Consider the following 408,899-nt stretch of genomic DNA (forward strand, 5'->3'; position numbering starts at 1 on the left):
CGATGGTAGTGTGGGGTCTCCCCATGTGAGAGTAGGGAACTGCCAGGCATCAAATAAAACGAAAGGCTCAGTCGGAAGACTGGGCCTTTTGTTTTATCTGTTGTTTGTCGGTGAGCGCTCTCCGGAGCAGGACAAATCCGCCGGGAGCGGATTTGAACGTTGCGCAGCAACGGCCCGGAGGGTGGCGGGCAGGACGCCCGCCATAAACTGCCAGGCATCAAATAAGAAGAACCCCGTACCGGAAGGTGCGGGGTTTTTTGCTGTGTGGCGTATAGCTCCCCCGGTGGCGCTGCGCTTACCGGGGCTACGCAACCCGTAGCCCGGAAAAGGTGCGCAGCACCGCCTCCGGGGAAAGCCGCTGCCATAGCAACGTAAAACGAAAGGCTCAGTCGGAAGACCTGGCTTTCTGCTTTTGTCTTTTGCGGCCAGACGCGCCGCTATCTTCCCCGGTGGCGCTGCGCTTACCGGGGCTACAGATCCGCACCTCCTGCGGGGAAGATCGCGCCAAATCCACACGCTCACCTTCATTCAAAGCCATATAAAACCCCGTCGTTGTACCCACTTCGCCATAATTCTCTTTTTCATTGCGCATGTACTGACGTTAATCGCGAAAAGCGGTGTTACGAAAAAAAATGTGAATACAATCACATATAAATAAATAACAATTATATAACATTTGGTTCACTAATTAATTTGTCGAAGTGACGTGTCACGCCCGATGAGACAGATTACGGTCTTTGCTGGAGCAAAATTACAATGACAGAAAGCAGTATTAACGAGCAGGGGACCCTGGAACAGGGAGATACCCGGCGCCGTGTATGGGCAATTGTGGGCGCATCTTCAGGGAACCTGGTGGAATGGTTTGATTTTTATGTCTATTCATTTTGCTCACTCTATTTTGCGCACATCTTTTTCCCTTCAGGAAATACCACTACTCAATTGTTACAAACCGCCGGAGTTTTTGCCGCTGGCTTCCTGATGCGCCCCATCGGCGGCTGGCTGTTTGGCCGCATTGCTGACCGTCGCGGACGTAAAGCCTCAATGCTTATTTCGGTATGCATGATGTGCTTCGGCTCGCTGGTAATTGCTTGTCTACCGGGATACGCCACTATCGGCACCTGGGCACCGGCTTTGCTCCTGCTGGCACGTCTGTTCCAGGGCCTGTCCGTTGGCGGGGAATATGGCACCAGCGCGACCTACATGAGTGAAGTGGCAGTAGAAGGAAAGAAAGGATTCTACGCCTCCTTCCAGTACGTTACGTTAATTGGCGGTCAACTGCTGGCGGTACTGGTCGTTGTCGCGCTACAACAAATCCTCAGTGATGAAGACTTGCATGCCTGGGGATGGCGTATACCTTTTGCTCTGGGCGCCGTACTGGCCATCGTCGCGCTGTGGCTGCGCCGTCAGTTGGATGAAACCTCGAAACATGAAACCCGAGCGCTGAAAGAGGCCGGTTCCTTTAAAGGTTTGTGGCGTAATCGCCGGGCTTTTGTCATGGTGCTGGGCTTTACCGCCGCCGGCTCGCTGACTTTTTACACCTTCACCACCTACATGCAAAAATATCTGGTGAATACCGCCGGCATGTCGGCCAGCACCGCCAGCATGATTATGACGGCGGCGCTTTTCGTGTATATGCTGGTACAGCCGCTGTTTGGCGCATTCTCGGATAAGGTGGGTCGCCGCACTTCAATGCTGTGTTTCGGCGTGCTGGCGACGCTGTTTACCGTGCCTATCCTTAGCGCGCTGCAAAATGTCAGCTCTCCATATGCCGCATTTGCCCTGGTGATTTGTGCGTTGCTGATTGTCAGCTTCTACACTTCCATCAGCGGGATCCTGAAGGCGGAAATGTTTCCGGCACAGGTTCGCGCGCTGGGCGTGGGCTTGTCCTATGCGGTAGCAAACGCGTTGTTCGGTGGTTCAGCGGAATACGTCGCGCTGTCGCTTAAATCTGCGGGAATGGAGAATGCCTTCTATTGGTACGTGACGGCGATGGCGGCGATTGCCTTCCTGGTGTCTCTGATGCTGCACGGTAAAGGGAAGGGTCTGCGTTTGTAACCTTATTGATGCGCCAGTTGCCACACCGCATAGCCGGTAGTGGCGCCGGCGACATCCCAGGCGAAATCTTTCCAGCTCCAGCCGCTCCCTGCCGGGCGGCTGTCCCATAACTCTTTTGATGCCCCCAGACTAACGGAAAACATCAGACCGATGGCGGCGCTGCGATCGCGGCTGTATCCCTGATGCTGCGCATATTCATTGCCGGCCGCGGAGAGCATTGCCGACGCGAGAAAGTGTTGGGCTTTGTCCTGACCACTCCAGGCATCATTGGCCATATGGCTGCAGCCGCCAAGCAGTAAAGGGGCAAAAATAACAAGATGACGCATAGTGCTTCCTGAAAAAAAGCCCCGTAAACGGGGCATTGATTTAAAGAATGCGGCTAATAAGACGGTCGATGCGGATACGTCGCAGACGGCGAATGAGCTTTTTCACCTTCACCGGATAGTCGGCGATGCTTTGCAGATCGCGATAATGCTTCACCACCGTCGTATGCGTACGGATGAGCTGAAGCTCCTTTTCCCGCATTTCGCGCAGTTGATGTTTAGGATCGTGGATAAGCACGGCATTTTCCAAGTCCAGCCGCCAGGCGCGCGGATTGAGGTTATTGCCGGTTAACAGCATCCATTCGTTATCAACCCACATACCCTTTAGATGGTAGCTGTTATCGTCATCTTTCCATAAACGCACGATGAGCTGATCGGTATTCACATAATACTGCAGGCGGCTCAGGAAGCGTCGCAGGTTAATTTCGTACAAATAAGGCAGTGCGCCGATGATTTTAAACGGCTGATCTTCCGGGATATAGAAGTCGTTCGCGGTCTTATCGCCGACGATGATTTCCACTTTTTTGCCGCTGCGTAGCAGAGAAATAATATTTCTGACCAGTACGGCGGGCAGGTTGAAATACGGGGTGCAGATTGTCAGCTTGTGTTCCGCACACGGCATCAGGTGGAAGATAGTCTTGTTGAGCAAGCTCGATTTACCGAGCCCGACCAGCGGTGTGACTGATAATTGTTCTTCATCGGCATTGCCGGTGAAGTGATAGCCGCTTTCGCGCAGATCCTGGCGATACAGGCGAATATCATTTTTGATTTCCGGGCTTTTCGGCCGATCCGGGCGATCGAGACGATTCACGCCGCGACCCTCTACCAGGTTGTGCTCGACCCAGTCGAACATGACATCGGCCATCTTGCCGTTGCGGATGCACTGATAGCGATCGTAGCGATATTTATCATGCTGATGCAGGTACACATCGTTCAGGCTGGCGCCGCTATAGATGACGCTATCGTCGATGATGAAGCCTTTAAAATGGAGCACGCCGAGCGCTTCACGGGTATTGACCGGGACGCCATAGACCGGGATATCAATCCCAGGATTTTCCTGGGCCATACGACAGTACCAGTCGGCATTGGTATTGGAGGCTGCAGCGCCGATGCGGCCGCGCTGGGCGCGATGCCAGTCAACCAGCACGCGCACGTCCAGTTCCGGACGTTGACGTTTGGCGTCGTACAAGGCTTGCAGTATTCCTTTTCCGCCATCATCTTGCTCAAGGTAGAGCGCAATAATGCAAATACGCTGGGTGGCGTGGGCTATCTTTGCCAGTAGCGCCTGGCGGAAATCAGCCGGCGCGTAAAAGAACTCGATATCATCAACTGACTGAGAGAGCTTAGGGAGTTGGGCAAGGTGTTGTTGATGTTTATTACGCTTAAATTTTGACAACATCACAGTGCGTTTCTTCTCTGTTTATTGAAGGGTCTTCTGTACCATGCAGACGACGTAAGCGGGCAATAATAACATCACTACCCGCGAATGTGGTCATTAATTGCTGTCGCTTGTCACCGAATGTAACGTATTCAGCGCAAGAGACAGGCTCACAATTCCGTCTTCTAGCTGTATATCTACGGCAAAGCCAAGTTTTCTGGCAAGGCTTATCATGCCGCGGTTATTTGGCATGGTGATGCCATTTAAGCGCTGTAATCCGTGTCCTTGCGTATAGGCGATAAGCTTTTCAAGGAGCTGTCGCCCCAGACCTAAACCTTTCAGATCCGAGCGTACCAGCACGGCGAACTCGGCATCAATGTTATCAGGATCGGAAATCGCTCTGGTCACGCCAAGGATCTCGCTTCCTTGCTCCGTAGCGCGTACCGCAACAAAGGCCATTTCACGATCGTAGTCGATCTGGGTCATATTGGCTAAGTCGTCATGGGTGAATTCGTTGATCTCGCTGAAGTAGCGGTAATAGAGATCTTCTTTGGTGACCTGTTCGATAAAAGCCAATAGCAGAGGTTCATCCTCAGGCAGGATCGGCCGGAACAGGCAGCGTTCACCGTTTTTCATCACCACCCATTCTTCTAACTGTTGCGGATAGGGTCTGACTGCCAGCCGGCTTTCGCTGTCGCCGCTAAATGGCGCCAGGCTGAGGGTGACGTCGAGGGCGGTAAACTCGTTGCCGGAAGCAAGCAAGGGGTGAATATCCAACCGCTGGATCTCGGGGCAATCGACGATCAGATTAGAGACCTGCACCAGCAACTGGCTAAGACCGGGAATATCTAACGGGCGCAGCGCGCTGCGTCCGCGGATTTTTTTGCTCTTAATGGCCTGGATCACCAGATAACGCGCCAGGTTCATATTCAGCGGCGGCAGGGCGACCGCGGCCTGATTTTCCGCTCGCCACTCGACACCGCCTTCGCCAAGCATGATCAACGGGCCAAAAAGCGGGTCATGCTCGACGACGACCCGAAGTTCCTGCGCCCCGGCGCGGTTGGCCATGCTTTGGACTAGCAGGCCATGAATACGCGCCTGCGGCCAGGCCATTTTTACCCTGTCGATAATCGCGTCCGCCGCCTGCTGGACTTCAGCAGGGGTTCGTAAATAGAGCATTACGCCCTGAACTTCAGATTTATGCGGAATATCCGGCGAACGTAACTTCAACGCCACCGGGTAGCCAATCTGCTCGGCGATATGTACCGCTTCGGCGCTGTCGGCGGCAATCCAGGTGGGCAGAGTATGGATGCCGTAGGCGCGTAGCACCGGGCTGACTTCATGGGTGTCCAGTGAGGTCGCGCCTTCGCTCAGCGCGCGCTGCAATAGCGTGTGGGCCTCGGCGGTATTGGCGGTCAACGTATCGGACAATACCGGCGTTTCCCGTAGCTGTTTCTGGTTGCGACGGTATTCCACCATATGCATAAAGGCGGTAATGGTACCCTCAGGCGTGCGATAGGTTGGAATGCCGGCTTCGCTAAATAGCCGTCGCGCCTCCTGGGAGGAGAACTCTCCGCACCAGTTCGTCAGCACCGTAACGTATTTCCCGCGCGGATGACGCTTAAGGGCATCAATCAACGCCAGCGCGCTTTCGGTACCCGGCGCCGCGGCGCTGGGGGAGTGGATCACCAGCAGCGCATCATAATCCTGGCTATCCAGCAACACATTCAGCGCCTTGAGATAATGCTCGCTGCTGGCGTCATCGCGCAGATCCAGAGGATTAGCAACCTCGACGCCTGTCGGTAACGTCTGTTTGAGCTGGTTGCTGGTTACCTCGCTAAGCGTGGCGAGCTTACCGTTACGCAGCCACAGTTCGTCCAACGCCAGCGCCGCCGGCGCCGCGCCATTACTGATGATCATCAGTTTTTCGCCGCGCAATGGGCGCATATGGCTCAGGGTTTCAACGGCGGAAAAGAGCTCGTGGGTGTCCTGCACGCGCAGTAGCCCCGCCCGCTGAATAGCGGCGTCCCAGGCGGGATCCATTCCTGAGTTTACATGCAGCAATTTCTGCGCCGCCGGGCTGCGGCCGCTTTTGATGACCAGAATGGGTTTATTACGCGAGGCGCTACGGGCGGCGGAGACAAAACGCCGCGCATCGCTGAGATGCTCCAGATAGAGCAGAATGGCGCTGGTCTTGCTATCACGGGCGAGAAAATCGAGCAGGTCGTCGACGTCGATATCAAGACTATCGCCCAGCGCAATAAAGTACGAGAAGCCCATTTCACGCTGCTGCGCCCAGTCCAGAATGGTGTTGGAGACGGCGGCGGATTGCGAGATAAACGCCAGCTTGCCGCGCTGGATAGGCACCGGCGAGAAGCTGGCGTTGAGGCCCTGCCACGGCGCCAGGAGCCCCAGGCTGTTGGGGCCGAGTAGACGCATTTGATAACGGGCGGCGCATTCGAGCAGCGCCGGGTACTGGTCCGGCTGTGAAGAGAGGATAATGCAGGTTTTACACCCTTTCCGCCCTAAGGCCTCGAGCAACTCGAGGTTGCGCCGGGCATTAGTACAGAGCACCGCCAGATCCGGAGTAAAAGGCAGGCTGTCGATAGTCGGCCACGCCAGTACGCCAAGCACCGCTTTCCAGGCGGGCGTCACCGGCAGGACCGGGCCATTAAAACCGCCGGCCAACAGGTTGCGCATCATTAAATAGCCAGCGCGCTGCGGTTTCATCGATGCGCCAATGACGGCGATCGATTTTGGCCGCAGCAGTGCTTCCAGGCCTCGTTGGCTCATTCCGGTCTCCTTTAATCCCCAGTGACCGAATGATTTTAAACGCTTTCAGCCTGTTGTGCTGTGATACTGCCCTTATGCTGCGTTTTTCCCGCCAGATAGCGGCTTCTGAACAGACTAAAGTGATCGCCAAGCGCGGCAGCCGCCTGTGCGTCGCCGGCTAAATCCAGCAGAGCAATGGCGACTTCCGCCGTACAGTACTGACCGTCGGCGTGGGCCTCGCGCAGGTGATAGGCTGAGATGCGCGACAGGTCGACTGAGATTACCGGCAGCGCATCGAGATACGGGCTTTTGCGAAACATTTTCCGTGCTTCCGTCCAGGTGCCGTCGAGCATAATGAACAGCGGCGGCTTACCCTCCGGCGGGGCGCTCAGTACCTGACGATCCGCTCCGGCATAAGAGGCCGGAAAGACGACCATGGGCTGATAATCAGGGTTGGCGACCAGATCGAGCAACGCCTGCGGCGGCTCGGTACGCGACCACTGAAACGCTTCGGTATTGGGCAGAATATCGGCGATAAGACGTCCGGTATTGCTGGGCTTCATCGGCTCGGTGTCGAACATTACCAGGCAAAAGCGGCTGTCGGCGGGCACTGGCGCCAGCGTTGCGCACAGACACTGTTTTAGGGGGAGCAGGCAGCGCTGACAGCGGCGGATGCGGTTGCCGCGAGCAAGAAAAGGCCGGGTTGCGCGCGCGAGGCGTTCGGCGCGCAGGCGAAGGACAGCGTTATCAATCATGGGAGTCGCTAATGAAAAACGCTATTGTCGCAGAGGAGAAAACGGGGCACAAGCGGTGCCCCGGCGGCTTTACTGTTGGTTGGCTTCGTTCAACCAGCTATCGAACGGCGCTTTGGGGACGGCGCCATTCAGCATGTCGACCATTTCACCATTTTTGAACATCATAATGGTTGGAATGCTACGGATGCGGAAGCGAGCGCTCAGTTCGCGTTCGGCTTCGGTGTTCACTTTCACAAAACGCATTTCGCCGCTGCGCTCTTCAGCCACATCTTCAAAGATCGGCGCGAAGCTACGGCATGGACCGCACCACGGGGCCCAGAAATCAATCACGACTGGCAGATCGTCCTTTAATAGTTTATCCAGCGTTGCCCCGGTCGCGTTGATGACATCGCCGTCAAAGAGATCGTGGCCGCAGCGTCCGCACTTGGCGCCATCGGCGCTACGGTCTTCGGGGATGCGGTTAAGAGCCTGACAACTGGCACAAACGGTATTCATAACTAACCTCTGGTTATGGGGTTGCAGCGCGGCACGTGGCCGATTTGTTTCTGTAATGTTACATATTATCGATTAGGCGCGAATAAAGGACAATGTCTTTTGTTCGATGGTTACAATAGACCAAGGCTTTTAAATGAAATAATGGCTAAGTGAAGATACATCGGGTAATCTTCGCGCTTCGCGCAGCGCAGGTGGAGAAAATAGATGAGCGACGAACTGAAAAATAAAAGCGGCAAGGTCAAAGTGATGTATGTCCGCAGTGATGATGATTCTGACAAACGTACCCATAACCCGCGTACCGGGAAAGGGGGAGGGCGTCCAGGAAAATCACGTGTTGACGGCCGCAGCCGCCCTGCGCGCGATGAACGTAACAGCCGCGGCGACGATCGCAAACGCGACGATCGCAAGCGTAATGATTTTAATCGCGATGATGCGTCCCCGTGGCGCACCGTTTCCCGCGCTCCGGGCGATGAGACGCCGGTAAAAGAAGATCACGGCGGCATCAGCGGTAAGAGCTTTATCGATCCGGAAGTGCTGCGTCGTCAGCGCGCGGAAGAGACCCGCGTCTACGGCGAGAACGCCTGTCAGGCGCTGTTCCAGAGCCGTCCGGAAGCCATCGTACGCGCCTGGTTTATCCAGAGCGTTACCCCGCGCTTTAAAGAGGCGCTGCGCTGGATGGCGGCCAATCGTAAGGCCTACCACGTAGTGGACGAAGTCGAGCTGGCGAAAGCGTCTGGTACCGAACACCACGGCGGCGTCTGCTTCCTGATTAAAAAACGTCATGGTACTTCCGTGGCCCAGTGGGTGGCGAAAGCAGAAGCCGAAGATTGCGTACTGGCGCTGGAAGATGTTGGCAACCCGCACAACCTCGGCGCGATTATGCGTAGCTGCGCGCATTTTGGCGTGAAAGGTGTGGTAGTGCAGGATGCCGGCGTGCTGGAGTCTGGCGCGGCGATCCGCACTGCAGAAGGCGGCGCGGAACATGTTGAGCCGATCACCGGCGACAGCTTTATCGATACCCTGACGCAGTTCCGTCAGGCTGGCTACGCTATCGTCTCGACCTCCAGCCATAACGGTACGCCGCTGTTTAAGGCCGAGCTGCCGAAAAAAATGGTGCTGGTATTAGGCCAGGAGCGTGACGGTCTGTCCGATGCGGCGATCTCCAGCTCTGACCTCAACGTCGCCATCGACGGCACCGGCAATGTCGAAAGTCTTAACGTCTCCGTGGCGACCGGCGTGCTGCTGGCGGAATGGTGGCGTCAGAATAAGGCCTGATATCGGTCTCTGAATGCAAAAAGCCAGCTGATGCTGGCTTTTTTATTGTCGTCGCTCACTCGCTTTCAGCGGGCAGCACCGGCATCCAGTCAATGGGCGCCTCGCCGCGTTCGGTCAGCCACTGGTTGGTTTGCACAAAGTGGTTGCAGCCGAAGAAACCGCGGTGCGCCGACAGCGGCGATGGGTGCGGCGCCTTCAGGACGCAATGGCGCTGGCGATCGATAATGGCGCCTTTCTTCTGCGCGTGCGCGCCCCACAGCAGAAATACCACTCCTTCACAATGCTGGTTAATCAACGCTATCACTTTATCGGTAAAGGTTTCCCAGCCGAGACTGGCGTGTGAATGCGCCTGACCGGCGCGCACCGTTAACACGGTATTAAGCAGGAGCACGCCCTGGCGCGCCCAGCTTTCCAGATAACCATGCGCCGGGCGCTGAAAGCCGGGGATGGTGCCTTCCAGCTCTTTATACATGTTCAGCAGCGACGGCGGTATCTGTACTCCCGGTAAAACAGAAAAGGCCAGACCGTGCGCCTGTCCCGGGCCGTGATAGGGATCCTGACCTAAGATGACCACTTTGACCTCGCCCAGTTCGGTATAGCGAAAGGCGTTAAAGACATCTTTCTGCGGCGGATAGATAGTCATGCCGGACTGACGCTCTTCGGCGACGGTCTTGAGGGTGTTGAGAAAATAGGGCTGCTGCTTCTCTTCCGCCAGCACGTCGTGCCAGGTTAATGGGGTGGTCATCTCGCTCTCCTGCAAAGTGTCATGCCCATAGCTTAACTGCTTCTTTCTGCATAACAAAATCGCGACGTCATTCCTGACTGGTTGCGCATAAAAAAAATTGAAAATTTACAAAATTTTTTATGACACCTACTGGCGTAACTTGATGTAAAACAATACTATCCTCATATACCCACTTTGAGTGAGTGGTTTTTGTTGATTTAAATCAATGAATGCCGGGTGTGTGGCTGATATATATACACTCATACAACAATGGTTTTACCAATTGGCCGCAAAGAGGCCAAAATCGAATAAACACTGCCTGGGAGGCATCAAATGATTACTGGTATCCAAATTACTAAAGCGGCAAACGACGACCTGCTGAACTCTTTCTGGCTGCTGGATAGCGAAAAAGGCGAAGCGCGCTGCCTGTGCGCCAAAGGTGGTTTTGCTGAAGATGACGTGGTTGCGGTGAGCAAACTGGGTGAAATCGAATACCGTGAAATCCCGGTAGACGTGAAACCGGAAGTCCGCGTGGAAGGCGGTCAGCACCTGAACGTGAACGTGCTGCGTCGCGAAACCCTGCTGGATGCGGTTGAGCACCCGGAAAAATACCCGCAACTGACCATTCGTGTTTCCGGCTACGCGGTACGTTTTAACTCTCTGACTCCGGAACAGCAGCGCGACGTTATCGCTCGTACCTTTACCGAAAGCCTGTAAGGCTAAAGCCAGATGTGAAAACGCCGGGATATCCCGGCGTTTTTTTACTCTTCGTTGGACGTTGACGGCGTCCCGGCAGCGCTTGGCTTACGACGCTTACCGATGTTTTTGGTATCGCGGTGGCGTTTCTTGACCCGCGGCTTCTCTTTTTCTTTCTCTTTTTTCTCGGCGCGTTTCGCCAGCACTTTCTTCGATGGCTTACCGGTTAACTTCTCGCTCGGCGCGCGGGTTTTCGGTCGCAATTCATCAATCACGCGAGCTTTCAGCGGTTCTTCAACGTAGCGGCCGATTTTGCCCAGCAGCAGATGATCGTGCGCTTCAACCAGCGAAATAGCGGTGCCTTTCTTACCAGCACGGCCGGTACGGCCAATACGGTGCAGATAGATATCGGCGGTACGCGGCATATCGAAGTTAAACACGTGGCTGACATCCGGAATATCAATACCGCGCGCGGCGACGTCGGTGGCAATCAGCACGTTCACGCGACCATCGGTCAGGCGTTTAATCGCTTCGTTACGTTTGATCTGCACCATTTCGCCTTCCAGCCAGCAGGTGGTGATGCCTGCTTCGTGCAGCTTGGCCGCCAGTTCATGAACGCGCTCGCGTTTACGCACGAACACGATAGAGCGGGTTGCTTCCGGCTGCTTCAGCAGATTAACCAGCAGCGCGGTTTTATGCTCGATATCATCGGCGCGATAGTACCACTGGTGGATTTTTTTACGTTCGCGGGTCGACGGATTCGCGGAAACCTCAACCGGCTCTTCCAGCAGGCGTTCGGCAAAGTCTTTAATCGCATCGCCTTCCAGCGTGGCGGAAAACAGCATGGTCTGCTTGCGCCAGCGGGTTTCACCGGCGATGGTTTCGATATCCTGGGCAAAGCCCATGTCCAGCATGCGGTCCGCTTCATCTAGGATCAGCGTTTCTACCGCGCGGCAGTCGAAGTTCTCTTCTTTAATATACTGCAGCAGGCGACCGGTGGTGGCGACCACGATATCCTGGTTTTCGCTGAACACTTCCGCGTGGTTCATGTACGCAACGCCGCCGGTAATGGTGGCAATATCCAGATGGGTATGCTTCGCCAGTTCGCGGGCGTGATCGGCAACCTGCATCGCCAGCTCGCGGGTCGGCGTCAGGATAAGGATCCGCGGCGGCCCCGATTTCTTACGCGGGAAATCAAGCAGATGCTGCAACGCTGGCAGCAAATATGCCGCAGTTTTACCGGTGCCTGTCGGCGCAGAACCGAGAATATCACGGCCATCAAGCGCAGGCGGAATAGCGGCGGCCTGAATGGCTGTCGGGCGTGTGAAACCTTTATCCTGGAGCGCTTCCAGCAGGTTTTCGTCGAGTTCAAGTTCGGAAAAAGTCGTTACAGTCATGTTCTACCTCTGAGTGGGCCGCCGATTATAGACGTTACTGACGTAATGTTCATCTGTTTGTAAGGCTATCTGTTCTCCGGTATTGTGCATAGCCTTAAGCACAGCCGTTTTCGCCAGCAAGGTTTTTGAGGATGTCTCAGTCGAAGTTTGCGCTGCCGCGCAATGGTTTTACCTTTAAACAATTTTTCGTCGCCCACGATCGCTGCGCCATGAAAGTCGGTACCGACGGTATTCTGCTGGGCGCCTGGGCGCCGATTGCTCAGGTGAAGCACGTGCTGGATATCGGCGCCGGTAGCGGTTTACTGGCATTAATGTTAGCCCAGCGTACCGCGGAGTCGGTACGACTGGATGCGGTGGAGTTGGATGAAGAGGCCGCGGCGCAGGCGCGGGATAACGTGGCGGCCAGCAGCTGGTCTGGACGTATCGCGGTATTTCAGGCGCCGATTCAGCAGTGGCAGCCGCAGCCGCCGCGGCGCTATGAGCTCATTGTCAGCAATCCGCCGTTTTTTGCCGAAGGCGTCCCTTGCGCGACGTCGCAGCGCGAACAGGCGCGTTACACCACCTCGCTCGATCATACGACGCTGCTCGCCTGCGCCGCGGATCTGATTACCGAGGAGGGCTTTTTCTGCGTAGTGCTGCCGGTGGATATTGGTAATGCGTTTGTCGAACGGGCAAAAGCGATGGGATGGCATTTGCGCTTACGCACCGACGTGGCGGAAACAGAAATGCGTCCGCCGCATCGCGTCCTGCTGGCATTCTCTCCCAGCTCCGGCGAGTGTTTCAGCGATCGGCTGGTGGTTCGTGGGCCAGAGCAGCAGTACTCTGAAGGCTTTACCGCGCTGACCCGCGACTTCTATCTTTTTATGTGAGTGAGCGGCGAAAGGATTGACGGGCCGCTCTCGGCCAGCGTGTCCGGGTAGTCGAGCGTATAGTGCAGGCCGCGGCTCTCTTTACGTTGCATGGCGCAACGTACGATAAGCTCGGCCACCTGCACCAGATTGCGCAGCTCCAGTAAATTATTGGAGACGCGAAAACGCGCGTAATACTCATCCAGCTCCTGCTGCAGCATAGTAATGCGCCGCAGGGCCCTTTCCAGCCGGCGGGTGGTACGCACGATTCCGACATAATCCCACATCAGCAGGCGCAGTTCGTGCCAGTTATGTTGAATCACCACTAGTTCATCCGGGATCTCAACCTGGCTTTCATCCCACGGCGGCAGCTGTTCCGTCGCTTGCGCCAGCGGCAGGCGTTTCGCAATATCCTCGGCGGCCGACCAGCCGTACACCAGACACTCCAGCAATGAGTTCGAGGCCATGCGGTTGGCGCCGTGCAGCCCGGTGTAGCTCACCTCGCCGATGGCGTACAGGCCGTCAACGTCGGTACGTCCGTTATCATCCACCATCACGCCGCCGCAGGTGTAGTGGGCGGCAGGCACGATCGGTACCGGTTCTTTGGTTAAATCGATGCCAAGGCCGAGTAGCTTTTCATAAATCATCGGGAAATGCTGGCGAATAAACGCTTCGGGCTTATGGCTAATATCCAGATACATGCAGTCGACGCCGAGGCGTTTCATCTCATGGTCGATGGCGCGGGCGACGATATCGCGCGGAGCCAGTTCGCCACGCTCGTCGAAGTCCGGCATAAAGCGGCTACCGTCGGGCCGTTTTAGCAGCGCGCCTTCACCGCGCAGGGCTTCCGTCAGGAGGAAATTTCGCGCCTGCGGATGAAACAGCGCGGTAGGGTGGAACTGGTTAAATTCGAGATTGGCCACACGGCACCCCGCGCGCCAGGCCATGGCGATGCCGTCGCCGGAGGAGACATCAGGGTTGGTGGTGTATTGATAGACTTTCGCGGCGCCGCCGGTCGCCAGCACCACGGCTTTTGCGCTGCAGGTTTCTACCTTTTCCTTATTACGATTCCAGATCCATGCGCCGACGACCCGCCGGGTACCCGGCAGACCAATCTTATCGGAGATAATCAGGTCAACCGCGTTGCTACGCTCCAGAATGGTGATATTCGGATGCGCCAGCGCTTTGCCGACCAGCGTCGTCTCAACCTCTTTACCGGTGGCATCGGCGGCATGCAGGATCCGCCGATGGCTATGGCCGCCTTCACGCGTCAGATGGTAGCTCTCTTCACCGTTTGCCTGAACCTGGGTATCAAACAGTACCCCTTGATCGATAAGCCACTGTACGCAGGGTTTGGCGTTGCTGGCGACAAAGGAGACGGCATGGCGGTCACAAAGACCGGCCCCGGCGATGAGCGTATCTTCGACGTGGGATTCAATGCTATCGGTTTCATCGAAAACGGCGGCAATCCCACCCTGGGCGTAGAACGTCGAGCCTTCGCTAACCGGCCCTTTGCTTAGTACGGTTACCGCGTGGCGTTCCGCCAGGCGCAGCGCCAGAGACAATCCGGCAGCGCCGCTGCCGATAATCAACACATCACAGGAAAAGTCAGGAGTCGTCTTCATAGCTTCTGTTTAATTTACTAAACACAATGGCGTCACCATAGCACCTGATGGGGCCAAATCGTACAATTATTTTCGTGAATAGTTGTGCGGGCTAAACAAAGCTGGCGGAAAAGAAAATATGTAAACGAAAGAAAATATTTGCGAAGCAGGCCGTTACCTTCAGATTTTATAGTGAAAAATAAGTTGGGTTACGTTACCCTTCAGGCGGGCCTTGCGCTTTTTCTTCATTAGCTTACCTGGCGTTGAACAACGGGACTTATAATGAGAGATAACAATCAGTCCACCGTTGTCAGACAAAAATCAAAAGCGTAACGGAACTTTATTGTGTTCAGACACTCCAAACGACTGCTTGCTCATAATGCAGTGCTTGGGTGGTGTTCTGAATACGCATGGGAATTGGGTTTGGGGAGACATTACCTCGGATGAGCGAGCAGTTAACGGATCAGGTCCTTGTTGAACGGGTCCAGAAAGGAGATCAGAAAGCCTTTAACCTACTGGTAGTACGCTATCAGCACAAGGTGGCAAGCCTGGTCTCCCGCTATGTACCGCCGGGCGATATCGCTGACGTTGTTCAGGAATCGTTCGTGAAGGCGTGGCGTGCGCTGGATTCTTTCCGGGGGGATAGCGCTTTTTATACCTGGTTGTATCGTATCGCCGTAAACACGGCAAAGAATTATCTGGTTGCTCAGGGACGCCGTCCGCCATCAAGCGATGTAGACGCCAACGAGGCGGAAAATTTCGAAAGCGGCGGGGCATTGAAAGAAATTTCGAACCCTGAGAACTTAATGTTGTCAGAAGAGCTGAGACAAATAGTTTTTCGTACCATTGAATCGCTCCCGGAAGATTTACGCATGGCAATTACGTTACGGGAGCTGGATGGCCTGAGCTATGAAGAAATAGCCGCCATCATGGATTGTCCGGTTGGCACGGTACGTTCGCGTATCTTCCGGGCACGTGAAGCTATTGATAATAAAGTTCAACCGCTAATCAGGCGTTGACGATAGCGGAATACTGGAAAAGGGTATCAGGCATGCAGAAAGAAAAACTTTCGGCCTTAATGGATGGTGAAACGCTGGATAACGAGCTGCTCAATGAGCTGAGTCGTTCTTCTGAAATGCAAAAAACCTGGGAGAGCTACCATCTCATCCGCGACACGCTGCGAGGCGATACCGCCGAGATGCTCCAATTCGATATCTCAGCTCGCGTAATGGCCGCCATCGAGAACGAACCTGCTCGTCAGGTTGCGCCGCTTATTCCTGAATCTCAACCCGCTCCACACCAGTGGCGTCAGATGCCTTTCTGGCAGAAAGTGCGCCCGTGGGCCAGCTCGCTTACCCAAATGGGCGTGGCAGCGTGCGTGTCTCTGGCGGTGATCGTCGGTGTTCAACAATACAATGGGCACTCCGATGCTTCCCAGCAGCCGGAAGCGCCAGTCTTCAACACCATGCCGATGATGGGCAAAGCCAGCCCGGTTAGCCTGGGCGTTCCGGCCGATGCCTCCGCCGGTAGCGGTCAGCAGGCGCAGGTTCAGGAGCAACGTCGTCGTATTAATGCTATGCTGCAGGACTATGAATTGCAGCGTCGCCTGCACGCTGAGCAGCTTCAGTTTGGCCAGGCCCAGACTCAGCAAGCCGCTGTTCAGGTGCCGGGTTATCAAACTTTAGGAACGCAATCGCAGTAATGAAGCAACTTTGGTGTGCCATGTCGCTCATGGCAGGCAGCCTGTTCTTCTCCACCAACGCCTCGGCTGATACATCGTCCGGGGCGTTGTTGCAGCAGATGAACCTGGCCAGCCAGTCCCTCAATTACGAGCTGTCTTTTGTCAGTATCAACAAACAGGGCGTTGAGTCGCTGCGCTATCGTCACGTGCGGTTGAACAACCAGCCCCTTGCTCAGTTGCTGCAGCTCGACGGTCCGCGTCGGGAAGTGGTGCTGCGCGGTACTGAAATCAGCTATTTTGAACCCGGTCTCGATCCCTTCACCCTGAACGGCGACTATATCGTCGATTCCTTGCCGTCTCTGGTGTACACCGATTTCAAAAAGCTGGCCTCGTATTATGATTTCATCTCCGTTGGCCGGACGCGTATCGCCGATCGCCTGTGCGATGTAGTGCGCGTGGTGGCCCGCGACGGCACGCGCTACAGCTACATTGCGTGGCTGGATGCCGAGACCAAGCTGCCGCTGCGCGTCGACTTGCTCGACCGCGACGGTGAAACCCTGGAGCAGTTCCGGGTGGTCTCATTCAATATCGGTGATAACGTAAGCTCGAGTATGGAAGCGCTGTCGAAAGCCAGCCTGCCGCCGCAGCTGTCGGTTCCGGAAAGCGGCAATAAAGCCAACTTTAACTGGGCGCCAACCTGGCTGCCGCAGGGCGTGACGGAAGTTTCCAGCAGCCAGCGTCGTTTACCGACCTTCGACGGTCCGGTCGAGTCTCGTCTCTATTCCGACGGTCTGTTTAGCTTCTCCGTTAACGTTAATCGCGCGACGGCTAACAGCAGCGATCAGCTGCTGCGCACCGGTCGCCGTACCGTCAGCACTTCGGTACGCGATAACGCCGAAATCTCGGTGGTTGGCGAATTACCGCCGCAAACGGCAAAACGTATCTCAGACAGCATTAAGTTCAGGGCCGCGCAATGATCAAAGAGTGGGCGACTGTCGTCTCCTGGCACAACGGCGTGGCGCAGGTTCACTGCGATGTTAAAGCCTCTTGCAGCAGCTGCGCCTCGCGCGCTGGCTGCGGTAGCCGGGTGCTCAATAAACTGGGGCCGCAAACCAGCCATACCATAAGCGTTCCCTGCGACCAGCCGCTGACGGCCGGGCAAAAAGTGGAACTGGGCATTGCTGAAAGCAGCCTGCTGGGTTCGGCGCTGCTGGTATACATGGCGCCGCTGTTCGGGCTGTTTGTGATGGCGTCGATTTTCCAGGTGCTGTTTGCCAGCGACATTGCTTCGCTGTGCGGCGCGTTACTTGGCGGCGTCGGCGGGTTCCTGGTGGCGCGCGGGCTGTCGCCGAAGCTGGCTGCTCGCCAGTCGTGGCAGCCGGTGATTTTAAGCGTCGGTTTACCGCCGGATCTGCTGCGCGTTGATACGCCTTCCTCTGAAATGGGGCAGTGATTTCACTGTCCCTCATCTTTATTTACGCTTCCTGATACAACGCCACAATTCTGCCGTTATGCTGGATCTAACAGCATTTCCTGGTTTCGCGGATGTAGTGTAGAATGCGGCGTTTTCGGATTAAAAAACGTCAGGCACAGAACAGCGGCCTCATGAGACTCGTAAGGCATAATTAACTCTAAATATGAAGAATATACGTAACTTTTCGATCATCGCTCACATCGACCACGGTAAGTCGACGCTGTCTGACCGTATCATCCAGATTTGCGGTGGCCTTTCTGATCGCGAAATGGCGGCCCAGGTTCTGGACTCCATGGACCTTGAACGTGAGCGTGGCATTACCATCAAGGCGCAGAGCGTCACCCTGGATTACAAAGCCAGCGATGGCGAAACCTATCAGCTCAACTTTATCGACACCCCGGGCCACGTTGACTTCTCCTATGAAGTATCGCGCTCCCTGGCGGCGTGCGAAGGCGCGCTGCTGGTGGTTGACGCCGGGCAGGGCGTAGAAGCCCAGACTCTGGCGAACTGCTATACCGCGATGGAAATGGACCTCGAAGTCGTCCCGGTTCTTAACAAGATCGACCTGCCTGCCGCCGACCCTGAGCGCGTAGCGGACGAGATTGAAGATATCGTCGGTATCGACGCTCACGACGCGGTTTGCTGCTCGGCGAAAACTGGTGTTGGCGTGCCGGATGTGCTGGAACGTCTGGTACGCGATATTCCGCCGCCGGAAGGCGATCCGGACGCGCCGCTGCAGGCGCTGATTATCGACTCCTGGTTCGATAACTATTTAGGCGTCGTGTCGCTGGTGCGTATTAAAAACGGCACCATGCGCAAAGGCGACAAAATTAAGGTGATGAGCACCGGTCAGGTCTATAACGCCGACCGTCTTGGCATCTTCACCCCGAAACAGGTTGACCGTACCGAACTGAAATGCGGCGAGGTGGGTTGGCTGGTTTGCGCCATTAAAGACATCCTCGGCGCGCCGGTGGGCGATACCCTGACCGCGGCGCGTAATCCAGCGGATAAAGCGCTGCCGGGCTTCAAAAAAGTGAAGCCGCAGGTCTACGCCGGTCTGTTCCCGGTGAGCTCTGATGACTATGAGAACTTCCGCGATGCGCTGGGTAAACTGAGTCTGAACGATGCTTCCTTGTTCTACGAGCCGGAAAGCTCAACGGCGCTGGGCTTCGGCTTCCGCTGCGGCTTCCTCGGTCTGCTGCACATGGAAATCATTCAGGAGCGTCTGGAGCGTGAATACGATCTGGATCTGATTACCACCGCGCCGACGGTAGTCTATGAAGTAGAAACCACCTCTAAAGAGGTTATCTACGTCGATAGTCCATCGAAGCTGCCGCCGCTGAATAATATTCAGGAACTGCGTGAGCCGATCGCCGAATGTCACATGCTGCTGCCGCAAGAGTTCCTCGGCAACGTGATTACCTTGTGTATCGAGAAACGCGGCGTGCAAACCAACATGGTTTACCACGGCAAACAGGTTGCGCTGACCTATGAAATCCCGATGGCGGAAGTGGTCCTCGATTTCTTCGACCGTCTAAAGTCGACCTCCCGCGGCTATGCGTCGCTGGATTACAACTTCAAGCGCTTCCAGGCTTCCAACATGGTGCGCGTCGACGTGCTGATCAACGGCGAGCGCGTCGATGCGCTGGCGCTCATCACGCACAACGACAACGCGCCGTATCGTGGCCGCGAGCTGGTCGAGAAGATGAAAGAGCTGATCCCGCGTCAGCAGTTTGATATCGCGATTCAGGCGGCCATCGGTAACCACATCATCGCGCGCTCTACCGTGAAACAGCTGCGTAAAAACGTCCTGGCGAAATGCTACGGCGGCGACGTCAGCCGTAAGAAAAAGCTGCTGCAGAAGCAGAAAGAAGGTAAGAAGCGTATGAAACAGGTTGGTAACGTTGAACTGCCGCAGGAAGCGTTCCTCGCCATTCTGCACGTTGGTAAAGACGGCAAATAATCTAAGGAGTTGGCATGGCGAACATGTTTGCCCTGATTCTGGTCATTGCGACCCTTGTGACAGGGCTGTTGTGGTGTCTGGATAAGTTCATATTCGCACCAAAACGTCGTGAACGTCAGGCCGCTGCTCAGGCAGCGACTGGCGATCAGCTGGACAAGAAAACGCTGAAGAAGGTTGGCCCAAAGCCGGGCTGGCTGGAAACCGGCGCCTCGATCTTCCCGGTGCTGGCGATTGTGCTGATTGTGCGTTCGTTTATCTATGAGCCGTTCCAGATCCCGTCAGGTTCGATGATGCCGACTCTGCTGATTGGCGATTTTATCCTGGTGGAGAAATTCGCCTACGGCATTAAAGATCCGATCTACCAGAAAACGCTGATCGAAACCGGCCATCCGAAGCGTGGCGACATCGTGGTGTTTAAATATCCGGAAGATCCGCGCCTTGACTACATCAAGCGTGCGGTTGGTCTGCCGGGGGATAAAGTCACTTACGATCCGGTGGCTAAGCAGGTGACGATTGAGCCTGGCTGCGCGTCGGGCCAGGCATGCGGGAGCGCCTTGCCGATCACCTACTCAAACGTTGAGCCGAGCGATTTCGTTCAGACCTTCTCCCGTCGCAACGGCGGTGAAGCCACCAGCGGTTTCTGGCAGCTGCCAAAAGGCGAAACCAAAGCCGACGGTATTCGTCTGACCGAGCGCAAAGAGACGCTGGGCGAAGTGACCCACCGTATTCTGACGGTACCTATCGCTCAGGATCAGGTGGGGATGTACTATCGTCAGTCCGGTCAGCCGCTGGCGACATGGGTCGTTCCGCCGGGTGAATACTTCATGATGGGTGACAACCGCGACAACAGCGCCGACAGCCGTTACTGGGGCTTCGTGCCGGAAGCGAACCTGGTGGGTAAAGCCACCGCCATCTGGATGAGCTTCGAAAAACAGGAAGGTGAGTGGCCAACCGGCGTACGTTTATCGCGCATCGGCGGCATCCACTAATTCCTTGTCTTAATTCGCGCTGCCGGTGCAATAATGGCAGCGCGAATTATTTAGTATTTAAATCCATCCAAACTAACGACATCCCTTGTCGTTGCGTATAGAATATCCCCCCGAAGTTTTTGGTTGTCTCTCGAAAGAGTGACACTGCACACGAAACCGCGTTGGTTAGTTTCTGCCCTTATATATCAAGGGTATGTATGCTCAGGTCGGTTTCGTGTGCTGCATCTTTGACGCATTCATTTATTGGTAACGCATGAACCCCATCGTAATTAATCGGCTTCAACGAAAGCTGGGCTACACTTTTGTTCATCAGGAGCTGTTGCAACAGGCATTAACTCACCGCAGTGCCAGCAGCAAACACAACGAGCGTCTCGAGTTTTTAGGCGACTCTATTTTAAGTTTCGTGATCGCCAATGCGCTCTATCATCGTTTCCCGCGGGTAGACGAAGGGGATATGAGCCGTATGCGCGCGACGCTGGTGCGAGGCAATACGCTGGCGGAAATCGCCCGCGAATTTGAACTGGGCGAGTGCCTGCGCCTTGGGCCTGGCGAGCTGAAGAGCGGCGGTTTTCGTCGCGAATCGATTCTGGCTGACACCGTAGAAGCCTTAATCGGCGGGGTTTTCCTCGACAGCGATATTCAAAATGTTGAACGCTTAATCCTCTCCTGGTACCAGACTCGTCTGGATGAAATCAGCCCGGGCGATAAGCAAAAGGATCCGAAGACTCGTCTGCAGGAGTATCTGCAGGGGCGTCATCTGCCGCTGCCGTCCTACCTGGTCGTCCAGGTTCGCGGCGAAGCGCACGATCAGGAATTTACTATCCACTGCCAGGTCAGTGGCCTGAGTGAACCGGTGGTTGGCACAGGTTCCAGCCGTCGCAAGGCGGAGCAGGCTGCCGCCGAACAGGCGCTGAAAAAACTGGAGCTGGAATGAGCGAAGAAAAAAGTTATTGCGGATTTGTCGCCATCGTTGGTCGTCCAAACGTTGGCAAATCCACGCTGTTGAACAAGCTGCTTGGGCAGAAGATTTCGATCACTTCCCGTAAAGCGCAGACTACCCGTCACCGCATCGTCGGTATCCATACCGAAGGGCCGTATCAGGCGATTTATGTTGATACCCCGGGCCTGCATATGGAAGAGAAGCGCGCGATTAACCGCTTAATGAACAAAGCGGCCAGCAGCTCGATTGGCGACGTGGAACTGGTTATCTTTGTCGTTGAAGGTACCCGCTGGACGCAAGATGACGAGATGGTGCTGAACAAGCTGCGCGATGCGCGCGCGCCGGTGATTCTGGCCGTCAACAAAGTTGATAACGTGCAGGAAAAAGCGGATCTGCTGCCGCATCTGCAGTTCCTTGCCAGCCAGATGAACTTCCTCGACATCGTGCCGATTTCTGCGGAAACCGGCACCAACGTTGATACTATCGCGTCGATCGTACGTAAACATCTGCCGGAAGCGATTCATCACTTCCCGGAAGATTACATTACCGACCGTTCCCAGCGTTTCATGGCTTCCGAGATCATCCGCGAAAAGCTGATGCGTTTCCTCGGCGCTGAACTGCCGTACTCCGTGACCGTCGAAATTGAACGTTTCGTGAGCAACGAACGCGGCGGCTACGACATCAACGGCCTGATCCTCGTCGAGCGTGAAGGGCAGAAGAAGATGGTAATTGGCAACAAAGGCGCCAAAATCAAAACCATCGGCATCGAAGCGCGTAAAGACATGCAAGAGATGTTTGAAGCGCCGGTGCACCTCGAACTGTGGGTCAAAGTGAAATCCGGCTGGGCCGATGACGAGCGCGCGCTGCGCAGTCTCGGTTACGTTGACGACCTCTGAGTTAACGCAACGTGGATGGATGGCAGCGCGCCTTTGTCCTGCATAGCCGACCGTGGAGCGAAACCAGTCTGATGCTGGACGTCTTCACGGAAGAGTCCGGTCGCGTGCGCCTGGTTGCCAAAGGCGCACGCTCCAAACGTTCTAATCTCAAGGGCGCTTTACAGCCCTTCACCCCCTTACTGGTTCGCTTCGGCGGCCGCGGCGAAGTCAAAACCCTTCGCAGTGCGGAAGCCGTCTCGCTGGCGCTGCCGCTTAGCGGCATCACGCTCTACAGCGGTCTTTACGTAAACGAGCTCATCTCCCGCGTGCTTGAGCACGAAACGCGCTTCTCCGAACTCTTTTTCGACTACCTGCACTGCATCCAGGCGCTTGCCGGGGCCAGCGGTTCGCCGGAGCCCGCGCTGCGGCGCTTTGAGCTGGCGCTGCTCGGGCACCTGGGCTATGGCGTGGATTTCCTCCACTGTGCCGGCAGCGGCGACCCGGTGGATGACACCATGACCTACCGCTATCGCGAAGAAAAAGGCTTTATCGCCAGCCTGGTGATTGATAACAGCACGTTTACCGGGCACCATTTGAAAGCGTTGGCTAGCCGCGAGTTTCCGGATGTAGATACGCTGCGCGCCGCGAAGCGCTTTACCCGCATCGCCCTGAAGCCGTATCTTGGAGGGAAACCGCTCAAGAGCCGGGAATTGTTTCGCCAGTTTATGCCCGCGCGAAAGGCGCGAGCCGATAATACGAATAATGATTAACGAGGATTGTCATGGCTGAATTACTGTTAGGGGTCAATATTGACCACATTGCGACATTGCGTAACGCGCGCGGTACCGCTTATCCGGATCCGGTGCAGGCGGCTTTTATTGCAGAACAGGCCGGCGCCGATGGTATTACCGTGCACCTGCGCGAAGACCGCCGCCATATCACCGATCGTGACGTGCGCATTCTGCGCCAGACGTTGCACACCCGAATGAATCTCGAAATGGCGGTCACCGAAGAGATGCTGGCGATTGCCTGCGAGACAAAACCGCACTTTTGCTGTCTGGTGCCGGAGAAGCGTCAGGAAGTGACCACCGAGGGTGGACTGGATGTTGCCGGGCAGCGCGATAAGATGCGCGATGCCTGTAAGCGCCTGGCGGATGCCGGTATTCTGGTCTCCCTGTTTATTGACGCCGATGATGAGCAGATCAAAGCGGCTGCCGACGTGGGCGCGCCGTATATTGAAATCCATACCGGCTGCTATGCCGATGCCAAAACCGATGCCGAACAGGCTAAAGAGCTTGAGCGTATCGCCAAAGCGGCGACCTATGCCACCACCCTTGGACTGAAGGTGAACGCCGGTCACGGTCTGACCTATCACAACGTGAAAGCCATTGCCGCCTTGCCGGAAATGCACGAACTGAATATCGGCCATGCCATTATTGGTCGCGCAGTAATGAGCGGTCTGAAAGAGGCTGTCGCGGAAATGAAACGCCTGATGTTGGAAGCGCGCGGCTAATGGCGATTCTCGGGCTGGGTACCGACATCGTCGAAATCGCCCGCATCGAAGCGGTGATCGCCCGTAGCGGCGATCGCCTGGCGCGCCGGGTGCTGAGCGATCACGAATGGAGCATTTGGGAGCAGCATCAGCAGCCGGTGCGTTTTCTGGCAAAACGCTTTGCGGTCAAAGAAGCGGCGGCGAAAGCGCTCGGAACCGGTATTCGCAACGGCCTGGCGTTTAATCAGTTCGAAGTTTTCAACGATGAATTAGGCAAGCCGAAACTGCGGCTATGGGGCGAAGCAAAGCTATTGGCTGAACGGATGGGGGTAAGCGTTATTCACGTCACTCTCGCCGATGAACGCCACTATGCCTGCGCCACGGTGATCGTCGAAAGCTAAACCCGCGGTTAAAGCTTATCCGCGTGATGCATGAGCACGAATTTATCCCACAACTGTTCTTCATTCTCGACGTGCGCCGGATCTTTGAGAATAGTATTCGGGATCGGGCACACTTTCTGGCAGGTTGGCGTGTCGTAGTGACCCACACACTCGGTGCAGCGGTCGCTGTTAATCTCATAAATGCTATCGCCCATCGAAATGGCCTCATTCGGGCACTCCGGCTCGCACATATCGCAATTGATGCATTTTTTGGTGATTAACAGCGCCATCAGGAAAATCTCAGAAACAACACAAACAGGGCGGGCATTATACGCCCATTTTCTACTCAGACCAGCTTTTTCACCAGCGCTTCGCTAGCGTCTATATTTATAACCCCGTTGAGCCTGAATATGTACCTGGTACATTTATTAACTTGCTTGTTGTACCCCATACACTTATGATGATTTTATAATCATGATACGCAGGATGCGGTATGTACACTTTTATTGAGCTGCAGGGTTTCAGTAAACGGCGTCAGGCGCTTCTACCGGATGACGAGTTTCGCGTTTTTCAGGAGGTGTTGATTGAGGATCCTGAGGCTGGCGATACCATCGCAGGGACAGGGGGATTTCGAAAAATTCGCTGGAGCCGACCGGGGATGGGCAAGCGTGGCGGGGTGAGAATTATTTATTACAATGTGACGCGTAAAGGGCGAATTTACCTGGCATTGGTCTATCCCAAAAATGAGCTGGATGATTTAACGGAAGAACAAAAGAAGATGCTGAAACAGTTATCCGCTATGCTGGAATAACGCTGAGTTTCTATCACTCCACGGGACCACGTTGTCAGTGGTGCCCACGAGGGCGATGAGGTACAGATGAAAGACGAATTATTTGCCGATCTGCTGGCCAGTGCAGAAGAAATGGTGAGAATTGAAAAAGGTGAGCAAACCCCTGAGCCGCAGCATGTTCACACTTTTAGCCCGATCGATGTGAAAGCGATTCGCGAAGCGACGGGGTTAAAACAGCAGGATTTTGCTCTCGCCGTAGGCGTTAGCTATGACTTAGTTAAAAGCTGGGAAACTAAACGGCGTCAGCCAACCGGGGCGCCGCGAAAATTGCTGCTTTTATTACAGCTCAATCCTTTTATTATCAATCAGCTCAAAACAATCTAATGTTTGTGGGCATCGCCAGATGCCCATTTTCTACTCAGACCAGCTTTTTCACCAGCGCTTCGCTATGGCGTATCCGTTCCGGCGCGTGTTCGAGATCTTGCTGCACCAGCGCCATAAAGAGGAGATCGGTGAGCATCATTTGCGCGCTGGTGGAGGAGATCGCCGCGCTGCGCGTCGCCTGCTCTTCAGCAATAGTGTAGAGACACTGCGAAGCCTGCTGCTGCAAGGCGTTGGGAGTAAACCCGGTGATCGCGAGGATCTTGCTGCCAACGCGTAGCGCTTCAGCAGCCGCCATATTGATCTCGCGGCGTTCGCCGGAATAGGAGATAGCCAGCAGCAGATCGTCCGCCGACATCGCCTGCACCGTTGCCAGCAGCGCATGCATATCCTGCTCGGCGACGGCGTTGATGCCAATTTTCATTAACTTCCAGCTAAAATTGCGCGCCACCAGCCCGGAGGCGCCGATACCGGTAATGATTACCCGGCGAGCATCGCGCAGCAGAGTCACCGCCTCCAGGAGTTTCTCTTCGCTGTTGACGTCCAGCGAGGCGTGCATCGCCGCGATGTTATCTTTGATCAACTTTTCGCCCACCAGACGCAGCGGATCGTCGCCGCGGATTTGATTGTGTACCGGCACCGAGTGCGGGTCCGGGCTGCTGGCCAGCGCTTCGCTGAGCGCCAGTTTTAATGCCGGAAAGCCTTTGAATCCCATTTTCTGCGCGAACTTCACCACGCTGGACTGGCTGACTCCCGCTTCGCCCGCCAGCTGCTGCGAGCTGAGATGGCGAGTTTGGTCCGGCTGAGCCAGAATAAAGTCGGCGAGTTTTTTGTCGCTCGCCGCCAGCGACGGGTAACGCTGGCGGATGCGGATTAAACAGTTCATGGCTTCTCCGAAGGAGGGCGTTAGCGGCTGAAAGAATTTTGTATTCGATTATAAGTGGAATAATACGAATTAAAAATTCTGCTGTGAAGAATTATGCGAACGGGTCAGATTCTGAATCTTACCTCAACCACGGCAGACAATTTCGCGCTCGTCGCGGCAAGCCTGTTAAGCTATCGACATCGCCAGGAAAATCCGTACCAGAAAGGAGTTCGGTTTGAACAGTAACGCGCGACGAGTCGTGTTTTTCGATCTTGATGGCACCTTGCACCAGCAGGATATGTTCGGCAGCTTTATTCGTTATCTTTTACGTCGTCAGCCGCTCAACGTGCTGGCAGTGGCGGCCTTGTCGCCAGTAGTACTGCTGGGGCTGTTGGTTAACGGTCGCGCGGCGCGCTGGCCGATGAGCCTGCTGCTGTGGGCTGCTACCTGCGGGCGGCGTGAAAGCCATCTTAAGCGTCTGGAGGCGGCGTTCGTTAGCTGGTTTCGCCAGCACGTGACCGCCTTTCCGGTGGTGCAGGGCCGGCTAAACGACTATTTAACCAGTACTGATGCCGACGTCTGGCTGATTACCGGCTCACCGCAGTCGCTGGTGGAACAGGTCTATGCCGATACGCTTTGGCTGCCGCGCGTAAAACTTATCGCCAGCCGTATGAGCCGCCGTCGCGGCGGCTGGGTGCTGACGCTGCGTTGCCTGGGCCATGAGAAAGTAGCGCAGCTGGAACAGCGGATCGGCGCGCCGCTACGTTTATACAGCGGCTATAGCGATAGCGAGCAGGATAACCCGCTACTCTGTTTTTGCCAGCACCGCTGGCGGGTGACGCCGCAGGGCGATCTCCAGCAGCTCGAATAATTCTGCTGCAGGCGAATTATTTGGGCGATATATAGCGCCCATGTATAATGCGCCCCGCTTTTTCTGCAGGAGTGCCGCTGTGTCTGACCACGAATTTAACGATGAATACTGGATGCGCCATGCGCTGACGCTGGCGAAACGCGCCTGGGAAGAGGGCGAGGTGCCGGTGGGCGCCGTGCTGGTACATAACAATCAGGTCATCGGCGAGGGATGGAACCGGCCGATTGGTCGTCACGACCCCACAGCCCATGCCGAAATAATGGCGCTGCGTCAGGGTGGACTGGTTCTGCAGAACTATCGTTTAATTGATGCCACGCTGTACGTCACGCTGGAGCCCTGTGTGATGTGCGCCGGGGCGATGGTGCATAGCCGCATCTCGCGGCTGGTGTTCGGCGCCCGCGATGCTAAAACCGGCGCGGCCGGGTCGTTAATCGATGTGCTGCATCATCCGGGGATGAACCACCGGGTTGAAATTACCGAGGGAATTCTGGCTGAATCTTGCTCTACGATGCTGAGCGATTTCTTCCGCTGGCGGCGGGAAGAGAAAAAAGCGTTGAAAAGAGCGCGGCAGGACGAGGGCTAACGTCCTGCTGTCGGCAACTTTAGTTTAACGTTGTCGACAAGCTTTTCGCCGCGGAATCTAAAGAAGGGCATCGCATACTCTTTATGCTCGCCATCGAGTTCTTCCGGCGTGACGGCTGGATAATCTTCAGCAATCGCCATCTCCTGCGCCGCTTTCCTTTCCTGTTCAGACAAATATCCAACCAGGCTGATATGGTACTTACGAATATTTTCCACGTAGGCGTAGGCCTCATGGCCGCGGGCGTAGCCATATTTTAAGCGGCTGTAGTAGGGCTTCTGGCTCAGCAATGGCAGACGCTGCTTAACGTCGGACCAGCTGTTCGGGTTGCCTTTTTGTTTTTTAGTCAGCGCCATCGCGTCAAGCATATGCGCGTAGCCCATGTTATAAGCCGCCAGCGCAAACCAGATCCGCTCCTCTTTCGGGATCGAGTCCGGCACTTTTGCCATCATATCCTGCAGATAGCGCATACCGCCGTCTAGGCTCTGTTCGGCATCGGTACGGTCGGTCAGACCTAAACTCTGGGCGGTATTGCGGGTTAGCATCATCATGCCGCGCACCCCGGTCGGCGAGGTGGCCTGCGGGTCCCAGTGCGACTCCTGCCAGGCAATCGCCGCCAGCAGTCGCCAGTCGATCTGCCGGGCGTATTTCTCAAACAGCGGCTTCAGATCCGGCAGCGTATTTTGCACCGCGCGCAGGAAGGTGCGGGTATCAACATAGTCGAAGTCGTTGCCGTGGCCGAGATACTTTTCTTCCAGGCGGGCGAGAGTGCCGTCTTCGTTCATACTATTAAAGAAATCGAGCATGGCTGCCGATAGTGAATTGTCTTCGCTTTTTTCGCTAAACCAGGTGACCGGCTGTTCATCGCTGATATCGAGCGCCACAGCCAGCTCCGGATGCACGCGCTGGAACAGGCTGACGGCGACGGAATCGGCGACGGTATATTCCAGCGTGCCGTCGATGACCGCCTGCATCAGGGCGGTGGTGCCGCGTTTTTCATCGACGCGCCAGTTGAGGTCCGGATATTTGCTCTCCTTCAGCGCCTGCAGGTCGTTGAGGGCGACGTGGCCTGGGGCGATGGCGAGCTGTTCGGCGTTAATCCCGGCCAGCGTGCGCGGGCGATTACCGCCAACGCGATAGACCAGCTGCTGCGAAACGGAATAATAGGTAGGGCCTGCCTGATAGTTCTTCACCCGCTCGGTGTTATAGACCAGCCCGGCGGCCAGCATATCGGTTTTACCGGCATCGAGATCGTCGAACAACTGGCTGATATTCTGCCGCACGGTGACTTTCAGCTTCACCCCAAGGTAATCGGCGAAGCGTTTCGCCAGCTCGTAATCGAGACCGTAGTCTTTGTTGTTGATGGCGGCATAGGTCAGCGGCGAGTTAATGGTACTCACGCGCAGTTCGCCGCGGGCAATGATCCCGGCCACGCGGTTCTCCGGTTTTCCCATCCACGGCAAAGACGGCCACAGCGCCGCCGCCAACAAAAGGGTGACGACGCCGATCAGCAGATAATTAATCTTTAATTTTTTCAAATAGTTAATTTTCTGCAGCGTGGAGTTCCTCAGCTGGGTATATCCGGAAAAAGTAAAAGGTTGCCGTAAGTTGAGCGGCATTTTGCTTAAGAATGCGCCAGTTGGCAACTTATTCGCGATTCATGTCACATTTATTGATAAAACTGATGAATCATTTTATTTCTACGCAAACGGTTTCGTCGGGGCTCAGGATTCTCTATAATGGCCGCCGTTTCCCCCTGGCTCACCTTGAAAGCTTCGAAGACGAGAGACTTATGATGGATATTTTGCGTGGTTCACCTGCACTGTCGGCATTCCGTATCAACAAACTGCTGGCACGTTTTCAGGCGGCCAACCTGCCGGTTAGCACCTTATACGCGGAGTATGTTCACTTTGCCGACCTGAGCGCCCCGCTAAGCGATGAGGAGCGCGAAAGACTGGTCAGACTGCTCAAATATGGCCCAAGCCTCAGCAGCCATACGCCAACCGGTAAATTACTGCTCGTCACCCCTCGCCCCGGCACTATCTCTCCCTGGTCCTCCAAAGCTACCGACATCGCCCATAACTGCGGTTTATCGCAGGTCGTGCGTTTGGAACGCGGCGTGGCGTACTACGTTGAAGCACAGGGTCTGAGCGATGCGCAGTGGGACGCCGTTGCGGCGGAACTGCACGATCGCATGATGGAGAGCGTTTTCACTGAGCTGGAAGAGGGAGAGAAGCTGTTTGTTCACCATCAGCCGACGCCAGTGACCAGCGTCGACCTGCTGGGCAAGGGACGTCAGGCGCTGATTGACGCCAACCTCCGTCTGGGGCTGGCGCTGGCCGATGACGAAATCGACTACCTGCAGGACGCATTCGTTAAACTTGGCCGCAATCCGAACGACATCGAGCTGTATATGTTCGCGCAGGCCAACTCGGAACATTGCCGGCACAAAATTTTTAACGCCGACTGGATTATCGACGGCCAAAAACAGCCGAAGTCGCTGTTTAAAATGATCAAAAACACCTTCGAGAAAAACCCGGAATATGTGCTGTCTGCCTATAAAGACAACGCTGCGGTAATGGAAGGTTCCGAAGTCGGCCGCTATTTCGCCGACTATCAGACCGGGCGCTATGACTTCCATCAGGAGCCGGCGCACATTCTGATGAAAGTTGAAACCCACAACCACCCGACGGCAATTTCGCCGTGGCCAGGGGCCGCGACCGGTTCCGGCGGCGAGATCCGCGACGAAGGCGCAACCGGACGCGGCGCGAAGCCGAAAGCGGGTCTGGTCGGCTTCTCGGTGTCTAACCTGCGTATTCCGGGCTTTGAGCAGCCGTGGGAAGAGGATTTCGGTAAACCTGAGCGTATCGTGACCGCGCTGGATATCATGACCGAAGGCCCGCTGGGCGGCGCGGCGTTTAACAACGAATTTGGTCGTCCGGCGCTGAATGGCTACTTCCGTACCTATGAAGAGAAAGTGACCAGCCACAATGGCGAAGAGCTGCGCGGCTATCACAAACCGATCATGCTGGCGGGCGGTATTGGCAACATCCGCGGCGAGCACGTCCAGAAGGGCGAAATCACCGTTGGCGCCAAGCTTATCGTGCTGGGTGGCCCGGCGATGAATATCGGTCTCGGCGGCGGCGCGGCGTCATCCATGGCTTCCGGCCAGTCTGATGCCGATCTGGATTTCGCCTCCGTACAGCGCGATAACCCGGAAATGGAGCGCCGCTGTCAGGAAGTGATCGACCGCTGCTGGCAGTTGGGCGATGCGAACCCGATTCTGTTTATCCACGACGTTGGCGCGGGCGGTCTCTCTAACGCCATGCCGGAGCTGGTGAGCGATGGCGGCCGCGGCGGGAATTTCCAGCTGCGCGATATCCTCAGCGATGAGCCGGGAATGAGTCCGCTGGAGATCTGGTGTAACGAATCCCAGGAACGTTATGTTCTGGCGGTCGCGCCGGAACAGCTGCCGCTATTTGAAGAGCTGTGCCGCCGCGAGCGCGCGCCTTACGCGGTGATCGGCGAAGCTACGGCGGAGCAACACCTTAGCCTGAGCGACAGCCACTTTAACGATCGGCCGATCGACCTGCCGCTGGACGTCCTGCTCGGCAAAACGCCGAAAATGACGCGTGACGTGCAAACGCTGAAAGCACAGGGCAGTGAGCTGGATCGTCAACCAATGACGATTGCCGATGCGGTTAACCGCGTGCTGCATCTGCCGACGGTGGCCGAGAAAACCTTCCTCGTGACCATCGGCGACCGCACCGTGACCGGTATGGTAGCGCGCGATCAGATGGTAGGACCGTGGCAGATCCCGGTCGCTAACTGCGCGGTGACCACTGCCAGCCTCGATAGCTACTACGGCGAAGCGATGGCGATGGGCGAACGCGCGCCGGTTGCGCTGCTCGACTTTGCCGCCTCAGCCCGTCTGGCGGTCGGCGAGGCGTTGACAAATATCGCCGCTACGCAGATTGGCGAACTCAACCGCGTTAAACTGTCGGCAAACTGGATGGCGGCAGCCGGTCACCCGGGTGAAGACGCCGGTCTGTATGAAGCAGTAAAAGCGGTCGGTGAAGAACTCTGTCCGGCGCTGGGCCTGACTATCCCGGTGGGCAAAGACTCAATGTCGATGAAAACCCGCTGGCAGGAAGGCAGCGAGCAGCGCGAAATGACCTCGCCGCTGTCGCTGGTTATCTCCGCGTTTGCCCGCGTTGAAGACGTGCGCGGCACCGTGACCCCGCAGCTCTCTACGGAAGACAACGCCCTGCTGCTGATCGATCTCGGCAAAGGGCGTAACGCGCTGGGCGCCACCGCGCTGGCGCAGGTCTATCGTCAGCTAGGCGACCAGCCGGCCGACGTGCGTGATGTCGCGCAGCTGAAAGGCTTCTGGGACGCGATGCAGGCGCTGGTGGAGCAGCGTAAGCTGCTGGCTTACCATGACCGCTCCGATGGCGGCTTGTTAGTGACGCTGGCGGAAATGGCTTTTGCCGGTCACTGCGGCGTAACTGCCGATATCGCCGCGCTGGGCGACGACCGTCTGGCTGCGTTGTTCAACGAAGAATTGGGCGCGGTGATTCAGGTTCGCGCCGCGGATCGCGAAGCGGTAGAAGCACTGCTGGCGATGAATGGTCTGGCAGATTGCGTGCACTACTTAGGCCAGGCGACGGCGGGGGATCGTTTTGTTATCACCGCCGACGGTCAGCCGCTGTTCAGCGAAAGCCGCACCACGCTGCGTATGTGGTGGGCGGAAACCACCTGGCAGATGCAGCGTCTGCGCGATAATCCGGAGTGCGCCGATCAGGAGCACCAGGCGAAGTCTAACGATAGCGACCCGGGTCTTAACGTTAAGCTGTCGTTTGATATCAATGAAGATGTTGCCGCACCGTTTATTGCGACCGGCGCGCGCCCGAAAGTGGCCGTGCTGCGCGAGCAGGGGGTTAACTCCCATGTTGAAATGGCCGCCGCTTTCCATCGCGCCGGCTTCGACGCCATCGATGTGCATATGAGCGATCTGCTGGCGGGTCGTACCGGTCTTGGCGACTTCCATGCGCTGGTGGCCTGCGGCGGCTTCTCCTACGGTGACGTACTGGGGGCAGGCGAAGGTTGGGCGAAATCGATTCTGTTCAACGAACGCGTACGCGATGAGTTCGCCACTTTCTTCCACCGCCCGCAGACGCTGGCGCTGGGCGTGTGTAACGGTTGTCAGATGATGTCCAATCTGCGTGAACTGATCCCTGGCAGCGACCTGTGGCCGCGCTTCGTACGCAACCACTCTGACCGCTTTGAAGCGCGTTTCAGCCTGGTTGAAGTTACCCAAAGCCCATCGCTGCTGCTGCAGGGGATGGCCGGTTCGATGATGCCGATTGCCGTTTCGCACGGCGAAGGGCAGGTGGAAGTTCGTGATAGCGCGCATCTGGCTCAGCTTGAAAGCAAAGGCCTGGTGGCGCTGCGCTTCGTCGATAACTTCGGCAAAGTGACGCAAACCTATCCGGCGAACCCGAACGGCTCGGTGAACGGCATTACCGCAGTGACCAGCGAAAGCGGTCGCGCGACGATCATGATGCCGCACCCGGAACGCGTCTTCCGTACTGTCAGCAACTCCTGGCACCCGGAAAACTGGGGTGAAGACAGCCCATGGATGCGCATCTTCCGCAACGCGCGTAAGCAACTGGGTTAATACCGTTTACGTAACGCGTTGTTGATCATGAGCCCCCTGGTCATCAGGGGGCTTTTTTATTTGTGATCGGGGCCGCGTGACGGTGTCGGGAATTACCGACAAACGCGGTTTTGGGGTGTCTCCAAAAGGCGACACTTAATGCACTGATTTTAAAAGATTCTATATATATGCTTATTTGGTGTTGCTAATTAGCGACACAAAGGCCGAATGTTGTGCGATAGGCTTTTGAAGCGGAATTACATGTAATTCTTTATATATCATGCTGTTAATAATTTGTTTTGAAAGGTGGCACACTTCATGCATAATAATTGGCAGTGGCTCATTCACCTTCTTATGTCAGCCCCTTCGGGAAGCGCTACATAAACTTCGAATGACGCACAAACAGGTGCCTGCCGTCCAACTCCTGATAACAGCTCTGCTTTATCAGTCATCGGGCGAAACGTCGAGTAAGGCACCGCCTCATTCCTTAATAAAGGCAGGCTTTAGAGCCTGCCTTTATTGTTTCTGCCGTGGATGTTTCCGCCATCCTCAGTTAGCATCTTCAGGAGCTAATGGTTGAGGCTATATCTTTGAAGCGATTCTCTCTTTTCCCCCGTTCCTTGCGCCAACTGGTGACGCTTTCCTTTGTGCTGATCATGTTGCCGCTGCTTGTCCTGGCATGGCAGGCCTGGCAAAGCCTGAACGCGCTCAGCGCCCAGGCCGCGCATATTAACCGCACCACCTTGACGGATGCGCGGCGTAGCGAAGCGATGGTCAACGCCTCGCTGGAAATGGAGCGTAGCTATCTCCAGTATTGCGTGCTGGACGATCCTACCCTTGAGCGGGTCTATCAAAATCAACGTAAGCGTTATAGCGAAATGCTTGAGGCGCTCTCTGACGTGTTGCCGGATGCTGACATCTGGCAGACCCTGCGGCAAAACCTCGCCGATCTGGCCCAACTACGTTGCCATAATAGCGCGCCGGACGCCAAAGCTGCGGCGAGCCTCGAAGCCTTTGCCGATGCTAACAATGAAATGGTACAGGCGACCCGAACGGTAATCTTCTCCCGCGGCCAGCAGCTACAGCAGGAGATTGCCGAGCGCGGGCAGTTTTTCGGATGGCAGGCGCTGGTTCTGTTTCTGCTGAGCCTGACGCTGGTTTTGCTGTTTACCCGCATGATCATCGGCCCGGTGAAGGGCATCGAGAAGATGATTAACCGCCTGGGGGAGGGGAAGTCGCTGGATGATGCGGCGCTGTTCACCGGCCCGCGCGAACTGCGATCGGTCGGTAAACGGATTATCTGGTTGAGCGAACGTCTGGCGTGGCTGGAGTCCCAACGCCACCAGTTTCTTCGTCATCTGTCACATGAACTGAAAACACCGCTCGCCAGCATGCGTGAAGGAACGGAACTGCTGGCGGACCGGGTAGCGGGGCCGCTGACGACGGAGCAGCAAGAAATCGTTGAGATCCTCGATAACAGCAGCCGTAATCTGCAAAAGCTAATCGAACAACTGCTCGACTATAACCGTAAACTGGCCGATGGCCCGGTCGAGCGGCAGAAGGTGGATATTGCCGAACTGGCGCAGACCGTCGTTTCCGCGCATAGTTTACCGGCAAGGGCCAAGATGATGTCTACCGAGCTGGCGCTGGATGAACGCTTCTGCCTGGCGGAGCCGACGTTGCTGACCAGCGTGCTTGATAATCTGTACTCCAATGCGGTGCACTATGGCGCTGAATCCGGTAACATTCGTATTCATAGTTACCGCCACGGCGAGCAGGTTCGTATCGATGTCGCCAATAGCGGCGAGCCGATCCCCGCCGCCGAAAGAAACATGATTTTCGAGCCTTTTTATCAGGGAAGCCACCTGCGTAAAGGGGCAGTAAAAGGCAGCGGTCTGGGGCTGAGTATCGCCCGCGACTGCGTACGGCAAATGCAGGGAGAGCTGAGCCTGGTCGATGACAATCCCGGGTTCATCTGTTTTCGCATCTCGCTCCCCGCCGCTGAGCCGGGAAAAACCAACACATGAATCAACATTGGGTGAATATGTCCCACTTTTTCGCATTGCGCCGTCCTTTACGGGGATGGCTGCTGTCGGGCCTATGCTGCCTGACGCTGGCGGGCTGTTCCGCCGCTATGTCGCCGCGCGCCGCTGACGGCAATGCGCCGCCCGAGCTGCCGGAACATCAGGTGGCGGATTTTCTCTCCGTAGATTGCGCCAATATCTGGTCGCTGGAAAACGATGCCAGTGATAAAAACCCGCTGTACTGGCTGCGCGGCATTGACTGCGCGGATCGCCTGGCGCCGGTACAGGCCCGTGCCGAAGCCAAATTGCATAATGATGATAACTGGCAGGATGCTTTCAAACGCGGCATTCTGCTGGCCGACGCCAAAATCACCCCCGACGAGCGTCGCGAAATGGTTGCCCGCATCGACAGCTTTAGCCCGCAAATCGCCGCGCAGGTTCGCCCGCTATACCGGCTGTGGCGCGACGGTCAAGCCCGGCAGCTGCAGTTATTCGAGGAGCGCTCCCGCTACGGCAAACTCCAGCAATCAAGCGATGCTGAACTGGAAACCTTGCGCCAGCAGGAGCAGCAGCTGCGTAGCCAACTGGAGCTGACCACCCGCAAGCTGGAAAACCTTACCGATATTGAGCGCCAGCTCTCCAGCCGTAAGCCCGGCGGCAATTTTAATAGCGGTAGCGATAAGGTACCGGAGGTGATCCATGACGATCCGTAAACCCGCCCACCTGCTGCTGGTGGACGACGATCCGGGGCTGTTAAAGCTGCTGGGGATGCGTCTGGTCAGCGAAGGGTACAGCGTGGTCACGGCGGAAAGCGGGCCCGAGGCGCTGCGCGTGCTGACGCGCGAACGGGTGGACCTGGTGGTGAGCGATTTACGCATGGATGAAATGGACGGCCTGCAGCTGTTTGCTGAAATCCAGAAGGCGCAGCCCGGCATGCCGGTCATCATCCTGACTGCCCACGGCTCCATTCCAGACGCCGTTGCCGCTACCCAACAAGGGGTCTTTAGTTTTCTGACTAAACCGGTCGATAAAGACGCGCTGTATAAAGCGATTGATGATGCTCTCGAGCAGAGCTCGCCGGCCACCGACGAGCGCTGGCGACAGGCGATCGTCACCCGTAGCCCACAGATGCTGCGGCTGCTGGAGCAGGCCGGTATGGTGGCGCAGTCGGACGTTAGCGTGCTGATTATCGGCCAGAGCGGTACCGGGAAAGAGATTGTCGCCCAGGCGATCCACAACGCCAGTCCGCGCCACGAAAAACCGTTTATTGCGATTAACTGCGGCGCGTTGCCGGAGCAATTGCTGGAGTCCGAACTGTTCGGCCACGCGCGCGGCGCCTTTACCGGCGCGGTCAGCAACCGCGAAGGGCTTTTTCAGGCCGCCGAGGGCGGTACGCTGTTCCTTGATGAAATCGGCGATATGCCCGTCGCGCTGCAGGTAAAGCTACTGCGCGTCTTACAGGAGCGTAAGGTGCGCCCGCTGGGCAGCAACCGCGATATCGACATCGACGTGCGCATTATCTCGGCGACCCACCGCGATCTGCCGAAGGCGATGGCGCGCGGTGAGTTTCGTGAAGATCTGTTCTATCGGCTCAATGTGGTTAACCTGAAGATCCCACCGCTTTCCGAGCGCGCGGAGGATATTCCGCTACTGGCTAATCATCTATTGCGCCAGTCCGCCGACCGTCACAAACCCTTCGTGCGCGCCTTCTCCACCGATGCGATGAAGCGGCTGATGGCCGCCAAATGGCCGGGCAACGTGCGCCAGCTGGTTAACGTGATTGAGCAGTGCGTGGCGCTGACCTCATCGCCAGTGATCAGCGATGCGCTGGTGGAGCAGGCGCTGGAGGGGGAGAATACCGCGTTGCCGACCTTCGTTGAGGCGCGTAATCAGTTTGAGCTCAACTACCTGCGTAAGCTTTTACAGATAACCAAAGGTAACGTGACGCATGCCGCGCGGATGGCCGGGCGCAACCGCACCGAATTTTACAAACTGCTGTCGCGCCACGAGCTCGACGCCAACGACTTTAAAGAGTAGCCCCGCGGCATAGCGCAAGCTATGATACGGTAAGCAACCGGTTACGCGACAAAGACAGGAAAACCATGAAAAAGATTGATGCGATTATTAAACCGTTCAAATTGGATGACGTGCGTGAAGCGCTGGCGGAAGTCGGTATCACCGGCATGACGGTGACGGAAGTCAAAGGGTTTGGTCGTCAGAAAGGGCATACCGAGCTGTACCGCGGCGCGGAATATATGGTGGATTTTCTGCCGAAGGTGAAAATTGAAATCGTGGTGACTGACGATATCGTTGATACCTGCGTCGATACCATCATTCGTACCGCCCAGACCGGTAAAATCGGCGACGGTAAAATCTTTGTCTTCGACGTGGCGCGAGTGATTCGTATCCGTACCGGTGAAGAAGACGACGCGGCGATTTAATCCTCGCCGCTCGCTGCAGTATTGCCGGGTGGCGCTGCGCTTACCCGGCCTACGGTCCCTGCGGCCTGCCGTTAATTTATTCACCACGCTTGCTGAAACTGCCGGTGTTGGTGGCCTTCTACAAATCCTCGCGTCGTTGGGCTTACAGAACCTTATGCGGGCCGAAACATTCGTAATGAATGTTGTCTTTATTGACCCCTAATTCTACCAGCTGCTTCGCTGCAAATTGCATAAACGCTACCGGGCCGCAGAGATAGAATTGCATCTGCGGGTCGCGAATATTTTCCGCCAGCGGCGCTAAATCCATCAAACCTTCGCTATCAAAACGTCCTGCCTGACGGTCGGCTTCGCTCGGGCTGCGGTACCAGACGTGTGAGGTAAATTTCGGTAGCGTCGCGCCAAGCGCCTTCACTTCGTACGCAAAAGCGTGAACGTCACCGTTTTCCGCCGCGTGGAACCAGTTCACCTGGCCCTGATGATGGCTTTTCGCCAGCGTATCCAGCATCGCCAGCATTGGCGTTTGGCCGACGCCGCCGGAGAGCAGGGTCACCGGCGTCTGCGCTTCCACGTTAAGGAAGAAGTCGCCTGCAGGTGCGGCTAAATAGACCACGTCGCCTTCGCTGGCGTGGTTATGCAGCCAGTTAGACACCTGGCCGCCATTCTCGCGTTTCACCGCGATGCGATAGCCCTTACCGTCCGCTTTGCGGGTCAGAGAGTATTGACGAATTTCCTGATATTCGAAGGCTTCCGGCTTCAGCCAGATAGCCAGATATTGTCCCGGCTGGTAATCGGCGACCGGCTGACCGTCGACAGGCTCCAGTTCAAAGCTGGTAATAAGCTGGCTGCGCGGGGTCTTCTTAACAATGCGAAACGCACGGGTACCTTCCCAACCGCCATTTTTACTGGCGTTATCCTGATAGATTTCCGCTTCGCGATTGATGAAGACGTTCGCCAGCACGCCATAGGCTTTGCCCCAGGCGTCGAGTACTTCCTGGCCCGGGCTAAACATTTCGTCGAGGGTCGCCAGCAGATGGCTGCCGACAATATTGTACTGCTCCGGTTTAATCTGGAAGCTGGTATGTTTCTGGGCGATTTTTTCGACCGCCGGCAGCAGGGCCGGCAGGTTGTCGATATTGCTGGCGTAGGCGGCGATAGCGTTGAACAGCGCTTCGCGCTGATCGCCGTTACGCTGGTTACTCATATTGAAGATCTCTTTGAGCTCCGGATTATGAGTAAACATACGATCATAAAAATGCGCGGTTAACTTTGGGCCGGTCTCTACAAGCAGGGGAATGGTGGCTTTGACCGTGGCGATGGTTTGAGCGTCGAGCATAGCAGCTTCCTTAAATATTATCCTATTGATGCATTTCAAATGCATCTTATATAAATAACCCTGCTATGTAAATGGTTCTTTATCACTTTGCCGCAAAGCCGTTACAACATGAAGAATTTGCATCACAAACCTGAAAAGAAATCCGTTGATAATGTTTGATGTGTTATTGCTCAAAGCCTTGTGTGCTGTGGAGCCAATCGTTTGCGTAAAATCCTTTGTCAAGACCTGTTATCACAGAATGATTCGGTTATACTGTGGGCCGTTGTCCATCAGGACCGCCTTTTTAGGCCAAAAATTTTATCGTTAGCTGAGTCAGGAGATGCGGATGTTAAAGCGTGAAATGAACATTGCCGATTATGATGCCGAACTGTGGCAGGCTATGGAGCAGGAAAAAGTACGTCAGGAAGAGCACATCGAACTGATCGCCTCCGAGAACTACACCAGTCCGCGCGTGATGCAGGCTCAGGGTTCCCAGCTGACTAACAAATATGCCGAAGGTTATCCGGGCAAGCGCTACTACGGTGGCTGCGAGTACGTGGATATCGTTGAGCAACTGGCTATCGACCGCGCGAAAGAACTGTTCGGCGCCGACTACGCTAACGTGCAGCCGCACTCCGGCTCGCAGGCTAACTTTGCCGTCTACACCGCGCTGCTGCAGCCAGGCGATACCGTGCTGGGTATGAACCTGGCGCAAGGCGGCCACCTGACCCACGGCTCCCCGGTTAACTTCTCCGGTAAACTGTACAACATCATTCCTTACGGCATCGATGAGTCCGGTAAAATTGACTACGAAGACATGGCGAAGCAGGCCCAGGAGCACAAACCGAAGATGATCATCGGTGGCTTCTCCGCTTACTCCGGTATCGTTGACTGGGCGAAAATGCGTGAAATCGCTGACAGCATCGGCGCATACCTGTTCGTCGATATGGCGCACGTAGCGGGCCTGATTGCCGCCGGCGTTTATCCGAACCCGGTTCCGCACGCCCACGTTGTTACTACTACCACCCACAAAACCCTGGCGGGTCCGCGCGGCGGCCTGATCCTGGCGAAAGGCGGTAGCGAAGAGCTGTACAAGAAACTGAACTCCGCCGTGTTCCCAAGCGCGCAGGGCGGCCCGCTGATGCACGTTATCGCCGCGAAAGCGGTGGCGCTGAAAGAAGCGATGGAGCCAGAGTTCAAAGTTTACCAGCAGCAGGTTGCTAAAAACGCCAAAGCGATGGTGGAAGTGTTCCTGAACCGCGGTTACAAAGTGGTTTCTGGCGGTACTGAAAACCACCTGTTCCTGCTGGATCTGGTTGATAAAAACCTGACCGGTAAAGAAGCTGACGCCGCCCTGGGCCGCGCCAACATCACCGTTAACAAAAACAGCGTGCCGAACGATCCGAAGAGCCCGTTCGTGACTTCCGGTATCCGTATCGGTTCTCCGGCTGTGACTCGCCGCGGCTTTAAAGAAGCGGAAGTGAAGGAGCTGGCTGGCTGGATGTGCGACGTTCTCGACAATATCAACGACGAAGCTGTTATTGAGCGCGTCAAAGGTAAAGTGCTGGATATCTGCGCACGTTTCCCGGTTTACGCATAATCTTGCCGCGTTAAGATAAAAAAGGCCGCGATTGCGGCCTTTTTTGTGTCTGATGATTAGCGGCGGTCCAGCGAAATTGAACCCGGTCCGGTTATTGCCAGCAGCAGGAAGGCCCCGGCGATACTGACGTTCTTATAGAAGTTAATCATATTCGGCAATACCGCATCGCCGGTCATATCCCAGTAATGGTGGCCGATAACCGCGGTACCCAGGGTGTAAAAAATAAAGATCACCGCCAGCGGGCGGGTAAAGAAACCTAAAATAATCAGAATAGCGGCGGGAACCTCCATGATGACCGCGATAATCGCCGCCAGCGTCGGCAGCGGCGCGCCGGAAGAAGCCATATATTGTACCGTTCCGCTAAATCCCATCAGTTTCGGATAGCCAAAAATAATGAACAGCAGCACGATCGCAATACGTGCGATTAACAGCAGAACAGGGCGGGAAGAGCCAAAGTCAAAATAGCGTAGCGTGTTCATAATCAGTCCTTTATCACAGGCGTGTGATCTAAACGTAATACACATTTTTACTCCCCGCCACGCTGGGAAACTAATATTGTTGCGCTTCGTTTAGCGGCGATTGAGTCGATATGCAGAAAGCGCTTTGATGCCCGGTTATCGGATTTTTTTCATACTGCCCGCCATTTCGTAAAACCTTTGCGTGACGATGCTCACGATTTTAAGAGAAATGTAGTTAATGACCATGCAGATAGTGAGACATGGGTTTGCTCAGTATGCGCTTTATCGCCAGACTAGAGCTTCCATTCGGGAGGGAATCATGGTCTTGCACTCCACGCGCTGGCTGGCGCTAAGTTACTTCACCTATTTTTTTAGCTACGGTATTTTTCTACCATTCTGGAGCGTCTGGCTGGCAGGCGTTGGCCTGACGCCGGAAACCATCGGCGTGCTGCTCGGCGCCGGGCTGGTGGCGCGTTTTCTGGGCAGTCTGCTGATTGCGCCGCGGGTTAGCGATCCTTCTCGTTTGATTAGCGCCTTGCGAATCCTCGCGTTGCTGACGCTGCTGTTTGCTCTCGCCTTCTGGGTCGGCGGGCAGGTGGCCTGGCTGATGGTAGTCATCGTCGGATTCAACCTCTTTTTCTCCCCGCTGGTGCCGCTAACCGATGCGCTGGCCAACACCTGGCAAAAGCAGATCATCATGGATTACGGCCGGGTGCGATTGTGGGGATCGATTGCTTTCGTCATCGGTTCTGCGCTGACCGGCAAACTGGTGAGTTTGTATGATTACCGGGCGATCCTGCTGTTGTTAAGCCTGGGCACCGCTTCGATGCTGTTGGGCATGTTACTGAAACCTTCAGTGATGCCGCAGGGGGAGAGCCGACATCAGGAGGCGGCCGGACTATCGGCGTGGCTTAGCCTGGTGCGGCAAAGCTGGCGTTTTCTTGCCTGCGTCTGTCTGTTGCAGGGGGCGCACGCCGCCTACTACGGTTTCAGCGCGCTGTACTGGCAGCAGGCCGGTTATTCAGCTTCCGCCGTCGGCTATTTGTGGTCGCTTGGCGTCGTCGCCGAAGTGGTGATTTTCGCCCTGAGTAAAAAGGTCTTCCGCCGCTTTAGCGCCCGCGACCTGCTGCTGCTTTCGGCGGTGTGCGGCGTGGCGCGCTGGACGATTATGGGCTGGACGACCGCGTTGCCATGGTTACTGGTCGCGCAGATCTTGCATTGTGGAACGTTTACCGTCTGCCATCTGGCGGCCATGCGCTATATCGCCGCGCGGCAGGGAAGTGAGGTCATCCGCCTGCAGGCCGTTTACTCGGCGGTGGCGATGGGCGGCAGCATTGCGGTGATGACGGTATTTGCCGGCTTCCTCTATCAGCACCTGCATCAGGGCGTCTTCTGGGTGATGGCGCTGGTAGCGCTTCCGGCGCTGATCGTGCGGCCGAAGGTGGTAACCGCCTAGCTCTCAAGCATTTTGCAAATCTGCTGCCGCTGGTGATCGCTGAAATTCTCTTCAGCATGAAACAGCGGCGGCGAAAACAGCGGTAGCGCGGTCGTGTAAGGCGTGACTACTAAGGTCACATCTTTCGGCGCGCCTTGTTGCTGAAACTGCGTCACGCTTAAGTATTTAATATTCAGCGGCAGCAGCGTCAATTCCCGCAATTGCATTTCCAGCGCCTGTTCCAGCTCGCTGTTTTCCCGCGTCAGCAACACCACCTGCTTTTCATGCAGGTCGGCTTTTTGCATCAACCATGCGCCGAAAATCACCGCAATTAAACTGACCTCTTCCTGATTAAATTGAATATGATAGGCCGTTTCGAAATCGCGCAATGCGTCCTGAGTAGTACGCATCAGGCGCGGATACAGGCGTCCGATCTCCTCAGGTAAGGCGTTATCGATACCGATAGCGAATACGCTGCGGTTCAACGCCTGCGAAAGATGAATATAGAGCTGGTCGCTTAACCCCTGTTCATCGCTAAACGGCCGTCCCGCCAGATCCTGGAAACGATGGATCAAGCGGGAGATCGCCAGATGCAGGCGTCTGTCCTGTTGATGGCCGTCATGAATCGGATCCGGCGTTTTCAGCAACATAAAAAGCAGGGTCAGGAAATGTTGTTCGCCGGCGTGGGGCGTGGCGCTGACCCGACGCTGCCAGTGGCGAACGATTTCGGCGGCGAGGTCAAATTCCGCCGCCGCCTGGGCCCAGCTGCGCTGCTGGTGGGTGAAATCCGGCGACTGGCCCAGATGATGTTGTAGCAGGCAGTACTGAAGATACAGGCGCAGGAACTGCCCGTCCCGACAGTCAAACTGCCGATTGAGCGCGCGCGCGCAGCGATTCACCAGCGCCTGAAGATTGGTATCATCATATAAGGTTCGCGCGATACCCTGCTGTTTAAGCTGCGTTTTTAACGCCGGGGTAAAATGGTGGTGAACGAAATGCGGGCACAGGCGCAGCCCGCGCCGGAGAGCGTGTAGCAGGCACAGGCGTTGATCGAGCGCGGCGCCTTCAATCCGATAGCTGCCGTCCATCTGCGACGCGAGAGTCAGTCGATGATAACGCTGAATTTCGCGCCCCGTCTCCGCGATATCCTGTTGGGCCGTCGCCTCATCCACCTGGTTGAGCCTGACCAGCTGTTGCGGCGTGACGGATTGTCCCGGAAGATAGAACATCAGGAGCACCTGGCTACGGCGCTGTGGACTGGAAAGCGCAGATGGTGGTTCAATCACTGTCATCATCTGGTAAGTTCCAGTTAGGGTTTCAGCTAAGAATAGCCAAAGGATGCGGGTTGAGCAGGACGGGCCGCGGCCTTTAGATCAGGATTGCTGGCGAGGTTCACAGAATTTTTCACGCGAGGAACAGATGAAGAGAGTGAAACACTGCGTCAGTGCGGCATTTTTCATGGTTTTATCATTGTCAGCCGTTGCGCATCCGCACAGCTTCATTAATTTGCAGAGTGAGGCCGTGGTGAAAGACGGTCAGTTGACCGGTTTCAATATGCGCTGGACGATGGACGAAATAACCTCAGCGGATCTGCTCTATGATGCCGGAAATGCCAAGCCGGGCAGCGAAGTATGGAAAAAACTGGCAGCGGAGGTGATGGCCAATGTGCTCGGCCAGCACTACTTCAGCGAGCTGTGGCATAACGGCCAGCAGGTGAAGTTTGCTAACCGCCCGGATGGTTACGGCCTTGCGCGTAGCGGGATGCAGGCGGTACTAACCTTCACCTTGCCGCTGGCGACGCCGCAGCCCATTGCCGGACAAACCTTCACTTTATCCACCTTCGATCCGACCTACTATGTCGATATGTTTTATGAGCAGGATAGCGATTTTTCACTGCCTGCCGCGCTGCGGGCCTCCTGTAAGACCACGGTAATGACGCCGAAACCCAACGACAAAATGCTGTCTTATGCGCAGTCGCTCGATAAAGAGGACGCGCCGCCGGAAGACATGGAACTGGGTAACTACTTCGCCCAGAAGGTGACCTTGACATGTCAGTAGTCTTTACGCCGCGAGCGCGGGCGCCGCGCTGGAAATCACTCTGGCCGCTGGCGCTGTTTCTGACGCTGACCGTCGTGGGCGGTATCTGGTTGTGGCTCGCCTGGCCGCAGGTACTGTTGCAAAGCGCGGTCTGGCAGCGTTCACTGAATCTTGAGCTCAGCCAACTGCTGCAGGCGGTGGCGGATAACCCTTCAGCGGCGGGGCTATCGCTGCTCGGGTTCAGCTTTGTCTACGGTGTGCTACATGCCTTAGGCCCTGGCCACGGTAAAATCGTGATTACCACCTGGCTTGCCACCCATCCCTCAAAGCTGAAATCGAGTATTACGCTGACGCTGGCGGCATCGCTGTTGCAGGGAATGGTGGCGATAGCGCTGGTGGTGGTGGTATTGACGCTGCTGCAGCTCCCGGCGCGTCAATTGCATCTCAGCAGCTTCTGGCTGGAGAAGGGCAGTTATCTGCTGGTCGGCGCATTGGGGCTTTTACTGTGCTGGCGGGCATTGAAAAAACTGCGAGTCTTGCTACGGCGGCCAACGTTTACCGTTTTTACCCTGCAGCACGTCCATGATGAACATTGCGGCTGCGGCCATCAGCACCTTCCGGCGCCGGATCAACTACAGAGTGGCGACGACTGGCGCGCCAGGCTGGCGATAGTGCTGTCGATGGGCATGCGTCCCTGCTCGGGAGCGATTATGGTGCTGCTGTTCAGTAAGGTGATCGGCGTCTTTGGCTGGGGCATGGCAGCCGCGCTGGTGATGGCGGCGGGAACGTCGCTGACCATAAGCGGGCTGGCGCTGTTGGTGCATGGATTCCGCCAGTTGGCTATCCGCCTGAGTCGCCATCAGGCACCAGCGATGTGGAAACAGGTTGGCTGGGCGACGCTGGCGCTGGCCGGCGGCGTGGCGCTGTTGACGGCGGCCGTCGTGATGTGGAGTAGCGCGATCCCGCCGGGCGGCGGCTTGCGGCCGTTTTAGGGGATAAAAAAAGGAAGCCGCGGCTTCCTTTTTACATTCAGTGAGAAATTAACGCTTCAGCGCTTCGCTCAGCTGCTCGCGCATGTTCGCCAGCATCGCTTTCACGACGCGCGGGTTACCGGCTACGATGTTGCCGGTCAGCATATAGTTATGACCACCGGTGAAGTCGCAAACGATGGCGCCTGCTTCACGAGCGATCAGCTCGCCTGCGGCGAAATCCCACGGTTTGAGGGCGATTTCAAAGTAACCATCAACGCGGCCAGCGGCAACGTAGGCCAGATCCAGTGCGGCGGAACCGGTGCGACGGAAGTCAGCGCACTCGGTGAACATATTGCCGAGGATGTTCATGTAAGCGGTAGCGTGCTGCTTGGCTTTGAACGGGAAACCGGTGGCGATGATGGTGCCGTCGAGATCGCGAGCGTTGCTGCCGCGCAGACGGTAGCCGTTCAGCTGCGCGCCCTGACCGCGGGTGGCGGTGAACAGTTCATTACGCATCGGATCGTAAACCACCGCGACTTCAGTACGGCCTTTAATGCGTACGGCGATGGAAACGGAGAAGTGTGGCAGACGTTTAACGAAGTTGGTGGTGCCATCCAGTGGATCGATAACCCATTGAATATCCTGATCTTCACCAGCGTGCTCGCCGCTTTCTTCGGTGATGATGGTGTGCTGTGGGTAAGACTTGCGAATGGTTTCGATAATAATCGCTTCTGCGGCTTTATCGACGTTAGTCACAAAGTCATTGCTGCCTTTCTGGCTGGTTTCTACGGAATCTGGCGTTTCGTAGTGCTTGGCAATTAAATTACCCGCCTTGCGCGCTGCGCGCACGGCAATGTTCAGCATCGGATGCATCGGTATCTCTCACTGGATGTTAAAGAACGGGAAAAAACGGCGCATATAGTAACAGCGAATTCTGCTTATGTCTCCGTTTTATGTTAGCATGCACGAATAATCTTTAGCCGAAGAACCATAATGCTGCAAAATATTCGAATCGTACTGGTAGAAACCTCACACACCGGCAATATGGGCTCCGTTGCCCGCGCGATGAAAACCATGGGCTTAACTAACCTGTGGCTGGTCAACCCGCTGGTGAAACCTGATTCCCAGGCCATCGCGCTGGCCGCTGGCGCCAGCGATGTGATTGGCAACGCGCAGATCGTCGATACCCTTGATGAAGCGCTGGCGGGCTGTAGCCTGGTGGTTGGCACCAGCGCGCGCTCCCGCACGCTGCCGTGGCCGATGCTGGATCCGCGCGAATGCGGTCTGAAAAGCGTCGCCGAAGGACAGCATGCGCCGGTCGCGCTGGTCTTTGGCCGCGAGCGCGTTGGCCTGACCAACGACGAACTGCAGAAGTGCCACTATCACGTGGCGATCGCCGCCAACCCGGAGTACAGCTCGCTGAACCTGGCAATGGCGGTGCAGGTTATCGCCTATGAAGTGCGAATGGCCTGGCTGGCGACGCAGGAGCAGGCGCAGCCGGCGGTTGAACATGAAGAGACGCCGTATCCGCTGGTCGATGATTTAGAACGTTTTTACGGCCACCTTGAGCAGACGCTGCTGGCGACCGGTTTTATCCGTCCGAATCATCCGGGGCAGGTGATGAACAAGCTGCGTCGTCTGTTCACCCGCGCGCGTCCGGAAAGCCAGGAGCTGAACATTCTGCGCGGGATGCTGGCGTCTATTGAGCAGCAGAATAAAGGTAAGTAACCGCGTTCCCGCCGGATGGCGCTTCGCTTATCCGGCCTACGAAGCTACATCTCTGTTGTAGCCCGGGCGAGGCCTTTGGCCGACCCCGGGAGCGGCTCGAAATCAATAACGGCACGGAAAGCCAAATACCTGACTAAAACAGTCAAGTAAATAGTTGACCAATTTACTCGGGAATGTCAGACTTGGCCCTGCTATGCAATACCCATATTAATAAAAAGCCCGGGCAGGGGCGAGTTTGAGGTTAAGTAAGACATGAGACTGACATCTAAAGGGCGTTATGCCGTGACCGCAATGCTTGACGTTGCGCTCAACTCTGAAACGGGTCCGGTTCCGTTGGCAGATATTTCAGAGCGTCAGGGAATTTCGCTTTCCTATCTGGAACAGCTGTTCTCTCGCCTGCGTAAAAATGGTCTGGTATCCAGCGTTCGTGGACCAGGCGGCGGTTACCTGTTAGGTAAAGAAGCTGGCAGCATCGCCGTAGGCGAAGTGATCAGCGCCGTAGACGAATCCGTTGACGCCACCCGTTGTCAGGGTAAAGGCGGCTGCCAGGGTGGCGATAAGTGTCTGACTCACGCGCTGTGGCGCGATCTGAGCGAACGTTTGACCGGTTTCCTGAACAACATCACCCTGGGCGAACTGGTGAATAACCAGGAAATCCTCGATGTTTCCGGTCGTCAGCACAATCATGAATCTCAGCGTACTACGCGTTCTCAGGACGCCATTGACGTAAAACTGCGCGCCTAGCACGAGGCTTAGTTTCAGCTTGCGGCTTACGGGCTGCAAGGTGAAACGGCAGGGTAGATAGCAATTATAAAGATTTTCAGAATCAGGCCGGGATGTTAAGACATCTCGTGTACTCGGTCGTACATCAAGCCGGTTGCCTGGTTCCTTGCATTGAGTGATGTACGGAGTTTAAGAGCAATGAAATTACCGATTTACCTCGATTACTCCGCAACAACGCCGGTGGACCCGCGTGTTGCCGAGAAAATGATGCAGTTCCTGACCCTGGACGGGACCTTTGGTAACCCGGCCTCACGTTCTCACCGTTTCGGTTGGCAGGCTGAAGAGGCGGTAGATATCGCCCGTAATCAGATTGCCGAACTGGTCGGCGCCGATCCGCGCGAAATCGTCTTTACCTCCGGCGCAACGGAATCCGATAACCTGGCGATTAAAGGTGCAGCCAACTTTTATCAGAAAAAAGGCAAGCACATCATCACCAGCAAAACCGAGCATAAAGCGGTACTGGATACCTGCCGTCAGCTCGAACGCGAAGGTTTTGAAGTGACCTACCTTGCTCCGCAGAGCAACGGTATTATCGATCTGAAAGAACTGGAAGCGGCGATGCGTGACGACACCATCCTGGTTTCCATCATGCACGTAAACAACGAAATCGGCGTGGTGCAGGATATCGCTACCATCGGCGAGATGTGCCGCGCCCGCGGTATCATTTACCACGTTGACGCCACCCAGAGCGTGGGCAAGCTGCCTATCGATCTGAGCCAGCTGAAAGTTGACCTGATGTCCTTCTCCGGTCACAAAATTTACGGCCCGAAAGGTATCGGCGCGCTGTATGTACGCCGTAAGCCGCGTATTCGCATCGAAGCGCAGATGCACGGCGGCGGTCACGAGCGCGGCATGCGTTCTGGTACCCTGCCTGTCCACCAGATCGTCGGTATGGGCGAAGCTTATCGTATCGCGAAAGAAGAGATGGAAAGCGAAATGGCGCGCCTGCGCGGCCTGCGTGACCGTCTGTGGAATGGCGTGAAAGATATGGAAGAAGTCTATCTGAATGGCGACCTCGAGCAGGGCGCGCCGAACATTCTCAACGTCAGCTTCAACTATGTTGAAGGCGAGTCGCTGATTATGGCTCTGAAAGACCTGGCGGTTTCCTCCGGTTCAGCCTGTACTTCCGCGAGCCTTGAGCCATCCTACGTGCTGCGCGCATTAGGCATGACTGATGAACTGGCGCACAGTTCTATTCGTTTCTCTTTAGGTCGTTTCACTACCGAAGAAGAGATTGACTACACCATCAAGCTGGTTCGTAACTCCATCGGCCGTCTGCGCGACCTTTCTCCGCTGTGGGAAATGTTCAAGCAGGGCGTGGATCTGAACAGCATTGAATGGTCACATCACTAATTCGGCACCGATAAGGAGAATTCATCATGGCATACAGCGAAAAAGTCATCGATCATTACGAAAACCCGCGCAACGTCGGCTCTTTCGACAACAGCGACGACAGCGTCGGTAGCGGTATGGTTGGCGCGCCGGCGTGCGGCGACGTCATGAAGTTGCAGATTAAAGTCAACAATGAAGGTATCATTGAAGACGCGCGCTTCAAGACCTATGGCTGCGGTTCCGCTATCGCTTCCAGCTCCCTGGTCACCGAGTGGGTGAAAGGTAAATCGCTGGACGAAGCGCAGGCTATCAAGAACACCGATATCGCCGATGAACTGGAACTGCCGCCGGTGAAAATTCACTGCTCTATCCTGGCGGAAGACGCGATTAAAGCCGCGATTGCGGATTACAAAAGCAAACGTGAAGCAAAATAATTAAGAGTTGAGGTTTGTTATGTCGATTACTTTAAGCGACAGTGCAGCAGCGCGAGTCAATTCCTTCCTGGCGAACCGCGGTAAAGGCTTTGGCCTGCGTCTGGGGGTAAGAACCTCCGGCTGTTCAGGCATGGCTTATGTACTGGAATTTGTTGACGAGCCGGCGGCAGAAGACACCGTGTTTGAAGACAAAGGCGTGAAAGTCGTGATCGACGGCAAGAGCCTGCAATTCCTCGACGGCACTCAACTGGACTTCGTCAAAGAAGGTCTCAACGAAGGGTTCAAATTTACCAACCCGAACGTGAAAGATGAGTGCGGTTGCGGCGAAAGCTTTAACGTATAATCGGTAATCCCCAACCCCACCGCGGTCACGCCGCGCGTGGGGTTTTAGTTTAGATGCATGACCCTGAGGTTACTATGGACTATTTCACCCTCTTCGGGTTACCAGCCAGCTATACCCTCTCGCTCGAACAACTGGCTGTCCGGTATCAGGATCTGCAGCGCCAGTACCATCCGGATAAATTCGCCAGCGCGCCCGCTGCGGAACAGCTGGCTGCGGTTCAGCACTCCGCCACCATTAACCAGGCATGGCAGACTCTGCGCCATCCGCTGACCCGTGCGGAATATCTCCTCTCGCTACACGGCTTTGACCTCGCCAGCGAGCAGCACACCGTACGCGACACCGCGTTCCTGATGGAACAGCTGGAACTGCGCGAAGAGCTCGATGATATCGGCCAGGCGAAAGACGAAGCGCGGCTGGAAACCTTTATCAAACGGGTAAAAGCGCTGTTTGATACCCGCCATCAACTGATGGTTGAACAATTGCAAAACGAGACCTGGGATGCGGCGGCTGATACTGTACGCAAGCTCCGTTTTCTCGATAAACTGCGCAGCAGTGCTGAAGAACTCGAAGAAAAACTGCTCGACTTTTAATTTTCGGAAGCAATTATGGCCCTATTACAAATTAGTGAGCCTGGTCTGAGCGCCGCGCCGCATCAGCGTCGATTGGCGGCAGGTATCGACCTTGGCACCACCAATTCTCTGGTTGCTACCGTGCGTAGCGGCCAGGCCGAAACTCTGCCCGACCATCAAGGGCGCTACCTGCTGCCGTCGGTCGTGAACTATCACGCCTCGGGGCTGAGCGTCGGCTATGAAGCCCGGCTCAATGCCGCTCAGGATCCGGTGAACACCATCAGCTCGGTGAAGCGGATGATGGGGCGTTCCCTCGCCGATATTCAAACCCGCTATCCGCATCTACCGTACCAGCTGCAGGCCAGTGAAAATGGACTGCCGATGATTCAAACCGCCGGCGGCCTGCTGAACCCGGTACGGGTCTCCGCCGATATCCTGAAAGCCCTTGCCGCTCGCGCCACTGAAGCGCTGGCAGGCGATCTCGACGGCGTGGTCATTACCGTTCCGGCCTATTTCGATGACGCTCAGCGTCAGGGAACCAAAGACGCGGCGCGTCTGGCGGGCCTGCACGTGCTGCGTTTGCTCAATGAGCCGACCGCGGCGGCTATCGCCTACGGCCTCGATTCCGGCCAGGAAGGGGTGATTGCGGTCTACGATCTCGGCGGCGGCACCTTTGATATCTCCATTCTGCGCTTAAGCCGCGGGGTGTTTGAAGTGCTGGCGACCGGCGGTGATTCCGCTCTCGGCGGCGATGATTTCGACCATCTGCTGGCCGACTATCTGCGTGAGCAGGCGGGCCTCAGCGACCGTAGCGATAACCGTCTGCAGCGTGAGCTGCTGGATGCCGCCATTGCGGCGAAAATCGCCCTGAGCGATGCCGATGTGGCGCACGTTGCGGTAGGCGGCTGGCAGGGCGATATCAGCCGTAGCCAGTTTAACGATCTGATTGCCCCACTGGTAAAACGTACCCTGATGGCCTGCCGTCGCGCGCTGAAAGACGCCGGCGTTGAAGCGCAAGAGGTGCTGGAAGTGGTGATGGTCGGCGGCTCCACCCGCGTGCCGCTGGTGCGTGAGCGCGTTGGCGAATTTTTTGGCCGTACCCCGCTGACCTCGATCGACCCGGACAAAGTTGTCGCCATCGGCGCGGCGATACAGGCGGATATTCTGGTCGGCAACAAACCGGACAGCGAACTGCTGCTGCTTGATGTTATCCCGCTGTCGCTTGGGCTGGAAACCATGGGCGGCCTGGTAGAGAAAGTGATCCCGCGTAATACCACCATTCCGGTGGCCCGCGCGCAGGAGTTTACCACTTTCAAAGATGGTCAAACGGCGATGTCTATTCACGTGATGCAGGGCGAGCGTGAGCTGGTGCAGGATTGCCGCTCGCTGGCGCGTTTTGCGCTGCGCGGTATCCCGGCGCTGCCGGCGGGCGGGGCGCATATTCGCGTGACCTTCCAGGTTGATGCCGACGGTCTGCTGAGCGTCACGGCGATGGAAAAATCGACCGGCGTGGAAGCCTCAATCCAGGTGAAACCGTCTTATGGCCTGACGGACGGCGAAATCGCCAACATGATTAAAGATTCGATGAGCTACGCCGAACAGGATATCCAGGCGCGTATGCTGGCTGAACAGAAAGTCGAAGCCGCTCGCGTACTGGAGAGCCTGGAAAGCGCGCTGGCCGCCGACGCCGCGCTGTTAAGCGCCGCAGAGCGTCAGGCTATCGATGCCGCCGCGGAGCAAGTTCGCGCCGCCGCGGCAGGCGAAGATGCAGACGCGATTAAAGAAGCCATTAAAAATATCGACACACAAACCCAGGAATTCGCCGCACGCCGCATGGACCAGTCGGTCCGCGCTGCGCTGAAAGGCCAATCCGTGGACGAGGTTTAAAATGCCAAAAATTGTTTTTCTGCCCCACCAGGACCTGTGTCCGGATGGCGTAGTTGTGGAAGCTGAGAGCGGTGAAACCATTCTGGATGCGGCGCTGCGTAGCGGTATCGAGATTGAACACGCCTGTGAAAAATCCTGTGCCTGCACCACCTGCCACTGCATCGTGCGTGAAGGTTTTGACTCGCTGGCGGAAAGTAGCGAAGATGAAGACGACATGCTGGACAAAGCCTGGGGGCTGGAACCTGACAGCCGTCTGAGCTGCCAGGCGCGCGTCACCGACGAAGATCTGGTCGTTGAGATCCCGCGTTATACCATCAACCACGCACGCGAGCACTAATATGGCACTGAAATGGACCGACAGTCGCGAAATCGGCGAAGCCTTGTATGACGCTTACCCGGATCTCGACCCGAAAACCGTTCGCTTTACCGATATGCATCAGTGGATTTGCGATCTGGAAGAGTTCGATGACGACCCAAACGCATCCAATGAAAAAATTCTGGAGGCGATTCTGCTAGTCTGGTTAGACGAAGCAGAATAATTTTCGCCTCAAGCGGAAAAATTTTAACGGGCTGCCATAGGGTGGCCCGTTTGTTAATAAGGATAAAGATAATGACCGAAGCCATGAAGATTACGCTTTCTACTCTGCCTGCCGATGCGCGCTGGGGAGAAAAAGCGACATGGAGTATCAATAACGACGGTATCGCCTTACATCTCAACGGTAAAGACGACCTGGGATTAATCCAGCGCGCGGCGCGCAAAATTGACGGCATGGGTATCAAGCACGTCGCCCTGAGCGGCGAAGGCTGGAATACCGATCGCGCCTGGGCCTTTTGGGCCGGCTATAAAGGGCCGAAAGGTCAGCGCCAGGTCGAATGGCCAACCCTTGACGATGCGCAGCGCAGCGAGCTGGATAACCGCCTGACAATTATCGATTGGGTTCGCGACACCATCAACGCGCCGGCAGAAGAGCTGGGGCCAGAACAGCTGGCCCAGCGCGCCGTCGATCTGCTGTGCGGCGTGGCGGGCGAAAAGGTCAGCTATCGCATCACCAAAGGCGAAGATCTGCGTGAGCAGAACTATCTTGGCCTGCATACCGTTGGCCGCGGCTCCGAGCGCCCGCCGGTCCTGCTGGCGCTGGACTATAACCCGACCGGCGATAAAGACGCGCCGGTATACGCCTGTCTGGTTGGCAAGGGCATCACCTTCGACTCCGGCGGCTACAGCATCAAGCAAAGCGCCTTTATGGACTCGATGAAATCCGACATGGGCGGCGCGGCCACCGTGACCGGCGCGCTGGCTTTCGCTATTACCCGCGGTCTGAACAAACGTGTGAAGCTGTATCTGTGCTGCGCGGATAACCTGATTAGCGGCAACGCCTTCAAGCTTGGCGATATCATTCATTACCGCAACGGTAAAACCGTTGAAATCATGAATACCGACGCCGAAGGCCGCCTGGTGCTGGCAGATGGCCTGATCGATGCCTCGGCGCAAAAGCCGCAGCTGATCATCGATGCCGCCACCCTGACCGGCGCGGCGAAAACCGCGTTGGGTAACGACTACCACGCGCTGTTCAGTTTTGACGACGCGTTGGCGAATCGCCTGCTGGCGAGCGCGCAGGCGGAAAATGAAGCCTTCTGGCGTCTGCCGCTGGCCGAATTTCACCGCAACCAGCTGCCGTCTAACTTCGCGGAACTGAACAACACCGGTAGCGCGGCGTATCCGGCCGGCGCCAGCACTGCGGCGGGCTTCCTGTCCCACTTCGTGGAAAACTACCACCAGGGCTGGCTGCACATCGACTGCTCCGCGACGTACCGCAAAGCCGCGGTAGAGCAGTGGTCGGCGGGCGCGACGGGTCTTGGCGTGCGTACTATCGCTAATTTGCTGACGGCTGAGTGATGGCCTTGCCGGGTAGCGTTACGCTTACCCGGCCTGGAAAACCGTAGGCCCGCGCGGACGTAGCGCCGCCGGGCGATTTTGAAGTAGCGAATCTATGTCTGATACTAAAAATGAATTAGAAACATTGCTGGAGAAGGCGGCGACCGAGCCTGCTCATCGTCCGGCATTTTTCACCGCACTGCTTGAGGCAACCGTGTGGGTGCCGGGTAGCGCGGCGGACGGTGAGCAGGTTGTCGAAGATAGCGCCCTCGATCTCCAGCATTGGGAAAAAGATGACGGCACGTCGGTCATACCGTTCTTCACCTCGCTGGAGGCGCTACAGCAGGCGGTAGAAGAGGAACAGGCCTTCGTGATGATGCCAGCGCGCACGCTGATGGCGATGACGCTGGGCGAATCGCTGTTCCTCAACCCGAAGTTGCCGAGCGGCAAAGAGTTCACCCCGCGAGAAATCAGCCATTTGCTGGGCGAAGAGGGCAGTCCGCTCAGTACCCAGACGGTTCTGGAAGGCGGCGAAGCGCTGCTGCTGTCTGAGGTCGCCGAACCACCGGCGCAGATGGTGGATTCGCTGACCACGCTGTTCAAAACGCTGAAGACCGTCAAGCGGGCGTTTCTGTGCTCGATTAAAGAGAGCGCCGACGCGCCGGCCAACTTGTTGATCGGTATTGAAGCGGAAGGGGATATTGAATCCGTTATCCAGACCACCGGCAGCGTGGCCACCGATACCCTGCCTGGCGATGAACCTATCGATATTTGTCAGGTGGTAGAAGGCGAGAAGGGCATCAGCCACTTTATGATTGCCCATATCACGCCGTTCTATGAAAAGCGCTGGGGCAGCTTCCTGCGCGATTTCAAGCAGAACCGGATAATCTGAAAGCGGGGGCGTTAGCCTCCGCTGTGTTTTTTATGTCTCCAGTGCGAGGCTGAAAATCGGGTTTGCTAAGGGTTAATGCAGCGCGGTAAAGAGCCGCGGATAGGCTGACACCATGTTATAGATAAGGAATCCCGTTACGCACAGCGTAACAATGCCGTTGAAGAGCGCCATATCACCGCGCCAGGCCCGACACCTCTTTTCGCCCAACAGAGAACGTATCGCTGCCACCAGCCCGCCGACCAGTATTAACGCCAGTAACACGCCTGCCATCTGCGCGATAACAATGTACCAGCCTAACGGTGTGTTCACGCCGCGGGCGCTCATTAGCGCGATCTGTGCAGGCAAAATCGTCTGGCACCCCAGCGTGAGTATCATGAGAAGGTGCAGGTCCGCCAGCTGAGCATGAGACGTGTGGGTCAGGCGTCGGGCATCACGCAGCAGCAGTACGCCTGACGCCACCGCAGCGGCAACGCTAACGTGCTGGAGAAAAAAGATATATAACGCCAGAGTTCCGGAGCCGACCCTGGACAAAAAGAAAAGATTGCAAAAGACAATGACCAGCAGGCCAAATTTCATGCTCCAGGCGCGTAATATCTCGCCCGGCCAGCGGCGGTATGGCGATGGGCTATGCAGCATCCATGCGGCAAGGGTCGATTTACCGTATCCGGGAGCAAGCAGCACCATCAGAAAACCCAGCAGCGCCTGATGGAAATAGGTTATCAACGGAACTTGTTCCAGAGTGACTCCGAGAAAGCGGGTATAAACGGAAACCGGCGCAGGAACCAGGCTTAACCATGCCCGGTTCCATTCCGGCCAAAAATAAAGAATGATGCCGCCCGCCAGCAGGCCGGTTATGCCTCCCAGCCAGGGCAGGCGAGATGAATCAGCAGAATGTGGGGTGGAGACTAATGCCATTTTCACTCCTTGTGGTGACATCAGGTTACGGAAAAGGCGCTCTCCTGGAGCAGCCCCGGCGGCGCGCGTTAACCTCGCCATCCGAGGCGAGACCGTGAATTAGTCAGGGCAGCCTTCAAGCCTGGCGTAAAGATCCTCATGAATGTATTCCAGCTCCAGCAAGGTGCCATCGCGTGCCTCGTTGAGGGCTTGCTGGCGCTGCCATTCGTCATGGCTCTCTTCCTCATCGGTAAAGACCCCTTGCAGATATTCAATCAGTGACGATTCCGCCAGCCAGAGGTCATTCTCTTTACCTTCGAAGCGGACGACAGGATATTCACCCTGTTCATCACGCTCGGTGACATAGATAAATACCTGCTGATCGCCGGAATGGCTGATGCGAATCAGGGCAGGAAGACGCGGATCGTCGTTCCAGATTGGCGTCAGCTCTTCAAAGTCCAGCCCGGCCATATCAAGACCATTCATGTAATAAGCATCTTCATCCAGCGAGTCGGAAAGCAGGACGCCATGTTCATCAATTGAGTCCACAACCGATTCCAGCACCAACTGACCGTGGGGGCTTTTCAGTTGACAATCGTAGGCCAACAGCGCTTTCAAACTGTCCGGAAGCGCCACGGTTTCGCTATTTTGCGGATCGCGGTATTTCCTGACCCGCAGGCGCTCCACCTCATCTTCCGGCATCGGTTTAGGAGAGGGATTGCGATTGTGCTTTTTTACGACATCCATGAGGTTCTGTAATGAAAAGGCCATTATTCAATTTCCTTATAAATTGGGTGGCGGTAGAGCAAATTCGGCAGGTACAAATCCTGCGGCAGGGTAGAGTAACCGGTTTATCGAGAAGCAGAAGAAAGGGGCGGGGAAAATCAGAAATTATTTAGGGACTGCGGGAGGGGGGACCCGCAGTCACGACGCGTTTACTCAGCGGCAGGGGTCGGCTCGATCGGCAAATCCGTTCTCGCGCCCCATTCGCTCCATGAACCATCGTACAGGCACACGCCGTTGACGCCGAGGGTGGTCAACGCCAGTACCACCACTGCCGCCGTAACCCCGGAACCGCAGCTGGCGATAATCGGTCGCGCAAAATCAACGCCCTGACGTGCAAAAATATCGTTCATCTCATCGACGGTTTTCAGTTCGCCATTAATCACCAGCTCGGTCCACGGGACGTTAAGCGCGCCGGGGATATGCCCGCGGCGTAAGCCTGGACGCGGTTCATCCGCCAGGCCGTTAAAACGCGCCGCCGGGCGGGCGTCTACGATCTGCGCCGATCCTTCATGGCTGACCAGCAGCACATCGGTTAAGCGTTTGATCACCTCAGGATCGAAGTTCACCTCAAATTCGCCTTCCGGCAGGTCCGGTTCGCCTTTTTCCAGCGGCAATTCGTCGCGACGCCAGCCTTCGAGGCCGCCGGCGACAATCGATACCTTTTCGACGCCGAAGGTGCGTAACATCCACCAGGCGCGCGGCGCTGAGAAGAGATTGCCTTCGTCATACACCACCAGATGCTTATCGCTGCTGACGCCAAGCTCGCGCATTGCTACGGCGAAAGTTTCCGCCCGCGGCATCATATGCGGCAGCGGGCTGGTGTGGTCAGACAGCGCTTCGATATCAAAAAAAACCGCGCCGGGGATATGCCCGTCGCGGTATTCCGCCGCCATATCGCGCAGCGCTTCCTGACCCGCCGGCGCCATCCGCGCATCCAGAATTTGAATCTGCGGGTCATCAATATGTTCCGCCAGCCAGTCGGCGGCGACAAAGAATGAGGTGGACATGAGTGCCTCCGTTTTATTATCGATCAATGAATTGTCGGCGTTTTATAAAGGGCTGACAAGTTAAGGACGCGGGAGTGGGGAGGCGGTCACGGAGTTTCCCGATTCATAGGCGGTTTCTATGCTGGTAGCTGTTGAGAATCGCCGCGATGACGCATAATAGAACGTTATTGATTGCATCAGGCTCTGGGCCTAGGGGTTAGAAGGATGAAACCATTTCGTTTAGCGGCGCTATCGTTGGCGCTCCTTACCGCACTATCATTAAGCGGCTGCGATAACAGCGGTGAACCGCAGGCCGTATCGGCGGCCGACAAAGGCGCTGCCGATAGCGCGAAAAAACCGGATAGCGCCCAGCTGGCGACGTTAAAAGAAAAAAGCCAGGGCAAGGCGCTGACGGTGCTCGACGCTTCTGAAGTGCAGCTCGACGGCGCGGCGACGCTGGTGCTGACTTTCTCCATTCCGCTCAAGCCGGATCAGGATTTCTCCCGCAGCGTCCATCTGGTCGATAAGAAAAGCGGCAAGGTTGACGGCGCATGGGAGCTGGCGCCGAATCTCAAAGAGCTGCGTCTGCGCCATCTCGAGCCAAAGCGTGAATTGATCGTCACCGTTGATCCAACGCTCATTGCCCTCAATGACGCCACCCTCGGCAGCCCTTTTGAAAAAACCATCGCCACCCGCGATATCGCGCCGAGCGTCGGTTTCGCCAGTCGCGGCTCGCTGCTGCCGGGGAAAGTGGTCGCCGGGCTGCCGGTGATGGCGCTGAACGTCGACAATGTCGACGTCAATTTCTTCCGGATTAAGCCGGAATCACTTTCAGCCTTCGTCAGTCAGTGGGAATACCGTAACTCGTTAAGCAATTGGGAATCTGACGAACTGTTGAAGATGGCCGATCTGGTTTATAGCGGACGCTTCGATCTCAACCCGGCGCGGAATACCCGTGAAAAGCTGCTGCTGCCGCTTACCGACATCAAGCCGCTCCAGCAGCCGGGCGTCTATGTGGCGGTGATGAACCCGGCGGGTCATTATAGCTACAGTAACGCGGCAACGCTGTTCACCCTCAGCGATATTGGCGTCTCGGCGCATCGCTATCACAACCGGCTCGATGTCTTCACCCAGAGCCTCGAAAATGGCGCCGCGCAGTCGGGAATTGAAGTGCAACTGCTAAACGCCAAAGGGCAGACGCTGGCGCAGGCGAAAAGCGATAGCCAGGGCCATGTTACTCTGCAAACCGACAAAGAAGCGGCGCTGCTGCTGGCGCGTAAAGACGGGCAGACTACGCTGCTTGACCTTAAACTGCCGGCGCTGGATCTGGCGGAATTCTCCATCGCTGGCGCTCCTGGCTTCAGTAAACAGTTCTTTATGTTTGGCCCGCGCGATCTCTATCGCCCGGGGGAAACGGTTATTCTTAACGCGCTGTTGCGCGACGGCGATGGTAAACCGCTGGCGGAGCAGCCGGTGAAGCTGGAGGTGGTGCAGCCGGATGGCCAGGTGATTCGCTCTGTGATGAGCAAACCGGTCAATGGCCTGTATCAGTTTACTTATCCGCTCGACAGCGGCGCGGCCACCGGTATGTGGCACATTCGCGCCAGCACCGGCGATAATCAACCCCGCGAGTGGGATTTCCACGTCGAAGACTTTATGCCCGAACGCATGGCGCTGAATCTGACACCGCAGTCCGCGCCTATAGCCCCGGATGCCGACGTCGCCTTTAGCGTCAGCGGCGCCTATCTCTACGGCGCGCCGGCCAGCGGCAACCAACTACAGGGCAAACTGTTCCTGCGCCCGCTGCGCGACGCCGTCGCGGCGCTGCCGGGCTTCCAGTTCGGCGATATCGCGGAAGAAAACCTCTCCCGCAGCCTGGACGAAGTTCAGCTGACGCTGGATGAAAAAGGCCATGGAGAAGTGACGACTTCGAGCCAGTGGCAGGATAGCCACTCGCCGCTGCAGGTGGTGTTGCAGGCCAGCCTGCTGGAATCAGGCGGCCGTCCGGTGACCCGCACCGTACAGCAGCCGATCTGGCCTGCCGAGGCGCTGCCGGGGATCCGCCCGCAATTTACGCTGAAGGACGTTTACGACTACCGCACCGATACCACGGTGAAACAGCCGGTGGTGGATGAAAACAGTAACGCCGCTTTTGACATCGTCTATGCCGACGCGAAAGGCGAGAAAAAAGCGGTCTCCGGTCTGCAGGTGCGGCTGATCCGCGAGCGGCGCGACTACTACTGGAACTGGTCCGATAGTGAGGGCTGGCAGTCGCAGTTTGATCAAAAAGATCTGCAGGAGGGCGAAACGTCGCTGGATCTGCAGGCCGGGCAGACCGGCAAAGTGAGTTTCCCGGTGGAGTGGGGCTCGTATCGTCTTGAGGTGAAAGGGCCGGACGACGTCGTCAGCAGCGTGCGCTTCTGGGCAGGCTATAGCTGGCAGGATAACAGCGAAGGCGCCGGCGCGGCGCGTCCTGACCGCGTGACGATGAAGCTCGACAAACCAGGCTACAAACCGGGCGACACCATCAAGCTGCATATTGCCGCTCCGGCGGCGGGTAAAGGCTACGCGATGGTGGAATCCAGCGAAGGGCCGCTGTGGTGGCAGGAGATTGACGTCCCGGCTGAGGGCATGGATCTGTCGATTCCGGTCGATAAAGCCTGGAATCGCCACGACCTCTACCTCAGCACGCTGGTGGTTCGCCCCGGCGATAAATCGCGCTCGGCGACGCCGAAACGCGCGGTCGGCTTGCTGCATCTGCCGCTGGGCGATGAAAACCGCCGTCTGTCTCTGGCGCTGGAGGCGCCGGAGAAAATGCGCCCGAATCAGCCGCTGACGGTGAAAGTGAAGGCCAGCGTCAAGGAGGGCGAGGTGCCGAAACAGGTTAACGTTCTGCTCTCGGCGGTGGATAGCGGGGTGCTGAATATTACCGATTACGCCACGCCGGATCCGTGGAACGCCTTCTTCGGCCAGAAGCGCTACGGCGCGGATATTTATGACATCTATGGTCAGGTAATCGAAGGGCAGGGGCGTTTAGCCAGCCTGCGCTTCGGCGGCGATGGCGACGAGTTGAAACGCGGCGGTAAACCGCCGGTTAATCACGTGACGATCGTCGCCCAGCAGGCGCAGCCGGTGGTGTTGAATGACCAGGGCGAAGGCACGGTGACGTTGCCCATCGGTGATTTTAACGGCGAGCTGCGGGTGATGGCTCAGGCGTGGACGGCAGATGACTTCGGCAGCAGCGAAGATAAAGTGGTGGTTGCCGCCCCGGTTATCGCGGAACTGAATACCTCGCGCTTCCTTGCCAGCGGCGACGCCACGCGTCTGGCGCTGGATCTCAGTAATCTGACCGACAAACCGCAAACCCTGCAGGTGCATCTTACCGCCAGCGGGTTGGTCACGTTGACCGATGGCCAATTGCCGCCAGTACAACTGGCGCCGGGCGCCCGCAGCACGCTGTTTATACCGGTGACCGCGTTAGCGGGATTCGGCGATGGTCAGGTCAATGCCACCATCAGCGGCCTGAATCTGCCGGGCGAAACCTTCGCGCCGCTGCAAAAGCAGTGGAAAATCGGCGTGCGTCCGGCATTCCCGGCCCAGACCGTCAATAGCGGCGCGGTGCTACAACCTGGTGAAAGCTGGCAGGCGCCGGCGGCGCAGAGTCAGGGGTTCGCCCCGCAAACGCTGCAGGGCCAACTGCTGCTCAGCGGTAAACCGCCGTTGAATCTCGCCCGCTATATTCGCGAGCTGAAAGCCTATCCTTACGGCTGCCTTGAGCAGACCGCCAGCGGCCTGTTCCCTTCTCTGTACACCAGCGCGGCGCAGCTAAAAGCGCTGGGGATCAGCGGCGATAGCGATGAGAAACGCCGCGCGGCGGTCGATGTTGGTATCTCGCGCCTGCTGCAGATGCAGCTGGAAAACGGCGGCTTTGCGCTATGGGATAAAGAGGGCCCGGAAGAGTTCTGGTTAACCGCCTACGCCATGGACTTCCTCGTCCGCGCTGGCGAGCAGGGCTATAGCGTGCCGGTCAAAGCCCTTAATAAGGGGAACGAGCGCCTGCTGCGCTATCTGCAGGAACCGGGTTTGATGACCGTGCGCTACAGCGACGATGCGCAGGCCAGCCGCTTTGCCGCTCAGGCCTACGCCGCGCTGGTGCTGGCGCGCCAGCAAAAAGCGCCGCTCGGCGCCTTGCGTGAAATCTGGAGCCGTCACGAACAGGCGCGATCCGGACTACCGCTGCTGCAACTCGGTATTGCGCTGAAAACCATGGGCGATGCGCCGCGCGGCGATGAGGCCATGAAGCTGGCGGTTGCCACGCCGCGCCAGGATGAGAATCGTTGGCTGGGCGATTACGGCAGCCAACTTCGCGATGATGCGCTGAAACTGGCGCTGCTGGAAGAGAACAAGCTGCTGCCGGAGGTACAAAATCAGCTGTTGGGCAGCTTGTCGGAAGAAGCCTTCGGTCAGCGCTGGCTGTCGACCCAGGAAACCAACGCGCTGTTCCTTGCCGGGCGTACCCTCGCCGACCTGCCGGGCAACTGGCAGGCGCAAACCTCGCTGCAGGCGCAGCCGCTTGCCAGCGACAAAGCGCAAACCCGCAATCTCGACGGCGATCGGCTGGCGGCGCTACAGGTGACGAATACCGGCAATCAGCCGCTGTGGCTGCGTCTCGATAGCAGCGGTTATCCGCAAAGCGCGCCGCAGCCGGGCGGCAACGTGTTGGGGATTGAACGCGCCATTTTCGATACTCACGGACAGCAGAAATCGCTGACCTCGCTGCGTAGCGGCGAACTGGTGCTGGTCAAGCTGGAGGTGACCGCCAAACGTAACGTTCCTGACGCGCTGGTGGTCGATCTGCTGCCGGCGGGCCTTGAGCTGGAAAACCAGAACCTGGCCAATAGCAGCGCCAGCCTGCAGGAGAATGGCGAAGCGGTACAAAATCTGCTTAACCAGATGCAGCAGGCGGATATTCAGCATATCGAGTTCCGCGACGACCGCTTTGTCGCCGCAGTCGCCATTAATGAAGGTCAGCCGGTGACGCTGGTCTATCTGGCGCGGGCGGTGACGCCTGGCACCTATCAGGTTCCGCAGCCGCAGGTGGAATCGATGTATGTACCGCAGTGGCGGGCAACAGGGGCGGCCAGCGGCCCGCTTACCGTTACGCCGTAAATGCGTGCATTACCTCGCATAAAACGCCGCTGGCGCTGGCTGGCGGCGTTTATTTTTCTGTCGTGGCTGGCGCTATTGGCGGCCGACCGTCTGTGGCCGCTGCCGCTGCATGAAGTCACTCCTGCCCGCGTGGTGGTGGCGGAAGACGGCACGCCGCTGTGGCGCTTTGCTGACGCGCAGGGCGTCTGGCGTTACCCGGTGGCTATCGCTGACGTTTCGCCGCGCTATCTGCAGGCGCTCATTCAGTATGAAGACCGTTGGTTCTGGAAACATCCGGGGGTCAACCCCTTCGCGGTGCTGCGCGCCGCCTGGCAGGATCTTACTTCCGGGCGGGTGATATCTGGCGGCAGCACCCTCACCATGCAGGTGGCGCGTCTGCTCGACCCTCATCCGCGCACCTTTGGCGGCAAGCTACGCCAGCTATGGCGGGCGCTGCAGCTGGAGTGGCATCTGTCAAAAAGCGAAATTCTTACCCTGTATCTGAACCGCGCGCCGTTTGGCGGCACCCTACAGGGGATCGGCGCGGCCAGCTGGGCTTATCTCGGCAAACCGCCCGCCCAGCTCAGCTACGGCGAGGCGGCGCTACTGGCCGTGCTGCCGCAGGCGCCGAGCCGTTTACGCCCGGACCGCTGGCCGCAGCGGGCCCAGGCCGCTCGCGATAAGGTGCTGGAGCGGATGCTCAGCCAGGGCGTCTGGCCGCAACGGGCGGTACAGGAAGCGATGGAAGAGCCGGTGTGGCTTTTCCCGCGGCAGATGCCGCAGCTGGCGCCGCTGTTTGCGCGCCGGGCGCTGGCGACAAGTCGTGATGAAAAGGTGACGACAACGCTCGATGCCGGGCTCCAGCGGCAGCTTGAAGATCTGGCGATGAACTGGAAATCACGTCTGCCGCCGCGCAGCTCACTGGCGATTGTCGTCGTCGATCACACTGACATGAAAGTCCGCGGCTGGGTGGGTTCGGCGGATATCCGCGACGATAGCCGCTTCGGCCACATTGATATGGTCTCGGCGGTGCGCTCGCCGGGTTCGGTGCTGAAACCCTTTATCTACGCGATGGCGATGGATGACGGGCTGATTCACCCGGCATCGCTATTACAGGATGTGCCGCGGCGCTTTAGCGATTATCGCCCCGGTAATTTCGACAGCGGGTTTCATGGCCCGGTGAGCGCCAGCGAGGCTCTGGTGCGTTCGTTGAATCTGCCGGCGGTGCAGGTGCTCGAGGCCTATGGACCCAAACGCTTTGCGGCTAATTTACGCAATGCCGGCCTTCCCTTGATGTTGCCCGCCGGCGCTGAACCGAATCTGTCGCTGATCCTCGGCGGCGCTGGAGCGAGGCTGGAAGATATTGTCGCGGCGTACGGCGCTTTCGCCCGTCATGGCAAAGCGGCGCGGTTGCGCATGAAACCCGACGACCCGCTGGTGGAAAGGGCGCTAATGTCGCCAGGCGCGGCGTGGATCACCCGGCGGATATTGGCAGGCGAAGCCCAGCCGTTACCCGATGCGTCGCTGCCGCAAGCGGTGCCGCTGGCGTGGAAAACCGGCACCAGCTACGGTTATCGCGATGCGTGGGCGGTAGGCCTCAACGCGCGTTACTTGATTGGCATCTGGACCGGACGGCCAGACGGTACGCCGGTGGTGGGGCAGTTTGGTTTTGCCAGCGCCGTGCCGCTGTTAAACCAGGTCAATAATATGCTGCTGGCGCGTCCGTTAATGAGCCGCGGCGGGCTGCCGGTCGACCCGCGTCCGCCGTCGGTCAGCCGCGGCACTATCTGCTGGCCCGGCGGGCAGGACCTGCCGGTTGGCGATAGCAACTGCCGCCGGCGCTTAGCCAGCTGGCTTCTGGATGCCAGCCAGCCGCCGACGCTGCTGCTGCCGGGTCAGGAGGGCGTGCGCGGTATCCGCTTCCCGGTGTGGCGTAACGCAGCAGGAGAAAGGGTCGCCGCGGATTGTCCGGGCGCGACAGAAACTTCTGTTGATGTCTGGCCGCTACCGTTAGAACCCTGGCTGCCGGTTAGCGAGCGCCGCCGGGCGCGGCTGGGCACGGCATCGAAGGCGTGTCCGCCGCTGCAGACTCAGGATGCCGCGCCGCTGGTGCTTTCCGGCATTCGCGAAGGGGCGGTAATAAAACGGCTCCCGGGCGAGGCGCGGGTGATGTTACCCGTGCAAACGAGCGGTGGAGAAGGGCGGCGCTGGTGGTTTATTAACGGTGAACCGTTAGAGGCAGCGGGCGCAAGAACGATAATTACGCTCGATAAGCCCGGCGAGTGGCAACTGGTGGTAATGGATGAGGCGGGGCAAACGACGGTCGCCAATTTCACCCTACAATAAACAGGGTAAATCTGTTGTTGGCGGTTTGTGTTGCTAATACTCATCTTATTTTAACAAAATGTTACCTTCGTCCGTAGGCATCGCCGACGTTGCTCATTATAATGCGCGCCAGGCCATACGATCGTATGTGCAACAACAGAACATTTAATTAGAGGTAATCATGGCTATTGAACGTACTTTTTCCATCATCAAACCAAACGCGGTGGCAAAAAACGTTATTGGCAGCATCTTTTCTCGCTTTGAAGCTGCAGGGTTCAAAATCGTCGGCACCAAAATGCTGCATCTGACCGTTGAGCAGGCTCGCGGCTTCTATGCTGAGCACGAAGGCCGTCCGTTCTTCGACGGTCTGGTTGAGTTCATGACCTCCGGCCCGATCGTGGTTTCCGTACTGGAAGGCGAAAACGCGGTTCAGCGTCACCGTGACCTGCTGGGCGCGACCAACCCGGACAACGCCCTGGCCGGTACCCTGCGCGCTGACTACGCTGACAGCTTCACCGAGAACGGCACCCACGGTTCCGACTCTGTAGAGTCTGCTGCTCGCGAAATCGCGTTCTTCTTTGCTGAAGGCGAGGTTTGCCCGCGTACTCGCTAATCTCCTGCGTCTTTCACGCCACAGCTTTGTTGGCTTCATTCGCGCACCCCGGTCACATAGTTATCTATGCTCCCGGGGATTTGCGAACTCGCCGCCTCGCTGTGACCTGAAATACTTTGGAGATACGACCCTCGTCTTTTCGACCGTCGCGGCGTGGCCTGACAATCGAAAAGCCTTAGAGGATTGAGCAGTCAGTTACAGATTTTTTTATCATTGCTTTGTGCAAACGTGGCAATGATGCGCCAGAATTTGTAGAATATAGCGCCCCCGGACGAGCAGTCGCTCTCCGGGGCGTTTCTTTTTCAACCCACCTGGGGCCATAACGTGTAATAACGAGGCCGGAAAAATTATGTCTGAACAAATTGTCACACCTGATACCGCCGCTCTGACGGTGCCGAATAAAGATGCCAAAATCAACCTGCTGGATTTAAACCGTCAGCAGATGCGCGAGTTTTTCAAAAACATGGGCGAGAAGCCTTTCCGCGCCGATCAGGTGATGAAATGGATGTATCACTACTGCTGCGATGACTTTGATGAAATGACCGACATCAACAAAGTCCTGCGCGGCAAACTGAAGGAAGTCGCCGAGATCCGCGCGCCGGAAGTCGTTGAAGAGCAGCGCTCCAGCGACGGCACCATTAAGTGGGCGATTGCCGTTGGCGATCAGCGCGTTGAAACGGTCTACATCCCGGAAGAAGACCGCGCCACGCTGTGCGTCTCTTCACAGGTTGGCTGTGCGCTGGAATGTAAATTCTGCTCCACCGCTCAGCAAGGCTTCAACCGTAACCTGCGCGTTTCCGAAATTATCGGCCAGGTCTGGCGCGCGGCGAAAATCGTCGGCGCGGTGAAGACTACCGGCGTACGTCCAATTACCAACGTGGTAATGATGGGAATGGGCGAGCCGCTGCTGAACCTCAACAACGTCGTTCCGGCGATGGAAATCATGCTGGATGATTTCGGTTTTGGTCTCTCCAAACGCCGCGTGACCTTGTCCACTTCCGGCGTGGTGCCGGCGCTGGATAAACTCGGTGATATGATCGACGTTGCGCTGGCGATTTCTCTGCACGCGCCGAACGACACCATCCGCGACGAAATTGTACCGATTAACAAAAAGTACAATATTGAGACCTTCCTGAACTCGGTGCGCGGCTATATTTCGAAGTCCAATGCCAACCAGGGCCGCGTGACTATCGAGTACGTCATGCTGGATCACGTCAACGACGGTACCGAGCACGCCCACGAACTGGCGGCGCTGCTGAAAGATACGCCGTGCAAGATCAACCTGATCCCATGGAACCCGTTCCCGGGCGCGCCGTATGGCCGTAGTTCTAACAGCCGTATCGATCGTTTCTCCAAAGTGCTGATGGAATATGGTTTCACCACCATCGTGCGTAAAACCCGCGGCGACGATATCGATGCTGCCTGTGGCCAGCTGGCGGGCGACGTAATCGACCGTACCAAACGTACGCTGCGTAAGCGTATGCAGGGCGAAGCGATCGACGTGAAAGCCGTCTGATAAGTTATGCAGCGCACAGCTTTCGCTGCGCGCTGCATAAATATGTCGAATTGCCAGGCGAAATACGCTGATTCGGTTAATAATTACGGTGCGTTTTTGTCGACTTTGAGGCAGTATGTAGCGGTACAACAACCGCTTAGCATTCAATATTGATAAGTCTCTGTGATAGTCGCCCGGACAGCCTTATACTGTCGGTTGACGTTGAGCAGTGTCTCGCGGCGCAGGCTCTTTCCCGCGCTGAACTTTAAATTTCACGTACCAGTAGTTGTAGCGAATGAATACTGAAGCCACTCAAGACCATCAAGAAGCAAACTCTACGGGCGCGCGCCTGCGTAATGCCCGCGAACAACTCGGACTCAGCCAGCAAGCGGTGGCTGAACGCTTATGCCTGAAGGTTTCCACGGTTCGTGATATTGAAGAAGATAAGGCGCCAGCCGATCTCGCTTCGACCTTCCTGCGCGGCTATATCCGTTCCTACGCTCGCCTCGTACATATCCCGGAAGAAGAACTGCTGCCGATGATGGCGAAGCAAGCGCCAATTCGCGCCGCCAAAGTGGCGCCGATGCAGAGCTTCTCGCTGGGTAAACGTCGTAAAAAACGCGACGGTTGGCTGATGAGCTTTACCTGGCTGATTTTGTTTGTGGTTATCGGCCTGAGCGGCGCATGGTGGTGGCAAGACCACAAAGCGCAGCAGGAAGAGATCACCAGCATGGCCGATCAATCCTCCAGCGATCTGAACAGTAGCGATAGCGGCAGCCAGTCAATTCCGCTGGACACCGGTTCGGCGAATAACGCGCCGGATACGACGGCAGCCAATACCAATAGCGCGCCGGTCGATAACTCGACTGCGCCAGCCGCGAGCGCGCCAGCGGCTACCTCCGCGCCGGCGGATAACAACGCCGTGGTCGCCCCTTCGCAGGCGAACGTCGATACCGCCGCCACCGCGCCGGCTGCGCCAGCCCCGACCTCCGCATTGCCTACCGATCAGGCCAATGCCGCAGCGGCGGCTTCCGCTCAGGATCTGGTAATGAACTTTAGCGCCGATTGCTGGCTGGAAGTGAGCGATGCGACCGGTAAAAAACTGTTCAGCGGCCTGCAGCGTAAAGGCGGGAACCTGAACCTGAGCGGTCAGGCGCCGTATAAGCTGAAAATCGGCGCCCCGGCTGCGGTACAAATCCAGTATCTGGGCAAACCAGTCGATTTGAGTCGTTTTATCAGAACTAACCAGGTTGCGCGTCTGACCCTTAATGCCGAACAATCACCGGCGCAGTAACAGACGGGTAACGCGGGAGATTTTTCATGCATAACCAGGCTCCGATTCAACGTAGAAAGTCCAAACGCATTTACGTTGGTAATGTGCCGATTGGCGATGGGGCTCCCATCGCCGTACAGTCGATGACCAATACTCGCACCACCGATGTGGCCGCGACGGTAAATCAAATTAAAGCGCTGGAGCGCGTGGGCGCGGACATCGTCCGCGTTTCCGTCCCGACGATGGACGCAGCGGAAGCTTTCAAGCTCATCAAACAGCAGGTCAACGTCCCGCTGGTCGCCGATATCCACTTTGACTACCGTATCGCGCTGAAAGTCGCGGAATATGGCGTTGATTGCCTGCGCATCAACCCAGGCAACATCGGTAACGAAGAGCGTATCCGCATGGTCGTGGACTGCGCGCGCGACAAAAACATTCCTATCCGCATCGGCGTCAACGCCGGTTCGCTGGAAAAAGATCTGCAGGAAAAATACGGCGAGCCGACGCCGCAGGCGCTGTTAGAGTCCGCCATGCGTCACGTCGATCATCTCGATCGTTTGAACTTCGATCAGTTCAAAGTTAGCGTAAAAGCTTCTGATGTCTTCCTCGCCGTTGAATCCTATCGCCTGTTGGCGAAGCAGATCGATCAGCCGCTGCATCTCGGGATCACCGAAGCCGGCGGCGCGCGTAGCGGCGCGGTAAAATCCGCGATCGGTTTAGGTTTGCTGCTGTCTGAAGGGATCGGCGATACCCTGCGCGTGTCGCTGGCAGCCGATCCGGTGGAAGAGATTAAAGTCGGCTTCGATATCCTGAAGTCGCTGCGCATCCGTTCCCGCGGTATTAACTTTATCGCTTGCCCAACCTGCTCGCGTCAGGAGTTTGACGTCATCGGTACGGTGAACGCGCTGGAGCAGCGTCTGGAAGATATCATCACTCCGATGGATGTTTCGATCATCGGCTGTGTGGTTAACGGCCCAGGCGAAGCGCTGGTTTCTACCCTCGGCGTCACCGGCGGCAACAAGAAAAGCGGCCTGTATGAAGACGGCGTGCGCAAAGACCGACTGGACAATAATGACATGATCGACCAGCTGGAAGCGCGTATCCGCGCGAAAGCCACCATGCTGGATGAAGCGCGTCGTATTGAAGTTCAGCAGGTTGAAGCAAAATAACGTGTTGGGAAGCAATACGCTTCCCGTGTATGATTGAACCTGCGGGCGCAAGGCGCCGGGGTTCATTTTTATATATAAAGAGAATAAACGTGGCAAAGAACATTCAAGCCATCCGTGGCATGAACGATTATCTGCCGGGCGAAACCGCTCTCTGGCAGCGCATTGAAGGCTCACTGAAGCAGGTGCTTGGTAGCTACGGTTACAGCGAAATTCGTTTGCCGATTGTAGAGCAGACCCCGTTATTCAAACGCGCGATCGGCGAAGTGACCGACGTGGTTGAAAAAGAGATGTATACCTTCGAAGACCGCAATGGCGATAGCCTGACGCTGCGTCCGGAAGGAACGGCGGGCTGCGTACGTGCCGGCATCGAACATGGTCTGCTGTACAATCAAGAACAGCGTCTGTGGTACGTGGGGCCGATGTTCCGCCACGAACGTCCGCAGAAAGGACGCTACCGTCAGTTCCATCAGATTGGCGCGGAAGTCTTTGGCCTGCAGGGGCCGGACATCGACGCCGAGCTTATCATGTTGACCGCGCGCTGGTGGCGCGAGCTGGGCATTTCCGATCACGTCAGCCTTGAGCTGAACTCCATCGGTTCGCTGGAGGCGCGTGCCGCCTATCGCGACGCGCTGGTTGCCTATCTGGAACAATTTAAAGATAAGCTTGATGAAGACTGCAAACGCCGCATGTATACCAACCCGCTGCGCGTGCTGGACTCTAAAAATCCGGAAGTACAGGCGCTGCTGAACGATGCGCCGGCGCTGGGCGATTATCTGGACGACGAGTCCAAAGAACACTTCGCCGGTCTGTGCGCGCTGCTCGACGCGGCCGGAATTCGCTATACCGTCAACCAGCGTCTGGTGCGCGGGCTTGACTATTACAATCGCACCGTATTTGAGTGGGTCACCACCAGCCTCGGTTCGCAGGGCACCGTCTGCGCCGGCGGCCGTTACGACGGTCTGGTTGAGCAGCTTGGCGGTCGCGCGACGCCGGGCGTTGGCTTTGCGATGGGCCTGGAACGTCTTGTTTTGCTGGTTCAGGCAGTCAATCCGGAATTTAAAGCCGATCCTGTTGTCGATATATACCTGGTAGCCTCCGGTACCGATACTCAGTCCGCAGCAATGCGTCTGGCTGAGCAGGTTCGCGATGCGCTGCCCGGCGTTAAGCTGATGACTAACCACGGCGGCGGTAACTTTAAGAAGCAGTTCGCTCGCGCTGACAAGTGGGGCGCGCGCGTTGCGCTGGTGGTCGGTGAGTCAGAAATTGCTGACGGAAACGTGGTAGTGAAGGATTTACGCTCAGGTGAGCAAACTACCGTAACGCAGGATAGCGTTGCCGCGCATTTGCGCACACTTCTGGGTTAATTTCCCGGAAACCATTAGTCAGGAGAAGGACTGCGTGGAAACTTTCAACAACGAAAACGAGCAGGTCGACGCCCTCAAGCGTTTCTTTGCCGAGAACGGTAAAGCGCTGGCCGTCGGGGTGATTTTAGGGATCGGCGCGCTGGTTGGCTGGCGCTACTGGACTTCCCATCAGCTGGATTCGGCCCGGGATTCCTCTCTGGCCTACGAAAATGCCATTTCCGCGCTGAAATCGGGTACGCCTGAAACGCTGACCGCGGCGGAGAAATTCGCCGCCGACAGTAAAAACACCTATGGCGCGTTCGCATCGCTGGAGCTCGCGCAGCGTCTGGTCGACAAAAACGATCTGCAGGGCGCGGAGAAGCAGCTGCAACAAGGGCTGACTGCCGCCTCCGATGATAACCTGAAATCGGTTATCAATATGCGTCTGGCCCGCGTACAGCTGCAGCTCAAGCAGCCGGATGCGGCGCTGAAAACCCTGGAAGGCATTAAAGGCGAAGGCTGGACCGCTATCGTCGCCGATTTGCGTGGTGAAATTCTGCTGAGCAAAGGCGACAAGCAGGGCGCCCGCGCGGCCTGGGAAGCAGGCGTGAAAAGCGATGCATCGCCAGCGCTCAGCGAAATGATGCGTATGAAAATAAATAATTTGTCCATCTGAGAGGGACTCGATGCAATTGCGTAAATTACTTTTGCCAGGGCTGCTTTCCGTCACCTTACTGAGCGGTTGCTCGCTGTTTAACAGCGAAGAAGACGTGGTGAAAATGTCACCGCTGCCGACGGTGGAAAACCAGTTTACGCCGTCCACGTCCTGGAGCACTTCAGTTGGCGATGGTATCGGTGATTTCTATTCCAACCTGCACCCGGCGTTTGCTGACGGCGTTGTGTATGCGGCTGACCGTAAAGGCACCGTGAAAGCGCTGCACGCTGAAGACGGAAAAGAAGTCTGGTCGGTGAACCTGGCGGAAAAAGACGGCTGGTTCTCGCGCGCCCCGGCGCTGCTCTCCGGCGGGCTGACCGTTTCCGGCGGCCACGTTTATGTTGGTACTGAAAAGGCGCAGCTATTCGCGCTGAATACCAGCGACGGTACCGTTGCGTGGCAGAGCCGTGTTGCGGGTGAAGCGATTTCTCGTCCGGTCGTTAGCGATGGCATGGTACTGGTGCATACCAGTAACGGTCAGCTGCAGGCGCTGAACGAAACCGACGGCGCGGTAAAATGGACCGTGAACCTGGACATGCCGGCGCTCTCCCTGCGCGGTGAATCCGCTCCGGCCACCGCTTATGGCGCGGCAATTGTCGGCGGCGATAACGGCCGCGTCAGCGCCGTGCTGATGCAGCAGGGGCAGATGATTTGGCAGCAGCGTATTTCTACGGCTACCGGCCCGACTGAGATCGACCGTCTGAACGACGTTGACACCACGCCGGTTATCGTTAATGGCGTTGTTTATACGTTGGCTTATAATGGCAACCTGACCGCGCTGGATCTGCGCAGCGGCCAGATTATCTGGAAACGCGAACTGGGTTCAGTGAACGATTTCATCGTAGACGGCAATCGTATCTATCTGGTCGATCAGAATGACCGCCTGCTGGCGCTGACCACCGATGGCGGCGTAACGCTGTGGACCCAGAGCGATCTGCTGCACCGTCTGTTGACCGCTCCGGCGCTGTATAACGGCAGCCTGGTGGTAGGCGACAGCGAAGGCTACATGCACTGGATCAATCCGGAAGACGGCCACTTTGTGGCGCAGCAGAAAGTCGATAGTTCCGGCTTCCTGACCGACCCGGTTATCGCCGACGGTCGCCTGCTTATCCAGGCCAAAGACGGTACGCTGTATTCAATCACGCGTTAACTCGCGCGGTAGTATCGCTTTAATAAACGGCTCCTGACAGACAGGGGCCGTTTTGACTTTTTAAAAAACCTCGTAAAATGAGGTTGTATTGCAATTTGTATGAGGCATTTAACATGATACCTGTGGTCGCGCTTGTCGGGCGCCCTAACGTTGGAAAATCCACGCTCTTCAACCGCTTAACGCGCACTCGTGACGCGTTGGTCGCGGATTTCCCGGGGCTGACTCGCGACCGTAAGTACGGTCGTGCTGAAGTGGAAGGCCGAGAATTCATCTGTATCGATACCGGCGGTATCGACGGTACGGAAGAAGGCGTGGAAACCCGGATGGCGGAACAGTCGCTGCTGGCGATTGAAGAGGCCGACGTGGTGCTGTTTATGGTTGATGCGCGCGCGGGCCTGATGCCGGCGGATTCCGCAATCGCCAAACATCTGCGTTCTCGCGAAAAACCGACCTTCCTGGTGGCGAACAAAACCGACGGCATCGACGTCGATCAGGCGATGGCCGACTTCTGGTCGCTGGGGCTGGGCGATATTTATCCGATCGCCGCTTCGCACGGTCGCGGCGTTACCAGCCTGCTGGAACATGTGCTGCTGCCGTGGGTGGATGAGGTTAATCCGCAGGAAGAAGTGGATGAAGACGCCGCCTACTGGGCGCAGTTTGAAGCCGAGCAAAACGGCGAAGAAGTTGAAGAACCGGAAGACGACTTCAACCCGCAAGATCTCCCGATTAAGCTGGCGATCGTCGGTCGTCCAAATGTCGGTAAGTCAACGCTGACTAACCGTATTCTCGGCGAAGATCGCGTGGTGGTTTACGATATGCCGGGCACAACCCGCGACAGCATCTACATTCCGATGCAGCGCGATGAACGCGAATATGTGCTTATCGATACCGCTGGTGTGCGTAAGCGCGGCAAAATTACCGACGTCGTGGAGAAATTCTCGGTCATCAAGACGCTGCAGGCGATTGAAGACGCCAACGTGGTGATGCTGGTCATTGATGCCCGTGAAGGCATCTCCGATCAGGACCTGTCGCTGCTGGGCTTTATCCTTAACAGCGGTCGTTCCCTGGTTATCGTGGTCAACAAATGGGATGGCCTGAGCCAGGAAGTGAGAGAGCAGGTGAAAGAAACCCTCGACTTCCGTCTGGGCTTCATCGACTTCGCCCGCGTGCACTTTATCTCCGCTCTGCACGGCAGCGGCGTCGGCAACCTGTTCGAATCGGTGCGTGAAGCATACGACAGCGCCACCCGTCGCGTGGGTACCGCCATGCTGACGCGTATTATGACCATGGCGGCAGAAGACCATCAGCCGCCGCTGGTACGCGGTCGCCGCGTGAAGCTGAAGTATGCGCACGCTGGCGGTTATAACCCGCCGATCGTGGTGATTCACGGCAACCAGGTGAAAGACCTGCCGGATTCCTACAAGCGTTACCTGATGAACTACTTCCGTAAATCGCTGGATGTCATGGGTACGCCGATTCGCATTCAGTTCAAGGAAGGGGAAAACCCGTTTGCCAATAAACGCAATACCCTGACGCCGAACCAGATGCGTAAGCGTAAGCGCTTGATTAAACATATCAAGAAAAGCAAATAATGCAGAAACCCGCCGCTGGCGGGTTTTTTTATCTACCCTATTCAACGCTTCGCCGGGTCAGCAACGCTGACGTATGACGTGATAAACTCATGCTATTCATTATGAGAAGGAGACACCATGGAACTCAATTGCCCCATTTGTCATGCCCGGTTGGAAGCACAAGGCAACAGCGCGCATTGCGCGCACTGTGAGAAAGATTTTGCTTTAGAGGCGCGCTGCCCGGACTGCCATCAGCCGCTGGAAGTGTTGAAGGCGTGCGGTGCGGTGGATTATTTCTGCCAGCACGGCCACGGACTGATTTCGAAAAAACGCGTCGAATTTGTGCTCGGTTAATCGCTAACGCAGCCTTCACCATTTCGCCAGAGTTCAACCAGCGCCTCCGGTGCGCGCTCTTCCGGGATGAGAATGATCAGGCTGTGATAGTGCTGGGCGCTGATTATTTGGATACGAAAGAAACGCTGGTCGCCGCTACCCGGGGAATCCGGCTGCCCCGGTGGCTTGCCGAGCGGCAACGACTGCTGCAGTATTGCGGCGATGCGCTGTTTTTGTTGCTCGTTAAGTTGCGCTACGACAATCTTACGCATGCCGCTAAGCGTCGGGAACCAGGCGACACCGCCTTCACGCGCCAGTTCAATAATCGCGTCATCGCTAAGATCGGCCTCGTTCATGATGTGACTCCAACGCCCTCCCAGGCCTGGCGAATCGTATCGGCGACCGCTTTACCAAAACGTTTTTCGCCATGTTGAATCGTCAGTCTGGCAAAGGCTGAAAAATCGGCGTCTTTGGCCAGTGACTTATCACAAACCGCGTCGTACCAGGCGTATCCCGCTTTTTCCCATGCAAAACCACCCAGCGCGCTGGCGGCGAGAAAGAAAGCATGATTAGGAATGCCGGAGTTAATATGCACGCCGCCGTTATCCTGCTGGGTATGCACAAAATCTTTCATATGGGCGGGTTGCGGGTCTTTGCCAAGAATGGGGTCATCATAGGCGGTTCCCGGATGCGACATCGATCGCAGTCCTTGGCCGTGAATCCCTTTCGCGAGGAGCCCCTCGCCAATTATCCAGTCTGCTTTATCTGCCGTTTGCTGGCGTTGATATTGCTTGACCAGCGAGCCAAAAACATCGGAAAGCGATTCATTGAGCGCGCCGGATTGTTCGAAATAGATAAGCCCGGCTTCGCTCTCCGTAACGCCATGGCTTAACTCGTGCGCCACCACATCAATCGCAATTGTAAAACGATTAAAGATCTCGCCATCGCCATCGCCAAACACCATTTGCTGCCCGTTCCAGAAGGCGTTTTGATATTCGTGACCATAGTGGACGCTGCCGGTCAGCTTCAATCCGCGGTTGTCCAGCGAATCGCGATGATAGCTCTTCCAGAAAAACTCATGGGTGATGCCGAGATAGTCGTAGGCTTCATCGACGGCGACATCGCCGTTGGAAGGTTGTCCTTCAAAGCGCACCTGGAATCCTGGAAGTTCCTGAGTCTGCCTGGCATCGTAAATGTCGCGCTCAAGCTGGCCTGGCGTGGCGACATGGGCGGCGGCGGGGCGGCCCGGCACGTGCGCCATCAGGGTTTGTACATGGCTCAGCGTTTGCTGCGCGCAGCGCTGCTGCTGAACGGAACCATGGTCGACAATACGGCGTAAAATGTAGGGTGGAATCACGAAACGAGGACAAGTATCTGGCATATCACGCTCCCTGGCCGGATGAACGGTGTTAAAAGGGCATGACAGCAGTATAGTTATCCCCGCTTGAAACGGGGGATAATCAGACTTTTTTGCGGGCGCGCGTTTTCTTCACCAGGGTAATGGTTGTCACTTCGCTTTCGATCCAACCATCTTCCAGCCGGGTAGTGACAACATCGCCAGCCTGCACCTGTTTGATTTTTTTCAATACCTTGCCGTCACCGGCTGAGGTGACGCTATAGCCACGAGCCAGCGTCGCCAGCGGGCTGACGGCTTCCAGATGCGTCACGGTATTGCCGAAACGCTCGCGCTGCTCGCTCAGTCGGGCGCGAATATTTTCCGCCAGACGATACTCCAGTTGCTGAATACGCGACTGCGCGCGATGGATGCGCGGCTGCGGGTTTTGCTGATTCAACCGCTGCGCGGCGCGCTGCTGGCGCTGGTCGGCACGTTTGAGCTGGCTTTCCAGCGCAAAGCGCATCCGCTGACGCAGGCGTTCCAGTTCGGTCTGCTGACGCGCTAAACGCAGCTGCGGATGCTGCTGCTGTAAGCGGTGAAACAACTGCGTAAAGCGGCGCTGGCGGTTGGCGAGGAAGTAATCCATCGCCATCTCCAGGCGCTGCTGGCCGGACTGTAGCTGACGCAGAAGCTCCTGCTGATTGCGGCTGACGATCTCTGCCGCCGCAGAGGGCGTCGGCGCCCGCAGGTCGGCGACGAAATCGGCGATGGTGACGTCGGTTTCATGGCCGACGGCGCTCACTACCGGAATGCGGCTGGCGAAGATCGCCCGCGCGACCCGTTCGTCGTTAAAGCTCCATAAATCTTCCAGCGAACCGCCGCCGCGCCCGACGATCAGCACGTCGCATTCCTGGCGCTGGTTGGCTACTGCTATCGCGCGCACGATTTGCCCCGGCGCATCATCGCCTTGCACCGCCGTGGGATAGATGATCACCGGCAGCGAGGGATCGCGGCGTTTCAACACATGTAAAATATCATGCAGCGCGGCGCCGGTTTTGGAGGTGATAACGCCGACGCAGTGCGCGGGTGAGGGGAGCGCCTGCTTGTGACTTTGATCGAATAACCCTTCCGCCGTCAGGAGCGCTTTGAGCTGCTCATATTTCTGCTGCAGCAGGCCTTCACCGGCGGGTTGCATGCTTTCGACGATGATCTGGTAGTCGCCGCGCGGCTCGTAAAGCGTAATGTTGGCGCGAACCAGCACCTGCTGGCCATGCTGCGGGCGAAACGTGACGCGGCGGTTGCTGTTGCGAAACATCGCGCAGCGCACCTGGGCGTTATCGTCTTTTAAGGTGAAGTACCAGTGGCCGGAAGAGGGCTGGCTGAAGTTAGAGATCTCGCCGCTTATCCAGACCTGGCCCATTTCGCGTTCCAGCAGTAAGCGAACCGTCTGATTCAGGCGGCTGACCGTAAATATTGCAGGGGATTGAGATGGCAACATGTGAGCAAGATCAAATTCTAAATCAGCAGGTTATTCAGTCGATAGTAACGCGCTGAGAGGGGATCGCAAGTATTATTTGCAAAAAAGGGTGGATGCAATCGGTTACGCTCTGTATAATGCCACGGCAATATTTATCCACCCTGGTCGAGATATTGCCCATGCTACGTATCGCTAAAGAAGCCCTGACGTTTGACGACGTCCTCCTTGTTCCCGCTCATTCTACCGTTCTGCCGAATACCGCCGATCTCAGCACGCAGCTGACGAAAACGATTCGTCTGAATATTCCTATGCTCTCCGCGGCGATGGATACCGTAACTGAAGCGCGCCTGGCAATTGCCCTGGCCCAGGAAGGCGGCATCGGCTTTATTCATAAAAACATGTCAATCGAGCGCCAGGCTGAAGAAGTCCGCCGCGTGAAGAAACATGAATCCGGCGTGGTAAGCGATCCACAGACCGTTCTGCCGACTACCACCCTGCGCGAAGTGAAAGAACTGACCGAACGTAACGGTTTCGCCGGTTATCCGGTAGTGACCGAAGACAACGAACTGGTCGGTATTATCACCGGCCGCGACGTGCGTTTTGTTACCGACCTGAATCAGCCGGTCAGCGTTTATATGACGCCGAAAGAGCGCCTGGTCACCGTGCGTGAAGGCGAAAGCCGTGAAGTAGTCTTCGCGAAAATGCACGAAAAACGCGTAGAAAAAGCGCTGGTAGTGGATGATAGCTTCCATCTGCGCGGCATGATCACCGTAAAAGATTTCCAGAAAGCGGAACGTAAACCGAATGCGTGTAAAGACGAGCACGGTCGTCTGCGCGTTGGCGCCGCCGTTGGTGCTGGCGCCGGTAACGAAGAGCGCGTTGACGCGCTGGTCGCCGCAGGCGTTGACGTTCTGCTGATCGACTCCTCTCACGGTCACTCCGAAGGCGTTCTGCAGCGTATTCGCGAAACGCGCGCTAAATATCCTGACCTGCAAATCATCGGCGGCAACGTGGCGACCGGCGCGGGCGCTCGTGCCCTGGCGGAAGCGGGCGTCAGCGCGGTGAAAGTGGGTATTGGCCCTGGCTCCATCTGTACTACCCGTATCGTTACCGGCGTAGGCGTTCCGCAGATCACCGCTGTTTCTGACGCGGTTGAAGCGCTGGAAGGCACCGGTATTCCGGTTATCGCCGATGGCGGTATCCGCTTCTCCGGCGATATCGCAAAAGCGATTGCCGCAGGCGCCGCCGCGGTGATGGTAGGCTCCATGCTGGCCGGTACCGAAGAATCCCCGGGTGAAATCGAGCTCTATCAGGGCCGTTCTTATAAATCCTACCGCGGTATGGGTTCCCTGGGCGCGATGTCCAAAGGTTCCTCTGACCGTTACTTCCAGAGCGATAACGCCGCTGACAAACTGGTACCGGAAGGTATCGAAGGCCGCGTTGCCTATAAAGGCCGCCTGAAAGAGATCATTCACCAGCAGATGGGCGGCCTGCGCTCCTGTATGGGTCTGACCGGTTGTGGTACTATTGACGCACTGCGTACCAAAGCAGAGTTCGTGCGCATCAGCGGCGCGGGCATCCAGGAGAGCCACGTTCACGACGTGACGATCACCAAGGAATCCCCGAACTACCGCATGGGCTCCTGATTTTCATCGCCCGGCTACGCGCCGGGCGATTTTTATTCAATCATCGCTACTTCTCTGGAATTAACGTCAATGACGGATAACATTCATAAACATCGCATTCTTATCCTGGACTTCGGTTCTCAGTACACCCAGCTGGTTGCGCGTCGCGTACGTGAGTTAGGGGTCTATTGCGAACTCTGGGCTTGGGACGTGACCGAAGCTCAAATCCGTGAGTTCAACCCGAACGGCATCATTCTTTCCGGCGGCCCGGAAAGCACTACCGAAGACAACAGCCCGCGCGCGCCGCAGTACGTCTTCGAGGCCGGCGTACCGGTATTCGGCGTATGCTACGGCATGCAGACCATGGCCATGCAGCTGGGCGGCCACGTTGAAGCTTCCAACGAGCGCGAGTTCGGTTACGCGCAGGTGGAAGTGCAGACCGACAGCGCGCTGATCAAGGGCATCGAAGATGCGCTGAGCGCTGACGGTAAGCCGCTGCTGGACGTGTGGATGAGCCATGGTGATAAAGTCACCGCTATCCCTTCCGACTTTGTGACCGTTGCCAGCACTGAGAGCTGCCCGTTCGCCATCATGGCGAATGAAGAAAAACGCTTCTACGGCGTACAGTTCCACCCGGAAGTCACCCACACCCGTCAGGGGCTGCGTATGCTGGAGCGCTTCGTGCGCGACATCTGCCAGTGCGAAGCGCTGTGGACGCCGGCGAAGATCATCGACGACGCGGTTGAGCGTATTCGTCAGCAGGTGGGTGAAGATAAAGTCATCCTCGGCCTGTCCGGCGGCGTTGACTCTTCCGTTACCGCGATGCTGCTGCACCGCGCCATCGGTAAAAATCTGACCTGCGTATTCGTGGATAACGGCCTGCTGCGCCTGAACGAAGCCGAGCAGGTTATGGATATGTTCGGCGACCGTTTCGGCCTGAACATCGTACACGTTGCGGCGGAAGATCGCTTCCTGACCGCGCTGAAGGGCGAAAACGATCCGGAAGCGAAGCGTAAAATCATTGGCCGCGTCTTCGTTGAAGTGTTTGACGAAGAAGCGCTGAAGCTGGAAGACGTGAAATGGCTGGCGCAGGGCACTATCTACCCTGACGTGATCGAATCCGCTGCTTCCGCGACCGGTAAAGCGCACGTCATCAAGTCTCACCACAACGTTGGCGGCCTGCCGAAAGAAATGAAGATGGGCCTCGTTGAGCCGCTGAAAGAGCTGTTCAAAGACGAAGTGCGTAAGATTGGTCTGGAGCTGGGCCTGCCGTACGACATGCTGTTCCGCCACCCGTTCCCGGGGCCGGGCCTCGGCGTTCGCGTACTTGGCGAAGTGAAGAAAGAGTACTGCGACCTGCTGCGTCGCGCGGACGCTATCTTCATTGAAGAACTGCGCAAAGCCGACCTGTATGACAAAGTAAGCCAGGCATTCACCGTGTTCCTGCCGGTTCGCTCCGTCGGCGTGATGGGCGATGGTCGTAAGTACGACTGGGTCGTCTCCCTGCGTGCGGTAGAAACCATCGACTTTATGACCGCGCACTGGGCGCACCTGCCGTATGATTTCCTCGGCCGCGTCTCCAACCGCATCATCAACGAAGTTAACGGTATTTCCCGTGTGGTGTACGACATCAGTGGCAAGCCGCCAGCGACTATTGAGTGGGAATAATTCCTGCTGATAGTTGAACGAAACCCTCTGTTTACAGAGGGTTTTTTTATGTCCGTAATGATGTTTGATGTCGGTTGGGCATATGGTCTGGATTAAAAACGATGCCTGACGATTAGCGAACACGCCATGAAGTCGAGTCAATCAGCAACGTTAAAAGAACGCCGCGACGGGTGAATGTCAATTTTTGCTGCAGTTGCTTACCCTGTCACAGAAAGATAAAGCGGAAGGGCGCGGGTTCTCGAAAGAGCCGTTACATTGGCCGTAGGCGTTATTCCTGGGCTGGAGTGGTTGGCGTCGCGGGAGCATCAATGGTGATGGTCGATTGCTGCGACTCTTGCTTGCCCTGATGATGGTACCAGGCGCCGATAGAAGAGTAGACAAAGCGTCCAAAGAAGAAGAGAAAACTGATAAGTAGTACGATACGGGTCATGCGACGGTTAAATCGATGTCGTTTACGCATACTGGGTGCCTGACTCACAAAAGGTTCCTTGAAGTATACCCGAAGACGGGCAATGGGGCTATTAAGTCATAGTATAGCGGTGGGGTCAATTGTCGGCGGTGTAAAAATCGTAGAGCTAAAACATTACTTAATGTTATATAAGATGAACATCGTATTTACACGGATTTTGGTTGTTGCACAAGGTCGCAAAAAAATAAGTTTTATTAATATTAGCTAAATAGTTTATTGATTTGCGTCAATTGCTTGATTCTGTTGCTCACTAAAATCGACCATCTGTTCCGCATCGTTATTACTTTCGCGGTTAGCCTGGTCGGGTTGGATGCCTGTCTGAATATACTCCGCAGGAGTTGGGGTAATCTGTCGAGCATCTATGAGTATTATTAAACTATACAAACGATATCAGGATAAATGGTGGGCACTACCGCTCGTCTTACCTACGTTGTTGTTGCCATTAGCGCGCGCTGCAAATACATTCGCGAATCTTAACGGTCATACCGTCTTCCTGTATTACCTTCCGCTGGCGCTAGTATTAAGCCTGATGCTATTTTTTGGCTGGGCGGCATTGCCTGGCATTGTTATCGGCCTGCTGCTGACCATTACGCGCGGCATGACCTTTGAGCAGGCCATCGGCGTGTTATTTCATTTTTTGATCCCCGCGGTGCTGTGCTGGGGCGGATATCGTATTTTCGTTCCGCGCCGCCAGCAGATTTCCCACGGCAATGTTGCCCTGATGCCGCATCGATTGTTCTGGCAAATGCTGCTGCCTTCGGTGATTTTTCTCATTATCTCGCAACTTGCGGAGTATCTGGGTCTGCATCCGCGCGCGGCGGAGCTGGTTGGGACGACGCCATTTAGTTTACGATCGTTAATCACTTTTCAGGCGCTGATGGTCGGTTGTCTGACCGGCGTGCCGCTGTGCTATTTTTTGCTGCGCGTTATTCGTAATCCTTTGCATTTACGCGGCTTTATATCCCAGGTGCGTTTACAAATCGACCAAAAAATAAAACCGCTGGAAATTATTGTCTGGGCAATAGCATTGTTAATAATACTGGCTTTATTATTCATGCCGTTAAATGTCAACAGCACGATATTTAGCACAAATTATACATTGTCATTACTTATGCCGGTCATGTTATGGGGAGCGATGCGCTTTGGTTATCGTTTTATTTCCCTGGTGTGGCCGCCGATATTAATTCTGGTCATCCATTTTCATTACAGCTACTTGCCATTTTCCCCCATCTACAATAACCAGCTGGCGATTACCTCCTCCAGCTACCTGGTTTTCTCTTTTATTATCGCTTATATGGCAATGCTGGCGACGCAGCAGCGGATGATCCACCGTCGGGTTCGAAGAATGGCCTTTCTCGACCCGGTCGTTCATATGCCAAATTTGCGCGCCCTGAGCCGGGCGTTAAACCACTCGACCTGGTCGGTACTGTGCTTTTTACGCATGCCAGAGTTGGAGCTGCTCGGGCGGCACTACGGCGTGATGCTGCGAATTCAGTATAAGCAGCAGCTGTCGGAGTATTTGAGTCACCTACTGCAGCCAAACGAAATGGTCTGTCATCTTTCGGGCCATGACCTTGTGGTACGCCTGAATAGCGACGATCATCAAAAACGCATTGTGATGCTGGATGAGCGGATTAAGCAGTTCCGTTTCATTTGGGATGGTATTCCGCTGCAGCCGCCCGTCGGGATCAGCTATTGCAACGTGCGCTCTCCGGTCAAGCATCTGTATTTACTGCTCGGTGAACTGAATAATATTGCCGACATGTCGTTAACCAGCGGACAGCCGGAAAACGTGCAGCGCCGCGGCGCCGTTCATGTTCAACAGGGGCTAAAAGAACGCGTGTCCATGATGAACCAGATCCTGCAGGCGCTGGAGCAGAATCGCTTTCGGCTGATGGCGCAGCCAATTGTCGGCATGCGCGGCGATAGCTATCATGAAGTCCTGTTACGCATGGTTGGCGAGCAGGGCGAGCTGGTTGCGCCGGATAATTTTTTGTCCGCGGCGCACGAATTTGGCCTGGCTTCGCGCATCGACAGCTGGGTTATCGACAATACGCTGGCTTTTATGAACGATAATCGCCATACGTTGCCAGGCATGCGTCTGGCCATCAATCTGTCGCCAGTCTCGGTCAGTCGCAGCCGTTTCCCGGATGAAGTCGAGGAAATGCTGCATCATTATAATATCGAGCCGTGGCAGCTTATTTTTGAACTGACGGAAAACCACTCGCTCAGTAATCCGGAGCAGGCGCAACAAACGCTCGCGCGGTTGCAGGAATTGGGATGCCGGGTGGCGATTGATGATTTTGGCACCGGCTATGCCAGCTATGCGCGGCTGAAAACGCTTAACGTCGACATGCTGAAAATTGACGGTAGCTTTATCCGTAATCTGGTCACCAGTAGCCTGGATTATCAGGTCGTAGCGTCGATTTGCCGGTTAGCGCAAATCAAAAACATGCAGGTAGTGGCGGAATATGTGGAATCGCCGGAGATCCGCCAGGCGGTGATTTCACTGGGGATTGATTATATGCAGGGCTATGACATTGGTATGCCGGTTCCGATAGAACAGCTGGCCTGCGCGGCTGACGTCGCATAAAAAACGGCCGGGCGTATGACCCGGCCGTTTTAGTGAAAGAATCCAGCTTTACGCTTCTTCTTCAGTAATTTTCAGCAGCCATTCCGGCACGCCTTCCCAGTATTCTTGCTCTTTCTCCAGATCCAGTAGCACTAACGCGTTCTGGCTAAACCAGTCGTGGGGGAAAATTAATGTCCAGTGATTGGCTTCCGTCTTCAATGTCAGTTTTGGCGGCGTAGTCGTCGCCTGACGCTGATTGTTCAGCAATACGCCCAGACGCAGCAGTTGGATCAGCGGCAAGAATTGTTTTTTCTTAAACAAGGTAAAACGCGGCAGATCATCAAGCTTGATAGCTTTGCGGTGATAGCGCACCAGCGTAGCCATCAGCATCTGCTGCTCCTGATTAAAGCCCGGTAGATCGCTATTTTGCAGGATATAGGCGGAGTGGCGATGCATGCCGCTGTGGTTAATGTTCAGCCCCACTTCATGTAGCATTACCGCCCACTTCAGCAGGGCGGACAGATGCGGATTCGCCAGTTTCGGGTTTTGTTCCTGCCACTGCTCGAGCATCTGAGTGGTGGTCTCCAGTACCCGGCGCGCCTGCTCGCGATCGATATTGTACTGGTTTGCGAGGCTCTGGGCCGTACGGCTGCGAATATCCTGATGACGGAAGCGACCTTCCATCTCGTACAGCACGCCTTCGCGCAGCGCGCCGTCGGACAGGCGCAGCTCTTTGATCGCCAGCGCGTCGAATACCCCGCACAAAATGGCCAGACCGGGTGCAAATACCGCTTTACGGTCTTCCGACAATCCCGGCAGGCTTAATGAATCGAAGTTTTTATTCTTCAGCAGTTCACTGACCAGCATTTCAAGGCGTTCTGGGGTAATGAATCCGTCCTTTTCACCCATCGCGACCAGCACTTCGTGCGCTGCTTTGATGGTGCCAGAGGCGCCCAGCGCCACGTTCCACCCCTGAATACGGAATTGCCAGGCCAGGGTTTCCAGTTTCTGCACCGCCGCCAGGCGCGCGCGCTGGAAGTTTTCTTTATTGATAACGCCGCCGGCGAAATAGGCCTGCGAGAAGCTTACGCAGCCCATACGTCGGCTTTCCACCAGGCGGGGCTCGAAATCTTCGCCGATAACGAGCTCAGTCGAACCGCCGCCGATGTCGATAACCAGCTTACGTCCGCGTTCCGGTTGCGTGTGTTCAACGCCCATAAAAATCAGACGCGCTTCTTCGTTACCGGAGATTATCTCGATGGGATAAGGAATGACTTTTTCCGCTCGTTTGAGAAAATCCGCCGCGTTAGCCGCCTGGCGCAGGGTATGCGTCCCGACGATACAAACGCTGGAAGGGGAGAACCCCTGCAGACGTTCAGCAAACAACGACAGGCAGTTCAGTCCGCGAGTAATCGCTTCTTCGCTCAACACCGAGTTTTCATCCAGGCCATCGGCCAGGTGGACGCGCTGCTTCAGGCGACCGATGATCTGCATTGCCCCGTCGACGACACGGGCGATCACCATATGAAAACTGTTCGAACCAAGGTCGACCGCAGCGAACTCCTGCGGCCGAGGTGTTTTTTCGTTTATTGGCATAGGTTAATCGGGTTGTTCGAGTGATTTGAGATAATCGTAAATCGCCATCTGTGCGCGTACTTTGCGACGATTGCCGCGCGGCACGTAGCGATTACTCAGTTCTTTATCAAGATAGCGCGCTTTTACGGTATCGTTGAACAGGATATCGAGAATATCCAGTACGCGTTGCTTCAGACGCGGGTCCAGCAGCGGTACGGCCACTTCGATACGATAGTCGATATTGCGAGTCATCCAGTCGGCGGAGGATAACCACACCTGTTTATCACCGCCGTTTTCAAAACAATAGACCCTGTCGTGCTCAAGGAAACGGTCAACGATACTAATAACGCGAATATTTTCGCTAATCCCCTCAAGACCCGGGATCAGCGAGCACATGCCGCGGATGAGCAGGTTCACCGGTACGCCGGTGCTGGAGGCGGCGTAGAGTCTGTCCACCAGCCCTTTATCGACCAGGTTATTTAATTTAAGCGTAATTCCGGACGGTTGCCCATTCTGCGCATTGGCGATTTCGCGATCGATCATTTCATACAGCAGACGACGCGAGTTCTGCGGCGATACGAGCAGGTAGTCGAAGCTGACGGGTCGGTAAGGGTTTTCGATAAAGTTAAATACGCGACGGACTTCATTGGTGATGCGCGCGTCGGCAGTGAGTAATGAATAGTCGGTGTAGATACGAGCGGTTTTCTCGTTGAAGTTGCCGGTGCCGATATGTGCATAACGTACTACCTCATCGCCTTCTTTACGTGAAATGAGGAATAGTTTGGCGTGGATCTTCAGCCCCGGCGCCGAGAAGATAACGTGTACGCCGGCTTCAGTCAGACGTTTAGCCCAATGAATATTGGCCTCTTCATCGAAGCGCGCCTGCAGTTCAACCACCACGGTCACTTTTTTACCATTGTGGGCGGCGTGGATCATCGAATCGATAATCCGTGAATCCTTAGCGACGCGGTAAATATTGATTTTGATTGCCAACACGCTTGGATCGAACGAGGCCTGACGCAGCAGTTCAAGCACGTGCTCGAAGGTATGATACGGATAGTAGAGCAGTACGTCGCGTTCGCGGATGGCGTCAAAGCCGTTGCGGAATTTATCGAACCACAGGTGGCGCAGGCGCGGCATCGGTTTGTTGACCAGGTTGGCCTTGCCAACATTCGGGAAACCGATAAAGTCTTTAAAGTTGTGATAACGCCCGCCCGGCAGCATTGAATCGTAGTTGGAGATGGAGAGCTTATCGCGCAGCATTTCAACCATCGCGTCCGGCATATCGCGCTGGTAGACAAAACGTACCGGCTCGGCGGTTAAGCGCTGCTTCAGGCTCGAGGACATCAGCTCCATCAGGCTCGATTCCATTTCGTGTACCAGATCGTACTCGGCATCACGGGTCATTTTCATCGAGTATGCATTAAGGGCATCGTAGTCAAAGAAACCCTTGAAGATATCATCCAGGCAGTAACGCAGAATGTTATCCAGCAGAATCATTGGCTTGCGGCGTCGCGGCGTTTCCGGCGGCAGGTTCACAAAGCGCGGCACCTTATCGGATGGAATTTCCAGCAGCGCGTAGTTAATGGTATCGCCGCGGATAATCTCCACCGCCAGATAGGTGTAATCATCTTTCAGGAATTGAACCAGATCCGTTTCGCGATTGATCAGAATCGGCGAAATATGCTGGCGAAGATACTGTTTGAAGTAGTTGCGCAGCCAGGACTGCTGATTAACGGACAGCTGGCGTTCGTTAATCAGGAAGATCTGATTACGCGCCATTTCCAGCAGCAGTTCATTATAAAGACCATCAAATTCCTGATCGGCCTTGAGCACGCGGGCCTGGATTTTACCTAACAGATGACGTGAATGGGCGGTACTACCTTGTTCTTCACTGATAAGAATGCGTCGCTTAAGTTCAGCGAAGCGCACTTTGTAAAACTCATCAAGGTTATTGGAGTAAATTCCTAAGAAGCGCATGCGCTCGATAAGCGGGTTACTCTTGTCCGCCGCTTCCTGAAGTACGCGCTCGTTAAAGGACAACCAGCTGAGTTCTTTTTCGATGTATAGCTTTTCCTGGCCCATTACAACTCACACTCCGGATCATTGACGTCGCTTTTTCATTATGGCGAGCTTTGCCATTGAATGTCCAACTATGTCAAAGCAATATGACAGTTTTCTTTCAATCGGATGTCAGGAAAAAGCGGACGCGTTTGTTTGCTTACGTTATGTTCAGTCAGGGGCGAAATGGAGGGCGAAACGATGTGGGAAACGCGGGCGCTGGAGCTTAACAATCAGGATATCTGGCACTGGCCGTCGGCCTGCCGGTTGATTGAATACGCAATTGAGCATGATTTTAATACCGTGGTGGTGGGGCAGGCTGAGCTATTTGGCAAGCTGGTTTCGCCACAGGGGTATACGCCTTTTGACTATAACGACCGCTTGTCGAGCCAACAACGAGCGCGCTGTATCTATCTCAATCGCCTGGCGTTGCGCTGTCGTGAACAGGGGTTGCGATTTTATCTGCAGGCGAAAGAACTTAGCTTTCCCACCGAACTGTTATTAGCGCATCCGGAACTGCTGGATACCCCGCGCGGGGTGCGTTTTGATGTCGATTTCTGGAGCCGCTGGTTAACTGACAAAGTGCGCGCCGTGTGCCAAAGCGTGCCGGCGCTCACCGGTTTGATTATCGCGCTCTCCAGTACCGACGGTTTACTGCCGATCTCTCGCCCGCAGTGGGTCAGGCAAAGCGACGGTCTTCGCCAGCCGGCGCAAAGCTTGATGCTCTATCGCCGCTGCTTTAATGCCCTGAGCCAGGCGGTAGCCGCGCAAAATAAGCATCTGGTACTGCGTGTCTTCCCTGCCAGCAATGACGATCTCAGCGCCGTGCTGGATGCGATTGAACCGCTGCCGCCTGCGGTTTCGGTATCGATAAAACTCACGCCGGAACGTTTCTGGCCTGCTTTCCCTAACAATCCGGCGCTGTTGGCGGTGCAGACGCGAGATGTATGGATCGATATCGATCTTGCCGGCGAAGAAGTGGGATGGGGCGTCATGCCGTTTTTACGTATTGATGAGCTGCAGGGGCGACTGTTGTGGTGTCAGAGTCGCAACCCGCGCATTACCGGCGCTATCTGTAAAACCAGTTGGGAAAGTATCGATAATCACTGGATCCCTGCGACGCTAAGCGAATGCAACCTCTTCGCCTGTAGTCAGTTGCTGGGCGAAGGGGCGGTAAAAAATCAGCAGCAGTTACTGGTGCAATGGCTGGCGCAACGTTACGGCTGGTGTCCGTCAGCCGATGTCGCGCAGCAGTTCCAGTTGCTGCTTGAACAGGCGACGCAGACGCTCTACCAGTCAATATATGTGCGTGACCATGTTTTCCATCGCCATAGCCAATTGCCTGAAAGCTACGGCCAGGCGGTGTGGAGCCTTTACGGACAACTGGCGCGTAGCCACTGGTTACCCGGTTCGGCGCAGGATATCCACTTCACCCGCGATGACCCGCAGAAGTCGATGGCTAATCTCACGCAAATCGCGCAAGAAAAAGATGAAGTCGCAGCCAGCGCGCAGCAGTTGGGGATAGCGGCGCAAGCGTTCGCTCTCACCGCGGATTTTCCCGCCGCGCTGGCGCTTCGGTGGCGTGAAGAGTGGCAGGGACTGCCGCTCTATTGTCAGTTATTTACCCATGCGCAAAAGGCCTTCTTTACCCTGCACTACGCCCGAGAGGTGGAAAACAGCTGGAGCATGCGGGAAATTTGCCATATCAACGTGCAGGCGTTATATCGCTGCGCATCGGAAATGGAAACGCTTTGTCAGCAGATTGGCGAGGCCTCGCCGGCGTTTTACGTGATGTTCGATCCTGTACGAGCACGTAATCTGGCGGATAGCCTGAGCACCGAACTGGCGGCGCTCAGGTAACTGCATTAAAGGGTGCGACGTAGGGCTTCAACCAGGCACAGTATCGCCATTGCCTGGCCGTAGGGCATGGCGGTCAGGGGGATATTACGATAGTGGTCGAGGTCCTTGCCCATCGCTGTGCCAAACGACACCTGCGTTAACTCTCCTTGCGGCGAGATATGTTCGATTATCCCCCGGCAGGCCCGCTCGGCGACCGGCAGAAACGCGTCGTCGAGGTAGCCGAGGCGCACCGCCTTGAAAATACCCGCGGCAAATCCCGCCGTCGCAGAGGCTTCCAGATAACTATCCGGCTCGTTGAGCAGCGTCGGCCATAGGCCGTTTTCGGCCTGGCAGCGGGCAAGGGCGCTGACCTGAATCTGCAGAGTATTTTGCAACTGGCGGTAAAAGGCGTCGTGCTCGTCGAGATCGAGCATCTCCAGTAGCTCCGGTATCGCCAGCGTTATCCAGCTATTGCCGCGAGCCCACAGCGCGCCGGCGAAATGGTGTCTGCCGTTGAAATGCCAGCCGTGAAACCACAGGCCGCTTTGGCGGTCGCTTAAATAATGCAGGTGCTGCAAAAACTGAAATTTCGCCTCTTCTAGCCAGTGCGATTTACCAAACATTTTGCCGAGCATCGCCAGCGGCAGCACCGCCATCATTAGCGTATCGTCCCAGATTTGTTGATGATGGGGAGCCTCATAGGTGACGTGCTGCAGGCAGCCTTCATCGGTACGCGGCATCTGGCGATATATAGCGTCTCCCCAGCTTTCCAGGTAGGCGCGCCAGTCGCTGCGAGGCGTCTGTTGATAGCGCAGCGCCAGGGTTAAAAACGGGCAAGCGGTATTGATGTTTTTTTCCGGCGTGCCCTCGGCGAAGCGGGCGCTAAACCAGCCGTCAATAAGTTCACGAGCCCGAAGCGATCCTGTCAGTTGCTGGTAGCGAAACAGGCCAAACAGGGCGATGCCATGCGTCCACTCCCAGCCGTCCCAACCTTTGGTGTCAACCACCCGGCCATCCGCCAGCCGTTGCAAATACTGGCCGCTATCGTCGGTAATCGCGGTTAAGTTGCCGATTAGCGCTTCGATGAGTGACTGTAATTCAGGACGGTTGTTTTTCTGCGACATAGTGATTTCCTTGAGAAGAAACGGCGGCGCGTTGCCAGCGATCGTTGCGATGTGGATGGCCGGTCAATAGCTCGATGGTTTCGCGTGCCAGCGGGCTGGCATCCTGTGGATGACCACCGGCGCGCAGACGCTCCAGTTCGCTAATCAGGATTTGATGTCGCGGCTGGCTCAAGCGAAAACGAAACGCGCCATACATCGCCAGTAGGGCCAGCAGGCCGGGGCCAACGAGGAATACCCACCAGATGCCATTCAGCGCGGCGGTATTCTGCGTTTCGGCGCCTTTGGTGAATCCAAAGGCTTCCAGCGCCAGGCCGACGATAAACAGCGCCAGCGCCTGGGAGAATTTGCGCGTCAGCATCATCACCCCTGCGTAGATCCCTTCACGCCGCACGCCGGTGTAGGCTTCATCGATATCGGGCAGGAAATTGTAGACATTCCATGGGATGAGATAGGTGCCGCCGCGGGCGATCCCCATCACGATTGCGCCGCCGAGCAGCAGCCAGGAAAGATGGCTGAAAGAAGCGGTCAATTGGCTGAACCACAGTAGCGCGCAGAGGATCAGCGCGATGGCCACCTTATAGGCGTTGCCGTTGCCGACGCGGATGCAAAGCCAGGTAAATAAAGGGATCGCGAAGAACTGAAACAGCGTCATCAGACTCATGGCCTGCGAAGCCAGCGAGGTGCCGACACGTAGCACGTAGGTCATATAGTGCATAAACAGAGAGCCGAAAATATCCAGCGCCACCGCGCCGCCGACGTACATCATGATATGAATACGGAAAGTCCGCAGACGGAAGGTCGAGGCCATTTCCCGATACAGCGAACGCAGCGTTTTGCCTAAACCTTGCTGCGTCTGCGGCGGCGGGAGGTTGTCGCGCTCCCAGGTACCGCGCCAGACGAAGATCCACGGCAAGGCAAAAAGCAGGGCGAAGATAATGCCGATATAGAGAAACGCCTGCGATTTATCGGCGACGTGGGCCATGATTTGCCCGGGGATCAGCGCCGCGAGAAAGGCTGTCGCCTGAGCGAATAGCATTCGCGCGCCGGACATTTTCGAGCGCAAATCATAGCGGGTGGTCATCTCTGCAGGCAGCGTATCGTAAGGCACCATCAGAAGGGTGAAGACGGTGCTGAATAGTAGATAGGTACCAAGGTACCAGGCGTAGCCAAAACCACTTATCCACATCAGAGCGAAACAGAGCGATAGCGGCGCGCCGAGAATGAAGAAGATCCGTCGCCGTCCCCAACGGGTGCGAATGTTGTCGGTAATGTAGCCCATCACCGGATCCGTGATGCCGTCCCAAATCTTGGCGATGGCGAAAATAGAGGCCGCGGCGGCGGGTGAGAGTCCGGCGACTTCGATATAAAAGTAGAGCAGCCACAGGCCGGTGATGGTCATCGCGCCGCTGCCGAAAATATCGCCCATCCCCCAGCAGAGGATGTTGCGGGTTTTGACTTCTCGTTGCGGGGTCACTGTCCTCGTCATGAGCGTATCTCTTTGGTAAGGAATGCGAGGTTGCACAGTAAAAGAGGGGGAGGGGGGCGAGAATCCCGACAGTCGGTTTTTCGTACCGTTCTGCGAGCAGCATGCCAAATGGCGACAAAATGAAATAAATCCCGTGATGCTGCTCACATATGCTGCGGTTTAAGAGGGCAATAACTGTGATAACGGCCCTGTTTTCATTTTTTTCGCCGGTAAATTATGCGCGTTATCTCACGTTTTTCCCCTGAGCGTGACGGGGAATGTGAAAGGGTACGCAGATATTTCCGCGGTAGTGATTTCGACCCTACGCTGAGGGCGAGAGAGATGGTGAGATAGCTAATACGTTGATTTCCAGGACATGCTATGAACATTTATCTTTCGCAGCGCCATCCCCATGCGGATGGCGTGACGCCGGATACCGAACTTTTTCAACAGGCGCTGGACGAACTGGCGCAGGCAGGCGGCGGCCAGTTGGTAGTTGATTGCGGCAGGTACGCGCTTGGCGGTTTGCGGATAGGGTCGAACACCTGTCTGTGGCTGTCGCCGGGGGCTGAGCTTATCGTTAGCGAAAACTATGATGACTTTGCTCAGGCGACGGCGCTGAGCCGGGCGGAATCTTCAGATCGGGCCTTTCTGTATGCTGTGGATGCACAGAATATTACCATCTGCGGCGGCGGCGAGATTTACGGCAGCGCTGACGGCTGGTTCTCCCGTGGCGTTGATGCCATGGGCTACCGCACGCCAGCCAGGGCGCGCCCGCGGATCATTTTGCTGGAGAATTGCCGTCGCGTCCGGCTGGAAAATATCACCGTACGACATGCCCCGATGTGGACAATCCATCTGGTCTCCTGCACGGGCGTGGTGGTTGACGGCGTTACCGTCGACAATGATTTGACGATGGCTAATACCGATGCGCTGGATATCGACAGCTGCCAGCAGGTCCATATCGCCAATAGCTATTTCAGCGCGGCGGATGATGCCATCTGTTTGAAAACCACCGATAAACCTGAGCGCATCCAGCGACCGTTGCGTCAGGTAACCATCGTTAACTGCACGCTGCGTTCGAAAAGCTGCGCCTTTAAAATTGGTACTGAAACCTGGCGGGATATTGAAGATGTGCTGGTGAGTAACTGCACTATCTTTGACTCCAATCGCGGCATTGGCCTGATATCCCGTGACGGCGGGCGGCTACGGCGGATGATATTTAGCAGCATTGCTTTTGATTGCGTGAGCGCGCCGGCCTGTCATTGGGGCGAGGCGGACCCTGTTTTCCTTTCCGCGCGCCGTCGCGATCCGGCGATTGAACCCGGCGAAATCTCACAGATCCAGTTCCGCGGGCTGGTTGGCGAGTGCGAAGGCGCGATAAACCTGCATAGTGAAACGCCAGGTCAGATCCGGCGCATTCTGTTTGACGGCGTGCAGCTAACCCAGAAGCTGAACCTGGCAGCGGAGCAGGGGCTTTATGATATCCGCCCGCCGTGCAATCCGATGTCGCCGACCGGGATGGGGATTGATAACGCCTGGTGTTTGAATCCGCAAAGCGGCCGCGTTTGGGGTGTCGAGCCTTATCCCGGCGGTTTGCCGGTACTGTATGCTAACGGCGTAGCGGGTCTGACACTGCGCGAATTTGATTATCAGCGCCCGACCCCATTACCTGCAGCCTGGAACCCTAACGCGCTATGTCTGGAAAACGGAGATAATTAGCGAGGAAACAAGAGAGGAAGTTGCCCCGGCGATTGCTCCGGGGCCAGAACAAGTTATTCTTCAGCGGCATAGCCCTGCGGCGGCAGCTTGCGATTATCCAGCCACGCAGAGTTAGCTTCCATACGCAGGCGACCATCAACAAACCAGCTCACCACCAGCGGGTAGATATCGTGCTCCTGCGCCTGAACGCGGGCGGTAACGTCATCTTCGCTGTCTTTCGGAAATACCGGTACCCGAGCCTGTAAGATCACCGGCCCGCCGTCGAGCTCGTCGGTGACGAAATGCACCGAGGTGCCATGTTCCTCATCACCGTTTTCCAGCGCCTGGCGATGAGTATGCAGCCCTGGATATTTCGGCAGCAGAGAAGGATGGATATTCAGCAAGCGCCCCTGATAGTGGTCAACAAACGCTGGGCTAAGGATGCGCATATAGCCTGCCAGCACCACCAAATCCGGTTGAAAGGCGTCGATTTGCTGCATCAGCTCGCGGTCGAAGGCCTCGCGGCTATCAAACGCTTTCGGCGAGAGCGCAAAGGCCGGAATACCGGCCTCGCGGGCGCGCTCAAGGCCGAATGCTTCGGCCTTATTGCTGAATACCGCACGCAGGGTGCCGTTGATTTGCTTCCGGGCGCAGGCATCAATAATCGCCTGTAGATTACTGCCGTTACCGGAAATCAGCACCACAATGTTTTTCATTCAATGACCACACGTTGTTCGGCATCGGATGCCTTGATATAACCGATTTTCCACGCGTTTTCACCCTGCTCGTTCAGCAGGGCGATAGCTTTATCCGCCTCGGCTGCCGGGAGCGCGACCAGCATGCCGACGCCGCAGTTAAAGGTGCGGTACATTTCGTGGCTGCTGACATTACCGGCGGTTTGCAGCCAGTTGAAGACTTCCGGCCACTGCCAGGATGACTCGTCGATCACTGCCTGGGTGTTGTCCGGCAGTACGCGCGGGATATTTTCCCAGAAGCCGCCGCCGGTCAGGTGGGCGATAGCGTGGACGTCGACATTGGCAATCAGATTCAGAATCGATTTGACATAAATACGGGTCGGCGCCAGCAGGTGGTCGGCCAGCGGTTTGCCGTTGAGGTCGGTGGTCTGCGGGTCAACGCCGCTGACTTCGATAATCTTACGTACCAGCGAGTAGCCGTTAGAGTGCGGGCCGCTGGAGGCAAGCGCGACCAGTACGTCGCCGTCAGCCACTTTGCTGCCGTCGATGATTTCTGATTTTTCTACCACGCCGACGCAGAAACCGGCCACGTCATAATCTTCACCATGGTACATACCCGGCATCTCTGCCGTTTCGCCGCCAACCAGCGCGCAGCCGGACTGTAAGCAGCCTTCGGCGATGCCGTTGATGACGCTTGCCGCGGTGTCTACGTCCAGTTTACCGGTCGCGTAGTAGTCAAGGAAAAATAGCGGCTCGGCGCCCTGAACCACCAGGTCATTAACGCACATGGCGACCAGATCGATACCGATTGTGTCGTGACGTTTAAGGTCCATCGCCAGACGCAGCTTGGTGCCGACGCCGTCGGTACCGGAGACCAGTACCGGTTCGCGGTATTTCTGCGGCAGAGCGCACAGCGCGCCGAATCCGCCCAGTCCGCCCATCACTTCCGGGCGACGGGTTTTCTTCACCACGCCCTTAATACGGTCGACGAGAGCGTTGCCTGCATCAATATCCACGCCGGCATCTTTATAGCTGAGAGAGGTTTTATCGGTCACTGCGAAGTCTCCACGCGTTTGCGGTAGCAAGAAAAATCGGCGCAATTCTAACAGGGAAAGCAAACGTTTGCGAGCCTGCTTTACACTCGATTTAAAACGGCTTACAGATGAGCAAATTTGATACTGTTCACGAAAATGAAACCGGGTACAGTCTTCTGCTTGCCTCGCCTTTGTTGAATGATCATTATGCCAATGAAACCGGTTTCTGTTTGGTGAAAAGCGAATAACGATCGTCTAAAGGGAGAGCATATGTCCGGATTCAAAGAAGGTTTTCTGTGGGGCGGCGCGGTAGCGGCGCATCAGCTTGAGGGCGGCTGGCAAGAAGGAGGGAAGGGAATTAGCGTCGCTGACGTGATGACCGCAGGCGCCCACGGGGTGCCGCGTACGATCACCGACGGCGTACTGCCTGGTCATAATTATCCCAACCATGAGGCGATTGATTTTTATCATCGTTACAAAGAAGACGTAGCGCTGTTTGCCGAACTGGGATTTAAGTGTTTCCGTACTTCAATTGCCTGGACGCGCATTTTTCCGCTGGGTGATGAGCTGGAGCCCAATGAAGCGGGCCTGCAATTCTATGACGATCTGTTCGACGAGTGCCTGAAATATGGTATCGAACCGGTGATCACGCTCTCCCATTTTGAGATGCCTTACCACCTGGTGACTGAATACGGCGGCTGGCGCAACCGTAAACTCATTGATTTCTTCGTCCGCTTCGCGAAGGTAGTGTTTACCCGCTATCAGCACAAAGTGAAGTACTGGATGACCTTTAACGAGATCAACAACCAGGCCAACTTCCATGAAGATTTCGCCCCCTTTACCAACTCGGGCCTGAAGTATCAGCCCGGCGAAGACCGTGAACCGGTGATGTTTCAGGCCGCCCATTATGAACTAGTCGCCAGCGCGCTGGCGGTAAAGGCGGCACGCGAGATTAATCCGGGGCTGCAGATTGGCTGTATGATCGCGATGTGTCCTATCTATCCGCTCACCTGCGCGCCGGACGACATGATGATGGCGATGAACGCCATGCATCGTCGTTACTGGTTTACCGATGTGCATGTACGCGGTCGCTATCCGCAACATCTGCTCAACTACTTCGCGCGCCGCGGTTTTACGCTGGATATTACCGACGCCGACCGCCGGGCGTTACAAGAGGGCTGTGTCGACTATATTGGTTTTAGCTACTATATGTCCTTCGCCACCAAAGCGACTGACGATAATCCGCACCTGGATTACGACGAAAGCACCAGCCTGGTCTCCAACCCGTACGTGAAGAAATCGGATTGGGGCTGGCAGATTGACCCGGTTGGCCTGCGCTACTCGCTCAACTGGTTCTGGGATCATTATCAACTGCCGCTGTTTATCGTTGAAAACGGCTTTGGCGCCATTGACGTGCGTGAAGCGGACGGCAGCGTGGACGACCAGTATCGTATCGATTATCTCAGCGCCCATATTGCCGAAATGAAAAAAGCGGTGGTGGAAGATGGCGTCGACCTGATGGGGTATACCCCGTGGGGCTGCATCGACCTGGTCTCCGCCGGTACCGGGGAAATGAAAAAGCGCTATGGATTTATCTTTGTTGATAAAGATAACGAAGGTCGCGGTACGTTGGCCCGCAGCCGGAAAAAATCTTTTGCCTGGTATCAGCAGGTTATTGCCAGTAACGGCGAAAACCTGTAGTTGCCAACAAGCGTAGCGTTGTCAAAGATAAAAGCCGAAGGGGAACCTCCGGCTTTTTTTGTTTGTTTTATAATGTGTAACAATCCATAAATCACTTTGTTTGATATACGTCAAGCAAGATGGGTATGGCGCAATCCGCAAAAAGCGGTATAATCCCGCGATTTTTTTTGTGGCTGCCCCTCAGAGGAGAAAGAGAATGAAGATCGTGGAAGTGAAACATCCACTCGTCAAACACAAGCTGGGCCTGATGCGTGAGCATGACATCAGTACTAAACGCTTCCGTGAACTCGCCTCAGAGGTTGGTAGCTTACTGACCTACGAAGCAACCGCCGATCTCGCTACCGAGCGTGTCACCATCGAAGGCTGGAACGGCCCGGTCGAAGTTGAGCAGATCAAAGGTAAGAAAATTACCGTAGTGCCCATTCTGCGTGCCGGTCTGGGGATGATGGAAGGCGTGCTGGAGCACGTGCCGAGCGCGCGTATCAGCGTCGTGGGTATCTACCGTGATGAAGAAACGCTGGAGCCGGTTCCTTATTTCCAGAAGCTGGTTTCTAACATTGACGAGCGTATGGCGCTGGTGGTTGACCCGATGCTGGCAACCGGCGGTTCGATGATCGCGACTATCGACCTGCTGAAAAAAGCGGGCTGCTCGAGCATTAAGGTGCTGGTGCTGGTGGCGGCGCCGGAAGGCATTGCCGCGCTGGAGAAAGCGCATCCTGACGTCGAGCTGTACACCGCGTCCGTCGACCAGGGCCTCAACGAGCACGGATACATTATTCCGGGCCTCGGCGATGCCGGCGATAAGATTTTCGGTACCAAATAAATGATGAAGTGATAAAAAGCCGACTTTGAGAGTCGGCTTTTTTTTGAATAAATCACGCCCACAACAAATAACAAACGACTCTCAGAGGACAACATTATGACGCGCCGTGCAATCGGGGTGAGTGAAAGACCGCCGCTTTTACAGACAATCCCGCTTAGTTTGCAACATCTGTTCGCCATGTTTGGCGCAACGGTTCTGGTGCCAATCCTGTTCCACATTAACCCGGCTACCGTACTGCTGTTTAACGGCATCGGTACGCTGTTGTACCTCTTTATCTGTAAAGGCAAAATTCCGGCCTATCTGGGGTCGAGCTTCGCCTTTATCTCCCCGGTGTTACTGTTGTTGCCGCTGGGTTATGAAGTGGCGCTCGGCGGCTTCATTATGTGTGGCGTCCTGTTCTGCATCGTCTCCTTTATTGTCAAAAAAGCCGGTACCGGCTGGCTGGATGTGATGTTCCCGCCGGCGGCGATGGGCGCCATCGTGGCGGTTATCGGCCTGGAACTGGCGGGCGTGGCGGCGAATATGGCCGGGCTGCTGCCGGCTGACGGTCAAGCTCCCGACAGCAAAACCATTATTATTTCGATGGTAACGCTGGCGGTGACGGTTTTTGGTTCCGTACTGTTCCGCGGTTTCCTGGCGATTATCCCGATTCTTATCGGCGTGCTGGTGGGCTATGCGCTCTCCTTCGTGATGGGCGTAGTCGATACGACGCCTATCGCCGAAGCGCACTGGTTCGCATTGCCGACCTTCTACACCCCGCGCTTTGAGTGGTTTGCCATTTTCACCATTCTGCCTGCCGCGCTGGTGGTCATTGCCGAGCACGTGGGGCACCTGGTGGTGACCGCCAATATTGTTAAGCGCGACCTGATCCGCGATCCGGGTCTGCACCGCTCGATGTTCGCCAACGGGCTGTCGACGATTGTCTCCGGTTTCTTTGGCTCGACGCCAAACACCACCTACGGTGAAAATATCGGCGTGATGGCGATTACCCGCGTATACAGTACCTGGGTTATTGGCGGCGCGGCGATTATCGCGATTCTGCTCTCCTGCGTCGGCAAGCTGGCGGCGGCGATTCAGATTATCCCGGTACCGGTGATGGGCGGCGTTTCTCTGCTGCTGTACGGGGTGATCGGCGCATCCGGTATCCGCGTGCTGATCGAATCAAAAGTTGACTACAGCAAAGCGCAGAACCTGATTCTGACCTCAGTCATTCTGATCATCGGCGTGAGCGGCGCGAAGGTGCATATTGGCGCGGCGGAGCTGAAAGGCATGGCGCTGGCGACGATCGTCGGTATCTGCCTGAGCCTGATCTTTAAACTGATCAGCGTCCTGCGTCCGGAAGAAGTGGTACTGGACGCCGCGGATAGCGAAGAAGCGAAATAACGATCCTGATACCGGGCAGCGATCCTGCCCGGTTCTCTCCGGACCTAAAACTGTGTTAAACTCTTCGCGTTTTTCTGTAAGCCTATGTTGAGGTCCATCTGAACGCTCCGGCACAGCTCTCTTTGCCACTGTATCTTCCTGACGACGAAACGTTCGCGAGTTTCTGGCCGGGTGATAATCCTTCCCTACTTGCCGCTCTGCAGAACGTACTGCGGCAGGAACACAGCGGATACATCTATATCTGGTCACGCGAAGGCGCGGGGCGTAGCCACCTTTTGCATGCCGCCTGCGCTGAGCTATCCCAGCGTGGCGATGCCGTCGGCTACGTGCCGTTGGATAAGCGCACGTGGTTCGTGCCGGAAGTGCTGGACGGCATGGAGCAACTGGCGCTGGTGTGTATCGATAACATCGAGTGCGTGGCGGGGGATGAGCCCTGGGAGATGGCTATCTTTAATCTCTATAACCGTATTCTCGAATCAGGTAAAACTCGCCTGCTGATCACCGGCGATTGCCCGCCGCGGCAGCTGCATCTCGGCCTGCCGGATCTCGCCTCGCGCCTTGACTGGGGCCAAATCTACAAGCTGCAACCGCTGTCGGATGAAGATAAGCTGCAGGCGCTGCAGCTGCGCGCCAGATTACGCGGTTTCGAGATGCCGGAAGACGTCTGCCGTTTCCTGCTCAAGCGGCTGGATAGAGAAATGCGCTCGCTGTTTATGACGCTCGATCAGCTGGATCACGCGTCGATTACCGCCCAACGAAAACTGACGATCCCATTCGTTAAAGAGATCCTGAAGCTTTAGGCCGAAAGCGACGCCAACTCCTGCTCTGCCAGGCCGGTTAGCTGCGCCACCAGCGCGGGAGCGAGACCGCTACGTAACATCGCGGCGGCGATACGTTTTGCTTCTTCTTGCCGACCTTCTTGCCGGCCCTGAAGCAGACCGCGCTCCAGGCCTTGCTGCTCGAGATATTCTGCAATAGTCATCAGCGTCTCCTTATGTTGCGGCGTCCGGCGTGGCAAATTCATCCAGCCAGCGTATAAGATGAAAAAAATCGCGCCGCGGGCAACACCGGCGGCGCGTAGGGGTTAGCTGACGATTTCCAGCACCTGTTCCGGCGGGCGGCCGATACGCGCCTGGCCGTGGCTGACCACGATGGGCCGTTCGATGAGTTTCGGGTTCTCGACCATGGCCTTAATCAACGCCTCTTCGCTGAGCTGTGGGTCGGCGAGATTGAGCGACTTATACAGATCTTCTTTCTGGCGCATCAGTTCACGGGCGCTGCTCATATTGAGCATTTTCAACAGCTGGCGCAGCGTCGCGGCATCCGGCGGTGTCTCCAGATACAGCACCACTTCAGGGTTGATGCCGTTGGCTTTCAGCAGGCTGAGCGTGTCGCGGCTCTTCGAGCAGCGCGGGTTGTGGTAAATTTTTACCGCGTCAGACATGTGGTCTCCTTACATTTTCTGATAGGGGCGGAATCTTTCCTGCAGCTGGCGCAGCTGGTCGATGCGAGCGTCGTAGCGCGCCTGCTGCAAACTGCCCAATTTCACTTGCGAACTGGCGCTGCTCAGCAGCGAGATGGCCTGGTCAAGCCTGCCGGCCAGCGCCATGCCTTCGGCCCGCGCCGCCAGCTCCTGGTCGCGATGACCCAGGGCGCCTTCCGCCTGCGCCAGCAGGTCCCAACCGTTGCCGTCATCTTTATTATTAAAGGTGTAGCGATTGAGTATGGTAGCGGCTTCCGCCGGCTGCCCGCCCTGAAGATAGGCGTTGGCCAGGTTCAGCTGCAGGACCGGATCGGTGCGGATCTCTTTGGCGTTTTTCAGACGGTTAATCGCGTCAGTGGTCTTTTTCTGTCCAAGATCGATATCGGTGGCAAGGTCAAGATACCAGGGATTTTGCGGATCGGCGCTGAGTAGCGGCTGTAGCGTTTTGCGCGCCTGATCGTAGTTATTGCTCTCCATGGCCAATAGCGCGCGGCCATACAGCGCGGCGTGCTGCTCGCGGATATTGCCTTTCGACCAGGCGTCAAGCAGATCGCTGCCGAGCTTATTTTCCCCGGAATTGTACATCCCGAGCGTACGGGCCTTGGCGAGATAGAAATCCGCCGACGACTGGACCACCACCGGACGCATCTGATTGGCGCGGTTACGGGCGTCGGCCAGACGGCTTTCCGGCAGCGGGTGAGTAAGCAGCATTTCCGGCGGGCGGCTGGAATAACGGGATTCGTCGAGTAATTTACCCATAAACGCCGGCATTGCCTGCGGATCGAAACCGGAACGCTGCAATACCTGAATACCGATGCGGTCAGCTTCTTCTTCATTCTGACGGGTGAAACTAATCATCCCCTGCTGGGTGCCGGCAAGGGTGCCGGTTAATGCCGCCATCCCCGCCTGCGGGCTGGCCATCGCCAGCAGAATTGAGCCCAGCGCGCCCACCCAGGTTAGCGGCGCGCTACGTTTTTGGTCTTCCATCGCGCGCGCCAGATGGCGCTGGGTAACGTGGGAGATTTCGTGCGCCATCACCGAGGCGAGCTCGCTTTCGTTATCGGAATAACGGAACAGCGCCGAGTGCAACACCACGTTGCCGCCGAAGAAGGCGAAGGCGTTAATCTGATCGTTATTAATCAGATAAAAGTGGAACGGCGTACGCACGGAGTTAGCATGGGCGACCAGGCGCATGCCCAGCCCGTTAATGTATTGCACCAGCAGCGGGTCGTTAATCAGCGGCGCGCTGCCGCGCAGCTGGCGCACGTAGTAATCCCCCATCTGCATTTCCTGACCGATGGAAAGCGTGCTTCCTGCCGAGGTGCCCATATCCGGCAGCGTATCCGCCGAGTCAGCGGCGGCAGGTAATATCGTCCCCAGCGTCAGCGACGCGACGGCGGCGGCCACCAGCGTTTTCTTTAACTGCCTGAACATAACCTCTGTCCTGTAATGTGGGTGTGCCAGTTTGACCGGTTGCGCGGCCCAATGTTCCCGTGCCGCAGATTCTGCGAGTTTAGCTGTGGTTGATGGCGTTGAAAATATGATATTCGCACAGTTGTGCAGGTTTGTGTCATAGCCAATAAAAAGCGAAGTCTTTTTTGTGACACTTAGATACAATTCCCCGGATTGTGGCGATTTGCGCTTCAGGGAAGGGTTTATGCTTGAGATGTTAATGCAGTGGTATCGTCGTCGTTTCAGCGACCCGGAAGCGATAGCGCTGCTGGTTATTCTGCTGGCCGGCTTCGGCATTATGTTCTTTTTCAGCGGCCTGCTGGCGCCGCTTCTGGTCGCCATCGTGTTGGCCTATCTGCTGGAGTGGCCGACCGTTCGCCTGGAGCGTATCGGCCTGTCGCGAACCTGGGCTACCTCGCTGGTGCTGGTGCTATTTGTCGGTATCTTGCTGCTGATGGCCTTTGTGGTGATGCCGGTGGCCTGGCAACAGGGCATTTATCTCATCCGCGATATGCCTGGCATGCTTAATAAGCTTTCCGATTTCGCCGCCACGCTGCCGCGTCGCTATCCGGCATTGGTGGATGCCGGCATCATCGATGCGATGGCGGAAAACGTGCGCACTCGCATGTTGACCGTGGGGGATTCGGTGGTGAAGTATTCGCTCGCCTCGCTGGTGGGCCTGCTGACCCTGGCGGTTTATCTGGTCCTGGTTCCGCTGATGGTCTTCTTCCTGCTGAAAGACAAACAGCAGATGCTGAATGCCGTACGCCGGGTATTGCCGCGTAATCGCGGTCTGGCGGGGCAGGTGTGGAAGGAGATGAACCAACAGATTACCAACTATATCCGCGGTAAGGTGCTGGAGATGATTGTCGTCGGCGTCGCTACCTGGATAGGCTTCATTCTCTTCGGTCTTAACTACTCGCTGCTGCTGGCCGTACTGGTGGGATTCTCGGTGTTAATCCCCTATATCGGCGCTTTTGTGGTCACTATTCCGGTGATCGGCGTGGCGTTGTTCCAGTTCGGCGCGGGCACTGAGTTCTGGAGCCTGTTTGCCGTATACCTGATTATTCAGGGGCTGGACGGCAACCTGCTGGTGCCGGTGCTGTTCTCGGAGGCGGTGAATTTACATCCGCTGGTGATCATTCTGTCGGTGGTGATTTTTGGCGGGCTGTGGGGCTTCTGGGGCGTTTTCTTCGCGATTCCGCTGGCGACGCTTATCAAGGCGGTAATGCATGCCTGGCCAGATGGAATGGCTATCGAAGACGAGTGACGCGCTGATTGAGCCAAAAAAAAACGCCGGGCGATTTTTATCCCCCGGCGTTTTTCATTTAGACGTTATGCGTTTTCTTTCAGCCAGTTCAGCACGACATCGTGGTGATTGCTGGTTTTGAAGTTATCAAACACATGTTCAATCTTGCCGTCAGCATCAATGAGGAAGCTAATACGGTGAATGCCGTCGTAGGTTTTCCCCATAAATGATTTTTCGCCCCAGACGCCGAACTGTTCGCAGACCTGATGATCTTCATCAGACAGCAGCGTAAAGTTCAGCAGCTCTTTTTCGGCAAAACGAGACAGCTTTTCTGGTTTATCAGTGCTGATACCCAGTACTTCGACGCCCGCTTTTTTCAGGTCGTCCATATTATCGCGTAAACCGCACGCTTGTACGGTGCAGCCTGGGGTCATGGCTTTCGGGTAAAAATAAACCAGAACACGCTGTCCCTGGAAGTCGGTTAAATTTACTTCCTCGCCGTCCTGGTCCGGTAAGCTAAATTTCGGTGCGATATCACCGGCTTTCAGTGGGGTCATTGGTTAAACTCCATCCTGTTCATCATGCTGTGAATAATTAACGATGTTAATACTGCCTTGTGCGCTCAGTTCTGTACATAGTGCTTTGAACGCTTGCTCGATATTTGTCGTGTTTTGCGAGGCAGGACTGTGCGCGGTGATTTGAATAAATAGCTGAGCGGCGTCTTTATCTTCTCCCGGTTGAGTTCGGGAGACCAGTTCGGCGATATTCATATTCCACGTGTCGCACAGCGCGGTAAAGCGCTCAATAATATGCGGCGAGTCCGGCACCTCTACCTGGATCCAAACCGTATTCGGCATCGCCTGCGGCGGCCGGGCGGAGGTGCGCTTCATTACGATCAGCAAATCCAGCTCGGCTCCTTTTAACGGCAGCGTTGATTCGATCAGGTTAATCGCGTTCCACGAGCCGGAAAGCAGCATTATAAACGTGAACTCGTCGCCGAGCATGGCCAACCGGCTGTCTTCAATGTTGCAGCCGCAGCTGCTGACGTGGCGAGTGATTGTGTTTACGATGCCGGGGCGGTCTGCGCCCAGAGCGGTAATCACCAGATAGTGTTGTAATGAGGCTGTCAAACCTGTTCTTCCTTTAAAAAGGTGAGGTAACATTAGGAAAGCATAAAAAAAACCGGCGTACAACATCCCAGATGGCGTTGGGTCTCTTGCTTTTATTGCGGCACCAAACGTAACATTGAGAATCTTGTCCCACTTCTGCTCTGAGGATGGCCCATGTTCACGGGAAGTATTGTAGCGCTTGTCACGCCGATGGATGATAACGGTAATGTCTGCCGGTCAAGCCTGAAAAAACTGATTGATTACCATGTCGCCAACGGAACCTCGGCGATTGTTTCTGTAGGGACTACCGGCGAATCCGCCACGTTAAGCCATGAAGAGCATGGCGACGTCGTAATGATGACCCTCGAGCTGGCCGATGGCCGCATTCCGGTTATTGCAGGTACCGGTGCAAATGCAACTGCAGAGGCGATTAGCCTGACCAAGCGTTTTAACGATAGCGGCGTTGTCGGCTGCCTGACGGTCACTCCTTATTATAACCGTCCGACCCAGGAAGGCCTGTTCCAACACTTTAAAGCTATCGCTGAACATACTGACCTGCCGCAAATTCTGTATAATGTGCCGTCCCGTACCGGTTGCGATATGCTGCCGGAAACCGTCGGTCGCCTGGCGGAAATTAAAAATATTGTCGGTATTAAGGAAGCAACAGGGAACTTAAGTCGTGTTCACCAGATCAAAGAGCTGGTTTCAGACGACTTTATTCTGCTGAGCGGCGATGACGCGACCGGCATGGACTTTATCCAGCTCGGCGGCGTCGGCGTCATTTCCGTCACGGCGAACGTTGCTGCGCGTGAAATGGCGGACATGTGCCGACTTGCGATGGCGGGGCAATTCGCGGAAGCTCGCGCGATTAACCAGCGTCTGATGCCGCTGCATACAAAATTATTTGTCGAACCCAACCCGATCCCAGTCAAATGGGCTTGTAAGGCGTTGGGACTTGTAGCGACCGACACGCTGCGCCTGCCGATGACGCCGATTACCGAAGCGGGTACGAAAGCGGTTACCGCAGCGCTGAAGCATGCCGGTTTGCTGTAGAGTTTAGGGAGATTTGATGGCTTACTCAGTACAGAAGTCGCGCCTGGCGAAGGTTGCGGGTGTTTCGCTGGTTTTACTCCTCGCGGCCTGTAGTTCTGACTCGCGCTATAAGCGTCAGGTTAGCGGCGACGAGGCTTATTTAGATGCCGCGCCGCTCAGTGAACTTCACGCCCCGGCGGGGATGATCCTGCCGCTGCAGACTGGCGACTACAACATTCCGGTTGCCGCGAGCACCGGCGCGGTAGGTAAGGCGCTGGACATTCGTCCACCGGCTCAGGCGTTAGCCCTGGTCAGCGGCGCGCGTACCCAGTTTAACGGCGACACCTCCACCTTGATGGTTGAAAATAGCCGCAGCGGTTCTTTATGGGCGCAGGTTGTCAGCATCATCCAGGCGAAAAACTACACCATCACCAAGCGTGACGATGCAGGCCAGACGCTGAATACCGATTGGGTAGAGTGGAACCGCCTTGATGAAGACCAGCAGTACCGTGGCCGTTATCAAATCTCCGTTAAGCCGCAGGGCTATCAGCAGGCGGTGGTAGTGAAGTTGGTGAACCTGGAGCAGGCGGGCAAGCCCGTGTCTGACCCGGCTTCTCTTCAGCGCTACAGCACCTCGATGCTGAACGTTATCTCTTCCGGTCTTGATTCTAACGCCACCAATGCGCAGAACGCGGCGCAGAGAAGCGCTGGCGCGACCTTCGACGTGCAGAGCGCGGCGGATGACACCGGCTTGCCGATGCTGGTGGTGCGCGCGCCATTCAACATGGTATGGCAGAAACTGCCGGCCACGCTTGAAAAAGTGGGCATGAAGGTGACCGACAGCACTCGCTCCCAGGGCAGCATGGCGGTAACTTACAAGCCGCTGTCTGACAGCAGCTGGCAGGAACTGGGCGCCAGTGACCCACAGCTGGTCTCTGGCGACTATAAACTGCAGGTCGGCGATCTCGATAACCGCAGTAGTCTGCAGTTCATCGACCCGAAAGGCCATACTCTGACGCAGTCGCAAAATGACGCCCTGGTAGCCGTATTCCAGGCCGCATTTAACAAGTAATAAAAAGGGCTGGAGCAATCCGGCCCTTTTTAATGTATAGTGACGCAAACGTGTGCGTGGCCGCAAAGTCCGGTAAATTGCCTGATTTTGCCTACGGGCGGAAACGTAATTTTTTGGCTTAATATCACTGGAGTGGTGAAAGATGAAAAAGCAAGCTGAGTTGTATCGTGGCAAAGCGAAAACGGTATACAGCACCGAAAACCCGGATCTGCTGGTACTTGAATTCCGTAACGATACGTCAGCAGGGGATGGCGCCCGCATCGAACAGTTCGATCGTAAAGGTATGGTGAATAACAAATTCAACCATTTCATTATGAGCAAGCTGGAACAAGCCGGTATCCCGACCCAAATGGAAGCGCTGCTTTCCGATACTGAATGCCTGGTGAAGAAGCTGGATATGGTGCCGGTTGAATGCGTGATTCGTAACCGCGCGGCGGGCTCGCTGGTGAAACGCCTGGGTATTGAAGAAGGTATCGAACTGACTCCGCCGTTGTTCGATCTGTTCCTGAAAAACGACGCCATGCACGACCCGATGGTCAACGAATCCTACTGCGAGACGTTCGGCTGGGTGAATAAAGAAAACCTGGCGCGCATGAAAGAGCTCAGCTACAAAGCGAATGACGTACTCAGCAAGCTGTTTGATGATGCCGGTCTGATTCTGGTCGACTTCAAGCTGGAGTTCGGCCTGTTCAAAGGCGAAGTGGTGCTTGGCGATGAATTTTCTCCGGACGGTAGCCGTCTGTGGGATAAAAACACCCTCGATAAAATGGACAAAGATCGCTTCCGCCAGAGTCTCGGCGGCCTGATCGAAGCTTACGAAGAAGTGGCCCACCGTCTGGGCGTCAAGCTCGACTAATCTCCTCCGCGCCGGAAGAAATCGTCTCTTCCGGCGCTCTTATTCGTTGTTTCCTGTGGTAATCCTCCGCTGAACCGCCTACGATCTCTCATATTCGTAACATGATGGAATAGAGGTGCTTATGCGCTGGCAAGGGCGTCGTGAAAGCGACAATGTGGAAGACAGACGTAGTGATTCAGGTTCGCCGCTGGGCGGCGGCGGTGGCGGTTTCCGCATTCCAAGCGGTAAAGGCGGCATCGTCCTGCTGATTATCGTTCTGGTGGCGGGTTATTATGGCGTGGATTTAACCGGCATGCTGACCGGCGAACCGATGCCGCAGCAGCAGACTTCTACCCAACGTTCCATCAGCCCGAAGGATGACGAAGCGGCGAAGTTCACCTCCGTTATTCTGGCAACCACCGAAGACACCTGGGGGCCTATTTTCGAAAAGATGGGGCGGCAATACGTTCAGCCGAAGCTGGTGATGTATCGCGGCGCGACCCGTACCGGTTGCGGCACCGGCCAATCGGTGATGGGGCCGTTCTACTGTCCGGCGGACAGCACGGTCTATATCGACCTGTCATTCTATGACGAGATGAAAAACAAACTCGGCGCTGACGGCGACTTTGCGCAGGGCTACGTGATTGCGCACGAAGTCGGCCATCATGTGCAGAAACTGCTCGGCATCGAACCTAAGGTCCGTCAGATGCAGCAGCAGGCTTCGCAGACCGAAGTGAACCGCCTGTCGGTGAAAATGGAGCTGCAGGCAGACTGCTTTGCGGGCGTCTGGGGCAATAACATGCAGAAGCAGGATGTGATGGAAACCGGCGATCTGCAGGAAGCGCTCAATGCCGCTGAGGCCATCGGCGACGATCGTCTGCAGGAACAAAGCCAGGGCCGCGTAGTGCCGGACAGCTTCACCCATGGGACTTCCCAGCAGCGCTATACCTGGTTCAAACGCGGTTTTGATAGCGGCGATCCTGCGCAGTGTAATACCTTTGGCAGTTCACTTCGTTAACGCTTGCTCATGGAACCGCTTGTTCACCTGACCGCGCGGATGGCGCGCGAGGGCATTCGTCGCCTGCTGGTGCTTAGCGGCGACGAAGACTGGTGCCTGACGCAAGCCCTGGATTTGCGAGCGCGGCTGGAGGGCGATGGACTGTGGGTCGGCCCATCGTCACAGCTGGCGCCCTGCGCGGCGCCGGGCGCGCTGAAAACGCTGCTCGGGCGCGAATTTCAGCATGCCTTTTTCGACGCTCGCCACGGTTTTGACGTGGCGGCTTTTGCCGCGCTTGCCGGCACGCTGCGCGCCGGCAGCTGGTTAGTGCTGCTGGCGCCGGATTTTGCCCGCTGGCCTGAGCAGGCGGATGGCGATTCGCTGCGCTGGAGCGATACGTCTGAACCAATCGCCACCCCTAACTTTGTCCACCGTTGTCTCCAGCTCTTCACCGCGGATCCTGAGGTCGCACTGTGGCGACAGGGCTACGGCTTACGGTTGCCGGAGGTCGCTCCGCGCAGAGACTGGCACGCTGCCGATGGCTACCCGCAGGCCGAACAGGCCGCCATTCTTTCGTCACTACTGTCATCGCCCCCGGAAATTGCCGCCATCACCGCCGGGCGCGGGCGCGGTAAATCTGCGCTGGCGGGAATGTTGATTCATCAGCTCACCGGCTCCACCATCGTCACTGCGCCGACGCGCGACGCGACGGAAGTCATCGCCGTTTTTGCGGGACAAAAGATATGCTTTATGGCGCCCGATGCGCTGCTGGCAAGCGATGCGAAAGCCGACTGGCTGGTGGTCGATGAGGCCGCCGCTATCCCGGCACCGACGCTGCGCCAGCTGACGGCGCGTTTTCCCCATACGCTGTTAACGACGACGGTTCAGGGCTATGAGGGAACCGGCCGCGGCTTCTTATTGAAGTTCTGCGCCGGTTTCCCAACGCTACGGCGGTATAACCTGTCGTCGCCGATTCGCTGGGCGCCGGGTTGCCCGCTGGAGTCGGTTATCGACAGGTTATTGTTATTTAACGATGAGGCATTTCTGCTGGCGCCGCATGGGGAACCGCAGCTGGAGACGTTAAGCCAGGATGCCTGGCGCGAACAACCCACGCGCCCATCAGAGGCTTATCAACTGCTTTCCGGCGCGCATTACCGCACTTCGCCGCTGGATTTGCGCAGGATGATGGATGCGCCAGGCCAGCACTTCACCGTGGCTCGCTGCGCGGATGGCGTCGCTGGCGCGGTGTGGCTGGTGGAAGAGGGCGGTCTCGAACCTGAGCTTAGCCGCGCCGTCTGGGCCGGATATCGCCGCCCGCGCGGCAATCTTGTCGCCCAATCATTGGCCGCGCACGGCGGTAGCCCGCTGGCGGCGACGCTGACCGGCAGGCGCGTCAGTCGTATTGCCGTCCATCCAGCGCGCCAGCGCGAAGGGTTGGGGCAGCGTTTAATCGCCCATGCCGTCAAGCAGACGCACGGCTGTGACTATCTCTCCGTCAGCTTTGGTTTTACCCCTGAACTATGGCGCTTCTGGCAGCGCTGCGGGTTTCTGCTGGTGCGCATGGGCACGCATCGCGAGGCGAGCAGCGGCTGCTATACGGCGATGGCGCTCTATCCGCTCAGCGAAGAGGGGCGGCAACTGGCCTGGCGCGAACATCAACGGCTGGCGCGGGATGAACGCTGGCTGAGTCAGTGGCGTGATGAACGTGCTCCGGTGACGATGGATGAAACAGCTATGCTTACTGAGGAGGACTGGCTGGAGGTCGCCGGTTTTGCCTTTGCGCATCGTCCGCTGTTGGCGGCGGTCGGGAGTCTGAACCGGCTTCTGCAGGCGACGCCGCTGCCGTTAGTGGCGCTACGCGCGCGCTTAGCGCAGCAGGATGAAGCAGCGCTATGCGTGGACCTCGGCTTATCCGGTCGCAAGGCGCTGCTGGCGCGACTGCGGGAAGAGGCGGCTTCGGCCATGGCGGGACTCGATCCTGCCCGCGCGCAGCGGCTGGAAGAGTGGGTCAGGAAGCTGCAATTTTTTTAACTAACTCATTCAGTTAAATGGCATGGTCATATTCTCTGCGCGGCGTAAACTGCCTTGCATCAATCAGGAGCCCGATTCCTGTTTATCTGAGACATCAGGAGATAACCATGAAACACGATCACTTTATTGTTCAGAGCCCGGCGACGCCTGCGCAACAGTTGCTGCTGCTGTTTCATGGCGTGGGCGATAATCCGGTTTCGATGGGGCAAATAGGTAGCTGGTTTGCGCCGCTGTTTCCCAACGCGCTCATTGTCAGTATCGGTGGTGCGGAGCCCTGCGGTCCGGCGCCGGCGCGCCAGTGGTTTTCGGTACAAGGCGTGACGGAAGAGAATCGTCAGCAGCGCATTGATGCCATTATGCCGACCTTTATTGAAACGGTACGCTACTGGCAAAAACAGAGCGGTTTGGGCCCGCAGGCGACGGCGCTGATCGGTTTTTCGCAGGGTGCGATTATGTCCCTCGAGAGTATTAAAGCCGAGCCAGGACTGGCGTCGCGGGTAATTGCCTTTAACGGCCGTTACGCGACGCTGCCGCAAACGGCGACCACGCAAACCACCGTGCATCTGATCCACGGCGGCGAGGATCGGGTGATCGATCTGGCGTGGGCGGTCTCCGCGCAGGAGCGGCTGCAGGAGCTGGGTGGAGATGTCACGCTGGATATCGTTGAAGATCTCGGACATGCCATTGATGACCGGAGCATGCAGTTTGCCCTCGACCGTCTGCGTTACACCGTACCGAAGCACTATTTTGATGAAGCGTTGAGCGGCGGTACGCCGAAAGATGACGATATAATCGAAATGCTGTAATGGCCCCGCGGTACAACGTCGGCTGGTATAGGTAGATACTGTTATCGGTTTACAACTTTTTTAAGGGTTTTCCGGACGCGGCGCGTTGCGCCTTCTCCGGGCTACCAAATCGCACAGCGCTGTAGCCCCGGTAAGCGGCAGCGCCACCGGGGAATTTTGAGGCCACCAACACCAGCAGTTTCAGTAGCCACGGGTACAGAGGTAAAATTGAGAACTTCAGCTCGCAATGGTACGGGCCGTAGCCCGGGTAAGGCGTCAGCCGCTACCCGGGAATGCATCCAGCCCGCGTGATGACGGGGAACGCAGGTTTACTTCTTCGGCTGGTCTTTGTTCGGCCAGTCGTCGTCGTCATCCCACTTGCTATTGAAGTCGCGATGCGGCGGCAGATCCGGTTTGTTGTCGAGATATTTTTTCGGGTCGACGCGATTAAGATCTTTAATCACGTTGATCATCACGCCGACTAAAAATACCAACACCAGAATCCACCAGTGGTTGATAAGCCATTCCATGCTGTGTCCTCTTTTTACCCCGCAGCGGCGCTGCAGGGTAATCGTTATTGTCGTCAGGCGACCAGTTGTTCCATGATGCGTTGATACATCCGCGCCAGCAGCTGCAGGTCGGCGGCATTGACGCATTCATTAATTTTGTGAATGGTCGCGTTCACCGGGCCCAGTTCCACCACCTGCGCGCCCATGCGGGCGATAAAGCGTCCGTCAGAGGTACCGCCGGTGGTTAGCAACTGCGGTTTTACTTCATTATAGTGCTCAATGGCGTTCACGACCGCATCGACAAGATTGCCGCGACCGGTCAGGAACGGCTGGCCGGAAAGCCACCATTCGACGGTATAGCGCAGCTGATATTTTTCCAGCAGCGCGATGATGCGTGCTTTGATCATCTCGTCGGTCAGCTCGGTGCTGAAACGGAAGTTGAACTGAACGAACATATCGCCAGGGATGACGTTGTTACTGCCGGTGCCAGCCTGCACGTTGGCGATTTGCATGCTGGTCGGCGGGAAGTATTCGTTGCCTTTATCCCATTCGATAGCCACCAGCTCCGCCAGCATCGGCGCGGCGCGGTGCACCGGGTTATCGGCGAGGTGCGGATAAGCGACGTGGCCCTGGACACCATGAATCGTCAGGTTACAGGTGAGTGAACCGCGGCGGCCGTTTTTCACGACATCGCCGACCACTTCGGTACTTGAAGGTTCGCCGACCAGGCAGTAATCAAGGCGCTCGTTACGCGCCATCAGCGTTTCGACCACTTTTACCGTGCCATGGGTGGCGCTGGCTTCTTCATCAGAGGTGATGAGAAACGCCAGGCGTCCTTTATGATCCGGATACTGCGCGACAAAGCGCTCGGCGGCGACAACCATTGCCGCCAGCGATCCTTTCATATCCGCCGCGCCGCGGCCAAACAGCATGCCATCGCGAATAGTTGGTTCAAACGGCGGGTTGATCCAGCGGTCGGCGTCGCCGGCCGGCACCACATCGGTATGGCCGGCAAAGGCCAGCGTTTCACCCTGTCCGCGCCAGGCCCAGAAATTTTGCGTATCGCCGAAGTCCATCGCTTCAACGGTAAAGCCGATCGCCCGCAGGCGTTCAATCATTAACGCCTGGCATCCCGCATCATTGGGGCTAAGGGAAGGGCGGCGAATAAGCTGCTGAGCCAGCTCAATGACCGGGCAAGACATAGACTACACCTCGTTAATAAATTTTTCGTAGTTTGCTTCGCTAAAGCCCAGCAGCATAGGCTGACCGGGCGCGCAGAGCAATGGGCGTTTGATAATTGCCGGCATTTCCAGCATCAACGCCGCCGCCGCATCGGCATTATCGATCCCAGTGCGGACCGATTCATCGAGTTTGCGCCAGGTGGTGCCGCGGGTGTTAAGCAGCGCTTCCCAGCCTAATTCGGCAATAAAGGTATTCAGCAATTCGCGGTCCAGTCCGTCAACACGATAATCATGGAAGCGATAGTCTATCTGATGGGCTTCCAGCCAGCGGCGGGCCTTTTTAATGGTGTCGCAGTTTTTGATGCCGTACATGGTCAACATAATTAAACCTTCACGTTAAAAGAATATGTTTCTCAGTTTTTTCCGAATATATAAGCTTTGTTAAATAATACGTGAATCGGCTGGATAAATATAACTTTTCAGCCTTGTCTGATTAAAATTTGTTCTTTTTCGCGACAGACTAAGATAATGAATTACAGGAATTCTGATATTAACAAAATGTTGCGTAATGTTGCTCTGTGTCACATTAAATTTACATGAACCGGCTTATGGTAGCCGCAAGCCAGAGTATTCAAGGCTTGCGGTGACAAGAAAAGCGATTAGAGCGATAGATCGGACGAACTTCTCCTGAGCGGGGAATTTATCTAAAATCGCCATAATAATAAGAGAGGCTATTATGATTGAACATGAACTGGGGAACTGGAAAGATTTTATCGAAGATATGCTGCGTAAATAAAATCTGGCTTTGTCGGTACTGAGGACAATGTTTGACCCATGAAAAAGGCGACTGTGACAGTCGCCTTTTCTGTTATTTGACGGTTTATTCCGGCCTCTCTTTCAGCGGGAAGCGGCGGCGTACCAACACGAAGAACAGCGGTACAAAGAAGATGGCTAGCACGGTGGCGGAGATCATTCCGCCCATGACGCCGGTACCAACAGCGTGCTGGCTGCCGGAGCCCGCGCCGGTACTGGTGGCCATTGGCAGCACGCCGAAGATAAACGCCAGTGAGGTCATCAGTATCGGGCGTAGACGCTGGCGACAGGCCGATAGGGTGGCGGTCAGCAGATCTTCGCCTTTCTGGTTCAGCTCGTTGGCGAACTCAACAATCAGGATGGCGTTCTTTGCCGACAGGCCGATGACCGTCAACAGACCTACCTGGAAGTAGACATCGTTTTCCAGGCCGCGCATCCAGGTCGCCAGCAGCGCGCCGATAACCCCCAGCGGCACCACCAGCATCACCGAGAACGGTACCGACCAGCTTTCATATAGCGCCGCCAGACACAGGAACACCACCAGCAGAGAAATGGCGTACAGGGCAGGCGCCTGAGCGCCAGACAAACGCTCCTGATAGGACATCGCCGTCCATTCCAGGCCGAAACCGTTCGGGAGCTGTTTGGCTAACTCTTCCATAATGGTCATGGCGGTACCGGTGCTGACGCCAGGTGCGGCTTCACCGACGATCTCGACCGCTGAGTAGCCATTGTAACGTTCGAGGCGCGGCGAACCCGTTTCCCAACGCGAGGTGGCGAAGGCGGAGAACGGTACCATGGTGCCGCTACTGTTACGCACATACCACAAATTGATATCGTCCGGCAGCATGCGATATTTCGCCGCCGCCTGGACGTAGACCTTCTTCACGCGTCCGCGATCCATAAAGTCGTTCACGTAGCTCGAACCCCAGGCGGTCTGCAGCGTATCGTTAATATCATCAATGGAGACCCCCAGCGCCTGGGCTTTACGCTGGTCGATATCAACCTGCAACTGCGGACTGTCGTCCAGGCCGTTGTGGCGTACGCGGGTGAGCTGGTCGTTGTTCGCCGCCAGCTCCAGCAGTTTGTCGCGCGCCGACATCAGCGCCTCGTGGCCGTTGCCGGCGTGATCTTCCAGCTCCATATCGAAGCCCGCGGAGCTGCCAAGGCCGCTGATGGCCGGCGGGCTGCTGGCAAACACGCGCGCTTCTTTAATTTTATTGAAGGCTTTGGTCGCGCGCTCAATGATAGCGAACGAGGAGCCGGTTTTTGGGTCGCGCTGATCCCAGTCTTTCAGGCGGACAAACATACGTGCGACGTTCTGGCCGTTGCCGCCGGGGCCGGAGCCGACGGTAGCAAACACCGACTCGACGTTACTCTTCTCGTTATTGAGGAAATAATCTTCCGCTTTTTGCACCACTTTCAGCGTCTGCTGTTGGGTGGAGCCGCTCGGGAGCTGTATCGAGGTGGTGAACATACCGCGGTCTTCCAGCGGCAGGAACGAAGTCGGCAGATGCAGGAACAGCAGCACCATGCCGCCGAGCAGCAGGACGTAAATCAAAATCCAGCGCAGCGAGCGATGGAGAATTTTGCCCACGAAAGTTTCATAGCGGCTGGCGCTGCGGTTGAAAGTGCGGTTAAACCAGCCGAAGAACCCTTTTTGACCATGCTCCTCGCCTTTTTGAATCGGTTTTAACAGCGTGGCGCAGAGCGCCGGGGTGAGGATCATCGCCACCAGCACCGACAGCACCATTGCTGAAACGATAGTGATGGAGAACTGGCGGTAAATGGCGCCGGTGGTGCCGCCGAAGAAGGCCATAGGGACGAATACCGCCGAAAGGACCATGGCGATACCGACCAGCGCCCCCTGGATCTGCTTCATCGATTTTCGCGTCGCTTCGCGCGGCGAAAGACCTTCTTCGCTCATAATGCGCTCGACGTTTTCGACGACGACGATGGCGTCATCGACCAGCAGGCCGATAGCCAGCACCGTCGCGAACATCGTCAGGGTGTTAATACTGTAGCCGCAGGCGTAGAGCACGGCGAAGGTGCCCATCAATACCACCGGCACGGCGATGGTCGGGATCAGGGTCGCGCGGAAGTTCTGCAAGAACAAATACATGACCAGGAACACCAGCAGAATCGCCTCCAGCAGCGTTTTCACCACATCGGTAATCGAGGCTTTTACAAAAGAGGTGGTCTCGTAGGCGACTTTATACTGCAGTCCGTGCGGGAAATATTGCGACAGTTCATTAAGACGGGCGATAACGCGCTCGGCGGTGGCCATTTCGTTGGCACCCGAGGCGAGCTTAATCCCCAGCCCCGAAGCGGCCTGACGATTATAGCGGCTCAGATAATCATATTTTTCTGCGCCCATTTCGACGCTGGCGACGTCGCCCAGCGTGACTTCCGAACCATCCTTATTAACGCGCAGGGTAATATCGCGGAACTGCTGCGGCGTTTGTAGCAGCGATTGTGAGTTGATGGTGGCGTTCAGCGCCTGGTTATCAACCGACGGCGTACCGCCCAACTGGCCGACGGCAATCTGCGCGTTCTGCGATTCGATGGCGTCAGTCACATCTTTCGCCGTCATCTGATAGCTGTTGAGTTTCGCCGGATCGAGCCAGATACGCATTGAGTACTGCGAACCGTAGGCGTCGATATCGCCGACGCCGTTGACGCGGCTTAGAGGATCCTGCACGTTACTGGCGACGTAGTCGGCAATATCCTGCTTATCCATGCTGCCGTCGGTAGAGACAAACGCGAGAGTGAGAATGTTGGTGTCGCCGGTTTTGCGCACCGTGACCCCCTGATTCTGTACCGCCTGCGGCAGTTTACGCATCGCCGATTGTAGCTGGTTTTGTACCTGCTGTACGGCTTCATCCGGGTCGGTACCGGCGGTAAAGCTCAGGGTAACCGTTGCCTGACCGGTGGCGCTACTCTGCGATGACATGTACATAAGGTTATCAAGGCCGGTCATATTCTGTTCGATAACCTGGGTGACGGTATTCTCGAGCGTTTGCGCCGAAGCGCCGGGATAATTGGCCGTCACTCGGACGTTAGGCGGCGCCAAATCCGGATATTGTTCTACGGGGAGCGACAAAATTGCCAGCGTGCCGGTCAGGACTAATAAAATAGCCAAAACCCAGGCAAAGATGGGGCGATCGATAAAGAAATTCGCCATCGGAATCAGGACCTCATTGTGTACATTTTTTGTTATTTCGCAGCCTGTGATACTTTATAGATAACCCCGCAGGCAATCGTGGAGAAATTAAGGAGATAGTGTAATTTATCATGTGTCTTTTATGAGAGCGTAAAGAAACGTCTGTCGCTCCTCTCTGAATTTATATGCGCTTATCACGTCTTTTCTGTCATTCCGTCAAAGCCGCTTATTATTGCTCAGCTAAATGAAACAAAATTTCATTCAGGTCAATATTTTTGATCTAAACCGGATTCTGGTGAGAAAAGCCGATTTCTGGGCAAACGACCATTGTCCCACGGTCATGATGTCAGGTAATAAACAGTCATACTAAATGAGGGGTTATTAGCGATAAGCCGGAAGGATGTATGAACCACTTTATTATGAGCGATAGTCGCAAATGCATCGGATGCAGGGGCTGCGAAGTGGCCTGCGTGATGGCGCATAATGGCGAACAACATGTCTTGACCCCACAGCGCTTTTTGCCGCGCATTACCGTGATTAAAAACCAGAAACAGCGTAACGCGGTAACCTGTCGTCACTGTGAAGGCGCGCCCTGCGCGCGTAGCTGTCCTAACGGCGCCATTAGCCGGCAGGAAGACAGCGTATTGGTGCAGGAAGAAAAATGTATCGGCTGTAAATCCTGCGTGGTGGCCTGTCCCTTTGGCGTGATGCAAATCGTCGTCACGCCAAACGGCAGAGCGACGGCGCACAAATGCGACTTATGTCATGGTCGCGAAGCCGGGCCAGCCTGCGTGCAGAATTGTCCGGCGCAGGCGTTACAGTTGGCGACCGATTCCGCGTTAAGCGAGATGGCGAAAGCGCGGCGGCTGCGGGCGGCGCGTGCGGATGCGGCGTCCTGGCAACATCGGACTTTGACCGCTTTAGCGTCAACCGCCGGCGATAAGGCTAGCCAGATGGCGGCCACGCCCACCCGCGGCGAGGCGGATAAACTGGCGGCTGACGCGCGTAAACAGCACTTTGGCGAAATCTATTTGCCGTTCAGCGCGGCGCAGGCGCAGCGGGAAACGCAGCGCTGTCTGAAATGCGGCGATCGCAGCATCTGCGAGTGGACCTGTCCGCTGCATAACCATATTCCGCAGTGGATCGAGCGGGTAAAAGCCGGCGACATCGCCAGCGCCGTTGAGCTTTCCCATCAAACCAACTGCCTGCCGGAAATCACCGGTCGCGTCTGCCCGCAGGATCGTCTGTGCGAGGGGGCCTGCACGCTGCGCGATGAGAGCGGCTCGGTGACGATCGGCAATATCGAACGCTATATCTCCGACCAGGCGCTGGCTGGCGGCTGGCGCCCGGACCTTTCGGCGGTAAAAGCCAGCGGTAAGAGAGTGGCGATTATCGGCGCCGGGCCTGCGGGCCTGGCCTGCGCCGACCTTCTGGCGCGTAGCGGCGTGGCGCCGGTGGTGTTCGATCGCCACCCGGAAATCGGCGGCCTGCTGACGTTCGGCATCCCGCCTTTCAAGCTGGATAAATCATTGCTGGCCCGTCGGCGCGAGATTTTCAGCCAGATGGGCATCCGCTTTGAACTGAACTGCGAGGTGGGTAAAGACATCAAACTCACACAACTGCTTGCAGACTATGACGCGGTTTTCGTTGGCGCCGGTACCTATCGCTCAATGAAAGCCGATCTGCCTAACGAGGAGGCGCCGGGCGTGTATGAGGCGCTGCCGTTCCTTATCGCCAACACCAAACAGGTGATGGGGCTGGAGGCGCTGGCCGATGAACCTTATATCGATACCGCCGGGCTGAAGGTGGTCGTGCTGGGGGGCGGCGATACGGCGATGGACTGCGTGCGTACCGCGCTGCGCCACGGCGCGCAGCAGGTCACCTGCGCCTATCGTCGTGATGAAGCCAATATGCCGGGGTCGAAAAAAGAGGTCAAAAATGCCCGGGAAGAGGGGGCGAGTTTTGAATTCAATGTTCAGCCGATCACCCTTGAGCTCGGTGAGGATGGCCGGGTCAGCGGCGTGCGTTTTCTGCGCACCCAGCTTGGCGAACCGGACGCTCAGGGCCGCCGCAGCCCGTCGCCGATCCCCGGCAGCGAATTTGTGATGCCTGCCGACGCGGTCATTATGGCGTTTGGTTTCCACCCGCATTCAATGCCGTGGCTGGAAGCCGCGGGGGTACAGCTGGATAGCCGCGGGCGGATCAAGGCGAACGTGGAGAGCCGCTATCGATACCAGACCAGTAATCAGAAGATCTTCGCCGGCGGCGACGCGGTGCGCGGCGCGGATTTGGTGGTGACGGCGATGGCGGAAGGGCGGCATGCCGCGCAGGGGATCATGGACTACCTGGGCGTCGCTTCCGCACTGACGCACTAACGACAAAGCAGGCTCCGCGGCGTAGTATGACTGGGTTATTTCACGCTGCGGAGTTTGCATGTCACTTAATATCCACGTCATTAAAGATAAAATCCTCTCCGAAAATTACTTCGTACTGCGCAACATGACCTATGAGTTGACGCGCCGCGACGGCAGCGTCGTGCGTCACAAACGCGAAGTGTACGATCGCGGCAATGGCGCCACGGTTCTGCTCTACAACCCCGGCAAACAGAGTGTGGTTCTGGTGCGCCAGTTCCGCGTCGCCACCTGGGTGAATGGCAACCAGGATGGCATGCTGATTGAAACCTGCGCCGGACTGCTGGATAACGACGCGCCAGAGGTGTGTATCCGCAAGGAGGCGATCGAGGAGACCGGCTATCAGGTCGGCGAGGCGCGCAAGGTCTTCGAACTCTATATGTCGCCCGGCGGCGTGACCGAACTGATTCACTTTTTTATCGCCGAATACAGCGAGGCGCAGCGCGCTAACCGGGGCGGCGGCGTAGATGATGAAGATATTGAGGTGCTGGAACTGCCGTTCGTCCGGGCGCTGGAAATGGTCGCCAGCGGTGAAATCCAGGATGGCAAAGCGGTGATCCTGCTGCAATACCTACAAAATTCCGGCCTCATGTCGCGGGATCTCTGATAAATCTGATTGAGCAAAACCCCGCCAGTGCTGATGATAATGATGAATTAGAAATCACTCTGTCAGTCATACTTCGGGATTGTGCCGCTCATGCTTTATCGGGTTTTAATACTGCTTTTTTTCGGTTTTCTGCCGACGTCGTTGGCGTGGGCGGCGCCAGCCCAGCAGTTGTTTGGAGATTGGCTTGTCACCTGCAACAATCAAAATTATTGCGTCACGCGTAATGTCGGGCTGCATCATGGATTGGTGATGACCCTAAGCCGGAGCGCGGGAGCGGCCACCGATGCCGCTTTGCGCATTGAACTTGGCGGCGTCGGTAATCCGGTTGCCGCGCTGGCGGCCATCGGCCCGCGGCTGCAGCTAGATGGAAAACCGCTGCATTTTGACGGTAAACACTGGCAGATTGCCGATAAGCTGATTAAAACCGGCGATAGCGTCAGTATCGAAGCTTTCCTGCAGCAGGCCCAGGAGGGGAAAGAGATTACCCTGCAAAACGGTCTGCAAAGCATTTCATTGAAGGGCCTGAAGGCCGCGCTGTTATTTATTGATAATCGGCAAAAGCGGGTCGGCAGCGAAACCGCGTGGGTCGGCAAAGGTGAAGAACCGCCGCTCAGCGTACCGCCGGCACCGGCGTTGCGAACCGTGGGTAAAGCGGAAGTAGCGCAGTCGCCGCTCAGCCGCGAAGAACTTAATGAGCTTATCGATTACGGCAATGAGCGGATGAACGCCAGCCCCTGTTCGCTCGATCCTTTCCGTCGGGAAATCCGCGTCACCGCGCTAACCGATGAGAAAGTTCTGTTGATGACCAGTTGCGAAGCGGGCGCGTATAACACCGTCTGGCTGGCGTGGCTGGTGTCGCGCAAAACGCCGCATCTTGCCCGTCAGGTGCGGCTGGCGCTGCCTTTCCAGCCGCCCGGCAATGCGCCGCGCGATATTGAGTTGATTAACGCCAGCTTCGATGAGCAGCGTCATGAACTGGTGACCTTCGATAAAGGCCGCGCGCCGGGCGATTGCGGGATCCAAACCCGCTGGCGCTATGACGGCCAGCGGTTTAATTTGACCCGCTACGCTCAGCAACCGCAGTGCGATAACTGGCAGGGGCCAGACGCCTGGCCCACATTATGGATCACCCGTTAAGCACTTTGCGGCTGACTTCGACAATATGTTCAGCGGTAAAGCCGAAGAACGGGAACAGCTTGTCGGCGGGCGCCGATTCCCCGTAGCGGGTCATACCAACAATTGCGCCTTTCAGGCCGACATATTTATACCAGTAGTCGGCGATACCGGCTTCGATAGCGACGCGGGCGCTAACATCGGAAGGCAGCACCGACTCGCGCCAGGCCTCATCCTGAGCATCGAAAACGTCGGTGGAGGGCAGCGACACCACCCGCACGTTTACGCCGCTGGCCAGCAGCGTCTCCGCCGCCTGAACGGCGATCTCGACTTCCGAACCGGTGGCGATCAGGATGAGATCCGGCTTGCCGCCCGCATCCTTCAGAACGTAACCGCCGCGAGCAATTTCCTGCACCTGTTCCGGCGTACGGGCCATTTGCGCCAGATTCTGTCGCGAAAGGATTAACGCGGTAGGGCCGTCATTGCGCTCGATGGCCGCCTGCCAGGCGACGGCGGTTTCCACCTGATCGCACGGCCGCCAGGTACTAAAATTGGGCGTCAGGCGCAGGCTTGCCAGCTGCTCCACCGCCTGGTGCGTTGGGCCGTCTTCGCCAAGGCCGATTGAATCATGGGTGTAGACCATAATCTGATGCGCCTTCATCAGCGCCGCCATGCGTGCGGCGTTACGCGCGTATTCGACGAACATCAGGAAGGTCGAGGTATAGGGAATAAAACCGCCGTGCAGGGCGATGCCGTTAGCCACCGCGGTCATACCGAATTCGCGTACGCCGTAGTGGATATAATTACCCGCCTGATCCTCTTTGATCGACTTCGAGCCGGACCAGATCGTCAGGTTACTGGGCGCCAGGTCGGCGGAACCGCCGAGCAGCTCAGGCAGATCCGGGCCGTAGGCGTTAAGCGCATTTTGCGAAGCCTTACGGCTGGCTATTTTCGCCGGTTCCGACTGTAGCTTCGCCACATAATCGCGGGCCGTTTTTTGCCAGTCAGCCGGGAGCTCACCTTCCATGCGGCGTTTCAGTTCAGCCGCCAGTTCTGGATACTGCTGCTGGTAAGCGGCGAATTTTTCATTCCACGCATGTTCTGCTTTCTCGCCGCGCGGCCGCGCATCCCAGCCCTGATAAATTTCTTTCGGGATTTCAAACGGCGGATATTTCCAGCCCAGCTGTTCGCGGGCCAGCGCGACCTCCTTTTCCCCCAAGGCCGCGCCGTGCGACTCTTCGGAACCGGCTTTATTTGGTGAACCAAAGCCGATTATGGTGCGGCAAATAATCAGCGAAGGTTTGTCTGTTACCGCCTGCGCTTGCTGGATTGCCTGCTTCACCGCCTGCGGATCGTGACCGTCGATATCGCCAATCACGTGCCAGTGGTAGGCGCGAAAGCGCTCGGCGGTATCGTCGGTGAACCAGCCTTCAACGTGGCCGTCAATAGAGATACCGTTGTGATCGTAGAACCCAATCAGCTTGCCTAATCCCAGGGTGCCCGCCAGCGAACTGGCCTCGTGTGAAATCCCCTCCATCAGACAGCCATCGCCCATAAACACCCAGGTGTAGTGATCGACGATGTCGTGGCCGGGACGGTTAAACTGCGCCGCCAGCGTACGTTCGGCGATAGCCATCCCGACGGCGTTAGCCAGCCCCTGGCCGAGCGGCCCGGTGGTGGTTTCCACGCCGGGGGTATAACCATGTTCCGGGTGACCCGGCGTTTTCGAATGCAGCTGGCGGAAGTTTTTCAGCTCATTCATCGGCAGATCGTAGCCGGTCAAATGCAGCAGGCTATACAGCAGCATCGAAGCATGGCCGTTAGACAAAATGAAACGATCGCGATCGTACCAGTGCGGATTTGTCGGGTTGTGCTTGAGAAAATCGTTCCACAGCACTTCGGCAATATCCGCCATCCCCATCGGAGCGCCGGGGTGGCCGGAGTTGGCTTTCTGGACGGCGTCCATGCTCAGGGCGCGAATGGCGTTAGCAAGCTCTCTTCGGGACATAGTCGTTTACTCCGTGACAAAGGATGACAGTTTGGCTGCTAGCAGATCTTCCAGTTTGCGTTGATCGACGGCGAACTGGCGAATACCTTCCGCCAGCTTTTCTACCGCCATCGGATCCTGGTTATGCTCCCAGCGGAATTCCGCTTCGCTTAGCGGAACCGGGCGCGGAAGTATCTGATGAGCGGGGATGAGTTTACGTATTACCGGCGCGTCGCTGGCCTGCAGCTCTTGTAACAAGGCCGGGGAGATGGTGAGGCGGTCGCAGCCGACCAGCGCGAGGATTTGTTCGGTACGGCGGAAGCTGGCGCCCATCACGATGGTGTTGTACTTATGGAGTTTGAAATAGTCGTAGATATTGCGCACCGATTTCACCCCCGGGTCTTCATCAACCACGTAAGGCTCTAACGGCTGACGCGCCTGATACCAGTCGTAAATACGCCCGACGAAGGGCGAAATCAGAAACACGCCGGCTTCGGCGCAGGCGCGAGCCTGGGCGAATGAGAACAACAGCGTCAGGTTGCAGTGGATCCCTTCTTTTTCCAGCACCTCCGCGGCGCGGATCCCCTCCCATGTGGAGGCCAGTTTGATCAGGATCCGCGACTTATCGATCCCCATTTCCTGATAGAGAGCGACCAGGTGGCGCGCTTTCTCAATACTTTTTTCACGATTGAAGGAGAGACGGGCATCGACTTCGGTAGAGACGCGCCCTGGAATGCTTTTGAGTATTTCCGCGCCGAAATTGACCGCCAGCTTATCGCAGGCATTAGCGACCTGCGCCTCGCGGTTGCCGCCCTGTTTCGCGGCCCAGGCGAGGGCATCATCGATAAGCCCGGCGTAGTTATCCAATCCGGCAGCCTTTAATAGCAGCGAAGGGTTGGTGGTGGCATCTTCCGGCTGATAGTGGCGGATAGATTCAATGTCGCCGCTGTCGGCGACCACGGTGGTGAATTGTTTGATACTGTCTAGCTGATTCATTAAAAAGTACTCCTGGAACAATAAGTTGCATGAGTTCTTGTCGTTATGCGGTAGAGATGGTGATGAGGTACATAACTAAAAAGCATAGCAGACGGGGCTATCATTGACCGTGAAACTAGGTTACATAAATATTATAAATTGATAACAACCAGACCTTTGTGATGGCAAGAGTATGGCGGCCTTCAAAGTTTAAACCGCCGTCAGGCGCGATACTAAGCATCGCCTTAAGGCGGGCCGACGGCTCGCCATCACGCTTCACCCCCTACGATTCGATACGTGAAAGGAACCATAAAATGGATGAGCAGTTGAAACAAAGCGCCCTCGATTTCCACGAGTTCCCGGTGCCCGGGAAAATTCAGGTGTCGCCGACCAAACCCCTGGCGACCCAACGCGATCTAGCGCTGGCATATTCGCCGGGCGTTGCCGCGCCGTGCCTGGAAATTGAGAAGGATCCTTTGGCCGCTTACAAATACACCGCTCGCGGCAACCTTGTCGCGGTGGTCTCCAACGGTACCGCCGTCCTCGGTTTAGGCAATATCGGCGCGCTGGCCGGAAAACCGGTAATGGAAGGAAAGGGCGTTCTGTTTAAGAAATTCGCCGGCATCGATGTGTTTGATATTGAAGTCGATGAGTTGGATCCTGACAAATTCATTAATGTCGTCGCCGCCCTGGAGCCGACGTTTGGCGGCATCAACCTCGAAGATATTAAAGCCCCGGAATGTTTCTATATTGAGCAGAAACTGCGTGAACGCATGAATATTCCGGTGTTCCACGACGATCAGCACGGCACGGCGATTATCAGCACTGCGGCAATTCTCAACGGTCTGCGGGTGGTTGAGAAGAATCTCTCCGATGTGCGGATGGTGGTCTCCGGCGCGGGAGCGGCGGCAATCGCCTGTATGAACCTGCTGGTGGCGCTGGGAATGCAGAAACACAATATCGTGGTCTGCGACTCGAAAGGCGTTATCTATAAAGATCGCGAAGCCAATATGGCGGAAACCAAAGCGGCCTACGCGGTGGAAGACGACGGGAAACGTACCCTCGACGATGTCATCGATGGCGCGGACATTTTCCTCGGCTGCTCCGGGCCGAAAGTTCTGACTCCGGAGATGGTCAAGAAAATGGCGCGCTCGCCGCTGATCCTCGCGCTGGCGAACCCGGAGCCGGAAATCCTGCCGCCGTTGGCGAAGGAAGTGCGCGACGACGTGATTATTTGTACCGGCCGTTCCGACTACCCAAACCAGGTCAACAACGTGCTGTGCTTCCCGTTCATTTTCCGCGGCGCGCTGGATGTTGGCGCGACAGCGATTAACGAAGAGATGAAGCTGGCGGCGGTTCACGCTATCGCCGAGCTGGCGCATGCCGAACAGAGTGAAGTCGTGGCTTCCGCCTATGGCGACCAGGATCTCAGCTTTGGCCCGGAGTACATTATTCCGAAACCGTTCGATCCGCGCCTGATCGTCAAGATCGCGCCAGCGGTTGCCAAAGCGGCGATGGAATCCGGCGTGGCGACGCGGCCGATTGCCGACTTCGATGCCTACATCGAGAAGCTGAGCGAGTTCGTTTATAAAACCAACCTGTTTATGAAGCCGATCTTCTCCCAGGCGCGCAAAGAGCCGAAGCGCGTGGTGCTGGCGGAAGGTGAGGAGACCCGCGTGCTGCACGCCACGCAGGAGCTGGTATCGCTGGGGCTGGCGAAGCCAATCCTCATCGGTCGTCCGAGCGTGATTGAAATGCGCATCCAGAAACTGGGTCTGCAGATCAAACCGGGCGTGGACTTTGAAATCGTCAATAATGAATCCGATCCGCGCTTTAAAGAGTACTGGAGCGAGTACTATCAGCTGATGAAGCGCCGCGGCATTACCCAGGAGCAGGCGCAACGGGCAGTAATTAGCAACACCTCGGTCATTGGCGCGATCATGGTTCATCGCGGTGAGGCGGATGCGATGATCTGCGGAACCATCGGCGATTATCATGAGCACTATCGTGTGGTACAGCCGCTGTTTGGCTTCCGCGACGGCGTCAGCACCGCCGGGGCGATGAACGCGCTGCTGCTGCCAAGCGGTAACACCTTTATCGCCGACACCTACGTCAATCACGATCCATCGCCGGAAGAGCTGGCGGAGATCACCCTGATGGCGGCGGAAAGCGTGCGTCGCTTTGGTATCGAACCGCGCGTGGCGCTGCTGTCGCACTCCAACTTCGGTTCCGCCGATTGCCCGTCGGCCAGCAAAATGCGTAAAACGCTGGAGCTGGTGAAGGCGAGCGCGCCGGATCTGATGATTGACGGTGAAATGCACGGCGATGCCGCGCTGGTCGAAAGCATCCGTAATGACCGTATGCCGGATAGCCCGCTGAAAGGGGCGGCCAATATTCTGGTGATGCCGAATATGGAAGCCGCGCGTATCAGCTACAACCTGCTGCGCGTCTCCAGTTCGGAAGGGGTAACCGTTGGGCCGGTACTAATGGGTATCGCTAAGCCGGTGCATATTCTAACGCCTATCGCCTCCGTGCGCCGTATCGTCAACATGGTGGCGCTGGCGGTCGTGGAAGCGCAGACCCAGCCGCTGTAAACGCAAAAAATTAAGCCCCGGTATTCCGGGGCTTTTTTGTCTCAGGTGGCTAAATTCAGATCCACTCTTTCACTTTGATGAACTCGCTCAGCGCGGCTTCCGGGCTGCCTTCCTGCGGGTGGAAGTTGTATTCCCAGCGCACCAGCGGCGGCATCGACATCAGAATAGACTCCGTACGCCCGCCGGTCTGCAGGCCGAACAGCGTGCCGCGATCCCATACCAGATTAAATTCCACATAGCGCCCGCGGCGATAAAGCTGGAAATCGCGCTCTCGTTCGCCGTAAGGCGTGGTTTTTCGGCGCTCAACGATTGGCAGATAGGCGTCAGTAAAGCCGTTGCCCACCGCCTGCATAAAGGCGAAGCAGTGGTCAAAGTCCGGGGTATTTAAATCATCGAAGAACAGGCCGCCAATGCCGCGCTGTTCGTTACGGTGCTTGAGGTAGAAGTAGTCATCGCACCACTTTTTATAGCGCGGATAGACCTCGTCGCCGAACGGCAGGCACAAATCGCGGGCGGTACGATGCCAGTGGATGGCGTCTTCTTCAAATCCGTAATAAGGCGTTAAATCAAACCCGCCGCCGAACCACCACACCGGGTCGGCGCCGGGCTTCTCGGCAATGAAAAAGCGGACGTTGGCGTGGCTGGTCGGCACATAGGGGTTGCGCGGATGCACCACCAGCGAAACGCCCATCGCTTCAAAGCTGCGCCCGGCGAGCTCCGGGCGGTGGGCGGTTGCCGATGCAGGCATCGCATCGCCGTGGACGTGAGAGAAGTTAACCCCGGCCTGCTCAAAGACGCCGCCGTCGCGTAAAACCCGGCTGCGTCCGCCGCCGCCGCCTTCGCGCTGCCAGCTATCTTCGACAAAATCCTTGCCGTCAACGGCGGAGAGTTTGCCGCAAATGGCATCCTGCAGCTGAAGAAGGAAGGCTTTGACCTGCTGTACATCGGGTTTCATTAACGTCTCTTCGAATGCGCTTTCTGGTTATCGAACCAGTGGAAATAACTAATAATACCGGAAGCAATAGCGTTGGCGATCTTCTGGCGGAAAGCGGTTGTGCCGAGTAGCTTTTCTTCATTTGGGTTGGTAATGAACGATGTCTCGACCAGCACCGAGGGAATGGAAGGTGACTTCAGCACCACAAAGGCCGCCTGTTCTGTATTACGGCTGTGCAGCTTATGCACCGGCTTAATCTTTTTCAGAATATGCGAGCCGAGCGTCAGGCTGTTCTTAATGGTGTCGGTTTGCACCAGATCGAACAATACCTGCTGCAGCAGATGGTCCTTATCCGTCGCTTTTTTACCGGCGACCTCATCGGCGCGGTTTTCGCGCTCGGAGAGATATTTCGCCATGGCGCTACTGGCGCCGCGGTTGGAGAGCGCAAAGACGGAGGCGCCGGCCGCACTCGGGTTGGTAAAGCCGTCGGCGTGAATCGACATAAACAGATCGGCGCCGTGCTGGTGGGCGATTTCAACGCGATCGTATAGCGGAATAAAGGTATCGCCGTTACGCGTCAGGCGGGCATCGATGCCGTTGCTGCGTAAGATACTGCGCACATTTTTGGCAATGGCCAGCACGACGTGTTTTTCTTTCGAACCGTTGTGGCCAATTGCCCCCGTATCGATGCCGCCATGACCGGGGTCAAGCATCACCAGGCGCTTGCTGCCTGCTTTCTTTGCGACGGGTTTGCTGTGTCCATTGGAAGTTTTTAGCGGCTGTTCTTTGGCATTGGCCTGGGAAGCGACGCCGGTTAGCGTCATCGCAGCCAGTCCTGCTTTCAGCACCTGACGGCGCGAAGCAAGTATTTTTAATGGTTTAAAAGTGCTCATTCGGCCTGAATTGTAAACAAGTGATGTCCAATGTTATATCGTATCGCGTTTCCCGTTACGACCACTCAAAATAAGAATTGTTTTACTTTTCATTTCAATACATGACAAAGATATATTATGCCATTTTTTGCCGATGATTTCGCCTGATATTGGCTATCAGTCATATTCGCGCCATAATCACTGTTTTTAACCGTAAATGGTGGGGAATACCATGGAGATTCGCGTTTTTCGCCAGCAGGATTTCGAAGAAGTGATCACCCTTTGGGAGCGCTGCGATCTTCTGCGCCCATGGAACGATCCGGAAATGGATATCGAGCGTAAGCTCAACCACGACGTGAGCTTGTTTCTGGTCGCTGAAGTGAACGGTGAAGTGGTAGGGACGGTAATGGGCGGTTACGACGGTCACCGCGGCTCCGCTTACTATCTTGGCGTACATCCGGAATACCGAGGCCGCGGAATAGCCAATGCGCTGCTCAATCGGCTGGAAAAGAAGCTGATCGCCCGCGGCTGCCCGAAAATTTCAATTATGGTGCGTGACGATAACGAAGTGGTGCAGGGGATGTATGAGCGTCTCGGTTACGAGCACTCGGATGTACTCACCCTGGGTAAACGCCTGATTGAAGATGAAGAATACTGAATTTATTCCTGCCGATTACGATGCCCAGGGCCGTTTGCGGCTGCCGCTGTTGTTTTGGGGCGTGCTGTTGCTGCAGGCGCGCACCTGGGTACTGTTCGTCATGGCCGGCGCCTCCCGCCAGCAGGGCGATGCGCTGCTGAGCCTGTTCTATCCCGATCACGATAACTTCTGGCTGGGGTTACTGCCCGGCGTACCGGCGGTCGCGGCATTTCTGCTTAGCGGTCAGCGTCAGCGTTTCCCGCGTCTCTGGCCGCTGATGCGCTGGCTGCTGATTGCCTCGCAGGCGCTGTTGCTGGCCTGGCAGCCGTGGCTGTGGTTTACCGGCGAGGCGCCTTCCGCGCTGACCATCGCCCTGCTGGCGGCCGATATTTATGCGCTATGGTGGCTGATAACCAGCCGCAGGTTGCACGCCTGTTTTCGCCTCGAAGCGCTTTAATGGCACTTTTTGCCGATCGCGTACTCCAACATGCGTTGAATTAATCAGAAGGATTGAGATATGAAATCGCTACGTCTAATGCTCTGCGCGCTTCCGCTGGCGCTAACCGGCTGCTCAACGATGAGCGCGGTGAACTGGTCGGCTGCCTATCCGTGGAACTGGTTTGGTTCCTCCAACGAGGTCACCGAGCAGGGCGTGGGTAAACTGACAGCATCGACGCCGCTGAATGAGCAGGCGATTAGCGATGCCCTCGGCGGCAGCTACCGTCTGCGCAGCGGAATGAAAACCACGGATGGCAAAATCGTTCACTATTTTGAAGCGCTGAAGGATGACAAGCTGGCGCTGACCATCAACGGCGATGGCGGTACGGTGAGCCGCATTGACGTGCGCGATAGCGCAATTCCTGCCGCCAGCGGCGTGAAAATCGGTACCCCGTTTAGCGAGCTGTACAGCAAAGCGTTCGGCAACTGCGAGAAAGGCGCTCCCGATAACGGCGCGGTGGTGGAATGTAAAGCCGCAGGTAGCCAGCACATCAGCTACGCCTTTACCGGCCACTGGAGCGGCCCGGACGAGCTGATGCCGTCCGACGATACCCTGAAGAACTGGAAAGTCAGCAAAATTATCTGGCGTCGCTAATTTGATCTGAAGAGACACGTGGGCGGATAAAAACGGTTACAATGGCGCGTTAGCAACGTCATAGCGTTGTGGTTGCATCATTTCAGGAGGAGCGATGTCTCAGGTTCAGAGCGGCATTTTGCCGGAACATTGCCGCGCGGCGATTTGGATTGAAGCCAATGTCAAAGGGGATGTTAACGCCCTGCGCGAAGCGAGCAAAATTTTTGTCGATAAAGTGGCCACCTTCCAGGCTAAATTCCCTGACGCCAAACTCGGCGCGGTGGTGGCTTTCGGCAATACCGTCTGGCGTCAGCTGAGCGGCGGTGAAGGCGCGGAAGAGTTAAAAGATTTTCCGGTCTATGGTAAAGGGCTGGCGCCATCCACGCAGTATGACGTGTTGATTCATATTTTATCCGCCCGCCATGAAGTGAACTTTTCCGTCGCCCAGGCGGCGATGGCCGCGTTCGGCGACGCCATTGAAGTGAAAGAAGAAATTCACGGTTTCCGCTGGGTGGAAGAACGCGATCTGAGCGGCTTCGTTGACGGCACCGAAAACCCGGCAGGCGAAGAAACTCGCCGTGAAGTCGCGGTGATTAAAGACGGCGTTGACGCGGGCGGCAGCTACGTATTCGTGCAACGCTGGGAGCACAATCTTAAGCAGCTGAACCGCATGAGCGTGCCGGATCAGGAGATGATGATTGGCCGTACCAAAGAAGCCAATGAAGAGATCGACGGCGACGAGCGCCCGGTCACTTCGCACCTGAGCCGCGTGGACTTAAAAGAAGATGGCAAAGGGCTGAAAATCGTTCGCCAGAGCCTGCCGTACGGTACCGCCAGCGGCACTAACGGCCTGTACTTCTGCGCCTACTGCGCGCGCCTGTACAACATTGAACAGCAGTTGCTGAGCATGTTCGGCGATACCGACGGTAAGCGTGATGCCATGCTGCGCTTCACTAAACCGGTGACCGGCGGTTATTACTTCGCGCCGTCGCTGGAGCGTATTCAGGCGCTGTAATTTTTCCCCTCACCCTAACCCTCTCCCCAAGGGGGAGAGGGGACGGCACGGTGGACTCTCTTTCTCCCTCTCCCTCAGGGAGAGGGGACGTACGGTGCGGTTATGGATTCCGCGTGCGAACTTTCTTTCTTCCTCTCCCTCAGGGAGAGGGGCGGGGTGAGGGCATCGGCGACTCAAGCGCTTCAAGTATTCTCTCCATCACCGCATCTTCATACTCTTCAAACTCATTATTCCAGAAGCGTAAAACCCGCCATCCCTGGCTCTGTAGCCAGCGGGTGCGGCGAACATCGTAGACGCGCCTCTCATCGTGCTGACCGCCGTCCAGTTCAATCGCCAGCCGTGTTGCGCAGCAGGCAAAATCGAGAATGTAGGGACCAACGGGATGTTGGCGGCGAAACTTATAGCAAGCAAAACGGCGGTTGCGCAGTAAGTACCATAGTCGACGTTCTGTTGGCGTTAAGCTACGTCTGAGCTGACGTGCAAATATCTGTGTGTTTTTCATATAAACACAGTGCACCCCTGGCTGCCGTTTGTCACAATGACACGTCGAATCTGCGAGCCGCTTTCAGCAAAGCTTTGCCAGTTGCTTATTCTCTTTTCTACTTCTAAATCGCCAAACGGTATATAAAACCGTTACTCCTTTCGTACTCGTTATAAATATGATGATCATCAGTAAATGATCATTTTTGATAAGGGTGCGCAATGGCCGTTAAATCACTGAAAAAAGGATATCTGGCGCTGGCGGCTTCCATGCTGCTGGTGGCGCAGGCGCAGGCGACTGAACTGCTGAACAGTTCCTATGATGTTTCCCGCGAGCTGTTCGCCGCCCTTAATCCGCCTTTTGAGCAGCAGTGGGCAAAAGAAAACGGCGGCGATAAGCTGACCATCAAGCAGTCCCATGCGGGCTCCTCCAAGCAGGCGTTGGCGATTCTGCAAGGCCTGAAGGCTGACGTCGTGACCTATAACCAGGTGACGGACGTCCAGATTCTGCATGATAAAGGCAACCTGATCCCGGCAGACTGGCAGAGCCGTCTGCCGAATAACAGCTCGCCGTTCTATTCGACCATGGCTTTCCTGGTGCGTAAGGGCAATCCCAAAAATATTCACGACTGGAACGATCTGGTGCGTTCTGACGTGAAGCTGATTTTCCCGAATCCTAAAACTTCAGGCAACGCGCGCTATACCTATCTTGCGGCCTGGGGGGCGGCGGATAAAGCCGATGGCGGCGATAAAGCCAAAACCGAACAGTTTATGACCCAGTTCCTGAAGAACGTCGAGGTCTTCGATACCGGCGGTCGCGGCGCGACCACCACCTTCGTCGAGCGCGGGCTGGGCGATGTGCTGATTACTTTTGAATCGGAAGTTAACAACATCCGTAAACAGTATGAAGCGCAGGGTTTCGAAGTAGTGGTGCCGAAGGTCAATATCCTTGCCGAGTTCCCGGTAGCGTGGGTAGACAAAAACGTTAAGGCCAACGGTACTGAAAAAGCGGCGAAAGCCTACCTGAACTATCTCTATAGTCCGCAGGCGCAGACCATCATCACCGATTACTACTATCGCGTGAATGACCCGAAAGTCATGGCGTCGCTGAAAGATAAATTCCCGCAGACCGAACTGTTCCGCGTGGAAGACCAGTTTGGCAGCTGGCCTGAAGTGATGAAAACCCACTTCGTCAGCGGCGGCGAGCTGGACAAACTGCTGGCAGCGGGGCGTCAGTAATGTTGGCTGTGTCGTCCAAGCGCGTGCTGCCGGGCTTTACCCTGAGCCTTGGCACCAGCCTGCTATTTGTGTGCCTGATTTTACTGTTGCCGCTCAGCGCGCTGGTAATGCAGCTGGCGCAGATGAGCTGGGCGCAGTACTGGGAGGTGATTACCAACCCGCAGGTGGTCGCTGCCTATAAAGTCACGCTGCTGTCTGCTTTTGTGGCGTCAATTTTTAACGGTGTGTTTGGCCTGCTGATGGCGTGGATCCTTACCCGCTATCGTTTCCCGGGCCGTACCCTGCTGGATGCCCTGATGGACCTGCCGTTCGCGCTGCCGACGGCGGTGGCCGGCCTGACGCTGGCCTCGCTGTTCTCGGTTAATGGCTTGTACGGCGAATGGCTGGCGAAGTTTGATATCAAAGTGACTTATACCTGGCTTGGCATCGCGGTGGCGATGGCCTTTACCAGCATCCCGTTTGTGGTGCGTACCGTGCAGCCAGTGCTGGAAGAGTTAGGGCCGGAATATGAAGAGGCGGCGGAAACCCTCGGCGCGACGCGCTTACAGAGTTTCCGCAAAGTGGTGCTGCCGGAGCTGTCGCCGGCTCTGCTGGCGGGGATTGCGCTGTCGTTTACCCGCAGCCTTGGCGAGTTCGGCGCGGTGATTTTTATCGCCGGCAACATCGCGTGGAAAACGGAAGTGACTTCGCTGATGATTTTCATTCGTTTGCAGGAGTTTGATTACCCGGCGGCGAGCGCGATTGCCTCGGTGATCCTCGCGGCGTCGCTGCTGCTGCTGTTCTCCATCAACACTCTGCAGAGTCGCTTTGGTCGACGCGTGGTAGGTCACTAATGGCGGAAGTTACTCAATTGAAGCGCTATGACGCGCCCCGGATCAACTGGGGCAAATGGTTTCTGATCGGCGTCGGGATGCTGGTATCCGCCTTCATCCTCGTGGTGCCGATGATTTATATTTTTGTCCAGGCTTTCAGTAAAGGGTTAATGCCGGTGCTGGAAAATCTGGCCAACCCGGACATGCTGCACGCCATCTGGCTGACGGTGATGATTGCGTTGATTACCGTGCCGGTGAATCTGGTGTTCGGTACGCTGCTGGCCTGGCTGGTGACGCGCTTTACCTTCCCTGGCCGCCAGCTGCTGCTGACGATGCTGGATATCCCGTTCGCCGTCTCGCCGGTGGTGGCAGGTCTGGTTTATTTACTGTTTTACGGCTCCAACGGCCCACTCGGCGGCTGGCTTGATGAGCACAACCTGCAGATCATGTTCGCCTGGCCGGGCATGGTGCTGGCGACTATCTTCGTCACCTGTCCGTTTGTGGTCCGCGAGCTGGTGCCGGTCATGATGAGTCAGGGGAGCAATGAAGATGAAGCGGCGATCCTGCTCGGCGCTTCCGGTTGGCAGATGTTCCGCCGGGTGACGCTACCCAATATTCGCTGGGCGCTGCTGTACGGCGTGGTGTTGACCAACGCCCGCGCGATTGGCGAATTCGGCGCGGTGTCGGTCGTTTCCGGCTCGATCCGCGGCGAAACGCTATCGCTGCCGCTGCAAATTGAATTACTGCAGCAGGACTACAACACCGTCGGTTCGTTTACCGCCGCGGCCCTGCTGACGTTAATGGCTATTTTGACCCTGTTTTTAAAGAGTATGTTGCAATGGCGTCTGGCCAATCAGGAAAAACGCGCGCAACAGGAGGGAAATCATGAGCATTGAGATTGCCAATATTAAGAAATCGTTTGGTCGCACCCAGGTGCTGAATGATATCTCGCTGGATATCCCTTCCGGGCAAATGGTTGCGCTGCTGGGGCCGTCCGGCTCCGGTAAAACCACTTTATTGCGGATTATCGCCGGGCTGGAGCATCAATCCAGCGGCCATATCCGTTTTCACGGCACCGACGTGAGCCGGATGCACGCCCGCGATCGTAAAGTGGGCTTTGTTTTCCAGCACTATGCGCTGTTCCGTCATATGACGGTGTTCGATAACATCGCCTTTGGCCTGACCGTGCTGCCGCGTCGTGAGCGTCCCAATGCGGCGGCGATTAAAGCCAAAGTGACCAAACTGCTGGAGATGGTGCAACTGGCCCATCTTGCCGACCGTTATCCGGCGCAGCTTTCCGGCGGCCAGAAGCAGCGCGTAGCGTTAGCGCGCGCGCTGGCGGTCGAGCCGCAAATTCTGCTGCTGGATGAACCCTTTGGCGCGCTGGATGCGCAGGTGCGTAAAGAACTGCGCCGCTGGCTGCGCCAGCTGCACGAAGAATTAAAATTCACCAGCGTGTTTGTTACCCACGATCAGGAAGAGGCGATGGAAGTCGCCGATCGGGTGGTGGTAATGAGCCAGGGCAATATCGAACAGGCCGATGCGCCTGAACGCGTGTGGCGGGAACCTTCGACCCGTTTTGTGCTCGAGTTTATGGGCGAAGTTAACCGCCTGCAGGGCACCATTCGCGGCGGCCAGTTCCACGTCGGCGCCCACCGCTGGCCTTTAGGCTATACCCCGGCATATCAGGGGCCGGTCGATCTGTTCCTGCGACCGTGGGAAGTAGATATCAGCCGCCGTACCAGCCTGGATTCGCCGTTGCCGGTGCAGGTGCTGGAAGCCAGTCCGAAGGGGCACTACACCCAATTAGTTGTCCAGCCTCTGGGGTGGTATGACGAACCGCTGAGCGTGGTGCTGGCGGGCGATGAGGCCCCGTCCCGCGGCGAACGCCTGTTTGTCGGCTTGCAGAATGCGCGCCTGTATAATGGAACCGAACGCATCGAACCGCGCGGCGAACTTGCTCTGGCAGAGACGGCCTGATAGCTTAAATCCACGTGCTTTTGCCGGGCGGCGCTGCGCTGACCCGGCCGACAGCCCGGAGCGCATGACGCGGCCGGGCTTTTTATTGGACAGCTGAAGTGAACACATTAGAACAAACAATCGGCAACACGCCGCTGGTGAAATTACAACGTCTGGGGCCGGACAACGGCAGCGAAATCTGGCTTAAGCTTGAGGGCAATAACCCGGCGGGCTCGGTAAAAGATCGCGCTGCGCTGTCGATGATTGTCGAAGCGGAAAAGCGCGGCGAAATTAAACCAGGCGACGTGCTTATCGAGGCGACCAGCGGTAATACCGGTATCGCGCTGGCGATGATAGCGGCGTTAAAAGGCTATCAGATGAAACTGCTGATGCCGGACAACATGAGCCAGGAGCGCCGTGCCGCAATGCGCGCCTACGGCGCTGAACTCATCCTGGTCACCAAAGAGCAGGGGATGGAAGGCGCTCGCGATCTGGCCGCCGCGATGGCCGAGCGTGGCGAGGGTAAACTATTGGATCAGTTTAACAATCCGGATAACCCTTACGCCCATTACACCACCACCGGCCCGGAGATCTGGCGCCAGACGGACGGGCGTATCACCCACTTTGTTTCCAGCATGGGCACCACCGGTACCATTACCGGCGTATCGCGTTTTCTGCGCGAACAGGCGAAACCGGTGAGCATCATTGGGTTGCAGCCGGAAGAGGGCAGCAGCATTCCGGGGATCCGCCGCTGGCCGCAGGAATATATGCCGGGCATTTTTAATGCCTCGTTGGTGGATGAGGTGCTGGATATCCACCAGCAGGATGCGGAAAACACGATGCGCCAGTTGGCCGTACAGGAAGGGATCTTCTGTGGCGTCAGTTCCGGCGGCGCGGTTGCCGGGGCGCTGCGTATTGCTCGCGCCAATCCGGGCGCGGTGGTGGTGGCGATCATCTGCGATCGCGGCGATCGCTATCTCTCAACCGGCGTGTTCGGCGAAGAACACTTCAGCCAGGGGGCGGGTATCTAAACGCGCTATCACGGCCTCCCATGCCTGGCATGGGGGGCGGTTAACCTAAAGTGCGTATTTCGCTACCAGCTTATCCAGAAACGCCCATAGCTTTTGATTCATCTCGCGATAATCCCATTGCCTCATTTCATCTTCGCTGCGAATAAAGCGCCTGCCTTTTGCGGCGGTAAGTTCAGGTTGCGAGTGCGTAATTAATAACTCGATGACCTCCGTGTCAAACTCCATATGGCACTGAAAACCGTAGACCCGATCGCTATATTTGACGATTTGCCGCGGGCACCCTTCGCTGGAGGCCAGGACTTCCGCCGCAGGCGTCAGGCCCGGCATATCGTTGTGCCAGTGGCCGACTACCACCGATGGACCGAAATGGGCGATGTTGTCATCCTGCAGTCCGGCGGTGGTCAGGATGATAGGATAGTGGCCAATCTCTTTTTCCGGGCTTTGCATCACCGGCGCCCCCAGCGCTTCGCCGATAAGCTGCGACCCGAGGCAAATCCCGACCACGATACGCCCGGCGGCAATCGCCTGGGCAATCAGGTTTTTCTCGGCATGGGCATCAAACCATGGGCACTCGGCAAGCGTAGTGCGTGGTGATTGCGGGCCGCCAAGTACCACCAACATATCAAAACCTTCGGCATTCGCCGGCAGCGGATCCCCGACATAAACTCGCGACCAGCTGGCCTGATAGCCGCGCGCGTTAACCCAGCGCAGATAGGCGCCAGGCGCTTCAAAAACTTCATGGACGATAAAGTGGATCCGCATAACAACTCCCGTGTTTAACAAGGTAAGACCAGCGATAAATCGTGTGCAAGTTGTTCAATTTGCGCCTCGGTTAAAGCGCCCAGCGACAGGCGCAGGCCATGCGACGGTGTTTTCACGCCAAAGGCTTCACCTTCACGCACCAGCCAACCGGCACGCGCCAGACGCAGCGCCAGCGACTGGCTGACGGTTGATAGCGGCAGCCAGAAATTAAGACCATCGCCAGGCGGAAAATCGCCAACGCCCTGGCGGGCCAACGCGGCGGCGAGCCGCTGATTTTGCTGCTGATAATGGCGCTGGCTCGCAGTCAGAGAAGCGGTAAAAGCGTTATCATTCAGGCAGGAGAACGCCAGCTCTTGTAGTAAATGGCTGACCCACTGGCTACCGGCGTTCAGGCGCAGGCGCAGCGCCGCTGAGGTGGTCGGATCGCTGGCGACTATCGCCAGGCGCAAATCCGGGCCCAGGGTTTTGGACATTGAGCGCACCAGCGCCCAACGCTGAATGCCTTCAGGTAGAGGATTGTGCCAGCGTGTCGCTGAGAGCAGGGCGAAGTGATCGTCAACGATCGCCAGCGTCTGCGGATAGCGGGCGAGCACGGTGCGAATCGCTTGTGCGCGCTCGGGCGTCAAACTGCAGCCGGTCGGGTTGTGGGCGCGTGGAGTCAGTATTACCGCACGGGCGCCGTTGCGCAGCGCTTCTTCAAGCCGCTCTGGGTTCATGCCTTCACCGTCGACGGCGACAGTGCTGGGCTGGAAACCGGCGTAACGCAGCATATTGATGCTGCTCAGAAAGCAGGGGTCTTCTACCGCGACGCTGTCGCCGGGTAGCAGCAGTGCGCAGAGCAGGCGTTCAAGGGCGTCAATTGCGCCGCTGGTCAAGTTGATGTCAAATTCGTGGCCAATATCGCGACTGACCCACTCCCGCGCCCAGTTAGCCAGACGCGGCTCAACGGCGGCATCGCCATATAAGTGCGGGGTCCGCGACAGCTTGGGAAGAAAACGGCCAATATCCGGTAGACGTCGCGGATCCGGATTGCCGCCGGAAATATCAATCAGCGATGTCGTCGGATCGCCGCCCTCGACCGCATTAAGCGTATTAAGCGCCTTAATGGCCGTGCCGTTGCGCCCCTGGCTGACGGCGAGCCCTGAGGTCACCAGCCGCTTGTAGGCCGCCGCCACCGTATTGCGGTTGACTGCCAGTTCGCCTGCCAGCTCGCGCACCGGCGGCAGCGCCTCTCCGGGTTGCAACGCGCCGCTCTGCACCAGATGACGGATGTTATCGAAAATCTCGTTTGCGGTTTTTCCGGTGAACATTATTGACCTATGACAAAATGAATTTTAGCATAGGACGAATGATAATCAGAGTATGACCCGCTGTCCAGCGGGGGGAGAAAGGATGAGTCAGCAAGACGAAATACAGTCCGTGCTCTTTAACGACCACAGCCGGGCGCTGGAGGTTGATATCGTGGCGGTGCAATCGCAGGTGGTCTATGGCAGCGTCGGTAACAGTATCGCGGTACCGGCAATCAAGCAGCATGAATTGCGGGTGATGGCGGTGCCCACGGTGTTATTCAGCAATACCCCACATTACGATACTTTCTACGGTGGGGTGATCCCGGAAGAGTGGTTTAGCGGCTATCTGCGGGCGCTGGAGGAGCGTGATGCGCTTCGCGAGCTGCGGGCGGTAACCACCGGGTATATGGGCAGCGCCGGGCAAATTGCGCTGCTGGCGCAGTGGCTGCAGCGGATCCGTGTGCACCATCCCGACCTCTGTATTCTGGTTGACCCGGTGATTGGCGATGTAGATAGCGGCATCTACGTAAAAGCGGAGATCCCCGAGGCTTATCGCCGCCACCTGTTGCCGCTGGCGCGGGGGATCACGCCAAATCTTTTCGAGCTCGAAACCCTCAGCGGCATGCCGTGCCACAACCAGCAGGAAGCGGTGATCGCCGCGCGTAGTCTGCTTTCCGATACCCTAAAGTGGGTGGTGATTACCAGCGCGCCTGGGCTGGATGCTTCGACTATTAACGTGCTGGTGGTCACCGACGATGCAGTCGAAGTGGTCGTCCATCCTCGCGTCGAAACCGACCTCAAAGGTACCGGCGACCTGTTCTGCGCCGAGCTCATCAGCAACCTGGTGTGCGACATGCCGTTGGGCGACGCTACGCGCGCCGCCGCTCAGCGCGTACTGGCGGTAATGACCTGGACCGAGAGTCAGGGCTGCGATGAACTCATTTTACCGCCGTCGGGAGCGCAATAACGATGCATAGCTATCGGTTAGTGGTACGCAGAGAGGGGAGAACCGTTGGCCATTTTGAGACGATGGGGATGAACGCTCTGGAAGATGCCTGTAGGGCGAGAACGATGTTTGAAAACGAGAGCGGCTGCCAGTGCGAGCTATGGGTCGCGGATAGCGAACGGCGGATTCTGGAAAGTAGCCCGCAGGGGATGAAAATCCTGGCGAGTGAAAAGTGCTACCGGCCGGCATAAAAAAATGGCGCCTGAAGGCGCCATTTTCTCGGCAAGCAAGAATTACTTCTTGATGCGGATAACCGGAGTTTCACCAACGGTGACGCTACCGGACAGTTTGATCAGCTCTTTGATCTCGTCCATGTTGGAGATAACAACCGGAGTCAGGGTAGACTTGGCTTTTTCTTCCAGCAGCGGCAGATCGAATTCGATAACCGGGTCGCCGACTTTCACGCGCTGACCTTCTTCAGCGATGCGCTTGAAGCCTTCGCCTTTCAGTTCAACGGTATCGATACCGAAGTGAACAAACAGCTCAATGCCGCTATCGGATTCAATAGAGAAAGCATGGTTGGTTTCAAAAATTTTACCGATGGTACCCTCTACCGGCGCAACCATTTTGTTGCCAGTAGGTTTGATGGCAATGCCATCACCCACAATTTTCTCCGCAAAAACCACATCCGGCACGTCTTCGATGTTGACGATCTCGCCAGAGAGCGGAGCAACAATCTCAATAGTTCCGGTGTCTTTTTTGTCATCAGAAACCAGAGATTTCAGTTTATCGAACAAACCCATGATCTTCTCCTAAGCAGTAATTTGGGCCGCGCATCTCGTGGATTAGCAGATTGTTTTTTCTTCAATGAACTTGTTAACCAGCGTCATTAACTCGTCCGTCGTCGGTTGAGCAAGAGCCTGCTCTGCTAATACTTTTGCATCTTCGAAGTTCGTGTTACGAATAATCTTCTTGATGCGCGGGATGGAAATGGCGCTCATAGAGAATTCGTCCAGCCCCATACCCAGCAACAGAAGTGTAGCACGTTCATCGCCTGCAAGCTCACCACACATACCCGTCCATTTGCCTTCTGCATGAGAAGCATCAATAACTTGCTTGATCAGAGTCAGCACAGACGGTGACATCGGCTGGTAAAGATGCGAGATCATATCATTACCACGGTCAACTGCCAGAGTATATTGCGTTAAATCATTGGTTCCGATACTAAAGAAATCAACTTCTTTGGCTAAATGACGAGCAATGGTCGCGGCTGCCGGGGTTTCCACCATCACGCCGATCTCAATCGATTCGTCAAAAGCTTTACCTTCGTCACGCAGTTCCTGTTTGTAGATCTCAATCTCTTTCTTCAGTGCGCGCACTTCTTCAACAGAGATGATCATCGGGAACATGATGCGCAGCTTACCGAAAGCGGAGGCACGCAGGATAGCGCGAACCTGGTCGCGGAGGATCTCTTTACGATCCATCGCGATACGCACGGCGCGCCAGCCGAGGAACGGGTTCTCTTCTTTCGGGAAGTTCATGTACGGCAGCTCTTTATCGCCGCCGATGTCCATGGTGCGAACGATAACGGCCTGTGAGCCGCACGCTTCAGCCACCGCTTTATAAGCTGCAAACTGTTCTTCTTCAGTCGGCAGAGAATCGCGGTCCATGAACAGGAATTCAGTACGGTACAGGCCAACGCCTTCCGCGCCGTTGCGCTCAGCGCCATCGACGTCGCGAACGGTACCGATGTTGGCGCAAACTTCAACCTGATGACCGTCGAGAGTGATGGCCGGCAGATCTTTCAGTTTCGCCAGTTCTGCTTTTTCTTCAGCAACCTGCGCCTGCAGCGCACGCAGCTCTTCGATTTTTTCGTTGCTTGGGTTAACCAGAACCTGGTTGTTAACCGCATCGAGAATCAGATAGTCGCCGTTTTTCACCTGGGAGGTGACGCTTCCGGTACCGACGATTGCCGGCAGCTCAAGGGAGCGCGCCATGATAGAGGTGTGGGAAGTACGGCCACCCGCGTCGGTGATGAAACCCAGCACCTTGTTCAGGTTCAGCTGTGCGGTTTCCGACGGGGTGAGATCGGCGGCAACGAGGATAACTTCATCCGCGATAGCGCTCAGATCGATGATTGCCAGGCCCAGAATGTTGCGCAGCAGACGTTTACCGATGTCGCGTACGTCAGCGGCACGCTCTTTCAGGTATTCGTCATCCAGCTCTTCCAGTGCAGTTGCCTGACCTTCGATAACTTCATTGGCTGCCGCATCGGCAGTCATGTGCTTATCTTTAATCAGGGCTATGATTTCCTGCTCAAGCTCCTCATCTTCCAGCAGCATAATATGCCCTTCGAAGATGGCTTCTTTTTCTTCACCGAAAGTTTCACCAGCTTTGGTTTTGATGACCTCCAGCTGGGCGGAGGCCTTGGTGCGGCCGTTCAGGAAACGTTCAACTTCCTGATCAACCTTATCGGCAGAAATTTTCTTCCGGTCGATGACAATTTCGTCTTCTTTCAGCAGGAGAGCCTTGCCGAAAGCGATACCCGGGGATGCTAAAATGCCTGAAATCATAACCCTACCTTACTTGTGACTGATATTAAAAAGAACCCGTGAACTTACTCGAGTTCAGCCATCAGTTTAACCAGATGCTCAACTGCTTTTTGCTCATCTTCGCCTTCAGCGGAGATGGTCACAACGGTACCCTGAGTCAGGCCCAGAGTTTGCAGTTTGAACAGGCTTTTTGCGCTGGCGCTTTTGCCGTTGGAGGTTACAGTGATCTCAGAAGTGAAGCCTTTCGCTTCTTTAACAAACTGAGCAGCAGGGCGGGTGTGCAGACCGTTCGGAGCGGTAATGGTAACTTCTTGCTGGAACATTATATTTCCCCAACTTATAGGTTTAGTGTTGTGGACCTAAAGTCTAGCCTAACGACCAAACTTTAGCCTGTATTGTTAGCGCCGGCGTTACGTGTGTGGCTAAGGCGTCAGCAGCGGAACCGTTGAGAGGACCTTAAGTCCGTTGACGTCTAGCACTTCATTAAACATTATGCCGCGAAAGGAAGACTTGAACCAAATCATAAAATCGATTCAGCCTGCGGAAATCCAAATCTGAATAATTTCGCGCTTCAAAATAAATGTGCTGGTTAAATACCAGACCCTACGAGGTGAATCAATGCCAGGAGGGGTAAAACTTTGACGTATGCCACAAAAAAGCACCCGAAAAGGTGCTTTTTTACACGGTTTTTACAAACTGGCACTACTGTTGCAATTCTTTCTCGGTGAAGAGATCTGCGAACAGCGCCGTGCTTAAATAACGCTCACCGGAAGACGGTAGGATAACCACAATATTCTTATTGGTAAAGGCCTCATCTTCCTGCAGCTTTAACGCCGCGGCGACAGCCGCGCCGGAAGAGATACCGGCCAGAATACCTTCTTCTTCCATCAGGCGACGAGCAGTGGAGATGGCTTCTTCGTTGGTGATGGCGACCACTTTATCGACCAGTTTCAGGTCGAGGTTGCCCGGGATAAAGCCGGCGCCGATGCCCTGAATTTTGTGCGGGCCAGGTTTCAGCTCTTCGCCAGCCAGCGCCTGAGTGATAACCGGCGAGTCGGTTGGCTCAACGGCGACGGTGATCAGATCTTTTTTGCCTTTCGTGCCTTTAATATAACGAGAGACACCGGTCAGGGTACCGCCGGTACCTACGCCGGAGATAAAGACGTCAACCTGGCCGTCGGTGTCTTCCCAGATTTCCGGGCCGGTGGTCTTTTCGTGAATTTCCGGGTTCGCCGGGTTACTGAACTGCTGCAGCAGCAGATATTTTTCCGGGTCGCTGGCGACAATCTCTTCCGCCTTCTGGATGGCGCCTTTCATGCCTTTCGCGCCTTCGGTCAGCACCAGGTTAGCGCCCAGCGCTTTCAGCAGCTTGCGGCGTTCCACGCTCATGGTTTCCGGCATGGTCAGCGTCAGTTTGTAGCCGCGAGCGGCGGCGACGTAGGCGAGGGCGATACCGGTGTTGCCGCTGGTTGGTTCAACCAGTTCCACACCCGGTTTCAGTACGCCGCGCTTTTCAGCATCCCAAATCATATTGGCGCCGATACGGCATTTAACGCTAAAGCTCGGGTTACGAGATTCTACCTTGGCCAGGATTCGGCCATTACCGATGCGGTTCAGTCGTACCAGCGGCGTATGACCGATAGTCAGGGAGTTGTCTTCAAAAATCTTACTCATGGCCCGTCCTTAACTGTATGAAATTTGGGGGTACGGCTTCAGCATACCCGCTTAAACAATATCCGGAAGTAAGGATTTAGCATATCTATATGCTGAAGGGAAATAATGATGAGCAAGAAGGAATAAGACGGAAATAAGGGGCGGCGTGAACCGCCCTGAAAGAGACAGCTCAGCTCGCTATTTCCACATGGCGTGCTTATCGCGGTAGCAATCCACCCACATCGCCGTCGCGCCGCAGATAGCGACTGGCAGAATGACCAGGTTGAGAACCGGGATCATGGTGAACAGGCTGGTCAGCGCGCCAAACTGCATGTTAATGACCTTCCGCGAGCGCAGCGCCTCGCGCATGGTTTTAAACGGCACTTTATGGTTATCGAACGGATAGTCGCAGTACTGAATGGCCAGCATCCAGGCGCTAAACAGGAACCACAGTACCGGCGCGACGGTTTGGCCAATGCCGGGGATAAAGTACAGCAGCAACAGAACGATGGCGCGCGGCAGGTACCAGGCAAACTTTTGCCATTCGCGTTTCATAATGCGCGGGACATCTTTCATGATGCCGAATACGCCAACATCCGGCGGCGTGGCGCCGGTCAGTCGCGCTTCGAGCTGTTCCGCCAGCAGACCGCTAAACGGCGCGGCAATCCAGTTGGCGATGGTCGAAAAGAAGTAACCAAATACCAACAAAATAGAGATAACCGCCATCGGCCATAGCAGGTAGTTTAACCACTGAAGCCATTCAGGCACATGGCTCATTAATGAAGGGATCCAGCTATCGAGGCGGGTAAACAGCCACCAGAACGCGCCGCCCATCAGAATGACGTTAACTAATAAAGGCAGGAACACGAAACGTCGGATCCCTGGCAGCCTGATGAGTTTCCAGCCTTGTGAAAAATAGTAGACGCCGCTACGTGGGGTAGTTGCGGATGATGAAACCATAGTCAGGCGATGCTCCTTTTTTAACATTCAGTGTGAATGCCCGCTTATTTTATCGGGTTGCCAGACAATAACCAGTTAGGAAATGTTCGAAAAAACAGCAAAAAGCACGATTTAGTTCATCTTTATGGGGTGAAAGGGGCAGACGCACTTGCACTTGATGTAATCGGCAAATACTCTTAGTGAGTAAATGTTTGCCGTGGTGGCAAGGTGTTAGAACAACAGAGAATATAATGATGCAGGATTTGCGTCTGATATTAATCATTGTTGGCGCGATCGCCATAATCGCTTTACTGGTACATGGTTTCTGGACCAGCCGTAAAGAGCGTTCCTCGATGTTCCGCGATCGCCCACTGAAACGTATGAAGTCTCGCGACGATGAAACATCGGAAGGCGATGACTTTGATGACGATGTTGAAGGCGTAGGTGAAGTTCGCGTTCACCGGGTTAATCACGCCCCGAACGGCGCATATGGGGAGCAAGAAGCACCTCGTCAGGCGCCGCAACACCAGTATCAGCCTCCGTACGAGCGTCAGGTGCAGCAGCCTGTGCGTCAGGACGAGCCCGTGCATCAGGCGCCGCCGCACGCGCCGCGCCCGCAGCAGCCTGTTGCTCCGCAGCCGCACGTTCAGCCGCCGCAGCACGTTGCCCCTGCGCAGCCGGTCCATCAGCCGCAGCCGACCCAGCCTCAGCCGGTACCGCCGCAATACCAGCAGCCGGTGCAGCCTGCGCCGCAGCAGCCTGTAGCGCAACAGCCGGCGCCAGTCCAACAACCTGTGCCGGTTCAACAGCCAGCCGCGCCGCAGCCGCAACAGGCGCCTGAAGCGCCAGCCGCTGAACCTCAGCAGCCAGCCGCCGCGCCGCAGCCGAAAGAGCGCAAAGAGACGGTCATCGTGATGAACGTCGCCGCGCATCATGGTTCGCAGCTTAACGGTGAACTGCTGATCAACAGCATCCAGCAGGCCGGCTTTAAGTTTGGCGATATGAATATTTTCCACCGTCATTTAAGCCCGGACGGTAGCGGACAGGTATTGTTCAGCCTGGCGAACATGGTTAAACCTGGCACCTTTAATCCGGATGCGATGGTGGATATGACCACGCCGGGCGTGACTATCTTTATGCAGGTGCCGTCGTTTGGCGACGAGCTGCAAAACTTTAAACTGATGCTGCAGTCGGCGCAGTACATCGCCGATGAAGTTGGCGGCGTGGTGCTTGACGATCAGCGCCGGATGATGACGCCGCAGAAACTGCGCGAGTACCAGGATCGTATTCGCGAAGTAAAAGAGGCTAACGCCTGATTTACGCGCTAGCGTGTCGTCTGCTTAATCTGAACCCCCGCCCGTCGGGGGTTTTTTATCATTGATGGTGCGATATGGAACCAATCGAACAAAAACTGACTGAACTGCGAACTACCCTTCGCCATCATGAATATCTGTATCATGTTATGGACACTCCGGAGATTCCCGATGCGGAATATGACCGGCTGATGCGTGAACTGCGCGAACTCGAAGCTCAACATCCTGAACTGATAACCCCCGACTCGCCGACCCAGCGCGTGGGCGCGGCGCCATTGGCCTCTTTCAGCCAGATTCGCCATGAAGTGCCAATGCTGTCGCTGGATAACGTCTTTGATGAAGAGAGTTTCCTCGCCTTTAACAAACGCGTGCAGGACCGTTTAAGCGATACCGCGGACCTGACCTGGTGCTGTGAGCTCAAGCTCGATGGCCTCGCGGTCAGCATCCTGTATGAAAACGGCGTGCTGATGCAGGCGGCGACCCGTGGCGATGGCACCACCGGCGAGGATATCACCTCCAACGTGCGGACCATTCGCGCTATTCCGCTGAAGCTACGCGGCGACAATATTCCGGCGCGTCTGGAAGTACGCGGGGAAGTGTTCCTGCCGCAGGCCGGATTTGAAAAAATTAATGAAGAAGCGCGCCGCACCGGCGGCAAAGTGTTTGCTAACCCGCGCAATGCCGCCGCGGGCTCGTTGCGCCAGTTGGATCCGCGTATTACCGCGAAGCGACCGCTTACTTTCTTCTGCTACGGCGTTGGCGTGCTGGAAGGCGGCGAACTGCCGGCCAGCCACTCTGCGCGTTTGCAGCAGTTTAAGCAGTGGGGATTGCCGGTGAGCGACCGCGTGAAGCTGTGTCATTCTCCAGAGGAAGTGCTTACTTACTATCGCCAGGTTGAGGAAGACCGTCCGCATCTTGGTTTTGATATTGACGGCGTGGTGATAAAAGTTGATTCGCTGGCGTTGCAGGAGCAGCTCGGTTTCGTTGCCCGCGCCCCGCGCTGGGCGGTGGCCTTTAAATTCCCGGCCCAGGAACAGATGACTTTCGTCAACGATGTGGAATTCCAGGTTGGCCGTACCGGAGCGATTACGCCGGTTGCGCGCCTGGAACCGGTGCACGTGGCCGGGGTGCTGGTCAGTAACGCCACGCTGCATAACGCCGACGAAATCGAACGTTTAGGCTTGCGCATTGGCGATAAAGTGGTGATTCGCCGTGCCGGGGACGTGATCCCGCAGGTCGTCAACGTAGTGCTTTCCGAACGCCCGGAACATACGCGTGAAATCATCTTCCCAACCCATTGCCCGGTCTGTCATTCCGATGTTGAACGCGTAGAAGGGGAAGCGGTGGCGCGCTGTACCGGCGGGCTTATCTGCGGCGCGCAGCGTAAAGAAGCGCTGAAGCACTTTGTCTCCCGACGGGCGCTGGATGTCGACGGTATGGGCGATAAAATCATCGATCAGCTGGTTGAGAAAGAGTACGTGCATACGCCAGCCGATCTGTTCCGCCTTAGTGCCGGTAAGCTAACCGGGCTGGATCGCATGGGGCCGAAGTCGGCGCAAAACGTGGTCAACGCGCTGGAAAAAGCAAAAGAGACGACCTTCGCCCGCTTCCTGTATGCGTTAGGTATTCGCGAAGTCGGTGAGGCGACAGCAGCGGGACTGGCAGCGCATTTTGGCACTATTGAAGCGCTGGAACAGGCTTCGATTGAGGAGCTGCAGAAGGTGCCTGACGTCGGGATTGTCGTCGCCACACATACTTTTAACTTCTTCGCCGAAGAGAGCAACCGCGAGGTCATCGCGCAACTGCGCGCTGAAGGCGTTCGCTGGCCGGCGCCGGTGGTGGTGAAGGCGGAAGAAATTGACAGTCCGTTTGCTGGTAAAACCGTGGTATTAACCGGTAGCCTGAGCCAGCTGTCGCGCGATGATGCCAAAGCGCGGCTGGTCGCGCTGGGGGCGAAAGTCGCCGGCAGCGTGTCGAAGAAAACCGATCTGGTGATTGCCGGCGAAGCGGCGGGTTCTAAGCTTGCGAAGGCGCAGGAGTTAGGCATTGAGGTTATCGATGAAGCCGAAATGATGCGCCTGCTGGGAGAATAACGTGGATAAAGCGCAGCTCATCGAGATTGCTAATACCGAGATGCCGTTTGGCAAATATAAGGGGCGCCGCTTGATCGACGTCCCGGAAGAATATTTGCTGTGGTTTGCCCGTAAGGATCAATTCCCTGCCGGGCATCTCGGCGAGCTGATGGCGTTGACCTTATTGATCAAGACCGAGGGGCTGACGCAACTGGTTCAGCCCCTGAAACAACCGCGTTAACCTGCCGTGGCGCGGGATTTCTCCTGCGCCAGTTGGGCGTCTGTCTGCGCTTTATAGCGACGAGCCAGTACGGCGCAGACCATCAGTTGGATCTGATGGAAGATCATTAGCGGCAGCACCATTATTCCCAGAATCGACGCCGGGAACAGGATATTCGCCATCGGTATCCCGTTCGCCAGGCTCTTTTTCGAGCCGCAGAAGACGATGGTAATTTCATCCGGCTTGCTAAAGCCGCAGCGGCGGGCGACAAAGATATTGATCGCGATGACAATAGCCAAGAGTACCAGGCTGACAACGACGATAAACAGCAGCGATCCCACGCCCACTTTATGCCAGATTCCATTGACGACGGCTTCGCTAAAGGCGGAGTAGACCACCAGCAGGATTGAGGTCTGGTCGGTTTTGCCAATCCATTTTTTATGTTTCGCCACCCAACTACCGATCCACGGGCGCGACAGGTGGCCGAGTACAAACGGCAGCAGCAGCTGCAGCATAATCTTACCGACCTGTTCCAGATCGCCGCCAGCGCCATGCAAATGCATCAGCAGTCCTACCAGCAATGGCGAGACAAAAATACCGAGCAGACTTGACGCTGAAGCGGAACAGACCGCCGCGGCGACGTTACCGCCGGCGAGCGAAGTAAAGGCAATTGCTGACTGTACGGTCGCCGGTAAGATACAAAGGTAAATAAAACCGCTATAAAGCATCGGGTCGACCTTAATCGGCGCCCACCACGCAAACAGAACCCCCAGAACCGGAAAAACAATAAAGGTGCTGCACATCACCCACAGGTGTAAACGCCAGTGGCTGCCGCCGGCGATAATTGCTTCACGCGACAGCTTGGCGCCGTGCATAAAGAATAATAGCGCGATGGCGGCGGTGGTGAGGTGCTCGACGAAAGGGACGAATTCGCCGCGCGCCGGAAAGAACGAGGCCAGCAGAACCACGGTAATCAATGTCAGTGTAAATGGATCAAGAATGCGGAAAAGTTTCATAAACGCTCCTGAAATTCGATGCCGCTATTGTGCTTTCTTTGTTTTGAGAAATAAAATTGATTTATTGCATCTATTCATGAATAAAAAAGATGAATTACTCGCTACGTCAGTTAAGGGTCTTTATCACCGTTGCCAGGGCGCGCAGTTTTAGCCGTGCCGGGGAGATTATTGGTCTCAGCCAGTCGGCAGTAAGCCATAGTGTTAAGGAGCTGGAGCACCAGACCGGCGTACGTTTGCTCGACAGAACGACGCGTGAAGTGGTGCTCACCGAGGCAGGCCATCAGCTGGCGGGCAGGCTTGAGCGTTTGCTTGATGAACTCCATGTGACCCTACGTGAAGCGGGGCGGGTAGGGCAGCAGTTGACGGGGACCGTGCGCGTCGCCGCCAGCCAGACCATCTCGGCGCATCTGATCCCGCAATGCATCGCACATAGCAATCGCCGCTATCCGGATATTGATTTCGTACTGCATGACAGGCCGCAGCAGTGGGTGCTGGAAAGTATCCGTCAGGGCGAGGTTGATTTTGGTATCGTTATCGATCCGGGGACGGCGGCAGATCTGCAGTGCGAGTCCGTGTTGGCGGAACCTTTTCTGTTGTTATGCCGTGAGGATCACCGCTTTTCCCGGCAGTCATCGGTCAACTGGCAGGAGCTGCAGGGGGAGAGGCTGGTATTACAGGACTATGCTTCCGGCAGTCGGCCGCTGATTGATGCCGCGCTGGCGCGTTTCGCCATCAAAGCCGATATCGTGCAGGAGATTGGTCATCCGGCGACGCTGTTCCCGATGGTGGAATCGGGGATTGGTATTAGCGTGCTGCCGGCGCTGGCTTTACCCTTGCCGCAGGGCAGCCGTTTGCAGGTAAAAAGATTAACCCCGGTTGTGGAGCGCCAATTGATGCTGGCGCAGCGAAAAAATCGCTCTCTGTCGACCGCGGCGCAGGCGCTATGGGAGATCGTACGCGAAGAGGGCGCAAACCTTACATCAGCCAGGGTCGAGGACCCGCTGTATCAGCGCTAAGCGTCATTCTTAACGCTGGTGGGGAACGCTACTTTTTATACTGCACAATCGTAGATATTTCCTTTTCTCATGCCTGGTGAAAACCCTAATTTAGTCTGTTCAGAAATCAACAGCCCCAATTTGAATCATTGTTTAAATACACTACGTTCGATCAACTTGTTTACACTATACAGAGAATAGAGCGGAGCGTGTCATTGTCGGGCTGCCGAGCTGTTGAATTTTCCAGACGCTATTTGAGAATGGTAAAAATGGAATTATCAGTCCCTTTTATGCTCGTTATTATTTCCATTGCTTCGCTGCTTGCTCAGTGGTTGGCGTGGCGATTACGTATACCTTCTATCCTGCCGCTGCTGCTCATCGGCGTACTACTTGGCCCCGGGGTGCATTTATTGCAACCGGATATATTATTTGGTCCTCTACTTTTCCCACTGGTATCGCTGTCGGTGGCCATCATTCTGTTTGAAGGGGCCCTAACGCTACGCTTTGACGAGATTCGCGGCTTGGGTGGTATTGTGCGCAATTTGGTCACAATTGGAATGTTGATTACCTTCGCCGTTATCTCACTAACCTGCTGGGGGATTTTAGGCCTCACGCCGCAGATTTCAGCGCTGATCGGGGCGGTCACGGTGGTTACAGGGCCGACAGTGATTTCTCCACTCATGCGAGTGGTTCGCCCAACAGCCTCTATTAATCAGGTACTGCGCTGGGAAGGGATCGTCATTGATCCGGTGGGAGCGATTTTTACACTATTAGTATTTGAGTTTATTACTTTGCAGGATCAAACGGGCACATGGCTTCATTTGCTGATCATGCTTACAAAAACGGTCGTTATAGGGCTGGTGAGCGGGGCGGTATTTGGCGTGTTCTTAGGGAATGCGCTCAGGCGTGGTTGGATCCCGGGTTATCTGCAAAACTTCGCTGTTCTATCCTTCGTTCTATTGACGTTTGGCGTGTCCAATACGCTGGCGGATGAATCTGGTCTGCTTGCGGTAACGGTTCTGGGGATCTGGCTGGCTAATATGCGAGAGGTTGAGACCTCGGATATCGTTGAATTTAAAGAAGAGCTATCCGCCATCTTACTTTCAGCGCTATTTATCATCCTGGCGGCCCGTCTGGATATCCATGCACTCTGGGCGATGGGCTGGCCGCTGCTGATATTGATGCTGATCGTCCAGTTTGTGGCCCGTCCACTATGCATTCTTGTCTCGACATGGCGTTCCAGCTTGCATTGGCGTGACAGGCTGATGTTATGTTGGATCGCCCCGCGCGGAATCGTTGCTGCCGCCGTCAGTTCCCTGTTTGCTTTGACGCTGCAAAAAAAAGGCTATGAGAACGCGGATCAGCTGGTAACCGTCGTTTTCGCAATCATTATAGGTACGGTAGTTTTGCAAAGCCTTACCAGCAGTCAATTGGCGCGCTGGCTTGGCGTGCAGCAACGTAGGCCTCGAGGAGTGCTGATTGTCGGGGCGAATACGGTCGCCAGAACCCTGGCCCAGGCGCTCAGAAAACTCGATATTCCGGTTCAGCTGAGCGATAACAGCTGGGAATACTACCGGCTGGCAAGAATGGAAGGGTTACCAACATATTATGGCAATGTCTGGTCTGAACATGCGGAAAACTACCTGAATCTGAGTGAGATTCGTCAGGTGATCGCCTTGTCGCCAAATCGTCACCAGAATGCGCTGACCGCCCTGCATTTTCAGCATATATTTGGTAATAATCGGGTCTTCTCAATCCGTACGGGGCCTGTGACCAAAGGACGTAGTGAGAAAGAAACGCGTCACGAACAGCTTTTCGATACTGAAATGACCTGGGCACGGCTTAGTAGCTTGATAGCGAAAGGCGCAGTCATGAAAGTCACTCGCCTGAATAACAATTTTGGCTGGCCGGAGTATCTCAGCACCAACCCCGGTGCAACACCGCTGTTTGCGCAAAGAGAGGATGGCAATCTGATAGCGATTAATAATGGAATCATGCCGCCGCCACCCTGTACCGTCGTGGCGATTATCGAACCTGGAGTGGAAAGTGAAAAAACTCCGTCAGAAGCGTATTGATAGCCTGTTCTTCATTGTTGGCTGTCGTTGCAGGCCGTTCCGCTATCTGGCGTTCTGCGCATAGCAAAAAGGCGCCTTTAGGGCGCCTTTTTACATTGGTGGGTCGTGCAGGATTCGAACCTGCGACCAATTGATTAAAAGTCAACTGCTCTACCAACTGAGCTAACGACCCGAAGTGGTGGGTGATGACGGGATCGAACCGCCGACCCCCTCCTTGTAAGGGAGGTGCTCTCCCAGCTGAGCTAATCACCCACTTCGGTACTTCACATTTTGACAGAAAATCCAGCTGGCGAGAAAGTGGTGGGTGATGACGGGATCGAACCGCCGACCCCCTCCTTGTAAGGGAGGTGCTCTCCCAGCTGAGCTAATCACCCACTTCTCAATTTTCTGTTCTACACGGCGGAGACTACGTAAAGTAGTTGGTGGGTGATGACGGGATCGAACCGCCGACCCCCTCCTTGTAAGGGAGGTGCTCTCCCAGCTGAGCTAATCACCCCCGCTGTGTGGAGTCGCATTATAGGGAGAGTTGAAATTGAGTCAACGCCTTTTCTAAATAATTTGTTTGTTCGTCGTAAAATTAAACAAAGCGATCGCAAAATCAGCTTCGGCGTATGATTTATAAACAAAAATGGTAAAGCGTGATGTTGAAGCGGGATCTACATTGAGGAATCAGCCTGTGGTGTTAGAATATTCCCCTATCAATTCCAAGAACACTGCCGGCTATCGGCATCTTTATTAAACGTAAGGCCATTTCATGAAAATCAAAACTCGCTTCGCGCCAAGCCCAACAGGCTATCTGCACGTTGGCGGTGCGCGTACTGCTCTCTATTCCTGGCTTTTTGCACGTAACCACGGCGGTGAGTTTGTGCTGCGTATTGAAGACACCGATCTCGAACGCTCCACCCCGGAAGCAATTGAAGCCATCATGGATGGGATGAACTGGCTGAATCTGGAATGGGACGAAGGCCCGTATTTCCAGACTAAACGTTTCGATCGCTATAACGCGGTTATTGATGAAATGCTGGAAGCAGGCACAGCTTATAAATGCTACTGCTCGAAAGAACGTCTGGACGCGCTGCGCGAAGAACAGATGGCGAACGGTGAAAAGCCGCGCTACGACGGTCGCTGCCGCCATGATCATCAGCATCACGCCGCCGATGAGCCTTGCGTCGTGCGTTTTGCTAATCCGCAGGAAGGTTCGGTTATCTTTGACGATCAAATCCGCGGGCCGATCGAATTCAGCAATCAGGAGCTGGACGATCTGATCATTCGCCGTACCGACGGCTCTCCGACCTACAACTTCTGCGTCGTGGTGGATGACTGGGATATGGCGATCACCCACGTGATCCGCGGCGAAGACCACATCAACAATACCCCGCGTCAGATCAACATTCTTAAAGCGCTGAATGCGCCGGTACCGGTGTATGCGCACGTATCGATGATCAACGGCGATGACGGTAAAAAACTCTCCAAGCGCCACGGCGCGGTGAGCGTGATGCAGTACCGCGACGACGGCTACCTGCCGGAAGCGCTGCTGAACTATCTGGTGCGCCTGGGCTGGTCCCATGGCGATCAGGAGATCTTCACTCGCGAAGAGATGATCGAGTTCTTCTCGCTGGGCGCGGTGAGCAAGTCCGCCAGTGCGTTCAACACCGATAAACTGCTGTGGTTAAACCATCACTACATCAACACGCTGCCGGCGGAATATGTGGCGACGCATCTGCAGTGGCACATTGAGCAGGAAAATATCGATACCCGTAACGGCCCTCAGTTGTCCGAGCTGGTTAAGCTGCTGGGCGAGCGTTGCAAAACGCTGAAAGAGATTGCCCAGAGCTGCCGCTACTTCTATGAAGAGTTCGCCGAGTTCGACGCCGATGCGGCGAAGAAACACCTGCGTCCGGTGGCACGTCAGCCGCTGGAAGTGGTTCGCGATAAGCTGGCGGCCATTAGCGACTGGACGGCGGAAAATGTCCACCATGCGATTCAGGCGACCGCCGATGAGCTGGAAGTGGGCATGGGGAAAGTAGGCATGCCGCTGCGCGTGGCCGTGACCGGCGCGGGTCAATCTCCGGCGCTGGACGTCACCGTTCATGCTATCGGTAAATCCCGTAGCGTTGAACGTATCAACAAAGCGCTGGCGTTTATCGCCGAACGCGAAAGCCAGCAGTCCTGAGGCCGAGCGTAAGCTAAAGCAAGCGGCAGGTTAATCCTGCCGTTTTTTTTCGCCGCTATTTTGTCGCAGTGTTGATACCTAACCGCGCCAGGAAGCCACTAATGCCATCGCGGGCAAGAAGATCGCGCAGGTGAGTTTGTTCCGCGGCGGTCATCAGCTGCAGCGTATCGGCGATTTGCCGCCATACCGCATCCGCTTCATTGATAAAGTAGCCGCCGGGCTGTTCGGCGAGCTGGTACTCTTCATTCAGATGGCGAAATGCCGGAATATTGGTCAGAAAATCAATCACTGTCCTATCGATGACAATCAAACGCGCACGCCCGCCTTTGACGCCGGGAATCGCTTCGGTTCGCCACTTTTGTTCTCGCGCCCAACGGTTGACCGTTTGTCTGGCCAGACCCAGAACTTCGGCAAGCTCTGCAGGCGTCATTTTTTCTTTTAGTTTCATCATTCTTATTTTACTGGCCGCGTATTCCAAGACGGTTTAACAACCCGGTAATGCCTTCGCGCAGCAGTAGCGACATTAGCTGCTTCTGTTCGCGATGAGTCATCTCTTTGCAGAGCGTAAGCAATAAGGGTTCGAGATCGGTCTCGGCGACCGAATAGGGAGAGGGCGTTTCCGCTACGCGTTGGGCATTGCGGATAAACTCCCGTACCTGCTCGTTAACGTGTACGAGACGCGCTTTGCCTCCCTGTACGCCAGGCCGCGGAGAAGTTTGCCACCCCTCTTTACGAACCCATTTATTTATCGTCTGTCGGCTGAAGCCAGTTAGATGCGCAATTTCTTCCGGAGTCATTCGTTCCTTGAGCATACTATTTCCTGAGTAAATATGTGGGAATTAGTGCTTCATGTTATAGCATCCTTTTACAGGAAATAGTGACATGTTTAACGCCTGCCTGCGATAAGGCTCGCATTGTCAGCTATTTGCCTGCTTTTTCAGCGATTGAATCAGGAGGGGTAATTTTGCCGTTGACACCTGGCGAAGGAATTCATATTATGCCGCCCGTCAACACGACACGCTTTACGTTACGGGGCTATAGCTCAGCTGGGAGAGCGCTTGCATGGCATGCAAGAGGTCAGCGGTTCGATCCCGCTTAGCTCCACCAAATTCTGCACCCAGCGGATTTGGTTCGTAAAGAGGTCCTGTGGGGCTATAGCTCAGCTGGGAGAGCGCTTGCATGGCATGCAAGAGGTCAGCGGTTCGATCCCGCTTAGCTCCACCAAAATTCGAACCCTCGCTACGGCGGGGGTTTTTGCTTTAGCGTCCTCAATGTAAATGATTTTCAGCTTACGTCAGCGTGTATCGAGCAAATAAAAACCAACGTAATTTAGGAATTTTTCTCGGTTTATTTTCTTGCCTGCCATTATTAACCAACATACTATTTTCTGATTGCCTATAATTTTTAGCCGCAGAGGTGTTGATTAACAATAATGACTGACATATTTAACATCAAAGTTAAAAAAACTCTGCTGGCGTTAATTGTTTGTTTGATTTTTATTCCGCTTTCTCGATTAATTTCTCCGCAAACCCTTATCGACGGAAAACAAATTTATCTGGCATGGCTGCCATTAAGCGTCATGTACGCAACCATTTGTATTTTTGGTCGTTATGCCGTTGCTCCCTTGATTGTTGCGTTTGCAATTACTAATACATTTATAATAGATCTAACCTATGCGCAGGCCGCTATCCTATTATTCTGTCAGTTATTTTCCGTCTTTTTCACCTTCGCAATCATGCGCTCGTTGTCGGGAAAAAAATGGCGTAGCGGAAGGCCAGCGAAGCGCCATATCGGTCGTCGTATCTTCTGGGGCGGCTTCTTTGCCCCCATCCTGCTTAAGCTGACGATGTATCTGGCCGGGCGCTTCTTCGCCTTCCCGCTTGCCGTCTCCAGCTACTTCAGTACTGCGTCAATCATCTATTCCGTTATTGATATCCAGGCGTTGATATGCGCCGCCTTAATCTTTACTACCGCTTTCTATTACCCGATGAGAATGATAGTTAGCCCACGTTATCGGCGGGTGTTTTGGCTGCGTCATTGTCAACCGTGGCTGGTGAAAGAAAAAAGAACCTTTACCTTGTACTGGTTTATGGCATTAATCACAATCATGCTGGTGCTTTGTGCGCCTTTTGATTCCGATTTAATTGCCGGATATCTGGTGCCAATTATTTTTATTCTCTACTTCGTTGGTATTGGGCGTCTGGGGCATGAGTTAATTCGCATTACGTGGGCTATTTCGGCATTCTTTTTAGTCGCCTATAACAAAAATTTTCTGCAGGGTGTTCAGTCGGGGTACTCCTTGTCATTTGTCCTGTCGGTGTTAATTTCATTCACGATTTGTTTGTTTTACATGACAGATATTTATTCGCGTAGTGACAGAATTAAACAACGCTGGCGCGATCGAGCTGAAGAAGATCCGTTAACCGGGTTACCCAATTTGCGGGCGCTGGAAGGACATTTGCGCCAGTCGCCGCGGGTTGTTATTAGCAGTCTGCGCATCGAAAACCTGGACTTCCTTAGCCGCCATTACGGCATGATGATGCGGGTAGAGTGCAAGCGGCAAATAGCCCGCCGTCTGCAGCCGCTACTGGACCACCGCGATAAAATTTATCAGCTCCCGGGTAGCGAGTTGTTGCTGGTGATTGAGGGGCCGGAACCGGCTGCGCGGCTAAATCACATCGTCGCGATGCTTAACCACGCTAAATTTAACTGGCATAACCAGGTTCTGGATTTAGAGTTTGGCGCGGCGTGGGGGAGTTACAGCGGCATTGAGACCGAATTACACCCTATGCTCGGCCAGCTTAGTTGGTTATCGGAGCAGGCTGGCGCCGTGCAGCGGGTGCTGGCGTTAGATACCGCGCAGGAGGAGGTTTCTGACCAAACAACCGAACAGGTGCGGATGCTGACGAAAATAAAACAAGCGCTGAACGAGCGTAATCTCCTGCTGTACGCGCAGCCGATTCAGAATGCGGAGGGGGAGGGCTATTACGAAATCCTCACCCGTATGCGCTGCGGCGAGACGATTATCACGCCTGATCGGTTTATTCCACTTATTGCACAGTTTAACCTCAGCCAGCGCTTCGATATGCTGGTGCTGGAAACGCTGTTCAGCCAGCTTGATCAACATCCCGGCCGACGCTTCTCCGTCAATTTGCTGCCGTATACGCTGATGCAAAAGGATAGCGCCGCGCAGATTATCGCGCTGTTTAAGCGTTATCGCGTTTCGCCTGCTTATATCACGATTGAGATAACTGAAGAGCAGGCGTTCTCGAATGCGGATACCAGCATGCATAATATTCAGCTGCTGAGTGAGTTCGGTTGCGCTATCGCCATTGATGACTTCGGTACCGGTTACGCTAACTATGAGCGTCTGAAAAGCCTGCAGGCGGATATCGTAAAAATTGACGGCTGCTTCGTGCACGAAATCGAGAGCGACCAGCTTGATGCGATTATCGTGAAATCCATTATCGAAATCGCGCGGGCGAAACAGCTTACGGTCGTCGCAGAGTACGTAGAGACTCAGGCGCAAAAGGCGATGCTGTTGGCGCTGGGCGTCGATTATTTACAGGGCTACCTGATTGGCAAACCGCAGCCGTTAAGCGAATTGAAGGCGTAAAAAAGCCGGGCGATACTGCAGCCCGGCTTGTTATTTTATTAACGTCTGTTTGTGATTACAGTACCAGCGCAGCGATAGAGGCTGACAACACGCTGACCAGCGTGGAACCGTAAACCAGTTTCAGACCAAAGCGAGAAACCACGTTACCTTGCTCTTCATTCAGGCCTTTAATCGCCCCGGCGATGATGCCGATAGAAGAGAAGTTGGCGAAGGAGACCAGGAAGATGGAGATGATACCTTCCGCACGCGGGGAGAGCGTCGCTGCCACTTTCTGCAGATCCATCATCGCCACGAATTCGTTAGACACCAGTTTGGTCGCCATGATACTGCCTACCTGCAGCGCTTCGCTCGCCGGCACACCCATCACCCACGCAACCGGGTAGAAGATGTAGCCGAGGATCCCCTGGAAGGAGATGCTGTAGCCAAACCAGCCGGTGACGGTGGCGAACAGGGCGTTGAGCGCGGAAATCAGCGCGATAAAGCCGATCAGCATCGCCGCAACGATAATCGCTACTTTAAAGCCTGCCAGAATGTATTCACCCAGCATTTCGAAGAAGCTCTGACCTTCGTGCAGATTGGACATCTGCAGGTTTTCTTCGCTCTGCTCAACGCGATACGGGTTAATCAGCGACAGAACAATAAAGGTGCTGAACATGTTGAGCACCAGCGCGGCAACCACATACTTCGGCTGCAGCATAGTCATATAGGCGCCGACGATGGACATCGAAACGGTAGACATCGCGGTTGCCGCCATGGTGTACATACGGTTGCGCGACATTTTGCCGAGAATATCTTTATAGGCGATGAAGTTTTCCGACTGGCCGAGGATCAGCGAGCTGACGGCGTTGAAAGATTCCAGTTTACCCATGCCGTTAACTTTCGACAGCACGGTACCGATCGCGCGGATGACAATCGGCAGAATGCGAATATGCTGTAAAATACCTATCAGCGCGGAAATAAAGACGATTGGGCACAAAACCTTCAGGAAGAAGAAGGCCAGACCTTTATCGTTCATGTTACCGAATACGAAGTTGGTGCCTTCGTTGGCGAAACCGAGAAGTTTCTCGAACATCTCAGAAAAGCCTTTCACGAAACCCAGACCGACATCGGAGTTCAGGAAGAACCAGGCCAGCAAAACTTCAATAACAAGTAATTGAATAACATAACGAATGCGGATCTGCTTACGGTTGTGACTGACCAGCAAGGCCAGTATAGCCACCACAACGATCGCGAGGACAAAATGCAAGACGCGGTCCATATTTGCTCCAAATATGAGGCAGGTTAAATTTCCGTGCACATTCTATGCAACAAGCCTAAATAAAACGAGATCGAATCCACACTATTGCAAGGATATGTGACCAATAACAAAAATAGTGATCAATCGTACATTTTTGTTATGTTATGCAAAGGTATTAAAAGTTGCATTAATGTACTAATCTGATGAAAGGCGCGTTGTCGACAGCTTCACGCCCGTTTCGTTATTTGGCCTGCTATCGTTCCCTCCTATCAAAGCAATCATTATCACCTTTCTAAATGAACTTGATAATCATTCGCATTTTGATAGCATTAAACATAGCAAAGGCTATATTTCCAGGGGCAGAAAATGACTAACAGTCGCGTTGAGAATAGCAGCGGTCGCGCAGCGCGCAAGATGAGGCTCGCACTGATGGGGCCCGCATTCATTGCTGCCATCGGCTACATCGATCCGGGTAACTTCGCCACGAATATCCAGGCTGGCGCCAGCTTTGGCTATCAATTGTTATGGGTAGTGGTATGGGCGAACCTGATGGCGATGCTGATTCAGGTGTTATCGGCCAAGCTCGGTATCGCCACCGGTAAAAACCTCGCGGAACAGATCCGCGACCATTACCCGCGCCCGGTGGTGTGGTTTTACTGGATACAGGCGGAAATTATCGCCATGGCGACCGATCTGGCTGAATTCATCGGCGCGGCCATCGGCTTTAAGCTGCTGCTCGGCGTTTCCTTATTACAGGGGGCGGTGCTGACCGGCGTCGCCACCTTCCTGATCCTGATGTTGCAGCGTCGCGGGCAGAAACCGCTGGAAAAAGTCATCGGCGGGCTGCTGCTGTTTGTGGCGGTGGCTTATGTGGTCGAGCTTATCTTCTCGCAGCCGGCGTTAGCGCCGCTGGCCAAAGGCATGATTATTCCGAGCCTGCCGAATGGCGAAGCGGTATTCCTTGCCGCCGGGGTTCTCGGGGCGACGATTATGCCGCACGTTATCTATCTGCACTCATCGCTGACGCAAAACCTGCACGACGGCTCGCGCAAAGAACGCTATAACGCCACGCGTTGGGACGTGGCGATTGCAATGACCATTGCCGGCTTCGTTAACCTGGCGATGATGGCGACCGCCGCCGCTGCGTTTCACTTCAACGGCCACACCGGCGTGGCCGATCTCGACCAGGCTTATTTAACTCTCGAACCGCTGCTTAGCCATGCCGCCGCGACGATTTTTGGTCTCAGTCTGGTTGCCGCCGGTCTCTCGTCGACGGTAGTCGGAACGCTTGCCGGGCAGGTCGTGATGCAGGGGTTTATCCGCTTCCATATTCCGCTGTGGTTTCGCCGGACTATCACCATGCTGCCGTCGTTTATCGTGATTATGATGGGGCTGGATCCAACGCGTATCCTGGTGATGAGCCAGGTATTGCTGAGCTTCGGGATTGCGCTGGCGCTGGTGCCGCTGCTGATTTTTACCAGCGATGCGCGGTTAATGGGCGATCTGGTAAACAGTCGCTGGGTAAAACGCATCGGTTGGCTGATTGTGGCGATTGTGGTGGCGCTGAACGGCTGGCTGATTATTGGTTCCGCATTAGATTAATACGGCAACAAAAAAGGGAGCTTTCGCTCCCTTTATCAATTAGTGGTGCCCGTGACCATGTCCGCGCCCGCCGCCAGGGCCTCGGCCCCAGCCGCCACGGCGATCGTTCCAGCCTTCGCGATAGCCGCGCTCGTAAGCACGACCACGATCCCAGCCGCGTTTATCCCAACCGCGATGCCAGCCGTTATCATGGCGATGCCAGCGATGATCGCGCCATTCATAATGACGACGCCAGTAATCACGGTCGCGCCAGCCGCCACCGTCCCAGTAGTTACCGTAACCGTCACGATCGCCAATTTGTAATTTTACCGATGGCAGCAGGGTGATTTCACCAGCATTGGCGATAACCGGCGCGCACGCCAGCAGTACCGCAGCCAGAATCAGTGACCTGAACATACTCTTCTCCTCACGATCGGGTCTTAATGACCTGTTAACCAGATATTACGAGCCGGTAAAGAGGCGTAGCATCAGGGAACTCTTAAATCGCAAGAAATAGCACTTTTTGCCAAAGTAAAAATGAGTTTACACCGCAAGGATCGCATCAATGGCGGCGCACTCTTCAGCGCTGAACTGACGATTGCTTAGCATACCCACGGCATCGTCCAGTTGCGCCGTTTTACTGGCGCCGATCAGCACTGACGTCACTTTATCTTCACGCAGCACCCAGGCCAGGGCCATCTGTGATAGCTTCTGTCCGCGGCGCCCGGCAATGGCGTCAAGCTGGCGGACTTTTTCCAGCCGCTCGGCGGTGAGCTGTTCCGGCTGTAAAAAACGGCTATTGCTGGCTGCGCGCGAGTCTGGCGGAATACCGTTTAGATAGCGGTTGGTCAACTGCCCGCCAGCCAGCGGTGAAAACGCTATACTTCCCACGCCTTCGGCCTGCAGCATCGCTAATAATCCTTCTTCCACCCAGCGTTCAAACATCGAATATTTGGGTTGGTGAATCAGGCAAGGCGTGCCGAGATCGTTGAGGATAGCGATAGCCTGACGCGCCAGCTCAAGCGGGTAGTTCGATAAACCAACGTAGAGAGCTTTTCCCTGGCGAACCAGATGATCCAACGCGCGCATAGTCTCTTCCAGCGGCGTTTCCGGGTCCGGGCGGTGGTGATAGAAGATATCGACGTACTCAAGACCCATCCGCTTCAGGCTCTGGTCGAGACTGGCGACCAGATACTTGCGCGATCCCCAGTCGCCATAAGGACCGTCCCACATGGTATAGCCGGCTTTACTGGAGATGATGAGTTCGTCGCGGTAGGGCAGAAAATCTTCTTTCAGGAACCGCCCGAAGTTGCTCTCCGCCGATCCCGGCGGTGGGCCGTAATTGTTCGCCAGGTCGAAGTGGGTAATCCCGAGGTCGAAGGCGTGACGCAGCAACTGGCGGCTGACCTCGACCTGTGTCTCATCGCCAAAGTTATGCCACAGACCGAGAGATATCGCCGGTAGCTTCAGGCCGCTGCGCCCGCATCGGCGGTATTCCATGGTCTGATAACGCGTGTCGCTTGCCTGGTAAACCATACTTCCTCCGCATCAAAACAGGGTGTGTATACGTTTACACTAATCAATGTTGCACGCGGAGTATATGGGGATAACGCGTAAATTTTGCTTTCCACCCTCATTATTGCTCACAATCTGGACAGGTAAAACGCATATCTAATACTCAGATTACCTGCACAACAACAAGGATTATGGATATGCAACCGACTTACACCATTGGCGATTATCTGCTGGATCGTCTCGTAGATTGTGGTATCGATCGCCTGTTCGGCGTACCTGGTGATTACAACTTACAGTTTCTCGATCACGTGATAGCCCATCAAAATTTGGGATGGGTCGGCTGTGCTAACGAACTGAACGCGGCCTACGCCGCAGACGGCTATGCGCGTATAAAAGGCGCCGGCGCGCTGCTAACCACCTATGGCGTAGGTGAGTTAAGCGCGTTAAATGGAGTGGCCGGTAGCTATGCGGAACATATCCCGGTGCTGCACATTGTGGGCGCGCCATCTACCGGCGCGCAGCAGCGCGGCGAACTGCTGCACCATACCCTCGGCGATGGCGATTTCACCCATTTCTCGCGGATGAGCGAACATATTACCTGTTCTCAGGCGACGTTAACGGCGGGCAACGCCTGTCACGAAATTGACCGGGTATTAAGCGACATGCTGACCCACCACCGCCCAGGGTATCTGATGCTGCCTGCCGACGTGGCGAAGGCCCGTGCGGTGCCGCCGGCCCGCGCGCTGGTCATTAAGGGCCCCGCGGCCGATGAAAACCAGCTTGCCGGCTTTCGCGAGCACGCGGCCAAACTGTTGCGCAGCAGTCGCCGCGTGTCGCTGCTGGCGGATTTTCTCGCTCAGCGTTACGGTCTGCAAAACACACTACAGCAGTGGGTTAAGTCCGCGCCTATTACCCACGCCACCATGCTGATGGGGAAAGGGCTATTTGACGAACAAGGCTCAGGTTTTGCCGGGACCTATAGCGGGATCGCCAGCGCGCCGCAGACTCGCGAGGCGATGGAAAGCGCCGATGCCATCATCTGCGTGGGTACGCGCTTTACCGATACGATTACCGCCGGCTTTACCCATCATTTGCCAACGGAGAAAACCATCGAAATCCAGCCGTTCGCCGCGCGGGTTGGCGATCACTGGTTCAGCCGGATCCCGATGGATCAGGCGCTGGCGGCACTCATTGACGTTTCTGGCAAGCTGTCCGCCGAATGGAGCGCGCCAGATATCATCGCGCCCGACGCTTCCGGCGCGCCGCAGGGGAATCTGACGCAGAAAAGCTTCTGGAGTACGGTCGAGAAACAGCTGCGGCCGGGCGACATTATTCTTGCCGACCAGGGGACCTCGGCATTCGGCATCGCCTCATTAAAACTTCCCTCCCAGGCGACGCTGCTGGTGCAGCCGCTATGGGGCTCAATCGGCTTTACGCTACCTGCCGCCTACGGCGCACAGACAGCCGCCGCGGACAGAAGGGTGGTATTAATCATTGGCGATGGCGCCGCCCAGCTCACTATCCAGGAGATGAGCTCAATGCTGCGCGATAAGCAAAAGCTGTTAATTTTGCTGTTGAATAATGAGGGCTACACCGTCGAGCGCGCGATTCACGGGCCGGAACAGCGCTACAACGATATCGCATTGTGGGACTGGAGCCGCTTCCCCGATGCTTTTGCGCCGGATACGCCTTCCCGCTGTTGGCGGGTAACGCAAACCGGCGAATTGGCGGAGGCGATGGCCGATAGCGTTAATTCCGATAAGTTAACGATGGTCGAAGTCATGCTGCCGAAAATGGATATTCCTGATTTCTTACGCGCGGTCACCCAGGCGCTGGAAAATCGCAACAACCGCGGCTAATCGCCGCGGCGTTTGGCAATCATCAACGGCTTCCCGGCCAGCAGTAGCCAGGCCGGGAGCATCACGATACAAAGCAGCGGCAACAGGGTGGTGTCAGGCACCACTACTGACGCCATAAACAGACTCAGCCAGCCGTCGCGGGTAACGACCAGCACCAGGCCGAGGATCGCGCAGGAGATGGTAATGGCGGCCGGTACCGCTTCAACGTGAGCATGCAGCATTAGCCCCAACGAGACGCCGACAAACACCGCCGGGAAAATACGCCCGCCGCGGAAACCGCATGCGGACGCCAGCACCAGCGCCGCCAATTTCACCACGGCAATGAGCAGAAAATCGCCGGCGCCAAGCGTCTGGCTGGAGGCCAGTTGCTGCATTTCGTCCAGACCTTTAAATAGCGTAATATGTCCGCCGATAACGCCCAGGATCCCCAGTAAAAAACCACCGATTCCCAGCATTAACACCGGATTTTTCAGCCGGTGGATGAGCGCGTGCAGACGCGGCAGACACCACACGGCGACCATGCCCACGGCGATGGCGATAAGCGTGACAATCGCGCCGCTGATGATATCGACGATGCGCAGGTGCGGATAGTGCGGGATTGGCAGGGTGAAATTGGGATGGAAAAAAATACCGGTCGTCAATGCGCCTGCCGCCGCCGCCAGCAGCGGGGCGAACAGCCGGTCCCATAACGGAACGTCGCTGCTGTTATTGAGCGTTTGCGAAAAAATAAGCGCCGCGGCAACCGGCGTGCCGAACAGCGCGCCGATGGTTCCCGACGCGGCGAGAATTGTCCAGTCCAGCGAACTTACCCGTGGAAACAGACGCGAACCGAGGGCGACGGCAAGCGCTATATTGACGACCATGATCGGATGTTCCGGCCCGAGACTGACACCGCCCGCGAGGCCGAGAATCAATGCCGCCAGTAACCCCGGTAGCGCGTTGGTGGCGATGGGCGCGCCGATCAAGGATTCGGTTGCCGGATCCGGCCCCCCATGACCGGGGCTGAAACGGACTACCAGCCCCACGGCAATCCCGGTGAGAGTGAGGATGGCAATTATCCACAGCGGGCTATCGGCGGCAATGCCGACATGCGCCGGCAGGTCGCTCCACAAGATGCTCTGTAGGACTGCGGCTATCTTCATCGCCACAATCAATACCAGGCTGGATGCGATACCAATAAGAATGGCGGGTATCGATAACAACAGCATCGTTCTGGCGCGCGGGTGCAGCATGAAGGGTTCCTTTTAAATGTCCTGAAGCGCTACTTTGCCTGTCTCTGTAAAGAGCTTCGGCGCAAATGGTGCTGAAACGATAAACTTAAGGCCAAACCTGACGTTGCGTGTATGACATAAACTGGCATGTTACATAGATTACAGTCTAAATGTGACCAATGTCGCTAAACTACCGGCGGCTGTACGTTGGTCGTTGTTGTTATGTCGCCATGAATTTACAGTGTGCGAAAAGAATTATTTTGACTTTAGCGGAGCCGTAACGGAATGACAAAATTTGCTTTAGTAGGAGACGTCGGCGGAACTAACGCCCGTCTGGCGTTATGTGATATCGCAAGCGGGGAGATTTCCCGCGCTAAAACTTATTCCGGGCTCGATTACCCAAGCCTTGAGGCCGTTGTACGCGTCTATCTCGACGAACAAGCCGTGAAGGTCGAGGATGGCTGCATCGCCATTGCTTGCCCCATCACCGGCGACTGGGTGGCGATGACCAACCATACCTGGGCTTTTTCTATTGCCGAGATGAAAAAGAACCTCGGATTTGCGCATCTGGAAATCATTAATGATTTCACCGCGGTGTCGATGGCGATCCCAATGCTCAAAACTGAGCATCTGATCCAGTTCGGCGGCGCGCAACCGGCGGAAGGTAAACCGATCGCCGTCTACGGCGCTGGTACTGGTCTTGGCGTAGCGCACCTGGTACATGTTGATAAACGCTGGGTGAGCCTGCCGGGCGAGGGCGGCCACGTCGATTTCGCGCCGAATAGCGAAGAAGAGGGCATTATTCTTGAGGAGTTACGCAACGAGTTGGGCCACGTGTCCGCCGAACGCGTTTTGTCCGGCCCTGGATTAGTTAATCTGTATCGGGCTATCGTTAAATCCGATGGCCGTTTGCCGGAAAACCTACAGCCGAAGGACGTCACTGAACGTGCGCTGGCGGATACCTGCATTGATTGTCGCCGCGCGCTGTCGCTGTTCTGCGTCATTATGGGGCGCTTTGGCGGTAACCTGGCGCTAACCCTTGGCACATTCGGCGGCGTGTACATCGCGGGCGGCATTGTCCCGCGTTTCCTTGAGTTCTTTAAGGCGTCGGGTTTCCGCGGCGGGTTTGAAGATAAAGGGCGCTTTAAAGCCTACGTGCAGGATATTCCGGTCTATCTCATCGTTCATGATAACCCTGGCCTGCTCGGCTCCGGCGCGCATCTGCGCCAGACGCTTGGGTATATACTCTAAGCCACTCTCAGTCGGGCGGCGTTTGGCGCCGCCCATCTCATTACAGATTCATCAACTGGCGAAACTCTTTTACCTTACTGCGGCTGACCGGCACCTGAAACTCAAGGTCGCGCAATCGTAGGACGTAGGTGTTGTTGAACCATGGTTCAATTTCGCGGATTTTATTCAGATTGACGCAGTACGAGCGGTGACAGCGAAAGAAGTGCGCAGCCGGCAGCTTGCTGCAGAATTCGGTGATGTTCATCGGCATGACGAATGATTCACGGCGCGTATAGACGAAGGTCATTTTCTCATGCGCTTCCGCGTAATAAATATCGTGAATGCTGGTGACGATGATCCGCTCGTCTTTAATCAGATTAATGGTGTCGTTTTCGCGGGTTGGGTTGTGCGCGGGCGTGCCGCTTACCGCCACTTGCTGCTGTTGCTGCCAGGCGCTGGACAGCTTCTGCAACATATTAATAATCCGTGATTCCTGATAAGGCTTGAGGATGTAGTCAAACGCTTCCAGTTCAAAGGCTTCCACCGCATGTTCTTTCCACGCGGTGATAAAGACGATGAACGGCTTATGCGCGAACTGGCTAATATTTTGCGCCAGCAGCACGCCATCCAGCGAGGGGATATTGATGTCGAGAAAGATGGCATCGACTTTATTGTGCTGCAGGAATTTCAGCACGTCGAGACCGTCGTCGAAGGTGCCGACGATCTCCATCTGGCTGTGGGTGTTAATCAACCAGGTGAGTTCCTGCTGCGCCGGGAACTCATCCTCAACAATAATGACTTTCATGTTTTCTCCGCTCATGGCAACAGCGATACCGGTTCAGTCGCCGGGGCGTGCTGGTTGGGGACGTAGAACGCAATCTCCGTCCCCGGCGTCAAGCGGCGGATATGCAGCCCTTCGCCGTAGAGCAGTTTCACCCGATGATGAACATTCAGCAGGCCAATTTTATTACCCGGCATCTCGTCGGCTTCGACGCGGGCCACCACCGCCGGGTCAATACCGTTCCCGGTATCCCGTACGCTGATGCGCACCCGGTTTCCGCATTCGTTGATGGCGATAGTCACCACGCCCTTGCCCCGACAGGGTTGAATACCGTGGACGATGGCATTTTCTACCAGAGGCTGAATGAGCAGGCTGGGGATGACGCAGCTGACGTCCTCATCAATATCATAAATCACCGTCAGCTTGTCGCCGAATCGCGCCTGCTCGATCGCAATATAATCCTTAATTTGGTATAGCTCGCGCTTGATGTCGATCTGCTCGTCATCTTTTAACTCAATGTTATAGCGTAAATAACGCGACAAATTGAAAATCAACTGCCGGGCGGTATCCGGATTCATACGGATGGAAGAGGAGATGGCGTTAAGCGCATTAAACAGAAAATGGGGATTTATTTTACTCTGCAGGGCGCGCAGTTCCGCTTTATTGGCCATTTCACGCAGCTGTTCGGCCCGGGAGACCTCAAGCTGGGTGGAGATTATTTGCGACAGGCCGATCGCCATCTCCTGCAGCGAGGAGGTAATACGATGCGCGTGGCAGTAGTAAATTTTCAGCGTGCCGGTCACCACACCTTTCTCGCGTAGCGGAATCACCAGCATGGAGTGGATCTCCGGCGTTCTGTAGGCTTCATCGTTGTTTTTAATGATGATGGTGTCGCTTTCAATAGCTTTACGAGTCGTTGGGCTGATATCGTTGTTGCGATCGTTATAGTTATTTTCCCCATAGCCAACGTAGGCCAGCACCCGGTCAGTGGTGGTAATCGCGACCGCATCGGCATTGATGTCCCGGCGAATAATATCGCAAACCTGACGCAGCGATTCGCTGTTAACGTGGCGGAACAGCGGCAGCGTTTTGTTGGCGATATCCAACGCCAGTTTTGCCTGGCGCGCCGCGCTGGCCTCTTTCTCGCCTTCCACGCTCTGGACCAGCAGCACAATAAAACCGATGCAGATGCTGCCAAGGATCATCGGAATACCGATTTTGGAGACAATATCGATCCCCAGCGCCAGCGTCGGCGCCCACAGCACCACGAGGATCATGGTTAGCGTTTCGCACAGCATCCCGGCCAGAATCCCCACCTTCCAGCGCTGGGCTTTCGGAATTTTGCGATTAATAAGCCCGGAAAGTAGCCCGGCGACAATGCTGGTGATAAAGCAGGGGATGGCCGTTACACCATCAATATCAATGAGATAGCGGTGTACCCCGGCAATCACGCCGACAATCGCGCCGACCCACGGCCCAAACAGGATCCCGCCGGACATCACCGCGATAATCCGTACGTTGACCAGCGAACCCTCTACCGGAACGCCGGACCAGGTGCTGAACAGCGCAAACATGGAGAAAATGGCGGTGACCGCCAGCAGCTCGCGAGGCGTATGCGCCGATTTATGCAGCAGTTCGCGGAACAGGCGTAAGCGGATAAGAAAAAAGAGGCAAATGAGCATTAATGCCGCGCGGTCAAAAACCGCCAGCAGCATATTAAATATATCGTGCATGGATGCGCCCAGGATTCGCGGGAAAGCAATATGATAGAAAACCTCACGCCAGAAGGCTAGCAGCAGAGATAAATGGGGAACAGGCTTAAAAATTAAAGGGGATAAGTCGCTCACTCCAGCTATCAGGGCATTTATGAGTAACGATGATACATTTGAGTATTATAAATGATATCAATATGTTGATTGTTTATTTACGTTACATTCGTTTTGGGAACACGTTCTGCCGCATACTGAGGCGTGATGACCCGTTTTACGCGTGGGCGATTATTTTTTATCAACCCTCTCGACAGCGTGTTTTTTTTCAGGTTATTTTCTAAACGTGCCACATCGGTGGCCGCGTCGCTCGGACGGTCCGGGCGCTAACGTTAATCTGAGGAATCTATGGCTGAATTCAGTCCTGAACGCCGTTTTACGCGTATCGATCGTCTCCCTCCGTATGTTTTTAACATCACTGCCGAACTGAAAATGGCTGCGCGTCGGCGCGGCGAAGATATTATCGATTTCAGTATGGGCAACCCGGATGGCGCCACGCCGCCGCATATTGTTGAAAAACTGTGTACCGTCGCCCAGCGTCCGGATACCCACGGTTACTCTACTTCCCGCGGTATTCCTCGTCTGCGCCGCGCGATTTCACGTTGGTATCAGGAACGTTATGACGTCGATATCGACCCGGAATCAGAAGCCATCGTGACGATTGGTTCGAAAGAGGGGCTGGCGCATCTGATGCTGGCGACGCTCGATCATGGCGATACGGTGCTGGTGCCAAACCCCAGCTATCCGATTCATATTTACGGCGCGGTTATCGCCGGGGCGCAGGTCCGTTCCGTCCCGCTGGTGGAAGGCGTAGATTTCTTCAATGAACTGGAACGCGCGATCCGCGAGAGTTATCCGAAGCCAAAAATGATGATTCTGGGCTTCCCGTCGAACCCGACCGCGCAGTGCGTCGAGCTCGATTTCTTTGAGAAGGTGGTGGCGCTGGCGAAACGCTATGACGTGCTGGTGGTGCACGATCTGGCCTACGCTGATATCGTCTATGATGGCTGGAAAGCGCCGTCGATTATGCAGGTGCCCGGCGCGCGCGATGTGGCGGTCGAATTCTTCACCCTGTCAAAAAGCTACAACATGGCCGGCTGGCGTATCGGCTTTATGGTGGGGAATAAAACGCTGGTTAACGCGTTGGCCCGCATCAAAAGTTATCATGACTACGGGACCTTTACACCGCTGCAGGTGGCGGCGATTGCCGCGCTGGAAGGCGATCAGCAATGCGTGCGCGATATTGCGGAACAATATAAACGTCGTCGTGATGTGCTGGTGAAAGGGCTGCATGAGGCAGGCTGGATGGTTGAGTGCCCGAAAGCGTCGATGTACGTGTGGGCCAAAATTCCGCAGCCATATGCGGCAATGGGATCGCTGGAATTCGCCAAAAAGCTGCTGCAGGAGGCTAAAGTGTGCGTCTCGCCGGGAATCGGTTTTGGCGACTATGGCGATACTCATGTGCGTTTCGCGTTGATCGAAAACCGCGATCGTATCCGTCAGGCTATCCGTGGCATCAAATCCATGTTCCGCGCCGATGGACTGCTACCGGCGGCCAGTAAAACGGTGACTGAACACCACGAATAAAAAATGGGAGCCGCCTGGCTCCCATTTCTTTGCTGCATAGCAGGTTAAATCATCAGGGCGAAAGTACCGGCCCAAACGATGACCATAAAAGAAATTCCCATCAAAAAGTATTTCACGACATGTCACTCCGCATTTCGGCGAAACGCCTAAATGAATTTAACTTTAACCGTTGTGGGACTGTCGCAGATAAAACCAGACTATTCTGGCGGCTGCGGCAGTCCGAAATTCTGTGCGCTATTTGCTCCAGATGGCGCTAATGTACGCTTAAAAAATGGTGGAAACAAGATCCATTTTTTTATTAATTTTTAGTTACTTACGACTGTCGTGAATAGGCGACACATTAATTTCATTCGGTAATAAATTCAATTACGGCGACGGTGATTTAAAGCAATACCCGGACATTTCGTAGTTATTTGATTTTGGGATTTTTTCTATTGGCGGGGAGGTGCAGAAATCATCTTCTGCACCCTGTAGCGATGAGGTTAGCGGGCGGTTGTCGTCGGCGCGCGCCACTGATGCGGATAACGTGCGGGCACAAAGCGCAAGGTAAGCGCCATTAAGATGAATACGCAGATGGCGTGGAATTCCCAGTCCAGCTGGTAGTTTCCGCTCAGGCTGCGCAGCAGCCCCGAAAGCCATGGCGATAACCCGGCGATAATAAAACCGACGCCCTGCATAAACGCCACCAGCCGAGCGGCGACGGCCGGCTGCGGCGAATGGTCCAGCGCCAGCACCAGACAAAGCGGAAATGCGCCGCCTAGTCCTACGCCGCAACTCACTGCCCACAGCAGAGGCCACTGTTGCGGTAGCCAAATGAAACCGCAGAACCCGAACAACTGCAGCGCCAATGCCAGCATCAGCAGCTTACGACGATCTTCGTGGCGAGCGAGCATCGGCAGCACCAGCGCGCCGGCGGTTTGGCCGACGGTCATCAATGCCAGAAGCGTGCCGCTAAACTGGGCGCTGTGGCCAAGCTGCATATAATAGGGTGGTAACCAGGCAATCAGGCTGGCGTAGCCGCCATTGATCAGACCGAAATAAAGACCAAGCGTCCAGGCGCGGTGGTGGCGAAAGACAGCCGGCGTGACTTGCGCCGATGCGGCAGCCGGCGCGGCGGGCAGCATTTTGCAGAGCGGCAACCAGCCAATGATCGCAGCCAGAGCCGGTAGAGCCCACCACGCCAGCGCGTGATGCCAGAGCGCGCTATGCTGCGCAAGCCAGGGGGTGATCGCAGCGCCAAGGCCGCCCCCGCCCATCAGCGCCGCCGACCATAACCCCATCACCTGCGGCGTGCGGTGATGAAAGAGACGCTTAATGACGCTGGGTATAATCGCCTGAATCACGCCGATGCCAATCCCGCCGAGCAGCGCGCTACTAAGCAGCAGGCCGCTTTGCGGAGCCAGCTCACGCAGGATTGCGCCAATGCCTATCGCCAGCAGACTTAACGCGATACTGCGGTTTTCACTAACGTGGCGGTTAACCCAGCCTCCGGCTAGCGCCAGCACCCCCATCGCGATGACCGGAAGGGCGGTCAGTAGTGAAACCAGGGTAAAGCTCATGCCTGTTGCGTGCTGCAGTTGCGGCAGTAATGGACCTATCGAGGTCAGTAGCGGGCGCATATTAATGCCGATCAGTACCAGCACCAATAGCGTCAGCGTTTTGCGTTGTGTCTGGCTCATTACGCTTTATCCGCCCAGCGCTGATACAAGGCCAGCCCTTCGGGTTGTGGGCAATGGTGAATGGGGAGTGATTGGTTTTCCAATGGCTGCTGCAATTGCTGGTAGATAGCGGCGGTAGAGAGATTGAAGCGCTCGCCATCCTGATTGCTGTTGGCGAAATAGACTTCGCGCACGCCGGTTAAATACATCGCGCTCAGACACATCGGGCAGGGTTGCCCGCTGGCGTAAACCACGCATTCACGCAATACCTGATTGCCCAAATGTAGAGAAACGTCGCGGATGGCGTTGAGTTCAGCGTGTGCGGTAGGATCGCCGCTCTGGTGCAAGGTATTCACCGCTTCGGCAATGACTTCGCCGTGGCGTACTATGACGGCGCCGAACGGGCGGCCGCCGTTTTCAACATTAGCGGCGGCAAGCGTAATGGCGCGCTGAAGATGGTTATCATGAGTAGGCATGAGCGGCTCCTGTAAAAGTCGGGTAGAAGAACTTAATCGGCGGCAGGCTGGAGATTGAATCCTGCAACAGGGTAGCGAGCTTACGCCATAAGCTAAAAGACTTATTTATAATTGAGTTAATCAGATTAACTTATGGATTGAGGAAATGCCCTGATGTTCTACCAGGTATATCCGACGCCGAGGATGCCATACAGTTCACCGCTGTGCTGGACAATGGGACTATTGGCAATATCATCATCATAGCGTTCGTAGTTTGCCGCTATCATTCCGACCCAGTGGGGGCTGAAGCGGTAGCTGGTAATGATGGCGACCATTGGTGATACCGTCGTGCCGGTATCCCATTGGGGACGCTCGGGCGTCGCCTCGCTTGCTGATATGCCGCCAAAATAGTAGTTCGCCATATTATGACTCCGTACCATCAGGCCCATCCCCGGCATCACCAGCAGATTGTCTTTGATGATCGGAAAATCAGCCCATAGCAGCAGCTCCTGGCCGTTGCTGCGGCCGCTGATATCTGAACTGATGCGCGCGCTTATCAGCGCGTATGGTGTGATCCATGTGGCGCCAATACCGCCTTCCAGTTCGCCTTTACGTTCGTTCATCCCCCTAAAAGCCGTATCGTCGTCGGGATCTAAATTACCGAAACGCCAGCGTCCGTAGCCGTATAGCGCGATAGTGTCATCAAGATGAAAATAGTAGCGGGCGCGGTCGCCCAGATACATTAACTGGTCGCCAAAATATAATCCGCCGGGAATAAAGTGGGTTTCGTTGTCCTGCTTTTGGTAGCGCGCGGTACCGCTAATCGCGGCGCCGCCGAGAACCCAACCTTTCGGCACCGGGCTATTCGGGTTATCAGCAGAAAAAATGTCGATCGAGCCGAGGTCGACCTCAGCGCGAGTGGAACCACAATACAAAGCAAGGGTACCGAGAACGACTACAGGGCATCGGGATAGTTTCAGCATGAGCTCATAGTTGGCGTGAAATGATGAAGTGAATGTGAATCGTCTGTGATAAACACCAGAAGATATATAGACGATAGAGCACGTGTTGGGGAATTTTTTTTGTTTTTTATCGTACTTTTTTTGCTTTGCTTTTGATCGAGAAAGTAAAGTGTGGCGGTATCGGTACTATCACTATGGATAATGGCGGATTATTCGTGTGAATAATCCGCACAAAAGTGAGTATTATGAATTGAGGATCAGTTCAGAGAGTGAAGCCATCGAATGATTTTCGTTGGTGACGATGCCTTCTTTTTTTAACTTTTCCATAATGGATTTAAAGGCGAGCTGTTTACTGCTTTCTGTCGCATTCAGTAAATCGCGGTTAAAGGCGGGGTTGGATTGAATAATATAATTAATGAATTCGAGTAATAGCTTATTTTGTGGCGGTGTTGATGGCTCATTAATGGTTTTTTCATTATATGAATTCATCGCGGCCTCAGAATACTCTAGCGGACGACTGCTGATGGTGTGCTCGTAAATTTTCTCAATTTCTTTGCTGGTAATATACAGCTTGTTAAGCTCAATCGTCGGCTTATCATCATTATCAGGAATGAAATTGCAGTAGATGACGTTTTTAGCTGGGGAGATAATGCTCAGCGTATCTTCTTGTTGAATGTTATCTGGATTCTCCAGCACATCCATTAAATTTCTTGAATGAGTGTGCCATAAACCAGAAACAGAAACGTTGAGTTTAATTTTGGCGATGGCGCTGTCGTGATCGGCATCAATGACCGACACATTTTCATTCAGGGTGATGATGTTGTTTATTTTAGAGTGCTGAGACCAGGGCTTGTTGGCTTTGGTAATGTCATCAAAACCGCCGTAGCCGTATGATGAGTCGCCAACCCCCTGATTCCGGGTCAGGGCGCTATTGAGCGTGCCGCGATTCTTTTTCAGTTTCAGGCACAGGCTGATAGCGCCGATATCGTGCCAGTGAAGTAAATCTTCCAGTTCGCACTGCAGGAGTTTTTGCGCACGAGCGATAGAGCAATACTCCAGTGGTGGGAGATTGTTCAACTTCCAAATGTTTCTTTCTATCTTATTCATGGCGATAATTATATGTAAATGTTTTTAATAATCTGCGTTCCTGATGAACAGAGCGCCAGCGTTGTTGTTCGACTACACTATCCTTTCCATAAAAAATTATTCAGCAGTGAAATATAAATCCACAATGAAGAATCTTTATGTGACAGATGGCGGCAGTTAAAACACCTACCATAATCGATTATAATATCTTTTTCTTAATAAGGTATAGAATATTGCTTAATTAACGATAAAAATGGGGTGAGCCGTGGTGCTTTATTCTGGTGATGGATATACTCTATATTAATTATAGATGATATAAATAAAAAAGACGCCGCAGCGCCTTTTTGCAATAATCATCGCAGGCTCAAATTAGCGAGCACTCTTCTGAAGAGTAAAACCGCCATCCCCCACCTGGGCCGTGGCATACCACGCCATTAATTCCTCGGTGCCTGGCGCGCCTTCGGCTGGTGCCCATGGCGCGGAATCCTGTTCGGCTACCGGCTGATAGCCTCCGTGCTTGACTTCAAAAATGATACCGCCGTGATCCAGCGACAGTACCGCATGCCAGGTGCCGGCCGCCATTTCCAGCGCCGTGCATTCTTCTCCTAATACCACGCGGTGGGTCACGGTGCCTTGTTCATCGAAGTTCAGTACTACAAAACGGCCGCTTAACGGCAGCAGCAGCTCAAAAGTATGAGGATGACGGTGAGGGCGAATGTAGGTTCCCGGCTCCATGGCAATGGCCAGACGCTGTACCGGATCGCTGAGTTCCGGATGGAAGTTACGATGCGCCCGTAGGCGGGGAGCGGCCGCCGCGGCTGCGCTCTGTTGCTGCATATCACTGATGGTGAATTGTTTCATCTAAACCGCCTGCTTGAAAAACTGATAAACGAAGGCTTTCGCCGCTATCTACGACTAACGATCGGGCCTTTTACTGGAATACTTACAGATAAAGCTTAGCTAAAGTAGATGGTTTATTGCTGATTATAAAGGGGTTATTGAATTCGGTAGACGCCAGGAGAAGGTGATATGGTGTCCCCTGCAGGAATCGAACCTGCAACTAGCCCTTAGGAGGGGCTCGTTATATCCATTTAACTAAGGGGACAAGGCGGCGGGATTATAGCGTTTTTTCCGCCGCCCGTTAAGCGCATTGCGATTAATTGCTTAATTTGCAGCCGTTTAGCCCTTTTTATCTGCTTCGGCCTTCGCTTTGGCTTTCTGTTCCTGGGTCATGTCGTTGCGAATCTGGGCGTGGCTTAGCAGGGCGAAGATAAAGGTGCCGCCGCAGATGTTGCCGGCGAGCGTCGGCAGCGCGAACGGCCAGAAGAACTCCTGCCAGGGCAGGGCGCCGCTGAAAATCAGATAGAAAATTTCCACACTGCCGACGACGATATGCGTGGTGTCCGCCAGCGCAATCAGCCAGGTCATCAGGATGATGACGATGACTTTCGCCGAGCCGGCGGCCGGGAACATCCAGACCATTGTCGCCACCAGCCAGCCGGAAATAATCGCGTTGGCAAACATTTCGGTCGGCGTGTTTTCCATGACTTTCTGGCTGATGCTTTGAAACGCCTCACGAGTGGCGTCATCGAAAATCGGCATGATATTAAACGCCCAGGCGGCGATAGCCCCACCCAATAAATTACCTAATAACACCACGCCCCACAGGCGCAGCAATAAAGCAATATTACCGGCGCTGGGTTTATGCATAATCGGCAGCACGGCGGTGACGGTATTTTCCGTAAACAGCTGCTGGCGGGCGAGAATGACAATAATAAAGCCGAAGGTGTATCCCAAATTCTCCAGCAGATAACCGCCGGGCAGGGCGCCAAGGTGAACATGAAAAATCCCCTTGGCTACCAGCGAGGCGCTGATCGACAAACCGGCGGCAATTGCTGACCATAGTAGCGCCATGGCGTCGCGCTCGAGCTCCTTTTCACCCTCCTGGCGAATCACCTCATGGGTAGCCATTGCCTGCGAAGGCAGACGCTCTTCATCTACTTCTATTTTCTCGCCATGCTGTTTCTCTTCGCTTTCAACTTCTCGTTCATCGCTATCATGCATACTGGTGGGGGTATTTTGTCGGGTCATGGCTGCTCTCCCTTTGTATTTGTTACTAAGCGTAGAGAGAAATCAGCGCGGCGGCACAGGATATGCTCCTAAATTCAGCGCAATGGCAAGAATAGCAATACGAATATTGCAAAATATGTATAGAATCGGGGAGCAACAATTATGCCAAAGAAGGCTATGCTGAAAGCAGCTACCCAACGATAAAATGCTAATGGGGGCGCCGTCCCGGATGCCTCCAGCGATAGTCAGAATTAACAGGGAGACACCTATGAATTATCGCCTGTCGGCGCTTGCGCTTGGCGCCACATTGCTGGTGGGATGTGCCAGTTCCAGCACTGACGATCGGCCGCAGGGGCGTTCAGATCCGCTTGAAGGGTTTAACCGTACCATGTTCAACTTCAACTTTAATGTGGTTGATCCTTATGTACTGCGTCCCGTCGCCGTCGCCTGGCGTGATTATGTGCCGCAACCGGCGCGTAATGGTTTAAGCAACTTCACCAGCAACCTTGAAGAGCCGGCGGTAATGGTCAACTCCTTCCTGCAGGGCGATCCCTATAAAGGCATGGTGCATTTCACACGCTTCTTCCTTAACACTATTCTCGGGATGGGCGGCTTAATCGACGTCGCAGGTATGGCGAACCCGCAGCTGCAGCGCGTTGAACCGCATCGCTTTGGTAGCACGCTGGGCCACTACGGCGTGGGCTACGGCCCGTACGTACAGCTGCCGTTCTATGGTAGTTTCACCCTGCGTGATGAGGGCGGCGACATGGCCGATGGCCTGTATCCGGTACTCTCCTGGCTGACCTGGCCGATGTCCATCGGTAAATGGGCGGTCGAAGGGATTGAAACGCGCGCTCAGCTGCTGGATTCCGACGGCCTGCTGCGCCAGTCTTCCGATCCATACATCCTGATGCGTGAAGCCTACTTCCAGCGGCACGACTTTATCGCCAACGGCGGTAAGCTGACGCCGGCCGATAATCCGAACGCGCAGGCGATTCAGGATGAGCTGAAAGATATCGATTCGCAGTAATCCATGCGGGGCAGAAAAGAAAAAGGGTGAACATGATGTTCACCCTTTTTTATACCGTTGGCTTATCAGAAGCGGTAGTTGAAATTCGCGCCGTACAGCCAGGCGGTACCTTCAGAACGGAAGGTGTAAGGACCTTCTTTAATTTCCACGTGCTGACCGTGCATGTAAGAGACACCAACATCCACTGAAGCATCTTTATTGAACGCGTAGGTGGTACCGGCGCTCAGCCACAGGCGATCCTGATCCGGGATAGAGATGGAGCGGGTGCCAGCTGGAATCGGGCTATCATCGAAGGCGATACCGGTACGGAAGGTCCAGTTATCGTCATAGTAATAGGTGGTACCCAGCGCGATGCGGTAAGCATCTTTAAAGCCTTCATCTTTATAGAACAGCGTCTGGCCATTGCTGCCAGTGGCCTTCAGCTCCTGGAACTGGCTCCAACTGGTGTAGGTCAGGCTATAGTGAACTGCCCACTGCGGCGCGACGCGGTTATAACCCGACAGTTCCCACATCTCTGGCAAGTTGAGGGTCAGCGAGCCGTTAGTGGTACGGCCATCGGTACCGGCCGGTAAACCGAAGTTGCCGAGGATCTGGTTATACGCGGACGGCAGATCGCTCTTATAGTTGCCATCAAAGTCGATTTTAACTTCAGAGCGGTAGGTGAAACCGTAGCGGTTGTTTTTGTCCAGCTCATACAGGATACCGGCGTTCCAGCCGAAGCCCCATTCGTTGCCGTTCAAATGCGCAATCTGAGTGTCGGCAGGGATCTGGCCGACCCTGCCCGCCAGCGCTGGCGGCAGTTTACCGGAACCGGCAACGATTTGTCCTAAATCACCTGCGTAGCGTTCGATTTTCGCTTTCGCGTACACCGCGTCAAAACCTAAACCAAAGCTCCAGTTGCTGTTCAGGCGATAGGCGCCGCTTAAATTGAAGTTAACGGTGGTGAGATCGGTTGTGCCGCCCATACTGCCGGCAGCATAGTTATCAGCAAATTCAGTCGCGAGACCGTAGTTAGAGGTGATAGATGCGCCCCAACCAAACTGATCATTAATTGGCGAAACAAAGTGGAGGTTTGGTACCCATGCCGTTGGGGCAATATTGTCCGCATTCAGACTTTTACCGGTAGGCGAAGTACCGGAAACATTAACGTCCGGATCGACGAAGACGGCGCCTGCCGACATTGTCGGCCGGTCAAACATCATGATTAACGCGGGGTTACGGCTGGCGTTGCCCGCATCGTCAGCGATTGCCCCTTCACCGGAATAGGCACGACCAAGGCCGGAAGCGGAGAATTCATTTAACTGGAATCCTGCGGACCAGGCTTGGGTTGAAACAAGTGCTACAGCCACTGCAAGGGCAGATTGGGTAAAGCGGGTTTTCTGGCTCATGCCCATAACCTCATTGAGTTATTTTTATTTAAACTATGTTACATGCCGTAACAGAAGCGCGAAGTGTAGGGTCTGCTTTACAACAGAGAAATCAGACCAGTGGCCTGAGTATAGGTCTGACCAGATGAGTTGTTGCAAGTTTGTTTATAAGATTTTTCAAGTGTGATAACAGAAACGCGATCCAGCTGGCAAAATTGCCCTGCTTCGTCATACCCAATTTGGGGCATTTTTGTTTTGGATCATTTTTAAGTGTGATTTCTGTCACTTAAGCGTTTTCCTGCCATTAACAACTGGAGGGGGGACGAGGGCGGACGTAAAATAGGCGCATTATTTGTCTGGCACCGAAGGTGCATATACAGAGGAAATCTACGATGAGTAAATGTAGCGCTGATGAAACCCCGGTTTGCTGCTGTATGGATGTTGGCACCATTGTGGACAACACCGACTGCACCGCCTCCTACAGCCGTGTGTTTGCAAACCGCGCTGAAGCGGAAGCAACCCTCGCCGCGCTGAGCGAAAAAGCCCGCAATGTGGAATCTGAACCGTGCAAAATTAACTCGACGTTCACCGACGTTGATGGCGGCGTGCAGTTGAATATCGATTTTGTTTTTAGCTGTGAAGCGGAATCGCTGATCTTCCAGCTGGGGTTACGTTAATCCTCTCTCTTAACGCCTCTTTCCTGAGGCGTTATCTTTTCTATTCAATGTGTTTTGGCTCCCACTTTTTCTCTTCCCCGATTGGCTTAATGTAAAAAATTAGTTAAGACTAGTTATCAGGTCAGACCACTTGGTTTTATCGGTTAACAGGGGAGAGTTATGAGTCAGGCATTACCGCTTATCACCCGTCAGGGCGATCGCATTGCCATTGTCAGCGGTTTACGTACCCCATTTGCCCGTCAGGCGACGGCGTATCACGGCGTTCCGGCCGTAGATCTGGGTAAAATGGTCGTCGGCGAAATGCTGGCGCGCAGTGAAGTTCCCCCGGAAGTGATTGAACAACTGGTCTTCGGCCAGGTTGTACAGATGCCGGAAGCGCCGAATATTGCTCGTGAAATCGTGCTCGGTACCGGCATGAATGTACATACCGACGCCTATAGCGTCAGCCGCGCCTGCGCCACCAGTTTCCAGGCGGTAGCTAATATTGCCGAAAGCCTGATGGCCGGCACGATCCGCGCGGGCATCGCCGGCGGCGCTGATTCCTCCTCCGTTCTCCCCATCGGCGTGAGTAAAAAACTGGCCCGCACCCTGGTGGATGCCAATAAAGCGCGCACCCTTGGCCAACGGCTAAAACTCTTTTCCCGCCTGCGCCTGCGCGATCTTTTACCGGTGCCGCCTGCTGTCGCGGAATACTCCACCGGCCTGCGGATGGGCGACACCGCCGAGCAGATGGCGAAAACCTGGGGCATTAGCCGTGAAGATCAGGACGCGCTGGCGCTGCGTTCACACCAGCTTGCCGCCCGCGCCTGGGAAGAGGGCAAACTGGCCAGTGAAGTGATGACGGCCTATGTACCGCCTTATCGCGAGCCGCTGGAGCAGGACAACAATATTCGTAAAAATTCAACCCTGGTGGATTACCAAAAGTTACGTCCGGCGTTCGATCGTAAACACGGTAGCGTCACGGCGGCAAACAGTACGCCGCTCACCGACGGCGCCGCCGCGGTGATCATGATGACCGAATCCCGGGCCAAAGAGTTGGGGTTAACGCCGCTGGGCTACCTGCGTAGCTATGCTTTCACCGCTATTGATGTCTGGCAGGATATGTTGCTGGGGCCGGCGTGGGCGACGCCGCTGGCGTTGGATAGGGCGGGAATTACCCTTGCAGACCTCACGTTGATTGATATGCATGAAGCTTTCGCCGCGCAGACGCTGGCGAATCTACAATGTTTAGCCAGTAATCGTTTCGCCCGGGAAGTGCTGGGCCGTTCACAGGCAACCGGGGAAGTCGATGCCAGCAAGTTCAACGTGCTGGGCGGCTCTATCGCCTACGGACACCCCTTTGCGGCGACCGGCGCGCGCATGATTACCCAGACGTTGCATGAACTCCGGCGCCGCGGCGGCGGATTTGGTCTGGTTACCGCCTGCGCGGCGGGGGGTTTAGGTTCCGCTATGGTTCTGGAGGTCGAATAATGGAAGCGGCAACAGCTTTTACGCTTGAAATTCGCCCGGATAACATCGCCGTTATTACCATCGACGCGCCCGGCGAAAAGATGAATACCCTGAAAGCCGAGTTCGGCGGCGAGGTGCGGACGATTATCCGCCAGCTCCGCGAAAATAAGGCGCTGCGCGGCGCCGTATTTATCTCCGCTAAACCCGACAACTTTATCGCCGGCGCGGATATCAACATGATTGCTCGTTGTACCAGCGCCGCAGAAGCCGAAGCGCTGGCGCGCCAGGGCCAGCAGATCATGTCCGAGATCCACGCGCTTTCTATCCCGGTGATTGCCGCCATTCACGGCGCCTGCCTTGGCGGCGGCCTGGAGCTGGCGCTGGCCTGTCATGGGCGTGTCTGTAGCGACGATGATAAAACGCGGTTGGGATTGCCGGAAGTGCAACTGGGGTTGCTACCGGGCTCCGGCGGCACTCAACGTCTGCCGCGGCTGATTGGCGTCAGTACGGCGCTTGAAATGATCCTCACCGGTAAACAATTGCGTCCGCGTCAGGCGTTGAAAGCCGGGCTGGTGGACGATGTTGTCCCGCAATCAATATTGCTGCGGACCGCGGTTGAGCTGGCGTTACAGGGGCGGCCGGCGAGCCGAACTGTACCGGTGCGCGAACGGGTACTTGCCGGGCCTCTGGGGCGTCAACTGCTGTTCCGCATGGTGGCGAAAAAGACCCGGCAAAAAACGCAGGGTAATTACCCGGCGGCAGAACGTATTTTACAGGTGATAGAAAACGGACTGGCGCACGGCTGCAGCAGCGGTTACGCCGAAGAGGCACGAGCGTTTGGCGAACTGGCGATGACGCCGCAATCGCAAGCGTTACGTTCTATTTTCTTTGCCAGCACCGATCTGAAAAAAGATCGTGGCGCCGAAGCTGACCCCGCTCCGCTGAATAGCATTGCTGTACTCGGCGGCGGCTTAATGGGAGGCGGAATTGCTTACGTCACCGCCTGTAAAGGCGGCCTGCCGGTACGCATAAAAGACATTCAGGCGAAAGGCATCAATCATGCGCTCAAGTACAGTTGGGATCTGCTGGATAAGCAAGTGCGTCGCCGCTATCTGCGCGCCAGTGAACGCGATCGTCAGCTGGCGCTGATTTCCGGCGCTACGGATTATCATGGCTTTGCCCACCGCGATGTGGTCATCGAAGCGGTGTTTGAGGATCTGGCGCTGAAACAGCGGATGGTTGGCGAGATCGAACAATGCTGCGGGCCGCAGACGATCTTTGCCTCCAATACCTCATCGCTACCGATCGGCGAGATCGCCGCTCAGGCCGCGCGGCCAGAGAAGGTAATTGGACTGCACTTTTTCAGCCCGGTCGAAAAAATGCCGCTGGTTGAGGTTATCCCGCACGCAACGACCGATGAGCAAACCATCGCCACGGTGGTGAAGCTGGCGAAGCTGCAGGGCAAAACGCCAATCGTGGTCGCGGATCGCGCAGGTTTTTATGTTAACCGTATTCTGGCGCCCTATATCAATGAAGCCATGCGCCTGCTGCTGGAGGGCGAGCCGGTTGAACATATTGATAATGCGTTGGTTAAATTTGGTTTCCCGGTTGGACCTATTCAGTTGCTGGATGAAGTCGGCATTGATACCGGCACTAAGATTATCCCGGTACTGGAGACCGCTTTTGGTGAACGTTTTAGCCCGCCTGCAAACATCATTGACGCGATTTTGAAGGACGATCGCAAAGGCAGAAAAAATAATCGCGGTTTCTATCTTTATGAGACAAAAAGGCGTAAAAGCAAAAAACGGGCTGACCCGGCTATTTACCCATTATTGGCAGTGGCTAGCCCGCAGGCGCGTTTGTCTGCTCAGCAGGTCGCTGAACGCTGCGTGATGATGATGCTCAACGAGGCGGCGCGCTGTTTTGATGAACAGATCGTACGTAGCGCGCGTGATGGCGATATTGGCGCCGTCTTTGGTATAGGTTTTCCGCCGTTTCTCGGCGGCCCGTTCCGCTATATGGATAGCCTCGGCGCGGGTGAAGTCGCCGCAATCTTGCAGCGTCTGGCCGCACAGTACGGCCCTCGTTTTTCTCCGTGCGACACCTTATTGCGCATGGCCGAGCAGGGGGCGACCTTTTGGCCCACTGGTGAACGGACGACCTAAGTTATGGTCAAAAGAAGGTAAATCCAACGTGGACTGGCGCTGTTGATTGGCGGTTTTGTAAACAAATATTGACTATACTTACGCCATTGAGGTAAAAAACAGCGTTTCATTCGTTGGATGGATCAGGCACAATGCCCGGCCACCGGGTCGCCTGCGTATTGTTTACGCAGAGCGAGTTGCGGTGATTCTGGTTAACAAAAGCGGTGCAATATGCAAGTTTTTATCATGCGTCACGGCGACGCTGCCCTCGATGCAGCCAGTGACTCCGTTCGTCCCTTAACCGTTTGCGGTTGTGACGAATCTCGTCAGATGGCAACCTGGCTGAAAGGTCAAAAAGTGGATATTGAGCGGGTGCTTGTCAGCCCTTACCTGCGTGCAGAGCAAACTCTCGACGTGGTAGGGGAGTGCATGAACCTGCCGAAAGATGTCGACGTGATGCCGGAACTCACGCCGTGCGGCGATGTAGGGATGGTTAGCGCTTATCTTCAGGCGCTGGCGAATGAGGGCGTGAAAACGGCGCTGGTCGTTTCACACCTGCCGTTGGTGGGGTACCTCGTCTCAGAGCTGTGCCCGGGGGAAACGCCCCCGATGTTTACTACCTCAGCGATTGCCTGCGTCACCCTCGACGCCGACGGCAAGGGCGAATTCAACTGGCAGATGAGCCCCTGCAATTTGAGAATGGCGAAAGCCATCTAAGGCTTTCCACCCTCGGAGCTTCCGCTTACGGAAGCTCCGGCGGCAACCACTCTTCAACTTCAATCAGTACCAATAGCGCGGCATCGCCGCCGTACTCTTTTGGTGCCTGATGGAACGCCATAATATGCGGATGTTGCGCCAGCCACAGCGGCGTTTGCTGCTTGAGGATATGTTTGCCGTGTCCGTGCATCACGCAGGCGCAGAAGATATGTTCGCGGCGGCAGGCGGCAATCAGCGCGCCCAATTCTTGTTTTGCCTGCATCTGGGTCAGGCCATGCAGATCGAGAAACAGCTCCGGCGAATAGTCGCCGCGGCGCAGTTTTTTCAGCTCAAAATGGCTGACATCCGCGCGCACGTACTTCATCGCGCCTTCCGTATTGAGCAACGGCTGAAATTCGTCGGAAAAATAGTGGCTGTTATCCACCTGTTCCTGCAGCAATCGCTTAGGCGGAACCTCGCCGAGCTTCTTGCGCTGCGGGCGGTGTACGATAGTGTCCTGTTTAATTTGCCGGGTGCCGGTCATTAGCTGGCGGAACAGCGCCTGATCCTCCGCGCTTAGCGGTGTTTTCTTTTTCATTGCCCAATCTCACTATTTCTTTTCGTTAGTTTACCCGACTCGCCCGCGCTTCAGGCAAGGAAAACCTATTTTTCCCCACTCCGGCTGCGCAAGAATGCTGATTTATCGCCGCCGTCGTGGCAAACTAGCCGCCGAATTTATAGCAGAGCGTGCCCTGGAGGATTGCGTGGATAAAATTTTTGTTGATGAAGCGGTCAATGAGCTGCAGACCATTCAGGACATGCTGCGTTGGGCGGTAAGTCGTTTTAGCGCCGCCAACATCTGGTACGGTCATGGCACCGATAACCCGTGGGATGAGGCCGTACAGCTGGTATTACCCTCGCTGTACCTGCCGTTAGATATACCGGAAGATATGCGCACCGCGCGCCTGACCTCCAGCGAAAAACATCGTATCGTCGAGCGCGTGATTCGCCGCGTCAACGAACGCATACCCGTCGCTTACCTGACCAACAAAGCATGGTTCTGCGGCCATGAATTCTATGTCGATGAGCGCGTGCTGGTACCGCGCTCGCCGATTGGCGAACTGATCAATAACCAGTTCTCCGGGCTGATAAATCACAAACCGCAGCATATTCTCGATATGTGTACCGGTAGCGCCTGTATTGCCATCGCCTGCGCCTATGCCTTCCCGGAAGCCGAAGTCGACGCTGTCGATATCTCCCCGGACGCGCTGGCCGTTGCCGAACATAACGTTGAAGAACATGGCCTGATTAACCAGGTTACACCGATCCGTTCCGATCTGTTCCGCGATCTGCCGAAGCTGCAGTACGATCTGATCGTGACCAATCCGCCGTACGTTGATGAAGAAGATATGGCCGATCTGCCCGATGAATATGAGCATGAGCCGGTTCTGGGTCTGGCTTCCGGTAGCGATGGCCTGAAGCTGACGCGCCGCATTCTTGGCTGCGCGCCGGATTACCTCAACGACGACGGTATTCTGATTTGTGAAGTCGGTAACAGCATGGTACATCTGATGGAGCAGTACCCGGACGTGCCGTTCACCTGGCTTGAGTTTGATAACGGCGGTGATGGCGTCTTTATGCTGACTAAACAGCAGCTCATTGACGCGCGTGCGCATTTCGGCATTTATAAAGACTAAAAAAACAACACGCAAACATAACGAAAAGAATGGAGCCGTGATGGCAGGAAATACAATTGGACAACTCTTTCGCGTCACCACCTTCGGCGAATCGCACGGCCTGGCGCTGGGTTGCATCGTCGACGGGGTGCCGCCAGGCATTCCGCTGACCGAAGCTGACCTGCAGCACGATCTGGATCGCCGTCGCCCTGGGACATCGCGTTACACCACCCAGCGCCGCGAACCGGACCAGGTGAAAATCCTTTCCGGCGTCTTCGAAGGCGTGACCACCGGCACCAGTATTGGCCTGTTGATTGAAAACACCGATCAGCGTTCCCAGGACTACGGCGCGATTAAAGATCTGTTCCGCCCGGGTCATGCGGATTACACCTACGAGCAGAAATACGGCCTGCGCGACTATCGCGGCGGCGGCCGTTCGTCTGCGCGTGAAACCGCGATGCGCGTGGCGGCCGGGGCGATTGCCAAAAAATTCCTCGCGGCTAAATTTGGTATTGTGATCCGCGGCTGCCTGACGCAGATGGGCGATATTCCGTTGGCCATCAAAGACTGGGATCAGGTTGAGCAGAACCCGTTCTTCTGCCCGGATCCGGATAAAATCGACGCGCTGGATGAACTGATGCGCGGCCTGAAAAAAGAGGGCGACTCTATTGGCGCGAAAGTGACCGTCGTGGCTGACGGCGTTCCTCCGGGCCTCGGCGAGCCGGTGTTCGACCGCCTGGATGCCGATATCGCCCACGCGCTGATGAGCATCAACGCGGTGAAAGGGGTAGAAATCGGCGATGGTTTTGAGGTGGTCAAACTGCGCGGCAGCGAAAACCGCGACGAAATCACCAAAGCCGGCTTCCAGAGTAACCACGCCGGCGGCATTCTTGGCGGTATCAGCAGCGGCCAGCAAATTGTTGCTAACATCGCGCTGAAGCCAACCTCCAGTATTACCGTTCCCGGTCATACGATTAACCGCTTCGGCGAAGAAGTCGAAATGATCACCAAAGGGCGTCACGATCCGTGCGTCGGCATTCGCGCGGTTCCAATCGCCGAGGCCATGCTGGCTATCGTGTTAATGGATCACTTTATGCGTCAGCGCGCGCAGAATGGCGACGTGACGACATCAATTCCACGCTGGTAACCGATGAAAAATACCGTTATCGCGGTGCTGGCGCTGTTGGCCAGCACCGCCAGCCTGGCGGCGACGCCGTGGCAGAAAATATCCCAGCCGATTAGTGGCAGCGCTCAGTCTATTGGCGCGTTTGCCAATGGCTGCATCGTCGGCGCCCAGCCGCTGCCGCTGAACTCCCCTGATTACCAGGTGATGCGTACCGATCAGCGCCGCTACTTCGGCCACCCGGATCTCGTGCAGTTTATTCAGCGACTGAGCCTGCAGGCGCACAATAAAGGTATGGGGACGGTGCTGATTGGCGATATGGGCATGCCGGCTGGCGGGCGCTTTAACGGCGGCCACGCCAGCCATCAGTCGGGTCTGGATGTTGATATTTTCCTGCAACTGCCGCAGACCCGCTGGACCTCCGCACAGCTGCTGAAACCGCAGGCGCTGGACTTAGTCGCCCGCGATGGTAAGCGGGTGGTGCCGTCGCTGTGGAGCCCGCAAATCAGCAATCTGATTAAAATGGCGGCGGAAGATAACGATGTAACACGTATTTTCGTCAACCCGGCTATCAAACAGCAATTGTGCCTCGATGCCGGTAACGATCGCCAATGGTTACGCAAAGTCCGCCCGTGGTTCCAGCATCGCGCCCATATGCACGTGCGCCTGCGCTGCCCGGCGGGCAGCCTCGAGTGCGAAGATCAAGCGCCGCCACCGGCTGGCGATGGCTGCGGAGCCGAGCTGCAAAGCTGGTTTGAACCGCCTAAACCTGGGTCAACCCCACCTGTGAAGAAGACGCCGCCTCCGCTGCCGCCTTCCTGTCAGGCGCTACTGGATGAGCATCTTCTCTAATGGATAGTTTTGCCGAGCTGTTTATGGTGTCGCCAATGGTTCTGGTGGCACTCTTTTTTGTCGCAATTCTGGCCGGATTTATTGATTCCTTAGCCGGCGGCGGCGGGTTGTTGACCGTCCCGGCGCTGATGGCGGCGGGTATGCCGCCCGCTCAGGCGTTGGCGACCAACAAGCTACAGGCCTGCGGCGGTTCCATTTCCGCGACGCTCTATTTTATCCGTCGCAAGGTAGTGAATCTCGCCGATCAGAAACTCAATATTCTGATGACGTTTATCGGCTCGACGGCGGGCGCGCTGCTGGTGCAGCACGTGCAGTCCGATATTTTAAAGCAAATCCTGCCGCTGCTGGTGATTGGCATCGGGCTGTACTTTTTGCTGATGCCGAAGCTCGGGGAATCCGATCGTCAGCGTCGCCTGTATGGCTTGCCGTTCGCGCTGGTCGCTGGCGGCAGCGTTGGTTTCTACGATGGTTTTTTTGGCCCCGGCGCCGGTTCTTTTTATGCGCTGGCCTTTGTGACGCTCGCCGGGTTTAATCTGGCGAAATCCACCGCTCACGCCAAACTGCTAAACGCCACCTCCAATATTGGCGGACTGCTGCTGTTTATTATTGGCGGCAAAGTGATTTGGGCTACCGGTTTTGTGATGATGGCCGGGCAGTTTATCGGTGCTCGCGCCGGTTCGCGGCTGGTGCTGAGTAAAGGACAGTCGCTGATTCGGCCAATGATCGTCATCGTCTCCGCGGTGATGAGCGCTAAACTTCTTTATGACAGCCACGGGGCTGAGATTTTGCAGTGGTTGGGAATTCACTAATGCAACAGCAACACCATTATCAGCAGTTGGTCGAGATCTTTGACGGCTGCTTTGCCGATGATTTTAATACCCGTCTGATTAAAGGCGACGACGAACCGATCTATCTTCCTGCAGATAGCGAAGTGCCCTATAACCGGATCGTGTTTGCCCACGGCTTTTACGCCAGCGCGCTGCACGAAATTTCCCACTGGTGTATCGCCGGCAAGGCGCGGCGCGAGCTGGTGGATTTTGGTTACTGGTACTGCCCGGACGGCCGCGATGCAATGACGCAAAGCAAGTTCGAAGACGTCGAGGTTAAGCCACAGGCTTTTGACTGGTTGTTCTGTACGGCGGCGGGATTTCCATTTAACGTCAGCTGCGACAACCTCGAAGGCGACTTTGAACCCGACCGTATTGCGTTTCAGCGGCGCGTGCATGCCCAGGTGATGACTTATCTGGAGCAGGGGATCCCTGAGCGCCCGGCGCGCTTTATTCGCGCGCTGCAACAGTATTACCAAACGCCGCCGCTGACGGCAGAACAATTTCCGTGGCCGGAAGACCTGCACTAAAGCCACGAATTACAAATGAAAGAGGAAAGACGATGATCGCGGAGTTTGAATCACGCATTCTGGCGTTAATTGACGATATGGTAGACCACGCCAGTGATGACGAACTGTTTGCTGGCGGTTATCTGCGCGGCCACCTGACGCTGGCGGTGGCCGAGCTGGAAGGGGAAGGGGAGCACTCGGCGCAGGCGATTAATGATAAAGTCGCCAGCAGCCTGGAAAAGGCCATCAGCGCGGGTGAACTGTCGCCGCCGGATCAGATTCTGGTGCAGGGAATGTGGAATAACCTGTACCAGCAGGCGAAAAATCAGGCCTGATAACTGATGTCATCCGGATGAGGCGTTAGCCGACATCCGGAGACTCTCCCCGGTCGCGCTGCGCTTACCGGGGCTACCAGGCTGTAGATACTGTTATCGGTTTGCAATTTTTATCTTGAGAAAGCATTTATCTCGTTTCGCTCCAGAGTATCTTGCGCTCCCGGTTAATTCTTCTGCAATATGTTTTCCGTGGCGCAGAGAGCGCACAGGGCCTTCCGGGCTACCAAATCGCACAGCGCGGTAGCCCCGGTAAGCGGCAGCGCCACCGGGGGTTTTTAGGCCACCAGCGCCGGCAGTTTTAGCCTGCGTAGTGAATAAATTAACGGCAGACCGCACGGACCGTAGGCCGGATAAGGCGCAAGTCGCCGTTATTTTACCGCTTTTCCCTTCAGCAGTTTTCTCACCCACAGCCGATTCGGATTCAGCGCCGCCAGCGTGTCGCTATCCAGCGGCAGCGGTTCTTCACTCATCTGCGCGGCCAGCAGTTCGGCGCTCAATGGCGCGGTGCACAGCCCACGAGATCCCAATGCCGCGAGCATAAACAGATTGTGATAAACCGGCGCGCTGTCGACATTTTCCTGCTGTTCGTGAAGCGTGGCGTACTGCGTCAACGTTTTCTCATAATCCGGAACGTTGCCCACCATCGGCAGGTGGTCGCGGGTGGCGCAGCGTACGCCGCAGCGGGCGTCGTTGCCGCTAACATCCACCTCTTTTGCCCATGCCGCCTGCGGGAAACAATCAATCAGGCGCTGGCGATTTTGCATCTGATCTTCGGCGCTGAAATCGGTATCTGTCTTGCCGCGATGATAGCTGGCGCCGATACAGTGTTGCTGATTCGCGGGATTCTGCGGCGTCAGATAGCCGTCATAGCATAACACCTGGCGCAGGGCGGAAAGCCCCGGCGTGGTGGGGATATGGCTAACCTGGCCGCCGACCGGATAAGCCGGCAACTGCGCGGTCTGGGCAAAATCAGTCAGGCGATGTCCGTTCGCCAGTACCACCGCCTGATGATGATGCTGCTGATTGAGCAACCAGCCGTCGCCCTCCGCGCTGAGCGTTTCAACGGGATAACCGAAGTGGCTGCGTAGTCCCTGCGTTGCCGCCAGCGACAGCAATTCTGCCGTCAACTGCTGCGGGCACAGCCAGCCGCCGGCAGGATAGGTAATGCCGCCACAGCCGGTATCAACGCCGGTAAGTTCAGCGACCCGATCCGCCGTCACCGCGCGGGCGATCTCCGCAGGTATATCTGACGCCAACATTTGGGCGATTTTCTGCGCGCTTTTTTCATCCCAGGCGAGTTGGGTTACGCCGCACCATTGATGATCGAATTCCACTGGCAACGCGTCGTAAACGCGGCGCGCGAAAGTAAACGCCGCCGGGAAGAAGCGCGCCAGCGCTGGATCGTGCTGGCTTAATAGCGGATACAGCGCGCCCTGGCGATTGCCGGATGCGCCGCTGGCGGGCGCATCGTCAGCGCAGTACAACGTCACCTGCCAGTCGCGACGCAGCAGCGCCAGCGAGAGCAGGGCGCTGGCGATACCGCCGCCGATCACCGCCGCTTCGCGCGATTGGCTGCCGCTGCGGGCAAACCATGGCGTCCGCGCCAGCGTCGGAGCGTCGGCGGTCAATTCGCCGATTAGCATTTCGCGCTTGCGGCCAAAGCCTTTGCGTTTTTGCATGCTAAAACCGGCCTCCTGCAGCCCGCGGCGCACGAAACCGGCTGAGGTAAAGGTCGCCAGCGTGCCGCCGGGGCGGGCCAGGCGCGCCATGGCGGAAAACAGCCCCGGCGTCCACATATCCGGATTTTTCGCCGGCGCGAAGCCGTCGAGGAACCAGGCGTCGACCTGGCGGTTAAGGGAATCATCAAGCTGGTCGGTAAGCGCGTTGATATCTCCAAACCATAAATCCAACGTGACGCGGCCATCGTCGAGCAGCAGGCGGTGGCAGCCCGCGATTGGTAGCGGCCACTGCGCCTGTAGCTGTTCAGCCCATGGCGCCAGTTCCGGCCAGTGCTGGTGCGCCAGACGCAGGTCGTCGGCCTTCAGCGGAAATTTTTCAAAACTGATGAAATGTAATCTTTGCAGCGTAGCCTGCGGATTATCGCGACGAAAAACAGCAAACGCCTGCCACAGCGTCAGGAAATTGAGCCCGGTGCCGAAGCCGCTCTCCGCGACGATAAACAGCGAGCGCGGGTGGGTTGGGAAACGGCTATCAAGCCGGTTGCCGTTGAGAAAAACGTAGCGCGTCTCTTCCAGACCGTTGTCATTAGAAAAATAAACGTCGTCAAAATCTCGGGAAACAGGTGTACCCTCAGCGTTGAATTCCAGGTTGGCGGGTTGTATGGCGTTTTGTTTCACGTAAGTTACTCGAATCACAAGGCGTAGCGCGATCTTAACGATGTGTGCCAGAAGGCGCAAATTTATACACAAAATGGCTGATCGGACTTGTTCGGCGTACAAGTGTACGCTATTGTGCGACTCGAAACTTAAAATAGTGCGACTTACAGAGGTATTGAATGAAACGTGCAGTGATTACTGGCTTGGGCATCGTTTCCAGCATCGGTAATAACCAGCAGGAAGTCCTGGCATCTCTGCGTGAAGGACGTTCAGGGATCACTTTCTCTCAGGAGCTGAAGGATTCAGGAATGCGTAGCCACGTATGGGGCAACGTCAAACTGGATACCACGGGCCTCATTGACCGCAAAGTAGTGCGCTTTATGAGCGACGCATCCATTTATGCTTATCTGTCCATGGAGCAGGCGGTAGCCGACGCCGGTCTGGCGCCGGAAGCATACCAGAATAACCCGCGTGTCGGCCTGATTGCAGGTTCCGGCGGCGGCTCCCCGAAATTCCAGGTCTTCGGCGCCGATGCCATGCGTAGCCCGCGTGGTCTGAAAGCCGTGGGCCCATATGTTGTCACCAAAGCGATGGCTTCCGGCGTATCCGCCTGCCTCGCCACGCCGTTTAAAATCCACGGCGTCAACTACTCTATCAGCTCCGCTTGCGCCACTTCCGCACACTGCATCGGTAACGCAGTAGAACAGATTCAGCTGGGCAAACAGGACATCGTCTTTGCCGGCGGCGGCGAAGAGCTGTGCTGGGAAATGGCTTGCGAGTTCGACGCCATGGGCGCGCTGTCCACCAAATACAACGATTCTCCGGACAAAGCGTCCCGTACCTATGATGCGAACCGCGACGGTTTCGTTATCGCGGGCGGCGGCGGCATGGTCGTGGTTGAAGAGCTGGAACACGCGCTGGCGCGCGGCGCGCATATCTATGCGGAAATCGTCGGTTACGGCGCGACTTCCGATGGCGCGGACATGGTTGCGCCATCTGGCGAAGGCGCAGTGCGCTGCATGCAGATGGCGATGCACGGCGTTGATACCCCGATTGACTACCTGAACTCCCACGGCACTTCTACTCCGGTAGGCGACGTGAAAGAGCTGGGCGCTATCCGCGAAGTCTTCGGCGACAATAGCCCGGCTATCTCCGCCACCAAAGCGATGACCGGCCACTCTCTGGGCGCCGCAGGCGTACAGGAAGCCATCTACTCTCTGCTGATGCTGGAGCACGGATTTATCGCGCCAAGCATTAACATCGAAGAGATGGACGAGCAGGCTGCCGGCCTTAACATCGTCACCAAACCGACCGATGCTCAGCTGACCACCGTGATGTCCAACAGCTTCGGCTTCGGCGGCACCAACGCTACTCTGGTTATGCGTAAATACAACGCCTAATTGGTACGAAACAGAACCAGGGGAGCCTCAGGCTCCCCTTTTTTTGACGTCTTGACAGCGCCCGGCGAGAGAAGGCAAATTGCTCGCCATTATTCTCATTCCATCTTCTCGCCTTGCTCTGCAAAACTGGGGTAACGCATGTCCGCAGCGACAAAAACGATAAACAACGCTTCAGAGAATCTCTCGCTATTTCGCATTACCTTTGCGGTTTTTCTGACCTATATGACCGTGGGGTTGCCGCTACCGGTTATCCCACTATTTGTGCATCACGATCTCGGTTTTGGCAACACTCTCGTCGGCGTGGCCGTCGGCATCCAGTTTCTCGCCACGGTCTTAACCCGCGGCTATGCCGGGAGACTGGCCGATCAGTACGGCGCGAAACGCTCGGTGCTGCAAGGAATGTTGGCCTGTGCTCTGGCCGGCGGCGCCTGGCTGGCGGCGGCGCTGCTGCCGGTGCCGGTAATGGCCAAATTTGGCCTGCTGGTGCTGGGCCGTTTGATTCTCGGTTTTGGTGAAAGCCAACTGCTGACCGGCAACTTAAGCTGGGGATTAGGGCTGGTTGGCCCGCGTCGTTCCGGTAAAGTGATGTCGTGGAACGGCATGGCGATGTATGGGGCGCTGGCGGTGGGCGCGCCGCTGGGGCTGCTGATTTACAGCCGTTTCGGCGTGGCGACGCTGGCCTGCGTCACGATGGCGCTGCCGTTGCTGGCGTGGGCGATTAACGGCACGGTCCGTAAAGTTCCCGCTCACGGCGGCGAGCGTCCTTCGCTATGGAGCGTCATCGGCATGATCTGGCGGCCGGGAATTGGTCTCGGCCTGCAGGGCGTCGGCTTTGCGGTAATCGGCACCTTTGTTTCGCTCTATTTCGCCAGCCACGGCTGGGCGATGGCCGGCTTCACGTTGACCGCGTTTGGCGGCGCTTTTGTCCTGATGCGTATTCTGTTCGGCTGGATGCCGGATCGCTTCGGCGGCATTAAGGTGGCGATGGTGTCACTACTGATTGAAGCTATTGGCCTGACGCTGCTGTGGCAAGCGCCGGGCGCCTGGGTCGCGCTGGCGGGCGCCGCTTTGACCGGCTGCGGTTGCTCGCTTATCTTCCCGGCGCTGGGCGTTGAGGTAGTCAAACGGGTTCCGGCTCAGGTTCGCGGCACCGCGCTTGGCGGCTATGCCGCGTTTCAGGATATCTCTTACGGCGTCACCGGCCCGCTGACTGGCCTGCTTGCCACCTCGTTGGGCTATGCATCCGTTTTTCTTGCCGGGGCGATTTGCGCGGTATTAGGGATTGTGGTCACTCTGTTGACGCTACGTAAATAAAGGCATAACGGCGGCTATCAGGCCGCCGTTATTGTTTTAGGCTTACAGCACCAGCCACAGCAGAATAATCACCACCAGCAGCGCAATTGCCACCGTCCACGCTTTTTTACTATACACCGCATGGGGGGCGGGCAGTGGCTCGACCGGGGTAATTGCCATTGTCGCCTGGGCGCGGGCCACGCGTAGCGCAAAGACTTTATTTAATAGCGTTAGCACTTGCGGGCTGGTTAAGGTCGTCGTTGGCGTTACCTGCCAACTGCTTTGCGCGAAATCGGCGATTTTCTGCCACTCCTGCGCCTCCAGCGGTTGCTTAAGCGCTGCCTGCAGCGAATTCATCGTCGGTGCGGTTTGCGCGCTCAGCGTTTGTCGCGCCTGCAGCCAGTATGAGAGCGGGGTGAAGTGGGTGGCGGGGATCAGCTCGCCGGATTTCACGCCGCACAGCTCAAGCATTGATTGCCAGATAAGCTTACTCGATTCGCCGGTTGCGGCGGCCAGTTTGGTCACTAACTGGTTCAGGGTGTTATGTTCCGCCGGCAGCAAAGGACGCAGCGTCGGCGTACGCTGCTGCGGCTGCGGGATCGCCAACTGGCCGTTTTGCAGCAGATGCAGCACGTTCTCCAGCTGCGCCTGGGTCAGCGCATGCAGCACGGTTTGACCATAATTCTGGCGGATATAATCGCTCACCGCCTGACGGTTATTCCCCTGGGTCAGCAGTTCGCTGAGTTGGGCGAGAATTTGCCGGTGGTGATGGTTTTGCTGAGCGATACTTAAGCGCTGATTCAGGTTGCTCTCAGCCGCGCTGAAATGGCTCGCCAGTAGCGGCGTATCGCCTTTCAGACCCAGATCGTGCTTCACGCAGGCCCACACTTCGGCGTTTTGCTGCGATGTCAGCGTCACCAGACGCGTTATCAGCCGCTCCAGAACGGTGCGTTGCTGCATGGTGAGCGCATTTGGACCCACGGCGGATGCGCCGGATGGGCCAGTCCCCGGAGGGCGATCGGACATACCTGAAACGGGTGGTGTCATGATGAATCCTTACCGTAGTGCTGTACTTAAGCCGGGTGATGATGTTCCTGGCGGCCAGATTATGGCACACTTCCCCGGTTTACTCTCGTTCTCAGACAGGTACTGAACCGTGAAAATCCTCGTTGATGAAAATATGCCCTATGCGCGTGAGCTTTTTAGCCGTTTGGGAGACGTGCAGGCCGTTCCCGGTCGTCCCATTCCGCAGGAAGCGTTAACCGACGCCGACGCGCTGATGGTGCGTTCCGTTACTAAGGTGAACGAAGCGCTGCTCTCCGGTAAGACGATTAAGTTTGTCGGCACCGCCACCGCAGGCACCGATCATGTCGATCAAGCGTGGCTGCAGCAGGCGGGGATTGGCTTTTCCGCCGCGCCGGGCTGTAATGCGATCGCGGTGGTGGAGTATGTTTTCTCGGCGCTGCTGATGCTCGCCGAGCGCGATGGATTCGCGCTGGCTGACCGCACCGTCGGTATCGTCGGCGTCGGCAACGTTGGCGGGCGTTTGCAAAAACGTCTGGAAGCGCTGGGAATTAAAACGTTACTCTGCGATCCGCCGCGCGCCAATCGCGGCGATGAAGGCGACTTCCGCAGCCTGGACGAGTTAGTGCAGCAGGCGGATATCCTGACGTTCCACACGCCGTTGTTTAAAGACGGACAGTATAAAACGCTGCATCTTGCCGATGAAGCGCTGATTAGCCGCCTGCAGCCGGGGGCTATTCTGATTAACGCCTGCCGTGGCCCCGTGGTGGATAACGCGGCGCTGCTCAAGCGCTTGCAGGCCGGGCAGCAGCTGAGCGTGGTGCTCGACGTCTGGGAACCCGAACCGGATCTGAATACCGAGTTGCTGGCGCGTGTCGATATCGGTACCTCGCATATCGCCGGTTATACCCTTGAAGGCAAAGCGCGCGGCACCACTCAGGTGTTTGAAGCCTATAGCGCGTTCATTGGCCATCCGCAGCAGGTGGCGCTGGATACGCTACTGCCGGCGCCGGAATTTGGCCGCATTACTCTGCACGGCCCGCTCGATCAGGCGACGCTGAAAAGGCTGGTCCATTTGGTGTATGATGTGCGCCGCGATGATGCGCCGCTGCGTAAAGTGGCAGGCATTGCCGGCGAATTCGACAAGCTGCGTAAAAATTATCAGGAACGCCGCGAATGGTCGTCCCTGTACGTACAGTGCAGCGATGAAAAAGCAGCGACGCTGCTGCGTCAGCTCGGTTTTAATGCCGTACATCATCCTGTTCGTTAATATCTTCTTAATGCCCCTGTCAGATAATCCGGCAGGGTCGCTATTTTCTGGAGTACACCACCATGTCTGAAGGCTGGAATATTGCCGTACTGGGCGCAACCGGCGCCGTAGGCGAAGCCCTGCTTGAAACCCTTGCTGAACGCCAGTTTCCGGTAGGCGAAATTTATGCGCTGGCGCGCAATGAAAGCGCGGGCGAACATCTGCGTTATGGTGGCAAATCGGTCATCGTGCAGGACGCCGCCGAATTTGACTGGACCCAGGCCCAGTTGGCTTTCTTCGCCGCAGGCGTCGAAGCCAGCGCGGCGTATGTCGAAGAAGCCACCAACGCCGGTTGTCTGGTTATCGATCTTAGCGGCCTGTTCGCGCTGGAGCCGGACGTGCCGCTGGTGGTGCCGGACGTTAACCCGTTCGTCCTCGGCGACTACCGCAACCGTAACGTGATTGCGGTACCAAACAGCCTGACCAGCCAGCTGCTGACGGCGCTGAAACCGCTGATCGATGATGGCGGCCTGTCGCGTATTACCGTTACCAATCTGCTGTCTGCCTCGGCGCAGGGGAAAAAAGCGGTCGATGCGCTGGCGGGGCAGAGCGCGAAGCTGCTGAACGGTATTCCGATTGATGAAGACGATTTCTTTGGTCGCCAGCTGGCTTTCAACATGTTGCCGATTCTGCCGGATCGCGAAGGTAGCGTGCGCGAAGAACGACGTATCGTCGATGAAGCGCGCAAAATTCTCCAGGATGACGGCCTGATGATTTCCGCGAGCGTCGTGCAATCGCCGGTCTTCTATGGTCATGCGCAGATGGTGAATTTTGAAGCGCTGCGTCCGCTGGCGGCGGAGGAGGCGCGCGACGCCTTTACCCGCGGCGAGGATATTGAGCTTTCTGAAGAGGGCGAGTTCCCGACGCAGGTCGGCGATGCTTCCGGTAACGCGCGTCTGTCCATCGGTTGCGTGCATAACGATTACGGCATGCCCGAGCAGATTCAGTTCTGGTCGGTTGCCGATAACGTGCGCTTTGGCGGCGCGCTGATGGCGGTGAAAATCGCCGAGAAGCTGGTTCAGGAGTATTTGTACTGATGTCTGAAGCACAGCAGCAGCCGGTGTATAAAATCGCGCTGGGCATCGAGTACGACGGCAGCAAATACTACGGCTGGCAGCGGCAAAACGAAGTGCGCAGCGTGCAGGAAAAGCTGGAAAAGGCGCTGTCGCAGGTGGCGGCCGAACCGGTACACGTATTCTGCGCCGGGCGTACCGACGCCGGCGTTCATGGTACCGGCCAGGTGGTGCACTTTGAAACCCGCGCCCAGCGTAAAGACGCCGCGTGGACGCTGGGCGTAAATGCGAATTTACCTGGTGACATCGCCGTGCGTTGGGTGAAGCATGTAGCAGACGATTTTCACGCCCGCTTCAGCGCGACGGCCCGTCGTTACCGTTACGTCATCTATAATCACCGCCTGCGTCCGGCGGTGTTAAGCCAGGGGGTGACGCATTATTACCACCCTCTGGATGCCGGGCGGATGCATCGCGCCGCGCAGTGTTTAATTGGCGAGAATGACTTCACCTCGTTTCGCGCGGTGCAATGTCAGTCGCGCACGCCGTGGCGTAACGTGATGCATATCAACGTGACCCGTCACGGGGCTTATGTGGTGGTGGATATCAAGGCGAACGCTTTTGTTCATCATATGGTAAGGAACATCGTCGGCAGCCTGATGGAAGTAGGCGCCGGAAACCAGCCAGAGAGCTGGATTGCAGAACTGCTGGCGGCGAAGGACCGGACTCTGGCTGCCGCGACGGCGAAAGCGGAAGGATTGTATCTGGTGTCGGTGGATTATCCGGCCCATTTCGATCTGCCGGTAATGCCGATGGGCCCGCTATTTTTGGCGGACTAATATCAGCGCCCCCGTAACAGGGGGCGGTTGTCACTAAAGGCTAAGACAAATATGGACCTGATTCATTTTTTGATTGATTTCATCCTGCATATTGATGTGCACCTTGCGGAGCTGGTCGCACAGTATGGCGTCTGGGTTTACGCCATCCTGTTTTTGATTCTGTTCTGCGAAACCGGCCTGGTGGTGACGCCGTTCCTGCCCGGAGATTCTCTGCTGTTCGTCGCCGGCGCGCTCTCCGCGCTGCCAACTAACGATCTCAACGTACACCTGATGGTCACGCTGATGGTCATTGCCGCCGTTGTTGGCGATGCCCTGAACTACACCATCGGTAGATTGTTCGGCGAAAAGCTATTCAGCAATCCGAACTCGAAGATTTTCCGTCGCAGCTATCTCGACAAAACCCATACCTTCTATGAACGTCACGGCGGCAAAACCATCATCCTCGCGCGTTTTGTGCCGATCGTCAGAACCTTTGCGCCGTTTGTGGCGGGAATGGGCCACATGTCCTATCGTCATTTTGCGGCGTATAACGTGGTAGGCGCGCTGCTGTGGGTACTGCTGTTCACCTATGCCGGGTACCTGTTTGGTGATTTGCCGATCGTGCAGGAAAATCTGAAGCTGCTGATCGTGGCGATTATCGTCCTGTCGGTACTGCCAGGTGTTATCGAAGTGATTCGCCATCGCCGGGCGGCGGCAAAGCAGGCTAAATAAGCCCTTAGCGGCATTTTCGCCGGGCGTTGCAATGACGTCCGGCGCGCAAAGTGTGAGCGGTTCGACCACTTTTTTATCCCATGTTACGGGATGTTATGATTTAATGTGCAACATTCATGGTCTGTGAGGGGCAAAAGTGGCATTATGCGCCCCTTGCGACAAAACTGGCATCGACCAGGTTCAGGTAGAAAGGTTATCAATGAGCTGGATTGAACGAATTAAAAGCAATATAACCCCCACCCGTAAGGCAAGTATTCCTGAAGGTGTATGGACCAAGTGCGACAGCTGCGGTCAGGTACTGTACCGCGCAGAGCTGGAGCGCAACCTGGAGGTTTGCCCTAAGTGCGATCACCACATGCGTATGTCGGCGCGCAATCGCCTGCATAGCCTGCTGGACGAAGGTTCTCTCGTGGAGCTGGGTAGCGAGCTCGAGCCAAAGGATGTGCTGAAGTTCCGCGATTCGAAAAAGTATAAAGACCGTCTGGCCTCTGCACAGAAAGAGACCGGCGAGAAAGACGCGCTGGTGGTGATGAAAGGCACCCTGCACGGCATGCCTGTCGTGGCGGCGGCATTTGAATTCGCCTTTATGGGCGGTTCGATGGGTTCCGTTGTTGGCGCGCGTTTCGTCCGTGCGGTTGAGCAGGCGCTGGAAGACAACTGCCCGCTAATCTGCTTCTCCGCTTCCGGCGGCGCCCGTATGCAGGAAGCGCTGATGTCGCTGATGCAGATGGCGAAGACCTCCGCGGCGCTGGCGAAAATGCAGGAACGCGGTTTACCGTACATCTCCGTGCTGACCGACCCGACCATGGGCGGCGTCTCCGCGAGCTTCGCGATGCTGGGCGATCTTAATATCGCCGAGCCGAAAGCGCTGATCGGCTTCGCCGGTCCTCGCGTTATCGAGCAGACCGTGCGTGAGAAGCTGCCGCCGGGATTCCAACGCAGTGAGTTCCTGATTGAGAAAGGGGCGATCGACATGATTATTCGTCGTCCTGAAATGCGTCTGAAATTAGCCAGCATCCTGGCGAAACTGATGAATCTTCCTTCGCCGCAGGCCGATGCGCCTCACGAAGGCGAGGTGGTGCCACCGGTACCGGATCAGGAACCAGAGGCCTGATAATGCAGAGGGCAGGGCCGACAGGCGCTGCCCTTTTTTTTACCGTTAACTCTCGCGGACATCATGGAAAAAGATCCTATTCCTCAGGCCACGTCGCCCCTGGCTACGTGGCTTTCTTATCTGGAGCATCTGCACAGTAAAGCCATCGATCTGGGGCTTTCGCGGGTGAGCGAAGTCGCCGGACGGATGGCGATACTAAAACCGGCGCCGTTTGTCTTTACCGTGGCGGGTACCAACGGCAAAGGCACCACCTGCCGGACGCTGGAATCCGTGCTGATGGCGGCGGGTTATAAAGTTGGCGTGTATAGTTCGCCGCATCTGGTGCGCTATACCGAGCGCGTGCGCATTCAGGGCGCTGAGCTGCCGGAAGCGGCGCATACCGCCTCATTTGCCGAAATCGAAGCGGCACGCGGTGATATCTCGCTGAGCTATTTTGAATTTGGCACGCTGTCCGCGCTATGGCTGTTTAAGCAGGCGCAGCTCGATGTGGTTATCCTCGAAGTGGGCCTCGGCGGGCGCCTGGACGCCACGAATATCGTCGATGCCGACGTGGCGGTGGTCACCAGCATCGCGCTGGATCATACCGACTGGCTGGGGCCGGATCGTGAAAGCATTGGCCGTGAAAAAGCCGGTATTTTCCGCGCCGGCAAACCGGCAGTGGTGGGCGAACCCGATATGCCGCACACGATTGCCGACGTGGCGGATGAAAAAGGCGCGACGCTGTTGCGCCGCGACCACGACTGGCGTTATAGCGTGACTGGCCAGTCATGGAACTTTAGCGATGGTCAGGGCGAGTTGGCAGGGCTGCCGCTGCCGCAGGTTCCATTGCCGAACGCCGCGACGGCGCTGGCGGCGCTACGCGCCAGCGGGCTTAACGTCGCTGAACAGGCGCTGCGCGACGGTATTCATCACGCCATGCTGCCGGGGCGTTTTCAGATTATCAGCGAGGCGCCGCGGGTGATCCTCGATGTCGCGCATAACCCGCATGCGGCGGCTTATCTCGCCGGGCGTCTCAAAACCTTAGCGAAAACGGGGCGCGTACTGGCGGTTATTGGTATGCTGCATGATAAAGATATCGCCGGAACCCTGGCGAATCTGGCGCCTGAAGTAGACGCGTGGTACTGCGCGCCGCTGGAAGGGCCGCGCGGCGCCACGGCGGATCAGCTGATTGCGCATCTGCGCGCAGGGCAAAGTTATGACAGCGTAGCCCAGGCGTGGCATGCCGCCATGGCGGATGCCAAAGCCGAAGATACGGTGCTGGTGTGTGGTTCCTTCCACACGGTAGCGCATGTAATGGAAGAGATAGACGCGGGGAGAATCGGTGGCGAGTAAGTTTCAGAACCGTTTAGTCGGGACGATTGTACTGGTAGCGCTGGGGGTAATTATTCTCCCGGGTCTGCTCGACGGTCAGAAAAAACATTATCAGGATGAGTTTGCGGCGATCCCGTTGGTGCCGAAGCCGGGCGATCGCGATGAGCCGGATATGCTGCCGGCGGCTACCCAGGCGCTGCCTTCGCAGCCGCCGGAAGGCGCCGCGGAAGAGGTGAGAGCGGGAGACGCCGCGGCGCCATCGCTGGATCCGTCGCGCATCCCGGTAAACAACAATAGCTTCGATGAAGTTCAGGAGCCGGTGGTGGCCGCCAAGCCGCAGCCGAAACCACAGCCGAAGCCGGTTGAGAAACCGCAGCCGCAGCAGGTCGCGCAGACGCCGCCTCCGGCGAAACCGCAGCCGCAACCACAGCCGCAACAGCAGCAGGCCGCTATTCCGGCGCCGACCGGAAAAGCCTATGTGGTGCAGTTAGGGGCGTTGAAGAATGCCGATAAGGTTAACGAAATCGTGGGTAAGCTGCGTTCCTCGGGCTTTAAAGCCTGGACATCGCCATCCACGCCGGTTCAGGGTAAAATTACCCGTATTCTGGTGGGGCCGGATGCGTCGAAAGACAAGCTGAAGGGGCAACTCGGCGAGCTGCAGCAAATTTCTGGCCTGAGCGGCGTGGTCATGGGATATAGCCCGAATTAAAAAACCATATCCGCTCCGATTGGGTGAGCCAGCAAGCGGGTTAACCTGCTGAAACCCTTGCCGGATACGCCCTGAAGAGGCGTCAGGCAGTATGGCGTTGAATGTTTTTTCAGCGCCATTTTTATTTCTGTAGGGCACGGAAATCCCTACGCAAACGTTTTCTTTTTCTGTTAGAATGCGCCCCGAACTGGACGACAGGGCGTAAAATCGTGGGATGTATATGGTCTGGATTGATTACGCCATTATTGCGGTAATTGGTTTTTCCTGTTTGGTTAGCCTTATCCGCGGCTTTGTTCGTGAAGCGTTATCGCTGGTGACATGGGGATGTGCCTTCTTTGTCGCCAGTCATTACTACACTTACCTGGCTGTCTGGTTCACGGGCTTTGAAGACGAACTGGTCCGAAATGGGATTGCTATCGCGATATTGTTTATCGCAACGCTTATCGTCGGCGCTATCGTTAACTATGTGATAGGCGCTCTGGTAGAGAAAACCGGTCTGTCAGGAACAGACAGGGTGTTGGGGATCTGTTTTGGCGCCCTGCGCGGCGTGCTGATCGTCTCCGCTATTCTGTTCTTTCTCGACAGCTTCACCGGTATGGCAAAAAGTGAAGACTGGCAAAAGTCTGAGCTTATCCCGCAGTTCAGTTTCGTTATCAGATGGTTCTTTGACTATCTGCAGAGCTCGTCAAGTTTCTTGCCCAAAGCATAAGCGTTGGGATGTAGCTTAACGAGGAAAAGACGTATGTGCGGTATTGTCGGTATCGCCGGTGTTATGCCGGTAAACCAGTCGATTTATGACGCGTTAACGGTGCTTCAGCATCGTGGGCAGGATGCCGCGGGCATCATCACCATTGATGCAAATAACTGCTTCCGTTTGCGTAAAGCCAACGGACTGGTGAGCGATGTGTTCGAAGCGCGCCACATGCAGCGTATGCAGGGAAATATGGGGATTGGCCACGTCCGTTACCCAACGGCAGGCAGTTCCAGCGCTTCTGAAGCGCAGCCTTTTTACGTTAACTCGCCGTACGGCATTACGTTGGCCCATAATGGCAACCTGACCAATGCCCACGAGCTGCGTCAAAAGCTGTTTGAAGAAAAACGCCGCCACATCAACACCACCTCCGATTCCGAAATTCTGCTCAATATCTTCGCCAGCGAGCTGGATAATTTCCGTCATTACCCGCTGGAAGCCGATAACATTTTCGCCGCGATTGCCGCGACGAATCGCCAGATCCGCGGCGCGTACGCCTGCGTGGCGATGATTATCGGCCACGGCATGGTCGCTTTCCGCGACCCGAACGGTATTCGTCCGCTGGTGCTCGGCAAGCGCGATATCGGCGATGGCCGCACCGAGTATATGGTCGCCTCCGAAAGCGTGGCGCTGGATACTCTGGGCTTTGAATTCCTGCGCGACGTCGCGCCGGGCGAAGCGGTTTACATCACCGAGAAAGGCCAGCTGTTTACCCGCCAGTGCGCGGAAAACCCGGTCAGCAACCCATGCCTGTTCGAATACGTCTATTTCGCGCGTCCGGACTCCTTTATCGACAAGATTTCCGTCTATAGCGCCCGCGTGAACATGGGCACGAAGCTTGGCGAGAAAATTGCCCGTGAGTGGGAAGATCTGGATATCGATGTCGTTATTCCGATCCCGGAAACCTCCTGCGATATCGCCCTGGAGATTGCCCGTATCCTTGATAAACCGTATCGTCAGGGCTTCGTCAAAAACCGCTATGTTGGTCGTACCTTTATCATGCCGGGCCAGCAGCTGCGCCGTAAATCCGTGCGCCGTAAGCTGAATGCCAACCGCGCCGAATTCCGTGATAAGAACGTGCTGCTGGTGGATGACTCTATCGTTCGCGGCACCACCTCTGAACAGATTATCGAAATGGCGCGCGAAGCGGGGGCGAAAAAGGTGTATCTGGCCTCCGCGGCGCCGGAAATTCGCTTCCCGAACGTCTACGGTATCGATATGCCGACCGCCAACGAGCTTATCGCCCACGGTCGCGAAGTTGACGAGATCCGCCAGATCATCGGCGCCGATGGCCTGATTTTCCAGGATCTGGACGATCTGATCGAAGCGGTACGCGCCGAGAACCCGGACATTCAACAGTTCGAGTGTTCTGTCTTTAACGGCGTGTACGTCACCAAAGACGTTGACCAACAGTATCTCGATTATCTTGATTCTCTGCGTAACGACGATGCGAAAGCGGTGCAACTGCAAACCGAAGTTGAAAACTTAGAGATGCATAACGAAGGCTAATTGGTCCCTTGTTGCTGGCCCGCCGTCTTTCGAAGACCGCGGGCCTTTTTATTTTTACCCGCCAGGTTGCGTCGGGGACTATAATCCGGCAAAGTCTGCGGCACTATGCGCAAGGGGTATAACATCGTGAAACGACTCATTATCGGCATTTCCGGCGCCAGCGGCGCGATTTACGGCGTACGCCTGCTACAGGTGCTGCGTGACGTCGCGGAGGTCGAGACCCATCTGATAATGAGCCAGGCGGCGCGTCAGACGCTGTCGCTGGAAACCGACTACTCGCTGCGCGAAGTGCAGGCGCTGGCCGATGTGGTACACGACGCGCGCGATATCGCCGCCAGCATCTCCTCCGGCTCGTTTAAAACCAGCGGGATGGTTATTCTACCGTGCTCGATGAAAACGCTCTCCGGCATCGTCAATAGCTATACCGACGGTCTGCTGACCCGCGCAGCGGACGTGGTGTTAAAAGAGCGCCGCCCGCTGGTGCTTTGCGTACGCGAGACGCCGTTCCACCTTGGGCATCTGCGTTTAATGGTGCAGGCGGCGGAAATGGGCGCGGTGATCATGCCGCCGGTGCCGGCCTTCTATCATCGTCCCCAGACGCTGGACGATGTGATTAATCAGACGGTTAACCGGGTTATCGATCAGTTTGATATTGACCTGCCGCAGGACCTGTTTACCCGCTGGCAGGGCGGGGCCTGATGCACCCGTTTGGTGCATTTTATTTACCTTTGCCTTCCACTGGTGCATTTTTGTTGTCCTGATCAAATCCTCGACATTTAATTTGTTTTTTTGCGTTTTGCCGCTGCGGTTTATCCGTTAATGCTGGTATCTTCCCTTCTAAGACAATCTTGCAACTTTATATTAACAAATTTAACGCTGTTACCGGCACGCACCGGGAAAATGGCATAAAACCTGCAAGAACCGTCGGCAACACACATAACCAGACAGCGCACAACATAACAACATCACGACACTTAAGGGCTTTCTATGAAGAAGACGATCCTGGCTCTCTCGTTAATCATGGGAATCAGTAGCGCCGCCAGCGTATCTGCGGCGCTGCCGCAAAGTATCCGCATCGGCACCGATACCACCTATGCGCCTTTCTCGTCGAAGGATTCGAAGGGCAACTTTATTGGCTTTGACATCGATCTGGGCAATGAACTGTGCTCGCGTATCAAGGTGAAGTGCACCTGGGTGGGCAGCGATTTTGACGCGCTGATCCCCTCGCTGAAAGCGAAGAAAATCGACGCGATTATCTCGTCGCTGTCGATTACCGAAAAACGCCAGCAGGAGATTGCGTTCTCTGACAAGCTGTACGCGGCAGACTCTCGTCTGATCGCGGCAAAAGGCTCGCCGATTCAGCCGACGCTGGAGTCGCTGAAAGGCAAGCATGTTGGCGTACTGCAGGGCTCTACTCAGGAGGCCTATGCCAACGAACGCTGGCGCAGCCAGGGCGTGGATGTTGTCGCCTATGCCAACCAGGATCTGATCTATTCCGACCTCGCCGCCGGGCGTCTCGATGCGGCGCTGCAGGATGAAGTCGCGGCCAGCGAAGGTTTCCTCAAACAACCTGCCGGTAAAGATTACGCCTTTGCCGGCCCTTCCGTTAAAGACAAAAAATACTTCGGCGATGGTACCGGCATCGGCCTGCGCAAAGAAGATGGCGAGCTGAAAGCCGCTTTCGACAAAGCGCTGGGTGAGATGCGGAAAGACGGCACCTACGACAAAATGGCGAAGAAATACTTCAACTTTAACGTCTACGGCGATTAAGACTGTAGCGGTCTGGTTATGCCAGGCCGCTCCATTGCGACGCGGTTATTGTTGCCCTTGATAGGTGCAAGCGGTTAATGGCTTGCACCAGAATGGGGCGATAGCGGTTTTTCTTTGTTCAGAAAGTGCATAGTTAAGCGTTTCTGATGCAAAAAAATCTGCTTTCATGCGCATTTTGCTTTGCCTTGGCAGGGCGAATAATGGCACGATAACTGGCGTAAGTGCTTCTAATAAACCCGTTAGAATGACAGTCTGTTGAGGATAATTATGAAAAAACTGGCGTTGTCTCTTTCTTTGGCGCTGGCCCTTTCCAGCGTTTCCACGGTATTCGCAGCCATTCCACAGAAAATCCGTATTGGTACCGATCCTACTTATGCGCCGTTCGAATCGAAGAATGCGCAGGGTCAATTGATTGGTTTTGACATCGATCTGGCGAAAGAGCTGTGTAAGCGTATCAATACCCAATGTACCTTCGTTGAAAACCCGCTGGATGCGCTGATCCCCTCGTTAAAAGCGAAGAAAATCGATGCGATTATGTCCTCGTTGTCGATCACCGAAAAGCGCCAGCAGGAAATTGCTTTCACCGACAAACTTTATGCCGCTGATTCCCGTCTGGTGGTGAAAAAGGGCAGCGATATTACCCCGGACCTGAGCAAGTTGAAAGGCAAGCGCATTGGCGTGCTGCAGGGCACCACTCAGGAAACCTACGGCAACGAGCACTGGGCGCCGAAAGGCATTGAAATTGTCTCCTATCAGGGCCAGGACAATATCTATTCCGACCTGACCGCGGGCCGTATTGACGCCGCGTTCCAGGATGAGGTCGCCGCCAGCGAAGGTTTCCTCAAACAACCGATTGGCAAAGATTATCAGTTTGGCGGCCCGTCCATTAAGGATGAGAAGTTGTTTGGCGTCGGTACCGGCATGGGTCTGCGGAAAGACGACACCGAGCTGCGTGAGGCGCTAAATAAAGCTTTCGCCGAGATGCGTAAAGACGGCACTTACGACAAGCTGGCGAAGAAATATTTCGATTTTAACGTGTACGGCGACTAATCATCGTTAGTACCTCGCCGCACGCGTTTTCACGTGCGGCGATCGATGACAGACAGGGCAGACAGCATGCTGTACGGGTTCTCACAGGTTATTTTTCAGGGCGCGCTGGTCACCCTTGAGCTGGCGCTTAGCTCGGTGGTGCTGGCGGTCCTTATCGGGCTGGTGGGCGCGGGGGCGAAACTATCCGCCAACCGGCCTATGGCGCTGGTGTTTGAAGGCTATACCACGCTGATCCGCGGGGTGCCGGATCTGGTGCTGATGCTGCTGATTTTCTATGGGCTACAAATCGCCCTTAACAGCATCACCGATGCATTCGGCATGGCGCAATTTGATATTGATCCGATGATTGCCGGTATTATCACCCTCGGCTTTATCTATGGAGCGTACTTCACTGAAACCTTCCGTGGCGCGTTTCTGGCGGTGCCGAAAGGCCATATTGAAGCGGCGACGGCATTTGGCTTCAGCGGCTGGCAGACGTTCCGCCGCATCCTGTTTCCGGCGATGATGCGCTATGCGCTGCCCGGCATCGGCAACAACTGGCAGGTGATTCTCAAAGCCACCGCGCTGGTGTCGCTGCTCGGTCTGGAAGACGTGGTTAAGGCAACGCAACTGGCGGGCAAAAGTACCTGGCAGCCGTTCTATTTCGCTATCGTCTGTGGGGCTATCTATCTGGTGTTTACCACGATTTCCAATGGTGTGCTGCTGCTGCTTGAACGCCGCTACTCCGTGGGTGTGAAGAGGGCTGACCTGTGATTGAAATTATTCAGGAGTACTGGAAATCCCTGCTGTGGACCGACGGTTACCGTTTTACCGGCGTGGCGATCACCCTGTGGCTGTTGATTGCTTCAGTGGTGATGGGCGGCATCCTCGCGGTGTTTCTCGCCATCGGGCGCGTATCGAGCAATAAATACATCCAGTTTCCGATCTGGCTGTTTACCTATATTTTCCGCGGCACGCCGCTGTACGTGCAGCTGCTGGTGTTTTACTCCGGGATGTATACGCTGGAAATCGTCAAAGGCAGCGATCTGTTGAATGCGTTTTTCCGCAGCGGCCTGAACTGTACGGTTTTGGCATTGACCTTAAATACCTGCGCCTACACCACCGAGATTTTTGCCGGGGCGATTCGTTCGGTGGCGCCGGGCGAGATTGAGGCCGCGCGGGCTTACGGCTTTTCGTCAGTTAAGTTGTACCGCTGCATTATTTTGCCCTCTGCGCTACGTATTGCGCTGCCAGCGTACAGTAACGAAGTCATTCTGATGCTGCACTCGACGGCGCTGGCGTTTACCGCCACGGTGCCGGATTTGCTGAAAATCGCGCGCGATATTAACTCGGCGACCTATCAGCCGTTTACCGCTTTCGGCATCGCCGCGGTACTGTACTTAATTATTTCGTATGTGCTGATTAGCTTGTTCCGCAAGGCGGAAAAGCGCTGGCTGCAGCATATCAAACCTTCTTCGACGCACTGAGAAAGCCATGACCGACAATAAATTAAGCGTTATCGATCTGCATAAACGTTACGGCGAGCACGAGGTGCTGAAAGGCGTCTCGCTGAAAGCGAAGGCCGGAGACGTGATTAGTATTATCGGCTCATCGGGTTCCGGTAAAAGTACCTTCCTGCGCTGCATTAACTTTCTTGAGAAGCCAAGCGAAGGAACGATTATCGTCAACGGGCAGAATATTGGCCTGGTGCGCGATAAAGACGGCCAGTTGAAGGTCGCGGATAAAAACCAGCTGCGTCTGCTGCGCACGCGACTGACGATGGTGTTCCAGCACTTCAACCTGTGGAGCCACATGACGGTACTGGAAAACGTCATGGAGGCGCCGATTCAGGTGCTCGGCCTCAACAAACAGGAAGCGCGCGAGCGGGCGGTGAAGTATCTGGCGAAAGTCGGCATCGATGAACGCCAGCAGATCAAATATCCGGTACATCTTTCCGGCGGTCAGCAGCAGCGCGTGTCCATCGCGCGGGCGCTGGCGATGGAGCCGGACGTACTGTTGTTTGATGAGCCGACCTCGGCACTTGATCCGGAGCTGGTGGGCGAAGTATTGCGTATTATGCAAAAACTGGCGGAAGAGGGGAAAACCATGGTGGTCGTCACCCACGAAATGGGCTTTGCCCGCCACGTCTCTTCACACGTGATTTTCCTCCATCAGGGAAGAATCGAAGAAGAAGGGCATCCCGACGAGCTGTTCGGCAACCCGAAAAGCCAGCGCCTGCAGCAGTTCCTTAAAGGTTCACTGAAGTAATCGCCTCTATCCCGGCGGGTTTGCTCGCCGGGAATGACTTAACGCTCCAGTCGGTAGATCCAATCATCGTAATCCACGCCGTTGAGGTGGTAGGCCTGTTCCAGCACCTGAATGCGTACAAAACCCAGCTTTTCCAGCAGCCGCGACGACCCCAGGTTATCTCCCAGCACCCAGGCATTAATGGCGTGGATGCCAAGGGTGGTAAAACCGTAATCACAAATCGCGCGCAGCGCTTCGCTGGCGTAGCCCTGGCCCTGCGCTTGCGGCAGTAACGCGTAGCCGACGTCGGCCTCGTGCGGATTTTTCGTACTGATGCGCAGACCAATATCTCCCAGCGGCGTGCCGGCCGAATCGCGCAACACAAAGACGCCGGTATCTTCGCAGCGGCATTCAAACACGCTGCGTAGCGCCGTTTCGCTTAACACCTCACCCATGTAACGCATGACGTCAGGATCCTGACGCAGACGCAGAAAAAAGGGCCAATCGGCCGGAGTGAAGCGGGAAAGCAACAGGCGGGGCGTTGTTATCGTAGTCATAAAGCGATTAATCAGCTAAAACGAAAGCCTACTTTACCACTATGCTGCGCCGGGTAACATGCTCGTCCTCGCGAATCAGCCCGTGGGTGACGTGGCGCTCAGACTCTGCAGGTAGCGCTGCACGCGGTGATTTTCAGGTGAACGGCGAAGCTGTAGCGCCAGGTTGAGGCTATCCAGCAGTTGGGCGTTAGCCACCATCGGCGAATCGGCGGCGATGCGCTTTTCCGCGACTAACCATTCAACGACGGATTTCCAGCGCCAGAGAGGGGAATTGCCTTTCACACGCTGTACGGGGCCGGGAAACCGCCCGCTGCCGCGAGCGCCCTCTTTTAATAGCGCGATCGCCTGGCGGGAGACGCCGATAAGTTCGGCGATATCGCTCAGCCCGACCAATGTCGAATCGATGGACTCCACGCGGATATCTGGCAGCGCGGCGGTTTCTACATCGCGGATGGCGGACAGCGCCGCCTGTTCCAGCGATTGGCCCTCGCGATCGAACTCGAGGTAGACCGCGGTACCGTAAAAGCAGACCAGAGCGTCGCTACAGCCTGCGGCAAAGAGCGCATCTTCCAGTCCGGGCGTTTGACTGGTGACGCCGGACAGCGTCAGCGTAAAATTAAATATCGGCATCGTTTAGCGTTCCTTATGCGTGATGCGCGCGGTAGCCGGGATGGGACACCGTTCGACCATTCTGATTATTTGCCGGGCGTGGTTTTCAGGGACGGCGGGCGTCGACCAAATGCTCATCATATGTTCACGGTGTTCAGCCACGCCGTAGACGAGGCGCCCAAAGCAATGAGCGCTTTTACCTGCAGGCAGCAATATCCACCCCCGCGCCAGCGCCGTGGCAATCGCCATCCTGATATGTTTGTCCGGATGTTCCTTCATCGTTAAATCCTGCTCAGAATAAAAAGAGTGTTGACGGGTGTCAACGTGTTTTGAGAGTATATTCCTCGTCAGGACGTTATGGCAGGAGTATATTTTTGCGGTTGGAATGCGCTTCACAAGAAGCGTAGCAAGGAGAACGAGGAATTAACGATTTGCGAGGCGGCTTCCGCCCCAGGGAAGAGAACGGGGAGCCGTTACTCCCCGTTTATCTACCTAGCCCAACACATCCTTCAGCGCCTCTTCCAGATCGTACCAGCGGAAGCTAAAGCCGGCGGCTTCCAGGCGTTTTGGCAGCGCGCGCTGGCCGCCGAGCACCAGTACCGAGGATTCCCCCATCAGCAGGCGAATGGCGGCGGCGGGAACGCGGAAAATCGCCGGGCGATTAAGCGCGTGGCCGAGCGCGTGGGCAAACTGTTCGTTACGCACGGGATAGGGCGAGACCATATTGAACGGGCCGCGCAGATCGTTATCCAGCAGCCACAGAATACCGTTCACCATATCATCGATATGGATCCACGCCAGATACTGGCGACCGTCGCCGATAGGTCCGCCCAGGCCGAGCTTAAACGCGGGCGTCATTTTGGCCAGGATCCCGCCCCGCGGCGCTAAGACGACGCCGGTGCGCAACAGGCACACGCGCGTGCGATCGCTTTGCGCCTCACAGGCGATTTGCTCCCAGCGGGCGCAAAGTTTATGGGTAAATTCATTGTGCGGCGGCTCTTCCTCGGTCACCACGACTTCACCGAGATCGCCGTAATAGCCGGTAGCGGAACCGCTAATCAGCACGGAGGGTGGTGTTTCGCTGGCTTTAAATAACGCGACCAGCTGGCGGGTGATGTCCCAGCGGCTGTGGCACAGGCGCTCTTTTTGCTCTGCCGTCCAGCGCTTATCGGCGATCGGTTCACCGGCAAGGTTAATGACGGCGTCAAAGCCATCGAGGTTGTTTTGCCCCTCGAAACCGCGCCACAGCGTGACGCGGGGATCGAGACGGGCTTTCGCGCGTTCAGGGTTGCGGGTGGAAACCGTGAGTTGGTGCCCAAGTTCCAGCAGCCTGGTAATAAGATGCCGACCAATGAGCCCGGTACCGCCAGTGAGCAGGATTTCCATACCGCCTCCCTTACAAACGTTTTAGCGCCGCCAGCTCATAGTCATCGATACTGAGTCGGCATAGCGCAGCGCGTGAAGTTTATCGATCTCTACTTCAGCATAAGTGACCCAGTGATGTTCGCATGCGATATTGAGCACATCCTGGGTTAATTTTTCCAGCAGCGAGAAGCGGTTATTCTCGATATGGCTGATGATGCGTTTAGTAATGGTGCGATAGTTCAGGGCATCATTGATGTCTTCGCTGTCGCGAGCCTTATCGGCCGGATAGTGAATCACCACATTCACCAACACATCCTGACGGTTGGCGATCTCTTCCTCTTTGATTCCAATAAAAGTACGCAGGCGCAGGTTCTTAATACGAATAATGGCGTCTGGCTGAGACATTGCAGGCTTCCTCCGTGTAGTAATTTCCGCAATCATACATCAAAGCACGCCCTGCGAGCAGGGGATTAATACTGTTGCGTTTTGAGTAGCGCTTGTTGCGTTGCCGGGCGCTGGCGGATGCGTTCAAACCAGTTATGCACCGCCGGGAACTGGCTAAGATCGATGCGTTGGCGCTGGTGGGCGTTAATCCATGGCCAGCAGGCGATATCGGCGATACTGTAGTGCTCGCCGCCCAACCATGGACTGGCTTCAAGACGCCGGTTCATTACGCCATACAGACGCTGGCTTTCGACCTGATAGCGTTCAATGGCGTAGGGGACAGCCTGAGGCGCGTGATGGTTAAAGTGGTGGTTTTGCCCAAGCATCGGCCCCAGACCGCCGACCTGCCAGAACAGCCATTGCAGGGTGGTATGCCGTTCGCGCAGCTCGCCGCTCAGTAATTTTCCCGATTTTTCCGCCAGATAGAGCAGGATCTCTCCGGACTCAAACAGGCTTAACGGCGCGCCGCCGTCGACCGGAACGTGGTCAACGATCGCCGGGATCTTATTATTTGGCGAGATAGCCAGAAACTGCGGGCGAAACTGTTCACCTTTGCCGATATCGACGCGTATCAGGCGATAGGCCAGCTGCGCCTCTTCGAGAAAAAGAGTGATTTTGTGGCCGTTGGGGGTGGGTGCGTAGTAAAGATCGATCATGAGGTCTCCCGCCATCGAAGGTCGCAAACGTTTCGAGTATAGGCGACCTGCGCAATCGCGGGGCAAAGATTATATTGCGAAATCCTCATGCGGCTGCCAGTGACATCTTATAGCAGACCAGCTATGTTGATTTATCTCCCCCTGGCTTCATTGAGGATGTTATGAATCAGCCTGTTATTACCCTGTGGTCCGATGCCGATTTTTTCTCCCCCTATGTGATGTCCGTGTACGTGGCGCTGCAGGAAAAAAGCCTGCCGTTCACTCTTAAGACCGTCAATCTCGACAGCGGCGAGCATCTGCAGCCAGGCTGGAAGGGCTACTCCGCGACACGGCGCGTGCCGCTGTTGGAAGTGGATAATTTTTCGCTGAGCGAATCCTCGGCCATTACCGAATACCTTGATGAACGCTTTGCGCCGCCGGAGTGGGAGCGCTTGTATCCGCACGACCTGCAAAAACGCGCGCGGGCGCGGCAGGTGCAGGCCTGGCTGCGCAGCGATCTGATGCCCATACGCGAAGAACGTTCCACCGATGTGGTGTTTGGCGGCGCGAAGAAGCCGGCGCTGAGCGCCGCGGGGCAAACCAGTGCGGCTAAACTCTTTGCTACCGCCGGCGCGCTTTTGGCGCATGGCGGGCAGAATCTGTTTGGCGAATGGTGTATTGCCGATGCCGATCTTGCACTGATGCTAAACCGTCTGGTGCTGAACGGCGACGAGGTGCCGGAAGCGCTGGCGGACTACGCGACCTTCCAGTGGCAGCGGGCATCTGTTCAGCGTTATGCCGCACTGTCGGCTAAACGTAGCGGCTGATAAGCGCAGGCAGTTCCGTTATCATAGACAGACCGTATTGTCTGGTAAGGGGTTGATATGAAACTGATGTTCGCATCCGATATTCACGGCTCGCTGCCTGCGACCGAACGCGTTCTGGAACGCTTCGCGCAGAGCGGGGCGCAGTGGCTGGTTATCCTCGGCGATGTGCTTAATCACGGGCCGCGCAACGCGCTGCCGGAAGGGTATGCGCCGGCGCAGGTCGCCGAGCGGCTGAACAGCGTCGCGCAGCGGATTATCGCCGTCCGCGGTAACTGCGATAGCGAAGTCGATCAAATGCTGCTGCATTTCCCCATTACCGCCCCCTGGCAGCAGGTGCTCAGCGAACGCTACCGCCTGTTTCTGACCCACGGTCATCTCTATAGTCCGGATAATTTGCCGCCGCTCGCCGCTGGCGATGTACTGGCTTATGGTCATACTCATATTCCGGTTGCCGAGAAACGCGGCGATATTTTCCTCTTCAATCCTGGTTCTGTGAGCATCCCGAAAGGCGGCTTTGCCGCCAGCTACGGCATGCTGGAAGATGATCGGCTGCAGGTTTTCGCACTCAAAGATAATCAGGTTATTGCAGAGGCCGCAATTTACCCGTAATTTACCCCTCAATCGTAAAGACGCGCCGCGAGAGCGCTTAAAAGTAAGGTTTCCTGATGGCGGAACAGAAGCATTTGGCAAGCACAGAATGGGTCGATATTGTTAATGAAAACAATGAGGTGATAGCACAGTCCAGCCGCGAGCAGATGCGCGCGCAGTGTCTGCGTCACCGCGCGACCTATATTGTGGTTCATGATGGGATGGGCAAGATTCTGGTGCAGCGCCGTACCGAGAGCAAAGATTTCATGCCGGGCATGCTGGATGCGACCGCCGGCGGCGTGGTGCAGGCGGATGAACAGCTGCTGGACTCCGCGCGCCGCGAAGCGGAAGAAGAGCTGGGGATTGCGGGCGTGCCTTTTGCCGATCACGGCCAATTCTACTACGAAGATAAACACTGCCGCGTCTGGGGAAGCCTGTTTAGCTGTGTTTCTCATGGCCCGTTCGCCCTGCAGGAAGAAGAGGTCAGCGAAGTATGCTGGTTGACGCCGGAAGAGATCACCGCGCGCTGCGATGAGTTCACCGCCGATTCACTGAAAGCGCTGGCGCTGTGGATGACCCGTAACGCGGGCAATACCGGCCACGATCGCGACGAGCCGGAAGAAGACGAAGCGTAATTTCCTTTACGTGTTAGCGTCATAAAAAAGGCAGCCATTTGGCTGCCTTTTTTGTCTCAGCGGGAGATTATTTCTGCTGCTGAGAAGACTGAATCGCCGTCAGTGCGATGGTGTAGACGATATCGTCTACCAGCGCGCCGCGGGACAGGTCGTTTACCGGCTTACGCATACCCTGCAGCATTGGCCCGATGGAAATCAGGTCAGCGGAACGCTGTACGGCTTTGTAAGTGGTGTTACCGGTGTTCAGATCCGGGAAGATGAACACGGTCGCGCGGCCAGCTACCGGAGAGTTTGGCGCTTTGGACTTCGCAACATCGGCCATTACCGCGGCATCATACTGCAGCGGACCGTCGATCATCAGGTCAGGACGTTTTTCCTGCGCCAGACGAGTTGCTTCGCGTACTTTTTCTACATCGCTACCTGCGCCGGAGGTGCCGGTGGAGTAGGAGAGCATCGCCACGCGCGGTTCGATACCGAAGGCAATCGCGGAATCAGCGGACTGAATCGCGATTTCCGCCAGCTGTTCTGCCGTCGGATCCGGGTTGATCGCGCAGTCGCCGTAAACGTAAACCTGTTCCGGCAGCAGCATGAAGAATACGGAAGAGACCAGCGAGCTGCCCGGCGCCGTTTTGATAAGCTGCAGCGGCGGACGGATGGTATTGGCGGTGGTGTGAACCGCGCCGGATACCAGGCCGTCGACTTCGTCTTGTTCCAGCATCAGGGTGCCGAGAACCACGTTATCTTCCAGCTGTTCGCGCGCAACCGCTTCGGTCATACCTTTGTTCTTACGCAGTTCGACCAGACGCGCCACGTAGCTTTCGCGAACCACTTCCGGATCGACGATTTCAATACCAGCGCCCAGCTCTACGCCCTGAGAGGCCGCAACGCGGTTGATCTCATCCGGGTTGCCCAGCAGCACGCAGGTTGCAATACCGCGCTCGGCACAGATGGCCGCCGCTTTAACAGTACGCGGTTCGTCGCCTTCCGGCAGAACGACGCGTTTGCCCGCTTTACGCGCCAGCTCGGTCAGCTGGTAGCGGAAGGCTGGCGGAGACAAACGACGGCTGCGCTCGGAGGTCGCGGTCAGCGATTCGATCCAGTCGGCGTTGATATAGTTAGCAACGTATTCCTGAACTTTCTCGATGCGCTCGTGATCGTCAACCGGTACTTCCAGGTTGAAGCTCTGCAGGCTCAGAGAGGTCTGCCAGGTGTTGGTGTTAACCATGAATACCGGCAGGCCGGTGGCGAAAGCACGTTCACACAGCTTGCTGATGCGCGCGTCCATTTCATAGCCGCCGGTCAGCAGGATAGCGCCGATTTCTACGCCGTTCATCGCCGCCAGGCAGGCAGCGACCAGTACGTCAGGACGGTCTGCGGAAGTCACCAGCAGAGAACCCGGACGGAAGTGTTCCAGCATGTGCGGAATGCTGCGCGCGCAGAAGGTTACAGACTTCACGCGGCGAGTATTGATGTCGCCTTCGTTGATCACGGTCGCATTCAGGTGATGCGCCATGTCGATAGCGCGCGTGGCGATCAGATCGAAGCTCCATGGCACCGCGCCCAGCACCGGCAGTGGGCTGCCATTCTGCAGTTGAGCCGGGTCGATCTTCACGACTTTCGCTTTAGACGAGTCGTCAAAGATTTCGGACAGGTCAGGGCGTGTACGGCCTTGTTCATCAACCGGAGCATTCAGTTTGTTAACGATAACGCCAGTGATGCTGGTGTTTTTCGCGCCGCCGAAGCTGTTGCGAGTCAGTTCGATACGCTCGTTCAGCTGTTCCGGGGTATCGGTGCCCTGAGACATCACGAAGACGATTTCCGCGTTAAGCGTTTTTGCGATTTCGTAGTTCAGAGACTGAGCGAACTGGTGTTTACGAGTCGGGACCAGGCCTTCAACCAGCACCACTTCAGCATCCTGAGTGTTGGCATGGTAGTTGGCGATGATTTCTTCCATCAGCACGTCTTTCTGGTTGCTGGACAGCAGCGACTCAACGTGGCTCATGTTCATCGGCTCAGCGGCAGTCGTCGTTGAAGAGCTGGCGCGAACGATGGTGGTAGTCTGGTCTGGAGTATCGCCACCGGAACGCGGCTGGGCGATAGGTTTAAAGACGCTCAGGCGAACGCCTTTGCGTTCCATAGCGCGGATAACACCGAGGCTGACGCTGGTCAGGCCTACGCTGGTTCCGGTAGGGATCAGCATGATAGTACGGGACACGATATATCCTCTTTCGTTACCGCCAGTTTTAGGCGGGATACAAAACAGCACCGCCAGCTTACCGTCATGCTTCAAGTGGTAACTCGAAGACGTCAGGGTTATCGCTGGCGGTGTGGAATTAAGCGGTCAGACGGTGTGCGTCTTGAGCGATAACCAGCTCTTCGTTGGTCGGGATAACCACGGCAGGGCGGGTGCCTTCTTTGTTGATGAAGCCAGACTTACCGAAACGGGCAGCCAGGTTACGCTCGTGATCAACTTCGAAGCCCAGAACGCCCAGTTTACCCAGGGATAGTTCACGAACCATCGCGGCGTTTTCACCGATACCACCGGTGAAGATAACCGCGTCCAGACGACCGTCCATCAGCGCGGTGTAAGAACCGATGTATTTCGCCAGGCGGTGGCAGTAAACGTCCATTGCGCGCTTAGCGTCAGCTTTATCCGCGTAGTTGTCTTCAACGTAGCGGCAGTCGCTGGTGACTTCGGTCAGACCCAGCAGGCCGGACTCTTTGGTCAGCATTTTGTTGATAGCATCTACGCTCATACCCAGCGCGTCGTGCAGGTGGAAAATGATCGCCGGGTCGATATCGCCAGAGCGAGTACCCATCACCAGACCTTCCAGCGGGGTCAGACCCATGGAGGTATCAACGCATTTACCGTTACGGATAGCGGAAACGGAACCACCGTTGCCGAGGTGGCAGGTGATGATGTTCAGTTCTTCAACCGGCTTGTTCAGTACCTTAGCGGCTTCCTGAGTCACATAGTAGTGGCTGGTGCCGTGCGCGCCGTAACGACGTACGCCGTGCTCTTTGTACAGGCTGTACGGCAGGGCGTACAGGTAGGACTCTTCCGGCATGGTCTGATGGAACGCGGTGTCGAACACGGCAACGTTCTTGTCTTTCAGGTGCGGGAAGGATTTCAGCGCTTCAGCGATACCGATCAGGTGCGCCGGGTTGTGCAGCGGTGCGAAGGAAGCGGAGTCTTTGATGCCCTGAATAACGGAATCGTCGATGACGACGGAACTGGTGTATTTTTCACCGCCGTGAACGATACGATGGCCAATTGCGGTCAGCTGTGCTGACAGTTCTGGTTTTTGTGCCAGAATAGTGTTAACGATAAAGTTCAGCGCTTCACTGTGAGCGGCGCCTGCGCCTAACTCAGCTTCGTGTTTGCCGCCGTCCATTTTCCATTTGATACGGGCTTCAGGAAGATGGAAACATTCGGCTAAACCGGAGAGATATTCGTCACCGTTAACGGCATCCAGGATAGCAAATTTCAGGGAAGAGCTACCGCAGTTCAGAACCAGTACTAACTTACTCGACATGGAAGTACCTTTTATGATACGTGGCTAAAAAAACATCAGTGTGTCACAAAGCGTAGCGCAGGATGACATCGACATTTATGATTAACATCATGCCTTGTTCTGTTTTCTGGCACGATGAGGGAAGTACATATGATTTTATGTCATTTTGCATAATTTTCCGCCAGCAGCAGAATATGCGATAATTTGACTAACCTGGTAAAAGGGTCTAACCGCCCTCTCAGGTGGGCACAGGATACCTGATTGCCGCATCCATTGCCAAAATCTTTTGAACGTTGTCATGCACAGTTGGTGTTTTGCACGAAAATTTTAAGTTTTATATGTAAAGTTGAGGTATAGCCATGTCGACCCCTGAGAATCGCCCCGTTAGCTTTTTCAGCTTGTTTCGTCGCGGGCAGCACTATGCGAAGACCTGGCCCCTCGATAAGCGATTGGCGCCGGTGTTTGTCGAAAACCGCATTATTCGCGCTACCCGCTACGCGATTCGCATCATGCCGCCGGTTGCGGTCTTCACCTTATGCTGGCAGATAGCGCTCGGCGGCCAGCTTGGCCCGGCCGTCGCCACCGCGTTGTTTGCCTTAAGCCTGCCGATGCAGGGGCTGTGGTGGTTGGGCAAGCGTTCCGTGACGCCATTACCGCCATCAATATTGAACTGGTTTTATGAAGTGCGCGGCAAATTACAAGAGGCCGGGCAGGCGTTAGCGCCGGTTGACGGCAAGCCGGATTACCAGGCGTTGGCTGACACGCTTAAGCGCGCCTTCAAACAACTGGATAAAACTTTCCTTGATGATTTGTAATTCCATACGGAAAACGCATATAAAAGAAGGCGCATGATTTATGCGCCTTCTTTATTTCACGCCGTAAGTGCTACAGGAGTCAAAAATGGAAATGACCAATGCGCAGCGTCTGATTTTGTCCAATCAGTACAAGATGATGACTATGCTCGACCCGGACAACGCCGAACGTTACCGCCGTCTACAGACCATCATCGAGCGTGGATATGGGCTGCAAATGCGCGAGCTGGACCGCGAATTTGGCCAACTGACGGAAGAAACCTGCCGGACCATTATCGATATCATGGAGATGTACCACGCGCTGCACGTTTCGTGGACCAACCTGAAGGACGCCTCCGCTATCGATGAACGTCGGGTGACCTTCCTTGGTTTTGACGTCGCCACCGAGGCCCGCTATCTCGGCTACGTGCGCTTTATGGTCAATGTAGAAGGGCGCTATAGCCACTTCGATGCCGGTACTCACGGCTTTAACTCGCAGACGCCGATGTGGGAAAAATACCAGCGTATGCTGGCCGCCTGGCACTCCTGCCCGCGCCAGTATCACTTGAGTAGTAACGAAATTAACCAAATTATCAATGCCTGATGGAGGTGCCCGTGCAGTGTAAAGGTTTCCTGTTCGATCTCGACGGGACGCTGGTGGATTCTTTGCCGGTGGTCGAGCGTTCATGGTGTAAATGGGGCGATCGTTTCGGCATTCCGCACGATGAGATTCTCGGTTTCATTCACGGTAAACAGGCCATCACTTCGATTCGTCATTTTATGCCGGGGCGCAGCGAAGAGGATATTCAGGCCGAGTTCCGCTTCCTTGAGCAGATTGAAGCCACCGATATCGACGGCATTGTCGCACTGCCGGGCGCGTTAAGCTTGCTGAATACGCTTAATGAAGCGGGGATCCCGTGGGCTATCGTGACTTCGGGTTCCATTCCGGTTGCTCACGCCCGCCACCGCGCGGCAGGTCTGCCGATGCCGAAAGTGTTCGTTACCGCCGAGCAGGTGAAGAAGGGGAAACCGGCGCCGGATGCCTATCTGCTCGGCGCCGAACTGCTGGGCATACCGGCACAACAGTGCGCGGTGGTGGAAGATGCGCCGGCGGGGCTGCTTTCCGGGCTGGCTGCCGGATGCCGCACCATCGCCGTCAACGTTCCGGCCGATGCGCCGCGCCTTGATGAGGCCGATCTGGTGCTGACGACCCTCGAAAGCTTGCGCATTGAGCGGCAGGCGGATGGCAATGTTCAGGTGAATCTTAAAGCATAATCTCATGACTTAGCCCCGCGTTGCCGGGGCTTTTTTGTGCCACAATTTCGGCTCCCTCTTCAGACAAGGATAAGTTGTGAACGGTGAATTGATTTGGGTGTTATCGCTACTGGCCATCGCGGTTGTCTTGTTTGCGACCGGCAAGGTGCGCATGGATGCCATCGCGCTGATGGTGATAGTTGCGTTTGTGCTTAGCGGTACCTTAACCCTCAGCGAAGCCTTCTCCGGCTTTAGCGATCCGAACGTTATTCTCATTGCTGCTTTATTTATCATTGGCGACGGCCTGGTGCGCACCGGCGTGGCGACTAAGATGGGCTCCTGGCTGGTCAAGGTTGCCGGCAATAGCGAAACCAAAATGCTGGTCTACCTGATGCTCACCGTTGCCGGACTGGGGGCGTTTATGAGCTCAACCGGCGTAGTGGCGATATTTATTCCGGTAGTGCTCAGCGTCTCGCTGCGTATGAATACCTCGCCGTCGCGGCTGATGATGCCGCTAAGCTTCGCCGGGCTGATTAGCGGCATGATGACGCTGGTGGCGACGCCGCCGAACCTGGTGGTCAACAGTGAGCTGCTGCGCGAGGGGTTGCATGGCTTCAGCTTCTTCAGCGTGACCCCGATTGGCCTGGTGGTGCTGGTGTTGGGTATCGTCTATATGCTGGTGATGCGCTTTATGCTGAAGGGCGAAGATGACAGCGCCGCCCGCGATGGCCGCAAGAAAAGCACCTTCCGCGATTTAATCAAAGAGTACCACCTCACCGGTAGGGCGCGCCGGCTGGCGATTCGTCCGGGCTCGCCGATGATCGGCCAGCGGCTTGATGATTTAAAGCTGCGTGAACGTTACTGCGCCAACGTTATCGGCGTCGAACGCTGGCGGCGTTTTCGCCGGGTGATCGTCAACGTTAACGGGGTGTCGGAGTTTCGCGCCCGCGACGTGTTGCTGATCGATATGTCGGCATCCGACGTCGATCTGCGGCAGTTTTGCGGCGAGCAGATGCTTGAGCCGATGGTGCTGCGCGGCGAATACTTTTCCGACCAGGCGCTGGACGTCGGTATGGCGGAAGTTTCGTTAATCCCTGACTCAGAGCTTATCGGCAAAACGGTGCGCGAGATGGCCTTCCGTACCCGTTTTGGTCTGAATATCGTTGGCCTGAAGCGCGATGGTAAAGCGCTCGACGGCGCGGTAGTCGATGAACAACTCCAGTTAGGCGACATTATGCTGGTAGTTGGCAACTGGCGGCAGATAGCCATGCTGGCAAAACGCGGCCGCGATTTTGTGGTGCTGAATATGCCGGTAGAGGTCAACGATGCTTCGCCCGCGCACAGCCAGGCGCCGCACGCCATTTTCTGCCTGGTGTTAATGGTAGCGCTGATGCTTACCGATGAAATCCCCAACCCTATCGCCGCCATCATCGCCTGCCTGTTGATGGGCAAGTTTCGCTGCATCAACGCCGAGAGCGCCTATAAGGCGATCCACTGGCCGAGCATCATTTTGATTGTAGGTATGATGCCCTTCGCCCTGGCGTTGCAGAAAACCGGCGGCGTGGATTTAGTGGTGCAGGGATTAATGGACGTCGCCGGAAGTAAAGGCCCCTATTTGATGCTGGGTTGTTTGTTTGTGATGTGCGCGGCGATTGGTCTGTTTATCTCGAATACCGCGACGGCGGTGCTGATGGCGCCAATTGCTCTGGCGGCGGCGAAATCGATGGGAGTATCGCCATATCCTTTTGCCATGGTGGTGGCGATGGCGGCTTCGGCGGCGTTTATGACCCCGGTCTCTTCACCGGTTAATACGCTGGTGCTAGGACCCGGTAAATATTCGTTCAGTGATTTTGTCAAAATCGGTGTGCCCTTCACCGTACTGGTGATGGTGGTCTGCGTACTGCTGATCCCGGTACTCTTTCCGTTTTAATTCATTCAGGCCGGGCAGGGGCTGCCCGGCCTGAATATTAAAGCGGTGAATCCTGGCTGATTTCATCGAGCGACAGCTGGAAGCTCGGGACAAATACCTGCATAAAGTAATCCATCTCCGGGCTACGGCGCGACTCCAGCGTTTTTTCCAGCCGACCTTTCGCCAGCAGAAATTCGTTATTGCCGGCAGAAAGCTCTTCAAGACATTTCAGATAAGCGCACAGGGCGTCGGCCTGCTTCACAATCGACTGCTCTTCTTCGCTGTAATGGTGTTCATCAATCAGTGGCTCAAAGATATCGCGCAGCTCATCGGGAACCATATCGACCAGTTTTTGCTGAGCGATTTTTTCAATCGCTTTATATTCCTGGGCAATCTGCGAATTGAAATATTTCACCGGCGTGGGCAGATCGCCGGTGAGGACCTCGGAGGCATCGTGATACATCGCCAGCAGGGCAATGCGTTCGGCGTTGACCTGGCCGCCAAACTTGCGGTTCTTAATTGCCGCCAGCGCATGGGCGACCATCGCCACCTGCAAACTGTGCTCGGAGACGTTCTCGGTGCGCACATTGCGCATCAAAGGCCAGCGGTTAATTAGTTTCAGGCGGGAGAGGTGGGCAAAGAAATGACTCTGACTCATAGGAACCCTTAAGCAGTGACAACATCGGGTTCCATTGTGCGCAGGGATCGCCGCCGGATGCAAATACCGGCGGCGGCGCGATTAAAGCTGATGATAGCCGGAGAGGAAGCGCCCGAAGCGGGAAATCGCCATTTCCAGGTCATCTTCACGCGGCAGGGTGACGATACGTACGTGATCCGGCCACGGCCAGTTGAACGCGGTACCCTGAACCAGCAGCACTTTCTCCTGCAGCAGGAAATCGAGCACCATTTTCTGGTCATCGTGGATATTAAAGCGTTTGGCGTCGATTTTCGGGAACATATACAGCGCGCCTTTCGGCTTGACGCAGGAGACGCCCGGGATCTCGTTGATTAACTCCCAGGCGCGGTTACGTTGCTCATACAAGCGCCCGCCCGGAATGATAAATTCGCTAATGCTCTGATAGCCGCCTAGCGCGGTTTGGATAGCGTGTTGCGCCGGGACGTTGGCGCACAGGCGCATCGAGGCCAGCATTTCCAGCCCTTCGATATAGCCTTTGGCGTGCTTTTTCGGCCCGTTCAGCACCATCCAGCCCTGGCGGAAACCAGCGACGCGATAGGTCTTCGACAGCCCGTTGAAGGTGACGGTTAACATATCCGGCGCCAGTGCGGCGATAGAGTGATGTTCGGCGTCGTCATACAGGATCTTGTCGTAGATTTCGTCGGCGAAAATAATCAGGTTGTGCTGACGGGCGATCTCGACAATCTCCTGCAGCAGCTCTTTGGAATAAACGGCGCCCGTTGGGTTATTCGGGTTAATGATGACGATCCCGCGGGTGCGCGGCGTTATTTTGGCGCGGATATCGTCGAGATCCGGGAACCAGTCTGAGGATTCGTCGCACAGATAGTGCACCGCTTTGCCGCTGGAAAGCGAGACCGCTGCGGTCCACAGCGGGTAGTCAGGGGCTGGAACCAGCATCTCGTCGCCGCTGTTGAGCAGGGCCTGCATGGCCTGGACGATCAGCTCGGAAACGCCGTTACCGATATAGATATCTTCCACGGTAACATCGCGCATTCCGCGCGCCTGGTAGTGCTGCATAATTGCTTTACGGGCGGAATAGAGACCTTTTGAGTCGCTGTAGCCCTGGGCGGTCGGCAGATTGCGGATAACGTCGACGAGGATTTCGTCAGGCGCATCAAAGCCGAACGGCGCCGGGTTGCCGATATTCAGCTTGAGTACCTTGTTGCCTTCTTCTTCAAGGCGTTTCGCTTCTTTCAGAACCGGACCGCGGATGTCATAACAGACATTCTCTAACTTGCTGGATTTTTCGATAGGGGACATGAACCTTTGACCTTTTAGCTGTTATCGCCACTCCCTGCCGTGGAAGTCAGCACGGAACAATGTACTCCGCATCCCCGCTGTTTTGAAGGGTTAACAGGAGAAGATTTTGCGAATAGTATTTTTTTAGAGTAATGAATTTGTCTGTGTAATGGCGTTATTCTTTATATAATGTGCCTGATATGGGTTTTGGAATGGTTTTATGTTGCGCATATTGCGCAGATACATGGATATTTATCTGGTTTGTTGCTGATGGAAAAAGCGGGTTGCCTGAATTTTAACCGCTAAAAGACACTATGCTAATAAGAAAGAGGGTGCTGATAACTGTAGCAACTATGTTAATTTTTTTTAATAAAACATGCCAATTAATGAATCAGGTATATTTGATTGCATAGATTATTTCGGGTTTTGTTAATTTAATTATAGTGCTGCAAAAATGTTTAAAATTACCTTAGATAATACTGATTAGCGCTTATAAATATTGTGGTTTTCGGTTAGGATATGACGGTTAATATCGACGTATAAACCTCTGTTTAACGGCGTGATTTTATTAATATATTGTTATTGCAGGCTTTTTTGTTTGTGTTCCAGCAGGCGTTGTTATGCGTGTCGGGCTTCCGGGCGTAACGAGATTTGTTATTGCAGACTTTGTTTGAGATTCATCACATAACGTAAGTCTCAGTAATTAAAAATGCGTAGAGCTACGAACAAAATATTACTCAAATTTTTCGCACATTTGTCGCGAACGAGTGCTTTCACATGCAATGACGTTCTTCCAGTTGTCATCTGCGGCAATTGTCCGCTCGGCACGAGGCTCATGGAATAGCCGGAAACCTGGATACAGCATCAACAAGGCAGGCCAGCATCAGCGCCTGTAAGTGAAGAAATATGATAAATGCAAATCGTCCGATACTGAATCTCGATCTCGATCTGCTGCGGACCTTCGTCGCCGTCGCCGATCTGAGCACCTTTGCGGCGGCCGCTGCCGCGGTATGTCGTACCCAGTCCGCCGTCAGTCAGCAGATGCAGCGCCTGGAGCAACTGGTTGGCAAAGAGCTTTTCGCTCGACATGGGCGTAATAAATTACTGACCGAGCAGGGGATCCAACTGCTCAGCTACGCGCGCAAAATACTGCGTTTTAATGATGAAGCCTGCATGTCGCTAATGTTTGGCAGCCTGCAGGGGACGCTGACTATCGGCGCTGCCGATGAAACGGCGGATACCATCCTGCCTTATCTGCTCAATCGAATCGGCAGCTTCTATCCCAAACTGACGCTGGAAATTAAGGTCCTGAATTACGCCGATATCGTTGCGAAGTTAGGCAGCGGCGAGATCGATCTGGCGTTAACCACTCATCAAACCGGCGAATTTGATGTCCTGACGCTGCGTACCTCGCCGACGCTGTGGTACTGCGCCGCGGATTACGTACTGGCGCACGGAGAATCCGTTCCGCTGGTGCTGCTCGAAGAGTCCGGGCCGTTCCGTGAAGATATCATTTCCGCGCTTAATGCCGCGCAGGTCCCCTGGCATCTGGCGCATGCCGCCAGTTCTCTGGCCGGGGTAAAAGCCGCGGTGAAGGCGGGGCTTGGCGTCACCGCGCGACCGGTTGAAATGATGAGCCCTGAGCTGCGCGTGCCGGGTAAAAGCGACGGTTTGCCCGGCCTGCCGGATACCCATTATGTGTTGAGCTGTAATCCACAGCGGGAAAACGAGCTGGCGCAGGCAATTTTTCAGTCGCTGAGCCAGGACCATAACCCGTGGAAAACAGAAACGCTCTATACCCCGGAAGGGGGAGACGGCTCCCTGGTTTCATAAAGCCAAATTATCATATATCGATCACAATAATCCGGTAACAAAATGTAAGTGTAAAAAAGAGCCGCCGATCGACAAAATGAGGTCAGTGGCTCTTTTTTTTTATATTTTACAAGGATTTTAAGCAGTTTAATAATTTATTGATATATGAATCAATAGGTTGGCCCGGAAGCGGCCATTGTTTCCCTGTTTTTAGCTGCAGTTTCAATACTTCCTGCTAATGTTAAAAAACCGGACGGATTGTTGCCGTTTTCCAGATGTAATTAACAAAAGCGTGTCACAGATCAAGAAAATACCCCTACTTGGGGGGAGGAATCGCGGCCAAATCCTGTCAAAATAGATTGGCGAAACTGATTTACGTCTAAAACGGACACGATTCAACAACACTAAATCCGAATGATATGCAAGGTTATTACGCAACAAAGGGCATTTAATGTTAATGAAAAGATTCCAATGTAAATTAATGTAGTTAAAACTTTTGTTAAAGTTGACAAAAGGTTAAAGAAAGGGGTAAAAAGCCACGGCATTTGGGCTTCCTCATCAACCAGGGACGCTTTTTTGCAAGGTCATTTTTTTATTCCTCCCGTGAAACGCTGTGGCGTTCATCTGCCATCAAGAGCAGAGGGTTTTGGCGCTACACTTTTTTGGTTAAGCAATGCGTATGTCAACATCCACTGAAGTCATCGCTCATCATTGGGCATTCGCTATATTTCTCATCATCGCTATCGGTCTGTGCTGCCTGATGCTCGTCGGCGGCTGGTACCTCGGCGGTCGCGCGCGCGCGCGTAGCAAAAACACGCCGTTTGAATCGGGGATCGACTCCGTTGGTTCGGCCCGCTTACGTCTTTCTGCGAAGTTTTATCTGGTCGCCATGTTCTTCGTTATCTTCGACGTGGAAGCCCTGTATCTCTACGCATGGTCAACCTCCATTCGCGAAAGCGGCTGGGTTGGCTTTGTGGAAGCCGCAATTTTCATTTTAGTGCTACTGGCTGGTCTGGTTTACCTTGTTCGCATCGGCGCACTGGACTGGACGCCTGCGCGTTCCCGTCGCACGCTGGTTAACCCGGAAACAGACAGTCCCACTAACCGTCATATGCAGTAAAAGCGAGGCAATAAGATGGATTATACGCTCACCCGCATAGATCCTAACGGTGAGAACGACCGTTACCCCCTGCAAAAACAGGAGATCGTAACCGACCCCCTGGAGCAAGAAGTCAATAAAAGCGTGTATATGGGGAAACTCGAACATGCGCTGCATGACATGGTGAACTGGGGCCGTAAGAACTCGATTTGGCCGTACAACTTCGGCCTGTCTTGCTGCTATGTAGAAATGGTGACGTCATTCACTGCGGTGCATGACGTTGCGCGTTTTGGCGCGGAAGTACTGCGTGCCTCTCCGCGTCAGGCCGACCTGATGGTGGTCGCCGGCACCTGCTTCACCAAAATGGCCCCGGTAATTCAGCGCCTGTACGATCAGATGCTGGAGCCGAAGTGGGTTATCTCTATGGGCGCATGCGCTAACTCCGGCGGGATGTACGATATCTACTCCGTCGTGCAGGGCGTGGATAAGTTTATTCCGGTTGATGTTTACATCCCGGGCTGTCCGCCGCGTCCGGAAGCTTATATGCAGGCGCTGATGCTGCTGCAGGAATCCATTGGTAAAGAGCGCCGTCCTCTCTCATGGGTGGTTGGCGATCAGGGCGTCTATCGCGCCAACATGCAATCCGAGCGCGAGCGTAAACGCGGCGAACGAATTGCGGTGACCAATCTGCGGACTCCGGACGAGATTTAACTTGCGCCTGCGGGCGGGAACCAGACTTCGCAAATCAATCTACAAAAGCAGCGAAGCCTCGCCCGGCAGTCACCACGGACCTTTTGCAATGGTGAACAATATGACTGATTTAACCGCGCATGACGCCGCACCAGCCTGGCAAACCCGCGATCACCTTGATGACCCGGTGATCGGCGAACTGCGCAACCGTTTTGGGCCGGATGCCTTTACCGTTCAGCCTACCCGTACCGGCGTTCCGGTGGTGTGGGTGAAGCGCGAACAGCTGCTTGAGGTGGGTGATTTCCTGAAGAGATTGCCAAAACCTTACGTGATGCTGTTTGACCTGCACGGCATGGACGAACGTTTACGTACGCACCGCGATGGCTTGCCAGCCGCGGATTTTTCCGTTTTCTACCACCTGATCTCAGTAGACCGCAACCGCGATATCATGCTCAAGGTGGCGTTGTCTGAAAACGATCTGCATCTGCCGACCTTCACCAAACTTTTCCCTAACGCCAACTGGTATGAGCGTGAAACCTGGGAAATGTTTGGCGTGACCTTTGACGGTCACCCGAATCTGCGCCGCATCATGATGCCGCCGACCTGGGAAGGCCACCCGCTGCGTAAAGACTATCCGGCGCGCGCCACCGAATTCGATCCGTTTGAGCTGACTAAAGCCAAGCAGGATCTGGAAATGGAAGCGTTAACCTTCAAGCCGGAAGAGTGGGGCATGAAGCGCGGCACCGAAAACGAGGACTTTATGTTCCTCAACCTCGGCCCGAACCACCCGTCCGCTCACGGCGCATTCCGTATCATTCTGCAGCTGGATGGCGAAGAGATCGTCGACTGCGTGCCGGATATCGGCTACCACCACCGCGGCGCGGAGAAGATGGGCGAACGTCAGTCCTGGCACAGCTACATCCCTTACACCGACCGTATTGAATACCTCGGCGGCTGCGTCAACGAGATGCCGTACGTACTGGCGGTGGAAAAACTGGCCGGGATCACCGTGCCGGATCGCGTGAACGTGATCCGCGTGATGCTGTCCGAACTGTTCCGCATCAACAGCCACCTGCTGTATATCTCGACCTTTATTCAGGACGTCGGCGCGATGACGCCGGTCTTCTTCGCCTTTACCGACCGTCAGAAAATCTACGATCTGGTCGAAGCGATCACCGGTTTCCGTATGCACCCGGCGTGGTTCCGCATCGGCGGCGTCGCCCACGACCTGCCGCGCGGATGGGATCGCCTGCTGCGCGAATTCCTTGAGTGGATGCCGAAGCGCCTGGATTCCTATGAGAAAGCCGCGCTGCGCAACACCATTCTGATTGGCCGCTCGAAAGGCGTTGCTGCCTACACCGCGAAAGAAGCGCTGGAGTGGGGCACCACCGGCGCAGGTCTGCGCGCGACAGGTATCGGCTTCGACGTGCGTAAATGGCGTCCTTATTCTGGCTACGAAAACTTCGACTTTGAAATCCCGACCGGCGGCGGCGTTTCCGACTGCTACACCCGCGTGATGCTAAAAGTGGAAGAGCTGCGCCAGAGCCTGCGCATTCTCCAGCAGTGCCTCGATAATATGCCGGAAGGCCCGTTCAAAGCGGATCACCCGCTGACCACGCCGCCGCCGAAAGAGCGCACGCTGCAGCACATTGAGACCCTGATTACTCACTTCCTGCAGGTTTCCTGGGGTCCGGTGATGCCGGCCAACGAATCCTTCCAGATGGTTGAAGCGACGAAGGGGATTAACAGTTACTACCTGACCAGCGACGGCAGCACCATGAGCTACCGTACCCGTATTCGTACCCCGAGCTATGCGCACCTGCAGCAGATCCCGGCGGCGATCCGCGGCAGCCTGGTATCCGACCTTATCGTCTATCTGGGTAGTATCGATTTTGTTATGTCAGACGTGGACCGCTAATTATGCACGAGAATCAACAACCACAAACCGAGGCTTTTGAGCTGAGTGCGGCAGAGCGTGAGGCTATTGAGCACGAGAAGCACCACTACGAAGACCCGCGTGCGGCGTCCATCGAAGCGCTGAAAATTGTTCAAAAACAGCGCGGCTGGGTGCCGGATGGCGCGATCTATGCGATCGCCGATGTGCTGGGGATCCCGGCAAGCGACGTCGAAGGCGTGGCGACATTCTATAGCCAGATCTTCCGCCAGCCGGTTGGCCGTCACGTGATCCGCTACTGCGACAGCGTGGTGTGCCATATCACCGGCTTCCAGGGGATCCAGTCGGCTATCGAGAAAAAGCTGGACATCAAACCGGGTCAAACCACCTTTGATGGCCGCTTCACGCTGCTGCCGACCTGTTGCCTTGGCAACTGCGACAAGGGGCCGACCATGATGATTGATGACGACACGCACAGTTATCTGACGCCGGAAGCGATTCCTGACCTCCTGGAGCGGTATAAATGAAAACCATTATTCGTACTGCCGAAACGCATCCATTAACCTGGCGTCTGCGCGATGACAAGCAGCCGGTGTGGCTGGACGAGTATCGCAGCAAAAACGGTTATGAAGGGGCGCGCAAGGCCTTAGGCGGCATGGCGCCGGATGAAATCGTCAATGCGGTAAAAGACGCCGGCCTGAAAGGGCGCGGCGGCGCGGGCTTTTCCACCGGTCTGAAGTGGAGCCTGATGCCGAAAGACGAGTCCATGAACATCCGTTACCTGCTGTGTAACGCTGATGAAATGGAACCGGGCACCTATAAAGACCGTCTGCTGATGGAACAGCTGCCGCACCTGCTGGTGGAAGGTATGCTGATCTCCGCCTTTGCGCTGAAGGCCTACCGCGGTTACATCTTCCTGCGCGGCGAATATATCGAAGCGGCGCAGCATCTGCGTCGTGCGATCGCCGAAGCCACCGAAGCGGGCCTGTTGGGGAAAAATATCCTCGGCACCGGTTTTGACTTCGAGCTGTTCGTGCATACCGGGGCAGGGCGCTATATCTGCGGTGAAGAGACGGCGCTTATCAACTCGCTGGAAGGCCGCCGCGCGAACCCGCGCTCCAAGCCACCGTTCCCGGCGAGCTCGGGCGTATGGGGCAAACCGACCTGCGTCAACAACGTTGAAACCCTGTGCAACGTGCCAGCCATTCTCGCCAACGGCGTGGAGTGGTACCAGAATATTTCAACCAGCAAAGATGCCGGCACCAAGCTGATGGGCTTCTCCGGGCGCGTGAAGAATCCGGGCGTCTGGGAACTGCCGTTCGGCACCACCGCGCGCGAGATCCTCGAAGATTACGCTGGCGGCATGCGCGATGGCCTGAAGTTTAAAGCCTGGCAGCCGGGCGGCGCCGGTACCGACTTCCTGACCGAAGCGCACCTCGATTTGCCGATGGAGTTTGAAAGCATTGGTAAGGCAGGGAGCCGTCTGGGCACCGCGCTGGCGATGGCCGTCGACCACGAGATCGGCATGGTTCCGCTGGTGCGCAACCTCGAAGAATTTTTTGCCCGTGAATCCTGCGGCTGGTGTACGCCTTGCCGCGACGGTCTGCCGTGGAGCGTGAAGATCCTGCGCGCCCTGGAGCGCGGCGAAGGCCAGCCTGGCGACATCGAAACCCTTGAGCAACTGTGTCGATTCCTCGGGCCGGGTAAAACCTTCTGCGCGCACGCGCCGGGCGCGGTTGAACCGCTGCAGAGCGCTATCAAATATTTCCGCGAAGAATTCGAGGCTGGCATTAAGCAGCAGTTCAGCAATACCCATGCAATTAACGGTATTCAGCCGAACCTGCTTAAGACGCGCTGGTAATCTAAAGGTTTTTTATTTTTGGAAGCACGCAAATGGCTACGATTCATGTAGACGGCAAAGAATACGAGGTCAACGGAGCGGACAACCTGCTAGAGGCTTGTCTCTCTCTTGGTCTTGATATTCCATACTTTTGCTGGCACCCGGCGCTAGGGAGCGTCGGTGCTTGCCGCCAGTGTGCGGTGAAGCAATATCAGAACGCGGAAGACACGCGTGGTCGCCTGGTGATGTCCTGTATGACTCCGGCATCCGACGGCACCTTTATTTCTATTGACGACGGCGAAGCGAAGCAGTTCCGCGAAAGCGTGGTGGAGTGGCTGATGACCAACCACCCGCACGATTGCCCGGTCTGCGAAGAGGGCGGCAACTGCCACCTGCAGGATATGACGGTCATGACCGGTCATAGCTTCCGCCGCTATCGTTTCACCAAGCGTACCCACCGCAACCAGGATCTGGGGCCATTTATTTCTCACGAAATGAACCGCTGCATCGCCTGCTACCGCTGCGTTCGCTACTATAAAGATTATGCCGACGGCACCGATCTGGGCGTTTATGGCGCTCATGACAACGTCTACTTCGGCCGCCCGGAAGATGGCACGCTGGAAAGCGAGTTCTCCGGTAACCTGGTTGAAGTTTGCCCGACCGGCGTCTTCACCGATAAAACGCACTCCGAGCGTTACAACCGTAAGTGGGACATGCAGTTTGCGCCGAGCATCTGCCAGCAGTGTTCCATTGGCTGTAACATCAGCCCTGGCGAACGCTATGGCGAGCTGCGTCGTATCGAAAACCGCTATAACGGTACCGTTAACCGCTACTTCCTCTGCGACCGCGGTCGTTTCGGCTATGGCTACGTAAACCTCAAAGATCGTCCGCGTCAGCCGGTTCAGCGCCGCGGCGACGATCTGATCGCGCTCAACGCCGAACAGGCGATGCAGGGGGCGGCGGATATCCTGCGTCAGTCGAAGAAAGTCATTGGTATCGGTTCTCCGCGCGCCAGCATTGAAAGCAACTTCGCGCTGCGTGAGCTGGTCGGTAGCGAAAACTTCTATACCGGCATCGCTAAAGGCGAACAAGCGCGCCTGCAGATGATGCTTAAAGTGCTGCGTGAAGGCGGGATCCATACCCCGACGCTGCGCGATATCGAATCCTACGATGCGGTACTGGTGCTGGGCGAAGACATTACCCAGACCGGCGCGCGCGTTGCCCTGGCAGTACGCCAGGCGGTGAAAGGGAAAGCACGTGAAATGGCGGCGGCGCAGAAAGTGGCCGACTGGCAGATTGCGGCAATTCTCAACATCGGACAGCGCGCCAAGCATCCGTTATTTGTCACTAATATCGACGACACGCGTCTGGATGACATCGCGGCGTGGACTTACCGCGCGCCGGTGGAAGATCAGGCGCGTCTGGGCTTCGCTATCGCCCATGCGCTGGATGACAGCGCGCCGGCGGTTGATGGCCTGAGCCATGACCTGCAGGGTAAAGTCGATGTGATCGTTCAGGCGCTGGCCGGGGCGAAAAAACCGCTGATTATCTCCGGCACTAACGCCGGCAGCATGGAAATCATTCAGGCTGCCGCTAACGTGGCGAAAGCGTTGAAAGGCCGCGGCGCCGATGTTGGCATCACGATGGTTGCCCGCGCGGTGAACAGCGTCGGTCTGGGCATGATCGGTGGCGGCTCGCTTGAAGAGGCGCTGGACGAACTGGAAAGCGGCGCCGCAGACGCGGTTATCGTGCTGGAAAACGACCTGCACCGTCATGCTTCCGCCGCGCGCGTCGACGCAGCGCTTGCGAAAGCGCCGCTGGTGATGGTGGTTGACCATCAGCGCACCGCGATTATGGACAAAGCGCACCTGGTGCTCTCCGCGGCAAGCTTTGCGGAAAGCGACGGTACCGTGGTGAACAACGAAGGCCGCGCCCAGCGCTTCTTCCAGGTTTACGACCCGGCTTACTACGACGCGAAAACCGTGATGCTGGAAAGCTGGCGCTGGCTGCATTCGCTGCACAGTACCGTTAACAACCGTCAGGTTGACTGGACGCAGCTGGACCACGTCATCGATGCCGCGATTGCCGCCCTGCCGCAGCTGGCGGGCATTAAAGATGCCGCGCCGGATGCGACCTTCCGCATTCGCGGCCAGAAGCTGGCGCGTGAACCGCACCGCTACAGCGGCCGCACGGCGATGCGCGCTAACATCAGCGTGCACGAGCCGCGTCAGCCGCAGGATAAAGACACCATGTTCGCCTTCTCAATGGAAGGGAACAACCAGCCGTCCGCGCCGCGTTCGCAGATCCCGTTCGCCTGGGCGCCGGGCTGGAACTCCCCGCAGGCATGGAACAAATTCCAGGATGAAGTGGGCGGTAAACTGCGCCACGGCGATCCGGGCGTGCGTCTGATTGAAGCTTCCGCCAGCGGGCTGGAGTACTTCACGGCGGTTCCGGCCAGCTTCCACGCGGAAGAGGGCAAATGGCGTATCGCGCCTTACTACCACCTGTTTGGCAGCGATGAGCTGTCTCAGCGCTCTCCGGTGTTCCAGAGCCGGATGCCTGAGCCGTACATCAAGCTGAACCCGGCGGATGCCGCAAAGCTTGGCGTCAACGCCGGAGCGATGGTTTCCTTCAGCGTAGAAGGCCAGACGCTGAGTCTGCCGCTGGTTATTTCTGAAGGACTGGCCGCGGGACAGGTTGGCTTACCGATGGGCATGCCGGGCATCGCGCCGGTACTGGCCGGGGCGCGTATTGATTCACTGCAGGAGGCGCAAGCATGAGTTGGTTAACGCCGGATCTTATCGACATTCTGTTAAGCATCCTGAAGGCCGTGGTCATTCTGCTGGTGGTCGTCACCTGCGGCGCGTTCATGAGCTTCGGCGAGCGTCGTCTGCTCGGCCTGTTCCAGAACCGCTACGGACCTAACCGCGTGGGCTGGGGCGGTTCGCTGCAGCTGGTCGCCGACATGATCAAGATGTTCTTCAAAGAGGACTGGATCCCGCGCTTCTCCGATCGCGTGATCTTTACTCTGGCGCCGGTTATCGCCTTTACCTCGTTGCTGCTGGCCTTTGCTATCGTGCCGGTTAGCCCGTCGTGGGTGGTCGCCGATCTGAACATCGGTATTCTGTTCTTCCTGATGATGGCAGGCCTGGCGGTTTACGCGGTCCTGTTCGCCGGTTGGTCGAGCAACAACAAATACTCGCTGCTGGGGGCGATGCGTGCTTCCGCACAAACGTTGAGCTACGAAGTGTTCCTTGGTCTCTCCCTGATGGGCGTGGTGGCGCAGGCGGGGTCATTCAACATGACCGATATCGTCAACAACCAGGCGCATCTGTGGAACGTCATCCCGCAGTTCTTCGGCTTCGTGACTTTCGCCATCGCCGGCGTGGCGGTGTGTCACCGTCACCCGTTCGACCAGCCGGAAGCGGAGCAGGAACTGGCCGATGGTTACCACATTGAATATTCCGGTATGAAATTCGGTCTGTTCTTCGTCGGTGAATACATCGGTATCGTCACCGTCTCAGCGCTGATCGTTACGCTGTTCTTCGGCGGCTGGAATGGCCCGTGGTTACCGCCTTTCATCTGGTTCGCGCTGAAAACCGCGTTCTTCATGATGATGTTCATTTTGATCCGCGCATCATTACCGCGTCCGCGTTATGACCAGGTAATGTCCTTTGGCTGGAAGGTATGCCTGCCGTTAACGCTGGTCAACTTGTTGGTAACGGCGGCTGTCATTCTCTGGCAGGCGCAATAAGGGGTGAATTGAACATGACCTTAAAAGAATTATTGGTAGGGTTCGGCACCCAGGTCCGCAGTATTTGCATGATCGGGATGCACGCCTTCGCCAAACGTGAAACTCAGATGTACCCGGAAGAGCCGGTATATCTGCCGCCGCGCTATCGTGGCCGTATCGTGCTGACGCGCGATCCGGACGGTGAAGAGCGCTGCGTTGCCTGTAACCTGTGTGCGGTAGCCTGCCCGGTTGGCTGTATTTCTCTGCAGAAAGCAGAGACCAAAGACGGCCGCTGGTACCCGGAGTTCTTCCGCATCAACTTCTCACGCTGCATTTTCTGCGGCCTGTGCGAAGAAGCGTGCCCGACCACGGCGATTCAGTTGACCCCGGACTTCGAACTGGGCGAATACAAACGTCAGGATCTGGTGTACGAAAAAGAGGATCTGCTGATTTCCGGTCCGGGCAAATACCCGGAATATAACTTCTACCGGATGGCGGGTATGGCAATCGACGGCAAAGATAAGGGCGAAGCGGAAAACGAAGCTAAGCCAATCGACGTCAAGAGCCTGTTACCGTAAGGAGAGGGGCAATGGAATTCGCTTTTTATATCTGTGGCCTGATAGCCATCCTCGCAACCTTGCGGGTCGTCACCCACACCAATCCGGTGCACGCGTTGTTGTACCTGATCATTTCGCTGTTAGCGATTGCCGGGGTGTTTTTCTCGCTGGGCGCTTACTTCGCCGGTGCGCTGGAAATCATCGTTTACGCCGGGGCCATTATGGTGCTGTTCGTGTTCGTGGTGATGATGCTCAACCTTGGCGGCACCGAGATCGAACAGGAACGCAAATGGCTGCAGCCGGGGATCTGGATTGGCCCGGCCATCCTTTCCGCGGTGCTGCTGGTGGTTATCGTTTACGCCATCCTGGGCATCAATGACCAGGGTATCGACGGCGCGGCGATCAACGCCAAAGAAGTGGGTATTGCGCTGTTTGGGCCGTACGTCCTGGCGGTGGAGCTGGCCTCCATGCTGCTGCTGGCGGGCCTGGTTGTCGCCTTCCACATTGGCCGCGAAGAGCGCGCCGGTGAGGTGCTGAGCAACCGCGTGAACGACAGCGACAAAAGAAAAACGGAGGAACACGCATGATCCCCTTAACACATGGACTGATCCTGGCCGCCATCCTGTTTGTGCTCGGCCTGACTGGTCTTGTGATCCGCCGCAATCTGCTATTTATGCTGATTAGCCTGGAAATCATGATTAACGCCGCCGCGCTGGCATTCGTGGTCGCGGGAAGCTACTGGGGCCAGACTGATGGTCAGATTATGTATATCCTCGCTATCAGCCTCGCGGCTGCGGAAGCGAGTATCGGTCTGGCGCTGCTGCTGCAGCTCCATCGTCGCCGCCAGAACCTGAACATCGATTCAGTAAGTGAGTTGCGTGGATGAACATGCTTGCCTTAACCATTCTTCTGCCATTGATTGGCTTTGTGCTGCTGGCCTTCTCCCGCGGACGCTGGTCGGAAAATCTTTCCGCCACCGTTGGGATGGGCTCGGTAGGCCTGGCGGCGCTGGTGACGGCGTACGTCGGCGTCGACTTTTTCGCTAACGGCAAACAGGCGGTCAGCGTACCGCTGTGGAACTGGATGTCGGTCGGTGATTTCAACATCGGCTTCAACCTGGTGCTGGATGGCCTGTCTCTGACCATGCTCTCCGTGGTTACCGGCGTCGGCTTCCTGATCCACATGTTCGCCTCCTGGTACATGCGCGGCGAAGAGGGCTACTCTCGCTTCTTCGCTTACACCAACCTGTTTATCGCCAGCATGGTCGTTCTGGTGCTGGCCGATAACCTGCTGTTGATGTACCTGGGTTGGGAAGGCGTGGGTCTCTGTTCTTACCTGCTGATCGGTTTCTACTACACCGATCCGAAGAACAACGCCGCGGCGATGAAAGCGTTCGTGGTCACCCGCGTCGGCGACGTGTTCCTCGCCTTCGCGCTGTTCATTCTTTATAACGAACTGGGCACCCTGAACTTCCGTGAAATGGTTGAGCTGGCGCCGCAGCACTTCGCTAACGGCAGCACCACGCTGCAGTGGGCGACGCTGATGCTGCTCGGCGGCGCGGTCGGTAAATCCGCTCAGCTGCCGCTGCAAACGTGGCTTGCCGATGCGATGGCGGGCCCGACGCCGGTCTCTGCGCTGATCCACGCCGCTACCATGGTGACCGCGGGCGTGTACCTGATTGCCCGTACCCACGGCCTGTTCCTGATGACGCCGGAAGTGCTGCATCTGGTCGGTATCGTTGGCGCAATCACGCTGGTGCTGGCGGGCTTCGCCGCGCTGGTGCAGACCGACATCAAACGCGTGCTGGCTTACTCGACCATGAGCCAGATTGGCTACATGTTCCTCGCGCTGGGCGTGCAGGCATGGGACGCGGCGATCTTCCACCTGATGACGCACGCGTTCTTTAAAGCGCTGCTGTTCCTGTCGTCCGGTTCGGTGATCCTCGCCTGCCATCACGAACAGAACATCTTCAAGATGGGCGGCCTGCGCAAATCCATTCCGCTGGTTTATGTCTGCTTCCTGGTGGGGGGCGCGGCGCTGTCCGCTCTGCCGCTTATCACCGCAGGCTTCTTCAGTAAGGATGAGATTCTGGCTGGCGCGATGGCCAACGGCCATATCAATCTGATGGTAGCGGGCCTGGTCGGCGCCTTTATGACCTCGCTGTATACTTTCCGTATGATTTTCATCGTGTTCCACGGTAAAGAGCAAATTCACGCGCACGCAGGGAAGGGGATTACCCACCATCTGCCGCTGATTGTGCTGCTGGTTCTGTCCACCTTCGTTGGCGCGCTGATTGTGCCGCCGCTGGAAGGCGTTCTGCCGCAGACCACTGAGCTCGCTCACGGTAGCGTGATGACGCTGGAAATGACCTCCGGGATTATCGCTATCGCCGGCATCCTGATCGCCGCGTGGCTGTGGCTGGGCAACCGTACGCTGGTGACTTCCATCGCCAACAGCGCGCCTGGCCGCTTCTTTGGTACCTGGTGGTTCCATGCCTGGGGCTTCGACTGGTTATACGACAAAGTGTTCGTGAAACCATTCCTCGGTATTGCCTGGCTGCTGAAGAGCGATCCGCTGAACTCGTTGATGAATATCCCGGCGATTCTGTCCCGCTTCGCAGGCAAAGGTCTGCTGGTGAGCGAGAACGGCTATCTGCGCTGGTATGTGGCTTCAATGAGCATCGGCGCGGTGGTGGTGCTGGCTCTGCTGATGGTACTGCGTTGAGTTTGTTGGCTGGATGAACGATTGCCGGATAGCGCTGCGCTTATCCGGCCTACAAACCCAAAAATAATTTTTAGAATTCGTTGAAAATCTGTTCCTGATGTACAGGCGTCATCGGCGAAGTCAGACCGGAGACCGCCAGCGCAGAGCAACCGGAGCGTACTGAAGTACGTGAGGATTGCGAGCACTGCCGGGATTTGGGCTGACGAGTGAGATAGCCTGAGCAGGAGTAAATATAAGGGACATACTTAGCTATGTTATTACCCTGGTTGATATTAATCCCCTTTATTGGCGGCTTCCTGTGCTGGCAGACTGAACGCTTTGGCGTGAAACTGCCGCGCTGGATTGCGCTGATTACCATGGGACTGACGCTGGTGCTTGGCCTGCAGCTGTGGATGCAGGGCGGCTATTCTCTGACGCAATCCGCGGGGATTCCGCAGTGGCAGTCGGAATTCGTGCTGCCGTGGATCCCACGTTTCGGCATTAGCATCCATCTGGCGATTGACGGTTTGTCGCTGCTCATGGTGGTGCTGACCGGCCTGCTCGGCGTGTTGGCGGTGCTCTGTTCCTGGCGCGAAATCGAAAAGTACCAGGGCTTTTTCCACCTCAACCTGATGTGGATCCTGGGCGGCGTCATCGGCGTATTCCTCGCCATCGACATGTTCCTGTTCTTCTTCTTCTGGGAAATGATGTTGGTGCCGATGTACTTCCTGATCGCGCTGTGGGGTCACAAAGCCTCTGACGGTAAAACGCGTATCACGGCGGCCACCAAGTTCTTCATCTATACCCAGGCGAGCGGCCTGGTGATGCTGATCGCCATTCTGGCGCTGGCATTCGTTCACTTCAACGCCACCGGCGTGTGGACCTTCAACTATGAAGAGCTGCTGAAAACCCCGATGTCGCACGGCGTGGAATACATGCTGATGCTCGGCTTCTTCATCGCCTTCGCGGTGAAAATGCCGGTGGTGCCGCTGCACGGCTGGCTACCGGACGCCCACTCCCAGGCGCCGACTGCCGGTTCCGTCGACCTCGCGGGCATCTTGTTGAAAACCGCGGCCTACGGTCTGCTGCGCTTTGCGCTGCCGCTGTTCCCGAACGCCTCCGCCGAGTTTGCGCCAATCGCCATGTGGCTGGGCGTGATCGGTATCTTCTACGGCGCGTGGATGGCCTTCGCCCAGACCGATATCAAACGTCTGATTGCATACACCTCCGTTTCCCACATGGGCTTCGTGCTGATTGCTATCTACACCGGTAGCCAGCTGGCTTATCAAGGGGCGGTGATTCAGATGATTGCCCACGGTCTGTCCGCGGCGGGTCTGTTCATTCTGTGTGGTCAGCTGTACGAACGTCTGCACACCCGCGATATGCGCCAGATGGGCGGTTTGTGGAGCAAAATTAAATGGCTGCCGGCGATGTCGATGTTCTTCGCTGTCGCCACCCTGGGGATGCCGGGCACCGGTAACTTTGTCGGCGAATTTATGATTCTGTTCGGCAGTTATAAAGTGGTGCCGGTGATTACCGTTATCTCGACCTTTGGTCTGGTATTCGCTTCCGTTTACTCGCTGTCGATGCTGCATCGCGCCTACTTCGGTAAGGCGAAAAGCGAAATCGCGACGAAAGAGCTGCCGGGGATGTCCCTGCGTGAACTGTCTATCATCCTGCTGCTGGTGGTGCTGCTGGTGCTGTTGGGCTTCTTCCCGCAGCCGATTCTCGACACCTCGCATGCTGCGATGAGCAACATTCAGCAGTGGTTTGTTAATTCTGTTTCTACTACAAGGCCGTAATTCGCCATGACAATAACTCCACAACAACTGATCGCACTGCTACCGCTGCTGATCGTCGGCTTGACGGTGGTGGTTGTGATGCTCTCCATTGCGTGGCGACGCAATCATTTTCTCAATGCCACGTTGTCGGTTCTCGGACTAAACGCCGCGCTGGTCTCGCTCTGGTTTGTCGGTCAGAACGGGGCGATGGACGTCACCCCGCTGATCCGCGTTGACGGTTACTCGATGCTCTATACCGGGCTGGTGCTGTTGGCGAGCCTCGCGACCTGTACTTTCGCCTACCCATGGCTTGAGGGTTACAAGGACAATAAAGAAGAGTTCTACCTGCTGGTGCTGATCGCCGCGCTGGGTGGCATTCTGCTGGCCGGCGCCAATCACCTGGCCTCGCTGTTCCTCGGTATCGAATTAATTTCGCTGCCGTTGTTCGGCCTGGTCGGCTACGCCTTCCGCCAGAAACGTTCGCTGGAAGCGAGCATCAAATACACCATCCTCTCCGCGGCAGCCTCGTCTTTCCTGCTGTTCGGTATGGCGCTGGTGTATGCGAACTCCGGCAACCTGTCCTTCCTCGCGCTGGGCAAGAGCCTGGCTGACAACGCGCTGCACGAGCCGCTGCTGCTGGCGGGCCTCGGTCTGATGATCGTCGGTCTTGGCTTTAAACTGTCGCTGGTGCCGTTCCACCTGTGGACGCCGGATGTTTACCAGGGCGCGCCTGCGCCGGTATCCACCTTCCTGGCTACCGCCAGCAAGATTGCCATCTTCGGCGTGGTGATGCGTCTGTTCCTGTACATGCCGGTGGGCGACAGCGAAGCGGTACGCGTGGTGCTGGGCCTGATCGCCTTCGCCTCTATCATCTTCGGTAACCTGATGGCGCTGAGCCAGACCAACATTAAGCGTCTGCTCGGTTACTCTTCCATTTCCCACCTCGGCTATCTGCTGGTGGCGTTAATCGCCCTGCAGAGCGGCGAAATGTCGATGGAAGCCGTTGGCGTCTACCTGGCCGGTTATCTGTTCAGCAGCCTCGGCGCGTTCGGCGTGGTCAGCCTGATGTCCAGCCCGTACCGCGGTCCGGATGCTGACTCGCTGTTCTCCTACCGCGGTCTGTTCTGGCACCGTCCGATCCTGTCGGCGGTAATGACGGTGATGATGCTGTCGCTGGCCGGTATTCCGATGACCCTCGGCTTTATCGGTAAGTTCTACGTGCTGGCCGTCGGTGTGCATGCGCACCTGTGGTGGCTGGTTGCCGCGGTAGTGATTGGTTCGGCGATTGGTCTCTACTACTACCTGCGCGTTGCCGTCAGCCTGTACCTGAGCGCCCCGGAGCAACTGAACCGCGATGCGCCGTCAAACTGGCAGTACAGCGCCGGCGGTATCGTGGTGCTGATCTCCGCGCTGCTGGTGCTGGTGCTCGGCGTATGGCCGCAGCCGCTGATTAGCATCGTACAGCTGGCGACGCCGCTGATGTAATCTGCGCTATAAATAAAAAACCGCCGACTTGTCGGCGGTTTTTTTATGCCCGCGGTTTACGCCAGCCGATAGACCATAAAATCCTCCGCCAGTAGCGTATTGGCGAAAATCTCCCGGCATTCCGCCAGCATGCGCAGGCAGCCTTCGGCATCGTAGCGCGAGCTAAAGTGGGTGGCGATTAGCGTGCCGACCCCCGCTTCTTTGGCAAGCGCCGCGGTTTGCTGACTGGAAGAGTGGCCACGGCTATTGGCTTTCTCCGCCATCGCCTGCTCAAGGGTGGTTTCGTGGACCATCACATCCGCGCCGCGCGCCATCTCCAGCGCCTGCGGACAGGGGGCGGTATCGCCAAAAATGGCCAGCGTTTTACCCGGCGTCGATGGTCCCAGATAGCGGCTACCGTCGATGACCCGGCCATCTTCCAGCTCAACGCGCTGGCCGAGCTTGAGCTGATGGAACAGCGGCCCCGGACGCACGCCATCGGCAATCAGTTGGGCGGCATCGAGCGTTCCGGGTTTGTCATGCTGTTCGATGCGGTAGCCGTAGCACTCCACCGGATGGCTGAGCGGGTACGCGCTGACCCGATAGCCGTCTTCGTCGAAGACCAGACCGGGGCCGACTTCAATGATAGTGAGCGGATAATCGGTCCACGAGCCGCTCAGGCGCAGCGCGGTTTCGATGAATTCTTTAATCCCTTTTGGTCCGTAGACCGTCAGCGGCAGCGAATTTCCCTGCATTGAGCGGCTGCACAACAGGCCGGGCAGGCCGAACAGATGATCGCCGTGCAGGTGAGTGATGAAAATTTTATTCAGTTTGCCTGGGTGGTAAGGGGTATGGAGAAACTGATGCTGGGTGCCTTCGCCGCAGTCAAACAACCACATTTCAGCGCTGGTGGGTTGTTGCAAATTCAGTATTATCGACGTCATATTACGCGTACGGGTCGGCACGCCGGCGGATGTCCCCAAAAATGTTAATTCCATCGTCCAGTGTCCTCAGGCGAGTGGTAAAGCATCAGTATATCAATAAGGAGTAACAAATGATGACCTGGCAGGATTTACATCACAGTGAGCTCACCGTTGCCCAACTGTACGCCTTGCTGAAGCTGCGCAGCGCGGTGTTTGTCGTCGAACAACACTGCGTCTATCAGGATATCGACGGCGATGATTTAGTCGGTGAGAACCGTCATCTGCTCGGCTGGCGCGACGGCGAGCTGGTGGCCTATGCGCGGATCCTCAAAAGCGAAGAGGAGTTCGAACCGGTGGTGATCGGCCGGGTTATCGTCAGCCCGACCGTGCGCGGCGAGAAGCTGGGCTACCAGCTGATGGAGCAGGCGCTGGCCAGCTGCCGGCAGAACTGGCCGCAGAAGGCGATTTATCTGGGAGCGCAGGCGCATTTGCAGAAATTTTATGCCAGCTTTGGTTTTGTGCCGGTGACGGACGTATACGATGAAGACGGGATTGCCCATATCGGTATGGCGCGTGACATCACAACTCATTAAGAAGCTAAATAGTAATAGCGTATCGCTATCAATTATCTATACTTTTCCTCCTGTAGCGAATCCAGTGGCTGGCGTTCGCCGTGCCTGTTAAGGTTCGCTCCCTCATGATGGGTACTGCTATTTATCGCAGCTACCCTTTATAATGTGGGGGTTTTAATTTCGTGGAGGTTCGCGTGCTGTCTGTTTCCACCGCGCTGGAAAGCCTGTTGGGCTGCCTGGCTGAAGATTTCCCTCCGTCACCCGGCACGCGAATTTTTGATATCCCATTCCCGTTAAACGACGCCTTCGACCCGTTACTGTGGTGTGCGCATCAGCCGTGCTGGCCGCAATTCTACTGGCAGCAGCGTAACGGCGATGAAGAGCTGGCGGCGCTGGGCGCGGTAACCACCTTTGCCTCCTTGTCCGCGGCGCATGGTTTTTTATGTGCGCAGGGGCGGGAAGATCTGCGCATCAGCGGGCTGAACGCGTTCGACCCTCATCAGGGTAATCTGTTTCTGCCGCGGCTGGAGTGGCGCCGCCTGGGTGGTAAAGCGACTTTACGGCTGGTGGTACATAGCGCGACCTCGCTGCTTGATGACGCGGCTGCCGCGCGGGCGTTTCTTCAATCATTAAATAGCGAGCAGGCGACGGCGGCATCGATGCCGTCGCTGCGAAGCGAGCAGCATGCGCCGGAATACCCGCAGTGGCGCGAGCTGATTATGCAGGCGACGCAGGCAATCGGCGCCGGCGAAATGGATAAGGTTGTGCTGGCGCGGGTCACGGATTTACGCTTTAGCGCGCCGCTGCAGGCGTTTGCCATTATGGCGGCCAGTCGGCGCAGCAATCTTAACTGTTTCCACTTCCTGATGGCCTTTAGCCCGCAGCAGGCGTTTCTCGGCTCCACGCCGGAACGGCTATGGCGGCGACGCGGCGCGCTGCTGCGCACCGAAGCGCTGGCGGGCACCGTCGCTAACCATCACGATGACGCCCGGGCGCAGCAGTTGGCCGATTGGCTAATGAAAGACGATAAAAACCAGCGGGAGAATATGCTGGTGGTGGAGGATATCTGCCAGCGTTTGCAGGGCGAGTCGCCGACGCTTGACATTCTGCCGCCGCAGGTCGTACGCCTGCGCAAGGTGCAGCATCTGCGGCGCTGTATCTGGAGCGAACTGGCCGAGCCCGACGATAGCCGCTGCTTGCTGCAGCTGCAGCCTACCGCGGCGGTGGCGGGGCTACCGCGCCAGGCGGCGCTGGCTTTCATCCGCCGTCATGAGCCTTTCGCCCGCGAATGGTATGCCGGCTCCGCAGGTTATCTTTCACTGGCGCAAAGCGAGTTTTGCGTGGCGCTGCGCTCGGCAAAAGTCGAAAACGACACCCTGCGGCTGTATGCCGGGGCCGGTATTGTCAGCGGATCTGACCCGCAGCAGGAGTGGCAAGAAATAGAAAATAAAGCGGCGGGACTACGAACGTTATTACTTTCAGAAACGTAGAGAGACGACGTATATCAAAACGACGCAACTCTGCCTTATCTATACTTAGCATCAATATTTGATACCGGACAATTTCATGTCAGTAAGCGCATTTAACCGACGCTGGGCGGCGGTGATCCTTGAAGCTTTAACCCGCCATGGCGTGCAGCACATTTGCATTGCCCCAGGCTCGCGCTCGACGCCCTTAACCCTGGCGGCGGCGGAAAACCGCGCTTTTATTCATCACACTCATTTTGACGAACGTGGCCTTGGTCACCTGGCACTGGGACTGGCGAAGGCCAGCCGCCAGCCGGTGGCGGTGATTGTCACCTCCGGAACCGCGACCGCGAATCTCTATCCGGCGCTGATTGAAGCGGGCCTGACGGGTGAAAAACTGATCCTGCTGACCGCCGACCGCCCGCCGGAGCTTATCGACTGCGGCGCCAATCAGGCCATCCGCCAACCGGGAATGTTTGCTTCTCATCCTGCGCAGACCGTTTCTTTACCGCGTCCTTCGCAGGATATTTCCGCCCGCTGGTTGGTCTCGACCATCGATCAGGCGCTGGGCGAGCTGCATGCCGGCGGGGTGCATATCAACTGCCCGTTCGCTGAGCCGCTATATGGCGATATGGACGATAGCGGGCTGGAGTGGCAACAGCAGCTCGGCAACTGGTGGCAGAGCGATAAACCCTGGTTGCGTCAGGCGCTGCAGATGGAGAGTGAGAAACAGCGCGACTGGTTCTTCTGGCGGCAAAAACGCGGCGTAGTAGTCGCGGGCAGGATGAGCGCCGCGGAAGGTAAAAAAGTGGCCGAATGGGCGCAAACCCTCGGCTGGCCGCTGATTGGCGATGTCCTGTCGCAGACCGGGCAGCCGTTGCCGTGCGCCGACCTGTGGCTGGGAAACGGTAAAGCGGTCAGCGAACTGGCGCAGGCGCAAATCGTCGTGCAACTCGGTAGCAGTCTGACCGGCAAACGCGTGCTCCAGTGGCAGGCGACCTGCGAGCCGGATGAATACTGGCTGGTGGATAATCTGCGCGGTCGCCTCGATCCGGCGCAGCACCGCGGTCGCCGTCTGCTCTCAAGCGTTGAGCGCTGGCTCGAACTGCATCCGGCGGAGAAACGCCAGCCGTGGGCGACGGTGATCCCGCAGCTTGCCGGGCAGGCGTGGCAGGCCGCGGTCGCCAGCAACGAGCCCTTTGGCGAAGCGCAGCTGGCGCAGCGCATTCGGCGCTATTTGCCGGATCAGGGACAGCTGTTTGTTGGCAACAGTTTAGTGGTACGCCTGATAGACGCGCTGGGGCAACTGCCGGCGGGTTATCCGGTCTATAGTAATCGCGGCGCCAGCGGCATCGATGGCCTACTGGCGACAGCCGCCGGCGTGCAGCGCGCGAGCGCCCGGCCTACGCTTGCGATCGTCGGCGATCTTTCGGCGTTATACGATCTCAACTCGCTGGCCCTGCTGCGCCAGGCTTCGGCGCCGCTGGTGCTGGTCGTGGTCAATAATAACGGCGGGCAGATTTTCTCTATGCTGCCGACGCCGCAGGACGAGAGGCGTCAGTTCTATTTAATGCCGCAGGACGTGGATTTCAGCCACGCGGCGGCGATGTTCGGTCTGGCTTATCACCGCCCTGATGACTGGCAGTCGCTGGATGAGGCGATGGCAGGCGCGTGGCGCCGCGCCGGAGCGACGGTGATTGAGCTGGCGGTTAACGAGACCGACGGTACGCAGACTCTCCAGCAACTGCTGGCGCAGGTAAGCCGGCTGTGACGCTCAACGCGGCGGTTGAAAGCGGCCAGCCGGGTTATCCCTGGCTGGTATTCCTGCACGGCTTTTCCGGAGACCGCGACGAGTGGCGTACGGTTGGCGAAGCGTTTCCGGCCTGGCCGCGGCTGTATCTCGATCTGCCGGGACACGGTGGCTCGGCGGATATCGCGGTCGATGGCTTTGCTGGGGTCAGCGAATTACTGCAATCTACGCTAAATAGTTACAACATCCTGGATTACTGGCTGGTTGGCTACTCCCTGGGCGGCCGGGTGGCGATGAACTTCGCCTGCCAGCCGCGCGCGGGCCTGCGCGGCCTGATCGTCGAGGGCGGACATCCGGGCCTGCAGGATGAAGCGTCGCGGCAGGCCCGGCGCGGCAATGATAGCGCCTGGGCGGAACGCTTTCGCCGCGAGCCGTTAGCGCAGGTCTTCGCCGACTGGTATCAGCAGCCGGTCTTCGCTTCGCTGAATGCGGCGCAGCGCGCGTCGCTGGTCGCCCTACGTCGCCACAATAACGGCGCTACGCTGGCGGCGATGCTGGAGGCGACCTCCCTTGCCCGGCAGGCCGATTTGCGCCCGTCTCTGCAGGCTCGCGATTTTCCTTTTCACTACCTGTGCGGCGAACGCGACGCGAAGTTTCGCGCTATCGCGCAAGCGCTCGCCGCCGATACCCATATCATTCACCATGCCGGACACAACGCGCACCGGGACAACCCCTCGGCGGTGATTGCCTGTCTGGCGCAGATTCTGGCAAGTTAACTGAAGGACATTCTATGATCTCTCTTGATGAAGCAATGCTCTATGCCCCCGTTGAATGGCACGATTGCTCAGAAGGCTATACCGATATTCGTTATCAAAAATCGACTGACGGGATTGCTAAAATCACCATCAATCGTCCGCAGGTGCGCAACGCCTTCCGTCCGCTGACCGTTAAAGAGATGATTCAGGCGCTGGCGGATGCCCGCTATGACGACAATATCGGCGTCATCGTGCTGACCGGTGAAGGCGATAAAGCTTTCTGCGCCGGCGGCGACCAGAAAGTCCGCGGCGACTACGGCGGCTATCAGGACGACTCCGGCGTTCACCATCTCAACGTACTCGACTTCCAGCGCCAGATCCGCACCTGCCCGAAACCGGTAGTAGCGATGGTCGCCGGTTACTCTATCGGCGGCGGCCACGTACTGCACATGATGTGCGACCTGACCATCGCGGCGGATAATGCCATCTTCGGCCAGACCGGGCCTAAAGTCGGCTCCTTTGATGGCGGCTGGGGCGCTTCCTATATGGCGCGTATCGTCGGGCAGAAAAAAGCGCGCGAAATCTGGTTCCTGTGCCGTCAGTACGACGCCCAGCAGGCGCTGGATATGGGGCTGGTGAACACCGTGGTCCCGTTGGCGGATCTGGAAAAAGAGACCGTGCGCTGGTGCCGTGAAATGCTGCAAAACAGCCCGATGGCGCTGCGTTGCCTGAAAGCGGCGCTGAACGCCGACTGCGATGGCCAGGCCGGGCTGCAGGAGCTGGCGGGTAACGCCACCATGCTGTTCTACATGACGGAAGAAGGGCAAGAAGGGCGTAACGCCTTTAACCAGAAACGTCAGCCGGACTTCAGCAAATTTAAACGGAATCCATAATGCGCGTTTCGCAGGTTTACCGCTGGCAGATACCGATGGACGCGGGCGTGGTTCTGCGCGAACGGCGGTTAAAAACCCGCGATGGGCTGTTCATCCGCCTGCAGGAGGGTGAACGCGAAGGCTGGGGGGAAATTTCTCCCCTGCCGGGATTCAGTGACGAAACGCTGGAAGAGGCGCAAATGGCGCTGCTGGCGTGGGCGCGGGCCTGGCGCGACGGCGCCGAGCCGCCGCTTCCCATGCAGCCCTCCGTCGCTTTTGGTATTAGCTGCGCGCAGGCGGAGCTTGGCGGCGAACTACCGCAGGCGGCGGATTATCGCGCGGCGCCGCTCTGTTCCGGCGACCCGGATGAACTGTTCGCCAAACTGGCGGCGATGCCCGGCGAGAAAGTCGCTAAGGTGAAAGTGGGGCTGTGGGAGGCGGTACGCGACGGCATGGTGGTGAATCTGCTGCTGGAAGCGATCCCCGACCTGCAGCTGCGGCTGGATGCCAACCGGGCGTGGACGCCGGTCAAAGCGCAGCAGTTCGCCAAATACGTTAATCCGGCGTATCGCCAACGCATTGCCTTTCTCGAAGAACCGTGCAAAAGCCGCGACGATTCGCGCGAATTCAGCCAGCAGAGCGGTATCGCTATCGCCTGGGATGAAAGCCTGCGCGAGGCGGATTTCCGCTTTGTCGCCGAGCCCGGCGTGCGCGCGGTGGTGATCAAACCGACGCTGACCGGCAGCTTGCAAAAGGTTCAGCAACAGGTCGCTGCGGCGCATGCGCTGGGGCTGAGCGCGGTGATTAGCTCGTCGATCGAGTCCAGCCTGGGGTTAACGCAGTTGGCGCGGATCGCCGCCTGGCTGACCCCGCAGACTATCCCCGGACTCGACACGCTGGCGCTGATGGGCGCGCAGCTGGTGCGGGCGTGGCCGGAGAGTACGCTGCCAATATTCAATGCTGATGAGCTGGAGCAACTGCTGTGATGTTTTCCGATTGGCCGTGGCGCCACTGGCGTCAGTTACGCGGCGAGTCGCAGGCGCTACGCCTGAATGACCAGGCGTTGACCTGGCGTGAGCTATGCGCGCGGATTGACGCGCTGGCGTCTGGTTTTGCCGCGCAGGGCGTCATGGAAGGTCAGGGCGTGGCGCTACGGGCCTACAACCAGCCGGAGACGCTACTCGCCTGGCTGGCGCTGCTGCAGTGCGGGGCGCGGGTGCTGCCGCTTAATCCGCAGCTGCCTATGGCATTGCTGCAGGAACTGCTGCCTGCGTTAACCGTACAGCATCAACTGGTGCTTAACGGTGATACGCTGCCGGGGAATTTACCGGCGTTAACTCTGCAGGCGGCAGAAGCCGCCCATACCGTTTGCTGGCATGGCGAACGGCTGGTGTCGATGACGTTAACCTCCGGCTCGACCGGCCTGCCAAAGGCGGCGGTGCATAGCGCCAGCGCCCATCTGGCCAGCGCCGCTGGCGTGCTGGCGCTGATGCCGTTTGCCGGGGAGGACGACTGGCTGCTGTCGCTACCATTGTTCCATGTCTCCGGGCAGGGGATCATCTGGCGTTGGCTGCGGGCTGGCGCGCGGCTGACGGTGCGCGATAGACAACCGCTGGAGCAAGCGCTGCTGGGCTGTACCCATGCTTCACTGGTACCGACTCAGCTATGGCGCCTGCTGAATGGCGATGCCGATGTTTCACTCAAGGCGGTGCTGCTTGGCGGCGCGGCGATCCCCGTCGAGCTGACCGAAAGGGCGCGAGCGCAGGGGATACGCAGCTTCTGCGGCTATGGCCTCACCGAATTCGCCTCCACGGTCTGCGCTAAAGAGGCCGACGGCGAGGCGGATGTGGGCGAAGCGCTGCCGGGGCGGGAGGTGAAAATTGTCGCCGGCGAGATCTGGCTGCGGGCGGCGAGCATGGCCGCCGGCTACTGGCGGAATGGTCAACTGTTGTCATTAACCAACGATGAAGGCTGGTTTGCGACGCGCGATCGCGGGGAGTTACGTGCCGGTCGACTGTCGGTTATTGGGCGACTGGATAATCTCTTTTTTAGCGGCGGCGAAGGCATTCAGCCGGAGGAGGTTGAGCGCGTGATACTCGCCCATCCGCAGGTTCAGCAGGTGTTTATTGTGCCGCAGGATGATGTCGAATATGGCCAGCGCCCGGTGGCGGTGGTTGAATGCGAGGATGGCTGCGAAATGACCACCCTGGCGGCATGGAGTGCTGAACGGTTAGCGCGTTTCCAGCAGCCGATACAGTGGCTACGGCTGCCGGAAACGTTAAAGAACGGCGGGATTAAGATTTCGCGCCGGGCGCTGCGCGAATGGGTCAATTCGCCTGTTTAGCCGATATTGGCCTCGGCGCGGCGCTGGCGCTGTTTACGTCTCAGACGCAGCAGCGGCGGTACCACCAGGACAGCGACAGCCAGCATCAGCAGCGTTTTGGTTACGCCGCTTTCCCAGAGGATAGCCAGATTACCGTTGCTGATTGACAGCGCGCGGCGCAGGTTCTGCTCCAGCATCTCGCCCAACACAAAACCGAGGATCAGCGGCGACATCGGGAAGTGCATTTTACGCATGATGTAGCCGAGCACGCCGAGGCCAACCATCAGCAACAGGTCAAAGGTGGTGCTGTGAACCGCATAGACGCCAACGGCGGAAACGGCGGCGATGGCGGGTACCAGGAACCATAGCGGGATCGTCAGCATGCGGGTGAACAGGCCAATCAGCGGAATGTTCATAATAAGCAGCATCACGTTGGCGATAAGCAGCGCGGCGATGAGCCCCCAGACGATATCCGGCTGTTCGGTGAACATCGCCGGGCCGGGCGTAATGTTATACAGCGTCAATGCGCCCATCATGACCGCGGTGGTGCCGGAGCCAGGCACGCCAAGCGTCAGCATCGGAATAAACGAACCACAGGCGGAGGCGTTATTCGCGGCTTCCGGCGCCGCCACGCCGCGAATATCCCCCTTGCCGAAGTTATCGCTATTACCGCTGATTTTTTTCTCCGTCATATAGGTGATGGCGCTGGCGATGGTCGCCCCGGCGCCGGGTAGAATACCAACGAAGAAACCCACCACGGAAGAGCGTAGGGTCGCGCCGACGCACTGCGCGGCCTCTTTGGTGTTAAACAGCATGCGCCCGGTTTTACGCACCAGCGTTTGCCCGCCGCTGGTGCTCTCCAGCATCAACAGAATCTCCGAAACGGAGAACAGACCGATAACCACCACAATAAATTGCACGCCATCGGAGAGATGGACGCTGTCGAAGGTGAAGCGGTAAACCCCGGTGTTGGCATCGACGCCGACCGTCGCCAGGCCCAAACCGATTAACGCCGCGAGGAACGATTTCAGTGGGTTTTGCGCCATCATGCTGCCGAGGCAGGCGATGGCAAACACCATCAGCGCGAAATATTCCGCCGGGCCGAACGCCAGCGACCACTGGGCGAGGAGCGGCGCGAACAGAATAATACCGCCGATCGCAATCAGCGAACCGAAGAAAGAGCTGACGGCGGAAATCGACAGCGCGACGCCGCCGCGCCCTTGCTGCGCCATGGGATAGCCATCAAGCGCCGTCATGATGGCGGCGGCATCGCCGGGCACGTTCAGCAGGATAGACGAAATACGCCCGCCATATTCGCAGCCGATATAGACCGTCGCCAACAGAATCAGCGCCGATTCCGCGGGCAGGTGCAGGGCAAAGGCCAGCGGCAGCAGAATGGCGACGCCGTTAATCGGCCCGAGGCCGGGCAGCAGCCCGACGATGGTTCCGACAAAGCAGCCGATGAGGGCGATAAGCAGATTTTCCGGCGTCATGGCGACGGCGAAACCCTGCGACAGATAGATCCAGGTATCCATAAGCTTCTCCGTTAATTTAACCAGACGCCAAGCGGCAGAGTCACATCAAGTAAGGTATCAAAGGCGTACCATAACGAGACGCCCATCACCACGCCGGCAATACCTGCCGCCGGTAGCGTGGCGCCGAACAGCAGGCCGATCACCGCCGTCAGCAGCGCGGTGGCTAGCGGAAAGCCCAGCCATTCAAATCCCCAGGCATAGATCACCAGCACCACGACCATGGTTAACAGCCGTTGCAGGACATGTCGTCCCGGCCACTCGATGGCGTCCGGGCGACGCAGCAGCATCAGCGCCGAACACAGCAGCATCAGGCCGATAATACCCAATGGGAAAGGGCGCGGGCCGACGGGTTCATACGAGTATTCGCTGTGGATCTGCCAGGCGATAAACAGGCCGCCAATGCATAACAACAGCCAGACTCCGGCAAAGATACGATCGCTCATTAGCGCCTCCGCGGATTATTTAGCCAGGCCAAAGGCTTTCGCCTGTTCGCGATAATCGCTGACCTGCTGTTTTACATAGGTATCGAGCTCCTTGCCGTTCATGTTGAATTCAAACAGGCCGCGCAGTTCACGTTGCTTTTTGAACTCATCGGTTTGCTGCAGTTTAGTGAATTCATCAACCCACCACTGGTAGTCGGCATCGCTTACTTTCGGGCCCATAAAGAAGCCGCGAATAATCGGCCAGACCAGGTCATAGCCCTGCTCTTTAGCGGTAGGGACATCGGCCAGCGCGCCCGGCAGACGTTCGTTGGAGAAGACCGCCAGGACGCGGATCTTATTTCCCTGCAGGTACGGTACCATTTCACTGAGATCGCCGGAGACCGCCTGCACATGGTTGCCGAGCAGCGCGGTTACCGGCTCGCCGCCGCCCTCAAAGGCGACGTAGCGCATCTTGTGCGGGTCAACGTTGGCTTTTTGCGCCAGCAGCGCCGCTTTCATCCAGTCCTGGCTGCCGATGGAGGCCCCGGCGCCAATGACGATAGTGGCGGGATTTTTCTCCATCGCGGTCATGAATGACTTCAGGTCTTTCCATGGCGAATCGGCGCGTACGGCAATCATGCCGTAGTCGGTACCGACGCTGGCCAGCCAGCGCACGTCATCAACGCCGTAGCGGCCGAATTTCCCCTGCGACAAATTCAGCAGCGAGCCGCCGGAAAAGGCGACCACGGTTCCGGCTTCCGCCGGGCGCTGGGCGACGATGGCGTTATAGGCTACCGCGCCGACGCCGCCGGGCATATAGGTGACGCGCATCGGTTTCTCGATCGCGCCGGTTTCCATCAGGCTCACCTGAATCAGCTTACAGGTGAGGTCGAAGCCGCCGCCGGGCTTGGCGGGCGCGATACATTCGGTGCGGGACGGGGCTTGCGCCGCGAAAGCGGTGGTTGTACAGAGGCACAGCGCGATGGCGCTAAGATGGCGGAAAAATGGCGTTTTCATAGGCTTCCTCAGTTGGTACAGGGAATGTTTTTCTGATTATGTGAACCGACATGTGGCGATTCGGTTGCGTGATTGTTAAAACAGTTACCTTTCATTTCCCTTTCAATGCGGCAGCAACTTTACAGGATGTGATATGCGTCTCTTATTAGCCGAGGATAACCGTGAGCTGGCTCACTGGCTGGAAAAAGCGTTGGTGCAGGGCGGTTTTGCCGTGGATTGCGTTTTTGATGGCCGGGCGGCGGATCACCTGCTGCAAAGCGAAAAATATGCGCTGGCGGTGCTGGATATCGGTATGCCGGGCCTGGATGGCCTCGAGGTGGTACAGCGGTTACGTAAGCGTGGACAAACGCTGCCGGTGCTGCTGTTGACCGCGCGCAGCGCGGTAGCGGATCGGGTGAAAGGGCTGAACGTCGGCGCCGATGATTACCTGCCTAAACCTTTTGAACTGGAGGAGCTCGACGCCCGGCTGCGGGCGCTGCTGCGACGCAGCGAAGGGCAGGTCCATGAGGTGCAGCAGCTTGGCGATCTGGAATATCGCGATGAAGGCTATTTTCTGCTGCGCGGTGAGATGTTGCCCCTGACGCCGCGCGAGCTGGCGCTGTTGAAAGTGTTGATGTTTCGCCGTACCCGTCCGGTTTCCCGCCAGCAGTTGTTTGAACAGGTGTTTAGCCTCAGCGACGACGTCAGTCCGGAAAGCATCGAACTTTACATTCACCGACTGCGCAAGAAGCTCCAGCAGAGTAATGTGCGTATCACTACGCTACGCGGGCTGGGTTATCTGCTGGAGTGTGAGCCGCATGAGCTGGGGTAAACCGCAATCGCTGTATGCCCAACTGCTGCTGTTTCTCGGCCTGCCGCTGGCGCTGTTGTGGGGGTTATCGGCATTCAATAGCTACGTGAGCGCGCTGCAGGCGGCGACGCAGGCCTACGATCGTACGCTGCTCTCCTCGGCGCGCACCGTGGCGGAGCGGCTGGTAGTGCGCGGCGGTCATCTGGAGGTCAATGTGCCCTGGGTGGTGCTGGACAGCTTTGAACTCAACATGAACGACCGGCTGTATTACAAGGTGGTCGACCCGCAGGGGAAAGTGATTTCCGGCTTTGACGATCTGCCGGCAATGCCGCCGGCCACTTCACGAACTCAACTTTATCCGGCGCTGGCATGGTTTTATCATACCGAATACCGCGGTCAGGCCATCCGCGTGGCGCGCCTGCTGCAGCCGGTCAACGAAGGCGGCATCGTTGGTATGGCGGAGATTTATATTGCCGAAACGCTGCAGTCGCGGCGCTGGCTGGCCGGGCAACTGCTGTTCTCATCCTGGGTGTCGCAGGGCTTATTAGTGCTGTTGACGTTGGTACTGGCGGGGTGGCTACTGCGCCGCGTTCTGCGGCCAATGCGTCAGCTCTCGGCGCTGATGGTGCGCCGTGAACCCGGCCTGCTGACGCCGCTACCGGAATTGTTGCCGTGGTCGGAAACGCGGCTGCTGATCGTGGCTTTTAACCGCTATATCGACCGCCTGCGGGTGATGATCTCCCGGCAGGAACGCTTTAGCGCCGATGCTTCACATCAGTTGAAAACGCCGCTGGCGGTCCTGAAAACCCAGGCTTCGGTGGCGCTGGCCAGCGACGATCCGCGGCTGTGGCGCGAGAGTTTGCAGGCCATGCGCGCGACGCTGGATGATACGATTTTACTCACCGAACGTTTGTTGCAACTGGCGACGGTGAAACGCCGGGAGCAGGGCGAGCAGGCGTTTGCCGCGGTCGATCTGCAGGAGGTCGTGCACCATAGCTGTTTTTCGCGTATTGCTCAGGCGCGCAGTAAAAACATCGATCTGGGTTATGAGGGCGAACAGTCGCCGGTGTACGTTTTGGGTGATGGCGTTTTGTTGGGCGAACTGTGCGCCAACCTGCTCGACAATGCGATTCGCTACACGCCGGAACGCGGAACGGTGACGCTGAGCCTGCATCGCGATGGCGAAGCCGTCACGCTGAGCGTGGAGGATAGCGGCCCGGGCATCGAGGAAAACCTGATTCACCAGGCGCTGACGCCGTTTCGACGGCTGGAGAATGGCGGCGGCCTACCCGGCGCCGGGCTGGGCCTGGCGCTGGTAAACGATATCGCGCGTCTGCATCGTAGCCGGCCGCAACTGTCGCGCAGCGAAAGCCTGGGAGGATTAAAGGTGACGCTGCGTCTGCTGACCGTGGCTTAAAGCAGCCCTTTCTGGCTGAGGGTGAGGCGGGTCGCGGCATTAAGATCGTAATGTTGCAGGTCTTCGCCCTTCACCCAGGCGTAATCGTCGAATTCCTCGTTGATCGTGACCTCGCGGTTGGCGCTTATGCAATCGAAAATCAAATAGATCATGTAGATCTCTTCCTGGCGACCATCGGCATAGGTTTTCACGCGGGTATCATCGCGGAAGCTCCATGGCGTGATGTGGGTCAACTGCAGTTTTTCGCCAAGCTCCTCGCGGACTTCGCGTCGCAGCGCCTCTTCAATACTTTCCCCCGGTTCCACGCCGCCGCCGGACAGCGCCCACTGTCCGGGAAAAACCCCGCGGTCGGCAGCCATCTTGCACAACAGATAATGGCCATCATTTTGGATGAGCGGGCAAACAATCGTCCTTTGACGCATGATTTTTCTCCTTCGCAGTGAGTCGGGCCGGGTATCGAGGAAACAGTTTGCGAGGCGCCTCGGCAAACCGCAAGGGAAATACGGCGCTGGCTCTACAGAGTGCTAAGTTAAGCGAAATTATCTTATGGAGAGCCACCATGGAAAGGACCACCCATTCCCCACATGACGCCGTGTTTAAACACCTGCTGTCGCATCGGGCGACGGCGCGGGATTTTCTGGATATTCACCTTCCTGAACATTTGCGAGAATTATGCAATCTGCAAACGCTGCAGTTGGAATCCGGAAGTTTTATCGATGAAGACCTGCGCGCCAGCCATTCCGATATTCTTTACTCGCTGCAAACCCAGGCGGGAGACGGATATATCTATCTGCTTATCGAACATCAAAGCTCTGTGGACCGTCATATGGCATTTCGCCTGATGCGTTATGCGATAGCAGCGATGCAGCGGCATCTGGATAAAGGGCATACACAACTGCCATTGGTGATCCCGCTGCTTTTTTATCATGGGCAAGTCTCGCCCTGGCCGTATCCCATGTGCTGGCTGGAAGGATTTGCTCATCCGCAAACCGCGCGGCAGGTATACAATCAGGATTTTCACTTAATCGATATCACGGTGCTTCCTGACGATACAATAATGCAGCACCGACGGGTCGCGATGCTTGAGTTGCTGCAAAAGCATATCCGGCAACGCGATATGATGGAACTGCAGGAGCAACTAGCCAGCCTGTTGGCGCTGGGATACACTAGCCGCAGACAGCTCAGGACGCTGCTTCACTATTTATTGCAGGCAGGAAATGCCGCCGATCCGGTCGCCTTTTTACGTAATCTTGCGCAAAATGTCCCCAGACGGCCGCATAAGGAGACGCTAATGAACATTGCCCAGTTTCTGGAACAACGCGGCCATCAGCAGGGCCTGCAGCAAGGTCTTGAACAGGGAGAACAATTGGCTACGCAACGTATTGCCCAGGCGATGCTGGAAAACGGGCTTGACCTGGCGCTGGTGGCGAAGCTGACGGGGCTTGCGCCGGAGCGTCTGGCCCTGCTCGCCCATTAATTTTTCTGCTTCTTTCAAACGGCCTGCGCGACGCTGATTGCGCAGGTTAATATATATTTATTTAATCAATACAACCTAATTAAATATAACTACGCTGAATTTGAATTCGGTGGAATTTACTTTCTTTCGCAAATGCGCGTCCGTATTGATGTAAAAAGACGCAACTGGTTACACTCTTGTGAAAAATCATTTCGCCAGGTCATTGATTCCTGACGGGTGCGCAGTAGAATTTTCTGGTTTTTTCGGGACTTCTTTGATTCTTCTTTTCTGGATAGAGTAAATAATGAAAAAGAGCATTTTTATGGCCCTGGCCGGGGTAATGATGGTTTCCTCGGCGGCCCATGCTATTAGCGTTACCGGCGAAGCCGGCGAGCACTATACCAACCTCGGCGTTGGCTTCGGCACCGAATCCACCGGCCTGGCAATTTCCGGCAACTGGTTGCATAGCGATAACGACGGCGACGCCGCGGGCCTGGGTCTGGGTCTGAATATTCCGCTGGGACCATTCCTGGCGACCGTGGGCGGCAAAGGTATCTACACCAATCCGAAGCAGGGCGATGAAGGTTACGCGGCGGCGGTCGGCGGCGGCCTGCAGTGGAAAATCGGCGATAGCTTCCGTCTGTACGGCGACTATTACTACTCGCCTGATTCACTCTCCAGCGGCATCGATAGCTATGAAGAAGCTAACGTCGGCGCCAGCTGGACCATTATGCGTCCGCTTAGCATCCAGGCAGGCTATCGCTACCTGAACCTGGCGGGTAAAGACGGCAACCGTGATAACACTATCGCCGACGGTCCGTACATCGGCGCCAGCGCCAGCTTCTAATCCTCCGGCGCGGCCTGCCGCCGCGCCAAATTTCTTCGTCGCCAGCCCGCGCCTTTGCGCTATAGTAATTCGACTTATCAGGCTGGAGTTCATAATGCTACAAGTGGAAATGCTGTCCACCGGCGATGAAGTGCTGCATGGGCAGATTGTCGATACCAATGCCGCCTGGCTGGCGGATTACTTTTTTAATCAGGGTTTACCGTTAACGCGCCGCAATACCGTCGGCGATGACCTCGACGCGCTGGTGGCTATTCTGCGCGAACGCAGCGAACAGGCGGATGTGCTGATCGTGAATGGCGGTCTGGGGCCGACCAGCGACGATCTTAGCGCGCTGGCGGCGGCGACGGCGAAAGGCGAAGGTTTGGTCCTCAACGCTGAATGGCTGGAGACGATGACGCGATTCTTTGCCGAGCGCGGTCGGCCAATGGCGCAAAGCAATCGCAAGCAGGCGGAAATCCCCGCCAGCGCCGAAATGATCAATAATCCGGTGGGCACCGCCTGCGGGTTCGCCGTACAGCTCAACCGCTGCCTGATGTTTTTCACCCCCGGCGTGCCGTCTGAATTCAAAGTTATGGTCGAGCAGGAGATCGTACCGCGTTTACGTGCGCGCTTCACGCTTCCGTCGCCGCCGGTTTGTCTGCGTTTAACTACCTTCGGACGTTCGGAAAGCGAGTTGGCGCAGAGCCTCAACCATCTGCAGCTACCGCCGGGTGTGGTGATGGGCTATCGCTCGTCAATGCCGATTATCGAACTGAAGCTGACCGGTCCTGCCACGCAGCGCGATGCGATGCTGGCGTTGTGGCCAGAGGTGCGTAAAGTGGCCGGGGAGAGCGTTATCTTCGAGGGCACGGAAGGGTTACCGGCGCAGATCGCGCGCTGCCTGCAGGAGCGTCAGCTTAGCCTGACCTTGAGCGAACAGTTCACCAGCGGCCTGCTGGCGCTGCAGCTGAGGCGGGCGAACGCGCCGCTTCTCGCCAGCGAAGTGGTGCCGGCGCAGGAGGAGACGTTGGCGCAATCGGCGCGCTGGGCCGCCGAGCGGCGCGTAAACCATTTTGCCGGACTGGCATTGTCGGTCAGCGGTCAGGAGGCCGATTACCTGAACTTTGTGCTGGCGACGCCGGAAGGTACGCACGCGCTGCGGGTTAAGTTCAGCGTGAATCGCCACGGGCTGGCGGTGCGACAAGAAGTGTGCGCCATGATGGCGCTGAATATGCTGCGCCGCTGGCTCAACGGTAAGCCGGTCAGCGGCGAGCATGGCTGGATCAACGTCGTCGAGACGCTGTTTATCGACTGATTCAGGCAGGCGCCCCCAGCGCCTGCGCCAGCAGAGTAATGGGATGTTCGCAGCGCTTGCTGGTGGACATCTCTATCTGCCATTTGCAGGTTTCGCAATCGGTAATCACTAAGTCCGCGCCGCTCTCCTCAATCTGGCGAAATAATGGTGCGCCAATCGCCTGCGCCGACGAATAGTTTTCCGACTTAAAGCCGAAGGTGCCGGCGATACCGCAGCACTGCGAATCCAGTACTTCCAGCTGTAGGCCCGGGATTTGGCGCAAAAGCTCAAGGGTGTATAGCGACCAGCCCATTTTTTCCATGTGACATGGAGTGTGATAGACCACCTTCAGCGGCAGCGGGCGCAATGGAAGGGTTTTGCCGGCATCGAGCTGTTTCCAAATCCAGCGGGTTGCTAACTCCACCCGATCCCGCAGATCGCTGTTATCGATATCCAGGAGATGGGGATATTCATCGCGCAGGGTAAAAGTACAGGTTGAAGAGGTGGCGATGATCGGCAAGGTGTTTTCGCGCATGGCGGCGACGTTGCTGTGCGCTTGCTTGCGCGCTTTGTCAAAAAAGCCGTTGGCGATAAGCGGGACGCCGCAGCATTTTTCTTTTGATAAGAGCTGCACGCCGGTACCCAGCGCGTTGACGACGCGAATCAGATCCTTACCCAATTGCGGGTGGTTATAGTTGACGTAGCAGCCATGGAAGAAAGCCACCTGCTCGCTGTACTGCGCCTGTGCGGCGGCGAGCTGGCGGTAAGCGCGGCGGAAGGTGCCGAAGCCATATTTTGGCAGCGTGCGGCGATGGTCGATTTTCAGCGCCGCATCGAGCAGGCGGCGCACCGGTTTTAAACCGGTCGTGGCGTTGACCAGCGGCGCAAAAGGCGTGGAAAGGGTACCCATCAGGTCGGTATGGCTGAGGATAGCATCGCGCAGGGTCGGTGTTTGCTGGCTGTACTGCGCACGCGCGCGTTGAATGATATCGCCGATTTTCACATCAGATGGACAGGCCACCTCGCAGCGTTTGCAATTAATACAATATTTCAGCGCGTCGTCGTACAGCGCGCCATCTTTCAGACGCAGACGTTCGCCGTCCGGCCCCGCCTGTTTCGGGCCAGGATAGCGCGGATTCACCCGGCTCACCGGGCAGGCGGTGGTACAGACCGTACATTTTATGCAGCTTTCAAAGCGGGTATCATTCATGGCCGGCCTCCTGCAAGGTCGTGGATCTGTCTGGCGGCATGCAGCGCGGTGACGGCGCAAACGCCGCCGCCGCAGCCGAGTTGAATGGCATCGAAACCGCCGAGCAGCGAGCCGATAGCGAAAAGATTACTCAGCGGCTGGCCGAGCAGGTGTGGGCGTAGCATGGGGTCCGTCTTCAAACCAAAGCGTTGCCACGGTTGTGACGCGAAGAAATCACGCTGATACCAGCTATCGCGCGCCAGAGTTTGCTGCAGATCGAGGCCGAGAATCGGTTCGCGCACGCTATCACGCGTGGCGACGAGACCGTTACTGAAAAAGCTACCGCTCGCCAGCACGGTAAAGCGCGGGCGCAGCGCGATATCGCCGTGATTTCGCGTCCATACGGCCTCGACGGCGCCCTGCTGATGGCTGATTTTCACCACTTCGTCACCGGCAAGCCAGGTACCGCCGGTGCGGATGAACTGACGCTGAAGCTGGCTATGCAGGCGCATCCCCGGCACCGAAGGCGGTAGCGTCGGCAGCAGACGCAGCGGGCAGGGCAGATGTTCCTGTAGCCAATGCCAGAGGCGATTATCCGCGAGCCCAAAACAGGCGGGCATCATCAGCAGCTCGTACTCTTGCGCCAGCGGCAGCAGCGCGGACTGCAGGGCAGGCCACAGGTTTTCATCATCAAGCACGCGGGCGATGTTGGCGGCACGGAACTCCGTAGGGTTATCGCGCAGCACATCAAGCAGCGGTAAATCAATCTCCGCGGCGGTGGCATTCACTCCGCTCTGCCCGAGGGCGGCGGCTGCCAGGTGCGGCTGAAAATCGGCAAAACCGCTAATTCCTACCAGGCATACCCGTTGCTGCGCGAAGGGCGCCAGCGGAACCTCTTCCGGCGACAGCCACGCCGGGCGCAACGTCCCCAGCGGCGTCACCCGCAGATGAGGTTGGTGCGCTTCGCCTTGCATGTTCGCGCCGCAAGCGGCCAGCAGCGTTTCGGTCTGCCTGGCGTATTCGAGCACCGCGTCTGCGCCGAGGCGGGAGTAAGGGTGTTCAGGAAGCTGAACGGCCAGTTGCTGAAGACCTTGTGCGACGTCTGTGACGGTATCACCGTTCGGCAGCGCCGAGAGCAGGTCTAACGAAGCAGAGGAAAAGTGCAGCGCGCTTTGCCCGCGGCTGATTATCACGCAGCGTAGGCCGTATTGATTCAGCGCCAGCCCGCACAGTAGACCGGCTAGTCCGCCGCCGACGATGGCGCAATCAAATTTCATCCTGATGCTCCTTTTGCAGTCCGCATAAGCCGAGGTAGACCCAGCGGGTAAATTCACTTTCGCGCAGCGCGTCGCCCCAGGCGATGGGCTGAACGCCCTTCCAGCGTTCATTAAGAAATTCCGACAGCTGAGTTAACGACTGCGCCGGTGTGGCGACGTTGAAGCGCTGTAGCAGCCCGGCGGCGCGGCAGGCGCACAGTTCCCCCTGGCAGGTGCCCATACCGACTCGGGTCCGGCGGCGCAGGTCGAGCAGATTCTTCACCGCCAGATTCTCTACCGCGTACTGCACTTCCCCGGCGGTGACCGCTTCACATTCACAGACCAGGCTACGGTGCTGGCGGCTGTCGCCGAGCCATGCCGGGGTGCGGTCGCCGTGGCGATAGACCGCCGACCCGCGCAGCGGTGTCGGTAGCGAGATAATCTTTTTCAGCGTGGTTTCTGTAGCTTCCTGCGAGCCCGGCAGCGGACGCTCCGCGGTGCGGCACGGCTCAGTATTGCCGAGTTTGCGGCAGACGGCGCCGCTGGCCCATTCCGCCATCAGACGGTAGGTCATCAACTTACCGCCGGTGATGGTGATAAAGCCTTCCATACCGTCGCGCTGGGCGTGGTCGAGCAGCACAATACCGCGGCTGACGCTGCGCCCGCTGGGGTCGTCATCGCTGGCGACCAGCGGCCGGACGCCGGAGTAAGCGCGTAGCACTCGGGTGCGCCCCATGATCGGCGCCAGTTTTTCACCTTCGCGCAGCAGCGTATCGACCTCTTCCGTCGTCACCCGGTTATCGTCAATTTCATCATAAGGAATATGCGTCGAGGTGGTGCCAATCAGCGAGATGGTATCGCCGGGCACCAGAATATCGGCATCCGCCGGCTTGCGGCAGCGGTTAATCACCTGGTTATTAATGCGGTGATCGAGGATCAGCAGCGAGCCTTTTGCCGGGAACATGGAGATGCGCAGATCGGCGTATTCCGCGATGCGTTGGCCCCAGATCCCGGCGGCGTTGACGACGACCTGTGCACGCATACTGCGCGCTTCGTGACGTTGATGATCGTAGATCTGTACGCCGTACACACGATCGCCCTGACGTAGCAGGCCGGTAACCTCGCAGCCGGTGAGGATCTGCGCGCCGTGTTCGCGGGCGTCGAGCATATTAGCGGCCGTCAGGCGGAACGGATCGACGGTGCCGTCCGGTACCTGTACGGCGCCAAGCAGCGTCGGGTTGACCGCGGGTTCCAGACGCAAAGCTTCAGCGGGGGTAAGCGGTTTGGCATCGATACCGGCCTGCTGACAGGCGTTGATAAAGGTTTGCTGCCAGGCGATGTCATCTTCGGGTAGGGTGATAAACAGCCCGTTGGTGGGTTCAATGCAGTGGCGGGCGATGCGGCGTAAAATGCGATTCTCGCTGATGCATTCGCGCGCGGATTCGCCATCGGTGACGGCATAGCGTGCGCCGCTGTGCAACAGACCATGGTTACGGCCGGTGGCGCCGGTGGCGATATCGTGCCGCTCAATCAACGCTACGCGTAACCCGCGCAGGGCGCAGTCGCGGGCGATTCCCGCGCCGGTGGCGCCGCCGCCAATAATCAGCGCATCAAATTCTTGCGTCTCGGCCATCTTCCGGTCCTCTACTTTCGTTTTACACCATTTAGCCATATCAAAAGTGTGGAATGTTTGATTTCGAGCATATTTGCGCGCAATTCGAGCGTTTGCTGTGATTTTGTGCTCACATTGGAAAATTTTGTCATATATCTGTAACAAAATGTGCGATATTTCACAGTATTAGTTCTACGCTTTGCCTACCATCGCGACCTAATTAGAAGTGCGTGAATAAATTAGATTTTTTGCGTCGATGTCAGTAAAACAGCAATGGCCACGGAGGCTGATATGTTAAGTATTTTTAAACCCGCAGCGCATAAAGCGCGTTTGCCGGCGGCGGAAATCGACCCGTTGTATCGTCGATTACGTTGGCAGATCTTTATTGGCATCTTCTTCGGTTATGCCGCTTACTATCTGGTTCGTAAGAACTTTGCGCTGGCGATGCCTTATCTGATTGAGCAGGGGTTCTCTCGTGGCGACCTCGGTTTCGCGCTTTCCGGTATCTCCATCGCCTACGGATTTTCGAAATTCATCATGGGATCGGTCTCCGACCGCTCGAATCCGCGCATTTTCCTGCCCGCAGGGTTAATTCTGGCGGCGCTGGTGATGCTGGTGATGGGCTTCGTGCCGTGGGCGACTTCCAGCATCATGATCATGTTCGTATTGCTGTTTCTTTGCGGATGGTTCCAGGGGATGGGCTGGCCGCCGTGTGGTCGTACCATGGTGCATTGGTGGTCGCAGAAAGAGCGCGGCGGGATTGTCTCAGTGTGGAACTGCGCGCATAACGTCGGCGGCGGTATTCCGCCGCTGCTGTTCCTGCTGGGGATGGCGTGGTTTAACGACTGGCACGCGGCGCTGTATATGCCCGCCTTCGGCGCGATTCTGCTGGCCATTTTTGCCTTCGCGATGATGCGAGATACCCCGCAGTCCTGCGGTCTGCCGCCGATCGAAGAGTATAAAAACGACTATCCGGATGACTATAGCGAAAAGCACGAAGAAGAGCTGACGGCGAAGCAGATCTTTATGCAGTACATTCTGCCAAACAAGCTGCTGTGGTACATCGCTATCGCTAACGTCTTCGTTTATCTGCTGCGCTACGGCATTCTGGACTGGTCGCCGACCTACCTGAAAGAGGTCAAACACTTCGCGCTGGATAAGTCCTCCTGGGCCTACTTCCTCTATGAGTACGCGGGGATCCCCGGCACCCTGCTGTGCGGCTGGATGTCGGACAAAGTATTTAAAGGCAACCGCGGCGCAACCGGCGTGTTCTTTATGACCCTGGTGACGATTGCCACTATCGTTTACTGGCTGAACCCTCCGGGTAATCCGGGCGTCGATATGGCCTGTATGATCGTCATTGGCTTCCTGATTTACGGCCCGGTGATGCTGATCGGTCTGCATGCGCTGGAACTGGCGCCGAAAAAAGCTGCCGGCACCGCTGCGGGCTTCACCGGTCTGTTCGGTTATCTCGGCGGTTCCGTAGCCGCGAGCGCCATTGTTGGCTATACCGTCGATTTCTTCGGCTGGGACGGCGGCTTCATGGTAATGATTGGCGGTAGCGTACTGGCGGTTCTGCTGCTGATTATCGTTATGCTTGGCGAGCGTCGTCATCATCAACAACTGAAACAAGCCTAAGGAGCGGCGATGAAAATGAAACTTACCGCGCTAATGAGCGGAATGATTTTGGCCAGTTCGGCGCTGTGCTTCAGCGCCGTCGCGGCAGAGAAAATTGTCATCGCCCACCGCGGCGCCAGCGGGTATCTGCCGGAACATACCCTGCCGGCGAAAGCGATGGCTTACGCTCAGGGGGCGGATTACCTTGAGCAAGACCTGGTGATGACCAAAGACGACCGGCTGGTGGTGTTGCATGACCACTATCTTGATCGGGTGACTGACGTAGCGCAGCGTTTCCCGCAGCGGGCGCGTAAAGATGGTCGTTTTTACGCTATTGACTTTACCCTGGCCGAGATTAAGTCGCTGAAGTTCACCGAAGGTTTTGAGCCGAAAGATGGTAAAAACGTGCAAACCTATCCCGGGCGTTTCCCGATGGGTAAATCCGATTTCCGTATTCATACCTTTGAAGAAGAGATTGAGTTTGTACAGGGGCTAAACCATTCGACGGGTAAAAATATCGGTATCTACCCGGAAATCAAAGCGCCGTGGTTCCACCATCAGGAAGGCAAAGATATTGCCGCCAGCACGCTGAAAGTGCTGAAGGAATATGGCTACACCAGCAAGCAGGATAAGGTTTATCTGCAGTGCTTTGACGCCAACGAGCTCAAACGCATTAAGAATGAGCTGGAGCCGAAGATGGGGATGGATCTCAATCTGGTGCAGCTCATCGCCTATACCGACTGGAATGAAACGCAGCAGAAACAGGCCGATGGTAAATGGGTGAACTACAGCTATGACTGGATGTTCAAGCCGGGGGCGATGGCGCAGATTGCGCAGTACGCCGACGGTATCGGCCCGGATTACCATATGCTGGTAGCGGAAGGCTCGAAGCCGGGCGCGGTGAAGCTGACGGCGATGGTAAAAGAGGCGCACGCCAGCCATCTGCAGGTACATCCGTACACCGTGCGCGCGGATCAGTTGCCGGAGTACGCCACTAACGTTAATCAGCTCTATGACGTGCTGTATAACCAGGCGGGCGTCGACGGCTTGTTTACCGATTTCCCGGATAAAGCGGCGCAGTTCCTGGACGCGAAATAAAACAAAAGGGCCGTAAGGCCCTTTTTTATGTTTTCCCCCTCTCCCTGTGGGAGAGGGCCGGGGTGAGGGCATCAGGCCGCACACATCGACAACACTACATCTCGATCTCAATATCGCCTTTCGCCCGGCAGCAGCAGGGCAAAATTTCTCCCGGCTGGATAAACGCCAGCGGTTCGGTCAGCCAGTCAACCTGGCCTGACACCAGACGCGTGCGGCAGGAACCGCAATAGCCTTCGCGGCACTGATACTCCACGTCGATGTTATGCGATTCAAGCGCGGCCAACAGGGAAGGATGTTCATCCTGACACTCAAGGCGAGTGTCAGAAATCCTCAAGAAAATCCGCTTCATTACAGCTGGAAGTTGCTCAGATCGTCAGCGTCGACTTCAGAATCGATCTGGCCGACGAGATAAGAGCTGACTTCCACTTCCTGCGGCGCGACCTGAACGTTGTCGGAAACCAGCCAGGTGTTGATCCATGGGATCGGGTTGGAGCGGGTCTGGAACGGTAGATCGAGGCCCACCGCCTGCATGCGGATATTGGTGATGTACTCGACGTACTGGCAGAGAATATCTTTGTTCAGGCCGATCATCGAGCCGTCGCGGAACAGATAGTCCGCCCACTCTTTTTCCTGCTGCGCCGCCAGCACGAACAGGTCATAGCACTCCTGTTTGCACTCTTCGGCGATTTCCGCCATTTCCGGATCGTCGCTGCCGGAGCGCAGCAGGTTCAGCATATGCTGAGTGCCGGTCAGGTGCAGCGCTTCATCACGGGCGATCAGGCGAATAATCTTGGCGTTGCCTTCCATCAGCTTGCGTTCGGCAAAGGCGAAGGAGCAGGCGAAGCTAACGTAGAAGCGGATCGCTTCCAGCGCGTTGACGCTCATCAGGCACAGATACAGTTTCTTTTTCAGCTCGCGCAGATTCACGGTCACGGTTTTGCCGTTGACGGTGTGGGTGCCTTCGCCCAGCAAATGCCAGTAGCTGGTCATTTCGATCAGCGAATCGTAATAGTGCGAGATGCCTTCCGCGCGTTTCTGGATCTGCTCATTGGTCACGATATCGTCGAACACCGTCGCCGGATCGTTGACGATGTTGCGAATAATATGGGTGTAAGAGCGCGAGTGGATCGTCTCGGAAAAGGCCCAGGTTTCCACCCAGGTTTCCAGTTCGGGGATGGAAATCAGCGGCAGCAGCGCGACGTTCGGGCTACGGCCCTGGATGGAGTCGAGCAACGTCTGATATTTCAGGTTGCTGATGAAAATATGCTTTTCATGTTCCGGCAGCGCCTGATAGTCGATGCGATCGCGCGAAACGTCGACTTCTTCCGGGCGCCAGAAGAAGGAAAGCTGCTTTTCAATCAGCTTTTCAAAGATGTCATATTTTTGCTGATCGTAGCGGGCCACGTTAACCGGCTGGCCAAAAAACATCGGCTCAAGCAGTTGATTGTTTTTCGTCTGTGAAAAAGTGGTGTATGCCATGAGTGGGTCCTGTTGAGATTGTATCGCCCGGCAACACTGCGTTTGCCGGGCCTACAAAACCGTAGGCCGGGTAGGCATCGCGCCACCCGGCAAAAATACCTTAGATCTTACATGCGCCGCTTTCGCAGCCGTCGTCCTGAATTGACGGCGCCAGGTCATCCTGGGCGTCTTCCGCGCCATCACGGGTGTTGTGATAGTACAGCGTTTTCACGCCGAATTTATAGGCGTTGAGCAGGTCTTTCAGCAACTGCTGCATCGGCACTTTTCCGGACGGGAAACGCGTCGGGTCGTAGTTGGTGTTGGCGGAAATCGACTGATCGATAAACTTCTGCATGATGCCGACCAGCTGCAGATAGCCGTCGTTATTCGGCATTTCCCACAGCAGTTCGTAGGCGTTCTGCAGATTTTCGTAATCCGGAACGACCTGGCGCAGGATCCCGTCTTTCGACGCTTTGATGCTCACGTGGCCGCGCGGCGGCTCAATGCCGTTGGTGGCGTTGGAGATCTGCGAAGAGGTCTCAGACGGCATCAATGCGGAGAGCGTGGAGTTACGCAGGCCGTGGGTTTTGATGGATTCGCGCAGCTGCTCCCAGTCGAAATGCAGGGATTCGCTCACGATCGCATCCAGGTCTTTCTTGTAGGTATCGATCGGCAGAATACCCTGCGCGTAGGTGGTTTCGTTGAACCACGGGCAGGCGCCTTGTTCGATAGCCAGTTCGTTGGAGGCCTTCAGCAGATAATACTGAATAGCTTCGAACGTTTTGTGCGTCAGATTGTTGGCGCTGCCGTCGGAGTAGCGTTTGCCATGTTTCGCCAGATAGTAAGCGAAGTTGATAACGCCGATGCCCAGCGTACGACGACCCATCGCGCCGCGTTTGGCCGCCGGGATTGGGTAATCCTGATAATCCAGCAACGCATCCAGGGCGCGCACCGCCAGCACCGCCAGATCTTCCAGCTCATCGAGGCTATCGATGGCGCCAAGGTTGAACGCCGACAGCGTGCACAGCGCGATTTCGCCGTTTTCGTCGTTCACATCGTCCAGCGGTTTGGTCGGCAGGGCGATTTCCAGGCACAGGTTAGACTGACGCACCGGCGCGACAACCGGGTCGAACGGGCTGTGGGTGTTGCAGTGGTCAACGTTCTGGATATAGATACGGCCGGTGGAGGCGCGTTCCTGCATCATCAGCGAGAACAGCTCAACGGCTTTAATACGCTGTTTGCGGATGCTGTCGTCTTTTTCGTATTTAGTATACAGACGTTCGAACTCGTCCTGATCGGCGAAGAACGCATCGTACAGGCCAGGAACGTCGGACGGGCTGAACAGGGTGATGTCCTCGCCTTTCAGCAGGCGGGTGTACATCAGCTTGTTGATCTGCACGCCGTAGTCCATGTGGCGAACGCGGTTGGCGTCGGTGCCGCGGTTGTTTTTCAACACCAGCAGGCTTTCGACTTCCAGATGCCACATTGGATAGAAGAGGGTGGCCGCGCCGCCGCGAACGCCGCCCTGCGAGCAGGATTTCACCGCGGTCTGGAAGTGCTTATAGAACGGGATGCAGCCGGTGTGGAAAGCTTCGCCGCCGCGGATCGGGCTACCCAGCGCGCGAATGCGGCCGGCGTTGATACCGATACCGGCGCGCTGGGAAACGTATTTCACAATCGCGCTGGAGGTGGCGTTGATCGAATCCAGGCTATCGCCGCACTCGATCAGCACGCAGGAGCTGAACTGACGAGTAGGGGTACGCACGCCGGACATGATCGGCGTCGGCAGCGAAATTTTAAAGGTGGACACCGCGTCATAGAAACGCTTGATGTAGTCCAGACGGGTCTCACGCGGATAGTTAGAGAACAGGCAAGCCGCGACCAGAATATAGAGGAACTGGGCGCTTTCATAGATTTCGCCGCTGACGCGGTTCTGCACCAGGTATTTACCTTCCAGCTGCTTAACGGCGGCATAGGAGAAGTTCATATCGCGCCAGTGGTCGATAAAACCGTCCATCTGCTGGAACTCTTCTTCCGTGTAGTCTTCCAGCAGATGATGATCGTATTTACCTTTTTCGACCATGTTCACCACATGGGTGTACAGCGCTGGCGGTTCAAACTGGCCAAACGCTTTTTTGCGCAGGTGGAAAATCGCCAGTCGCGCGGCGAGGTACTGGTAGTCAGGCGCATCGCGGGAGATCAGGTCCGCTGCGGCCTTAATAATGGTCTCATGGATGTCGGCGGTTTTGATGCCGTCATAGAACTGAATATGCGAACGCAGTTCTACCTGAGAAATCGAAACGTTATTCAGTCCTTCTGCCGCCCAATCTAGTACGCGATGGATTTTGTCGAGATTGATACGCTCGGTGCTACCGTCGCGCTTTGTCACCAGCAGACTCTGATTCATGTGGTTTTTACCTGTCCGTGAGAAAAAATATCCCCCCATTTATCCACAGCAAGTCGTTGTGACTAACTCTGTGGATAAATACTATATGTAGGGGGTTGTCGATAAAAAGAACGCTATATGGTGAGTTATTTTAGTAAGGATTCTTTTGAGTACAAGGGTTGATTTTGACGTTAATTTGAGGTTGCGCAGGCGTAATAATCGCTAAGTCCACGCCGTATAAGGCCTGGAGAAGAAGTCAATAAAACAGAAAAAAAAATCAAAATTTGATCGAGTGCTGATTTCTTCGTCGGAAGGGAAAATTGCGCAGCTTGATGCCGCGCAATCATCATCATAAAAACGTATGACGTTATGCTTTTTTCGCCGTTGTATGCAACATATAGTTAACATCAACCCCCGGCGCCAGCTTGAAGGTATTAGTGAGCGGATTGTAATGCAGGCCGGTAATGTGCTGCTCTTTCAGAGAAGTCTGATCGATCCAGCCGATGAGCTCCGCCGGCTTGATGAACTTCTTAACGTCATGCGTACCTTTTGGCACCATTTTCATCACGTATTCCGCGCCGACCACGGCCATCAGCCAGGCTTTGCCGTTGCGGTTAATGGTCGAGAAGAAGACCTGGCCGCCGGGCTTCACCAGCCGCGCGCAGGCATGCACGACCGACTGTGGATCAGGGACGTGCTCGAGCATCTCCATACAGGTGACGACGTCGTACTGTTGGGCGTGCTTCGCCGCGTGCTCTTCGACGGTCTCCTGCACATACTCCACCTGAACGCCGCTCTCCAGCGCGTGCAGTTTTGCGACCTGCAGCGGCTCGAAGCCCATGTCCAGACCGGTGACCGTCGCACCTTCGCGCGCCATGCTTTCGGCGAGGATGCCGCCGCCGCAGCCGACATCAAGCACTTTTTTGCCGAACAGGCCGCCGGAGCGTTCGGCAATATAGCCAAGGCGCAACGGGTTGATGCGATGCAGCGGTTTGAACTCGCCTTCTAAATCCCACCAGCGCGAGGCGACGGCTTCAAATTTGGCGATTTCATTGTGATCAACGTTGGGGGCCACCGACGGTTTTTCGGCATTCATGGGCGCTTTTACTCCTTTTCTGTTCTGACCTGCGAGTATATCAGCAGACTGCCACGAATAAACCGTATTGCTTTACCTCTATTACGACGGCTGTGTTATAATTTGCGACCTTTGAATCCGGGACACAGTAGAGGGATAGCGGTTAGATGAGCGACCTTGCGAGAGAAATTACACCGGTCAACATTGAGGAAGAGCTGAAAAGCTCGTATCTGGATTATGCGATGTCGGTCATTGTTGGCCGTGCGCTGCCGGATGTCCGAGATGGCCTGAAGCCGGTACACCGTCGCGTACTATACGCCATGAACGTATTGGGCAATGACTGGAACAAAGCCTATAAAAAATCAGCCCGTGTCGTTGGCGACGTAATCGGTAAATACCACCCGCATGGTGATACCGCCGTTTATGACACCATCGTACGTATGGCGCAGCCGTTCTCCTTGCGTTATATGCTGGTCGATGGCCAGGGTAACTTTGGTTCTGTCGATGGCGACTCCGCCGCAGCGATGCGTTATACGGAAATCCGTATGTCGAAGATCGCTCATGAGCTGATGGCCGATCTCGAAAAAGAGACGGTTGATTTCGTCGACAACTATGACGGCACGGAGAAAATCCCTGACGTCATGCCGACAAAAATCCCTAACCTGCTGGTGAACGGTTCTTCCGGTATCGCCGTAGGTATGGCGACCAACATTCCGCCGCATAACCTGACGGAAGTGATCAACGGCTGCCTGGCGTACGTTGATAACGAAGACATCAGCATTGAAGGGCTGATGGAACACATTCCGGGCCCGGACTTCCCGACCGCCGCTATCATTAACGGCCGTCGCGGTATTGAAGAGGCCTATCGTACCGGTCGCGGTAAAGTTTACATTCGCGCGCGCGCGGAAGTCGAAGCTGACGCGAAAACCGGTCGTGAAACCATTATCGTGCATGAAATTCCGTATCAGGTGAACAAAGCGCGCCTGATCGAGAAAATCGCCGAGCTGGTGAAAGAAAAACGCGTTGAAGGCATCAGCGCGCTGCGCGACGAATCTGACAAAGACGGTATGCGTATCGTTATCGAAGTGAAACGCGACGCGGTGGGTGAAGTGGTTCTTAACAACCTCTACTCCCAGACCCAACTGCAGGTTTCTTTCGGTATCAACATGGTTGCGCTGCACCACGGTCAGCCGAAGATCATGAACCTGAAAGACATCATTGCGGCGTTTGTTCGTCACCGCCGCGAAGTTGTCACTCGTCGTACTATTTTCGAACTGCGCAAAGCGCGCGACCGTGCGCATATCCTTGAAGCGCTGGCGATTGCGCTGGCTAACATCGATCCGATCATTGAACTGATTCGCCGCGCGCCGACGCCGGCGGAAGCAAAAGCGGGTTTAATCGCGCGTTCATGGGATCTGGGCAATGTCTCCGCGATGCTGGAGCGCGCCGGCGATAACGCCGCGCGTCCGGAGTGGCTGGAGCCGGAGTTCGGCGTGCGTGACGGCCAGTACTATCTGACCGAACAGCAGGCCCAGGCGATTCTGGATCTGCGTCTGCAGAAACTGACCGGTCTGGAGCATGAAAAACTGCTCGACGAGTACAAAGAGCTGCTGGATCAGATTGCCGAGCTGCTGCACATTCTGGGTAGCGCCGATCGTCTGATGGAAGTTATTCGCGAAGAGCTGGAGCTGGTTAAAGAACAGTTTGGCGATGCGCGTCGTACCGAAATCACCGCCAACAGCGCCGATATCAATATCGAAGACCTGATCAACCAGGAAGATGTTGTCGTGACCCTGTCGCACCAGGGCTATGTGAAATATCAGCCATTAACCGACTACGAAGCGCAGCGTCGTGGCGGTAAAGGCAAATCGGCAGCGCGTATTAAAGAAGAAGACTTTATCGACCGCCTGCTGGTGGCTAACACCCATGACACGATCCTCTGCTTCTCCAGCCGTGGTCGTTTGTACTGGATGAAGGTTTATCAGCTGCCGGAAGCCAGCCGCGGCGCGCGTGGTCGGCCGATCGTCAACCTGCTGCCGTTGGAAGCTGACGAGCGTATCACCGCTATCCTGCCGGTTCGTGAGTACGAAGAGGGCGTTAACGTCTTTATGGCGACCGCCAGCGGTACCGTGAAGAAAACGGCATTGACCGAGTTCAGCCGTCCGCGTTCTGCCGGTATCATTGCCGTCAATCTGAACGAAGGCGACGAACTGATCGGCGTCGATCTGACTTCTGGCCAGGACGAAGTGATGTTGTTCTCCGCCGCTGGTAAAGTGGTGCGCTTTAAAGAAGACGCCGTTCGCGCTATGGGGCGTACCGCAACCGGCGTACGCGGTATCAAGCTGGCAGGCGAAGATAGCGTTGTGTCGCTGATCATTCCTCGCGGCGAAGGCGCTATCCTGACCGTGACGCAAAACGGTTACGGCAAGCGTACTGCGGCAGCAGAGTATCCGACCAAGTCACGTGCGACGCAGGGCGTTATCTCTATTAAGGTCACCGAACGTAACGGTTCCGTGGTCGGCGCCGTGCAGGTCGATGATTGCGACCAGATCATGATGATCACCGATGCGGGCACCCTGGTGCGTACTCGCGTTTCTGAAGTGAGCATCGTGGGTCGTAATACTCAGGGCGTGATTCTGATCCGTACCGCGGAAGATGAAAATGTTGTTGGCCTGCAGCGCGTGGCTGAACCGGTTGACGACGAAGAACTGGATGCCATCGACGGCAGCGTAGCGGAAGGCGATGATGATATCGCGCCGGAAAACGATGCTGACGACGACATCGCCGAAGACGAAGAGTAATCGTCCCAGGTAAATGTTCTGAAAGGGCCGGGTATTATCCCGGCCCTTTTTGCATTAACATTGCGGCAGAGCCCATTTACCGCTACTTTAACCCCATTCTGTTGAGCCCCTGACGACCGAGCATTGCCCCATTGAAATATCTTGCCTCGTTTCATACGACCTTAAAGGTTTCTCGTTATCTGTTCAGAGCGCTGGCGGTTCTGCTATGGATGCTGATTGCTTTTGTCTCCGTGTTTTATATCGTTAACGCATTGCATGAACGGGAATCGGAAATTCGTCAGGAGCTGAATCTTAACGCCGACCAGGCGCAGCGCTATATCCAGCGGACTGCGGATGTCATTAAAGAGCTGAAGTACGTCGCAGGCAACCGCGCGGCGACCGGGAGCGAGGGCAGCGCGGCGCTGGCCAACAGCGGCAATATCACTATCCCCAATTTTGAACCGCTGTATCCGGATTCCGACTGCAGCGCAATGAGCGGCGCCTGGCGCAATTCGCTGCAATCGCTGGCGTGGTTCATGCGCTACTGGCGCGATAATTTCTCCGCCGCCTACGACCTGAACCGTATCTTTTTAATTGGCAGCGACAACCTCTGTATGGCTAACTTCGGCCTGCGCGATATGCCGCTGGAGCGCGATCAGGCGCTGAAGGTGCTGCATCAACGTATCGAACAATATCGCGATGCGCCGCAAAACGAGCGGGGCAATAACCTGTTCTGGATTAGCCAGGGCGTGCGTCCGGGCGTCGGCTATTTCTATGCCCTGACGCCAATCTATATGGCTAACCGCCTGCAGGCGATGCTCGGCGTCGAGCAGACTATCCGTATGGAGAGCTTCTTTACGCCAGGCAGCCTGCCGATGAGCGTGACGATCCTCGATGATAACGGCCAGCAGCTCATTTCCCTTGCCGGACCGGATAACAGCATTAAACCGGAAACCCGCTGGATGCAGGAGCGGATGTGGTTTGGCTACAGTTCTGGTTTCCGCGAACTGGTGCTGAAAAAGAGCCTGCTGCCGTCATCGCTGAGTATTGTCTATTCGGTTTCCGTCGATCAGGTGCTCGAGCGTATCAGGATGCTGATCCTCAACGCTATCGTGCTGAATATCCTGACTGGCGCGATCCTGTTCGCGCTGGCGCGCATGTATGAACGGCGGATATTTATTCCGGCGGAAAACGACGCCCAGCGTCTGGAAGAGCATGAGCAGTTCAACCGTAAAATCGTCGCCTCCGCGCCGGTAGGGATCTGTATTCTGCGTACCCAGGACGGCACTAACATACTCAGTAACGAACTGGCGCATAACTATCTGAATATGCTGACTCACGAAGACCGCCAGCGGCTCACGCAGATTATCTGCGGCCAGCAGGTCAACTTCGTCGACGTGTTAACCAGCAACAACACCAACCTGCAGATTAGCTTTGTACACTCGCGCTATCGTAATGAAAACGTAGCGATATGCGTGCTGGTGGATGTTTCCGCCCGTGTGAAAATGGAAGAGTCGCTGCAGGAGATGGCCCAGGCGGCGGAACAGGCCAGCCAGTCGAAATCGATGTTCCTCGCCACCGTTAGCCACGAGTTGCGTACGCCGCTGTACGGCATTATTGGCAACCTCGATCTGCTGCAGACCAAAGCGTTGCCGAAGGGAGTCGATCGGCTGGTGACGGCGATGAATAACTCCTCCAGCCTGCTATTGAAGATTATCAGCGATATTCTCGACTTCTCGAAGATTGAGTCAGAGCAGCTAAAAATCGAACCGCGAGAGTTCTCGCCACGCGAGGTCATGAATCATATTTCGGCGAACTATCTACCGCTGGTGGTGCGCAAACAGCTGGGGCTGTACTGTTTCATCGAGCCGGATGTCCCGCAAACGATGATCGGCGACCCGATGCGTCTGCAGCAGGTTATTTCCAACCTGCTGAGTAACGCTATTAAATTTACCGATACCGGCTGTATCGTGTTGCACGTCCAGCGCGCCGGCGACTATCTGCAAATTAGCGTACGTGACACCGGCGAGGGGATCCCGGCGAAAGAGGTTGTGCGCCTGTTCGACCCGTTCTTCCAGGTCGGTACCGGAGTACAGCGTAATTTCCAGGGCACCGGCTTGGGGCTGGCTATCTGTGAAAAACTTATCAGCATGATGGATGGCGACATTGCCGTGGAAACTGAACCCGGCATGGGAAGCCGTTTCACTATTCGTATTCCGCTATACGGCATGCAGCCGATGCCGCCGCTGCTGGCCGATCGGCACAGCAACAGCACCTGTTGGCTGGAGATTCATAACACGTCACTGGCGCTTTTTGTCGAATCGCTGCTGCAATATCATGGCCTGACGGTACGTCAATTTGCTGGTCAGACGCCGGCTGCCGACGATATTTTATTAACCGATGATGAAGGCTATGAGGGTTGGCCGGGAAGCGCTGCGGTAATCTTCTGCCGCCGCCATATCGGCATTCCTGTTGAGCGCGCGCCGGGAGAGTGGCTACATAGCGTTACCACGCCGCATGAGCTCCTGCCATTACTGGGGCGTCTGCTGCATCTGGCGCTGGCGGCGGAAGAGAATGGTCCGGCGCTATCGGCCCATGACGCGCCAACGGCCAGCAATGACGACATGATGATTCTGGTGGTCGACGATCATCCGATTAACCGCCGCCTGTTGGCCGATCAGCTTGGCTCGCTGGGTTATCAATGCGTAACGGCCAATGATGGCATCGATGCGCTTAACGTCCTCAGTAAACAGCATATTGATATTGTTCTCAGCGATGTGAACATGCCCAATATGGATGGTTACCGTCTGACGCAGCGGATCCGTCAGCTGGAGATGACGTTGCCGGTTATTGGCGTGACGGCTAACGCGCTGGCGGAAGAAAAACAGCGTTGTCTGGAATCGGGAATGGATAGCTGCCTGTCAAAACCGGTGACGCTGGATATCCTTAAGCACACGCTGGCCACCTATGCCGCACAGGTACGTAAAGCCAGAAAAACAAGCTGAGGCCGCACGGAATGGTGCTGAGAGCTCCCCGGCGCGCGATGCTCTCCGGGGCGGGAATAAAGTTTCAGAATGGCCCGGAAACGGCGGCTGGCCGCCATCCGGGAAAAGTGAATTACTCTTTATCCGTTGAGGTAAGAGAAACGGAAGAGAGGTAGTTCAGCAGTGCGATATCATTTTCGACACCCAGCTTCATCATTGCCGATTTCTTCTGGCTACTGATGGTTTTAATGCTGCGGTTCAGCTTTTTGGCGATCTCGGTGACCAGGAAGCCTTCAGCGAACAAACGCAGAACTTCACTCTCTTTCGGCGACAGGCGTTTGTCGCCATAACCGCCGGCGCTGATTTTTTCCAGCAGGCGGGAGACGCTTTCCGGAGTAAACTTTTTGCCTTTCTGCAGCGCGGCCAGCGCTTTCGGCAGATCGGTCGGCGCACCCTGCTTCAGTACGATCCCTTCAATATCGAGATCCAGTACTGCGCTGAGGATAGCCGGGTTGTTGTTCATGGTCAGAACGATAATCGACAGTTCAGGAAAATGGCGTTTGATGTATTTGATCAGGGTGATCCCATCGCCATATTTGTCGCCAGGCATCGACAAGTCGGTAATCAGGACGTGCGCGTCAAGTTTAGGAAGATTGTTAATCAGAGCTGTGGAATCTTCAAATTCGCCAACAACATTCACCCACTCGATCTGCTCAAGTGACTTACGAATGCCGAACAGTACGATCGGATGGTCATCGGCAATAATTACGTTCATATTGTTCATGTATTAGGCTACCTTGCTACAGCAAGCTCTTGACGTAACCGTCAATGTCGCTGATGTATTTTTCTATACCTTGAGCATCTCTTTCATGAATCAGATGCTCAAGCGCTTCACATAACTGCTTGCCGGGTATCAGATTAAGCATCGCAAACGCCCCTTTGAGGCGGTGAGCGGTCTGCGCCAGCGCAGCGAAATCGCTGATGGTTAATTCAGTATACAATCTCTGAACATCATCCGGAACAGTGTCGGCAAACAGCGCGTAATAACCGCTGGCATGGAGTTCAGCATTCCCTTCATTTCCAGTGGAGGTGGGCTGAATCTCTTCTTGCGCCAGCTGCTGCTCAATCAGCTGCAGGATAGCTTCCTGCATGGCAGTGCTGATATTAAAATTGACGCTCAACTGACCAGGGCCAATTTTGCGTATCCCAACCTCATCATCGCTTAAAAGCAAGCCTGAAGCAGTAAGATTAGACGGATTATCAGTTAAAAAGAGATCGTACTCTTGACTTGAGAGTCTTTCGTCCGGGGTGATGCAGCTCGCGCCCCAGCTCTCTAACTGGCGCGTCACGATGCGGCGTACTTCATTGGCGGTAATGTCAATCATTACGACTACATCGTCCAACAGGTGTTCGCCGGAGTCGCTCTCTTCCTCGCTTGCCGCCATTTTAAGGTGTAGCGAGTAGCGGGTGCCGAGCGATTCTCGCGCCTTAATATTAAGCTGCCCGCCAAGCTTGCGGGTTAAACGGTCGCATAACCAGAAGGTGAGGGCATTGGCCTTGCCGTACTGGTCGGCTTGCGTCTCGTTAAGGAACGGGAAGTGCATATTATCGATTTCATTAGCGCTTACGCCGTTGCCGGTATCAAGGATACGGAAAGTCAGCCGATCGTCGGCAGATTCATCTTTGCTCACCTCAAGGGTGATTTTACCGATAGAGGTAGTGGTGATCGCGTACTGAATCAGCAGTAATAGCGTGCGGCGCAGCGCGTCGCGATCGCCGTAGCGCTGCTCGTTGGCCGGCAGCGCGTTATTGATTAACAGCTGGAGTCCCTTGCGTTTTACCATTGGTAGGACTTCAGGAACTACTTCATCTATTAAGCCCTGAATGGAGAATAAGCCGGGTGTGGTTTTCCAGGCGTCGCTTTCCAGTAAGTTCGCCAACTGAATCTCATCGACCAGATGAACCAGTTCATCCGCGCGCTGCGCCAGTTTACGGCTCTCATTAATGCCGATGGCCGCCGCTTCATGCGCCAGCGCCTGCGCCGGTTCTTTCAGCGCGGCGCCGATGTTCTGCATAAAGGCGATACGCCCCTGCTGATTTTTTTCATACAGACGCTGGGCCTGTTTGAGCTTTTTGTTCACCAGTACTTCTCTGTCCTGGTCGCGAATAATCAGGATCTGCGTACGCGGAGCAACCTGGCTACGGTACTGGCGGATTTCATAAAGTTCATTATTGATCGTCGCCTGAATGACCCCTTGATGCTGATCGGCCATGTTGGTGATGTTCTGCAGGTTCAGATGAGGCAACAGATGATCGGCGATCGGGTTGCTGATAATAGTGCGATTGGCTTCCTGATCGTGCACCAACAGGCCCAGCGGCAGCAAAGAGACAATCTCTTCATTAATTGCGCGCTGAGCGCGAAGCTCGCTGTTGGCGGCGGTGGGTGCCGCGCTAACGCTGCCAGTATTACGGCGACCGCTATAGTGACGGAATGTGGTAAAGCCAAACAGGGTTAATGCCAGCAGACCAATGGTGAGCAGCAGCGGCAGTAAAATATTCTGCAGGGATTCCATCAGCAAAGTGCTGAACGGCACGACCCACACCAGCCGCATGCCGGTGGTATTGATGGCGGTAGTTATCTCAATACGCAGGCCATTGAAGCTGACGCTAACGTTATCAACGGCTTCTTTATCAGGGCTGTTGGCGGCATTCTGCGCCGGATCTGCCTCCAGACGGAAGCTGTCCAACGACATGCTCGGGGGGATGAGGTCGTTAATCGGTAAATCGAAGGCCACCACCGTTGCCAGGTGGCCCGGTTGGTTAAAGGTGGTACGCAGCGTGAAGTAGTGGCCATTTTGCCAGGTCAAATGGCGCAGCGAAGAAAAGGTTTCCCGTTCGTCCAGCGTATTTGCCTGCAGCAGCATTTCGGCGCGGCGGGATTCCACCACGCTGCTAATCGTCGATTCTTTAAAACTCGAAGACAGATCTTTCAGCGGCAGGGTAGAGACCAGAATCAAGCTGTTATCCAGCCCGTTCAGATAATACATCGACCAGGGGATGGTTTCCGCGCCCCATAGAATATCGAGGTAATTAGAAATTTTCTGCGTCATCTCAAGCGTCGAGCTGTCATGAGATCCGAAAATCAGCGCCTCGGTTTTGCGCCGAGGCTTTTCCAGATAGTAGACATCCTGCTTTAGCCGGGTTTCCTGCAGCCCATCGCTTGAAGTACTGGAACTGGTGGCTGCGATATTGTCGTAAATCTGCCAGGTGGCGTAACGCCAGGTATCGATGCGTTTGTGCAACGCGTGGCTGATATCAACCACCTGGTAACTTCTGTCTTTTAGCCACGTATTGACCGAGCTTTGGATCATCACGCCCATCGTCGCGAGCAAGACGATAACCATCAAAATGAAGAAGCGGGTGATGTTGCCTGGGATCAGGGAGAATTTTTTTTGGGTCATCGCGTAGCAGGGCTGCTCAGTAGTGTTTGTAAACAAGATGTTGCGCCATAGTGACGGGCAGCACAACGAATACTGGCTGGAAGTATAAAGGCTAAAACGGGAAATCCATACAACAGATTGACGCTGAGGGATCTTTTAATGCTGAGATTTGTCTCAAAACCATAGCGACGACGAATATGTACAGTGGAATTGATCTTGTACAATTAACTGGCATTTGTTGCAGATAAATAGCACGAAAAAACAAGAAATTGGCGAAATAGGCTAACTTTCATTCGGAATTGATTGATTAATAGTCGTTATTTTTTTATGCGATAGCACAGCATAATTAAAGATACGTAAAGAAGGGTAAAAAAAACCGGATGCGAGGCATCCGGTTGAAATAGGGGTAAACAGACATTCAGAACTGAATGACGGTAATAAATAAAGTTAATGATGATAGCGAGGATTATTTTAGTCTTCGGGGAAGATTTTGTTTTACCATTCAGTGCTATACATTTACCTGCTTTCAATAATTTGATTTTAAAGATAAATATTATTTTTTTGATTTTTGATGCTTATTTTGGCGACCATTATCGTGCCTGAAAAGTTCCTTGATATTTACAAACTGAAACATCTTGTGCGCATTTTGAAACACCTTAGAAGTTTTCGTATCATATTCTTGTTGGATTATTCTGCATTTTGCAGCACAATGAATACAGCCGACTGATTAGAAGGGTAATCAGTAAGCAGTGGCAATAATAAAAGGCATATAACAAACAGAGGGTTAATAACATGAAAGTTAAAGTACTGTCCCTCCTGGTACCAGCACTGCTGGTAGCGGGCGCAGCAAATGCGGCTGAAATTTATAACAAAGACGGCAACAAATTAGATCTGTACGGTAAAATTGATGGTCTGCACTACTTCTCTGACGACAAGAGCGTAGACGGCGACCAGACCTACATGCGTATCGGCGTGAAAGGCGAAACCCAGATCAACGACCAGCTGACCGGTTACGGCCAGTGGGAATACAACGTTCAGGCTAACAACACCGAAGGTTCTGACAAGCAGTCCTGGACCCGTCTGGCATTCGCTGGTCTGAAATTCGGCGACGCGGGTTCTTTCGACTACGGTCGTAACTACGGCGTTGTATACGACGTGACTTCCTGGACCGACGTTCTGCCGGAATTCGGCGGCGACACCTACGGTTCCGACAACTTCCTGCAGTCCCGTGCTAACGGCGTTGCTACCTACCGTAACTCTGACTTCTTCGGTCTGGTTGACGGCCTGAACTTTGCTCTGCAGTACCAGGGTAAAAACGGCAGCACCAGCGGTGAAGACATGACCAACAACGGTCGCGGCTTCCAGAAACAGAACGGCGAAGGCTACGGCACCTCCGTTACTTATGATATCTGGGACGGCATCAGCGCTGGTTTCGCGTACTCCCACTCTAAACGTACTGACGATCAGAACGTTAATGGTGTTATGGGTCACGGCGACGACGCTGAAACCTATACCGGTGGCCTGAAATACGACGCTAACAACGTATACCTGGCGACTCAGTACACCCAGACTTACAACGCAACTCGCACTGGCGACATCGGTTTTGCTGACAAAGCGCAGAACTTCGAAGTGGTTGCTCAGTACCAGTTCGATTTCGGCCTGCGTCCGTCCATCGCTTACCTGCAGTCTAAAGGTAAGGACCTGTCCATTCGTGGCACCGGTATCAACTATGGCGACCAGGATATCCTGAAATACGTTGACCTGGGCGCGACCTACTACTTCAACAAAAACATGTCCACCTACGTTGATTACAAAATCAACCTGCTGGACGACAACGACTTCACCCGCGCTGCCGGTATCTCTACCGACAACGTCGTTGCTCTGGGCCTGGTTTACCAGTTCTAAGCAAGCTGAAGTGTTGAAAAAGGCGCCTGTGGGCGCCTTTTTTTATGCCCGGTTTAACCTCGCTGGTATACTCTGGCTGCCTTTGTAACAGGAGCCCGTTTTCATGGATACCACCTTTTTCCGCGCCGCCTTTATCGGCCTCTGCGTTCTGCTTACCGGCTGTGATTCCGCGACCTCCCCGGCCACGCCAAAATCCGCCGCCACCGTGCTCGATGGCAAAACGATGGGGACCTATTGGCGCGTTAGCGTCGTCGGGTTGGATCCGGCGAAAGCCGAAGATTTACGCCATAAAGTTCAGGCGCAGCTCGATGGTGACGATCTGCTGCTTTCGACCTGGAAAAACGACTCCGCGCTGATGCGCTTCAATCATGCCGCCACTACCGAACCGTGGCCGGTGAACGAAGCGATGGCGGATATCGTCACTCTGTCGCTGCGTATTGGCGCAAAAACCGCCGGAGCGATGGATGTTACCGTCGGGCCGCTGGTCAATCTATGGGGATTTGGCCCGGATAAGCAACCGGTAAAAACGCCGACGGAGCAGCAAATCGCGGCGGCAAAAGCGCGTACCGGGCTGCAGCATCTGACGGTGATTAACCGCGCCGATCAACAGTATCTGCAAAAAGATATTGCCGATTTATTTGTCGATCTTTCCACGGTCGGCGAGGGCTATGCCGCCGATCATCTGGCGCGGCTGATGGAGCAGGAAGGAATTGCCCGCTATCTGGTATCGGTTGGCGGCGCGCTGGTCAGCCGCGGGATGAACGGCGACGATAAACCCTGGCGAGTGGCGATTCAAAAACCAACCGACCGCGAAAACGCCGTCCAGGCGATAGTCGATATCAACGGCCACGGCATCAGCACCTCCGGCAGCTATCGCAACTACTACGAGCTGGACGGCAAACGTATTTCTCACGTTATCGATCCGCAAACCGGGCACCCCATCAACCATAAGCTGGTTTCGGTGACGGTGATTGCGCCGACGGCGCTGGAAGCCGACGGTTGGGATACCGGGCTGATGGTATTAGGGCCGGAAAAAGCCCAACAGGTGGCACACGAGCAGGGGCTGGCGGTCTATATGATTGTCAAAGAGGGCGACGGCTTTAAGACCTGGATGTCGCCGCAGTTCCGCACCTTCCTGGTCGGCGAGCAGAATTAAAAAGCAAGAAGCGCAGTTTTTTAGATCGGAGCAAGGCGCAAAGTAAGGATACACTTACAGCAGGAGCCCGCTATGAAACCGATGATTGCCGATATGACTAACGATGACCGCCGCTGGCAGGCGGTCTGCGAACGTGACGCCAGCGCCGACGGGCAGTTTGTCTTCGCCGTGTTGACCACCGGCGTCTGCTGCCGTCCCTCGTGCCGTTCACGGCGCGCGCTACGGGAGAATGTCCGCTTTTATTCTGATGTCGAAGCGGCAAAGGCCGCCGGATATCGCCCCTGTAAACGGTGTCGGCCGGATAATCTCGACCCCGACCAACAGCGGGTCGAGAAGGTGGCCGCCGCCTGTCGCCTGCTGGAACAAGAGGCGCCAATCACCCTTGAGGCGCTGGCGCAGCAGCTGGCGGTCAGCCCGTTTCACTTCCATCGTATTTTTAAATCGGTCACCGGGCTTACGCCCAAGGCCTGGCAGCAGGCGTGGCGCGCGCGGCGCCTACGCGAAGCATTAAGCCAGGGCGAGAATGTCACCCGCGCGGCATTAGCTGCAGGCTTCCCCGATTCCGCCAGCTATTATCGCCAGGCAAACGAGACGCTGGGCATGACCGCCCGCCAGTTTAAACGCGGCGGCGAAGATGTGGTGATTCGCTGGGTTTGCAGCGATAGCGCCTCTGGCCGGTGCCTGGTGGCGTTCAGCGAACGTGGCGTATGCGCCGTGTTGCTGGGCGATGACGATAAGGCGTTATATGCGCAGCTGGCGAGCTTGTTTCCCGGCGCCCAATTACAGCCGGGTGATGACACGTTTACCGAACGCGTGGCGCAGGTGGTTGCCCATCTGGATAATCCGCAGCAGGCGGTGAATTTGCCGCTGGATATTCGCGGTACCGCTTTCCAGCAACGGGTGTGGCAAGCCTTGCGCCAGATCCCGCCAGGCGAAACCCGCAGCTACCGCGAGGTGGCGCACAGCATTGGTCAACCGCGTGCGGTCAGAGCGGTTGCCGGGGCCTGTGCGGCTAATAAACTGGCGATAGTCATTCCTTGCCATCGGGTAGTGCGTGAGGGCGGGGCGCTTTCCGGCTATCGTTGGGGCAGCGAACGCAAAGCGCTGCTGCTGGCGCGCGAAGCAAAAATACGGGAGAAATAATGCTCGATCTGTTTGCCGATACGCCACCCTGGCAGGAGCCGCTGGCCCCCGGGGCGATGATATTACGCCGTTTCGCCGTTCAGCGCGCGCCGGCGCTGCTGCAGGCCATCGCCGGAGTGGCCAGCGCTTCTCCGTTCCGCCAGATGGTGACCCCCGGTGGTTATACCATGTCGGTGGCTATGACCAACTGTGGCCAACTCGGCTGGACGACCGATATGCACGGCTATCTCTATGCGCCGGGCGATCCGTTGACCGGCGAACATTGGCCGCCGATGCCATTGATTTTTCAGCAACTGGCGGCGGAGGCGGCGCAGGAGGCGGGCTATGCTCATTTCTCCCCGGACGCCTGTTTGATTAACCGCTACCAGCCTGGCGCGAAGCTGTCGCTGCATCAGGATAAAGACGAGCGGGATTTGCGCGCGCCTATCGTTTCCGTGTCGCTGGGACTGCCGGCAGTGTTTCAGTTTGGCGGGCTGAAACGTAACGATCCGCTGCGTCGGCTGCTGCTGGAGCATGGCGATGTGGTGGTGTGGGGCGGCGAATCACGGCTCTTTTACCACGGCATCCAGCCGCTTAAACCGGGGGAGCACCCGCTGACCGGCGCCTGTCGTTACAACCTCACTTTTCGCCTCGCGGGTCACCGGCAAAAACAAAAATAAGAATTATTCTTGCTGTCGTCGGCAAGCCGTTTAAACTGCTGGCTGTTTGCTTGTCCGGATCGTAGCTTATGGAATTACTTGTTCTTGTCTGGCGCCAGTACCGCTGGCCGTTCATTGCCGTCATGGCGCTCAGTTTGCTCAGCGCGGCGCTGGGTATCGGGCTTATCGCTTTTATAAACCTGCGCCTGATTTCCCTTGTGGATACCTCGCTCACCGTGCTGCCGGAGTTTCTCGGCCTGCTGCTGCTGTTGATGGCGGTCACGCTCGGCTCGCAGCTGGCGTTAACCACCCTTGGCCACCATTTCGTCTATCGCCTGCGCGGCGAATTTATAAAACGCATTCTCGACACCCAAATCGAAAAGATCGAAAAAATCGGCAGCGCTTCGCTGCTGGCGGGCTTAACCAGCGACGTGCGTAACATTACCATCGCCTTTGTGCGCCTGCCGGAGCTGGTGCAGGGGATTATCCTGACCTTCGGGTCCGCCGCCTACCTGGCTTTTCTGTCAGGTAAAATGATGCTGGTGACCGCGGTCTGGATGGCGGTCACCATCTGGGGCGGCTTTGTGTTGGTGGCGCGCGTCTATAAGCATATGGCGACGCTGCGCGAGACCGAAGATAAGCTGTATCATGATTATCAGACGGTGCTGGAAGGGCGCAAAGAGCTGACGCTGAACCGCGAACGCGCCGAATATGTTTTTAATCAGCTGTATCTGCCGGATGCCCGCGATTATCGCCACCACATCATTCGCGCCGATACGTTCCACCTGAGCGCGGTGAACTGGTCGAATATCATGATGCTTGGCGCCATCGGTCTGGTGTTCTGGATGGCTAATGGCCTCGGGTGGGCCAATACCGCGGTGGCGGCGACCTATTCCCTGACGCTGCTATTCCTGCGTACGCCGCTGCTGTCGGCAGTGGGGGCGCTGCCGACCTTGCTCAGCGCCCAGGTGGCATTCAATAAACTGCATCAGTTCGCGCTGGCGCCTTACCGCCCCGGTTTCCCCGAGCCGCAGGCGCATCCGCACTGGCAGACTCTGGAGCTGCGCGACGTCTCGTTCCGCTACCCGGATAACAGTTTTGCCGTCGGGCCGATTAATCTGACTCTCAAACGCGGCGAACTGGTGTTTCTGATTGGCGGCAATGGCAGCGGCAAGTCGACGCTGGCGATGCTGCTGACCGGGCTGTATCAACCGCTCTCCGGGCAGATCCTGCTCGATGGTCAACCTCTGGCGACGGAAAAACCAGAAGATTACCGCAAGCTATTCTCGGCGGTATTTACCGATGTCTGGCTATTTGATCGTCTGTTAGGGCCAAAAGGCGAACGCGTCGATCCGGCGCTGGTCGCGAAGTGGCTGGCGTATCTGAAGATGGACCACAAGCTGCAGCTGGAAGAGGGGAAAATCCTCGATCTGAAGCTGTCTAAAGGGCAGAAAAAGCGTGTGGCGCTGCTGCTGGCGCTGGCCGAAGAGCGCGATATCATTTTGCTCGATGAGTGGGCAGCGGATCAGGATCCGCATTTCCGCCGCGAGTTTTATCAGGTGCTATTGCCGCTGATGCAGCAAATGGGGAAAACCGTGTTTGCCATCAGCCACGATGATCACTATTTCCAGCATGCCGATCGCCTGCTGGAGATGCGCAGCGGCAAGCTGAGCGAGCTCACCGGCGTTGAGCGCGAACTGGCGACCCGCGACGCGGTAGCACGTACTGCTTAACGTTTTTGCTGGTTACCCGATCGGGCGTTTTCGTCCGATCGGGACATATTGCTGGTTTTTACAGCAGATAAATTGCTGGCGGTTATTATTTCCCCCTCCTCGCGCTATGCTTATGGCTGCGGCCATGCAGGTCGACTTCTATTCTCACAAGGATTGCCTGAGCGATGTCCGTTTTGCATAAAAAAAGCGCCCGATTACGCGATGAAGAACGCGCCCGCCTGATTTGGCTATTGAGCACTGATAAAGCCGTCACCTCCGCGCTGCTGGGGAAACTCACCCTCGCGGAGCGCTATGATGAAGGGACGCTGGCCGATGACCTGGCGGAAGTGGAAGTGCTGGTGTCGCATCTGCCGCCGCCGGATCTCGCCGATGCCCTGGAAGCGCTGCCTTATGACGCGCGTACCGCGCTGTGGGGGCTGGTTGCCGATGACAAGCGCGGCGAAGTGCTGCTGGAGGCGTCAGAGAGCGTATGGGGCGATCTCATCGACAAGATGAGCGACCACGACCTGATATTTGCCCTGCAATCGCTGGATATTGATGAACAGGTTTACCTGTTGCAGCACCTGCCGCGCGACTTAACCGGCCGCCTGCTGGCGACGCTGCCGCCGGATAAACGCGCGCGCATTCGCCAGATGATGCGCTACGCCGATAACACCGTCGGCGCGATCATGGAGTTTGAGGTGATTACCGTTCGCCCGGAAGCCACTCTGGCGGCGGTACAGCGCTATCTGCGCCGGTTGGGCAAAATGCCGGAAAACACCGATAAACTGTTCGTCACCACGCGCAATAAACTGCTGCTCGGCGAGCTGGAGCTGCAGACTATTCTGCTCAACGATGCGCAAAAGCGCGTTGGCGAGGTGATGGAAGGCGATCCGGTGACTTTCCAGCCGCAGGAAGAGGCGGAGAAAGTGGCGCGTACCTTCGAACGTGATGACTTACTGAGTGCTGCGGTGATTGATGCCGACGGCAAGCTGATGGGGCGTTTGACCATCGATGAAATCGTCGATGTGGTGTACGAAGAGACCGATAACGATCTGCGCCGGATGGGCGGTCTGAGCGAAGATGATGATGTTTTTGCGCCGGTAAGCAAAGCGGTGAAAACCCGCTGGGCGTGGCTGGCGGTGAACCTCTGTACGGCGTTTATCGCTTCACGGGTGATCGATGGCTTTGAACATACCATTTCTCAACTGGTGGCCCTGGCCTCGCTGATGCCGATCGTCGCCGGGATAGGCGGAAATACCGGCAATCAGACGATCACCATGATCGTCCGCGCGATGGCGCTGCAAAAGATCCAGCCGGGAAGTTTTACCTTCCTGATCCTGCGCGAGATGGGGGTGGCGCTGATTAATGGCCTCGTATGGGGCGGGATTATGGGGGCTATCACCTGGTGGTTATACGATGACCCGCAGCTTGGCGGGGTGATGACGTTGGCGATGATGCTCAATCTGCTGATGGCGGCGATGATGGGGGTTATCATCCCGATGGTGATGGTCAAGCTGGGGCGCGATCCGGCGGTCGGCTCCAGCGTGATGATCACCGCGATTACCGACACCGGCGGGTTCTTTATTTTCCTTGGTCTGGCGACGCTGTTTCTGATGTAAGCTGCGCTTTTACGCGCAGGCGGCGAGGGATGAGCGCCATTGCGATAAGCCCCGCCAGTACGCCGATCGCCAGATTACTGGTCGTGACCGTCACGACGACGGTTGCCGCCATGACCAGCGTTTCCGGCCACGGATTGCGCGCCAGCGCGGTTGGGCGAATACTCTGCCAGCTGAAGGTTTTCACCGCCACAATCACCATGACCCCGGCCAGCACCGCCATTGGAATTTTGGCCATCACCTGGCTAAGCGCCGTCACCAGAAGCAGCAGTACCAGACCGGCCACTATCGTCGATAGGCGGCTACGCGCCTTGCCCATTTCCACGTTAACGATAGTCTGGCCGATCATCGCGCACCCGGCGATGCCGCCATAGCAGCCCGCGAGGATATTGGCGACCCCCAGTCCTGCGCTCTCACGCGACTTATTTGACGGCGTATGGGTGAGATCGTCAACCAGCTTTGCCGTCAACAGCGATTCCATCAGGCCGACAAAGGCGATACTCAGGGCGCAGGGCCAGATAATTTTCAAGGTGCTTAAATCCAGCGGCACCGCCAGCGCGTTGAAGCCCGGCAGACCGCCGCCCATGGCGCCTTCATCACCCACGGTCGGCAGCAACTGTCCGCTGGTGACGGTATAAACGGTGAGAAGGACGATAGCAATAAGCGGCGCCGGCACGGCTTTGATAAAACGCGGCGCCCACAGCACGATGAGCAGCGTCAGAACGAACAGGCCGACGATGAGCGGCTGCCTGCTCCAGAAATGGGGAACCTGGGCGAAAAAAATAAGAATGCCGAGCGCATTAACAAAACCGGTCATCACCGCTGGCGGGATAAAGCGCATTAACCGCGCCATACCGCATACCCCAAACAAAATTTGAATAATACCAGCCAGAATGACAGCAGGCAGAATATACCCTACGCCATGCTGATGTACCATCGGGCCAATTACCAGGGCGACAGAACCTGCCGCCGCCGTCACCATCGCCGGACGCCCGCCGAGAACCGACATCGCCAGACAGAGCACCACTGAAGCAATCAGGCTGACCTGCGGGTCCACGCCGGCAATGACCGAAAATGAAATGACTTCAGGGATTAACGCCAGGGCAGTTAGCACGCCAGCGAGGGTCTCGCGTGTTATCAACGCCGGTGAGAGAGTGCGGGAAGTTGAGGGCATAAAAGTTCGCGGATGATAAAAAATTTGAAGGGAGAGAAGCCGCCGTTGGCGTGCGCTCCATCACAGAACGGGAGATGATAGCGCGGAAAGGGCCATCATACCAGTACAAAAAGTGATTTTGTGTACACATTTATTAAACATTTTTATAACAGATCTCAAAACTCAACTTAAAATTTAAACAATATTTAAATTTTTGAGTACAGGTGGTACCTTTGATCCCGAGAATCGTTTCACCTGCGCTAAATAAAAAAAGCGAGTAAAAGTAAGGCTCAAATCCGATGAAGAAAAAGATGGCCGTACCCAGCTCACAGGCGGTTGGTTCCAATACAAATCGGACCAACACCCGCCATGAGCAAGAGACGGATGTATTGTTGATTGGCGGCGGTATCATGAGCGCCACGTTGGGAACCTGGCTGCAGGAACTGGAGCCGGATTGGTCTATTACCATGGTCGAGCAGATGACCAGCGTTGCCGAGGAAAGCTCGAACGGCTGGAACAATGCGGGTACCGGCCATGCGGCGTTGATGGAGCTCAACTACACGCCGCAAACCGCCAATGGGATCAATATCGACAAAGCGGTCGATATCAATGAGTCCTTCCATATTTCTCGTCAGTTTTGGGCCCACCAGGTGACCCGCGGCATCCTGACTAAGCCGAAATCCTTTATTAACAGCGTGCCGCACATGAGCTTTGTGTGGGGCGAAGACAACGTTAACTTCCTGCGCGCGCGCTACGCGGCGCTGCAGCAGAGCGAACTGTTCCGCGGTATTCGTTATTCTGAAGATCATCAGCAGATCAAAGAGTGGGCGCCGCTGGTGATGGAAGGGCGCGATCCGCAGCAAAAAGTCGCGGCAACGCGTACCGAAATGGGTACCGACGTTAACTACGGCGAGATCACTCGCCAGCTGATCGCCGGGCTACAGACGCATGATAACTTCTCTCTCCAGTTGGGTACCGTCGTTCGCCGCTTTAAGCGCAATGCGGACAACAGCTGGACGGTGACGCTGGCGGATGCCAACAATCGTCACCAGAAGCGGACGATCAAAACCAAATTCATCTTTATTGGCGCGGGCGGCGCTGCCCTGACGCTGCTGCAGGAAACCGGCATTCCGCAGGCGAAAGAGTATGCGGGCTTCCCGGTTGGCGGACAGTTCCTGGTGTGTGAGAACCCGGAAGTGGTTAATCATCACCTGGCGAAAGTCTATGGCCAGGCGGAAGTTGGCGCGCCGCCGATGTCGGTGCCGCATATCGACACCCGTATTATCGACGGCAAACGCGTGGTGCTGTTCGGGCCGTTCGCGACCTTCTCGACCCGCTTCCTGAAAAACGGCTCCCTTTGGGATCTGCTGGCGTCGACCAATACCTCGAATATTCTGCCGATGCTTAACGTCGGGATGGATAACTTTGACCTGGTGAAATATCTGATTAGCCAGGTATTGCAGAAAGATAAAGATCGTCATGCCGCGCTGTGCGAGTACTACCCGGAGGCGCGCAAAGAAGACTGGCGCCTGTGGCAGGCCGGCCAGCGTGTACAGATTATCAAGCGTGATAAGAAGATGGGCGGCGTGTTGCGCCTTGGCACCGAAGTGGTGTGCGATGATGAAGGCACCGTAGCTGCTCTGCTGGGCGCTTCTCCTGGCGCGTCGACGGCGGCGCCGATCATGGTGCAGCTGTTGGAGAAAGTCTTCAAAGACAAAGTACAGACGCCGGCCTGGCAGGCGAAGATGAAAGAGATCGTGCCGAGCTACGGCATGCGTCTGGATGGTAATCCGGCCGCTATTGAGCAGGCGCTGGCGTGGACCAGTGAAGTGCTGGGGCTACACTACGAGCCGACGACCGCGGCAGACGACGTGCCGCAGGCTGAACTCAAGCCGCTGACCGGCGGTAAACCGATGGCGGATATCGCGCTATAACAAAAACGGCAGCCCGAGGGCTGCCGTTTTGTATTACCGCTGGCGATTAACGCTCCACGGCATTACCGATAGTTTCTTCGGCTTTCCAGATGCGGTATTTCACTTCAACGTTGGCCGGAGTATAAACCACGATCGGCAGCTTGCTGTTGTAGCGCAGCATGGCTGCATCGCCGAGACCCGCGGTAACAAATTTCTTCTCTTTCTTACCGTCCGGGCAGGCCATCATGGTGGAAACCGGGGACGTCAGCTTATCAAAGACATAGTAGTCATAGCCCCAGCCTTCCAGCGTTTTGCTTTCCAGTTGACCGCCGAGGCGGTGATGGTTGCAGTCGACTTCCAGCGTCTGGCCAATCATCAGTTCAACTTTTAACGCGGATTCATCCTGCTGCTGCGGCAGCTGAATCACCTGACGCTTCATCCCTTTTTCCGCTTTCGGATAGGGGGCGACTTTCTCCAACGGCTGCTCAGCGGCTAACGCGCTGGTGGAAACACAGGCAACGGCCAGCAGAGAAACAGCAAGCGTAGCGATTTTTTTCACGGTTGATCATCCTTTATTATCGTTACTAACCAATACAGACTAACATCATTGCCCTGAATGGTAAGAGTTATTTACCATTATTTTCAATATGAATAGTGAAATGCACTAGTAAAGTGAAGCGTGCGCCAGCTATTCATCGCGGCTGTTTTTGGCTTCTTCAATAAACTCTTCGTCCAGTAAGTCGGCGTTCCCGGCGTGTTCACGCCCCGATAACAGGTTCCAGCAGGCAATAAACAAGGCGGCAATCAGCGGGCCAATGACGAAACCGTTGATACCGTAGATTTCCATGCCGCCAAGAGTGGCAATCAGGATCAGGTAATCCGGCATTTTGGTATCTTTTCCCACCAGCAGCGGACGCAGAATGTTATCCACCAGGCCGATGACAATGACGAAGAAACCGACAATAAACGCCCCTTGCCACAATTGCCCGGTGGCGAACAGATAAATCGCCGCCGGCACCCAGATAATGGCGGAGCCCACCGCCGGGATGAGCGACAGAAAGGCCATTAAAGCGCCCCATAGAATGCTGCCATCAAGACCGACGATCCAGAATGCAAAGCCGCCGAGCGCCCCCTGTGCCAGCGCGACGGCGACGGTACCTTTAACCGTCGCCCGCGCGACGGCGGCGAATTTGGCAAACAGGTGCTGTTTGACATAATTGGATAGCGGCAAAGATTCGAGGATTAACAGCACCAGATAAGGGCCATCTTTCAGCAAGAAGAACAGCAGATATAACATAATGCCGAAGCTGACGGTAAAGCCGAACGTCCCTTTACCGATCAGGAAGGCGCTACCGGCCAGATATTGTCCGCCTTTCAGGGCGGCATCGGATAGTTGCTGCTGAATCTGTTCCGCGCTATCGAGATTGTGCTCTGAGAGGAAACTTCTGGCCCAGCTCGGGAGATGGGCAAACAGGTTGGCGACCACCGTCGGAAACTGGGTGTCATTATGCTGTAGCTTGGTGTAGACCACGTTCAGCTCGAAGGCTAGCGACGAAATGATAATCGCCAACGGGGTGAAAACAATAAGACAGATAATGACGACGGTCAGGAGCGCCGCGATGCCGTTGCGTTCACCGATGCGCGTACGGATATTGTTTTTTATCGGATTAAATATCACCGCCAGGATTGCGGCCCACAGGATAGCGGAATAGTAAGGGGAGAGTACGTCAAAAAAGGCCAGGGTAACGATCAGTAAAATAAGGATAAAAAATCCTTTGGGAAGTCCTTTAACTCTCATTGGGTCCGCTCCAGATGATAACGAATACAGTCGAATAATAGATGGAATTTAACAATTTGCCATCAGGATAATCGCAGTCTTAGCGGGAAGGGGAGTACAAACATTAAAAAGATGTGCTACAAGACGACATGATCATGTGTGGCGATCCGTCCGTGCAATTTAAATCATACATTTTTTCGTCAGGTGATAGGCTTGGGTTTATCTAACTATTTGAGGTATGGCCGAAAGTGAATATTTCCGAGATCTACGAGTGGCGCAAGAATAGCTACCTGGTCAGTACAGACAGAGAAAAACTGGATGTTAAGGCTATCCATCGGTATCTGACAAGGTCGACCTGGGCCAAGGGTATCAATCTTGACACTGTCGCTACATCAATTGAAAACAGCCTTAATTTTGGCATTTATCATCATGATACTCAGATAGGCTTCGCTCGCCTGATTACGGATTTTGCTACATTTGCCTATCTTTGTGATGTATATGTGCTCGAAGAATATCAGGGAGAAGGGCTTGGAAGGTGGATGATGGAATGTTTGCATAATCATCCTTTATTTGAACAGCTTCGCAGAATTATGTTATTCACCACCACCGCGCCCTGGCTTTACGAAAAGTTCGGCTACCAGCCAGTAAACCAGGAAAACTACGCCTGGACTATTACCAGGCCTGATATTTATACCAAGGGATAAAATCTGTCTGGCAAACACTCATATTCAGGTGCTTGTTGGCTTGTTTCCTGATGTATCTACTCTTGACGCGAAGCGGGCGTGCAGGAAATCACCATACCCAGTGGCGATATCCCACTCACGATTCCAATTCAGCAATCGCCAGTTCGGCAATTTTTATTGTTATTGAAGTCGTTTCGTTACTTGAGAGTGACCAGGCGGTTGAAAGACCGCACCACGCAATTATCCATTTGAGCAGGCGCTCTTTATCCATGTCTGCCATCCTGGTAACGATGCTTAGACGCTGTTTAAAGGTCTCTGGTACAGTCGCAACAGCAGGTACCGGATAACCAAGATCCGGATTAGTAAAAATATTAGCAAAGTCGAATCCCCGTTCACCTATCAGCCCTTTGGGGTCAATGGCTAACCAACCGGACGTTTCAAAATCAAGCACGTTACCGTGATGTAAGTCGCCATGTAATACAACCACATCTCGTGGAGAAGAAAGCAACTCTTCTGAAATTTCTGCGCAACGTGTCAGGATACCGCCATACTGCAAGGCGGCTGGTTTTAGAGGATAAAACCATTCACGCAGGGAGGTTAGCCGGGGGAACGGTCTTTTGGCGAATGAATGAAGCCGGTTCGCAGTCATACATAAAATACGACAAGCGATATCATCCCTATCTCCACGAGACATTGCTGATAAAGACGCGGAACCTGTGGCTCTTGAGAGAAGAATAGCTTCCTTTTCATGTGCAATCACATGGGCAGCGCCGTTCCCTTCCCACCATACCATGAGTGCATTACCGGCTTGTTCGTCAGTATCATCAGTGACTTTTAACATGGCTTTAATACCATGGGTTGCTGTTTTGACCGGATACAACTGTGACGTATGAGTGACAAATGGGGTGCCATCAGGAATGAGATTCCAGCAATTTAGCCAGGGTGTTAACTTGAACATATCCATAAAGCGGTCTTTAACATCCTTGCAATCAACGTTTAGACAACGTCCGTTTCGGGTAAATCAATGATAACCAGTATACCAAAACTGCCCGTATCTACCGTATGAGGAATGCCAGCTTTTGCCACATAAAGCTGGCCAGACGATACAGTGATTTTTTCTCCCTTCACACTCAGCTCCAGTTGTCCATTAATGACCAGCAACCCCTCGTCATACTCATGTACTTCTTCAGCTACTGAGCGTTCATCCATTCGTACAACTTTAAGATTTGCAGTGCCAATGCGGCCTAATACATGAGAGTGCCAGGCTTCAGGTAATGCATGCGCTTCGGTTCTGAGGTCATAAAGCGACATAGCGCCATTCCTTTTGATGTGCGTTTATTGCTCTTATGCCATATAAGTTTCCTGCCGTCATATAACAAATATGGGAAAACAGGTTGAGTAAGAAGTATATATTTACTGAGTTGAATTTCCGCTGGGAGCGAGGGGCGGATGTCCTGCTTCATCATGATGGGCAGGGGGAGTTACAGCCGGCGGTTACGCGGTGAATGATCTATAGAGAAAGGCCGGGCAGGGAGACACGTTTCAGGTCTGGAGTGAAGGAAGGATCGAGTTTTTCGACGGGGTTTCACCCCCTGCAAAAAACAGGCACAAAAAAACCAGCCATAAGAGGCTGGTTTTTCGAAGGTTTTTGGTCGGCACGAGAGGATTTGAACCTCCGACCCCCGACACCCCATGACGGTGCGCTACCAGGCTGCGCTACGTGCCGACGCGTGGAGGATAATATTACCCGTTCCCCCATCGAATGCAAGCGACCGACAACTGATTGATTCAAAATTAATCAATCAGTTAGCGATAAAGCGTTTTTCATCCGTCAGTACCTGCAGCAGCAGGCTGAGCTGTGGTTTTTGGTCTTTCACCTTCTCGCCGTTACTGTTCCAGGTGTGATAGGTGCCGTTGTGGTCGAGCACCACGGTCATCGTTGGCGTGGTAATCGCCAGAGTATCGCTATTGGCCGCGGTGACCCAGCTGCGGCGGCGCGCCGGGCTAAACAGGTCTTCGCCCTGCGAATATTCATTCGCTGGCGTCGACACGTGCAGCAGACGCTGCATCAGCGTCGTCATCACGTCTTTGTTATCCGTGAGCGTGGCGATCTCCTGCGCTGGGGTTCCCGGCCAGTGAATAACCAGCGGCACCTGCAGATTGCCCCGTGACCAGTCGAATTTACCCTGCTTGTTATCCAGCGGCATACCGTGCCCGGCGGTAATAATCACCACCGTATTATCCAGTTTGCCCGCTTTGCGCAGCGCGTCGAGCACGCGGCCAATTTGCGTATCGACGTCGCCTGCGGCGCGGCCATAGGTGCGCGCAAAATTCTGCTGCTGGCTGTTATCAATATTAGTGCCGTTCAGCGATACCCACGAGAACCAGCGGTTCTCATCCTGGGCGTAGCGATCCAGCCAGCCGATCCATTGGTCTGCCGTTTGCTCGTCACTTTGCGTTTTGGCCGCCGGCAGCGAGAAGTCCGACAGAAGCGCCTGACGATAGAGCGGACTGCTGAAACCGTCTGATGAGAACAGGCCCAACTGGTAACCCTGTTGGTTGAGGGCGGTAATCAGCGCCGCCGGGATACGCGCCGAGAGCACGCCATCCATATAACCCGGCGATATGCCGTAGAACAGGCCGAACATTCCGCTATCGGTACTATTACCGGAGCTCATATGCTGACTAAAGTTGACGCTCTCTTTTGCAAAAGCAGCCAGCTGCGGCATGTTCTTCTCGAAGCGTGAATAGTTGAGATTATCCACGGTAATGAGCAGCACGTTGTAGCCCGTGCCGAGGTCTCGATAGCGCAGATCGCTCAGCGGATACTGCACCGAGACCGCTTCCGGTGCGCCTTGTTCAACCAGACGGCGCTGGTAATCCTGAGCGTCGAGCAGGCCATGCTTCTCAAGGAAGCGGCGAGCGGTCATCGGATAAGAGAGCGGCAAGTTGGCCCGCTGCATGGTGATCGGGCGATAGAAGTTAGCATCCGCCCAGATATAAATCAGGTGGCTGCTGATAAACGAAATAAAGAAAAACCAGGCGACGGGGCGCGCGTAGTGACGGCGGCGCGTCAGGCTGCGCAGCTTTTGCCAGCTCCAGGTGGCGAAGAGCATCTCGATCAGGAAGATGATCGGTACGCTGATAAACATCAGCTGCCAGTCGCGAGCCATCTCGTTCTGGTCGGGGTTAATCACCAGTTCCCAGACGACGGGGTTTAAGTGCAGGTGGAAGCGAGTGAAGACTTCGCTATCGATCAGCAGCAGCGTCATCCCTGCGGTGGCGAAGATGACCGACAGGAAGCGCATAAGCCGCTGCGAGCCGACGATAAAGGTCAGCGGGAAGAGAATCAGTACATAGCTGGTGAACACCAGAAAACTGAAATGACCAACGAGGCTGACATACGAGAAAACCCGCCCGGCAAGCGTCGTTGGCCAGTCGGCGACAAAAAGATAGCGGCTGCCGAGCGCCATGGCCAACAACATGTTGAACAGGGCGAACCAGTGTCCCCAGCTGACCATCTGGGAGACTTTTTCTCGGTAGGGCTGACGTAGAGTCACCATATACTGTTGTTCGTTATCCTTAGTGCGCGGGATCGTCGTTAATGGACGATTGCAGCGCCTGGGCGAAAGAACGGGCGATTGCCTGACGCTGCGCCGGCGCGACGCTACTGTTAATCAGGTTGGTCACCATATTGCCCAGCACCATCAGTGACAGGTCAACCGGCGCTTTGTGTGTTTCCAGGACGTTCGTCAGCTCGCTGAGCAGCTGCTCGACCTGTTCATCGCTATAGCGGGATATTTGTGGCATAAACTCAAAATCTGTTTGTTCGTGAAAGGGCAACATATTACCGTAGCAGCAGCATTTTTTCCGCATTTTTTCGCCACGGCGTAAAAGCGCCCAGCAACGCGAGTCCCAAGCGTGAAACAGACATCTGCCGGTTGCGTCATCGTCCCGGTGGTGGTTGAATACCGCCCGGTCTAAAAGGAGAGTTTAACATGAGTCTGGATATCGACCAGATTGCCCTGCATCAGTTGATCAAACGTGATGAACAGAATCTGGAACTGGTGCTGCGCGAGTCGCTGCTGGAACCAAATGCCACTGTCGTGGAAATGATGGCTGAACTGCATCGTGTCTACAGCGCAAAAAGCAAAGCCTATGGCCTCTTTAATGAAGAGAGCGAGCTGGCGCAAGCGTTGCGTTTACAGCGTCAGGGTGAAGAAGAATTTCTTCCTTTCAGCCGTGCGGCAACCGGTCGCCTGCGCGATGAGCTGGCGAAGTATCCGTTTGCCGAAGGCGGTATTGTGCTGTTCTGTCAGTATCGTTATCTGGCGGTCGAGTATCTGCTGGTGGCGGTGCTCAATAATCTGAGCAGCATGCGCGTTAACGAAGAGCTGGATATCAGTTCCACGCATTACCTCGATATCAACCATGCCGACATCGTGGCGCGTATCGATCTGACCGAGTGGGAAACCAATCCCGAATCGACCCGTTACCTGACCTTCCTGAAAGGGCGGGTGGGGCGTAAAGTCGCTGATTTCTTCATGGACTTCCTCGGCGCCAGCGAAGGGCTCAACGCCAAAGCGCAGAACCGCGGTCTGCTGCAGGCGGTGGATGATTTCGCCGCTGACGCGCAGCTGGATAAATCCGAGCGCCAGAACGTGCGCCAGCAGGTGTACGCCTACTGTAACGAACAGCTGCAGGCGGGCGAAGAGATCGAGCTGGAGTCGCTGTCTAAAGAGCTCTCCGGCGTCAGCGAAAAGAGTTTCCAGGAGTTTACCGCTGAACAGGGTTATGAGCTGGAAGAGAGCTTCCCGGCGGACCGCAGTACGCTGCGCCAGCTGACCAAATTTGCCGGTAGCGGCGGCGGTTTGACCATTAACTTTGATGCGATGCTGTTAGGCGAGCGCGTATTCTGGGATCCGGCAACGGATACGCTGACCATCAAAGGTACGCCGCCGAACCTGCGCGATCAGCTGCAGCGCCGTACTTCTGGCGGTAATTAATCCCTGCAGCTTATCCCGGCGGAACATGATGCCGCCGGGTTAACCTTCTACCTGAATAATCCCGACGCCGCTTTGTTTAAGCTTCTGGCGTAACGTGTCATCCAGTTCGCTGTCGATAACCACTGTGCTGGCAAGATTAAGCTCGCCGATGGCAAATGCGGAGGCGGAGTTGATTTTCTCGGCAGAGGCCATCACCACGGTTTCTGCGGCTCTGGTCGCCAGCGCGCGCTTGATGCCCGCCTCTTCATAATCACCGGTGGTAAAGCCCACCCGCGGGTGCACACCCGTTACTCCCATAAAGAACAGATCGGCATTAATCCGCGCCATCGCCGCCAGCGTCTCGGCGCCGACCGTGACTACCGAATGTTTAAACATTGTGCCGCCGAGCAGGATCACGTCGATCAGCGGATTCTCGACCAGCGCCACGGCGATCCCTGGACTGTGCGTCACCACGGTACAAGCAAGGTCGGCGGGTAGCGCGGCGATCATCGCCGTGGTGGTGGTGCCGCCGTCGACGATGACCACCTGTCCTGGCTGGATAAGTGCCGCCGCCCGGCGGGCTATCGCCTGTTTGGAAGCCATCTGCACGCTTTTTCTGCTTTCGATTGGCGCGATAGCGGCGGATACCGGCAGCGCGCCGCCGTGGACCCGTTGCAGTTTACCTTCCGCCGCCAGTTCGCGCAGATCGCGACGAATGGAGTCTTCGGAGACTTTAAAGCGCTGGCTTAACTCTCCCGACATCACCTGTTTTTCTGCGGCAAGGAGCTGCAGGATGTGCTGTTTTCTCTGGCTGGCGAGCATGTTGTTCACTTCACGATTGATCTTGTTTATGCACGATTATGCATGTTATGTTGCCCGCTGTCACCTTAGAAGGGGAAAAACATGCATGTAGACGCACCGCGCGTTCGCCACGTTCGCGAAACGCTCTTGTCAGATAACTGGTACACGCTGAAAAAATATACCTTCGAACTGCTGCGTCGTGATGGACGCTGGCAGGAGCAGAGCCGGGAAGCCTACGACCGCGGCAACGGCGCGGTTATTCTGCTCTACAATCGCCACAAGCAGAGCGTGGTGCTCATCCGCCAGTTTCGTTTTCCGGTGTGGATCAACGGTCACGACGGCTTTCTGATCGAGGCCGCCGCGGGGTTACTGGATAACGCCTCGCCGGAAGAGCGCATTATCGCCGAAGCGGAAGAGGAGACCGGTTTTCGCGTCACCCGTATTGAACCGGTATTCACCGCGTTTATGAGTCCGGGGTCGGTGACCGAGAAGCTGTACTTCTTTATTGCCGAATACTCCGCTGACGATCGCCGTGGCGATGGCGGCGGGCTGGCGGCGGAAGGAGAGGATATTGAAGTGCTGGAGTGGCCGCTGGCGCGGGCGTTACGGGCCATTCGCGATGGCGAAATCGTGGATGCGAAAACCATTATGTTGCTGCAGCACCTGGCGTTAAATGCCGACACGCTCCTTGCCGGTTAAGCGGCAAGGAGCCGGCAAGATTAGCGCAATTCGCGGGCAATGGCGCTGTACATCAGCGCCGCTTCCAGCGGTTGCGCGTTAAAGGACGGTTCCGCCTGTGGCCAGGTTGACCACTGCACGATCACCAGATGTTCCGCACGGTTGACCATTATCACCTGGCCGTAGATCCCCAGCGCCCACAGCGAGCCTTTGAGCCCTTCCTGCGGCGTCGGCTGCACGTTTTGCGCATTGGCCGGAATGGCGTTATTCCACCATTGATAGCCGTAGATACCTTCCGGATGCGCTTCTGAAACCGAGTTCAGCGCTTTTGTCCAGCTCGCGGCTTGATCGAACCAGCCTGCGGGCACCAGCTGTTCACCGTTGCTCAGGCGGCCATCGCGGGCGACAAACTCGCCAAAGCGTCCCCAGTCTTCGAGGGTGGCGTTAAAGCCGTGGGCGCCGACATCATGTTGTCCTTTTTTGTAGGCGTGCCACACGCCATCGTGGGCCATGCCCGCAGGCTGCCACAGTGATTGTTCAAGCCAGGCGGCCAGCGACATACCGGTTGCGCGTTCCAGCACATCGCCCAGCAGCCAGGCGCCGCCGGAAGAGTAGGACCACTGCTCGCCTGCCGGGTGTTTGCGCGACAGCGTCGACACAATTTTACGCACGCAATCATAGGCGCCGGGATGCGCTTCACACTGGGTCAGGCGGGCGAAGTGCGACTGTGGATTGGTGTAATCTTCATTCCATTCCACGCCGCTGGTATGTTGAATGAGCTGCTTGAGCGTCACGCCATCCCAGGCGGTGCCTTTCAGTTCGGGTTCATAAACGGTAATCAGGTCATCAAGGGAGTGGATTTTACCCTGTTGAATAGCGATACCGACCAGCGTCGAGACGACCGATTTACCCACCGAGCGCGAGGTCCACAGCGTGGTGTCGGTATTACCTTCGGCGAGATATTTCCAGGCGACTTTGCCATCTTTCAGCACCAGCATACCGCTGACGTTTTCGCGCTTCAGGTAATCTTGCAAATTCCAGGTGTGGCCGTTGAGTGTGTAGCGGGCATCGGTCAGCTGCTTTTTAGCGCGCTCCAGCGGGACCGAGTCGCCGTGACGGAAAACATCGCCAGCATAGTTGCGATAGTCATTACGAAAGCCAACGACGCGTGACGCCTGATCCCAGGTGAGCATGTCTTTGGCCGCGGGTAGCGTTTGATCGTAAGGCGTGGGGCAGACATCCAGCGTCAGGCCGCCGCAGTTTTGCGCCATTGCCGCCGCCGGCAGCGCCGCCAAAATTAACGCCAGAGCCAGTGGTTTTCTTATCATTTTCATTTCCTCGTTTGCCATAGATTCGCATCGCAGTATATAAACCGGCGCGCGGCGGCTAAAATCACTCTATGGGGGATTTTCCCCCGAAAGGGAGAGAAGGATGAAAACCCTGCAGTATTCATTTGCACAAATTGAAGCCTTCGCGACGATTGCTGAGACCGGCAGCCTGTCGCGGGCGGCGATCCGTTTAGGGAAAGACCGTACGACGCTTCGCGATCTGCTGGATTACCTGGAAGATGCGTTGGGCTACCGGCTATTCAGCCGTGAAGGGCGTAGCCTGACTTTAACGGCCGAGGGAGAGCAGCTTTTTCGCCAGGCGCACCTGTTGTTGCGACAGGCGCAGGCTTTCGAGTCTTTTGCGCAAACGCTGCCGCAAACGGCCTGGCAGGAGTTACGCCTGGTGTACGATCCGTTCGTGCCGCGTGAATTTCTCTGTTTGCTGGCCGATACGCTTGCCCGGCGGCAGATCCGTTTAAGTTGCTGGAGCGCTTCGCGTCGCGAAGCCGAGCAGGCGTTGAGCGATGACGTCGCGGATATGGCCATTTGCCAGGCTAACAATCGTACGCTGGGTAGCGAAATGGAGTGGCGGGCGCTGGGTACCGTTGATTTACGCTTTTACGCCGCGCAGCGGTTGTTCGCTGATGCCGCAAGGCCGCTGACGTTGCTGAATTTATCGCTCACCCCGCAGTTAGTCATGCACCGGCGCAGCGACGATCAAATCGCCCGCCGGTTGCAGATATCCGGCCATACGCTGTATATGAATGAAATCACCATGTTGCGCCACGCAATGGAGCAGGGGCAGGGCTGGGGTTTTTTACCCGACCATTTACGGCCCGACGAGTGGCAAGGAGTTGCTGAAATAGCCACCGAGGTCGGTAATCAGGGGCTTAACGTTACCATGGTGATGCTGTGGCTGCCGGGAATGAATAAACACCGCGCGCTGGGAGAGATTGTTGACGACGCGCCAGGGTTATGGCGGTGCAGATAACAAAACGCCCCGGGTCAGAAGACACCAGGGCGTTTGCCATACAACTTGCTATCGGCGATTAAGCGCGAACGAAGTCGATGTGGGTCAGTTTCGGCTTGAACGCGTGACGCTGAACAGCCTGAACTTTAACTTTCTCTTCTTTGCCGTCGACAACCAGGGTCAGAACTTCGCCGTAGAACTCAGCTTTGTCCTGCATGTTCCACAGTTTGTCGTGGTCCAGTTCGATAGCAACCGGAGCAGCTTCGCCACCGTAGATGATTGCCGGGAACTTGTTAGCTGCGCGCAGGCGGCGGCTCGCACCCTTACCCTGCTCTTTACGTACTTCTGCGTTGATAGTAAACATTGATGTCTCTCTATATATAAAGCCTGCAACAGGCGACCCAGCAGCAGGCAGATTATCTGCTTTGCGAATGCAAAAGCGGGCGGCATTATAGCCGCCTATCGGCACAGCGGCAATCAAAACCTCAGTTTTTGGCGGATTAACGCAGCTCATTGGCGCGACGGAAACGGCCCTGATAATCGAACACTTTTTCCCGCACCTGCCAGTATTGCCCCTTCATCCGGGCGACGACAAAGTCCGGATGGCGCAGCAGCGCCTGCTGGGCAATGATGTCTGCCGGAGTTATCCAGCGTAGCGGCACGCCCGGAGTACGGGTATGCGGGCGGATAAACAACTGCTCAAAGGCGGTACGCTGGGCGGGCGTTTGCAAACGGAAGCGCTCACTCACATCGGCGCCGTCCTCATCGTAATAGGTGATTTTCAGCCACGGGCCTTTTTCATCGCTGCCATGCTGCAGCGCCATGCCGCTGCAGCGCAACACCAGCGCGTCTTTAAGCTTCAGCGCCGCCTTCAGCATGTCGTCCGGGTCGACCAGAATAGTATCGCACTCGCGACAGCGGCGGGCGGCAATGTCATTCTCGGCGTTGCACTGCGGACAGTTTTTAAAACGAAAGCGGAAGTCGCACTGTTCGCGATGGCCGTCATCGTCTTCGAACCAGCCCTGGCAGCGACGGCCAAAATGCTCAATCAACGTGCCGTCGGCGGTGGTTTTCCCCCAAAAAGTATTGGCGAAACCGCAGGCCGGGCAGAAGACCTGTACCGGGACATTATCGCTTTTGCCTTTTGGCGTGCCGACTTCCGGCGCATACAGGTCGTGAGGGTTGCCGGCATAGTCGAGGATCAGGCAGTCGGTTTTGCCCGGCGCCAGACGCAGGCCGCGGCCAACAATTTGTTGGTAAAGGCTTACCGACTCGGTTGGCCGAAGAATCGCGATAAGATCGACGTGCGGCGCGTCAAAGCCGGTAGTCAGTACCGCGACATTCACCAGATAGCGATACTGCTGCGCTTTAAAAGCTTCGATGATGCGATCGCGCTCCGGCCCCGGCGTTTCGCCGGTAATCAGCGCCGCCTGCGTGGGCGGCAGCAGGCCAGTAATTTCCCGCGCATGCTCGACGGTCGCGGCAAAGATCATCACGCCTTGACGGCTTTCGGCAAACTCAACGATTTGGCTGACGATATGCGGCGTGATGCGCTGCTGTTTTTTCAGCTCATGGTTAAGGTCGGCTTCGCTGAACAGGCCATTGCTCTGCGCCTGCAGGCGGCTGAAATCGTATTGTACCACCGGCATATCGAGGCGCTCAGGCGGCGTCAGGTAGCCGTGCTTAATCATATAACGCAGCGGCAGCTCGTAGATGCAGTCACGGAACAGCGCTTTCTCGTCGCCGCGTACCATACCGTGATAGTGGAACTGATAGATCCACCCCTTGCCGAGGCGAAAGGGGGTCGCGGTCAGGCCAAGCAGCCTGAGCTGTGGATTCACCTGCCGCAGGTGGCTGATGATTTGCTGATACTGGCTGTCGTCATCGTCGCTGATACGGTGGCACTCATCGACGATCAGTAAGGAGAATTCGCTCTGAAACTGCTCAAGATTGCGCGCCACCGACTGCACGCTGCCGAAGACCACTTTGCCCTGGCTCTCTTTACGCTGCAGACCGGCGGCGAAAATATCGGCTTCCAGGCCAAGCGCACAGTATTTACTGTGATTCTGCGCCACCAGTTCTTTAACGTGGGCCAGAACCAATACGCGTCCGCGCGCCAGCCGCGCAAGTTCGGCGATCACCAGGCTTTTGCCGGCGCCGGTCGGCAGCACGATGGCGGCCGGCTCATGGTGACGGCGAAACCAGGCGAGCGTGGCGTCGACCGCCTCTTTTTGGTAGGGACGTAGTGTAAAAGTCATCAATTCTCGGGGGTTAATTAACTCGCAAATAGTATGCCATGAATCTTTTCCCTTGAGTGGTGTTAAGAGCCCGTTATACTAACCAATGGAATTCTTCTTTTTCGGGCGAGATGCCCGCTCCAGCATTATTACAGGCTAAAAAATCTCATGCGACTTGATAAGTTTATCGCTCAGCAGCTTGGCGTCAGCCGTGCTATTGCCGGGCGTGAAATCCGCGGCAGCCGCGTTACCGTGGACGGCGACATTGTGAAAGATGCCTCCTTTAAGCTCCAGCCGGAGCACGAGGTGGAATATGACGGCAATACGCTGACCCAGCAGCACGGCCCCCGTTACTTTATGCTCAACAAGCCGCAGGGTTATGTCTGTTCAACAGACGATCCCGATCATCCAACGGTGCTTTATTTTCTCGATGAGCCGGTTGCCCATAAGCTGCACGCCGCCGGGCGTCTGGATATCGACACCACCGGTCTGGTACTGATGACCGATGATGGGCAGTGGTCGCACCGCATTACTTCGCCGCGCCATCACTGCGAAAAAACCTATCTGGTGGAGCTGGAAAATCCGCTGGAAGAGGGCGTCGCCGAGCAGTTTGCCAAAGGCGTGCAGCTGCATAATGAAAAAGATCTCACCAAACCTGCTGTCCTCGAAGTCATCACTCCGACAGAAGTGCGCCTGACCATCAGCGAAGGCCGCTACCACCAGGTAAAACGCATGTTCGCGGCGGTGGGTAACCACGTCGTGGGATTACATCGCGAACGTATCGGCGATATTACCCTTGATGCGTCGCTGGAGCCCGGCGAATACCGCCCGCTGACGGCTGACGAAATCGCCAGCGTTGGCGCCCCACAAGCACGGAGTAAAACGTGACGACAAAGCAGAATTCTTCATTGGGGATTGTGTTTATTCTTGGCCTGTTGGCCATGTTAATGCCGCTGTCGATTGATATGTATCTGCCGGCGCTACCGGTTATCTCGTCGCAGTTCAACGTGCCGGACGGCAGCGCGCAAATGACGCTCAGTACCTATATTCTGGGCTTTGCGTTGGGCCAGCTGCTGTACGGGCCGATGGCCGACAGCATTGGCCGTAAACCGGTGATCCTCGGCGGGACGCTGATTTTCGCCGCGGCGGCGGTGGCCTGCGCGTTATCGCAGACCATTGAGATGCTGATTACTATGCGTTTCTTCCACGGCCTGGCGGCCGCGGCGGCCAGCGTGGTGATCAACGCCCTGATGCGCGATATTTACCCGAAAGAAGAGTTCTCGCGCATGATGTCATTTGTCATGCTGGTCACCACCATTGCGCCGCTGGTGGCGCCGATGGTCGGCGGCGCGGTGCTGGTGTGGTTCAGCTGGCACGCGATTTTCTGGATCCTCGCGCTGGCGGCGCTGCTGGCGTCGGCGATGATTGCTTTCTTTATTAGCGAGACGCTGCCGGTTGAAAGACGACAGAAATTTCATATTCGCACCACGCTTGGCAACTTCGCCACCTTGTTCCGCCACAAGCGGGTACTCAGCTATATGCTGGCCAGCGGCTTTAGTTTTGCCGGCATGTTTTCATTTCTCAGCGCGGGCCCATTCGTCTACATCAACATTAATCACGTGTCGCCGCAGCACTTTGGCTACTATTTTGCGCTGAATATCGTGTTCCTGTTCATCATGACCATCATTAACAGCCGCTTTGTTCGCCGGGTCGGCGCATTGAACATGTTCCGCGCCGGGCTGTGGATCCAGCTGGCGATGGCGGTGTGGATGGTGGTTTGCGCGCTGCTTGATGTTGGTTTCTGGTCGCTGGTGGTGGGCGTGGCGGCGTTCGTCGGCTGCGTATCAATGGTCTCCTCTAACGCCATGGCGGTGATCCTCGACGAGTTTCCGCATATGGCGGGAACCGCATCGTCGCTGGCCGGAACATTTCGTTTTGGGATTGGCGCGATTATCGGCGCGTTGCTGTCGATGGCCACCTTTACCACCGCCTGGCCGATGCTGATTTCTATCGCTTTTTGCGCCGCGAGCTCCATTCTCTTCTATCTGTACGCCAGCCGGCGACGAAAAGTCGCACATTAAGTCACATTTTCAGGGGCGATTTCCGCCCCTTTTTTGATACATATCAACCGAAATCGGCTTCCCTGTTTAGCTATTTGTTTCTTTTATGTAAAATCAATTAGTGTAAAAAGTCGCAATGTTGCGATAAAAAAGTTGTTTTGGATCACAGAAACGGGTACATATAGCCGCGAACTGTTTCCGCAAGGCAACTATAAAGTTCTGGATAATAAGCTGTTAGCCCTGGCCCGATGCGGGTGTAAGCGTTTTCTAAGCTGTTGCAGGACTATTTGTCAACAATGTGTTAATATTGATGTAAATTTATTGTGAAGCCTTTTGCTTCCGGGGAAACCAAGTGAATACACAGCAACTCTCTATCGTACACCGACTGCCGCAGAGCTATCGCTGGCTGGCCGGTTTTGCGGGTTCAAGAGTTGAACCGATTCCGCAAAACGGCGCGCAGGGCGAAAATAGCCTGGTGGCATTAAAACTGCTCAGCCCGGACGGCGAGAAAGCGTGGCCGGTGATGCGTACGCTGAGCCAGGCGCTGAGCGACATTGAAGTGGATTGTTCCATTCTTGAGTGTGAAGGCGAGCCGTGCCTGTTCGTTAATATGCAGGATGAGTTTGCCGCTACCTGCCGACTGAAAAATTTCGGCGTGGCCATTGCCGAGCCTTTCTCTGGCAACAACCCCTTCTGACCGTCAGCTTAACGCCAGCAGCTGGCGGGTGTACTCCTGAAGCGGTGCCGTAAATACGCGCTCGCATTCACCCTGCTCGACGACTTCTCCCTGCCGCAGCACTATCACCTGATGACAGAGCGTCCGTACAACACGTAAATCGTGGCTGATAAACAGATAGGCCAGCTGATGCTTTTGCTGTAGCGTCTTCAGCAGCGCCAGGATCTGCGCCTGCACGGTTTTATCCAGTGATGAAGTCGGTTCATCTAACACAATCAGCTGCGGTTTGACGATCAGCGCCCGGGCAATGGCGATACGCTGGCGCTGGCCGCCGGAGAATTCCGCCGGATAGCGCTGTCGCGTCGCGGGGTCGAGCCCCACTTCCTGCATCACCTGAATCACCGCCTGTTCACGTTCCGCGGGCGTCAGCGTTGGCTGATGAACGCGTAATCCTTCCTCGATAATCTGCAGGACGCTCAGGCGCGGGTTGAGCGATGAATTCGGATCCTGAAAAACGACCTGAATGCGTCGGCGCAGCGGCAGCATCTGGCGGCGATTTCGCCCCTGGATCGACTCGCCGGCAAACTGCATTTCTCCGCTGGAGTTAATCAGCCGCAGCAGCGCCAGCCCGGTGGTGCTTTTGCCAGAGCCGGATTCTCCCACCAGCCCCAGCGTTTCTCCGGCCCGCAGGGTAAAAGTCAGATGGTTGACCACCCGATTGTGATCGACCACCCGGCGCAGGATCCCTTTGCGGATTGGGAAGGCGACGTTAAGATCGCGGGCCTGCAGCAGGATGGGCGCATCGGCGGATAGCGGCACCGGTTTGCCGGTCGGTTCGCTATCCAGCAGGCGGCGGGTATACGGATGCGCGGGCGCCTGAAACAGCTCCCGGCAGCCGTTTTCTTCGACGCAGCGGCCGTTTTGCATCACCGCCACCCGGTCGGCAAGCTGGCGGACAATACTTAGATTGTGGGTGATGAACAACATCCCCATGTTGAGCTCATGCTTCAGTTCGCGCAGCAGTTGCAGAATTTGCGCCTGCACCGAGACGTCCAGCGCGGTGGTTGGTTCATCGGCGATGAGCAGCTCCGGGCGCGTCAGCAGCGCCATGGCGATCATCACCCGTTGGCGTTCGCCGCCGGAAAGCTGGTGCGGATAGTCGGCAAGCCGCCGTGAAGCGTTACGGATGCCAACCCGATCCAGACAGTCGAGGATTTCGCCGCGCGCCGCCTCTTTGCGCATGCCGCGGTGCAGCGAGAGCACCTCGTACAGCTGTTTCTCCAGCGTATGCAGCGGATTGAGCGAGACCATCGGCTCCTGGAAAATCATCGCGATGCGGTTGCCGCGGATCCCGCGCAGGGTACGCTCATCGGCGTGCAGCAGCGACTGGCCGTGAAAGCGGATATCGCCGCTGGGATAGCTAACCGGCGGCGAGGGCAGAAGGCGCAGTACCGACAGCGCGGAGACGCTCTTGCCGGAGCCGGATTCGCCGACCAACGCCAGCGTTTCACCCGCGGCAATCTGCAGCGTCAGGTTGCTGACTACCGTTTGGCTTGCCCCTTGCTGGCGGAAGGCGATAGAGAGGTCGTCAATGTCTAATAACGGCTGGCTCATGTTATACCGCCTTACTCGGATCGAAGGCGTCGCGGACCGCTTCGCCAATGAAAATCAGCAGCGTCAGCAGCACCGCCACCGACAAAAATGCCGCCATCCCCAGCCACGGCGCCTGCAGGTTATTTTTCCCCTGCAGTAGCAGTTCGCCCAGCGACGGCGAGCCTAGCGGCAGGCCAAAGCCGAGAAAATCGAGCGAGGTCAGGGTGGTTATCGAACTGCACAAAATAAACGGCAGGAAGGTGAGGGTGGCGACCATCGCATTCGGCAGCATATGGCGCAGGATAATATGGCGATCGCTGACCCCCAGCGCCTGTGCGGCGCGAATATAATCGTAGTTACGGGTGCGCAGGAATTCGGCGCGAACCACCCCGACCAGCGTCATCCAGCCAAATAAAACGGTGATTGCCAGCAGCCACCAGAAATCAGGTTGCACTACGCTTGAGAGCAGAATAATTAAAAATAGCGTCGGCATTCCGGACCATACTTCGATAAAACGCTGCCCCCACAGGTCGAGCTTACCGCCGTAGTAGCCCTGCAGCGCCCCGGCAAGCACGCCAAGCACGCTGGAGAAGAACGTCAGCAGCAGACCGAATAATAATGAAATCCGCGCGCCATAGAGGATCCGTGCGAATACATCGCCGCCGTTAGCGTCGGTACCCAGCCAGTTGTGCCTGGACGGCGGCGAAGGGAAGGGGCTGTCGGTGGCGAAATTGATGCTGGTGGCGCCGAAACGCACCGGGGCCCACAGCACCCAACCGTTTTCAGCCAGCCGTTTTTGCAGCCAGGGATCCTGATAGTCGGCGGCGGTGGCAAAATCACCGCCGAAGGTCGTTTCGCTATAGGTTTTCAGCGCCGGTACGTACAAACTACCGCGATACTGCACCAGCAGTGGCTTATCGTTGGCGATAAGCTCGGCGCACAGGCTGCAAATAAACAGCGCCAGGAAGATCCATAGCGACCAGTAGCCGCGGCGGTTGTGGCGAAAACGCGCCCAGCGGGCCTGATTAACGGGGGAGAGAAATGACATTAGCGGCCCTCGAAATCGATACGCGGATCGACCAGCGTATAGCTGATGTCGCTGACAATGTTTAATAGCAGGCCGATTAACGTGAAGATATACAGAGTGCCGAACATCACCGGGTAATCGCGCGACACGGTGGCTTCGTAGCCGAGCAGCCCAAGACCATTGAGCGAGAACATCACCTCAATCAGCAGCGAACCGGTAAAGAACATGCTAATGAAGGTGGCGGGAAAACCGGCAATCACCAGCAGCATGGCGTTGCGAAAAACGTGTTTCCACAGGATCTGTTTTTCCCCGACGCCTTTGGCGCGGGCCGTCACCACATACTGTTTGCGGATCTCATCAAGGAAACTGTTTTTAGTCAGCATCGTCAAGGCGGCGAAACCGCCGATCACCGTCGCCAGCACCGGTAAGGTGATATGCCAGAGATAGTCGGCGATCTTCTGATACCACGGCAGGCTATCAAAATTAGCGGAGACCAGGCCGCGCAGCGGAAAAAGATCGAAATAGCTGCCGCCGGCGAAAATCACGATCAGTAATATCGCGAACAGAAACGCAGGGATGGCGTAACCGATGATGATAAATGTGCTGCTCCAGACGTCGAAATGGCTGCCGTTACTGACGGCTTTACGGATCCCCAGCGGTATCGACACCAGGTAGATAATCAGCGTGCTCCACAGGCCGAGGGTAATAGACACCGGCAGGCTGTCTTTAATCAACTGCAGCACCGAAGCGCTGCGAAACAGGCTATCGCCAAAATCAAAACGCAGATAGTCGCCGAGCATCTTAAAGTAGCGTTCGTGAATCGGTTTATCGAAGCCGTAGCGGTGGGTGATTTCGGCAATCACTTCTGGATCGAGCCCACGCCCGCCGCGATAATGACCTTCACTGATATTGCCAACGCCGGTACGCGCATGACTGGCGCCCATACCGCTATCTCCTGCGCCGGGCAACCCGCTGCGGTCGCCGAACTCCACGGCGGCGATCGCCTGATCGACCGGACCGCCTGGCGCAATCTGCACGATAAAAAAATTGATGGTGATGATGGCCCAGAGCGTCGGGATCACCAGTAATAGTCGGCGGAGCAGGTAGGCGCCCATCTTTAATCCTTAACGTCGGTCCGCGGGAAGCCTGGCGGCTTTGTTAACATCGTACCACCAGCCATCAAAACCGGAGGAGTAGGCCGGGCGTGTTTGCGGGAAGGAAAATTTATTCCAGTAAGCCGTCCTGTCCTGCGCCATATACCACATCGGCAGCATGTAATAGTTCCAGGTCAGCACCCGGTCGAGCGCGCGGCCCAGCGGCAGGAGTTTCTGTTTGTTGCCCTGCCAGCGAACGATCTGCGCAATCAGCGCGTCGACCGCCGGGTTCTGCACTCCCGGTGCGTTATAGCTGGAGTTAATATAGTCCGAGGCCCACGAAACCTGTAAACCCGTATCTGGCCAGGCGGTGGCGCGCCACAGCGAAGGCATCATGTCGTAATCGCGGCTCCGCAGTCGGCTGGTGGCCTGAGAGTTATCCACCTGACGGATATCCATCGTCACGCCTAAACGCTGTAAATTATGCTGGAACGGTAGTACCCAACTGACGTTGCCGCCGGAGGCGAGCAGCAGCTCAAAACGCAGCGGTTTGCCGGTTTTGGCATTAACGCGCTGACGATTTTTTAGCACCCATCCCGCCTGGTTCAACAGGGCATCTGCTTTAAGTAAATTGGCGCGATCGAAACCATCGCCGTTGGAAACGGGCGGCTGATAAATCCGGGTAAAGACCTCTGGCGGCACATCTTTTTTCAACGGCGCCAGCAAAGTGAGTTCATCGGCCTTCGGGTAATCACGAGCGGCATATTCTGTATTCTGAAAGTAACTGTTTGGCCGACTGTAGGCGCCGTAAAACAGCGCCTTATTCATCCATTCGAAATCAAATGCAAGGGTGATGGCTTCACGCACCTGGCGGTCGGCAAAGACCGGGCGCTGAGTATTAAAAGCCAGCCAGCGGGTATCCTTTGCCGAGGTAGTCGTGCGATCGTCTTTCACTATATAACCGTTGCTAAAGTTGCGCCCGATATAGCGCGTCGCCCAGTTTTTTGTCGAACTCTCCTCGCGCATATCTACCGCTCCGGCTTTGAAGGCTTCGAAAGCGACGTTATCGTCGAGATAGTAGTCGTAGCGAATCGTGTCGAAGTTCCAGCGCCCGCGGTTCACCGGCAGGTCGGCGGCCCAGTAGTTCTCGACTCGCGAATAGACAATATATTGCCCCATCCGCCAACTGCTGATGCGATAGGGGCCACTGGCGAGCGGCGGCGTTGAAAGGGGGTCGCTCAGTTTATGATGGCGCCAGAATGACGCGGGCATTATCGGCAGGGACAGCAGGCTGAGCATATTTTCTTTGCCCGGCTTGGCCAGTTCGATGCGCACCGTCAGCGGGGCGATAGCTTTGACGGTCGTCCCTTTATAAATAAGACGGAACTGCGGGACCCCTTCGGTCATAAATTTTTGAAAGGTGAAAGCAACGTCGCTGGCGGTAATCGGGCTACCGTCATGAAAGCGGGCCCGCGGGTTGATGGTAATTTCCATCCACGAGAAATCATCGGTAAAGCGCGCGCGATCGGCAATCAGCGGGTAGTAGCTGCCCGGTTCATCGTCCGAGGTGGTAAACAGAGTGTCATACAGCGCATCGGTGCGTACGCCGGGATTACCGCGCAGGGCATAGCGATTGAAATTGTCGAAGGTGCCAATGGCGGCAAGCGTAATACCACCGCCTTTTGGCGCATCCGGATTGACGTAATCGAAGTGATGAAAGTCAACGGCATACTTTGGCTCGCCGATAATAGCGAACGCCTCGCTCTCTTTAATGGTTTGCGCCTGGCTACTAAGGCTAAATAAAGCCAGCAGCAGCAGGCCGATGCGCGCAAACATAGTTGGAATATCATCCTCTGACCATTAACCCCGATGGTTTCGCATCATAAGCGACCCTTAGCGGCTTGTGAAATAATTTGCCGGTTCATCATGAGCGGCAACCAGTTTCTCCAGCGGCAGCGGGCGGCTGAAGCAGTAACCTTGCAGATATTTCACGCCGTGAGCACGCAGCCATTCCGCCTGCTCCGGTGTTTCTACGCCTTCAGCCACGGTTTTCAGCTGCAGGCGGCGGCTTAGCGTTAATACCGCATCCAGGACGGGAGAGGTGACGGTTTCGGTACCGATCGCCTGCACAAAACCACGATCGATCTTCAGATAATCAAAGTTATAGCGCTCAAGATAAATTAGCGCGCTATGGCCGGTACCAAAATCATCAATAGCAATTTCGAAGCCCTGCTGGTGCAGCCACTCAAAAATAGCCATCGACCGGTTTTTATCGATCATTGAGCGCTCGGTTATTTCCAGCACGACGTCGAAGTAGTTTGCGGGTAACGCGGCGGCAAAACGTCGCATATCTTGCTGAAATTCGGCGGCATGCAGGTGGGCGGGGGAGATATTCAGGCCAAGTTTGGTACCGCGCGGCAAAATGCGCTGCAGAGTCGGCGCATCGCGGGCAATCAACATTAACAGGTGATGGGTGAGCGGCACGATCATCTGCTGCGTTTCCGCCAGATTAATAAAGACGTCTGGCGGGATTTCACCCACCACCGGATGCCGCCAGCGCATCAGCACTTCAACGCCGCTAATCTGCAGGGTATCGGCCTTTACCACCGGCTGGTAGACCACGTAGAACTGGTTGTTTTTGATCCCCAGTTGGATCGATTTCCGCGGATCGGATTTGATCGTCAGGATGTAGTAGCTGAGTAAGCCGGCAAGCATGCCGCATACCACGCCGAGCAGCAGGGCGAACTGGGTATTCTCGCCAAACCAGCTGTTGGAAAAGAGATACACTTTTAGCGGTAGCCCCGGAACCTGAATCTGGCGTATCGGCTCATTGGGCAATGATAGCGGATCGATAATTTTGCTGCTGAAGGTCGAAATCGCAGTATGGCCGATGGCCAGCGCAATACCGTTGAAGTCATTCTGCCGTGCGGTATAGAGGATGTAAGGCGTCAGATTAGCATTTATGGATACAAAAATGCCGCTGTCTCGATCGCCGGGATGTTGCACCCACATTGCCAACGCGGCGGTGTCCGGCATCATCGGTGTGCCCTGGAGGATGGCCATATCCAGGGGTTTATTGATATCAAGCTGCGGTATCAATTGTTTAAACGGTGTGTTCATTGCGCCGGTGGCGGATGAACAGAACGCTTTGCCGTTTTTCACCAGCAGGAAGGCGCGTACGTTCGGACTGAAGGCGGCGCTGGCAGCCAGGCCGGAGTCAATATGCTCACAGGGTTGATCGAGCAGAGGCTGCAGGCCCTCGATGGTTTCGCTTAAATCGGCGAAATAACTATTAAGGTAGTGACTGACGTTATTGATTATCTGATCGAAACGTTCAGAGCGGTTGTGGTAGATAACCATAAACTGGATGCTGCCGGCCAGTAGCGCGACGGCAACGCCAATGCAAATACTGGTGAGCCAGATTTTACGTCGGGGTGAAAAGTAGCGGGTTAGCATAGGCCAGAATCTGTCCGTATAATTGAATCATGCCAATGGGGTGCCAGAAGAGTATGGTTCCATTTCCTTTAAAAGGCATAGCTTGTAAAGACATAGCTTATTTTGCGGAGATCATCGGCGGAAAAGCAAAAAAACACTGCCGGGGCAGTGTTTTTTTCATTTCTTACCGTCAGCCAAGGGATAACCGATGGTAAGAAGAGGTATCAGGAACGACTCAGAACGCGACGCGCTTCGTTATAGCGCTTTTTCCAGTATGGCTCATCCAGGCTTGAGATGGTGACGCCGCTGCTGGTAGAGGCATGTACAAACTGGTTATTGCCGATGTAGATACCGACATGACGGCCCGTAGAGCCCGCACGGAACAGTACTAAATCACCGGTACGCAGTTGAGTGCGCGAAATCGATTTGCCGGAATCCTGCTGCTCGGAAGTTGAGCGCGGCAGCTCCAGACCAAATTGTTCACGGAAAGTACGCTGCACGAACGCCGAGCAATCGATCCCTTTCCGGGTGCTGCCGCCAAGGCGGTAACGCACGCCTTTCCAGCTAGCATACTGGTCCATCAAGCGGGACTTAACGTCCAGGTTGCTGACCATTTTTTCAAATTCATCCTGAGAGGCTTGCAGTGATGATAAATCTCCACTACCCACAGCATGCGTCTCAGAATGCATATTCTTGGCGGTACTTGTTGAACTACACGCGGAAAGCAGAACCGCAACTGCAATCGCGGGGACGACCCGCAAGATATATCTCAAAATCGGCTGAGATTTGACCATTATGTTTATTTTCCCTTGTTGTCCTTAACGACAATGTCGTTATAAAAAATGCCAAACGTGGTAGAGCCTAGATTCCAGAAAGCAATGAGACAATTCCTTAAGCCTAAAAATGTGGAGTACCGCACAAATTTATTCAAATGATGAATTGTGTTGCCTGGAAGGGCAAAACGAGAAAGAGATTACCCTATCAAACGTGGGATGGCGAGCGGTTTTGCGCGATTTCTTATAAGTATTTTTGCGACAAAAAGTGAATCATCGGCAAAGGGAAAAATAGCGCCTTTTTTGGCTGAAAAATATGCAATATCTTCATTTCAATGATGATTAATGTGACAGGAAGATGATGTCACGAATAAATCATCAGCAAATATAAAAAAAGGGGTCAGAACGACCCCTTATGGATAATATTAATAAAATGTAAAAATGATCTTATTTTTTTGCTATTCCACCCGGAAGCGAACGGTCAAACCAGACGATCAACTTATCGGAAAGCGAGGTCATTAATACCCACGGCGCGCCTATCAGCACCGCGCTGAGCGACCCTACGGCAATATCGGTGAACCAATGGGCGCCGATCATCACTCGCGGGAAAGCAAAAACCACAAAAATAACCAGTGCAATGATAAATGCCCGGCGGCCGAAATATCGCCACATAAACGAGGCGAAAATGAGCAACATCATGCCGTGGTCGCCCGGGAAGCTATCTTTTGAAGCGTCTTTGGTTGGCAGTGAGACCACGTCGCTGACTTTCGTAATATCAGTAAAGAACAACGAAGGGCTGGCGCGCTGTACCGGCATCAGATGCTGGGCAAGTTGATTGATAATCACCGCCGCGAGCAACATCACCAGCCCCATAAGGATAATGCGACGGCGTTCAGCGCTCTGCGCTTTGATCCAGAAACTGAGCATCAGACAGCCCATCGCCAGCAGCGAGCAGGCGTCGAACGCGCGATTGTTGATAATGGCTAACAGCCAGGCATACGCGCGGTTGGTGCTGACGCCCTGGTTAAAGAAGTGAAAAATAGCCGAGTCAAGCGGGAACCAGAAACCGTGATTTGCCGGTAGATACCAGGAACAAAATAAGGCTACGCCCGCGACGTTCAGCAGCAAGATAAGTGGAATACGGTTTTTAGTCATAACAGATGCGATTTTTTTAAACAGCGGCCAAACATAGCCGCATTAACTTAAACGAAGCTTCAACAGCGAGGACTGCAGGGCATTCCAGTCAACTTCTGACTCGGAAATCAGTTCGATGCGGCTATCCGGCGGCGGCGCGTTTTGGGTTTCGATGTGCAGATCGAGCCCCTGACGGTTGATACGCACCAATCCTTCAGCAATACGCATCACGCCTTTCACCCGGCCAACCGGCGCCAGGCGCGCCCATTCCAGCAACCCAACGGTGTCAAATTGGGTATCAGCATCAAAAATCCAGCCGCAGGCATGGTATCCCTGGCCGCTGTTAACACTGCGACGCCAGCGTTGATGCGCCGGTAGATTCAACGCCGCCAGACCCTGCTTTTGCCCGTGACTATGCACGTGGTCCGGGCTTGCCGGCAGCGGGGCGGTGTTACGGCGCGGGAGATCCAGCAGCGCGAGCTCGATATTCCCCTGGGTGGCGTTTACCTGCAGGCGCTCCCCGGCGTACTGCCGCCACCAGTTGGCAAAAGCGGCATCGCTTTCCGGCGTCGCCCGATCGCTTTTATTGGCGACGATGACATCGGCTGCGGCCAGCTGATCGCGGAAATTATCATTGGCCACGATCTTTTCCTCCAACAGCTGGCGCGGATCGAGAATGCACAGCGTCGCGCGCAGATCGATCCACGGTTCATAGACGGTGGCGGTGAGGATATCGAGAATTTGCTTCGGATGGCCCAGCCCGGTAGGCTCAATCAACAGACGGTCAGGTTTTCCCTGGCGCAACAGCGTATTGAGCCCAACCTGCATCGGCAGACCGTTGACGCAGCACATGCAGCCGCCGGGGATCTCTTTTAGCAACGCGCCGCTTTCCGCCAGCAGGGCGCCGTCGATGCCGACTTCGCCAAACTCGTTGACCAGCACGGCCCACTTTTCATCCGCAGGTTTATTGGCCAGTAGATGAAGAATTGAGGTCGTCTTGCCGCTGCCGAGAAAGCCCGTGATCAGGTTAGTTTTGGTCACAATTTCTCCAGCACAGAAATGTAATGTTGTAACAGTTGCGACTATCCTGACGAAAAAAGGGGAAAAAGAGAAGGGATACTGCGGACAGAAATGCATTCTGTCCGCTAAACAGCAGAAATTGTTAACTGCGTAGCGCCTTAGCCACAGCTTCGCGGGCGCCTGATTTAACCAACTGATGCCAGGCTGCAGTGACGTCGGCAACAAACTGCGGATTGCCCGGTAGATCCTTGCCAAATATCTCTTCGAGGCTGAGCAGGGCGCTGACGCGCTCTTCTTGCTGGCTGGCGCCAGCCAACTGTTTGATTTTGTCGACCAGCGGGTCGCGCACATCAATGGCTTGCCCGGCGTCGTCGACGCCGCTTACATAACGCATCCAGCCAGCCACGCCCAGCGCCAGCAGCGGCCAGCGGCTGCCGTTTGCCAGATGAACGCGAATACTATCGAGCATGCGCTGCGGCAGCTTTTGGCTGCCGTCCATGGCGATTTGCCAGGTACGATGCTTTAACGCCGGATTGGCGAAGCGCGTTATCAGGCTGTCAGCATAGGCAACTAAATCCACGCCGGTAATCGATAGCGTTGGCGCTTGTTCATCTAGCATCAGGCGGCGTGCGGCATGGCGGAAAACATCATCCTGCATACAGTCGCTCACATGCGCGTGCCCTGCCAGATAGCCCAGCCAGGCGAGGAAAGAGTGGCTACCGTTGAGCATCCGCAGTTTCATTTGTTCCCACGGCAGGACGTCGCGGGTCATCTGTACTCCCGCCGTTTCCCAGGCCGGGCGCCCGGCGACAAAATTATCTTCCACCACCCATTGAATAAACGGTTCGCAGCTGATGGCGCAGGGATCTTCAACGCCCAGCACGGAGGCAATCTCCGCCAGCGATTCTTCGGTGGCGGCCGGTACGATGCGGTCAACCATAGTGCCGGGGAAGCTGACATGTTCAGCAATCCAGTCGGCCAGCTCCTGACTACGTTTCTCAGCCATGCCGAGAACGGCGTTTTTCACGACGTGACCATTGTCGGGAATATTGTCGCAGGAGAGTACGGTGAAGGGCGCGAGTCCGCGTTCGCGGCGACGATTGAGCGCTTCAACTAAAATACCGGGAGCCGACTGCGGCAGCGTCGGGTTTTCCAGATCGTGAACGATACGCGGCTGGGTTGGATCCAGTTTACCGGTCGCCGGATCGATACAGTAACCTTTCTCAGTGATCGTCAGCGAAACGATAGCCACCTGCGGTTCGCAGAATTTCTCGATAATCGCCGCCAGCGAATCCAGTCTGGCGTTCAGGCATTCATGCACTGCGCCAACCACGATCGACTGGTTACCCTCAGCGCCTTTTTCCAGCACCGTAAACAGGTGGTCCTGCGCACGCAGTTGGCTCATCAGCTTATCGCCGCTGAACAGGCTGATTTCACAAATTCCCCAGTCGCCGCCGCCGGCGTTAAGCACCCGGTCGGTTAGCAGCGCCTGATGCGCGCGGTGAAACGCGCCAAAACCAAGGTGCACGATACGCGAGCGCAATTGGCGGCGATCGTACTGCGGAAGTTGCACGCCTGCTGGCAGCGCGGCGGTAGCGATAGTAGTCATTTTTATACACCTGATTAACCAATGATTAACATCACGCAGTGTAAAGTTATATGACAGCAATTTAAATTGGTAAGCCGAATTTATCCGCTTAGTGTGAGCTGGATCAATCAATGCTACGGGCGAAATTGACCATTCAGCAGAAGCATGTATGGTAGTCGTCATGATGTTTCACATTATTGGTATAACAACTTAAAGAGGGCATTGCGATGGAGCAAACCTGGCGTTGGTATGGACCGAACGATCCGGTATCGCTTGATGATGTGCGCCAGGCGGGCGCCACGGGTGTCGTGACGGCGTTGCATCATATTCCGAATGGCCAGGTCTGGCCGGTAGACGAGATTCAACAGCGTTTAGCGCTGCTGGCGGAAAAAGGCCTGAGCTGGTCGGTGGTCGAAAGTATCCCGGTGCATGAGGATATCAAAACCCACAGCGGACAATATGATAAGTGGATTGCCAACTACCAGCAGAGCATCCGCAATCTGGCGGCCTGCGGTATTGATACCGTGTGCTATAACTTCATGCCGATTCTGGACTGGACGCGTACCGATCTGGAATATCAGCTGGCCGATGGCTCCAAAGCGCTGCGTTTTGACCAGATTGCTTTCGCCGCTTTTGAACTGCACATCCTTAAACGCCCGGGCGCCGAAGCTGACTACAGCGCTGAAGAGCAGCAGCAGGCTGAAGTTTACTTCAAAGCGATGAGCGCGGCGGATATCGACAAGCTGACCCGCAATATCATTGCCGGTCTGCCGGGAGCGGAAGAGGGCTATACCCTCGATCAGTTCCGCGCGCGGCTGGCGGAGTATGACCACATCGATAAAGCGCAGCTGCGTGAGAACATGGCCTACTTCCTGCGGGCGATTGTGCCGGTGTGCGAAGAAGTCGGCGTGCGCCTGGCGGTTCACCCGGACGATCCGCCGCGTCCGATCCTCGGCCTGCCGCGTATCGTGTCGACGATCGACGATATGCAGTGGTTGAAAGAGACGGTAGACAGCATTTATAACGGCTTTACCATGTGTACCGGATCCTACGGCGTGCGCGCCGATAACGATCTGGTGAAGATGGTGGAAACCTTCGGCGATCGTATCCACTTTACCCATTTGCGCTCTACCTGCCGTGAAGAAAATCCTAAAACCTTCCACGAGGCGGCGCACTTGAACGGCGACGTCAATATGGTGGCGGTGGTCAATGCGATCCTTAGCGAAGAGCTGCGTCGTAAGAAAGCCGGCGATCTGCGCCCGATCCCGTTCCGTCCGGATCACGGCCATCAGATGCTTGACGATCTGCGTAAGAAAACCAACCCCGGTTATTCGGCTATTGGCCGTCTGAAAGGCATGGCGGAAGTGCGCGGCGTTGAGCTGGCGCTGAAGATGACCAAATACCCTGAGCTGCTGTAATCATGGCGTGAGGGAAAGCAAAAGGACAGCCAACGGCTGTCCTTTTTTGTGCCTGATATCGGCAGCGAGTAGCCTGGATAAGGAGCGCAGCGCCGCCATCCGGGACATTCCCCGGCCTGCGCTACGCTTAGCCGGGCTACCGAACTGCCCCGGCCTTCCGGGAACGTCTCAGCGATTTTGAGGCCACCAACACCGGCAGTTTCAGTAACCATGGGTACAAAATAGAGATCTTAAGCTCACAATGGCACGAACTGTAGCCCGGATAAGGCGCGCAGCGCCGCCATCCGGGAACAGACCCGGCCTGCGCGACGCGGGGCCGGGCAACCGTCAGAGGAGGGGGGTTAGTCCGCGCGGCCCATATAGCGGCACTCTTCGATATGAATGCGGATTTTCTCACCGCTGGTCAGGTATTCCGGAACCTGAATGACCAGCCCGGTGCTCATAGTGGCCGGTTTGGTGCGCGAGCTGGCGGAAGCGCCTTTGATACCCGGTGCGGTTTCTACGATTTCCAGGTCAACGGTCTGCGGCAGCTCCAGCGCCAACAGCTGGCCATCCCAGGTCAGAACCTGCATATCCGGCATGCCGCCTTCCGGGATAAACTGTAGCTCTTCTTCGATCTGCTCTTTGGTGAAGGTATACGGGGTATAGTCTTCTTTATCCATGAATACATATTCGTTGCCATCGACGTAGGAGAAATCAACGAAACGACGGGTCAGGGTGACGGTATCAACAATATCGTCGCCCTTAAAACGCTCTTCTACTTTCAGGCCGGTACGCACGTCGGAAAAACGCATTTTATACAGCGTTGCTGCGCCACGGGCGCTTGGCGACTGAATATCAATATTTTTAACAATCAGCAGTTTGCCGTTGTAATTCAGCACCATACCTTTTTTAATTTCATTCGCTCTTGGCATTGCAGTAATCCTGTCACTTAAAGGGTCAAAAATATCGCGTAAAACTACTCGCGCCGGGCCTTTCAGGCAAGCGGAATTCGCGACTTTTGCTATCTCCTGGCAAATCTTCGATCGGCGCAGCTGAAAAAGCCGTTTCGCCAGCTTCAGCTTTCCTGATAGCCGATATTTTGCTACTGTCCGCCTCCCACTCATTAAGGAGTCAGGTATGGAATGTCGCCCGGACTGCGGAGCCTGTTGCACCGCGCCGTCCATCTCAAGCCCCATTCCCGGAATGCCTGACGGCAAGCCGGCAAATACACCGTGCGTGCAGCTGGATGAACATCTGCGTTGCAAGATTTTTGCCTCGCCGCTGCGCCCTAAAGTCTGCGCGGGTTTACAACCGACGGCGGAAATGTGCGGCAGCACGCGTCAGCAGGCGATGGCTTATCTCATTCATCTCGAAGCGCTGACCGCGCCCTAAACGTCTTTAATACGCCACAGGCAGACCTGGGCGATAATTCCCATCACTAGCGCAATCCAGAACACCGCGTGATAGCTCCAGATTTCCGCAACGACGCCCGCTAGCGAGCCGGCGATGATCCAGCCGACGCGCGTGGTATTGGTATAGAGCGTCGTCGCCGCGCCCGCCTGGCCCGGCATCAGATCCTGAAAATAGAGCATACCGATACCGGCGAGGATCCCGATGTAAATCGCGTTCAGCGCCTGCATCCCCAGCAGCAGGGTCGGGGTATGGACGGTCAGCATACCGACATAAAACAGCAGCCCGGCAAGCGCGGCAATGCGCATCAGCAAGCGCTTTCCAAAACGTTTCGCGTAATAACCGGCAATCAGCATGGTGGGGATTTCCAGCCCGGCGGCGGTCCCCATCATCAGCCCGGCCAGTTTCTCCGGCAGATGTAGTTCATTAATGATAAACAGCGGCATATTAATGATATAGAGGCTGTTGGTGCCCCACATTAACGTACAGATGCTGAACAGCAGCAGCGCGTCGCGGCGGTTGGTACGCGGCGCTTCGAGATGACCAACGGCGGTTTTGCTCTCTTTACGCATGCTGGGCAGGAAAAACCAGACCATCAGCGCACAGACGATGAACGCCACGGCGGCGCTGAGATACATCACGGTAAAACCAAAACCCATCGCCAGCGCGTAGGCCAGCGGTGGGCCGATTACCCACGCCAGCGAGACCTGCGCGCGCAGAATGGAGCTGAACATCACCGCCTCGCGCCCGGTTTTGTCCGCGTGTTCGCGAGCGAGGGCGAACATTTGCGGGTTGGCGGTAGAGCCAAAACTACTGAGAAAGACGCCGACGAACAGCAGAATAAAGTAGTTGCGGTTCCAGGCGAACAGCACGCAGGCCAGCACCCCCAGCAGGCAGCAGGCGACAATCAGCTGCTTGCGATCGCCTTTACGATCGGAACGCCCGGCAAGAAACTGGCTTACCAGAATACCGATGACCGCGCTGCCGGTAAAAAAGAAGCCGACCATTGCCGGGCGCACGTGCACCTCATTGGTCAAAAACAGGCTCAGGGTCGGGGTTTGTAAGGCCCCGGCGATCCCCGTCAGAAAGGCGACGATAAGAAAAGCGGAGGAGGTTAAGTCGAACCCGCGGCGGGGAAGGGCGGCGCTACTGTTTTGCATGCTGGAATATCGTTGGTTTCAGAAGAGGCGAAGTTTACGCCGACACCCATAAAATAAATAGTGGTATGGCACGAAAAATTAAAAAGGCGTTTCAAATTATGTCGTTCAGCAAAATGCTGAAGCCAATGGCGGATTTCACCATTAGCTTCAGCAAAAATGTGCGGTATCTCTAAATTCTGTTATCAGCCTTCGGAGTTTACTTGCGCAGTGCACAATAAAGGTACAGACTCATTGAAACGTTTCAGCGTCATCAGAGTATTATCCAATCATCGGGTGGCGTATTTTTTCTCATGTTAGCTGAAACGATTCACTTCAGCGGAGAGGAGAACTATGTTCCAGTTATCTGTTCAGGATATTCATCCCGGCCAGCAGGCCGCGAATAAAGAAGAGGCAATACGTCAGATTGCTGGCGCGCTGGTTAGCGCGGGTAATGTGGCTGACGGCTACGTTAACGGTATGCTTGCCCGCGAGCAGCAGACCTCCACTTTCCTCGGCAATGGCATCGCCATCCCGCACGGCACCACCGATACCCGCGACCAGGTTCTGAAAACGGGTGTACAGGTGTATCAGTTCCCGCAGGGCGTGACCTGGGGAGAAGGACAAACCGCTTATGTGGCGATCGGCATTGCCGCCAGCTCCGACGAGCACCTTGGTCTGCTGCGTCAGTTGACGCACGTTCTGAGCGACGACTCGGTGGCTGAACAGCTGAGAACCGCCACTACGGCAGAAGAACTGCGCGCTCTGCTGATGGGCGAAAAGCAAAGCGAAGCGCTGAAGCTCGACAACGAAACCTTGAGCCTGGACGTGGTCGCCAACGATCTGCTGACGCTGCAGGCGCTGAACGCCGCGCGGCTGAAAGAGGCGGGCGCGGTAAACGCCGATTTCGTCAGCCGCACCATTAACGATGCGCCGCTCAACCTGGGTCAGGGGATCTGGTTGAACGACTGTGCGGAAGGCAACTTGCGTAGCGCTATCGCCGTGAGTCGCGCCGCCAACGTGTTTACCGCTGACGGGCAGCCGGTGGCGCTGCTGATCACCGTCGCGATGGCCGATGAGCAGCCGACCGCGGTGCTTAATCGCCTGAGCAATCTGCTCATTGATAAAAAAGCGGAGCATCTGCTGAAAGCCGACGCCGCCACGTTGCTGGCGCTGCTGACCAGCGACGACGCCATTGCTGAAGACGTGCTGAATGCTGAATTTGTAGTACGCAACGAGCACGGGCTGCACGCGCGTCCGGGCACGATGTTGGTCAATACGATTAAACAATTCTCCAGCGACATTACCGTCACCAACCTCGACGGTTCCGGCAAGCCGGCCAATGGCCGCAGCCTGATGAAGGTCGTGGCGCTGGGTGTGAAAAAAGGTCACCGTCTGCGTTTTACCGCGCAGGGTGAAGATGCGCAACAAGCGCTGGATGCGATTGGCGAAGCGATCGCCGCAGGCCTTGGGGAGGGCGCATAAATGAGCAGACGTGTAGCAACGATTACTTTAAATCCGGCATACGACCTGGTGGGCTTCACCCCGGAAATCGAACGTGGCGAAGTGAACCTCGTGCGCACCACCGGCCTGCATGCGGCAGGTAAAGGTATTAACGTGGCGAAAGTGCTGAAAGATCTCGGCATCGACGTCACCGTCGGCGGCTTCCTCGGAAAAGATAACCAGGATGGCTTCCAGCAGCTGTTCAGCGAGCTGGGCATCGCCAACCGCTTCCAGGTGGTGCAGGGGCGTACCCGTATTAACGTCAAGCTGACGGAAAAAGACGGCGAAGTGACCGATTTCAACTTCTCCGGTTTTGAAGTAACCCCGGCGGACTGGGAGCGTTTCGTTAATGATTCTCTGAGCTGGCTGGGGCAGTTCGATATGGTTTGCGTCAGCGGCAGCCTGCCGTCCGGCGTAAGTCCGGAGGCCTTCACCGACTGGATGACGCGCCTGCGCAGCCAGTGTCCGTGCATTATTTTCGATAGCAGCCGCGAAGCGCTGGTCGCCGGACTGAAAGCCGCGCCGTGGCTGGTAAAACCAAACCGCCGCGAGCTGGAAATCTGGGCTGGCCACAAGCTGCCGGAGATGAAAGATGTCATCGACGCCGCTCATGCGCTACGCGAGCAAGGTATCGCCCACGTGGTGATTTCGCTGGGCGAAGAGGGCGCGCTGTGGGTCAACGCCTCCGGCGAATGGATTGCTAAACCGCCTTCAGTCGAGGTCGTCAGCACCGTAGGCGCCGGTGATTCGATGGTCGGCGGCCTGATTTACGGCCTGCTGATGCGTGAATCCAGCGAGCATACCCTGCGTCTGGCGACCGCCGTCGCCGCCCTGGCCGTCAGCCAGAGCAACGTTGGCATTACCGATCGTACCCAGTTGGCCGCAATGATGGCGCGCGTCGACTTACAACCCTTTAATTGACAGCAGGAGAGGCATAATGAAAACGCTGCTGATTATTGATGCCGGGCTTGGACAGGCTCGCGCCTACATGGCGAAGACCCTGCTCAGCGCCGCGGCGCAGAAAGCGCACCTTGAGCTGATTGATAACCCGAACGATGCTGAACTGGCCATCGTGCTGGGAACCGCGCTGCCGGCTGACAGCGCGCTGAACGGTAAAAACGTCTATCTGGGCGATATTAACCGTGCAGTCGCTCATCCGGAATTGTTCCTCGGCGAAGCGAAAGACCACGCTAAGCCGTACGTTGCGCCAGCGGCGGTAGCCGTTCCGGCCGCCGCTCAGGGGCAGAAACGTATTGTCGCCGTTACCGCTTGTCCGACCGGCGTTGCTCATACCTTTATGGCGGCGGAAGCCATCGAAACCGAAGCCAAAAAACGCGGCTGGTGGGTGAAAGTGGAAACCCGTGGCTCCGTGGGGGCGGGTAATGCCATTACTCCGGAAGAGGTGGAGCAGGCGGATCTGGTCATCGTCGCCGCCGACATTGAAGTCGATCTGGCGAAGTTCGCCGGTAAACCGATGTATCGCACCACCACCGGCCTGGCGCTGAAGAAAACCGCGCAGGAGCTGGATAAAGCCGTTGCGGAAGCGAAGCCGTACCAGCCATCCGGCAAACCGCAGGCGTCCGGTGAAGGTAAAAAAGAGTCGGCTGGCGCCTATCGTCACCTGCTGACCGGCGTCTCCTACATGCTGCCGATGGTGGTCGCGGGCGGGCTGTGTATCGCGCTGTCGTTCGCGTTTGGTATTAAAGCGTTTGAAGTGAAAGACACCATGGCGGCGGCGTTGATGCAAATCGGCGGCGGTTCAGCCTTTGCGCTGATGGTGCCGGTACTGGCGGGCTTTATCGCTTTCTCCATCGCTGACCGTCCGGGTCTGACGCCTGGTCTTATCGGCGGTATGCTGGCCGTCAGCGGCGGCTCCGGCTTTATCGGCGGTATTATCGCCGGTTTCCTTGCCGGTTATGTGGCGAAGTTAATCAGCACCAAGCTGAAGCTGCCGCAGAGTATGGAAGCGTTGAAGCCGATTCTGATCATTCCGCTGATTTCCAGCCTGATTGTCGGCCTGGCAATGATCTACCTGATTGGCAAACCGGTGGCGGGTATCCTGGCCTGGCTGACCCATTGGCTGCAAACCATGGGGACGGCGAACGCGGTGCTGCTGGGCGCGATCCTCGGCGGTATGATGTGTACCGATATGGGCGGGCCGGTGAACAAAGCGGCTTATGCTTTCGGTGTGGGTCTGTTGAGTACCCAAACCTATGCGCCGATGGCGGCGATCATGGCGGCCGGTATGGTGCCACCGCTGGCGCTTGGCCTGGCAACGCTGATTGCTCGTAACAAGTTCGATAAATCGCAGCGTGAAGGCGGTAAAGCGGCGCTGGTTCTGGGGCTGTGCTTTATCACCGAAGGGGCGATTCCATTCGCCGCACGTGACCCGATGCGCGTACTGCCTTGCTGTATCGTTGGCGGCGCGGTGACCGGCGCTATCTCGATGGCGGTAGGCGCGAAACTGATGGCGCCGCACGGCGGTCTGTTCGTCCTGCTGATCCCTGGCGCCATCACTCCGGTGCTGGGTTATCTGCTGGCGATTATTGCCGGTACGCTGGTCGCGGGTCTCTCTTACGCGGTGCTGAAGCGCCCGGAAGCGCCGGCAGCGGAAGTTGAAAAAGCGGCGTAATATCAGCGCAATAGAAAAGGGCCGATTCATCGGCCCTTTTTTTGTTCCTGAATTCAGGCCACTTCGGCGGTCTGCTGCGCCCGCAGCCAGGCAATTTCTTCCGCCCAGATATCCGGGTTAATGGTTTCCAGAATCAGCGGGATACCATCGAAACGGTTATCCTGCATGATCCAACGAAAAGCATCATGGCCGATATTGCCTTCACCGAGGCTATGGTGACGGTCGACGCGGCTGCCAAAAGTGCTTTTGGCATCATTGAGGTGCATGCCGCGCAGATACTGGAAGCCGACGATCCGTTCGAATTCGGCAAAGGTCTTTTCACACTCCTCCGCGCTGCGTAGGTCATAACCGGCGGCGAAAGCGTGGCAGGTATCAATGCAGACGCCAACGCGGGATTTGTCTTCAACGCCGTCAATGATGGCGGCCAGATGTTCAAATTTAAAACCAAGATTGCTGCCCTGACCGGCGGTATTTTCGATAACCGCGGTCACGCCTTCGGTTTTCGCCAGCGCGATGTTGATGGATTCAGCGATACGCGCCAGGCATTCATCTTCCGGGATCTGCTGCAGGTGGCTGCCCGGATGGAAGTTGAGCAGCGTTAATCCCAACTGCTGGCAGCGGGTTAATTCATCGATAAACGCCTCGCGGGATTTCTCCAGCGCTTCTTCGACCGGATGACCGAGGTTAATCAGGTAGCTGTCGTGCGGCAGGATCTGCCCCGGGCCGAAGTGATATTTTTCGCAGGCGGCTTTGAATTCGGCAATCGCGTCATCGGTGAGCGGCGCGGCGCGCCATTGACGCTGATTTTTGGTGAACAGGGCGAAGGCGGTCGCTTCGATTTCGGCGGCGCGGATGGCGGCATTGGCCAGCCCGCCGGAGGCGCTTACGTGCGCTCCAATGTATTTCATAAAAAAACTCCAGTTAAGCCGCTGGGGGGAGGGTAATGATAGCGGCTTAACCGGAGAGTTACAGCAATGAATGAATATCGACGAGAAACTTACTGCTTAGCCAATCAGGTGATGGATAGCGAAGTTAATCGCGCCGCCGCCAACAATCAGCCAGACGAACAGCACCAGCGCCATCAGCAGCGGCTTAGCGCCGGCTTTTTTCAGCGCGCTGACGTGGGTAGTTAAGCCCAGCGCGGCCATTGCCATTGCCAGCAGTACGGTATCAAGCGTGACCAGCATATCGACGACGGCTTTCGGCAGCAGGTGGAAGGAGTTAAACACCGCCACCAGAATAAACAGGATGGCAAACCACGGAATGGTGATTTTGCTCTTTTCGCCGTTACCGGCTGGCGCCAGCTGTTTCACACGAGCGGCGATGAACAGCAGGAACGGAGCCAGCATCATCACGCGCAGCATTTTGGCGATAACCGCGGCATTTTCGGCGTCCGGGCTAACCGCGTGACCGGCGGCAACCACCTGCGCGACTTCATGCATGGTGGAGCCCATATAGATGCCATAGGTTTCCGGAGTGAACCAGTGCGCCAGCAGCGGATACATCGCCGGGTAGAGGAAGATGGCGATGGTACCAAAGATAACCACTGTCGCCACGGCGACCGTCACTTTACTGGCTTCAGCTTTGACGACCGGTTCGGTGGCCAGAACCGCCGCGGCGCCGCAGATGCTGCTACCGGCGCCGATAAGCCAACTGGTGTGTTTATCGAGACCGAAGACCTTCTGCCCGAGGAAACAGGCGATAAAGAAGGTGCTGGAAAGCGTCAGTACGTCAATCAGGATCCCGCTGACGCCGACGTCAGCAATCTGGGCGAACGTCAAACGAAAACCGTACAGAATGATCCCCAGGCGCAGCAGATGCTGCTTGGCGAAAATCACCCCGCCATCGCAGGACTGCCAAATCTTTGGATAAACGGTGTTACCGACCACCATGCCGAACAAGATAGCCAGCGTCAGCGCGCTGAAGCCCGCGCCGGCGATAGCAGGAAAACTGCCTGCCCACAGGGCGGCGCCGGTCAACGCGGCGGTCAGCGCCAGGCCTGGGACGAAATGCCACAGGGTGCGATGTTTAGTGGGTAAAGTGAGTGCTGTCATAACCTTCTCCTTTGTCTGGGCAAAGAATACGACTGGCTGGTTTAAAAATAAAATTGATTATATATTTATAATCTATCGGAATAAGTGATAAACCCTTCATCCTTCGCGCTGCAGATGTGTTGGCTGCGTTTACTCACCCCAGTCACTTACTGATGTAAGCTCCTGGGGACTCGCTCACTTGCCGCCTTTCTGCAGCACGAATGATTTTGGGTTATACCCTTCATCCTTCAGGCCACAGCCCTGCTGATTTATGTCAACATAGCGTTGACGGTTATCCAGCTTGGGCTAATACACAGGTGAGTTATGCATATCACGCTACGGCAACTGGAAGTTTTTGCTGAGGTTTTGAAAAGCGGGTCGACGACTCAGGCGTCACAGATGCTGGCGCTGTCGCAGTCGGCGGTGAGCGCGGCGCTGACCGACCTGGAGGGGCAACTCGGCGTTCAGCTTTTTGACCGCGTTGGCAAACGGCTGGTGGTCAACGAGCACGGCCGCTTGCTCTATCCGCGCGCGCTGGCCCTGCTGGAGCGCGCCGGAGAGATAGAACAGCTGTTTCGCGGCGATAATGGCGCTATCCGCGTTTATGCCAGTAGCACCATCGGCAACTATATTCTGCCGGAAATCATCGCCCGCTACCGCCGCGATTTCCCCGAACTACCGCTGGAGCTGAGCGTCGGCAACAGCCAGGACGTGATTAATGCGGTCAGCGATCTGCGCGTCGATATTGGTCTGATAGAAGGGCCGTGCCACGCGGCGGATATTATCGCCGAGCCGTGGATTGAAGATGAACTGGTGGTGTTCGCCGCCCCTGATTCGCCGTTCTTAGAGGGCGAATTGACGCTGCAACGGCTGGCGGAAGCGCAGTGGATCCTGCGCGAGCATGGCTCCGGCACGCGGGAAATCGTCGACTACGTGCTGTTGTCGCATCTGCCCGCATTTCAACTGGGCATGGAGCTTGGCAACTCGGAGGCGATTAAACATGCGGTCCGTCATGGGTTAGGCATCAGCTGCCTGTCACGGCGGGTGATTGCCGAACAGCTGGAAGCCGGAACGCTGGTGGAGCTCAAGCTGCCGTTACCGCGCCTGACGCGCACGTTGTGGCGTATTCGCCATCGGCAAAAACACGTTTCCAAGGCGCTGCAGCGTTTTATCCGCTACTGCGAGGTGTAGCGCTGGCGTAAGCCACGATTTTTTGTCTGTTTTTTTATGCGCCAATGCAGGATTACTGCTTTACTAATAATTTGTGTCAGATCATGAAGCTCTCTTATAACTTTGCATTTGTACCGGATGGACGGACGATCGTCTGCTACAATCGCGCCTCATTTTTTGGATGGATAGCATTTTCACATGGTTTCGGAAACTAAAACCACAGAAGCGCCCACGCTCCGCCGCGAGCTAAAAGCGCGCCACTTGACCATGATCGCTATTGGCGGTTCCATCGGTACAGGTCTTTTCGTTGCCTCTGGCGCAACAATTTCACAGGCAGGCCCCGGTGGCGCGCTGCTTTCCTACATTCTGATCGGTCTGATGGTGTATTTCCTGATGACCAGTCTCGGCGAGCTGGCGGCGTTTATGCCGGTTTCAGGCTCCTTTGCGACCTACGGTCAGAACTACGTAGAAGAAGGCTTTGGTTTCGCGCTGGGCTGGAATTACTGGTACAACTGGGCGGTGACTATCGCCGTTGACCTCGTTGCCTCGCAGCTGGTGATGAGCTACTGGTTCCCGGATACCCCCGGCTGGATCTGGAGCGCGCTGTTCCTTGGTATCATGTTCCTGTTGAACTGGATCTCGGTACGCGGCTTCGGCGAAGCGGAGTACTGGTTCTCGCTGATTAAAGTTGCCACCGTGATTATCTTTATCATCGTCGGCGTCATGATGATTTTCGGCATCTTCGAAGGTACGACGCCGGCGGGCTGGAGCAACTGGGGCATTGATGACGCGCCGTTTGCCGGCGGCTTTGCGGCGATGATCGGCGTGGCGATGATTGTCGGCTTCTCCTTCCAGGGCACCGAGCTCATCGGTATTGCCGCGGGCGAATCGGAAAATCCGGAGAAGAACATTCCGCGCGCGGTGCGTCAGGTGTTCTGGCGTATCCTGCTGTTCTATGTCTTCGCGATTTTGATTATCAGCCTGATCATCCCGTATACCGATCCGAGCCTGCTGCGTAACGACGTTAAAGATATTTCCGTTAGCCCGTTCACCCTGGTGTTCGAGCACGCCGGTCTGCTCTCTGCGGCGGCTATCATGAACGCGGTTATCCTGACGGCGGTGCTGTCGGCGGGTAACTCCGGGATGTACGCCTCTACGCGTATGTTGTATACCCTGGCGTGCGACGGCAAAGCGCCGCGCATTTTCTCGAAGCTGTCGAGAGGCGGCGTACCGCGTAATGCGCTGTATGCGACGACCGTGATTGCGGCGCTGTGCTTCCTGACCTCGATGTTCGGCAACCAGACGGTCTACCTGTGGCTGCTGAACACCTCCGGGATGACCGGCTTTATCGCCTGGTTGGGGATTGCGATCAGCCACTACCGTTTCCGTCGTGGCTACGTGTTGCAGGGTAACGATATTAATAACCTGCCGTACCGTTCCGGGTTCTTCCCGCTGGGGCCGATCTTCGCCTTCGTACTGTGCCTTATCATCACGCTGGGCCAGAACTACGAAGCCTTCCTCAAGGACACCATTGATTGGGGCGGCGTGGCGGCGACCTACATCGGCATTCCGCTGTTCCTGGTTATCTGGTTTGGTTACAAGTTGGTGAAAGGTACCCGCTTCGTGCGCTACAGCGAGATGAAGTTCCCGGAACGCTTTAAAGGCTAACTTCATACACTGCCGCTTTCGATAAAGCCCTCTTTTAAAGAGGGCTTTTTTTATGCCTGCAAGAATTACAAACGGACACACTTCTTCATAATTGTATTGATAATTGTAATCATTATCCTTATCATTTCGGCAAATTCAGGATGAAGCCAATCTCCATATCTTGCCGCTCAACCATGAAAGGCAAGGGGCGACCAGCCACATCGACTGTAAAAATTTGCGCGCAGCCGCCAGAGCCGCGTGTCGACAGGATGTGCAAGCAGCACCCTTTGTTTGATTTGTAGTTGACCTCATGGAGATTTGGTATGTTCAGGTTAAACCCTTTTGCCCGGGCGGGACTGTGCGCGTCCGTCGTAGCATTGGCATTTCCGGCGCTGGCCGCAAATGATGACGAAACGCTGGTTGTCACCGCCGCGGCGACTGAACAGAGCGTCAAAGATGCGCCCGCCAGTATCAGCGTGATTACCCAACAGGACTTGCAGCGTAAGCCGGTGCAGAACCTGAAGGACGTGCTGCGCGATGTGCCTGGCGTTCAGCTCACCAACGAAGGGGATAACCGTAAGGGCGTGAGTATTCGCGGCCTGAGTAGCAGCTATACGCTGATCCTGATCGATGGCAAACGGGTGAACTCGCGTAATGCTGTCTTCCGCCATAACGATTTCGATCTTAACTGGATCCCGGTGGACTCCATCGAGCGGATTGAAGTAGTGCGCGGCCCGATGTCTTCCCTGTACGGTTCCGACGCGCTCGGCGGCGTGGTCAACATCATTACTAAAAAAATCGGCCAGAAATGGACCGGTACCCTCAGCAGCGATGCCACTATTCAGGAACACCGCGATCGCGGTGACACTTATAACGGCCAGTTCTTCACCAGCGGCCCGCTGATTGACGGCGTGTTGGGCATGAAAGCCTACGGTAGCCTGGCGAAACGCAGTAAAGACGATCAGCAATCTTCCAGCAACGCCGCGGGCGAAACGCCGCGCATTGAAGGTTTTACCAGCCGCGACGGCAACGTTGAGTTCGCCTGGACGCCAACGGAGAACCAGGACATTACCGCCGGCTACGGTTTCGATCGCCAGGATCGCGATTCAGACTCGCTCGACAAAAACCGCCTCGAACGTCAGAACTACTCTTTGACCCATAACGGGCGCTGGGACGTTGGTAATAGCGAAGTGAAATTCTACGGCGAGAAAGTGGATAACAAAAATCCAGGGCAGGCGGGCACTATTACTTCTGAGAGTAATGCGGTCGATGGTAAATATGTGATGCCGTTGGGGATGATCAACCAGATCGTGACCCTCGGCGGTGAATGGCGCCACGATAAACTCAAAGATCCGGTAAACCTGAGCAGCGGCGGCAAATCGACTTCCGCCAGCCAGTACGCGCTGTTCCTCGAAGATGAGTGGCGGATCTTTGAACCGCTGGCGCTGACCACCGGCATCCGTATGGACGATCACCAAACCTACGGCGATCACTGGAGCCCGCGTGCGTACCTGGTCTATAACGCCACCGATACCGTGACCGTGAAAGGCGGTTGGGCTACGGCCTTTAAAGCGCCGTCGCTGCTGCAATTGAACCCGGACTGGACCACCAACTCCTGTCGCGGTAGCTGCAGCATTATCGGTAACCCGAATCTGAAGCCGGAAACCAGCGAAAGCTTTGAGCTTGGTCTGTATTACAGCGGTGAAGAGGGCTGGCTGGAAGGTGTTGAAGGCAGCGTGACCGCCTTCCAGAACAACGTTGACGATATGATCGACATCCTGCGCACCTCCAGCGCCAGCGAGGCGCCGGGTTACCCGAACTTCGTCGGCTGGAAGACCGTGAACGGTAAGCGCGTGCCGGTATTCCGCTACTTCAACGTCAACAAAGCGCGGATTAAAGGCGTGGAGACCGAAGTGAAGGTTCCGTTCGGCGAAGAGTGGAAACTGACGGTCAACTATACCTATAACGATGGTCGCGATCTGAGCAACGGCGGCAATAAACCGCTGCAGACGCTGCCGTTCCATACCGCTAACGGTACCCTCGACTGGAAACCGCTGGAGGATTGGTCTTTCTACGTCACGGCCAACTATACCGGCGAGCAGCGTGCGGTAAGCGCGACGGGTAAAACCCCAGGCGGTTATACCATGTTCGATATCGGCGCCGCGTGGCAGGTCAGTAAAAACGTGAAACTGCGCTCCGGCGTGCTTAACGTTGGCGACAAAGATCTGAACCGCGACGATTACAGCTATACCGAAGATGGCCGTCGCTACTTTATGGCCGTCGATTACCGCTTCTGATAGCGATAAACTGTCTGCCGCCGCTGAAGTAACTTCAGTGGCGGCAGCCCCGATAAAACGTGTACGCCGCTATCCGCCAGGTATCAGCCGCTTGCCTCTTTCATCCACCACCTTTTCTCCATCCTCTTTGCTAAAAGCGCCTTGCTGCGGATCGGGCAGGATATCCAGTACCACTTCAGAAGGCCGACATAAGCGGGTTCCCCGTTCAGTGACCACAATAGGGCGATTAATCAGGATGGGATGAGCGAGCATAAATTCTATTAACTGTTCGTCGGTGAACTTGTCCTCCGCGAGTCCCAACTGGGCATAAGGTTCAACATTCTCGCGTAGCAGAGTACGCACCGCGATCCCCATCTCTGCGATAAGTTTAACCAGCTCATCGTGAGTTGGCGGGGTTTCAAGGTAGTGAATAACGGTGGGTTCATTACCGCTGTTACGGATCATCTCCAGCGTATTACGTGACGTGCCGCAGGCCGGGTTGTGATAGATGGTGATATTACTCATATAAGTGTCTCGTTATAGAGTGAGAGAGAGCCGCAGCGCCAGCGCGGCCAGAGTGACAAACAGCACAGGTAGCGTCATGATGATGCCGGTGCGGAAGTAATATCCCCAACTGATGGTCATGCTTTTCTGCGACAGTACGTGCAGCCACAGCAGGGTCGCCAGACTGCCTATTGGCGTGATTTTGGGGCCTAAATCGCACCCAATCACGTTGGCGTAGATCATCGCTTCTTTGATAACGCCAGAAGCGGTGCTTCCTTCAATCGACAGCGCGCCCACCAGGACCGTTGGCATATTGTTCATTACCGACGACAGGAAAGCTGTCAGGAAGCCCGTGCCAAACGTTGCCGCCAGCAGTCCCTTATCCGCCAGCATATTCAGGACACCCGACAGATATTCCGTTAAGCCCGCATTGCGCAGACCGTAGACCACCAGGTACATACCCAGCGAGAAAATAACGATCTGCCAGGGCGCGCCGCGTAATACTTTACCGGTATTGATGGCGTGACCTTTTTTCGCAACGGCAAACAGAACAGCAGCTCCGACAGCGGCGATAGCGCTAACGGGCAGCCCCAGCGGTTCAAGAACAAAGAAACCAACCAGCAACAAAAGCAGAACAACCCAGCCAGCTTTGAAGGTTGCGGGATCTTTAATCGCGCTGGCAGGCGTTTTCAGCAAAGTGACGTTGTAGGTTGCCGGAATATCCCGGCGGAAAAACAGATGCAGCATGCCCAGCGTGGCCGCGATGGCAGCAATATCAACAGGAACCATTACAGAGGCGTATTGCGTAAAACCAAGCCGGAAGAAGTCAGCAGAGACAATGTTTACCAGATTAGAAACGATAAGCGGCAGGCTGGCGGTATCGGCAATAAACCCGGCTGCCATGACAAAGGCCAATGTTGTCCTTTTGCTGAACCCCAGAGCGAGCAGCATGGCAATGACGATGGGAGTCAGAATGAGCGCTGCGCCATCGTTAGCAAACAGCGCCGCAACGGTCGCGCCTAACAGGATAATCCAGCTAAACAGCAGACGACCGCGCCCGTTGCCCCAGCGGGAGACATGCAGCGCGGCCCATTCAAAAAAGCCCGATTCATCGAGCAGCAGGCTGATGATAATTACCGCGATAAAAGTCGCAGTTGCGTTCCAGACGATATTCCAGACCACAGGAATATCACTGGGATGAATAACGCCGCTGACCAGCGCCAGCACTGCGCCAATACTCGCGCTCCAGCCGATGCTGAGGCCCCGGGGCTGCCAGATTACCAACACCAGCGTGAATAAAAAGAGACTACCTGCCAACAACATTCACTACTCCAATATATGCGTTTATATATATGTATCAACAGGTGCTACACGCTGATTTCGTGCGCCATTCGTCAAAATCTTCTCTCATGCTCTGCCAGGATGCGGCAATGATCTCCGCCGCCCAAGCCGGCATATGGGGCGAGAGGCGATAGTGGACCCATTTCCCTTGCCGACGGTCGAGCACCAGTCCGGACTCACGTAATATCGCCATATGACGCGATATTTTCGGCTGGGATTGCCCGGTGGCGGCACACAGATCGCAGACGCACAGTTCGCCGGACTCACGTAGCAACATGATGATGGCTAGACGGGTTTCATCCGCCAGAATTTTAAACAGCTGGATAGGTTTTATCATGGTTGACCAGATTATCATCGGAGTACATATATGCTAAATCATATGTATTGTGTTTTAAATAACAAATTATCGCCCGTAGCGACAAGGTAGTTCCTGACGATGATAAAAAACCGGGCAAGCGGAGGATGCCCGGCGAGGCGGGGAAGGGGGACTATTTAAACAGATGCTTCGCGTGGAAGCGCAGATGATCTTCTATAAAGGTGGCAATGAAATAGTAGCTGTGGTCGTAGCCGGGCTGGATACGCAGGCTCAGCGGCCACTGTTTCTGTCGCGCCACCTCTGCAAGGACCGCGGGCTGCAGCTGGGTACCGAGAAACTGGTCGGCGTCACCCTGATCAATTAAAGTCGGAATGGCATCCCCGGCCTGGCTTGCCTGCATCAGCGCGCAGCTGTCCCACTCCTGCCAGGTCGCCTCATCATCGCCGAGATAGGCGCTGAACGCTTTTTGTCCCCACGGAACTTTGCATGGGTTGACGATCGGCGCGAAGGCCGAGACGCTGGTAAAGCGCCCTGGGTTTTTCAGCGCCACGATGAGCGCGCCGTGGCCGCCCATCGAGTGGCCGCTGATGGCGCAACGGTCGGCGACCTGAAACTGGTTGTTAATTAACTGCGGCAGCTCATCGCGCAGGTAGTCGTACATGCGAAAATGCGCCGCCCACGGCGCCTGAGTGGCGTTGAGGTAAAAACCTGCGCCTTTACCGAGATCGTAACCGGCATCATCGGCGACGTCATCGCCGCGCGGGCTGGTGTCGGGCATCACCAGCGCAATGCCAAGTTCGGCGGCTATCCGCTGAGCGCCGGCCTTAGTGGTAAAGTTTTCGTCATTGCAGGTCAAACCGGATAGCCAGTACAGCACCGGCGGCGGGGCGGTTTCCGTCGCCGGCGGTAAAAAGATGCTAAACGTCATGGCGCAGTTCAGGGTACTGGAGTGATGACGCCAGCGTTGCTGTCGACCCTCGTAACAGCGATGCTCTTCAAGCAGTTCCATGCAGGGCTCCTCGGGTATCTATGTGTAATGCTTAATAATACAGATATTTCATTAACCGGTGAGCAACTTTCACTTTCCCGTCGCGCAAAGCTATTGCATCATTAATACGAGTTATAAAGAACATCTCAGAACATCTACAGTACTTATGATTGCGCGCGGTAGCGGCGGGGCTCGCTGGCGTGGCGCATCGACAACGTCCAACCGCAGCGGTAAAAATGAAAGGTTGCGCCAATTTCAATAATTATCGTGACGGCTACTGGATTATGTGCGCCACCTCACGCACAATGAGTGCAAACTTTGCCCTCAGAAGAGCAAAGAGCGCCACACCTGCAGGAGAACCTAAATGTCATCATTGAGTAAAGAAGCCATACTCGTTCATGAAGCGCTGGTCGCTCGTGGGCTGGAGACGCCGCTGCGTCCGCCAGTACAAGAAATTGATAATGAAACGCGCAAGCGTCTGATCGCCGGGCACATGACTGAGATTATGCAGCTGCTGAATCTTGATCTCAGTGACGACAGCCTGATGGAGACTCCGCATCGCATCGCAAAAATGTACGTTGATGAGATTTTCTCCGGTCTGGATTATGCCAGATTCCCGAAAATCACCGTTATTGAAAACAAAATGAAAGTTGACGAGATGGTGACGGTTCGCGATATCACGCTGACCAGTACCTGTGAACATCACTTTGTGACGATTGACGGCAAAGCGACCGTAGCTTATATCCCGAAAGATTCGGTAATCGGCCTGTCGAAAATTAACCGCATCGTGCAGTTCTTTGCCCAGCGTCCGCAGGTGCAGGAGCGCCTGACGCAGCAGATCCTCACTGCGTTGCAAACCCTGCTCGGTACCAGTAACGTCGCGGTATCCATTGACGCGGTGCATTACTGTGTGAAAGCGCGCGGCATCCGCGATGCGACCAGCGCCACGACCACCACTTCGCTTGGCGGTCTGTTTAAATCCAGCCAGAATACCCGCCAGGAGTTCCTGCGCGCCGTACGTCACCACAATTAATTCGGAGCAGGGTGCATGGAGAGAAACGTCACGCTGGACTTCGTTCGCGGCGTCGCCATCCTCGGCATTCTGCTACTGAATATCACCGCCTTCGGCTTGCCGAAGGCGGCCTATCTTAATCCGGCATGGGCCGGGAGTATTTCGCTGAGCGACGCCTGGATCTGGGCAATCCTCGACCTGTTTGCGCAGGTGAAATTCCTCACCCTGTTTGCTCTGCTGTTCGGCGCCGGATTACAAATGCTGCTGGTACGCGGTAAACGCTGGATCCAGTCACGGCTAACGCTGCTTGCCCTACTTGGTTTTATTCACGGCCTCTTTTTCTGGGATGGCGATATTCTGCTGGCCTATGCGCTGGTGGGGCTGATTGCCTGGCGCATGGTACGCGATGCCCATCACGTTAAATCGCTATTTAATACCGGCGTAGTGCTATATCTCATCGGTATTGCGGTGCTGGTATTGCTGGGATTGATTTCCGCCAACGGCGCCAGCCGGTCATGGGTGCCCGATGCCGCGAATGTGCAGTATGAACAGTTCTGGAAGCTCAAAGGCGGTATGGAGGCGGTGAGCAATCGCGCGGATATGCTGTCCGATAACCTGGTGGCGCTGGGCGTGCAGTACGGCTGGCAGCTGGCGGGGATGATGCTAATGGGCGCGGCGCTAATGCGCTGCGGCTGGTTGAAAGGGCAGTTTAGCCTTAGTCACTACCGCCGCGTCGGGTTGGTGCTGATTATTGCCGGGATGGCGGTGAATGTGCCGGCCATCGCCGTGCAGTGGTACTTGCAATGGGACTACCGCTGGTGTGGTTTTCTGCTGCAGGCGCCGCGTGAACTTGGCGCGCCGCTTCAAACCATCGGCTATGCCGCGCTGGCGTGGGGATTCTGGCCGCAATTATGCCGCTTCCGTCTGGTCGGCGCGATTGCCTGCGTTGGGCGGATGGCGCTCAGTAACTATTTACTGCAAACCCTGATCTGCACCACGCTGTTCTATCATCTCGGCCTGTTTATGAAATTTGACCGTTTTCAGCTGTTGGCCTTTGTGCCGGCGGTGTGGGCCGTTAATCTCCTCTTCTCGCAGTTTTGGCTGCGTCATTTCCGCCAGGGGCCCGTTGAGTGGCTATGGCGTCAGTTAACCCTGAGAGCCTCAGGGACAACAACAAGAGATACATCCGTATAACGATCTCGATCACAATCATTAACAAAATGGATGTAACCGTTTCCAGCGGTGTGACCTCACTCACGTAGCGCGGCGCGCGTCACTGCCAGAATAGCCACCTTGCTGAACACAGGAGGTGGGTGTGACGTATTGTAATGCTATTAAGGTGGGTCTCCATGATCACCATTCGTGATGTCGCCCGTCAGGCGGGGGTCTCCGTAGCGACGGTCTCACGGGTGCTGAACAACAGCGCGCTGGTGAGCCCGGATACGCGGGAAGCGGTGATGAAAGCGGTCGCGCAGCTGGGTTATCGACCCAATGCCAATGCCCAGGCGCTGGCGACCCAGGTTAGCGATACCATCGGCGTGGTGGTGATGGATGTGTCGGACGCCTTTTTCGGCGCGCTGGTGAAAGCGGTGGATACCGTCGCGCAGCAGCACCAGAAATATGTCCTGATCGGCAACAGTTATCATGAAGCTGAAAAAGAGCGTAACGCCATTGAGGTGCTGATTCGCCAGCGCTGTTCGGCGCTTATTGTGCATTCGAAAGCGTTAAGCGATGCCGAACTCGGCGATTTTATGCAGCATATTCCGGGCATGGTGCTGATTAACCGCATTGTACCCGGCTTCGCGCACCGCTGTGTGGGTCTCGATAACGTCAGCGGCGCGCTCATGGCTACGCGGATGCTGCTCAATCACGGCCATCAGCGGATTGGCTATCTCTCTTCCAACCACGGCATTGAGGATGATGAACTGCGCCGCGAAGGGTGGAGTAAGGCGCTGCAGGAGCAGGGTATTATCGCCCCGGAAAGTTGGATTGGCTCGGGATCGCCGGATATGCAGGGCGGCGAAGCGGCGATGGTGGAACTGCTTGGGCGTAATTTAGGCCTGACGGCGGTGTTTGCCTATAACGACAGTATGGCTGCCGGCGCGCTCACCACCCTCAAGGATAACGGCATTGCTGTGCCGCAGCATCTCTCGCTGATTGGCTTTGATGACATTCCCATTTCCCGTTACACCGATCCGCAGCTGACCACGGTGCGCTATCCCATTATGTCGATGGCCAAATTGGCTACCGAACTGGCGCTACAAGGGGCGGCAGGAAAACTCGATAGTGAGGCCAGCCACTGTTTTATGCCCACGCTGGTGCGCCGCCATTCTGTGACGCAGAAGCAAAGTGTGGGGCCGATCACTAACTGAATCTATCCATCGATGTAACCGCTTTCAATCTGTGAGTAAATTCACAGTATATTAACATTACGCTGTTTATGATGGCAGCGTTGACCAGTCCGAACCAGGCTGTGCTGATGATGCGTTTAAACATCATCTTAAACAATAGGTTAGGCACTTGATGAAGCCGTTTTTCTGGAGCGTTACCCTACACGGAAGACAGAATTAACGTTGTGAATATCGTTGTGCGGTAACCCTAATGTAACAACTCCCGCCAGCTATCTTCACGCCAAAAAAAACGATGCAAAATAATAAAACCGGAGATTCCATGAATAAGAAGGTCTTAGCTCTGTCCGCCGTCATGGCTGGTATGCTTTTCGGCGCCGCAGCGCATGCCGCGGATACCCGTATCGGCGTTACGATCTACAAGTATGACGACAACTTTATGTCCGTCGTGCGTAAAGCTATCGAAAAAGACGGCAAATCTGCGCCGGACGTGAAACTGCTGATGAATGACTCGCAGAACGATCAGTCCAAACAGAACGATCAGATCGACGTGCTGCTGGCGAAAGGGGTGAAGGCGCTGGCGATCAACCTGGTTGACCCGGCGGCGGCGGGTACGGTTATCGATAAAGCGCGCGGGCAAAATGTGCCGGTGGTGTTCTTTAACAAAGAGCCATCGCGCAAGGCGCTGGATAGCTACGATAAAGCCTACTATGTAGGTACCGACTCCAAAGAATCCGGGATTATCCAGGGCGATCTTATCGCCAAACACTGGAAAGCGAACCCTAACTGGGATCTGAATAAAGATGGTCAGATTCAGTTTGTTCTGTTGAAAGGCGAGCCGGGCCACCCGGATGCCGAAGCGCGTACTTCCTACGTTATCAAAGAGCTGAATGAAAAAGGTCTTAAAACTCAGCAACTGGCGTTAGATACCGCCATGTGGGATACCGCGCAAGCGAAAGATAAAATGGACGCCTGGCTCTCCGGCCCGAACGCCAACAAAATCGAAGTGGTGATCGCTAACAACGATGCGATGGCGATGGGCGCGATAGAAGCGCTGAAAGCGCATAACAAGAGCAGCATTCCGGTGTTCGGCGTCGATGCTCTGCCTGAAGCGCTGGCGCTGGTGAAATCCGGCGCGATGGCCGGTACCGTGCTGAACGACGCCAACAACCAGGCGAAAGCGACTTTCGATCTGGCGAAGAACCTGGCTGACGGCAAAGAGCCTGCTGCTGGCACCAACTGGAAAATTGAGAATAAGATTGTCCGCGTACCATACGTAGGCGTCGATAAAGACAACCTCAGCCAGTTTATCGGTAAATAAGTTTTACATGCATTGCGGGCGCGTTCAGCGCGCCCGATTATTCCTGATACCGAAGCCGATTTTGCTGCGATATAACTTATCGTCGCGGATCGGCACGAACGCAGCCAGGTATAACTATGGTCAGCAATAATAGCGTACAGTCGGGCGAATATTTGTTGGAAATGAGCGACATCAACAAATCTTTCCCCGGCGTGAAAGCTCTTGATAATGTCAACCTGAAGGTTCGTCCGCACTCAATCCATGCATTAATGGGGGAGAATGGCGCGGGTAAATCGACATTATTAAAATGCTTATTTGGGATCTATCAAAAAGATTCCGGCAGTATTCTTTTTCAGGGAAAAGAGATCGATTTCCATTCGGCGAAAGAAGCCCTGGAGAACGGTATTTCAATGGTGCACCAGGAGTTAAACCTGGTTCTACAACGTTCGGTCATGGACAACATGTGGCTGGGGCGTTACCCCACCAAAGGTATGTTTGTCGATCAGGATAAAATGTATCGCGATACCAAAGCGATATTTGATGAACTGGATATTGATATTGACCCGCGCGCTCGCGTGGGGACGTTATCGGTATCGCAGATGCAGATGATTGAAATTGCGAAGGCGTTCTCCTATGACGCCAAAATAGTCATTATGGATGAGCCTACCTCATCGCTGACCGAAAAAGAGGTCAATCACCTGTTTAAAATAATCCGCAAGTTGAAAGAGCGTGGCTGCGGCATTGTTTATATCTCCCATAAAATGGAGGAGATATTCCAGCTCTGCGATGAGATTACTATCCTGCGCGATGGTCAGTGGATTGCCACCCAGCCGCTGGAAGGGCTGGATATGGATAAGATCATTGCGATGATGGTTGGCCGTTCGCTGAACCAGCGTTTTCCGGATAAACAAAACAAACCGGGCGAAGTAATCCTTGAAGTTCGTAACCTGACCTCGCTGCGCCAGCCGTCGATTCGTGATGTCTCGTTCGATCTGCATAAGGGCGAAATTCTCGGTATTGCCGGACTGGTAGGCGCGAAGCGTACCGATATCGTTGAAACGCTGTTTGGCATCCGCGAAAAGGCCAGCGGCACTATTACCCTGCATGGTAAAAAAATTAATAACCATAGCGCTAACGAAGCGATTAACCACGGCTTTGCGCTGGTAACCGAAGAGCGTCGTTCGACGGGGATTTATGCTTATCTCGATATTGGTTTTAACTCGCTGATATCAAATATCAAGAAGTATAAAAACAAGGTCGGCCTGTTGGACAATTCACGGATGAAAAGCGATACCCAATGGGTTATCGATTCCATGCGTGTAAAAACGCCAGGTCATCAAACGCAAATCGGTTCGCTTTCCGGCGGGAATCAGCAGAAGGTTATTATCGGCCGTTGGTTATTAACCCAACCGGAAATATTAATGCTTGATGAACCGACCCGCGGAATTGACGTCGGCGCGAAATTTGAAATTTACCAGCTGATTGCCGAACTGGCTAAAAAAGATAAGGGCATCATTATTATCTCTTCTGAAATGCCGGAGCTGCTGGGAATTACCGACCGTATTCTGGTTATGAGCAACGGGCTGGTTGCCGGAATTGTTGAGACCAAAACCACGACGCAAAATGAAATTCTGCGTCTTGCATCATTGCACCTTTGAGATCAGGGGCTTTCCATGAGTGCGTTAAATAAAAAGAGTTTCCTCACTTACCTGAAAGAGGGTGGGATTTACGTTGTACTTTTGGTCTTGCTGGCCATTATTATTTTCCAGGACCCGACCTTCTTAAGTCTGCTGAACTTAAGTAACATCCTGACGCAATCCTCGGTACGTATTATCATCGCTCTCGGCGTCGCCGGGCTGATTGTTACTCAAGGGACCGACCTTTCCGCCGGACGTCAGGTGGGTCTGGCGGCGGTGGTGGCGGCTACCATGCTGCAGGCGGTGGATAACGCCAACAAGGTGTTCCCGGAGATGGCGACCATGCCGATCCCGTTGGTTATTCTGCTGGTTTGCGCAATTGGCGCGGTGATTGGCTTGATTAACGGTATCGTCATTGCCTATCTCAACGTGACGCCGTTTATCACTACCCTGGGGACGATGATTATCGTTTACGGTATCAACTCCCTGTACTACGACTTCGTCGGCGCGTCGCCGATTTCCGGTTTCGACAGCCACTTCTCGCAGTTTGCCCAGGGCTTTGTCGCTTTAGGTTCATTCCGCCTGTCGTACATAACTTTCTACGCGCTAATCGCTATCTTCTTCGTGTGGATCCTGTGGAATAAAACCCGTTTCGGTAAAAACATCTTCGCTATCGGCGGCAACCCGGAAGCCGCGCGTGTCTCCGGCGTTAACGTGGCGCTGAACCTGCTGATGATTTATGCCTTGTCCGGGGTGTTTTACGCCTTCGGCGGGCTGCTGGAAGCCGGACGTATCGGTTCGGCGACCAACAACCTCGGCTTTATGTACGAACTGGATGCGATTGCCGCCTGCGTGGTGGGGGGCGTTTCCTTCAGCGGCGGCGTGGGTACGGTTTTCGGCGTGGTGACCGGGGTTATTATCTTTACCGTCATCAACTATGGTCTGACCTACATCGGCGTCAATCCATACTGGCAGTATATTATTAAGGGGGCGATTATCATCTTCGCCGTGGCGCTGGATTCACTGAAATACGCGCGTAAGAAATAAGATTGAACGCATACAAAACCCGCGCCTGGCGCGGGTTTTTTTATATCTCAAATTGACGAAACGACGCAGGTTATTTTTCTTTCTGTAGCTCCAGCAACTGCTCAGGCGTGACCGCCGGGTAGGATTGCGCATCCTCCGGAACTTCATGCTGCTGCGCCGGGATGGGGATCAGCGGCCCGAGGAAACGCGGTTCGCGTTTGAAGATATAGAGATCCGCCAGCGCGCCAAATCGGGCGCCAAACTCGCGAAGACGCACGGTCCACATATCCTTCGGCGAAGGCACCGCATAGCACTGCGCCTGAATCCCCATATGCAGGGCGATAAACAGCGCGCGCTCGCAGTGGAAGCGCTGGGTGATAATAATAAAATCGTTGGTATCGAACACTTTGCGGGTGCGCACGATCGAATCGAGGGTGCGGAAACCAGCGTAGTCCAGCACGATATCCGCCGGATCGACGCCGGCTTTGATCAGATCCCGGCGCATGGTCATCGGTTCGTTATAGCTTTGCAGGGCGTTGTCACCGCTTAACAGCAGATAATTGACCTTACCGCTATTGTAAGCGTTGAGCGCGCCCTGGATCCGGTAACGATAATACTGATTGATCACGCCGGTGCGATAATATTTGGCAGTACCCAACACCACGCCAACCTGGCGGTAGGGGAGATCCTGCAGCTCATCGTAAATATAGGGCGCGGTTTTCCAGCTCATCCAGCGGTCAAGACCCAGCACGGTCAACAGCAGCAGGCCGAGCAGGACTAACAGGCTGTATAACACACGCTTTAACATGAACTTGACTCAATGGTGGACGAGGGAAGCTTCAGGCTACTTTACCCGCCGGGTAAGCGCAAGAAACCATCGTTTAATTGCGGGGATTTTCAGCAATATGGCAGATTACCGAATCCAGGCCGGATAAGCCAAAGGCGCATCCGGCAATCTGCTCAGGCTATCTGGCTAGTTAACCTAACAGTACGCGGTCGATATTCTGACAGCCCAACGCTTTCAGGGTTGCAACGGTCGCATCCCACTGGATAAGCGCGGCGTCGGCTTTCTCGGCTAACAGCGCGCGCTGGATATCCGGATAGTCGTAACCGTTAAGGCTCAGCAGGTTCAGCGCGCCCTGCAGCGGCGGTAGCGTCGGATTGAACGCCGCGTTTTCCGCGTAGCTGCCGCAGAAAATGGTGCCGTCTTTCAGCTCCAGCGCCACGCCGGAAGGGGAGTTGCTGTACGGCGCATGGCAGCGGTTCGCCGCCTGAATAGCCGCCTGCGTGAGCGCATCGCCGCTGAGGGGGAAGCCGTGATCCTGCTCATCCATCAGCAGAGTTTTAATCTCCAGATCTTTCGGACCAAAGGCGTCTGGCAGATAGTGCTGCAAGGAGTGCGCTTCGCGACCCGGCAGATGAATGCGCAGCGCCAGACCGCTGTTCAGTTCGTTCATAAACTGGCGACAGTGGCCGCAAGGCGTGTAGTTGACGGTAATGGCGCGCAGGGATTTTTCGCCGCGCAGCCAGGCGTGGCTGATGGCGCTCTGTTCCGCGTGGACGGTCTGCTGCATGGTGGCGCCGAGGAATTCCATGTTGCCGCCGAAATACCAGCGACCGCTCACGCCGCGGGCGATAGCGCCAACGTTAAAGTGAGAAAGATCGGCACGGGCGCAGGCGGCGGCAAGCGGCAGTAGCGCAAAGGCCAGCGCGTCTTCATCCAAACCTGTTGCTTGTTGTAGCGTCGCCACCTGATCGGCTTCGAGCAGCGCCGGGAAGTGCGGGTCTGCGAGCATCGGGGCGATGGCCGCCTGCAGGTCTGCCGCCAGATTAGTCAAAGCAGCTTGAAAACGAGAGTGCATAGCGTTGCCTCATAACAATGTAATGGGAAGCTAGTGTACGGGCCCGTACGGGCCCTATATGTGACATAAGTCTCATTGCTTGTGCAACGCTAATTTGTTGCATTTATAAATGTGATGTACATCACACTTATCCAACAACAGCGACGATCACCGGGAACAGAAAAGGCGCGACCAGCGAGGTAATAATTCCGCACAGTACCAGCGCCAGCGAGCTAAATGCCCCTTCCTGGTAGTCCAGTTCGGCGCAACGGGCGGTGCCGAGGGCGTGCGAGGCGGTACCCATCGATAGGCCGCGGGATGCTTTAGTATGAATACGCATGGCGTTAAGCAGCGTATGGCCGAACACCGCGCCGAGGATGCCAACGAAAATGACGCATACGGCGCTAATCGCTGGAATACCGCCAATACTGCCGCTGACCGCCATGGCAATCGGCGTAGTGACGGATTTTGGCATGATGGAAGCGGCGATTTGCGGGGTGGCGCCCATCAGCAGCGCGACGGTGGTACCGGTGATCATCGCCACGCAGCTACCGATAAAGCAGATGGTGATGATGGATTTCCAACGCGCGCGGATCTGGTGCAGTTGTTCATACAGCGGAAAGGCCAGCGCGACCACCGCCGGCTGCAGTAGATCGTTAAGGATTTTGCTGCCGGCAAAATAGCGTTCATAAGAAATGCCGGTGACCAGCAGGAAAGGAATAATGACCACCATGGCGACCAGCAGCGGGTTGAGCAGCGGAAATTTAAACCGCGCCGCCAGCTTGCGGGCAAGGAAAAAGACAATCAGCGTTAACGGGAGCGACCACCACATTTCATGGATCATTTTTTACTTCCTTTTTGCCCGATGATTTTGCGTTCACCGTGGACCAGATGCGAGCTCCAGCTCACTACCAAAAAGACTAATAAGGTACTGACGGCGCAGGAGACCGCCACCGGCCCCAGCTGCGCGCGCAGCAAATCCCAGTACTGCATTACGCCGACGCCGATAGGCACGAACAGCAGCGCCATGTAGCGAATCAGGATGTTACAGCCGGGGTTGACCCACTGCGGCGGCATAATTTGCAGCGCCAGCAGCACGAACAAAATCAGCATGCCGATAATGCTGCCGGGAATTGTGATGGGCAGTAGCCCGGCGATAAAAATGCCCGCATACAAGCAGGCGTAAATCAGGACGAAAGCTCGCGCGTACTGCCAGATAATATTCAGCGACTTACTCATGGTAATAACCCTTGATGAACTGCCATTCATCATACAATTAAACCCTGAAATGTGCTACCGATCACATCATGAATTCTACGCATCGTCAGCATAGAAAATGGGAACAGCGGCCTTATTCTGCGAGGTAGTGCAGAAAACGAGTGAGCGCCAGCGATGGCACTTCGCTTTTGCGCCAGAACACCCCAACGCTACCTTTTTGTTCAATACGCGGCAAATTCAGAATCGCCAGTTGCCCATGTTCGGCGTAATGCTGCGCCAGCCGCAAAGAAAGAATAGAGATCATATCGCTGCTTTGCAGCAAATTGCTGGTGACATTCATCGAGGCCGACTCGATAGTATTCTCCGGCAGCATGACGCCGTTATCGACCAGCGCGTTATCAATACTCTGACGAATGGGCGTGCCGGTAGGCCAGACGATCCAGCGCCAGGCGGCAAGATCCGCCCAGCTCAGATGGGACCTGCTGGCCAGCGGATGATCGGGACGGGCGACGAAGCATACCGGTTCGGTATAGAGCACACGGTAGTTGAGCGGCAGTTCCAGCGCGCGCCCCCCAACACGTCCGACGACCACATCGACCACGCCGGAGAGCAGGTCGTGCAGCAGTGGCGTCATCACTTTTTCTTCGATATTCAGATGCAGGGTCGGCATCTCTTTAAGCAGGGCGAGGATCGCCTGCGCCACGCAGTCTGTCGCCACCGGCGAGCAGCCGATCATCAGGCTGCCGACCAGCCCGCCTTGTTTAAAGCGCTCGATCTCGTACTGCGAGCGCGACATGTCGTTGATTAGCCGCTGGGCGTGCTGAAGCAGCAGTTTGCCACCTTCCGAAGGGCGCAGGCCCTTACTGTGGCGCTCAAAGAGCGGCATGCCGACTTCTTCTTCAAATTGCGTCAGCCACTTAGAGAGTGCGGGCTGGGTAATATTCATCATTTTCGCGACCTGCGTGAGATTGCCTTGCTCACCCAGCGCCACCAGCATTTTCAAATGCTGCAGCTTCAACTTTTGCGTCCAGTTCGCCATCAGCCGATAACCTCCAGGTTATGTCTATGCCCGAAAAGCCATTGTACATTTCATCGCCATGGTTACAAAATCGCAACATAAAAGAAATAAATACAACATCTACCCTGACCTGCACTGAGGCATCATTATGGCTCAACGACGTGAACTACAGACGTTACTCAACGCAGCGCCGGTTGGCGCCCTGCAGTGGCGTGTGATTATTTGCTGTTTTCTGGTGGTGATGCTTGATGGTTTTGACACCGCCGCCATTGGTTTTATCGCCCCCGATATCCGCGTTCACTGGCAACTGAGCGCCAGCGAACTCGCGCCGCTGTTTGGCGCCGGACTATTGGGATTGACCGCCGGGGCGCTGCTCTGCGGCCCGCTTTCTGACCGCTTTGGCCGAAAACGGGTGATTGAGTTCTGTGTCGCGTTGTTTGGCTTATTTAGCCTGCTCTCCGCGTTCTCGACGAATCTTGACATGCTGGTGATCCTGCGTTTTCTCACCGGTCTGGGATTGGGCGGGGCGATGCCCAACACGATTACCATGACTTCGGAATATCTGCCGGCTCGCCGCCGCGGGGCGTTAGTAACCTTGATGTTCTGCGGCTTCACGCTGGGTTCGGCGCTGGGCGGCGTGGTGAGCGCCCAACTGGTGGCGCATATCGGCTGGCACGGCATTCTGGCCTTAGGCGGCATCCTGCCGCTGCTGCTGGCCGTCGCGCTGCTGTGGGCGCTGCCGGAATCGCCGCGCTGGCAGGTTCGCCGCGGACTGCCGCAGGCGACCATCGCCAAAACCGTCAGCGCCATCACCGGCGAGCGCTATTCCGAAACCCATTTCTGGCTGGATGAACCGGCGGCCGGGCCGAAAGGCAGCATTAGCCAGCTGTTTGTCGGCCGCCAGTTGACAATCACCTTGATGCTCTGGGTGGTGTTCTTTATGAGCCTGCTGATTATCTATTTGCTCTCCAGCTGGATGCCGACGCTGCTTAACCATCGTGGTATCGATTTGCAGCACGCTTCGTGGGTGACCGCCGCGTTTCAGGTGGGCGGCACGCTCGGCGCACTGTTGCTCGGTATCCTGATGGACCGTTTCAATCCCTTCCTTGTGCTGGCGCTGAGTTACTGCCTGGGCGCGTTGTGCATAGTGATGATCGGTTTAAGCGAAAACGGTTTGTGGCTGATGGCGCTGGCGATTTTCGGCACCGGAATCGGCGTGAGTGGTTCGCAGGTAGGCCTGAATGCGCTGACTGCCACGCTTTATCCTACTCAGAGCCGCGCGACCGGTGTCAGCTGGTCCAACGCCGTCGGCCGCTGCGGCGCCATCGTTGGTTCGCTCTCCGGCGGCATGATGATGGCGATGAATCTCTCTTTCGACACGCTGTTTTACGTTATAGCGGTACCGGCGGCGATCGGCGCGGTGATGCTCATCCTGCTGATGCTGGCGGTTCGCCGCCCTGGAACTGTACCCGACGCGCTGCCCTCTGCCGGTATCGCGAATAAATGAGGAGAATAATAATGACGCCATCTACTCCGCAATCGAACCGCAATCGTCAGCAATTCTATCAGCATATCGCTGGACAGAATCTGACGCCGCTGTGGGAATCGTTGCACCATCTGGTGCCGCAAACGCCGAATGCCAACTGCGCCCCGGCGTACTGGAACTATCAGGAAATTCGCCCGCTGCTGCTGGAAAGCGGGCAGTTAATCGGCGCTAAAGAGGCGGTACGTCGGGTACTGGTGCTGGAGAACCCGCAGCTGCGCGGCCAGTCGTCCATTACCGCGTCGCTGTATGCCGGCCTGCAGCTCATCATGCCGGGCGAGGTGGCGCCGAGCCACCGTCACAATCAGTCGGCGCTGCGCTTTATCGTGGAAGGCCACGGCGCGTTTACCGCCGTCGACGGCGAGCGCACGCCAATGCGCCCCGGCGATTTTATTCTGACTCCGCAGTGGCGCTGGCACGATCACGGCAATCCTGGCGATGAACCGGTGGTCTGGCTCGATGGTCTCGATTTACCGCTGGTCAACTATCTCGGCTGCGGTTTTGCTGAAGATTATCCGCAGGAGCAGCAGCCGGTGACGCGTAAAGAGGGCGACTACCTGCCGCGCTACGCTGCCAACATGTTGCCGCTGCGCCATCAGGTGGGAAATTCCTCGCCGATCTTTAACTACCGCTACGACCGTAGCCGCGAGGCGCTGCATGACCTGACCCATCTTGGCGAGGCCGACGAATGGGACGGCTACAAGATGCGCTACGTCAACCCGGTCACAGGTGGCTATCCGATGCCCTCGATGGGCGCTTTCCTGCAACTGTTGCCGAAAGGGTTCCTGTCGCGGGTGGCGAAAACCACCGACAGCACCATCTACCACGTAGTGGAAGGTAGCGGCCAGGTGACGATTGGCGAACAAACCTTCGCATTCCAGCCGAAAGACATCTTCGTGGCGCCAACCTGGCACGGCGTATCGTTCAACGCCTGCGAAGAGTGCGTGTTATTTAGCTTCTCGGACCGTCCGGTACAGGAGGCCTTAGGCCTGTTCCGCGAAGCGCGTTATTAATAAGAAGGAAAACCATCATGACTCAATACGTTTTTGCTCCCCAGGCGCCGATTAGTCTCCCCGTTGTTGGCAGCGATGAGCAGTTCCCGGTGCGCCGCGTGTACTGCGTAGGCCGTAACTATGCCGCCCACGCCCGTGAAATGGGCTTCGATCCGGATCGCGAACCGCCGTTCTTCTTTTGCAAACCGGCGGATGCGGTTGTGCCGGTGGCGGCTGGCGAAACGCTGGATCTGCCGTATCCGGCGCAGACCGACAACTATCACTACGAGATTGAGCTGGTGGTCGCTATCGGCAAGGCGGGACGCGACATCCCGCTGGAGCAGGCGCAGGAATATATCTGGGGCTATGCCACCGGACTCGATATGACCCGCCGCGACCGCCAGATGGAGATGCGCCAGATGGGGCGCCCGTGGGAAATAGGTAAAGCATTCGATCTTTCCGCTCCTGTCGCGCCGCTGCATAAAGCCGCTGAGGCGCGCGAGGTGAATCAAGCCGGGATCTGGCTGCAGGTGAATGGTGAAGATCATCAGCGTAGCGATATACGCCACCTCATCTGGTCAGTAAATGAAACCATCAGCTATCTGTCGGGCTTTTTTGAACTGCAGCCCGGCGATCTGATTTTCACCGGCACGCCGGAAGGCGTCGGCGCGGTGGTGAAGGGCGATGTGATTACCGGCAACGTAGACGGACTGACGCCTATCGCCGTTCGCGTGGTGTGAGGTGAACAATGAAGCTGTACAGTTTTTTTAATAGCTCTGCCTCATACCGGGTGCGCATCGCACTGGCCCTCAAGGGCATCGATTATCAGAGCGTGGGGGTGAATATCCGCATCGGGGCGCAGAATGCGCTGGACTACCGGCGGCTCAATCCGGCGGGGCTGGTGCCGACGCTTATCACCGATGACGGTGAATCGCTGAGCCAGTCGCTGGCGATAGTTGACTGGCTTGACCGCCACTACCCACAGATGCCGCTGCTGCCGCAGGAGGATCCGGCGCGGATGCGGGTGCTGGAGATGGTCTACGCCATCGCCTGCGATATTCATCCGATTAATAACATGCGGGTTTTACGCTACCTTAGCGACGAGCTGAAGGTCAGCGAAGCGGACAAAAAACGCTGGTATGCCCACTGGATCCAGCAAGGGTTGAGTGCGCTGGAGCAACTGCTGCGACAATCGAAATCCGGCGCTTTCTGCGTCGGCGATAGACCAACGCTCGCCGACTGTTGCCTGGTGCCGCAGTGGGCCAACGCGCAGCGAATGGGGTGCGATCTGAGCCATTATCCGCGCTGCCAGGCGGTTTACGACGCCTGTACCCGGCTACCGGCGTTTATTGCCGCCGCGCCGGAAAATCAACAAGACAAAATTCCGGCCTAGGGAGGAAGGAAAATGGCGAAAGTGACGCGAGCAATTATCGTCGGCGGCGGCATTGGCGGCGCGGCGACGGCGCTCTCTCTGGCGCGCCAGGGAATCAAAGTAATGCTGCTGGAAAAGGCGCATGAAATCGGTGAAATCGGCGCCGGTATTCAACTGGGGCCGAATGCGTTTTCAGCGCTGGATAGCCTCGGCGTCGGCGAAGTGGCGCGCCAGCGCGCGGTGTTTACCGACCATATCACGATGATGGATGCGGTGAATGGGGAAGAGGTGGTGCGTATCGAGACCGGCCAGGCCTTCCGTGACCATTTCGGCGGCCCGTATGCGGTGATCCATCGGGTGGACATTCACGCCACCGTCTGGGAAGCCGCGCTGACCCATCCCGGCGTGGAATACCGGACTTCAACTCAGGTGGTGGATATCCGCCAGACCGCCGATGACGTGACGGTCTTTGATGACAAAGGCAATAGCTGGACTGCCGATATTCTGCTGGGCTGCGACGGCGTGAAGTCAGTGGTGCGCCAGAGTCTGCTCGGCGATGCGCCGCGGGTCACCGGCCACGTGGTGTACCGCGCGGTGATCGAGGCGGCCGACATGCCGGAAGACCTGCGGATTAACGCGCCGGTGCTGTGGGCCGGGCCGCATTGTCATCTGGTGCATTATCCGCTGCGCGGCGGCAAACAGTACAACCTGGTGGTCACTTTCCATAGCCGCGAAAGCGAAGAGTGGGGCGTGCGCGACGGAAGCAAAGAAGAGGTGCTTTCTTACTTTAAAGGGATTCATCCCCGCCCGCGGCAAATGCTCGACAAACCAACGTCCTGGCGCCGCTGGTCTACCGCCGACCGCGAGCCGGTTGCAAAGTGGGGCAACGATCGCATTACCCTGGTCGGCGATGCCGCCCACCCGGTAGCGCAGTATATGGCGCAGGGCGCCTGCATGGCGCTGGAGGATGCGGTAACGATAGGTAAAGCGCTGCAGCAGTGCGACGGCGACGCCGCTCGCGCCTTCGCGCTGTACGAGTCGGTGCGTATTCCGCGTACCGCGCGAATTGTCTGGTCAACCCGTGAAATGGGGCGGATTTATCACGCGGCGGGGGTCGAACGGCAGGTACGTAATCTTCTATGGAAGGGCAAAACGCAGGATGAATTTTACCGCGGTATCGAGTGGCTTTACGGCTGGAAAGAGGATAACTGCCTCGCACCACGCTAAGGTCTGATATTGAGATCTTTAAACCGACGCACAGAGGCGCTACCATAGCGCCTCTTTTTTTTCCGGGTAACGATATGCGTGTATTACTGGCGCCAATGGAAGGCGTGCTCGATTCGCTGGTGCGCGAGCTGCTGACCGAGGTTAATGATTACGATCTGTGCATCACCGAATTTCTGCGCGTGGTGGATCAACTGCTGCCGGTAAAATCGTTCTACAGACTGTGCCCGGAACTGCACCATCAAAGTCGCACTCCGTCCGGCACCCGCGTGCGCGTGCAATTGTTGGGGCAATACCCGCAATGGCTGGCGGAAAACGCCGCCCGCGCGGTGGAGCTTGGCTCTTGGGGCGTGGATTTAAACTGCGGTTGTCCATCGAAGCTGGTGAACGGCAGCGGCGGTGGCGCAACGTTACTGAAAGATCCCGAGCTTATCTATCGCGGGGCGAAAGCCATGCGCGAAGCGGTTCCCGATCACCTGCCGGTGACGGTGAAAGTTCGCCTCGGCTGGGACAGCGGCGAACGGCGCTTCGAAATCGCCGACGCGGTACAGCAGGCGGGCGCCAGCGAGCTGGTGGTGCATGGCCGCACCAAAGAGGATGGTTACAAAGCTGAACGCATCAACTGGCAGGCCATCGGCGAAATCCGCCAGCGCCTGACTATTCCGGTGGTTGCTAACGGCGAAATCTGGGACTGGCAAAGCGCGCAGGAGTGCATGGCCGCTACCGGCTGTGATTCGGTGATGATTGGCCGCGGCGCGCTCAACGTGCCGAATCTCAGCCGGGTAATCAAATACAATGAACCGCGCATGCCGTGGCCGCAGGTGGTTGAGTTACTCAAAAAATATACCCAGCTGGAAAAGCAGGGGGATACCGGTTTATATCACGTAGCGCGCATTAAGCAGTGGCTGGGCTATTTACGCAAAGAATACACGGAAGCGCTTGGCCTCTTTAATGAAATTCGCACCTTGCAAACCTCAGCTGAGATAGCGAAAGCGATTGCACGTTATTAGATAAGGCGGTGTTATTCCGTACGCACTTTATTAATTAGCACTTATTCCTGCACGATACGACGCGAGCTGTATCACGTTTTTATTCCCTCGCGCTTGAGTCGTCACAAGAAGTTGATACAGTGCAATAGTTGGATTGCTACTGCTTCGGCAGGCGAAACCTGATTACCTGGCATTTGTCGGGGGTCAGGTTTTTTTGTTTCTGGGGTTCATATGCTAATCGCCAAAGTACTTAATAATAACGTGGTGGTAGTGGTCAACGAGCAGCAGCGCGAACAGGTGGTGATGGGGCGAGGGCTGGCCTTTCAAAAGCGCGTGGGCGACTCGTTGGACGAAAGTAAAATTGAAAAAGTCTTCGCCTTACAAAGCGATGAACTGGTTGGCCGCTTAGGCGAATTACTCAGTCAGATACCGTTAGAAGTAATGACCACCTGCGATCGTATCATCGAGCTGGCCCGCGGGCGGTTGGGAAAGTTACAGGAAAGTTTGTACATCACCTTAACTGACCACTGTCACTTTGCCATTGAGCGGCAGAAAAACGGCGTCGCGATTCGCAACGTGCTGTTGTGGGAGATTAAACGGTTGTATCCGAAGGAGTTTGAACTGGGTCAGGAGGCGAGGGCCATCATCGCCCGCCGGCTGGGCGTCGAGCTTGCCGAGGATGAAGCCGGGTTTATCGCTTTGCATCTGGTGACGGCGCAGCTCAACAGCGAAATGCCGGAAGTGATGCACGTAACGCGGGTGATGCAGGAGATCCTGCAACTGGTGAAGTACCAGCTGCAGCTTAACTACGATGAAGAGTCGCTCAGCTACCAGCGCTTTGTGACCCATCTGAAGTTTTTCGCCCAGCGCATGTTAACGCGAACGGTAGTGCAGGATGACGACGTTACGCTGCACAGTGCGGTGAAAGATAACTACGCCAAAGCGTGGAAGTGCGCGGAAACGGTGGCGAAGCACCTGCAAAAGAATTATCAACGGGCGCTGACCACCGAAGAGATTATGTTTCTTGCCATTCATATCGAGCGGGTAAGAAAAGAGGGGCGTTAATCCCCCCACAAAACTGGATTGTTACTGCATGATGCAGGCAAAACCTGAGCGCGACGCCAACCGGCGTGGTTCTCGGGTTTTTTTATTTTTACTACTCAGTCGCCGGTTGTCTGTGGGCAGCGGCAGTAAGGAAAAGAGCATGGAATATAAAGCACTCGCGCAGGATATTCTTCACCGCGTCGGCGGCAAAGAGAATATTGTGAGTCTGGTTCACTGCGCGACACGTCTGCGTTTCAAATTGAAAGATAACGCGAAGGCCGATGCCGAAGGGCTGAAGGCGAACCCTGGTGTGATCATGGTAGTCGAAAGCGGCGGCCAGTTTCAGGTGGTCATCGGTAACCATGTCCACGATGTCTGGCTGGCAGTGCGCCAGCAGGCGGGGTTAAGTGACGACAGCGAACCGGTGCCGCAGGAGAAAGCGGCGAAAAGCTCGGTATTAAGTCAGCTGATCGACATCATCTCCGGCATCTTTACCCCTTTTATTGGCGTGATGGCGGCGACGGGTCTGCTGAAAGGACTACTGGCGCTGGCGCTAACCTGCGGATGGCTCACGCCGCAGCAGGGGACCTATAAAATCTGGTTTGCCGCCAGCGACGCGCTGTTCTTTTTCTTCCCGCTGTTTCTTGGCTACACCGCCGGCAAAAAGTTTGGCGGCAACCCGTTTATCTCAATGGTGATCGGCGGCGCGTTAACCCACCCGCTAATGATGCAGGCCTTTGAAGCCAGTCAGACGGGGGCGCCCGTGGAGCATTTTCTCGGTATACCGGTGACCTATATCAATTATAGCTCCTCGGTGATCCCGATTATTCTTGCCTCCTGGGTCTGCTGCTGGCTCGAACGGAAGAGTAACGCGGTGCTGCCGTCGGCGATGAAGAACTTTTTTACCCCGGCAATCTGCCTTGCGGTGGTAGTGCCGCTGACCTTTCTGGTGATTGGCCCGCTGGCGACCTGGCTGAGCCATATGATTGCCAATGGCTATCAGGTTATCTACGTTTTTGCCCCATGGCTGGCAGGCGCAGTGCTGGGCGCGCTATGGCAAGTATGCGTTATCTTCGGCCTGCACTGGGGGTTGATACCGTTGATGATCAATAACATGACCGTGTTGGGGCATGATTCTATGCTGCCGATCATTCTGCCGGCGGTGATAGCCCAGGTGGGCGCCGTGCTGGGGATACTGCTGGCCACGCGCGATTCGTGTCAGCGGATGCTGGCCGGTTCCGCGTTTTCCGCCGGGCTGTTTGGCATCACTGAGCCTGCCATTTATGGCCTGACGCTGCCGTTACGTCGCCCGTTTATCTTCGGATGTATCGCCGGCGCGATTGGCGGCGCGATTACCGCCTTCAGTAATAGCTACGCCTACTCCTTTGGGGTGCCGAACATTTTCTTTCCGGCGCAGATGATACCGCCCGGCGGCATTGATTTTAGCGTGTGGGGCGGTCTCATTGGCACCGGCGTGGCTTTCATTCTCGCCTGCGTATTGACCTTCTTCGCCGGCTTGCCGCGCAGCCAGGCAGAACAGGCGGTCGTCGTCGCGCCTGCGGCGGAAAACGATATTCTGGCGCCGATGTCCGGCAGCGTACTGGCCCTCGATCAGGTGCCGGATAGCACCTTCGCCAGCGGCCTGCTGGGCAAAGGCGTAGCCATTATTCCGGCGGTGGGCAAGGTCATTGCCCCGTTTTCTGGCGAGGTCGCCTCACTGTTTCAGACTAAACACGCCATCGGCCTGCTGAGCGACAGCGGCATTGAACTATTGATCCACGTCGGCATTGATACCGTCAAACTCGACGGCGTACCGTTTACCGCCCATGTCAAAGAGGGGGACAAAGTTCAGGCCGGCGATCTGCTGCTGGAGTTCGATCGTCAGGCCATTCTGGACGCCGGTTACGACCTGGCGACCCCGATTATTATCAGCAACAGCGATGATTACCGTAGCGTTGAGATTGTGTCCGCGAGCGTCGTGGATGCCGGCCAGCCGCTGTTGTCCGTTAGCCATTAATCACAGGAGAGAGCGATGAAAACATTCCCGCAGGGCTTTTTATGGGGCGGCGCCACCGCGGCAAATCAGGTCGAAGGCGCATATCTGGAAGATGGCAAAGGTTTATCCACCTCCGACGTGCAGCCGCAGGGGGTATTCGGCGACGTCGTGGAGCGCGTCGCCGGCGACAGCGGTATTAAAGATGTGGCGATCGATTTTTACCATCGTTACCCGCAGGATATCGCGCTGTTTGCTGAGATGGGCTTCAACTGTCTGCGGGTCTCGATCGCCTGGACGCGTATCTTCCCGAACGGCGATGACGCCGAGCCGAATGAAGCCGGGCTGGCCTTCTACGACAAGCTGTTTGCCGAGATGGCCGCGCACAACATCACTCCGCTGGTGACGCTATCGCACTACGAGATGCCGTGGGCGCTGGTGAAAAACTATGGCGGCTGGGGCAGCCGCGAGGTGATTGGCTTTTTCGAGCGCTACGCCCGGACGGTATTCAGTCGCTATAAAAATCAGGTCAAGCTGTGGCTCACTTTTAACGAAATTAATATGTCGCTGCATGCGCCAATGACCGGCGTCGGCCTGCCGGCCGGTAGCAGTAAAGGCGAAGTCTATCAGGCTATCCACCACCAGCTGGTGGCCAGCGCGCTGGCGGTCAAAGCCTGTCATGAACTGGTACCGCAAGGGAAAATTGGCAATATGCTGCTCGGCGGGTTGATGTATCCGCTGAGCTGCAAGCCGGAAGATGTCTTTGAAACGCTGCAGCAAAACCGCAGCTGGCAGTTCTTCGGCGATGTGCAGTGCCGTGGCGCCTATCCGGGCTACATGCAGCGCTATTTCCGCGAAAACGATATTACGCTGACCATCACCGACGACGACCGGGAAGCGCTGCAAGAGACCGTCGATTTTATCTCCTTTAGCTACTATATGACCGGCTGCGTCACCGCCGATGAAGCGCTGAACCAGCAGGCGCGCGGCAACATTCTCAGCATGGTGCCGAACCCGCATCTGGCAAGCTCGGAGTGGGGCTGGCAGATAGACCCGCTGGGGCTGCGTACGCTGTTGAACGTACTGTGGGACCGCTATCAGAAGCCGTTGTTTATCGTTGAAAATGGTCTGGGGGCGAAGGATAAAATCGAGGCCGACGGCAGCATCAACGATGACTATCGCATCAGCTATCTCAACGATCATCTGGTGCAAGCGCGCGAAGCCATTGATGACGGCGTTGAACTGATGGGCTTTACCAGCTGGGGGCCAATCGATCTGGTTAGCGCGTCGAAGGCCGAGATGTCAAAGCGCTACGGTTTTATCTATGTCGATCGTGACGATCGCGGGCAGGGGACGCTCGAACGGCGTAAGAAGAAAAGCTTCGCCTGGTATCAGGCGGTGATTGCCAGCAACGGCGGTAGTCTGCAGGAATAAGCTGTTCGGCGGCCCGGTTTTTCCGGGCCGCATGCCGTTTAAGCCGGTTTACCGGCGCGCAGTAAAAAGATCATCGGACGCTCTTTCTCTTCCTTGAGCGCCGGTTGGGCGGCGATTTGCTCGGCGCTCGGGCCCCACTCATCAAGCTGCTCCAGCACAAAACCGGCGGCGATAAGCGCGTTAATCCAGCTTGAGAGTTTGCGATGCTGTTTAATCACCCCCTCGGCAAACCAGTTGCTGATACGTTCGCCTTCCTGCTGATAGTGGCTCACCGGCCAGCGTTTTTGCCCCTGTTCATCTACCTGCCAACCCTGCTGCAGCGGCGCGGTATAGATGGGGTGTTCGGCGGAAAAGACCAGCGTACCGCCGGGAACCAGCGCCTGATAGAGCATAGTGAACAGCGGCGCGACGTCCGGCAGATAATGCAGCGCCAGCGAACTGTAGACCAGATCGCAGCTATCCGCGGGCAGCGTCAGGGTTTGCAGGTCGGCGCAGCGATATTCGATAGTCTCGCCGGTGGTCATCTCCCGCGCCCGCTCCAGCATCCGGCTGGAGAGATCGAAACCGATTATCTGTTTTGCTCCCTGTTGCTGCGCCCAGCGGCAAAACCAGCCGTATCCGCAGCCGAGATCGACCACCCGCAGGCCATCTAACGCCGGCAGCAGGCGCTGAATTGCCGGCCACTCCGGCGCGCCGTCAAGCCCCTTCACCGAGCGGTCAAGGGTGGCGTAACCGGCAAAGAAACCGGGATCGTCATAAATGTTCTGACTCATTGCAACTCCAATAATAACTTTGTTTATTTTTAGCTGACTCATTGTCAATGCACACGCTTTACTTAACGACCGTCCTTCAATTAATTTATGATGACCAACCTTTATAAGTAACCCGACCCGAAGAATGAATCTTACACTGAGCAAAAGCGTGCTGGCGGCACTGCCACTGGCCATCGCGCTGGCTGGCTGCGCGCCATCGCATGACATTGGCGGCCCTTTAAAGCAGCAAACCCCGGCATCTCACGTTTCGATGGATCTGCCCGCCGCCGTAAAAAATGGCTGGCCGCATACCGACTGGTGGAAAGATTACCACGATGCCCAACTGGATAATCTGATTCAGCGCGCGTTAGCTAATGCTCCGGATATGCAAATTGCCGCGCAGCGCATCAAGCTGGCCGAAGCGCAGGCGCGAATGTCTCAGGCGAATCTCGGTCCGGAGATGGATTTCTCCGCCGATATCGAACGACAGAAAATGTCCGCGGAAGGCCTGATGGGGCCATTCGCCACCGACACCGACGGCAATACCGGACCCTGGTATACCAACGGTACCTTTGGCCTGACCGCCGGTTGGGATCTGGACCTGTGGGGGAAAAACCGCGCGCTGGTGAAAGCGCGCATCGGCGAAGTGAAAGCCCAGGTCGCCGAGCAGGCGCAGACCCGCGAGCTGCTGGCCAGCAGCGTGGCGCGCCTGTACTGGCAGTGGCAGACCGAAGCGGCGGTAAAAACGGTGCTGCAGCAGGTTAAAAGCGAACAGAATAATATTGTGAGCGTCGATACCGCGCTCTATCAGCGTGGCATCACCAACTCCGCCGAAGGGGCGGAGAACGACATTAACGTCAGCAAAACCGATCAGCAGCTGGCCGACGTGGCGGGTAATATGAAAGAGATTGAAGCGCGGCTGATGGCGTTAACCAACAGCCAGAGTCAGTCGCTCAATCTGCGAGCGGCGCCGCTGCCCGCGGTCAGCGCGCAGATGCCGAGCGAACTGGGCTATGAACTGCTGGCCCGCCGTCCGGATCTGCAGGAAGCCCACTGGTATATCGAATCCTCGCTGAGCGAAATTGATGCGGCGAAAGCGGCGTTTTATCCGGATATCAACCTGATGGCGTTCCTGCAGCAGGATGCGCTGCATTTAAGCGATCTGTTCCGTCATTCGGCGCAGCAGATGGGCGTCACCGCCGGGCTGACGCTGCCTATCTTTGATAGCGGCAGGCTGAATGCCAATCTCGATATCGCCAGCGCGCAGAACGGCCTGTCGATCGCTAAATACAACAAAGCCGTAGTCGATGCGGTGAACCAGGTGGCGAAAACCGCAAGCCAGGTAGAGACGCTGATGGAGAAAAACCAGCAGCAGCAGCAGGTGGAGAAAGATGCGCAGCGGGTGGTCAATCTCGCCCAGGCGCGGATGAATGCGGGAATCTTACCCGGCTCCCGCGTGAGCATGGCGAAGCTACCTGCGCTACAGGAGCGAATCACCGCCCTGCGTCTGCACGGCCAGTGGCTGGACGCCAGCATTCAGCTGACTTCCGCACTGGGCGGCGGTTATCACCAGACGACGAAATAACGGCGTCAATAGCGGCGCGCGGCGCCGCTATTCATTATCATCCTCTGTATCTTCCGCTTTTCTTTTCGCTTCCCGGCGTTTCAGCCACAGATGAGCTCCGACTACCAGCGCCACCACCAGGATCAGCCAGACCCAGTGTTTGATGTGCTGATCGAGATGATGTAACCATGGGCCTATCGCCTCGCCGCCAAGGTAGCCGAGGGTGGTAAAAATCAGCGCCCAAACGATGGCGCCGAAAATATTCAGCGGCAGAAAAATTTTCGGCGGCAAGCGACTGGCGCCGATCAAGACCGGGCCGATAACCCGAAAGCCGTACATAAAGCGGGTGCCGATAACGAACAGATAGGGATGCCGCTGAATCAGGCGCTGCGCTTTCCGGATCCGCGCCTTCTGCCGCGAGAAGCGACGCAGTAGCTTGCCGCCGAACTGGCGCCCCAGAAAATAGAGTAGCTGATCGCCGATCATGCCGCCTAAGGCTACGGCAACGACCACCAAAGGAAACTTCAATAGACCCTGATGCGCCGCCACGCCGCCAAGGATGGTGATGGTTTCACCTTCTGCGATGCTGCCGATAACCAGCGCCGCGTAGCCGTATTGGGAAATCAGGTGATTGATATCCATATAAACATAAACTCCTACTATTACCAGTCCCTTAATCATACACCCTGATGATTAAAACGGTCTGAAGCGCATTTTTATCGCTGTACACAAAATAATCTACAGAGTGAATTATACTTGGATCAGTGCTGTACGAAGCCGTGACAAGGGGGACGCTATGAACCATGTCTGGGGACTCTTCTCTCATCCTAATCAAGAGATGAGCGTGATCAAGAGTGAAAATGAAACCATTTCGCACCATTATACCCACCATGTGCTGGTGATGGCGGCGGTTCCGGTTATCTGCGCCTTTATCGGTACGACGCAGCTCGGCTGGAACTTCGGCGACGGCACGGTGATTAAGCTTTCACTGATGACCGGGTTGGTATTAGCGGTACTGTTTTATGCCGTTATGCTGGCCGGGGTGGCGGTGATGGGGCGGGTGATCTGGTGGATGGCCAGGAGCTATCCGCAACAGCCGTCGCTGAAACGCTGTATGGTTTTTGCCGGTTACGTCGCGACGCCGCTGTTTTTAAGCGGGATCGTGGCGCTCTATCCGCTGGTATGGCTGTGCGCGTTAATAGGCACCATCGCGCTGTTTTACACCGGTTATCTGCTGTATCTGGGCATTCCGACCTTCCTGAGTATTAATAAGGAAGAGGGGCTCAGCTTCGCCAGCTCAACCCTGGCTATCGGGGTGCTGGTGCTGGAAGTGCTGCTGGCGCTTACCGTCGTGCTGTGGGGCTACGGGTACCGACTCTTCTAATCAGATGCATTGCCGGCAGAAATGAATAATTATGTCGGCAATGCAGCATTTACTCACGATTCTTATTGGCCTCAGGGTGTTATGACGCGGTATGATGGCGTTTGCCAGCGGCGTAGCCCACTTTACGCCGCGGCGTACGTTCTATAACGTGCAAAAATACTTTTCAGAATGCCCATGATGCCGAATTTTCGAATTTCTTTGCTCAGCCTGACTTTGCTGCTGGCTGTGCCTTTTGCGCCCCAGGCGATAGCAAAAACCAGCGCGGTAACCGCCGCTTCCCAGCCGGATATCGCTTCCGGTAGCGCGATGATCGTCGATCTGGCGACCAAGAAAATCATCTACGCCAGCCAGCCCGATTTGGTGCGCCCGATGGCGTCGATCACCAAAGTAATGACCGCCATGGTGGTGCTGGATGCGCATTTACCTCTGGACGAGATGCTGACCGTTGATATCAGCCAGACGCCGGAGATGAAAGGTATCTATTCCCGCGTGCGTCTTAACAGCCAAATCAGCCGCCGCAATATGCTGCTGCTGGCGCTGATGTCCTCGGAAAACCGCGCCGCCGCCAGCCTGGCGCACCACTATCCTGGCGGTTATAACGCTTTTATCCGCGCGATGAACGCCAAAGCGCAGGCGCTGGGGATGACCCATACACGCTATGTTGAGCCGACCGGCCTGTCGGTGCATAACGTCTCCACGGCGCGCGATCTGACTAAGCTGCTGATCGCCAGCGAACAATATCCGCTGATCGGCCAGCTAAGCACCACCAAAGAAGATACCGCCACCTTTGCGCATCCGGCTTATACCTTGCCGTTCCGCAATACCAACCATCTGGTGTATCGCGATAACTGGAATATTCAGCTGACCAAAACCGGCTTTACTAACGCCGCCGGCCACTGCCTGATTATGCGTACGGTGATTAATCAACGCCCAGTGGCGCTGGTGGTAATGGACGCGTTTGGCAAATACACCCATTTTGCCGACGCCAGTCGTTTACGGACCTGGATTGAAACCGGCAAGGTGATGCCGGTTCCGGCCTCCGCATTGAGCTATAAAAAGCAGCGCGAAGCGCAGATGGCGGAAGCGATGCTGAAAGGCGGCACGCAGACCGCGCAGAACGATTAATTTGTCCTTCCCCGGATTGCGCCGCAATCCGGGAATTCTAATATCACTCCGGTAACGTCCAGTCGCCGTCGCCAAGCTGGCGCTGCATAATGAGGGTATCGCGCCAGTCGCCCATCTTATAGCCGACGCTGCGCAACTGTCCGGCAACGGTAAAGCCAAATTTCTTATGAATGGCAATCGAGCCTGCGTTGTTGTGGCCGTCGCCGATAATCGCCAGCATTTGCCGCCACGGCCCCTGTTCACACTGCGCGATGAGGCGCGTCAGCAGCGCGCTGCCGATGCCGCGCCCGCCCATACCGGACTCGACGTAAATCGACTCTTCCAGCGTATAGCGATAGGCCGGGCGAGGGCGGTAAAAGGTGGCATAGCAGTAGCCGACAATGGTGCCGCGCCACAGCGCGACCAGCCACGGAAGCCCGTTATCGCGCACGGTTTTAATTCGCTTGCGCATTTCGTCGACGGTAGGCGGGATCTCTTCAAACGAGGCGCGGCCATTAAGCACGTGCCAGACGTACAGCGCGGCAATCGCATGTGCGTCATCGGGCAGCGCTTCGCGGATCTCTAAGTCGGCGTCTTGTAACTTATCCTTGGCGGACATGGGGGCTCCTCAAGCTAATTGGCCGGAGAGTCTTTTTCTCCGGCATGCAGCGTAATACAGAAGCCCCGCGGCTGAACAGTCCTGGTTAACGATTATTGTGCTTCCGTTGGCTTCTGCGCCTCGCCCCAGTATTTTTGTTTGCTGGTTTTGCCGATACCCGGATTCATGCTGTTGGTGGGATCGTTCTGGCGATAGAAGCGCTTTAAACTCTCCGCCGCTTCATACAGATGGCCGACGTTGTGCTCCGCCGGATACTGCGCGCCGCGCGCTTTCAACAGATCCAGCATTTTTTCCTTCAGTTCGTGCGCGTCGACCCCTTTCTTCACGATGTAATCCTGGTGGAAGACGTGACACATAAAGTGGCCATAGTAGAGCTTGTAGACCAGCTGGCTGTCGATTTCCGCCGGCAGATGTTCGAACCATTCGGTGTCATTGCGGCGCAGGGCGATGTCCAGCGCCAGAATATCTTCCACTTCGTCGGCATGTACCGCCTGATAGCGGATCGCCGCGCCGGCGGCGGCGAAGCGGTGCAGAAATGCCTTGCTGCCTTCTTCCGCGGTACAGACAAAGAAATCGCCTTCGGCCTGCTGGAAATATTCCGTAAGCCACTTCTGCGCTTCTTCGATGCCGTCGCCGGCCATCTTCAGCAGCAGATGATGTTCGTACTTATCGCGCCAGGTTTTCATACGCTCCGGCAGGTGCGCCGGGAAGGCGTGACCGAGTTTCTGCATAAAGCGGTCGGTGAAGTGCGGCTTGAACAGGGAGACCTTTTCCAGCATCGCGTCGGTGCGCCCCTTCATGGTGAAGAAGAACGGCATTTTATCGGTGCCGAGCTTATCGATCATCAGGAAGGTATCTTTGCCATATTTTTCGGCGATATCGTAAATATCGCGGTGCATATATTCGCCGGCCACCGGCAGATTATTGAATTCAGCGAGGATGTGGCGGCGGATCTCGGTGAGCACTTCCGGCTGGTTAGTGCCGATATAGAACACCTGCTGGCGTTTTTCCGCTGGAAAAGTATCGAGACGGACGGCGAAGACCGCCAGCTTGCCGGCGCAGCCGGAGGATTCGAACAGGCGGTCCGGGTCGGCGTTATAGCGAGCTGGAGTATCGGCGTTGACATCGCGCACGCGGGTGACGTAATCGTGATCGTGGGCGTGGCGGCCATCGTGTTGCACGTCGGCATCGGTGATACGATCGTCGTCGAGGCGGCTCAGGATTTGTTCCGGCGTCGCGCCTAAATCGATTCCCAGATGGTTGACTAATTTCAGTTTGCCGTCGGCGTCAATCTGCGCAAACAGCGACATTTCGGTATAGGCCGGTCCGCGCTGCACCAGCGATCCGCCGGAGTTGTTACAGATACCGCCGATAACCGATGCGCCGATGCAAGAAGAGCCGATCACCGAGTGCGGTTCGCGGCCCAGCGGCTTGAGCGCTTTTTCCAGTGAATAGAGGGTGGTACCAGGGTAGGCCAGCACCTGCTCGCCCTTATCCAGCAGGTGCAGCTTGTCCAGACGCAGCGTGCTGATAATGACGATTTCGCGATCGTAATCATTGCCGCTCGGGGTGGAGCCTTCGGTCAAGCCGGTATTCGCCGCCTGCATCAGGATAATTTTGTCAGCTTGTACGCAGGCGCTGAGCACCCGCCATAGTTCAAGCAGGGTACCGGGGAACACCACCGCCAGCGCATCGCCGTGGCCTGAGCGGAAACCTTTTCGGTAACGCTGGGTTTTCGCCGGATCGGTTAACAGATGCGAGGAGCCAACCAGCCGCGCCAGTTCCGCCAAAAAGGGAGGGTTATTTATTGTTGTTGCAGATGACATGATTCACTCCTTGTGGGCACAGGAAAGCTATATCGCTGTTAGCATACCGCTTTGTATGACAATTTGGTGTATGAATGTTTCTATAAATCAGATAAGAACCTTAGCATTCTACGGGCGCGTTGTTTATATATATGGCAAACTGCGGTTTTTGCTGCGTTTTCGCTGGGTTATTAGCACCGAATCAAAGAGGGATACATAATAATGAAATGGTTGTGTACTGTTGGCGTCGCCGTGAGCCTGGCGCTGCAACCCGCGCTGGCCGATGAACTGTTTGGTAACCATCCGCTGACGCCTGAGGCGCGAGATGCGTTTGTTAGCGAACTGCTGAAAAAAATGACGGTCGATGAAAAAATCGGTCAGCTGCGCTTAATCAGCGTTGGCCCGGATAACCCGAAAGAAGCGATCCGGGAAATGATCAAAAACGGTCAGGTTGGGGCGATTTTTAATACCGTGACCCGGCCTGATATCCGCGTGATGCAGGATCAGGTGATGCAGCTAAGCCGCCTGAAGATCCCGCTGTTTTTCGCCTACGATGTGCTGCACGGCCAGCGTACCGTCTTCCCGATAAGCCTCGGCCTGGCCTCCTCTTTTAATCTCGACGCGGTGAATACCGTCGGGCGTATCTCGGCCTACGAAGCGGCTGACGATGGTCTTAATATGACCTGGGCGCCGATGGTCGACGTTTCTCGCGACCCGCGCTGGGGCCGCGCCTCTGAAGGGTTTGGCGAAGACACTTACCTGACCACCGTGATGGGTAAAGCGATGGTGGAATCGATGCAGGGCAAGAGCCCGGCAGACCGCTATTCGGTGATGACCAGCGTTAAACACTTCGCCGCCTACGGCGCGGTTGAAGGCGGTAAAGAGTACAACACCGTCGATATGAGCCCGCAGCGCCTGTTCAACGACTACATGCCACCGTATAAAGCCGGTCTCGATGCCGGCAGCGGCGCGGTGATGGTGGCGCTAAACTCGCTCAACGGTACCCCGGCCACTTCCGATTCCTGGCTGCTGAAAGACGTCCTGCGCGACCAGTGGGGCTTCAAAGGCATCACCGTTTCCGACCATGGCGCCATCAAAGAGCTGATTAAACACGGCGTCGCCTCCGACCCGGAAGACGCGGTGCGCGTCGCGCTGAAGTCCGGTATCAACATGAGCATGAGCGATGAGTACTACAGCAAATATCTGCCGGGGCTGGTGAAATCCGGCAAGGTGACGATGGCTGAACTGGATGACGCTACCCGCCACGTGCTCAACGTCAAGTATGACATGGGGCTGTTCAACGATCCGTACAGCCATCTGGGGCCGAAAGCGTCCGACCCGCAGGACACCAACGCCGAAAGCCGTCTGCATCGTAAAGAGGCGCGCGAAGTGGCGCGAGAAAGCCTGGTGCTGCTGAAAAATCGTCTCGATACGCTGCCGCTGAAAAAATCAGGCACCATCGCGGTGGTGGGCGCGCTGGCGGATAGCAAGCGCGACATGATGGGCAGCTGGTCGGCGGCGGGCGTGGCCGACCAGTCGGTCACCGTGCTGACCGGCATCAAAGAGGCGCTGGGCGATAAAGGCAAAGTGATTTATGCCAAAGGCGCTAACGTTACTGACGATAAAGGCATTGTCGATTTCCTTAACCTGTATGAGAAAGCGGTGCAGGTCGACCCGCGCTCGCCGCAGGAGATGATCGATGAGGCCGTGGCGGCGGCGAAACAGTCCGACGTGGTCGTTGCGGTGGTGGGCGAAGCGCAGGGTATGGCGCATGAGGCTTCCAGCCGTACCGATATCACCCTGCCGCAAAGTCAGCGCGATCTGATTAGCGCGCTGAAAGCGACCGGTAAACCGCTGGTGCTGGTGCTGATGAACGGGCGTCCGCTGGTGCTGGTGAAAGAGGATCAGCAGGCGGATGCGCTGCTGGAGACCTGGTTTGCCGGTACTGAAGGCGGCCATGCGATCGCCGATGTGTTGTTTGGCGATTACAACCCGTCCGGTAAGCTGCCGATGTCCTTCCCGCGTTCGGTGGGGCAGATCCCGACCTACTACAGCCATCTGAATACCGGCCGTCCGTATAATCCGGAAAAACCGAATAAATACACTTCGCGTTATTTCGATCAAGCGAACGGCCCGCTGTATCCATTTGGCTATGGCCTGAGCTACACCACCTTTAGCGTTTCCGATGTCAAAATGTCGGCGCCGACGATGCCGCGAGACGGCAGCGTGACCGCCAGCGTGCAGGTGACCAACACCGGCAAACGTGAAGGGGCGACGGTGATCCAGCTTTATCTGCAGGACGTGACCGCGTCGATGAGCCGGCCGGTGAAAATGCTACGCGGCTTTAAGAAGGTGAATCTCAAGCCGGGCGAGACACAAACTGTCAGCTTCCCGATTGATGTTGAAGCGCTGAAGTTCTGGAACCAGCAGATGAAATACGTTGCCGAACCGGGCAAATTTAACGTCTTTATCGGCGTCGATTCCGCCCGCGTTAAGCAGAGCGAATTTGAGCTGCTGTAGTCGCGAGCCCAGTAAAAAGGGATAAACCGGGTGTTACACCTGAAAGGCCGATTAATCGGCCTTTTCTTTTTCGTTAAATGGCCAAATGGACTACGCTTTTCTCTTAAGCTTCTGTAAGCGAAGCGTATAAAAATGAGGGAAGCGGGATGATGATGGCAATGAAATGGTCAGGTGTAATGGCGCTTGCAGCCCTGCTTAGCCTGCCGCTGCAGGCGGCGGAACCGGTGAAGGTGGGCTCGAAAATCGATACGGAAGGGGCGCTGCTCGGCAACATCATTTTGCAGGTGCTGGAAAGCCATGGGGTGAAAACGGTCAATAAAGTCCAGCTCGGCACCACGCCGGTGGTTCGCGGCGCGATTACCGCCGGCGAGCTGGATATCTATCCGGAATATACCGGCAACGGCGCTTTCTTCTTTAAAGATGAAAATGACCCGGCGTGGAAAAACGCCAAACAGGGCTATGAAAAAGTTAAGAAGCTGGACGCGGAAAAAAACAAGCTGATCTGGCTGACCCCGGCCCCCGCAAATAATACCTGGACTATCGCAGTGCGACAGGAAGTGGCAGAGCAAAATCATCTTACTTCATTGGCCGATCTTAGCGCCTATCTACAGAAGGGCGGCGACTTTAAACTGGCGGCTTCCGCGGAGTTTATCGAGCGCGCCGATGCCCTGCCGGCATTTGAAAAAGCTTACGGATTTAAGCTTAATCAGAATCAGCTGTTGTCGCTGGCGGGCGGCGATACCGCAGTGACCATTAAGGCGGCGGCACAGCAAACCTCCGGTGTTAACGCGGCGATGGCCTATGGTACCGATGGGCCGGTGGCGGCGCTGGGGTTACAAACCCTGAGCGATCCAAAAGGCGTACAGCCCATTTACGCGCCGGCGCCGGTGGTGCGCGACGCGGTGCTGAAGGCGTATCCGCAGATGGCGCAGTGGCTGGAGCCGGTGTTCGCTAGCCTCGATGAAAAAACATTGCAGAAACTAAACGCCAGTATTGCCGTTGAAGGGCGTGACGCGAAGAGCGTTGCCGCCGATTACCTGCAACAAAAAGGGCTGCTGAAGTAAGGACTGGTGACTATTCGTTGTTATAACCGTGTGGCGCTGCTGCTCACGCTACTGCTGTTGGCCGTGGCGGCGCTGCCGTTTGTTACTTATGCCCCTAATCGTCTGCTCTCCGGTGAAGCGCGCTGGCTCTGGACGCAAATGCCGTGGCTGGCGGCGGCGCAGCTGGCGGGCGGGCTGCTGCTGTTGTTATTGTGCTGGATCCCTGGCCGTCTGGCGCTGTTAGGAAGCCTGCTGATTGCCGATTTGCTCCTGCCACTACTAATGTGGGGCGCCGGAGACATCGCGCGACATCTGGTGCAACAGGGCTCCCCGCTGGCGCGTACCTCTCCCGGCAGCGGATTATGGCTTGCTCTCGCGCTATGCCTGCTGCTTGCCAGCGATACTATCCGCCGACTGACTCCGCACGCTTTATGGCGTTGGCTTCTGAATGCGCAGCTTTGGTTGCTACCGTGCCTGCTGCTGTGGCATGGGGCCCTCGATCAACTCTCTTTGCTGAAAGAATATGCTAACCGCGAGGATGTCTTTAATGACGCGCTGCGTCAGCATCTATGGTTGTTGTTCGGGACGTTGCTACCCGGATTATTATTGGGTTTATCGATAGGCTTCGCCCTCTGGCGGCGACCGCACTGGCAGGCGCCAGTATTTACCTTCCTTAATGTGATTCAAACTATTCCCTCGGTGGCGCTATTCGGTTTGTTGATCGCGCCGCTCGCCGGTTTGACCCGCCATTTTCCGTGGTTGGGGAATATAGGTATTTCTGGAACCGGGATGGCGCCGGCGCTGATCGCGCTGGTGCTGTACGCGTTATTGCCGCTGGTGCGCGGGGTGGTGACCGGACTACAGCAGGTGCCGCGGGAGGCGCTGGAAAGCGCGATGGCGATGGGAATGAGCGGCGGACAGCGTTTTCGCCAGGTCCAAATGCCGTTGGCGCTACCGATTCTGCTGCGTAGCCTGCGGGTCGTCAGCGTGCAGACCGTCGGTATGGCGGTGGTGGCGGCGCTGATAGGCGCGGGCGGCTTCGGCGCTTTGGTGTTTCAGGGGCTCCTCAGCAGCGCGCTGGATTTGGTGCTGCTGGGCGTCATTCCGACGATTGCGTTGGCGGTAGTCGTGGATGCCGTGTTTGCACTGTGGGGCGCGTTATTAAAAGGAGAGGCGCATGATTGAATTCGCCGGGGTGAACAAGGCCTTCGCCGGACAGCCAGCGGTGAAGGATCTAAATCTGCATCTGCGCGAAGGCGCGTTTTCCGTGCTGATTGGTACTTCCGGCTCCGGAAAATCGACCACTCTGAAGATGATTAATCAACTCGTGGAACAGGATAGTGGAGTGATACGCTTCGCCGGCGAGGATATCCGTCGACAGCCGCTGCTGGCGCTACGCCGTCGTATGGGGTACGCCATTCAGTCTATCGGCCTGTTTCCACACTGGACGGTGGCGCAGAATATCGCCACCGTGCCGCAGCTGCAAAAGTGGCCGCGCGGAAAAATTACCGAGCGGGTTGATGAACTCATGGCGTTACTTGGCCTGGAACCTCTGCTACGTGATCGCTACCCGCATCAGCTTTCCGGCGGCCAGCAGCAGCGCGTTGGCGTGGCGCGGGCGCTGGCGGCCAACCCGGAGGTGCTGTTAATGGATGAGCCATTTGGCGCGCTGGATCCGGTCACCCGCCAAGCGCTGCAGCAGGAGATGCTGCGCATTCATCGTCTGTTTGGGCGCACGATCGTGCTCGTCACCCATGATATCGACGAAGCGCTACGCCTGGCGGATCACCTGGTGCTGATGGACAGCGGCGAAGTGGTGCAGCAGGGGGAACCTATGCAGATGCTACTGCAGCCGAAAAACGCCTTTGTTGAAACCTTCTTTGGCCGTAGCGAACTGGGCGTTCGGCTGCTCTCGCTACGCGGCGTTGGGGATTACCTGCGGCGGGATGAACGGCTGGCAGGCGATGCGCTGAACGTCTCGATGACGTTGCGCGAGGCGCTGTCGCAGTTTGTCGCTCACCGCCGCGACGTTTTGCCGGTGGCCGATGAACAGGGTGAAGCGTGCGGTACGTTGCACTTTGCAGACCTGCTACACGATAGGGGCACGATGTGAAGGCGCTTCGCGATCCGCTACTGTGGCTGGTAGCGCTGTTTATCGCGCTGCTGCTGGTATTGCCCCACAGCGCGCCGCTGTTTAGCTGGCTGTTTCCGGAGCTGCCGCGCCCGGTTTATCAGCAGGAGAGTTTTCTGGCGCTGACGCTGGCCCACTTTTGGCTGGTGGCGCTCTCAAGCATTGCCGCGACGGTTATCGGCGTGGGGGCAGGGATTATCGTCACCCGACCCGCCGGGCGAGAGTTTCGTCCACTGGTGGAAACTATTGCCGCCATGGGACAGACATTTCCGCCGGTAGCGGTACTGGCGATCGCGGTACCGGTGATGGGCTTCGGCTGGCAGCCGGCGCTTATCGCATTGGCGCTATACGGAATATTGCCCGTGCTGCAGGGGACGCTGGCTGGATTAAGTTCGATATCGCCTGGGGTATTGAATATTGCCGAGGGGATGGGGATGAGCGGCTGGCAGCGGTTGTGCAAGGTGGAGCTGCCGCTGGCGGCGCCGGTGATGCTGGCCGGGATCCGCACCTCGACCATCGTCAATATTGGTACGGCAACCATTGCCTCAACGGTGGGCGCCAACACCCTCGGCACGCCGATAATAATCGGTCTCAGCGGCTTTAATACCGCTTATGTGCTACAGGGGGCGCTGCTGGTGGCGCTCGCCGCGATCATAATCGACCGCTTTTTTGAACGGCTGAACCAGTGGATCAGCCGACACCGCCGCGAACAATAAACGAGTAACCTGCCAGCATGACGCCGCCGATCCCGCCGATGGCCATGCATAAGAAGAGGGTAATGACCGCGATTTTCGCAGGCTTCATGATAGGCTCCTTTTGTTAACGGAGGGATTATACGGTGAAGCGCAGGTGTTAATGAAACATTAATTGCTATTTAGCCAGATCAGATTTTCCCGCTGTTCCCATTCGCGGAGCTGCGCTGCCTGAGGGCTACCCGGCGGCGCGGGGCACCACACCAGCAGGGTGCTGTCAGGAAATAGCTGCGGGCGGATCTGATTAAGCGAGTGCGCGACGATATCCACCCGCCAGCCCTGCTCGCAGGCGATCCAACCTTCCAGCCATAATTGAGTGGTGTCATCGGTGTTCCAGCCCACCACCACCGCGTGATGGCCGGGGCGCTTCCAGGCATGGGCGAGACATTGGGCGATGTGGTTGATTAAGATACCATCGAGCAGGCTACGCAGCGCCAGTAAAGTCGGCTGAGGGCTTAGCAGGCGGTGGCGAAGCGGATTAAGCAGATGATGCACCAGCATCTGTGCGCTATAGCTGTGGCTACGCTCTTTGAGCCATAGCCGCACGCGTTGGTAATGACCTTCCTGCAGAAAACCGAGCAAGATTTCCTGCTGTTCGCGCCAGCCGTCTTCGACATCCGCTTCGCGATCGGGCAGCAGGTTTTTTACTTTGCTGACCTGAACGCCGGCATCAATCCAGCGCTTAATTTCGCGGATGCGATCGATTTCACTGTCATTGAATAAACGATGGCCGCCATCGGTGCGTTGCGGCTTGATGAGTTCATAACGTCGCTGCCAGGCTCGCAGCGTCACGGGATTGATATCACAAAGCTGAGCCACTTCGCCTATCGTATACAGCGCCATTTTCCCCTCCCGCCGTGTGCTCCTCATTTAACTGTAGAAGGGGTTTATCAATTGTTCATTTTTTGCGCTTTACGGCGCCGGCGAGACGGTGGGAAGTGTGATCGTCACCATGATTTATCATTTTCTTGTATCGCTTCAAAGAAAGTTATGGACGGGCAGTGTATGTTACGCGCTTTCAAAGGTTGTGTGGTTGGCGGGTATGTACGAGTTCGATCTGGTCTTGCTGCTGCTCCAGCAGATGTGCGTGTTTCTGGTTATCGCCTGGCTGATGAGTAAAACGCGGCTGTTCATTCCCCTGATGCAGGTCACCGTGCGTTTGCCGCATAAGCTGCTGTGCTATGTCACCTTCTCGATTTTTTGCATTATGGGGACCTATTTCGGTCTGCATATCGAAGACTCTATTGCTAATACTCGCGCTATTGGCGCAGTGATGGGTGGCCTGCTCGGCGGCCCGGTGGTCGGCGGTCTGGTGGGGTTGACCGGCGGCTTGCATCGCTATTCGCTGGGCGGCATGACGGCGTTAAGCTGTATGGTGTCGACCATTGTCGAAGGGCTGCTCGGCGGCCTGGTGCATAGCATTCTGATCAAACGCGGACGTCCGGATAAAGTGTTCAGCCCGCTTACTGCCGGGGCGATTACCTTTTTCGCTGAACTGGTACAGATGCTGATAATCCTGCTCATTGCGCGGCCATTCCAGGATGCGTTGCACCTGGTGCAGAGTATCGCCGCGCCGATGATGGTCACTAATACCGTCGGCGCCGCGCTGTTTATGCGCATTCTGCTGGATAAGCGGGCGATGTTTGAGAAATACACCTCGGCTTTTTCCGCCACCGCGCTAAAGGTGGCGGCCTCCACCGAGGGGATCCTGCGCCAGGGGTTCAACGAAGAGAACAGTATGAAGGTCGCTCAGGTGCTGATTCAGGAACTCGATATCGGCGCCGTGGCGATTACCGACCGCGAAAGGCTGCTGGCGTTTACCGGTATCGGCGACGATCATCATCTGCCAGGTAAACCTATCTCCTCATCCTATACACAAAAGGCGATTGATACCGGCGAAGTGGTTTATGCCGACGGCAACGAGGTGCCATACCGTTGTTCAATTCACCCTGGCTGTAAACTGGGCTCGACGCTGGTCATTCCGCTGCGCGGTGAGAATCAACGGGTTATTGGCACTATTAAGCTATATGAAGCGAAAAACCGCTTGTTCAGCTCGATTAACCGCACGTTGGGGGAGGGGATAGCGCAACTGCTGTCGGCGCAGATCCTTGCCGGCCAGTATGAACGACAGAAAGCGTTGCTGACCCAGTCGGAAATTAAACTGCTACACGCGCAGGTTAACCCGCACTTTCTGTTCAACGCCCTGAACACGCTGAAGGCAGTGATCCGCCGTGATAGCGATCAGGCTGGGCAACTGGTGCAGTATTTATCGACCTTCTTTCGCAAAAATCTGAAGCGACCAACGGAGATTGTCACCCTGGCGGACGAAATTGAACATGTGAATGCCTATCTGCAAATTGAGAAGGCGCGATTCCAGGATAATTTGCAGATACGCATGCAGGTGCCAGCGTCGCTTGAGCATCTCCAGCTACCGGCATTTACGTTACAGCCGATAGTCGAAAACGCGATCAAGCACGGCACCTCTCAGCATCTTGGCGTGGGCGAAATTACCATTCGCGCCAGTCAGCATGAGCGTTGGCTACAGCTGGATGTGGAAGACAATGCCGGGCTTTACCGTGATAACCCTAATGCCAGCGGGCTTGGGATGAGTCTGGTGGACAGACGACTGCGCACGCGCTTCGGCGCCGACTGCGGAATTAGCGTCGCTTGCGAAGCGGAACATTTTACCCGCATCACGCTGCGACTGCCTGTGGAGGAAAATGCATGCTAAAAGTTTTAATCGTCGATGATGAGCCGCTGGCGCGAGAAAACCTGCGCATCCTGCTGGAGGAGCAAAGCGATATAGAAATCGTTGGCGAATGCGGCAATGCCGTCGAAGCGATTGGCGCGGTGCATAAGCTGCGTCCCGACGTGCTGTTTCTGGACATTCAAATGCCGCGTATCAGTGGGCTGGAGATGGTTGGCATGCTCGATCCTGAACATCGCCCCTATATCGTCTTTTTAACCGCCTTCGATGAATATGCGGTGAAGGCGTTTGAAGAGCACGCTTTCGATTATCTCCTCAAGCCTATTGAGAACGTCCGGCTGGAGAAAACGCTGGGCCGCCTGCGCCAGGAGCGCAGTCTGCAGGATGTATCACTGTTGGAGGATGCCCAGCAGGCGCTGAAGTACATTCCCTGCACCGGTCACAGCCGCATCTGGCTACTGCAAATGGAGGATGTGGCTTTTGTGAGCAGCCGAATGAGCGGTATTTACGTCACCGATAGCGAAGGCAAAGAAGGTTTTACCGAGCTGACTTTGCGTACTCTGGAAAGCCGAACGCCGCTGCTGCGCTGCCACCGTCAGTATTTGGTTAACATGGCGCATTTGAAAGAGATCCGCCTTGAGGAGAACGGCCAGGCGGAGCTACTGATGCGCGCCGGGCAAACGGTGCCGGTCAGCCGTCGTTACCTGAAAAGCCTGAAAGAGGCGATTGGTCTGTAAAAACGCGGAATCATGGTAGACTTAGCGCCAGCATTTTTCATCATGAAGGCATTATGATCAGTAACGACATTTTACGTAGCCTGCGCTACACCCTGAAAACGAATAATAACGGTCTGGTACGTATCTTTGCGCTGGCGGATGCGCCGGTGAGTGCGGAACAACTGGTACCCTGGCTGAAAAAAGAAGACGAAGAAGGGTTTGCGCGCTGCCCGGATGTCGTACTGTCGAATTTCCTCAACGGTCTGATTTACGACAAGCGTGGTAAAGATGAGTCGGCGCCGCCGCTGGCGGTCGAGCGCCGGGTGAATAACAATATCGTACTGAAAAAATTGCGTATCGCCTTCTCGCTGAAGACCGACGACATTCTGGCGATCCTGACTCAGCAAAAATTCCGCGTGTCGATGCCGGAAATTACCGCCATGATGCGCGCGCCGGACCATAAAAACTACCGTGAATGCGGCGATCAGTTTTTGCGCTATTTCCTGCGCGGTCTTACCGAGCGCGAGCACGCCAAAGGCTAAGCGCCTGACTTGACCCGGGCCTGCGCCCGGGCCCTGTATCTCTTTACTTCTTCACTTCTTTAAAACCCTGCGATTCCAGCAGCTTAGTCGATACTGATAGCGAAACAAACTGCTGTGAGCAGTCGGTGAACATCGAGCCTGGCAGCTTGCACAGCTCGCTGATTTTCGCTTTGCTGAAATCCACGGTCAGATGTTCAAGCGCGTAGGAGTCTTTATAGTCGATGGTCTGCTCAACGCCCTGCAGATTACGATAGACGCTGCTGATCGGCTCGATAATCGCCCGCGCCTGTTCTTTATTTTCCGCGCCGATCGATTTATAGGGAATGGTATTGTCGGCATCCTGACGCAGCACTTTGTCGCCGTCATAGTGGTAGGTAAAGCTAAGTTCGACGCCGTTGGTATTCAGCGCAAAGGTTTTAGTCTCTTCTTTTTTATTATCGCAGCCGGCGAGCGCCGCCAGCAGAACGGATACGGCCAGCACGCCAGCCATCTTGCGGTTAAATTTCATCACGATTCCCTATGTTGAGTGGTATTGCGCGTCCAGAGAGGAGCAGACAGTAATGATTATTATGGCGATTACGCGTTGTCGCAACAGAAGGCGTGAAGGGAATAAAAAAAGCGCTGCCGGAGCAGCGCTTTTGCGGAGGGTTATTTAACCTGCTGACCCGGCTGTGCGCCGCTGTCAGGGCTTAACAGGAAGATATCTTTCCCGCCAGGGCCGGCGGCCATCACCATCCCTTCGGAGATACCGAAGCGCATTTTACGCGGCGCCAGGTTGGCGACCATCACCGTCAGACGGCCAATCAGCGCCTGCGGATCCGGGTAGGCGGATCGGATGCCGGAGAAGACGTTGCGCTTCTCGCCGCCGAGATCGAGGGTCAGGCGCAGCAGCTTATCGGAACCGTCGACGAACTCGGCGTTTTCAATCAGCGCGATGCGCATATCCACCTTGGCGAAATCGTCAAAGGAGATAGTTTCCTGGATCGGATCATCGGCCAGCGGGCCAGTCACCGGCGCGGCGGCGGCTTTAACTTCTTCTTTAGAGGCTTCCACCAGCGCTTCGACCTGTTTCATTTCAATGCGGTTGTACAGTGCCTTAAAGGCGTTAACCTTGTGCGCCAGCAGCGGCTGCTGGATGGCGTCCCAGCTCAGCTCGGTGTTGAGGAACGCTTCAGCGCGCGCGCTCAGCCCCGGCAGAACCGGCTTCAGCCAGGTCATCAGCACGCGGAACATGTTCAGCCCCATGGTGCAGATTGCCTGCAGGTCGGCGTCGCGGCCTTCCTGTTTGGCCACCACCCACGGCGCCTGCTCGTCGACATAGCGGTTAGCGACGTCGGCCAGCGCCATAATTTCGCGGATGGCTTTACCGAACTCGCGGCTTTCCCACGCTTCGCCGATAGCGGCAGCCGCATCGGTGAAGGTTTTATACAGCGCCGGGTCAGCCAGCTCGGCAGAGAGCATGCCGTCGAAGCGCTTATTGATAAAGCCGGCGTTACGCGAAGCCAGGTTCACCACTTTGTTAACGATGTCGGCGTTGACGCGCTGGATAAAGTCTTCCAGGTTCAGGTCGATATCATCAATGCGCGAAGAGAGCTTAGCGGTGTAGTAGTAGCGCAGGCTATCGGCATCAAAATGGTTCAGCCAGGTGCTGGCTTTGATAAAGGTGCCGCGAGATTTGGACATCTTGGCGCCGTTTACCGTGACATAGCCGTGAACGAACAGGTTGGTCGGCTTACGGAAATTGCTGCCTTCAAGCATGGCCGGCCAGAACAGGCTGTGGAAGTAAACGATGTCTTTACCGATGAAGTGATATAGCTCGGCGCTGGAATCTTTCTTCCAGTATTCATCGAAGCTGGTTGTGTCGCCGCGTTTATCGCATAGATTCTTAAAGGAACCCATGTAACCGATCGGCGCATCCAGCCAGACGTAGAAGTATTTGCCCGGCGCATTCGGAATTTCAAAGCCAAAGTACGGCGCGTCACGGGAAATATCCCACTGCTGCAGGCCGGATTCGAACCACTCCTGCATTTTGTTCGCCACCTGCTCCTGCAGCGCGCCGCTGCGGGTCCACGCCTGCAGCATTTCGCTAAAGGACGGCAGGTCGAAGAAGAAGTGCTCAGATTCACGCATCACCGGCGTCGCGCCGGACACCACGGATTTCGGGTCGATGAGTTCAGTTGGGCTGTAGGTCGCGCCGCAGACTTCGCAGTTATCGCCGTACTGGTCCGGAGATTTACACTTCGGACAGGTACCTTTGACGAAACGGTCCGGCAGGAACATGCCCTTTTCCGGGTCGTAAAGCTGAGAGATAGTGCGGTTTTTAATAAAACCGTTTTCTTTCAGACGGGTATAGATAAGCTCCGACAGCTCGCGGTTCTCGTCGCTGTGCGTCGAGTGGTAGTTGTCGTAACTGATATCGAAACCGGCAAAATCGGTCTGATGCTCCTGACTCATCTCGCCGATCATCTGCTCCGGGGTGATGCCAAGCTGCTGCGCTTTCAGCATAATCGGGGTGCCGTGGGCGTCGTCGGCGCAGATGAAGTTGACTTCGTGGCCGCGCATTCGCTGGTAACGGACCCAGACATCAGCCTGGATGTGCTCCAGCATGTGGCCGAGGTGGATAGAGCCGTTGGCGTACGGCAGCGCGCACGTTACCAGAATTTTTTTCGCGACTTGAGTCATAGTGGGCATTACATCTTCTGTTGTAAAAAGGGCTTTTGATGTTACCTGAAAGGCAATAATTTGGTAAGCCCAAAGCTTATTGTGGGGGAATTATTCCCTTTCAGGTAAACTTAACGGACAAGAATCAACTCACAATAACAAAGGAGTCGGGATGAGTTCGCAATCCCAGGCCAAATCCCCCGAACGTCTACGTGCGATGGTCGCCGGGACTCTGGCTAATTTCCAGCACCCAACCCTGAAGCATAACCTCACCACGCTAAAGGCGCTGCACCATGTTGCCTGGCTTGACGATACCGTGCATATCGAGATCCAAATGCCGTTCGTCTGGACCCGCGCGTTTGAGGCGTTGAAGGAGCAATGCAGCGCCGAGCTGCTGCGCATTACCGGCGCGAAGGCCATCGACTGGAAGCTCTCTCACAGTATCGCCACCCTGAAGCGAGTGAAAAACCAGCCGGGCATTAATGGCGTGAAAAACATCATCGCCGTGAGTTCCGGTAAAGGCGGGGTGGGCAAATCCTCTACCGCCGTGAACCTCGCGCTGGCGCTGGCGGCGGAAGGGGCCAAAGTGGGTATTCTCGATGCCGATATCTATGGTCCGTCGATTCCGACCATGCTCGGCGCCGAAGACAGCCGCCCGACGTCGCCGGACGGCACCCATATGGCGCCGATCATGAAGTATGGCCTGGCGACTAACTCCATCGGATATCTGGTGACCGACGACAACGCCATGGTGTGGCGCGGCCCGATGGCCAGCAAGGCGCTGATGCAGATGCTTCAAGAGACGCTGTGGCCGGATCTGGATTACCTGGTACTGGATATGCCGCCGGGAACCGGCGACATCCAGCTGACCCTGGCGCAAAACATTCCGGTGACCGGCGCGGTAGTGGTGACGACGCCGCAGGACATCGCGCTGATCGACGCCAAAAAAGGCATCGTGATGTTTGAGAAGGTGGAAGTGCCGGTCGTGGGGATCGTGGAAAACATGAGCATGCATATCTGCAGCAACTGTGGCCACCACGAACCTATCTTTGGCACCGGCGGCGCCGAGAAGCTGGCGGCGAAGTATCACACCCAGTTGCTAGGCCAGTTGCCATTGCATATCACGCTGCGTGAAGACCTGGATAAAGGTACGCCGACGGTCATTGCGCGTCCGGAAAGCGAGTTTACCGATATCTACCGCCAGTTGGCGGGACGCGTGGCGGCGCAGATGTACTGGCAGGGCGAAGTTATCCCGAGCGAGATTGCCTTCCGCGCCGTTTAAGGCTGGGTGTAACGCATCAGCCAATAATCTCCGTCAGGAGACGCGCCCTGCGCTTCGACTTTCCAGCCGTGATGCTGGTAGAAGCGCAGGGCGTTTTCATTTCTCGACAGGCACTTCAGCGTGCCGCTGCGCTTAAATGAGCGCTGAACCTGTTCCAGCAGCAGGCTACCGACGCCTTTTCCCTGCCACTGCGGATCCACGAACAGGTTATGCAGGAAGTTGTCGATAACCCACACCGAGGCGAATCCTGCCAGCACATCGCCGCATTCGGCGACCCATAGCTGTTCGTCTTGCACTACGGCATCAAAATCTTCCAACCGCCATTGATCGCCGTTAAGCCATGTCCACGACGCAAGACGCGCGTCAAGAAACAGCTGACGCAGGCGAGGGTAGTCGCTGTCGCGGCCAGGACGAATACGCAACTGCGGCGATAGTGAGAGCTTAGCGATGATAGAAGATCTCGCCGTCATACACTTTCAGGATCTTGCCTTCGGTGTCGGTGATCAGAACATAGTTGCCGCCCATGTAGGTCCAGTGGCTGCCGGCATCCGGCGCGGGCAGGTTACGCAATTGCCACTGCTTGATGTTGTACTCAGGAGTGAGGTACATCGCCGGCACGGTATCGCCAATATGAAATTGGGTAAAATCAGCGGTGAATTCTTTCATCGCATACTGTTCAATCCCGGAGGCCGGCGCCGCCCAGCTTGCGCTGGCGCTGGCAAGAAGTACGCCCAGAAGCATCATTTTTGTTTTACGCATATTTTCCTCAATATTACCTGGACTCAAAATAGCAGCCTCGTATCATTCCTGAAGCGCTGCTGAAATGGCAAGCACTGGTTTTTTAAAAAGTGTAAGCAAAACACGGCTGAAGTCTTGTGCCGCTTGCGTTGTTACGCGGTAAATCGCTATTTTGGGAGCATTCTGAAGCTTTGGAGAATTGGCATGTTCAGGCTGGAAGATCTGACCTTATTTGTCCGCGCGGCGGCGTTAGGCAGTTTTAGCGAGGCGGCACGAGAAGCGGGGCAGCAGCCAGCGCAGGTAAGCGCGGCGATCAAACGCCTGGAAACGACGCTCAACATTCGCCTTTTTGCCCGTTCGACCCGTAGCCTGCGCCTGACTCCGGAGGGCGAAACCTGGTTGCCCTATGCCACTCAGATGCTCGATACCTTACAGGCCGGGTTACAGAAAATTCAGGCGCCGGGGGATGAAGTGCGCGGCACGCTGCAAATCTCTGTGCCATCCGACCTTGGGCGCAACCTGCTGCTCAAGGTATTTTGCGCTTTTCGCGAACGTCATCCGGCGCTGAGTCTGCGGCTGCACTTTTCCGATCATCTGACCGACGTGTTTAAAGATCCGGTGGATGTCGCTTTTCGCTACGGCTACCACGAAGACGCTTCGTTTATCTCGCTGCCGGTCGCGCCGGAGAATCGCCGGGTGTTAGTCGCTTCACCGCAGTGGATTGCCCGCCACGGTCAAATTAGTAGTCTGGAGGAGTTATCCCGGCACAGTGCGCTACTGTATGTATTACGCGGCCGGCCTTTTGACCGCTGGCCGCTGATTTCAGGTAATGAAGTACATACCGTGGAGATGAACGGCGCGATCATGAGTGATGATGCGGAGGTGATCCGTCGGCTGGCGGTAGCCGGAGAGGGGATCGCTTATAAATCGTTTCTTGATGTCAGCGACGACCTGCGGGAAGGGCGTCTGGTGCGGCTGCTGCCGGACTATCAGGGCGATTTAACGCCGTTGAATATGATTTGTCCGCACCGCAAACAGCTCTCTGCCGCGGTGCGTTTGTTATATCAAGAGGTGAAATCACATTGTGAAGCGCTTAGTGCTTAACTAAGGTCGCGAAATAATAGATTAGCGGGATCGCCAGCACCCACAGGCCAATCGGAATTTCACGCCACTTGCCGGCGATCGCTTTGATGACAATGTAAAACAGCAGTCCGCCGGCAATACCGGTGCCGAAGCTGTTGGCGATGAGCGTAATCATCACCATCATGAGGACCGGCAGTCCATCGGTAAAGTTACCCAGATCGACTTTGCGCAGGCCGCTGAACATATTCAGGCCAATCAGAATTAACGCCGGCGCGGTGGCCTCTTTAGGGATCATGAGCGCCACCGGCGTAAACAGCAGCATCAACAGGAACATCACCGCCGCCGCCAGCGCGGTGAGGCCGGTCTTGCCGCCGGCTTCCGCTGCCGCGGATGATTCAATCAGCGCCGTGGCCGCCGGAATACCGACCCACGGGCCCAGCGCGGCGGCAATCGAATCGACCATAAACGGGCGATTAATCTGCGGCATGTTGCCTTCTTCATCCAGTAAGCCCGCCTCGCCGCCGACCGCCAGGGTCGTACCCATGGTCGAGAAAAACTCGGACGCAAAAAAGACGAACAGGAACGGCAGGAAGGCGATATTTAATGCCCCCAACAGATCGATTTGCCCGAACACCGGAGCCAGCGAGTGCGGAACATCAATAAAGCTGCCCGGCAGTTTTGTTACCCCGAACGGAATACCCACCAGGGTGGCGAACAGAATGGCCCACAGTATCGCGCCGGGCACTTTACGCGCCTGTAACGCTATCGCCAGAAACAGGCCACACAGCGCCACCAGCGCGCCGGGGGCAAGAAAATCGCCGAGCATCAGGGCGTTGGTTTTGGCATTCGCCAACACCAGCCCGGCATTGCGAAAGCCGAGAACCGCGACGAACAACCCGATCGAGGCCGTCAGCCCCAGCTTAATTGACTGCGGTACCGAGCGGGTGACCACTTCGCGCAGGCCGAATTGGGTCAACAGGAAGAAGAGGATCCCCGACCAGCAGGCAATCCCGAGGCCAATCTGCCAGCCAATACCTTCGCTGCCCGCCAGCGTCACCCCCACCAGTACCGAGCCGCCAATGCCCGGACCGACGATAAACGGCAGGTTGGCGTAAAACGCCATTAATAGCGAACCGGCGACAAAAACCAGGATAGTGCCGGTGGTGGCGGCGCCTTTATCCATTCCGCCAATCGCCAGCAGCCCTGGAATGACCACCAGTAAATAGGCGGCGGCGAGAAAGCCGGTGATCCCGGCCAGGCATTCGGTGCGTAGCGAACCGCCCCGTGAGTGCAGCGCAAAGCGGCGCTCCAGCCAGTGGCTACGGGCAGAAGTATGAAGTGTGTTATCGGCCATGCTCAGGCTCCCTGAGGATTATTGTTGTGATGAGTTGGCGCCGGTGTCTCCCGGCAGGCTATCAACGGGTCAACTATCTGGCGGCTGCCGCCGTCGGTTAAACCCAAATCGGTTAAATGCGGCCCGGCGTTGCAGGCGAGGCAGGTGCCTTCAATCGCCTTAAATACCCGGTATGGCGGCTCCCAGTCGGCGACTTTACTGCTTAAATCTCGCAGCTCGCGGAACTGCCGCGCCAGCTCGGCGGCGGGAAGATCGGAGAGCATGCCGGCAATCGGCATCGCCACATGGGCCAGGATCTCGCCCTGTTGCGCCAGCGCCATTCCGCCGCCGGAAGCGATCAGCTGATTTGCCGCTAGGGCCATATCCTGAGCATCGCGCCCGAGCACGACCAGGTTATGTGAATCATGCGAGTAGCTGGTGGCGATGGCGCCGCGCAGCTCGCCCCAGCCTTCGAGCAGGGCGATTTGCGGCGTTGCCTGATGGCGGCCGTGGCGGTGCTTAACCCAAATTAGGCTAAAGCCCGCGGGCAGTTGTACTTCGCCGTCGCGGATCTGTACTTCTACTTCACCCCATTTCGTGAAGCGCGCGCCGCTGATGTGGCGCAGGCGGGCGACGCCATGGCGAATGCCCTTAATTCGCAGGATAAAGTCTTCCGCGGCGAGGGGCGCTAACTGCAGAGTATCACGCGGCGGCGTCACGCCGGGCGCGGCGGCAAGGGGGGTTAGCAGGTGACCGCTGCGAGCGATAAGTTTGCCGCCGACGTAGACCTCCTGAGCCTCGAGTTTCTCCAGCGAATCAAACACCACCAGATCTGCGCGCCGTCCTGCGGCAATCAGCCCAAGATCGTTACGCTGCAGGCGAATAGCCGCATTGAGGGTGGCGAAACGCAGCACATCGACCGTTGGCAAACCGTGTTCAATCAGCAGGTTGAGCAGGGCGATAATGCCACCTTTCTCCAGCAGCATATCCGGCGGGACGTCATCGGTGCAGACGGTGATTTGCGAAGAGAGATGCGGCAGCGTTTTTAACGCCGTAACGATATCGGGCAGCAGATAGGGGTGTGAGCCGCGAATTTCGATAGTCAGCCCGGCGCGCAGTTTTTCCAGCGCATCGGCCGCTGAAGTCAGCTCATGATCGGAGGTGACGCCGGCGGCGAGGTACGCTTGCAGGTCAGCACCGCTAAGCCCGCGGGCGTGTCCCTCAATCAGTTTGCCGCTGTTAAGCCCGGCCTGGACAATCTCCTGCATCCGTTCGCTACCGTTCAGCACACCGTGCATGTCCATCACTTCCGCCACGCCGCGTACTTCCGGCCAACCGAGCATGGTTTCCATTTCAGCGCCGGCGAAATCAGCGCCGGACATTTCGAGACCTGGCGTAGAGGGGACGCTGGACGGCGCGGCCACCATCACCTGTAGCGGCAGGTGGCGACTGGCGTCAACCGCGTAGCGCACGCCATCGACGCCGAGCACGTTGGCCAGCTCATGCGGATCCCAGAATACCGCGGTGGTACCCTGCGTCAGGACGATTTCGGCATAGCGCTCGGGCGGTAGATGCGAACTTTCAAGGTGTACGTGGGTGTCCATCAAGCCGGGCGACAGATAGCCGCCTTGCAGCGAGCGCACTTCATGGGCGTCGGCGCGGCTACCGCGCGGATGCACGCTGGCAATCATTTCACCCACAATGCCGACGTCAGCGTCGCGGACTTCGCCAGTGGCCATATCGACGATCTGCGCATCGATAAGCAACAGATCAAACGGGGACTCGCCGCGCGCGGCCTGTACGGCGCGACGACGGACTTCAGCATTGCTGGACATAACAACTCCGCCACAAGGATAATGCGGATACTCTAGGGGCACAGCAAACGTTTGCCCAGATGAATAAATTTATCGCCCGATAAGCTCGGGTTATTCTTTATGACCACCGGTAGCGAACCTGACAATGAACGAACCCTGGCAACGTCTGCCCGCGCTCTCACTAAAGCAACTGCAGTATTTTGTGACCCTGGCCCAGCTACGCCATTTTACCGATACCGCCAATCGGCTGGCGATTAGCCAACCGGCGCTCAGCAGCGCGCTGCGCCAGATAGAAGCGGTGCTTGGGGGCAAGCTGGTCAATCGTACCGCCTCGGCGGTCACCCTGACGGAACTGGGGGCGGCGATTTTACCTCATGCCCAGCGGATACTGAGCGTGGCCCAGGCATCTTTTTTTGATATGCAACAGATCGTGGAAGCGGGAGGCGATGGCACAGTACGGATAGGCCTGGTTCCGTCGGTGAGTTCACTGCTGTTTCCGCTGCTGCCGCAGACCCTGGCGCAGGCCTTTCCGCGTCTGCGCATCGAATTTCATGACCAGACCAACGATGCGTTAATGCGGGCGCTGCAAAGCGGTGAGATTGATTTTGGTATCGGCGCGATCGACAGTTCGCTGCCGGCTGAGCTATTGGTTTATCCGCTGCGCGAGGATCCTTTCGTGGCGGTGCTGCACAGCGACGATCCGCTGGCTGCGCAGCCAAATTTACCGTGGAAGCAACTGGTGGGCCGTGATATTGCCGTTTTCTCCAAGGGGAATATCCAGCGGCTGGTGGCGGCGCTGGTGGAAAGCCAGCGTTTGACCTTAACGACGCGTTACCAGGTAGACTATATCGAAACCCTTTATGGGCTGGTGCGTTCGCGACTGGCGGTGGCCATTCTCCCGGCGCTGTATACGACCTATTTGCACGATCCGGCGTTAAAGGTGGCGCAACTGCAGCAGCCGGCGCTGACGCGGACTGTGGCTCTGATGCGTGGGCCGCAGGCGCTTGCACCGTTAATCGAAGAGTGTTTTTCTCTGTTACAGTCCGCATTGCGCTAGGGCAGGTGTTTTATCAGTACGTCCACCGTCAAATGGTTGATGTACTCCAGCGAGTGCGAGGACAGCACCCCCAGCAGCCGGTTATGGTGTCCGGCGATAATTAAATCGATATGGCGTTGTTGTACGCACTCTTCGACATCAGCAAAACGGCGGGTCGTCACCAGCGATAGCGTCTGTACCGGCAGGGCGACGGTCGTCGCCAGCTCGTTGAGCAGGGCTTTGGCCTGAATGACCTCTTGCGATACTTCATCATTCTGCAGGCTGTCGGACACGTAATTAAGCGCCCGGTAGTCGGTGCTGATGTGGGCGATGGTAATCCGCATCCCGTTTTCCTGCGCCATCCTGGCGGCGTGTTGTAGCAACGGAACACCATCAAGGCTGCTATTAATCAGTACCAGCGCATGGTGATAAACGGTCATATATACCTCCGCGCAATAAAACAGTCCTGAACTCATTTTGGGCCTGCGGCGAGGGGAACGCAAATCAGAACATGCGAGGCGAATGGATAAAAAAATCCCCCGCGGCCAGAAAGGGCGCGAGGGAGATTCAGCGATTATCGCTTACGGGGTGACAATGTTGAACCAGAATTCAAACTTGTCCATGTAGCTCAGCATTTCATCGAGCTTAGCGCTATTGCCGCTAATCTTGACGTCGCCCTTGTCTTCAGCTTCCTTCAGCGTTTCCTGTTTCAAAATGATCTTGTTCAGGGTATCGCGATTCAGAGTGATGCTGGCGTCGGCGTCGTCCGCAACCGCATTGGCGGTGTGGTTAAGCACGCCATTTTCCAGCTCCAGCTTATACTTCCCGCCATCTGTACCCAGATCGATATTGAAGACCGCTTTCGCCGCGCCGGCTTTCTGGCCGTTGATATGTACGCCCAGGTAGTCGAAGAACATTTCTGGGGTCATCGCGCGCACGGTATCCGGGCTGGCGGTGTTAGGCGTCGGGAGTTTCTGTACGCCGTTACGCAGTTCCTGCGCGCCGGTCAGGTAGAAGTTGCGCCAGGTACCGGCTTCCGCCTGGTAACCTAACTGCTCCAGGGCATCCGCTTCGAGATTACGCGCATCGGTATTCTGCGGGTCGGCGAAGACGATTTTACTGGTCACCTGCGCCACCCAGCGGTAGTTCCCCTGCTGATAGTCGGCTTTGGCTTTCTGCATGATGGCATCGGCGCCGCCCATGTATTCAACGAACTTCTTCGCAGCCTGTTGCGGCGGCAGCTCGTCGAGGGTCGCCGGGTTGCCATCAAACCAGCCGAGGTAGTAAACGTAAGTTGCTTTTACATCGTGGCTGACGGAGCCGTAATAACCGCGGCTCGACCACTGTTTTTCCAGCGATTCCGGCAGCTTGAAGTTAGCGGCGATTTCATCGCGGGTCAGGCCTTCGTTGGCCATGCGTAGGGTCTGGTCGTTGATGTAGCGATACATATCGCGCTGGCCTTTCATCAGCTTGATAATATTGTCGTTACCCCAGGTCGGCCAGTGATGCTGAGCGATAATGACTTCAGCATCGTTGCCCCAGCGGTCGATCGCGGCGTTAATATATTTTGACCATGCCAGCGGGTCGCGGATCTTCGCGCCGCGCAGCGAGTAGGTATTGTGCAGAGTATGGGTAACATCCTCTGCCGCTTCAATCATTTTCTTCTCTTTGACATACCACAGCATTTCCGATGGCGCTTCGGAACCCGGCGCCATCATGAAGTCGTAGGTCAGACCATCGATCACTTCCTGCTGGCCGGTTTTGGTGATGTAGTTGGTCGGCTGGATAAGCGTCACGGTACCTGCGGAGGTGGTGGTGCCAAGACCGGCGCCGACCTGCCCTTTGGCGTCAGGCTTCAGCAGGTTGCCGTACATGTAGCTGGCGCGGCGGCTCATTGCGGTACCGGCCATGATGTTCTCGGAAACCGCTTCTTCCATAAATCCGGCAGGGGCGTAGATTTTCACCTTACCCGCTTTCACGTCGGCTTCATCAACCACGCCGCGGATACCGCCGTAGTGATCAACGTGGCTGTGGGTGAACAGCACGGCGACAACCGGCTTTTTACCACGGTTGGCATAATAGAGATCCATCGCTTCTTTCGCCGGCTCGGCGCTCAGCAGGGGATCGATAACGGTTATCCCTTTCTCGCCTTCAATGATAGTCATGTTGGAGAGATCGAGATTACGGATCTGATAAACCCCGTCGGTGACTTTAAACAGGCCGCCGATATTAATCAGCTGCGACTGGCGCCACAGGCTTGGGTTAACGGTATCCGGGGCTTTTTCACCTTCTTTGACGAAGTCATACTTTGCCGGGTTCCAGATAACGTTGCCTTGCTCGCCTTTAATCATGGTTTGCGGCAGCGCGGCGATAAAGCCTTTATGCGCGTTATCGAAATCGGTTTTATCGGCAAACGGCAGTTTGTTGTACAGCGCGTTATTTGCCTGATGAGTTGCCGGAGTGGCGTCCTGTTGCTGGGCGGCAGCGAAGGCGGAAAGCGACAGTGAAGTTAAAACACCGGCCAGAGCCAGATGTTTAGCGATCTGATTTAATTTCATTGCATGGCCTCTTAGATTATTTGTTCCGCTATCAGTGTTTAATATCAGCGGGTAATTTAAATGCAGACTAATTACTGGCCATTTTAAAGCGAATACTTTGCGTTGATAGTCCCATATGGGACTGGTCATTCTCAAAGAAATAATCGCCCTCGAATCTGCTATCACTTCGCTGCTATACTCGATATCACAACAGACGGCGTAGCAAGGTGTATAGCGTGAATTTTCAGGATATCCATAGCTATTATCAGCAACTCAACATTGATGCCTTTTTTCCGCAAATAATGGCACAAGGGGAGCCCCTGACGGTTGCGGCAAATAAAAAATTAGCAATTCAGCCAGGGTATATTTATTTTTGCACTGAAGGTTCGCTTTCAATATTAATGCCGGAGAATGGCCTTCATATTGGTAATTCCATTGAGTATATGCCGATTGGACTTATGGAAAGGTACTGCCCGCTGGCGAAGTTTGAATACATCGGCAGCGCGGCGGTGAAGCTGGTCAAAGTCACTTATGATGTTTTTGACCAAATCTTTTTACGCGGCGGTCCTGAACGCGTGCAGGAGTTGGCGACCATTCTGACCTATATGTCGATTTTTACTATCGACCTTCACAACGAACGCCGGCAAATGACCAGCTACCAGACCATCAGGCCGATGCTGTTTCGTTATCTTTATCGCCAGAGTACCCATCAGGGGGAAAATGAAGGCCTGGCGCTGTTTATTATTAAGCGCACTAATCTGTCGCGCACGCATGTATTTCGCGTACTGGCGGATCTAAAAGCCGGGGGCTATATCACGATGAAGCGCGGCAAACTGGTTTCGATCGACCGACCGCTGCCGGAAGCTTACTAGCAGAAAGGAAACTCCCGCGACCGATGGTCGCGGGAGCAGGGCATTATGGTGTGACGATGTCGAACCAGAATTCGAACTTGTCCATATAGCCCAGCATTTCATTGAGCTTATCGGCGTTACCGGTGATTTTCGCGTCGCCGTTATCGACGGCCTGTTTCAGCGTCTCCTCTTTGAGGATGATCTTATTCAGGGTGGCGCGGTTGAGGGCGATAGTGGTATCGGCATCTTTCTCTTCCGCGTTGGCGGTATGGTTCAGTACGCCGTTTTCCAGCTCCAGCTTATACTTGCCGCCGTCGCTGCCGAGATCGATATTAAAGACCGATTTCGCGTTACCCGCTTTCTCGCCATTGATATGTACCGCCAGATAGTCGAAGAACATTTCCGGGGTCATCGCGCGCACGGTATCCGGGCTGGCGGTGTTCGGGGTTGGCCCTTTCACCACGCCGTTACGCAGCTCCTGCGCGCCGGTGAGGTAGAAGTTACGCCACGGGCCGGATTCCGCCTGGTAGCCTAACTGTTCAAGGGCATCAGCTTCCAGATTACGCGCATCCTGGTTTTTCGGATCGGCGAAGACGATTTTGCTGACGACCTGGGCTACCCAGCGGTAGTTACCCTGGTCGTAATCCTCTTTCGCTTTCTTCATGATGGCATCGGCGCCGCCCATGTAATCGACGAATTTTTTCGCCGCTTCTTCCGGCGGCAGCTCGTCGAGGGTCGCCGGGTTGCCGTCGAACCAGCCGAGATACAGCACGTAGGTGGCTTTCACGTCGTGGCTGACAGAGCCGTAATAACCGCGGTTAGCCCAGGTGTTGGCAAGGCTCTCCGGCAGTTTGAATTTAGCGGCGATTTCATCGCGGGTCAGCCCTTCGTTGGCCATACGCAGGGTCTGGTCGTTAATGTAACGATACAGGTCGCGCTGGCTCTTCAGCAGGTTAACCACGTTTTCGTTGCCCCAGGTCGGCCAGTGGTGCTGAGCCATAATAATTTCGGCCTTGTCGCCCCAGCGTACAATCGCTTCGTTGATGTACTTCGACCACGGCAGCGGTTCGCGGATTTTCGCGCCGCGCAGCGAATAGGTGTTGTGCAGGGTGTGTGTCACGTCTTCCGCGGATTCAATCAGTTTTTTCTCTTCGATGAACCACAGCATTTCCGACGGCGCTTCCGAACCCGGCGCCAGCATAAAGTCATAGGTCAAACCGTCAATGACTTCTTTCTGCCCGTCTTTTTCGATGATATTGGTCGGCGCAATCAGGGTAACCGTGCCCGCCGAGGTGGTGGTGCCAAGGCCGGCGCCGACCTGACCGGTGGCCGATGGTTTCAGCAGGTTGCCGTACATGTAGCTGGCGCGGCGGCTCATGACGTTACCGGCCATGATATTTTCTGCCACGGCCGCTTCCATAAAGCCGGACGGTGCGTAAATTTTCACTTTGCCGGATTTTACATCCGCCTCATCAACTACGCCGCGCACCCCGCCGTAGTGGTCAACGTGGCTGTGGGTATAGATAACGGCGACGACCGGTTTCTTACCGCGGTTTTGGTAATACAGATCCATGCCCACTTTGGCGGTTTCTGCCGACACCAGCGGATCCACGACGGTAATGCCTTCTTTACCTTCGATGATGGTCATATTGGAAAGATCCAGATTGCGGATCTGGTAGACGCCGTCGGTCACCTCAAACAGGCCGCTGATGTTAATCAGCTGCGACTGCCGCCACAGGCTCGGGTTGACGGTGTCCGGGGCTTTTTCACCTTCTTTGATGAAGGAGTACTGCTGCGGATCCCATACTACGTTACCTTGTTCGCCTTTAATGACCTCGGTGGGCAGGGCGGCAATAAACCCTTTATGGGCGTTGGTGAAATCGGTGTTATCTGAGAAGGGAAGTTGGTTATAGAGAGCGTCGTTGGCTTGTTTGGTGGCTGCGGTCGCTTCTTTTGCGGCGACTTCCGCCCATGCTGACAAGCTGATCGATGACAGCAAGCCGGCGATGGCTAAACCTTTCACTACGGGGGTCAATTTCATTGGAATCCTCTTACCATGATGGCAATTCACTCGTTAATTCCGATCTGACGTGGTGTTACAACTTGTAACGCTTATTTGAACTATAACCATTTGTTTACATTGAGCAAGTTATGGTTACAAAAAAACTACATTAGTTAAAAAACTACTCACTCGTAGGTAAAATGAGATTTATCCAATGGGATTAATGTCGCTTGTTTAGCGCGGTGTCAGACGTGTCGGTTACTGCGGGGAAGGGGAGAAAAAAGCGGCTCTTAGGCCGCTTTTAAATTAACAAGGAAGCGGCGCTATTTGGCGTAGCCTAAAAATTTACCGTCCTGCATGACGGCAATTTTTCCTGATTGGTAGACAATAAAAACGTATAAACCCTGAGAATAGGTTTTCGCGTCAGCATTGCTTTCGTCTAAGGCCGCGGGTTTGCCATCAACTGTCAGCCCGGTTGAGTTTGTGACCAGCTTCATGCCATTGAAGATCTTCACTTTTTTGCTGGATTGCGCTTTCTGCACGGGATATAAAGCCTGTGCATTTTCCAGCGCCTGCTTCTCCGCTGCGGCGTTCACCGCAGCCTGTTTGTTTTGTTCCGCAATATAACAGGCGTCTTTACTGACCCCCTGGGCTTCACACTCGGCCATACGCTGCGCCGGCGAACTGCAACCGGCCGCGATGGCTGCGCTGAGTGCCAGCAGTATTATCGAGACGTGTTTCACTTTCATCATTAACGACCTTATCGTAGATATTATTTTATACATGCGACGAACATTCATGACAGCGGCGATCGTCCGGGGATCGTTAGCGTGCTTAATTCGTAACGCGTGGTAACTATGTCGTAGGGTGATTAAGAAAATTGTGATCTACATCAACCGCCGTACGGATAACTAAACAATAGTGTAATCGTTTACAATGCGGTGAAAAGAGCGTCTCTGTGGCAAGCGTACGGGGATGATACAATGACGAGTAATGACGGTGTGCCAATCAGCCATTATGATGAAACTATGGACATACTTCTAATGAGCATTGAACAAGAAATTATTGATTATATATATACTCATCATAGCCATAAGAAATACTGTTTTTTTGGCGATCGTCCAGAAGTCACGTTAGATACTGAATTAACAAAGGGGGGGCTGAATATCATCTGGGAAGATGCAGAAGATACTTTAGATTACTATTTCAAACAATGGAATGTAAAAATGAATGGCTTCGAAATTATCTATTACTTTGAACCTGAGTTTTTAGGTTCCATGCCTCCAGAGAAGCCGCTTAAACCGCTAACAGTACAAATGTTGGTAGAGTCCGCAAAAGCGGGTGAATGGCTGTACGATTAAGGGACATATCGCCGGGAGACATACCGCTTTTACCGTTTACAAGACTTACCGCTGGCATTACTATCCTGAAGAGAGATTAACGGAACGTTAGTCGCCATTTTGTACCAAATGACTCGGGGTGCCCTTCTTTGTGAAGGCTGAGAAATACCCGTACCACCTGATCTGGATAATGCCAGCGTAGGGGGCCGAAATTCGGCCTACTTATCATGAGATTGACTCTCTTTTTGTCGGTGCGCAATGCACTTGAGATACAAAAAGGGTGTATTTATGGGGTACAGAAATCTTCCATACACGTTTCAGAGAAATGGTAACTACTACCTGCAAATCCGGCTTTCCAATGGCAGGATATATAAGAAATCTCTCCTTACTGACAGCTATCGTGAAGCATCTGCTTTGATGATTGGCGTTAAGCCACACATTCCTTTTGTTCAATCATTAGCTACGCCGCTACTCGTGTTCGAATCATTTTTGTCTAATCTGATTGCGTCAGAACGTAAGGCTGCGAGAAATCCACTTTTGCCCCACCAGAAGATAGCTCTTCCTGTTGAAATCGTGGAATCTCAACCGCCAGCCGAACCGGAAAAAGTGCTAACTCTCTCGGATGCGTGGACGATGTACAAAGACGAAAAGGGACGCAACTGGACGAAATCGATCTCAATGGCAAATGAGCGATACATGGAAGTGCTGTTAACGGTCTTGGGAGGGGAAACTGATGTAGCGGCGATTAGCAAACAGGACATTAAACAGGTGATGGAAATCGTTGAAAACCTTCCTAAGCGTATTGTTCAGCCTTACCGCTCAATGTCGATTCAGCAACTGATTGAGTGCGATGTTCCACCGGATCAACTGGTGGGCGTTGAGGCCATCCATAAGCATCTCAAGCTGTATAAATCACTCTTCAAAACCTTCCTCACGGAAAGCAAAGACATTTTATCTAAGTCGCCAACTGATGGCGTAGTGGCTGCACCATCGAAAGCGAGATTTGGTGCATACAGCACAGCGGAGATGAAAAAGTTTGTAGGGTGGGCGCTTAAGCAGCCCGACAACTGGCAAAAATGGATCACGTTGTTATTGGCATACACGGGAGCGAGAAGAGGCGAGATAGGAAAGCTGGAGAAGTCACAGATTAAATTCGACGAAGATAGCCAGCGTTACTATTTCCTGATTGCTGAAGGCGGGCAGGGGAAAACTGAGAACGCTACAAGGCAGGTAGTAATCCATTCTAAGTTAATCGAATGGGGTTTCATGGAGTACGTTGATCGCCAGTGGAAAGAGCGGATTTTCTCAGAAGTGGCAGGCACGAACATGACGAAGATCGGCAAAGTTTTAGCTGATATTCGTGATGAGCTTGGGATTCCGTATCAGGATGACTACGGGCAGCGCCGCTTGGTGCATAGTTTCAGGCACACAATGATTTCAACCTGTTTAGCTGGTTGGGTCGGAAACCTTGCGCACTTGCAGCAGGTGGTTGGTCATGAGAAAAGCGGAGCAGGCATCACACGGCGCTATCTGCATACATTTCCCTTATCCTCAGTTTCTTATGTGATTGACGGCTTGTGCTGGGAATCCTGACGGGCCTTAAGGCTTCTATTGTCTTAAATCAGAGAGTTGCATGAACAATGCTTGGTAGATAATCTAAGATAAATCTTAGGTTGCAAGAGGTCTTATGATGTCTGCAAAATCAAATCGAACATACAAGTACGGCGACCAACCGATAAGAATCACTACTGTGCAAGTGGTTGAGCAACAGTTCGGAGGGGCGGCAACGGCGAAGCAAGTAGATGATTACCTCAGAAAGTTATTTCCGCATTATAAAGACGATACGTGGCTTAATCTTGTGGTTAACACTGTCAACTGCAATCGCAGCTACTGGAGTTTCAACAAAACCGCCAGGCGAACTGATGATGTAACCCATCGCCATCATGAGTATGACCGCTTATTCAAGCGAGGGAACATTTTTGAAATCTATCAACCCTCTGTGCATGGCATTTGGGAATTGTACCAGGATCAACAGGGTAAATGGTGTTACCGTCAAGTGAAGTCGGAGTTTGAAGAAGCAGTAGAGTCTGCTGCTAAATTACCCTCATCTACACGGGAGCGGATTTTAGCAACGGAAAGTAAAACTCCAGTGCTAACCGAAGTAATAACAAGAGTTTATAAGCGAAGCCCGTATGTGGTTGCAGAAGTTCTTTTAAGGGCTAATGGTAAGTGCCAAAGCTGTAGGTGTGATGCACCTTTCCTGAAAGAAGATGGTACACCATTTCTTGAAGTTCACCACATTGAGTGGCTTTCTAAAGGGGGAGAGGATTCCGTGGAAAATGCCATCGCATTATGCCCTAATTGTCACAGGCAAGCCCATTATGGTGTTTTGGAGTTATTGCCAATTAACAAGTAAATCTAAATCTGATGAAGTCGCCAGAGTCTCCGCACGTTGTCTTACCACCAACGGGCATTAAGGCTTGTATTGTCCAAAATCTGCGCTACGCTACCTTTGATTACCCCACAGCAAAGGATAAATAAGATGGAAAAAGAACACTTTAAGGCTCATGTTCAGTATGACGACTGGAAGGGAAGCGCTGCAGCAGACAGTGCTGATCAGGAAGACTTTAGCGACTTTCTGAAAGACAAAGGTATATTGAGAGAAGGTGAGATAGTGAAAGGTATTTACTTCTACTCAGCAGAGCGTTTCTTTGATGTTGAAGCATTTGTTTCAGACGATGAACATGGATTAAGAAGGGAAAAAGTAAAAATGACGCTTGAGGAGTTTTTCAAAACCTTCAAACGTTTTTCAGTCAAGATTTCTCGCAATGGGGAACTTGATGATCAAGATATCGAGTTCGAAGAGTAAGGAATCATCATGAGCATTTACTTTAATGAGCACGGTAGCGCGATTGGATACCAGGTAGAGGGACGCTGGTTAATTAAGGGGGATTATTTGCAAATTGACCAAGGCCCCAACATTCCAGGCGGTTTGTACAAAATCAGCGACAATAAAGTGAAATTCCCATTCGACTACAAAGAGGTTGAGGGGGTGATTGACGCAGAGAAACTCACCTTCACCGTTTGTGGCATCGAATACAAAATGAGAAAAGCGAAAACAAATCCGTGGGATGTATAGCTATAAAGGGGGCATTGTGCCCCCCTCGTATCATTCCTGTAAAGCCCTTAGCCACATCATAAGCAAATGAAGCTGGCTTCGTGTCATGGCTGGCAATGAAAGAGAAAATGTGATGAAAAGATTAGCTCTACTTTATATCATATAAATGTCAAAAGTCAGCTCCTCCAAATGCCTGCCATCAAAGCCTCTGAAAAGAGCCATATACTCAAACCTTCATGTCGAGATTGGCTTGGGATATACATCTCAAGCCAAATTTAAAATATTTCTCTATGGGAGCCATTCGAATATTAAGGCTCAAACTCTGAGTCGTCAAGAATAGAATTCAAATAATCTTTAAAACGAACCTGGATCATCTTGCGAGCATCGGTAAGATTAACCCCTGCCGGATAAAATGTTTCTAATACATCTTCAAGAACATTTATACACTGCTCATAAGTCCATTCACTTCTGACTTGATTCATATAAAGTATATAAAATATCTTTTGCTCAATTTTTTGGATGCTTTCATCGGAAAATGAATATGCTTTCTTTATTTCGAAATAACGCTCAATTATCTCAGGCGCATGTGATAAGTCAAAGTTCTTCTCATCAAAAATATCATCGTAGTATTTGCCGAAAATATGTTGCTTTTGGTTTGATGATTTTTCAGGAAATCCTTGAATAGCAAATAAGATCTGACCAAACTGCTCCATGCTAATTTTGTAACGATAGTTCTTTTTGTCATCCATCCCCGTATCACCATTCTTTCGAGAATAGATGATATCATGTTCATCCAATAATTGTTCGAGTTGTATTTGTAGCGTACTAAGAGACTTCAAATCGACGTTCGATATTGAATTTTGACTATTTGTATATTCTGCTATTTTATTGGCAGTATCACCACTTGCAGCATTAAATATCCTTACGAGGATTTCACTTTTTGATAGATACTCAGTAATGTATGACTTATCAGTAGCATTAAAATCGTGGAGAGTTCGAAGGGTTTGTCCACCGTTTAACACCTGAATACCTGTAAGACTTATTCTTACTTTCCTATTACCATTCACTGGATGGGCTTTTATATCATCAGCAACTACAGTCAACCCATTGTTATACATGAAAAACTTACCAGGTTCTTCGCGTAAGGTTTTAGCGATAGCGGCATTATAGCGAGAGCGTTGAACCAACCCTCTGACGTTATCAAAAAGTACTCCAAAGTCTATTTTTTGCTCAGCCAATTCGTCAATGTTTTCACAATTATGATCAAGACGTAAGTCTGCGTTGCGGCACGTCATTCTTATAACATCCGCAGCGTTCAGTCTAACAACATAGGATTTTGATGTTGATATAGAATTTTCTGAATAAGACATCAACGCATCATTATCGATTATCAACTCTGCATTGATAGGCGCAGGTCGTATGGACATCATACTGGTTATGTGCGGAAGACACACCGACACAACTTCCATGTCATAAAAATTTTTCAACTGTTGTATTGCACTTTCATCATGTTCAATCGGAAACGCTTCATTACTGATCATGTACAATGAAAGTTTCCATACATCATTACCATTGAGTAACTCATTTATGGTGTGAACATAATTTTTTAATTTTCCATCCAAACCATCTAAACTATCATTCATGATACAGTTTACAAGTTTAGTAGAAACAAATGCTTCGTTAAAACTTTGCTTTTGTTCAGCTTTGAAATTTTCACGAAATTTAAAATTGAATAATTTTATCTCCTTATTTTCCTCATCCATGAAAATAGCATCAATACCATGGTCATCACAGCGATTGCCGATTAAGTAAGAATTGAACTCTGTATCCGTAATGTAATCGCTAATTTTATCAATATCTTTTTCATTACAAAGAGATTCAAGCATGAAAAGATAAAAACCGAACCTTTGTTGCAACTTAACTTCATTGACAGACTGATTAAATTCATTCGTTTTACTGAACAGGTCAAAATATTTTTGGCATTTGATATTAAGAAGTTTGAAATCGTTAATACTGACATGCGACATTCGAAAGTTCCTTAGGCAAGTATGCTGTGCCCATTATGCCTCAAGAAGATGTCTCATGCTTGTGATCCATGCTCTATAACGAGCATTTTGAACAAGTAGTTTTCGCTGTTAGTGATTGTTAACTAACACGATGAGCGAATTTAGAAGAGGAAAAGGGGGGAACATGGTCTCCATTGGTAACCACTTGACGATCTGATCTAACCGCCCCATTGCTTAAACCATCGAGCAATCTCAGTTGAGGCCACATGTTTTAGGATTTTATCTCGCCCAAATATCTCAACATTACCACTGCGCAGCATAGGTTCTGCCCGGCTATTAATGAGAATGATTATTGGTATTCAAATTTTAACAATTGAGTATCACTTGGGTATACCTCACTGACAACGTGATATTGAGTATCATTAGGGTATCGATAGTAGAGAATTGATAACGTTTCATCTGTGATGTATACTTTGAGTATTGAAATAAAACCTCAAAGAGACAGATGATGAACGTCCTAATTTATGCACGAGCCTCTACCAGAGAACAAGATTCCACACGTGCTGTCCCGGCGTTGCGTGAGTTTGCAGGGGAACGTGGATGGGCTATCAGGAAGGAATATGTCGAGAATGCTTCTGGTGCTTCCCTTGAACGTCCTCAGCTATCGCTGTTGCTTGATGAGGCTAACACTGGGGATTTGTTGCTGGTGGAGTCTATCGACCGCCTGAGTCGTCTGGAGGCTGTCCAGTGGGAAAGTTTGAAGCGTACAATTCAGGATAAGGGACTGAAACTGGTGGTGGTGGATTTGCCCACCTCATGGGACATGCTTAAAGGGGATAATTCATCACCCGTGGTGGATGGCATTATGGCAGCAGTAAATAACATGCTGATCGATATGCTGGCTACTATGGCCCGTCAGGATTATGAGACTCGACGTGCACGTCAAAAACAAGGTATCGAGAAAGCAAAAGAGGCTGGTGTGTATGTCGGTAAGGCTAAGGATGAAAGGGCGCGGGAGGTTGTTAAATCCTTACTCAGTGCAGGACACAAACCCGCTAAAGTAATGGAACTGGCTGGAGTATCACGCGCCACTTTTTACCGCATCAAGAAGGAAATGGCGTGATTGCTCACGCCTAATTTTAAGCCTCAGAACACAAACTAAGCGTGTAGAGTGCCGTTTGACCATCGTTGTTAGTTGGGCGCATAACGAAAACTGGATCACTGCCGTTGTCGAGGTAAGTGACGGCAATCCCACCGTCTGGGGTGGCGTACATCTTCGCAATACTTTTCTCTCCAATGAAACCGAGCCGCCAGGTTTTACCACCCATGCTCACTTTCATGCTTTTGTCCTGAACATCCAGGCGAGTCTCGACTGAAGATTTTTGGCTACCAGAATCGATCTGCCCTTCTTGGATCGCCTTACAGGTGAAAGTGGTTGCACTTGAGGCGAAGGGGAGAGCGATCAGCGCTGCGAGAATCAATCTTTTCATGGTCTTCCTTTTTTGGTTGTCAGTTAAGAATTCATCAGGAGCCATTATAAAATCGTTGATTGATAAAAACGATCAATTTCTATTTAATTGATCGATAAAATTGATCAACATTGAAGCTATAACATTTATGTGCAGTTGTTATTAATGGATAGATTTTGATAACGAAATCAACGGGAGGAAGTTGTGAGAAGAGAAAGGGTAGTGATATGTGGGCTACTGTTTTCACAGTTGGCAGCAGCAGGACAGATCACAATGACTGATCCCCAGCAGGAAACGACGGATAGCGGAAAGACGCTCTGCATATACCAGAACAGCATTTATCTGTTCACCTACGTAACAAAGGGCAAGTGCCCGTATGCGAAGACATTTGATACTGCGAATTCGGAATGAAGATAGCTTAAAAATCGTACTCAGTTAAAATTTCCATTTGAAGCCTAATTGCTTAGCAAATGAATCATGATTGTTTGCCCGTAATTCCAGAGTAACCCGCATGGCATAAGGTGTCATGAGAATTGGCATCAATGGGGTAATGTGGTGTGAGAGGGTTTTAGACTGGTTAATACGGGTAGAATTAACATAGATTAAGCCTATTAATAATCATCATTTATCGGTGGATTATTGATTATAAGTTGGGCTATCTTTGCGGCTCTATGGAGTGTTATTTCAGAGGAGCATCGCGACCATGAAAGTATGCTGCATGAGTAGCATGTAATGCGGAGCATGGAAGATATCAATTACAGGAGAGCAACCTTTGCACCGGATGTAATTTGTTAAAGAGGTATTCTCCTGTAAAAGGTCATCTGCTATGCTCGCTTCGCTCACATAACGATCATTATAACCTCAAGATCGACTAACTTTTGTTTAAATAACAAACTGTCATTAATTTCTATATTATGTACTCGTATACCTCGTCCATATGTTCAGTGTGCAAGATACGCTTATAAAAATGAATTTATGCAACCATTCCACACCGACAGTGTTCCATTGTAAGCCTTCACTTTTACCGATGATGCAAATAACTCTAAAGAGACTTTAGACTTTTCTGCACCCTCTGTATCATGTTACTTGTGCAAATGGCGTAGCCATAAAATCGGCTTACTTGCATATTAAGCCGGAAGTCTCATTGTTAATAAGATAGATATGATATAGCGCCGAGTTAGTCACAGTATCTGGCATCCATGATATGCATCCAGAATCTCACCGAGCGAGTAGTGCGTGTGAGTTCACCCATGTCGTTATGAATTCTATCTCATTGAAATTAAAAAAAACCTTGACAAAGCGTTCGTTTCGTGCTAAGATAGTATTAAGTGAGGATTATCCTTACTTTCTCTAATTAATATCCAGCGCAATGACTCTAATGCCTCCTCCGGGTGATCGGTGCGGGGGCTTTTTCGTGTCTGGAATCTATACAATACACATCCCCAATAAGTTGCCAAACAGGAGGTAAATTACTCTGAAATATTTTAGCAGTGATCAGGTTTTCAATAAACTGGTCAACGGAGACGTCACCCGTGAAGTGATATACACATCTATGAATGTTGCCAGAAAACGCAAATATGCGGATCGTGAAAAATTATTTGCTGATGCACTAGCTCGATTTGATGAACACCGAAAGGAAAAAAATGAACATCCGATTCACCGATGAAACTCACAAGGCGCTTGTAGAACTTGCCAACCGTGAAGATAAGTCAGCCGCCGCGCTGGTGAATGAATTAATAACAGCAGTCCTAAACCGAGAGGAACCGAATGACCGAAAAGAAACCACTAGTAAACTTTGTTAATGCGATTTGCGGCTCAGGAAAGAGCCACCGCCTGAAAGAGTACATCCTCAGCCTCAATGGCGAAGCAGTCCCAGAAAAATTCTTAATAGTAGTACCAACCCACGCTTTAGCCGATCAGTTTAAGCAAGATCTGAATCGTTTGAGAATCCCAAACCATCACATTTTCGTTGAAGGGGCGACCCTCAACCTAAAAAGCGCCCTGGCTGATAACTTCCAGATAAATGTGGTGATAACCACCCACGAATGTTTCACCAACTACTGCCACCTCGCTACGTTCAATCCTGAGATGAAATCTCTCCTGGCAGATCACAACGTGGTGGTAGATGAGATTCCTGATGGCTGGTTTGGGGCAGAAGCAACGATCCGTCATTCTGACAGGACGGCAGAAAACTTCCCATTCTTGGAATGGCTGGAAGAGCGAAACGGGCTGCTATACCTACGCGAAGAGCACTACGACAATCTGTACAAGTATTACCATGAGAAGCACGCTAATAGTGATAATCTTAAGAAAGTGCTTTACGTGGCGCTCGACGGCGGTGGCGTGATGCATACCGAGTGTGATTCTTCATACAGCTTCTTTGCGTACACTTATAATCCGATACTGAAGGCCGCAACGTGGGCAAAAAGTTTCACTGTGCTCGGTGCTGGTGTAAATCGCAGCGGGTTTGTCTGGATGGCAGAGAACGTCGCTCAGATCGCTGTTCAGGAAGCGGGTGAACACCTTCAACCTGATCCCGAAAGACGCAAGCATAAAAAAGTGCCTATCAAGATCGTGGTTATTCTCTCGGAAGATATCAAAAGAGCGGGGCAGTCAGAACTCGCCAATGTCTTTAACAATCATCTGAAGGAGATAAAGCAGATCGTTGGGAAGGATTTTATCTTCGCCACTAACAAGGATAAAACCATCTGCGACTTCCAGACTATTGGGCTCGCTGAGCTTGGGGATCGCATGGGAGGGGAAGCAGTCTCGATGTCGAGCTACGGAATGAACAACTACCAGGGCATTCACAGTGCTGTGTTCCTCGGATGTGCAAATCTGGGCGATAAAGATCGTAAGAGATGGGAAGACTATTGTGAACGTATTGGTTGGGATTTTGAAACGGTGATGGAGAAGAAGCGTCAGGCAATGTATTTTGAACGGTGCTACCAGTTTCTTAGCCGAACATCCATTCGCAACACTGACACCGATTACCCTCTCGTGTTTGTCGTTCCCGACATGGCGGCAGCGGAATACCTCAAGACCCATTACTTCCCTGGCTCGACCATCGAATGCCTTGGAATCAAGAAAGCTGGAAAGCAGCATGAAACGCGTTTGAAGGTTCTGGAACATAAGGCTCAAGGGCTAACACCGAAGAAAACGATTGAAGCGATGGGTGTGTCTCTGAGAACCGTTCGAAGCTATTGGAACCAAGAGGTTTGCGTATGATCACCGCACTTTACTGGTATCTGCTGTTCCTGTTTATCTGGGATGTAATCCGCACCTTTGAACGACGTAGAAAAACAGAACGCAAAACTGAATCTCGGAATCTATGAGGTCTTAGGTTATATCACAAAGGAGCTTAACGGCTCCTTTTTTCGTTTCTGTGGTGGGGTACAAACTGAGGTACAAGGTGGGGTACAGCGTGAAGAAGCGATAACCGGTAGGGCGAGCTTGCAACAGCAAGCCACTTCCCCTAAGCTGGCAAAAAGTATAGAGATTCAATCTACATGACTCGGGGTGCCCCATCTCTGATGGGCTGAGAAATACCCGTACCACCTGATCTGGATAATGCCAGCGTAGGGAAGTCAGAGACCGCATGGTCTGCGCTGCTTCCTCATCTGGCGGGAGCAAACCATGCATGAACCGCTAAATCCGGCGCATATCGCGCACCTGCAGCAGCTTTTCCGCACCTCTTCGCCGCTTGTTCACTGTATGACCAACGATGTGGTCCAGACTTTTACCGCTAACGTCCTGCTGGCTATTGGCGCCTCGCCGGCGATGGTGATTGATCCTACGGAAGCCGCGCAGTTTGCCGCCATTGCCGATGCGCTATTGATTAACGTCGGGACCTTAACCACTGAGCGCGCCAACGCGATGCGAGCGGCGGCGCAGAGCGCCCGCCAGGCGGGAAAACCCTGGACGCTGGATCCGGTTGCCGTCGGCGCGCTGACGCTGCGTACCGATTTTTGTCGCGAGCTACTGGAACTGCGGCCTGCGGCGATTCGCGGCAACGCCTCGGAAATCATGGCGCTGGCGGGGAATAGCGGCGGTGGGCGCGGCGTGGACACGACCGATAGCGTAGCTGCGGCGTTACCCGCAGCCCAGGTGCTGGCGCGCAAGCTCAATACCGTGGTCGCGGTGACGGGCGAGGTGGATTACATCAGCGACGGTGAGCGCACGCTTGCCGTGAGCGGCGGTGATGTCCTGATGACGCGGGTGGTAGGGACCGGCTGCGCGTTATCCGCGGTGGTGGCGGCAAGCGCCGCGATGCCCGGCGATCGGCTGCAAAACGTAGCAGCCGCCTGCGGCCTGATGAAAATGGCGGGTGGGGAAGCGGCGCGACACGGCGGTCCCGGCAGTTTTATCCCGGCATTCCTCGACGCGTTATACGCGGAGGTGGCGGCATGAAGCGGATTAACGCCTTAACCATCGCCGGCACCGATCCCAGCGGCGGCGCCGGGATCCAGGCCGACCTCAAAACATTCTCCGCACTCGGCGCTTACGGCTGCTCGGTGATCACCGCGCTGGTGGCGCAGAATACCCGCGGCGTGCAGTCGGTATACCGCATTGAGCCGGACTTCGTGGCGGCGCAGTTGGATTCGGTGTTTAGCGACGTGCGAATCGATACTACGAAAATCGGCATGCTGGCGGAAACCGATATCGTTGAAGCGGTGGCGGAACGTCTTGCCCGCTATCAGATTGCCAACGTGGTGCTGGATACCGTGATGCTGGCGAAAAGCGGCGATCCGCTGTTATCCCACTCGGCAATTGCGACGCTGCGCCAGCGCCTGCTGCCGCAGGTTTCACTGATCACCCCGAATTTGCCGGAGGCCGCGGCGCTGCTCGATGCGCCGCATGCGCAAAGCGAGCGCGAGATGCTGGAACAGGGCAGGGCGCTGTTGGCATTAGGCTGCGGGGCGGTATTAATGAAGGGCGGACATCTGGACGACGCCGAAAGCCCGGACTGGCTGTTCACCCGCGAAGGCGAACAGCGCTTTACCGCGCCGCGCGTGCAGACCAAAAATACCCACGGTACCGGCTGTACGTTATCTGCCGCGCTGGCGGCGCTGCGTCCTCGCTATGCCGATTGGGGACAAACCGTCGCCGAAGCGAAGGGTTGGCTATCGGCGGCGCTGGCGCAGGCCGATTCGCTGGAAGTGGGGCACGGTATCGGCCCGGTACATCATTTCCACGCCTGGTGGTAAATGGCAGTGAAACGAGACAGCAGAATCTACTGAAAAAATGCGCTTCCGGCTGGAAAATATGCTAACTCGGTACCAGGCTTAACCTGCCCAAAATTTTTGGGTTGGGATAAAACATGCTGGCTGCGGCCAGCACTTACGGGAGATAGCTATGACTGATATTACGCAGTTGCTTGGCAAAGATGCCGACAGCCTTTTACAGCACCGTTGTATGACTATTCCAGCCGACCAACTCTATTTACCGGGCGCGGATTACGTCGACCGGGTGATGGTGGATAACAACCGCCCGCCTGCGGTGCTGCGTAATATGCAGACCCTCTACAATACCGGGCGTCTGGCGGGAACAGGGTACCTTTCCATTCTGCCGGTCGACCAGGGCGTAGAGCACTCGGCGGGCGCGTCGTTCGCCGCCAACCCGCTCTACTTCGATCCGAAGAATATCGTGGAACTCGCCATCGAAGCCGGCTGTAACTGCGTGGCTTCTACCTATGGCGTACTGGCCTCGGTATCGCGCCGCTACGCGCACCGCATTCCATTCCTCGTTAAGCTCAACCATAACGAAACCCTGAGCTACCCGACCGAGTATGACCAGACCCTGTACGCCAGCGTCGAGCAGGCGTTCAACATGGGCGCGGTTGCGGTTGGCGCGACGATCTATTTCGGCTCCGAGCAGTCGCGTCGGCAGATTGAAGAGATCTCCGCCGCCTTCGAGCGCGCGCACGAGCTCGGCTTGGTCACCGTGCTGTGGGCCTATCTGCGCAACCCGGCATTCAAAAAAGATGGCGTCGATTACCACGTTTCCGCTGACCTGACCGGCCAGGCCAACCATCTGGCCGCCACCATCGGCGCTGATATCGTGAAGCAGAAAATGGCCGAGAATAACGGCGGCTATAAGGCGGTGAACTTCGGTTATACCGACGATCGCGTCTACAGCAAGCTGACCAGCGATAACCCGATCGATCTGGTGCGCTATCAGCTGGCAAACTGCTATATGGGCCGTGCCGGGTTGATTAACTCCGGCGGCGCGGCGGGCGGCGAAACCGATCTCGCCGATGCGGTGCGCACGGCGGTGATCAATAAACGCGCCGGCGGCATGGGGCTGATCCTCGGTCGTAAAGCGTTTAAGAAATCGATGAGCGAAGGCGTGAAGCTGATCAATGCGGTGCAGGATGTCTATCTGGACGGCAAAGTCACTATCGCATAAGGCAAAAATCCGGGCGTGAGGCCCGGATTGACTCTTTTACTTACCCCGGTCTCCGGGGTTTTTTTATGATTTTGCTGTGCTGACGGTCAGCGGTTTAGCCGCTTCGCTGGTAGCAAACCCTGGCTGTTCAACGCGAATAAACGGGCACAGGAAGAAGGCGAGAATATAGAGCGCGGTATAGGCCACCACCACGCCGATGGTGCTGAAGTGCGGCAGCAGCACCACCGCAATCGCCGGCGCGAGGAAATTCGACAGCCCGGCAGACAGGTTGTAGACCGAAATCGCCGCCCCTTTATGCTTTGGCTCCAGCGCCGGGAACACCGCCGCCATCGGCACGAACGC

Annotated in this window: 364 protein-coding genes, 8 tRNA genes, 4 pseudogenes and 2 riboswitches; of the genes and pseudogenes, 224 read left to right on the plus strand and 152 right to left on the minus strand. The window is 55.8% G+C overall.

What is annotated here, in order from left to right; all coding sequences use genetic code 11:
* The first annotated feature begins 756 nt into the window (after positions 1-756).
* On the plus strand, positions 757-2,055 hold the full coding sequence (locus PGR09_RS12560) for an MFS transporter (protein ID WP_315711276.1): 1,299 nt from the start codon (positions 757-759) through the stop codon (positions 2,053-2,055).
* Positions 2,056-2,057: 2 nt separating this feature from the next.
* Here the strand turns inward: PGR09_RS12560 and PGR09_RS12565 are convergent, their stop codons facing one another.
* The 5 genes from PGR09_RS12565 to trxC all read right to left on the minus strand — a co-directional run bounded on the left by PGR09_RS12565 (position 2,058) and on the right by trxC (position 7,778).
* Positions 2,058-2,381 (minus strand): YfiM family lipoprotein, encoded by a 324-nt coding sequence (locus tag PGR09_RS12565; protein WP_045392800.1) that lies wholly within the window; start codon positions 2,379-2,381, stop codon positions 2,058-2,060.
* Positions 2,382-2,421: 40 nt separating this feature from the next.
* Complete coding sequence (gene pssA / locus PGR09_RS12570) at positions 2,422-3,777, minus strand: CDP-diacylglycerol--serine O-phosphatidyltransferase (RefSeq protein ID WP_430916262.1); 1,356 nt, start codon at positions 3,775-3,777, stop codon at positions 2,422-2,424.
* A gap of 96 nt (positions 3,778-3,873) precedes the next feature.
* Complete coding sequence (locus PGR09_RS12575) at positions 3,874-6,549, minus strand: bifunctional acetate--CoA ligase family protein/GNAT family N-acetyltransferase (RefSeq protein WP_430916200.1); 2,676 nt, start codon at positions 6,547-6,549, stop codon at positions 3,874-3,876.
* Between the two features lie 35 nt (positions 6,550-6,584).
* The gene (tapT, locus tag PGR09_RS12580) at positions 6,585-7,283 is read right to left on the minus strand and encodes a tRNA-uridine aminocarboxypropyltransferase (RefSeq protein WP_047043367.1); all 699 of its coding nucleotides are present in this window, start codon (positions 7,281-7,283) and stop codon (positions 6,585-6,587) included.
* Between the two features lie 69 nt (positions 7,284-7,352).
* A complete protein-coding gene (gene trxC / locus PGR09_RS12585) occupies positions 7,353-7,778 on the minus strand; it encodes a thioredoxin TrxC (RefSeq protein ID WP_015370277.1) in 426 nt (141 codons plus the stop codon).
* Between the two features lie 204 nt (positions 7,779-7,982).
* Between trxC and PGR09_RS12590 the strand changes: the two genes are divergently transcribed.
* The gene (locus PGR09_RS12590; RefSeq protein WP_315711274.1) at positions 7,983-9,053 is read left to right on the plus strand and encodes a tRNA/rRNA methyltransferase; all 1,071 of its coding nucleotides are present in this window, start codon (positions 7,983-7,985) and stop codon (positions 9,051-9,053) included.
* Between the two features lie 55 nt (positions 9,054-9,108).
* Here the strand turns inward: PGR09_RS12590 and ung are convergent, their stop codons facing one another.
* A complete protein-coding gene (gene ung / locus PGR09_RS12595) occupies positions 9,109-9,798 on the minus strand; it encodes a uracil-DNA glycosylase (protein WP_047067112.1) in 690 nt (229 codons plus the stop codon).
* Between the two features lie 312 nt (positions 9,799-10,110).
* Between ung and grcA the strand changes: the two genes are divergently transcribed.
* A complete protein-coding gene (grcA, locus tag PGR09_RS12600; protein ID WP_002914084.1) occupies positions 10,111-10,494 on the plus strand; it encodes an autonomous glycyl radical cofactor GrcA in 384 nt (127 codons plus the stop codon).
* Between the two features lie 44 nt (positions 10,495-10,538).
* Here grcA and srmB read toward each other — a convergent pair whose 3' ends face one another.
* Positions 10,539-11,870, minus strand: coding sequence for an ATP-dependent RNA helicase SrmB (gene srmB, locus PGR09_RS12605; RefSeq protein WP_045392789.1), 1,332 nt, complete (start codon positions 11,868-11,870; stop codon positions 10,539-10,541).
* Between the two features lie 131 nt (positions 11,871-12,001).
* Here srmB and trmN point away from each other — a divergent pair, with 131 nt between their 5' ends.
* Positions 12,002-12,739: a tRNA(1)(Val) (adenine(37)-N(6))-methyltransferase TrmN gene (trmN, locus tag PGR09_RS12610; protein WP_430916201.1), complete on the plus strand. Its 738-nt coding sequence runs from the start codon at positions 12,002-12,004 to the stop codon at positions 12,737-12,739.
* Here trmN and nadB read toward each other — a convergent pair.
* Positions 12,724-14,343 (minus strand): L-aspartate oxidase, encoded by a 1,620-nt coding sequence (gene nadB / locus PGR09_RS12615; RefSeq protein WP_430916202.1) that lies wholly within the window; start codon positions 14,341-14,343, stop codon positions 12,724-12,726. The genes trmN and nadB overlap by 16 nt on opposite strands.
* Positions 14,344-14,706: 363 nt before the next feature.
* Between nadB and rseD the strand changes: the two genes are divergently transcribed.
* The 12 genes from rseD (at position 14,707) to acpS (ending at position 24,137) form a co-directional block, all read left to right on the plus strand.
* Positions 14,707-14,769: a rpoE leader peptide RseD gene (rseD, locus tag PGR09_RS12620; RefSeq protein WP_350425049.1), complete on the plus strand. Its 63-nt coding sequence runs from the start codon at positions 14,707-14,709 to the stop codon at positions 14,767-14,769.
* Positions 14,766-15,341 (plus strand): RNA polymerase sigma factor RpoE, encoded by a 576-nt coding sequence (rpoE, locus tag PGR09_RS12625; RefSeq protein ID WP_002914074.1) that lies wholly within the window; start codon positions 14,766-14,768, stop codon positions 15,339-15,341. The genes rseD and rpoE overlap by 4 nt, the downstream gene beginning before the upstream one ends.
* A gap of 32 nt (positions 15,342-15,373) precedes the next feature.
* Positions 15,374-16,024: an anti-sigma-E factor RseA gene (gene rseA / locus PGR09_RS12630; RefSeq protein WP_015370285.1), complete on the plus strand. Its 651-nt coding sequence runs from the start codon at positions 15,374-15,376 to the stop codon at positions 16,022-16,024.
* On the plus strand, positions 16,024-16,980 hold the full coding sequence (gene rseB, locus PGR09_RS12635) for a sigma-E factor regulatory protein RseB (RefSeq protein ID WP_045392783.1): 957 nt from the start codon (positions 16,024-16,026) through the stop codon (positions 16,978-16,980). The genes rseA and rseB overlap by 1 nt, the downstream gene beginning before the upstream one ends.
* Positions 16,977-17,456, plus strand: coding sequence for a SoxR-reducing system protein RseC (gene rseC / locus PGR09_RS12640; RefSeq protein ID WP_045392781.1), 480 nt, complete (start codon positions 16,977-16,979; stop codon positions 17,454-17,456). The genes rseB and rseC overlap by 4 nt, the downstream gene beginning before the upstream one ends.
* Positions 17,457-17,640: 184 nt before the next feature.
* Positions 17,641-19,440: a translation elongation factor 4 gene (gene lepA / locus PGR09_RS12645; RefSeq protein ID WP_430916203.1), complete on the plus strand. Its 1,800-nt coding sequence runs from the start codon at positions 17,641-17,643 to the stop codon at positions 19,438-19,440.
* Positions 19,441-19,454: 14 nt separating this feature from the next.
* Positions 19,455-20,429, plus strand: a complete 975-nt coding sequence (gene lepB, locus PGR09_RS12650) for a signal peptidase I (RefSeq protein ID WP_045392778.1) — start codon at positions 19,455-19,457, stop codon at positions 20,427-20,429.
* A gap of 253 nt (positions 20,430-20,682) precedes the next feature.
* Complete coding sequence (rnc, locus tag PGR09_RS12655; protein WP_020078171.1) at positions 20,683-21,363, plus strand: ribonuclease III; 681 nt, start codon at positions 20,683-20,685, stop codon at positions 21,361-21,363.
* Positions 21,360-22,265: a GTPase Era gene (era, locus tag PGR09_RS12660; RefSeq protein WP_015370290.1), complete on the plus strand. Its 906-nt coding sequence runs from the start codon at positions 21,360-21,362 to the stop codon at positions 22,263-22,265. Before rnc ends, era begins: the two co-directional genes overlap by 4 nt.
* Before the next feature lie 11 nt (positions 22,266-22,276).
* On the plus strand, positions 22,277-23,014 hold the full coding sequence (gene recO / locus PGR09_RS12665) for a DNA repair protein RecO (protein WP_015370291.1): 738 nt from the start codon (positions 22,277-22,279) through the stop codon (positions 23,012-23,014).
* Between the two features lie 11 nt (positions 23,015-23,025).
* Complete coding sequence (gene pdxJ, locus PGR09_RS12670) at positions 23,026-23,757, plus strand: pyridoxine 5'-phosphate synthase (protein ID WP_289577839.1); 732 nt, start codon at positions 23,026-23,028, stop codon at positions 23,755-23,757.
* Positions 23,757-24,137, plus strand: a complete 381-nt coding sequence (acpS, locus tag PGR09_RS12675; RefSeq protein ID WP_045392774.1) for a holo-ACP synthase — start codon at positions 23,757-23,759, stop codon at positions 24,135-24,137. The genes pdxJ and acpS overlap by 1 nt, the downstream gene beginning before the upstream one ends.
* An 8-nt stretch (positions 24,138-24,145) precedes the next feature.
* On the opposite strand, the gene PGR09_RS12680 is transcribed toward acpS, so the two are convergent.
* Complete coding sequence (locus PGR09_RS12680; protein ID WP_047043379.1) at positions 24,146-24,406, minus strand: YfhL family 4Fe-4S dicluster ferredoxin; 261 nt, start codon at positions 24,404-24,406, stop codon at positions 24,146-24,148.
* Positions 24,407-24,609: 203 nt separating this feature from the next.
* Between PGR09_RS12680 and PGR09_RS12685 the strand changes: the two genes are divergently transcribed.
* Entirely contained in the window at positions 24,610-24,927 is a 318-nt protein-coding gene (locus PGR09_RS12685; RefSeq protein WP_045392772.1) for a type II toxin-antitoxin system RelE/ParE family toxin, read from the plus strand.
* Between the two features lie 66 nt (positions 24,928-24,993).
* On the plus strand, positions 24,994-25,290 hold the full coding sequence (nadS, locus tag PGR09_RS12690) for a NadS family protein (RefSeq protein ID WP_045392770.1): 297 nt from the start codon (positions 24,994-24,996) through the stop codon (positions 25,288-25,290).
* 34 nt (positions 25,291-25,324) lie between these two features.
* On the opposite strand, the gene PGR09_RS12695 is transcribed toward nadS, so the two are convergent.
* Positions 25,325-26,173: a MurR/RpiR family transcriptional regulator gene (locus PGR09_RS12695; protein ID WP_047043382.1), complete on the minus strand. Its 849-nt coding sequence runs from the start codon at positions 26,171-26,173 to the stop codon at positions 25,325-25,327.
* Positions 26,174-26,387: 214 nt separating this feature from the next.
* On the opposite strand from PGR09_RS12695, the gene yfhb reads away from it, so the two are divergent.
* Both yfhb and tadA read left to right on the plus strand, forming a co-directional pair.
* A complete protein-coding gene (gene yfhb / locus PGR09_RS12700) occupies positions 26,388-27,023 on the plus strand; it encodes a phosphatidylglycerophosphatase C (protein ID WP_045392766.1) in 636 nt (211 codons plus the stop codon).
* 79 nt (positions 27,024-27,102) lie between these two features.
* Positions 27,103-27,606: a tRNA adenosine(34) deaminase TadA gene (tadA, locus tag PGR09_RS12705; RefSeq protein WP_045392764.1), complete on the plus strand. Its 504-nt coding sequence runs from the start codon at positions 27,103-27,105 to the stop codon at positions 27,604-27,606.
* Here tadA and mltF read toward each other — a convergent pair.
* The gene (gene mltF / locus PGR09_RS12710) at positions 27,603-29,222 is read right to left on the minus strand and encodes a membrane-bound lytic murein transglycosylase MltF (protein WP_047043386.1); all 1,620 of its coding nucleotides are present in this window, start codon (positions 29,220-29,222) and stop codon (positions 27,603-27,605) included. The genes tadA and mltF overlap by 4 nt on opposite strands.
* A 173-nt stretch (positions 29,223-29,395) precedes the next feature.
* Here mltF and purL point away from each other — a divergent pair, with 173 nt between their 5' ends.
* The 5 genes from purL (at position 29,396) to glnB (ending at position 37,727) form a co-directional block, all read left to right on the plus strand.
* Entirely contained in the window at positions 29,396-33,283 is a 3,888-nt protein-coding gene (gene purL / locus PGR09_RS12715; protein WP_430916204.1) for a phosphoribosylformylglycinamidine synthase, read from the plus strand.
* A gap of 569 nt (positions 33,284-33,852) precedes the next feature.
* Positions 33,853-35,289 (plus strand): sensor histidine kinase, encoded by a 1,437-nt coding sequence (locus PGR09_RS12720; protein ID WP_072251588.1) that lies wholly within the window; start codon positions 33,853-33,855, stop codon positions 35,287-35,289.
* 17 nt (positions 35,290-35,306) lie between these two features.
* Positions 35,307-35,999: a two-component system QseEF-associated lipoprotein QseG gene (gene qseG, locus PGR09_RS12725; RefSeq protein ID WP_047043539.1), complete on the plus strand. Its 693-nt coding sequence runs from the start codon at positions 35,307-35,309 to the stop codon at positions 35,997-35,999.
* On the plus strand, positions 35,986-37,323 hold the full coding sequence (gene glrR / locus PGR09_RS12730) for a two-component system response regulator GlrR (protein WP_045377589.1): 1,338 nt from the start codon (positions 35,986-35,988) through the stop codon (positions 37,321-37,323). The genes qseG and glrR overlap by 14 nt, the downstream gene beginning before the upstream one ends.
* A gap of 65 nt (positions 37,324-37,388) precedes the next feature.
* Positions 37,389-37,727: a nitrogen regulatory protein P-II gene (gene glnB / locus PGR09_RS12735; protein ID WP_002914032.1), complete on the plus strand. Its 339-nt coding sequence runs from the start codon at positions 37,389-37,391 to the stop codon at positions 37,725-37,727.
* A gap of 142 nt (positions 37,728-37,869) precedes the next feature.
* On the opposite strand, the gene hmpA is transcribed toward glnB, so the two are convergent.
* Positions 37,870-39,060, minus strand: a complete 1,191-nt coding sequence (hmpA, locus tag PGR09_RS12740) for an NO-inducible flavohemoprotein (RefSeq protein WP_430916205.1) — start codon at positions 39,058-39,060, stop codon at positions 37,870-37,872.
* 325 nt (positions 39,061-39,385) lie between these two features.
* On the opposite strand from hmpA, the gene glyA reads away from it, so the two are divergent.
* Complete coding sequence (glyA, locus tag PGR09_RS12745) at positions 39,386-40,639, plus strand: serine hydroxymethyltransferase (protein WP_015370305.1); 1,254 nt, start codon at positions 39,386-39,388, stop codon at positions 40,637-40,639.
* Between the two features lie 56 nt (positions 40,640-40,695).
* Here the strand turns inward: glyA and PGR09_RS12750 are convergent, their stop codons facing one another.
* Positions 40,696-41,118: a DoxX family protein gene (locus PGR09_RS12750; RefSeq protein WP_045392754.1), complete on the minus strand. Its 423-nt coding sequence runs from the start codon at positions 41,116-41,118 to the stop codon at positions 40,696-40,698.
* Between the two features lie 298 nt (positions 41,119-41,416).
* Here PGR09_RS12750 and PGR09_RS12755 point away from each other — a divergent pair, with 298 nt between their 5' ends.
* Complete coding sequence (locus PGR09_RS12755; RefSeq protein WP_430916206.1) at positions 41,417-42,553, plus strand: 3-phenylpropionate MFS transporter; 1,137 nt, start codon at positions 41,417-41,419, stop codon at positions 42,551-42,553.
* On the opposite strand, the gene csiE is transcribed toward PGR09_RS12755, so the two are convergent.
* Complete coding sequence (csiE, locus tag PGR09_RS12760; protein ID WP_045392750.1) at positions 42,550-43,827, minus strand: stationary phase inducible protein CsiE; 1,278 nt, start codon at positions 43,825-43,827, stop codon at positions 42,550-42,552. The two genes, PGR09_RS12755 and csiE, sit on opposite strands and share 4 nt — an antisense overlap.
* Positions 43,828-43,951: 124 nt before the next feature.
* Between csiE and PGR09_RS12765 the strand changes: the two genes are divergently transcribed.
* Both PGR09_RS12765 and PGR09_RS12770 read left to right on the plus strand, forming a co-directional pair.
* Positions 43,952-44,590, plus strand: coding sequence for a DUF1007 family protein (locus PGR09_RS12765; protein ID WP_430916207.1), 639 nt, complete (start codon positions 43,952-43,954; stop codon positions 44,588-44,590).
* The gene (locus PGR09_RS12770; RefSeq protein WP_430916208.1) at positions 44,581-45,561 is read left to right on the plus strand and encodes a nickel/cobalt transporter; all 981 of its coding nucleotides are present in this window, start codon (positions 44,581-44,583) and stop codon (positions 45,559-45,561) included. Before PGR09_RS12765 ends, PGR09_RS12770 begins: the two co-directional genes overlap by 10 nt.
* 48 nt (positions 45,562-45,609) lie before the next feature.
* On the opposite strand, the gene suhB is transcribed toward PGR09_RS12770, so the two are convergent.
* Positions 45,610-46,413, minus strand: a complete 804-nt coding sequence (gene suhB / locus PGR09_RS12775; RefSeq protein ID WP_015370312.1) for an inositol-1-monophosphatase — start codon at positions 46,411-46,413, stop codon at positions 45,610-45,612.
* A 120-nt stretch (positions 46,414-46,533) separates the two neighbouring features.
* Between suhB and trmJ the strand changes: the two genes are divergently transcribed.
* From trmJ to sseB, 11 genes are all read left to right on the plus strand, one after another.
* Complete coding sequence (gene trmJ / locus PGR09_RS12780) at positions 46,534-47,268, plus strand: tRNA (cytosine(32)/uridine(32)-2'-O)-methyltransferase TrmJ (RefSeq protein ID WP_015370313.1); 735 nt, start codon at positions 46,534-46,536, stop codon at positions 47,266-47,268.
* A gap of 252 nt (positions 47,269-47,520) precedes the next feature.
* The gene (gene iscR, locus PGR09_RS12785; RefSeq protein ID WP_015370314.1) at positions 47,521-48,012 is read left to right on the plus strand and encodes a Fe-S cluster assembly transcriptional regulator IscR; all 492 of its coding nucleotides are present in this window, start codon (positions 47,521-47,523) and stop codon (positions 48,010-48,012) included.
* Between the two features lie 177 nt (positions 48,013-48,189).
* The gene (iscS, locus tag PGR09_RS12790; RefSeq protein ID WP_015703173.1) at positions 48,190-49,404 is read left to right on the plus strand and encodes a cysteine desulfurase; all 1,215 of its coding nucleotides are present in this window, start codon (positions 48,190-48,192) and stop codon (positions 49,402-49,404) included.
* Between the two features lie 26 nt (positions 49,405-49,430).
* Entirely contained in the window at positions 49,431-49,817 is a 387-nt protein-coding gene (iscU, locus tag PGR09_RS12795) for a Fe-S cluster assembly scaffold IscU (protein ID WP_004866383.1), read from the plus strand.
* A gap of 19 nt (positions 49,818-49,836) precedes the next feature.
* On the plus strand, positions 49,837-50,160 hold the full coding sequence (gene iscA, locus PGR09_RS12800) for an iron-sulfur cluster assembly protein IscA (RefSeq protein WP_012540868.1): 324 nt from the start codon (positions 49,837-49,839) through the stop codon (positions 50,158-50,160).
* A 74-nt stretch (positions 50,161-50,234) separates the two neighbouring features.
* The gene (gene hscB, locus PGR09_RS12805) at positions 50,235-50,750 is read left to right on the plus strand and encodes a co-chaperone HscB (RefSeq protein WP_047043410.1); all 516 of its coding nucleotides are present in this window, start codon (positions 50,235-50,237) and stop codon (positions 50,748-50,750) included.
* Positions 50,751-50,765: 15 nt separating this feature from the next.
* Complete coding sequence (gene hscA / locus PGR09_RS12810; RefSeq protein WP_430916209.1) at positions 50,766-52,616, plus strand: Fe-S protein assembly chaperone HscA; 1,851 nt, start codon at positions 50,766-50,768, stop codon at positions 52,614-52,616.
* 1 nt (position 52,617) lies between these two features.
* Entirely contained in the window at positions 52,618-52,953 is a 336-nt protein-coding gene (gene fdx / locus PGR09_RS12815; RefSeq protein ID WP_012540871.1) for an ISC system 2Fe-2S type ferredoxin, read from the plus strand.
* A 1-nt stretch (position 52,954) separates the two neighbouring features.
* Entirely contained in the window at positions 52,955-53,155 is a 201-nt protein-coding gene (gene iscX / locus PGR09_RS12820; protein WP_002913954.1) for a Fe-S cluster assembly protein IscX, read from the plus strand.
* A gap of 71 nt (positions 53,156-53,226) precedes the next feature.
* Entirely contained in the window at positions 53,227-54,513 is a 1,287-nt protein-coding gene (pepB, locus tag PGR09_RS12825) for an aminopeptidase PepB (protein ID WP_045392740.1), read from the plus strand.
* Between the two features lie 94 nt (positions 54,514-54,607).
* Positions 54,608-55,384 (plus strand): enhanced serine sensitivity protein SseB, encoded by a 777-nt coding sequence (gene sseB, locus PGR09_RS12830; RefSeq protein WP_047043418.1) that lies wholly within the window; start codon positions 54,608-54,610, stop codon positions 55,382-55,384.
* A gap of 72 nt (positions 55,385-55,456) precedes the next feature.
* Here sseB and PGR09_RS12835 read toward each other — a convergent pair whose 3' ends face one another.
* From PGR09_RS12835 to sseA, 3 genes are all read right to left on the minus strand, one after another.
* On the minus strand, positions 55,457-56,299 hold the full coding sequence (locus PGR09_RS12835; protein WP_430916210.1) for a hypothetical protein: 843 nt from the start codon (positions 56,297-56,299) through the stop codon (positions 55,457-55,459).
* A 99-nt stretch (positions 56,300-56,398) separates the two neighbouring features.
* A complete protein-coding gene (locus PGR09_RS12840; protein WP_047078056.1) occupies positions 56,399-57,049 on the minus strand; it encodes a DUF5066 family protein in 651 nt (216 codons plus the stop codon).
* Between the two features lie 164 nt (positions 57,050-57,213).
* Positions 57,214-58,071: a 3-mercaptopyruvate sulfurtransferase gene (gene sseA, locus PGR09_RS12845; protein ID WP_045392728.1), complete on the minus strand. Its 858-nt coding sequence runs from the start codon at positions 58,069-58,071 to the stop codon at positions 57,214-57,216.
* Between the two features lie 204 nt (positions 58,072-58,275).
* On the opposite strand from sseA, the gene PGR09_RS12850 reads away from it, so the two are divergent.
* The 11 genes from PGR09_RS12850 (at position 58,276) to PGR09_RS12900 (ending at position 75,206) form a co-directional block, all read left to right on the plus strand.
* Positions 58,276-63,219, plus strand: coding sequence for an alpha-2-macroglobulin family protein (locus PGR09_RS12850; protein WP_430916211.1), 4,944 nt, complete (start codon positions 58,276-58,278; stop codon positions 63,217-63,219).
* Entirely contained in the window at positions 63,220-65,544 is a 2,325-nt protein-coding gene (gene pbpC / locus PGR09_RS12855; protein ID WP_430916212.1) for a peptidoglycan glycosyltransferase PbpC, read from the plus strand. It abuts the gene before it with no gap.
* 160 nt (positions 65,545-65,704) lie between these two features.
* The gene (ndk, locus tag PGR09_RS12860; RefSeq protein WP_004866348.1) at positions 65,705-66,136 is read left to right on the plus strand and encodes a nucleoside-diphosphate kinase; all 432 of its coding nucleotides are present in this window, start codon (positions 65,705-65,707) and stop codon (positions 66,134-66,136) included.
* A gap of 349 nt (positions 66,137-66,485) precedes the next feature.
* Positions 66,486-67,652, plus strand: coding sequence for a bifunctional tRNA (adenosine(37)-C2)-methyltransferase TrmG/ribosomal RNA large subunit methyltransferase RlmN (locus PGR09_RS12865; protein WP_015370322.1), 1,167 nt, complete (start codon positions 66,486-66,488; stop codon positions 67,650-67,652).
* 274 nt (positions 67,653-67,926) lie between these two features.
* Positions 67,927-68,925: a cytoskeleton protein RodZ gene (gene rodZ, locus PGR09_RS12870; protein ID WP_348876955.1), complete on the plus strand. Its 999-nt coding sequence runs from the start codon at positions 67,927-67,929 to the stop codon at positions 68,923-68,925.
* Between the two features lie 26 nt (positions 68,926-68,951).
* The gene (ispG, locus tag PGR09_RS12875; protein WP_015370324.1) at positions 68,952-70,073 is read left to right on the plus strand and encodes a flavodoxin-dependent (E)-4-hydroxy-3-methylbut-2-enyl-diphosphate synthase; all 1,122 of its coding nucleotides are present in this window, start codon (positions 68,952-68,954) and stop codon (positions 70,071-70,073) included.
* Between the two features lie 89 nt (positions 70,074-70,162).
* The gene (hisS, locus tag PGR09_RS12880; protein ID WP_015703166.1) at positions 70,163-71,437 is read left to right on the plus strand and encodes a histidine--tRNA ligase; all 1,275 of its coding nucleotides are present in this window, start codon (positions 70,163-70,165) and stop codon (positions 71,435-71,437) included.
* Between the two features lie 34 nt (positions 71,438-71,471).
* Positions 71,472-72,092: a YfgM family protein gene (locus PGR09_RS12885; protein ID WP_045392715.1), complete on the plus strand. Its 621-nt coding sequence runs from the start codon at positions 71,472-71,474 to the stop codon at positions 72,090-72,092.
* Positions 72,093-72,102: 10 nt separating this feature from the next.
* Positions 72,103-73,281 (plus strand): outer membrane protein assembly factor BamB, encoded by a 1,179-nt coding sequence (bamB, locus tag PGR09_RS12890; RefSeq protein WP_045392712.1) that lies wholly within the window; start codon positions 72,103-72,105, stop codon positions 73,279-73,281.
* A gap of 113 nt (positions 73,282-73,394) precedes the next feature.
* A complete protein-coding gene (gene der / locus PGR09_RS12895) occupies positions 73,395-74,873 on the plus strand; it encodes a ribosome biogenesis GTPase Der (RefSeq protein ID WP_015370328.1) in 1,479 nt (492 codons plus the stop codon).
* Positions 74,874-74,990: 117 nt separating this feature from the next.
* Positions 74,991-75,206, plus strand: coding sequence for a zinc ribbon domain-containing protein (locus tag PGR09_RS12900; protein WP_047043436.1), 216 nt, complete (start codon positions 74,991-74,993; stop codon positions 75,204-75,206).
* Here the strand turns inward: PGR09_RS12900 and PGR09_RS12905 are convergent.
* The 3 genes from PGR09_RS12905 to xseA all read right to left on the minus strand — a co-directional run bounded on the left by PGR09_RS12905 (position 75,203) and on the right by xseA (position 78,019).
* The gene (locus PGR09_RS12905; protein ID WP_047043438.1) at positions 75,203-75,541 is read right to left on the minus strand and encodes a protealysin inhibitor emfourin; all 339 of its coding nucleotides are present in this window, start codon (positions 75,539-75,541) and stop codon (positions 75,203-75,205) included. The genes PGR09_RS12900 and PGR09_RS12905 overlap by 4 nt on opposite strands.
* Complete coding sequence (locus PGR09_RS12910) at positions 75,538-76,566, minus strand: M4 family metallopeptidase (protein ID WP_430916213.1); 1,029 nt, start codon at positions 76,564-76,566, stop codon at positions 75,538-75,540. Before PGR09_RS12910 ends, PGR09_RS12905 begins: the two co-directional genes overlap by 4 nt.
* Before the next feature lie 79 nt (positions 76,567-76,645).
* The gene (gene xseA, locus PGR09_RS12915) at positions 76,646-78,019 is read right to left on the minus strand and encodes an exodeoxyribonuclease VII large subunit (RefSeq protein WP_430916214.1); all 1,374 of its coding nucleotides are present in this window, start codon (positions 78,017-78,019) and stop codon (positions 76,646-76,648) included.
* Between the two features lie 158 nt (positions 78,020-78,177).
* Between xseA and guaB the strand changes: the two genes are divergently transcribed.
* Together guaB and guaA are read left to right on the plus strand one after the other, a co-directional pair.
* Entirely contained in the window at positions 78,178-79,644 is a 1,467-nt protein-coding gene (gene guaB / locus PGR09_RS12920; RefSeq protein WP_015370334.1) for an IMP dehydrogenase, read from the plus strand.
* A gap of 69 nt (positions 79,645-79,713) precedes the next feature.
* Complete coding sequence (gene guaA, locus PGR09_RS12925; protein ID WP_015703162.1) at positions 79,714-81,291, plus strand: glutamine-hydrolyzing GMP synthase; 1,578 nt, start codon at positions 79,714-79,716, stop codon at positions 81,289-81,291.
* Between the two features lie 268 nt (positions 81,292-81,559).
* On the opposite strand, the gene PGR09_RS12930 is transcribed toward guaA, so the two are convergent.
* On the minus strand, positions 81,560-81,751 hold the full coding sequence (locus PGR09_RS12930; protein ID WP_045392697.1) for a YfgG family protein: 192 nt from the start codon (positions 81,749-81,751) through the stop codon (positions 81,560-81,562).
* Positions 81,752-82,121: 370 nt separating this feature from the next.
* Between PGR09_RS12930 and PGR09_RS12935 the strand changes: the two genes are divergently transcribed.
* Positions 82,122-84,353, plus strand: coding sequence for an EAL domain-containing protein (locus tag PGR09_RS12935; protein WP_045392694.1), 2,232 nt, complete (start codon positions 82,122-82,124; stop codon positions 84,351-84,353).
* 48 nt (positions 84,354-84,401) lie between these two features.
* Here the strand turns inward: PGR09_RS12935 and ppx are convergent, their stop codons facing one another.
* Complete coding sequence (ppx, locus tag PGR09_RS12940) at positions 84,402-85,928, minus strand: exopolyphosphatase (RefSeq protein WP_045392691.1); 1,527 nt, start codon at positions 85,926-85,928, stop codon at positions 84,402-84,404.
* 3 nt (positions 85,929-85,931) lie between these two features.
* Positions 85,932-87,992, minus strand: coding sequence for a polyphosphate kinase 1 (gene ppk1, locus PGR09_RS12945; protein ID WP_047043447.1), 2,061 nt, complete (start codon positions 87,990-87,992; stop codon positions 85,932-85,934).
* A 177-nt stretch (positions 87,993-88,169) separates the two neighbouring features.
* On the opposite strand from ppk1, the gene PGR09_RS12950 reads away from it, so the two are divergent.
* Positions 88,170-89,828: a hypothetical protein gene (locus tag PGR09_RS12950; protein ID WP_047078074.1), complete on the plus strand. Its 1,659-nt coding sequence runs from the start codon at positions 88,170-88,172 to the stop codon at positions 89,826-89,828.
* A 5-nt stretch (positions 89,829-89,833) separates the two neighbouring features.
* Here the strand turns inward: PGR09_RS12950 and PGR09_RS12955 are convergent, their stop codons facing one another.
* Positions 89,834-90,931, minus strand: a complete 1,098-nt coding sequence (locus PGR09_RS12955) for a glycoside hydrolase family 88/105 protein (RefSeq protein WP_430916215.1) — start codon at positions 90,929-90,931, stop codon at positions 89,834-89,836.
* Positions 90,906-92,357, minus strand: coding sequence for an MFS transporter (locus PGR09_RS12960; RefSeq protein ID WP_045392682.1), 1,452 nt, complete (start codon positions 92,355-92,357; stop codon positions 90,906-90,908). Before PGR09_RS12960 ends, PGR09_RS12955 begins: the two co-directional genes overlap by 26 nt.
* A 420-nt stretch (positions 92,358-92,777) precedes the next feature.
* Between PGR09_RS12960 and PGR09_RS12965 the strand changes: the two genes are divergently transcribed.
* The gene (locus tag PGR09_RS12965; RefSeq protein WP_047043456.1) at positions 92,778-94,118 is read left to right on the plus strand and encodes a glycoside hydrolase family 28 protein; all 1,341 of its coding nucleotides are present in this window, start codon (positions 92,778-92,780) and stop codon (positions 94,116-94,118) included.
* 53 nt (positions 94,119-94,171) lie between these two features.
* On the opposite strand, the gene purN is transcribed toward PGR09_RS12965, so the two are convergent.
* Positions 94,172-94,813: a phosphoribosylglycinamide formyltransferase gene (gene purN / locus PGR09_RS12970; RefSeq protein WP_430916216.1), complete on the minus strand. Its 642-nt coding sequence runs from the start codon at positions 94,811-94,813 to the stop codon at positions 94,172-94,174.
* Positions 94,810-95,847, minus strand: coding sequence for a phosphoribosylformylglycinamidine cyclo-ligase (gene purM / locus PGR09_RS12975; protein ID WP_045392672.1), 1,038 nt, complete (start codon positions 95,845-95,847; stop codon positions 94,810-94,812). Before purM ends, purN begins: the two co-directional genes overlap by 4 nt.
* 249 nt (positions 95,848-96,096) lie before the next feature.
* Between purM and PGR09_RS12980 the strand changes: the two genes are divergently transcribed.
* From PGR09_RS12980 to PGR09_RS12995, 4 genes are all read left to right on the plus strand, one after another.
* A complete protein-coding gene (locus PGR09_RS12980; RefSeq protein WP_430916217.1) occupies positions 96,097-97,527 on the plus strand; it encodes a 6-phospho-beta-glucosidase in 1,431 nt (476 codons plus the stop codon).
* Between the two features lie 196 nt (positions 97,528-97,723).
* A complete protein-coding gene (gene upp / locus PGR09_RS12985) occupies positions 97,724-98,350 on the plus strand; it encodes a uracil phosphoribosyltransferase (protein WP_015370402.1) in 627 nt (208 codons plus the stop codon).
* Between the two features lie 96 nt (positions 98,351-98,446).
* Positions 98,447-99,733, plus strand: a complete 1,287-nt coding sequence (gene uraA / locus PGR09_RS12990; protein ID WP_045379877.1) for a uracil permease — start codon at positions 98,447-98,449, stop codon at positions 99,731-99,733.
* Positions 99,734-99,831: 98 nt separating this feature from the next.
* Entirely contained in the window at positions 99,832-100,533 is a 702-nt protein-coding gene (locus PGR09_RS12995; RefSeq protein ID WP_026612247.1) for a DnaA inactivator Hda, read from the plus strand.
* Here the strand turns inward: PGR09_RS12995 and PGR09_RS13000 are convergent.
* The 3 genes and pseudogenes from PGR09_RS13000 to bepA all read right to left on the minus strand — a co-directional run.
* Positions 100,530-100,751 (minus strand): annotated as a pseudogene (locus tag PGR09_RS13000) (ISNCY family transposase); the annotation flags it as partial. The gene PGR09_RS12995 and the pseudogene PGR09_RS13000 overlap by 4 nt on opposite strands.
* A 66-nt stretch (positions 100,752-100,817) precedes the next feature.
* Complete coding sequence (gene arsC, locus PGR09_RS13005; RefSeq protein ID WP_320482835.1) at positions 100,818-101,177, minus strand: arsenate reductase (glutaredoxin); 360 nt, start codon at positions 101,175-101,177, stop codon at positions 100,818-100,820.
* A 9-nt stretch (positions 101,178-101,186) separates the two neighbouring features.
* The gene (gene bepA, locus PGR09_RS13010; RefSeq protein WP_047043473.1) at positions 101,187-102,650 is read right to left on the minus strand and encodes a beta-barrel assembly-enhancing protease; all 1,464 of its coding nucleotides are present in this window, start codon (positions 102,648-102,650) and stop codon (positions 101,187-101,189) included.
* Between the two features lie 223 nt (positions 102,651-102,873).
* On the opposite strand from bepA, the gene PGR09_RS13015 reads away from it, so the two are divergent.
* Positions 102,874-103,938 (plus strand): AI-2E family transporter, encoded by a 1,065-nt coding sequence (locus PGR09_RS13015; RefSeq protein ID WP_045392657.1) that lies wholly within the window; start codon positions 102,874-102,876, stop codon positions 103,936-103,938.
* A 65-nt stretch (positions 103,939-104,003) separates the two neighbouring features.
* On the opposite strand, the gene bcp is transcribed toward PGR09_RS13015, so the two are convergent.
* Together bcp and PGR09_RS13025 are read right to left on the minus strand one after the other, a co-directional pair.
* Positions 104,004-104,474, minus strand: coding sequence for a thioredoxin-dependent thiol peroxidase (gene bcp, locus PGR09_RS13020; protein ID WP_015365462.1), 471 nt, complete (start codon positions 104,472-104,474; stop codon positions 104,004-104,006).
* 3 nt (positions 104,475-104,477) lie between these two features.
* Complete coding sequence (locus tag PGR09_RS13025) at positions 104,478-105,047, minus strand: glycine cleavage system transcriptional repressor (protein ID WP_015365463.1); 570 nt, start codon at positions 105,045-105,047, stop codon at positions 104,478-104,480.
* A gap of 153 nt (positions 105,048-105,200) precedes the next feature.
* Here PGR09_RS13025 and dapA point away from each other — a divergent pair, with 153 nt between their 5' ends.
* From dapA to ypfH, 6 genes are all read left to right on the plus strand, one after another.
* Positions 105,201-106,079 carry a 4-hydroxy-tetrahydrodipicolinate synthase gene (gene dapA, locus PGR09_RS13030; RefSeq protein WP_015365464.1) on the plus strand — a complete coding sequence of 293 codons (879 nt, stop codon included), beginning with the start codon at positions 105,201-105,203 and terminating at the stop codon, positions 106,077-106,079.
* 16 nt (positions 106,080-106,095) lie between these two features.
* A complete protein-coding gene (bamC, locus tag PGR09_RS13035) occupies positions 106,096-107,130 on the plus strand; it encodes an outer membrane protein assembly factor BamC (RefSeq protein ID WP_047043476.1) in 1,035 nt (344 codons plus the stop codon).
* A gap of 142 nt (positions 107,131-107,272) precedes the next feature.
* A complete protein-coding gene (gene purC, locus PGR09_RS13040) occupies positions 107,273-107,986 on the plus strand; it encodes a phosphoribosylaminoimidazolesuccinocarboxamide synthase (protein ID WP_047043477.1) in 714 nt (237 codons plus the stop codon).
* 121 nt (positions 107,987-108,107) lie between these two features.
* Positions 108,108-108,983: a KPN_02809 family neutral zinc metallopeptidase gene (ypfJ, locus tag PGR09_RS13045; RefSeq protein WP_047043480.1), complete on the plus strand. Its 876-nt coding sequence runs from the start codon at positions 108,108-108,110 to the stop codon at positions 108,981-108,983.
* Positions 108,984-108,992: 9 nt separating this feature from the next.
* Entirely contained in the window at positions 108,993-110,993 is a 2,001-nt protein-coding gene (locus tag PGR09_RS13050) for a tRNA(Met) cytidine acetyltransferase TmcA (RefSeq protein ID WP_348876960.1), read from the plus strand.
* Between the two features lie 107 nt (positions 110,994-111,100).
* On the plus strand, positions 111,101-111,799 hold the full coding sequence (ypfH, locus tag PGR09_RS13055) for an esterase (protein WP_047043485.1): 699 nt from the start codon (positions 111,101-111,103) through the stop codon (positions 111,797-111,799).
* Positions 111,800-112,107: 308 nt separating this feature from the next.
* On the opposite strand, the gene PGR09_RS13060 is transcribed toward ypfH, so the two are convergent.
* The 3 genes from PGR09_RS13060 to PGR09_RS13070 are packed head-to-tail and all read right to left on the minus strand — an operon-like array spanning position 112,108 to position 113,849.
* Positions 112,108-112,308: a YpfN family protein gene (locus tag PGR09_RS13060; protein WP_015365470.1), complete on the minus strand. Its 201-nt coding sequence runs from the start codon at positions 112,306-112,308 to the stop codon at positions 112,108-112,110.
* A gap of 53 nt (positions 112,309-112,361) precedes the next feature.
* Complete coding sequence (gene dapE, locus PGR09_RS13065) at positions 112,362-113,489, minus strand: succinyl-diaminopimelate desuccinylase (RefSeq protein ID WP_020078199.1); 1,128 nt, start codon at positions 113,487-113,489, stop codon at positions 112,362-112,364.
* Between the two features lie 3 nt (positions 113,490-113,492).
* Entirely contained in the window at positions 113,493-113,849 is a 357-nt protein-coding gene (locus PGR09_RS13070) for an ArsC family reductase (RefSeq protein WP_015703145.1), read from the minus strand.
* Positions 113,850-114,204: 355 nt separating this feature from the next.
* On the opposite strand from PGR09_RS13070, the gene ypfM reads away from it, so the two are divergent.
* Entirely contained in the window at positions 114,205-114,264 is a 60-nt protein-coding gene (gene ypfM, locus PGR09_RS13075) for a protein YpfM (RefSeq protein WP_087867655.1), read from the plus strand.
* 84 nt (positions 114,265-114,348) lie between these two features.
* Here the strand turns inward: ypfM and acrD are convergent, their stop codons facing one another.
* The gene (gene acrD / locus PGR09_RS13080) at positions 114,349-117,462 is read right to left on the minus strand and encodes a multidrug efflux RND transporter permease AcrD (RefSeq protein ID WP_047043488.1); all 3,114 of its coding nucleotides are present in this window, start codon (positions 117,460-117,462) and stop codon (positions 114,349-114,351) included.
* Between the two features lie 383 nt (positions 117,463-117,845).
* On the opposite strand from acrD, the gene aegA reads away from it, so the two are divergent.
* The 3 genes and pseudogenes from aegA (at position 117,846) to PGR09_RS13095 (ending at position 121,596) form a co-directional block, all read left to right on the plus strand.
* Positions 117,846-119,816, plus strand: coding sequence for a formate-dependent uric acid utilization protein AegA (gene aegA, locus PGR09_RS13085; protein WP_430916218.1), 1,971 nt, complete (start codon positions 117,846-117,848; stop codon positions 119,814-119,816).
* 58 nt (positions 119,817-119,874) lie between these two features.
* Positions 119,875-120,472, plus strand: a pseudogene (nudK, locus tag PGR09_RS13090) (GDP-mannose pyrophosphatase NudK).
* Positions 120,473-120,549: 77 nt separating this feature from the next.
* Positions 120,550-121,596 (plus strand): DUF1176 domain-containing protein, encoded by a 1,047-nt coding sequence (locus PGR09_RS13095; RefSeq protein ID WP_430916219.1) that lies wholly within the window; start codon positions 120,550-120,552, stop codon positions 121,594-121,596.
* Here the strand turns inward: PGR09_RS13095 and tkt are convergent.
* Positions 121,586-123,580 carry a transketolase gene (tkt, locus tag PGR09_RS13100; RefSeq protein ID WP_430916220.1) on the minus strand — a complete coding sequence of 665 codons (1,995 nt, stop codon included), beginning with the start codon at positions 123,578-123,580 and terminating at the stop codon, positions 121,586-121,588. The genes PGR09_RS13095 and tkt overlap by 11 nt on opposite strands.
* A 6-nt stretch (positions 123,581-123,586) precedes the next feature.
* Complete coding sequence (gene tal / locus PGR09_RS13105) at positions 123,587-124,555, minus strand: transaldolase (RefSeq protein ID WP_045392631.1); 969 nt, start codon at positions 124,553-124,555, stop codon at positions 123,587-123,589.
* A gap of 293 nt (positions 124,556-124,848) precedes the next feature.
* Here tal and maeB point away from each other — a divergent pair, with 293 nt between their 5' ends.
* Positions 124,849-127,128: an NADP-dependent oxaloacetate-decarboxylating malate dehydrogenase gene (gene maeB, locus PGR09_RS13110; protein WP_015365481.1), complete on the plus strand. Its 2,280-nt coding sequence runs from the start codon at positions 124,849-124,851 to the stop codon at positions 127,126-127,128.
* Between the two features lie 55 nt (positions 127,129-127,183).
* On the opposite strand, the gene hemF is transcribed toward maeB, so the two are convergent.
* On the minus strand, positions 127,184-128,083 hold the full coding sequence (hemF, locus tag PGR09_RS13115; RefSeq protein WP_047050997.1) for an oxygen-dependent coproporphyrinogen oxidase: 900 nt from the start codon (positions 128,081-128,083) through the stop codon (positions 127,184-127,186).
* Positions 128,083-128,955 carry an N-acetylmuramoyl-L-alanine amidase AmiA gene (gene amiA, locus PGR09_RS13120; protein ID WP_430916221.1) on the minus strand — a complete coding sequence of 291 codons (873 nt, stop codon included), beginning with the start codon at positions 128,953-128,955 and terminating at the stop codon, positions 128,083-128,085. The genes hemF and amiA overlap by 1 nt, the downstream gene beginning before the upstream one ends.
* Positions 128,956-129,166: 211 nt before the next feature.
* Between amiA and PGR09_RS13125 the strand changes: the two genes are divergently transcribed.
* The 4 genes from PGR09_RS13125 to PGR09_RS13140 all read left to right on the plus strand — a co-directional run bounded on the left by PGR09_RS13125 (position 129,167) and on the right by PGR09_RS13140 (position 131,658).
* The gene (locus PGR09_RS13125; protein ID WP_045392622.1) at positions 129,167-129,592 is read left to right on the plus strand and encodes a GNAT family acetyltransferase; all 426 of its coding nucleotides are present in this window, start codon (positions 129,167-129,169) and stop codon (positions 129,590-129,592) included.
* On the plus strand, positions 129,579-130,028 hold the full coding sequence (locus tag PGR09_RS13130; RefSeq protein WP_047050999.1) for a DUF2919 domain-containing protein: 450 nt from the start codon (positions 129,579-129,581) through the stop codon (positions 130,026-130,028). The genes PGR09_RS13125 and PGR09_RS13130 overlap by 14 nt, the downstream gene beginning before the upstream one ends.
* A gap of 60 nt (positions 130,029-130,088) precedes the next feature.
* Entirely contained in the window at positions 130,089-130,664 is a 576-nt protein-coding gene (locus PGR09_RS13135; protein ID WP_047043503.1) for an RpoE-regulated lipoprotein, read from the plus strand.
* A gap of 94 nt (positions 130,665-130,758) precedes the next feature.
* A complete protein-coding gene (locus PGR09_RS13140) occupies positions 130,759-131,658 on the plus strand; it encodes a Dyp-type peroxidase (RefSeq protein ID WP_032712132.1) in 900 nt (299 codons plus the stop codon).
* A 139-nt stretch (positions 131,659-131,797) separates the two neighbouring features.
* Here the strand turns inward: PGR09_RS13140 and PGR09_RS13145 are convergent, their stop codons facing one another.
* Positions 131,798-132,160: an endonuclease domain-containing protein gene (locus PGR09_RS13145; RefSeq protein WP_072059378.1), complete on the minus strand. Its 363-nt coding sequence runs from the start codon at positions 132,158-132,160 to the stop codon at positions 131,798-131,800.
* 200 nt (positions 132,161-132,360) lie between these two features.
* Between PGR09_RS13145 and PGR09_RS13150 the strand changes: the two genes are divergently transcribed.
* From PGR09_RS13150 to cysM, 5 genes are all read left to right on the plus strand, one after another.
* Positions 132,361-133,377 (plus strand): sulfate ABC transporter substrate-binding protein, encoded by a 1,017-nt coding sequence (locus PGR09_RS13150; RefSeq protein ID WP_015365488.1) that lies wholly within the window; start codon positions 132,361-132,363, stop codon positions 133,375-133,377.
* Positions 133,377-134,210, plus strand: a complete 834-nt coding sequence (cysT, locus tag PGR09_RS13155) for a sulfate/thiosulfate ABC transporter permease CysT (RefSeq protein WP_015365489.1) — start codon at positions 133,377-133,379, stop codon at positions 134,208-134,210. Before PGR09_RS13150 ends, cysT begins: the two co-directional genes overlap by 1 nt.
* Positions 134,210-135,085 carry a sulfate/thiosulfate ABC transporter permease CysW gene (cysW, locus tag PGR09_RS13160; protein ID WP_015365490.1) on the plus strand — a complete coding sequence of 292 codons (876 nt, stop codon included), beginning with the start codon at positions 134,210-134,212 and terminating at the stop codon, positions 135,083-135,085. The genes cysT and cysW overlap by 1 nt, the downstream gene beginning before the upstream one ends.
* A complete protein-coding gene (gene cysA / locus PGR09_RS13165; RefSeq protein ID WP_047043512.1) occupies positions 135,075-136,169 on the plus strand; it encodes a sulfate/thiosulfate ABC transporter ATP-binding protein CysA in 1,095 nt (364 codons plus the stop codon). The genes cysW and cysA overlap by 11 nt, the downstream gene beginning before the upstream one ends.
* A 98-nt stretch (positions 136,170-136,267) precedes the next feature.
* Complete coding sequence (gene cysM, locus PGR09_RS13170) at positions 136,268-137,179, plus strand: cysteine synthase CysM (protein WP_015365492.1); 912 nt, start codon at positions 136,268-136,270, stop codon at positions 137,177-137,179.
* Between the two features lie 45 nt (positions 137,180-137,224).
* Here cysM and PGR09_RS13175 read toward each other — a convergent pair whose 3' ends face one another.
* Together PGR09_RS13175 and ptsJ are read right to left on the minus strand one after the other, a co-directional pair.
* Complete coding sequence (locus PGR09_RS13175; RefSeq protein WP_047043520.1) at positions 137,225-137,941, minus strand: type 1 glutamine amidotransferase; 717 nt, start codon at positions 137,939-137,941, stop codon at positions 137,225-137,227.
* Between the two features lie 14 nt (positions 137,942-137,955).
* On the minus strand, positions 137,956-139,251 hold the full coding sequence (gene ptsJ, locus PGR09_RS13180) for a transcriptional regulator PtsJ (protein ID WP_430916222.1): 1,296 nt from the start codon (positions 139,249-139,251) through the stop codon (positions 137,956-137,958).
* Between the two features lie 82 nt (positions 139,252-139,333).
* On the opposite strand from ptsJ, the gene pdxK reads away from it, so the two are divergent.
* Positions 139,334-140,197 (plus strand): pyridoxine/pyridoxal/pyridoxamine kinase, encoded by an 864-nt coding sequence (gene pdxK, locus PGR09_RS13185; RefSeq protein ID WP_015703132.1) that lies wholly within the window; start codon positions 139,334-139,336, stop codon positions 140,195-140,197.
* A gap of 2 nt (positions 140,198-140,199) precedes the next feature.
* The gene (locus PGR09_RS13190; protein ID WP_015703131.1) at positions 140,200-140,427 is read left to right on the plus strand and encodes a hypothetical protein; all 228 of its coding nucleotides are present in this window, start codon (positions 140,200-140,202) and stop codon (positions 140,425-140,427) included.
* Positions 140,428-140,469: 42 nt separating this feature from the next.
* Here the strand turns inward: PGR09_RS13190 and crr are convergent, their stop codons facing one another.
* The 5 genes from crr to cysZ form a co-directional block, all read right to left on the minus strand.
* Positions 140,470-140,979, minus strand: a complete 510-nt coding sequence (gene crr, locus PGR09_RS13195; RefSeq protein ID WP_015365497.1) for a PTS glucose transporter subunit IIA — start codon at positions 140,977-140,979, stop codon at positions 140,470-140,472.
* A gap of 42 nt (positions 140,980-141,021) precedes the next feature.
* On the minus strand, positions 141,022-142,749 hold the full coding sequence (gene ptsI / locus PGR09_RS13200; protein ID WP_015365498.1) for a phosphoenolpyruvate-protein phosphotransferase PtsI: 1,728 nt from the start codon (positions 142,747-142,749) through the stop codon (positions 141,022-141,024).
* Positions 142,750-142,793: 44 nt separating this feature from the next.
* Positions 142,794-143,051, minus strand: coding sequence for a phosphocarrier protein Hpr (gene ptsH / locus PGR09_RS13205; protein ID WP_000487600.1), 258 nt, complete (start codon positions 143,049-143,051; stop codon positions 142,794-142,796).
* 379 nt (positions 143,052-143,430) lie between these two features.
* The gene (cysK, locus tag PGR09_RS13210; RefSeq protein WP_045362238.1) at positions 143,431-144,402 is read right to left on the minus strand and encodes a cysteine synthase A; all 972 of its coding nucleotides are present in this window, start codon (positions 144,400-144,402) and stop codon (positions 143,431-143,433) included.
* A 177-nt stretch (positions 144,403-144,579) separates the two neighbouring features.
* Entirely contained in the window at positions 144,580-145,341 is a 762-nt protein-coding gene (gene cysZ / locus PGR09_RS13215; RefSeq protein ID WP_047043535.1) for a sulfate transporter CysZ, read from the minus strand.
* Between the two features lie 230 nt (positions 145,342-145,571).
* Between cysZ and zipA the strand changes: the two genes are divergently transcribed.
* The 3 genes from zipA to PGR09_RS13230 all read left to right on the plus strand — a co-directional run bounded on the left by zipA (position 145,572) and on the right by PGR09_RS13230 (position 148,946).
* Entirely contained in the window at positions 145,572-146,636 is a 1,065-nt protein-coding gene (gene zipA / locus PGR09_RS13220) for a cell division protein ZipA (protein ID WP_430916224.1), read from the plus strand.
* A gap of 74 nt (positions 146,637-146,710) precedes the next feature.
* The gene (gene ligA, locus PGR09_RS13225) at positions 146,711-148,726 is read left to right on the plus strand and encodes an NAD-dependent DNA ligase LigA (protein ID WP_045392584.1); all 2,016 of its coding nucleotides are present in this window, start codon (positions 146,711-146,713) and stop codon (positions 148,724-148,726) included.
* Between the two features lies 1 nt (position 148,727).
* Positions 148,728-148,946 carry a DUF3820 family protein gene (locus PGR09_RS13230; protein ID WP_013878164.1) on the plus strand — a complete coding sequence of 73 codons (219 nt, stop codon included), beginning with the start codon at positions 148,728-148,730 and terminating at the stop codon, positions 148,944-148,946.
* Here PGR09_RS13230 and PGR09_RS13235 read toward each other — a convergent pair.
* Entirely contained in the window at positions 148,943-149,941 is a 999-nt protein-coding gene (locus PGR09_RS13235; protein WP_045392582.1) for a bile acid:sodium symporter family protein, read from the minus strand. The genes PGR09_RS13230 and PGR09_RS13235 overlap by 4 nt on opposite strands.
* An 89-nt stretch (positions 149,942-150,030) precedes the next feature.
* Between PGR09_RS13235 and PGR09_RS13240 the strand changes: the two genes are divergently transcribed.
* Positions 150,031-150,957, plus strand: a complete 927-nt coding sequence (locus PGR09_RS13240) for a LysR family transcriptional regulator (protein WP_045392579.1) — start codon at positions 150,031-150,033, stop codon at positions 150,955-150,957.
* A 248-nt stretch (positions 150,958-151,205) separates the two neighbouring features.
* Complete coding sequence (locus PGR09_RS13245) at positions 151,206-153,011, plus strand: cation:proton antiporter (RefSeq protein ID WP_430916225.1); 1,806 nt, start codon at positions 151,206-151,208, stop codon at positions 153,009-153,011.
* A 96-nt stretch (positions 153,012-153,107) separates the two neighbouring features.
* Here the strand turns inward: PGR09_RS13245 and PGR09_RS13250 are convergent.
* The 4 genes from PGR09_RS13250 to PGR09_RS13265 all read right to left on the minus strand — a co-directional run bounded on the left by PGR09_RS13250 (position 153,108) and on the right by PGR09_RS13265 (position 153,507).
* Positions 153,108-153,183, minus strand: a tRNA-Lys gene (locus PGR09_RS13250).
* Between the two features lie 4 nt (positions 153,184-153,187).
* Positions 153,188-153,263 (minus strand) — tRNA-Val (locus tag PGR09_RS13255).
* Between the two features lie 46 nt (positions 153,264-153,309).
* Positions 153,310-153,385: transfer RNA gene (locus PGR09_RS13260), tRNA-Val, on the minus strand.
* Positions 153,386-153,431: 46 nt separating this feature from the next.
* A tRNA-Val gene (locus PGR09_RS13265) sits at positions 153,432-153,507 on the minus strand.
* A gap of 258 nt (positions 153,508-153,765) precedes the next feature.
* Here PGR09_RS13265 and gltX point away from each other — a divergent pair.
* On the plus strand, positions 153,766-155,184 hold the full coding sequence (gltX, locus tag PGR09_RS13270) for a glutamate--tRNA ligase (protein ID WP_020078209.1): 1,419 nt from the start codon (positions 153,766-153,768) through the stop codon (positions 155,182-155,184).
* A gap of 55 nt (positions 155,185-155,239) precedes the next feature.
* On the opposite strand, the gene PGR09_RS13275 is transcribed toward gltX, so the two are convergent.
* Positions 155,240-155,635, minus strand: coding sequence for a YfeC-like transcriptional regulator (locus tag PGR09_RS13275; protein WP_047045741.1), 396 nt, complete (start codon positions 155,633-155,635; stop codon positions 155,240-155,242).
* 7 nt (positions 155,636-155,642) lie between these two features.
* Positions 155,643-155,996 (minus strand): YfeC-like transcriptional regulator, encoded by a 354-nt coding sequence (locus PGR09_RS13280; protein ID WP_013878158.1) that lies wholly within the window; start codon positions 155,994-155,996, stop codon positions 155,643-155,645.
* A gap of 219 nt (positions 155,997-156,215) precedes the next feature.
* Between PGR09_RS13280 and PGR09_RS13285 the strand changes: the two genes are divergently transcribed.
* The 3 genes from PGR09_RS13285 to PGR09_RS13295 all read left to right on the plus strand — a co-directional run bounded on the left by PGR09_RS13285 (position 156,216) and on the right by PGR09_RS13295 (position 158,800).
* Positions 156,216-156,291 (plus strand) — tRNA-Ala (locus tag PGR09_RS13285).
* Between the two features lie 41 nt (positions 156,292-156,332).
* A tRNA-Ala gene (locus tag PGR09_RS13290) sits at positions 156,333-156,408 on the plus strand.
* A gap of 208 nt (positions 156,409-156,616) precedes the next feature.
* The gene (locus tag PGR09_RS13295) at positions 156,617-158,800 is read left to right on the plus strand and encodes an EAL domain-containing protein (protein ID WP_047045744.1); all 2,184 of its coding nucleotides are present in this window, start codon (positions 156,617-156,619) and stop codon (positions 158,798-158,800) included.
* A gap of 55 nt (positions 158,801-158,855) precedes the next feature.
* On the opposite strand, the gene nupC is transcribed toward PGR09_RS13295, so the two are convergent.
* Complete coding sequence (gene nupC / locus PGR09_RS13300; RefSeq protein ID WP_013878156.1) at positions 158,856-160,058, minus strand: nucleoside permease NupC; 1,203 nt, start codon at positions 160,056-160,058, stop codon at positions 158,856-158,858.
* A gap of 345 nt (positions 160,059-160,403) precedes the next feature.
* Here nupC and PGR09_RS13305 point away from each other — a divergent pair, with 345 nt between their 5' ends.
* On the plus strand, positions 160,404-161,639 hold the full coding sequence (locus tag PGR09_RS13305) for an Nramp family divalent metal transporter (RefSeq protein ID WP_045391579.1): 1,236 nt from the start codon (positions 160,404-160,406) through the stop codon (positions 161,637-161,639).
* A gap of 39 nt (positions 161,640-161,678) precedes the next feature.
* On the opposite strand, the gene PGR09_RS13310 is transcribed toward PGR09_RS13305, so the two are convergent.
* A complete protein-coding gene (locus PGR09_RS13310; protein WP_013878154.1) occupies positions 161,679-162,035 on the minus strand; it encodes a DUF2502 domain-containing protein in 357 nt (118 codons plus the stop codon).
* Positions 162,036-162,161: 126 nt separating this feature from the next.
* Positions 162,162-163,154, minus strand: coding sequence for an L-glyceraldehyde 3-phosphate reductase (gene mgrA, locus PGR09_RS13315; RefSeq protein ID WP_088389879.1), 993 nt, complete (start codon positions 163,152-163,154; stop codon positions 162,162-162,164).
* Between the two features lie 176 nt (positions 163,155-163,330).
* On the opposite strand from mgrA, the gene PGR09_RS13320 reads away from it, so the two are divergent.
* Positions 163,331-164,992 carry an alpha-keto acid decarboxylase family protein gene (locus tag PGR09_RS13320; RefSeq protein WP_430916226.1) on the plus strand — a complete coding sequence of 554 codons (1,662 nt, stop codon included), beginning with the start codon at positions 163,331-163,333 and terminating at the stop codon, positions 164,990-164,992.
* Here PGR09_RS13320 and PGR09_RS13325 read toward each other — a convergent pair.
* Entirely contained in the window at positions 164,989-166,224 is a 1,236-nt protein-coding gene (locus PGR09_RS13325; RefSeq protein WP_430916227.1) for an ion channel protein, read from the minus strand. The two genes, PGR09_RS13320 and PGR09_RS13325, sit on opposite strands and share 4 nt — an antisense overlap.
* Before the next feature lie 264 nt (positions 166,225-166,488).
* On the opposite strand from PGR09_RS13325, the gene glk reads away from it, so the two are divergent.
* A complete protein-coding gene (gene glk / locus PGR09_RS13330) occupies positions 166,489-167,454 on the plus strand; it encodes a glucokinase (RefSeq protein WP_045391567.1) in 966 nt (321 codons plus the stop codon).
* A gap of 40 nt (positions 167,455-167,494) precedes the next feature.
* Here glk and PGR09_RS13335 read toward each other — a convergent pair whose 3' ends face one another.
* Both PGR09_RS13335 and PGR09_RS13340 read right to left on the minus strand, forming a co-directional pair.
* A complete protein-coding gene (locus tag PGR09_RS13335; protein WP_047066271.1) occupies positions 167,495-168,238 on the minus strand; it encodes a LytR/AlgR family response regulator transcription factor in 744 nt (247 codons plus the stop codon).
* 11 nt (positions 168,239-168,249) lie between these two features.
* Entirely contained in the window at positions 168,250-169,947 is a 1,698-nt protein-coding gene (locus tag PGR09_RS13340; RefSeq protein WP_047045749.1) for a sensor histidine kinase, read from the minus strand.
* A 381-nt stretch (positions 169,948-170,328) separates the two neighbouring features.
* Between PGR09_RS13340 and alaC the strand changes: the two genes are divergently transcribed.
* Positions 170,329-171,567: an alanine transaminase gene (gene alaC / locus PGR09_RS13345; protein WP_013878147.1), complete on the plus strand. Its 1,239-nt coding sequence runs from the start codon at positions 170,329-170,331 to the stop codon at positions 171,565-171,567.
* A 44-nt stretch (positions 171,568-171,611) separates the two neighbouring features.
* Here the strand turns inward: alaC and ypdK are convergent, their stop codons facing one another.
* The 8 genes from ypdK to PGR09_RS13385 form a co-directional block, all read right to left on the minus strand.
* Positions 171,612-171,683, minus strand: coding sequence for a membrane protein YpdK (ypdK, locus tag PGR09_RS13350; protein ID WP_077777854.1), 72 nt, complete (start codon positions 171,681-171,683; stop codon positions 171,612-171,614).
* 366 nt (positions 171,684-172,049) lie between these two features.
* Positions 172,050-173,246, minus strand: a complete 1,197-nt coding sequence (locus tag PGR09_RS13355) for a cyanate transporter (RefSeq protein WP_015365525.1) — start codon at positions 173,244-173,246, stop codon at positions 172,050-172,052.
* Complete coding sequence (locus PGR09_RS13360) at positions 173,246-173,701, minus strand: nucleoside deaminase (RefSeq protein WP_015365526.1); 456 nt, start codon at positions 173,699-173,701, stop codon at positions 173,246-173,248. Before PGR09_RS13360 ends, PGR09_RS13355 begins: the two co-directional genes overlap by 1 nt.
* Before the next feature lie 158 nt (positions 173,702-173,859).
* Positions 173,860-174,537, minus strand: a complete 678-nt coding sequence (locus PGR09_RS13365; protein WP_032715055.1) for a MipA/OmpV family protein — start codon at positions 174,535-174,537, stop codon at positions 173,860-173,862.
* Positions 174,538-174,885: 348 nt separating this feature from the next.
* Entirely contained in the window at positions 174,886-175,749 is an 864-nt protein-coding gene (locus PGR09_RS13370) for a hypothetical protein (RefSeq protein ID WP_032706115.1), read from the minus strand.
* 348 nt (positions 175,750-176,097) lie between these two features.
* On the minus strand, positions 176,098-176,589 hold the full coding sequence (locus PGR09_RS13375) for a WbuC family cupin fold metalloprotein (protein WP_015365531.1): 492 nt from the start codon (positions 176,587-176,589) through the stop codon (positions 176,098-176,100).
* Between the two features lie 169 nt (positions 176,590-176,758).
* Positions 176,759-176,833, minus strand: a tRNA-Arg gene (locus PGR09_RS13380).
* A gap of 74 nt (positions 176,834-176,907) precedes the next feature.
* Entirely contained in the window at positions 176,908-177,819 is a 912-nt protein-coding gene (locus PGR09_RS13385; protein WP_047045003.1) for a formate/nitrite transporter family protein, read from the minus strand.
* A gap of 247 nt (positions 177,820-178,066) precedes the next feature.
* Here PGR09_RS13385 and mlaA point away from each other — a divergent pair, with 247 nt between their 5' ends.
* Positions 178,067-178,828: a phospholipid-binding lipoprotein MlaA gene (mlaA, locus tag PGR09_RS13390; protein ID WP_015365533.1), complete on the plus strand. Its 762-nt coding sequence runs from the start codon at positions 178,067-178,069 to the stop codon at positions 178,826-178,828.
* A gap of 65 nt (positions 178,829-178,893) precedes the next feature.
* Here mlaA and fadL read toward each other — a convergent pair whose 3' ends face one another.
* A complete protein-coding gene (fadL, locus tag PGR09_RS13395) occupies positions 178,894-180,216 on the minus strand; it encodes a long-chain fatty acid transporter FadL (RefSeq protein ID WP_032708829.1) in 1,323 nt (440 codons plus the stop codon).
* A 371-nt stretch (positions 180,217-180,587) separates the two neighbouring features.
* On the opposite strand from fadL, the gene PGR09_RS13400 reads away from it, so the two are divergent.
* The 4 genes from PGR09_RS13400 (at position 180,588) to sixA (ending at position 185,182) form a co-directional block, all read left to right on the plus strand.
* Positions 180,588-180,872: a YfcZ/YiiS family protein gene (locus tag PGR09_RS13400; RefSeq protein WP_015706185.1), complete on the plus strand. Its 285-nt coding sequence runs from the start codon at positions 180,588-180,590 to the stop codon at positions 180,870-180,872.
* A gap of 159 nt (positions 180,873-181,031) precedes the next feature.
* Positions 181,032-182,342 (plus strand): acetyl-CoA C-acyltransferase FadI, encoded by a 1,311-nt coding sequence (fadI, locus tag PGR09_RS13405; protein WP_045359562.1) that lies wholly within the window; start codon positions 181,032-181,034, stop codon positions 182,340-182,342.
* The gene (gene fadJ / locus PGR09_RS13410; protein ID WP_042893870.1) at positions 182,342-184,486 is read left to right on the plus strand and encodes a fatty acid oxidation complex subunit alpha FadJ; all 2,145 of its coding nucleotides are present in this window, start codon (positions 182,342-182,344) and stop codon (positions 184,484-184,486) included. The genes fadI and fadJ overlap by 1 nt, the downstream gene beginning before the upstream one ends.
* Before the next feature lie 210 nt (positions 184,487-184,696).
* Positions 184,697-185,182, plus strand: a complete 486-nt coding sequence (gene sixA / locus PGR09_RS13415) for a phosphohistidine phosphatase SixA (RefSeq protein ID WP_015365538.1) — start codon at positions 184,697-184,699, stop codon at positions 185,180-185,182.
* Positions 185,183-185,207: 25 nt separating this feature from the next.
* On the opposite strand, the gene smrB is transcribed toward sixA, so the two are convergent.
* Complete coding sequence (gene smrB, locus PGR09_RS13420) at positions 185,208-185,759, minus strand: endonuclease SmrB (RefSeq protein WP_430916228.1); 552 nt, start codon at positions 185,757-185,759, stop codon at positions 185,208-185,210.
* A gap of 166 nt (positions 185,760-185,925) precedes the next feature.
* On the opposite strand from smrB, the gene prmB reads away from it, so the two are divergent.
* From prmB to PGR09_RS13450, 6 genes are read left to right on the plus strand one after another with little or no spacing between them, the layout of a single operon-like run.
* Positions 185,926-186,858 (plus strand): 50S ribosomal protein L3 N(5)-glutamine methyltransferase, encoded by a 933-nt coding sequence (gene prmB / locus PGR09_RS13425; protein WP_032706267.1) that lies wholly within the window; start codon positions 185,926-185,928, stop codon positions 186,856-186,858.
* A 40-nt stretch (positions 186,859-186,898) separates the two neighbouring features.
* The gene (gene aroC, locus PGR09_RS13430; protein ID WP_015365541.1) at positions 186,899-187,984 is read left to right on the plus strand and encodes a chorismate synthase; all 1,086 of its coding nucleotides are present in this window, start codon (positions 186,899-186,901) and stop codon (positions 187,982-187,984) included.
* 3 nt (positions 187,985-187,987) lie between these two features.
* Entirely contained in the window at positions 187,988-188,812 is an 825-nt protein-coding gene (mepA, locus tag PGR09_RS13435; protein ID WP_047043333.1) for a penicillin-insensitive murein endopeptidase, read from the plus strand.
* Positions 188,812-189,621 carry a sulfite exporter TauE/SafE family protein gene (locus PGR09_RS13440; RefSeq protein WP_045391512.1) on the plus strand — a complete coding sequence of 270 codons (810 nt, stop codon included), beginning with the start codon at positions 188,812-188,814 and terminating at the stop codon, positions 189,619-189,621. Before mepA ends, PGR09_RS13440 begins: the two co-directional genes overlap by 1 nt.
* Positions 189,621-190,169 (plus strand): elongation factor P hydroxylase, encoded by a 549-nt coding sequence (locus PGR09_RS13445; RefSeq protein ID WP_045391509.1) that lies wholly within the window; start codon positions 189,621-189,623, stop codon positions 190,167-190,169. Before PGR09_RS13440 ends, PGR09_RS13445 begins: the two co-directional genes overlap by 1 nt.
* A gap of 32 nt (positions 190,170-190,201) precedes the next feature.
* Positions 190,202-190,483, plus strand: a complete 282-nt coding sequence (locus PGR09_RS13450) for a YfcL family protein (protein ID WP_045391507.1) — start codon at positions 190,202-190,204, stop codon at positions 190,481-190,483.
* Between the two features lie 368 nt (positions 190,484-190,851).
* On the opposite strand, the gene mnmC is transcribed toward PGR09_RS13450, so the two are convergent.
* Positions 190,852-192,840 (minus strand): bifunctional tRNA (5-methylaminomethyl-2-thiouridine)(34)-methyltransferase MnmD/FAD-dependent 5-carboxymethylaminomethyl-2-thiouridine(34) oxidoreductase MnmC, encoded by a 1,989-nt coding sequence (gene mnmC, locus PGR09_RS13455; RefSeq protein ID WP_316423253.1) that lies wholly within the window; start codon positions 192,838-192,840, stop codon positions 190,852-190,854.
* A gap of 158 nt (positions 192,841-192,998) precedes the next feature.
* On the opposite strand from mnmC, the gene fabB reads away from it, so the two are divergent.
* Both fabB and PGR09_RS13465 read left to right on the plus strand, forming a co-directional pair.
* Complete coding sequence (fabB, locus tag PGR09_RS13460) at positions 192,999-194,219, plus strand: beta-ketoacyl-ACP synthase I (protein WP_015706178.1); 1,221 nt, start codon at positions 192,999-193,001, stop codon at positions 194,217-194,219.
* A gap of 138 nt (positions 194,220-194,357) precedes the next feature.
* Positions 194,358-195,533 carry an MFS transporter gene (locus tag PGR09_RS13465; protein ID WP_045391503.1) on the plus strand — a complete coding sequence of 392 codons (1,176 nt, stop codon included), beginning with the start codon at positions 194,358-194,360 and terminating at the stop codon, positions 195,531-195,533.
* A gap of 42 nt (positions 195,534-195,575) precedes the next feature.
* Here the strand turns inward: PGR09_RS13465 and flk are convergent, their stop codons facing one another.
* Complete coding sequence (gene flk, locus PGR09_RS13470; protein ID WP_020078229.1) at positions 195,576-196,559, minus strand: flagella biosynthesis regulator Flk; 984 nt, start codon at positions 196,557-196,559, stop codon at positions 195,576-195,578.
* A 109-nt stretch (positions 196,560-196,668) separates the two neighbouring features.
* Here flk and pdxB point away from each other — a divergent pair, with 109 nt between their 5' ends.
* From pdxB to PGR09_RS13520, 10 genes are all read left to right on the plus strand, one after another.
* On the plus strand, positions 196,669-197,805 hold the full coding sequence (gene pdxB, locus PGR09_RS13475) for a 4-phosphoerythronate dehydrogenase PdxB (RefSeq protein ID WP_047078310.1): 1,137 nt from the start codon (positions 196,669-196,671) through the stop codon (positions 197,803-197,805).
* Between the two features lie 62 nt (positions 197,806-197,867).
* Positions 197,868-198,881: an aspartate-semialdehyde dehydrogenase gene (locus PGR09_RS13480; protein WP_045364476.1), complete on the plus strand. Its 1,014-nt coding sequence runs from the start codon at positions 197,868-197,870 to the stop codon at positions 198,879-198,881.
* Positions 198,881-199,693, plus strand: coding sequence for a tRNA pseudouridine(38-40) synthase TruA (truA, locus tag PGR09_RS13485; protein WP_032708800.1), 813 nt, complete (start codon positions 198,881-198,883; stop codon positions 199,691-199,693). The genes PGR09_RS13480 and truA overlap by 1 nt, the downstream gene beginning before the upstream one ends.
* 51 nt (positions 199,694-199,744) lie before the next feature.
* The gene (locus PGR09_RS13490; RefSeq protein WP_047066227.1) at positions 199,745-200,404 is read left to right on the plus strand and encodes a DedA family protein; all 660 of its coding nucleotides are present in this window, start codon (positions 199,745-199,747) and stop codon (positions 200,402-200,404) included.
* Between the two features lie 199 nt (positions 200,405-200,603).
* Positions 200,604-201,518 (plus strand): acetyl-CoA carboxylase, carboxyltransferase subunit beta, encoded by a 915-nt coding sequence (gene accD / locus PGR09_RS13495; protein WP_015365554.1) that lies wholly within the window; start codon positions 200,604-200,606, stop codon positions 201,516-201,518.
* 63 nt (positions 201,519-201,581) lie between these two features.
* A complete protein-coding gene (gene folC / locus PGR09_RS13500) occupies positions 201,582-202,850 on the plus strand; it encodes a bifunctional tetrahydrofolate synthase/dihydrofolate synthase (protein ID WP_047043324.1) in 1,269 nt (422 codons plus the stop codon).
* Positions 202,840-203,538, plus strand: coding sequence for a cell division protein DedD (dedD, locus tag PGR09_RS13505; RefSeq protein WP_045391498.1), 699 nt, complete (start codon positions 202,840-202,842; stop codon positions 203,536-203,538). Before folC ends, dedD begins: the two co-directional genes overlap by 11 nt.
* A gap of 220 nt (positions 203,539-203,758) precedes the next feature.
* Entirely contained in the window at positions 203,759-204,247 is a 489-nt protein-coding gene (gene cvpA, locus PGR09_RS13510) for a colicin V production protein (RefSeq protein WP_015706172.1), read from the plus strand.
* Between the two features lie 33 nt (positions 204,248-204,280).
* Positions 204,281-205,798 carry an amidophosphoribosyltransferase gene (gene purF / locus PGR09_RS13515; RefSeq protein WP_047043320.1) on the plus strand — a complete coding sequence of 506 codons (1,518 nt, stop codon included), beginning with the start codon at positions 204,281-204,283 and terminating at the stop codon, positions 205,796-205,798.
* A 126-nt stretch (positions 205,799-205,924) separates the two neighbouring features.
* Complete coding sequence (locus PGR09_RS13520) at positions 205,925-206,497, plus strand: UbiX family flavin prenyltransferase (RefSeq protein ID WP_047043317.1); 573 nt, start codon at positions 205,925-205,927, stop codon at positions 206,495-206,497.
* Between the two features lie 110 nt (positions 206,498-206,607).
* Here PGR09_RS13520 and PGR09_RS13525 read toward each other — a convergent pair whose 3' ends face one another.
* Positions 206,608-206,736, minus strand: coding sequence for a hypothetical protein (locus PGR09_RS13525; RefSeq protein WP_161801912.1), 129 nt, complete (start codon positions 206,734-206,736; stop codon positions 206,608-206,610).
* Between the two features lie 49 nt (positions 206,737-206,785).
* On the opposite strand from PGR09_RS13525, the gene argT reads away from it, so the two are divergent.
* The 5 genes from argT (at position 206,786) to hisP (ending at position 210,865) form a co-directional block, all read left to right on the plus strand.
* Positions 206,786-207,568, plus strand: a complete 783-nt coding sequence (gene argT, locus PGR09_RS13530; protein WP_015365561.1) for a lysine/arginine/ornithine ABC transporter substrate-binding protein ArgT — start codon at positions 206,786-206,788, stop codon at positions 207,566-207,568.
* Positions 207,569-207,835: 267 nt separating this feature from the next.
* A complete protein-coding gene (hisJ, locus tag PGR09_RS13535; protein ID WP_015365563.1) occupies positions 207,836-208,618 on the plus strand; it encodes a histidine ABC transporter substrate-binding protein HisJ in 783 nt (260 codons plus the stop codon).
* A gap of 66 nt (positions 208,619-208,684) precedes the next feature.
* A complete protein-coding gene (locus tag PGR09_RS13540) occupies positions 208,685-209,371 on the plus strand; it encodes a histidine ABC transporter permease HisQ (RefSeq protein WP_045391496.1) in 687 nt (228 codons plus the stop codon).
* The gene (locus tag PGR09_RS13545) at positions 209,368-210,084 is read left to right on the plus strand and encodes an ABC transporter permease (protein WP_015365565.1); all 717 of its coding nucleotides are present in this window, start codon (positions 209,368-209,370) and stop codon (positions 210,082-210,084) included. The genes PGR09_RS13540 and PGR09_RS13545 overlap by 4 nt, the downstream gene beginning before the upstream one ends.
* 7 nt (positions 210,085-210,091) lie before the next feature.
* Entirely contained in the window at positions 210,092-210,865 is a 774-nt protein-coding gene (hisP, locus tag PGR09_RS13550; protein ID WP_015365566.1) for a histidine ABC transporter ATP-binding protein HisP, read from the plus strand.
* On the opposite strand, the pseudogene PGR09_RS13555 reads toward hisP, so the two are convergent.
* The 6 genes and pseudogenes from PGR09_RS13555 to yfcG all read right to left on the minus strand — a co-directional run bounded on the left by PGR09_RS13555 (position 210,846) and on the right by yfcG (position 214,475).
* Positions 210,846-211,401 (minus strand): annotated as a pseudogene (locus tag PGR09_RS13555) (GNAT family N-acetyltransferase). The gene hisP and the pseudogene PGR09_RS13555 overlap by 20 nt on opposite strands.
* A 75-nt stretch (positions 211,402-211,476) precedes the next feature.
* The gene (locus tag PGR09_RS13560) at positions 211,477-212,031 is read right to left on the minus strand and encodes a DNA-binding protein (RefSeq protein WP_213292389.1); all 555 of its coding nucleotides are present in this window, start codon (positions 212,029-212,031) and stop codon (positions 211,477-211,479) included.
* Positions 212,032-212,034: 3 nt separating this feature from the next.
* Positions 212,035-212,289 (minus strand): hypothetical protein, encoded by a 255-nt coding sequence (locus PGR09_RS13565; protein WP_315711245.1) that lies wholly within the window; start codon positions 212,287-212,289, stop codon positions 212,035-212,037.
* A gap of 213 nt (positions 212,290-212,502) precedes the next feature.
* Complete coding sequence (locus PGR09_RS13570) at positions 212,503-213,396, minus strand: TIGR01777 family oxidoreductase (RefSeq protein WP_430916229.1); 894 nt, start codon at positions 213,394-213,396, stop codon at positions 212,503-212,505.
* A gap of 21 nt (positions 213,397-213,417) precedes the next feature.
* Entirely contained in the window at positions 213,418-213,780 is a 363-nt protein-coding gene (gene folX / locus PGR09_RS13575; protein WP_015365570.1) for a dihydroneopterin triphosphate 2'-epimerase, read from the minus strand.
* Between the two features lie 65 nt (positions 213,781-213,845).
* Entirely contained in the window at positions 213,846-214,475 is a 630-nt protein-coding gene (gene yfcG / locus PGR09_RS13580) for a GSH-dependent disulfide bond oxidoreductase (RefSeq protein WP_047043304.1), read from the minus strand.
* Between the two features lie 161 nt (positions 214,476-214,636).
* Between yfcG and yfcF the strand changes: the two genes are divergently transcribed.
* From yfcF to yfcD, 3 genes are read left to right on the plus strand one after another with little or no spacing between them, the layout of a single operon-like run.
* The gene (gene yfcF, locus PGR09_RS13585; RefSeq protein WP_015365572.1) at positions 214,637-215,281 is read left to right on the plus strand and encodes a glutathione transferase; all 645 of its coding nucleotides are present in this window, start codon (positions 214,637-214,639) and stop codon (positions 215,279-215,281) included.
* 57 nt (positions 215,282-215,338) lie between these two features.
* Entirely contained in the window at positions 215,339-215,890 is a 552-nt protein-coding gene (gene yfcE / locus PGR09_RS13590) for a phosphodiesterase (protein WP_047043293.1), read from the plus strand.
* A gap of 56 nt (positions 215,891-215,946) precedes the next feature.
* The gene (gene yfcD / locus PGR09_RS13595) at positions 215,947-216,504 is read left to right on the plus strand and encodes an NUDIX hydrolase YfcD (protein WP_015365574.1); all 558 of its coding nucleotides are present in this window, start codon (positions 215,947-215,949) and stop codon (positions 216,502-216,504) included.
* Between the two features lie 67 nt (positions 216,505-216,571).
* On the opposite strand, the gene pta is transcribed toward yfcD, so the two are convergent.
* A complete protein-coding gene (pta, locus tag PGR09_RS13600; RefSeq protein WP_026612251.1) occupies positions 216,572-218,719 on the minus strand; it encodes a phosphate acetyltransferase in 2,148 nt (715 codons plus the stop codon).
* A 118-nt stretch (positions 218,720-218,837) separates the two neighbouring features.
* Positions 218,838-220,040: an acetate kinase gene (gene ackA, locus PGR09_RS13605; protein ID WP_045391478.1), complete on the minus strand. Its 1,203-nt coding sequence runs from the start codon at positions 220,038-220,040 to the stop codon at positions 218,838-218,840.
* A 338-nt stretch (positions 220,041-220,378) separates the two neighbouring features.
* On the opposite strand from ackA, the gene yfbV reads away from it, so the two are divergent.
* The 4 genes from yfbV (at position 220,379) to PGR09_RS13625 (ending at position 223,994) form a co-directional block, all read left to right on the plus strand.
* On the plus strand, positions 220,379-220,834 hold the full coding sequence (gene yfbV, locus PGR09_RS13610) for a terminus macrodomain insulation protein YfbV (protein WP_045391475.1): 456 nt from the start codon (positions 220,379-220,381) through the stop codon (positions 220,832-220,834).
* Positions 220,835-220,919: 85 nt separating this feature from the next.
* Positions 220,920-221,414, plus strand: coding sequence for a YfbU family protein (locus tag PGR09_RS13615; RefSeq protein WP_045391472.1), 495 nt, complete (start codon positions 220,920-220,922; stop codon positions 221,412-221,414).
* 11 nt (positions 221,415-221,425) lie between these two features.
* Positions 221,426-222,085: a sugar phosphatase gene (locus PGR09_RS13620; RefSeq protein ID WP_047043353.1), complete on the plus strand. Its 660-nt coding sequence runs from the start codon at positions 221,426-221,428 to the stop codon at positions 222,083-222,085.
* Between the two features lie 76 nt (positions 222,086-222,161).
* Positions 222,162-223,994 (plus strand): SLC13 family permease, encoded by a 1,833-nt coding sequence (locus tag PGR09_RS13625; RefSeq protein ID WP_045391469.1) that lies wholly within the window; start codon positions 222,162-222,164, stop codon positions 223,992-223,994.
* Between the two features lie 37 nt (positions 223,995-224,031).
* Here PGR09_RS13625 and yfbR read toward each other — a convergent pair whose 3' ends face one another.
* Positions 224,032-224,631 (minus strand): 5'-deoxynucleotidase, encoded by a 600-nt coding sequence (gene yfbR, locus PGR09_RS13630; protein ID WP_032712094.1) that lies wholly within the window; start codon positions 224,629-224,631, stop codon positions 224,032-224,034.
* Between the two features lie 81 nt (positions 224,632-224,712).
* On the minus strand, positions 224,713-225,930 hold the full coding sequence (gene alaA, locus PGR09_RS13635; RefSeq protein ID WP_015365583.1) for an alanine transaminase AlaA: 1,218 nt from the start codon (positions 225,928-225,930) through the stop codon (positions 224,713-224,715).
* Between the two features lie 885 nt (positions 225,931-226,815).
* Here alaA and PGR09_RS13640 point away from each other — a divergent pair.
* The 14 genes from PGR09_RS13640 (at position 226,816) to nuoN (ending at position 243,503) form a co-directional block, all read left to right on the plus strand.
* Entirely contained in the window at positions 226,816-227,742 is a 927-nt protein-coding gene (locus tag PGR09_RS13640; RefSeq protein ID WP_045391466.1) for a LysR family transcriptional regulator, read from the plus strand.
* A 652-nt stretch (positions 227,743-228,394) separates the two neighbouring features.
* Positions 228,395-228,841, plus strand: coding sequence for an NADH-quinone oxidoreductase subunit NuoA (nuoA, locus tag PGR09_RS13645; RefSeq protein ID WP_002913181.1), 447 nt, complete (start codon positions 228,395-228,397; stop codon positions 228,839-228,841).
* A 15-nt stretch (positions 228,842-228,856) separates the two neighbouring features.
* Positions 228,857-229,531: an NADH-quinone oxidoreductase subunit NuoB gene (gene nuoB / locus PGR09_RS13650; protein ID WP_002913178.1), complete on the plus strand. Its 675-nt coding sequence runs from the start codon at positions 228,857-228,859 to the stop codon at positions 229,529-229,531.
* Between the two features lie 88 nt (positions 229,532-229,619).
* Positions 229,620-231,428 carry an NADH-quinone oxidoreductase subunit C/D gene (gene nuoC / locus PGR09_RS13655; protein WP_015365585.1) on the plus strand — a complete coding sequence of 603 codons (1,809 nt, stop codon included), beginning with the start codon at positions 229,620-229,622 and terminating at the stop codon, positions 231,426-231,428.
* Positions 231,429-231,430: 2 nt separating this feature from the next.
* Positions 231,431-231,931, plus strand: coding sequence for an NADH-quinone oxidoreductase subunit NuoE (gene nuoE, locus PGR09_RS13660; RefSeq protein ID WP_015365586.1), 501 nt, complete (start codon positions 231,431-231,433; stop codon positions 231,929-231,931).
* Positions 231,928-233,265: an NADH-quinone oxidoreductase subunit NuoF gene (nuoF, locus tag PGR09_RS13665; RefSeq protein ID WP_045391464.1), complete on the plus strand. Its 1,338-nt coding sequence runs from the start codon at positions 231,928-231,930 to the stop codon at positions 233,263-233,265. Before nuoE ends, nuoF begins: the two co-directional genes overlap by 4 nt.
* A gap of 32 nt (positions 233,266-233,297) precedes the next feature.
* Complete coding sequence (nuoG, locus tag PGR09_RS13670) at positions 233,298-236,024, plus strand: NADH-quinone oxidoreductase subunit NuoG (protein ID WP_047078305.1); 2,727 nt, start codon at positions 233,298-233,300, stop codon at positions 236,022-236,024.
* Complete coding sequence (nuoH, locus tag PGR09_RS13675) at positions 236,021-236,998, plus strand: NADH-quinone oxidoreductase subunit NuoH (protein ID WP_015365589.1); 978 nt, start codon at positions 236,021-236,023, stop codon at positions 236,996-236,998. Before nuoG ends, nuoH begins: the two co-directional genes overlap by 4 nt.
* A 14-nt stretch (positions 236,999-237,012) precedes the next feature.
* Positions 237,013-237,555 (plus strand): NADH-quinone oxidoreductase subunit NuoI, encoded by a 543-nt coding sequence (gene nuoI, locus PGR09_RS13680; RefSeq protein WP_015365590.1) that lies wholly within the window; start codon positions 237,013-237,015, stop codon positions 237,553-237,555.
* A gap of 11 nt (positions 237,556-237,566) precedes the next feature.
* The gene (gene nuoJ / locus PGR09_RS13685) at positions 237,567-238,121 is read left to right on the plus strand and encodes an NADH-quinone oxidoreductase subunit J (protein ID WP_015365591.1); all 555 of its coding nucleotides are present in this window, start codon (positions 237,567-237,569) and stop codon (positions 238,119-238,121) included.
* Positions 238,118-238,420 (plus strand): NADH-quinone oxidoreductase subunit NuoK, encoded by a 303-nt coding sequence (nuoK, locus tag PGR09_RS13690; protein ID WP_004865088.1) that lies wholly within the window; start codon positions 238,118-238,120, stop codon positions 238,418-238,420. The genes nuoJ and nuoK overlap by 4 nt, the downstream gene beginning before the upstream one ends.
* Complete coding sequence (nuoL, locus tag PGR09_RS13695; protein WP_430916230.1) at positions 238,417-240,258, plus strand: NADH-quinone oxidoreductase subunit L; 1,842 nt, start codon at positions 238,417-238,419, stop codon at positions 240,256-240,258. Before nuoK ends, nuoL begins: the two co-directional genes overlap by 4 nt.
* Positions 240,259-240,509: 251 nt before the next feature.
* Positions 240,510-242,039, plus strand: a complete 1,530-nt coding sequence (gene nuoM, locus PGR09_RS13700) for an NADH-quinone oxidoreductase subunit M (RefSeq protein ID WP_015365593.1) — start codon at positions 240,510-240,512, stop codon at positions 242,037-242,039.
* Between the two features lie 6 nt (positions 242,040-242,045).
* Positions 242,046-243,503 (plus strand): NADH-quinone oxidoreductase subunit NuoN, encoded by a 1,458-nt coding sequence (gene nuoN / locus PGR09_RS13705; RefSeq protein ID WP_015365594.1) that lies wholly within the window; start codon positions 242,046-242,048, stop codon positions 243,501-243,503.
* Positions 243,504-243,559: 56 nt separating this feature from the next.
* Here the strand turns inward: nuoN and rnz are convergent, their stop codons facing one another.
* Positions 243,560-244,480: a ribonuclease Z gene (gene rnz / locus PGR09_RS13710; RefSeq protein ID WP_015706158.1), complete on the minus strand. Its 921-nt coding sequence runs from the start codon at positions 244,478-244,480 to the stop codon at positions 243,560-243,562.
* Positions 244,481-244,536: 56 nt separating this feature from the next.
* Here rnz and PGR09_RS13715 point away from each other — a divergent pair, with 56 nt between their 5' ends.
* The 7 genes from PGR09_RS13715 (at position 244,537) to menE (ending at position 252,164) form a co-directional block, all read left to right on the plus strand.
* Positions 244,537-244,998, plus strand: coding sequence for a GNAT family N-acetyltransferase (locus tag PGR09_RS13715; protein ID WP_047043277.1), 462 nt, complete (start codon positions 244,537-244,539; stop codon positions 244,996-244,998).
* A gap of 173 nt (positions 244,999-245,171) precedes the next feature.
* Positions 245,172-246,467, plus strand: a complete 1,296-nt coding sequence (menF, locus tag PGR09_RS13720) for an isochorismate synthase MenF (RefSeq protein ID WP_430916231.1) — start codon at positions 245,172-245,174, stop codon at positions 246,465-246,467.
* A 76-nt stretch (positions 246,468-246,543) separates the two neighbouring features.
* On the plus strand, positions 246,544-248,214 hold the full coding sequence (menD, locus tag PGR09_RS13725; protein ID WP_047043274.1) for a 2-succinyl-5-enolpyruvyl-6-hydroxy-3-cyclohexene-1-carboxylic-acid synthase: 1,671 nt from the start codon (positions 246,544-246,546) through the stop codon (positions 248,212-248,214).
* Positions 248,211-248,969 (plus strand): 2-succinyl-6-hydroxy-2,4-cyclohexadiene-1-carboxylate synthase, encoded by a 759-nt coding sequence (menH, locus tag PGR09_RS13730; protein ID WP_315711241.1) that lies wholly within the window; start codon positions 248,211-248,213, stop codon positions 248,967-248,969. The genes menD and menH overlap by 4 nt, the downstream gene beginning before the upstream one ends.
* Positions 248,970-248,983: 14 nt before the next feature.
* Positions 248,984-249,841, plus strand: coding sequence for a 1,4-dihydroxy-2-naphthoyl-CoA synthase (gene menB, locus PGR09_RS13735; protein WP_015365600.1), 858 nt, complete (start codon positions 248,984-248,986; stop codon positions 249,839-249,841).
* On the plus strand, positions 249,841-250,806 hold the full coding sequence (menC, locus tag PGR09_RS13740) for an o-succinylbenzoate synthase (protein ID WP_348876088.1): 966 nt from the start codon (positions 249,841-249,843) through the stop codon (positions 250,804-250,806). Before menB ends, menC begins: the two co-directional genes overlap by 1 nt.
* Positions 250,803-252,164 carry an o-succinylbenzoate--CoA ligase gene (gene menE / locus PGR09_RS13745; RefSeq protein ID WP_430916232.1) on the plus strand — a complete coding sequence of 454 codons (1,362 nt, stop codon included), beginning with the start codon at positions 250,803-250,805 and terminating at the stop codon, positions 252,162-252,164. Before menC ends, menE begins: the two co-directional genes overlap by 4 nt.
* On the opposite strand, the gene PGR09_RS13750 is transcribed toward menE, so the two are convergent.
* The 3 genes from PGR09_RS13750 to PGR09_RS13760 are packed head-to-tail and all read right to left on the minus strand — an operon-like array spanning position 252,161 to position 255,117.
* A complete protein-coding gene (locus tag PGR09_RS13750; RefSeq protein ID WP_015365603.1) occupies positions 252,161-253,678 on the minus strand; it encodes a tripartite tricarboxylate transporter permease in 1,518 nt (505 codons plus the stop codon). The two genes, menE and PGR09_RS13750, sit on opposite strands and share 4 nt — an antisense overlap.
* Before the next feature lie 11 nt (positions 253,679-253,689).
* Complete coding sequence (locus tag PGR09_RS13755) at positions 253,690-254,121, minus strand: tripartite tricarboxylate transporter TctB family protein (protein WP_047043267.1); 432 nt, start codon at positions 254,119-254,121, stop codon at positions 253,690-253,692.
* 15 nt (positions 254,122-254,136) lie between these two features.
* Entirely contained in the window at positions 254,137-255,117 is a 981-nt protein-coding gene (locus PGR09_RS13760) for a Bug family tripartite tricarboxylate transporter substrate binding protein (RefSeq protein ID WP_045359580.1), read from the minus strand.
* A 133-nt stretch (positions 255,118-255,250) separates the two neighbouring features.
* Between PGR09_RS13760 and tctD the strand changes: the two genes are divergently transcribed.
* Positions 255,251-255,928, plus strand: a complete 678-nt coding sequence (gene tctD / locus PGR09_RS13765) for a transcriptional regulator TctD (RefSeq protein ID WP_045391436.1) — start codon at positions 255,251-255,253, stop codon at positions 255,926-255,928.
* On the plus strand, positions 255,915-257,324 hold the full coding sequence (locus PGR09_RS13770) for a sensor histidine kinase (RefSeq protein ID WP_045391433.1): 1,410 nt from the start codon (positions 255,915-255,917) through the stop codon (positions 257,322-257,324). The genes tctD and PGR09_RS13770 overlap by 14 nt, the downstream gene beginning before the upstream one ends.
* Here PGR09_RS13770 and nudI read toward each other — a convergent pair.
* A complete protein-coding gene (gene nudI, locus PGR09_RS13775; RefSeq protein WP_047078301.1) occupies positions 257,321-257,746 on the minus strand; it encodes a nucleoside triphosphatase NudI in 426 nt (141 codons plus the stop codon). The genes PGR09_RS13770 and nudI overlap by 4 nt on opposite strands.
* A gap of 137 nt (positions 257,747-257,883) precedes the next feature.
* On the opposite strand from nudI, the gene PGR09_RS13780 reads away from it, so the two are divergent.
* From PGR09_RS13780 to PGR09_RS13790, 3 genes are all read left to right on the plus strand, one after another.
* Positions 257,884-258,801 (plus strand): Rpn family recombination-promoting nuclease/putative transposase, encoded by a 918-nt coding sequence (locus PGR09_RS13780; RefSeq protein WP_047043255.1) that lies wholly within the window; start codon positions 257,884-257,886, stop codon positions 258,799-258,801.
* Positions 258,802-259,084: 283 nt separating this feature from the next.
* The gene (locus PGR09_RS13785) at positions 259,085-259,627 is read left to right on the plus strand and encodes a YfaZ family outer membrane protein (RefSeq protein ID WP_015365610.1); all 543 of its coding nucleotides are present in this window, start codon (positions 259,085-259,087) and stop codon (positions 259,625-259,627) included.
* A 94-nt stretch (positions 259,628-259,721) separates the two neighbouring features.
* A complete protein-coding gene (locus PGR09_RS13790; RefSeq protein WP_045391423.1) occupies positions 259,722-260,921 on the plus strand; it encodes a nicotinamide mononucleotide deamidase-related protein YfaY in 1,200 nt (399 codons plus the stop codon).
* A 1-nt stretch (position 260,922) separates the two neighbouring features.
* Here the strand turns inward: PGR09_RS13790 and glpC are convergent, their stop codons facing one another.
* Genes glpC through glpA form a run of 3 tightly spaced genes read right to left on the minus strand, consistent with a single transcriptional unit; the run spans position 260,923 to position 264,978 of the window.
* Positions 260,923-262,110: an anaerobic glycerol-3-phosphate dehydrogenase subunit GlpC gene (gene glpC, locus PGR09_RS13795; protein WP_045391420.1), complete on the minus strand. Its 1,188-nt coding sequence runs from the start codon at positions 262,108-262,110 to the stop codon at positions 260,923-260,925.
* Complete coding sequence (glpB, locus tag PGR09_RS13800; RefSeq protein ID WP_348876082.1) at positions 262,107-263,366, minus strand: glycerol-3-phosphate dehydrogenase subunit GlpB; 1,260 nt, start codon at positions 263,364-263,366, stop codon at positions 262,107-262,109. Before glpB ends, glpC begins: the two co-directional genes overlap by 4 nt.
* Complete coding sequence (gene glpA / locus PGR09_RS13805; protein ID WP_289578069.1) at positions 263,356-264,978, minus strand: anaerobic glycerol-3-phosphate dehydrogenase subunit A; 1,623 nt, start codon at positions 264,976-264,978, stop codon at positions 263,356-263,358. The genes glpB and glpA overlap by 11 nt, the downstream gene beginning before the upstream one ends.
* A 270-nt stretch (positions 264,979-265,248) precedes the next feature.
* On the opposite strand from glpA, the gene glpT reads away from it, so the two are divergent.
* Both glpT and glpQ read left to right on the plus strand, forming a co-directional pair.
* Entirely contained in the window at positions 265,249-266,595 is a 1,347-nt protein-coding gene (gene glpT / locus PGR09_RS13810; RefSeq protein ID WP_015365615.1) for a glycerol-3-phosphate transporter, read from the plus strand.
* A gap of 9 nt (positions 266,596-266,604) precedes the next feature.
* Positions 266,605-267,672 carry a glycerophosphodiester phosphodiesterase gene (glpQ, locus tag PGR09_RS13815; RefSeq protein WP_430916234.1) on the plus strand — a complete coding sequence of 356 codons (1,068 nt, stop codon included), beginning with the start codon at positions 266,605-266,607 and terminating at the stop codon, positions 267,670-267,672.
* A 94-nt stretch (positions 267,673-267,766) separates the two neighbouring features.
* On the opposite strand, the gene yfaE is transcribed toward glpQ, so the two are convergent.
* The 4 genes from yfaE to ubiG all read right to left on the minus strand — a co-directional run bounded on the left by yfaE (position 267,767) and on the right by ubiG (position 272,612).
* Positions 267,767-268,021 carry a class I ribonucleotide reductase maintenance protein YfaE gene (yfaE, locus tag PGR09_RS13820; RefSeq protein ID WP_015365617.1) on the minus strand — a complete coding sequence of 85 codons (255 nt, stop codon included), beginning with the start codon at positions 268,019-268,021 and terminating at the stop codon, positions 267,767-267,769.
* Positions 268,021-269,151: a class Ia ribonucleoside-diphosphate reductase subunit beta gene (gene nrdB / locus PGR09_RS13825; RefSeq protein WP_015365618.1), complete on the minus strand. Its 1,131-nt coding sequence runs from the start codon at positions 269,149-269,151 to the stop codon at positions 268,021-268,023. Before nrdB ends, yfaE begins: the two co-directional genes overlap by 1 nt.
* Positions 269,152-269,251: 100 nt before the next feature.
* Complete coding sequence (gene nrdA, locus PGR09_RS13830) at positions 269,252-271,537, minus strand: class 1a ribonucleoside-diphosphate reductase subunit alpha (protein WP_015365619.1); 2,286 nt, start codon at positions 271,535-271,537, stop codon at positions 269,252-269,254.
* A 346-nt stretch (positions 271,538-271,883) separates the two neighbouring features.
* Positions 271,884-272,612 carry a bifunctional 2-polyprenyl-6-hydroxyphenol methylase/3-demethylubiquinol 3-O-methyltransferase UbiG gene (ubiG, locus tag PGR09_RS13835; RefSeq protein WP_045391407.1) on the minus strand — a complete coding sequence of 243 codons (729 nt, stop codon included), beginning with the start codon at positions 272,610-272,612 and terminating at the stop codon, positions 271,884-271,886.
* A 146-nt stretch (positions 272,613-272,758) separates the two neighbouring features.
* Between ubiG and gyrA the strand changes: the two genes are divergently transcribed.
* Positions 272,759-275,392, plus strand: coding sequence for a DNA topoisomerase (ATP-hydrolyzing) subunit A (gene gyrA, locus PGR09_RS13840; RefSeq protein WP_045391405.1), 2,634 nt, complete (start codon positions 272,759-272,761; stop codon positions 275,390-275,392).
* A gap of 131 nt (positions 275,393-275,523) precedes the next feature.
* Complete coding sequence (gene rcsC, locus PGR09_RS13845; RefSeq protein ID WP_430916235.1) at positions 275,524-278,376, plus strand: two-component system sensor histidine kinase RcsC; 2,853 nt, start codon at positions 275,524-275,526, stop codon at positions 278,374-278,376.
* 112 nt (positions 278,377-278,488) lie between these two features.
* Here the strand turns inward: rcsC and rcsB are convergent, their stop codons facing one another.
* Positions 278,489-279,139, minus strand: coding sequence for a response regulator transcription factor RcsB (rcsB, locus tag PGR09_RS13850; RefSeq protein ID WP_015365624.1), 651 nt, complete (start codon positions 279,137-279,139; stop codon positions 278,489-278,491).
* A gap of 16 nt (positions 279,140-279,155) precedes the next feature.
* A complete protein-coding gene (gene rcsD, locus PGR09_RS13855) occupies positions 279,156-281,816 on the minus strand; it encodes a phosphotransferase RcsD (RefSeq protein ID WP_430916236.1) in 2,661 nt (886 codons plus the stop codon).
* 771 nt (positions 281,817-282,587) lie between these two features.
* On the opposite strand from rcsD, the gene PGR09_RS13860 reads away from it, so the two are divergent.
* From PGR09_RS13860 to mgtE, 6 genes are all read left to right on the plus strand, one after another.
* Positions 282,588-283,700, plus strand: a complete 1,113-nt coding sequence (locus PGR09_RS13860) for a porin OmpC (protein WP_045391399.1) — start codon at positions 282,588-282,590, stop codon at positions 283,698-283,700.
* 103 nt (positions 283,701-283,803) lie between these two features.
* Positions 283,804-284,856: an FAD:protein FMN transferase ApbE gene (apbE, locus tag PGR09_RS13865; protein WP_047078293.1), complete on the plus strand. Its 1,053-nt coding sequence runs from the start codon at positions 283,804-283,806 to the stop codon at positions 284,854-284,856.
* Between the two features lie 72 nt (positions 284,857-284,928).
* Entirely contained in the window at positions 284,929-285,999 is a 1,071-nt protein-coding gene (gene ada / locus PGR09_RS13870; protein WP_045391396.1) for a bifunctional DNA-binding transcriptional regulator/O6-methylguanine-DNA methyltransferase Ada, read from the plus strand.
* Positions 285,999-286,658 carry a DNA oxidative demethylase AlkB gene (gene alkB, locus PGR09_RS13875; protein ID WP_348876072.1) on the plus strand — a complete coding sequence of 220 codons (660 nt, stop codon included), beginning with the start codon at positions 285,999-286,001 and terminating at the stop codon, positions 286,656-286,658. Before ada ends, alkB begins: the two co-directional genes overlap by 1 nt.
* A 68-nt stretch (positions 286,659-286,726) precedes the next feature.
* Positions 286,727-288,370 (plus strand): multidrug ABC transporter permease/ATP-binding protein, encoded by a 1,644-nt coding sequence (locus PGR09_RS13880; RefSeq protein ID WP_430916237.1) that lies wholly within the window; start codon positions 286,727-286,729, stop codon positions 288,368-288,370.
* Between the two features lie 164 nt (positions 288,371-288,534).
* On the plus strand, positions 288,535-289,971 hold the full coding sequence (mgtE, locus tag PGR09_RS13885; RefSeq protein WP_045391390.1) for a magnesium transporter: 1,437 nt from the start codon (positions 288,535-288,537) through the stop codon (positions 289,969-289,971).
* On the opposite strand, the gene PGR09_RS13890 is transcribed toward mgtE, so the two are convergent.
* Entirely contained in the window at positions 289,934-291,142 is a 1,209-nt protein-coding gene (locus tag PGR09_RS13890; RefSeq protein ID WP_047043234.1) for a SulP family inorganic anion transporter, read from the minus strand. The genes mgtE and PGR09_RS13890 overlap by 38 nt on opposite strands.
* A gap of 278 nt (positions 291,143-291,420) precedes the next feature.
* Here PGR09_RS13890 and mqo point away from each other — a divergent pair, with 278 nt between their 5' ends.
* The gene (gene mqo, locus PGR09_RS13895; RefSeq protein WP_047043232.1) at positions 291,421-293,055 is read left to right on the plus strand and encodes a malate dehydrogenase (quinone); all 1,635 of its coding nucleotides are present in this window, start codon (positions 291,421-291,423) and stop codon (positions 293,053-293,055) included.
* A gap of 46 nt (positions 293,056-293,101) precedes the next feature.
* On the opposite strand, the gene eco is transcribed toward mqo, so the two are convergent.
* Together eco and PGR09_RS13905 are read right to left on the minus strand one after the other, a co-directional pair.
* A complete protein-coding gene (gene eco, locus PGR09_RS13900; protein WP_045391384.1) occupies positions 293,102-293,593 on the minus strand; it encodes a serine protease inhibitor ecotin in 492 nt (163 codons plus the stop codon).
* A 129-nt stretch (positions 293,594-293,722) separates the two neighbouring features.
* Positions 293,723-294,832 carry an AI-2E family transporter gene (locus PGR09_RS13905; protein WP_045391382.1) on the minus strand — a complete coding sequence of 370 codons (1,110 nt, stop codon included), beginning with the start codon at positions 294,830-294,832 and terminating at the stop codon, positions 293,723-293,725.
* Positions 294,833-295,059: 227 nt separating this feature from the next.
* Here PGR09_RS13905 and PGR09_RS13910 point away from each other — a divergent pair, with 227 nt between their 5' ends.
* Entirely contained in the window at positions 295,060-295,515 is a 456-nt protein-coding gene (locus tag PGR09_RS13910; RefSeq protein WP_045376845.1) for a GNAT family N-acetyltransferase, read from the plus strand.
* 115 nt (positions 295,516-295,630) lie between these two features.
* Here the strand turns inward: PGR09_RS13910 and PGR09_RS13915 are convergent, their stop codons facing one another.
* The 5 genes from PGR09_RS13915 to PGR09_RS13935 form a co-directional block, all read right to left on the minus strand.
* Positions 295,631-296,458 (minus strand): aminoglycoside phosphotransferase family protein, encoded by an 828-nt coding sequence (locus tag PGR09_RS13915; protein WP_047043227.1) that lies wholly within the window; start codon positions 296,456-296,458, stop codon positions 295,631-295,633.
* Positions 296,459-296,490: 32 nt separating this feature from the next.
* Positions 296,491-296,805, minus strand: a complete 315-nt coding sequence (locus tag PGR09_RS13920; RefSeq protein WP_045391377.1) for a cupin domain-containing protein — start codon at positions 296,803-296,805, stop codon at positions 296,491-296,493.
* 338 nt (positions 296,806-297,143) lie between these two features.
* Positions 297,144-297,220 (minus strand) — tRNA-Pro (locus PGR09_RS13925).
* A 76-nt stretch (positions 297,221-297,296) separates the two neighbouring features.
* Positions 297,297-299,057, minus strand: coding sequence for an LPS biosynthesis-modulating metalloenzyme YejM (gene yejM, locus PGR09_RS13930; protein WP_045391375.1), 1,761 nt, complete (start codon positions 299,055-299,057; stop codon positions 297,297-297,299).
* A gap of 19 nt (positions 299,058-299,076) precedes the next feature.
* Entirely contained in the window at positions 299,077-299,304 is a 228-nt protein-coding gene (locus tag PGR09_RS13935; RefSeq protein ID WP_045377048.1) for a YejL family protein, read from the minus strand.
* A gap of 188 nt (positions 299,305-299,492) precedes the next feature.
* On the opposite strand from PGR09_RS13935, the gene yejK reads away from it, so the two are divergent.
* Positions 299,493-300,500, plus strand: coding sequence for a nucleoid-associated protein YejK (yejK, locus tag PGR09_RS13940; protein ID WP_015365669.1), 1,008 nt, complete (start codon positions 299,493-299,495; stop codon positions 300,498-300,500).
* 39 nt (positions 300,501-300,539) lie between these two features.
* Here the strand turns inward: yejK and PGR09_RS13945 are convergent, their stop codons facing one another.
* On the minus strand, positions 300,540-301,301 hold the full coding sequence (locus PGR09_RS13945; protein ID WP_320482600.1) for a DeoR/GlpR family DNA-binding transcription regulator: 762 nt from the start codon (positions 301,299-301,301) through the stop codon (positions 300,540-300,542).
* Between the two features lie 81 nt (positions 301,302-301,382).
* Here PGR09_RS13945 and PGR09_RS13950 point away from each other — a divergent pair, with 81 nt between their 5' ends.
* A complete protein-coding gene (locus PGR09_RS13950; RefSeq protein WP_047043222.1) occupies positions 301,383-301,979 on the plus strand; it encodes an NUDIX domain-containing protein in 597 nt (198 codons plus the stop codon).
* Positions 301,980-301,999: 20 nt separating this feature from the next.
* Here PGR09_RS13950 and PGR09_RS13955 read toward each other — a convergent pair whose 3' ends face one another.
* Positions 302,000-303,286 carry a serine hydrolase domain-containing protein gene (locus PGR09_RS13955; protein WP_430916238.1) on the minus strand — a complete coding sequence of 429 codons (1,287 nt, stop codon included), beginning with the start codon at positions 303,284-303,286 and terminating at the stop codon, positions 302,000-302,002.
* A 103-nt stretch (positions 303,287-303,389) separates the two neighbouring features.
* On the opposite strand from PGR09_RS13955, the gene PGR09_RS13960 reads away from it, so the two are divergent.
* On the plus strand, positions 303,390-304,277 hold the full coding sequence (locus PGR09_RS13960; RefSeq protein ID WP_063414620.1) for a LysR family transcriptional regulator: 888 nt from the start codon (positions 303,390-303,392) through the stop codon (positions 304,275-304,277).
* A 58-nt stretch (positions 304,278-304,335) separates the two neighbouring features.
* On the opposite strand, the gene rplY is transcribed toward PGR09_RS13960, so the two are convergent.
* Together rplY and PGR09_RS13970 are read right to left on the minus strand one after the other, a co-directional pair.
* Positions 304,336-304,620: a 50S ribosomal protein L25 gene (gene rplY / locus PGR09_RS13965; protein WP_015365674.1), complete on the minus strand. Its 285-nt coding sequence runs from the start codon at positions 304,618-304,620 to the stop codon at positions 304,336-304,338.
* A gap of 136 nt (positions 304,621-304,756) precedes the next feature.
* Positions 304,757-306,514: a DEAD/DEAH box helicase gene (locus PGR09_RS13970; RefSeq protein ID WP_047043219.1), complete on the minus strand. Its 1,758-nt coding sequence runs from the start codon at positions 306,512-306,514 to the stop codon at positions 304,757-304,759.
* A gap of 147 nt (positions 306,515-306,661) precedes the next feature.
* Here PGR09_RS13970 and rsuA point away from each other — a divergent pair, with 147 nt between their 5' ends.
* From rsuA to PGR09_RS13985, 3 genes are all read left to right on the plus strand, one after another.
* Positions 306,662-307,381, plus strand: a complete 720-nt coding sequence (rsuA, locus tag PGR09_RS13975) for a 16S rRNA pseudouridine(516) synthase RsuA (protein WP_047043216.1) — start codon at positions 306,662-306,664, stop codon at positions 307,379-307,381.
* Positions 307,378-308,574: a Bcr/CflA family multidrug efflux MFS transporter gene (locus PGR09_RS13980; protein ID WP_045391357.1), complete on the plus strand. Its 1,197-nt coding sequence runs from the start codon at positions 307,378-307,380 to the stop codon at positions 308,572-308,574. The genes rsuA and PGR09_RS13980 overlap by 4 nt, the downstream gene beginning before the upstream one ends.
* 331 nt (positions 308,575-308,905) lie before the next feature.
* On the plus strand, positions 308,906-309,250 hold the full coding sequence (locus PGR09_RS13985; RefSeq protein ID WP_045391356.1) for a YejG family protein: 345 nt from the start codon (positions 308,906-308,908) through the stop codon (positions 309,248-309,250).
* Between the two features lie 3 nt (positions 309,251-309,253).
* Here PGR09_RS13985 and yejF read toward each other — a convergent pair whose 3' ends face one another.
* From yejF to PGR09_RS14030, 9 genes are all read right to left on the minus strand, one after another.
* On the minus strand, positions 309,254-310,843 hold the full coding sequence (gene yejF, locus PGR09_RS13990; RefSeq protein ID WP_047043211.1) for a microcin C ABC transporter ATP-binding protein YejF: 1,590 nt from the start codon (positions 310,841-310,843) through the stop codon (positions 309,254-309,256).
* A 1-nt stretch (position 310,844) separates the two neighbouring features.
* Positions 310,845-311,870: a microcin C ABC transporter permease gene (locus PGR09_RS13995; protein WP_151085554.1), complete on the minus strand. Its 1,026-nt coding sequence runs from the start codon at positions 311,868-311,870 to the stop codon at positions 310,845-310,847.
* On the minus strand, positions 311,870-312,964 hold the full coding sequence (locus PGR09_RS14000; protein ID WP_020078276.1) for a microcin C ABC transporter permease YejB: 1,095 nt from the start codon (positions 312,962-312,964) through the stop codon (positions 311,870-311,872). The genes PGR09_RS13995 and PGR09_RS14000 overlap by 1 nt, the downstream gene beginning before the upstream one ends.
* A 9-nt stretch (positions 312,965-312,973) precedes the next feature.
* Positions 312,974-314,779 (minus strand): extracellular solute-binding protein, encoded by a 1,806-nt coding sequence (locus PGR09_RS14005; protein ID WP_430916239.1) that lies wholly within the window; start codon positions 314,777-314,779, stop codon positions 312,974-312,976.
* A gap of 57 nt (positions 314,780-314,836) precedes the next feature.
* Entirely contained in the window at positions 314,837-316,399 is a 1,563-nt protein-coding gene (locus PGR09_RS14010; protein ID WP_047066141.1) for a cyclic di-GMP phosphodiesterase, read from the minus strand.
* 203 nt (positions 316,400-316,602) lie between these two features.
* On the minus strand, positions 316,603-317,172 hold the full coding sequence (mepS, locus tag PGR09_RS14015) for a bifunctional murein DD-endopeptidase/murein LD-carboxypeptidase (protein WP_047043201.1): 570 nt from the start codon (positions 317,170-317,172) through the stop codon (positions 316,603-316,605).
* 426 nt (positions 317,173-317,598) lie between these two features.
* Positions 317,599-318,306, minus strand: coding sequence for a phosphatase PAP2 family protein (locus PGR09_RS14020; protein WP_430916240.1), 708 nt, complete (start codon positions 318,304-318,306; stop codon positions 317,599-317,601).
* A 42-nt stretch (positions 318,307-318,348) separates the two neighbouring features.
* Entirely contained in the window at positions 318,349-319,326 is a 978-nt protein-coding gene (locus tag PGR09_RS14025; protein ID WP_380378878.1) for a CobW family GTP-binding protein, read from the minus strand.
* A gap of 121 nt (positions 319,327-319,447) precedes the next feature.
* Positions 319,448-320,914, minus strand: coding sequence for a mannitol dehydrogenase family protein (locus PGR09_RS14030; protein ID WP_430916241.1), 1,467 nt, complete (start codon positions 320,912-320,914; stop codon positions 319,448-319,450).
* A 206-nt stretch (positions 320,915-321,120) separates the two neighbouring features.
* Between PGR09_RS14030 and uxuA the strand changes: the two genes are divergently transcribed.
* A complete protein-coding gene (uxuA, locus tag PGR09_RS14035; RefSeq protein WP_045391332.1) occupies positions 321,121-322,311 on the plus strand; it encodes a mannonate dehydratase in 1,191 nt (396 codons plus the stop codon).
* Between the two features lie 341 nt (positions 322,312-322,652).
* Here uxuA and yeiP read toward each other — a convergent pair whose 3' ends face one another.
* The gene (gene yeiP / locus PGR09_RS14040) at positions 322,653-323,225 is read right to left on the minus strand and encodes an elongation factor P-like protein YeiP (protein WP_015365690.1); all 573 of its coding nucleotides are present in this window, start codon (positions 323,223-323,225) and stop codon (positions 322,653-322,655) included.
* Positions 323,226-323,430: 205 nt separating this feature from the next.
* On the opposite strand from yeiP, the gene PGR09_RS14045 reads away from it, so the two are divergent.
* Positions 323,431-323,685 (plus strand): YkgJ family cysteine cluster protein, encoded by a 255-nt coding sequence (locus PGR09_RS14045; RefSeq protein WP_045391329.1) that lies wholly within the window; start codon positions 323,431-323,433, stop codon positions 323,683-323,685.
* On the opposite strand, the gene setB is transcribed toward PGR09_RS14045, so the two are convergent.
* Positions 323,682-324,863 (minus strand): sugar efflux transporter SetB, encoded by a 1,182-nt coding sequence (gene setB, locus PGR09_RS14050; RefSeq protein WP_430916243.1) that lies wholly within the window; start codon positions 324,861-324,863, stop codon positions 323,682-323,684. The two genes, PGR09_RS14045 and setB, sit on opposite strands and share 4 nt — an antisense overlap.
* A 330-nt stretch (positions 324,864-325,193) precedes the next feature.
* Between setB and fruB the strand changes: the two genes are divergently transcribed.
* The 3 genes from fruB to fruA are packed head-to-tail and all read left to right on the plus strand — an operon-like array spanning position 325,194 to position 328,974.
* Complete coding sequence (gene fruB / locus PGR09_RS14055; protein ID WP_047044942.1) at positions 325,194-326,324, plus strand: fused PTS fructose transporter subunit IIA/HPr protein; 1,131 nt, start codon at positions 325,194-325,196, stop codon at positions 326,322-326,324.
* Entirely contained in the window at positions 326,325-327,263 is a 939-nt protein-coding gene (gene fruK, locus PGR09_RS14060) for a 1-phosphofructokinase (RefSeq protein ID WP_063447980.1), read from the plus strand. It abuts the gene before it with no gap.
* 16 nt (positions 327,264-327,279) lie between these two features.
* A complete protein-coding gene (fruA, locus tag PGR09_RS14065; protein ID WP_045391316.1) occupies positions 327,280-328,974 on the plus strand; it encodes a PTS fructose transporter subunit IIBC in 1,695 nt (564 codons plus the stop codon).
* Positions 328,975-329,027: 53 nt separating this feature from the next.
* On the opposite strand, the gene nfo is transcribed toward fruA, so the two are convergent.
* Both nfo and PGR09_RS14075 read right to left on the minus strand, forming a co-directional pair.
* Positions 329,028-329,882 (minus strand): deoxyribonuclease IV, encoded by an 855-nt coding sequence (nfo, locus tag PGR09_RS14070; RefSeq protein ID WP_047078278.1) that lies wholly within the window; start codon positions 329,880-329,882, stop codon positions 329,028-329,030.
* Positions 329,883-329,978: 96 nt separating this feature from the next.
* Complete coding sequence (locus PGR09_RS14075; protein WP_045391310.1) at positions 329,979-331,028, minus strand: YeiH family protein; 1,050 nt, start codon at positions 331,026-331,028, stop codon at positions 329,979-329,981.
* Positions 331,029-331,331: 303 nt separating this feature from the next.
* Here PGR09_RS14075 and yieE point away from each other — a divergent pair, with 303 nt between their 5' ends.
* The 3 genes from yieE to cirA all read left to right on the plus strand — a co-directional run bounded on the left by yieE (position 331,332) and on the right by cirA (position 336,121).
* Complete coding sequence (yieE, locus tag PGR09_RS14080; RefSeq protein ID WP_015365699.1) at positions 331,332-332,198, plus strand: DNA-binding transcriptional regulator YeiE; 867 nt, start codon at positions 331,332-331,334, stop codon at positions 332,196-332,198.
* A 177-nt stretch (positions 332,199-332,375) separates the two neighbouring features.
* The gene (locus PGR09_RS14085) at positions 332,376-333,845 is read left to right on the plus strand and encodes an amino acid permease (protein WP_047078277.1); all 1,470 of its coding nucleotides are present in this window, start codon (positions 332,376-332,378) and stop codon (positions 333,843-333,845) included.
* A 302-nt stretch (positions 333,846-334,147) separates the two neighbouring features.
* The gene (gene cirA, locus PGR09_RS14090) at positions 334,148-336,121 is read left to right on the plus strand and encodes a catecholate siderophore receptor CirA (protein ID WP_045391307.1); all 1,974 of its coding nucleotides are present in this window, start codon (positions 334,148-334,150) and stop codon (positions 336,119-336,121) included.
* Between the two features lie 69 nt (positions 336,122-336,190).
* Here cirA and arsC (PGR09_RS14095) read toward each other — a convergent pair whose 3' ends face one another.
* From arsC (PGR09_RS14095) to fghA, 4 genes are all read right to left on the minus strand, one after another.
* Positions 336,191-336,625 (minus strand): glutaredoxin-dependent arsenate reductase, encoded by a 435-nt coding sequence (gene arsC, locus PGR09_RS14095; RefSeq protein ID WP_020078288.1) that lies wholly within the window; start codon positions 336,623-336,625, stop codon positions 336,191-336,193.
* A 12-nt stretch (positions 336,626-336,637) separates the two neighbouring features.
* Positions 336,638-337,927 carry an arsenic transporter gene (locus PGR09_RS14100; RefSeq protein ID WP_047066123.1) on the minus strand — a complete coding sequence of 430 codons (1,290 nt, stop codon included), beginning with the start codon at positions 337,925-337,927 and terminating at the stop codon, positions 336,638-336,640.
* A 34-nt stretch (positions 337,928-337,961) separates the two neighbouring features.
* On the minus strand, positions 337,962-338,282 hold the full coding sequence (locus PGR09_RS14105; protein WP_213797430.1) for a metalloregulator ArsR/SmtB family transcription factor: 321 nt from the start codon (positions 338,280-338,282) through the stop codon (positions 337,962-337,964).
* Positions 338,283-338,433: 151 nt separating this feature from the next.
* Entirely contained in the window at positions 338,434-339,270 is an 837-nt protein-coding gene (gene fghA / locus PGR09_RS14110; RefSeq protein WP_045391298.1) for an S-formylglutathione hydrolase, read from the minus strand.
* A 343-nt stretch (positions 339,271-339,613) separates the two neighbouring features.
* Between fghA and folE the strand changes: the two genes are divergently transcribed.
* The 6 genes from folE (at position 339,614) to mglC (ending at position 346,593) form a co-directional block, all read left to right on the plus strand.
* Positions 339,614-340,282, plus strand: coding sequence for a GTP cyclohydrolase I FolE (folE, locus tag PGR09_RS14115; protein ID WP_015365708.1), 669 nt, complete (start codon positions 339,614-339,616; stop codon positions 340,280-340,282).
* A gap of 15 nt (positions 340,283-340,297) precedes the next feature.
* The gene (gene yeiB / locus PGR09_RS14120; RefSeq protein ID WP_430916244.1) at positions 340,298-341,455 is read left to right on the plus strand and encodes a DUF418 domain-containing protein YeiB; all 1,158 of its coding nucleotides are present in this window, start codon (positions 340,298-340,300) and stop codon (positions 341,453-341,455) included.
* Positions 341,456-341,610: 155 nt separating this feature from the next.
* Positions 341,611-342,633 carry an HTH-type transcriptional regulator GalS gene (gene galS, locus PGR09_RS14125; RefSeq protein WP_045391291.1) on the plus strand — a complete coding sequence of 341 codons (1,023 nt, stop codon included), beginning with the start codon at positions 341,611-341,613 and terminating at the stop codon, positions 342,631-342,633.
* A gap of 298 nt (positions 342,634-342,931) precedes the next feature.
* On the plus strand, positions 342,932-343,930 hold the full coding sequence (gene mglB / locus PGR09_RS14130; protein ID WP_430916245.1) for a galactose/glucose ABC transporter substrate-binding protein MglB: 999 nt from the start codon (positions 342,932-342,934) through the stop codon (positions 343,928-343,930).
* A 116-nt stretch (positions 343,931-344,046) separates the two neighbouring features.
* The gene (gene mglA / locus PGR09_RS14135; protein ID WP_015365712.1) at positions 344,047-345,567 is read left to right on the plus strand and encodes a galactose/methyl galactoside ABC transporter ATP-binding protein MglA; all 1,521 of its coding nucleotides are present in this window, start codon (positions 344,047-344,049) and stop codon (positions 345,565-345,567) included.
* A gap of 15 nt (positions 345,568-345,582) precedes the next feature.
* Positions 345,583-346,593, plus strand: a complete 1,011-nt coding sequence (gene mglC / locus PGR09_RS14140) for a galactose/methyl galactoside ABC transporter permease MglC (RefSeq protein ID WP_015365713.1) — start codon at positions 345,583-345,585, stop codon at positions 346,591-346,593.
* Between the two features lie 70 nt (positions 346,594-346,663).
* Here the strand turns inward: mglC and sanA are convergent, their stop codons facing one another.
* The 5 genes from sanA to PGR09_RS14165 all read right to left on the minus strand — a co-directional run bounded on the left by sanA (position 346,664) and on the right by PGR09_RS14165 (position 350,670).
* Positions 346,664-347,380, minus strand: coding sequence for an outer membrane permeability protein SanA (gene sanA, locus PGR09_RS14145; RefSeq protein WP_015365714.1), 717 nt, complete (start codon positions 347,378-347,380; stop codon positions 346,664-346,666).
* A 169-nt stretch (positions 347,381-347,549) separates the two neighbouring features.
* Positions 347,550-348,434 (minus strand): cytidine deaminase, encoded by an 885-nt coding sequence (gene cdd, locus PGR09_RS14150; protein ID WP_045391286.1) that lies wholly within the window; start codon positions 348,432-348,434, stop codon positions 347,550-347,552.
* Positions 348,435-348,561: 127 nt separating this feature from the next.
* Complete coding sequence (locus PGR09_RS14155) at positions 348,562-349,257, minus strand: CidB/LrgB family autolysis modulator (protein WP_015365717.1); 696 nt, start codon at positions 349,255-349,257, stop codon at positions 348,562-348,564.
* Positions 349,254-349,652 carry a CidA/LrgA family protein gene (locus PGR09_RS14160; protein ID WP_045376759.1) on the minus strand — a complete coding sequence of 133 codons (399 nt, stop codon included), beginning with the start codon at positions 349,650-349,652 and terminating at the stop codon, positions 349,254-349,256. Before PGR09_RS14160 ends, PGR09_RS14155 begins: the two co-directional genes overlap by 4 nt.
* Before the next feature lie 112 nt (positions 349,653-349,764).
* Complete coding sequence (locus PGR09_RS14165; RefSeq protein WP_045391285.1) at positions 349,765-350,670, minus strand: LysR substrate-binding domain-containing protein; 906 nt, start codon at positions 350,668-350,670, stop codon at positions 349,765-349,767.
* Positions 350,671-350,797: 127 nt separating this feature from the next.
* On the opposite strand from PGR09_RS14165, the gene mhbT reads away from it, so the two are divergent.
* The 9 genes from mhbT (at position 350,798) to PGR09_RS14210 (ending at position 361,240) form a co-directional block, all read left to right on the plus strand.
* A complete protein-coding gene (gene mhbT, locus PGR09_RS14170; RefSeq protein WP_430916246.1) occupies positions 350,798-352,156 on the plus strand; it encodes a 3-hydroxybenzoate transporter MhbT in 1,359 nt (452 codons plus the stop codon).
* A gap of 11 nt (positions 352,157-352,167) precedes the next feature.
* Positions 352,168-353,205, plus strand: coding sequence for a gentisate 1,2-dioxygenase (gene gtdA / locus PGR09_RS14175; RefSeq protein ID WP_430916247.1), 1,038 nt, complete (start codon positions 352,168-352,170; stop codon positions 353,203-353,205).
* Between the two features lie 17 nt (positions 353,206-353,222).
* Positions 353,223-353,924 carry a fumarylacetoacetate hydrolase family protein gene (locus PGR09_RS14180; protein ID WP_047044903.1) on the plus strand — a complete coding sequence of 234 codons (702 nt, stop codon included), beginning with the start codon at positions 353,223-353,225 and terminating at the stop codon, positions 353,922-353,924.
* A gap of 8 nt (positions 353,925-353,932) precedes the next feature.
* The gene (maiA, locus tag PGR09_RS14185; protein WP_271031702.1) at positions 353,933-354,577 is read left to right on the plus strand and encodes a maleylacetoacetate isomerase; all 645 of its coding nucleotides are present in this window, start codon (positions 353,933-353,935) and stop codon (positions 354,575-354,577) included.
* Positions 354,578-354,589: 12 nt separating this feature from the next.
* Positions 354,590-355,783 (plus strand): 3-hydroxybenzoate 6-monooxygenase, encoded by a 1,194-nt coding sequence (locus PGR09_RS14190; protein ID WP_047066113.1) that lies wholly within the window; start codon positions 354,590-354,592, stop codon positions 355,781-355,783.
* 74 nt (positions 355,784-355,857) lie between these two features.
* Entirely contained in the window at positions 355,858-356,790 is a 933-nt protein-coding gene (gene dusC, locus PGR09_RS14195; RefSeq protein ID WP_045391272.1) for a tRNA dihydrouridine(16) synthase DusC, read from the plus strand.
* A 210-nt stretch (positions 356,791-357,000) separates the two neighbouring features.
* On the plus strand, positions 357,001-357,834 hold the full coding sequence (bglG, locus tag PGR09_RS14200) for a transcriptional antiterminator BglG (protein WP_032712035.1): 834 nt from the start codon (positions 357,001-357,003) through the stop codon (positions 357,832-357,834).
* A gap of 28 nt (positions 357,835-357,862) precedes the next feature.
* Positions 357,863-359,830 carry a PTS beta-glucoside transporter subunit IIABC gene (bglF, locus tag PGR09_RS14205; protein WP_430916248.1) on the plus strand — a complete coding sequence of 656 codons (1,968 nt, stop codon included), beginning with the start codon at positions 357,863-357,865 and terminating at the stop codon, positions 359,828-359,830.
* 15 nt (positions 359,831-359,845) lie between these two features.
* Entirely contained in the window at positions 359,846-361,240 is a 1,395-nt protein-coding gene (locus PGR09_RS14210; protein WP_430916249.1) for a glycoside hydrolase family 1 protein, read from the plus strand.
* A gap of 38 nt (positions 361,241-361,278) precedes the next feature.
* Here PGR09_RS14210 and PGR09_RS14215 read toward each other — a convergent pair whose 3' ends face one another.
* A complete protein-coding gene (locus PGR09_RS14215) occupies positions 361,279-362,013 on the minus strand; it encodes a class I SAM-dependent methyltransferase (RefSeq protein ID WP_430916250.1) in 735 nt (244 codons plus the stop codon).
* 124 nt (positions 362,014-362,137) lie between these two features.
* Here PGR09_RS14215 and mdtQ point away from each other — a divergent pair, with 124 nt between their 5' ends.
* Positions 362,138-363,577 carry a multidrug resistance outer membrane protein MdtQ gene (gene mdtQ, locus PGR09_RS14220; protein ID WP_087860172.1) on the plus strand — a complete coding sequence of 480 codons (1,440 nt, stop codon included), beginning with the start codon at positions 362,138-362,140 and terminating at the stop codon, positions 363,575-363,577.
* A 27-nt stretch (positions 363,578-363,604) separates the two neighbouring features.
* Here the strand turns inward: mdtQ and PGR09_RS14225 are convergent, their stop codons facing one another.
* Positions 363,605-364,198, minus strand: coding sequence for a DedA family protein (locus tag PGR09_RS14225; protein WP_047044885.1), 594 nt, complete (start codon positions 364,196-364,198; stop codon positions 363,605-363,607).
* A gap of 154 nt (positions 364,199-364,352) precedes the next feature.
* Between PGR09_RS14225 and PGR09_RS14230 the strand changes: the two genes are divergently transcribed.
* Together PGR09_RS14230 and pbpG are read left to right on the plus strand one after the other, a co-directional pair.
* On the plus strand, positions 364,353-364,940 hold the full coding sequence (locus tag PGR09_RS14230) for a Yip1 family protein (protein ID WP_047078270.1): 588 nt from the start codon (positions 364,353-364,355) through the stop codon (positions 364,938-364,940).
* Positions 364,941-365,114: 174 nt separating this feature from the next.
* A complete protein-coding gene (pbpG, locus tag PGR09_RS14235; protein WP_161799877.1) occupies positions 365,115-366,065 on the plus strand; it encodes a D-alanyl-D-alanine endopeptidase in 951 nt (316 codons plus the stop codon).
* A 43-nt stretch (positions 366,066-366,108) separates the two neighbouring features.
* Here pbpG and PGR09_RS14240 read toward each other — a convergent pair whose 3' ends face one another.
* Complete coding sequence (locus PGR09_RS14240; protein ID WP_015365736.1) at positions 366,109-366,663, minus strand: GNAT family N-acetyltransferase; 555 nt, start codon at positions 366,661-366,663, stop codon at positions 366,109-366,111.
* A 92-nt stretch (positions 366,664-366,755) separates the two neighbouring features.
* On the minus strand, positions 366,756-368,489 hold the full coding sequence (gene dld / locus PGR09_RS14245) for a D-lactate dehydrogenase (protein ID WP_047078269.1): 1,734 nt from the start codon (positions 368,487-368,489) through the stop codon (positions 366,756-366,758).
* Positions 368,490-368,690: 201 nt separating this feature from the next.
* Between dld and bglX the strand changes: the two genes are divergently transcribed.
* The 5 genes from bglX (at position 368,691) to PGR09_RS14270 (ending at position 374,878) form a co-directional block, all read left to right on the plus strand.
* A complete protein-coding gene (gene bglX / locus PGR09_RS14250; protein WP_430916251.1) occupies positions 368,691-370,988 on the plus strand; it encodes a beta-glucosidase BglX in 2,298 nt (765 codons plus the stop codon).
* 146 nt (positions 370,989-371,134) lie between these two features.
* Positions 371,135-372,052, plus strand: a complete 918-nt coding sequence (osmF, locus tag PGR09_RS14255; protein WP_045391246.1) for a glycine betaine ABC transporter substrate-binding protein OsmF — start codon at positions 371,135-371,137, stop codon at positions 372,050-372,052.
* 6 nt (positions 372,053-372,058) lie between these two features.
* Positions 372,059-373,216 carry an ABC transporter permease gene (locus tag PGR09_RS14260; RefSeq protein WP_213797421.1) on the plus strand — a complete coding sequence of 386 codons (1,158 nt, stop codon included), beginning with the start codon at positions 372,059-372,061 and terminating at the stop codon, positions 373,214-373,216.
* A complete protein-coding gene (locus tag PGR09_RS14265) occupies positions 373,209-374,144 on the plus strand; it encodes an ABC transporter ATP-binding protein (protein WP_430916252.1) in 936 nt (311 codons plus the stop codon). Before PGR09_RS14260 ends, PGR09_RS14265 begins: the two co-directional genes overlap by 8 nt.
* The gene (locus PGR09_RS14270; protein WP_047044871.1) at positions 374,141-374,878 is read left to right on the plus strand and encodes an ABC transporter permease; all 738 of its coding nucleotides are present in this window, start codon (positions 374,141-374,143) and stop codon (positions 374,876-374,878) included. Before PGR09_RS14265 ends, PGR09_RS14270 begins: the two co-directional genes overlap by 4 nt.
* Here the strand turns inward: PGR09_RS14270 and PGR09_RS14275 are convergent.
* Positions 374,853-374,966 (minus strand): protein YohO, encoded by a 114-nt coding sequence (locus PGR09_RS14275; protein ID WP_015365743.1) that lies wholly within the window; start codon positions 374,964-374,966, stop codon positions 374,853-374,855. The genes PGR09_RS14270 and PGR09_RS14275 overlap by 26 nt on opposite strands.
* Positions 374,967-375,025: 59 nt before the next feature.
* Positions 375,026-375,757 carry a MerR family transcriptional regulator gene (locus PGR09_RS14280; RefSeq protein WP_045391234.1) on the minus strand — a complete coding sequence of 244 codons (732 nt, stop codon included), beginning with the start codon at positions 375,755-375,757 and terminating at the stop codon, positions 375,026-375,028.
* 199 nt (positions 375,758-375,956) lie between these two features.
* Between PGR09_RS14280 and PGR09_RS14285 the strand changes: the two genes are divergently transcribed.
* Genes PGR09_RS14285 through PGR09_RS14295 form a run of 3 tightly spaced genes read left to right on the plus strand, consistent with a single transcriptional unit; the run spans position 375,957 to position 378,879 of the window.
* The gene (locus tag PGR09_RS14285; RefSeq protein ID WP_047066103.1) at positions 375,957-377,645 is read left to right on the plus strand and encodes a sensor histidine kinase; all 1,689 of its coding nucleotides are present in this window, start codon (positions 375,957-375,959) and stop codon (positions 377,643-377,645) included.
* Positions 377,639-378,358 carry a two-component system response regulator BtsR gene (gene btsR, locus PGR09_RS14290; protein ID WP_045391229.1) on the plus strand — a complete coding sequence of 240 codons (720 nt, stop codon included), beginning with the start codon at positions 377,639-377,641 and terminating at the stop codon, positions 378,356-378,358. Before PGR09_RS14285 ends, btsR begins: the two co-directional genes overlap by 7 nt.
* A gap of 53 nt (positions 378,359-378,411) precedes the next feature.
* Entirely contained in the window at positions 378,412-378,879 is a 468-nt protein-coding gene (locus PGR09_RS14295; RefSeq protein WP_015706088.1) for a DUF1456 family protein, read from the plus strand.
* Positions 378,880-378,922: 43 nt separating this feature from the next.
* On the opposite strand, the gene PGR09_RS14300 is transcribed toward PGR09_RS14295, so the two are convergent.
* Together PGR09_RS14300 and metG are read right to left on the minus strand one after the other, a co-directional pair.
* A complete protein-coding gene (locus tag PGR09_RS14300) occupies positions 378,923-379,387 on the minus strand; it encodes a YehR family lipoprotein (protein WP_047066101.1) in 465 nt (154 codons plus the stop codon).
* Positions 379,388-379,527: 140 nt separating this feature from the next.
* Positions 379,528-381,561, minus strand: a complete 2,034-nt coding sequence (metG, locus tag PGR09_RS14305; RefSeq protein ID WP_045377042.1) for a methionine--tRNA ligase — start codon at positions 381,559-381,561, stop codon at positions 379,528-379,530.
* Between the two features lie 151 nt (positions 381,562-381,712).
* On the opposite strand from metG, the gene apbC reads away from it, so the two are divergent.
* A complete protein-coding gene (gene apbC / locus PGR09_RS14310) occupies positions 381,713-382,822 on the plus strand; it encodes an iron-sulfur cluster carrier protein ApbC (protein ID WP_015365751.1) in 1,110 nt (369 codons plus the stop codon).
* Here the strand turns inward: apbC and PGR09_RS14315 are convergent.
* Both PGR09_RS14315 and PGR09_RS14320 read right to left on the minus strand, forming a co-directional pair.
* On the minus strand, positions 382,819-383,292 hold the full coding sequence (locus PGR09_RS14315) for a GNAT family N-acetyltransferase (protein WP_047051024.1): 474 nt from the start codon (positions 383,290-383,292) through the stop codon (positions 382,819-382,821). The two genes, apbC and PGR09_RS14315, sit on opposite strands and share 4 nt — an antisense overlap.
* Positions 383,264-383,581: an RcnB family protein gene (locus PGR09_RS14320; RefSeq protein ID WP_015365753.1), complete on the minus strand. Its 318-nt coding sequence runs from the start codon at positions 383,579-383,581 to the stop codon at positions 383,264-383,266. The genes PGR09_RS14315 and PGR09_RS14320 overlap by 29 nt, the downstream gene beginning before the upstream one ends.
* Positions 383,582-383,764: 183 nt before the next feature.
* Here PGR09_RS14320 and PGR09_RS14325 point away from each other — a divergent pair, with 183 nt between their 5' ends.
* On the plus strand, positions 383,765-384,664 hold the full coding sequence (locus PGR09_RS14325; RefSeq protein WP_047051025.1) for a LysR family transcriptional regulator: 900 nt from the start codon (positions 383,765-383,767) through the stop codon (positions 384,662-384,664).
* Here the strand turns inward: PGR09_RS14325 and PGR09_RS14330 are convergent.
* Entirely contained in the window at positions 384,654-385,997 is a 1,344-nt protein-coding gene (locus tag PGR09_RS14330; RefSeq protein WP_032708742.1) for an NCS2 family permease, read from the minus strand. The genes PGR09_RS14325 and PGR09_RS14330 overlap by 11 nt on opposite strands.
* 2 nt (positions 385,998-385,999) lie before the next feature.
* Positions 386,000-387,811, minus strand: a complete 1,812-nt coding sequence (locus tag PGR09_RS14335; protein WP_047078265.1) for an adenine deaminase — start codon at positions 387,809-387,811, stop codon at positions 386,000-386,002.
* A gap of 124 nt (positions 387,812-387,935) precedes the next feature.
* Here PGR09_RS14335 and PGR09_RS14340 point away from each other — a divergent pair, with 124 nt between their 5' ends.
* Complete coding sequence (locus PGR09_RS14340; RefSeq protein WP_430916253.1) at positions 387,936-388,847, plus strand: LysR family transcriptional regulator; 912 nt, start codon at positions 387,936-387,938, stop codon at positions 388,845-388,847.
* Here the strand turns inward: PGR09_RS14340 and PGR09_RS14345 are convergent.
* Positions 388,844-389,266, minus strand: a complete 423-nt coding sequence (locus PGR09_RS14345; protein WP_015365758.1) for a universal stress protein — start codon at positions 389,264-389,266, stop codon at positions 388,844-388,846. The two genes, PGR09_RS14340 and PGR09_RS14345, sit on opposite strands and share 4 nt — an antisense overlap.
* 141 nt (positions 389,267-389,407) lie before the next feature.
* Positions 389,408-391,384: an alkyl/aryl-sulfatase gene (locus PGR09_RS14350; RefSeq protein ID WP_213797417.1), complete on the minus strand. Its 1,977-nt coding sequence runs from the start codon at positions 391,382-391,384 to the stop codon at positions 389,408-389,410.
* A 215-nt stretch (positions 391,385-391,599) separates the two neighbouring features.
* Between PGR09_RS14350 and PGR09_RS14355 the strand changes: the two genes are divergently transcribed.
* The gene (locus PGR09_RS14355; RefSeq protein ID WP_348876008.1) at positions 391,600-392,235 is read left to right on the plus strand and encodes a helix-turn-helix domain-containing protein; all 636 of its coding nucleotides are present in this window, start codon (positions 391,600-391,602) and stop codon (positions 392,233-392,235) included.
* Positions 392,236-392,278: 43 nt separating this feature from the next.
* Here the strand turns inward: PGR09_RS14355 and PGR09_RS14360 are convergent, their stop codons facing one another.
* Together PGR09_RS14360 and PGR09_RS14365 are read right to left on the minus strand one after the other, a co-directional pair.
* Positions 392,279-394,255 carry an alkyl/aryl-sulfatase gene (locus PGR09_RS14360; RefSeq protein WP_430916254.1) on the minus strand — a complete coding sequence of 659 codons (1,977 nt, stop codon included), beginning with the start codon at positions 394,253-394,255 and terminating at the stop codon, positions 392,279-392,281.
* 284 nt (positions 394,256-394,539) lie between these two features.
* Entirely contained in the window at positions 394,540-394,965 is a 426-nt protein-coding gene (locus PGR09_RS14365; RefSeq protein ID WP_045391196.1) for a hypothetical protein, read from the minus strand.
* Between the two features lie 294 nt (positions 394,966-395,259).
* On the opposite strand from PGR09_RS14365, the gene PGR09_RS14370 reads away from it, so the two are divergent.
* The 5 genes from PGR09_RS14370 to PGR09_RS14390 all read left to right on the plus strand — a co-directional run bounded on the left by PGR09_RS14370 (position 395,260) and on the right by PGR09_RS14390 (position 398,695).
* Entirely contained in the window at positions 395,260-395,577 is a 318-nt protein-coding gene (locus PGR09_RS14370) for a DUF1493 family protein (protein ID WP_045391193.1), read from the plus strand.
* A gap of 104 nt (positions 395,578-395,681) precedes the next feature.
* Positions 395,682-395,777: riboswitch (TPP riboswitch) on the plus strand.
* 67 nt (positions 395,778-395,844) lie between these two features.
* Positions 395,845-397,149: a tyrosine-type recombinase/integrase gene (locus PGR09_RS14375; RefSeq protein ID WP_430916255.1), complete on the plus strand. Its 1,305-nt coding sequence runs from the start codon at positions 395,845-395,847 to the stop codon at positions 397,147-397,149.
* A gap of 97 nt (positions 397,150-397,246) precedes the next feature.
* Positions 397,247-397,972, plus strand: a complete 726-nt coding sequence (locus PGR09_RS14380; RefSeq protein ID WP_430916263.1) for an HNH endonuclease — start codon at positions 397,247-397,249, stop codon at positions 397,970-397,972.
* A gap of 126 nt (positions 397,973-398,098) precedes the next feature.
* The gene (locus PGR09_RS14385) at positions 398,099-398,425 is read left to right on the plus strand and encodes a hypothetical protein (RefSeq protein WP_430916256.1); all 327 of its coding nucleotides are present in this window, start codon (positions 398,099-398,101) and stop codon (positions 398,423-398,425) included.
* Between the two features lie 9 nt (positions 398,426-398,434).
* A complete protein-coding gene (locus PGR09_RS14390; protein ID WP_430916257.1) occupies positions 398,435-398,695 on the plus strand; it encodes a hypothetical protein in 261 nt (86 codons plus the stop codon).
* Between the two features lie 287 nt (positions 398,696-398,982).
* Here PGR09_RS14390 and PGR09_RS14395 read toward each other — a convergent pair whose 3' ends face one another.
* Positions 398,983-400,701 carry an AIPR family protein gene (locus PGR09_RS14395; protein WP_430916258.1) on the minus strand — a complete coding sequence of 573 codons (1,719 nt, stop codon included), beginning with the start codon at positions 400,699-400,701 and terminating at the stop codon, positions 398,983-398,985.
* A 487-nt stretch (positions 400,702-401,188) separates the two neighbouring features.
* On the opposite strand from PGR09_RS14395, the gene PGR09_RS14400 reads away from it, so the two are divergent.
* The gene (locus tag PGR09_RS14400) at positions 401,189-401,803 is read left to right on the plus strand and encodes a recombinase family protein (RefSeq protein ID WP_032623928.1); all 615 of its coding nucleotides are present in this window, start codon (positions 401,189-401,191) and stop codon (positions 401,801-401,803) included.
* A 16-nt stretch (positions 401,804-401,819) separates the two neighbouring features.
* On the opposite strand, the gene PGR09_RS14405 is transcribed toward PGR09_RS14400, so the two are convergent.
* Positions 401,820-402,170, minus strand: coding sequence for a hypothetical protein (locus PGR09_RS14405; protein WP_153258932.1), 351 nt, complete (start codon positions 402,168-402,170; stop codon positions 401,820-401,822).
* A gap of 183 nt (positions 402,171-402,353) precedes the next feature.
* Between PGR09_RS14405 and PGR09_RS14410 the strand changes: the two genes are divergently transcribed.
* The 5 genes from PGR09_RS14410 (at position 402,354) to fbaB (ending at position 408,557) form a co-directional block, all read left to right on the plus strand.
* Positions 402,354-402,560 (plus strand): hypothetical protein, encoded by a 207-nt coding sequence (locus tag PGR09_RS14410; protein ID WP_430916260.1) that lies wholly within the window; start codon positions 402,354-402,356, stop codon positions 402,558-402,560.
* A 1,356-nt stretch (positions 402,561-403,916) separates the two neighbouring features.
* Entirely contained in the window at positions 403,917-405,377 is a 1,461-nt protein-coding gene (locus PGR09_RS14415; RefSeq protein ID WP_430916261.1) for a DEAD/DEAH box helicase, read from the plus strand.
* A gap of 277 nt (positions 405,378-405,654) precedes the next feature.
* Positions 405,655-405,751: riboswitch (TPP riboswitch) on the plus strand.
* Between the two features lie 34 nt (positions 405,752-405,785).
* Positions 405,786-406,559, plus strand: coding sequence for a hydroxyethylthiazole kinase (gene thiM, locus PGR09_RS14420; protein WP_316423293.1), 774 nt, complete (start codon positions 405,786-405,788; stop codon positions 406,557-406,559).
* Complete coding sequence (gene thiD, locus PGR09_RS14425; protein WP_045391187.1) at positions 406,556-407,356, plus strand: bifunctional hydroxymethylpyrimidine kinase/phosphomethylpyrimidine kinase; 801 nt, start codon at positions 406,556-406,558, stop codon at positions 407,354-407,356. Before thiM ends, thiD begins: the two co-directional genes overlap by 4 nt.
* Before the next feature lie 148 nt (positions 407,357-407,504).
* A complete protein-coding gene (gene fbaB, locus PGR09_RS14430; RefSeq protein WP_015365768.1) occupies positions 407,505-408,557 on the plus strand; it encodes a class I fructose-bisphosphate aldolase in 1,053 nt (350 codons plus the stop codon).
* Between the two features lie 63 nt (positions 408,558-408,620).
* Here the strand turns inward: fbaB and PGR09_RS14435 are convergent.
* Positions 408,621-408,899, minus strand: a pseudogene (locus PGR09_RS14435) (cytochrome C biogenesis protein CcdA); the annotation flags it as partial.

Source organism: Klebsiella sp. 141251, from assembly GCF_050600725.1.
GTDB classification, from domain to species: Bacteria; Pseudomonadota; Gammaproteobacteria; order Enterobacterales; family Enterobacteriaceae; genus Klebsiella; species Klebsiella aerogenes.

Bases quoted from the DNA above. Each gene is read 5' to 3' on its own strand.
- PGR09_RS12765 (WP_430916207.1), top strand. From the start codon at position 43,952: ATGAAGAGAGTGAAACACTGCGTCAGTGCGGCATTTTTCATGGTTTTA.
- PGR09_RS14330 (WP_032708742.1), bottom strand. From the start codon at position 385,997: ATGGCCGATAACACACTTCATACTTCTGCCCGTAGCCACTGGCTGGAG.
- crr (WP_015365497.1), bottom strand. From the start codon at position 140,979: ATGGGTTTGTTCGATAAACTGAAATCTCTGGTTTCTGATGACAAAAAA.
- PGR09_RS12565 (WP_045392800.1), bottom strand. From the start codon at position 2,381: ATGCGTCATCTTGTTATTTTTGCCCCTTTACTGCTTGGCGGCTGCAGC.
- yeiB (WP_430916244.1), top strand. From the start codon at position 340,298: ATGGAGAGAAACGTCACGCTGGACTTCGTTCGCGGCGTCGCCATCCTC.
- PGR09_RS12980 (WP_430916217.1), top strand. From the start codon at position 96,097: ATGTCCGGATTCAAAGAAGGTTTTCTGTGGGGCGGCGCGGTAGCGGCG.
- hisP (WP_015365566.1), top strand. From the start codon at position 210,092: ATGACCGACAATAAATTAAGCGTTATCGATCTGCATAAACGTTACGGC.
- PGR09_RS14300 (WP_047066101.1), bottom strand. From the start codon at position 379,387: ATGAAATTTAACCGCAAGATGGCTGGCGTGCTGGCCGTATCCGTTCTG.
- rnz (WP_015706158.1), bottom strand. From the start codon at position 244,480: ATGGAATTAACATTTTTGGGGACATCCGCCGGCGTGCCGACCCGTACG.
- nuoA (WP_002913181.1), top strand. From the start codon at position 228,395: ATGCGTATGTCAACATCCACTGAAGTCATCGCTCATCATTGGGCATTC.
- PGR09_RS14365 (WP_045391196.1), bottom strand. From the start codon at position 394,965: ATGAAAGTGAAACACGTCTCGATAATACTGCTGGCACTCAGCGCAGCC.
- metG (WP_045377042.1), bottom strand. From the start codon at position 381,561: ATGACTCAAGTCGCGAAAAAAATTCTGGTAACGTGCGCGCTGCCGTAC.
- PGR09_RS13540 (WP_045391496.1), top strand. From the start codon at position 208,685: ATGCTGTACGGGTTCTCACAGGTTATTTTTCAGGGCGCGCTGGTCACC.
- bglG (WP_032712035.1), top strand. From the start codon at position 357,001: ATGCTAATCGCCAAAGTACTTAATAATAACGTGGTGGTAGTGGTCAAC.
- PGR09_RS13755 (WP_047043267.1), bottom strand. From the start codon at position 254,121: ATGAGCGATCGTATCTTTGCCGGAGTCTGGCTGTTGTTATGCATTGGC.
- suhB (WP_015370312.1), bottom strand. From the start codon at position 46,413: ATGCATCCGATGCTGAACATTGCCGTGCGCGCAGCGCGCAAGGCGGGT.
- folC (WP_047043324.1), top strand. From the start codon at position 201,582: ATGGAAAAAGATCCTATTCCTCAGGCCACGTCGCCCCTGGCTACGTGG.
- pbpG (WP_161799877.1), top strand. From the start codon at position 365,115: ATGATGCCGAATTTTCGAATTTCTTTGCTCAGCCTGACTTTGCTGCTG.
- uraA (WP_045379877.1), top strand. From the start codon at position 98,447: ATGACGCGCCGTGCAATCGGGGTGAGTGAAAGACCGCCGCTTTTACAG.
- uxuA (WP_045391332.1), top strand. From the start codon at position 321,121: ATGGAGCAAACCTGGCGTTGGTATGGACCGAACGATCCGGTATCGCTT.
- glpT (WP_015365615.1), top strand. From the start codon at position 265,249: ATGTTAAGTATTTTTAAACCCGCAGCGCATAAAGCGCGTTTGCCGGCG.
- glpA (WP_289578069.1), bottom strand. From the start codon at position 264,978: ATGGCCGAGACGCAAGAATTTGATGCGCTGATTATTGGCGGCGGCGCC.
- nuoH (WP_015365589.1), top strand. From the start codon at position 236,021: ATGAGTTGGTTAACGCCGGATCTTATCGACATTCTGTTAAGCATCCTG.
- ppx (WP_045392691.1), bottom strand. From the start codon at position 85,928: ATGCCAATAAACGAAAAAACACCTCGGCCGCAGGAGTTCGCTGCGGTC.
- cysA (WP_047043512.1), top strand. From the start codon at position 135,075: ATGAGCATTGAGATTGCCAATATTAAGAAATCGTTTGGTCGCACCCAG.
- PGR09_RS14085 (WP_047078277.1), top strand. From the start codon at position 332,376: ATGGTTTCGGAAACTAAAACCACAGAAGCGCCCACGCTCCGCCGCGAG.
- PGR09_RS13325 (WP_430916227.1), bottom strand. From the start codon at position 166,224: ATGCTGCACCCGCGCGCCAGAACGATGCTGTTGTTATCGATACCCGCC.
- purN (WP_430916216.1), bottom strand. From the start codon at position 94,813: ATGAAAAACATTGTGGTGCTGATTTCCGGTAACGGCAGTAATCTACAG.
- glpC (WP_045391420.1), bottom strand. From the start codon at position 262,110: ATGAATGATACCCGCTTTGAAAGCTGCATAAAATGTACGGTCTGTACC.
- dld (WP_047078269.1), bottom strand. From the start codon at position 368,489: ATGTCATCTGCAACAACAATAAATAACCCTCCCTTTTTGGCGGAACTG.
- hisJ (WP_015365563.1), top strand. From the start codon at position 207,836: ATGAAAAAACTGGCGTTGTCTCTTTCTTTGGCGCTGGCCCTTTCCAGC.
- btsR (WP_045391229.1), top strand. From the start codon at position 377,639: ATGCTAAAAGTTTTAATCGTCGATGATGAGCCGCTGGCGCGAGAAAAC.
- PGR09_RS13915 (WP_047043227.1), bottom strand. From the start codon at position 296,458: ATGGATATGTTCAAGTTAACACCCTGGCTAAATTGCTGGAATCTCATT.
- PGR09_RS13935 (WP_045377048.1), bottom strand. From the start codon at position 299,304: ATGCCACAAATATCCCGCTATAGCGATGAACAGGTCGAGCAGCTGCTC.
- PGR09_RS14335 (WP_047078265.1), bottom strand. From the start codon at position 387,811: ATGTCCAGCAATGCTGAAGTCCGTCGTCGCGCCGTACAGGCCGCGCGC.
- glk (WP_045391567.1), top strand. From the start codon at position 166,489: ATGACAAAATTTGCTTTAGTAGGAGACGTCGGCGGAACTAACGCCCGT.
- pepB (WP_045392740.1), top strand. From the start codon at position 53,227: ATGACCGAAGCCATGAAGATTACGCTTTCTACTCTGCCTGCCGATGCG.
- PGR09_RS14415 (WP_430916261.1), top strand. From the start codon at position 403,917: ATGACCGAAAAGAAACCACTAGTAAACTTTGTTAATGCGATTTGCGGC.
- guaA (WP_015703162.1), top strand. From the start codon at position 79,714: ATGACGGATAACATTCATAAACATCGCATTCTTATCCTGGACTTCGGT.
- csiE (WP_045392750.1), bottom strand. From the start codon at position 43,827: ATGATGACAGTGATTGAACCACCATCTGCGCTTTCCAGTCCACAGCGC.
- PGR09_RS13145 (WP_072059378.1), bottom strand. From the start codon at position 132,160: ATGAAAAACACACAGATATTTGCACGTCAGCTCAGACGTAGCTTAACG.
- PGR09_RS13790 (WP_045391423.1), top strand. From the start codon at position 259,722: ATGCTACAAGTGGAAATGCTGTCCACCGGCGATGAAGTGCTGCATGGG.
- yfcG (WP_047043304.1), bottom strand. From the start codon at position 214,475: ATGATCGATCTTTACTACGCACCCACCCCCAACGGCCACAAAATCACT.
- PGR09_RS14285 (WP_047066103.1), top strand. From the start codon at position 375,957: ATGTACGAGTTCGATCTGGTCTTGCTGCTGCTCCAGCAGATGTGCGTG.
- mepA (WP_047043333.1), top strand. From the start codon at position 187,988: ATGAAAAATACCGTTATCGCGGTGCTGGCGCTGTTGGCCAGCACCGCC.
- PGR09_RS12755 (WP_430916206.1), top strand. From the start codon at position 41,417: ATGGTCTTGCACTCCACGCGCTGGCTGGCGCTAAGTTACTTCACCTAT.
- PGR09_RS14395 (WP_430916258.1), bottom strand. From the start codon at position 400,701: ATGTCGCATGTCAGTATTAACGATTTCAAACTTCTTAATATCAAATGC.
- tapT (WP_047043367.1), bottom strand. From the start codon at position 7,283: ATGATTGATAACGCTGTCCTTCGCCTGCGCGCCGAACGCCTCGCGCGC.
- hscB (WP_047043410.1), top strand. From the start codon at position 50,235: ATGGACTATTTCACCCTCTTCGGGTTACCAGCCAGCTATACCCTCTCG.
- yeiP (WP_015365690.1), bottom strand. From the start codon at position 323,225: ATGCCAAGAGCGAATGAAATTAAAAAAGGTATGGTGCTGAATTACAAC.
- nrdA (WP_015365619.1), bottom strand. From the start codon at position 271,537: ATGAATCAGAGTCTGCTGGTGACAAAGCGCGACGGTAGCACCGAGCGT.
- yfaE (WP_015365617.1), bottom strand. From the start codon at position 268,021: ATGAAGCGGATTTTCTTGAGGATTTCTGACACTCGCCTTGAGTGTCAG.
- PGR09_RS14240 (WP_015365736.1), bottom strand. From the start codon at position 366,663: ATGTCCGCCAAGGATAAGTTACAAGACGCCGACTTAGAGATCCGCGAA.
- aroC (WP_015365541.1), top strand. From the start codon at position 186,899: ATGGCAGGAAATACAATTGGACAACTCTTTCGCGTCACCACCTTCGGC.
- PGR09_RS14225 (WP_047044885.1), bottom strand. From the start codon at position 364,198: ATGGATATCAATCACCTGATTTCCCAATACGGCTACGCGGCGCTGGTT.
- lepB (WP_045392778.1), top strand. From the start codon at position 19,455: ATGGCGAACATGTTTGCCCTGATTCTGGTCATTGCGACCCTTGTGACA.
- ptsI (WP_015365498.1), bottom strand. From the start codon at position 142,749: ATGATTTCAGGCATTTTAGCATCCCCGGGTATCGCTTTCGGCAAGGCT.
- PGR09_RS14325 (WP_047051025.1), top strand. From the start codon at position 383,765: ATGTTCAGGCTGGAAGATCTGACCTTATTTGTCCGCGCGGCGGCGTTA.
- tal (WP_045392631.1), bottom strand. From the start codon at position 124,555: ATGAATCAGCTAGACAGTATCAAACAATTCACCACCGTGGTCGCCGAC.
- PGR09_RS12850 (WP_430916211.1), top strand. From the start codon at position 58,276: ATGAAACCATTTCGTTTAGCGGCGCTATCGTTGGCGCTCCTTACCGCA.
- nuoF (WP_045391464.1), top strand. From the start codon at position 231,928: ATGAAAACCATTATTCGTACTGCCGAAACGCATCCATTAACCTGGCGT.
- nuoB (WP_002913178.1), top strand. From the start codon at position 228,857: ATGGATTATACGCTCACCCGCATAGATCCTAACGGTGAGAACGACCGT.
- arsC (WP_320482835.1), bottom strand. From the start codon at position 101,177: ATGTCTGACGCGGTAAAAATTTACCACAACCCGCGCTGCTCGAAGAGC.
- PGR09_RS14315 (WP_047051024.1), bottom strand. From the start codon at position 383,292: ATGACGGCGAGATCTTCTATCATCGCTAAGCTCTCACTATCGCCGCAG.
- nuoC (WP_015365585.1), top strand. From the start codon at position 229,620: ATGGTGAACAATATGACTGATTTAACCGCGCATGACGCCGCACCAGCC.
- PGR09_RS13335 (WP_047066271.1), bottom strand. From the start codon at position 168,238: ATGAAAGTCATTATTGTTGAGGATGAGTTCCCGGCGCAGCAGGAACTC.
- xseA (WP_430916214.1), bottom strand. From the start codon at position 78,019: ATGTTGCCATCTCAATCCCCTGCAATATTTACGGTCAGCCGCCTGAAT.
- bepA (WP_047043473.1), bottom strand. From the start codon at position 102,650: ATGTTCAGGCAGTTAAAGAAAACGCTGGTGGCCGCCGCCGTCGCGTCG.
- amiA (WP_430916221.1), bottom strand. From the start codon at position 128,955: ATGAGCACTTTTAAACCATTAAAAATACTTGCTTCGCGCCGTCAGGTG.
- PGR09_RS12910 (WP_430916213.1), bottom strand. From the start codon at position 76,566: ATGCCAGATACTTGTCCTCGTTTCGTGATTCCACCCTACATTTTACGC.
- nuoJ (WP_015365591.1), top strand. From the start codon at position 237,567: ATGGAATTCGCTTTTTATATCTGTGGCCTGATAGCCATCCTCGCAACC.
- rseC (WP_045392781.1), top strand. From the start codon at position 16,977: ATGATCAAAGAGTGGGCGACTGTCGTCTCCTGGCACAACGGCGTGGCG.
- PGR09_RS14000 (WP_020078276.1), bottom strand. From the start codon at position 312,964: ATGGGCGCCTACCTGCTCCGCCGACTATTACTGGTGATCCCGACGCTC.
- PGR09_RS12560 (WP_315711276.1), top strand. From the start codon at position 757: ATGACAGAAAGCAGTATTAACGAGCAGGGGACCCTGGAACAGGGAGAT.
- PGR09_RS13340 (WP_047045749.1), bottom strand. From the start codon at position 169,947: ATGCACGATATATTTAATATGCTGCTGGCGGTTTTTGACCGCGCGGCA.
- PGR09_RS12575 (WP_430916200.1), bottom strand. From the start codon at position 6,549: ATGAGCCAACGAGGCCTGGAAGCACTGCTGCGGCCAAAATCGATCGCC.
- PGR09_RS13240 (WP_045392579.1), top strand. From the start codon at position 150,031: ATGAATTACTCGCTACGTCAGTTAAGGGTCTTTATCACCGTTGCCAGG.
- glpQ (WP_430916234.1), top strand. From the start codon at position 266,605: ATGAAAATGAAACTTACCGCGCTAATGAGCGGAATGATTTTGGCCAGT.
- nuoG (WP_047078305.1), top strand. From the start codon at position 233,298: ATGGCTACGATTCATGTAGACGGCAAAGAATACGAGGTCAACGGAGCG.
- glyA (WP_015370305.1), top strand. From the start codon at position 39,386: ATGTTAAAGCGTGAAATGAACATTGCCGATTATGATGCCGAACTGTGG.
- maiA (WP_271031702.1), top strand. From the start codon at position 353,933: ATGAAGCTGTACAGTTTTTTTAATAGCTCTGCCTCATACCGGGTGCGC.
- PGR09_RS12840 (WP_047078056.1), bottom strand. From the start codon at position 57,049: ATGGCCTTTTCATTACAGAACCTCATGGATGTCGTAAAAAAGCACAAT.
- PGR09_RS13060 (WP_015365470.1), bottom strand. From the start codon at position 112,308: ATGGAATGGCTTATCAACCACTGGTGGATTCTGGTGTTGGTATTTTTA.
- fadL (WP_032708829.1), bottom strand. From the start codon at position 180,216: ATGAGCCAGAAAACCCGCTTTACCCAATCTGCCCTTGCAGTGGCTGTA.
- yejF (WP_047043211.1), bottom strand. From the start codon at position 310,843: ATGAGCCAGCCGTTATTAGACATTGACGACCTCTCTATCGCCTTCCGC.
- yieE (WP_015365699.1), top strand. From the start codon at position 331,332: ATGCATATCACGCTACGGCAACTGGAAGTTTTTGCTGAGGTTTTGAAA.
- sanA (WP_015365714.1), bottom strand. From the start codon at position 347,380: ATGTTAAAGCGTGTGTTATACAGCCTGTTAGTCCTGCTCGGCCTGCTG.
- PGR09_RS13950 (WP_047043222.1), top strand. From the start codon at position 301,383: ATGCATGTAGACGCACCGCGCGTTCGCCACGTTCGCGAAACGCTCTTG.
- iscX (WP_002913954.1), top strand. From the start codon at position 52,955: ATGGCACTGAAATGGACCGACAGTCGCGAAATCGGCGAAGCCTTGTAT.
- ndk (WP_004866348.1), top strand. From the start codon at position 65,705: ATGGCTATTGAACGTACTTTTTCCATCATCAAACCAAACGCGGTGGCA.
- PGR09_RS12680 (WP_047043379.1), bottom strand. From the start codon at position 24,406: ATGGCGCTGTTAATCACCAAAAAATGCATCAATTGCGATATGTGCGAG.
- argT (WP_015365561.1), top strand. From the start codon at position 206,786: ATGAAGAAGACGATCCTGGCTCTCTCGTTAATCATGGGAATCAGTAGC.
- yfcD (WP_015365574.1), top strand. From the start codon at position 215,947: ATGGCGGAACAGAAGCATTTGGCAAGCACAGAATGGGTCGATATTGTT.
- yejM (WP_045391375.1), bottom strand. From the start codon at position 299,057: ATGGTGACTCTACGTCAGCCCTACCGAGAAAAAGTCTCCCAGATGGTC.
- sseA (WP_045392728.1), bottom strand. From the start codon at position 58,071: ATGTCCACCTCATTCTTTGTCGCCGCCGACTGGCTGGCGGAACATATT.
- PGR09_RS14230 (WP_047078270.1), top strand. From the start codon at position 364,353: ATGAACCATGTCTGGGGACTCTTCTCTCATCCTAATCAAGAGATGAGC.
- purF (WP_047043320.1), top strand. From the start codon at position 204,281: ATGTGCGGTATTGTCGGTATCGCCGGTGTTATGCCGGTAAACCAGTCG.
- nuoI (WP_015365590.1), top strand. From the start codon at position 237,013: ATGACCTTAAAAGAATTATTGGTAGGGTTCGGCACCCAGGTCCGCAGT.
- cirA (WP_045391307.1), top strand. From the start codon at position 334,148: ATGTTCAGGTTAAACCCTTTTGCCCGGGCGGGACTGTGCGCGTCCGTC.
- cysW (WP_015365490.1), top strand. From the start codon at position 134,210: ATGGCGGAAGTTACTCAATTGAAGCGCTATGACGCGCCCCGGATCAAC.
- ada (WP_045391396.1), top strand. From the start codon at position 284,929: ATGAAACCGATGATTGCCGATATGACTAACGATGACCGCCGCTGGCAG.
- dapE (WP_020078199.1), bottom strand. From the start codon at position 113,489: ATGTCTTGCCCGGTCATTGAGCTGGCTCAGCAGCTTATTCGCCGCCCT.
- yfbR (WP_032712094.1), bottom strand. From the start codon at position 224,631: ATGAGTCAGAGTCATTTCTTTGCCCACCTCTCCCGCCTGAAACTAATT.
- PGR09_RS14390 (WP_430916257.1), top strand. From the start codon at position 398,435: ATGAGCATTTACTTTAATGAGCACGGTAGCGCGATTGGATACCAGGTA.
- PGR09_RS13780 (WP_047043255.1), top strand. From the start codon at position 257,884: ATGGAAAGGACCACCCATTCCCCACATGACGCCGTGTTTAAACACCTG.
- glrR (WP_045377589.1), top strand. From the start codon at position 35,986: ATGACGATCCGTAAACCCGCCCACCTGCTGCTGGTGGACGACGATCCG.
- PGR09_RS13355 (WP_015365525.1), bottom strand. From the start codon at position 173,246: ATGAGCCAGACACAACGCAAAACGCTGACGCTATTGGTGCTGGTACTG.
- PGR09_RS13305 (WP_045391579.1), top strand. From the start codon at position 160,404: ATGACTAACAGTCGCGTTGAGAATAGCAGCGGTCGCGCAGCGCGCAAG.
- nuoE (WP_015365586.1), top strand. From the start codon at position 231,431: ATGCACGAGAATCAACAACCACAAACCGAGGCTTTTGAGCTGAGTGCG.
- fdx (WP_012540871.1), top strand. From the start codon at position 52,618: ATGCCAAAAATTGTTTTTCTGCCCCACCAGGACCTGTGTCCGGATGGC.
- ubiG (WP_045391407.1), bottom strand. From the start codon at position 272,612: ATGAATGCCGAAAAACCGTCGGTGGCCCCCAACGTTGATCACAATGAA.
- trmJ (WP_015370313.1), top strand. From the start codon at position 46,534: ATGCTGCAAAATATTCGAATCGTACTGGTAGAAACCTCACACACCGGC.
- PGR09_RS13125 (WP_045392622.1), top strand. From the start codon at position 129,167: ATGGAGATTCGCGTTTTTCGCCAGCAGGATTTCGAAGAAGTGATCACC.
- nudI (WP_047078301.1), bottom strand. From the start codon at position 257,746: ATGCGTCAAAGGACGATTGTTTGCCCGCTCATCCAAAATGATGGCCAT.
- apbE (WP_047078293.1), top strand. From the start codon at position 283,804: ATGGATACCACCTTTTTCCGCGCCGCCTTTATCGGCCTCTGCGTTCTG.
- mhbT (WP_430916246.1), top strand. From the start codon at position 350,798: ATGGCTCAACGACGTGAACTACAGACGTTACTCAACGCAGCGCCGGTT.
- PGR09_RS14045 (WP_045391329.1), top strand. From the start codon at position 323,431: ATGGAATGTCGCCCGGACTGCGGAGCCTGTTGCACCGCGCCGTCCATC.
- guaB (WP_015370334.1), top strand. From the start codon at position 78,178: ATGCTACGTATCGCTAAAGAAGCCCTGACGTTTGACGACGTCCTCCTT.
- PGR09_RS13785 (WP_015365610.1), top strand. From the start codon at position 259,085: ATGAAAAAGAGCATTTTTATGGCCCTGGCCGGGGTAATGATGGTTTCC.
- PGR09_RS13370 (WP_032706115.1), bottom strand. From the start codon at position 175,749: ATGAATAAGATAGAAAGAAACATTTGGAAGTTGAACAATCTCCCACCA.
- era (WP_015370290.1), top strand. From the start codon at position 21,360: ATGAGCGAAGAAAAAAGTTATTGCGGATTTGTCGCCATCGTTGGTCGT.
- nuoN (WP_015365594.1), top strand. From the start codon at position 242,046: ATGACAATAACTCCACAACAACTGATCGCACTGCTACCGCTGCTGATC.
- nrdB (WP_015365618.1), bottom strand. From the start codon at position 269,151: ATGGCATACACCACTTTTTCACAGACGAAAAACAATCAACTGCTTGAG.
- glnB (WP_002914032.1), top strand. From the start codon at position 37,389: ATGAAAAAGATTGATGCGATTATTAAACCGTTCAAATTGGATGACGTG.
- nuoM (WP_015365593.1), top strand. From the start codon at position 240,510: ATGTTATTACCCTGGTTGATATTAATCCCCTTTATTGGCGGCTTCCTG.
- hscA (WP_430916209.1), top strand. From the start codon at position 50,766: ATGGCCCTATTACAAATTAGTGAGCCTGGTCTGAGCGCCGCGCCGCAT.
- ackA (WP_045391478.1), bottom strand. From the start codon at position 220,040: ATGTCGAGTAAGTTAGTACTGGTTCTGAACTGCGGTAGCTCTTCCCTG.
- PGR09_RS12750 (WP_045392754.1), bottom strand. From the start codon at position 41,118: ATGAACACGCTACGCTATTTTGACTTTGGCTCTTCCCGCCCTGTTCTG.
- PGR09_RS14275 (WP_015365743.1), bottom strand. From the start codon at position 374,966: ATGAAGCCTGCGAAAATCGCGGTCATTACCCTCTTCTTATGCATGGCC.
- aegA (WP_430916218.1), top strand. From the start codon at position 117,846: ATGAACCACTTTATTATGAGCGATAGTCGCAAATGCATCGGATGCAGG.
- PGR09_RS12930 (WP_045392697.1), bottom strand. From the start codon at position 81,751: ATGCGTAAACGACATCGATTTAACCGTCGCATGACCCGTATCGTACTA.
- ligA (WP_045392584.1), top strand. From the start codon at position 146,711: ATGGAACCAATCGAACAAAAACTGACTGAACTGCGAACTACCCTTCGC.
- PGR09_RS13440 (WP_045391512.1), top strand. From the start codon at position 188,812: ATGGATAGTTTTGCCGAGCTGTTTATGGTGTCGCCAATGGTTCTGGTG.
- PGR09_RS13715 (WP_047043277.1), top strand. From the start codon at position 244,537: ATGATGACCTGGCAGGATTTACATCACAGTGAGCTCACCGTTGCCCAA.
- PGR09_RS13320 (WP_430916226.1), top strand. From the start codon at position 163,331: ATGCAACCGACTTACACCATTGGCGATTATCTGCTGGATCGTCTCGTA.
- iscU (WP_004866383.1), top strand. From the start codon at position 49,431: ATGGCATACAGCGAAAAAGTCATCGATCATTACGAAAACCCGCGCAAC.
- ispG (WP_015370324.1), top strand. From the start codon at position 68,952: ATGCATAACCAGGCTCCGATTCAACGTAGAAAGTCCAAACGCATTTAC.
- srmB (WP_045392789.1), bottom strand. From the start codon at position 11,870: ATGACTGTAACGACTTTTTCCGAACTTGAACTCGACGAAAACCTGCTG.
- cvpA (WP_015706172.1), top strand. From the start codon at position 203,759: ATGGTCTGGATTGATTACGCCATTATTGCGGTAATTGGTTTTTCCTGT.
- alaC (WP_013878147.1), top strand. From the start codon at position 170,329: ATGGCTGAATTCAGTCCTGAACGCCGTTTTACGCGTATCGATCGTCTC.
- PGR09_RS14105 (WP_213797430.1), bottom strand. From the start codon at position 338,282: ATGATAAAACCTATCCAGCTGTTTAAAATTCTGGCGGATGAAACCCGT.
- PGR09_RS13015 (WP_045392657.1), top strand. From the start codon at position 102,874: ATGCTTGAGATGTTAATGCAGTGGTATCGTCGTCGTTTCAGCGACCCG.
- rseA (WP_015370285.1), top strand. From the start codon at position 15,374: ATGCAGAAAGAAAAACTTTCGGCCTTAATGGATGGTGAAACGCTGGAT.
- PGR09_RS12695 (WP_047043382.1), bottom strand. From the start codon at position 26,173: ATGAACTGTTTAATCCGCATCCGCCAGCGTTACCCGTCGCTGGCGGCG.
- PGR09_RS13450 (WP_045391507.1), top strand. From the start codon at position 190,202: ATGATCGCGGAGTTTGAATCACGCATTCTGGCGTTAATTGACGATATG.
- PGR09_RS13560 (WP_213292389.1), bottom strand. From the start codon at position 212,031: ATGCCGATATTTAATTTTACGCTGACGCTGTCCGGCGTCACCAGTCAA.
- PGR09_RS13615 (WP_045391472.1), top strand. From the start codon at position 220,920: ATGGAAATGACCAATGCGCAGCGTCTGATTTTGTCCAATCAGTACAAG.
- iscS (WP_015703173.1), top strand. From the start codon at position 48,190: ATGAAATTACCGATTTACCTCGATTACTCCGCAACAACGCCGGTGGAC.
- rplY (WP_015365674.1), bottom strand. From the start codon at position 304,620: ATGTTTACTATCAACGCAGAAGTACGTAAAGAGCAGGGTAAGGGTGCG.
- fabB (WP_015706178.1), top strand. From the start codon at position 192,999: ATGAAACGTGCAGTGATTACTGGCTTGGGCATCGTTTCCAGCATCGGT.
- PGR09_RS13955 (WP_430916238.1), bottom strand. From the start codon at position 303,286: ATGATAAGAAAACCACTGGCTCTGGCGTTAATTTTGGCGGCGCTGCCG.
- nadS (WP_045392770.1), top strand. From the start codon at position 24,994: ATGAAAGACGAATTATTTGCCGATCTGCTGGCCAGTGCAGAAGAAATG.
- fruA (WP_045391316.1), top strand. From the start codon at position 327,280: ATGAAAACGCTGCTGATTATTGATGCCGGGCTTGGACAGGCTCGCGCC.
- iscA (WP_012540868.1), top strand. From the start codon at position 49,837: ATGTCGATTACTTTAAGCGACAGTGCAGCAGCGCGAGTCAATTCCTTC.
- PGR09_RS13175 (WP_047043520.1), bottom strand. From the start codon at position 137,941: ATGCGGATCCACTTTATCGTCCATGAAGTTTTTGAAGCGCCTGGCGCC.
- nuoL (WP_430916230.1), top strand. From the start codon at position 238,417: ATGAACATGCTTGCCTTAACCATTCTTCTGCCATTGATTGGCTTTGTG.
- mgtE (WP_045391390.1), top strand. From the start codon at position 288,535: ATGTCCGTTTTGCATAAAAAAAGCGCCCGATTACGCGATGAAGAACGC.
- cysZ (WP_047043535.1), bottom strand. From the start codon at position 145,341: ATGGTTTCATCATCCGCAACTACCCCACGTAGCGGCGTCTACTATTTT.
- PGR09_RS14005 (WP_430916239.1), bottom strand. From the start codon at position 314,779: ATGTTTGCGCGCATCGGCCTGCTGCTGCTGGCTTTATTTAGCCTTAGT.
- PGR09_RS14160 (WP_045376759.1), bottom strand. From the start codon at position 349,652: ATGAGTAAGTCGCTGAATATTATCTGGCAGTACGCGCGAGCTTTCGTC.
- PGR09_RS13970 (WP_047043219.1), bottom strand. From the start codon at position 306,514: ATGACTTTTACACTACGTCCCTACCAAAAAGAGGCGGTCGACGCCACG.
- der (WP_015370328.1), top strand. From the start codon at position 73,395: ATGATACCTGTGGTCGCGCTTGTCGGGCGCCCTAACGTTGGAAAATCC.
- mglA (WP_015365712.1), top strand. From the start codon at position 344,047: ATGGTCAGCAATAATAGCGTACAGTCGGGCGAATATTTGTTGGAAATG.
- PGR09_RS14020 (WP_430916240.1), bottom strand. From the start codon at position 318,306: ATGACTAAAAACCGTATTCCACTTATCTTGCTGCTGAACGTCGCGGGC.
- PGR09_RS14345 (WP_015365758.1), bottom strand. From the start codon at position 389,266: ATGACCGTTTATCACCATGCGCTGGTACTGATTAATAGCAGCCTTGAT.
- lepA (WP_430916203.1), top strand. From the start codon at position 17,641: ATGAAGAATATACGTAACTTTTCGATCATCGCTCACATCGACCACGGT.
- galS (WP_045391291.1), top strand. From the start codon at position 341,611: ATGATCACCATTCGTGATGTCGCCCGTCAGGCGGGGGTCTCCGTAGCG.
- fadI (WP_045359562.1), top strand. From the start codon at position 181,032: ATGAGTCAGGCATTACCGCTTATCACCCGTCAGGGCGATCGCATTGCC.
- rnc (WP_020078171.1), top strand. From the start codon at position 20,683: ATGAACCCCATCGTAATTAATCGGCTTCAACGAAAGCTGGGCTACACT.
- gltX (WP_020078209.1), top strand. From the start codon at position 153,766: ATGAAAATCAAAACTCGCTTCGCGCCAAGCCCAACAGGCTATCTGCAC.
- PGR09_RS12935 (WP_045392694.1), top strand. From the start codon at position 82,122: ATGAGTATTATTAAACTATACAAACGATATCAGGATAAATGGTGGGCA.
- PGR09_RS12950 (WP_047078074.1), top strand. From the start codon at position 88,170: ATGTGGGAAACGCGGGCGCTGGAGCTTAACAATCAGGATATCTGGCAC.
- bcp (WP_015365462.1), bottom strand. From the start codon at position 104,474: ATGACCCCACTGAAAGCCGGTGATATCGCACCGAAATTTAGCTTACCG.
- fruK (WP_063447980.1), top strand. From the start codon at position 326,325: ATGAGCAGACGTGTAGCAACGATTACTTTAAATCCGGCATACGACCTG.
- PGR09_RS12905 (WP_047043438.1), bottom strand. From the start codon at position 75,541: ATGAACGAGGCCGATCTTAGCGATGACGCGATTATTGAACTGGCGCGT.
- mglB (WP_430916245.1), top strand. From the start codon at position 342,932: ATGAATAAGAAGGTCTTAGCTCTGTCCGCCGTCATGGCTGGTATGCTT.
- fruB (WP_047044942.1), top strand. From the start codon at position 325,194: ATGTTCCAGTTATCTGTTCAGGATATTCATCCCGGCCAGCAGGCCGCG.
- folE (WP_015365708.1), top strand. From the start codon at position 339,614: ATGTCATCATTGAGTAAAGAAGCCATACTCGTTCATGAAGCGCTGGTC.
- PGR09_RS14030 (WP_430916241.1), bottom strand. From the start codon at position 320,914: ATGACTACTATCGCTACCGCCGCGCTGCCAGCAGGCGTGCAACTTCCG.
- PGR09_RS13140 (WP_032712132.1), top strand. From the start codon at position 130,759: ATGTCTCAGGTTCAGAGCGGCATTTTGCCGGAACATTGCCGCGCGGCG.
- PGR09_RS13760 (WP_045359580.1), bottom strand. From the start codon at position 255,117: ATGAAAACGCCATTTTTCCGCCATCTTAGCGCCATCGCGCTGTGCCTC.
- PGR09_RS13945 (WP_320482600.1), bottom strand. From the start codon at position 301,301: ATGCTCGCCAGCCAGAGAAAACAGCACATCCTGCAGCTCCTTGCCGCA.
- PGR09_RS14385 (WP_430916256.1), top strand. From the start codon at position 398,099: ATGGAAAAAGAACACTTTAAGGCTCATGTTCAGTATGACGACTGGAAG.
- truA (WP_032708800.1), top strand. From the start codon at position 198,881: ATGTCTGAAGCACAGCAGCAGCCGGTGTATAAAATCGCGCTGGGCATC.
- mdtQ (WP_087860172.1), top strand. From the start codon at position 362,138: ATGAATCTTACACTGAGCAAAAGCGTGCTGGCGGCACTGCCACTGGCC.
- fbaB (WP_015365768.1), top strand. From the start codon at position 407,505: ATGACTGATATTACGCAGTTGCTTGGCAAAGATGCCGACAGCCTTTTA.
- PGR09_RS14295 (WP_015706088.1), top strand. From the start codon at position 378,412: ATGATCAGTAACGACATTTTACGTAGCCTGCGCTACACCCTGAAAACG.
- PGR09_RS13995 (WP_151085554.1), bottom strand. From the start codon at position 311,870: ATGTCATTTCTCTCCCCCGTTAATCAGGCCCGCTGGGCGCGTTTTCGC.
- thiM (WP_316423293.1), top strand. From the start codon at position 405,786: ATGCATGAACCGCTAAATCCGGCGCATATCGCGCACCTGCAGCAGCTT.
- PGR09_RS13385 (WP_047045003.1), bottom strand. From the start codon at position 177,819: ATGACCCGACAAAATACCCCCACCAGTATGCATGATAGCGATGAACGA.
- PGR09_RS14215 (WP_430916250.1), bottom strand. From the start codon at position 362,013: ATGAGTCAGAACATTTATGACGATCCCGGTTTCTTTGCCGGTTACGCC.
- rcsD (WP_430916236.1), bottom strand. From the start codon at position 281,816: ATGACCCAAAAAAAATTCTCCCTGATCCCAGGCAACATCACCCGCTTC.
- PGR09_RS14010 (WP_047066141.1), bottom strand. From the start codon at position 316,399: ATGCTAACCCGCTACTTTTCACCCCGACGTAAAATCTGGCTCACCAGT.
- bglX (WP_430916251.1), top strand. From the start codon at position 368,691: ATGAAATGGTTGTGTACTGTTGGCGTCGCCGTGAGCCTGGCGCTGCAA.
- folX (WP_015365570.1), bottom strand. From the start codon at position 213,780: ATGTCTCAGCCAGACGCCATTATTCGTATTAAGAACCTGCGCCTGCGT.
- tctD (WP_045391436.1), top strand. From the start codon at position 255,251: ATGCGTCTCTTATTAGCCGAGGATAACCGTGAGCTGGCTCACTGGCTG.
- PGR09_RS13095 (WP_430916219.1), top strand. From the start codon at position 120,550: ATGCTTTATCGGGTTTTAATACTGCTTTTTTTCGGTTTTCTGCCGACG.
- mepS (WP_047043201.1), bottom strand. From the start codon at position 317,172: ATGGTCAAATCTCAGCCGATTTTGAGATATATCTTGCGGGTCGTCCCC.
- PGR09_RS13050 (WP_348876960.1), top strand. From the start codon at position 108,993: ATGGAACCGCTTGTTCACCTGACCGCGCGGATGGCGCGCGAGGGCATT.
- hemF (WP_047050997.1), bottom strand. From the start codon at position 128,083: ATGAAACCCGATGTACAGCAGGTCAAAGCCTTCCTTCTTCAGCTGCAG.
- rodZ (WP_348876955.1), top strand. From the start codon at position 67,927: ATGAATACTGAAGCCACTCAAGACCATCAAGAAGCAAACTCTACGGGC.
- pdxJ (WP_289577839.1), top strand. From the start codon at position 23,026: ATGGCTGAATTACTGTTAGGGGTCAATATTGACCACATTGCGACATTG.
- PGR09_RS12965 (WP_047043456.1), top strand. From the start codon at position 92,778: ATGAACATTTATCTTTCGCAGCGCCATCCCCATGCGGATGGCGTGACG.
- setB (WP_430916243.1), bottom strand. From the start codon at position 324,863: ATGCAAAACAGTAGCGCCGCCCTTCCCCGCCGCGGGTTCGACTTAACC.
- hmpA (WP_430916205.1), bottom strand. From the start codon at position 39,060: ATGCTCGACGCTCAAACCATCGCCACGGTCAAAGCCACCATTCCCCTG.
- cysK (WP_045362238.1), bottom strand. From the start codon at position 144,402: ATGAGTAAGATTTTTGAAGACAACTCCCTGACTATCGGTCATACGCCG.
- PGR09_RS14380 (WP_430916263.1), top strand. From the start codon at position 397,247: ATGTCTGCAAAATCAAATCGAACATACAAGTACGGCGACCAACCGATA.
- qseG (WP_047043539.1), top strand. From the start codon at position 35,307: ATGTCCCACTTTTTCGCATTGCGCCGTCCTTTACGGGGATGGCTGCTG.
- bglF (WP_430916248.1), top strand. From the start codon at position 357,863: ATGATGCAGGCAAAACCTGAGCGCGACGCCAACCGGCGTGGTTCTCGG.
- smrB (WP_430916228.1), bottom strand. From the start codon at position 185,759: ATGAAAAAGAAAACACCGCTAAGCGCGGAGGATCAGGCGCTGTTCCGC.
- PGR09_RS13570 (WP_430916229.1), bottom strand. From the start codon at position 213,396: ATGGAAATCCTGCTCACTGGCGGTACCGGGCTCATTGGTCGGCATCTT.
- PGR09_RS12770 (WP_430916208.1), top strand. From the start codon at position 44,581: ATGTCAGTAGTCTTTACGCCGCGAGCGCGGGCGCCGCGCTGGAAATCA.
- nfo (WP_047078278.1), bottom strand. From the start codon at position 329,882: ATGAAATACATTGGAGCGCACGTAAGCGCCTCCGGCGGGCTGGCCAAT.
- PGR09_RS13280 (WP_013878158.1), bottom strand. From the start codon at position 155,996: ATGCTCAAGGAACGAATGACTCCGGAAGAAATTGCGCATCTAACTGGC.
- dapA (WP_015365464.1), top strand. From the start codon at position 105,201: ATGTTCACGGGAAGTATTGTAGCGCTTGTCACGCCGATGGATGATAAC.
- PGR09_RS14370 (WP_045391193.1), top strand. From the start codon at position 395,260: ATGAGCATTGAACAAGAAATTATTGATTATATATATACTCATCATAGC.
- bamB (WP_045392712.1), top strand. From the start codon at position 72,103: ATGCAATTGCGTAAATTACTTTTGCCAGGGCTGCTTTCCGTCACCTTA.
- ypfJ (WP_047043480.1), top strand. From the start codon at position 108,108: ATGCGCTGGCAAGGGCGTCGTGAAAGCGACAATGTGGAAGACAGACGT.
- purC (WP_047043477.1), top strand. From the start codon at position 107,273: ATGAAAAAGCAAGCTGAGTTGTATCGTGGCAAAGCGAAAACGGTATAC.
- trmN (WP_430916201.1), top strand. From the start codon at position 12,002: ATGTCTCAGTCGAAGTTTGCGCTGCCGCGCAATGGTTTTACCTTTAAA.
- nupC (WP_013878156.1), bottom strand. From the start codon at position 160,058: ATGGACCGCGTCTTGCATTTTGTCCTCGCGATCGTTGTGGTGGCTATA.
- acpS (WP_045392774.1), top strand. From the start codon at position 23,757: ATGGCGATTCTCGGGCTGGGTACCGACATCGTCGAAATCGCCCGCATC.
- PGR09_RS13640 (WP_045391466.1), top strand. From the start codon at position 226,816: ATGATAAATGCAAATCGTCCGATACTGAATCTCGATCTCGATCTGCTG.
- PGR09_RS13070 (WP_015703145.1), bottom strand. From the start codon at position 113,849: ATGTTGACCATGTACGGCATCAAAAACTGCGACACCATTAAAAAGGCC.
- PGR09_RS14375 (WP_430916255.1), top strand. From the start codon at position 395,845: ATGGGGTACAGAAATCTTCCATACACGTTTCAGAGAAATGGTAACTAC.
- PGR09_RS13375 (WP_015365531.1), bottom strand. From the start codon at position 176,589: ATGAAACAATTCACCATCAGTGATATGCAGCAACAGAGCGCAGCCGCG.
- PGR09_RS13275 (WP_047045741.1), bottom strand. From the start codon at position 155,635: ATGATGAAACTAAAAGAAAAAATGACGCCTGCAGAGCTTGCCGAAGTT.
- sixA (WP_015365538.1), top strand. From the start codon at position 184,697: ATGCAAGTTTTTATCATGCGTCACGGCGACGCTGCCCTCGATGCAGCC.
- PGR09_RS12590 (WP_315711274.1), top strand. From the start codon at position 7,983: ATGAGCGACGAACTGAAAAATAAAAGCGGCAAGGTCAAAGTGATGTAT.
- PGR09_RS13465 (WP_045391503.1), top strand. From the start codon at position 194,358: ATGTCCGCAGCGACAAAAACGATAAACAACGCTTCAGAGAATCTCTCG.
- flk (WP_020078229.1), bottom strand. From the start codon at position 196,559: ATGACACCACCCGTTTCAGGTATGTCCGATCGCCCTCCGGGGACTGGC.
- menB (WP_015365600.1), top strand. From the start codon at position 248,984: ATGATCTCTCTTGATGAAGCAATGCTCTATGCCCCCGTTGAATGGCAC.
- PGR09_RS13960 (WP_063414620.1), top strand. From the start codon at position 303,390: ATGAAAACCCTGCAGTATTCATTTGCACAAATTGAAGCCTTCGCGACG.
- PGR09_RS14180 (WP_047044903.1), top strand. From the start codon at position 353,223: ATGACTCAATACGTTTTTGCTCCCCAGGCGCCGATTAGTCTCCCCGTT.
- sseB (WP_047043418.1), top strand. From the start codon at position 54,608: ATGTCTGATACTAAAAATGAATTAGAAACATTGCTGGAGAAGGCGGCG.
- PGR09_RS14100 (WP_047066123.1), bottom strand. From the start codon at position 337,927: ATGTTGTTGGCAGGTAGTCTCTTTTTATTCACGCTGGTGTTGGTAATC.
- PGR09_RS13750 (WP_015365603.1), bottom strand. From the start codon at position 253,678: ATGGATACCTGGATCTATCTGTCGCAGGGTTTCGCCGTCGCCATGACG.
- arsC (WP_020078288.1), bottom strand. From the start codon at position 336,625: ATGAGTAATATCACCATCTATCACAACCCGGCCTGCGGCACGTCACGT.
- thiD (WP_045391187.1), top strand. From the start codon at position 406,556: ATGAAGCGGATTAACGCCTTAACCATCGCCGGCACCGATCCCAGCGGC.
- ptsH (WP_000487600.1), bottom strand. From the start codon at position 143,051: ATGTTCCAGCAAGAAGTTACCATTACCGCTCCGAACGGTCTGCACACC.
- upp (WP_015370402.1), top strand. From the start codon at position 97,724: ATGAAGATCGTGGAAGTGAAACATCCACTCGTCAAACACAAGCTGGGC.
- maeB (WP_015365481.1), top strand. From the start codon at position 124,849: ATGGATGAGCAGTTGAAACAAAGCGCCCTCGATTTCCACGAGTTCCCG.
- osmF (WP_045391246.1), top strand. From the start codon at position 371,135: ATGATGATGGCAATGAAATGGTCAGGTGTAATGGCGCTTGCAGCCCTG.
- trxC (WP_015370277.1), bottom strand. From the start codon at position 7,778: ATGAATACCGTTTGTGCCAGTTGTCAGGCTCTTAACCGCATCCCCGAA.
- dusC (WP_045391272.1), top strand. From the start codon at position 355,858: ATGCGTGTATTACTGGCGCCAATGGAAGGCGTGCTCGATTCGCTGGTG.
- fghA (WP_045391298.1), bottom strand. From the start codon at position 339,270: ATGGAACTGCTTGAAGAGCATCGCTGTTACGAGGGTCGACAGCAACGC.
- PGR09_RS13135 (WP_047043503.1), top strand. From the start codon at position 130,089: ATGAAATCGCTACGTCTAATGCTCTGCGCGCTTCCGCTGGCGCTAACC.
- alaA (WP_015365583.1), bottom strand. From the start codon at position 225,930: ATGTCCCCTATCGAAAAATCCAGCAAGTTAGAGAATGTCTGTTATGAC.
- pssA (WP_430916262.1), bottom strand. From the start codon at position 3,777: ATGTTGTCAAAATTTAAGCGTAATAAACATCAACAACACCTTGCCCAA.
- glpB (WP_348876082.1), bottom strand. From the start codon at position 263,366: ATGAAATTTGATTGCGCCATCGTCGGCGGCGGACTAGCCGGTCTACTG.
- PGR09_RS13445 (WP_045391509.1), top strand. From the start codon at position 189,621: ATGCAACAGCAACACCATTATCAGCAGTTGGTCGAGATCTTTGACGGC.
- iscR (WP_015370314.1), top strand. From the start codon at position 47,521: ATGAGACTGACATCTAAAGGGCGTTATGCCGTGACCGCAATGCTTGAC.
- menD (WP_047043274.1), top strand. From the start codon at position 246,544: ATGTCAGTAAGCGCATTTAACCGACGCTGGGCGGCGGTGATCCTTGAA.
- mqo (WP_047043232.1), top strand. From the start codon at position 291,421: ATGAAGAAAAAGATGGCCGTACCCAGCTCACAGGCGGTTGGTTCCAAT.
- mgrA (WP_088389879.1), bottom strand. From the start codon at position 163,154: ATGGTTTACCAGGCAAGCGACACGCGTTATCAGACCATGGAATACCGC.
- zipA (WP_430916224.1), top strand. From the start codon at position 145,572: ATGATGCAGGATTTGCGTCTGATATTAATCATTGTTGGCGCGATCGCC.
- PGR09_RS14265 (WP_430916252.1), top strand. From the start codon at position 373,209: ATGATTGAATTCGCCGGGGTGAACAAGGCCTTCGCCGGACAGCCAGCG.
- PGR09_RS13480 (WP_045364476.1), top strand. From the start codon at position 197,868: ATGTCTGAAGGCTGGAATATTGCCGTACTGGGCGCAACCGGCGCCGTA.
- rpoE (WP_002914074.1), top strand. From the start codon at position 14,766: ATGAGCGAGCAGTTAACGGATCAGGTCCTTGTTGAACGGGTCCAGAAA.
- PGR09_RS13770 (WP_045391433.1), top strand. From the start codon at position 255,915: ATGAGCTGGGGTAAACCGCAATCGCTGTATGCCCAACTGCTGCTGTTT.
- gtdA (WP_430916247.1), top strand. From the start codon at position 352,168: ATGACGCCATCTACTCCGCAATCGAACCGCAATCGTCAGCAATTCTAT.
- PGR09_RS14360 (WP_430916254.1), bottom strand. From the start codon at position 394,255: ATGAAATTGACCCCCGTAGTGAAAGGTTTAGCCATCGCCGGCTTGCTG.
- ypfH (WP_047043485.1), top strand. From the start codon at position 111,101: ATGAAACACGATCACTTTATTGTTCAGAGCCCGGCGACGCCTGCGCAA.
- PGR09_RS13525 (WP_161801912.1), bottom strand. From the start codon at position 206,736: ATGTGTGTTGCCGACGGTTCTTGCAGGTTTTATGCCATTTTCCCGGTG.
- PGR09_RS14400 (WP_032623928.1), top strand. From the start codon at position 401,189: ATGAACGTCCTAATTTATGCACGAGCCTCTACCAGAGAACAAGATTCC.
- PGR09_RS13920 (WP_045391377.1), bottom strand. From the start codon at position 296,805: ATGTCGCTTTATGACCTCAGAACCGAAGCGCATGCATTACCTGAAGCC.
- PGR09_RS13860 (WP_045391399.1), top strand. From the start codon at position 282,588: ATGAAAGTTAAAGTACTGTCCCTCCTGGTACCAGCACTGCTGGTAGCG.
- PGR09_RS13295 (WP_047045744.1), top strand. From the start codon at position 156,617: ATGACTGACATATTTAACATCAAAGTTAAAAAAACTCTGCTGGCGTTA.
- pdxK (WP_015703132.1), top strand. From the start codon at position 139,334: ATGAGTCAGCAAGACGAAATACAGTCCGTGCTCTTTAACGACCACAGC.
- PGR09_RS13130 (WP_047050999.1), top strand. From the start codon at position 129,579: ATGAAGAATACTGAATTTATTCCTGCCGATTACGATGCCCAGGGCCGT.
- PGR09_RS14155 (WP_015365717.1), bottom strand. From the start codon at position 349,257: ATGATCCATGAAATGTGGTGGTCGCTCCCGTTAACGCTGATTGTCTTT.
- PGR09_RS13490 (WP_047066227.1), top strand. From the start codon at position 199,745: ATGGACCTGATTCATTTTTTGATTGATTTCATCCTGCATATTGATGTG.
- bamC (WP_047043476.1), top strand. From the start codon at position 106,096: ATGGCTTACTCAGTACAGAAGTCGCGCCTGGCGAAGGTTGCGGGTGTT.
- alkB (WP_348876072.1), top strand. From the start codon at position 285,999: ATGCTCGATCTGTTTGCCGATACGCCACCCTGGCAGGAGCCGCTGGCC.
- PGR09_RS14280 (WP_045391234.1), bottom strand. From the start codon at position 375,757: ATGGCGCTGTATACGATAGGCGAAGTGGCTCAGCTTTGTGATATCAAT.
- purL (WP_430916204.1), top strand. From the start codon at position 29,396: ATGATGGATATTTTGCGTGGTTCACCTGCACTGTCGGCATTCCGTATC.
- tkt (WP_430916220.1), bottom strand. From the start codon at position 123,580: ATGTCCCGAAGAGAGCTTGCTAACGCCATTCGCGCCCTGAGCATGGAC.
- grcA (WP_002914084.1), top strand. From the start codon at position 10,111: ATGATTACTGGTATCCAAATTACTAAAGCGGCAAACGACGACCTGCTG.
- ptsJ (WP_430916222.1), bottom strand. From the start codon at position 139,251: ATGTTCACCGGAAAAACCGCAAACGAGATTTTCGATAACATCCGTCAT.
- PGR09_RS14320 (WP_015365753.1), bottom strand. From the start codon at position 383,581: ATGCGTAAAACAAAAATGATGCTTCTGGGCGTACTTCTTGCCAGCGCC.
- cdd (WP_045391286.1), bottom strand. From the start codon at position 348,434: ATGCACTCTCGTTTTCAAGCTGCTTTGACTAATCTGGCGGCAGACCTG.
- PGR09_RS13905 (WP_045391382.1), bottom strand. From the start codon at position 294,832: ATGAGAGTTAAAGGACTTCCCAAAGGATTTTTTATCCTTATTTTACTG.
- acrD (WP_047043488.1), bottom strand. From the start codon at position 117,462: ATGGCGAATTTCTTTATCGATCGCCCCATCTTTGCCTGGGTTTTGGCT.
- PGR09_RS13235 (WP_045392582.1), bottom strand. From the start codon at position 149,941: ATGAAACTTTTCCGCATTCTTGATCCATTTACACTGACATTGATTACC.
- PGR09_RS14190 (WP_047066113.1), top strand. From the start codon at position 354,590: ATGGCGAAAGTGACGCGAGCAATTATCGTCGGCGGCGGCATTGGCGGC.
- menC (WP_348876088.1), top strand. From the start codon at position 249,841: ATGCGCGTTTCGCAGGTTTACCGCTGGCAGATACCGATGGACGCGGGC.
- PGR09_RS12955 (WP_430916215.1), bottom strand. From the start codon at position 90,931: ATGTCGCAGAAAAACAACCGTCCTGAATTACAGTCACTCATCGAAGCG.
- mltF (WP_047043386.1), bottom strand. From the start codon at position 29,222: ATGCCGCTCAACTTACGGCAACCTTTTACTTTTTCCGGATATACCCAG.
- PGR09_RS12960 (WP_045392682.1), bottom strand. From the start codon at position 92,357: ATGGGCGATATTTTCGGCAGCGGCGCGATGACCATCACCGGCCTGTGG.
- rcsB (WP_015365624.1), bottom strand. From the start codon at position 279,139: ATGAACAATATGAACGTAATTATTGCCGATGACCATCCGATCGTACTG.
- mglC (WP_015365713.1), top strand. From the start codon at position 345,583: ATGAGTGCGTTAAATAAAAAGAGTTTCCTCACTTACCTGAAAGAGGGT.
- fadJ (WP_042893870.1), top strand. From the start codon at position 182,342: ATGGAAGCGGCAACAGCTTTTACGCTTGAAATTCGCCCGGATAACATC.
- yfcF (WP_015365572.1), top strand. From the start codon at position 214,637: ATGAATCAGCCTGTTATTACCCTGTGGTCCGATGCCGATTTTTTCTCC.
- rseB (WP_045392783.1), top strand. From the start codon at position 16,024: ATGAAGCAACTTTGGTGTGCCATGTCGCTCATGGCAGGCAGCCTGTTC.
- PGR09_RS12685 (WP_045392772.1), top strand. From the start codon at position 24,610: ATGTACACTTTTATTGAGCTGCAGGGTTTCAGTAAACGGCGTCAGGCG.
- PGR09_RS13310 (WP_013878154.1), bottom strand. From the start codon at position 162,035: ATGTTCAGGTCACTGATTCTGGCTGCGGTACTGCTGGCGTGCGCGCCG.
- PGR09_RS12865 (WP_015370322.1), top strand. From the start codon at position 66,486: ATGTCTGAACAAATTGTCACACCTGATACCGCCGCTCTGACGGTGCCG.
- PGR09_RS13190 (WP_015703131.1), top strand. From the start codon at position 140,200: ATGCATAGCTATCGGTTAGTGGTACGCAGAGAGGGGAGAACCGTTGGC.
- ppk1 (WP_047043447.1), bottom strand. From the start codon at position 87,992: ATGGGCCAGGAAAAGCTATACATCGAAAAAGAACTCAGCTGGTTGTCC.
- cysT (WP_015365489.1), top strand. From the start codon at position 133,377: ATGTTGGCTGTGTCGTCCAAGCGCGTGCTGCCGGGCTTTACCCTGAGC.
- nadB (WP_430916202.1), bottom strand. From the start codon at position 14,343: ATGAAGACGACTCCTGACTTTTCCTGTGATGTGTTGATTATCGGCAGC.
- rsuA (WP_047043216.1), top strand. From the start codon at position 306,662: ATGCGACTTGATAAGTTTATCGCTCAGCAGCTTGGCGTCAGCCGTGCT.
- apbC (WP_015365751.1), top strand. From the start codon at position 381,713: ATGAGTTCGCAATCCCAGGCCAAATCCCCCGAACGTCTACGTGCGATG.
- pbpC (WP_430916212.1), top strand. From the start codon at position 63,220: ATGCGTGCATTACCTCGCATAAAACGCCGCTGGCGCTGGCTGGCGGCG.
- PGR09_RS14340 (WP_430916253.1), top strand. From the start codon at position 387,936: ATGAACGAACCCTGGCAACGTCTGCCCGCGCTCTCACTAAAGCAACTG.
- PGR09_RS14210 (WP_430916249.1), top strand. From the start codon at position 359,846: ATGAAAACATTCCCGCAGGGCTTTTTATGGGGCGGCGCCACCGCGGCA.
- yfbV (WP_045391475.1), top strand. From the start codon at position 220,379: ATGTCGACCCCTGAGAATCGCCCCGTTAGCTTTTTCAGCTTGTTTCGT.
- PGR09_RS13565 (WP_315711245.1), bottom strand. From the start codon at position 212,289: ATGAAGGAACATCCGGACAAACATATCAGGATGGCGATTGCCACGGCG.
- PGR09_RS13245 (WP_430916225.1), top strand. From the start codon at position 151,206: ATGGAATTATCAGTCCCTTTTATGCTCGTTATTATTTCCATTGCTTCG.
- PGR09_RS13890 (WP_047043234.1), bottom strand. From the start codon at position 291,142: ATGCCCTCAACTTCCCGCACTCTCTCACCGGCGTTGATAACACGCGAG.
- PGR09_RS14075 (WP_045391310.1), bottom strand. From the start codon at position 331,028: ATGACAGCACTCACTTTACCCACTAAACATCGCACCCTGTGGCATTTC.
- PGR09_RS13150 (WP_015365488.1), top strand. From the start codon at position 132,361: ATGGCCGTTAAATCACTGAAAAAAGGATATCTGGCGCTGGCGGCTTCC.
- PGR09_RS14405 (WP_153258932.1), bottom strand. From the start codon at position 402,170: ATGAAAAGATTGATTCTCGCAGCGCTGATCGCTCTCCCCTTCGCCTCA.
- gyrA (WP_045391405.1), top strand. From the start codon at position 272,759: ATGAGCGACCTTGCGAGAGAAATTACACCGGTCAACATTGAGGAAGAG.
- mlaA (WP_015365533.1), top strand. From the start codon at position 178,067: ATGAATTATCGCCTGTCGGCGCTTGCGCTTGGCGCCACATTGCTGGTG.
- ung (WP_047067112.1), bottom strand. From the start codon at position 9,798: ATGACCACCCCATTAACCTGGCACGACGTGCTGGCGGAAGAGAAGCAG.
- PGR09_RS14350 (WP_213797417.1), bottom strand. From the start codon at position 391,384: ATGAAATTAAATCAGATCGCTAAACATCTGGCTCTGGCCGGTGTTTTA.
- nuoK (WP_004865088.1), top strand. From the start codon at position 238,118: ATGATCCCCTTAACACATGGACTGATCCTGGCCGCCATCCTGTTTGTG.
- PGR09_RS13880 (WP_430916237.1), top strand. From the start codon at position 286,727: ATGGAATTACTTGTTCTTGTCTGGCGCCAGTACCGCTGGCCGTTCATT.
- PGR09_RS13400 (WP_015706185.1), top strand. From the start codon at position 180,588: ATGAGTAAATGTAGCGCTGATGAAACCCCGGTTTGCTGCTGTATGGAT.
- PGR09_RS13360 (WP_015365526.1), bottom strand. From the start codon at position 173,701: ATGCCTACTCATGATAACCATCTTCAGCGCGCCATTACGCTTGCCGCC.
- yfcE (WP_047043293.1), top strand. From the start codon at position 215,339: ATGAAACTGATGTTCGCATCCGATATTCACGGCTCGCTGCCTGCGACC.
- yejK (WP_015365669.1), top strand. From the start codon at position 299,493: ATGAGTCTGGATATCGACCAGATTGCCCTGCATCAGTTGATCAAACGT.
- PGR09_RS12835 (WP_430916210.1), bottom strand. From the start codon at position 56,299: ATGGCATTAGTCTCCACCCCACATTCTGCTGATTCATCTCGCCTGCCC.
- accD (WP_015365554.1), top strand. From the start codon at position 200,604: ATGAGCTGGATTGAACGAATTAAAAGCAATATAACCCCCACCCGTAAG.
- PGR09_RS14165 (WP_045391285.1), bottom strand. From the start codon at position 350,670: ATGGCGAACTGGACGCAAAAGTTGAAGCTGCAGCATTTGAAAATGCTG.
- PGR09_RS12900 (WP_047043436.1), top strand. From the start codon at position 74,991: ATGGAACTCAATTGCCCCATTTGTCATGCCCGGTTGGAAGCACAAGGC.